Origin of the sequence: Paenibacillus sp. FSL H7-0323 (assembly GCF_038002725.1) — a bacterium.
Taxonomy (GTDB): domain Bacteria; phylum Bacillota; class Bacilli; order Paenibacillales; family Paenibacillaceae; genus Paenibacillus_AQ; species Paenibacillus_AQ odorifer.
Genome location: NZ_JBBODB010000001.1, coordinates 4151915 through 4613287 on the forward strand (window position 1 = coordinate 4151915; position 461373 = coordinate 4613287).

Here is a 461373-nt window from a genome sequence, read left to right on the forward strand (position 1 = left end):
GACGTCTATAGTATGCATAATATCTCTCCACATATATGAAATTGAAGCAACATCAGTTGCGGAATCCGAGCTGATGTTGCTTCTTTTTAACTATGAAATGGATACAAGGTCCTACTTCAAATAGGTTCCTGACTCTCCGATTCCACCACTACCGTTCAATACATACACCCGTGCATTTCCTTTACCGGAGCAGTTGATTGTGATCACACCGTTGGTAACGGTTTTGGTATCACCAGTCACTGCATCCACATAAGTTCCGTTAGGAATTCCAGTGAATGTTGCATTTCCTGAGATTGTAACCAAAGCAAAGCTATCGATTCCTTTGCTACTATCAGTGTATCTTCTTTTAAATGCCAAATCACCTGATACATTTTCTGTAGAATATTGGCCTTTTTGCAAAGCAGGAACAGCTCTTCTAATTAAATTAAGTTGTCTGATATGTTTCGCCAGAGGATAATTTAACGAGTCTGCAAGTGTGCCAGTAGCATTGGTATATTTACCGTAATCTTGAACAGTAACACTACCCTCAATATGATCGCCAAAGTAAGCACGGCCTGTTGTACTTAACGGGGCATTTGGACCTACATCGATGACTGATCCTTTTTTGAACTCAATTTCAGAACCATAATAGATCGCAGGTATTCCTCGGAAGGTGAACATCAGCGCGAGATTCTCAGCCCAAGTGTCCTGTGTGCCAGCAAATCTTTGATTTTCTGGTGCTTGGTCAGGTGCATAGTCATGAGAGTCAATATAAGTTACATTCCAGGTAGCATCATTATAGAATTGATCACCGCTTCTCATACTAAATGCTTCCTGAGCAGTCTTGAAGGCCCAGTGCATTGGAAAATCAATAACATCCATACCCGATTTCTTCGAATAATCAGGCGTATGATAAGTATTTCCTGTTAAAAAAGCATTGTTCGAGGTAGGTTGTCCTGCTGTAGTAGAGTTATCTGCCCACTCTTGTTCCACCGATAGCTTATTGGAAGCGTAGTCATTTTGACCGTCACCTGGATAGGGTTTTGAGCTTTTCCAAGTATAAAATGGTGTTGATATCGCCGGAATTCCACTGTTCCACACATCTCTGTACCGAGTAGCCACTTCCCCAAAGACAAAGAAGTCTGAGCCCCCTCTTGTTTTCCATGCCGGCACAAAATATTTGTTAAAAATATACCGGCTTACATGCTTTACAGTATCGACCCGGAAAGCATCCACACCCATATCAATATATTGATTATAGCTGTCGATTAGATACTGATTCACTAGAGGATTCTCTGTGTTTAAGTCCACACAGTCTCCCGCAATCTGTCCTGTCTGGACGGTGTAAGACTCCCAAGAAAGACTTTTTTCCGTATGGTAAATATTATTGTTAGTCTCCGCAGTCTTCATTAAGGCAAGTCTTGCCTGATATTGCTGATCCGGGGTCATGGAATCATAGTTAGCTGGCAGCTTATCCGTAATTTTGAGCATGTTACTCACGGTGTCCGCCGCCGTTGGATCTTTTTTGAACATCGGGAACAGATTTTCTTCTCCAAAATTACCGGTATGATTGACGACAATATCTTGAATAACCTTTATCCCTCTAGCGTGTGCTGCATTGATCAAATCCTGATAAGATGCCCCTGCGGATTCATATCTTGGATCTACTTTTGCAAAATTTATTGCATGGTACCCATGATAATCATAACCGCTGGCATTCTGCACCACAGGTGTAATCCAGATGGCACTGAATCCTAAGGCTTTAATGTAATCGAGCTTTTGAATCAGTCCTTTGAAATCCCCTCGCCAAGCTGGATCCGAGTCCGGATTTCCTGCCTTGGCATCCTCCCATGCATGCTCGTTGTTACTCGGATCACCGTCATAGAACCGGGAAGTGATTACAAAATAAATCGTATCTTCACGAAAATCGCCCTTATTACCAATGTTATAAACAAAACTCTGTTTAGTTTCATTTCCGGCACCATCGATCACAAGGAATTTTAAGGTTGTCGTCTTGTTAATCAAGATAGACGGTCCGGTAAGAGATGTCAGTGCATTGCCTGAAATATAGACTTTTGAACTCGTTGTTGGTTCCGTACCATTATCTGTGTAATATGCTGTGGTCGTTGCCGCCTTGTTGTCTTTTATATTAAAAGATACGGAAACCGCTGAGCTCGAATTCCCAACAGGCAGATTCGCAGTGATAATCGGAGCTTGCAAATCGGCATTCAGATCAATCACATAAGCAAAAGAGCCTACATTACCCGCTTGCCCTATAGAGTTAACGCCGAATGCTTTGATAGTCAAAGAAGAAGGTACTTGGATTGGAGTCGTATACAACGTTGAGGTTGTCGTAGGTGTTGATCCGTCGGTCGTATAATAAATTTTATCGCCGCTATTTGTACTGGATAGGGTCACCGTTTGGGCAGAATCATAGGTTTTGGGTACAGGCGAGACGGATATCACCGGAACCTTAGGAACGTCTGGATTGGCGTCATACCATACGTTATCTGAGTTATACCAGCCCTCTTTTACGCTGCGAGATAAGTCAGCCGTCTGTTTGCCATTGCCGTCATTAAAGATCAGGCTTGCCCCTGTAGCATTTGGAACAGTATAGCTATACCAATCGTTCCCGTCCGATTTCATCAGTATTCCCGGCCATGCTCCACTAGTCGGAACGGTTGCCGGATTCAGATTCCAGTAATGGATGCGGATCGCTGCATTCCAGCTTGCTGGTTTCTTAAAGTGAACGGTTAGCCCCGCTGAAGTAGGTGTAGGTGTTGGCGTCACTGTTGGCGTTGGTGTGGGTGTTATGGTAGGTGTTGGCGTCACTGTTGGTGTAGGAGTTACCGTAGGTGTAGGAGTTACCGTAGGTGTAGGAGTTACCGTAGGTGTAGGAGTTACCGTAGGTGTTGGCGTCACTGTTGGGGTAGGAGTTACCGTAGGTGTTGGTGTCACTGTTGGGGTAGGAGTTATCGTTGGTGTTGGTGTAGCTCCGGCCGAAAGGGTCACATAGTCGATATTAATATTCCCGCTATCATCCGAGTCATATTTATAAGCAAGCGTGTTATTTCCTGCCTGTAAAGAGAGTGTTTCTGTTTGGTCTGCCCATGTATCCCAGTTGGTCAGGTTGGCTAATGTTGTCTGTGTAACCTTTATTCCATTGACATAAATGGACACTTTTTTAGCACTGCCGGATGCATTAGCATAGTGAAGCGTGGCATTATAGGACCCTGCTGCGGAAGCCTGGACGTTAAAAGTGGTGGCTGCTCCTGTAGTTGTATATCCATCAACAAAACCAGTGCCCGAATATCCAGTGTGATTCGTATTTACTTTTGCACCACCAGATAGGGATGCACTCTCTGCTTCGTATTTTCCGGCGACCGGAATAACAACCGTCCAGTTCTTCCCGCCGTTATTGTCCCAACTATCCGTTGGAGCCGTGATGTGATAACAATAAATTAGGGTGGCACCTTCCTGAACATTGAGGTTGGCGATGAACGTGGTTCCATTTTTGGTCATCACCGTGTCCGTAGTATTAGCCCAGTTATTCGTAGTCCAATGTAAGGTCACAGCTGCCGCTGTAGGATTGGTATAGGTGACTGTATGATCCGTATTGCTGGCCGATGCTCCACCCGATAAACCAAATAAACTAAAAATGAGTGAAAAAATAATTAACCACGAAATATAACGCCTGGATTGTTTGGATACCAAGTAAATAACCTCCTCATAATTTTAAGTGCAGCTTACGATTTTAAGCCCATCGTGATGTGCAAACGTTTGCAAAAATGAGAAAAAAAGAAATACTTAATAGTTTTAATCTCCTCCTTCAATGATTAATAAGGAAAAAACTCATTGTATGCGTTTACAAACGGTTCAATATCTGATGAATTTTCCTTGTTAAGATTATAGGCGCCAAACTTTTGCTGGTCAATGCATCTTTTAGGCTATAATTCAATCGTTTTCACTATAAGTTCCCTAAGATAGCAGGTAAATTGTTCAGGTTCTTAGCCAGCCAATTCATTTCTTTTGCAAAACGTTTTGGAGGTACACTATGTTTGTCCATCGCGGCATTAATCCACCACGGGCTTTCCATATACCACAACAACTGCAATGATTTTGTTAAATACCCCTGCTCCACCGTTCGTTCCTCACGATATCCGTCAATAAATGCTGAAGCTAGTGCTCCATCTAAATCTTCATCTAAAGCACATGACATCACTGCTCGCGCTACATCAAGCTGCGGATAATCATATTTGAACCGATCAAAATCTAGAATTGCAGACAATTGGCTATCTTGAAATAAAAGATTATCAACCCATAAATCACGATGTGCCCATCCAGCTACAAGTCCTTCGAATATTTCCGGATCTATTTCTTCAGTCGCTCTCAGTTGTATCTCTAGGTCAGTGATGAGTGAAGTTTTGCCCATTTCCTTTGATTGTTGTAGGAGTACATTCCAATGTTCTAAACGTTCCTCAGGGCTTTGGGGAATAAATTGTGGGGTTCTTTTCAAACTAAGGGTCCCATCATTTAATAAACGATGCATTTTACCTGTGGCACGACCCAAATCAAACATTTGAAGGATGTTAATTTTGCCCGGCTCTATGACACGCCCTTCACAATATTCCATAACCATAAACGTCTCTCCCATATCTGATTCCAGTAAAACTTTATGGTTATAAGCCAACAATTCGGGACATGGGAGTCCCTGTAGATACAATCTTTTCTGTTGAGAAAAGGCGAAGCTCAGCTCTTCTGGGTTATACAATTTATATCTTTTTTTGTTGTATTGTTTAAGTAGAAATGGTCCTGAATCCGTTATGATTTTCCATTTAAGATTTAACCAGCCACGTTTTATTGGGGTAGCATGAAGGACTTTCAATCCAAAAAAATGATAGAAACTATTACTTAAATCCTCTAAAATGGCTTCCTCTGAACGAATCGCTTCCAATTCATCAACTCCTATCTATTCAAAGTATAAAAGAAGAAGCCGCCAATGACGACTTCTTTTAGATATTTCTTTTTAGCAGAAAAAGTTATCTATAAATGAGGCTCCCGCCTTGGAGAAACTCTTGCGCCTTCTCTTGCATTCCTGATTCAATTCTCGTCGTATTCCGGATATTATGAGAGATCTTCATACTGCAAAATTTCGGCCCGCACATGGAACAGAAATGAGCTGTTTTAGCGCCTTCCGCAGGCAATGTCTCATCATGATATTCGAGCGCTCGCTCAGGATCTAACGATAAATGAAATTGATCACGCCAACGAAATTCAAAACGGGCTTTCGAAAGAGCATTATCCCGGTCTTGTGCTCCTTTATGCCCTTTCGCCAAATCTGCGGCATGAGCCGCTATTTTATAAGTAATGACCCCTATACGTACATCTTCCTTATTAGGCAGGCCAAGATGTTCCTTCGGAGTTACGTAACATAACATAGCTGTACCGAACCAACCAATCATCGCTGCACCTATAGCAGAGGTAATATGATCATAACCAGGCGCAATATCTGTAGTCAGTGGACCTAATGTATAAAAAGGGGCTTCGTTACAAGTTTCAAGTTGCTTATCCATATTCTCTTTAATCAAGTGCATCGGCACATGTCCTGGACCCTCTACCATCACCTGTACATCATGACTCCAAGCTATAGCTGTTAATTCACCTAACGTCTCTAACTCGGCAAATTGTGCTTCATCATTCGCATCAGCAATCGAACCCGGACGTAATCCATCGCCTAGGGAAAAAGAAACATCGTACAGCTTCATGATTTCACATATCTCTTCAAAATGTGTATATAAAAAGTTCTCTTGATGATGCGCAAGACACCATGCCGCCATGATGGAGCCACCTCTTGAAACAATGCCTGTCATACGTTGTGCAGTCAACGGGATATAACGAAGCAGAACCCCCGCATGAATGGTAAAATAATCAACCCCTTGCTCCGCTTGCTCAATGAGCGTATCACGGTATACTTCCCACGTTAAATCTTCCGCTTTCCCATTCACTTTTTCCAACGCTTGATAGATAGGCACCGTTCCAATAGGAACAGGAGAATTACGGATGATCCACTCGCGTGTCGTATGAATGTTTTTACCTGTTGAGAGATCCATTATATTATCTGCACCCCAGCGGGTGGCCCATCTCATCTTCTCTACCTCTTCCTCTATGGATGAGGATACTGCGGAATTTCCTATATTGGCATTGATCTTCACTAAAAAATTGCGTCCAATAATCATTGGTTCACTCTCTGGATGATTGATATTCGCTGGAATGATGGCGCGGCCGCGGGCTACTTCATCTCTTACAAATTCCGGTGCCACATTCTCACGAATCGCAACGTATTCCATTTCCGAAGTAATAATCCCTTTGCGTGCATAATGCATTTGAGAGACATTACGCCCCTTTTTCGCTCGCAAAGGTTTTCTATGGAGCGCTGGAAACACTTCCGCCACAGCTTTTCCCGTTGCATTCCCGTTATCTTCAGGCTTCATGGTTCTTCCTTCGTACGCTTCCGCATCCCCTCGTTCCTCAATCCAGCTTAGACGATTGGGCTCTAACCCCTGACGAATATCAGTATGAATATTAGCATCCGTGTAAGCCCCGCTTGTGTCATAGACATGAATTGGGGCATTCTCCTCTTCGCCGTCTATGCCCGCAGTTGGACTAAGTGAGATCTCCCGCATAGGCACCTGAATATCAGGCCGTGAACCCTTTACATACACTTTTTGACTTGCTGGAAAAGCTGATAGATTGATTGGATCGTTGTTCAATTCGCTTGTCATCTCAATTCCTCCTATAAGGTGATTTGATCAAGCGGAGACGGTCTACTCCCCCACAAATAGAAAAGGCCACATCTGTATAAGATGCGGCCTTAGAGTAGACAAATAGAAATAGAACTCCATTTCCTCCGCTGGCATTATCCAGATCAGGTTTGACGGTCGATAGTTATAACTATCCTCTCAGCCTGGTCCCACCAAGCTCCCGTGACTATATAATTGCTACTTCAAAGTATAACCGAAAAGAGAAAATTATCCAAATCTACTCAAATGTGAGATCAATGTATACGTTAGTTTAACACCAATACCCCAAATCCTTCCAGAAGCACCTCGCCCGACAATGTTGTGCCGCTCAGTAAATCTGTTTTGGTCTCATGAAGATGGATCGTGACAGGAGTCTCACTATAATTAAGCAAAAAAGCATAACTGGAAGAAGCTCCGGTACGGACTTGCAGTTCTACCTCTTCTGGGAGCTCCAGCCAATCTGCTGGTGATTGTAGATCAATTAAATTTATGATCTCAGCCGCTGCCTGTTCATTAAATACGGCTCCGTAATACCAAACCTCACCCTTGCCGCGACGATTTCTAGTTACCGCCGGTTTTCCCGCATAATAATCAGAGGCGTAGACCGCCATCACTTCAACCGAAGCTTCCTCTATTTTGAGAATATCATTAAAGTCATCTGCTCCTGTAACGACTTCGGTCACGCCCGACCAGCTAATTGTTGTTGGCTGACGACTGCCCTTAACCATTGTGAATTCTTCAACTGTGATCCCGCATAGATCCTTAGCAGCACCTGGGAAAGGACGCATATAACATTGTCCGCGCTCATCCTTATAGCCGGTTCTACAGCCGAAGATCAGTTTGCCGCCTTGCTGAACATATTCATCCAGCAGTGCTGCTGTCTCATCTGTCATAATCGCTGGGTGAGGATAGATAAGCACGTCGTACCTTGCAAGCTCCTCCAGCGTTGTTTTTTTGCGTAAATAGAGTACGTCATTCGGGATATGCTTCCGCTGAAGCGCCTTGTACCACTCCTTATTGCTCTTCCACATAAACGGGCCATGCCAAACATCGTATTCTCCATCCCACTCATTGTCATAATCACGAACAATAGCAATGTTAGCCTGATTACGAGTACCGACAAACGCATGACCTGCTGCTGCCAGCTCCTGACCGATCTGCCCCGCTTCCCGCACTCTCCGGTTAGGCTGATTATGATAGTCATTGATTCCATGCCAATAAATTTCATTGCCCATCGTAGCTGTCCGCCAGCGGAAATATAACACCATATCTGCTCCATGAGCGATCGACTGATAGGTCCATAACCGCATCTGCCCGGGCTTTGGAGAAGGCATATCCATCCGGTTCACCCAGCCACCCGGGCCCGACTGCTGCTCCATAATGCAGAAATTCGGGGATATCGAACGAACAACAGATAACGACAGTCCCCAGCCTCTATCATTCAGCGGATTCCGCTCATTCGGGTCATAAAAAATAGTAGAGAACTGAGGATAGGAATCATAGCTGAAGAAATCCAACAGTTCATCCGTCATTTCATGGCTATCGAGATGCCCGAACAGACCGTTCGTGGTTACCCACTGCTTAGGGGCAAGTTTACGGATGATATCCGCTTGGTTTTTGGCAAAAGAATTTGTATTGTCCGAAATAAACCGTTTTTCATCCAATGCCTGATGAGGATTGGGTTGCTTCGGTACTGGAGTCGGACGTGGAAGATAGACCTGAGACCAGTCACTATAGCTTTGATTCCAAAAAACAGCTCCCCAAGCCTCGTTCAAATGCTCAAGTGTAACATATTTCTGCTGTAGCCATTCCCGGAAAGCCTTATGGTCACTCTCCGAATAAAATTCACTGATCTCACAGTTGAGCTCATTATCAATTTGCCAGCCAACTACACCCGGATGATTGCCGTAATGTTCAGCCATTTGTTCTGCAATACGCGCACACAGTTCCCGGTATTTAGGACTGCTGTAATTATAATGACGGCGCATGCCATGCTGAAGTGTAACACCTTCGTAGGTTACATTTAAAACTTCGGGATACTTATCAGTCAACCAAGCTGGAGGCGTCGCCGTCGGAGTACCAAGTACAACCTGAAGACCATATTTATGTGCTAGATCAATCGCCCGATCAAAGAGCCCGAACTGAAACTGCCCTTCTGCCGGTTCAAAAATAGACCAAGCAAACTCCCCCATCCGAATGATCGTAAAGCCGAGTTCACGCATCCGGCGATAATCGTCCTCCCACATGTTTTCTGGCCAGTGCTCCGGATAATAACAGACGCCAAGCTCGAATTTTTCAGTTGCGACAGGTTTCTTCATCATTACCTCCAAAGTATTAAAAATATGCTTTCAATATTATATAATTCTATTGTAGTATCAATGATAAGAGGTCTTATATAACAAAATATTGCTATCATATAACAATCTTGCGTTCATTGCCTTAATCCAACTTGCGCTCTGTTGCGCTACAGAAATGGGTGCTGCCAAACATGAAGAAACAATGGTATTTGCCGACACCGGCTTTTTCAAAATATGTCTGTTATCCTGAATTTTTGGGACATTACACTCACTTTCCACAACATACAGAGAGAAGAAGCGAAGGGTTTCTGGGGAGTTATAACCTGCATTTGATCTTTGGTGGGGAGGGTTATGTATTCCATGAGGGCGAACGTATTCCGATGAGTAGAGGACGAGGTTTTCTGTACCCCAAAGGGGCTTATCAGCAATACGGCTCTGACCCAGGCGAGCCTTGGGATGTCCGCTGGGTTCATTTTAACACTGAAATTGTCCTTCCCTTATTAGAAGAAGTGGACCAGTCTCGTGCATACCTGTTCACTTTTGATTTGGATGCTAAGCTGGACGAGCTATTCGAGGAAATGTACCTACTGAGTGCTTCCTACGTGACCCGTAGCGAGCCAAGACTATCTGCTCTGCTGTATGAGCTTCTAGTAAACTTGCTGCAGAACTCCGAGCCGCTTCACGGCTCAGTACCGCACGAGGTTAGGCAGTCCATCCGCAGTGCTGCAGATATCATTCATGTCGAATGTGCCAGCCCTTGGTCTCTTGAATCGATGGCAAGATTGACCGGTTACAGCAGCTATCATTTTCTAAGGCTGTTCCGGGTGGTTATGGGTAAAACTCCAAACCGTTATTTAACCGATTGTCGGCTGGCTAAAGCCAAGCTTTTACTGGTTTCCACAGGACTCTCCATTGCTCAGGTTGCGACTCAGTCCGGTTTTGCCCAGTCCAGCTATTTCATTAAAGTGTTCAGAAGGTTTGAAGGCATGTCTCCTGTGAAGTACCGGCAGGCTTTTGGGGCGTAGAGGATCTTCCTTCAGTCCGTAGAGATTCAATCTTAGTCTCTTGGATTTATCACCCTTAAAGATCATCCTTAAGAGAAATTTCACTCTCAATATCTAAACTTATTGTTTCGGAATGAAGCTCCCCTTCATTATCATTCCATGTAATAGATAAAGTGGTGTTTTCATAATTTTGTCTATTTTTATTTAATTCGTCATACGAATACGGACCTGTTATAGACGCGATATCAGTGTTACTTAATATTGAAACGGGTCCATCCGTTGACCTAGCTTCATTTACAAGAACTGTTTCATCCTTATTATTATTGTTTTTTTCATTGACTTCATACTTATAATAGCTACTATTCACTAAAGCGCTTGGGTCTCCCTTGAATACTAACTTCCCATGTCCCCGTAAAATTTTATTAGATGAAATTATTATTTTGTAATCTAAAACATCCCATGTATCCCCTGTACCCTTAAGTGTATATACTTGAACACCAGTGTTTAAATTTGTTTCGACCTCTTTATTGAAATATAAATAACTCCATATCGCATTCGAAATAATAACCACAGCTACAAGTACTAGGATTAGTTTTTTCATATCTGCTCCTTTATAAATACTCCCCAGCCATTATTTATATCTTAAATTCCACTCCTTAGACCATTTCGGGAAAGCTTCTCCGGTCAATTCTTCGAGTGTATTCCCATCAATGGTATAAACCCAGCCCATATGTAATTCAGCGAAATCAGGAAAACTATAGCCTCCTATCACTTCATCGTCTGCTTCTTGCAGAAAAATCAGGGTTTGTTTTTTTGTATTATCCTTCTCATTATCTAAGGGGTGGTTTTTAACGATGAACTTACTTGTAGTTATTTCCTTGCCTATATAATCGATTGGATCAACACTTTGAACACTCCAATATTGTATGTATGGCATTTCCGTCAGCAGTTTTTTATCTAATAAATATTCAGAAACAATTCCTTCATTACTAATGATCAGATAGCCCATATCGGTAATAAATTGTTCAGCTTTGCTATATTCTTTTTTTGAATTATCGCTAATTTGCTCCTTACTACATCCAAATAAAAAGATTAAGAATAACGGAACTATGATTGCCCTTAATTTGTTCATAGGTTCCTCTCCTTGGAGTGTTTATTATCTCCTTAATAGTCTCATAGATTAATCTTATTGTATGAATTTAGTATCATCAAACTCTTTAGCGTCTTATAGGCTCTCCATTCCAACCTTGCTGTTTCACCGGGAGGCTCCCATTTTATCTGCCATCCTCCATCATCATCCTGTTGGTATTCTAATACTTTTAAATGATCAAGAATGGTTTCATCAGAAAATATGCTGCTACAGTAAGAAGTGGGTGATGGCGAAAATTCTAGAGGAGAGAGTCCATAACTGTGGGATGCGGCATCCATACAAAAGAAGTTGGCAGTAATAAGCTCCTTAGATAATTTTTGAAATAATCCTTTGATATAATCCGATTGAGGTAGGCTTTCCAATAAATAAAATGCAGTCAAAATTGTATGCGCATCGTCATATGCTTGTGCGTGAATATCTTCCAAACAAATTTCTGTCGCCTTATCAAGCCAGGAATGTTCTATCCCTTGCCACTTAAGAAGCCCGACAAGACTAGTAAGTCTGCTAAATGATGGCTCTGTAGAAAGAGGGTTACTCCAATGTTCTGCTCTTGGATAGTTTGCTGATGAAGGAAATATTGTTGGAATCCCTTTTTTAAAATCAGCATGCTTTGAAATATAATCACATGCTTTTTGAGAAAGTTCTTCGTCTTTTATGTTACAGTCATATAAAAAACGTAGTGCAAATTCCATGAAAAGTGGCTGACTACCGGGTACCCGTAAATCCGGCTCTATTGCATTTCCAAACCCACCATCTTCGTTTTGGTAGGCTGTTAGTGAAGTCATAACATTGCTCATTGATCCACCGTGGAAAATATATTCAAAAACCCTTCTTTCTAATAATCTGCCATGTGTCCAAATGAAATGGGCTGCTTTCTCAAAATCCATCTGTTCCCCTCCTCAAAATTTAGGCTAAGTATTTAAGTATTCAATGACACTTTTAATATAGGATTCAATCGGTTCCTTTGTATTAACAATATGTATTCTGACATTAGATGGCTTTTTAGCATTTTCAATAGTTTTTAGCAATGTCTCTTCAGAAGGCACTCTTTCAATCTGGCTAATGAAGACTTCCCTGATCCGGGGTATCCAGACATCTGAAGAAAAAACAACGAGGGCTACTTCCTTTCAGCATAATCTCAGGTCTTCCACAGACTCTAATGAGCTCATAGCTTGAATTCTATGTCAGCTGATATGTATTCTTCTTCGAAAATCTATTCGAGTATTATCTCTTCTGCTTTATTGTTCCATGTTAGCATTAACTTTATTGTCTGTTTATTTAAATCCAATTCATTTGAAAATTCAGTCATTTTCATTTTCAAACCACCCTCTGTCTCACTCTTACCGAAACCTCCCTTAGTATTAAAATACTCACTTGAATACTCAAATATAAAAATCTTTATGGTAGGTTCAGTCCCTATATAATTGATTTCGTAATTTATCTCACCTGTTGATTCATTATGCTCAATAATTGTTTCCCAATAATCACCTTTTCCGTACTTCTGAACCCAATGGCTATTGCACCCGGTGACTAAAGTTATACATAGAACGAATAGAATAACTAAAGATATCTTTATATGTTTTATTATATTCACCTCTATTCTAACAACAGAATTCCAACTATCTTTTAAGTTCAGGCTATATTTCGACGAGATTCTTATAAGCATTTATCGATTTCCATATAAGCTCCTCATCCTTAATTCCTTCATGGACAAATAACTTTATTGGAAAAAAGATTCCTTCCATAATCGATAATCTAACGTCCTCCACAAATTGTGTGTACGTGTGCTCCTGATTTTATTGTTAATTGAATGAAAATACAGATCAAAAATACGTGTAGTCTCGGCACTTCCATGAAACAAATCGTGGATAATTAGCATAACGAGATCCTCCGTACAAAGCCCAACCTTCACTGCTTCAAGATCAATGATGCACGGCCTTGAACTGCTGAACATCGGATATAATAAATTGCCAACATTTAGATCACCATGGATGCATGTTGTATTTTGATATCTGGAGATACGACTAATATGTTTCTGGGCATTTTCACGCAAGCTAAGTAAACTCTTCTCGTAAATACTAAACTGTTCTTCCCCAAGGTTATAAGTCTGGTGCTTTCTAAAAGCCAGATAATCTCTCTCCAAATACGAAATATGCTTTAAATAATGCCCTATACTTTTCAAATGCTCGGGATGAGCTAACTCGCTTGTCTCCCAAGAAGCAGAATGAAACTGTGCGATCACATCAATAATGTTTGCTAATTTATCAGAATCAATAGGCACTTCCCAGTCTGCTAAATTGTTATGTGTCGGGGTCAGATCTTTCATCAACAATATACCTTCTTGTCCAACTGTATCATATTTATTAAAAAAGACTCTCGGAATAGATACATCCTTGGTAGAGTAATGATTGTAAATAGTATTTTCAAATGGGGTATGATCTGACTTCGTAATTTTCTCTAATAACGACAAAACCTTATTGTCTTTCGTATACACTTCTATTTTATTGAGCGCTGCTCGATTGCGTATTTCTTGTTTTGTTCTTTTAATCTCAAGAATCTCAGGAATACCCTGACCTCTTAATAGCTCTAATAGTTGATCATCGTTTAGTGGCATTTTCATCCTCCAATCTGAATTAGCTCTCGCCTACAGCAGCCATTTGTCTCACTTCCATTTTTCATCATTCATCAGGTTGAACTAACGTGTATAAATTCGCTTCCAACATTCCATCCACCTTCCAAAATATTGAATATTTCGTGCTGAGAATTCAAATAAAAAGACAAATCACATATAAAAAGTGACTTGTCTTCCGGTGCTTCCACATATAAATTTGCTTAAAATGAATTGAACGCTAAATAATACATTTTATTTCCGCCAAAAAGTTGAACAGTCTGCCTTATCCAAAATATTAAACTCGATCATTTTTTCAAGTAATGAGAAATCAACGGGACTTTCCCACCGGATGCGTAACAACTGCTTGGTGTGATCATAACCTGCCTGCACAATTTCATCAGAAAAACGATTAATTCCTGCAATTTCAGGGGCAACCGCCAAATGATGTTTGGATACACTAAAACCAATAATAAAAGTATCGTGATCGGTAAACATAGGCTGATTCCACGCAACTTTTGGCTTTAAATCAGTAAATTTTCCAGCTACCCAAGCTAAAACCTCTTCCATTCTTTCCCGATGTTGCGGGTTATCAATCTGCGCTAAATATTCTGCAAATACTTCCATGTCATTCTCTCCTAATAAAATATTTTCGAATGGTCTAATTGATGTTACGTCATTCCAATTACATTCTCTTAGCATAATAATTAAACAGGAAGATTCCTAAGGAGATTTGAAAAACAAAAACACCACATAACACAGTGACTACAGTTTGATCTACTCCCATTAAACTAAATACAACAGTTAGAGCCATTAGGATGTAAAAGTTAACAATATTAGTTTTCCAACCTGCTTTTTCTCTTATTCTTATTTTCCGTTCATCATTAGCCTCAATTTTACTCATTCTAACTTTCTCATCATTCTTTATTTTGTTCTGGGGCTTATTAAGCCATAACGAATACACCATATTTCCTACTCCAAGCACTGCAAGGACTGAACCCACACCAATGAGCAAACCGGAAATTCCTTTTAGCTTCTCGTCGATTAAAATAAATCCACCCATATAAACCATAATAGCACCTGCAATTGTTAAGAGCACCCATTTACTTGCCGTTTTCATTACCCAGCTCCTCCTCGTAAATGAAAATATCTTCAATACTCATTTCAAAAAACCGCGCAATCTTAAATGCTAGAATAATGGATGGATTATACCGGCCATTTTCAAGTGAACCAATCGTTTGCCTGGATACTTCCAATTTATCCGCTAGTTCTTCTTGTTTAATACCTTTTTCTTTTCTAATCTCTTCAAGCCTGTTTTTCAATATCTTACCTCCTGAAGCAATTATGGAAAGTTAACTTTCCGTAAGAATAACACATTGGATTATACATGTAAAGCTAACTTTCCATCAGCTGAAGTTGATTGCAATTTAACCCGTGATCTTTATAGGTGTAATGATTTAGGGCAAGCCTTGTTGATACTACATCTGTAGAATCGGGCATGAAAAAACGCCACCCGTTAACTCCCTTATAGGAGTACGGGGTGACGTTGAGTGTTTCACGGGCGACAACTTATGAAAGAAAAGTTCAGTTAGCTTAGCCTGCCTCAAGAATATACCTCCGAAAATTTGCCCTTTGAATAAAAAGTCCCGATGATTATTCACATCATCGGGACTAACGTGTCATTGTCAGCAGAAAATAAAATATTAGACTGTCTCTGTTTCATTGAACAAAAGTCTCCTGTTAGCTTAAACGACATTACGCACCGAGTTTAGCCTTGCAGGGGTGTCTGCTGGCGTAGATATGATTTAGAAAGCTGTCGGCAGCTTCTTCGACTATAGATTCAAATTTTTCTCTTACTGACTATGGTTTATTAAATGAGCAATTTCTTTAACTCTCTCCATTGTAATTCCTTCTCTTTGTTCAACTGCAAGTGGATGATTCGTTTGTTCTAATTCTATTAACGGAACAGCACCAACCTCTTGTGTATGCACCATTGTCTTTAACGATAATGTAGTTATTGGATATATTGAAAGTTCAGTCGATAACCAACCAAAATAAGGTTCTTCCGTCTCCCTTCCTTCTACGTGCAATAATTCATTAGACTTCAGAAAGTTTTCTTCACTAAGAGAAACCCACACACTCCATATAAATTTCTCTTTGCTATCGATTATTGGTATTTCAATATGGCCTCTAATAAAGAAATGCTGTTCATCAATTACACAAAAATCTCTAATTAATTCTGTTCTTTTCTCTTCTGGTACAGTGTAAAAATAATATGGTGCTTCACTTCCGTAACATAAAGGAAGTTCACTTAATTCGTTGTTACAGTGAGGGCATTTCATGTTTTCTGCTCCTTATAGTTTCTCGCCGATTTCTTATAACGTCTTATTCGGGAACTTTGTGATAATTACATCTTTTGAGTATTCGCGAAATTACTGAGTTATCCTGCCCCTTTACTTCAATAAAAACGGCAGCTGATCCTCTGATCGGCTGCCTTCTTGTTGCGATTAAACTATCGTGATCCGTTATTTTAATCCTATCAACTCTGAGATAAACATTGGTGTAGCTCCATCCTCTGTATTAAAGCCAAACTTATTATAAAAATCCACTGCATGCGGATAAGAAATTAATACCTTTGTTTTACACCCTTTATATCTATCAAGCATTATATTCATCATTTCCTTACCTATACCTATACTCTGATAACTCGGATTAATAAGCATATAATGAAAATATACCGTTAAAACACCATCTGACAAAGCATTTATTAAACCGACAAGCTTTCCTCCTTCCCAAGCGGTAACAATTGAATGAGACCCTCCGATTGCTTGTAAAAGCTCGTTTGGATACTTGCCAGACTCCCATTCTACCGAAAGAAATAACTCTTGGAGTGCATCCTTAGTGATATCCTCTTTGCTTGAAGCGTAATAAATACTCACCCCTACACCTTCCTTTCATAAAACTAACTACGGCACACATCTGTTTTAAACTCCCATATTTCGATGGTTTTGCAATCCTTACGAAGCCATAAAATAATACCGACAAAGCAATTTCGGATTTATCAAAGTGAATAATCACTTTATTTACCTCAATATACTATAAAAATATGTATAGAAAATGGATTAACTGCAGTGGAATTTGTATTTATTCACATTAGAGAATTCATGAGAATACTTTTTTCACTTAAGCATACTATTCCTAAGACTTATAGCGTTAATCTGCCAGTTAGCTAAATAGATTACATTGAACTATAGGTAAATATTTAGCTAATTGGCGAAGTATAACGTTCTTGTCCTCAGCCTGGGGCAAGAAACGTGCTTCCTTAATCAAAAAAAGCCGCTAAATTAGCGACTTTTAATCAAACAATTTTCTTTTCCTAAACCCTTTCCTTTGTATTTAATCTAACATGTGCGTTTTTTAATGAACAGTTGTATCTGATAATCCCACTGCAATATTCCAGTCACAATAATGTTATGAAGAACAAAATCTGGACACACATCGTATTCCGTCTTTGCCCTTTCAAGTAAATTTTGTAATACAGCATTCTTATTCTCTTCGGTACAGTTTGCACACAGATAGTCCCCTTCTGGTAGCACAGTTAACCCCTCTAAAGACGGATATTTCAAGCAAACAGCAAATAACCGTGTTATTCCTTCAGTCGTGAACATTCCCGCCATATCTTCAAACAGAAATTGTGAATGCAGAGAAGTCTCAATTTGTTGATAGAAATGTCTGTGATAGTCCCATAAATTCTTAAGTGTGGGGCTTTCCATTTTATTCGAAAGCATAATTACCCTTGCCTCTATGTTTCTGACAAAGTAATTTTCACTTTGACTATAACCGTTGTGGAACTTATTTTCATAATGTAGATAGGCACGTTTAATTTTCGATTTTGCATACTGCAGACGAGCAATTTTATCGTCTGCTCTTTTTTCTGCCTGTTTTAGAAATTCAATTACTTTAGAGAGATCATTCTGCTGCAATATATCTTTAATATCCATTAAAGTAAGATCCATTGCTTTGAGCAGTTCAATGGTTTGCAGCTTTACGAGCTCCTGCTCGGAATAGTATCGATATCCCGACAATTCATCTTTATGGCATGGCTTGACTAATCCAATACGATCATAGTGCCGCAAGGTCTCACTGGTCGTCTCTACGATTTCTGCTGCTTGCTTAATTGTAAAATAGTTGTTCATATCTACCCTCTTGACCTTTTTGTAACACAAAAGTTTATGATGATTAAAACATATGCGACTGATAAACGCAACGAAATACAAAAATGATCCGATCCAACTCTTGCAACATATCTGGGTAGACTTTTCAAGATCATTATGTTCAACTCTAACGTTTAATTGCATATCGCAATTTTTTTTGCAGAGCAGCTTAGGATTGGTATTCGTAGGACTGTCTATATTAAAAAGAAAAATGATTTAACAAAGGAGCATTTTATAATGAAAAGTACTGCAAAAAAATTACTAACTACTATAGGCATATTGGTGACACTATTGATAGCATTGGCAGGATGCTCCTCCCACTCCACTTCCATGGAAGAAAAAAATTACATCATCCCTGCCCAAAAGATTGATACCTTAACAATTGATGTAAAGGACAAAAAAATAACTATCCTCCAATCTAAAGATGAACAAATTCATATTGTTTACTATGAAAGTGAGAAAGATTTTTACAAGATTGATCTATCTGACGATAAAGAACTGTCAATGGTAAGTGACAGTAATAAGGAATGGAACGACTATATCGGAGGAAAAGGTTCGCAAGTAACCAGAACTATTCAGGTATCGATACCTGATGTAACTTTAAAAAATTTGACTTTAAAAACATCAAATGAAAATATTGTATTACCAACAATCGCGTTTTTAGGGACAGTGGAAGTAAACATAAATAACGGAAATATCCAACTGGACAAATTGAATGCAGGGACGGCTATAACCCTTGAAACAAAAAACGGAAATATTAGCGGTTCTATTCTAGGGTCATATGATGATTTCGCGATCTTAAGCAAGGTAAAGAAAGGAGATAGCAATTTGCCTGCCAATAAAGAGAATGGCTCAAAAAAATTATCTGCTTATACAAATAACGGCGATATTAACTTACAATTTTCTGAGTAGCCAGTAGTTAAATATTAGCTCGTATGAAGTCCGATACAATATTGAAAGGGATAACCCCTGTTTCACTTTTGAAACTTCTGGTCCTACCTCTTCGACTATTCCACCGGCCTATAACCGATAAAATATCCGTCTTGTAATGGAAAATCACCTTGATAAAGTTGTTGATCCGACCCGTAAATCGATTATCTAATGATGTACCCGAAGGCCAAAATATATAAGCTTGATAGTGAATTCCATCAAAATAAGGTATAAGCCGCATTACAGCGGCTTATACCTTCATGATTTTGTTTGACTGTTTTGAACCATCCTTTGGAACTCAATGTATCCGATGCATATAAAAAGTACTACTATCGATATAAATAATATAATACCGTATATTGGATATTCAAACTATCCTGCCAGTTAGCTTAATGAAGCCTCGTCAGTCTAATCGGGTTTTCATCTGTTTCATTTAAGGTTTCATTTAAGATCAACGAATTGGGATACGATTTAAGAAATGTTGATTCATCTACTTTTAAAAAAAACTCGCCTTCAAAAATTAGTTGATTCGTATTAGGCCCGATTTGATCTAAATTTCTTGCTATCTCCGATTCCTTAAAGATACTTTGTTTATCTGCTCGCAAGAACATGCCATGAGGTGTATATAGTTGACTATAATACCCTTTTGCGATTTTTGATTCTACGGATTCTACGTTTTTTACTGATTCTACGGATTCTACGGATTTTACGTTATTTGTTGAAAAATTAGTGTTAACAGGATTTTCAACCGTCTTATTTACGGTTTCCATTTCTGGATAGGTGTCTGCTTTTGAATTTGATATTAATGCCACTCCTGAAATAATAGTCACTGCAAAGGCTATTAAATATATTTTTTTAAACATATTATCCCGCCCTTTCTATACCAATAAATTATTTCCTACTTTAAAACATTATATTCACTTAAATGTTGAACGAATGGATAAGGTCCGTAAAGGAAAATATTAAACTATAAAATGTATTATTTTCCTTATTTTATTATACTACCTTTTAAAGTGCATGTGAACATCAGTTTACTATAATATTAATTTCCTTACGCAATAATCTCCAATTCTCCTCTACGTAATATTATGTTCTAATAAGTCTTTTAATGTGTAGTCTACATGGACACAGATCAATCCACTACCACTTACAAAGAGTAGCCGAAGTATGGTGAAATTATTGAAGAACAGGTGCTTCGGTATCCTGTCCTTTGTTAAACTATTCTCCCTCTATGAGGAATCACTTTTCTCTTGAATGCTCGTAATATCTTAGGTTTCTGATTTTATTCGTTCAGTGCAGACGACTTCATAGTGGAATCAAGTTGAAATCGAAGAAAATGTTGGGATGAGGAAAAGCGCAAAAGAACATTTTCTTAACCACACCCTGAAGAAAGTGGTTATCTAGGAAAAGTATGGTTGCACTTATGGACCTCCACATTCCTCATGGAGGTCAACCCTCCCAAGTCTCACAGCCTAGCTCCCACATTCCTTCATTCAACCTGTCCATGAGGTGGAGGTCAGATATGCTGCCTGACAGGATCTTCGTCCGTATGATAGTTTCGTTCCGACTCATCCGTGCTTCAGTTGTCTGTATCTCACTGTTTTGGTTCGAACGCTAATGAACTACTGTTTCGTTATGCTGCCGTACTTAAAACATTGAATTGAGGGATATCCTCCCGTTAGTTTAATAAAAAGAACGCTCCCGCGCCTTCGCTTGGGCTGCGTCCTCCTCATTATATTCCATTTCCAATTACCTATTAAAGAACGTACGCGGGTAGCACACCATCAACATATTAACAAAATTAAATATCCTCGTCGAATAACCAGTTTAAATCAACATTAATTTCTTTCCTTAATTCTTTTAGAGTTTCGGCAGAGGGTTTAGTCTTTCCCTGCTCAATTTCACTAAGTCGGCCTTGTGAGATCATCTTCCCCCATATAAAAAAAAAGATAAAGCCGCCCTGTATTTTCAGGACGGCTCTAGATGTCAGTGTTGCTGTTCCATACTCATTTTTTTCTTAAGCTTTTCAAAACACAACTTTATTGCAATTTTGTTACTCAAAACAATACTTTAATGTTCAGAACAACACATTAATGTAATTAGTCAAACAACTGTACTTTCACATCACCAATTCTACTCCACAGTAACACTCTTCGCCAAGTTACGTGGTTTATCTACATCATGACCCAGCGCAAGAGAAGCATAATAGGACAATAATTGCAGAGGCACTACGGACAAAGCTGCTGTCAGCATTGGAAGTGTTTTAGGAATCACGAACACTTGATCAACTGATCTAAGCAGGTCAGTTAAATGCTCTTGGTGAGTGATTGCCAGCACGTCTGCGCCGCGAGCTTTCACTTCTTTGATGTTGCTGACGGTCTTCTCAAGTACAGCTTCCTGAGTTGCCAGGGCAATAACTGGAACGCCTTCTTCGATCAGAGCCAATGTACCGTGTTTCAATTCCCCTGCAGCATAAGCTTCGGAGTGAATATAAGAAATTTCTTTCAGCTTCAAGGATCCTTCTTGAGCAACAGCGTAGTCTACGCCGCGGCCGATGAAGAACAAGTTTTTGTGCTCAGAAATTTGTTCAGCATAACCTTTGATCGCTTCTTTTTGAGCTAGGATCTCTTCCACTTGCTCTGGCAGAGATTGCATAGCTGCAAGAATCTTAGTAACTTGTGCTTCGGTTTGTGTACCACGAACTTCAGCCAAGTAAAGAGCAAACAATCCAAATGCGATCAATTGTGAAGTGTAAGCTTTGGTCGAAGCTACTGCAATTTCTGGACCTGCCAAGGTTACCAACACATCATTTGCTTCGCGAGCGATAGAACTGCCCACAACGTTAGTGATCGCCAATACATGTGCCCCGTTAGCTTGTGCTTCACGCAGAGCTGCCAAAGTATCTGCAGTCTCACCGGATTGGCTGACTACGATAACCAAAGTTTCTGGAGTCACGATTGGTGAACGGTAACGATATTCCGAAGCGATATCATTCTCAACCGGAATACGAACCAAAGATTCGATCATAGTACGTCCTACCACACCAGCGTTGTATGCCGTTCCGCAAGCAACGACTTGAATGTTACGAATGTTCTTGATTTGTTCTTCAGTCATGTTCAGTTCAGGCAATACAACCTTGTTACCTTCGGCATTGATACGACCACGCATGGTGTCGCGGTAAGCCTTAGGTTGCTCGTGTATTTCTTTCAGCATGAAATGCTCGTAGCCGCCTTTTTCTGCGGTAACTGCATCCCAATCGACAGTAATCATTTCCCGAGAAATAAAATTGCCTTCAATCGTCATCAATTCGACAGCATCTCTTGTCAGCACAGCCATTTCGCCGTCGTTCAAAATATATACGTTACGGGTATATTCAAGCAGTGCCGGAATATCTGACCCGATAAAGTTTTCTCCTTCGCCAAGACCGATAATGAGCGGGCTAGCTTGACGCACAGCCACCAGTTTATCTGGTTCATATTCAGTCAGGACGCCTAATGCAAACGCACCGCGCATGAACGTAATCGCTTTTTGTACAGCCTTCACGATATCTCCGTCATATTCGCGAGCAATCAGATGTGAAATAACTTCTGTATCGGTTTCAGAGACAAAGTGGCATCCGCCAGCGATCAGCTCTTCTTTCAGATCCAGATAGTTTTCGACAATACCGTTGTGAACTACCGAGAACTTCATGCTGTTATCCGTATGTGGATGTGAATTCTCATCGGATGGTTTACCGTGAGTCGCCCAGCGTGTGTGTCCGATACCTGCGCTACCTGCCAGCGGGCTGTCTTCGAGCTTCGACTGCAGATTCGCCAAACGGCCTTGAGCTTTCACTACTTGCAGTCCTTCTTGGGTGAATACAGCAATACCAGCGGAATCATATCCACGATATTCCAATTTCTTCAAACCCTCAACCAAGATCCCCTGCGAATTCTGATTACCAATATATCCTACAATACCACACATTATAATTTCCCCCGTCCGAGTTATCGTAATGTGGCGGCATAAGGAAAGAAACGTGCCGTGCGGCATGTTTTTGAGAAAAAGCAAATATTCTGTTGTATTTTAGGATCAACAAAATAAACTGTCACTTACATTCTAATGTTCATGAAATGCACAGCCTTCTCCTCTGCCGTGGCAGAAATAACGTGTTTCCTTCTGATGCGCGCACACATGAATAATATAATTTGTTGCACCCATGAAAACGTTGTGTGAAAGGTCGCCCTTTCATTTTCCGTATCCATTTACGGCTCTGGTGTATCACCGGGAGGTCCCCGCCGAACATTTCGAACACCTCCACCTCGTCAGCTTACGTCTGCCGTGATCCGTTCAAGCCATAGCCTACATAACAAGTAAGCAGCTTTCCCTTCTCCCCCGCGCTAGACCAAGCTCTGGCGCTTGCTATTGCTAACCTCACAATCCCCGCTTTCCTTCTAGAATGACACTTAATCTATTATATGCACCTTGTTGTACTTTGGCAATGGCGCATCAACCTAAATTTTACAAAAGCAGTTCAAACGATCCAATCCTAAAATAAAATAACACTGGTGCAACGAGTCCGAATCGCTCTCGCTCACTGCACCAGCCTTATAGTTAAGGTAATGGATTATACCAATTCGCGTTGAACTACTTCCACAATTTGATTCACATAAAGATCTAGATCTGACTTATCTGGTCCCTCTGCCATAACGCGGATTAGAGATTCCGTACCTGACGGACGTACAAGCACACGGCCATTGTCACCTAGCTTACCTTCAACTTCAGCGATAGCCGCTTCTATAGCCGGGTTATTAGGGTAATTAGTCTTATCCTGTACACGAACATTAACCAGCACCTGCGGGTATTTAGTCATCATACTCTTAACTTCGCTAAGCTGTTTGCCTGTAGCCTTAAGCGTATCTACCAGCTGAATAGCTGTAAGAATACCATCACCAGTTGTATTGTAATCCAGGAAAATAACATGTCCAGACTGTTCTCCGCCTAGATTAAAGCCCCCACGACGCATTTCTTCCATAACATAACGATCCCCTACAGCTGTCTTAGCAGTATTCAGGGATAATTTCTCGGTAGCTTTATAGAATCCGATGTTACTCATAACAGTTGATACAATCGTGCTATCCTTCAGCTTACCTGCACGGTTCATGGCATCACCACAAATACAAAGGATAAAGTCGCCATCGACTTCATCACCGTTATTATCAATAGCGATCAGGCGGTCAGCATCTCCGTCAAAAGCAAGTCCCAGATCGGCTCCATGACGCAAGACTTCTTCACGCAAAGTCTCTGGATGTGTCGAACCAAATCCATCATTAATATTCAATCCATCTGGCTCAGCCCCGATAGAAATAACCTCAGCGCCAAGCTCTCTGAACAGTCTTGGAGCAAGCTCATACGCTGCGCCATGCGCACAGTCCAGTACAACCTTGATTCCCTTAAAGTCCTGAGAAATGGTAGTTTTCAAATACTCCAGATAAAGATACTTAGCATCATTATCTACGGTAACCATACCTAAACCCGAACCGATAGGACGTGGCAATTCATCTACCTCAGCATCCATAAGCTCTTCAATGCGCAGTTCAGTTTCATCTGTAAGCTTGAAGCCATCCCCACCAAAGAACTTAATGCCGTTATCCTCTACAGGATTGTGAGAAGCTGAAATCATGACGCCTGCGTCTGCTTTTAACAATCTCGTAATATAAGCAACAGCAGGGGTACTCACTACGCCTATACGGATTACATCGGCTCCAATAGACAATAAGCCCGCTATCAGTGCGGATTCCAATAAAGGACCGGAAATACGTGTATCCATTCCGATAACAACCTTCGGTTTATCCAAGTTACCCGCTAGTACATATCCTCCACAACGGCCAATACTATAAGCCATTTCTGCAGTCAATTCACGGTTTGCTACTCCCCGCACACCGTCAGTTCCAAAATACTTCCCCATTATTTTTCTCCTTTGAATACGCTACGTTAGCTTAATGTACTATCATATGAATTGCATACTATTTTGGTGTACCTCTGGGCTCAAAAGATTACGTCCCGCCTGTACCTACAGGATTCTCGGAATTCGTACTTGTGTTAGCTGTGCCGTTATTCTCCGGATTGCTATCCGTCGGGACAGGCGTTGGTGTTGCTCCACCAGCCTCTCCACTATGCGTGGGCTTCTCCGTAGGTTCCACATCGCCTATAACAGGTTCAGAACTCGGTTCAGGAGTAGTTACACCCCCCGTATCTGGATGAGGCGTAGGGACTGGTGCTGCAGGCGATAGCAGCTGCACGGTCACAGTAAGTGGCACCCCTGCATTGGCTAATGCGATGAACTTGGGTAATGATACCCGCAAAGAAACCTCGTGAGTTCCAGCTGAAAGTCCGCTAACATCAGCCACAACCCCTATATTTTTCTTATCAAGTTGATCAAGTAAAGCAGGTGCACCCTTTAAGGTAAGCGCAATTTCCTTGCTTGAAGGATTAACAATACTTCCTTCCAAATCATCCCCCACGCCTTGGAGCTTGATGGGTACCGCCTCAATCGTCCGCTCAGCAATTTCTGAGATGGTTAATGAAACATTCACAGCTTCTGGCATAACTTTCTCCGTTCCAGCCGGTGCCTTCAGATCCACCTTTACTTGTTTCGTCCCCGCAGAATCTATTGCACTAAGGTCGACTGTAGCTTCATAAGCAGATAAAGCTTTTAAAGCCTCTGCTTGTCCATACACTACGACCGTTTCCTGCTCAGGAGTCACTTTGGATAATACGAGTGAATCTGGAAGTTGCCCAGTAAAGCCAATCTCCAGCGGCACACTCTTAAAAGGTAAGGTAATCGGCAATTCCACAGATACAGTAGAAGGCTCAATTACAGCATTTTTAATTTCATTTCCATTATTATCATAAGCGTGTAGCTTCAGTTTTTTTTCTACAAAGGTTTCGTTCTCACCGTTAAGCTCAATAGTCCCTTGTATCTTGGCTACCTTGCTTAGTTCATTATCCGCAAGTGTCACTTTTACAGTATCTGTAGGCTGCAAGACAGGCGTGCCTATTTGATAGCCCGCTGCAGGTTTTCCCTTTGTAACCAATGTTATGGGAAAAGACTTCGTGTTTCTCGGTTCTACATGTACAGTAACCTCTTTAGGATTCATTCTTACTAGAGATACACCTTTGGGTAGTTTATAGTAAAGTGGCAACGTGGTGTCCCCAGGTTCAACCTTACTCAGATCAAGCATCACTTTATAGTCATCCGAGAACTGAAAGGAGATATCGGAATTTTTACCCGCTACCTCCAGACTGACACTATCGACAGCCAAGGGTTCAAGGACATATTTGTCCTCGTCAAGGCCGGTCACTTCAATCTTCACATTCTCAATAGTTTTTGTTTTAATATCCACTGTTGTCTGTCCAGAAGGCGCAGTATCGACATGAACCATCGTAAACAAAATGATCCCAAACACAAGGGCCAGAATCTTATTGAAATTGTTATTATTCATCCACTTATCCATGATTCTTGTCCCCCTTCCGTTTCCAGAAAGTTGAACCCTTCTCCTTCAGCGATGAACTTACACTAAGCTCTTGATGGAGCTTCGATATCATGGATTCTTCCTTAATGTCTCTAACGATCTGGCCATTGATGGCAAGGGAAATCTGCCCTGTCTCCTCCGAGACAATGACAGACACCGAGTCCGCAACCTCACTTATTCCTATAGCAGCCCGATGCCGGGTTCCCAGTTCTTTGCTGATAAAAGGATTCTCGGACAAAGGCAAGTAACAAGCAGCCGCAGCAATCTGATTTCCCTGCATAATAAGGGCTCCGTCATGCAAAGGTGTATTGGGAATGAAGATGTTAATAAGCAATTCGGAGCTGACCAGGGAACGCATGGGTATACCTGACTCTGTATATTCGTTTAGCCCCGTCTCCCGCTCAAAAACGATTAACGCCCCTATTTTTCTGCGAGATAAATAATTCACGGCTTTAATCACTTCGCCGATTAACTTACTGATCTCTTCGTCACTTTCTCCAGCCCGTCCGAAAAATCTGCCCCGTCCAAGCTGCTCCAGTCCCCTTCGTAGTTCCGGCTGAAAAATGATAAAGACAGCTAGGACCCCGAAAGTAAACATTTGATTCATTAGCCATTTAAGTGTATACAAGTCCAAGATTGTGCTTACCGCCCAAATCAAGACCAGAACCAGTATCCCTTTTAAAAGCTGAATCGCCCGCGTCCCGCGTACCATATTAAGCACTTTATAAATAATGTAACTGACGATTAGGATATCAATTATATCTTTAATGGAATCTTTCCATGTTAGCTCAGTAAAATAACTCATTGCCTAAAACCCCCGTCATTTCAAATTAGCTGGGTTTATGTAAAATGTCTGTTAGCTCTGTATCATATCTAGGTTATAACGTTCGGGCTTCAGTTGCAAGTTTAGTCCCTCAATCCTTTCCGAAACCACCCAATTTAAGGAAACAAAAAAGCGCCATCTTTCCGGAAAAAGAGGCGCTAATTAATATTCCTGCTCAAGGTAACCACTGCCCGCATTAACGGTAGGCAACTTCAGAGAACATGTTCGTCACTTTATACCAGAACCAGCTTACTGCCTGGTCTATGCTTTTGACTTGCCCAGAAATATGAGCTGTTGAAGCCTGATATAGAGATCCGTCAATGACTGTCACGTTGCCGTTCACTTCTCCATATACCTGTGCTTTACCGTTCTCTATGGTAAGGTCCCCGGTAATTATTTTGCCGGAAGGTACAATTACAGTATCCCCTTTGATGACCACTTGATCCAAATCAACACCTCTAACTACAAGTTGTCTGTCTGGACTCCAAAAAGTTACGGTGCTCATCAGCATAACGACAAGGAATAGAGATGCCGCTGTAAGTGCAGGGTGCCTCTTGATCCAGGTAATAAAGGCTTTTTCTTTCTTAGTCTTTGGCAATGAACTCATTATCCGGCTCACAAGATCATCTGAAGCTACAGGATTCTGATGCATTAGGGAGAACATCAACATATCTGTCTGTTCCAATTCTTTAAACTTTGCACGGCAATCTGGACAGGATAGAAGATGCTCCTTCAATTCCCTCTGCTGCTGTTCGGGCAAGTCGTCATCCAAGTAGTCATGCATCATAGAGACGGCCAGTTTGCATTCCATAGGAGCCAATCCTTTCATGAGTGCTATTTAATTATCCTAAGACAAAGGGTCAGGACACATAAGACTTGCTTAACTTACATACGTCGCTCTCGAAAAGATGTTTCATAAATAAAATCTATTTTTACATTTTTGGGCCTAATTTTTTACGCAAAAATTCACGGCCTCGGTGTACACGCGTCTTAATCGTGGTCACGGGCATATCCAGGACATCACTAATCTCCTGAAGGGACAGATCCTGCAGGTATCTCAGAATCATCACCGACCTGTATTTCACAGGCAGACTGTCAATCGCTTCATAGATTAGCCCCTGCGTCTCAGAGAGCAATAGTTCGGTCTCAGGTGTCACATTGTCGCTCGGAATCAACGAATAGCCATCAAGGCCCTCCTGATCGTTCATTTCAGCATCCAGCGAATAGGTTGGTTTTCGTTTACGCAATCTATCAATACAGAGGTTCGTTCCAATCCGGTAAATCCATGTGGAGAACTTCTGTTTATCATCATAACGATCCAAATTCCTATACACACGCAAAAAGGTCTCCTGAACAATATCCTCCGCCTCATGGCGATTGTTCAACATCCTGTAAGCTAAATGATATATTTTGTCTTTATATAGTTCCACAAGCTCGGCAAATGCCCTTTGGTCGCCCTTCAAGGCGAGCTTTGTCAATCTGCCTTCCAAATTCTCCACCTGTTAACTCCCCCAGACTTGCCGCCCTTGGTATTTCTTCGCAAATATCCACGGTACAAGCAATTAAATCGTAATTCAAGTTTGTGTAAAAATCAAGGATTGTATTGTAACCTTCTATGTAAACTGAGTTAATTTTTAGGAATAAAACACGGTGTGAATACGATAGCATTCCAAAGAATGTTGGACTTTCGGTCGCTGTTATCCTCTGATTTCCTGATTAGAAACCGCATATAGCGGTCGAAATCTGAGGATAAAGGCGAACGCTGGCGCTCCTACAGTTCCAAAATTCTTCTCCATGCACTCTTTCCCCTAATTTTTATATTCCTCCTAATTTACCTCCGATTACATCTCGGTTACTTGGGTAGGGTAATAGAGAAATATCGGGTTTGACTCTCCAATATTTAGGAACAAGTAATGTTCACAGCAGCAATATACAGTTTATGATCACAACAACTTGTATTAGGCAAAAAAAGTCCGCCCCAAATAGGGCGGACTTTTTGTTGTTAAGACTATATCAGCCGGTATTCCGAAGACCGGCGGCAATGCCGTTGATGGTAAGCAATACTTCGCGAAGCAGCTCGCTATCATCTCCATCAATTTCACGGAGCGCTCTAAGCTCAGATAGCAATTGAACCTGCAGGTAGCTAAGCGGATCAACGTATGGATTGCGGAGTCTGATCGACTCTTGAATCACAGGAACGTTATCCAGAATATCCTGCTGGCCTGTAATCTTCAGGATTAGCTCAGAAGTCAGATTAAATTCATCTTCAATCTGGCCAAAGATCCGTTGACGTGCTTCCTCGTTCTTGCCCATGCTGGCATATTCCTTAGCAATGATCAAGTCCGCTTTTGAAATAGCCATTTGCAGCGTATCTATCAGTGTAGTAAAGAATGAGAAGTTCTCATACATATGTTGCATTATCTTCAGATTCTCTTCCTTACCCTCATAGAAACTCTGCAGTCCGGTTCCAGCAGCGTACCAGGCTGGGAGCAAATAACGGCTTTGTGTCCATGCAAATACCCAAGGAATTGCACGCAGATCTTCAAAACGATCGCTATTCTTCCGTTTGGAAGGACGGGAACCGATATTAAGCTCTCCAACCTCAGGCAGAGGTGTTGATTCTTTGAAATAAGTCAGGAAATCCGGATCACGGAAGATCAAATCCTGATACTTGTTCAGCGAGACCTCAGAAATACGGGCAACAATCTCTTCCCATTTCTCTTCATAAAGATCCGCTTGTGGCACTCTCGCACTAATTGCTGCTGTTACAAGCGCAGATGTCGCTTGCTCCAGACTGCGGTAAGCAATCCCTTGCATGGAGTAACGGGAGGAGATTACTTCTCCCTGCTCGGTAATCTTAATCCCGCCGCCAATTGTCGAAGCAGGCTGAGCAAGAATACTGCGGTTAAGTGGCATACCCCCGCGGCCGAGCGCTCCACCACGACCATGGAAGAACTTCAGCTTGATTCCGAACTTATCCGCTGTCGCTGTAATTTCTTTTAGGGCAACACGCAGTTCCCAGTTAGCAGTAACCACGCCGCCATCTTTATTACTATCTGAATATCCAAGCATGATTTCCTGCAAATCATTCATTGCTCTTACCGCATCACGGTAGATCGGCATATTGAGCAGTGTGTTCATAATTTGCGGTGCTTCATGCAAGTCATCAATCGTTTCAAAAAGTGGCACAGCTTGCAGGGTACATACAACTGTACCGTCGTTATCCTTGCGGAATAGTCCTACCTCTTTGGCGAAGACCATAACCTCCAGAATGTCACTCGCAGCTTCAGCCATACTGATCAGATAACTGGTGATACATTGTTTGCCGTACTCTTCCTGCGATGCGAAGATCGTCCGGTAAACAGCCAGACACTCCTCTGTACTTTCAGTATACGTCTGGTAAGAAGAGGTCAACGGACGCGGATCATTCAGCAATTTCTCCAGCAGATCAATCTTCTCGATCTCCGTCAACTTAGAGTAATCCGGCGAAATGTTCATCTTCGCCAAAATTTCTGTCATGGCATTCTCATGTTCTTGACTGTGTTGACGCACGTCAAGAGTTGCCGTATGGAATCCGAACAGCTCCACTTGGCGGATTAGCTTTTTAATATAAGTATCGGCCACATAGTCGGCGTAGTGATGCCGTAGACTGCGGTCAATGACATTTAAATCATCTATGAACTCCTCAGGTGTAGCATAACGCTCAGGAGTATCTTTTTTCTCATCATCCAAAACATTTTGTGTCTTAGAGATCATGTAGCTAAGTTTAATACGGTAAGGTTCATTGTCATTGCGCCATTCTTCCATCTTGCCTAGGTTAATGATCTGACGATCAGCTTCGATGGATTCTACGAGCTCAGGCGTCACTTTAACAATACTTGTGCTAAAGCTTAGATATTTCATGAGTTCACGCATAATACGCTGATATTCACGAATGGCCAGCTTACGCTGCATGCGTAAAGTCTGCGCAGTGACTGTTGAGGTTACCGATGGGTTACCATCACGGTCTCCGCCAATCCATGATCCAAAACGCAAGTAGGTTGGCACATGCCAATTCTGTCCTGGATAATATTTGCTCAGACAGCGTTCAAGCTCTTGATACACGTCGGGCAATACATGGAAAATCGTCTCATGGAAATAATACATTCCATTACGCACTTCATCGAGTACTGTAGGCTTGCGGTCACGCAGCTCATCCGTTTGCCAAAGCGTAATCACTTCATTCAATAACTTCTCGCGAAGCTGTTCACGTTCACGGAAAGTTAAGGTAGGGTTATCAAGACCCATAACATCATCGGATATCCGTTTATGAATATCGAGAATCGCACGGCGCATAGCTTCCGTTGGATGTGCCGTCATTACAAGTTCCAGAGACAATCCTTCAATAATCTCGTTGACTTCCTCATGAGAGAAATCACGTTCACGAAGCTCTTGAATAGCGCTTTCTATAGAACCGGGTTGTACTGTCTCCCCAGCTGAACGTTCATAGTCACGTTTACGGCGAATCCGGTGGTTCTGTTCGGCAATATTCACCAATTGAAAATAAATGGCGAACGCTCTTATTACCTGATGACGGTTCTCCGGATCCAAAGAATTGATTAACTCCTTAAATTCACTATGCAGTTCAGGTAAAAATAGTGAGCGTAGCGATTTACTGGTCTCGCGGATCTTCTCCACGATCTCCAGCAGTTCGTTACCGCCTTGGTGAACCAAGACCTCTCCTAAAATGTTCCCCAAGAACCGTACGTCCCGTCGCAGCAGATTGTTAGAGTTGCTTTTGCTGACGGTAGTCGTAAGTTCGGTCATGCTGCTCCCCCCATTCTCTTCCGGATCAATGTGTTAAGTTTGTCTGTCTAAATATCGTCTATTAAAGCTTCCTCATATCATACAATAAAACCGTTTGAAAATCTGCAACTTTTTTGTGCTGTAAAGCGACACAGCACCTAAGATTATACACCAATTTCTGAATTTATACAGTCCTTATATTTTATGTATTCTTTCATATATATAATGGCTCTATCGTATATTCTCTATGTATGCTTATATTCGGATTGTGCGGAGCTGGTCAATGAACAGCCCAATTAAAGGAGAATAATGGCGATCACGGTTATATGAATAATAAATATGTCTTTCAAAATTATAATCCGGAATGGCTCGCATTAGCAATCTTCCTCTGGCTACCTCGTCCTCCACAGCAAGGCGTGAAATAAATGAAACATGTTGTCCACTCATGAGCGATTGCTTAATTGCCTCCAGTGAATCGAGTAAAATATGCGGTTTTGATTCTTTTCCCTCTCGTTCAAACCATTTATCCGTCAACTGGCGTGTGCTTGATTCCTTGTCATGTAAAATAAAGCTGGCTGAAGCAATCATCGCCGAGTTTAAATTAGAAAATCCGGCAAAATCATGTGTAGGTGCAAAAACAAGGACAAGCTCATCCTCACATAAGGCTTGAGTATGCAGATCAGGCAGATAAAAAGATTCCGTAGACAAAATACCAAGATCAATCTCATGGCTGGCAAGCATTTCTTTGATCACCGGTGAAGGCTTAACCGATAAAGAAATGGTAATCCCCGGATGCTGTTCGCCAAACTGCCCCAATATTTGTGGAAGAATATAAGTAGCTGGAACATAACTGGCGCCAATTTTCAGCGTCCCCCGACCTGCCTGACTGAACTCTTTTACCACCCGCTCCGCTTCCGCAGCAAGCGCATTGATTTTGATCGCATAATGAAGAAAAGCTTTGCCACTCTCCGTAAGAATCATTTTATCCATTCTGGATTCAAATAACTTCTCCCCCAATTGCTGCTCTAAATTCTTCAAATGATACGTAACGGTGGGCTGCTTTAGTCCGAGTTTATCTGCTACCGTGGTAATTTTTTTATGTTTATTCAGCAGTTCTACAATTTCCAGCTTCATTAGATTAAGGTTCATTCTCTTCCACTCCCTCGCCTTTTCCTAAACGGTAACATAGAAGAATTCTATGAATGTTAAAATAAATCGGCAAAAAAGTTAATATCACAGTTACATTCAGCAAATATAGCGGGAATTCTTTACCTTTACACTAAGAACAAGCTTAAGAACAGGCAGGTAGATAGAATGAAGGAAATTACAATCCACAGATTGGAAAAGAAATTCGGAGATGTGCATGCCTTGAAAGCTGCAGATCTGAAGATTCCCGCTGGAAGCTTTACGACATTACTCGGTCCTTCAGGTTGTGGAAAGACGACACTACTCCGTCTGATTGCTGGGCTGGAAACACCGGATGCAGGAGAAATTCTGATCGATGATGAGTTTATTTTTTCAGGCAGCAAAAGAATTAGCCACCCCATTCATCGCCGTAACTTTGGCATGGTTTTTCAAGATTTCGCCCTCTGGCCGCATCTGACTGTGTTCGAGAATGTAGCCTTCGGACTTCGAGCTTCCAAACAAAAAAAGAATTTACGGGTTCGGGTACAGGAGGCGCTTCGATCGGTCAAGCTGGAGGGGCTGGAGCTGCGTTTTCCACATCAGCTGTCCGGTGGACAACAGCAGCGGGTTGCTTTTGCCAGAGCCGTAGTCATGCGCCCTCAGCTTGTATTATTCGATGAACCATTAAGTGCGCTGGATGCGGTCTTGCGAGATGAAATGAGGCTGGAGTTAATCTCCTTGGTGAAAAACATGGGCATTACAGCCCTGTATGTGACGCATGATCAAACCGAAGCGATGTCTATGTCAGATGAAGTAGTTGTAATGCAAGGTGGTACTATTTTACAAAGTGGATCTCCTGAGGACATTTATCGTAAACCGAGTCATCCTTTTGTAGCCCACTTTATTGGTAAATCCAACTGGATCGTTCCGGATAAACAGATGCTGCGTCCAGAACATTTACGCTGGTCTCAGGAGAATGCTTCCTCTCTTCCTTTTACAGGGACTATTCAGCATGTGAGTTATATGGGGGATCGCTATGAGATCATTCTGGACATGGAGCACAATGGGACTTGGACCGCTTATCATGAGCGGCGCCTACCTGTAGGGGAAAAGATTCAGCTGTACGCTTCAGAGCACCAAATCCATCATCTGAATTAAGCGTCCACTGCATGGAATGGCTCTATATGATGCTGTTCCATGCAGCAAGATGCACACAACAATATTAGGGAGGCAATAACATTGAATCAAATGAAAAAGACAAAAGGGTTAAGTTCACTTCTTCTAACAACTGCACTTGGTATTACTTTAGTGGGCTGCGGCTCCTCGAACACCCCTGCGGCTAACGCAAGCAACAACCAAACCGATACTGCGGCGGCGACGCAAACCGAAGCCCCACAACCAACAGAAAAGACACTAAGCGGCAATCTTGTCGTTTACAGTGCAGGCCCTGAAGGTTTAGCCAATAAAATCAAAGACGGATTTGAAGCCAAAACTGGCGTTAAGGTTGAAATGTTCCAAGGCACTACAGGAAAAATACTTGCCCGCATGGAAGCAGAAAAATCCAACCCGGTCGTTGATGTTGTTGTCCTCGCCTCTCTTCCGTCCATGCAAGGAATGAAAAACGACGGATTATTACTTCCATATAAAGAAGCGATTAATGCAGACAAGCTGGTTAGCGATTGGTCAGATATAGATGAAGGTAACTATTTCAGTTACAGTGCATCCGCACTCGGTATTGTCTACAATACCAAAAAAGTAAGCTCACCGCCGACCTCCTGGGATGACCTCAGCAAAGCGGAATGGAAGGGTGCAGTCAATATCCCTGATCCTTCACTTTCCGGCTCGGCTCTTGATTTCATGACTGGGTATTTAAGTGCTAAGGGGGACAGTGGCTGGGATCTTTTCAAACAATATAAAAGCAATGAAGTAGCTATGGCAGGCGCCAATCAAGAGGCACTTGATCCGGTGATTACCGGTGCTAAATCCGTCGTTGCTGCTGGCGTAGATTACATGGCTTATAAAGCAAAAGCTGACGGAGAACCTGTGGATATCGTCTACCCTGCTGAAGGAACTGTAATCAGCCCTCGTCCGGCTGCGATCATTAAGACAAGCCCAAATGTAGATAACGCTAAGGCTTTTATCGACTACCTGCTCTCCGATGAAGCGCAAGCCCTTGTTGCCAAAGCCTATTTGCTGCCAGGCAGAACTGACGTGAAGGCAGAAAATCGTGCCAATCTTGAAGAAATCAAAACATTTGATGTGAATTGGGAATGGATGAATGAGCACGGCGATGAAGTTTCCTCGACCTTCACACAAATTTTTAAATAAGCGTAATGAATACTAACTCTTTGCGCTCATTTAAATGGGTGAGCGGTGGACTGGCTTTATTTATACTAACCGTGCTCGTGCTGCTGCCACTCCTGCTCATATTCTGGACCAGTATTTATCCAGAGGAGCATCTCGACATAGCCGCACCGCTACGCACCATTATGGGGAGCAATGACCTAGTAGAGGTGCTGCTGAATTCTATCGGGCTTGGGGTAAGCGTCATTCTGCTAACTACTTTGTTTGCGCTGCCTCTAGCCTGGATTATGGCAAAAACCGACTTAGGGCGCCACAACTGGCTGGATGTCGTGCTGTTAATTCCATTTATGACGCCGCCTTACATTGGTTCTATGGGCTGGATGTTGTTTATGCAGACGGGTGGGTATATGGAGCAGTTTCTGCCCTCCTCCTCCGTGTTGACACCATATTTCTTTAGCTATGGGGGTATGGTGCTGATCATGAGCCTTCACCTGTTTCCCTTCCTGTACCTGCTGCTGCGCAATGCGCTTTTGCAGATCGGGGGCAATCTGGAGGAAGCAGCCTCTGTTCACGGCGCCCCCTTCTTTTACAGATTTAAAAGAGTGATTATTCCTTTACTGCTCTCTAGCTATGGGCTTGGAGCACTGCTCATCTTCGTCAAAACAATTGCTGAATTCGGTACCCCTGCGACCTTTGGCCGCAGGATCGGCTTTTACGTGCTGACCTCTGAGATCCATAAATATATCTCCAGTTGGCCGATTGATTTTGGTAAGGCTACTTCACTAGCCTCCTTGCTGCTCGGAGTTTGTCTTGTCATGTGGTACATCCAAACTATAATTAGCAGCCGCTACTCTTACCGTCTGATCGGTGGAAAAGGAACTCGTACTAAACGTTATAAGAGTACAGGAATCGTAGGGTTTCTTAGCTGGGGTTATGTTCTTCTATTGCTTCTGGCATCCATCGGCATTCCTTATTTCTCTATCATAACAGCCTCATTATTGAAGCTTCGGGGAGAAGGTGTATCCTGGAGCAATCTAACCTTAAAACATTATGCAGAGCTGTTATCCCCGGGTTCGCAAGGACTAGAGGCCTTATTAAATAGCTTTACATTAGCTATCGTTGCTTCCAGTATCGCTGTTATTCTCGGGACTTGGTTTGCCTTAACGGTAGGAAAAGGGGCTACATTCAAGCAGAAAATTACAGATTTATTCAGCTTGCTTCCAAATACAGTCCCTGGAATTGTAATTGTAGTAGGGCTAATTCTGCTGTGGAATGCCCGCTGGATGCCTATCCCGCTCTATAATACCTACTGGATGGTTGTACTGACTTATGTCGTACTTTTCCTTCCTTATACTGTTCAGTATGTAAAAGCAAGCTATGGGCAAATCGATTCCTCTCTGATGCAAGCGGGACAAGTATTCGGAGGTAGTAAGCTGTATGTGTTCCGCCGTATCCTGCTTCCCCTCATCCTTCCGGGGATGGTGGCTGGCTGGATGATGACTTTCACCATTTCTAATCGGGAACTGGTAGCCTCATTACTCATTCTGCCACCTTCAATGCAGACCTCGGCAACCTATATTTTTGCCCAGTTTGAACAAGGTGCGGTAGCCATGGGGATGGCCATGGCTGTAATCTCTGTAGGCATCACTACCTTATTACTATTAGTCTTAGAATATTTAAGCCCAGATAGAAAGCGGAGACAACAATGAGCACACTAACGATTTGGGGAGGGGCCGGAGAGCATGGCCGTTCCTCCTATCTTTTGCAGGGCAAGGATTCACGAAATGGCATCCTGCTCGATTGTGGCGTAAAAAAAGAAGGCCCCGGTGAATACCCCCTACTTGATACGGATATTATTCCACATTTGCAGGCAGTATTTCTGTCTCATGCGCATGAGGATCATTCCATAGCGCTGCCCTTACTTTATAAACACGGATACAGAGGTAAGGTATGGACTACTAGATCTACCTCATTACAGCTTCCTGATTATTTCGAGGCCTGGGATAAATATGTGGCGGCTCAATCCGCCCCGCTCCCCTATGAGGAAACGGATAAAAAAGCTATTCAATTCATGTATTTAGAGGAGTATGTCTCCCCTCACACTTGGCTGACGCTTGCGCCTAACCTTCGAGTTCAATGGGGACGTAGCGGGCATTTAGCAGGTTCGGTTTGGTTGGCCCTAGAATGGGAGGGCAAGACTGTATTTTTCTCGGGGGATTATTCGGAGGAATCGCAGCTGCTCACGGCAGACACACCAGCAATTATGGAAGCCGAAGCTAAAAATGTGGCTGATCTGTCCATTATCGATGCCGCTTATGGGGCAGATCCTGATGAGCAGCTTGTAAAATTACAGCAATTAGAGATAGCCATCCACAACACCTTGCAAAAAGGGGGTTCTGTTCTCCTTCCCGTGCCTATCCATGGCAGAAGCCAGGAATTGATCGTATGGGCAAATGAATGTTTTCCAGATCATCAATTGATCGTTGAAGAAGCACTCGTCGCTCCTTTACGAGCATTAAGCGACAAGGTGGAATGGCTGAAAGAGGACGCTATTCAGCGCGTAAATGCGCTTTTTAACAGAAAAAACTTGTGTGTTGTATCTAATTCGGACGAACGCGCGAAGGCAATGTTGAATCTTAAGGGAGCTATCGTATTCACCAATGACGGGATGATGCAGTCGGCAAAAGCGCAAGAATACTTTCACCAGCTCTCTGTTTCTCCTGACAACCATGTGATTTTTACGGGACATTTAGCGGCGGGAAGCTTTGGACATCGTCTTGTTAAGCAAGCTATGATCGGAGAATCTAGCAGCGTACGCTGTACAGTCTCACTTATCCGCTATAAAGTCCATCAAGGCTTGCCGGACATTCGCAAAATGCTCCAAACGATTCCCAGCCACCGGACAGTGCTCGTCCATGCTCCCAAACCACATATCGACCAAGTAGCTTCTATATTAAAAGGAGAAGGTTTCACAGGACTATATTCTTTACAACCCGGCAGCACGCTTTCATTCTGAAACTTATTTATGTAATATCATGAGAAAAACAATGGGGCTCTTCCTTAGGTCTTTTTCAGACTTTTTGGAACAGCCCTTTTTATAATTCGTACCTATTATCCACTTACCCTTTCGTCGTGCCCGGGCGATCCTTAAAAGCTAGCTCAAACAACCCCGTCGCAGATAAACCTGCAAGGCCCCCAGCCCAAAGGCGAAGCACTAAATCTAGTTCGGTAAAAGGATACGCTACTACGCCGATGAACAATCCTATCAATAGTCCGATAATCGGGACTGCATTACGCGGGATGTTGATACTATTTTTGACCAACTGAACCAGTGCCAGTACGAATACTGCTAATATAGAGGCGAATGCCACAACATTATCTAAAATTGTTCCAGTTTCCATCCTTTTCCCTCCTTAGCGGGTACTTATAATCTCAACCGTTCGAGTCGCAGAATCATAACCTACCTGAGCACCCAGCGCTTCTGCAATAACACGTACAGGGACGTAGGTGATGCCTTTTTCAAGCACTCCATCTGCAACCTTAACCCCGTTAACCTTTACGACAGCAATAACATCACTCTTCAATTCTTCCTCCTCCTTCCGATTGATGACCTTATACGCTGACTCCACCGCAGATGTTGAGGGCTTTGTCCCTGCTCGTAACTGTGTGAGTGTTAACCCAAACGCCATTTGAAAATGGGGGTAATCCTTGAAGCTTGTCCAGTCGCCTCCCCACTCGAAGCCCAGCCCTTTTGCCTCCTTCACAACCTCCTGCCAATCTGCGATTTGGTTGTTATTACCATCCCGGCACATATCCCAAGACACACTAGATCCATTCGGCAGCAAAAGAGCAAAATCTACAGCCAATCCAAAATTGTGATAGCTATATCCGCCACGTGCATTGGTAACAATTGCTCCGGGCTTGGTGCGGCCTTGTGCATATAAAGCATCCTGTTCAGCTATCGTGCGCAGTCCCTGCGTAATGAGAATGGAGATATTGAGTTTGTAACACCGCTCGATAAGCGCAGTAGCAGCGGAACGAACTACGGGATGTAGGCCTGTTAGGCGTTGGGCTGATTTATTTTTCACCTGAGTTAATGTCAGCATGATGTTCCTCTTTTCTGTCTATCTTTTTCAGATAAATAAATTGGTCGTATTTCCCGGAACGTGTCAGTATCGCTAATATGATAATTCCACCAGTTGTACCGAATTGGGCAATAGCCCAGCTATAATGAAGCCAAGTCAGCCATGTTGCCATGTCCACTCCTAGTAATTCTGCCAAACGGAATAGTAGAACGATAAGCATATTGAATGTATAAGCCAATAAGAAAAAAAGCATAGCCAGCATAAAAACGCTGACCACACCTTTTTGGAATCTTTCGTAAAAATATTGCCTGTGGCGATGAATAATGTATATTCCGCAGGCCGTAGTAGTGCCATATAGCACCAATAATAAAAATTCAATCATGTGCATCATGATCCCCTCGATCATAAACTAAATATTTGGCGAACCGGTTACGATCAATCTCCTCCTGAATTTCCTGCGAGACATTTTTATAATGACTTATGGTCAGTGTAACGCTGGTAGAGGCTCTGCGGAGCTCCATCTCTTTATCGACATGCCGGGGGAGAAGCAGCCGCCGAATCCATTGTGACAGCATTCCTAACTCCCCCTGTCTTCCGTATGGTCAATCTTCAGTTTCTTTAAGACGTCCAGTGTGGGCTGCATAAACTCCGAGCGCTCCTTATCCAAAATCGCTTGCAGACGATCCCGATCCTCCTCTGCCCGGTCCAGCATTTCTCGCGGTACAAGGTTCCCTTTGACAATCGCACGCAATAACACCATCAGTACGATCATCAAAATGAAAGCAACAATATAAGCCAGCCCATACTTATCTGCCAGCGGCAGCAGCTTCTCCAATTGCGCAATATCCCCTTCGCCCATTCGTCTGCTCCTTTCTGTAATGATGTTGATGCGTAATAGCCCCCGGCACCACCGAGGGCACAAAAAAACACGCTCCTGTGTGGATGCGTGCTAATTATTTGGCTGATGAAGCTTGCTCAGTCGAATCGTTTTCAGCAAAATGAATATCTGATCGTTTCTCGATAATCTGATCCTTAACCAAAATCTCATTATCCGGCTGCATGTTATAGGAAGAAATGATATTCTCTATCGGACCCTCCTCACGATCAAAACGAGTGATGCAGGCATTGGCCATCAAGCGGAGTTTGGCGGCTGTCAATGAATCCATTGTCATGATTACAACTCACCTCCTTTTGGGTTTATATGCTGAGTAATTCAGCCATAATGACTTCGACATCTTGAAGCCTGTCTTGCAAAGTAGTATTTTCAGCACGGAGTTGCTCGAATTCGCTTAATTCTGGTGGTTTGTTAGCTTCTGCTTCTAGATATGCTTCCCACGCGGCTTCGAGTTCTTCTTCCGTTGGTTGTGGGACATCTAGGTTCCAAGCTGCGATGTATGGGCCACGTTCCTCTATTTCATAATCTACGCCCTCTTCTAACTCTGCGAGGTGTGCTGGACGAAGTATATAATGTACGCCTTCTATCCAATCTGCCTCTTCCGTAGTCTCACCAGGCGTCTGTATATGCTTCGTAAGCAAAGGTTCTTTAAGATAATTTACTATTGGGCCGTCGTCTCTCAAAGTGAAATCGACTCCCAACTGACTATCCGGAAATAGAAATAGCAAGTTCTTCATTAAATCCATATTTTAGTCACCTCCATTAGTTATGCAACTCTCGCAAGAGTGGCATATGTGTACTGAGAAGCCCATGAAACATTTGAATTGTGAAGAGCAACGGCATAGATATGAACACGGTCTCCTGGATTTAAAACCAAGGTAGTATTACCATTAAGGGTACAGCCCATAAGTGCAGTTGTGATAGCCCCCTCGCTCAATGTACAGTTTAGAACTCCGTTTATATAGATCTTAGTTGCAACACCGCTTGTAACACTCGTCGTAATCCCAAATCCAACCCGAACAGATAATTCATAAATCCCTCTCTCGGGCGCATAGAAACCGCCTTGTGAAGGTTCAGCTACTCCCTTCTGACTCATGTGCACACCGTTAAAAATAAGTTTTTTATCTACACCGGCAGTTAAAGGTACATCGCCACCGGCATCCATATACATTGCTGCAAAGGGGCGTGTATCAATCGTGTTATCTCCCCACGGGTTAAGTACACCCCAAGTTATGATACCTGCGTCAATCTGTTCATTTGTTGTGCCTGCGGGCTGACCGTCTTTTTTTGTTATTGTGCCACCGTCGTATGCTGAAAGTCCAATATTATTTGAGGTCCCAAAACTATTTCTGGATATTACCGTTGATCCTTGGTTACTGACGATGCCTGCAGTACGATTAGAAGCTTCACAGCCGTAAAGTCGCAAACCAGAATGGTTACTGGCCTCGAATCCTCCAACGGAGTTTGTCTTGCCATCTGCTGATATACGGCAATATAGCATCTGAATAAATATCGAGTTATTAATAAGAAATCCGACTCTCGTTGTAGAAGTTGCAATGAATCCAGTTACAACTACTTGATTACTAACACCATAAAAGGTCATACTCTTAACCTTGAAGTTTGCGGCCGTCTCGTAGCTTGTTCCGCCGTTAAGCCATACTTCGGTGCCACCACTCATATCTGCAAAAGAGATATCTTCGGCGTACGTACCGGCAGCGACATTGATAGTGACACTATGAAGAACATGTTTAGAAATACTGTTAATCGCCTTTTGTATAGTCCTAAATGCCCCACCCGCCGTATTCACCAATCCCGTATTATTATCATTCCCGTCCGTCCGTACGTAGTACGTAATATCCGCTGTCGTCTGCTGAGGCGTAGTAACCAACGGCGCCTTACCATTCAGCTGCCCCTGAATCCCACTAGTCACCCCATCCAAGTACCCAAACTCTGCATTAGAGACCACTCCCGTTCCAATCTTCGAAGCCTCAATTCCGGCTGAAGCATTAACATCGGCGTTTACAATCACCCCAGCCGCAATTGCGGTCCCCCCGTCACCAGTACTTATAACATCCCCCGTGTGATTAGGATGCACATAATTATTCGCTCCCGTCGCAATCCCCGCCAGCTTCGTTTTCTCAGCTGCGGTGTAGTCGTTCGTAGATAGCTGTTTGCCTGTTACTTTATCGACCTTGCCATTAACGGCATTGTCCAAAATGTCCATATTCCCGTTCAGATCGGCAATATCAACGATATCTGTTCCCTCTGGCTTCTTTAAGCCCAAATTTCCTGTGGTTTGCATATGTCACTCTCCTATCTATAAGTTCTTAATTCGTTCCATGTTTTACTGTGAGCACTCTCCCAAGTCAAAGCCTTAACAGAGTCCCACCAGGTATAGCTGAACACAAATTCATAAGCTAAATGCGCAGGTTTAATCTCTTCGATGATTTGAATCAACCCTGCCATATTTGGAGGAATCCCCAGTGTACTCACAAAATGAATCTCAAAACGGTACTCCTCAGGCACTTCCTTTACTTCAACCACTCCACCTGAAAAAGCTGACGCCGTCCGCTGAATCATCTCAGGTGTGGTCGTCCCATTTCCACGCAGCTTTGCCTTAATCATCTCTCGGCGTGTGGCATATGACTTAGATGAATCGATATTTAGTCCAAGCTCAGCTTCCCATCGTTCAAGGCTCACCGTTGCCGTTTCAACAAAAGCCTGATCCAGTACGTCTATAGTGCCCAGCTTCAGTCCACCAATTTCTAGCCCGATGGTCTCCTGAAGCTTCTCCATTTCGCGGACATCCTTATAATAGTCCGGCAAATACTGCATTAGATCAGGCGCCTCGACTTCACCCGGATGGCTCGAATCTTTATCTGCGGAATATTGCAATTCGCTGTATAAAGAGCTGCCGTAACTCATCCTCTACACCCCCTTCAGTTGATTCCAGGTTAGGGGGCCTTTGGGCAAATAATCATGTGTATGCGCCGCCGGAGGAAATACCACTGGTTTACCTGCTACCCCCGCCCAAGCTACACTATCCGCTTGTTGCGCAAAATCCACCTTGCCATTGTTATTCGTATCGTAAATGCTTTTCAGCATATCCCCGGTACTCTGCGCGGCTACCAGCAAGACATTACCAGCGGCAGAACCAATGTACAGCTTGCCACTGTCTGTACAATACCCAAGCTCACCAATAGCCAGCGTTCCAATGGCGCTTTCCAAGCCGCGGCGTATTTGAATCAATGTTTTTAGAGCCATTGTCCCGCCCCCTAGAATGTTCCGCCATCAATACTGGCTACGGTAAGTCTATTGCCATTCGCAGCATCATAAACGATACTGCTTCCATCCACACTTACAGCTACACCGGCTGCATCTACGGTGATTCCTTTTCCAGCGGTAACCGCAATCGCGTCTGTAGTGACCGTGATACCAATACCCGCACCAATGTTCAGCGTCACAGCATCGGCTTGACCACCACCAATCAGCCCGCTCCCGGCTGTAATGGTCTGTAGTGCACCACCGGTACGTACCCATGCGCTGCCGTTCCAGCTATAAATCTTCTGCTCATCATCGACGTAAGCGGTCCAACCGACGGCAGGAACATAAAATACCCAAGCGGCAGATTGGTATTCAACAATTTGATTCGTTTTGCCCGCCCATGCCCCGGTTGCCCCTGCTGGAATAATATATCGATCCCCCTCAACCGGACTGGCAGGTGGAGCCAGCAGGTTCTGGTCTTTTACCGACGCTTGCGGTTCGATGTTATGCTTAGCCAGCTCAATTTCATTTTTAATCTTTTGTGCAGACCACAAGTCTGTAATCGTAGTCCCTGTATCATTGATTGTCCGGTGCTTGGCCACATCATCAATGTGAGTCTTGATCTCAGCGGCAGTCTTTACGCTTGTGCCATCCGATACTTTATTGATATGTCCCGCACTAATATCCGCTTTAAGCACCTTCGCATAGGTTGCTCCATCAGCGATATCATCAATTGTACCTGTCAGATCGGTAAGCTTCTGCGCATTCACCCGCCGCCAAGCTGCCCCATCATCAAAATATAAATATCCGCTATTCGAACCCGTAGTCACGTAATACAAACGACCAACGGATCCTGCAACCGGACGCGAAGCTTCTGGCCCTGACAGCGCCCTGCCGACCATGGAATTGGACGTGCCGTCACCAATATAAACTTCCTTAGTATCACTGCAAAAACCAAGCTCGCCTGCCTTCAACACGCCATAACTCGTTAGCTCAGCCTTTGTACCCCGCTTTATTTGTATGGTCTGTGCCATTTTACACCTCTCTTCTAAATGATCCTCCGTCAATCTGGCCCTTGTTCTTATAACGCTCTATTTCAGTCTGGACAGCAGTAAGACTCACCTGCAAACCGTTAATATCCTCTGCTTCAACCGTATCGCCGGGAGTTTCGTAAGTCACATATACCTCAGGCACATCGGCAAAAATCTTAATCAACCGCCGCCAGGGCACCTCATCCGGAAAAGACACAGTGAAATTGCGTAGCTCGATCCCGGAATACTGTGACCCTGTGTACACCGCAATGGTCTGATTATTAATATTGTCATGCGCTAGAAGACCACTATAAACACCATTTACAAGCGGTAATCTCTCTTCGATAACATAACTGCTACCGTTTGCTTTTTTATTAAGTTTTTCTTGAAAAATATCAATTTGCTCTGGATAACTCATGCTACACCTCCAGTAGAACGTTGCCGAACAACGGTACTTCTTCTTCGTTCAACATCACATTGCCCGCTCCTCTGTTCAACTTCAGCTCTGTGTAATCCGCAACTCCTTCAGTAGCAAGCAATAATGCCCCGATGACAGACTGACTGATATAGGTTGCTGAAAAAGCCTTCTCCTTGCGATATTTCTCAAGCATCACCTGAAAGCCTTGGTTTACAGCTTGCAGAGCATAGCCAGAAGCAAGGGTTACCTTGGCGCTTATACTGATGTTTTTGCCCGCAGCCGGCGCCACGGTCACAACAGCCCCTACCGGTGCTTGTCCCTCACCCTCTCCTGAGACCGGATCAATGTATTGCTGCACCTGAGCCGCCAACAGCTCGGATGCTGGTTTTTTTTCGGCGTCCACAATAATCACCTTCACAGTTTTAGGACCTTTCCATAATGGAAAAACACGTGCGCCTCCCACACCCGGAACTTGCAGTGCCCACTCCATATAGTGATATTTATTTCCGCTAGTAGCTGGGCGTCTGGCTGAATCCAAATAACGCTGGCGTAGTGCATCATCCGTTTCAATGTCCTCCCCAGGGATCAGAAGAGAAGCTATTTCTCCGCGCGCTAGGTCTGAAATATAATCCACTGGCAGTAAAGAGCCAAAATATCGATTTCCTTCTTCTCCAGCGGTTTCACTTTCCAAGCGATACACTCCAGGAGATAACTTCTCCACAGCCGTATAATTCAGCATTTCGAGTGAGAAGCGGCTGCCGAGTGGAACATCTAACAATCCTCCATCCGCCTTATAAAAAATCCCTTTCAGCTGCGCCTTGCTAGCTTCACGCCTTACAATGCCTGACCAGGAGATACTTCGCTCTAAGTACTCTCCGGTAGCCGTATCTGCAAAATACAGATTATTATTCACATCCAGCTCAATATACATCTGTGCCAACTCAGCAGCTGCTGGAGCCAACGCGTCATAAATGATGCTGCCCTCGCGTTTATCCAATCCTGATGGAATCCGGTCCAACATCCGCTCCAAAAGAGCCTCATACGTCTGATCCTCATACATCCTCATTCCACTCCTTTCTCAGCTGAAAATTTCCGTAACGTGTGACGACCTTACAGTCAAAAGTTAGATTATCTCCGGTAAACGAAACAACAATATTCTCTAAACTAAGGATTCGTTCATCCTGAAGTAGTGCCTCACTAACGATACGTCTGATTTCAGCTCTAACCAGCAGCCGGTCCCTACCAAGCACCAACCGCCACTCTGTTCCGTAATCAGAACTGTAAATCAGATGTTCAAACCGATCGGTTCGCAATATTTTAGCCGCCGCCTGTTGTACAGCTTCTAGTCCATCCGTTTGGCCTGTAATTCTTTTTCTCTCCCAATCCATCCGGTACGTAAGACTAGGACTTTCCCCACGCTCAAGGTTGACCTCCCCCTCAAGCAGGGCCGTTATCGGTCCAGCTTTTCCAATCGCAGGGATCATATCGGGCTCACCAGCCGATCCAGAACAATGTAGCTTTGTCCGCCCTGCATTCGAACCATTAATACGCGGTCCCCACTCGCTAGTCCTCGCCGAAGTATTACTTCTTTGCCCTCGATGTCGATCTTGCTTTCCATTACCGATTCAGGCAGCACTAACGCATTCCCCGATAAAATAAACCGCTGATCCACCTGGATCTGCAAAGGAGCTGCCTCCGTTACCGTTCCATAAGAAAAAGCCACGGGATTTGTACTCCCCACGGCTCCTAGACTTGCTTTTTTAATAATATCTAACATCATTTCTACACCACCTTAATATCGAGGGACATGGTATGCTCCCCTCCAGAAATCTTATGGCTGCATTGGTCTACCAGAAACAATTGAGTCTCGAATTCATCCAATAGGACATAAATGAAATTGCCTGCTCTTACACGCATATCACCAATCGCCTGTACGGAGAGACTGAGCTTTTCGCGGTTGTGCATTTTCAGTAAATTGTTTGCCTTCTCCTGAATTTGGGCAGCATTCGCTTTGTCATCAGCCTTCTGATACAAGTGCAGGATACCCCAGCGTTTCACATTGTCCTTGTCACTAACCGGATAGAAATCGCGTTTGCCCGATGCCTCGTTATCCTTGTACAGAAAAATCGTGTTGTACGTATCGTCATCAATACTTTTTTTGAGCGAATAATCGTACAGATAATGACCCGCTCCGAGCACCAGGTTAAGCAGCATAGAATCCGGTTTACGCAGCGTCAGCTTCCCAAAATCATCGTAGAAAGCCATCAACCGCCCCTTATACTGAAGCTCACTGCCGATGGCTCCCATAATGATGTCCAACAGCTTTTTGTCATCTTCAATTAAAGAAGGAATCCGGTACTCTGTCTCCTCCAGCACACCTGTCTTTAATCCGTAGTCCGTTGTTATTTTCTTGATCACATCACTAGCCGTAACATCCTGCAAAACATAACTACCATTGCCCAGCAAATAACGAATCTGATCATAGGCAGTCAGCTTAATCTCCTGATCCGAGCCCGTATCAATGCTGAACACAAATCCGTAAAATACATCTACATTATCTTTACTGAACTGAATAATATCACCGTTGCTGATCCCGAACTTGGGGAGCTGATAGATTCCGCTATCCACAAGCGTTAACTCTAGCGTTGACGGTTTACCTGACCGTGCGGTTTTCCAAGAAATATCTGAGACGATGCCAGAAATATCCCATAGATTCCCTTCTTTATTCTTCACTAGCAGTTCCATAACACCCTCCTACGGCAGCTTGATGACTTTACCGATGGGCAGCTTTTTCAGCTCACTATCCGGAATGCCATTAAGCTTTTGAATGGCTTTGTACTTCGAGCCATCTCCTAGTTTTTTTTGAGCGATACTCCATAGACTGTCTCCAGCTTTTAAGGTATAGGTAGTAGGCTTTGCTTTTTCATTGGCCCGCTTCTGTTCCGCCTTCACTTCACCTTTGACAACCTTCACAGCTACCGCCTGATAGAATACGTATTTTTTGAGAGATAACGAATATTCAATATCCCCTGACGTACCCGCACTAAGCTTCCAAGTGAAACCTTCAATGCTCATAGCCATATTCACAGCAAAATCAATTTCTAAAGATCTATCCTCACTAATTGAAGATTCCTCTAGCCATTTCTGCGGTTTGTTTAACTTCTTTTCATCCTTTTTCGTATCATCGGGATACCTCACACCGGAGAACACAAACCGAATGGGCCGACGACTCGTCATCCATTTCTTAATAAGCTCCACATATTCAAAAGGCCTTTTCAGTCCATCCTCTTGCACCAATACGAACGGATACCTTTGTGCCGGGAAAATACTTTCAATTGTGATCTCCGTAAGCTTTGGATAAGCAATCGTATTGATCTCACCCAGATCGATAATGGTATAGCTTTTTCCATCCCCACTCTCCTTGATTTCCAAGGTCTCTGGATTGACTGGCAGCCGAATTGCATCCTCCTGATTATTAAAACCCAAAAAAATCCCGTACTCTTCCACGTTACGTATACACCCCCTGCGCCGTAGAGACAAACTCCTCGTTCAGCTTTTGCCCGATCTTGTTGATAATCGTATCAATGTCTCCGGCATTGTTAATATTCCCGGTCGTCACCTGCACCGTCGGCGTAAGCTCCACAAAATTCTGGATCGCCTGAATCTCGGCCAGCTCGCGCAGCATTTTCAGATCATCACTGGAGATGTCTACGGTGTCGTTGATGGAGCCGAGCTCGTTCACACGGTTGACGGTGTTCAGATTATTGCCCTGAGTAGCTAGTAGACCTGTTGAATCCAGTGCTTTTGTACTGCTGATCGGATTCAACATATCCTTCACTTTTTCAGTAGCATCGCGCCCTTTGTCCATCAACTTGTTCGTGGCATTCTTTCCTTTTTGACTGGCGCTATTAAAACTATCTTCAAGATTAACGTACTCGATCTTAGCAGTCTTTTGCTCTGGAAAATTATCAGCGGTAGGAGCAAACGCCTTAAAATTTTGCCGGTATTTATCGATCATATCGCTTGCCGCATGAGGAATTTCCGGCTCCTTCCTCTCAACTTTTAGTTCACTTATCCCCAATTCGTCGAAGAATGGAATATGACTTAAAGCCTCAATCATGGAATTGAATTTGTCTAGTACCCAATTGATTGCTTTTGCCATTACCTTCATGAATCCCCCGGCAAAGCCCTCTGCTCCAACTGTCATATTGTAAAGAACATTAAGGGCACCCATACCCAAATCATATAGCAGCTGCTTCATAAAATTGACCGCTTCATGAAATTTATTCACTATATAATCCCATGCAGAGATAGCTGCATTCTGTATAAAAATCCAAATGTTATCCATCACTGCGCTTAACCATCCAAATGCTCCCACTATAGCTCCAACGACATCCCCCGCAGAAATACCTAACATTTGAAAAATATAAATAAGAACAGCTATAACAGCGATAACCACTAAAATAGGCCAGTTTACTACCAACCATGCTGCTGCAAGCTGATAAGCGGCTGCAACAAGTAGAGCCACTTGTACGATCATAGCTACGAGATAGACAATGGCTATCGCTTCAAGAATCGGTTTAATCCAAGACCAGTTCTCCTGCACCACTCCAACCAACCATAATAAGCCATCCACTACCATGCCAATCACATTAGCAATGATCAGAAAGCCGTTAGCCATAGCATCTATAATCGGCATAAATTGGTTTGAAGTCAGCGCCTCGTTCAAAGTATCCATCACTGGCCTCAAGGCTCCCATTGCTTTCTCACCGATTTTCCCAAGTGCAGCATCTGTATTGTCATTCAGCTTATTCCAGTCAGCGATATCTCCTGGTTGTGCCGCAGCTTTTACAGCTTTCTCCCCAAAAGACTTCACGGCATTAAATGGCTTTACCACATCAACTGTCTTGAGAAACTTCATAATTCTCGAGTCAGGAGTTGGTGGGGATGGTGGAACCGGAGGTTCCTTTTTCAGATTAATTTTGGGCTTGGGGACCGGATCAGCCTTAACCTCCGGCTTTTTCTCCTCTTCTTTCTTTTTCTCCTTCGCTTTTAGCCCTTTCCACCACTCTACCTTTTTCGCCTCTTCTTCTTCAGCCTTACCTTTTTGCACACTTGGGGAGCTATTTAATGTTCGAAGCGCTAACTGTTGTGATTGCCCTGCTTGTTGGCTTTGCTCGATAACTATATCTCTGGTAACTATGACCTTAGGAGGAAGTCTCTTAAAGCCTTCAAGCAGCGTATCATTGATATCCTGCAAAGATTGGTTCACTAGATTCAGAGAACGGCTCATCTCATCGCTTGACCGCTTAACAACTACCTGCACTCCCTTGACCAATCGATTAACGATATCCAGATTGCTGTTCACACGAACACATTGTTTATTAACACTCTTCCAAATTCCCAGAGATTTCATCGGTAGCATTACGGCTTTAGATGCGTCTATCTTCATTCTCTCACCCCCTAACTATCTCTTCCTCGCCTTACTCCGTGCCTGATCCCGCTTCTCCTTCTCCACACGAACAGCAATCATCGCATATATTGCGGCGCGTTCGCGGGAAGACAGCTTCATCAGCTCATGGGGTAAAATGTGCAGCTCATGGAGGGCGTAATAAGCAAAATTGGCTTCACTATCGCCCTCGTTGATTAGTTTTTTACTTCATCCACCAGCTCGTTCATGTCCGTGCCAAAACCATTTAAGGCCTGCACCCGCTCACCCAACGCCGCGAATTCACCTGGTAGCAGCATTTTACGCAGCAGTGTCTCAGCGCCAAGTACGCCATAAGAACGCTGCAATTCAGCATTTTTCAGATCCGGATGCACTACACTTGAGGTCATCAGCTTCGCCATATAATCGTTAGGCTCAATTTCGGAGGTATACACTCCGTTTTTACCTTTGACTTTACGGGTTGCGGCCTTGCGGCATTCCTGATTCTCATCCTCAGTCATACTGCGCAGCTTCCAAGCTACCGCATTTCCTTCCTTATCCTTAAAACGCTGGGATACTACAAACTCCTCGGTCGTGTCACATGCTACATTTTGGGCAAAAAATAAACTTAATTCGCTCATTGTCTTCCTCCTAGAATTATTTATTTAGATACTTCTCCTGCTACTAGCTGCCAATAGACAGAGAAGAGACCCGCCGCTCATTCTACGTTCGGGTCTTGCTTGCTCCAATCTATCTAGTTGTCTTAATTAAAGCCCGGAACCTGCCGGAGCACCAAAAGCTTGCACAATCTGCACATCTTCAAAGGTAAAGCTAACTTCTTCTTCCAGAGCGTCTGACTCTGTATCGAGTGAGGCCATGATGACACTATCAAGGTTCACGCCTTTTAAAATAATACGTTGTGCTCCCACGCTGGACGATGGATCTTCGTTCGTAACCTCAATATCGAAGTACTGATCAACACCCGTATTCATATAATCGAGCATCATCTGGCGGAAACGACTAGTCATATAAAAAATCGTCATCGAACCGCTGCCCGACCATCCAGTCGCTTTATGCTGAACACCCCGGCGGCCCAGTGTTTTCACCTCTGCCTTTGTTTTTTCTACTGTAGCTTCAAGAGTTTTCACATAGAACATCTCTTCGGTTTGCGTACCAATCACAGCATAAGCACGGCCCTCCTGGCCGGAAATCGTATCACTAGCTTTTAAAAATGCCATCTTAAACCACCTTCACTTTCATATATACTTTTTCTACCGAATCTACCGGTTTCACAGCCACATCCAGCACGATACTATCACTATCTGCACCAGCCACAACTACAACATCTGTCTGCGCGTTAAAGCCCTCAATCGCACCCATATCCTGCAAATCATTCATATAAGTCGCACACTGTGACCAGAAAAGAGCACGGCCATCTTCATTATTCGTGACCTTACCGATATAGTAGTTCTCAAAAATACGCTTCATATCATTTGCAATTCCATCCAGCACGCGCAGTACACGATTTTTGGAGAATGCTTTGCCTTTGTCCGGTGAAAACGCGGTAAATGTATTGATATCCTGTTCCACCACAGCCCGTCCGCCACTGTAAGTAAAGATAAGCTCTCCTTTTAGCAACGCAGCTGTAGTCTCAGAATGGCTAAGTCTTACATCAGCATCCACCGAATCATCATAACCCTGATAAGTAAGCGATTCATTAACAGCAGCTGCTGCTGTAGCACCAGCTACCCAAGCAACGGCATTGACGTTATCAATCGTAGTTCCGTCGCTCAGTACTACCCCATTATTCACGCTAATCACACCTTCATGACCTGCAGCCGCATAATCGGATAGTACAGCCTGTACCTTTTTCCCTTCTGTATCCCGAAGCCGTCTCACAAAAGAACTGTAGAGTGCCTTCAGAGCACTATCCTGCGATACTAGACCCACTGTTTGGAATTCCTGCACCTCAAGAGCAGACAGGAAGTCACTATGTGCTCCATTCGTCACGGTTCCGTTAGCCCCCCCTGTAAGCGGCATGCCTGCAATTAGCTTCAAGCCTTCTGCACCATTTTTCTGGAATTGAACATAATCGTTCGCGACCAACTCTTCAGCCGTTCCGACCGTTTGCTTGTTCAGTTCGGTTCCATTAAGCAACGTCTTTACATCAAAAAGAGCAGCATTCTCTATATTTTTCTCAATCACAATCAAAAGATCATTTCCGCGTACACCGCCATATTTAGCTGTTACCTGAAGGCCGTTATTTGTGACTGCCGCTTTAACACCTTCATTCAATCGATAGAGCAGCAAGGTTCCCGCCCGTTTCAGCGCTTCACGCACTGGCAGTAGAGTTGGATGTTCCAAATCCACTCCTAGCAGCTTATTCACATCATCCTGCGGGGTAATCCTCATGATTACTCCCGGCTCTCCCCAAGATAGGGCAAGCGCCAATGCCGTAATCCCGCGTTCTCCCATTTTGCCGATGGCACCTTGATTTGATGCTACATTTACGTACACCCCGGGGCGCACCTTATTTTGCGTTGTCCATGTTCCGCCTGCCATTAGTTCATTACCTCCTTATTTTTGAACAATCCCATAGATTGCTTTGCTTCTTCTAGCGTATAGTTCTTGCCATCCTGCAAAATAACGTTCAATATATCCTTTTCCCTCGGCGTAAAAAGTGGGGAATTCACAATCTGTTCCTTACTGAACCCATTCCCGTTACTTCCTTTAGTACTCATTTCAATCGTTCTCCTCCAATCATTTGTCCCATCTTAATGCTGTCAGGCTTGTCGTTTTGCAAATACAACATATAGTCAACTGTAAACAGCGGCCCATGCCCTTCAGTTCCAGCTTCCCAAGCTTGCCTAACTACACGAAAAGCTCCACCTTCCTGCTCCATTCCTGCCATCGCCTCACTCAGCTTATCTGCCATTCTCTCAGCTTCCAGCAAATTGCCTTGCTCATAACGGATGCCAAAACGGTAGACCGCTAAATATCTGCCCTCCCGCTGCCGATCCAGTGTTGCTGAGATCAATCCGGGATGAAAATAAGCGGTTTGAGGTTTTTCTCCTTCTACATATACAGGCACATCAGGAAAATACCGTTCAAGTGTACTTGTAATGTGTTCTCGCAATTGTTGTACCGACATCACTCCATTCCTTTCTGATCTGCGACCGTTCGTCGATCCTTGATGGTGTTAACCTTCAACTGCATGAACATTAAGCAGACACCCCCTCAACTAGATTTAAGAAAAAAGGATACTATCCGAGGTTGGATAATATCCCTTCTTCATTAGGTAAATGCGAGAAGAATCTTTCACCGCTAGGTTTGTTCTCATGACCCTTAGGGCGGAACTATTAGCAGAGCATTCATGCTCTTGCGGTGTTCTTTTGCTTCATTTGCCATGTTATAATCATACCCCCATATTATCCTTGCGGAGAGGGTAAACGGACGAGGTTTTGGCTAGCTTTGGGATGGTATAGAGCGGTTTTTTGGAGGTACACAATTGAAGACAAGCTAAAGAGCCTTCGACCTCCTTTTATGGACGGCAAGCATTTGTGCGAGGATTATAAGGATAAAGTACACCCTGAAACTTATACTTTCTTATAATTCAAAAAAAGACCGCATCATCCGCTCGGACGATACAGTCTTCTTTACTAATCAAACTATTCTACTTCTATTAAGTAATACTCATTTTCTCTTTCTTTACCCTAGGCGCTGTTGTTACTAAAGTTTGCAGAGACAGTAAGCCGAGATCCGTTAACGCTAATGCCATCTTGTAAAAAGCCTTCGAGCGTATCTTCACGTAAGTGTCCTTACTTACCGGTGGATCAAACACATGATTGTAAATCGTATAATCGTACATCTCGTCTCTTCTCATATACCTTTCCCGTACCAGCTGCTGTTCTCTCGTATCGAGTCTCTCTACCACAGAGTCTATTGCGGAACAATAAGCTCTCCTTGCGGCGGGGATGTCCACATTATAAGAAGCTATCGCAGCAGTCTGATCAGTTACAGTGTTAGTAGGACCATGAAATCTTTCTGTGTATGAATAAGTTGTGCTTGCTTCCTTAGCTTCAAATGTAACGGTCTTAAAAATACGGTATTTCTCCAACATGCTCTCTATAGCGACCTGGGTTCGGCGACGGTCCAACTCTGGTAAAGTTGATATGTTCATCATTTATGCACTCCTTTTGGGTTTAACTGAATGAGATTTAATTTGCGGAATTTTCCAGCCCAATGTGATAAAATAAATCTTGTTCGTATTTTGTTCGTATTTTTCTATAATATACCACTTCTTTACCAATCTCGTAAAACCCCGTTTTAGGCTGTTTTTATCGAAAAAGAGCGTATATCCCTCCATTATCTTGCCTTTTGGCAATAATATACGCTTTGTTGTTTACCTATTGGCAAAAATGGCTTATATTATTAGCATAAGGTTACAGCCAATAAGGAGTGAGTTGAGATGAAACAGGAATTCGGGGATTATATGAAGCATCTTCGGGAAACAAAGGGACTCACCATTAATCAATTAGCAGTAGCTGCCGGAATCAGCGGTTCGCAAATTTCCCGGATTGAGAATGGATTAAGAGGGGTTCCTAAACCAACCACGTTACGCAAAATTGCTGAGGCCACTGGCGTCCCCTACGAGGAGCTAATGGATCAAGCAGGGTATTTGCAGGACCAGACTCTTTCAAGCGATGAGGCTGTCCCAGATTGGGCCACAAGCAAAGATAAAAGAGACTTTCGAAAAATGCTAGAGGATGATGGAGAGCTGATGTTTGACGGAATTCCATTAGACAAAGAAGATAAACAGAGGATAAAAGATGTACTAACCGGATTGTTCTGGGAAGCCAAACAGATGAATAAGAGAAAAAAATCCAAAGACACTAAATAACTATACTAACATGCTGCAGGTGAAGAACATGGATGAACTGATCAATAGTCTGATTAAAAAATATAAAACCAACTGCCCGTTCGAGCTTGCCGCAGCACTAGGCATTCAAATTCGTTTCATGAATCTGGGGACTGGCACAAAGGGATTATATTATCGAAAATTAAGAAGAAGGTTTATCGTCATTCATAATGAGTTGCCTGTAGAATGGCAGCGCTTCGTTTGTGCGCATGAATTAGGACATGATCGGCTTCACAAGGGGATCAATCGCTTTTTTCTGGAGGAAAGCTCCTATTTCTCTCCTGGGAAGCTTGAGCGTCAAGCTAATGTATTTGCTGTAAAATTATTATCTTCAGGCAGAAGCCCCGAACAAGAGGAATCATGGAGAAACTATTATCTACGGATTGGAATTCCACCGGAAGTCCGATTTTTTTTGGAGGAATAATAGAACATACGTTCTTATGATGTATTTATATGTATATTCAATACATAACAAAAAAGCCCTTACCGAAGTAAGAGCTTTTGAGCAGCGATTAAGCTGAGTATCGGGATGACACGATTTGAACATGCGACCCCCTGGTCCCAAACCAGGTGCTCTACCAAGCTGAGCTACATCCCGTTACTATAAAATTATGGAGCGGGTGATGGGAATCGAACCCACGCTATCAGCTTGGAAGGCTGAAGTTCTACCATTGAACTACACCCGCAAAGGTGAAAATCGGGATGACACGATTTGAACATGCGACCCCCTGGTCCCAAACCAGGTGCTCTACCAAGCTGAGCTACATCCCGTTATAAATACTATAATTGCTTAATAATAAAATGGCGCGCCCTGAGAGATTCGAACTCCCGGCCTTTTGATTCGTAGTCAAACGCTCTATCCAGCTGAGCTAAGGGCGCAAAATTATGGAGCGGACGACGGGAATCGAACCCGCGACCCTCGCCTTGGCAAGGCGATGCTCTACCGCTGAGCCACGTCCGCAATAAGTGGTGCGCGTGAAGGGACTTGAACCCCCACGTCGTGAAACGCCAGATCCTAAGTCTGGTGCGTCTGCCATTCCGCCACACGCGCATGATAATAATAAAAGTGAGCCATGAAGGACTCGAACCTTCGACACCCTGATTAAAAGTCAGGTGCTCTACCAACTGAGCTAATGGCTCGCACTTGGCTGGGGATATAGGATTCGAACCTATGAGTGACGGAGTCAAAGTCCGTTGCCTTACCGCTTGGCTAATCCCCATTGATGGTACCTCTATGTTGCCCATAATCTCTTAGGAAGATTATGGTGGAGGCTGAGGGGATCGAACCCCCGACCCTCTGCTTGTAAGGCAGATGCTCTCCCAGCTGAGCTAAGCCTCCATATCTATGGGACCCTCTAAGGGTAAGTACAAGTAAAAGTTGGTGACCCGTATGGGATTCGAACCCATGTTACCTCCGTGAAAGGGAGGTGTCTTAACCCCTTGACCAACGGGCCTTGCAAATCTGTGGAGCTCTCAACCGGATTCGAACCGGTGACCTCTTCCTTACCATGGAAGCACTCTACCTGCTGAGCTATGAGAGCATGGCTCCCCGAACAGGACTCGAACCTGTGACAACTCGATTAACAGTCGAGTGCTCTACCAACTGAGCTATCAGGGAATATCCGCTTGGCAACGTCCTACTCTCCCAGGACCCTTCGGTCCAAGTACCATCGGCGCTGGAGGGCTTAACGGTCGTGTTCGGGATGGGTACGTGTGGAACCCCTCCGCTATCGCCACCAAACGGGCATTTACAGCGTAAATGCTCAGGCTTGATGCCTGAAAACTGAATCCGAAACGAATCTGCATTCTACGTATAGGATAAGCCCTCGACCGATTAGTATTGGTCAGCTCCATGCATTGCTGCACTTCCACCTCCAACCTATCTACCTCGTCGTCTTCAAGGGGTCTTACTAATTGGGAAATCTCATCTTGAGGGGGGCTTCACGCTTAGATGCTTTCAGCGCTTATCCCGTCCGTACGTAGCTACCCAGCCATGCTCCTGGCGGAACAACTGGTGCACCAGCGGTACGTCCATCCCGGTCCTCTCGTACTAAGGACAGCTCCTCTCAAATTTCCTGCGCCCACGACAGATAGGGACCGAACTGTCTCACGACGTTCTGAACCCAGCTCGCGTACCGCTTTAATGGGCGAACAGCCCAACCCTTGGGACCTACTTCAGCCCCAGGATGCGATGAGCCGACATCGAGGTGCCAAACCTCCCCGTCGATGTGGACTCTTGGGGGAGATAAGCCTGTTATCCCCAGGGTAGCTTTTATCCGTTGAGCGATGGCCCTTCCATGCGGTACCACCGGATCACTAAGTCCGACTTTCGTCCCTGCTCGACTTGTAGGTCTCGCAGTCAAGCTCCCTTATGCCTTTGCACTCTGCGAATGATTTCCAACCATTCTGAGGGAACCTTGGAACGCCTCCGTTACTCTTTAGGAGGCGACCGCCCCAGTCAAACTGCCCGCCTGACACGGTCCCCGTACCCGGTAAGGGTACTAGGTTAGAACCTAGATACGATCAGGGTGGTATCCCAACGGCGCCTCCACCGAAGCTTGCGCTCCGATTTCTACGGCTCCCACCTATCCTGTACAGATCGTACCCAAATTCAATATCAAGCTGCAGTAAAGCTCCATGGGGTCTTTCCGTCTTGTCGCGGGTAACCTGCATCTTCACAGGTATTAAAATTTCACCGGATCTCTCGTTGAGACAGCGCCCAAGTCGTTACGCCATTCGTGCGGGTCAGAATTTACCTGACAAGGAATTTCGCTACCTTAGGACCGTTATAGTTACGGCCGCCGTTTACTGGGGCTTCGGTTCATAGCTTCGGGTTACCCCTAACCACTCCCCTTAACCTTCCAGCACCGGGCAGGCGTCAGCCCGTATACTTCGCCTTGCGGCTTCGCACAGACCTGTGTTTTTGCTAAACAGTCGCTTGGGCCTTTTCACTGCGGCCCCCTCGTGCTATTCACACTACCGGGGCACCCCTTCTCCCGAAGTTACGGGGTCATTTTGCCGAGTTCCTTAACGAGAGTTCTTCCGCGCGCCTTAGAATTCTCTTCTCGCCTACCTGTGTCGGTTTGCGGTACGGGCACCTTCTCCTGGCTAGAGGCTTTTCTTGGCAGTGTGAGATCATGACCTTCGCTACTACAATTTTCGCTCCCCATCACAGCTCAGCCTTATCGATGTGCGGATTTGCCTACACATCAGCCTCACTGCTTAGACGGACATCCATCAGTCCGCGTCACTACCCTCCTGCGTCACCCCATCGCTCATAGCGGATTACGGTGGTACAGTAATTTCAAACTGTTGTCCTTCGACTACGCCTTTCGGCCTCGCCTTAGGTCCCGACTTACCCTGAGCGGACGAGCCTTCCTCAGGAAACCTTGGGCTTTCGGCGGATCAGATTCTCACTGATCTTTTCGTTACTCATACCGGCATTCTCACTTGTGTAGTGTCCAGCGCTCTTTTCAGTACACCTTCAACCCCTACACAACGCTCCCCTACCCCAGATACATAGTATCTAGCCATAGCTTCGGTGGTGTGTTTAGCCCCGTTACATTTTCGGCGCAGAGTCACTCGACCAGTGAGCTATTACGCACTCTTTCAATGGTGGCTGCTTCTAAGCCAACATCCTGGTTGTCTGTGCAACTCCACATCCTTTCCCACTTAACACACACTTGGGGACCTTAGCTGATGGTCTGGGCTGTTTCCCTTTTGACAATGGATCTTAGCACTCACTGTCTGACTCCCGGCAATAAGTATATGGCATTCGGAGTTTGACTGAGCTTGGTAATCCTTGCGGACCCCGCACCCAATCAGTGCTCTACCTCCACTACTCTTATACCGAGGCTAGCCCTAAAGCTATTTCGGGGAGAACCAGCTATCTCCGAGTTCGATTGGAATTTCTCCGCTACCCCCACCTCATCCCCGCACTTTTCAACGTACGTGGGTTCGGGCCTCCAGTGCGTGTTACCGCACCTTCACCCTGGACAGGGGTAGATCACACGGTTTCGGGTCTACGTCCACATACTCAATCGCCCTATTCAGACTCGCTTTCGCTGCGGCTCCACCTTCTCGGCTTAACCTTGCATGTTAAACGTAACTCGCCGGTTCATTCTACAAAAGGCACGCCATCACCCATTAATAGGGCTCTGACTTTTTGTAAGCACACGGTTTCAGGTTCTATTTCACTCCCCTTCCGGGGTGCTTTTCACCTTTCCCTCACGGTACTGTTTCACTATCGGTCGCCAGGTAGTATTTAGCCTTAGCAGATGGTCCTGCTGGATTCATACGGGGTTTCACGTGCCCCGCACTACTCGGGATCCGTCTCGGAGAGAATACAGTTTAGGCTACAGGGCTTTTACCTCTATCGCGGGCCTTTCCAGACCTCTTCACCTACCATATTCCTTTGTAACTCCATGTGAGACGTCCCACAACCCCTAAGAGCAAGCTCTTAGGTTTAGGCTGTTCCGCGTTCGCTCGCCGCTACTGACGGAATCACTATTGTTTTCTCTTCCTCAGGGTACTTAGATGTTTCAGTTCCCCTGGTCTGCCTCTACATTTCCTATGTATTCAGAAATGAGTAACTGCGAATTACCACAGCTGGGTTTCCCCATTCGGACACCCCCGGATCAAAGCTTGCTTACAGCTCCCCGAGGCAGTTTCGTTGTTCGCCACGTCCTTCGTCGGCTCCTGGCGCCTAGGCATCCTCCGTGTGCTCTTATTAGCTTAACCTTGATTTTTCCGCAGGAAAATATCATACGATGACATTCTCTTTGGAATCATCTCACTAATAACATTTACTTGTTTACACAAGTTGCTAAAAGATGTTCTAAAACGCAAATTCGTTTCGGTATCCAGTTTTCAAGGATCAAGTTAAAAAGTTATTCATTTAAAAATTTATGGTGGAGCCAAGCGGGATCGAACCGCTGACCTCCTGCTTGCAAGGCAGGCGCTCTCCCAGCTGAGCTATGGCCCCATAAAATTACTCTATAATGTTATATGGTGGGCCTTGGTGGACTCGAACCACCGACCTCACCCTTATCAGAGGTGCGCTCTAACCAACTGAGCTAAAAGCCCATATAACATATATAACATTGTGAATCAACCAATGAATTGGTTGTCCGCTTGGCAACGTCCTACTCTCCCAGGACCCTTCGGTCCAAGTACCATCGGCGCTGGAGGGCTTAACGGTCGTGTTCGGGATGGGTACGTGTGGAACCCCTCCGCTATCGCCACCAAACGCATACGAAAGAGACTTGCTCTTTCAAAACTGAACACGAGTGAGTGTTCGAACCCGAAGGTTCTATTGTGGAAGCTGAGCTTCCGATTTGAATGTCCTCATTGCAGAGAACGATTCTCCATAGAAAGGAGGTGATCCAGCCGCACCTTCCGATACGGCTACCTTGTTACGACTTCACCCCAATCATCTACCCCACCTTCGGCGGCTGGCTCCCTTGCGGGTTACCCCACCGACTTCGGGTGTTGTAAACTCTCGTGGTGTGACGGGCGGTGTGTACAAGACCCGGGAACGTATTCACCGCGGCATGCTGATCCGCGATTACTAGCAATTCCGACTTCATGCAGGCGAGTTGCAGCCTGCAATCCGAACTGAGACCGGCTTTGATGGGATTGGCTCCACCTCGCGGCTTCGCTTCCCGTTGTACCGGCCATTGTAGTACGTGTGTAGCCCAGGTCATAAGGGGCATGATGATTTGACGTCATCCCCACCTTCCTCCGGTTTGTCACCGGCAGTCACTCTAGAGTGCCCAGCATTACCTGCTGGCAACTAAAGTTAAGGGTTGCGCTCGTTGCGGGACTTAACCCAACATCTCACGACACGAGCTGACGACAACCATGCACCACCTGTCTCCTCTGTCCCGAAGGCCGCTGCTATCTCTAGCAGATTCAGAGGGATGTCAAGACCTGGTAAGGTTCTTCGCGTTGCTTCGAATTAAACCACATACTCCACTGCTTGTGCGGGTCCCCGTCAATTCCTTTGAGTTTCAGTCTTGCGACCGTACTCCCCAGGCGGAGTGCTTACTGTGTTAACTTCGGCACCAAGGGTATCGAAACCCCTAACACCTAGCACTCATCGTTTACGGCGTGGACTACCAGGGTATCTAATCCTGTTTGCTCCCCACGCTTTCGCGCCTCAGCGTCAGTTACAGCCCAGAAAGTCGCCTTCGCCACTGGTGTTCCTCCACATATCTACGCATTTCACCGCTACACGTGGAATTCCACTTTCCTCTTCTGTACTCAAGCCACCCAGTTTCCAGTGCGACCTCAGGTTGAGCCCAAGGTTTAAACACCAGACTTAAATAGCCGCCTGCGCGCGCTTTACGCCCAATAATTCCGGACAACGCTTGCCCCCTACGTATTACCGCGGCTGCTGGCACGTAGTTAGCCGGGGCTTTCTTCTCAGGTACCGTCACTCCGGTAGCAGTTACTCTACCGGACGTTCTTCCCTGGCAACAGAGCTTTACGATCCGAAAACCTTCATCACTCACGCGGCGTTGCTCCGTCAGGCTTTCGCCCATTGCGGAAGATTCCCTACTGCTGCCTCCCGTAGGAGTCTGGGCCGTGTCTCAGTCCCAGTGTGGCCGTTCACCCTCTCAGGTCGGCTACGCATCGTCGCCTTGGTGGGCCGTTACCCCACCAACTAGCTAATGCGCCGCAGGCCCATCCCTCAGTGACAGATTGCTCCGTCTTTCATTCTTCTCTCAGGAGAAAAAAGAAATTATCCGGTATTAGCTACCGTTTCCGGTAGTTATCCCAGTCTGAAGGGCAGGTTGCCTACGTGTTACTCACCCGTCCGCCGCTAAGTTACTTTGAAAGCAAGCTTTCAAAGTAACTCCGCTCGACTTGCATGTATTAGGCACGCCGCCAGCGTTCGTCCTGAGCCAGGATCAAACTCTCCAATTAGTATTGAAAAGAGCGATATGCTCATTTTGAAACATCTGACGAGAAAATTAATTCTCTAATTTTGGATTTCACTTGCGTGATTTCCCACTCACTCGTTGTTCAGTTTTCAAAGATCAATATCTCTCATTTCGTCGTCGTTGTTTATCAGCGGCGACCTTTATAATATATCACAGTGTTAAGCTGTTTGGCAAGTCTTTTTTTTGAAAAATCTTTTTTTCAATTTTTCTTGCCTTCCGCTTTCCTTTTACACAAGCAAAAGGAGCGCGAGATATAATTTATCATGAGCACTCCTTTTTAGTCAAGCTATTTTATTAAATAATCTGAAAACTTTATAAAACTGTAGCAATTCTCGTATATCTTCAGTGTTTATACTGAGAAGAACGCCCACCCCATGCATACTTGGAAAGCTCTTTCTGAGGAGCGAAGCGAGCATACATCCGGAATACAGTCTTATATCTATTAGCGATGGCGTGCCTGATATTTTGGTCCAAGCGCTGATCACTCAAATCTAACAGCATCTCATCTAGTTCTTTTCTCAAAACATAATCCAGTTCCTTGCATTCCTTTTCGTTAAACAACATTCCCAACATATGCTTGGCCTCCTTCATGAAGTTGCAATTAACACCTTCTCTAAACCCCCAAAACCTTTTTTGCATAATCAGTAAGTACATCACATGGAGAAAGCTGCCTTAAGATCCTCTTACACTAGATTAACCGGAGTCCTCTTTTTATAACCATAATTATTAAAAATTCCCTTTATGGTTTCGTCTAGATTATATACTCCTTACCTTTAGGCAATCCTTGGATGAACGCCCTTAATGTTATGCTCTATTCCCGGAAGTTTTATGATAAAAGTGAAAAAGTAATTGTACTTTCAATAATGGCTGCAACAAATAACAGGATTACAGTCCATATGGAAGCCGTAAGTGTTTGACGCATGAAAGCAGACCAGTCTGCGCTTCTCTCCTCTTTTCTATCTGCAGATCGAAATAAACTTGAAATCACTTTCCCGCCAAAATGCAGTCCAAAGGCACACGCGATAATGATTGCCGGAATCTCTATAATCCCGTGTGGCAGCAATCCTTTTACGATTAAATCGAATAAATCCTGTCCTTGCAGTGCGGATAAATGTATCAAGTAGCCAATTACCGCTCCGTTTATAAATAAGAATATAGCTGGCAATATGCCGAACAACGCTCCCAGGAAAATAATAACCACGCCCTTGATGGCGTTATTCAGAAATATAAATACAAAGAAGTTCCATTGCGGATTAGAGGTATCTCTTAAGTTCCCACTGATCTCACTTAGCCCTTCCAATTGCTGAACCAATAGCTTTTCCAGACTACTTGTCGCTACCCAGCCAACAACCGCTCCTATTACGAAGAGCAGACAGGACAGCAGCAAAGCCTTGCGGATCGATTTAATATCTTTAACAAACGTGAAGAACGACAACATAAATACCTCCTGAAATTGTGATCTCTGTTTCTTAGGTCATAACCGTGCGGTACGAGCATACATTTAGAACAAACAAGCATTTCGCATGGGAGAGGAGCGCTGTCATTAATGAATTCTTTTTATGTATTCAGCGGCAAAAAGATCAAAAGGTTCATCTATATCTTCGCCGCTGTGCTTCTTGCTGCTGGAGTTGTCTATGTCGAGAGGGGTAATATCACCGTTTTTTCTGAGGCTGGACCTTCTGCCATTTACAGTGTGCCAACAGAGAAGAAGCTGATTGCCCTAACCTTCGATATTAGCTGGGGAGAAAAGAGACCCGAACCAATTTTGAAGGTACTTGAAGACAAGAAAGTGGACAAAGCCACCTTCTTCCTATCGTCACCATGGAGTAAGACTCACCCGGATATTGTAACAAGCATTAAAAACGCAGGATTCGAAATTGGCAGCCATGGCCATAAACACGTCAATTACAGCACTCTAAGTAACGAAGAGATTCGCACTCAGATCACAACGGCTCACACTGTGCTTACAGAATTAACCGGTAAAGAACCAAACTTAATTCGTATGCCTAATGGTGATTTTGACAAAAGAGTTCTGCAAGTGGCCAATGATCTTGGTTACAAAGTCATCCAGTGGGACACAGACTCTCTAGACTGGAAGAACATAGGTGTAGACAATATCGTGAAGCGTGTAACGACTAAAGCACATCCTGGTGATATCGTTCTACTACATGCCAGTGATTCCTGCAAACAAACTCACGAAGCTCTTCCGCAAATTATCGATGAGCTCCGCAGACAAGGTTATGAATTCGTTACCGTCTCTGAGCTGATCAGCCAAAGCAATGCAGAGGGTAAAGAGGTTCGCGACTCGGCCTCACTAAATAGTGCCTTAGAGGATGCTGCCGGGCTGTAACGCTCCTCCCAATCTTAGGTACCGCAATAGATGTTGGTCTTATCCAAATATTAATGACGCGGGGAAATGAGCTCCGATATGTCGGGTGTGGGGGTATTCAGCTTCGGATAGCTCAGATCCAGACTCTCCAGTGTCTTTACAACGATGGATAAGGCCAAATAGTTGCGGTACCATTGATGATTGGCTGGTATCCAGTACCAGGGTGCTTTATCAATACTTGACTCCTTAAAAACATCTACATATGCCTCTTGGTAATCATCCCAAAACTCCCGCTCCTGTAGATCACTTGCGTCGAATTTCCAGTGTTTTTTGGGATCTTCAAGCCGTTCTTTTATTTTCTTAAGCTGCTTCTCTTTTGAAATATGCAGAAAAAGCTTGATAATTGTCGTTCCCTCTTCCACCAGCATCTCCTCAAACTGCCGTATGTAACGAAAGCGGCGCTTCAAGTCATCCTTTTTCAGTCCCCCATGTACCCGCGGTACCAATACATCTTCATAGTGTGAGCGGTTAAATGCAGAGATGTAGCCTTTAGGGGGTGTCTTTTGATGCACTCTCCATAAGAAATCGTGAGCTTCTTCCTCCAGAGAAGGTTTCTTGAAGCTGGTCACTATAAAGCCTTGTGGATTAATCCCTGAAAAAATATGTTTAACCGTTCCATCCTTACCGCTGGAATCCATCCCTTGCAGAATTACGAGCAGTGAATGCTTTTTCTGTGCAAAAAGAATATCTTGAAGCTCTGCCAACCGTTCCTTTAACTGCTCTGTTTTGGCTTCTGCTTCTTTTTTTGATTTAAAGTTACCTGTATCGTCCGGGTCCAGCTTGTTAAGCTGGATTTCATTTGTGTCTTTTATCATATAACGCTTGATGTCCATATATTCCCCTCCTAAAAGTTTTGTGAGCGTTGCTACGCTTGTATTACTTCGTACAAAACTGCTTCGGAAGCATACGCTTAGTTTTGTGAAGCATATGCATCATTGAAAAACTTCGTACAAAACTCACTTAGGAAGCATCTACTTAGTTTTGTGAGCGTTGCTACACACAAAGAATCCGCTCTATTGTTCTTTAAGATTAACCTCCTCCAGCGGATTTTAATCGTTAGGATACATTCTAGAGCAAAAAACCCCGTTTTCTGAAGGCCAGAGCACGGGGTTCATGATTTGCTGAATTCGCCCCAGCCTTTATCCGGCTGCCGGCTTGAGAATACGGTGAAGCATCAAAATTTGGAATGCATTACAGGCGATGAGCGGAACAACAATAAACACTGTCGCACTATCAACACCTATACGGAGCACGCCGATAATTTCCACAATTGAAATAGCTGTCATAAAAAAGAGGGTTGGAATCCAAGCTGAGATGTTTGTACTTTTCACTTTGAAATAAGACACAATAACGGCAGCTAACAAAATAAAGATTCCTAATATTAGATCAGACAAGACACTTCTTTCCCCGCCAACGACGGTACGCAAAAAAATCAGTTCAAGCAATGCGAGTACAGAAAGCACCAGTTGTATGTATTTCCAAATTTTTGGCGGGAAAACACCATTGCCCATGTAATTTAAAATTAGATAAGCAAAAAAACCAAGTTGCGCATAAACACTGACAAGCATACCGTAGCCGAATAGTATCAGCGGGTATAAAAAGAAATCAGCGACACTTTTGAAATCAATTCGACCGTTCACGAATTGCAGTGCCAGACCTGCGATTACTGCTCCGCCCGCTCCTATTAGAAGGGTTGTCCAAAATAAATAAAACCATTTTTTTATACTCAGCCACTTCACCTCCCCCTATGTCAGATTTATTTTACCAAGGATACCGACAAAACACCATTACATCAGCAACATAAATGTGTGTTAATGCGGCATAATACAACTGGAGAATCCTAATAAAGGAGGGCAGCGCCAATGAAATGGAGATTTATCGGATCTGTGGGTTTGGCTTTAAGCTTTGTTATGGCCTTAACGGCTTGCGGAAGTGAGCAGAGCAGTTCTTCTTCTGGTCAGGGCAGTTATAAAGAAATGAAGACCATGGTTATTGATATATTAAAAAGTGAAGATGGAAAAAAAGCAGTTGAGGAATCATTATCAAATTCCAGTTCTGGAGGCACCAGCGGAATGAGTATGAAAATGATGCCACTTCAAACAACAGAGGATATAAAAACCGCTGTTAAAGATACCCTCACTGCACCGGAATATCAAAAGGAAATCGAGAAAATTATGACTGATCCCAAGTTCGCAGGCGATTTTGCTAAAGCCATTCAATCACAAAGCAAAGAATTGCACCTGCAACTAATTAAAGATCCCACCTATCAAAAATCCGTCGAGGAAATCATGAAGTCTCCAGAAATGATGACCATGTTTCTTAATCTCACCAAAACACCTGACTACCGAAAGCAATCCATGAAGACCATCCAGGAATCTATGCAGACTCCATTATTCCGGATGGAGGTATTGAATTTACTTAAAAAGGTCGTTCAGGACGAGCTCGAACCGAAGGAACAGAAAAAGGGCGGCGAAAGCGGCGATAAACAGGAAGGCAGCGGCAGCGGTGGTGAAAGTGGCAGCGGTAGCGGCGATGATTCAAGCACATAACAAAAAAGAGGCCTTATCCCACCTAACAAAGTGGGACGGCCTCTTTTTATGCACAATAATTAGTGCTCATATTTCGCAATCAGCTTATCAGCGATATCAGCAAACAACAACGCAGTAGCTGTGTCTTCCTTGTATACGGAAGGTGAGAAATCCGGTTCAGAAATATGGTTGTCCGGTGCGCCCAATGGAACTTGTGCAAGCAGCTCGGTATGGAGTGTCTCCGCAAGCCGAGCGCCTCCGCCTCTGCCAAAAATATAATCTTTTTTACCGCAGTCTTTACACTCATAATAAGCCATGTTCTCAATGACCCCAATAATCTCATGTTCTGTCTGCAGAGCCATAGAGCCCGCTCTAGCCGCCACAAACGCTGCGGTAGCATGAGGGGTAGTAACAATAATCTCTTTGCTGTGAGGGAGCATCTGATGTACGTCAAGCGCCACATCACCTGTACCTGGAGGAAGATCAAGCAGCATATAATCAAGTTCTCCCCAGCCCACATCACCGAAGAATTGGCGCAGCATTTTGCCAAGCATAGGTCCCCGCCAAATTACCGGACTATTCTCACGGATAAAGAAGCCCATAGACATGACCTTCACTCCGAAACGTTCCACAGGAATAATGATTCCCTCTTCTACAACGGGTCCCTCTTCGATTCCCATCATATCAGGGATGCTAAACCCATAAATGTCCGCATCAATCAATCCAACCTTTTTACCTTTTCTAGCCAAAGCTACTGCCAAATTCACAGTAACTGTAGACTTTCCAACACCGCCTTTACCACTGGCAATGGCGATAAAGTTAACACCAGAGTTCTCATTGATTAATTCATGATCGTCAAGGCCAGCTGCATGTCCCTTAAGTTTCCCCGGTTCATCAACCAACGGCTCTTCCCCAGCACTCTCTCCGCGTAGTAGAGCACGTTCATAATCGGTTGCATCACGCAGCCGGATATGCACATTAGTGACTCCACCCGCTTCAAGTAACTCACGAACCCGTTGTTCTAGGTCCATGCGACTTTGCTCTTCAGGATCCAGACATACGATTGATAAAGATATACGATCTTCTTTAATCATAATGTCACGGATCAGCTGTAGTTCCACAAGGCTTTTTCCGGTTTCCGGGTCTGTTATTGACTGCAGTATTTCCTGGATATGTTCCCTAGTCAGCATGGAAAGCACCTCTGTTTCCTTTCCGGAGGAGAATTCTTCCGGAGTTTTTGTCTATTATAGCATTACCCATCTCCTGATGAGTAGTCCCGGCTACTCGGAAGCATAACGAAGAATGCCACGATATATGCTAGTCGCTACCTTGCGTTGATAAACATCATCTCCGAGCAGAACTGATTCCTGAGGGTGCGACAAAAAACCGACCTCTACAAGGATCGCAGGTATTTTTAATGCTTTTAGTAGATAAACAGTATTTACAGTCTTAGCTACACGATCAGTATTCTCCAGTGTAGTCTTCAGCTCACTCTGTACAAACTCTGCGATAGCTTTATTATCCTTGTGATTGGGATAGTAAAAGGTCTGCGCCCCGCTCCATCGGTTTGAAGGCACACTGTTCATGTGAACGCTTATAAAAAGATCTGCGCCCTTCTCTTCAATGCTTCTTACTCTTTGCTTAAGATCTTCAGTCTTGCGCTTAGAATAGCCCTTAGTGCCCTCCTGAGCCAAATCATAATCCCCCTCACGGGTCATCACAACAATAGCCCCTGCCTGTTGCAGGTAATCACGTAAATAAAGAGAGACTGCAAGATTAATGTCTTTCTCAATTAGCCCTTCCCGGCTAACTGCCCCTCCATCTGCTCCCCCATGTCCAGCGTCGATAGCGATCACTTTACCAGACAAAGGCAGACTCCAATAATTTAACGTTTTGGCAGTAGGCATGTCATACGCTATAATGCCGATCATTATAGCCAGCAGTGTCGCGCCCAGCATACATTTTTTGATACTGCTCCATGAGATCCAGACCGAGACTTTACTGTGTTTTCGGCCAGACATAACAAAGACCCCCTCGTCCCGATAGATAATACTCATTTATATGGGACAAGAAGGCCAAATAGTACTAGCTAACGATGATTAAGCTGTTACTTCTTGAGTCATGCCTTCAATTAGAATCTGCGCAACCTCAGGTCGCGTAAATTCAGGAGGCGGACATTGACCCTCCCGAAGCAAAGCCCGTACCTTTGTACCCGACAAAGTCATATGATCATCACCAGGATGTGGGCAGGTTTTACTGGAAGCCATATTTCCGCATTTTTTACAGAAGAAGCTGTGTTCAAAAAATAATGGAGTAATATCAAGTTCCTCAGCGGTGAAATTCGCGAAAATTTCTTGCGCTTCATAAGTTCCGTAGTAATCACCTACGCCCGCATGGTCACGTCCGACAATAAAATGGGTGCAGCCGTAATTTTTGCGAACCATAGCATGAAAAATCGCTTCTCTCGGACCAGCATAACGCATGGCCGCCGGGAAAACACCTAGAAAGGTACGATCCTCAGGATAATAATTCTCCAAAAGCGCCAGGTAGCTCTTCATTCGTACATTTGCCGGTACATCATCAGACTTCGTCTCACCCACTAGCGGGTTTAAGAACAGAGCGTCTACAACCTCCATAGCGCATTTTTGAATATATTCATGTGCACGATGAACTGGGTTACGCGTCTGGAAGCCTACAACTGTTCTCCAGCCCTTGTCTGCAAATATCTTACGTGTAGCTGAAGGGTCAAAATAAAATTCTCCGAACTTTTCTGGCTGTGGTCTATTCAGCACTGTAATTGGTCCTCCTACATAGATAGCCGGGCGGGCCAACAGCTTACTTACTCCTGGATGTTCAGGGTCTGTTGTTTTGAATACATTTTGCGCTTCAAGGTTTTGATCAACCGTATAAATACTCTCAATATCCAATAAACCGTAGATCTCGCCATCCTCTTCACCGATTAGAGATACCTTGTCTCCAATAGCTAAACCAGAGGCCACATCCTCTTCTACAGCAAGTGTTATTGGAATGCTCCACACTGTGCCATCTGCTAAACGCATGTTTTTGACTACGGAGTGATAATCTTGTTCATTCAAAAATCCAGTCAGTGGAGAAAATGCACCTACCGCTATTAGATCCAAATCAGATAAAGTCCAAGTGTTCACGGCAAGCGCCTTATATTCACGTGCAAGCTCCAGCAATTCTTCTCTTTCTGTACCCTCTACTACACGGTTAACTAATGTTCCGCCATGCGGACGTATTGAAGTCATTATCGTCTCTCCTTCTGTGTTCTCACGGGGATAGGTCTTACTTGTGTAATCCGCACTCAGTCTTCTCTGATCCAGCCCAACGTCCAGCACGCGGATCTTCACCAGGCATAACCTGACGTGTACATTGCTCACAGCCGATACTTGGATAGTTACGGTCATGTAGAGGGTTATAAATTACATCATTTTCACGAATATAGTTCCATACATCCTCGGTTGTCCAATCCGCAATTGGATTAAACTTAACCAAACCAAATTTATAATCATACTCAACCTTTTTGGCATTAGCACGGGTAGGCGCTTGGTCACGACGAATCCCTGTAATCCAAGCTTCATATTGAGATAGGATACGAGTCAGCGGCTCTACTTTACGAATCCCACAGCATTGGTTAGGGTCTACTGTCCATAACGCATCACCGTGTTGAAGTGCTTGCTCCTGCGGAGTGATTTGTGGAGACACTCGTACGAACTCCAGCCCGTATTTATCTGCCATCAAATCTCGGGTCTCATAGGTTTCCTTAAAATGATAATCTGTATCGAGATAAAAGACGTCTGTAGACGGACTAACTTTGTGAAGCATATCAACTAGCACTACATCTTCGGCACCAAAGCTGCAGGCAAAAGTAATGTTAGGAAATGTTTCTACAGCCCAGCGGATAATTTCCTCGGGTGAAGCAGTTTCTAATTCTTCGGCCTTAACTTTGATTAAATCCTCTTTCTCGAGCAGGTTCATTAAGATATTCCTCCATCCAAAATATTAATCGTATGAATAAATGAGGTAAAAGAAGTAATAAAACCAACTAATTCTATATGAAATAGTATATAACTTTTACTGAGGAAGTCAATGCGTTTCAACCGTTAGAATTAGTAAATAGATGCAAAAAAAGCCCATTTCTTGTGGAAAGGGGCTAAACAAGAAAAACCCTTAACCAGAAAGGTTAAAGGTTTCTTATGTGCTTTTTATCCCCCGTATTTTTCTAAGGCTTCTTTAAATATAGTATTTAACGCTTCAGGATACTCACCATAGATTTCTAAATCTTGAGAAGACTCTTCCTCAGACTGTTCCAATATCTTATTCACTTTTGGTTCACTCAAAGGAATTTTACCGTAGTAAACTCCTTTAACAAAATAAACATTAGGATCGGTTAAACTTTTATCTAAGAATAATAGATACTCTTCATTTTCATTCATTAACTGATAACCTTCAATTCCATAGATCAATGTTCCATCTTCTGTTGTTTCGATAGCTCCATTTTCTTGCACTGTAACTTCAGAGCCCTCTACAATATCTTGATTATCGGATTTGAAAATCTGATTAATCTTTATTGCAGATTGCGTATGATAATCAATCGTTTCACCAAATTCATTTTTATCGATAAATGTACTTATGACTTTAGCTTTTGTGCCTTTCAGTATCAATTCAGCCGTGTTGTCTAGCTCATTAAAATCACGATAACCAATAACTTTTGCTTCAGAACTGATAAATGCAGGAGAATTATCTCCCTTTACAGCTTTGTTATTGTTAATGAATCCTGCAGCACCGACAACCAATACGAAAGCCAACACACCTATTGAAAGAAACTTATTTTGTTTTTTCATATATTGACCCCCTTAATCAAATTGGTAAATATGCGCTATACCATCTTTATCATCTTGTACTGGGTAAGTTCCATATAACCAAGCTGGTCCAGAAAGCATAATGGACGGAACTGTATCTTCATGAGTTAAGCCTAGTACATGTCCCATTTCATGAGCAGTGGTTTCTTTTTGTCTATTTCCATCTACTGTCTTGAATCTTACCGTGTTAATTCTAACGATTGATGTAGAGGTTAGTGTACCTGAAGTAGAGGTTTGCGCATAAAATTGTCCAAGATCATTTGTTTCTGACGAAGCGTACCACTTTACGTCAGCAGCAGAGGCTGAAGTTGTTGAAGTAACGTTAATAGACAGTCTACCAGCAGTAAGACCATTCCACGCTGTACTTCCATGTATGGCAGCGGCATTGTAGCCAATTGATGATATAGAGGCATCAAGCCAATATTTAACTTGGTTAGGTCTATCCACTCTGTTTCCGCGAAGTACATAAGCATCTACCTGTGAGATAAAAATCGAAGCAACAACCATTAGAACGATTGAAGACAAAATAAATTTCCTCTTACTCAAAGAACTCTCAATTTCCATAAATTCAACTCCTCCTTTATAACCTTAAACGCCTATAATTGGAAAAAGTTTCTATGATTAAATAAAAAAATTAATAAAAAAAACCTATTCCCGAAAGAATTAGGTTTTTTTGGAACACAGTTCTAAATATAATTCTGTTCTGATATAAAAAAATAAAACCCTTGGCCATATGGCCAAGGGTTGAATTCTGTAGATATTAACGTTTCGAGAACTGAGGCGCACGACGTGCAGCCTTCAAGCCGTATTTCTTACGTTCCTTCATACGTGGGTCACGAGTCAGGAAGCCGGCTTTCTTCAATGCACCGCGATATTCAGGGTCAACTTTAAGCAATGCACGGGAGATACCGTGACGAATTGCTCCAGCTTGACCGGAAATGCCGCCACCATGTGCAAGAACGATTACATCGTAGTTGCCCAGTGTTTCAGTCAGGTTCAAAGGTTGTTTTACGATCATTTTCAGTGTTTCCACACCGAAATATTCGTCCATCTCACGTTTGTTAATGACAATGCGTCCTTCACCCGGTACAAGGCGAACACGTGCTACCGAATGTTTACGACGACCTGTCCCATAGTATTGTACTTGTGCCATGAAACTGTCCTCCTCTATTCTTATCCGCGAAGTTCGTAAACTTCAGGTTTTTGTGCTGCATGTGGATGCTCGGCGCCTGCATATACTTTCAATCTCAGCTTCATGTGGTCCCCTTGACGAGTCTTAGGAATCATACCATGAACCGCGAATTCAATTACGCGTTCTGGTTTAGTATTCAGCAGAGTTTCAGCATTAGTAACTTTCAAACCACCTGGGTGCATCGAGTGACGGTAGTATTTTTTGTTTTGCAATTTCTTACCGGTCAAGTGAATTTTCTCAGCGTTGATTACGATAACGAAATCTCCTGTATCAACGTGTGGAGTGAATTGCGGTTTGTGTTTGCCACGGATCAAAGCAGCGGCTTCGCTGGCCAAACGACCGAGTGTTTTGCCTTCGGCATCAATAATGTGCCAATTGCGTTCAACTTCGTTCGGCTTCGCCATATAGGTGGTACGCATGAATGTTTCCTCCTTGTTCTCGTACGAAAATCTTCTGTTTCGTATATCTTGTTTCTCATTGAATTACGATTATGTGAGTTAAGCAAAGCATTTTTTTGGCATTTTCTCGATCGGGGCTGTGGGATAGCCATCAAGAAAACACAACTTTTATATTACAGTATAAACATAACAAGTGCAAGTGATTTTTAAACATTTAACCTTTTAATCAGGAAGAAATTTATAGAAAAAACTATTCACTTTCAATCTCGTCATATTCAACACTCCACAAAGCTAACCCCATGGCCACAGCTGTTGGACCGGCATGTGATCGATCACATGCTGCCAATATTTCAGCAACCTTATCAGCAGGTATTTTACCTTCCCCCACATGGATCAAAGTCCCCATAATAATGCGAACCATGTGCTGAAGAAATCCACTACCCGTTATATAAGTATGGATAACTCCTTGATCTGATGAAGAGGGTCGGCACATACTGCGGTCTACTTCCATATGAGCTTCAAAGATCGTTCGTACATGAGAAGTCTTCGTAGACCGTCGTGATGCAAACGAAGTGAAGTCATGTGTCCCTATAATTTGCGTTAAGCCTTGCTGCATCGCAGGAATATCCAACTTCACTGGATGGTGAAGCTGCCAGCGCCGCTGAAACGGATCTGGAAACCTGTTGCCATTGATCGTGTATCGGTAAGTTTTACGCTTAGCCCCTCTACGAGAGTGAAACGTTAGCGGAACTTCCCTAGCCTCTGTAACCACGATGTCTTGTGGCAGCCGGGCATTAAGCGCTAGACACCAACGTTCAGTTGGGATTCGAGAGGAGGTTGTAAAGTTAAAAGGCTGGCCATAGGCATGTACTCCGGCATCTGTGCGGCCTGAAGCAGTAATCTTAAGCTTCTCACCTGTCAGATGGAGTATGGCTTGCTCCAGCCGATCCTGAATCGTATTGCCCTGAGGCTGGGTCTGAAAGCCATCATAATTCGTTCCGTCATAATTGACCTTCATCAATAGATTACGCATTCCGTTCTCCTTTTTAAACCGGTCAGCAGAACGTCGATCGAAGCACTGTCTGATCTTCTATTTGAAGAAATGGCTTCGCCGTCCCTAGAAGGACGGCATCCATTTTTCATATATAGAACTACAAGTCCTATAGGATCCTTAATTTCAAAAAAAAGAGCCCCTGCGGGAGCTCCTTCAATTGAACCAAGGTGATTCCCACGGTTATTAGTACAGCAGAGTCTTGCGCCTCTGCAGCACAATAACGCTGATATTTCCCCCATCTTTACTCCAAAGAGGGCTGGATGAAAGGGAAGCATCGGAAATCAATACTTGTGATACTACGCGCGGTCTACCAATTCAAGATAAACCATAGGCGCAGCGTCGCCACGACGAGGTCCTAGTTTAAGGATACGAGTGTATCCACCTGGACGCTCAGTGTAACGAGGAGCAATGTCAGAGAACAATTTTTGAATTGCATCTTGTTCACCATCAACAGTCTCGCGGCGAACAAATGCAGCTACTTGACGACGAGCATGAAGATCACCTTTTTTAGCTTTAGTGATCAGCTTTTCAGCGATAGAACGAACTTCTTTCGCTTTAGCTTCCGTTGTTTGGATGCGCTCGTATAAAAACAGATCCGTTACCATGTCGCGAAATAACGCTTTACGCGCACTGGAATCACGGCCCAATTTTTGGTATGCCATTGTGTTTTCCCTCCTTTACTAAAGCAATCTGCAGCTATTCTTCTGTGCGGAGACCCAAACCAAGTTCCTCAAGCTTTTCCTGAACTTCTTCCAAAGATTTGCGACCAAGGTTACGCACCTTCATCATATCTTCTTCAGTCTTCGTGGTAAGCTCTTGTACGGTATTAATACCAGCACGTTTGAGGCAGTTGTAGGAACGAACAGAAAGATCAAGCTCTTCGATTGTCATCTCAAGTACTTTTTCTTTTTTGTCTTCTTCTTTTTCAACCATAATTTCGGCGTCTTTCGCTTCGTCCGTAAGACCTACGAACAGAACGAGGTGCTCGTTCAAAATTTTGGCTCCGAGGCTTACAGCCTCTTCCGGTCTGATACTTCCATCCGTCCAAATTTCAAGCGTCAATTTGTCGTAGTTAGTCACTTGACCAACACGTGTATTGTCTATGCCGTAGTTAACGCGTGAAATTGGAGTGTAGATGGAGTCAACTGGAATAACACCAATTGGCTGATCGTCACGTTTGTTCCGGTCCGCTTGGACATAGCCGCGACCACGGCCTGCAAAAATACGCATATGAAGTCTCGCACCAGGTCCCAGCGTTGCAATGTGAAGATCCGGATTGAGGATCTCAACATCGCTGTCCGCACGGATATCACCTGCGGTAACGATGCCTTCCCCTTCAGCATCAATCTCGAACACTTTTTCCTCGTCTGAATGAATCTTCAGAGACAAGGCTTTAAGGTTCAGAATGATTTCCGTCACATCTTCCATTACGCCTGGAACGGTCGAGAACTCATGCAGAACGCCGTCAATTTGGACCGAAGTCACTGCGGCTCCTGGAAGCGAAGAAAGCAATATCCGGCGAAGCGAGTTCCCCAGAGTCGTGCCATACCCACGTTCCAGCGGTTCAACTACGAATTTCCCATAGGTACCTTCATCATTAGCTTCTACGGTCTCAATCTTCGGCTTTTCGATTTCTATCACGAGTTTACCCCTCCTTCAACGTCGCTCCTATATGAAACTGTCACCCCATCAGGTGCATCATGTAGTATGCCTAAACACCTATTATTAGCAGATGCGTCAGAATTATACCACATTCACAATACTGATTTCACTATACGCGACGACGCTTAGGCGGACGGCATCCATTGTGAGGAACCGGAGTTACGTCTTTAATAAGGTTAACTTCAAGCCCTGCAGCTTGAAGGGAACGGATGGCTGCTTCGCGGCCCGCGCCCGGTCCTTTAACCATAACCTCAACCGACTTCATGCCGTGCTCCATAGCTGCTTTAGCTGCTGATTCAGCTGCCATTTGCGCTGCGAATGGAGTGGACTTACGGGAACCTTTAAATCCTTGGCCGCCGGAGCTTGCCCAGGAAATTGCATTTCCGTGAGGATCCGTGATGGTAACGATGGTGTTGTTGAACGTGGAACGAATATGTGCCACGCCGGATTCGATATTTTTACGGTCGCGACGTTTGGTACGTACGACTTTTTTCGGTTTAGCCATTGTCTCTTATCCCCCCTTATTATTTCTTTTTGTTTGCTACCGTACGACGCGGGCCTTTCCGGGTACGGGCATTCGTTTTAGTACGTTGACCGCGAACAGGCAATCCACGACGGTGGCGAACACCGCGGTAACAGCCGATCTCAGTAAGACGTTTAATATTTAAGGAAATTTCACGACGCAGGTCACCTTCAACCTTAACCGTTTTGTCGATCGTTTCACGCAGTTTGCTGACTTCATCTTCCGTCAAATCACGGACACGTGTATTAGCGCTAATGCCTGTTTCATTAAGAATTTTCTGAGAAGTCGTTTTACCGATTCCGAAAATATAAGTCAAGGCGATCTCAACGCGTTTGTCACGTGGCAAATCCACTCCAGCTATACGAGCCATTTTACGCTACACCCCCTTCTTAACCTTGTTTTTGTTTGTGTTTCGGATTTTCGCAAATCACCATAACAGTCCCTTTGCGGCGGATTACTTTACATTTCTCGCAAATGGGCTTTACAGAAGGTCTTACCTTCATGTTAATTACCTCCTCAAAGTTTTGCGAAGCAAAACTTTTTTCGTAGTTCCCATCTATTTACGGTAAGTTATACGACCTTTTGATAAATCATAAGGCGATAACTGCACGACCACTTTGTCTCCGGTCAAAATACGGATAAAGTGCATCCGCAATTTACCGGATACATGGGCAAGTATTTGATGACCGTTCTCAAGCTCAACCTTAAACGTTGCATTTGGCAACGGTTCAAGGACAGTACCTTCTACTTCAATGACATCTTCCTTAGCCACAGTTAGTCTCCTTTCTCATCAGCACTTATTCCGGTGGGTCCAGCATACTTCATGACTGCGAATCGCAGCTTTCCGTTTGTTACCCGCCCAGTTTCCTTCAAACTGTCCACAACCTCACTGCTGATGAAGGGTATGAGCTCAAGATGAAGAATATTCTTCTTCTTTGGCCCATCAAACTTACGTTTGTCTCCATCTGCAATGTATACAAATCTGCTATCAACAACTGCGATAACAACGGCTGCCTCTCCGGCATCTTTGCCTTTGAGAATTCTCACTAATTGACCAACCTGCGGGCTGCTCACAGTATTCAAGTGGAGATCACCTACGCATTCAGTTTTGTGAAAATTTCCATGCCGTCCGGAGTAACTGCTACTGTATGCTCGAAGTGAGCACATAGTGAGCCATCAACCGTAACGACAGTCCAGTTATCTTCCAGTGTTCTGACATGTCTCTTTCCTGCGTTTACCATCGGCTCAATCGCGAGCACCATACCCGGTTTCAGACGTGGTCCGCGGTCCGCTATGCCATAATTCGGAATTTGCGGTTCTTCATGCAGTTTTGCCCCAATACCATGACCAACATACTCACGTACGACTGAGAAACCAGCCTCTTCGATGTATTGCTGAATAGCATGGGAGATTGTAAACAAGCGCACATCCGGCTTAACTAACGCCAGTCCCGCGTACAAGGAGCCTTCCGTAACGTCCAGCAAACGCTGAGCCTCTTCGGAAATGCTGCCCACACCGTAGGTCCAGGCGGAATCACCGTGATAACCGCGGTACTCTGCACCGATATCCAGCGTAACAATATCGCCTTCGATCAGTTTACGTTTACCTGGAAATCCATGCACCAATTGTTCGTTGACTGAAGCGCAAATGCTGGCAGGAAAACCGTTGTAGCCTTTGAAAGACGGCACAGCATCTTGACTGCGAATGTATTGATCGGCGATTCTGTCGAGCTCGCCCGTTGTAATGCCAGGCTCAATGGCCTGAGCAATAAGACGGTGACTCTCGGCAACAATTCGACCAGCTTCCCTCATAAAGGCAAGTTCCTGTTCGGATTTACAAATGATCATTACATTAACCCCGCATTAAAGACACGATTTCAGAAGTAACGACATTAATTTCGTTTTCCCCGTTTACCTGACGCAAAAGACCTTTATTATCATAAAACGCAAGCAGCGGCGCTGTTTTATTATCATACTCATCCAGGCGCTTGCCTACACTTTCTTCGTTGTCATCCGGACGTTGATATAATTCACCGCCATCAATGTCGCAAATGCCATCTTGCTTCGGCGGGTTGAAGATTAAATGGTAGGATGCTCCGCAAACGCTGCAGATACGACGTCCAGTAAGACGCGCCATTAGCAATCCACGGTCAACATTCAAGTTGATGACATGATCCAAAGAAGTGTTCAAACGGCTAAGAATATCATCCAGCGCTTCCGCTTGCGAAAGAGTTCTTGGAAAACCATCCAATAGAAATCCTTTTTCGCAATCGGACTGCTGCAGCCGTTCTTCGACTATCCCAATGGTCACATCATCTGGTACAAGCAAACCTTGATCTATAAATGATTTGGCCTTCAATCCAACCGGAGTTTCCTGTTTGATTGCCAAACGGAAAGCATCTCCTGTCGAAATATGAGGAATACCAAATTCTTTAACGATTTCTGCCGCTTGTGTTCCCTTGCCTGCCCCAGGAGGGCCCATGAATAAAATGTTCACGATTTCTCTCTCCCCCCAAAAGTTCGCCACCAAGCAAGAAACAGCATAATAGGTGCCGGGAAGAATAAAAACTTAAGCTTCACCGGAACCTATCACCTATTTATTGATGAAGCCTTTGTAATGGCGTTTGATCAAATGGCTCTCGATCTGCTTCATAGTATCCAATGCCACGCCGATTACGATAAGGAGCGCAGTACCACCAATTCGAACTTCTTTGGGCAATCCGGATAAAGCACCGAAGAACATCGGTAGTACAGAGATCAAAGCTAGGAACAACGCGCCTGACATAGTCAAACGAGACATTACTCTAGTCAGATATTTCTCTGTAGCTTTACCAGGACGGATACCTGGGATGTAACCACCATTCTTCTTCATGTTATCGGCCATCTGCTGAGGATTCATCTGCACGAACGTATAGAAGAACGTAAACCCGATGATCATCACTACATACAGAAGCATACCAAGCGGAGCATCGGTTGCCAAATATTTGGTAATCCATTGTGCCCAGGCATGTGTTGACCAGAAACTGGAGAGAACAACTGGGAACTGAAGCAATGATACGGCGAAAATTACCGGAATTACACCAGCCGCATTAATTTTCAGCGGAATATGTGTATTCTGTCCACCGTACATTTTGTTGCCAACTACGCGTTTAGCATATTGAACAGGAATCTTCCGAATACCTTGCTGCACGAAGATAACTGCTGTAATAATCGCTACAATCACAATCAGCACAATAACGACTTTAAGAATATTCAGGAACACCTGATCCGGCTGAATAAAACTTGAGTTAGCCGTACTTGTGATATATCCCGGTATGGCGGCGACGATTCCCGCAAAAATCAGGATCGAAATCCCGTTCCCGATTCCCTTTTCGGTAATCTGTTCACCAAGCCACATCAAGAAAGAAGTACCTGCCGTCAAGATAATGGCAACCAGCAAGTAATCAGCAAATGTCGCATTCGGCATCATTTGAGTATTGTATATCCGGTTAAACCCTATCGACGTAGCAAAACCTTGGATCAGGGCTAATATCACTGTACCGTAACGAGTGATTTGCGCCAATTGTTTTTTTCCGTGCTCCCCTTGTTTAGCCCATTCAGCAAACTTAGGAACAACATCCATCGACAGCAATTGCACGATGATGGATGCTGTAATGTACGGATAAATACTGATCGCAAATATCGAGAAGTTTTTGAGCGCTCCGCCCGAGAAGGTGTTCAATAGTCCCATCAAAGCGTCACCGCTCTGATTTGCTGTTGCCAGTACATCTTTGTTTACACCAGGAACCGGAACAAACGAACCGATACGGTAGATAAACAGAATGAACAAGGTAAACAGGATCTTTTTGCGCAAATCTTCAACATGCCAGATATTCTTAAGCGTCTTGAACATTAGATCACCTCGGTTTTACCGCCGGCAGCCTCGATTTTCTCTACCGCAGATTGAGAGAACTTATTTGCTTGTACAGTCAATTTTACGGTCAACTCACCGTTGCCGAGAATCTTGATGCCGCTTTTGGAATTCTTGACAACACCAGTTTCAAGCAACAACTGCGGAGTCACTTCAGTTCCTTCTGCAAAGCTATTCAGATCTTCCAGGTTCACAATCGCATACTCTTTACGGGTAGGATTGACGAAACCACGTTTAGGCAGACGACGATAGAGCGGATTTTGTCCACCCTCGAAGCCCGGACGAACACCACCGCCAGAACGTGAGTTTTGACCTTTGTGACCGCGACCGGAAGTTTTACCATTTCCGCTACTAGGACCACGACCAACGCGATTGCGTTCTTTGCGGGAACCAGGAGCTGGAGCAAGTTCATGTAACTTCATCGTTTGCACCTCCTTATGTTTGTTAATTTATGCGAGGCGTTTAGCCTTCAATTTCAGTTACAGATAGCAAGTGACTCACTTTATTGATCATTCCGCGAATTGCAGGACTGTCATTGTGAACCACTGTCGTGTTGAGTTTACGCAGGCCGAGCGTCTTAACAGTAACACGTTGTGTTTCTGGACGTCCGATTACACTACGTACGAGGGTAATTTGCAATTTTGCCATTGACGTTCCCCTCCTTAACCGCGCAATTCTTCGACAGATTTGCCGCGAAGTTTCGCGACCTCTTCAATGCGTTTCAGACGGGAAAGTCCCTCCAAAGTTGCATTGACCATGTTCATGGAATTCGAAGAACCCAGTGATTTTGTCAAAATGTCGCCAACGCCTGCCAATTCCAATACCGCACGAACTGGACCGCCAGCGATAACGCCAGTACCCTCTGATGCTGGTTTCAGCAACACGCGTCCTGCGCCGAAGTGTCCAGTAACGAGATGGGGAATCGAAGTTCCTACGATTGGGATGTGAATCAGGTTTTTCTTGGCGTCTTCAATGCCTTTACGGATGGCATCCGGAACTTCGCCGGCTTTACCGATACCAGCACCGACGTAGCCGTTGCCGTCGCCCACAACAACAAGTGCACTAAAGCTGAAACGGCGTCCGCCTTTTACAACTTTTGCAACACGGTTAATGTGTACAACTCTTTCTGTCAGTTCTAAACTGTTCGGATCTACACGCAAGTCGTTAACCTCCTTTTAAGAATTATTCTAGAATTCAAGACCAGCTTCACGAGCTGCATCAGCCAATGCTTGAATCCGTCCATGGTACAAGTAACCTCCGCGGTCGAATACGACCACTGCATATCCTTTTTCTTTGGCACGCTCAGCGACCAATTGGCCAACTTTCGCTGCAGCTTCAACGCTACCGCCATTACCGATATTAGCGCTCAGATCTTTATCAAGTGTAGAAGCGGATACGATAGTAACCCCTTTAACATCATCGATCAGTTGAGCGTAGATGTGTTTCGAAGAACGGAATACGTTCAAACGTGGACGCTCAGTAGTTCCCTGGATCTTCTTACGAACACGCAGGTGTCTTTTGAGACGAGCCTTGTTTTTATCTTCTTTTGTAATCATGACTTCCCTTTCACTCCCTTCAGTTTGCCGTAAACAGCTTCACTTTAAGATGCACGGGGTATCTTACAATTAAGTTTAAACTGGTTATTTCTTCTTACCAGCTTTACCTTCTTTGCGGATGATACGCTCGCCTTCATATTTGATACCTTTACCTTTATACGGTTCTGGTTCACGAACGGAACGGATTTTAGCAGCGTATGCGCCAACGCGTTCTTTATCGATACCTTTAACGATGATCTTCGTGTTCGCAGGAACTTCGAACTCGATACCAGCTTCCGGTGTAATTTCAACCGGGTGGGAATAACCAACGTTCAGAACGATTTTATCTCCGGATTTGCTTGCACGATATCCGACCCCAACCAGTTCCAGAGATTTCGAGAAACCTTCAGTCACACCTGCTACCATGTTGTTGACAACGGAGCGGGTTGTGCCGTGAAGTGAACGATGCAATTTGTTATCCGACGGGCGAACAACGGTAATTTCGTTATTTTCAACTGTAACCTTCATGTCTTTATGAAGCTCACGAGTCAAAGAACCTTTTGGACCTTTTACTGTAATAACGGCGTTGTCCAAAGTGACATCTACACCGCTAGGTACTGCGATTGGTTTGCGACCAATACGAGACATGTGTTGCACCTCCTTATCTTGTGACGTTTATTACCAAATGTAGCAGACAACTTCTCCGCCAGATTTTGATTGACGAGCTTCTTTGTCGGTCATAACTCCCTTAGATGTGGAGATAATCGCGATTCCTAGACCACCGAGTACACGAGGCACTTCATTGCTCTTCGTGTATACGCGAAGGCCTGGTTTACTGATTCTTTTCAAACCAGAAATAACACGCTCTTGGTTAGGGCCGTATTTCAAGAAGATACGGATAATCCCTTGTTTGCTATCTTCAACGAATTCCGCATCGCGGATGAAACCTTCACGCTTCAAAATGTCAGCGATTTGTTTCTTCATAGTAGAAGCAGGCATTTCTACCGTCTCGTGACGCACAATGTTAGCGTTACGAATACGAGTAAGCATATCTGCAATAGGATCAGACATAGTCATGTGTGTAAACCTCCTTCCCGTTTATAAACTTCTTACCAACTTGCTTTTTTCACGCCAGGGATCTGGCCTTTATAAGCTAATTCACGGAAACAAATTCTGCAAATTTTGAACTTTTGCAGTACCGAATGTGGACGACCACAACGTTCGCAACGTGTATATGCACGTACTTTAAACTTAGGCGTACGTTGTTGTTTAACTTTCATCGAAGTTTTTGCCACTTAGCCTGACACCTCCTAAACATTTTCGGAGAAAATGGATTAACCGACTTTATTTTGCGAAAGGCATTCCCAGCTGACCCAGCAGCTCGCGGGATTCCTCGTCCGTCTTAGCAGTCGTTACAATAACGATGTCCATACCGCGGACTTTATCCACTTTGTCATATTCGATCTCGGGGAAGATCAATTGTTCTTTAAGACCAAGTGTGTAGTTACCACGGCCGTCAAAGGCTTTAGTGGAAACACCACGGAAGTCACGTACACGTGGAAGTGTTACGTTGAACAATTTGTCCAAGAAGTAATACATACGCTCTCCGCGCAGTGTTACTTTAACCCCAATCGGCATATTTTCGCGTAGTTTGAAACCAGCGATGGATTTTTTAGCTTTAGTGATTACTGGTTTTTGACCAGCGATCAACTGCATGTCATTAACTGCAGCATCAAGTACTTTGGAGTTTTGAACAGCGTCACCCACACCCATGTTGATGACAACCTTCTCGATCTTAGGCACTTGCATAACAGTTGTATAGTTAAACTTCTGCATCAAAGCAGGTGTAATTTCGTTAAGAAAACGTTCTTTCATTCTTGCTGCCATGAAGATTTAACCTCCTTTCTTAAGGGCTAGATTAGTCGATAATCTCTCCGGATCTTTTAGCAATCCGAACTTTTTTACCATTGTCCAAAACTTTGTAACCGATACGGGTTACTTTGCCGGTCTTCGGATCGATGTGCATTACGTTGGACACATGAATCGAAGCTTCCTGCTCAATAATTCCACCCTGTGGATTCAGCTGGTTCGGCTTTTGGTGTTTTTTCACCATATTGACGCCTTCTACCAGAACGCGGTTTTCACGAGGATAAGCAGCGATGACACGGCCTTTTTTGCCTTTGTCTTTACCACTGATCACAAGCACCACGTCATCTTTCTTCACGTGCAGTTTATTGTTATGGGATTCCAGAACTTTTTTCACTCTAGGCATTTATTACACCTCCTATAACTAACCTTCAACTTATTGGTGCCGTGTTTATTAGATAACTTCCGGTGCCAAGGAAACGATCTTCATGTAGTCTTTATCGCGAAGTTCGCGAGCAACTGGTCCAAAGATACGTGTTCCACGAGGGCTTCTGTCGTCTTTAACAACAACAGCTGCATTTTCGTCGAATGCGATGTAAGATCCATCTTTACGACGAACGGAACGTTTCGTACGAACAACTACCGCTCTAACAACATCACCTTTTTTGACAACGCCGCCTGGTGTTGCTTGTTTAACGGAACAAACGATCAAATCACCGATTGCTGCTGTACGGCGTCCAGTACCACCCAGTACGCGGATACACATCAGTTCCTTCGCACCAGAGTTGTCAGCCACATGCAAACGTGTAAATGGTTGAATCATTATAATTTCCTCCTTCCGGAAAAACTCTCTTGATTATCTTAGATGATAACCGCTGCTTCTACCACTTCAACTAGTCTCCAACGTTTGTCCTTAGACAACGGACGAGTTTCCATGAGTTTTACGGTATCGCCAATCTTTGCAACATTTCCCTCATCATGTGCTTTGAATTTCTTCGTAGACTTGATGCGTTTGTGGTACAAATTGTGTTTCTTATAGGTTTCAACAGCAACTACGATGGTTTTATCCATTTTATCACTGACCACTTTACCGATTAGCACTTTACGTGCATTACGTTCTTCACTCATTAGTTAGCCTCCTTCCTGAATACGGATCTGCGATCCGTCTCACTTAACTAATCCCAAGCACTCTTTGATGGATCACGGTTTTAGCACGAGCTATTTCCTTACGCACGTCACGAATCCGAGTTGGGTTGTCCAATTGGCCAGTTGCCAATTGAAAACGGAGATTAAAAAGTTCCTCTTTGAATCCAGCGATCTTTTGTTCAATCTCAGCAGTGGTTAAGTTGCGAAGTTCATTAGCTTTCATTTGCTTCACCACCCAATTCTTCACGTTTCACAAACTTAGTCTTTACAGGCAGCTTGTGAGCGGCAAGACGCATCGCTTCACGAGCGATTTCTTCCGACACGCCTCCGAGTTCGAACATAATCTTGCCCGGTTTAACTACGGCTACCCATTTCTCAACGTTACCTTTACCACTACCCATACGAACCTCGAGAGGCTTTTGAGTAATAGGTTTATCTGGGAAAATCTTGATCCAAACTTGACCGCCACGTTTGATATAACGTGTCATCGCGATACGAGCAGCTTCGATCTGACGGTTAGTGATCCAAGACGGTTCAAGTGCAACCAGGCCGAATTCGCCGAAGTTCAATTCAGTACCGCCTTTTGCCATACCCTTCATGTGTCCGCGTTGTTGCTTGCGGTGTTTTACGCGTTTTGGTACCAACATGATTAGTTGCCTCCTTCCTGAGCAGCTTGTTTCTTAGCTGGGGGAAGAACTTCTCCACGGTAGATCCATACTTTTACGCCGATAAGACCGTAAGTTGTATGTGCTTCAGCCGTTCCGTAATCGATATCGGCACGAAGCGTATGAAGTGGAACTGTTCCTTCGCTATAACCTTCTGAACGAGCAATCTCAGCTCCGCCAAGACGTCCGCCCACTTGAGTTTTAATCCCTTTTGCGCCAGAACGCATAGTTCTTTGAATCGCTTGTTTGAGGGCACGACGGAACGATACACGACGTTCCAATTGTTGAGCAATGCTCTCAGCTACAAGAATTGCATCCAATTCAGGGTGCTTGATTTCATTGATGTTGATGTGTACTTTTTTGCCACCAGCGATTGCTGTAACTGCGCTGCGAAGTACTTCTACTTCTGCTCCGCCTTTACCAATAACCATACCTGGTTTAGCTGTATGAATTGTAACGTTCACGCGGCTAGCCGCTCTTTCGATCTCGATATGGGAAACAGCGGAATCCTTCAATTTGCCTTTAAGGTATTCCCGGATTTTGACGTCTTCCATCAGAAGAGTACCGAAATCTTTTCCTGCATACCATTTAGATTCCCAATCGCGAATAATACCGATTCGGAGTCCGATTGGATTTACCTTTTGACCCACGTGTTATCCCTCCTTATTTCTCAGATACCACCAGTGTAATGTGGCTCGTGCGTTTATTAATCCGACTTGCGCGGCCCATGGCGCGCGGACGGAAACGTTTCATAGTAGGTCCTTGGTTAACGAAAACCTCGCTAACGAACAAACTGTTCACGTCCAAAGAATAGTTATGCTCAGCATTCGCAATTGCCGAATTAAGCAACTTTTCAACGACCGGAGAAGCGGATTTCGGAGTGTGGCGAAGAATAGCAATTGCTTCCCCCACTTGCTTACCGCGAATCAAGTCAACAACCAGTTTCGCTTTACGAGCGGAAATTCGCACCGATCTTGCATGTGCTTTTGCTTCCATTGTTTAACCTCCTTTCAAACAGAGACCTTATTATTATCTTCTTGTTTTCTTATCGTCACCCGCGTGGCCTTTGTAAGTACGTGTTGGCGCGAACTCGCCCAACTTGTGACCTACCATATCTTCTGTTACGTATACAGGCACGTGTTTACGGCCGTCATATACACCAAACGTATGTCCGATAAACTGAGGGAAAATGGTTGAGCGACGGGACCAAGTTTTAACAACAACCTTTTTCTCAGCCTCGTTCAGTTCCTCAACTTTTTTAAGCAGGTAGCCATCGATAAACGGCCCCTTCTTTAAACTGCGACCCATGTGTGAATCCTCCCTTCATCCGGTTCTTCAAACCGCGAATCGACGCTTCGCGCTTTATTAACTTGCCAGAAGCGTCTTATTTAGTGCGGCGGCGAACGATATATTTATCAGATGCCTTGTTTTTCTTACGCGTTTTGTAACCAAGGGTTGGTTTGCCCCATGGAGACATTGGCGATTTACGTCCGATTGGAGCGCGACCTTCACCACCACCGTGTGGGTGATCGTTAGGGTTCATTACTACCCCGCGAACTTCAGGACGACGGCCGAGCCAGCGACTACGTCCAGCTTTACCGATTTTGATCAATTCGTGATCTTCGTTACCTACGGAACCGATAGTTGCACGGCATACGCTAAGGATCTTACGAACCTCACCGGATGACAAACGAACGGAACAGTATTTTTCTTCTTTACCAAGCAATTGAGCTTCTGTACCAGCTGCACGAACCAATTGTCCGCCTTTACCTGGTTTCAACTCAATGTTGTGGATAACTGTACCTACTGGAATGTTCTCCAGTGGAAGACTGTTACCAATTTTGATGTCAGCCGCAGGACCGGACTCTACTTTATCCCCAACTCTTAGACCTTTAGGAGCGATGATATAACGTTTCTCTCCATCAGCATAGTGGATCAAAGCAATATTAGATGTGCGGTTCGGGTCATACTCGATTGTAGCAACGCTACCTGGTATGCCGTCTTTAGTCCGCTTGAAGTCGATAATACGGTATTTACGTTTATGTCCGCCGCCATGGTGACGAACCGTAATTTTACCTTGGTTGTTGCGTCCCGCATGTTTGAACAGCGGAGAAAGCAACGATTTCTCTGGCTGGTTTGTTGTAATTTCTTCAAACGTAGACACGGACATAGCGCGTCTTGCCGGAGAGGTCGGTTTGTACTTTTTGATTGGCACTGTAGTTCCCTCCTTACTTCAACAGAGTATTATTCTACCGCTTCAAAAAATTCAAGCGGTTTGCTGTCCGGGCTAAGCTTAACGATGGCTTTTTTCCACTCTGGAGTGTAACCAGAATATTTACCATAACGTTTCAGTTTGCCAGGTACGCGCATTGTGTTCACATTAGTTACTTTTACTTTGAAAATAGCCTCGACAGCTTTTTTGATTTCGGTTTTGTTAGCACGGATATCCACTTCAAAAGCGTATTTCATTTCGCTCATGTAGTCGGAAGTACGTTCCGTAATCACCGGACGTTTGATAATATCACGAGGATCTTTCATTACGCGAACACCTCCTCTACCTTCAGAACTGCTTCTTTAGTGATGATCAGTTTGTCGTACGTCAGTACGTCAAGAACATTAATGCCGTCAGCCGCTACGAATTTCACCCCAGGGATGTTACGAGCGGAAAGTGCTACGTTATCATCATAGCTAGTAGCTACGATCAACGCTTTACGATCTACTTTCAGGTTGTTCAAGATTGCTGCGAATTCTTTCGTCTTCGGAGCATTCATTGTCAAGCTATCCAATACGATAATGTCATTCTCGAGTACTTTCGAGGACAAAGCCGATTTGATCGCCAAACGACGAACCTTCTTAGGCAGTTTCCAGGAATAGCTACGTGGTGTTGGTCCGAAGACAACGCCGCCGCCTTTCCATTGTGGAGAACGAATGGAGCCTTGACGAGCGCGACCTGTACCTTTTTGTTTCCAAGGTTTACGTCCACCGCCACGAACTTCAGAACGTCCTTTTACTTTGTGTGTACCACGACGTAGGGAAGCTCTTTGCATAAGCGCAGCTTCATGTAGAACGTGCTCATTCGGTTCAATACCGAATACTGTATCGCTCAGTTCCACTTCACCAACTTCGTTGCCACTAATATTAAAAAGTGTTACTTTTGGCATTTCATGTTCCTCCTTTCTTCAATAATTATTTCTTAACGGTTTGTTTAACTTTCACGAAGCTGTTTTTAGGACCTGGGATAGCGCCTTTAACCAGCAATACGTTACGTTCAACATCAACCTTGATAATTTCAAGCTTTTGAACCGTAATAGTCGTGTGACCCATATGTCCTGGAAGGCGTTTGCCCTTAGGAACACGGTTAGCTTGGATAGAACCCATGGAACCCGGTCTTCTGTGGTAACGCGATCCGTGTGCCATTGGTCCGCGGCTTTGTCCCCAACGTTTGATGTTACCTTGGAAACCTTTACCTTTAGATGTACCAGTTACGTCAACAAATTCGCCCTCAGCAAAGATATCAGCCTTCAGCTCTTGTCCAACCTCGAGAGACCCGAGATCAACACCGCGAATTTCACGAACGTAGCGCTTAGGTGTTGCATTTGCCTTTTTGGCGTGACCCTGTTCAGGCTTATTGGAGCGTTTTTCTTTTTTATCAGAAAAGCCCAATTGCACTGCTTCATATCCGTCGATATTCAGGTCTTTCTTTTGCAGTACTACACAAGGTCCTGCTTCGATAACAGTAACAGGAATTACGTTACCTTCTGGAGTAAACACTTGAGTCATACCGAGTTTTTTTCCTAAGATACCTTTCAATGTTGACACCTCTTTTCTTTTCCTAAGTTACTTAAAATAGAATTACAATTTGATTTCGATATCTACACCGGACGGTAGATCCAAGCGCATCAAGGCATCCACAGTTTGTGGTGTTGGGTTCACAATATCGATCAAACGTTTGTGAGTCCGTTGTTCAAACTGTTCACGGGAATCCTTGTACTTGTGTACCGCACGGAGAATAGTAATGATTTGCTTCTCAGTTGGTAACGGAATCGGCCCGGACACACCTGCACCCGAACGTTTTGCTGTTTCAACAATCTTCTCAGCGGATTGATCAAGAATTCTGTGGTCGTATGCTTTCAAGCGAATACGAATTTTTTGCTTTGCCATTTTAGTCCCTCCTTCTATCGCCCAATTTGGTATCGGACATACTCCGTGAAAATTTTCTGACCTCGTCCCCATGGCAAAGGGGCCGGGTGTGTCAGTAACCTCTCACATCATCGCAACGTCTCAGAACAACATTTATTATTATATATAATAGGCAGCAGTATTGCAAGCGAAAATAGAAAAACAACGCATATTTTTTTCATGCGCTGTTCTTCTACTATATATATGTTAAAGATTCTCTGTGGCAGACTTAAAAAACTCTGCGGAGGAAGCAGTCTGAGCCGTTGCTGTTCCGATCCCCTCAATGGTTTGGATTAAGGTTCTTATTTCTTCTTCCACTATTACAATCTCCTGTGTACTGCTACGCATAGCGTCTACAATATCAGAGAACAAAAGACTAGTCTCGACCGATTGGTGCTTCCCATTCTTAGTTAACTCCTGCACCTTACGAATCTCTTCTACAACCTGCTGAGTGAGTAGACCTGATTTATTTGTTAGCTCTACGATCTGAATTACAGTACTCTTAGTATCCTCTGCAAGTCGGCTAACTTCTTGAGCAACCACACTAAAACCTCTACCATGCTCACCGGCTCTAGCGGCTTCAATCGTTGCATTAAGTGAGAGGATTTTAGTCTGATCGGCAATTTCCCTTACTGAGTTCACAATTTTTTGAATTTGCTTAGAGGAATCGCTTAACTCAATGATCGAGTCTTCCATCTCACTGGTGGTCTGATATATAAGATTAATTTGCTCAGTCAAATCACCCAAGTGTTCATGCCCATCTGTAGCTAATCCCTGTGACTCCAGGGCGGATGCAGCCGTACGTTGGAATGTTCTACTTACTTCATTGCTGCTTGCCACTAGCTGCTTTACAGCAGCATTAGTATCGATGCTATAATCTATCAATTCAACGCTAAACTCTGAAATTTTTTGTTTTAATTCATTTTTCACCAATAGATATTGCTCTTCCTTCTCTTTTATGTTCTCCTTCTCATATTCTTCTAGAACCAGCTGCTGCTCAAGGTTAAGGAGTTTGGTCACGGTCTGAACCACTCGAAGGCGTGTATTATCATCGTTTGTTTCATTATATATAACGCGTATAAATACGTTCTGAAGATTCTGAAAAGCAGATAAGTACCATTTGGGCTCAAGCCCTACTTTTTTATGAATATTAGCGATCATTAGACGCTTTGCTATATACTCATCATCAACCTTTCCATTAAAAATCTCTAGAATATGCCCACGAAGAGTAGTTTTTAACCTGTCTATACTGCTATGCTCTAAAATAATAGCTTCAAGTTTATTTACGCCTAATACCGAATTGTAAAATTGATCAATGATATAGTCTATATTCTGCTCAACAACAGGTTTCACCCTGCGTAGTAAGTTCAAATCTGCTTCAGTTAGATCAATCATTCTCATCTGCTCGTTAAGCTCACCATGTCCCTCCAGCTTATGAAAAGACCCTGCCACAGAATGATTCTGATCCTTGAAGTCTAAGGAATGAGAGGCAGGAGAATCCACATTATTATTACGTGCAGTTAACGCATGCATGAAGGAAAAAGGACATTTCCCCATATTACCACTCTCCCACAATTCCTATTATTTTACATTATTATTCCTCCTTCATTTTACTCTATCATTAGTATAATTGTAAACAATTGATTGTTGTAATTTGACGAATTATGTAGAAAAAGATCATATTGTTATACTTTATTATCAATTGGTGTCGAATAATACATTATTCTCAGAAAAAACAAAAAAGCCCCTGATTCTCCGCAAGAAGAATCAGGGGTGTTTGTAATTCGGAATCTACCCGCAGATAGAAGTCGAATTATTATTTTTGGATAGAAGCTACGCTACCAGCACCAACTGTACGGCCACCTTCGCGAATGGAGAATTTAGTACCTTCTTCAATAGCGATTGGGGAGATCAGTTGTACGGTTACGGAGATGTTATCACCAGGCATAACCATTTCAGTACCTTCTGGCAAGTTGATGATACCAGTTACGTCAGTTGTACGGAAGTAGAACTGTGGACGGTATCCAGTGAAGAAAGGCTTGTGACGGCCACCTTCTTCTTTTGTCAGAACGTAAATTTGAGCAGTGAACTCAGTGTGTGGTTTAACGGAGTTCGGCTTAGCCAATACTTGGCCACGCTCGATCATGTTACGGTCAACACCACGAAGCAATGCTCCGATGTTGTCCCCAGCTTGAGCGGAATCCAGCAATTTACGGAACATTTCTACGCCCGTAACTACGGATTTCTTAGTATCTTCGTGAATACCAACGATTTCGATTTCTTCTCCGACTTTAACTGTTCCGCGTTCTACGCGACCAGTTGCCACAGTACCACGGCCAGTGATGGAGAATACGTCTTCGACAGGCATCAAGAAAGGCTTGTCAGTTTGACGCTCAGGAAGTGGAATGTACTCATCGATTGTTTCAAACATTTCGATGATTTTTTTAGCGTAATCGCCATCTGGGTTTTGCAGAGCTTCACGAGCAGAACCACGGATGATTGGAGTATCGTCGCCTGGGAAGTCATACTCGCTAAGCAAGTCGCGAACTTCCATTTCAACCAATTCCAACAACTCTTCGTCTTCAACCATGTCGCATTTGTTCAAGAAGACAACGATGTAAGGAACGCCTACTTGACGGGACAACAGGATGTGCTCGCGAGTTTGTGGCATTGGGCCATCAGCTGCGGATACAACCAGGATAGCTCCGTCCATTTGCGCTGCGCCAGTGATCATGTTTTTAACATAGTCGGCGTGACCAGGGCAGTCTACGTGAGCGTAGTGACGGTTAGGAGTTTCATATTCAACGTGGGAAGTGGAGATTGTGATACCACGTTCGCGCTCTTCAGGAGCTTTGTCGATTTGATCGAATGCGATAGCTGCGCCACCGTAAGTTTTGGACAATACAGTAGTGATTGCAGCAGTCAGAGTCGTTTTACCATGGTCGACGTGACCAATAGTACCGATGTTAACGTGCGGTTTGTTACGTTCAAACTTTGCCTTTGCCATTTGAACAGTTCCTCCTTAATGTGGGGTTCCTTATATTTGAGCCGCCCGCATACCTGTAATCTTAGATGACTGAGTGTTTATACCCGGGACGGCAAGTTAAAACTGGTAATTATTCAGCGCCTTTGTTCTTTGCAGCGATCTCTTCCGCAATGGATTTAGGAACTTCTTCATAGTGAGAAAGCTCCATTGAGAATACGCCACGTCCTTGTGTACCAGAACGAAGTGTTGTAGAGTATCCGAACATTTCGGAAAGAGGCACCTTAGCACGGATAATTTGCGCTCCACCACGGGAATCCATACCTTCGATACGGCCACGGCGGGAGTTCAGCATACCCATTACATCACCCATATATTCCTCAGGAACAGTTACTTCTACTTTCATGATTGGCTCAAGCAGGACAGGCTTACACTTGTCTTTAGCTGCTTTGAGTGCCATCGAACCGGCAATTTTAAATGCCATTTCGTTGGAATCGACATCATGATAAGAACCATCTACGATGGTAGCTTTAACGTCTACTAGCGGGAAGCCAGCAAGTACGCCGTTTTTCATTTGTTCTTCAATACCCGCAAGTGCAGGAGCGATGTACTCTCTAGGAACCGAGCCACCAACAACTTTACTTTCGAATTTGCTACCAGTACCTGGTTCGAGGGGTTCAAATTCAACCCATACGTGACCGTATTGACCACGACCACCAGATTGGCGTACAAATTTACCTTCGACTCGAGCAGGTGCCTTGAACGTTTCGCGGTAAGCTACCTGTGGTTTACCCACATTGGTTTCTACTTTGAACTCACGACGCATACGGTCGATGATGATGTCCAAGTGAAGTTCACCCATACCAGCCAGGATTGTTTGGCCTGTTTCTTCATCAGTGTGAGCACGAAGAGTTGGATCCTCTTCAGTCAACTTTCCGAGAGCAACGCCCATTTTATCTTGGTCAGCTTTAGTTTTTGGTTCAACAGCGATCTCGATAACTGGATCAGGGAAGTTCATTGATTCCAGAATTACTGGATTCTTCTCATCACACAGTGTATCACCTGTACTGGTATCTTTCAAACCAACAGCAGCTGCGATGTCGCCAGAATACACGATGGAAATTTCTTGACGGCTGTTCGCATGCATTTGAAGGATACGACCAATACGTTCACGCTTGTTCTTAGTAGCATTAACTACGTATGATCCGGACTCAAGTACGCCTGAGTAAACACGGAAGAACGTAAGTTTACCAACATAAGGGTCTGTCATGATTTTAAATGCCAAAGCTGCAAACGGCTCTTCATCCGAAGAGTGACGAACAGCTTCTGTACCGTCATCAAGATGTCCAGTAATAGCTGGAACGTCAAGAGGAGATGGCAAGTAATCAACAACAGCATCCAGCATAAGCTGAATCCCTTTGTTTCGGTAGGAAGATCCAGCAATTACAGGGAACAATTTAACTTCAACTACGCCTTTGCGAATTGCAGCTTTAATTTCCGGAATTGTAATTTCTTCGCCTTCCAAATACTTCATAGTCAGATCCTCATCAAGTTCAGCAACTTTCTCGATCAACTCGAGACGCAGCTCCTCAACTTTGGCCAAATATTCTTCCGGAATATCCGTTACTTCGATGTTTTGGCCCAGATCATCTCTGAACATGTGTGCTTTTTGCTCAACTAGGTCGATAATACCAGTGAAATCACTTTCTGCACCAATTGGCAATTGAATAGCAACTGCATTGGCTTGAAGGCGATCACGCATAGTTTCGATTACGTTAAGGAAATCCGCACCGATAATGTCCATTTTGTTTACATATGCAATCCGGGGAACGTTATAACGGTCAGCTTGTCTCCATACGGTTTCAGACTGAGGCTCAACGCCCTCTTTTGCACTAAATACACCAACTGCCCCATCCAATACACGCAGGGAACGTTCAACTTCAACAGTGAAGTCAACGTGTCCTGGGGTATCAATGATATTGATGCGGTGACCTTTCCACGCAGCAGTCGTAGCAGCGGACGTAATCGTGATTCCGCGCTCTTGTTCTTGCTCCATCCAGTCCATTGTAGCAGCACCCTCGTGAACTTCACCGATTTTGTGCGTACGGCCTGTATAGAAAAGAATCCGCTCTGTGGTAGTTGTTTTACCAGCATCAATATGCGCCATGATCCCGATGTTACGTGTATTTTTTAAGGAGAACTCTCTAGCCATGAAATGGATCTCCCTTCAAAATATAAGTTATTTGAATGACCTTTATCCTACCAACGGTAGTGAGCGAACGCTTTGTTTGCTTCAGCCATTTTGTGTGTATCTTCACGTTTCTTAACAGAAGCGCCTGTGTTGTTGGAAGCGTCGATGATCTCAGCCGCCAAACGCTCTTCCATAGTCTTCTCACCGCGGTTGCGAGAGTAGTTTACGAGCCAACGTAATCCCAGAGCAGTACGTCTCTCTGGTTTAACCTCGATAGGTACTTGATAGTTAGCACCACCGACACGACGAGCTTTGACTTCCAAAACCGGCATGATATTCTTGATGGCAGCTTCGAAAACTTCCATCGGATCTTTACCCGTACGTTCTTCAATCAATTTGAATGAATTGTACAGAATGCTTTGAGCGACACCTCTTTTACCACCCAGCATAATGCGGTTAATCAAACGAGTAACCAACTTGCTATTATACAACGGATCTGGCAATACGTCTCTCTTTGTAACTGGACCTTTGCGTGGCATGGATATCCCCCTTTCTTAAATGTTTATTATTCAGATATTGTTATCTTACTTCTTAGCTTTAGGACGTTTTGCACCGTATTTAGAACGAGCTTGCATCCGGTTAGCTACACCTGCTGTATCCAAAGCACCACGAACGATATGGTAACGAACCCCTGCAAGGTCCTTTACTTTACCTCCGCGAAGCAATACAACACTGTGCTCTTGTAAGTTATGTCCGATACCCGGGATATAAGCTGTTACCTCGAGACGGTTCGTCAAACGAACACGGGCATATTTACGAAGCGCTGAGTTTGGTTTACGTGGAGTCATTGTGCCTACACGAGTGCACACACCGCGTTTTTGCGGAGCGCTCAAATTTGTAGCCTCACGCTTGAGGGCGTTATACCCTTTTTGAAGAGCGGGAGATTTAGATTTTTCGATTTTGGCTTGACGGCCTTTACGAACCAATTGGTTAATTGTTGGCATGTTGTTGCCACCCCCTTCCTGAAATGATAGTCGATTTAAGAACTCTAAGCCCACAGACCCAGGCGGTTCATAAAAAGACAAATGAAAAGTTCTTGCCGCTGGTGTTCACCCCAGTACAAAAACATTTCTGTAGCTATTGTTTTAAGACGGCTGCCATCGCAGCGCCAACTTCTATTCCGCAGGCCTTGCCCAAATTCAGCATCGTATCCACATATGTGATCTTAACACCTTGTTTGTTACAAAGCAAAACTATCCTGGAAGTAAGCCTTTGATCTCCGTCCTCTGCCACATAGACTTCTGCGGCTAGGCCCAACTCTACCGCCTTGACGGTTTGTTTGGTACCGATCTTGACCTGAGCATCCTGTAGTCCTCTATCATCAGTCATTCTCTTTACCTCCAATGAACAAGGATAACATGGCTACTCACGCACCTTAGACATTTTAGCATTATCAATAGATGGTGTCAAGAAATTCAGCAACAATTTTTATAGAAATTATACACAGCAGAACACTCATGCCACACCTATGAGTAGGTATGACATGAGCACACTACCATGATTGCTAATTTATTCAGCAGGAACCGTCTCTAAAGATTCAAGTTCGCTTTCTGCATTTGGATCACTTAGCTTAACGTTACGGTAACGGTTCATCCCAGTACCTGCAGGAATCAACTTACCGATAATAACATTTTCTTTAAGTCCAAGCAACTTATCTACTTTACCTTTGATAGCAGCGTCTGTTAGGACACGAGTAGTTTCTTGGAATGATGCAGCTGACAAGAAGGAATCAGTTTCAAGAGACGCCTTGGTAATACCGAGCAAGACTGGTTTAGCAACAGCAGGCTCTTTACCAGACAAGATAGCTTCCTTGTTAGCACCTTCGTACTCATGAATATCCGCAAATGCACCTGGCAACAGACTTGTGTCACCTGCGTCAATGATACGGATCTTCCGAAGCATTTGCTTGATCATAACTTCAATGTGCTTATCATTGATCTCAACGCCTTGGTTACGGTATACACGCTGTACTTCTTGCAGAATGTAGTTTTGTACCCCACGGATCCCTTTGATACGCAGCATTTCTTTAGGGTCAATCGAACCGTCTGTCAGCTCATCGCCGGCTTCTATTTCTTGGCCTTCGCTAACACGTAGACGTGAACCATAAGTAATGGAATAAGTCTTGGATTCTGCTTCACCTTGAACCTCGATTTCGCGACGGTCTTTGGTTTCACGGATTTCCTTAATTACGCCATCGATCTCACTGATTGTAGCTTGACCTTTAGGGTTACGAGCTTCAAACAACTCCTGAATACGCGGCAAACCTTGAGTGATGTCATCACCAGCAACACCGCCGGTATGGAACGTACGCATTGTAAGCTGGGTTCCTGGTTCACCGATAGATTGTGCGGCAATAATACCAACTGCTTCACCAATCTCAACGTGTTTACCAGTTGCCAAGTTACGTCCGTAACATTTCTTACAAACACCATGACGGGCACGGCAGCTCAGTACAGAACGAATTTGCAGCTTAGTTACACCTGCGTTTACAATTGCCTCCGCTTTATCGGAGTCAATCAAATCATTGCGGTGAACAATGATTTCGCCTGTTTCTGGGTGACGAACAGTTTCGAAGCAGTAACGACCTTCAATACGGTCATACAGATCTTCGATAACTTCTTTACCATCCTGAATACGACTAACTGTGAAGCCTTTATCGGTTCCACAATCTTCTTCACGGACAATAACGTCCTGGGCAACGTCAACAAGACGACGAGTCAGATACCCTGAGTCAGCGGTACGAAGTGCGGTATCGGCAAGACCTTTACGCGCTCCGTGAGTGGAGATAAAGTACTCCAAGACGGTAAGACCTTCACGGAAGTTCGCCTTGATTGGCAATTCGAAAATCCGACCTGAAGGTGTTGCCATCAGACCACGCATCCCACCCAGCTGAGTGATCTGCGATTTGTTACCACGCGCTTTAGAGTCAACCATGAGCATGATAGAGTTGAAACGGTCCATCGACTTAAGCAGGATGTTCGTAAGATCATCCTTAGTCTTCGACCAGATCTCAATAACACGGTCATACCGTTCGTCATTGGTGATCAAACCACGGCGATATTGGTTAGCAACCACATCAACCTTAGCTTCAGACTCTTTCAGGATGGTAACTTTCTCCTCAGGGACAATAACGTCCGACACGGCAACTGTAACACCAGAACGTGTGGAGTAAGTGAATCCGAGTTGTTTAATTTTATCCAAAATCATAGAAGTTTTGGTTGTGTGATAAGTTTCAAAACAACGAGCAATAATCAGACCCAGATATTCTTTACCTACAGCACTGGCTTCTGGAGCGGATTCAATCAGCTCACGAATGTTCGCGCCTTTTTCGTAGATAAAGTATTTCTCTGGTGTGCCGTGCAGCAAGTTAGTTTTGGTTGCTTCGTTGATATAAGGGAAACTACTTGGGTAGATTTCATTAAAAATGATCTTACCGACCGTAGTAATCAACATTGCATTTTGTTGTTCTTCCGTAAAGCATGTTTTGCCAAGTGCTTTAGCCGGAATAGCAACACGAGCATGAAGTCCTGCAGTTCCGCGTTGGTAAGCTGATACAGCTTCGTTAACGGTACGCAGAATCATACCACTACCCTTTTCTTCCTTGTTATCCATGGTCAAGTAGAAAGTACCAAGGACCATATCCTGGGAAGGTGTTACAACTGGCTTACCGTCTTTAGGGTTCAAGATATTACCAGATGCAAGCATAAGAATGCGTGCTTCCGCTTGAGCTTCTGCAGACAGAGGAACGTGCACCGCCATTTGGTCACCGTCAAAGTCGGCATTGTACGCCGTACATACGAGTGGGTGAAGACGAATAGCGTGACCTTCCACCAAAATCGGTTCAAATGCTTGAATACCGAGACGGTGAAGTGTTGGTGCGCGGTTTAGAAGTACTGGGTGTTCTCTAATTACTTCTTCGAGTACATCCCAAACTTCAGGACTTACGCGTTCAACTTTACGTTTCGCGCTCTTTATGTTGTGGGCAAGGCCCTTATTAACCAATTCTTTCATAACAAAAGGCTTGAACAATTCTAACGCCATTTTCTTAGGAAGTCCGCACTGATACATCTTGAGGTACGGTCCTACTACGATAACGGAACGTCCAGAGTAGTCAACCCGTTTACCGAGCAAGTTCTGGCGGAAACGTCCTTGTTTACCTTTCAGCATATGGCTGAGCGATTTAAGCGGACGGTTACCAGGACCGGTTACCGGACGTCCCCGACGGCCGTTATCGATGAGAGCATCGACAGCTTCCTGGAGCATCCGTTTTTCGTTCTGCACGATAATGTCAGGAGCACCGAGATCAAGCAGTCTTTTCAGACGGTTGTTCCGGTTAATAACACGGCGATAGAGATCATTCAAATCAGACGTAGCAAAACGGCCACCATCCAACTGAACCATCGGACGAAGCTCCGGAGGAATAACCGGAAGAACATCCATGATCATCCAATCAGGCTTGTTGCCGGAGTTACGGAATGCTTCAATGACTTCCAGACGTTTGATCGCCCGGTTACGGCGTTGGCCTTGGGCCGTACGCAGTTCTTCTTTGAGGAATTCCAGCTCTTTATCAATGTCGATATCTTGAAGAAGCTTTTTAACAGCTTCAGCACCCATGCCGGCTTGGAAACCATAACCGTATTTTTCACGGTAGCTACGATATTCTTTCTCGGACAGAAGTTGTTTCTTTTCCAGTGGAGTTTCACCTGGATCCGTTACAACATAAGATGCGAAATAGATAATTTCTTCAAGTGATCTTGGAGACATATCTAGTGCAAGCCCCATGCGGCTTGGGATACCTTTGAAATACCAGATATGAGATACCGGAGCAGCCAATTCAATGTGACCCATACGTTCACGACGAACTTTAGCACGGGTAACCTCAACGCCACAACGGTCGCAGACTACGCCCTTATAACGGACACGTTTGTATTTACCGCAATGACATTCCCAGTCTTTTTGTGGTCCAAAGATACGCTCACAGAAAAGACCCTCTTTTTCCGGTTTCAATGTACGATAGTTAATGGTTTCCGGTTTCTTAACTTCTCCGCGGGACCATGAACGAATCTTCTCCGGAGAAGCGAGTCCGATTTTCATAAATTCAAAATTGTTAACGTCCAACAAGGAGCAACCCTCCTTAACCTAATCCTGATTTAGTACCGCTTTGCCCTCTTCTGACTGTTACATCAAAAGAGGGCGTGCGGTCCTTTATAAAATGGAACTTTTAAGCTCCAGCTTGATTATTCTACTCCGACTTCTGAACCTTCTAAATTGAGGCTTAGTTTGTCGCCTGACGTCTCGTCCTCATCGTCCAATTCTCTCATTTCAATTTCCTGCTCGTCACCGCTAAGAATCTTAACATCCATACCCAGGGACTGCAGTTCTTTGATCAATACCTTGAACGACTCAGGAACACCTGGTTCCGGTACATTTTCACCTTTGACAATAGATTCGTACGTCTTCACGCGACCAACCACGTCATCGGATTTCACGGTCAAAATTTCTTGCAATGTATATGCAGCACCGTAAGCTTCAAGCGCCCACACTTCCATCTCCCCGAAACGCTGTCCACCAAATTGAGCTTTACCACCCAATGGTTGCTGCGTAACTAGTGAGTAAGGTCCTGTTGAACGGGCGTGAATCTTATCATCAACCATGTGCGCCAGTTTGATCATGTGCATGACACCAACAGTAACTTCACGTTCGAAGCGTTCACCTGTACGGCCATCATACAGCACGGTTTTACCATTACGCTGCATACCTGCTTCTTCCATCGTATCAAACACGTCGTACTCACGCGCTCCGTCGAATACCGGCGTTGCAATGTGAATTCCCAGACGCAATGCGGCCATACCAATATGGACCTCAAGCACCTGTCCGATGTTCATACGAGAAGGAACGCCCAGAGGGTTAAGAACAACCTGTACTGGCGTACCGTCCGGAAGGAACGGCATATCTTCTTCTGGCAGGATACGGGCAACGACACCCTTGTTACCGTGACGTCCGGCCATCTTGTCACCCTCAGAGATCTTACGTTTCTGAGCGATGTAGACACGAACCAATTGATTTACACCAGGAGGCAGCTCATCGCCGTTCTCACGTGTAAAGACTTTAACGTCCACGATAATACCATCACTACCATGAGGAACGCGTAAAGAGGTATCCCGTACTTCACGAGCTTTCTCACCAAAGATAGCGTGCAGGAGGCGTTCTTCTGCTGTCAGTTCAGTTACACCCTTAGGAGTAACCTTACCCACCAGAATGTCACCAGCGCTGATTTCCGCACCGATGCGGATGATTCCGCGCTCATCAAGATTGCGCAGAGCTTCTTCGCCGACGTTCGGAATATCGCGCGTAATTTCTTCAGGTCCCAATTTAGTGTCGCGAGCTTCAGATTCGTATTCTTCGATATGAATCGAAGTATATACATCTTCCTTAACCAGCTTTTCACTTAACAGGATCGCATCCTCGTAGTTGTAACCTTCCCAAGTCATGAACGCAACGACTACGTTACGGCCAAGAGCAAGTTCGCCCATTTCTGTGGAAGGACCGTCTGCCAGGATATCACCCTTCTTAACAATGTCCCCTCTTTTAGCTAGAGGACGTTGGTTAATACAGGTACCTTGGTTAGAACGCATAAATTTGTGTAATTTATATTTAACGATATCGCCTTTAACTTCCTTGCCTTCGACAGTCTCAACGCGACGCAGCCAAATTTCATTAGCTGAAGAACGTTCGATAATACCGTCATACTTGGAAACGATACATACGCCAGAATCCTTAGCGGATTTATGTTCCATCCCTGTTCCGACCAGCGGAGCTTTTGGAATTAGAAGCGGAACAGCTTGACGTTGCATGTTAGATCCCATCAGTGCGCGGTTGGAGTCATCGTTCTCAAGGAACGGAATGAGCGCCGTAGCGACAGATACAACCTGTTTAGGCGAAACGTCCATGTAATCGACACGATTACTTGGCATCGTTGTAATGTTGTCTGAGTCTTTGTTGTAACGAACGATTACCATGTCTTCTTTAAAGGTGCCATCTTCTTCGATCAACACGTTAGCCTGAGCAACTACATAATTATCTTCCTCATCAGCAGTCAGATAGTCAATTTGCTCCGTCACCTTACCAGTCTTCGGATCCACCCAACGATACGGAGCTTCAATAAAGCCGTATTCATTGATGCGGGCAAAGGTAGACAAGGAGTTGATCAACCCGATGTTTGGACCTTCCGGCGTTTCAATTGGACACATCCGACCGTAGTGACTGTGATGGACGTCACGAACTTCAAAGCCCGCGCGTTCACGTGTCAAACCACCAGGTCCGAGGGCGGACAGACGACGTTTATGCGTAAGTTCCGCAAGCGGGTTCGTCTGATCCATAAATTGAGACAGCTGGGAGCTACCGAAGAACTCTTTAATAGACGCGATGACCGGACGAATATTGATCAGAGCCTGAGGCGTAATCGCATTAGCATCCTGAATCGACATTCTTTCACGTACAACACGTTCCATCCGGGACAAACCGATACGGAACTGATTCTGCAAGAGTTCACCTACAGAACGCAGACGACGGTTACCCAAGTGGTCAATATCATCGGTATTGCCAATTCCGTGAAGCAAATTAATAAAGTAGCTGATTGAGGATATAATATCAGCTTGAGTAATATGCTTAACAGATTTGTCGATATTGCCGTTAGCGATCAGCTTAATAACCCGGCCTTCTTCAATTGGCGAGAATACGTCAATTGTTTGAAGAGGAATATCTTCGCTGTCCATAACTCCACCAGTAACACGGTAGTTTTTAAAGGCAACATTCTTTTCGAAATATGGAATCAATTCATCAAGCAGTCTACGATCGACCATTTGGCCGGATTCTGCCAGGATTTCTCCAGTAGAGTCGTCAACCAAAGGCTGAGCAAGACGTTGATTGAAAAGACGGTTCTTAATGTGTAGCTTTTTATTGATTTTGTAACGGCCTACATTAGCTAGGTCGTAGCGTTTTGGATCAAAGAAACGCGCAACCAGCAAACTTTTGGCATTGTCTAGTGTCGGCGGTTCGCCCGGACGCAAACGCTCATAAATTTCAATAAGCGCCTTCTCCGTGGAGTCCGTGTTGTCTTTATCCAGCGTATTGCGAATATATTCATCATTGCCAAGCAATTCCAGAATTTCGGCATCACTACCGAAACCGAGAGCACGCAAAAGTACGGTAACAGGAATTTTACGAGTCCGATCGATACGAACATACATAATGTCCTTAGCATCGGTTTCAAGTTCCAACCAGGCTCCGCGGTTCGGGATTACTGTGGCGGTGTAGGTTTTTTTGCCGTTCTTATCCACTTTTGTGCTGAAATAGACGCTTGGAGAGCGAACCAACTGGCTGACAATAACCCGTTCCGCACCATTAATAATAAAAGTGCCGGTCTCCGTCATCAGCGGGAAATCTCCCATGAACACTTCCTGCTCTTTAACCTCACCGGTCTCTTTATTAATGAGCCGCACCTTTACACGCAGAGGAGCCGCATACGTTACGTCCCGCTCTTTAGCGTCGTCAACCGTATATTTCGGTTCACCCAGGCTGTAATCAATGAACTCTAGTACCAAATTACCTGTGAAATCCTGGATCGGCGAGATGTCCTGAAACATTTCCCGCAATCCTTCCTCCAAAAACCAATCATAAGATTTTTGTTGGATCTCGATCAGGTTCGGGACCTCGAGTACCTCGTTAATTCTCGCATAGCTCCGCCGAGTGCGTCGACCATACTGAACAAGATGTCCTGCCAACTTTACTCACCCCTCATGTCTACTCACTTAAAAATTGATTGCGAACCCTTGTTTGGAACCGTATAATGGAACCATACTACAAGGATTCAGTCATAAATAAAAGAAAAGCCCTTATCGAAATCTTCGAAAAAAGAGCGCATTTATCCATGACCAAAATACTCCTTATCAAGTAGATTTGCCCAAAACGTACATATTATACGTTACCAAGCAATAGTTTATGCGCTATTATCTATTACCACGTAGCATTCGCTGCGTTAGAGCATAGACAACCAACTCGCAAAAACTTGCCGTGCGGCATGCGCTAGCCGGGCGACAATATATTGCTTGACATTTCAGCAAACTAAAGACATGGAGCCTATCTTAATACTGACATTTTATAATAATACCATTATCACTATCACATGTCAATAACCTATTGTATTTTATTTTTGCGCTTTAATAATACGATAGCCTTTGTCTTTCCCCACTTCTTCCACCATTGAGAACAAGCTTTCTAGTTTTGCCACTGCGGATGGAGCGCCCTGCTTCTTCTGAATCACAATCCACAGATAGCCACCCTCATTTAAATGTTCATACGCATCTTCAAAAATCTTATGCACTACAGCTTTTCCTGCACGAATCGGAGGATTAGTTAGAATCACATCGAACTTCTGCTGCTCATTCAATGCGCCGAGCACATCGCTTTCCATTATCGTAACATTCCGGATTCCATTGTGCTGAGCATTCTCACGCGCCAGTTCTACCGCACGACTGTTAATATCAATCATGGTTACATGTCCTTTGGGAGCTAGGTATGCTGCACTTAATCCAATCGGCCCATAACCACAACCTACATCAAGCACCGCTGAACCGTCCGGAATTATCATAGCTTCAATAAGAACTCGGCTACCGTAATCGATGTCTCCTTTAGAGAATACACCGGCATCGCTCGTAAAACGAAAGCTTTTGCCTCTTAGTACGGTATCAATGCTACGTCTGTCATGACGTACTTCCGGCTGCTGCGAATAATAATGTTGCGACATCTCTTTCCTCCCTTTCCTATTATGTTAGCAGTTGGTATATACGCCCTACTAACTCTATTTATAAAACAAACCCCTTGAACAAGTTCAAGGGGTTTTCAGTAATAGAAGGAATTACTTCACTTCTACAGCTGCGCCTGCTTCTTCCAATTTTGCTTTAGTAGCTTCGGCTTCGTCTTTGCTTACTTTTTCTTTGATTGCTTTTGGTGCGTTGTCTACAAGATCTTTAGCTTCTTTCAAGCCAAGACCAGTGATTTCGCGAACGATTTTGATAACGTTGATTTTGGAAGCGCCAGCGCCTGTCAAAATTACGTCAAATTCGGATTGCTCTTCAGCTACTGCTGCTACTGCACCGCCAGCTGCTACTGGAGCTGCTGCAGTTACGCCGAATTCTTCTTCAATTGCTTTAACCAGGTCGTTCAGTTCCAATACGCTCATGCCTTTAATTGCTTCCAAGATTGCTTCTTTACTCATGATTGAACCTCCATTTTATATTTAAATTTATTTGTGGTATTGATTATGCTGCAAGAGTCAAAGGCTTACGCGCTTTGTTCTTCTTTTTCAGCAACAGCTTTAACTGCAAGCGCGAAGTTGCGCATTGGAGCTTGAAGTACGCTAAGCAGCATGGACAGCAAACCATCGCGGGATGGAAGCTCAGCCAGTGCTTTCAGTTGTTCCGCGTCAATGACACGACCTTCAACTACGCCGCCTTTCAATTTCAAAGCGTCGTTTTTCTTGGCGAAATCGTTCAAAATTTTAGCTGGTGCTACTGCATCAGTTGTGCTGAATGCGATAGCTGTTGGACCAGTCAAAACTTCATCCAATTCACTCAACTCAGCCGCAGCAGTTGCGCGACGCAGCAATGTGTTCTTCAGGACTTGAAACTCAACGCCAGCTTCACGAAGTTGCTTACGCAGTTCAGTCACTTGGGAAACGTTCAATCCACGGTAGTCAGCTACAACAGTCGAAAGACTGTTTTGCAGTTTTGCAGTAACGACGTCAACCGCGTCTTGTTTTGCTTGAATTACTTTTGCATTTGCCAATGTATACACCTCCTGAAAATTTATGTGTCGGCGTTCTTTCCAAGGAAAGCTTCACCGCTCCTACGCAGGCAGTAGAAAAGCCTCCGCAGAATCACGAAGGCTTGATAAAACGAAAGTTATACGAGCGAGCTCGTTACTTCTTGTTTCTATCACAACACCTCGGTAGGAAATTAAGCACTAAGGCACCTACTGTCTACGGTAAGCATATTCAAGGTTAAGATTGATACCTTAAGTTTCACAACTGTTATAGATTATCAAAATCGACTCAAAGAGTCAACCCTTAATTATCTGAAGACGGTTGTGTTCACACGAGCGCTAGGTCCCATTGTGGAAGAAATCGAGATGCCTTTAAGGTATACACCTTTAGCAGCAGCTGGTTTCGCACGGTTCAAAGCGTCGATAAGAGCTTTAAGGTTATCGTTCAATTGTGCAGCATCAAAGGACACTTTGCCGATTGGCGCGTGAATTTGACCTGCTTTGTCGAGACGGTATTCGATTTTACCGGCTTTGATTTCTTGCACAGCCTTGGAAACATCGAATGTAACTGTGCCAGCTTTAGGGTTAGGCATAAGACCTTTACCACCAAGCAGACGACCCAGTTTACCGACTTCACTCATCATATCAGGTGTAGCTACGCAGACATCAAATTCAAACCAGCCTTGTTGAATTTTGTTGATCATGTCTTGATCACCAACAAAATCAGCGCCAGCAGTTTCTGCCTCTTTCGCTTTTTCACCTTTTGCAAATACAAGCACGCGTTGTGTTTTACCAGTGCCGTGAGGCAGGACAACAACACCACGAACTGCTTGGTCTTGTTTACGTGGGTCTACACCCAGACGAACTGCTGCTTCAACGGTTTCGTCGAACTTAGCAGTCGCTGCCTTTTTCACAAGCTCTACAGCTTCTGAAGGCTCGTAAGTTGCTTCGCTGTTGATCAGCTTAGCAGCTTCTTGGTATTTCTTACCATGTTTAGCCATGAAAATGTTCCTCCTTTGTGGTGTTAGCGGAAATTCCTCCCACATACTTGCGGGTCACGAATGACCGATTCTTCGAAAACTACTAGTCTTCGATTGTGATACCCATACTGCGTGCAGTACCTTCAACCATACGCATTGCAGCTTCAACAGTTGCAGCGTTAAGGTCAGGCATTTTTGTTTCAGCAATTTCACGTACCGCAGCGCGGCCGATTTTTGCTACTTTTTTCTTGTTTGGTTCGCCGGATCCTTTTTCTACTTTAGCAGCGATGCGAAGCAGAACAGCAGCCGGAGGAGTTTTAGTGATGAAAGTAAAGGAACGGTCTTCAAATACTGTAATTTCAACCGGAATGATCAAGCCAGCCTGGTCGGCAGTACGAGCATTAAATTCCTTACAGAATGCCATGATGTTGACACCTGCTTGACCTAACGCCGGACCTACTGGAGGCGCTGGATTCGCTTTCCCTGCAGGAATCTGCAGTTTCACCATTTTAATAACTTTTTTAGCCATGAGTGACACCTCCTTGCAAAAATAGTGGTCTTCGAACGCCAATAGCGCTCTCCCACAAGAAACCCTAGCTTATGTTATATTTTCTCCACTTGAGTGAAATCCAACTCTAGCGGGGTTTCCCGTCCAAACATGTTAACATGCACTTTGATCTTGCTCTTGTCAGCCAAAATTTCTTCCACGGAGCCCACAAAATTCGCAAACGGACCAACCATAATACGCACGGATTCCTTGATTTCGAAATCAATCTTCGCTTTAGGTTCAACCATGCCCATATGCTTCAGAATTTGTTCTACCTCTTCCGGAAGCAAAGCTGTTGGTTTAGACCCTGAGCCTGTCGAACCAACAAATCCAGTAACGCCCGGAGTATTGCGGACAACATACCAGGAATCATCAGTCTGAACCATTTCCACCAAAACATATCCGGGGTAAACTTTACGCATAACGGTTTTTTTCTTACCGTCTTTGTTTACGATTTCTTCTTCCATAGGAACAAGAACGCGGAATATTTTGTCTTCCATGCCCATGGACTCAACGCGCTTTTCCAAATTGGCTTTGACCTTATTCTCATACCCAGAATAGGTATGAACGACATACCATCTTTTTTCCATATCAAGCCACCTGGGACCTCTCTAAATAATCGCTTCAATCACAGCGGAAATACCGATGTCCAGAACCCAGAAGTAAATAGCGACAACTACAATCGTACCGAGAACGATCAATGTATAGTTGGTCAATTCTTTACGACTTGGCCAGCGAACCTTTTTGAGTTCACTCCAGCTCTCAGTGAAAAAGGAAAACATAGACTTGAAACTACGTTTCATGCCGACTACACCTCCACAGACTATCTGGTTTCGCGATGAGGAGTTTGCGAGTTACAATACTTGCAAAATTTCTTCATCTCCATGCGGTCGGGGTGATTTCGCTTGTTTTTGGTAGTCGCATAGTTTCTTTGTTTGCAACTTGTACAAGCCAAAGTGATAATTACCCGCATGATGTGCACCTCCCGAGACGTCCTTCTAATTCACATTAGAAGACGCAAATATTGATCCTAAAAAAAAGCCGCGAATTTAGGCCTACCTAAAACACTTTAGCATAATGTCAAGGTCTGTGTCAACGAAAGAATTCCGTTCTGCACTGGGTAATTCCGGGTTTAGTAGTCATATGGCCGTACCCTGTCTTTGGGTCTATCTCTTCCTCACACTTCGCTGTCTTCCTTACCATTATGGGGTATTCCGTCTGTGTATAAACCTACCTTCAACGGCAACGACTAAAATCGGCTCAAATAGTAATTTATGGTGCAAGCACCTAATTCTATCCGAGTGATTTCAAAAAGACTAAAAAAAAGAACTCGATGTCCGAGCCCTCTCTTGTTCATTATATCATCAATTGTCACGTACTTCTAGATATCTTTCTAATTTCCTTTTTACTCGTTGTAGAGCGTTATCAATAGACTTTACATGCCGCTTAAGATCTTCAGCAATCTCTTGATAGGATCTTCCGTCTAAATACAACATCAGAACCTTGCGCTCCAAGTCACTTAGAATCTCCGCCATCTTATCTTCAAGACCAATGAATTCTTCTTGATTAATAATTAGCTCTTCTGGATCTAGAACCTGTGTTCCACAAATGACATCCATAAGTGTTCTATCAGAATCTTCGTCATAAATGGGCTTGTCCAAGGAAACATAAGAGTTCAGCGGAATATGTTTCTGACGAGTGGCCGTCTTAATAGCCGTTATAATCTGTCGTGTAATGCAGAGCTCAGCAAAAGCCTTGAATGAAGAGAGCTTGTCACCTTTAAAGTCACGAATAGCCTTGTATAGACCAATCATTCCTTCTTGTACAATATCTTCACGGTCTGCCCCGATCAAGAAATAAGAGCGGGCTTTAGCACGTACAAAGTTACGGTATTTATTAATCAAGTGTTCTAATGCGCCACTGTCGCCACCACGGAAAGCCTCGACAATATCTTCATCACTTATGAAATCATACTCAGACAGCATTATTTCCTTGAGGTCGACACTCACCAAGAATCCCCCCGGCTGCAACGCAAGACACATCGTTACTTCGCGAAATATAGGATCAGTATATATTATGTTACCTTCCACCGTCAACCGGAGTTTGTCCAAAATCAATCTAGAATAGCATAAATTGGAATAAAATATTTCCTGATTCTTCCTCGATCTCACTGTCTGCGCCATTTTTCCAACTTACTGCGCACATCGGGAGGCAGTTTGTCTTCCAAAGAATGACGAGTAGAACTGACACCGCCAGGTTCAATAGCTTTTTTTACTTGTTTCTGATTCTCTTCAATTTCCAGATGCAATTCCCTTGCCGAAATTCGCAATGCACCTTGTGCAAAAATAATATGCTGCTCTATAAAATCACTCGTAGCCACATAGATCTGCCGGCGCCGATTGCTATATTCCCCAACCAGTCGCTCAATGCATTCATCTGCGGTTTCTTTTTCCTTGGTGAAGTACACCTGGACCTTACCCTGGACAAAAGACCTTCCCAACCCCGGAACACGGTATGCATCAAAAACAGCAATAACTCTTCGTCCAGAGAAAGCCTGGTAATCTGCCAGCAAATCCATCAAGCGGTCGCGTGCTTCCTGCATACCAATCTGGGACAGTGCCACAAGTTCCGGCCAGCCACCGATCATGTTATATCCATCCACAAGCAGCACATCGCGCCAGTCGGCCATAGCTATCCCTGCTGTTGCCGGCGGCGTATCACTTCATACATAATGACTCCTGCGGCGACAGAGGCATTTAATGAATTGATCTTTCCGGCCATCGGCAGCTTAAGAAGTACATCACATTTTTCACGAATCAGGCGTCCCATTCCTTTATTCTCATTGCCAATTACAACAGCTACCGGACCCGTGAAAATATCGGATTGGTATAGATTCTGATCGGTATCCACGTCTGTTCCTACTACCCAGACTCCCTGCTCTTTTAGACGGTCAATGGTCTGACCCAGGTTTGTAACCCGGGCAACCGGAACATACTCCACAGCACCCGCGGATGTTTTGGACACGGTCGCAGTTATCTGAGCCGAACGGCGTTTAGGTACGATTACCCCATGTACTCCAGTACAATCCGCCGTCCGCAGAATCGAGCCCAGGTTATGAGGATCTTCAATTTCATCAAGCAAAATAAGGAATGCCGGTTCCCCTTTGGCTTCTGCTATAGCTAACAGATCATCCACTTCAACATAGGCAAATGGTGCTGCTTGTGCAACCACCCCTTGATGCTGCACGCCTGGTGCCAGTTGATCCAGCTTACGCTTGTCCACATGCTGAATGACAATTCCCGCTTTCCGGGCTTCGGCAACGATGGGTGCTGTCAGATGCTTCTGGGCTGTCTCTGCAATCCAAATTTTATTTAATGTACGACCAGCACGAAGCGCTTCAAGCACAGAATGCTTCCCTGCCAATATTTCCTCTTCAGTCTTCAATTCTTCTTCCATGTTCACTTCTCCTATTTTCTATTTCACCAAAGCCTATCACGGCTGTTTCAACATAAACTGTATACCCTTGTGCACAATTTCTTCTATTCTCTCCTGTTGTCCTGTGTAGTACAAGTGACCAATCAAGCACTCAAAAGCTGTAGCATGACGGTATTCAAGCACATCCGCATTCTTAGGAACACTTCCCGATTTCGCATTTCTTCCCTGACGGGCGACATCCTTCTCCTCTTCCGTGAGACTAGGCTCCAAAAAGTTCAGAATTGCACACTGTGCTTTAGCGGATACCAGCCCTGTAGCAGAACGATGCAAATGGTTCGGACGCAAATTCGGAAGAGATACTAAATACTGGCGAACAGCCACCTCATAAATAGCATCTCCTACATAAGCTAGAACAATAGGCGAAAGTAGTCGCGCAGGTTTGGAAGGCTCATAAGGAAACCATCCGTTATCAAACTTGCGTTCCTCACTCATTTACGACGCCACCGCATTCCTTGTGGAGTATCCTCAAGCAATATGCCCAAGCGGCCTAATTCATCACGGATCTCGTCAGACCGGCTCCAATTCTTATTCTTACGAGCTTCAACCCGCTCGGCGATCAACCGTTCAACTTCTTCACTTGCAATTTCCTCTTCCAGTTCAGGCGTCAATCGCAGCACAGCATTCATTTCGCCAAAAGCTTGCAGTAATGCAGCAAAATCAGCAGGAGCAGCCTCGTTATTCGCAAGCGTATGGTTTGCCAGGCTCACCCAATCGAACATAGCCGTGATCGCATCAGGCGTATTAAAGTCATCCTGCATTCTAGCATGGAAATTGGCCACTATAGCTGACAGCTTATCATTAATCTCTGAGTTGACCTCACCTTGAGCACCATCAGCAGCGAGTTCAAGCCGATGTTTAACGTTACTCTCTGCAAGCGTGATCCGTTCAACGCTCTTTTCGGCGGAAGTCATAGATTCCTCTGAGAAATTCAGCGGGTTACGGTAATGGGTCGATAGCATGAAATAGCGGATAGCTCCTGCTTTAAAACGCTCACGGATGTCTTTTACAAGCCAGCCATTACCGAGCGATTTCGACATTTTCTCGTCCCCGATGTTGATGAATCCATTATGCATCCAGTAATTAGAGAGTGGTTTACCAGTCAGAGCTTCGGTCTGAGCGCATTCACATTCATGATGCGGGAACTGCAAATCTTGTCCACCACCATGGATATCAATCGTATCTCCCAAGAACTCTCGCGCCATAGCCGAGCATTCAATATGCCAGCCGGGACGTCCGTCTCCCCAAGGGCTACTCCAGTGCACTTCACCAGGTTTGGCTGCTTTCCAAAGCACAAAATCCTCCGGTTTTTCCTTACGTGAGTCCACCTCAACACGGATACCAAACTGCAGCTCATCCAGATTCTGACGAGATAATTTACCGTAGTCTTCAAATTTTGAAGTGCGGTAATATACATCGCCGCCGCTTTCGTATGCGTATCCTTTTTCCTCAAGCTCTTTAATAAATCCAATGATCAGCTCCATGCTTTCCGTTACACGGGGATTCAAGGTTGCCGGTTTAACACCAAGCCCTTCCAGGTCGTCACGGTAAGCAGCAATAAAAGTTTCCGCTACCTCTGCTACAGTAGTGTTCATTTCTTCGGCTTTGCGAATCAGTTTATCATCGACATCCGTGAAATTCGTAACATACCGCACCTCATTACCTAACTGCTCCAAGTAATTCCGGACCATATCAAAAACAATTATAGGTCTAGCATTTCCGATATGCATATATCCATAAACGGTTGGACCACACACATACATCTTAACTTTGCCCGGCTCCTGGGGCACAAACTGCTCCTTGCTGCGTGTCATTGTGTTATATATTTGTAAAGCCATCCTTATTCCAGCCCTTTCTGTTCTTCCGGATTCCTTCATACCGGGATGCTTAAATTTCGTAGTCACCAATATACTGCTGAGCTTCTGCTATCCGCTGTGCGGTTTTTTGTTTATCTTCTGCGCCAAGCTTTTCCCTAATTTCTTCGATTTCTTTCTGCAAAAACCGCAGTGAATCGACAAGCGGGTCAGGCATCTTCGTATGATCGAGCCGATCGGATACCCGTTCTCCATTACGTTTTACCACACGACCTGGATTCCCTACTACTGTACTGTTGTTAGGCACTTCACGCAACACAACTGCATTCGAACCTATATTTGAATTGTCACCAATACGAAAAGATCCTAAAACCTTCGCACCGGAACCAATAACTACATTGTTGCCGACCGTGGGATGTCGCTTACCTTTTTCTTTTCCTGTTCCTCCAAGCGTAACCCCTTGATAGATTATAACATCATCACCGATTTCGCAGGTTTCTCCAATAACAATCCCCATACCATGGTCGATAAACAGCCTATTTCCGATGACAGCTCCAGGATGGATCTCAACACCAGTCATAAATCTGCTAAACTGCGAAACCATACGAGCCATTGTATACCAGCGGCGTTTGAAAAAAGAGTGGGCGATCCGGTGACCCCAAATGGCGTGCAAGCCGGCATATGTGAAGACAACCTCGAACCAGCTGCGGGCAGCAGGATCGTTATCAAATACCGCCCGAATGTCCGACTTAATATGCTTAAACATCACGGTTCCTCTCTTCTTAACTTCCTTATCTCCTGTTTACAGGTACACAAGAAAGGTATTGTCTCCAGGCCCATCATCCTTATCATACATATGCGGTGAGTGTTCGCTTGGTTTGTTATCTCGTAGAAATATAAGACAAAGAGTATTGTATGAAAATTATTTTTGCTTATATTTAGACAAAAAACGCCCCTGCAGCATAATGCTGCAGAGACGTTTAACCGCGGTTCCACTCTGCTTGAACGAATCAAATGAGCCGCTATTGTAACAAACGGCAGAATTTCTTCGTTCCACTTGGCATCATTAACGGCGACGTTCCCGGCGCGATCTAATGAGCCTTAAAAAGGTCATTCAACCGTGCAGCTCACAGGCGCATGTTCTGCCCCGGACAAATGAATAACTCCCAGCCCGAAAGGGTGTCCCTTTCTCGGTTATTCTCTCTGGCAATTGTCTTCAATGGACGTACTTTTCCTGATCACAGCTATTATCATATAATTCTATCTTAGCGCAAAAGACAAGATACTGACAAGGGGGTTTAGTCGTATGAAATACGACCTTAAGCGCCCTTAATTTGTGATTTCAAACGTTCGATGACCCGGTTTTTGCCGAGCAAAGCAATGGTTATATTAAGATCACGTCCGTGCGTTTGTCCGGTCAGAGCCACACGAATTGGCATAAAGAGTGCTTTGCCCTTATGACCTGTTTCTTTCTGTACTTCCTTAATCAGAACAGCCATGTTGCTTGCACTGAAATCCTGACAGGCTTCAACCTTAGCCAGAAAAGCAGACAATACCTCAGGAACTTGGCTTTCAGCCAGAACCTGCGCTGCTTCCGTCTCTAACTCTAGGTGACTGCGGAAGAACAGTTCCGATAGCGCCACGATGTCAGAAGCTGCAGTCATCTGCTCTTGATACAACGCGACAAGGCTTTCCGCCCATGCTTGTTGCTCTTCGTTCAGCTCAGCAGGTATTTTACCCGCTTTTTGCAGATGTGGAATAGCTAGCGCAGAGATCCGTTTAGGATCAGCATGCTTAATATAATGATTATTCAGATGCGCCAGCTTGTTTTTATCGAATACAGCCGGGCTTTTGGACAAACGGTCCGCATCAAAAATAGAAATAAGTTCTTCTTTACTGAAGATCTCTTCTTCTCCCTCTGGAGACCAGCCAAGCAGAGAAATGAAGTTAACCAGAGCCTCAGGCAAGTAACCCAATTCATCATATTGCTCGATAAACTGAATAACGGATTCATCCCGTTTGCTGAGCTTCTTGTGGTTGTCGCCAACAATAAGCGTCATGTGACCAAATAAAGGTGGCTCCCAGCCAAGCGCTTCATAGATCATAAGCTGGCGGGGTGTGTTGGAAATATGGTCTTCTCCACGCAATACGTGAGTAATAGCCATCAGATGATCGTCAACAGCTACCGCGAAGTTATAGGTCGGAATTCCGTCCTTCTTCACAATAACAAAGTCACCCATTTCTTTTGTGTCAAAAGAAATACTGCCTTTTACGAGATCATCAAACGCATACGTACGATCTTCTGGCACACGGAAGCGAATGCTAGCCACTCGTCCCTCAGCTTCAAAAGCTAAACGTTGCTCTTCAGTCAGATCACGGTGTTTGCCAGAATAACGAGGCGTTTCTCCGCGAGCAGTCTGTTCTTCACGTTCCGCTTCCAGCTCTTCCTCTGTGCAATAGCAGCGGTAAGCCAAACCTCTGTCCAGCAAATCCTGCCAATGTACACGATATAAGTCAAGACGTTCTGTCTGACGGTAAGGTCCGTACTCTCCGCCAACATCAACGCTCTCATCCCAATCCATACCCAGCCATTTCAAATACTTAAGCTGGCTCTCTTCACCACCAGCGACATTGCGCTTTACGTCTGTATCTTCAATTCTGATAATGAATTTACCGCCTTTATTACGGGCGAACAGATAGTTAAACAGCGCCGTTCTGGCGTTACCTATATGTAAATGTCCCGTAGGGCTCGGTGCGTAACGCACCCGGACTTCATCCGTCATTGTATTCCCTCCGCTTCATATGGTTGAACTTAATTTACTACTTAGACCATCTCAAGATGATATCACATCTTGGAGTAGACAGACAATAGATTGTGCGGCAATTCCTTCGCCGCGTCCGGCAAAACCAAGCTGCTCAGTTGTAGTAGCTTTAACATTCACCTTGGACGGGTCGGCATTAAGCGCACGTGCGATAATCTCGGTCATTTGTGGAATGTACGGAGCCATCTTAGGCTTTTGGGCGATAATCGTTGAATCGATATTTCCCAGCTTATATCCTCGCTCACGAGCAAGTGCCCATACCTCTTCTAATAACTTCAAGCTATCTGCGTCCTTAAAGGCTGGATCTGTATCCGGAAAATGTCTGCCAATATCACCAAGTCCAAGTGCGCCTAGAATCGCGTCACTAACTGCATGCAGCAGCACATCTGCATCGGAATGCCCAAGCAATCCTTTTTCGTAAGGAATCGTAACTCCCCCAATAATACAAGGCCTGCCCTCTACCAGCTGATGCACATCAAATCCTTGTCCTACAGCGATCATGATTGTCCCTCTCCCCTGTTTCTTTCTGTGAATTCTGCATAATCCAAATCATCAGGTGTCGTAATCTTAATATTTCTGTAGCTTCCCTCTACCACAGAAACCGGAATCCCCGCACGCTCCGCCAAGCTGGAGTCATCGGTGCCCAGAAAGCCATCCCGCTCCGCCGCTGCATAAGCCTCCAGCAAATCAGAAAGACGAAAAGTCTGCGGGGTTTGAATCGCCCACAGACTTCGCCGATCCGGCGTAGACAGTACCTGTCCTTCATTATCCACCTGTTTGATCGTATCCTTGACGGGTACAGCAAGAACCGAAGCACCCATCTGCTTCGCTCGTTCGTAGCAAGCCTCAATTTCATTCGGCTGTACAAACGGACGAACACCATCATGTACCATTACCCACTGTGTCGTAAGTTTCAACAACCCTTTATGTACGGAATGCTGACGCTCAGATCCACCAGTTACTATAGCCTTAACCTTGTCCAGCTTATAGAGCTGTATCCATTCCCGGCAGCGTTCAATATCCTCTTCACCGGTTACGAGCACGATTTCAGAGATCAATTCGTGCTGCTGGAATACCTCCAGCGTATGAACGATAATCGGCTTCCCCTGCAGTAACAAATATTGCTTGCTCTCCGCAGTTCCCATTCGCGTTCCTCTGCCTGCCGCCACAATGACGACGCCCACACTGTTTGACATTAATCTGGCTCCTGTCTTTCACGTATAATCCCATCATAACGTGTTTGGCGGGCATTTCCAACCCATAGGACAGTCCCCATACACTTTATCTTCACTTATTGCGCTTTTTCCAAAAGTTTTGGCTTAGCAAATATCATTCGGCCAGCCGAAGTTTGCAGCACGCTAGTGACCAGAACCTCCATCGTAGTCCCGATATATTCACGTCCGCCTTCTACAACAATCATCGTTCCATCGTCTAAGTAGGCTACCCCTTGCCCATGTTCTTTGCCATCCTTAATGACCTGAACTACGATTTCCTCACCAGGCAGCACTACAGGCTTCACAGCATTCGCCAGATCGTTAATATTCAGAACGGAAACACCCTGCAATTCGCAAACCTTATTTAAGTTGAAATCATTAGTGACTACTTTACCTTGGAGTACCTTCGCTAACTTCACTAACTTACTGTCAACCTCAGAGATTTCTTCAAAATCTCCCTCATAGATCAATACCTTCACATCAAGCTCTTTTTGAATTTTATTGAGAATATCAAGCCCACGCCGTCCCCGGTTCCGCTTCAACAGATCCGAAGAATCAGCAATATGCTGGAGCTCTTCAAGCACGAATTCAGGTATGACAATGGTTCCCTCAATAAATCCCGTCTTACAAATGTCAGCGATTCTTCCATCGATAATAACACTTGTGTCGAGAATTTTATGTTCCTCAAGCCCGCGGCCTTCCGGCTCAGCCGCTTGGCCCCAGCGTCCAGATGTCCACAGCGCAGCAAGCTCCTCTTTTTTCTCCAAACCGATCCGCAGCCCCAGATATCCAAAAGCCAACGTAGCTGGCACTTGCAGCAGCTGCCCAGCTTTCCCAAGCCAGATCATTGCAGGGTATAACAGGAGAGATAACAGAAGCCCCCCTGTAAGCCCAGCTGCACTTGCAGCTAATTCATTCATTGGAATACGCGAACAGTAGTGAACCGCCTCCCGCAGTTTTGAACCTCCCCATTCCGCGCATAAAGACCCCGCAAACAAAAAAATAATGGCACCCAGCACCGTAAATAAAATGCTTCCTTCTACAGGTAAGCTTTCACCCAGCTTTTCCATCCCCTTGGGGAATCCTCTTTCGAGCGCATGGTATAGCGAAAAACCTGACCAAGCACCACATATTAAGGCAAAAGACAAAATCACTTTTTTCCACATAACCTAACGCACCTCCTTTTTATTCATCCTAAATGGATCTATTCCTCACCAGTATGTTCCAATTTTCAAGACGATAAACTTGGGGTAGCGCTGGAAATGCAAAAAGGCTTTGCCATCCCCTAGGGAAGACAAAACCTTTGGTCATAATTTATTCAGTTACCTTACCTTATGGACCGATTAACCGTTCTTGGAGTGATACACTTTATCCTCTGAACGGCTACGACGACGATGACGGCGTCTGGCTGTCAACCGATCAATATTTTGCTTAAAGCCGTATAATGCATAAATTCCAAGTAAGACAAAGATCAGCTTAGCGATTTGCTCTGGGAACACAACAGCTACAGCCACTGCAACAACAATAACCACTGGCGCTCCAACCACCGCTTTTTTCGGCAATCCAATCTTTTTAAAATTAGGATATTTAACAGTGCTGACCATCAAATAGGATAAGAGCAGTGTAGCAACGATCATAAACGGAGCCGAAACATCTTTATTAAAAAGAGCTAATGTGGCCAGTACACCACCTGCAGCAGGAATTGGCAAACCGATAAAATAACCCGGAACCCCCGGACGAACATTAAAACGGGCTAAGCGCAAAGCACCAAACACCGGAAAAATTGCAGTTACTGTCCAGCCTAATGCAGAGTTTAAATCCTGCAGGCTTGAGACGTACAAAATAACGGCCGGTGCGACTCCGAAAGAAACGACATCAGATAAGGAGTCCAACTCCTTGCCAAATTCGCTTTCGCATTTTAGAGCGCGAGCTACTCGACCATCTAAGCCGTCTAACAGCATAGCAATAATAACCATGATAGCGGCCATGCTAATCTTACCGTCAAACGCCATCATGATACCAAACATTCCGAGCATCAAATTACCTATCGTAAAAAGACTCGGAATTGATTTTTGTATCATTTCTTCACCTCAATTTTCTAACTTTGGCCTTTAACGTCCCCAATATTACGTGATTGTATGTTATTTACATTTGCCTGTCAATAAGAACTTGCTTCTGTAAACGTTTGAGCCCATCCTGAATATTACGGGCCCGCACCTCCCCAATTCCGTCCACTTCATCCAATTCAGCTATGCTTGCGGACATCAAATTAGGCAGCATTTCAAACCGCTCCACCAGATTGTGAATGATCACATTCGGAAGCCGCGGAATTTTGTTAAGCAGGCGATAACCACGTGGAGTCACCACTTCTTCAGAGGTAATTGCCGTAGAGGAATAACCCAGTATACGGGCAATATGGTTATCATCCATCAGATCATCATCGCTTATCCGTTTGAGACCGGCGATAATTTCACGGATTTTATCTTCCTGCTCTTCCTTAGCATAGTCTCTGTATAGAAGCCATGCTTCTTCCTCTGTATTTCCAACCAGTTCTTCCATCTGCATGCTGATCAGGCGTCCTTCGTTGCCCAATTCGTTGATATAGCGTTTGATCTCCATTTTTATGCGCAAAACCATCTCTACACGCTGGATAACACCCACTACTTCAGCAACGGTAACAATGCCCTCATATTCTGAAGCTGACAAATTCGTCAGTCCTTGCGTGAGCACTGCTTTATACTTCTCAAGTGTCTGAATCGCTTGGTTAGCCTTTGCCAAAATAGCCCCGATCTCTTTGAGTGCATAACGTATCGAGCCTTGATAAAGCGTGATGATATTGCGGCGTTGTGAAATGGAAACCACCAGCTTACCCGTTTGCTTCGCTACCCGCTCCGCGGTCCGGTGACGGATCCCCGTCTCGATGGATGAGATAGAAGAATCCGGTATAAGTTGTGTATTAGCATACAATATACGCTTTAAATCCTCACTTAGAATAATAGCTCCGTCCATTTTAGCTAGCTCATATAAATAATTGGGCGAAAAATCGCAGTTAATGGAGAATCCGCCATCCACTACGTCCATCACCTCAGGACTGTACCCTACGACAATAAGTGCCCCTGTCTTAGCGCGCAGCACATTCTCCAAACCTTCCCGAAAAGGTGTACCCGGTGCCGCCAGTCTGAGCAGATCATTCATATTCTCTAATTGGTTATATTCTTTCATATCCCTGTGCCCCCTAATCTAACGCGACCGATAGTGCATCTGCTACGGTACTGACGCCAATAATCTGGATATCTTGCGGGTGCTTCCATCCCTTCATGCTCTTTTCAGGCATAATCACCCGCCGGAAGCCAAGCTTTGCGGCCTCCTTAACGCGCATTTCCGCGCGCGAAACGCCTCTTACCTCACCGGTAAGTCCTACTTCTCCGAAGAAAACGTCGTAAGGTTTTGTTGAAATATCACGAAAACTGGAGGCGATACTAATAGCTACAGCTAGATCAATCGCCGGTTCATCCAGCTTTACTCCCCCGGCAACATTAAGGTATGCATCCTGATTCTGCAGGAACATGCCCATCCGTTTCTCGAGTACAGCGATAATAAGTGCCATCCGCTGGTGATCCATGCCTGTGCACATTCGCCGTGGGGAAGGGAAGTGGGTGGCAGCAACAAGTGCCTGAATTTCTACAAGCACAGGTCTAGTTCCCTCCATACTTGCCACCACAGTAGAACCAGCCACGCCAAGCGGACGTTCCGATAAAAAGAGCTCCGATGGATTCTCTACTTCGGTAAGCCCCGCTTCACCCATTTCGAAAATGCCGATTTCATTCGTAGAGCCAAAGCGGTTTTTTACAGCCCGCAAAAGTCTATACGTATGATGCCGCTCACCCTCAAAATACAGCACGCAGTCCACCATATGTTCAAGCATCCGTGGTCCAGCAATAGCCCCTTCCTTGGTAACATGACCAACGAGAACTGTTGCAATTCCACGAATCTTAGCGATACGCATAAATCTTGTCGTACACTCCCGAACCTGGGTCACGCTGCCTGGCGCACTCGTTACTTCTGGCATAAATACGGTCTGAATAGAATCGATGACAAGAAATTGTGGCTGGATTTGTTCGATCGCTTCTTCTATGCTTTCCATATTTGTCTCACATAGTACATAAAGCTCCGTTGACAACGCATCGAGGCGATCCGCGCGCAGCTTAGTTTGCCTTACCGATTCTTCGCCCGAGATATACAATACTCGCAATCCCTGTGTTGTAAGGGCGTGCGAGGTCTGTAATAAGAGCGTAGATTTACCGATTCCTGGGTCTCCCCCTACTAGTACCAGCGATCCTGGTACGATCCCCCCACCGAGAACACGGTTAAGCTCACCTATACCTGTCAGTATGCGCGGTTCCTTGTCACTTTCTATACTTATGATCGACTGTGCCTTTTCTTTACTATGAAAAATAGGGGCATTCATTCCCTGTGTTTTGACTACGCTTTCCGTTTCCTCCACCATGGAGTTCCAAGCCTGGCACCCTGGGCATTTCCCGAACCATTTTGGCGATTCGTATCCACAGTCGGTGCAAAAAAATTTTGTTTTTGCTTTAGCCATTTGTTCTCCTTACGGTCCGAACTGTTTACAATTCGGATCATTTTCTTCTAATGAAAGTTTACCATTTCTACCCCTTTAACGAAAGGTCATTCGGTATTTGCATTAAATGTATATTTTAAATTGATCTATTTCCAATAAAAAAAGCTTCCGCTCCTCTATAAATAAGGAGCGAAAGCCTTGTTTATTTTATTCGGATTCTACTTCTTTTTCAAGCGCTGGCGCTACTGGAGCGTCCACTTTAGTCACCACAAGTTCTCCGCCGACCTCATCAATATTGAGGGAATCACCCTTTTGGATATTTCCTCTCAACAATTCCTCAGAAAGACGGTCCTCAATATGCTTCTGAATTGCCCGGCGCAATGGACGTGCACCAAAGGCTGGGTCATAACCTTCTTTAGCCAAGAAGGCCTTCGCTGCATCCGTGAGTACAAAATCAACATCATATTCACGCAGGCGCTTGCGCAGCTCATCAGACATCAACGTAACGATCTCAGCGATATGTTTCTCATCGAGTGAGTGGAAGACGATGATTTCGTCGATCCGGTTCAAGAACTCTGGACGGAAGCTCTTCTTGAGCTCTTCCATAACCTTGCCCTTCATATTGCCGTATTCTGCTCCTGCATCTTGCACAGCCGTGAATCCAAGCGTTGAATTCTTCTTGATTGCCTGTGCGCCTACGTTAGAGGTCAGAATGATAAGTGTATTGCGGAAGTCAACTACCCGGCCTTTGGAGTCGGTAAGGCGACCATCTTCAAGCACTTGCAGCAAAATGTTGAATACTTCCGGATGTGCTTTTTCAATTTCATCAAGCAGTACTACAGAGTATGGTTTACGACGTACCTTCTCTGTTAATTGGCCGCCTTCTTCATAGCCGACATATCCAGGAGGAGCACCAACTAAACGGGACGTGGAGTGCTTCTCCATGTATTCCGACATATCAATACGGATGACCGCATTTTCATCGCCGAACATAGCTTCAGCAAGCGCACGTGCCAACTCAGTTTTACCTACACCCGTAGGACCGAGGAAGATAAAGGAGCCCATTGGACGTTTCGGATCTTTAAGACCCGCACGCGCCCGGCGCAATGCCCGGCTGACAGCCTTAACAGCTTCGTCCTGACCAATCACTCGTTCATGCAGCAGAGCTTCCATGTTAAGCAGACGGTCGGTCTCTTCTTCCTTCAGCTTGCTTACAGGGATTCCCGTCCAGCTTGCAACAACCTGTGCGATATCTTCAGGTGTAACTTCAGAATCGGTACGTCCTTGTTTTTCTTTCCACTGGTTCTTAGTCGTATCAAGCTCTTCACGGATTTTTTGCTCCGTATCACGCAGGGCAGCCGCTTTCTCAAACTCTTGGCTCTGAACAGCAGAATCCTTCTCCTTGCGGATATCATCCAAGCGCATTTCTAGTTCCTTCAGATTTGGCGGGATAGTGTAAGAGTGAAGCCTTACTTTAGACCCTGCTTCATCGATAAGGTCAATGGCTTTATCCGGCAGGAAACGATCCGGAATGTAACGATCAGACAGCTTTACAGCTTCCACGATAGCTTCATCCGTAATTTTCACACGGTGATGTGCTTCATAACGATCGCGAAGTCCAAATAAAATTTGTACCGCTTCTTCTGGAGATGGCTGATCCACCGTAATCGGTTGGAAACGACGCTCCAAAGCTGCATCTTTTTCAATATATTTACGATATTCATCCAGCGTAGTCGCACCGATGCACTGAAGTTCTCCGCGGGCTAAAGCCGGCTTAAGAATGTTGGAAGCATCAATAGCACCTTCTGCGCCACCAGCACCGATCAGCGTATGAAGCTCATCGATAAAGAGTACGATATTCCCCGCTTGGCGAATCTCATCCATGATTTTCTTGAGGCGGTCTTCAAACTCACCGCGATATTTAGTACCAGCCACTACAGAGCCCATATCGAGCGTCATTACGCGTTTGTCGCGCAGTGTTTCTGGAATTTCATTATTAATGATCTTTTGGGCCAAGCCTTCAGCAATAGCTGTTTTACCAACCCCAGGTTCACCTATCAACACCGGGTTGTTCTTCGTCCGGCGGCTCAGTACCTGAATAACACGTTCAATTTCCTTGCTGCGACCGATAACTGGATCCAGGTTGCCATCCTTGGCATAAGCCGTCAAATCGCGTGCTAGACCGTCTAGAGTAGGTGTGCTGACATTAGCAGGTGTTCCGCTATGACTGGATGCAGCCTCGCTGCTTCCCAGAAGCTGAAGCACTTGCTGACGAGCTTTGTTCAAGCTGATGCCGAGGTTATTAAGCACACGAGCCGCGACACCTTCTCCTTCACGAATAAGTCCTAGCAGAATATGCTCAGTGCCGACATACGTATGTCCCAGCTTGCGGGCTTCGTCCATCGACAACTCGATTACTTTTTTGGCGCGAGGAGTATAAGCAATGTTCGTAGGTTGTTCTTGGCCTCTGCCAATCAGTGTCTCCACTTCGTCCTGGATTTTTTCAAGACCCAGACCCAAAGCGATTAATGCTTTAGCAGCAATGCCGTCTCCTTCACGAATAAGTCCTAGCAAAATATGTTCTGTGCCAATATTGTTGTGTCCTAAACGAACAGCTTCTTCCTGCGCTAGCGCTAGCACTTTTTGTGCGCGTTCCGTAAATCTTCCAAACATCATATCTCCTGCACCTCCATGAATAATAAATATCTATATTAATGTTGTGTTCCCAGTGTTTCTCGGAGCAGTTTCGCCCGATACATATCCCGTTCAGTGGCGTTCATCTCGTCACCGAACATTTTTTGCAGAAATCCTGGCTGTGTCTTAACGTTAAGCTCATTAAGCACGGAAATCGAAGGGCCTTCCAGTATGCCAAGGTCAACCCCAAGTCTCACATCAGACAGCCGTTGTGCGGATTCTTTAAGCTCCATTAGAGCTGCATAACACAAAATCCCATAAGATCTTTTCACTCGGTCTGTAATTCTTAAAGCGGAATCTACAAGCAGCCTTTCACGGGCATTTCGTTCATGCTCTATAATCTGGGTGACTACACTGTGAAGGTTCTCGATGATTTCACTTTCTGTTTGACCGAGAGTAATCTGATTGGAAATTTGAAAGATGTTCCCTACTGCTTCGCTGCCCTCACCATAAATTCCTCTTACAGTCAATCCCACTTGGTTCACTGCTGACAATATGCGATTGATCTGTTGGGTCATTACTAGTGCTGGCAAATGCAGCATTACTGAGGCACGCAGCCCTGTACCCACATTGGTGGGACAACTGGTCAAGTATCCTCTTTTATCATCAAAAGCGTAATTCACAGCCGATTCGAAGATATCATCGATGGCTGTCGCACGTTCCCATGCTTCTCTTACCTGAAGACCCGGGAACAGACATTGGATCCGCAGATGGTCTTCTTCGTTAATCATGATGCTAACCGACTCATCTTCATTTAATATCACAGCTGCGCCACGTGAATCATTAGCCAGATTAGGACTGATGAGATGTTTCTCGACCAATACCTTTTTATCCAGTTCATTCACTTCAGCAAGCTTTATTAGTTGAAAAGATCCGAATTCGGCAGCAGTTTCCCCATGAAACACAGGGGCCAGCAGCTCTAATACTTCTTCCGATTGCTCTAAGGAAGCAAGCATAGGGAATGGAAGATGCTCTAAATTACGTGCAATACGCATACGGCTGCTAATTACAATCTCGGAGTGACTGCCTCCCGAGCGCATCCAATCACTAAGCGCTTGTTCAGTAAATCGGAGACTTGACATGTCATATCCCCCCTATATATCAAAGACTTTACTCTTGTGCCATTTCTTTTTCAAGTTGGCGAATTTGATCCCGCAGCTCTGCCGCAGTTTCGAATTCCTCCTGTGCGATACTTTGCTGTAATTCCAGCTTCAATTCATCAATTTGCCGCTTGAACACAATTTGTGCTCCAGCACGTTTAGGAATCTTGCCTACATGCGAAGTGCTGCCATGCACCCGTTTAAAGAGCGGGTCCAGTGCACTGTTAAAATATTTATAACAGGAGCTGCAGCCAAAACGACCCAATTTGCTAAACTGCGAGTACGTCATTCCACAATTCTCACATTGCAGACTCTGCGTAGTCTTCGTAGCAGCCGTCTTTTCCTTACCGGCCCCTTCAAGATCAAGCAGACCGGACAGCAAGCTGTGAATGGAGAATCCTCCAGCAGTTCCCGGGATCAGTTCACCCTTCTCCCGCGCACAGCTCTCGCAGATATGAAATTCTGTCTTCTCTCCATTCACGATCTTGGTGAAATGGAGTGTTGCTGGCTTGACGCCACATTCCTGACATTGCATAAGCGAAAGCCCCTCCCTTATGATTGACAATTATTTGCCTAACAAAGAGATTAACATCGCCTTCATAATCTTGGCCCGAATCTCATCCCGATATGGAATCTTAACCGTTAGGCAATCCCGAGAAACAGCAGCGCGCATAAGACACGCCTCACGCTTGCTTAGAAAACCAGCTTCCTCCAGTTGATAAATCAACCCTTCGGCAGCGTTCTGATCTATCCCGCCACCTATAGTATGGTTTAAATGGGCATGCAGTGCCACGTTGGGCGGCAATTCAAAACGTTGAATACGAATATATCCCCCGCCACCACGCTTACTTTCCACCACATAGCCTTTTTCCAGTGTAAAGCGTGTACTAATAACATAATTGATCTGTGACGGTACGCATGAGAACTGGTCCGCCAGGTCATTTCGCTGGATTTCCACCGTACCTTCGGGACTTTCATGCAAAATATTCTTCAGATATTGTTCAATAATATCAGAGATATTGCGCATCACTCATCCTCCAGTGCTCTTTAAAGCTTCATAATATCGCTTACGGCCCGCATCCTTAATGACATTTATTAGTGAACTTCATTCATATAAGTCTGAAGAAAACTTCACAAATTCAGAGGATCGCACTGTATGTCATCAGGTGCGTTGACTTTGACTTTCTTTGACTTTTTAATATTATAACATATTCTGTGCTAATTCCAAGAGGATTCTCTTATTTTTCACTTTTTTCAGCGAATGTATTCGGAAATAAAGAACTCTCCCAGCATCTTTCGAAGGGGAGAGCCTAATTATTTTCTAAAAATGATCAAAAAGTGCAGTTTCAGCTTGCGGTATGATTTCTTCGAGCCATTCCAGAGCCCTCGGATTACCAGTCACACGTCCATAACGAGCCAGCTCTGCCGGGCGTTTATATCCAAACATTAGAATCGTCAGCGTACCAATCTCACAGCTTAAGTCAGCTGCATCCCGTTCACCCTCTATACGCAAGAAAGCTGCTGCTCCCTTTTCGGAGACAGTCCATTCCCACAACCCGTCATTCCATGGGGCATATTTATCTTCAATATAGATAACCTGTTTCTTCTGACTGTTGTGACGCTTAAAAGAATAACTCTCCACGAATGCTTTAGCATTAACAATACGCGCCATAAAATAAGGATAATTCTCCTGCTCTATACGCGGATCAGGCAGCAAAAAGGGTAACATATCATCGGATGGCACCAGTTTTAGCGATGCACCGGTCACCATCGAATCGTGATTCGCAAGAAATGTCCACAGCCCCTGCCGGGCCTGTTCGTTCAAAAACACAAATTCATCAATGACCAGCTCTCTATTTTCTATCTTATATAGTACGTATCCTTCAGGTTCCCCAAGCTGTGAATAAAATACCGCAGTCTGACCTTCATCATCCAGAACAGAGTTTTCCCACCAGTCCAAATCACGCTTAAGTGTTCCGTTATATCTAACTGCAAAACGATTGTATAAGTTGTCCAATACTTCGATATCTATAACACCACGTCTTACCTTGCCCTCAACTTCAACCTTCTTGGGAAACTTGGCAACAGGAATGGAGTATTTCTTATATTCACAATAAACTTCCCAACCAAATTTGCGATAAAAGGGGATCAAGAACGGATGCAGAAAAGATAATGTCTGCCCCGCCTCATTCATCGTTTGCAGCGTATGCGCCAGGAGCTTTGCCACATGCCCCTGTCTGCGATTCTCTGGCCATGTCGCTACCCCTGCGAGCCCTCCCATAGGTACTAATCTACCTTGTATGTACACTTCGAACGGAAGAAGAGTAAGTTTAGCTTCCAAAGTACCTTCTTCAAAAGCACCCCATACGCGTTCTGCTTTAAATCTTTCCTTAGCATTCGCCCTTTTCTCACTAGGCAGCTTGTATTGAAAAGCATATTCAGATAAATCCATGCTTAGATCAAACTCTTCTGAGTGCAACTGTCTGATATCCACAAAACTCACCTCATCATTTATGAATTTACTTTTATGGTTAGTATAACAAGAGAGTGTATTGTGTGCGAATTATAAGGATATTTTTCGAACTTTTTTCAGTTATCCACAGCCTTAGGCAGTTTTAAAAATAGTCTTGTAATCTTGTTCTATTCAAGTTAAAATAATTATCCACTTATTAATCCCTCTATCCACATAAATATGACTATATCCACAGCAACCCGTGTATTACTTAGGTTTTCTGTTGACAGATCTACATAAATATGTACTTAATCCACACCATTTGGTGATTTTTTGCCTTTTAATCATCTATCCACATGTGCGTAAGTTTTCTGCAAATTCCAATGAATTATCCACAAGTTTTCCACAATCTATAATAGACGCAAAAAAGCCACTGTCGAGTTATCAACAGTGGTCTATTTGTGCTTGGCAACGTCCTACTCTCCCAGGACCCTTCGGTCCAAGTACCATCGGCGCTGGAGGGCTTAACGGTCGTGTTCGGGATGGGTACGCGTGGAACCCCTCCGCTATCGCCACCAAACATGCGTCTGTGAAACAGACGCTGCCGCGTGAAATTCGGTTCTTCACCAGAAGTGAGAATGAATTTCTAAGCGTGTTACAGGCTTGATGCCTGAAAACTGAATCCGAAACGAATCTGCATTCTACGTATAGGATAAGCCCTCGACCGATTAGTATTGGTCAGCTCCATGCATTGCTGCACTTCCACCTCCAACCTATCTACCTCGTCGTCTTCAAGGGGTCTTACTAATTGGGAAATCTCATCTTGAGGGGGGCTTCACGCTTAGATGCTTTCAGCGCTTATCCCGTCCGTACGTAGCTACCCAGCCATGCTCCTGGCGGAACAACTGGTGCACCAGCGGTACGTCCATCCCGGTCCTCTCGTACTAAGGACAGCTCCTCTCAAATTTCCTGCGCCCACGACAGATAGGGACCGAACTGTCTCACGACGTTCTGAACCCAGCTCGCGTACCGCTTTAATGGGCGAACAGCCCAACCCTTGGGACCTACTTCAGCCCCAGGATGCGATGAGCCGACATCGAGGTGCCAAACCTCCCCGTCGATGTGGACTCTTGGGGGAGATAAGCCTGTTATCCCCAGGGTAGCTTTTATCCGTTGAGCGATGGCCCTTCCATGCGGTACCACCGGATCACTAAGTCCGACTTTCGTCCCTGCTCGACTTGTAGGTCTCGCAGTCAAGCTCCCTTATGCCTTTGCACTCTGCGAATGATTTCCAACCATTCTGAGGGAACCTTGGAACGCCTCCGTTACTCTTTAGGAGGCGACCGCCCCAGTCAAACTGCCCGCCTGACACGGTCCCCGTACCCGGTAAGGGTACTAGGTTAGAACCTAGATACGATCAGGGTGGTATCCCAACGGCGCCTCCACCGAAGCTTGCGCTCCGATTTCTACGGCTCCCACCTATCCTGTACAGATCGTACCCAAATTCAATATCAAGCTGCAGTAAAGCTCCATGGGGTCTTTCCGTCTTGTCGCGGGTAACCTGCATCTTCACAGGTATTAAAATTTCACCGGATCTCTCGTTGAGACAGCGCCCAAGTCGTTACGCCATTCGTGCGGGTCAGAATTTACCTGACAAGGAATTTCGCTACCTTAGGACCGTTATAGTTACGGCCGCCGTTTACTGGGGCTTCGGTTCATAGCTTCGGGTTACCCCTAACCACTCCCCTTAACCTTCCAGCACCGGGCAGGCGTCAGCCCGTATACTTCGCCTTGCGGCTTCGCACAGACCTGTGTTTTTGCTAAACAGTCGCTTGGGCCTTTTCACTGCGGCCCCCTCGTGCTATTCACACTACCGGGGCACCCCTTCTCCCGAAGTTACGGGGTCATTTTGCCGAGTTCCTTAACGAGAGTTCTTCCGCGCGCCTTAGAATTCTCTTCTCGCCTACCTGTGTCGGTTTGCGGTACGGGCACCTTCTCCTGGCTAGAGGCTTTTCTTGGCAGTGTGAGATCATGACCTTCGCTACTATAATTTTCGCTCCCCATCACAGCCCAGCCTTATTGATGTGCGGATTTGCCTACACATCAGCCTCACTGCTTAGACGGACATCCATCAGTCCGCGTCACTACCCTCCTGCGTCACCCCATCGCTCATAGCGGATTACGGTGGTACAGTAATTTCAAACTGTTGTCCTTCGACTACGCCTTTCGGCCTCGCCTTAGGTCCCGACTTACCCTGAGCGGACGAGCCTTCCTCAGGAAACCTTGGGCTTTCGGCGGATCAGATTCTCACTGATCTTTTCGTTACTCATACCGGCATTCTCACTTGTGTAGTGTCCAGCGCTCTTTTCAGTACACCTTCAACCCCTACACAACGCTCCCCTACCCCAGATACATAGTATCTAGCCATAGCTTCGGTGGTGTGTTTAGCCCCGTTACATTTTCGGCGCAGAGTCACTCGACCAGTGAGCTATTACGCACTCTTTCAATGGTGGCTGCTTCTAAGCCAACATCCTGGTTGTCTGTGCAACTCCACATCCTTTCCCACTTAACACACACTTGGGGACCTTAGCTGATGGTCTGGGCTGTTTCCCTTTTGACAATGGATCTTAGCACTCACTGTCTGACTCCCGGCAATAAGTATATGGCATTCGGAGTTTGACTGAGCTTGGTAATCCTTGCGGACCCCGCACCCAATCAGTGCTCTACCTCCACTACTCTTATACCGAGGCTAGCCCTAAAGCTATTTCGGGGAGAACCAGCTATCTCCGAGTTCGATTGGAATTTCTCCGCTACCCCCACCTCATCCCCGCACTTTTCAACGTACGTGGGTTCGGGCCTCCAGTGCGTGTTACCGCACCTTCACCCTGGACAGGGGTAGATCACACGGTTTCGGGTCTACGTCCACATACTAATTCGCCCTATTCAGACTCGCTTTCGCTGCGGCTCCACCTTCTCGGCTTAACCTTGCATGTTAAACGTAACTCGCCGGTTCATTCTACAAAAGGCACGCCATCACCCATAGATCGGGCTCTGACTTTTTGTAAGCACACGGTTTCAGGTTCTATTTCACTCCCCTTCCGGGGTGCTTTTCACCTTTCCCTCACGGTACTGTTTCACTATCGGTCGCCAGGTAGTATTTAGCCTTAGCAGATGGTCCTGCTGGATTCATACGGGGTTTCACGTGCCCCGCACTACTCGGGATCCGTCTCGGAGAGAACACAGTTTAGGTTACAGGGCTTTTACCTCTATCGCGGGCCTTTCCAGACCTCTTCACCTACCATATTCCTTTGTAACTCCATGTGAGACGTCCCACAACCCCTAAGAGCAAGCTCTTAGGTTTAGGCTGTTCCGCGTTCGCTCGCCGCTACTGACGGAATCACTATTGTTTTCTCTTCCTCAGGGTACTTAGATGTTTCAGTTCCCCTGGTCTGCCTCTACATTTCCTATGTATTCAGAAATGAGTAACTGCGAATTACCACAGCTGGGTTTCCCCATTCGGACACCCCCGGATCAAAGCTTGCTTACAGCTCCCCGAGGCAGTTTCGTTGTTCGCCACGTCCTTCGTCGGCTCCTGGCGCCTAGGCATCCTCCGTGTGCTCTTATTAGCTTAACCTTGATTCTTCCGCAGGAAAATATCATACGATGACATTTTCTTTGGAATCATCTCACTAATAACATTTACTTGTTTGCACAAGTTGCTAAAAGATGTTCTAAAACGCAAATTCGTTTCGGTATCCAGTTTTCAAGGATCAAGTGTATAGACATAACAAATAGATGAAGTTTGTTGGTGGAGCCAAGCGGGATCGAACCGCTGACCTCCTGCTTGCAAGGCAGGCGCTCTCCCAGCTGAGCTATGGCCCCGCAAATTCCATCAAAACCGAACAAATGGATACACGTTAATTGGTTGTGGAAGTTAAACTTCCGATTTGAATGTTCTCATTGCAGAGAACGATTCTCCATAGAAAGGAGGTGATCCAGCCGCACCTTCCGATACGGCTACCTTGTTACGACTTCACCCCAATCATCTACCCCACCTTCGGCGGCTGGCTCCCTTGCGGGTTACCCCACCGACTTCGGGTGTTGTAAACTCTCGTGGTGTGACGGGCGGTGTGTACAAGACCCGGGAACGTATTCACCGCGGCATGCTGATCCGCGATTACTAGCAATTCCGACTTCATGCAGGCGAGTTGCAGCCTGCAATCCGAACTGAGACCGGCTTTGATGGGATTGGCTCCACCTCGCGGCTTCGCTTCCCGTTGTACCGGCCATTGTAGTACGTGTGTAGCCCAGGTCATAAGGGGCATGATGATTTGACGTCATCCCCACCTTCCTCCGGTTTGTCACCGGCAGTCACTCTAGAGTGCCCAGCATTACCTGCTGGCAACTAAAGTTAAGGGTTGCGCTCGTTGCGGGACTTAACCCAACATCTCACGACACGAGCTGACGACAACCATGCACCACCTGTCTCCTCTGTCCCGAAGGCCGCCGCTATCTCTAGCAGATTCAGAGGGATGTCAAGACCTGGTAAGGTTCTTCGCGTTGCTTCGAATTAAACCACATACTCCACTGCTTGTGCGGGTCCCCGTCAATTCCTTTGAGTTTCAGTCTTGCGACCGTACTCCCCAGGCGGAGTGCTTACTGTGTTAACTTCGGCACCAAGGGTATCGAAACCCCTAACACCTAGCACTCATCGTTTACGGCGTGGACTACCAGGGTATCTAATCCTGTTTGCTCCCCACGCTTTCGCGCCTCAGCGTCAGTTACAGCCCAGAAAGTCGCCTTCGCCACTGGTGTTCCTCCACATATCTACGCATTTCACCGCTACACGTGGAATTCCACTTTCCTCTTCTGTACTCAAGCCACCCAGTTTCCAGTGCGACCTCAGGTTGAGCCCAAGGTTTAAACACCAGACTTAAATAGCCGCCTGCGCGCGCTTTACGCCCAATAATTCCGGACAACGCTTGCCCCCTACGTATTACCGCGGCTGCTGGCACGTAGTTAGCCGGGGCTTTCTTCTCAGGTACCGTCACTCCGGTAGCAGTTACTCTACCGGACGTTCTTCCCTGGCAACAGAGCTTTACGATCCGAAAACCTTCATCACTCACGCGGCGTTGCTCCGTCAGGCTTTCGCCCATTGCGGAAGATTCCCTACTGCTGCCTCCCGTAGGAGTCTGGGCCGTGTCTCAGTCCCAGTGTGGCCGTTCACCCTCTCAGGTCGGCTACGCATCGTCGCCTTGGTGGGCCGTTACCCCACCAACTAGCTAATGCGCCGCAGGCCCATCCCTCAGTGACAGATTGCTCCGTCTTTCATTCTTCTCTCAGGAGAAAAAAGAAATTATCCGGTATTAGCTACCGTTTCCGGTAGTTATCCCAGTCTGAAGGGCAGGTTGCCTACGTGTTACTCACCCGTCCGCCGCTAAGTTATTTTGAAAGCAAGCTTCCAAAATAACTCCGCTCGACTTGCATGTATTAGGCACGCCGCCAGCGTTCGTCCTGAGCCAGGATCAAACTCTCCAATTAGTATTGAAAAGAGCGATATGCTCATTTTGAAACTGACGATTCATTAATTGAATCTTTTTAAAAATTAACGTGTTCCATTTGTTCAGTTTTCAAAGAACTTGCTCCTAGCATTTCGACATTCAATGTCTCTTGCACAGGAATTAGAGTATATCATGTTTGTTTCTATATTGTCAACTTATTTCTTCATCGCTTGTGTTTCGTATGTGCGATGCGTCGTAAGCACAAGAGATAATATACCATGCTGTCATTGAGTTTGCAAGCTTTTTTTGAAATAAAAAAATCATTCGTATAAATAACTTCGATACAACACAAATTGATACCATTCATCCATTATTTGTGGCTAAATAGAATTTATCGTATTCGCCAATCTTACCTTTTAACTATCAGTACAGAGAGGAGTCAAAATGAAGACCAAACCTACAGACGCTGCGTCCAAGGTAGACAGCAAGGACAAGGAGCAGCGTAATCTGCAGCAGGCAACGATTTATAAAATTTTGTTAGCTGTCAGTTTTGTTCATTTATTTAATGATTCTATACAGGCAGTCATTCCAGCAATCTTCCCTATTCTCAAAGATAATCTACTGCTCTCTTTCGCCCAGATTGGATGGATCTCATTCGCTTTAAATATGACGTCATCAGTAATCCAACCCGTCATTGGATATGCTGCAGACCGTAAACCCCGTCCTATATTATTACCACTGGGTATGTGCAGCACATTTTTAGGTGTACTTCTATTGGCTTATGCCAATAGCTATTTTCTGGTCTTATTCTCGGTTATCCTGATCGGATTCGGTTCAGCCACCTTCCACCCAGAGGGTATGCGTGTTGCTCATATGGCCGCAGGTCAGCGAAAGGGATTGTCGCAATCTATTTTTCAAGTGGGCGGCAATGCTGGACAGTCCCTGGGTCCAATGCTTACGAAATGGGTGTTCATCCCCTTTGGCCAGATTGGTGCCCTAGGCTTCACGATCGTCGCGGCTGCCGGAATCGCTGTTCAGACCTATGTAGCTCGCTGGTATAGAGAAATGCTAGATGCCGGTTATACCTTTCATAAAAAATCAACAGCACGGGCAATCGACCCCGCCCGCCGAAAAAGCATACGAACAGCAACGATTATTCTTGTATTCCTAGTCTTTGTTAGGTCTTGGTATGGCGCTTCTATCGGCAGTTACTACGCCTTCTATCTAATGGACAAATATCAAATGACGCTGGATAAAGCCCAAATCTATATTTTTATGTATTTGGCTGCTGGCGCAGTGGGCACATTTTTTGGAGGTCCGCTGGCTGACCGTTTTGGACGGCGTAATCTCATCTTACTATCAATGGTAGGAACCGTTCCCTTTGCACTTGCTCTACCCTTTGTAGGTCCATTATGGGCGGCTGTATTGCTGCTGATTGGCGGTTTCATCCTTCTGTCCAGCTTCTCTGTTACCGTCATTTATGCTCAAATGCTATATCCGGGCAACATTGGCACAGTTTCAGGTCTGATCACGGGACTTGCTTTTGGACTCGGCGGGATCGGCTCATTAGTCCTCGGCAACCTCATTGATAGTATCGGGATTGCTAAAGTGTTCATCGCTTGCGGCTTCCTCCCGCTGCTTGGGTTTCTTGCCTTGCTGCTTCCTAGAGATGAGAAATTAGAAGAATGGGCGGCGCAATAACTTCTCAATGATCACTTAAGGCTTTACTCATTACTGTAGAAAATAGAGCGGCAGCCTTCCCGCTGCCTTCAGTCATGTAATTATCCTGATTCGTACGATCAAAACCCATCCATACCGCAGCTGTCCACTCCGAAGTATAGCCTACAAACCAAAGATCCCGATTAGCTTTCTTGCTCACGCCAGCCAAGTCCAATTGGGTCGTACCGGTCTTTCCCGCTACTGGTCTGTTCATCTGCGCTTTTTTCCCTGTTCCTTCATTAACAACATTGCGTAACATAGCCGTCATCGCTTCTGCGGTACGCGGCAAGATTACCTGACGTGATTCAGAGGGATGAGTATACAAGACCTTCCCTTTTGAATCCGTTATGGAGCGCACCATATGAGCCGCATTAAATTTCCCTCCACTAGCAAAGACACTGTAGGCCTGGGCCATTTTTAGTGGAGAAACCCCATTATGAAGCCCCCCCAAAGCTATTGATAAATGATTGTCCTCCTCCGTCAGTACAATTCCTAATTTGGCGGCAAATTGCCGCGCAGAAGAGATTCCAACCTGCTTCAATACCCATACGGCTGGTGCATTGATGGATTTTTGCAAAGCTGTGTTCATTGTGACCTGACCTTGGTATATACCGTTCAAGTTCTCAGGCTTGTAGCTGCCATAAGCAACTTTACGGTCGGACAGCATACTATTCGGGTTGAATTTCCCGCTCTCCAGTGCAGGTCCATAATCAATGATCGGCTTAAAGCTGGAACCCGGCTGACGTGCATCAATAATAGCTCTGTTCAAATTGCCCTCGTTTTGATCTCGCCCACCAATCAATGCCACTACTTCTCCTGTACGATGATCCATTATGGTCATAGCTGCTTCTACCTGCTGATCTTTTCCGTCAGGTGGAAATGAAGCCTCTTTGAGAACGGCCTGCTCAAGTGCCTGCTGTGCTTTGATGTTCAAACCTGTAACTATAGTGTAGCCGCCTGTACGAAGCTCCTCTACGGATTTCCCTGTGATCTGAGCCGCTTCCTTAAGGGCGGCATCCACATAGTACACTCCGGCAACCCCATTTTCGACCGCAGCTGGAGGCTGATATTGTTTATTCATAGCTTCCTGCATTTGCTCATACGTGATTAGTCGCTGATTGAACATCATCTTTAGCACTAGATTTCTTCTCGTTTTGGATAATGCACTATTGTCTACTGGGTTATAAATAGAGGGTCCTTTAGGGATTCCCGCCAGAGTGGCTATTTGCCAGATCTCCAATTTTTTCAGATCAGACACACCGAAGTAACGCTTCGCTGCTGCTTTTACTCCATATTGTCCCCGCCCCATATAAATCTGATTGAGGTACAGCTGCAAAATCTCACGTTTCGTCAGTCGCTGCTCCAAGGCAAAAGCAATAGAGGTTTCATTTAACTTACGCAGCATATTCTTATCTCTGTTCAAATAAAGATTGCGAGCAAGCTGTTGAGTAATACTACTGCCACCTTCTGATAAACTCATGTCCAAGATATTTTTTAAGAAAGCGCGTGATATCCCTTTATAATCGACCCCTTGATGGCTATAAAAACGGCGGTCTTCTACTGTTAAAAAGGTATCTATTAATAAAGCCGGCATCTCCTCAAGCTCTGCTGTAAGCCTATAACCCGAGCTCGGTAGCGGAGTCATTCGTATAACTGTTCCATCTGAAGCTGTGATGAGGCTTGATTCTGGCAATTGCAGCCTATCCTCATGCCGGTTAAGTACAATCCCCCCATACTGGTATACATAAAACAAAATCAAAAGCACCAATACCGTACTAATAACACTCACATCAAATAATAGGTACCCTACTCGCAATATCCGGGTGCGTGCATTCCATCTGCTCATGATTCGATAATCAGGTTCTCCAGGAACCGCTCCATACTCCGCACTTCATCATTCGCTGCTGCAAGAAGTGCATGTACTTCCGCCCCATCCTCTTCAACCTCACGGAGAGTGCGAAGTATCGCCCTAGTCCTTATTAATAAAGCTACTGCTGGTGTGTCCTCTATCCGCTTTGAGCTTGCACCTCTATCTGGAACTTCTATTCTTTGCATTCGATTGAGGTTAGCAGCAATTTCACCTATTTCTCCTCCAGAGAGAACCTTGATGTTCTGGGCGACTCCTTTATCTGCCAGCTCCGAGGTTCCCACCACTAGCGAGCGCAAATCATCAGCCATTTTCTGTGAACGAAGAACATACAGCCCACCGAAGACTAGAATAAATAGAAGGATGGCACTAGGGGTTTGACCCATATGATTAATAACCCAATGAATAAGCCGGACAAAAAAGGCTCCTGGTTGACCCGAATAATGAGAATACAGCAAATCGACAGCCCGCTGGACAACAAAAAGAAAGGCAGCACTCAAAAGAGCGCAACCCATAAAAATATATAAATAGCTGATACGAACCGTCCGAAGTTTTGGCATGGTAGTTCCCTCCTTGTGCCACAAGGATAACTTCCAAATCTTAAGAACCCGCCATAGTTTTCTTAAGATTCTATGAAGAATGGGAAACGGGTAATAAAATCCGTGCGAAGAGATGTACTTTCTACATAAATAACGCCATTGTGGCGTTCGATGATACTTTTGGCAATCGCAAGTCCAAGCCCTGAGCCGCCTGTATGCTGTGAACGCGACTTTTCTGCCCGATAGAATCGTTCAAAAATAAAAGGGATATCACTTTCCGCAATTCTCTCTCCGAAGTTGCTAATTCGGACCACAGCATCATTTTCCTTTTTACTGAAACCTATCTCCAATTTTCCGCCGCTTCTGCCGTAACGGATCGCGTTAGTAATCAAATTTTCATAAGCACGTACTAATTCTTTAGGCGAAGCCTCTATCCATAACTCATCAGCAACGTCCTCGATTTCATAGATCATATCCGCCTTTGTTAGTTCAGGAACTGACTCCTCCGCCAGCTGCCGTATGAAGGCCTTCAAATCCAATCTCTGCATAACCAAAGGGTACTCTCCACTATTTACACGTGTGTATTCAAAAAGATCATCGATCAGTTTACGCAGCACCAGGGATTTGTTGTAGGCTATATCCACGTAATACCGGATTTCCGCTTCTTCCTGACATCGATCTTGTTCGATGTATTCCAGAAAGCCCAAGACAGAGGTAAGCGGGGTGCGTAAATCATGGGAAACACCTGTGATCAAGTCATTTTTCGCATTTACAGCTTTACGTTCCTCCTCTATGGAGTGCTGCAAACGCTCAGCCATTTCATTAATATTCTCAGCCAGCACGCCCAGCTCATCCGTGGTTCTGACTTCAATTCTATGGGACATCCCGGAGCTTGTAATTTCTCGAATCCCTTTTGTGATCTCTTCCAGATACAGCACAACTTTACGAGTGTAGATAAAAAAGAATAATAAAAAGCTGATAATACCCGCTGCTGTCATTAGTGGCATAGAGCCAATATGATTAATAATCCAGCGCAGTATGCGTGAATAGGGAGCCGACTCTGAAGCCGGATTTAGATAGATCATAAAGTTGACGAGTTGGTACCCTGCCATGAGCAGCAAAGCGCCCGAAAGCACACTCAGCAAAAAAGCAAACATAAACTTCCAGCGAATCGTCGTTATATATTTAGAATTCAAGAAGCCTCACCTAATCCTTTCAGGAAGGTCCGTCTAATTTATAGCCAACTCCCCAGACGGTTTGTATATAACGTGGGCGTTTCGAATCGATTTCGATTTTGTCTCGGAGATTACGAATATGTACCATCACTGTGTTACCGCCATCTAAAAAGGGTTCATTCCATACCTTATTGTAAATTTGCTCCAAGCTAAGCACTTGACCTTGGTGTCTCGCTAAAAGCTCTAGAATAGAGAATTCCCGCGGAGTCAGTTTAATCTTCTGCTGGTCTACATACACCTCATGCTTAGACGTATCTATAGTCAGATCCTCAAAGCTTAGTTTGCTGTCGTTTCCCAACGTATTACTATCCTTATTAAATCCGTGATAACGGCGCAACTGTGATTTTACTCGTGCCACAATCTCCAAAGGATTAAACGGCTTGCCCACGTAGTCATCTGCCCCGAGGCTCAGGCCGGAGATCTTGTCCATATCTGTATTTTTGGCTGATAGTATGATAATTGGCATTTTCCGCTCTTCACGGATCTTCATACATGCAGCTAGCCCGTCCATTTTAGGCATCATGACATCAAGAATAATTAGATCAACTTCCTCTTTCTGCAGACATTCCAGCGCTTCCATTCCATCATAAGCCTTTAGCAGTCTATAGCCTTCATTACAGAGATAAATCGTTAACAGTTCTACAATTTCCTTCTCATCGTCTACTAACAATATCGTTTCTCTCTTCACAGGAAGGGTTTCCTTTCAAATATAGTAATAAATATCTATAGCCTATATATTAGCAGATCAACCGAATTTTTTTCTAAAAAAGAAACGTTTAGTTGTAATCCACGCAAAAAAGGCCCCTGCTCCTCTCGTACTTAAACGAAATGGAACCGGGAACCTTTTGGAATCGAATATAGTTTGTTACTTACATATCCAACAAGCGAATTAGCTCATCTTCATCCTCAATGACTTGAATGCCTAACTGCTGGGCTTTGGCCAGCTTACTGCCAGCTTTTTCACCAGCGATAACTAAATCCGTCTTCTTGGACACACTTCCCGACACCTTTGCTCCGAGTGCTTCCAGACGTTCAGCTGCTTCATCTCGGGTAAGCTTTTGCAAGGAACCGGTCAATACGACCGTTTTGCCACTAAAGAAGGAATCGGTACTAACAGGACGTGGCGCCTCAGGAGCCTTTGCTTCCACACCCAACGTCCGCAAGCGGGAAACATTAGCTACTACAACTGGGTCTGCGAAGAAGCTGACAATGCTCTCGGCGACAATCCCACCAATGTCTGGTAACTCAGCGAGCTCCTCGGCTTTGGCCTGCATCACAGCATCCAGATCGCGGAAATGATCAGCCAACATCTTCGTCGTTGCCTTACCTGTGTTAGGGATCCCTAACGCAAAGAGAAATGAAGCAAGATCTCTACCTTTGCTATCTTCTAAAGCTTGCAGCAAATTCTGTGCTTTTTTCTCACCAAAACGGTTCAGCTGTACAAGCTGCTCAAAGTTCAGTTCATACAGATCCGCAGAGTCATGTACATTAAGCTCATCATAGAGCTGACCCGCCGTCTTCTCACTAAACGTCTCGATATCCATCGCATCACGCGAAGCAAAGTGGGTGATCCGACTGATAATCTGCGGCCTACAATTCAGTTTATTGTTACAGAAAAGATGTGCTCCGCGCATTTCTAACGGATATCCACAAGCTGGACAGTCCTCAGGGAAAATAATCTCTCCACCGTCATTCTCCTCTGTTACCTTGCCGAGAATTTCTGGGATAACATCATTGGAACGGCGAATAAAGACCCGCGAACCTAAGGCGAATTTCAAGTTTTTGCGCTCAATATCACCCACATTATTCAGGGTGCAGTTCTGAACGGTAACTCCGGCAAGCTCTACAGCCTCAACCCGAGCCAGCGGAGTCACTTTACCTGTACGACCTACATTCCAGCTAACAGACTCCAGCACGGTCGTCGTTTCTTCGGCTTCAAATTTATAAGCAACTGCCCAACGCGGGAACTTGTCAGTGTAGCCAAGCACCTCACGGATCCGGAAATCCGTGACCTTAATTACAGCCCCATCAATGAGGTAATCAAGACTCGAACGACTCTCCTCGATTCCAGCGAGCTGCTCAGTTACATCATCAAAATCATTGCAGTAGGTCAGGTATGGGTTCACTTTAAATTTGTTATTCCGCAGAAAATCCATCATTTCCTGATGGTCAGCGAACTCCGCGCCTTCTGCAAAGCCTACATTATAGAAAAAAGCGTTCAAACGGCGGTCCGCAGTAGTCTTCGGATTAAGATTACGCAGTGCACCTGCTGCTGCATTACGCGCATTCTTCAGCGGCTCTGCAGCCCTTGTATTATAATCAGCCAGCACAGACAGATTCATAATCCCTTCACCCTGAACCTCAATGACCCCATCCTTGAAGGGAATCGTCAATGGAACGGATTTGATGGTCTTCACCTGTGCAAGTATTCCTTCGCCAACTACACCATTGCCACGCGTTGATGCCTGTTCGAGAACACCATTACGATAGGTTAAATTCAGCGTCAAGCCATCGAACTTCAGTTCTACTGCATAACAAGGATCAGGAAGAGGGGTGTCTGGATTCTTAAGATTGTATTCATTCACTAACCGGAGCACCCGGGTATTCCAGCTGCGCAGCTGTTCAATATTCTGTGCTTTATCCAGACTCCAAAGCGGTGCCAGATGCCGATGCGGCGTGAAGCCCTTAAGCAGCTCTCCACCTACACGTTGTGTAGGCGAATCCGGTAGTACGAAGCCACTCTCAGCCTCCAGTGCTACAAGCTTGTCGTATAAAACATCGTATTCCTTATCGCTGACTAGCGGTGCATCCAGCGTGTAGTAGTGGTAATTATAGTTATTTAATTCCGCAACAAGCTCTTCCATCACATGCATAGCATCCATGCAGGTACATCCCTCCGTCAATAAGTTTCCTAAAGTTAGCGTGGTCTAAATATCCGTTCGTTAATCGTTGTCTGTTATTATTCCACTTTGGTAATCGGCGCAAACCCCGCAAGCAGGCGTTTCACACCCACGGGAGCCGGAAAAGCAATCTGTAGCTCCGTGTCATTCCCGCTGCCTTTAACAGATACAACGGTGCCCGTGCCCCATTTGCCGTGGGAGACCTTGTCACCGGCTTTGTAATCGCCAGCTGCAGCAGCCCCTGCTCCGGTAGCACGCTGTGCGCCTCCGGAGGTCACGGTCACGCTGCTCTTGCTTGCCGCCGCTGACGCCGTGCTTCCGCCGCCTGCCGGCGTAGCTCCGGCGGCTCCGCCTCGGCCGCCAAAGTTCCCACGGCCACCACTGCCGAAGCCGCGTCCGCCGTAAGCACCGCCTACCTCCGCGCCTCCGCGCTGGAAGCGGTCTTGAGTCTTAACGGTATCTTCCTTCAGTTCCTCCGGAATCTCCTCTAAGAAGCGGGACGGTTGGTTCGCCGTCGTCCGGCCAAAGAGCGTACGCATCCGCGCACAAGAGAGAAACAGTTGTTTCTCCGCGCGGGTGATCCCCACATACGCAAGCCGGCGTTCCTCTTCCAGCTCGTCGTTGTCCTGGAAGGCACGGCTGTGTGGGAACACGCCTTCTTCCATTCCGACGATAAATACCGTCGGGAACTCCAGACCTTTGGCGCTGTGCATCGTCATTAACACAACCGCATCACTACGATCCTCTTCATCATCGTTCACACTATCGATATCTGCGATAAGTGCAAGATCCGTGAGGAAGGAGACCAGCGACTTGTCTTCGTTGTTCTTTTCAAACTCCATCGTCACCGATAAGAACTCATCGATATTCTCTAGCCGCGAGCGTGATTCGAGTGTGTTTTCATTTTGCAGCTCCAAACGGTACTGCGACATTTCCAGTATTTTTTCCGTCAATTCGGTTACAGACAAGAACTCCACCATACGGTGTAGAGCTTCAATCATATCGTAGAACTCTACTAGCATATTCCGCGTCCGTCCGGCAAAGCCCAAATCATCGACCGTTTGCAGCACTCGGAAAATAGAAACACCACGTTCACCAGCAGCAGCTGCCAGCTTGCCAACCGTTGTATCTCCTAATCCACGCTTAGGAACATTAATAATACGCGTCAGGCTGATATCATCATCAGGGTTAGACAGTAAACGTAGATACGCCAGCAGATCCTTGATTTCTTTACGATCATAGAACTTGATCCCGCCAACGATTTGATATGGAATATCTGATTTGATCAAAATTTCTTCTATTACCCGTGACTGAGCATTCGTCCGATACAGAATCGCGTGATTCTGGTAAGCTTGACCTTGCTTCACATTTTTGCTGATTTCTCCGGTTACAAAATACCCTTCGTCATGCTCGGAATCCGCCCGGTACACCTTAATCTTGGCGCCTTCCTCGGAATCGGTCCACAGCTTTTTCGGTTTACGGCCACTATTAAGCGCGATTACCCCATTGGCTGCATTCAGGATATTAGCGGTTGAACGGTAATTCTGTTCTAGCAGAATCGTCTTCGCTTCCGGATAATCCTCTTCAAAATTAAGAATATTCGTAATATCCGCACCACGCCAGCGATAGATCGACTGGTCACTATCCCCTACCACGCAAATGCGGTGGTGGCTGTCTGCCAGCATGCGGCACAACATGTATTGTGCTCTGTTCGTATCCTGATACTCATCCACATGGATGTATTTGAACTTCTTTTGGTAAAAATCCAGAACCTCGGGAACTTCCTTAAATAATTCGATAGTCTTCATAATCAAATCATCAAAATCAAGCGAGTTATTGCTTCTCAAACGCCGTTGGTACATTTTATAAACCTTGGTAACTAAACCTTCGAAATAATCACCGACTTTTTGCTCATACTGCGCCGGAGTAATCAGTTCATTCTTAGATGCGCTAATTATGGCCTGTACAGCTTTCGGTTCGAATTTTTTCGTATCAATATTCAGTTCCTTCATGCAATTACGAATGACTGATAACTGGTCTGTAGAGTCCAGAATCGAGAAGTTGGAAGTAAATCCAATGCGCTCAATATCCTTCCGCAAGATCCGAACACACATGGAGTGAAAGGTGGATACCCAAATATCTCTTCCCTCAGGTCCAACGAGCTTAGATACACGTTCCTGCATTTCCCTCGCAGCTTTATTCGTAAATGTAATCGCCAAAATCGCCCAAGGCGGCGCCTTTCGATTAGCAATCAGCCAGGCAATTCTGTGAGTCAGCACTCTCGTCTTCCCACTGCCCGCACCAGCCATAATCAAAAGGGGTCCTTCAGTAGTTTCGACAGCCTGCCTTTGTGGAGGATTCAATCGGCTGACCGCGTCTTGTATGTTAATAAGTTGCATGTGTAACATGCTCCTTTCTAAAAATGAAATTACAAATCATAAGTAGTCCATAAGCTAACCGCTAGTCGAACTGCTCTTGCACCGTCTTTTTAACAGCAAATACCGTACGAATTGCCTGCTCTACATCCCGATAAATAATATTGCCGACAACTACTGTATCACATAGAGCTGCTGCCTGCTCGGCCTCTGCCTCACAAGTAATGCCGCCTCCATAAAATAGTTGGGCTTGCTCCACCATCTCACGCACTATACGTACTGTCTCCATATCCCCAAATCTACCGCTATATTCAAGATAGACTATTGGCAGGGACATCAGCTTGTCCGCAACCTGGGCATACGCAGCCGCCTCTTCAGCATTAATGGTTGTCTCGGCCCCTGTAATCCGCGCAACTGAAGAATCACTGTTCAAAACGACGTAACCTTCCGTTAGCAGCTGATCCCATGGGATCATAAATCCATAACGCTCTATAGCTCGACGATGATGGCCTACAATCCAAGCTGGATCAGGTGTATTTAGCACCATAGGAATCATATAAAGATCAAATCCGGGTACAGCAGCTTCCAGTTCGGATACCTCGAGTGCACAGGGCAGCTCAAAACGTCTTACTCTTGATAAGAGATCTACTGTATTCTCATAAGTAACTCCTGTAGAGCCTCCTATCAATATGGCATCCGTGCCGGACAAGCAAACGGCCTCCAAATCCTCATCTGAAATCATACGATCTGGGTCCAACTTAAACACATGCCGCCAAGGTTTGATCATTTGCTGTACTGATTTCATGGGAATCATCCTTAATTGTCATTTGGGCAAGACAAAACACTCCTGCCGCCGCAAAAGATATAGATCTAGTCTATGCCAGCACAGGAGGTGTGTCAATTTAAAGCGAACAAAAATACGAACATTTTTTCGTATGTAAATTTGAGGTCCCCGCAAAGTACCTGAATACGCATCTGAGGAAAGCAGCACTTTGCAGGGATATATTAGTTGTAATGAGTGGATATAGATTTCAACGTATACCTCTGAGGTTATTCAAATCATTTTCAGGCACAAAATCACTATAAAATCCGTCTACTCCCATACGAGATAGCTCTCTAATCTCATCCTCTTCATCCACTGTATGAACGTATACACGAGCTCCGATATTTTTTAACTGTTTGACAAAACTCTTGGTGGCCCGGCTAACTGGCATCGTAATATCCACACCTGTTTTTTTAACAAACTCAATAACTTGTTCATCCGTATCCTTAGATTGGTACAGGGTGTAAAGCACTTCTGGAAAAGAATACACCTTATTGATCTCATCAAGCATCGGCTGATTGTAGATCTGTGGAACTATCCGCTCCAACAACGCTGGATCCCGACGCTGCGCCGCTTCGGTCAGCAATGTAAATTGCTTCTCTATAAGTTCCGGTTGGATTTCTTTGGTATCCGTAACGATATAAGCATCTGGATAATTCTGCATTAGATCAAGCACCTTCTCAATATCAAGCGGAGAGTATATATTCAGGATGGGGCTGTCCATAAATTCCTCGTAATCTAGTGCCACACCCTGTTTATTAGCAGGGAGAACCTCCAACTGACCTAAAAGCTTGCTCATATTGCCTGTCCATTCATGCCGAGCAACCAACTGATCATCCTTCGATAACAAAAAATCAACTTCAAATACGCGAGTTCCCCGTTCATAGTTAGCGACAAAGGCCTCCCAAGCATTGGTATACGTATATCCGTTAATTCCCCCCATGGCATGTGCAACGATTCTGTGCGCTTCAAAACCGCTCGTGGGTTGCTCTTCCTCTTTGTTCAACGTTATTACAAGAATCATTATTAGTGCGACAATCATTACTACGGTTGCAATAATCTTTTTCTTATTCATAGTTGTGAGTTTCCTTTGCAAAGTTTAGATTAGAAAATTAATACCCCGCTCTGCCAGTGGCAAAACGGGGTATTATTAAAATTTCACAAATCTAAATAAGTGCAGGTCTCAATATGCGTTTTTGTTAACGAAGCCGTTGCGAATCGTTTTGAAAATAATTCGAATATCGAACAGTAAGGACCAGTTTTCGATATAGAAAATATCGTGCTTAATCCGTTCCTCTATTGAAGTGTCCCCGCGCAGCCCATTGCTCTGTGCCCAGCCCGTAATTCCTGGACGCACATGGTGCTTCACCATATACTTCGGAATTTCATCACGGAATTGTTCTACATAAAATGGTCGTTCTGGCCGTGGGCCAACTACACTCATATGACCGAGTAATACATTAAAAAATTGCGGAAGCTCATCCAGACTTGTCTTACGGATAAAGGTTCCAAATCGAGTTCTACGCGGATCTTCCCGCGTACTCCAACCTGTATCCTCTTCCCCGTCCTGCTGCAGCTTCATTGAACGAAACTTATACATCATAAAATTACGCCGATTAAGTCCCACCCGTTCCTGCCGGAATATGATCGGTCCCGGTGAGGTAAGACGTACGCCGAGAGCTACGATCAGCATCACGGGAGATATCATAATAATAGCGAATAGAGAGAACACGATATCAAACAAACGTTTTGCCATCTTATTCCCCGTCATATCCAGTGGAATATCACGAACATTAATCATTGGCATACCTGCAAAGTTATCAAAGTAAGGACGCGCCGGTAAATAATCAAAGAAATCCGGAATAATCAATGTGCGTACCCCTGCTTTTTCACAGGCCGCAATAATCGAAGGATATTTAGAATGCGCATCGAGCGGCAAAGCAAGAATAACCTCGTCCACAGGCAGCATCTCCAGCATTCCGGATAACTGATCAACCGTACCTAGAATCGGTTTATAGCGCTGTTCTTCAATTCCATCCCAAGTATGATAGTCGTCTAAGAAACCAATAGCTTCATATCCGAGCTCTGGATATTGCTCCAAATTGTTGTAGAATCTTTTGCCGAGTGTACCAGCGCCGATGATAAGTACGAACTGGCGGTTCAATCCTTTTTCGCGCAAAGATTTAAGCATCTTCTTCAACACATAACGGTAAAGCATAATGGAAAGAACGTTAAATCCCATATAAATAGCCAGATATGTACGGGAGATATCAATTTCTTTCACGAAAAACATTAGACCGAGCAGGATGAAGATGCTCATGATATGCACTTGGAAAATCTTAATAAATTCATCGACAAAACGTTTCTTACGCTTAGGCAAATAAAGCGATAAAAGGATACCGATTAAGACAGCTACTCCGCCATAGATCATACTCCAATAAGCGTACGACTCTACGGGTAGAGGATTGTAAAATTCCATCCATCCACTCTTAAACTTAAGCCACCAAGCCGCCAAAAAAGACAGCTGAATGACAATGAAATCAGCAACCATATAGAGCTGTGTCAAAAATTTCTGATTCCGCCGAATCATAATCTCACCTCAGTATTCTTATCGTTACGAGTGCCTGTTTCAGGGGCAGAGCTAAGACTCTGTGCAGGTGATGGAACTGCTTTAGGAAAGATTAGGGCATTCCGCAAAAGGGACAGAGCAAACTTCATACCAACACCAGCATATACTGTTCCATTTATAATACTGTTGTACTTCCTACTATAATGCTTACGATGAAATAAAATCATTGCCCTGTGAAATTCATAGACGATCTTGAACGGTCTACGTCTGGCACTGCCGCCTTTGAGATGGACGATGGAGGTCTTCGGATAATAATAAATCTCCCAACCAGCCTCTTTAATACGATAGCACCAGTCTAAATCCTCACCGTACATAAAAAACTCTTCATCTAATCCGCCGACCTGATCAATCGTCTCCCGCCGCAGCAGCATAAACGCACCCACCAGACAATCTATCGGGTAATCAAGATCAGGGTCCAGATAACCTAACTGATAACCGTTAAACTTCGGTCGATCCGGAAACAACTTACTGAAACCAAAAGCATAATAGAAGGAAGCTGACGGTGTAGGAAATCCTCGCTTACACGCTTTATCCAGCGACCCATCTGGCAAAATAATCTTACATCCTGACGCCCCAACATCGGGCCGACCATCCATAAAGGAGATCATCGTCTCCAGCGTATCCCTGCTTACCACCGTATCTGAATTGAGCAATAGTACATACCGTCCGGATGAAGCTTCCATCCCCTGATTATTTGCACGGGCAAAACCGACATTGTCGTTATTTGCGATCAACATGACACTTGGAAACTCTCTACCAATCATCTCTACCGAATCATCATGGGAATTGTTGTCTATCAAAATAATCTCATAGGAATAGTTCGTTTCTGAGTCATATACCGACCTGATACAGTCCATCGTCAGGCGACACGTGTTGTAATTGACAATAAGTATGCTTACATCTACATTCACTGCGTAACGCTCCTGACAAATATAGTAATCTACCGACAATTATTATAACATAAAACCTCCCTGAGAGGAGGTGACCTTTCAGGGAGGTTTTTCCAGATACTGTTTGATTTACGTGTTCTTTCGCTCTTTTACGATGGTCTGTATATATTTTCGTTTCTTTTTTAACGCTGGGAGCTGAGTGAAAAAGGATTTCCACGCTACGATTAACTTTGGCTCTCTCAGAAGCATATAACCATGCGCGGCAATTTCATAGGGAAGAGAAACCAAGATTGTCTTCAGCATAGTTCGAGCCGATTCATTCTTGTAGATCATTTTGTAGCGATTAATGTAAGATATTCGCCGGATGAACATTGGTTTGGTACTACGGCCAGACGTTTTCCACCCACGTTCATGATACCCAATTGCCTCAGCATCATAATACCCCTGCCAGCCAAATAGCTGAGCTCTCCAAGCCACATCCACATCTTCCTTATAGGCAAAAAAATCTGCATCAAAAAACTCCCCATCAACACTAACGTCTTCAATCATCCGTCGAGAATACATCGCCGCCGCCCCAGATACACCAAATACTGTACCCGACTGTGTCCATAGTTCTGCTGGATCCCCCGCACCACGGTCAAACGCACGCCGTGCCTTGTTCATCTGAAGACCAGTGCTATCCACTGATCCGTGATCAGCCTTTAGCAAAAGCTTACCTGTGGCGCTGCCGATCTGCGGGTTGGCTTCCATTAGTGCGATTAGTCTAGAGATATAGTCTGGTGCCAGCGTCAAATCCGGATTGAGAACGAGCACATAATCTGTTTCTGTAGTAGCTATAGCTTGGTTATGAGCTGGGGCGAAGCCTGTGTTTTTTGGGTTTTGGATGAGTAGCAGGCTCGTAGACGCTTCTTTGTTAGCTTGTGAATTGAACGGTTCTAAATCCTCTAGTGAATTACTTGAAAAAGCCCCTTTATCGATCCCGTTAAAGAATATATTCACTTTCTCTGCACAATCGTCCGAAGACGCATTGTCCACAACTACAATTTTCTCAATAGGATAATCCTGTGCCATTACTGCCTCTAAGCAATCTATAATGTCATCCGTACTGTTGTAGGTGACGATATGTACACTAACTGTTTTGTTATTCATGAGTATCCTCGACTTTGTAATTTCTAATTAACTACCTGCTTCCTTCTTATTATAACGAAAGAACACAAAAAACTCCCGCATCGTTATAAACGATTTGGGAGTTTCAATTGGTGTTATTCTATTCTTTTAGCTCTAAGAGGAAACCTCTCAAGCCTTCACGCCAAGGTCGAATGTCCTCAAAACCATTCGTACGTATCGACAGATGCTCCATCACCGAATTCCGAGGACGTGGTGCAGGTCTCGGAAACTGTTCCGTAGCACACGGTTCAAGCGTAGCAGTGAATTTGAAACCCAAAATATCCTCGGCCTCTACAAAGATCGCCTGTGTAAATTCAAACCAGGTACAAGAGTCGCTATTTGACGCATGGTATACACCATACTTCTCAGTTTGAACAAGCTCAAGCAAGAATCGAGCTAAATCGACTGTGTAAGTAGGCGAACCTTTTTGGTCATCGACAACTTGAAGCATTGGCTTTTCTTGACCAAGCTTTAGCATTGTTTTGACAAAGTTATTTCCGTATTTGCCGTACACCCATGACGTTCGTACGATGAAATACTTAGAGGAGAGGGATTGAACGAGTACCTCACCCGCACGTTTCGATTTGCCGTATATACTCTTAGGGTCTGTATTATCATATTCATGGTAAGGCTGTGCACCCATACCATCAAATACATAATCCGTGCTAATATACACCAGCTTGGCTCCAGCTTTTTCAGAAGCAAGCGCTACATTTCGGCTGCCAGTAGCATTAATTAAATAAGCTGCATCAATATCACTTTCTGCCGCATCTACTGCCGTATGAGCAGCACAATGAATAACCGCATCCGGTCCAAACCCGCCAATAACTTGGATGCACTGATCCAGATCAGTAATATCCATCTCCTGACGATCGCAAGCCAACACTTCGTGACCTTGATGCTGGAGCAGTAAAACTACGTCCTGACCTAGTTGTCCGGCCGCACCTGTAACAAGTACCTTCATAGCTATTTTACCCCCGTATCAAAATTACAATGAGTCACCTAAACGATCACCATATTGCTGTTCAGCATATTTTTGGTATTCCCCAGATTGAATACGGGTCCACCACTCGCGGTTATTGAGATACCATTGGATAGTTTCTTTAATACCTGTTTCAAACGTATGTTTCGGCTTCCATCCCAGTTCATTCATAATCTTAGTTGGATCAATCCCATAACGGCGATCATGACCAGGACGGTCTTGAACATAAGTAATCAAAGAATCAGGCTTGCCTAGTTCCTGCAATACCGTGTTTACAATATGCACATTCGTACGTTCATTATTGCCACCAATGTTGTAGACTTCGCCGTTCACACCCTCATGAATAACCAAATCAATCGCGCTGCAATGATCCTCAACATACAACCAATCGCGGATATTCATTCCATCGCCATAAACAGGCAACGCTTGATCAGCAAGTGCACGGGAAATCATCAGCGGAATAAGCTTTTCCGGGAATTGGTACGGGCCATAATTGTTTGAGCAGCGGGTAATATTCACTGGCAGTCCAAACGTTTCGTGATATGCACGTACTAGCAAGTCTCCGCCTGCTTTGCTTGCTGAATATGGACTGTTAGGAGCCAAAGGAGTTTCTTCGGTGAATAATCCAGTTGCACCCAGTGATCCATATACCTCATCCGTAGATACTTGAACAAACTTAGTGATACTGTATTTTTTCGCCGCGTCCAAAAGCACTTGTGTTCCAAGTACATTCGTCTTCACAAACACTTCCGGCTCTAAAATACTCCGATCCACATGCGACTCCGCCGCGAAATTGACAACGACATCCACACCCTGGCTAATCAGTTCATCCATCGCAGTAACATCTGTAATGTCGGCCTTCACAAACGTATAGTTCGGATGATTCTCGATCGATTTTAGGTTCTCCAGATTACCTGCGTAAGTCAATGCATCCACGTTGACGATCTGGTAATCAGGATGTTGTTGCAGCATGTATAATACAAAGTTGCTGCCGATAAATCCGGCTCCGCCGGTGATGAGGAGTTTCATGTGGTTACCACCTTTTTAGATTTGTTTAATAATTTGTATGATTATTCTAACACGCAGAAAGGATTAATTATTAATTCATTGTAAAAGTATTTAAAAATAAACTCTACACCCCAACACACGTGTCGCCCATTCATGATATGTCGATTACTATTTCAAGAGAATATTTATTATATATAGACCGAAATTTTGAATTACATGTGTACACCAAAGACGATCAATGACCTGCATAGGATTGATGTTGACACGTTTTTACGCGGGTGTGAAGAATTTTTTAGTAAAACACGTTGTGGACAATATCACTTTTTAGCCATTTCCATAGCCCTTCAACTAAGTTGAGCTCCATAGAATACTTCGGCAGGAGCACAAACTGTAGCCGAGTATCTTTTGCAAATAGGCTTGCTCTTTTGTGGCATGTTGAATTCGGCTATTATCTAGGAGCATCACAATTCCCCCTCAGGATAGGCCCGTTGGACTGCATCAAGAAATAGGAGGAGTACCGGGGCTTCATATCGTTCGCCATTACGGTAAGGGACTTGCCCAGTCTCGTAGTTTAGGATCCAAACAGTTTGGCTCCGTTATGGCAGTCATAGTCGGTACTTTCGCTGCCGGCCTACCGAAACTAGATGTACTTCAGGGATTGGTACGCCCGAATCAATATTTGAGCTTTTAGCATTAATGATATATATAAGATAATTTCAGAAATGATTGTAGTTCTGTATTTATTTCTTCATATTATTTATTTATGATGTTCGATATCGATTTGCAACATATAGTTATATATATTGAACTCAAAAATAAAATATAAAAATCATCTTCATGAGGTGAAAAATAGTAAAGAAGCAAATACGGGGATTGAAATGAATTACGAAAACGAGATTGAACAACTAACAATGGTAACGAAAGACACAGAAAACGCCAACATGTACGAAAGAGATTTAGCAGTCCGTTTACATTTAAAAGGTCAGAAGTTAATCTAAATTGCAGATATTTTTGAAAGTTCTTCTCATACATTTAGTGGGTACTCAAATGATTATTGCAAGCACGTACTTTCAGTCCTAAAATTTGGCCAATATCCCGAAGACATTCAAAACGTTCCGACGACCAAAAAGAACGACTCAAGGTAACGATTGCAAAGAAAGGACCTGTGGGAATCTTGGATTCGAACTCAGACACACCTAGACCTTGAAAATCTTATTTACATCATCTACTCTCATTTCACTGCCTTCACATAACTGATCAATCATTATCCTCTTGAAACGATTAACTACTGCTGTTTCGAGTATGAAGTTCTCAAGTTCAATCTATGTTCCATTCGATACCGATGGACAAACGCAGCAGTAAACGATCGACACAATTACACTAACCCTTTCCATAGCCAGCATCAATCCACCCGTTAAAAAGGTATTCCCATTGAATGTAACAGCCATCCAATGTCGGGTAGATAATCACCTATTGAATCGCCTCTTAGCCACAATCCTAACCCTCAGAATGATTTTCAAGCAAAAGCCCAGTAACGATTTAAAGTGAAATTAGAGATAGGTACAACAATAATAACGATAACCTGAGCCCAAATATACCAAACTCCCAACAAGTTAACTAACAGGAACATAATTAAAAGGTTAATGCCAAGACCAGATAATGATACAATTACGTATTTGTAAAAAAAAGATTTCTTTTTCTCCAACTGAAATGTCCATTTTAAATTAATATAATACGAAACAATTAGTGATAAAATAAAACCTGCTGATGAACCTATTAGAGGTTGAAACCCTTCCTTTTCAACCAAAAATATCAATACAGAGGTATGCAGTATTGTTCCAATAGCACCAACCATTGCATATTTAATAAATTGTCTCATGATTTCTATCTTTGCAATCCTCACAGAATCACTCCATTTTTCTTTCATTTTCAAATTGTTTTAATTCATTTTTCAAGAGCCCTACTTCTTGGGAAAGTTGGCGTATTTTTATGGAGTTTTTAGATATTTCAGATGTCAAATTATAAAGTATCATTAAGCAAGTCATTATTCCGAATAGAAATAGTGTATTCACAGGAGTTTCAATTGAAAGCAATTTCGAAACGAAAAGAACAATATTAGGAAATATGGCGATGAGTATATTAATAATTGTCATAACAATCCAGAGAATTGTGTACTTTAACTCTATTTTATAAGCTTTGATTCTTACTATAAAAGAAACAAATATTAAACTACTAAGTATAATTAGGATGAGTTGCAAATTAAATGGAATCATATGTCATCTCCTAGTAATTCTAAGCTCTCTACTAATTCCTTTTTTCTAAATCGATCAATAAGAATTGCTAATGATACTTTTATAACATAATAGATTGACCTCATTAAGTTTATAGAAGATGAGCCAAATTGTCTTTCTGACATAATCACCGGCACTTCAAGTATTCTATAATTTTGTCTCAATAGAGCAACTATAGATTCTGGTTCAGGATAATCTGTTGGATAATAATTAGCAAAGTAATTCATAACCTTCAAGTTACACGCCCTAAACCCTGAGGTTGGATCAGTTATTTTCATTCCTGTAAGTAATCTAATCAGCGAACTAAAGTATTTAATTCCGATTCTCCTCACGACACTTGATTGAAACCCTTCTTTCTCAATATATCTTGATCCAATTATCATATCGGCTTCTCCATTTAAAACAGGAGTTATTATCTGTAGTAGATAATTTGGATCGTGTTGACCATCCCCATCTACCTGTACAGCAACATCATATCCATTTCTAACACCATACGTGTATCCAGTTTGCACAGCTCCACCAATTCCTAGATTACATGGTAGATCGATATAATTAACTTTTAGTTCACTGAGAATTTTCAGAGTATTATCAGTAGACTTATCATTGATAACAATGACATCAACATTAAGTTTATTTAACTCAAACACTAACTTCCTTATATTACCTTCTTCATTGAAAGCGGGAATTATCACTAACACTTTCATTTCTATCTTTCACCTCACGATATTTTCTTAAGTACCGACAAACATTTCAGATATTAGTAAAATGAAGTGCGCCAACTAAAAAAGATAAGGTCCATGCAAATATTCTCTGGGCATGTCTGCCAGCACATCGGTTTGGGACCTGGTCGTCATCCTTTACGACACACGATAATTGAGTTTTGGCCGTCCCCTATTAAAGGGTACACGACGGCCTACACACTCGAAGAAACGCATCAGGAGCACTGAGTACGAAGCTTCTCCGCTGGAAGTCACCTCACGAATCGTTTCTGGATGATCTATCGCACTTAGTTTGACATCACTTCATTTAATAATATCTCAGTAATTGATGCGATAAATTGACCACGGATCTACACTGTCTTTATATAATAAAGTTACTTCACCTTTATCAATAATACTTTGAGGGATAGGAATCATTGTGAATATATATTTAATTTTTAAGTCCCTAGCAGTTTCAATTGGAGTATAAATGATACGATTAGTACCATTTACCTTTAGACTCCTTTCATGATCTAAAAGTGAAAATTCTAAATCGCCATCAGTTAAGCGCATATCAATATGGGCAAATTGATTCCAAAGATTGATATGTTCATGTTTTTTATCAATGATGCTCATCATTTCCCAATCCGGATAGTAATATGTTCCAGTTGTCCTTGCAACTCCTTGTGCCGTTACAAGATTCGATATAGTGGGACTACCACTAACCATCCATCGGCCAGCATCCACTGAATTGATTTTTCGTATTTGCTCCATGGTAGTCTTCTCGAACATAGAATCGGTTCCTTTGGTAATAGGATTTACCATAATTGTAGAACAAACTGAAAGAAGTAAATACAAAACAATAAAAGATTGTACAGAGTTATAATTCCCCTTCATTAGCAAAAATCCCATATATGAGAGTAAGACAACTACTAAAATCATAAATATAGTACCGATAGAAAATGACTTGAAATAACTAAAAATATTTATGCTATTTGTCATTATGCAAAGTGTTAGAAAGCATATAACGCTAGATAAAATAAGTGGCATTCTCCCTGTGAATAAATTTTCCCGTTTGTCCTCCAAATGAGCAAGAAGACATACAATTAATAAAGTGAAACTGTAGCCATAAGCATATGTGATCCTAACAGGATACGTAAAACTTAATAAAGTTATCTTGTTGAAGAATGGCACTTCAGGAATCCACGAGACGAGCATTAAAAATAAAGAAACACTCAATAACAGGGACATTAATAGAGACTTCTTTTTATTTTTGAATATTAGGGTTGTAGCAACTATAATAACGAATGGAGTAAAAGTGAAAAATTGGCTAATCTCACTCGCATTTAAAAAATCCGGTTGTTTAATACTTGCAGTAAAAATATTTACAAACTGATATAATTCAAAGTCCCAAGGAAGCTTAATCCATGGTCTATCAGAACCAGGGTATACCGTATTCATAATAACATGCAAAGCAGGTTTTGAATTTGAATAAAAATGATATAAAACCAGTGCGATTGGTATAAGCATCACTGCATATTGTAGTAATCGAGAAAAGGCGAACGGTTTATTCTTTTTATTCTCAATTAATACATATATGAAAAGCATCAAAAACACATAACCCAAAGGAACCTGAGTTGCAGGATACATAGTCAATATATAAACTAAAGCGAATAAAGCTAGTCCGGATAAACTGATAAATTTACCAAATAACTTTTTAGAATTTAAGTACTTATTAAATAAAACTATTGCAAATTGCCCACTCATAAGCATAAGCATTAGTGCTTGTGATAGCCACCATTGGACCGGCGGAGCAAATGTAATAACAATTGCAGTAATGATTCCAAACCGTTGTTTTTTTGTGAGAAGAACTCCCATTTCATATGATGCCATGAATAATAGAATTAACCGCAATGTCCAATAGAAAGAAAATGCATAATCATTAGGCATTACCATAAATCCCCAAAGATCAGGTCGAGCGATTACAGTTATGTCTTTAACTGGTGCAAATGCAGAAATAACCATGTCAGTACCAGTAAAACTCAAGTTTTTATTGAAGTACTGTAGTGTGGGATTTGCATTTTTCTGGGCAAAGTAATAGGGTTTCTCTGTGGCCCATTCATCACCTCTGATTCCTTGGGGATTGCCTAGTAATGTGCTTTGTTGATAGCTTGGAGTATTGCCTTGTAGCATTCCATCATAAAACCCTAATGATGATCCGGTGAATTTTCCTAACACCATAAGAATTAGCAAGATAAATGCCAAAACATATCGATACTTATGTGCTTTAGATTTTCCTAAACTAACTATTAATCCTATAATGAAAATAAATGATGAAAAGAAGTATATTCGATCAAATGAGAAAACGTAAGAATTTAGAAAATAACGATGAGCAGTGTCGAAGTTAAAGAACCCTGATACTTTTGCGATACTTCGTAATATAACAACATCCAATATAACCGCTGATATGATCGAAATACATATAATTATAATTAAATTAAATGCATTTTTTAAAAAAGTATTTTTGATTACAAACTTCTCTTTAATTGTTTTATAGTAAATCGGCAATTTTGGTAAACTACGAAATATCAAGAGCAATTTATTAATAAACAATATGAATAAGGCTATACAAGCTATAAAAAGCTCTTTGATTAAGAATGAATTTTTGAACTTTATTGGTAAATTTGAATATGTGTCTGTAGAGTAAATATGACCATCAGGACCAGAACTAGCGATGTTAACGGTTCCGTCTTCAAAAGAATATTGAGAAATATCGTTTTTAAATTTAAATTTATCCAAAAAAACTTTTTCACTAATAACATATTCATATAGAGGAGATTTTTGAATAGACAAAGAATATATCTTAAAATTTCCTGATGTATCACCAAAATCAATTCGCAGCTTATTAGAATTAACTATATCTAATGGAAATTTCACATTTTGCACCTTGCTACTTTTCACAAAATACTCTTGAGACATATGGGAATCATCAAAGGGATAATCGGGGTGACCATTATCATAAAAAAAACTAATTTTAGAATCATTTTCACTGTAAATGGATAAATTCACTGATTGTCTAAAGGATGTGAATATAGCAACATTCATTAGCACTATTAATATAATAAACAAAATAACTTTTTTGTGCGTTTTAGTTATATATTTCATAAATTCTCCTGTGTTATATATTGTTTGCGTTCTTGATAACGCGCTTTAGTATAGCAAGAGTAATTTCAAAAAACTATCGAGCTCCCTGGTTCACATCTCAGAATGACAATGTTGTTTGTTGCCCTGTCTCCGGCTGATCATAAGCACAACCCATTGTCGCCATCCTCGGATGAGCACATGTAAAAAAACCTTTAGTATCTTTGAGCTACAATGTGTAGATTGTTCTACCCATACTCTCGTTCGTCTGAACCCTTCCATTTACGTAAAAAAGCAGACTAAACCAACCCAACCCACGTGAATATATCCGGCATAATACATGGAATAAGGAGTTACCTCGGGTTTTATAATTGTTACGTTACGCCGAAGAAACTCCTTATAATATGCATTCAGCTACTTTGAAGATCTAATATCATTTAGCAATTTTCCGAATCAACTTTTTCAAGAAAGCACCAAAGCCTTCTGAACGTATAATACTTATTGCTTTCGATGATAATGATTTGTATTTTTTAAAATTAACATTTAAATTCAATTTACTATTAAAAAAATCATTACTCATTTCAAAAGGATTTTCAATACTAAACATCAAATCATAGTCTTTACGATAATCCATTCTTACCAAATCATTTATTTTCTCGCCTGACTTATAATATGCATAAGTCCATTTTGTTTTAGAGATATTATCAGAATTATTTAAATTGTGATAATATGCATATTTATCATACAAATCTTTGAAGGGGTGAGGCCCTTTAGGAAGCCAATCATTCATGCATTTTTCAGCAGAACTACCAAATCCTGAGTAGTGTATAAATCTTAGGGGGTCCCCTTTTACATAATATTGTCCACTTTGTTCAGTCATATCACAATTCAATAGTGACCACGGCGCAAAATCATATCCATGATGTTTAAATATTTCCACATCAAAAAAACACGGTGCCAAATCAATCCACTTTTGATCAGTAAAAATTCCTCTCGCAATGTCATCATAGCAAAATAAGTATAATCTCTCTGCCCACCAGTTTATGAAGCTTTGGGCCTCTTCACTTCTGTTTACAGCAAGAAATCCTAAGTTATAAACACCATGAGATGTGCTAGAGAGTTCCATATCAATATTACCTGGCTGAAGCAAATGCGGACAAAGTACTATTGGTCGAGTTATCAATAGCTGCTTAAGTTCAATAAAATCTGAATACACATATATATCTGGATCTAAATAAATAAATTGAGTCTCATCCTCGTAGTTAGCATAAAGATATTTGAAAAATTGGCCTTTAACAGCTGTAGAAGCTTCAACAATAGTATGTTTAAATATAAATCGATTGAAATTTCCTTCCCAAGCATCCTTCGATAGTACGATATCATCAAAATACTCGTAATTGAATTCAGGAAGCATCTCTTGTTCAGTTAGACATATGATAAACTTACAATTTGGTATATTATCCTTTACTGACTTTGCCAATGTACGGGCTTTATGCAAATAATTTGCACAAATAGAAGTGAATATGATCATCGTTTACCTCTTCATGATATATTTTTTTATTATTAACTTTAATAATGGTATGCTTTTTAATTTATCTAATATAGCTATGCCCTCTTGAAGAGCTCGATTAAGAAATATTTGCTCTATCAAAGCATCCCTTAGTATAACTGCGTACTCATTAGTATACTGTTCATAAAGTTTAGGATGTTGGTTATAAATTGAACGATAGGTCTGCTTAACAATTTCCGCGTTAGACATAAACTCTGTGGTCCGCGATTTAGGTTTAATTCGGTAGTTAAACAGTACCTCTGGGATTTGATAGATTTCTTTGTCTAGTTCTATAATGGAAAGCCAAAAATCATAATCTTCCATACCATGATACATGGTGGTTTTAAAACCCCCAACTTTTTCCCAATCTTCTTTGTAAAAGAGCGATGTTACAAACACAACATTATCAAGCAGCATTGCATCTAGTGAGTAGTTTGGAAGACTCCATCTCCCAGTTCTATCACCAAATAAATCAGCATAGCAGTAAACCACACCAATTTTCTTATTTGATTCTATAATTTTGACAGCTTTCTCGATGTAGGTTGGTTCGATGATATCATCAGCATCAACTGGCATTATATATTTACCAGTAGCATGAGCTATACCTGCATTTCTTGCAGCTGCAGGTCTGGTATTATCAGTTCTCAACAAAATAATATCAGTATTATTGAACTTATTCAGTGTAATAATTGTATTAGGGTCCGTCGAACCATCATCAATTATTATAAGTTCAATATTGTTATAAGTCTGAGAACGTACTGAATTTATTGCCTGTTCAATATATTCACCGTCGTTATAACAAGGCATAATTACACTGACTTTACTCAAATTATTCCCCCCTAGTAATCTCACCGAAAAACAATATTTTAACTATGGATTTTATTCTATGATGTTTCAAGTGTGAGTGTATTTCATTTAACTTATTACTTTTTATATTCAACTCCTCTTGAGTATTAGCTAACTTATTTTGGTTAATTTCTAACGTTTTTTGTACACTTTCTAAACTCTTTTGCGTCTCAATCAAATCATTTTGAGAATTGGTTAATGAATCAACTGTCACATTAAGTTGTGTTGAAACTTCCTCCAACTTTTCTTCTAGTATTTTTTTATTTATCTTAGAGATTTCCTTGTGATTCACTAGTTCATTTATTTTTTGATTATTTACATACATTTTTTTCTCTTGAAGTTGATAGCCAATAGTCCAATCCAGTATTTCGCATGTGAAATTGATCTTAATATATGTTGCATTAGTAAAATCACCTTGCAAAAGAAACTGAGGATCATATGTTGTGAATTCATACTCAGAATTATTAAGAACTCGCTCAGCATTGATAGCAGTAATCTCTTTTATAGATCCATCTGTTTCTATACTGTGTATATATATTAATGCGGGATTTCCTTCTAGTGGGTCCCAGCGTAGTGCTTCCGCATTATTTATAGATTTATCTTTGAACGTAACTGAAAATCCAGTATCAGTAGACGTAGTTACACAGCGTTCGAAATCATGATCAGTAAACCCGGCACCATGATCATAAAATAGCGTACTTTCAATAGAATGATCTTTTAAGTAACGAGTTGAAACAGCATTTAGATCGACGGGTATCTCATCATTCGCAAAAATATAAAGATCTTGAATTTTCACGAAGTTTTTAATAAAATTTTCTTCCCATGAAAAAAAACATTGCTCGGTGGCACGAGTAATATTTAGAGTATCGTATATGAAATTATCAACAATTGATCTATCAATGATATCTTTATGGTTATCTTTAAACTGCTTTAAAGTCCTCCAAAGAGTAAACTCAAGAGGAATCTGAAATGGCATATGCCATTCATAATCAATAACCTTATATAAATCTCCCTCTAAAAAGATATTTCCTGATATTAAGTCGAGATTAGAGTTTGAAGACCAGTGTAACTTTTGTTCAGGTTTTTCCCTACTAAATATTTCCACAAAATCATTATTGCATGTAAAATCACTAGGATGAATGCCTTCATACAGCGCATTTCGCAACTTTACTATCTCATGAATAAAATCTCCAGTGTTAGTATCGGTACATTTAGAAACCAATCTATCCTCTAAAGTTTCAATAGTATAAAATAACATACTAATTCCATCCACTTCTTTATAGCAGGTTGCATTCTTAATTTGATTAGAATCGTACGAATAGTCACTATAATGCAACATTCGCTTCAGGTGATCCTGACTTTTTGCATTAAGGCCTTTTTTATAGACTTTATTGTTGTTTAAATCAAAGTAGGTGAATATTCTGAACTCTTCAGATCTATTAGCACTAATCTTTACATAGTCTATTTGAGTAGGTATTTGTTGTGTAGCGGATATTTCCACTAAAAAAGAATTCGCGAAGATATCCATAGAATTAGAATCCATTAAAGTTTTGTGAAGATTATTTTCATCAAAAAGTTTCACCCTTGGCATATCAAGCGGAAAATGAGAACTAGAAGGCACAATTCCATTTATAGTCGTATCCGTAAATATTTCCGTTGGGAACTTATAATCAGGGTACGGATAAAAGAATTTAATTGCACTAAGATTCGTCTCATTTAGTAAATTTGTCAATTCGCCTTTTGTAAAAGTTCGAACACGTTCATTATTATTGTAGTTATTTATTCCAGAAAAAAACTCTCCAGTATGGTCTTCTCTAAAGCCTGAAATATATTTTAGACCAATGCGATTTTCTATAGAAAGCAGCATCTTTCCGGATGAACTTAAGTGTTGCTTAGCCTTTGTAAGGAATTGATTATATGGTTGATTGCCTGTAAACATATATGCTGCATATTCAAGAACACCGTTTATTATAATGTAATCAAACTTCCAGTCAGGGGGTAGACTCTGAAAATCGCAAACCACTATTTCTAGATTTTCAATATTTTGATGACGGTAGTAATTTATTTCTGCTCTTGTTTTCGTTAACTCAACAGCTACAACCCTACTTGCTTTTTCACAAAGGAGTCCAGTTATAGCACCACATCCAGCACCAATTTCTAAGATAGTACATCCTTTTTCAAAAGAGTACCAATTTAAAATATTTTGTCGGAGGTGAGATAGATGGTAAATTATAGGCCATTCTTTCGAATTATACCAATCAAAATCTTTATTTTTTACCTTCCTAAGTAATTCTAATTCAATCGACCCATCTGAATATACCTCGTCCATACTAGGATTATAATAATCAAAGTTAAGTTTAGTCATGTTACTCCTTTCTGTAGCACAGCTACATCACTATCATGAATATCCTCTTCTATGGATCGACGCATCATCAGCGGCACCTATATTATAGTGAACCTGAATGTCATATATTTCATCCTCAACTAATTTGAAAGATCTTATTGAAGAGTATGAATCTATTTCAGTGACATAGACTCTATCTTCAATTTGAGAAAAATTATAAGGGACCCCTTTCATTTGTAATTTATCATAAAGGTCCTCATAATTAACGCCTAGTAGATTTAAATCTTTTGTTCTAACTAATTTTGGGGCGATGTTCCCAGATCCGTCTTGATACACACTTATATAGTAATATGAATCAATTTTAATCAAGTCATTCATTCCCTGAAGTTCGAAAGGGACTGGGTATTTATTTATTAGATTAAATGACATATCTTCTGTATTAGCAACAAGAATCTCCCCTGGACCGGAAACAAAATAAAGTTTGCTTTCGATGAGAGATATTGATCTGACATAAGAATTTTTCAAGTAATCCAATCGTACTACATTATCTATTTCTACCTCACCATTATTGTTTTTTAATACAAACAATTGTTGTGATGATGCAGATATACCGTAAAAAAGTTTTTTATCTTTATCATAAATAATCTTATTAGGCTGGTATCCAATATTTCTTATTGTTTGTGAAAACTCATATGTTTGCAATTTTTTCTTGTACACTTGTACAGCATTATTACCAGTATCATCTAAAATCAGCAGTTCACCGTCACTAGCAATGGAGTGAGGGGTGTGTACGTTATCACAAAGCATAGTCCATCCAGCAATAGTATCTGATATATTGGGGTTATAGATAACCCTGTGATGCCAACAATCCACAATAAAATATTGATTATCTATCTTTGTTATCTGTGTAGGCGAATATAAGTTTTCGGTATAACTATTATTAGACATATTTGATGGGGGAGTATCTGTTTGCTCACTTAAGTACGCTTTACAAACTTCAATCGAATTACCAATCATTCTTATACTGCCTTTATCTAACCAAATAACACGTGAACACATTTGGCGGATTTGTTCTATACTATGAGAGACCATGATGACCGTAGTACCACCACTCATTAGTTCGAACATTCTTTTCGCGCTCTTTTTTTGAAACTTTGCATCTCCAACAGATAATATCTCATCAACGATTAGAATATCTGGATCTACAAGAGTAGCAATTGAAAAAGCAAGTCTCATTATCATACCTGATGAAAAATTCCTAATTGGCACATCTAAAAAATCATGAAGCTCTGAAAAATCGACAATTTCACTGAACTTCTCAGTCAAATATTGCTTTGAGTACCCAAGTATTGCGCCATTCAGAAAAATATTTTCTCTTGCAGTTAAGTCCATATCAAACCCAGCTCCAAGTTCTAGCATAGGAGCTATATTACCACTAACTTTCACATTACCTTTAGTTGGCGTTAGAATGCCTGAAATAATTTTCAAAAGTGTACTTTTACCCGCCCCATTATTACCTATAATACCTATAACTTCGCCTTTTTGAATTGAAAAAGACACATCACTTAGTGCATGGAAATGCTTATATGTTAATTTGTTTGATACTCTCTTAATGACATATTCTTTCAAGCTAAGAATACGATCGTTAGCTAATCGAAAGTTCATAGAAACATTTTTTATATCGATCACTTTATTTCTCCTTATAAATATAGAATAAATTTTTCTTGAGTTTTATTGAATACAAGTACTCCTAAAACGAATGATACCAAAGCAAATAATAAACAGAATGCCCAGGCCTTAAGATCAGGAATCCCCCCATATAGAATAATAAATCTTATAAATCTTATAAAATGATACATAGGGTTAAATTTAAGAATATATAGCATGTAATTTGGAAGTATGCTCTCAGGATAAAAAATTGGAGTTAGATATGACCAAATAGTAATTATAATACTATAAAGGAACTGCGTATCTCGAAAGAAAACCATAATTGAAGACAACATAAAAGATATTCCACAGATAAAGAGAAATAGACATGCGATAGCAAAGAGCATTGCAATATGCGAATATGTTATACTCATTCCAGTTGAAATTATTACTAGGTACAGTGCTAATAACGAAAAAAGAAAATTAACACCTGATGATAATACCCGAGAAAATGGATAAATGAATTTCGGTACGTATACTTTGTTAATCAATGATGCATTTTGAATTATGCATGTCATAGATTGAGAGGTTGCCTCTGTCATGTAATTAAATATTACAATACCACTAAGCAAATACACAGAGTAGTTAGGTATATCGAACCGGAATAACGTCGAAAACACCAGGTACTGTACCACCATAATTAAAAGCGGATTTAATAAACTCCACAAAATGCCTAAAATAGATCTCCTGTATCTAGTCTTGAAATCTCTTTGAACTAACTGCGCAAGAAGAAAATTATATTTACTCAATGAATGTATTGCTTTTATTTTCATGTTTCATTCCATCCCTAAATAATAGAATCAGCCAAAAAAGCCGTTTTTACCATCAGCAACATAATAATACTGACAATTTAAAAGTACATTATTACTAAAAAGCATACCGTGTTATGTGTCGACATTTTTTCGATTTAATATTTATGAAGTGACTATTAGCAAATACAATCGAAAAATTACTATTGAACACCTGAATTTGCATCCTTTCTGAAATTTTATATTATATTATATTAACAACCCAATAATCTGAGGTTAACTAACCTAAATATAGAGTCAATCATTTCAAAGTGTTAATATATTGTCGTTAATTATAAGAAAAGGAGATATCAACGTGTCGAAACCAGTATACGGTAAAAACGTTGCCCAGTCGAGGAAGTTTGAAAAAATCCCCAGTTCCGTCTGGGTTTGAGTTTGGATTTTAATCTGGTACCCCTTCCAGGTAGGGTTATTTAATGGACGCAGGTGGACTATGAGAAACCTATCTATCTCACCACCTTGTTCAGCGGCGTCATGCTACTGGTGTGTATGGGATTGTACTAAAATAAAATAAAGCAGGAGGAAAAACGCGACCTACTACCCTTCTTTTTCTTGCTGCTAACTTTTACCTACGCGGCGTCACACTAGATGGCGATGAATCTGATGTTTGTGCAATGTGCGTATACCACAGTATTCATTATAGCGTTATACCTCATGAAGCAAAAGCAACTAAATTTTGTAACTCAGAAAGATGTACTTACGATCGTATATGTCATTGTCGGCTTTGAACTATTGAATTGGATTGGTAGCTGGTAATTTGCCTTTGGTCTGGTTGGCTGGTTTTCTAATACTCCAGCATCAAACAAAATGCCATCCCCACGTTTCAAAGGGGCATGAATGTGGCAAACTACGCCATCACGTAAATTCGCTCTACTGTGCCCAGGTATACACCCCGGCTTTTTGGGAAACTGCCGTCCACGAGCTCTTTGTTATTAGTCCCTTACAGGAAACTATGTGTAAATCCGCGCGAGAAACTCTGCTGCAGCTCACGCATCACTTCCTTCGAAGGCGTCGCCCATTGACCCTCCAGATAGCGATCGATGACTTTACTTACGATATTTGCTAACCCCATTGGCTACATATTCCGGACTCTTGAATCGGCCTTCGATCTTAAAAGAGGTCATACCTGCTTCAATTAACTCCGACATCAGATCAATCGCTGCCAGAGCCTTGGGACAGAGCAGACAAGTAATATCGCCCATCGGCTTCACTTCACCGTCCACCATCAGGTCATACGGCAAACGGTAGACCTGCGCACATTCCAGCGATTCACAGAACGGCCGCCCCACGATTCCGAAGTCAGACACTGTCCAGAATAAGAGTCACAAAGTGCACCGTGTACAAACACTTCCATCGGCATACGAGCCTGCTAGGCAATCGTGCGAATCTGCTTCAGATTGTCCTCACGCCCAAGCACCATGCGCTCTATGTCGAACGGTTTGGTAAACTCAAATGCTTCCTGCGAAGGAATTGTCATCTGAGTAGATCCATGAATTGTCAAGTCAATCGAAATCTTATGAATCATGCGCATCGAACCCAAATCCTACACGATAACCGCATCCACACCAGCGTCGATCAGTTCTTTGGCATCGGGAAGCTCTTTTTTCAAACACCGCTATATTAAAGGTCAGAAAACCTTTCACACATAGCTATGCAGGAACGCCATAATCTCCGGCAACTCGTCCATGCGGAAATTGTTTGCTCTCGTCTGGGCATTAAATTTTTCTACGCAAAAAAAAGATCTCATTCGCCCCATTGGCCACCGCCGTACGCTAACAATCCCAGTCGCCTTCCGGTGCCAGCAGTTCTACATCTACCCTGCGTATTCCTTGTTTGGTTATTTATATCCTCCTAAACCGCTTGATGGCGGATCGTTGTCATTTGCTCAACCGATTAACTTTATCAAATATCACAGTATCCACCTGTCAATTAGCATATTCCACTTAATCACTTTCTTCCTTTTGAAGCTTGATATTATGTATAACTTCTTGTTTAATAGACAAATCAAGAATTTCCGGCGTACAATAAGAATGGAATGTCCAAGATACTAAAAAGATCTCATATTTTACAATTTTTATATATACTAAGGAGAGTCGATACGAGTCATGAAAGGTATTATTCTCGCTGGAGGAAGCGGTACGCGCCTCTATCCGCTTACAATGGTAACCAGTAAACAACTGTTGCCAATTTATGATAAGCCAATGATCTATTATCCTCTATCCACATTAATGCTAGCAGGCATTAAAGACATCCTAATCATCTCAACCCCTGAGGATACGCCACGTTTTCAAAATCTGCTCGGCGATGGATCACAGTTTGGTATTTCTCTACAATACATTGTACAACCTAGCCCTGATGGATTGGCTCAAGCCTTTATTTTGGGCGAAGAATTCATTGGTGACGACTCCGTTGCCATGGTCTTGGGCGATAACATTTATTATGGAAATGGAATGACCAAGCTTTTAAAGCAAGCCGCTACTAAGGAACATGGTGCAACAGTATTCGGATATCATGTGCAAGATCCAGAGCGTTTTGGCGTTGTTGAGTTTGATGGAAACGGCAAAGTGCTGAGTGTGGAAGAAAAGCCGGAACATCCTAAATCGAACTATGCCATTACTGGCTTGTATTTTTACGATAACCGGGTAGTTTCGCTGGCTAAGGAAGTAATGCCTTCCAGTCGAGGAGAGCTTGAAATTACCTCAATTAATGAAGCTTACTTGAAAATAGGCGAACTTGATGTCGCATTACTGGGACGTGGCTTCACCTGGCTTGATACCGGAACTCATCAGAGTCTGGTCGACGCGACCAATTTTGTCCGTACGATTGAGGATCATCAAGGAATTAAGATTTCCGCTCCGGAAGAAATTGCATATATTAACGGATGGATTACCAAGGAGCATCTGCTAGAGTGCGGGCAAAAACTGAGTAAAACTGGTTACGGTCAATACCTGATCAAAGTAGCCATCGGTAAAATTCAATATTAAAGAGCGGAGAGTGAACCATGAAATTCACACCAACAGAACTAGAAGGAGTGCTTATTATAGAACCCGCTGTCTTTGGGGACCATCGAGGTTGGTTTATGGAAACCTTCAGTGAAGCCAAGTTTCAGGAACAAGGACTACAACTGCAATTTGTGCAGGACAATCATTCCTTTTCTGCCACCAATGGCACACTACGTGGACTTCATTACCAAGTTAATCCCAAAGCGCAAACTAAACTTGTCCGTTGTACTAAGGGAGCGATTTTTGATGTAGCGGTGGATATTCGACGCGGAAGCCCGTCATATGGAAAATGGTTCGGCATTGAGCTTACCGCTGATAACAAGAAACAATTGCTGATTCCCAAGGGCTTTGCTCATGGATTTATGACTCTCACAGATGACGTGGAAGTTCAGTACAAATGCGATGAGCTGTACGCACCGGAATGCGATGGCGGTATCCTATGGAATGATCCTGAGATTGGCATCAAATGGCCAATTCATATTCAACCAGTGCTTTCTGCAAAGGATGAAGGTGCCCCACTGTTCAAAAACTCTTCGCATAATTTTGTATACTAATTTTCGGAGTGCGTTCTGGCTACATAGCTGTAGTCTGGGGCGCTTTTTTTAATAGAGCCCCCATATAGTATCTAGATAAAGTTATTCATTCACTTATAGTAATTAACATCGTAGAATCTGATTAAAGTAGCTCAATGATTATCTATTATGCTAAAATATTGTCGTACCTACAGGAAAAGGAGATTATAACGTGTCGAAACCAGTATACGGTAAAAACGCCGCTCAGTCGAGAAATGTTGAAAAGATAGCTAGTCCGATATGGGCATTGGTTGTTGCTTTCATTTTATTTTTGTGTTGGGCCCCATTTCAAGTGGGATTATTTAACGGACAGCAATTAGACTTCGAGAAGCCAATTTATGTATCTTCATTACTAAGCGGCCTTTTGCTGCTAGTATGCCTTGGCTTATACTACAAAAAATTCAAAATTGATGAACAGAGGGACTTAGTAGCTTCTGCTTCTATATTACTGCCCCTGACCTACGCTTTATCATTGTTTGTCGCAGTTTCGCATTATACGTCGATGAATATGCTGTTTATTCAGAGCATGTATGTTGCAGTCTTCATTATAGCCTTTTATCTCTTGAAGCAAAAGCAAGTAAATGTTGTCATTCAAAATGCTATAATGGCGATTGCGTATTTTATAGTAGGTTTTGGACTCTTAAATTGGCTAGGCAGCAGTAAATTAGCTGGTGCTCTGGTAGGCTGGTTCTCAAACACCGTAAGAAATGATATCTATTTAGATGCAGTTATGACTGACTCTAATGGCCTTCGTCTGACTTCGATCTTTCAGTATGCGAATACATACGCTGCATTCTTAATGGCTTTTCTCTTTGTAGCAATATTCGCGCTTATTCGCTCTAAAAAATGGTATGGAACCTTGACCCATGGCTTTATGTTAGTGCCCATCATTGTGTCGATCTTGTTAACTTTATCTCGCGGTGGCTTAGTCTTGCTACCTGTAGTATTCATACTTCTGCTTCTATTCCTAAAACCTGCACAGCAAATCCTTTGGATTCTGCATCTAGGAGTTGCTGGAATTGTATCTTTGCTCATTACGACACCCGTAACTAATCTAGGAATAGAGTTAAACGCAAATTTCACTTCTTCTTCCGCTTTAAAAGGTTGGGCATATCTATTAGGAGCTTCACTAGTTGTAGCTGGCCTATCTTGGGTCATTCAGCGTTTTGTCGCTCCATGGTTGTATGCAAAACTAGAGAATTGGTCGTCACGTAAACGGACAGGCCTTTGGATCCCACTCGGATCTGTTGCTCTAGTAGCTATTGTAGCTTTCTTACTTATCGGTACAAGTGCAAAAAGCATCTTGCCAGATAATATGGAGACTCGTCTTGAAAATATCAATTTCCAACAACATAGTGTACTTGAACGGATTACTTTTTATAAAGATGCCATGAAGGTAGTGAAGGATTATCCAATCCTTGGTGCTGGTGGTGGAGGCTGGTCCTCACTATATGAACATTATCAGAATAACCCTTATACTAGCCGCCAGGTGCACAACTTCTTTCTTCAATTTTTAATCGAGGTTGGGATTCTTGGTTTTATCGTATTTATGGGTTTCATTCTGTATATTTTCTATAAGTATATTCGCGGGTATGTAAAACGGGATAAAAATGATTTTGAGAATGGCTTCTTCTATCTAATCATTGCTTTATCGATTCTTGTGCACAGTTTACTTGATTTCAACATGAGTTATGCCTTTATGGGGATACTCGTCTTCCTTGGACTAGCTGGGATGGCAGTTGTGATGGACAGCAAAAAGTTACGAAAAAATTGGAATAAAGCCGGTATTCGGCTTGGGTATTTCGCAGCTCTCACAATCGGTACTGTATTCTTGTTATTCCTTTCGATCAGCTATATTGGATCCAGTAATGCTGCTCTAAAGGGTAAGAATCTAATTAGAGTGAGCACTTCATATGAAGAAATTAAAGCGCCGTTGGTTAAAGCTTTAAAAACCCGCCCTAATCATCCTGAATCAGCTATCTCTTTATCTGCCATGGATATGACGGTATTCAAACAAACGCAAGATGAGCAATTTCTTGTTGAAGCAAATAACGTATTAACTCGAGCGCTAAAAGATGAACCTTACAACAAATATCTTTTAGCTCAAATGGCGGGCTACTATGATTTAAAGGGTCAAAGTGACCTTGCATACAATGTTTACCTCGAGAATGCTGATAAGTTCAATTGGGATATTAATTGGTATGATACTCTCATCAGCCGTTCCTTTACCTTAGGTCAGCAAGCACTTAATCAAAAGGATGAAGTTAAGAAAGAGAAGTACTTCGCAGAAGAGCTTGAAGCATATAACCACGTTCTAGCTGGGATTGAACATCTGAAGACACTTCCACCTGAACAATTACAAGGGCGTCCGTTCTCCGTAACACCAACGATTGCGATAAATGTTGGCAAGATGCAGCTCTTGGCTGGACAAAAGGATGAGGCTACAGCCACTCTCAAGCTTAATTCAGATGCTAATTACACGGATATTATGAACAGTGAAACTCCATGGGATATAAATTGGTACAGTTCACTCATCAGCCGTTCATTTGATTTGGGGCAGGCAGCTTACGCACAACAAGATGATGAAGATAGAATAGAAAACATGAAAGCTGGCTTTGTTATTGGGCTTTTGGCCTACGATCATGTACTTGCGGATAATGATCCTTCGAAGATATTTACTCCGGATGTGACACTGAAGGTAGGGAAAATGCAATATATGTCTGGAAAGATACAAATTGCAGCCTCCATCTTAAAAACAGCCTTAAGCCAAGATTTCGCTGATGCAACCAATCGTGAGATTGCTCGTTGGTACCTTGCTGCACTGGCGAAAACTGGTGGCGAGGATCAGGCACTATACGATTCGCTGATCGCAGCTGATCCTGCGGAAGCAGCACAAGTTGAGGCCATTACAAATTCACAATTTTAAAAAAGAATGAAACCATAAAAGCGCGCCACTGTAATTACAGTGGCGCGCCTTTTTTCGATATATGAGATTTACTTATAGCCCGACCTTAGCTGCTTCGCTCTCGACAAGCTCTTTCATATAACGAAGCAGGTCATCTTTAAGTTCCTCGTGTTGAAGTGCATAATGAATGGTAGTCTGGATAAAGCCCATTTTCTCACCCACATCATGACGTTTACCTTCAAAGTCATAGGCAATAATTCGTTCAACCTCGCTTAGACGTGCTATCGCATCAGTAAGTTGGATCTCTCCACCTACACCCACCTGCTGTTCTCCAAGCATATCGAAGATACGTGGGGTTAAGATGTATCGTCCTAAAATCGCTAAATTAGAAGGAGCCTCTTCTCTCTTCGGCTTCTCTACTAGACGATTTGCCTTGTAGACACGTTCCGCCAAAGGAGAACCATCTACAACACCATACCGTGATACTTCCTCCCACGGGACAGGTTGGACACCGACAATAGAAGATTTGTACTCGTCATATATGTCAATCATCTGTTTGAGGCACGGTTTGTCCGCTTCAACAATATCATCGCCGAGTAGGACAGCAAACGGTTCGTTTCCTATGAATTTACGTGCACACCAAATCGCATGTCCGAGACCTCTTGGCTCTTTTTGGCGGATATAATGGATATCAGCCATTTCAGAAGATTTGCGAACGGATTCAAGCAACTCCCACTTCTGCTTCTCAGCCAAGTTAAATTCCAGTTCAAATGAGTTATCAAAGTGGTCCTCAATCGCACGTTTGCCTTTCCCCGTTACAATAATAATATCCTCGATCCCGGAAGCGACTGCTTCTTCAACAATATATTGGATCGTTGGTTTATCTACAATCGGTAGCATTTCTTTAGGCATTGCTTTAGTTGCAGGTAAAAAACGAGTGCCGAGACCTGCGGCGGGAATAATCGCTTTACGGATCTTCATCACATTAACTCCTTCTATCGTATACTCTTTTCAATTACATATCTGTAAGTACCCTAAAATGGCATATTTCTTTCAATTATAGCAGTTACAGCACATTTATGTCAGAGTGTTTGTTATATTTGTATATCTATTCCAATGAAATAAGAGGGCAGGAATTATAATCAATTATTGCTATTTTAAATACTTGGCTGACCCTATAATATACTACTATTTAGTATATGCAAATTAGGGTGAGGACGAGATCAATTCCGAAAAAAGGGCTAAGCAATACCAGCATCTACCTGGTAGTTACTTAGCCCTTATCTTTAACTCTTAACTCTTATTACTTCGCGTTCACCAATTGCCCACGCGTTACACCAAGTTGGTTAGTAGCCTTTAGGCTCTTCCATACCTGTGTACCAGAGATTTCACCACGCAGAGCGCGGCTGTAGAGGCTAATTACCTCAGCCACTTGCTCTGGTGTCTCTTCCAAGAACTCCACACGGTATGAAGATACTCCTAGGTCACGGAAATTATTCAGATACTCCGCACCAGACTGCTCAACAGCGTTATAGACGGTATTACGGCAGCCTTCATCCACACGAACTGGATGTGACATTCCAATACGGTCTTGCAAAGAAGCACGGTGCTCTTCACAAGGACGACCACAGTTCGTATAGTCTGTGCCTTCACTCATAAAGGTACAGTACACGCAGTGTTCAGTATGGAACATCGGCAAATGCTGATGAATAACAACCTCCATCCGGGACGTATCACTGTGTTCAAGCAGATCAACCATCTGTTGAATGTTCAAGTCATAGGATGGCGTTACTATGTCACAGCCAGCCTCAAGGAACAAATCCACTGCTTTATGATTGGCGATATTCAGTGAGAAATCACCGATCAGGCGTGGATGCACAGCATCCGGCTGCTCCTGGCGGCGGCGCAGATAATAATATAACGCGCCTGTATTACGCACGAGCACAGCATCCGGCTGCAAGCGAAGAATATTCGCGTGGTAGCCGTTCTCGCCCGGCATATGAATGCGCGGCGTGGCCAGCGCTATGCTGGCCCCTGCAGCCCGTACCGCATCTACCGCTGCCGGGAACTGCTTGATAAACTCGAAGTCGGCGTAGATGTTTCTCACGCCGGCCTCGAGCGCAGCCTGCACCTGCGGCAGGCTGCGGCACAGCGCGGTGAGCTCCGCTTCACCAGCGCGCTGCGGAGCGACGCCCCTGCGGGTGGCGTCGCCGTAAACCTCGATCGCCCGTTTCACGTAGACGGGCGGTTTCGGGCGCTCGCCCGCAAGCAGCTCCACCGCTTGGCGGCGGATGCTGTTCAGCTCGCGCATAGGGACGATGACGTCGCCTTGCAGATGCGACTCCAACGCGTCAAGCTGGAACACGGTCCCGCCCAGGCGGCCGAATTGTTCTTCCAGCAGCGCGGTATCCATCGGACGCTTTTGCGCGGCTTCCAGCGCGAGCTCCGAGTCCACACGGACGGTAACGTTCTTCTGAACGTCCGTCCACCAAGTCGTCAGCTTCTCGCCGACGCAGCCTTGCACTCTAACATGTACCGGAAATACCCGGTACGGCTTTTCAGTTTCATAAGTCTGGCGCAGCGCCTTATCTAACGCTGGGTCATTTGTCTTCCAAATGCGGTCACCGACATTTAGACGACGAAGATCCACATCATTACGACCGGCTACGATGTCGATGATCCAGCCTTCTCCGGCTTCGCCTTCCAGCTTCACACCTTTACGACGGAGGTCGTAGACACGACCGCCTTCTTCTTTTTTCGTTGGATCCCCAGCGTCAAAAACAATTCCGTCCCCACGCTTAAGCGGTGCATGAATACGGCAGACCACTCCGTCACGCAGAATTTGCTCAACCGTCCCTAAATATACACCACGGCTTTTTGGGAAAGTCCCGTCTACCAGTTTCTTATTGTTCGTTCCATCCAGGAAACCATGTGTAAACCCGCGGGAGAAGCTTTGTTGCAGCTCGCGCACCTCCTCCTTCGAAGGTTTAGACAGATCGCCTTCAAAATACCGATCAATCGCTTTACGATACTTACTAACTACATTCGCTACATATTCCGGGCTTTTGAGGCGGCCTTCGATTTTAAAAGAAGTCACACCCGCCTCGATCAGTTCAGGCATTAGATCAATTGCTGCCAGGTCCTTAGGAGAAAGCAAATAAGTTACGTCTCCCATAGGTTTTACCTCACCATCCACCATCAGATCATAAGGCAGGCGGCAAGCCTGAGCACATTCACCGCGGTTGGCAGAACGTCCGCCCCACATTTCAGAGGTCAGACATTGACCTGAGTAGGAAACACACAAAGCACCGTGTACGAATACTTCCATCGGTAAGCGGGCTTGCTCCCCGATCGTACGAATTTGTTTCAGATTGTTCTCACGACCTAATACCACACGTTCCAAACTGAAAGGTTTAGTAAACTCTACCGCTTCCGGCGAAGTAATGGTCATCTGTGTCGATCCGTGAATCGGGAAATCCGGTGAGATTTCGCGGATCATTTTGACCAAACCTAAATCTTGTACAATTACTGCGTCTACGCCAGCATCCACGCACGCATCAATCAGTTCTTTTGCATCAGACAATTCATTTTCAAAAACCAGTATATTAAAGGTCAAAAATCCCTTCACACCATAGCTATGCAAAAACGCCATAATTTCCGACAGCTCGTCCATGCGAAAGTTGTTCGCTCTGGCCCGTGCATTAAACTTCTCTACGCCAAAAAAGATAGCATCCGCTCCGTTTGCTACCGCTGCACGCATGCAGTCCCAATCACCTGCGGGTGCCAATAGCTCCACGTCTTCTCTGCGTATTTGTTGCTCTTTCATTTATATCCTCCCAAACCGCCATTTGACGGGTCATTTCTAGTTGATTAACTTGATAATTGTATCAAATATCACACTTGAGCGCTATGCGTTTACCAACATTTATATAGAATAAAAGTCATAATGCTGTCAGGAAGCTGACTTCTTGCCTATTGCACTTTACTCCATGAATGTTGTAGAACATGCAACTTTATTGCCTAATCCAGCGCTTCGACAACTAAATGTTGTACATAAAGCATCATTCTCACACTCTAGTATCGACAACCGGCACAAAAAGTTGCAACATTTACAACAATTCACTAGGAATTCCGTGACATACGGGACATACGATAGAATGTTGTATCAAATACATCAATCCACCCTTTAGCTATTCACATTATGCCCAACTTGGATAACATTGGCTCCGAACCTAGCGATATCAATAAATTGTGACAAACGATTCCAATCGTACACCTCATATCCCTTTTCCCCCTTTATACAAAAAAAGAACGCCCCAAGCCAAATCGGCATCCGGGACGTTCTTCGTCTGATTGAATTACACGCTTCTATTCGTGTGTCAACTACGACATTGGTACTCTTTTAACTACTTGCTGCCTGTAAACCGAAACGATTGTAGTGTCTTGTCTAATAGAGCCTGCTGTTCTGCAGTGGCATTGGCATCATTCAGCGTAACGGTAATCGTGTAGACCACATCATTTTTACCAAACACAACCTGCTTACTGCGAAGAGGGATACCATTTTTGATTTGATGTGCAGTTATGATCGTAGCAGGGACATCCGCAATGGTAGACTCCACTACACCTTCTATACGAGGGCCTTTGGGATCATTATTTTTATTTTGATAAGCATCTTTGAGCACATTAACTGTATACTCCACTGAACCCTCGGGTTTTGAGTTGATCTGTAGACGTCCTCCGCTGAACCGATATTCAATCGACTGCGTCTCAAAAATATCCTGATAAGGTGTCCATAAACTTGGAATATCAATGGCATAACCGTAGGTTTTGGATACTTTGGTTAATGTCTTATTTTTGAGCGTCTTATAATCATCACTAGCGAGCCGCCCGAAGTTCTCCTTCAGCAGATCAAAATCAATATCAATAGAGGATATGATGGCTTTGAATTTTGCCTTATCGTCATCTTGCCCAGCAGCTGTTACATATTCAAAATAATAACGATACCCATTTTTGAGTATGAGAGCTTGATATTCTGTAGTAACACCGTTGCCGTAATTTAGCTGTAGCTCATTAATTTGTGCGGATACGCCCGAGATCTCCGACTTGTTGCTGTCTTTCAGAATATAAGCATCCGCTACAAAGTTTTCTTTAGTTTTCATTTTCAGATCTTCAGCCCAGCTCTCTAGTGTAGAACCAGCAGGTGCCGAGGTAACTGCCACACTCAGATGACTTCCCTGCTTACTCTCGTAATAGAGATGCTGGTCGTCCTTACTCCAATCTGCGGGAACCTGTAGTGAAATCCCATAGTCCTCATTATACGCGTCTCGCAATCCACTTTTCACCGTAGAAAGATCACGGATTTTTTTGCTTTTAGTATCAAAAGAAGGCTGGAAAGAGTTAAGTAATCCTGTATATTTAGCAAAATCCTTATAATTAACTGCTTTGTTATCCGTCAAATAAATCTCGTAGAGTCGACCTTCAGCATATAACAGTCTGCTTTCCCAGAGCGCTCCACTGGAATCTTTACTGATCAATCTAGCATAAGGTACCGCGGCTTTGGGGAACGACTCCCGATCCAATATCAACTCCCCACCTGCCTCGACCTCCCGAACCAGCTGTTCCAGCAGCCCATCCGCATCCACCGCAACCGCATGGTCACTTACATGAATCTCCACATAATATAGATTGTCCGCACTTGAAAAGGTAGCCACACTTTCATCTCCACCGCTATTTCCAGCAATCAGCCCAGAGGGATAATTCAGTGTCCATTGAAAATAACTGTTTCCAATTTGAGTCTTACCAACATCGCTGTCAATCCCAGTATCCTTTGGCGTATCTTCTTCATTGTCTACAGGAACTAGGGTAACCATTAGCTCACCCCCACTCCCTTGAGAGAGAGTCGCACCTAACACATCAGCTACAAAACGTAGCGGTACCATCAGCACGTCTGAAACCATCCGGGGCGCTGAGCCCAGTTTAACTTTGATCCCATCCTTCCAAGCGATATCACTCCCAATCGTCATCACCCCTGAATGAGCACCATAGGTTACTTTTACAACATTGTTCTGCTCTAAGGAAACAGTGCTGCCAAACGTCTTTTTAAAAACCCCAAGCGGGACCATAACCGTTCCATTCTCCGTATAAGGCCGCTCGATAGCCACCTTCTTACCATTCACCGTAGCTGAAGTACTGCCAACTTTTAGACTCAGCTGTAGCTTATCTCCTTGTGAAGCTAATGCTGTTTGTATGGGTAATATAGAAAATAGCAGTAATAAGGCCAGCATCGCACAAAATCCTTGTTTTAAAATTTTAAAGCCCATTTACCGTCCCCCTCTCCTGTTTGCTGATCACTCATCCGCGTGCTCGTCCCCATCCGTTTCATAATCATCTCCGCTTAACAACGGATCACCTTGAGTGAGCACGAGTTTACGGACGACGATATCCCCATCGCTTTGCATAACCAGCCGCACAGTTGCTCCCGGCAGGTAGCTTTTGAACAATTCATTAATATCAACTAGTGAGACCACACGATGCCCGTCGATGCTATACAAGACGTCCCCTTCAACAACCCCTGACTTGAGCGCTTCTGAAGACACCACCTTAGTGACGGACAGCGGGTCCAGCGTTGGCAATCCCACAATCGTAGACCAGCTCGCCTCCAGCTCTAGCCCTAGACTCGGATGCTGTACCTCACCATATTTTAAAAGCTGGTTGATAATATACTGCACAGTATTCGCTGGAATCGAAAACCCCATATTTTCCACACCCACCGCTGAGTATTTCAGGCTGTTGATTCCCAGCACCTCACCTTTCATATTTACAAGCGGCCCTCCGCTGTTTCCGGGATTAATCGCAGTGTCACTCTGGATAAGACGATAAGCCGCATCTACCTCACGGTTAAGACCACTTATAACGCCTACAGTCGCTGAGTTTCGTAGAGAAAAGCTAATCGGTGTTCCGATAGCAATAACCTTCTCCCCAACCACTGTTTTGCTATTCGCTGGAATAAACTTGGCGGGCTTTAAATGGGTGGCATTAATTTTGATCAGCGCCAGATCACTAACTTCATCCAGATAGGTTTCTTTAACGCTGTAGGTTTTGGAGTCCGAAGTGACTACTATGGCATTTTGCAGATCCTTGATTACATGAGCATTGGTTACAATCCATCCGTTCGATTTCACAATGATGCCGGAGCCATGCGTCAGATTGTACCGATCATCCGGGCCACTATTCCCGCCACTCTCGTCTTTGCCGATAATGCCCACAACAGAAGGAGTGATACTTTTAATAATTCCAGGTATCGGATCTTCTGCCGCTGCTTTACTAACCACCTTACTAGTACTATCAAAAGCAAACACCGACTGACTCCATACTCCCGACAGCACTACGCCGCACAGTAATAGACCTAATCCTTTCTTCACCAGCTTCTCCCCAACACTCCTCATTCCTCACCAGACCCTCTCTTTGCTCATGGATAAATTTTACATTATATTATTTGAAAAAAGACGCCTTCAATGCGCCCATGGCGTTAAAGGAGTCTTTTGGTGCAAAGCTGTTCAATTTAGTTCTTTCATTAACTTAACCAATGCATCACCATGGCATAGTCAGAGATCACAAAAACCAGCAAACTAACGGCTCCAAAACCAATGGCAAATTTGTTCTTCTGGGGAGCTTTCAATAGTCGAACAACCCCGACCAAAATCAAGATGGTAAATAAAATCATAAACACATCAAAGGTATGAAATTTAGACGGTCCTTGCGCGGCAACTTCTGCAAGCAGCATAACCTTACCTCCTCAAAAATGTTGTCAAGCAAGATCCAGTAATCCCCATATCACCTTCTATGTTATCGCTACCATTTGGGCGATGCAATAGGTTTTGTAGAAAAATTATGTATTTGTCGTAAAAAATATATTTTATCCCTGCAAAATCCGTAATAACGATGAGATTGATCACTGACAATTGGGTGTGCTTAGGGAAACGTTGTGAGCCCAATCAACTCTTTCGTCGTGAACGTTTACAATAGAAAGTCCGTTAACTGCTTTAGAGATGAGATAAATTGAGCAGTGAATTGGAATTGGAATTCAGAACTTAGAACTTAGAACTTAGAACTTAGAACTTAGAACTTAACATTCTAGGCTCGAAAGTTAGGGTTTTAATGAATTAGGGAAATATTCCCTAAAATTGATCGATTATCAGGGAATTCCTCCCTAAAAATCATTAGAAAACCGGCTATATGAGTAAATTCACCCGATAATTAGGGAGGTTTTCCCGGATTTCACCTTTTATGATCTAAAAACTCAGGTTTTCAGGGAGGTTTTCCCTAATCTAATAAACAGTTATTTGATAGAGTGATATGAAGGATTAATTATTCGGTTTTCAAGGAACTTTTGACCCTAATGTTAATCACTTACCCGTTAACCCTATCAACAGAATACTCCTCATTGAATCTTACTACGAACATGTCCTACATATGCCTATCTTGCCTATTATTAAATCCATTTTTTCTATAGAATTCGTATAACTTTTGCTAGAAATATCACATCATATATCTATGAGCCGTCTTTCGTATAATTACCGGATAATCCTACCACGCCTTAAATGGCCTTGACTCCATTCTAGAGGACGAGATTAGCTGTTCGTTGTTATTTGTTAGATATTTTCCCTGTGAAAATTATTGCTTACAACCTACAATAAAAGCCCCGGCAAGATACCGAGGCCTTATTATACATAGGTTATATTACTTACCGTTTATTTAGAGGGTTTCCGCCGTCTCAAGCATAAGCGCTTCGGTCCGCTCTGTATCACGAATCAGAACCGGCTTCAGATACTTACCTGTGTAAGACTCTGTGACTGTAATGATCTTCTCCGGTGTCCCTGTTGCCAGGACGGTACCACCGCCGCTACCACCTTCCGGTCCCATATCGATGATATAATCCGCTGTCTTGATTACATCCAGATTATGTTCAATAACAAGAACCGATTCTCCGGAATCCACCAAACGATGCAATACCTCAAGCAGACGACCAATGTCATCTACATGCAGGCCTGTTGTAGGCTCATCCAAAATATAAAGTGTTTTACCCGTGCTGCGACGGTAGAGCTCAGAAGCCAATTTTACCCGCTGTGCTTCACCACCGGATAAAGTGGTTCCCGGTTGACCAATCTTAATATACCCAAGTCCTACATCCATCAATGTTTGCATTTTACGATGGATACGCGGGATATTTACAAAAAACTCTGTTGCGTCCTCTACCGTCATCTCTAACACATCTGAAATGTTTTTGCCTTTATATTTCACTTCTAGTGTTTCCCGGTTATACCGTTTGCCCTTACATACTTCGCAAGGGACATACACATCCGGCAAGAAGTGCATCTCAATCTTAATGATCCCGTCTCCACGGCAAGCTTCACAACGTCCGCCTTTTACGTTAAAGCTGAAGCGTCCCTTTTGGAAACCACGTACCTTAGCCTCATTTGTCTTGGAGAACAGGTCACGGATGTCATCAAATACACCTGTATAGGTTGCTGGGTTGGAACGCGGTGTCCGGCCGATTGGCGACTGATCGATTTCAATAACCTTATCGAGATTTTCTAGTCCACGAATTTCTTTATGCTGACCAGGACGCACCTTCACAGCCTTATTCAACTGCCGTGCCAAACTCTTGTAAAGAATCTCGTTGATAAGCGAGGATTTACCGGAACCCGATACACCTGTCACCGCTGTAAATACACCTAATGGAATCTTCACATTCACATTTTTCAGGTTATTTTCTTTAGCACCACGTATTTCTACCCAGCGATCATCGGTAGGACGGCGTTTAGCGGTAACCGGAATAAATTTACGTCCGCTTAAATATTCACCCGTTAATGAATTCGGATCTTTCATAATCTCTTCTGGCGTCCCTTGAGCCATAACTTGTCCACCATGAATACCTGCGCCCGGACCAATATCAATAATGTAATCCGCTGCCATCATCGTGTCTTCGTCATGCTCTACAACAATCAGCGTATTGCCTAAATCACGCATATGCGCAAGCGTAGAGATCAGGCGATCATTATCTCGTTGATGCAAACCAATACTTGGCTCATCCAGAATGTACAATACACCCATGAGACTTGAACCGATCTGAGTAGCCAACCGAATACGCTGCGCCTCACCACCGGAAAGCGAACCCGCTGCACGGCTAAGCGTCAAATAATCCAAGCCTACATTCACAAGGAATCCAAGCCGATTGCAGATCTCTTTTAAAATGAGATTGGCGATGGCTGTTTCTTTTTCGCTCAATTTTATCTCTTCAAACCAATGCTGACAGTCTCCTATTGAAAGGTCCGTAACATCAGAAATATTATGATCATTGATAGTCACAGCTAATATTTCCTTTTTCAGACGTTTACCTTTACATACATGACATGGCTTAGCACTCATAAATCCTTCGATAAATTCACGAATACCATCCGAAGCAGTTTCACGGTAACGCCGCTCGAGGTTAGGTATAATCCCTTCAAAAGCAACCATCGCATCTTTCTTTTGACCGAAATCATTTTCATAACGGAAGCGGACCTTCTCACTGCCTGTACCATTCAGTAATTTATTCATATGATCAGGTGTCAGACTGCTTACCGGAACGTTCTGAGGGATTTTAAAGTGTTCACAAACCGACTTCAGAAATTGCGGATAGTAATTAGAAGTACTTCCAGTCCAAGCTAAAAAAGCACCTTCTTCAATGGATTTCTCAGCATCAGGAATAAGCAGGTCTGGATCGACCACCATCTTCATGCCAAGTCCATCGCACTCTGTACAAGCTCCAAACGGACTGTTGAAAGAGAACATCCGTGGTGCCAACTCTTCAATACTAAAACCACAAATTGGACAAGCAAAGTTAGAGCTGAAAAGCAGCTCTTCCTGGCCGATGATATCCACAAGGATTTTACCGCCCGAAAGCTTAAGCGCCGTCTCCAGTGAATCCGTCAGCCGGGTCTCCACATCGTCTTTAACAACGATCCGGTCTACCACAACTTCTATTGTATGTTTTTTATTCTTTTCTAGTTCAATATCCTCTGACAGATCTCTTAGCTCCCCGTCCACACGCACACGTACGAAGCCTTGCTTAGAGATATCTGTGAAAAGTCCTTTATGCTCACCTTTACGTCCTGAAATGATTGGCGCCAGGATCTGTAACCGAGTTTTCTCTGGATACTGCATAATCCGGTCTACCATCTGTTCAACGGTCTGGGAGGTAATCTCAATGCCATGCTCTGGGCAATGGGGATGACCAATACGTGCAAAGAGCAGCCGCAAATAGTCATAAATCTCCGTAACTGTACCTACCGTGGAGCGTGGGTTCCGGCTTGTTGTCTTCTGATCTATAGATATCGCCGGGGACAAACCATCAATCGAATCCACATCTGGTTTCTCCATTTGTCCCAAAAACTGACGTGCATAAGCCGACAAAGATTCAACATAACGCCGTTGTCCTTCAGCATAAATCGTATCAAATGCAAGCGATGATTTACCTGAGCCGCTAAGTCCCGTCAGCACGACGAAACGGTCACGTGGAATCGTCACATCGATGTTTTTGAGATTGTGCGCCCTCGCGCCTTTAATTACAATATTTTCGTTCGCCAACGGAACCTCTCCTTTTAAAAAAACTATTTCAACTTTATTTCAAAATATTCTCAAAGCCTTTTCAAAGCCTTTCGATCCCTCCCAAACCCTCCCTTCCAAGGGAGGGCCCCAAGGGTTGCACCCTCTGGACACCCGCATTTTCTGGAGAAGGAGTATGGTGGGACGTAACTTAGTGACTACAATGCTCAGAGCGCTTATCCCTACGGGACCGCTTGGACGTTAGCGCACTAACTAAAGACAGGTACATGCAACTGTCATAAACGTTGCATGGTGCTGTCCCTGCGGGATACGCATAAGTGCCAAGTTCATTGCATGGTGCTGTCCCTGCGAATACGCATAAGTGTCATAAACATCGCGGGATACGCGACCCTCTATTGATTCAAAAAGAACGGTCTAGGACAGCACCGTTCAATACCTATTTTAAATATCGGTGATACATTAATAGTTTATTACTCAGCCCGAAGCTCCAGCAATGCGTCGCGTAGCTCTGCCGCGCGTTCGAATTGCAGGTTCTTGGCAGCGTCCTTCATTTCAGCTTCCAGACGCTGGATCAGACTTTGTTTTTCTTTCTTATTCATCTTGCCACCAACACCTGTGAGATAATCAGCTTTAGACTCAGCAACCTTCGTTGCCTCGATGATGTCACGCACTTTTTTATTAATAGTGGTTGGGGTGATGCCATGTTTCTCATTATGGGCAATCTGAATGGCGCGACGGCGCGATGTTTCGCTCATCGCCTTCTCCATCGAATCAGTGATCCGATCACCATACATGATTACACGACCCTCAGAGTTACGAGCCGCACGGCCAATCGTCTGAATTAGTGAACGTTCGGAACGAAGGAACCCTTCTTTATCGGCATCGAGAATTGCAACTAAAGATACCTCCGGTAAGTCGAGACCTTCTCTCAGGAGGTTAATCCCTACCAGTACATGGAACGTACCGAGACGAAGATCCCGCAAGATCGCCATCCGTTCCAGCGTCTTGATGTCAGAGTGCATATAACGAACCTTAATCCCGATTTCCTTAAAGTAGTCTGTCAGATCCTCCGACATCTTCTTCGTCAAAGTGGTAACGAGTACACGTTCATCGCGTTCAACCCGGTCACGGATTTCGCTAATCAGATCATCAATCTGACCTTCTGTAGGACGGACCTCGATGATTGGATCCAATAGACCAGTCGGACGGATAATCTGCTGCACCATAGTTTCGCAGTGTTCCATTTCATAAGGTCCAGGTGTCGCGGAAACGTAAATGATCTGGTTTACTTTATCTTCGAACTCTTCGAACTGAAGCGGACGGTTATCCAGTGCAGAAGGCAGACGGAAACCATGCTCTACCAACACTGTTTTACGCGCCCGGTCACCGTTATACATCGCCCGAATTTGCGGAAGGGTAACATGGGATTCATCTACGACGATTAACATATCATCAGGAAAATAATCCATTAACGTATATGGAGTTGCTCCCGGTTCCCTGAAGGTTAGTGGCCCGGAATAGTTCTCGATCCCCGAACAGAAACCCACTTCCTTCATCATTTCAATGTCGTAACGTGTCCGTTGTTCCAAACGTTGCGCTTCCAGAAGCTTGCCTGCGTCACGAAGCACGGTCAGCCGCTCTTCTAGCTCCCGTTCAATATTGACTATTGCTACACGCATCGTTTCTTCCTTGGTAACAAAGTGAGAAGCCGGAAAAATGGCGACATGATCGCGTTCACCGATCAATTCGCCCGTTAAAACATCTATTTCAGTGATCCGCTCAATCTCATCCCCAAACAATTCAACACGAATCGCATGTTCACCCTGAGAGGCTGGGAAGATCTCAACCACATCACCACGTACGCGGAATGTTCCGCGTACAAAATTGATATCATTGCGCTGGTATTGAATATCCACCAGTCTGCTCAGAATCTCATTGCGCGGTTTCTCCATCCCAACCCGCAAGGACAACAGCAAGCTTCCGTATTCCATTGGTGAACCGAGACCGTAAATACAAGACACACTCGCTACAATAATAACGTCACGCCGTTCGAACAAGGAGCTTGTCGCGGAGTGGCGAAGTTTATCAATCTCTTCGTTAATACTGGAATCTTTCTCAATATAAGTATCGGAGGAGGGAATATACGCCTCTGGTTGGTAATAGTCGTAGTAGCTGACGAAATAGTCTACCGAATTATTCGGGAAAAACTCCTTAAACTCACTTGCCAGCTGGGCAGCCAGTGTCTTGTTATGCGCAATAACCAGCGTGGGGCGATTTAATTTGGAAATAACTTGCGCGACAGTAAAGGTCTTCCCTGTACCTGTCGCTCCCAGCAGCGTCTGGTGCTTCTTACCCTGCCGGATGCCTTGTAGTAATTCATCTATGGCATGAGGCTGATCGCCCTGGGGTGTATACTCGGACTCCAATTCAAAAGTCTTCGTACTGACGACAATATCACTCATTTGCCCGTCTCCCCTCTATCGTCTAAACTAGATTAATATATTATAATTGTTGTCTGAATCTTCTCTCTCCATACGACAGTAAAAAATATGGAAGATAAGAATATGTGTTCCCGTTCATTATACAGTGTTGCTTAGATCGATGCAAACCATAATACACAGAAATGTTAGGAGCTTGAAGCATGGATATTACCGCAATAATCGGCCTAGTGGCCGGACTGGCTGCGCTAATCGGCGGCTACCTCTGGGAAGGCGGAAGCCTTTCCGGACTGCTGCAGCTTAATGCAGCTTTGATTGTATTTGGAGGTACGATTGCCGCCGTAATGATCAGCTTCCCGGCAGCTAAGCTACGCTCCATTCCCGCCGCTCTGCGCATGGCTTTTGGCCGCAATCCTGAACGTGATGAAGAGAAAGCAGAAGAGCTTATCGCAATGGCCACAGTGGCCCGCCGCGGCGGCGTTTTAATGCTCGAAAAACAAGCGGAACTGCATCCTGATCCTTTTACACGCGAAGGACTGTTGCTTATCGTCGATGGCACTGACCCTGAGCAGGTAATACAGATTTTGGAATTGGAAATGGATGCGAAAGAATTGAAGCATGAAAGCTACGCCAAGATTTTTGAAGCCGCTGGCGGATATGCTCCAACGATGGGGATCATCGGTACAGTTATGGGACTCATTAGGGTACTGGGCAACCTTACGGACCCATCAAATCTAGGTACCTCTATCGCAGTAGCGTTCACTGCAACACTGTACGGAGTAGCCATCGCTAATCTAATATTTTTACCCATTGCTTCCAAAATCAAATCCCGCAGCCAAAGTGAGCTGCATAGCATGGAGATGCTGCTAGTAGGCATTCTTTCTCTACAGAACGGGGATCATCCGCTGCTGGTGCGTAAAAAACTGAACTCCTTCATTTCAGACACCACCACAGATGACCGTGCAGAAGCAAGAGGTTTTATATGAGACAAAGAGACCGGCGCAAACGGCGGGTAGAGAATCGAGAAAGCCGTGATCGTTGGATGATTACTTACGCTGATCTAATTACACTTTTACTTATATTTTTCGTTATATTGTATGCGATGAGCAGCCTGGACACTGACAAATATAATATCGTGACCGGCTCTTTATCCCAGACTTTCAAGTCGAGCAGCACTGTTCTTGAAGGCGGGGATGGTATTTTAGATGCTGGAAAGACCCCTGACAACAAACCAGAGAGTACAGATGGGAATGCGAACGCAACTGCAAAACCAAATGACGGTTCTGATGAACAAACGGAGAATGAAACACCTTCAGCACGGGAGTTGGCTTTTCGAGAACAAGAGGCGAAGCTTGCTGAGTTAATGGGTGTGATCACCCACTATGTGGAGGAGAATAAACTCGGTGAACAAATATTTGTAGCCGACAAACCGCAGGGCATAGAAATCACGCTCAGCGACCGTTTTCTTTTTGATGTGGGTAAAGCAGATGTGAAGTCACCAGCCCTTCCTGCTCTTCAGCAGTTGTCTGGCTTATTCAAAGATATCGGAGCAACGATCAGCATTGAAGGACATACGGATAATACACCAGTGTCATCAGCTTCACGTTATAACGACAATTGGGAGCTATCGGGTGCTCGCGCGCTTTCTGTGCTGCGCTTTTTCTTAGATAATGAAGGACTGAACCCGGACACTTTTCAATATGCAGGTTATGCCGATACCCGACCAACAGCAGATAATACTACGGTAGCAGGCAAACAGAAAAATCGACGCGTAGAGATCATTGTACTTCGACAGCTTCAAGAGGTGGAATAAAATATAGTTGCTTGCGCTCAGAGCTAAGTTCGGCGGCAGGGGCCTTTGCAATTACCACATTGAGCTTACAAGGGACTTCATCCAATTTAATTAGGGAAAACCTCCCTGATTATTCACCTATTATCGTATCCAATCGCGGAATGAGGGAATTTCTCCCTGATTATTACTCTTTTTAGTCTGAAATAGTGGTTTTACCGAGATGATAGGGAGGAATTCCCTAAAACCCTAACTCTCACGCTATAATCGTCTAAAATGAGGGAGGTTTTCCCTAATTCCATACTCCACTAGACCCTCAAACCACTCGATTGGGTTTACGAATACTCGCACAATCCACATAAGAAACACAAACAGCAAGTCCCCGAATCACAGAAACTTGCTGCTAAAAATATCACACTTGATCAGACTATTTTCCGTCCCCGATTTCCAATTATTCAGCAACTAACGCGCTATAACCAGCTGCATCTAACAGACCTTTTACAGCATCAGCATACTCTCCATCAACTTCAATCTCAAAAATCCAACCCCCGCCATACGGCTGATCATTGATAAGCTCCGGACTAGCTTCTAATCCATCATTCACCTTGGTAACCGTCCCAGAGACGGGCGAATACAACTCCGATACCGTCTTAACGGATTCGATACTGCCTACGCTGTCACCGGCCGAAATGGTCGATCCTACCTCAGGAAACTCAACAAATACGATGTCGCCTAATAAATGCTGAGCATGGTCCGTAATCCCAACACGTACTACTCGTCCTTCTACTTGCTGTGCCCATTCATGCTCTTCGCTGTAAAGAAGGTTGTCTAATACTTCACTCATTTCAAGCCGCCTCATTTCCAATTTGGAGTTCTAAATTTAGTTATAGCCTAAGTTATCCCGGCTCACAATGTCAATATTACTAACAGGAAATTTAAATTTGTCATTTTTTCGACGTTTTCTTGTTGACAGCGCCCGACTATACCCGTTTAATGGAGACATACAAGAAGAAATGACGTTGTCGTCTTTTTATAGACAATAACCGTTTCTCGAAGAAATATAATTGCGGATGATGGCATAGGGAGAGACTGTCTCACTTGAAGACGGCGCCGAAGGAGTAAGCCCTAACAGGGGTGAATCTCTCAGGCAAAAGGACCTTTGTCGGACGTATCTCTGGAGAGCATCAGACGCAAGGCTAGATGCGTCAGATCACCAACGGGGAAACCTGCAAGCTAGTTACGGCAGGGTAACTCTCAGGTACAACGGACAGAGCAGAAAGCGATTTGTGCATTTATGCATGATTGCTTCTGCCTGTCCTTTTTTCGTATGTAATCAGATCAAGGGGAGTGACGACATGGATGCTTTGAGAAGAACACCTTTTTATGATCTCTATTCCGCTTATGCGGAGTCCAGGTGCATTGACTTCGGTGGCTGGGAGCTGCCAGTACAGTTTACAGGTATCGTGAAAGAGCACGAAGCCGTTCGCCAGCAGGCTGGGCTGTTCGATGTCTCGCATATGGGTGAATTCATGGTGATTGGGAGCGGTGCAGAAGCCTTTTTGCAAAAAATGACAACCAATGATGTCAGCCGCCTCACGGATGGTGCGGCACAATATACGCTGCTCTGTTATCCAAATGGCGGAGTTGTCGACGATCTACTCGTGTATCGCCTAAGCGAAGGGCGTTATATGCTCGTCGTTAATGCCTCCAACATCGACAAGGACTTCCAGTGGCTGCAAGAGCATTTGACCTCTGAATTCGGCGAAGTCACGCTCACTAATGTCTCTGACGAGACGCTTTTGCTCGCCTTGCAGGGTCCTCTGGCAGAGACCATTCTCGCGGAAGTTACTGATGCCCCTATTTCAGCACTCAAGTCTTTCCATTTCATCGAACGCGCTACCGTTTGCGGTGTAGAGGTACTTATCTCCCGTACGGGTTATACCGGTGAAGATGGCTTCGAGATTTACGCTCCGCTGGAAGGTGCAGAAACGTTATGGAACGGACTGCTTGCAGCAGGCGCGCCCCACGGATTAACACCTGCTGGACTGGGTGCACGGGATACCCTGCGTTTTGAGGCGAAATTACCATTGTACGGTCAGGAGCTATCTGCTGACATCACCCCGCTTGAAGCAGGAGTACAGTTCTTCGTGAAGCTGGACAAAATAGACTTTATCGGACGCGATGCACTAATACAGCAAAAAGAAGCTGGCATTCCCCGTCGCCTTGTCGGCCTAGAAATGATTGATCGAGGCATTCCACGCTCCCATTATCCTGTTTGGGCAGATGGGGTTAAGATTGGTGAGGTCACAACCGGAACGCAGTCCCCTACGCTGAAACGTAACCTGGGGTTGGCTTTGATTGATGCTGCTTACAGTGAAATAGGCACAGAGGTTTACGTGGAGATACGCGGTAAGCAGCTTAAGGCTGTAGTGATTAAGGCCCCTTTTTACAAGTATAAACGCCTTTAGCGTCCATATAAGGACGGTGAGCTTTTAAGCGAGAAATAGAAGGATAAAGTATAGCGTGAAAATTGTACTTTCTTATATTTTAAAAAAGCCAAGGAGTGAAACCTTAATGAAGCACCGTTATCTGCCCATGACAGAACAGGACCGCGTAGAGATGATGGAGACCGTCGGGATTCAGTCTATAGATGAGCTGTTCTCCGATATTCCTGAAGCGGTACGTTACCAAGGCACTATGCCGATGTCTGAACCACTCGATGAATACGCCCTGCTGCGCCACATGAAAGGTTTGGCTGACCAAAATGCCGACTTTGATTCTCACGCCAGCTTCCTCGGCGCCGGATTATACGATCATCACATCCCTGTGGTCATCAACCATGTCATTTCCCGTTCTGAATTCTACACTGCCTACACTCCTTATCAACCGGAGATCAGCCAAGGTGAGCTGCAAGCGATCTTCGAATTCCAATCCTACATTTGCGAACTAACCGGTATGAAAGTTGCCAATGCCAGTATGTATGATGGCGCTACAGCTTTATCCGAAGCAGCGGTTCTCGCGGCTGGTGCTACCAAACGCAAAAAATTAATCGTCTCCCGTACCGTTCATCCTGAGGCTCGCCAAGTGCTACGTACTTCGGCTAATGCTTGGGGTCTGGAGGTGGTGGAGATTGACTATAAAGACGGTGTTACCGATCAAGCTAAACTTGCTGAAGCTATCGATGGTGATACTGCCGCAGTACTGGTGCAATCGCCTAACTTCTTCGGCAGCATTGAGGATCTTCGCTCGGTTGAGCCGCTGATTCACGCGGTTAAAGGTCTTCTTGTAGTCAGCGCCAACCCAATAGCTCTTGGTGTACTTGAAACTCCGGGCAAACTTGGAGCCGACATCGTAGTCGGTGATGCTCAGCCACTCGGTATTCCAGCTTCTCTCGGGGGTCCAACTTGCGGATTCTTTGCCGTAGCTGATCACCTGATGCGCCGCATGCCAGGCCGGATCGTTGGCCAAACGGTAGACCGTAACGGTAAACGTGGCTTCGTTCTTACACTTCAAGCGCGTGAACAGCATATTCGTCGTGAAAAAGCGACATCGAATATCTGCTCCAATCAGGCACTGCTGGCTCTCTGCGCATCCGTCTACTTGTCCGTTATGGGCAAAGAAGGCATGCGTGACGTAGGCGAACTAAATATTCGCAAAAGCCATTACGCTGCTAATAAACTTAGCGGACTAACAGGTGCTGAACTTGCCTTCTCCTCCCCATTCTTTAACGAATTTGTTGTGAAGCTTCCTGAAGGCAGCAGCGTGACCGCTATTAATTCTAAGCTGCTGAAGGACGGTTATCTCGGCGGTTATGATCTGGGTCGTGATTATCCTGAACTTGCTGGACATATGCTGGTTGCCGTAACGGAAAAAAGAAGCAAAACCGAAATCGACCAATTCGCTAGCGCACTGGAGGGCTGTTTATGAAACCGGAGCAAAGTCTAATTTTTGAATTAAGCCGTCCCGGCCGTTCGGCCTATTCTTTGCCACTATGCGATGTACCACAGGAAGAAACCTTGGAGTCTCTGATTCCATCAGGTTTACTCCGTAGCGAACCCGTCGTACTTCCAGAAGTATCGGAAGTGGATGTCATTCGCCACTACACTTCTCTTTCACGTCGTAACTTTGGTGTAGACAATGGCTTCTATCCACTCGGTTCATGCACGATGAAATACAATCCGAAGATTAACGAAGATGTTGCCCGCTTCTCCGGCTTCGCCAAAATTCATCCCTACCAACCGGAAGAAAGTATTCAAGGCGCACTGGAATTAATGTATACCCTGCAAAATGATCTGTCCGCGCTGACGGGCATGGATGCTGTATCCTTACAGCCTGCCGCAGGTGCGCATGGTGAATGGACCGGCCTCATGATGATCCGCGCCTACCATGAAAGTCGCGGCGAGACCCGCACTAAGGTTATCGTGCCGGATTCCTCGCACGGAACCAATCCTGCTAGTGCCTCAGCAGCAGGACTTGAAACGATCACGATCCCTTCCACAGATAAAGGAATGGTCGATCTTGAAGCACTGAAGGCAGCCGTCGGTAGCGACACAGCCGCACTAATGCTGACTAACCCAAGCACACTCGGCTTGTTCGAGACCCAAATCGTCGAGATTGCTGAGATCGTGCATGAAGCAGGGGGCTTACTCTATTACGATGGAGCCAACTCCAATGCCATTATGGGCATTACCCGACCTGGCGACATGGGCTTTGACGTTGTGCATCTGAACTTGCATAAGACAATGAGCACCCCACATGGCGGTGGCGGCCCTGGAGCCGGACCAGTCGGCGTAAAATCCATCTTGATTCCATTCCTACCACAACCTACTGTGGTGAAGAATGAAGATAGCAGCTTCTCACTTCACTTCGGTGGTCCTGAATCTATTGGACGCGTGAAAGCTTTTTATGGAAACTTTGGTATTCTGGTTCGTGCCTATGCCTATATCCGCACCTATGGTCCAGACGGACTGCGTGAGGTATCCGAAAATGCTGTGCTGAATGCGAACTATATGATGCACCGTCTGGCGCCGTATTTTGAAATCCCATATCCGGGTGTATGTAAGCATGAATTCGTTATGTCCGGCAAAAACCTCAAGCAATATGGCGTGCGCACCTTAGACGTTGCTAAACGATTGCTCGACTTCGGCTACCACCCGCCAACCGTGTACTTCCCTCTGACTGTTGAGGAATGCATGATGATCGAGCCGACGGAAACCGAAAGTAAAGAAACGCTAGACGGTTTCATCGATACGATGATTCAGATCGTTAAAGAAGCACAGGAGACACCGGAAATCGTAATCAACGCACCGCATACTACAGAGATTAGCCGTTTGGATGAGACACAGGCTGCGCGTAAGCCGGTTTTGAATTGTTCTTGCGGTTAATATTTCAATAATAAATCGAGTAGGAGGGGGCGGCGAGCCCCCGGCCTCTCACACCACCGTACGTACCGTTCGGTATACGGCGGTATTCCGTAAGGAGTTGTATCTGTCCAATACACTCTTTAATCCATTGGATTCCCAATATTGGTTATTCAATGCACGTTGCAGATTTGGACTCCCTGCAATTCGCCAATACCCTTTCCGAGTATTTCCCCACTCAAAAGGCTTATATCCTTAGGCACGCCTAAGGATATAAGCCTTTTGACTTTGGTTCTCGGGTTCTTCCATTGCTTCCAGAGACACATTCGCAATCTCCTTCGAATCCACATATCCATCGCTTTAAAGGCACTTGGCGTATCCGCCAGCGAGAAATATCCGTGCCATCCCATCAAGTATCGATTGAGCTCCTGGATTCGCTCTTCCGTTCGCATCGCTTTCTTCCGGGACGTTATCTCCCGAATTCGAGCCTTCGCTTTCTGCAAGGACTGTTTTGCTATCCTCACCTTGGGCTCTTTATCGCTACTAAAGCAAAACCCAAGAAATTTCCGTCTCCATGGGCGGTCCACCGCACTCTTCGCTTGGTTCACCTTTAGTTTTAGTCTTGTCTCAATGAATCTGGTGACGGATGCCTTCACTCGCTCTCCTGCTCTTAGTGTTTTTACATAGATGTTACAGTCGTCCGCATAACGGACGAAGCGGTGTCCACTTTTCCCGAGTTCCTTGTCGAGCTTGTCCAAAACGATGTTAGATAACAACGGACTGAGTGGACCACCTTGCGGTGTCCCTTCTGTTGTCGTATTTACTAGCCCGTTCTCCATAACACCTGACTGAGGATATTTACGAATCAGCAGGAGAACTTTCTTGTCCTTCACTTTAGCCGAAATCTTCATCATCAGTCGGTCATGGTTGACGCGATCAAAGAATTTCTCCAAGTCTAGATCGACTACGAATCGATATCCCTCTTTCATGAATGCTCTGGCTTTCCTTACCGCATCATGCCCTTGTCTTTTCGGACGAAATCCATAACTATCGGCTGGGCGCACTAAATAAAGGAGACCACTTAACACGTGGTCTCCTTTTCTCATATTAAAAAATGCTATTTTACATACAGAAGTTCTGGATTATGTACGGGATTAAATGAAAGTTTCTTAGTGAACTGCCAACGGTCAGTTACATTCATTTTGTTATATATGCTCTTCACTACATTTCTAACTGTACCTTCACTAATTCCCAACTCGTTAGAAATACGCAATGCACTTTTTTCACATAACCACATTTGAGCCACCTCTTTTTCTCGGGCAGTCAAGTTGAATTGTTCAAAACTAAACTCTAGTCTAAGTAACTGCATCTCAGGGTTACTCCACATCCATTTCTCGGTAACGTTTTCAGCTATCTGTTGCATAAATGGAATAGCAAATTCGATTTGCAGTCCTTTGTAGAAAGAAATATCTACATAGCCTCTTATAACACCATCTGAGTAGAGAGGAGAACATACACAGTTCCAATTAGAAAATATAGAATTCGTATGTTCGCTCCCTTTAACTACTCCAATAGAATTCATTTCCATAGAAAGTGAAACACCATTTAGCCCGAAATCCTGTTTGGCAAAACTCTTCCCAACTCTTATTCCTGCCTTATCAAATTCTTCTTTTATATGTACTGAAGAGAAATACAGATCGAGAATTCCCCCCATATCATCTGTTAGAAAAGCCGCAAAATCTACCGATATATACTTACTAATTTTAATCATCTCGTTATGTAGGGAAAGAATCATTGCCTCGTGATAAATAGATTCCTGGCCAATCTCCTCAAAAGAGTGCGCACTCGTTCTTTGTGGGGCCTTTGAACTTTTGACTTTACCCAATGAAGAGATAGAATCCATTTGTTCCTTTTTTAGATCTTCAGCTGAACACCAAAGTTTTGTCTGATCGTATGTTACTGTCAATTCCAACTCCTCCTGATTTCCATCATTTATAATGTAAAATGATACCATTATATACTTAAACATTGAAGATTCAACCAGCTATTAACATATTTATTCATATTAGTAAATATCCAATGGGGGATATTTTCAAACTTTGTTATAAGGACCATAATTACATTTGTAGAACTTAAATAACCGCTAGATGCCCCATTTATTATTAATAATTATCCTTACACTCTCTTCTATTCAATGTGCCTTAAGTCATAGAAAAAAGAAACCTCTAAGGAGATAACACAGTGGAATTGTATAAAATTAATGAAAAACAAACATTCCAGTATTTTAATTTAGTCTCATATCGCAACACTATTCCTTCCAGTTGTTTACATCATAAACTAAACGAATTTATCCTTTCACTAAACAACTATAACCTCCAAAAGAATGGTCCTTTAATCACTTCTACTCATTCTGTATCCCGAAATAATGGCATAGAGATGGTGGATTTTGAGATTATGGTACCAGTAAAAGGAGAAATTAAAAAAAATCCCCCTTTTATATATAAGCAAGAATTCAAGTTAATAAATGCAATTTGCTTGATGTATGAAGGTAAAATGAATGGCATCAATTCTGCTTATGAATTTTTAGTCAAATATATCTCTCAAAACAATCTACATCAAATAACATCCGCATATAATATAAACTTATCTGAAGGTACTAGTGAAAATATAAAAATAGATATTTGTATTGGCATCAATCCTAGTCTTCTTTAACTAGTCAAAACTCGTCTATCTCGAAAGGAGGTGAATAGAATGGAACTGAGTCTTAATAGTCAATTTTCAACATTGTCCAACATTGAAACGATGGAGATTTCCGGAGGTATAAATTGGGATAATGTTGCTTATGGAGTCTTGGGAATGGTAACCGTGGTAGCCGCTGTTACCACAGCACCAGTAACGATTCCTACTGCGATTATGGCAGTGGGTGGATCAATAGTATCTGGATATCTTACTGGTAGCGGACTAAAACATTAAATATCTGTTATAAGGAGTGAGGAATTAAATGCTTTCATATGCCCCTAGTTTTTCAGAACTTACACTTGAAGATAGTATCAATATTGATGGTGGCGTTGATTGGGCCAAGGTAGGTGCAGGAGTGTTAGGTATGGTTACAATCATGTCTGCTGTTGCTGCCGCACCAGTAACAGCCACAGCCGCAGTTGTCTACATAAGTGGTACAGTGGCTGCCGGATATTTAGTGGGTACTTCATTCTAAATTTTGATGGAGACATTCATCTTCAGATGGATATGTCTCCATCTTTTCTTCTATAAAAGAAGAGAATAATCATAAATAGATTGCGAGTGATTTTTTTGAAAATAGATAAATTAATATCGTATCTAATTAGAATAGACATTACTTTAGGGCTAGTAATATCATTCTTATTAATTGTAAGACCTAATATAATCCTCCCATCCCAATGGTTTATAATGAATTTCTTAATTTTTCTAACAGGTATATATATATATAAGAAAAATAAAAACAAGACATTTATAGCAGTTTTTATTTATGCTTTCATCTATTTTTCTTTAGTCATATTAGATATGTTAACTTCAAAAGGTATTATTCGAAGTGACAATAGATCTGGAGATATTTTATTAAGCGTAGGATTAGTGGCGTTAGGCCTGATCGGATTTTTCATTGCATTTTACATGAGCAACAAAGATAAATGATTCATTGTATAGCACAGGTCACAATATAAAATCATCATTTAATAATTGCTTTTCGGAGGATTATATGGCATTCACTAAATACCAATGTGTCAAACAACAAGATATTAAAGACTGCGGGGCTGCCTGTCTCGCCACTATAAGTAAAAACTATGGTCTCAACTATCCTATAACTAAAATTCGCGAGATGTCGGGAACCGATAAAATGGGTACCAGCGCCTATGGCCTTGTTAAAGCTGCTGAAAAATTAGGATTCACTGCCAAGGCTGTAAAAGGGACTCACGAGGCATTCTTCGAAGATTTCCCCCTTCCGGCTATTGCTCATGTGGTCATAGACCAAACTTTATTGCATTACGTTGTTATTCATAAAATCACAAAAAAAACAGTTGTCGTTTCGGATCCTGCGAAGGGCATTGTTAAATATACACCAGAAGACTTCTTTAAAATCTGGACCGGTGTTCTCATATTAATGGTTCCTACCCCTCAGTTCAAAAAGGGCGGTGAGTCCAAGGGTTTATTCACTCGTTTTTTTGGTTTACTTATTCCTCAGAGAAGAATGCTACTAGGAATTTTTTTGACATCCATGCTCTATACAATATTAGGTATATTATCAGCCTTTTATTTTCAATTTCTGCTAGATGAGATTCTTCCTTTTGGCTTAAAGAAGACTCTGAATATAGTATCCATTGGAGTAATCATTCTATATCTATTCAAAGTTTTATTGAACGCTTTTCGTAGTCACATTCTACTAACATTGAGCCAAAAGCTTGATATTTCGCTAATTCTCGGCTATTACCATCATGTGTTGAAGCTACCCATGAACTTTTTTGGTACTCGCAAGACGGGGGAAATCATCTCAAGACTTATGGATGCCTCTAAGGTACGGGATGCCATCTCCAGCGCAACCCTAACCATCATGATCGATATTATCATGGTTATTGCGGGGGGAATCATTCTTTATTCGCAGAGTGCCCTTTTATTTGGTGTAACTGTGCTGCTGGTTCCTTTGTATCTAGCGTTAGTGTGGGGATTCCACAAGCCATTCGACCGGTTAAACCGTGAACAAATGGAGAAAAACGCCCAACTTACCTCCTACATCGTTGAATCCATAGACGGTATCGAGACGGTCAAAGCCTACCATGCGGAGTCTAAAGTTGGCTTTGAGACGGAACAGAAATTCATCACGTTTCTGAAATCCGTGTTCAGCTTTGGTATTTTCAATAATATACAAGGCTCGCTAAAAGGTGTGGTTCAGTTGCTTGGAGGTGTAGCAATCCTCTGGGTAGGTGGTAATCAAGTAATAAAAGGAAATATGACCATGGGTCAACTTATCACTTATAACTCATTACTTGCTTACTTCCTTGAACCTATTCAAAATCTCATCAATCTCCAGCCTACCCTGCAAACAGCTGTTGTAGCGGCGGACCGATTGGGGGAAATACTCGACTTAGAAGCGGAGAAGCTTGAGGATGAGGACAAGAAGATTCAACCCGCTTCATTAAAAGGTGATATTAGATTTGATCGTGTCAGCTTCAGATATGGTACACGTTCCCTTGTACTTCATGATATTGATTTGAGACTTAGACAGGGCGAGAAAGTCGCCTTTGTCGGTGAGAGCGGCTCGGGTAAAACCACCCTGATCAAATTGATCATGCAATTTTACCAACATGAAAAAGGCGATATCTTAATTAACAACTACAATATTAAAGATATTCATTTAGATAGCTTGAGACAGCGAATCGCATATATATCACAGGATACTTTCTTTTTTAGCGGAACAATCCGGGAAAATTTATGTCTGGGTGTCAATCAGGATACGGATCTGGAACAAATTGTTTCGGCCTGCCAGACCGCACAGGCACACGAATTCATTAATCAGCTTCCACTCCGCTACAACACTTTGTTAGAAGAAAATGCTACTAACCTTTCCGGGGGACAGAAGCAGCGACTAGCTATCGCCAGGGCAGTTCTTAAACAGCCCGATATTCTTATAATGGATGAAGCCACTAGTAATCTGGATTCTACAACGGAGAAGGCTGTATCGGAGACGATTAATGCTTTTGAAGACATGACTACGATTATTATCGCTCACCGGTTGAGTACAATCATGCGTTGTGATCGGATTTATGTCATGGATCAAGGACGGATTATTGAGCATGGAACTCATCAGGAGCTTCTGGATTACCGTGAAAAGTACTATGAATTGTGGAAAGATCAACTCCCTGGAGTTGAACAAAAACAAGAACATAACCATCAATATGCCGCAGGAGTAGGCGAGGTGTCTCTTGTATGAGCGCACAAATACATAACTTATCAGAAATGACAGATAGCAGAGAAATCATGGAATCCAAGACCAGTCCTGTGATTTCCATTTTCATACTTATCTTATTCATTCTATTGGGGGCTGCGTTAGTCTGGTCCTATTTTGGCCAGATCGATGAAGTTGCCAAAGCCTCTGCTGTAGTTAGACCCAATGAAAAAGTCAGTACCATTCAGACTTCATCTATGGGAAAAGTGGAACAGGTATATGTCCATGAAGGGATGCAAATTAAGCAGGGCGAGCAGTTAATTTCCTTTGAGCATAAAGAACTTGATATAGAATTATCCAATCGTAATTCAGAAATCAATAAGCTCACTAAGAAACTGCACTATCTCGGGCTGTATAAACAAAGCATTAGCAATTTAGATAATCAGTTTTCTTCTGAACGTGCAGATGAGGGTTACTATTATGACATGGTAGAACAATTTCTCCTTGAATACAGCCAGCAGCAGCAGACCTTTCAAGGAACCCAGGATCAGCTTACAGCTGCCATTCACGAGAATATAGGCTTGCAAGATTCTGCTACCTTTAGTGCCGAATCTAGTTCGGATAAATCTCTTCAGAATAAAATTGAATTGGAACGAAAAAAGAAACTGCTAAATGTTGAAATTGCAAACGAGAAATTGCTTGTGCAATCCATCAAAGAGAATCAAAATCTTCTTCCAATTGAAGATACCAAACGGACGGAACAATATAATACATACCAAATTAAATATGTCCAACTGTCTAAACAATCTGCTGAGAAAAAAGAAATCTATAATCGTTCGCTCAGCTTGGGGGACCGCCTTGTGCCTCAATCCCAGATTACAGATGAACAGCATCAATATGAAAGTTCATATTTGCAAATCAACCAATTCCAAACCGAAGCCGTGCTCAGCTCAGAAAGCAATATCACCAATTACAATCAGCAATTGGTTGAGATAGAGGTCAGCCTCGATTTGCTAAAAAATGGGCACGATCCATCAGTTTCAGAACGAAAAACTTTAGAAATGCAAAAGAAACAGCTGGCTGAGCAGCAAAATGATCTACTGAATCAAGAGAAACTTAACCGTTCATCTGAAGCAACCTCATTGAAAAAACTGAAACTTGACCGTATTGTACAGATTCATTCAGCAATAGAAGAAAATAGAAGAACCTTAATTACGCTGCAAGAGGCTGTTAAGGGACTTGAGCTTGAACGAGACAAAAGACTGCTCATAGCACCAATTTCCGGGACCATTAATATTTTAAAAGAAACCAGCATCGGGGACATGGTACAATCCGGCGAAGCCTTGATCTCCATTATACCTAGCAACGAGTCAAAATATAAAATGAGCATCGCTGTACCTAATGCTGAAGCAGGAAAAATAGCGATTGGCAATAAAGTTGATTTCAGCTTTTCAGCCTTTCCTAAACAAAATTTTGGTTCCCAAAAAGGTACGATTACATCTATCAGCACAGATTCAATTATTCAGCAAGACGGTCTAAGCTACTATCTGGTGGAGGCAACGATATCCAATGACCCACTTGTTAATCGCAGAGGTGAACGTGGAGAGCTTCGTGTAGGGATGATAGCGCAAGCCTCTGTTATTACCGACTCCAAGAAGATCATTGATTTTGTTCTTGAAAAAATCAACTTAAAGGAATAGTGAGGTTGCCAGCTAAATGTTAAAGAAATCAGCTCTCTTGATACTCTCCTTCTTATTACTCCTATTGCCGCATTCCATTACAGTTTATGCTGATACGCAGGTATCCAGCGCAATAAAATCGCTTTCCATGGAAGAAGCAATCCAGCTAGCATTAACTAACTATGTAGATATCAAGCTCTCACAATGGAATATTGCAGAAACGGATTCCAAATTTTCATATGTATCATCTGAAGAGAAAAAGTTGGAGCAAAAAAATGTAGTCACAACCAGCGGGCTGCTGCCAGTAAATCCTGATATTTTTATCAATAGTATTCCTGGTTACGCTGATTTAAGTGAAGAAGAACAGGCAGGGGTCAATCAATCCATTCTCATTCAAATTATGATTAACACATCTCTGAATCAATGGGTTAGCGCTCAGAATGAAAGCCAAAACAGTTACAATCAAGAGACTAAAACAGCGCAGCTTAAGGAATTTCGTGACCAGTTACGCACATTAGAAACAGATAAAGTAATTAATCAGTTACGACTTCAAAAAACAGAAGCCCTCATCCGCTACTATGCTGTGCAGAAATATTATCAACTCTCTTCTCTAAAAAAAACGATTGAATATGACAAACAAGAAAGCCAATATTGGTTTCAACAGTCTGAGGATACCTTGCGGTCCTATGAGCATGGTCTTCTGTCTAAGAGAAGTTTGGACGATTTTAATCGTAAAAACATAGTACAAAAATCTATTTTTGAACGTAACCTTCGAAGTTATGAAGCTCAGTTAGAACAATTTAAGCTTGAGTTAGGATTATCATCCTATTCAGAAGTCCTTCTAGATGATGTCATTTCCAGTACACCAGGGCCTGTGAATTGTAATACAGTAATTAGCCTCTCTAGTAATTATGATTTACGCGAAGAAGATGCACGTATCACACTCGCCAAAGATAATCTTGACGCAGCTAAAGCTTCCGATGCTGAACTCATCACTTATTATTCAGTCCTATGGTCTAGCCAGATTGCACACAAAAATATAGTACAACAACAACTCGAAGAAAAACTGGCTAGTTATAACCCGGAAGCAAATGAAATTGATTTTGAATATTCAGAACTAAAAGAGCAGCAATTGGAACTCGTACGCGTCTCCCAGGATAATGATACTCTCCTAAATAGCGGGTTAATCTCAGCGGCTCAGGCAGATCAGGACAAGCTGGATTTACTAAACTTAAATCGGCAATTCGATAAGCAAAAAGTAAAGTACGGTTTATTCCAAGCAAAAGTTACTTTGGCTCTTAGTGGAGTTATCCTCTAATAACCATTAATTTATCATTCATAACCCAAAGGAGATATCACAAGATGAAAACCATATCTAGCCTAATCGCAGCAACTCTTCTTTCTACCGCTATCGCCTGGCCTGTCCATGCCGCAGAGAAGCCAATCTCCATTCAGATCAATCAGCAACAGCTCGCACTGAAGGGACAGGCTCCCTTCAATGATAATGGTACAATTGTCGTTCCTTTTCGCCCGGTTTTTGAAAAACTAGGACTTTCAATCGATTGGAATCAAACCACAGGTACCATAACGGGTACTAAGGAAGGGCTTACGATTACACTGCAACTAGGCAGCAAGCAGGCCAGCGTCAATGGTGTAATAACCCAACTTTCTGTTGCCCCTAAGCTCATCAATAATTCCACTTACATTCCGCTGCGCTTCGTTGGGGAGGCTACAGGTAATGAAGTCTCCTGGAATGCACACTCGAAGACAGTAACCATTACAGGCAAGACTAACCAGGTAAACCCGCAGGAAATCAATGCTTTTTTTGAAAAATACGTAACCTATACCAACAATGAGAATTATGAAGGGTTCATGAGCCTAATCGATAGCAAGTCTCCTCTTGTGATCATCGGGCCACAGATTAAGAGCCAAATGGAACAATACGATCTGACCACTTCACTTGATCAATTAGAGGTTATCAGCCTTCAACCCACAGAGGCTACGGTTCACACCGTTGAAACGACTACACACCTCAGCGGTCCATTCACCTTAGACAATACCACTGAATATATTTATAGCTTAACGCGTACTGCCAGCACTGAAGACTGGAAAATCAACAACCTGCAGATTAAAGGCGTACAATATATACTCCCAGATAAACTGCTGAACGCTAAGCCAGCTGTGACGAAGTCGGATGAAACGGATATATTTGCTGTGCTTAAGAGCAACTTGGACTATACCAATGCAGAGAATATTCAAGGTGTGCTATCTACTATTGATCCTGAGTCCCCTGCTCTCGAACAAACCAAACAGCTCTTCAGCCAAATTTTCACGGTCTATGATCTAAAGTTCACTCTGGAATCTGCCAAAATCATTCATTATACCCAGGATACCGCAGCCGTATATATGGTTCAGACGAGCATCAAGCTTAAGGGTCCTGAGTTTCAGGATAACCGCTCCACCTCTGTCACAACGCTGAAGAAATCCAAAGCAGGCAAATGGATGCTGGATCAGACCTATCCGATTAGTGTAGACAAGTTAACTCCATAATTATAAGGATTTGTAACAAAACAAAAAAACGGCAAGCCCCATTAACCCGGAGGCTTGCCGTTTGCTTATTTAAAGCGCCGGAGCTCAATCTTACCCGCTTCCCCTACGTTCTCTGGCTGATACGGATATAGAACAGTTCCTAAATAGTTGGGACCACAATGGCCAATCTTTCAATCAATTCCCATCTCTCGCTGATATTCATCTTACTGTAAATACTCTTAACGATATTCCGCACAGTTCCCTCTTTCACATTAAGGTCGTTGGAAATTTGCAGCGCCCCTTTTCTTAGTGCCCAGTGATACGCTACCTCTCTCTCTCTAGGGGATAATCGATACAAATCACACTTCTCCTGAAATATGTACTCAATTAACTTCGGGCTTCGTTCCTTCAACTTCAACACAATCTTTTCGGATAATTGTTTAATAAAGAGAATCGAAAAACCAAGTTGCCTCTCGGCTTCAAATGAGATGTCTATATATCCACATATACAATCATTTATCATTATAGGAGCGCATACACAATTCCACTCTTTAAACATTGGCATACTATGCTCTTCTCCACGCACTACTGCAATTGACTCAACCTCCATCGCTAAAGAAACTGCATTCACTCCAGAGATTTGCTTCGAAAGATTAGTTCCACTCCTAATTCCATAATGATCTACTTTCTCCTGAAACGTTTCGAACGGACTGACAATATTAATAATATTGCCGGCTCGATCTGTTAAGAAAAAGACAAAGGGCAATAAGAGAAATTCCATTACTTTCGCCAATTCTGAATGTAATACTTCAACTAAAATCTCGTAGGGAACCAGCTCTTCTATAAAAAAGGATTTTTCTGTTTTGAGGTTACTCCAGGGTTGGCAAAATTCACACACGGAATTATTAGATTCTTTATCTACATCATCTACCGTAAACCAGGCACGTTCGCATTCAACAATATTCAAACAATCCATTCTCCCAACTTATGGTATTAATGAAACAGAGCATATCATATCACTCCCTTCAAAGGAAAACAATGACATAATTAGTTAGGGTTGTGGGAGATTAGTAAGAATTGAAATAACATTGTTTAGATTATTTTTCTATGGCCGATTATTTGATAAGAACTTTTCACCTGTCCTGTATTCTTTAAATTTCGTCAAAAAAGAATAGAGCATAACAATTACCACTTGTCTATATCCTACCTAGAATATATACGAAATCCATTTTTTCTATGAAAATAGGGATATTCGTTGATTAGAAAAAAATTTCACAATGGAGTCTGAGACTAGCGAGAAATCATGCTCAACATATTTATATCTGTTACCCTGAAAGGAATGAATTTTATCAAGAGTTTAGTAGGGATTTTCAGTAGAAAGTATACAAAGTCTATTCCATTTTTACTTTTGTTTTCATTATTTATATTGGCGTTTTCTGCGGTAAATAGAATATTCCCAATAATATCTTTTTTAATAATTATGTTAAATGCTCTGTACATTGTTGTGAAAATAGCAATATTTAAAATTAAAAAATAAATATTTATTTCAGGGGGGGATATTGCAATCTGGCAAAGCGCCTTTCAGCCTTTCCTAAACAAAGTTTTGGCTATTAGTGTAGACAAGTTAACTCCATATTTATAGGGATTTGTAACAAAACAAAAAAACGGCAAGCCCCATTAACCCGGAGGCTTGCCGTTTGCTTATTTAAAGCGCCGGAGCATTAGTCTTTTCTGCTCCTTTACGCTCTTTTGCCGATTTACGGAAGTAGAACAACTCGTAAATCGCCGGCACTACAATCAGCGTAAGCAGTGTTGCTGCGGTTAATCCGCCAATGACTACAATCGCCAAGCTTTGCGAGACGATGCTGCCCATCTCGGCATGGCCGAACAGCAACGGTGTCATGGCGCAGATGGTGGCAATCGCCGTCATGAGAATCGGACGCATCCGTGTTCCGGCAGCTTCTAGAATAGCCTCGTGGATACTCATATTGGCTTCATTTTGCTTAATCCGGTCAATGAGCACAATGGCATTCGTAACAACAATACCTATTAACATCAACGCCCCGAACAGAGCAGTGAAGTCAGGCGTTACACCGGACACGATAAGTCCAACAATCGCACCAATCGCCGCGAGCGGCAAGGAGAACATAATCGCCAGTGGAGCCCGAAGGGTTTTAAAGGTGAGTACCATAATCAGATAGACCAACCCGATGGAGATCAATGCCGTCATGCCCAAGTCGTTGAAATCCTCTGACTGATCAACTGACGCTCCGCCTGCAAATAAGGTCACGCCTTTCGGAAGTGTAAGACTATCGGTTTCTTTTTTAATATTCGCACCGATCTCAGATACCTTCTTCGGATCAACCTCTGCTGTAATTCGTACATACGGCTTCCCATCTTTATGGAACAACATTGCTGGTTCATTCCGAACCTCGTAAGTTGCGAGCTGAGACAGTGGCTTCGGCCCCTCAGCCGTCATGAGCGTCAGCGCTTTTAAATCCTGCTCCGTTTGCGGCTGAACCATAGGATCTAACACTACACCTGCTGCGTCACCATCGAGCTCAATTTGCCCCATTGGAATCGGATTAAGCATCGCTGACAGCTGCATTGAAATCTCTTGCGCATTACTTTGCGCCGGATCTACCTTAAAGGAAAATACAGGTTTCGTGTCCTCCATATTGCTGCTGACTTTTTGAATTCCCTCTACGGTCTTCAGCTTAGCGGTGACTTCTGTTGCTACAGTAGTAATATCTGTAAGATTATCTCCGACAATATCAATATATTCACTGGTAGAGCTGGATCCCATCATACTCATTTGGTTAGCAACAAGTGTTGCTCCAGTGTATGAATCTTTTACCTCACGAACATGATCAATAAAAGCCTGAGCATCTGCACCTTTTTTCATAACAACGGTATAGTCCACTAAGGTTTCAGAGGTAACACTCCCCCACTTAGCGGCGTCCGCACTATTCCCTGATTGCATGATTACCGTTTCTGCTTGTGGCTGCTTCATCAAATCTTGTTCTAACTGCTTTCCCTTTTCCAAAATATCTTTGACAGGAACATCCTTCGGATAATTCATCTGAACAGAAACATAGCTGGCATCCGAAGCATCGAGCGCCCCTTTGGGCATAGTCACATAAGCAGCAATGGAGCCAATCAGAAGCAGGAGACCCAACGATAAGCTAACCCATTTACGGCGAAGATTCCAGTCCAGAAAGCGGATAAACCATTTAGAAGGTTCGTGTTCTTTCATTGATGTTCTTCTCAGCAGCCATGAGCTTAAAAGAGGAACAACCGTCAAAGCTACTACTAGTGAAGTAAGCAATGAATAGGTCACTGTTAAAGCAAACGGCAGTAGGAAAGCTTGCAAACTACCACGCAAGAGACCCATCGGCAAAAATACTGCTACGGTAGCAATGGTTGATGAGGTAATCGCTCTAGCCACTTCCCCAGTTGCACTAATAATCATTTCTCGGGAAAAGGGTTCTTTTTGCAGCCTACGGTAAATGTTCTCAATCACCACGATACTATCATCGACCAAACGGCCTACCGCAACCGCGACTCCCCCGAGTGTAATGATATTCAAGCTTATGCCGGAAATATTCAGCAGATATAAGGTGACTGCTAACGAAAGTGGGATGGATACTGCCGTAATCAGAGTAGCCCGCAGGTTACGCAGGAACAACAGAATCACAATCGTCGCAAATAATGCACCTAGCAATACCTCACGCATCATACTGTTCACCGAGCTAACTACCATATCCGATGTACTGAATACCACTGCTGCTTCTGCATTAGGAATGGTTGTATTAATATGATTTACGGCAGCCTGAATGTTATCTCCGACACTGACTGCATTCGCATTAGCCTCTTTGGTCACTATGGCGAATAGAACGTCTTTCCCGTTCGAACGGCTGACACTTTCCTGATCCTGCTTCAATTCGACAGCAGCGATATCCTGTAGCTTAACGCCCGCAGATACAGGAAGCTTTTTCAAAGTATCCATACTATCTATCGTAGAAACTACGTTAACATTGCCGGTCTGCCCACCAATCGTTTGCTCCCCAAGGGATGCCGATACATTACGTCCTTGAAGTAAACCTAATACTTGTGGAGTCGTGACTCCCTTCTCAGCCATTAATTTCGGGTCCAGCTTAACGCTGACCTGCGGAGTTACCTTACCATATAAAGCAACGTTCGCTACCCCTTCAGCTTTTTGCATCTCTGGAATGATAGTTTCTTCCGCAAGCTTAAGATTCTCTTTAGTCAGGCCTTCGTCAAAAGCAAGAGTAACCTGTGATACAGGAATCATGGAGGTATTCAACTGAAGTACAAAAGGAGCCATTACCCCTTCCGGGAACTTCAATGAATCGACGACCTTCTGGACCTCCTGCGCAGCATCCTTCATATTCGTTTTCGAATCATAAAAAATATTTACCTGCGCATATCCGTCTCCGGAAGTGGACAGTATTTCCTTCTTCCCTTTCACAAAAGCTGCTCCAGCTTCTATCGGCTTCGTTACATTAGTCTCCATAGCATGTGTATCCTGGCCAGGACCCAGCACAGTTACAGTCACTTGAGGATTATCCGCCTCTGGCATAAATTCCATCGGTAGCGAAGTGTAGCTCATCCCTCCCACCACAAGAGCCATGACTACTAAAAGCCCCACCGCAGCCTTGTTACCGAACGACCATTTTGTTAACCATTTCATTTTCTTTTTCCCCTTCCACTCCACATGATTTCTGGCACTCCCCTTATGTCTGTTTGATTATGTATTAATTTCCATCCCGAGATTTAGTTTAGTCATTTTTGGCTGAACTCAAAACAGCCCTACGGCTGGTTTCGTACTCAGTCTTAAGACGGGGAACTTTCCCCTTCTGTAGACAGATCCCCGTCCTTATTCTTGATGATGGCAACTGGAACGTGAGCATAAAAAAGAGCCCCGTTAGCCATATAAATGACCAACAGGACTCCCTTTTGTTATGGTTTATTTCCCTTCCGCACGTACTGGATCACGGAACATAAATTTCAATAGTGGCGGCGTTACAAGTGTAGTTACAATGACAACAATAATGACCGAAGTAAAATACTGTTGCTGTAACAAGCCGCTTTGCAGCCCTGTGGCGGCAATGATCAACGCAACTTCCCCCCGTGAAATCATCCCAGACCCAATAATGGCAGACGAGTGGTTATCAAAGCCTGTAAGACGCGCACCCAGACCGCCACCAAACAGCTTGGTCAGAATGGCAACAACCGTAAGCAAGATCACGAAGCCTATTTGACTGCCTACTCCTTCAAAGGAAACACTAAGTCCGATACTTACAAAAAAGACCGGCACAAAAATCGAATAAGCAATCGGCTCGAGCTTGGATTCTACCGTGTGCTTAAAGGAAGTTTGCGAGATAGCAATCCCAGCCGCAAAGGCACCAATGATTCCTGCCATCCCCATGATTTCAGCAAAATAGGCGAATGCGAAACAAATCATTAACGCTGCTGAAATAATCGCCTCTGTCACCTTCAACGGAGCCATCCATTTCATGACCCGAGGAACAATGAACCAGCCGGCAATAATCGCTACGGCAAAGAACAACACCTTTTTCCCAATTAAAAGACCAATAGAAACGTCTGTACCTGTACCAAAAAAGCTCATCAGAACAGCGAGCAAAATAACAACTAGAATATCATCTACTACGGCAGCCCCCAGAATTGTAGAGCCTTCACGTGTGTTCAGCTTATTCATATCTTTTAACACCTGCACCGATATGCTGACCGATGTTGCACTAAGAATAACGCCCATAAACAAAGCATTATGATAAGCAAAACCAAACATTTCTCCTAAGGCGAACCCACCCAAAAAGGGTAATATAATTCCACCGACGGCTACTGCAAAAGCTGATTTCCAGTTCTTGCGCAATTGATCCAGATCCGTCTCAAGCCCCGCTATGAACATTAACAGTAGAACACCGATCTCAGAGATATAATGAATAAACTCTCCATCCTGAACCCAGCCCAGTACCGCAGGCCCCAGTATGATTCCCACAATAAGCTTACCTAGCACAGCTGGTTGCCCAAGCCGCACAGATAGATCACCAGCTACTTTGGTGAACAATATGATCAGCATAAGATATAAAACAAACTCCATCTTTCAATCCACTCCCTTGTTGTATATAAGAACTGCCAACCAGGAGCTTCTCCAAGCCAAAAAAAGACAAAGAGGAGCCCTTGTTGACAGGCTCCTCCAAAAAACAAATAATTATTCAATTTAACTTTATAAATTATATTATACCTATATTTAAAATAACTGTAAACCAGATGCGCCGATAATATAAATTATGCACATTTGATTTGTTCTAGAATTGAATTGCTTATTTCAGATAGAACACTTCACGTAAGGGCTGCATAGGCACCTCATCATTGAAATCAAATGAACCTTCAACCATCTTAGAGGTAATCGCATTCCAGCGGTTGCAAGCATCACTTTTGGCAATGTAATCAAAAGCCGCCTTACTATCCTCACACTCATAACAGTAAAAAAATTGATTGCCATTCTGAAAGATGGAATAGTTAGAAATACCAGCCTTACTGTGCTCCTCCAAAATTTCTGGCCAAGGATTTAAATGCATAGCTACATACTCCTCTAAACATTCTTCCTTCACCCGCCATGTCCAAGCCAATTTATTGCTGCTCATCTGCTCATCCTCCTAGAAATCCCCTCTTTTACACATATTAAGAACTAAGGACATTTGATACCTATTATTGTACCTGAATAGAGTAGTCCAAGCTATGCATATCTATATGATCTGTAAATTTTTTAAGCGTTAATTCCGGCTTCACTCGGACGTAGAATAGCAGAACCAATCGCCAGCAGCACCGCGGCCATAAGACCCAAGATGGCAAAAGGCAGCCATAATTCATTCCAGCCTCCACCTGTAGCAGCGATATCGATCGCTTGGATCGCCCATTTTTGCGGTACAAAATTAGCTGCCTTCTGCATATAATCCGGCATAATGGATAACGGCCAGAAACAGCCTCCAAGCATACAGGTCGGGGTCAGGATCAGCGAATTAAGCATGCCAGTATTATTGGGATTGCGAATCAGACCTGCTACCGTACTGGCTAAGCCCATGGAAACGAGCATAAATGCTGCAAGAACCAAAAAATACAAGTAGAGCGGTAATCCAAAGTCAAACTGCAGTACATAACGGCCCAAAGCAAGTACTACAACAATTTGAATTAACCCAACAATGAAGCTTCCCAGAAAATTACCGAGGGCAATCTCATACGAACGAACCGGGGCACTGAACATACGTTTCATCGTTCGTTCTCTTCGATCATCCATAATAAGCGACACTGAACTTGTAACCAGCCCCATTAAGAACATCAAAGTAAATCCTGTGACGATGCTTAAGCCCTCTTTTGGATATAAATCATAATCTGTTCTTATACTGCCTACACTATGTTGCTCAGCTCTTTGCATTACGGCAGCAAACTGTGAGTCCGAGTCCGTAGCCTCAGTCCGAGCTGCTCCAATTAGTCCAGCAGTGTTTCGCATTCCATCAGCAATTACACTGATTTTCATTTTTACCATAATGGATGTTTCAGTAGCCTTAAGCTCATACACACTAATTTGTGGCTCTTCTCCAGCAAGCAGTGCGGAGGTGAAGTTTTGCGGTATCAAAATACCGGCTTCTCCGTTCTGATCGATAATACTCTCCCTCAAATCAGCCTCATCTGTCTTCTCTACCAGCTTATAATCACCAGTATTCTCCAGCTCGGTAAGCAAATGTTTGCCCGCTGCACCATCGTCCATATTCGAATATAAAATAGTAGCCGGTCTCTCACCCATACTTCCACTAATTGCTACTACCCCGGCCACGACAAGACATGGCAGAAGAATATACGAAAGCAGCCCATTCCGAGAACCAATCGTTCTTTTCACCATATTCCAAGCAATCGTTAAGATCTTATCCATGGTAACCTACCTTCCGGTACGAGATAACCGCTGCACTGAATAGAACCAGACAGATGATCGACAAGACCAGCAGATTCGGCAAAATCTCTGAGACCTCTGCATGCAGCATCATTTTTAGAACAGCTTGTAGTACCCAGTGATTCAGGGTAAATGCCCCGACCGAGTTCACCCATGATTCCGGAAGTGGAGCCATCCCTCCACTAATGAAGGTCATGACCACAGTGATAACATTAACAATACTTCCTGCACTTGCTTTAGTTTTGCTAAACATTGAAATAACAATCGATAATGTCATGGAAGCTATGATCATTAAAAGACAGAAGAGCAGCAGCAAGCCCGGACGATTGCCCCAATTTACGCCAAACAACAAATGAGTCAGGATAATAATCGCTGCGCACTGCACTACACTTACAACCCCTACGCCTAGCATTTTACCAATAAACAGCTCAGAACCTTTTACCGGCATTGAAGTTATTCGGAAGAGGGTATGATTTTCTTTTTCATTAAAAAGAGAGCTGCTGACGGTCAAACCGCTATATAGCAGAAACATCAGCATCATGGATACCGCATAGAATTGGGAGGCTGTATAGGATCGGCCACCTTCACTGAGCGCCCCAACCTTAACAGAAGGCTGCTCTCCCAAACTTGGTGCAGTAGCGGTCAAAGCTTCTGGACCCAACGTCATAGCTACGGATTGCTTATAGTTAATATTGTTCAAAAAGTTATCGAATACCGTCCCCGCAACCATATTATCTGTCCGATCTTTGCCCAGAACAAACTCTAGCTTTGCAGTTTCGCCGCTTTGTACTTTCTTATCGAAGCCTAGGGGAATAATAACCGCATAACCATATTTCCCGGCGCGCAGGCCACTTTCCGCTGTCTCTCGGCTCCCTACTTTGACCGGAATAATGATATCCTTAAGCTCCGGCGTCTTCAAAAAGCTGTCTATCATCGCCGAGCTTTCATACCCTTCTCCAGAAAGATTAACTACACCAACACGTACAGGGTCAATCTTAGACGCTGCCTTATCACCGATTACACTGGAGAGGGAAGCACCCAGCAGAAAGATCAAAAGCAGCGGTAGCAGAAACATATTAATGATGATTGAGCGTGAAATAAACAGCCTGCGAAGCTCATAAATCATAATTGTCCAAATATTTCTCAAAGCGTTCTCTCCCTCCTTTAATCGCGCAATGTCCGTCCTGTCAAACTAAGGAATAAAGTCTCCAGATCCGGCTCCTCAATATTTAAAGAACCAATAACGCCTTCATGTTTAGCAAAAATAAACAAGATATCCTGCAGCTCATCCTGTGAGGAGGGGAGATACATTTCTACCGTTCCCTCTTTACTTTCCACTCTCGTGATCCGCGGGTGTAGACTAAGCTCATTGATTAGCTCCGGGGTGATGTTCGTTGCTTTGACCACTATTTTTTCTTCTTGAGAAACCCGTTCCCGCAGCTCCTTTTCCGTGCCACAAGCAATGATATGTCCCTTATCCATAATCGCTACCCGATCACAAATGGCTGCAACCTCTTCCATATAATGACTAGTGTAGATGACGGTTGAGCCAAGCCGATTCAGCTCTTTGACCGACTCAAGGATATGATTACGAGACTGCGGATCAATCCCTACGGTCGGCTCATCCATAATAATCAGCTTTGGATGATGCATGATGGCACAAGCGATATTCAAACGTCTCTTCATCCCTCCGGAAAAGGTAGCTGGTTTTTCTTTGGCCCGGTCACTAAGTCCTGTGAAAGCGAGAGCTTCCGCCACCCGCTCTTTCAGCAATTTTCCCCGCAAACCATACAATCTTCCGAAAAAAGTTACATTTTCTGCTGCTGTCATTGTATTGTACAAAGCCAAATCCTGCGGAACTAAGCCGATCTTTTTCTTAACCTCCAGTGCATACGAAGAGACTGATAACCCATCAATAACAATGTCTCCACTATCAATCTTTAGCAGGCCGCAAATCATACTTATAGTTGTACTTTTACCTGCCCCGTTCGGGCCTAGCAGGCCAAAGATCTCTCCTGCTTGAATCGTAACATTCACATGATCTACCGTTAATTTGTTCTCATACCGTTTCACCACATCGGTCAACACCGCGATTGCCATCTCTTATCTCCCCTGTCGTGTGTGCTTCTATATTTTCAATTTTATTCTAGGTTGAATTTTTGCGGATGTACGAAAGGTCATTTTTTGAAGGTGACTAAAGTCATCTCCTGAAGTAGTGGGATAATATGCTAAGATTATTAAAAAACATAAAGGATGACTAAGGCGTGCCCAGAGAGCTAAACTTATTGCGTTACGGACTCATCTTAATCCCTGCGTTTATTACCATTTATGTCTATCAATATAACGATTATGGAATCTTCACGCTGCATATCCTGATGCTTCTATTCCTTGTGGTCATGGTGCCAAAGCTCCCTCGATCCATTCATGCTTTGATTAGTATCATTGAAATCTTGTTCACGGCCTGGTTATGTTATCAATATGGCAGCATGATGATTTTCCCCGCTATATCAGCACTGCTTTATTATTCCAGACTCCAGCCTAAAGCAGTGCCTTACGTGTTCACAGGTGTACATCTGATAGCTTTGAACGTTGCACTCCAGAATTCTCCATCGCTCGTAGTGACTTACATTAACCTTTCATTTCTGCTCACTGCCTACCTAAATAAGCTATTATTGAAAGCTGGCCAGCGGCGCGAAGACACTCTTCTTCTATATGATGAGTTGCGCAAAAAGCATTTCGAGCTTGATGAAGCTCGCAACCGCCTGCTGGAGTTCAGCGCGCAAGTAGAAGAGTCTGCCCAGTCCAAAGAGCGCGTCCGAATCTCACGCCAGCTCCATGACGATATCGGCCACCGGCTAATCCGGATTAAAATGATGATGGAGGCCGCCCTCCAGACCTTGCCCACCTCTCCCGAGAGTGGAATGCAAATGATGGAACTGATTCGTGACCAGCTGTCGGCCAGCATGGACGATATGCGGTCCGCAGTTAAACGTATCAACTACACCCCGAAGCTTGAGGGAGCTTATGCGTTAGACCGGCTGCTCGAAGAGATTGGGCGTGAGACGGGGATCGAGACCTCATACCAAGTTCAGGGCATACCTTATCCGCTCTATCCTAGTATCCAAGTGATCCTGTACAAAAACGCCCGTGAGGCTATAACCAACGCCTTGCGGCATGGAAAAGCAACGTCCATCCGGATCAAAATTGACTACGCGCAAGCAGGAATCACTATGGAGGTTAGCAACAATGGATCACTTCCAGAAGAAGAGAAGCTCCGCAAATTATTGGGGAGTGGTGGGGACGGGATGAAAGGCATGTACGAGCGCACTCATCTGATCGGTGGAACACTCGAACTAAGGCAGGAGCCACATTTTACAGTCATTACGCGGCTGCCCATTTATAAGCAAGATGAGATTGTATAACGAAAGGAGCCATGCTAATGATTAAAGTGTTAATTGTTGATGACGACCCCTTTATTCGCCAAAGTCTGCAAGTATTGCTAGGGATGGACCCAGATATTGAAGTTGTTGGAGCAGCTTGTGAAGGTAACGAAGCCTTGGAATTACTTCAAGAAGGATTAATGGCCGATGTGGCTCTGATGGATATCCGCATGCCCGGCTGCGGTGGCGTTGAAGGAACGGAGAAGATTAAGCAGGCTTTTCCGCAAATTGCGATATTGATGCTGACCACCTTCGACGACGATGAATATATCATTGAGGCACTACGTAACGGAGCTAGTGGATATTTGCTCAAAAACATACCGCCAGACCGGATCATCCAGGGCATTAAAACGGTTTTTGAAGGGAACATGCTTATCCACCCTGATATCGCCCGCAAGCTTGCAACCTTTCTGCAGCCTACGGCACGGCAAGAATTGCCACAGGTACAGCCACTGGAATCCTTCGGATTGACCAAAACAGAGCTGGCTGTAGTGGCTTCTATCGCTGAGGGGCATAGCAACAAAGAAATCGCCGGACAGCTTTTTTTAAGCGAGGGTACCGTCAAAAATTACATAACGGATATATTAAGCAAATTAGAGCTCCGCGATCGTACGCAAATTGCAATTTTTTATTTGAAGAATAGGCAAGGTTGAACTAGTAACATATAGCATATGAATAGTCCACTGCCAAAGTTAGTTTTTCTTACGGACTCCAGTGATGCTGCTCCTTGGCGCGGGTTCGGACTCCAGCGACGCTATTTACAATTTTATCGGCGTTTGAGCAGAGTTTCGGACCCCAGCGACGTTATTCCTCAGAAAGAGGCTCATTTGGGGTGTTTTTGATGCCAATAGCGCCTTTTGGGTCCGTTACCATTCTAAAAAAGCGAAAATGCTGCGATTAGGGGCAACTGGGTCCGATAGCAACTTCTCGCACGCGAAATTACCATCTAATCAAAAACAAAGATACCCCATTCACCATTTCATGGCTTATGGGGCATCTTCTAGTTATCCTTCCGCTGATTCCTGCTTGGCTTCAGTGGTTTTTTTTCGTTTAAGTTGGCCGTCCGGAAGGTTCCGACTGCGTATGCCTGTCTTCATCCCGATGATGCTGTAGATGCTGGAAGGCTTCGCCTCAGCGGTAATCATCCCATCTGTCTCCGGCACCAAAATAATACCGAGCTGATGGTGATCCCCATCATAGATCGGGCTTTGAAGGTATTTACTCTCCCCTTCACGGTTCAGCACCTCCAGCTTGCAGAACGCTGGATTCATGCGCAGCGCCTCATGTAGCTGCGCCGCATCGGTCAACAGGACCCCGTTGACCTTCAGTAAGATCTCGCCGGGCAGGATGCCCAGCTCCTGGCCGGGACTGCCCGGCAGCACGGCCAGCACTTTGCGGCCGCGCGGTGGATGCACGAAGATGGGGCTGATGCTGCGCTCTTCCAGAGCGCTGTACCAGCTTAACCCTTCGTGCAGCACAATAGCTGCGAGCGCCGCGACCAGAGTCAGCGGGCTCCACCAAGCGGCAAGCAGGCTTAAGCCGAGCAGGACGATGCTGTAGATCAGCAGCCGTCCTGCAGTGCGGGCCGCCTTGCGCCCGGGCAGCATGCCCTGCGTCATCTCGCTGAAGCCGATGATGACGGGCAAAGAGACGATGCCAAGGCTGCCGCCGAGCAGCGAGTGCCATGGCAAATCCGTTCCTGCACCCGAAGGGAGCAGCAGGAACAGCGGCAGCGGCCAGAAGGCCTGCAGCTGATAGCCGCCAACGACCATGCCGCGCTTCCCCTTCAGGAAGAGCGGCGTTGCAAGCTTGGCCCCTTGTCTGCGGGCCAGCAGCGCCTCCGCCATGTGCAGCAGCGCAGCTAACACTAGCAAAGCAGGAATATCCATCTCCCGTATGGCGATGGTAATATTCCCTACCGTTCCACTATCTAAAGCATCTGGAAAGAAAGAAATTACAAATTGAATGATACCTAACAAGCCTATAGAATACGCGAAGCACAAATACCGTACACGCAATAGCGACAACACGAGACTAACTACCCAAATGCAGGCTACAGCCGTACCTGATAATGATATTCCTAGCAGAACGGCTGCTATAGAGACGACCAAACCCATGACTAGACCACTCCATACCGTCCGCCACGTTTCCTGACCCCAGCTATGTAATTTCACATGTATCAGCTTTCGTTCTAATGCCACCTGCCTGCGGTAATATAACGCAATAAATATAATAGCAATGTAGTAATACGGCTGGATCAATAAGTGTAAGAACGCAGTGCCCAAGCTTCCTAACAGTTCCTGAATCACATTCAAACTGTTCGTCACACTCCTTTTCGTCCGATGACTGATTTGTATATATTCTAATTCCTCTACGTCGGTTGGCATTTTCTTATCTAAAAGAAAAAAAGAAGGCTGAATTCAGCCTTCTTACTTTTTCGACGCTGCCGCCTTAATTTCCTTCTGAATCTCAGCAATCCCTTTATTCCGTTGGTTGTCGTGAACAGGGTCTTGAATGACCTTGATCAGCGCCGCTTCCAGCGCCTCGGCTGTCTTGGCGTCAATTATGCCTGTGACTTGGAGCTTTGCTGTACTTTGGAACTTCTTCACTGCGTCCTTAGTGCCAGCATCGAAATAGCCATCTTTACGTCCAGGCTTATAACCCAAACCGTCCAGCATCGTCTGTGCACTCTTCACATCAGCGTTGTTCATATTATATTGCAGCGCCACGCTCTTGTTAATCGGAGCCACCGAGAAGTAATCCGGCTGCGCTACCGCGATATCCGGTTTAATGCCCTTACCGTGGATCCATGTGCCGTCTGGCGTAAGCCATTTGGCAATGGTAACTTTCAGCAAGCTGCCGTCTCCAAGCTGTTTGTCAAAGCTCGTCTGCACGGTACCTTTACCGAAAGAATTGTCACCGATTAGCTTAGCTCCTGCCGACTGCTGCAAAGCACCCGCCAATATTTCCGAAGCACTTGCGCTACCTTTATTCATCAGCACGACCACTGGATAAGCTTTACTCGATCCTTTTGAGGTACTAACTTCGCGTTTTTTGTCTTTATATTCTATTTGCACTATAGATTTTCCAGCTGGAACGAATTGCTCTGCCATTTCAATAACAATCGGAAGAACACCACCTGGATCATTACGGACGTCAATAACAAGTCCCTTCATGCCTTGCTTCTCCAGCTTCTCCAGCTCTTCCTTGAATCGTTCTGCGGTATTCAGGGAGAACTGCGTAACCTCGATTACACCCACATTGTCCTTTTCCATGGTAGCGTAGACTGTTTCAAGCTTCACATCATCCCGGGTAAGAACAAATTCGAGTGGCTCTACAGAGCCGGAACGTTGTATTTTCAAAGTGGCCTCACTGCCCTTAGGACCGCGAATCTTGGCAACAGCTGCATTCAGCTCCATGCCTTCCAGCGATTCACCGTTAACGGACAGAATAACATCTTTGGCCTGAATCCCAGCTTTCTCAGCAGGTGAGCCCTTGATCGGAGAGACCACGACTACCTTGCCATTATCCGAAGAGACCTCCGCACCGATACCTGAAAAGGAACCCTCAATGCTTTCTTCGAATTTCTCAGCTGTTTCTTTGCCCATATAGTTGGAATAAGGATCGCCCAGCGCTTCCATCATACCGTTGACAGCACCGTCTATCAGCTTCTCCCGATCTACTGTCTCGTAGTAATTGCTCTCAATCAGACTGAGAGCCGTTCCAAGCTTCTGGGATTCCTTCTGCTGAAGGCCAGTAACCTGCAATGCTGAGGCCAGTCCTTCTCCTGCAGCTTGTCCGATAACATGACTATAACCCGTCACGCCCAAGGTCACCAGACTACCGCATAGCAGGGCGGCGATAATCATAAACGCCGCTGTGCTTTTTTTTAACATGATGTTCCCACCGTCCCTTCTTGTCCATCTCGCAAACAACTCCATAAGTCCGTCCTGAAAGGTACGGTATCTCTTCCAGTATATGCCGTACGCTCAAATAATATGAGTTATAAGTTCTTAAAAATTAGAGATAAGGCATCGGATTTACTGTCTTGCCGTCGATCCGAACTTCAAAATGGAGATGGGGGCCCGTCGAATTACCTGTAGAACCGGATTCAGCAATCACATCCCCACGATTGACTCTATCCCCAGGACTAACCTTGATACCACCTTTACGGATATGTCCGTAGAGGGTCCAAACTCCGCCGCCATGATCAATAATTACACAATATCCATAGCCGCTATACCATTCAGCTACGATTACCGTTCCCGAATCAGCCGCATGAATATTGGTTCCTTGTGGAACTGCAAAGTCTACCCCGGTGTGTACTTTCCCCTTCTCCCCCGTAATAGGGTGTGTCCGTGGTCCGTAGGAGGAGGAGATTCTTGCCGAGCCTACAGGGAGCAGGAAGGGTCCATCTCCACCAGCATACGCGGTTGAGGAGCTGGAGCTTGAACTGCTGCTTGCCTTGCTGGCTGCGGCTTTCTTGGCAGCTGCTGCTGCCCGGCGTGCCGCTTCTGCTTTGGCGGCTGCTGCTTTGCGCGCTGCTTCCTCAGCTTTAATCTTATCCTTTTGGGTTTCCAAAGCAGAACGTTCGCTTGCCAGCTTAACCAGCTTCTCATTCTGCTCTTCACTTAGATCATCGCTTTCTTGAATCTGCTTATCATAAAATGCGATAAGCTCCTGCTTCTCCGCTTCCTTCTCTTTCAGCAGGCTTCTCTGATTTTCCAAGGAGGTGTATAACTGCTTGGCTTGAGCATATTGCCCCTCAAGCTCCTGCTTTTTCTCTACAACTGTCTGCTTGTCCAGCTTGTGTTGGACTAACAGCTCCTGATCCTGATCCACAATCATCTTAAGCGAATCGGTGCGGCCCAGAAAATCAGAGAAGCTTGTCGATGAGAGCAAAACATCTAGGTAAGATACCGCTCCATCCGTGTACATCAACCGGACACGGGATCCTAAGAGTTCTTCTCTTGAGGCCACTCGTGCCTCTGCTTCATCCAATTCCGTTGCTGTAACATTAAGAGATTCTTCTGTATCGGAAATTTTGTTAGAGATTTCGGTCATTTTGCCTTTAACTTGATCCACTTGCTGCAATACATATTGTAAATTGATATTTGTCTTATTCTTATAGTGCTGCGCTTCCTGCGTTTGGGACTCCGCTTTCTCTTGCTGCGCTTTAGCTTCCTGCACCTCTTGTTGCAGCTGCTTTAATTGCTTATCGATTTCGGCAACACTTGTTTTTTTGGCATATCCATCAGAGGGTTGGAATATAGTGACAGCTAGTAACATTACGGCTAGTCCGGCGGCAATCTTCTTCAACTCGCACTCCCCATCCTTCACTCTTAAATTAAACTTTCAAAAACTTACGAATAGAAACCGTACTTCCCCAGACGCCGATCAGCACGCCTAGTCCAACTAACAGACCTACGAGCAGCAGCCAAATATCACTGAAAGGGATCAGCTGCAATCCGAGCATTGGATCTCCCTGTATCGAAGATTCCAACCCCTTGTAACCGGCATATAAAACACCCGAAGTAATCAATGATCCAATGAGTCCAATTAATGCCCCTTCTATAAAGAAAGGCCAACGAATAAAATAATTTGTCGCGCCTACCAGCTTCATAATCCCAATCTCTTTACGCCGGGCAAGAATCGTTACCCGAATAGTATTGGAGATGAGGAACATAGACATAAGTGCCAGCCCCGCTACAAAAATAAAGCCAATGTTGCGTACGGCACGCGTGATTTTAAACAATGTTTCTATCGAGCCTTTGCCATATTTCACTTTGTAGATAGGCTGCTCGGTATGTGTCTTGTTAAGGGCTTGAATCTTCTCAGCCACAAAAGCAACGGTAGTAGGTTCAATAACCTCTACCTGAAGGGTATCTGGAAGCGGGTTATTGTCTTCATCGAACCCTTCCAGAAGCTCTGCTGCCTCCTCGCCCATATCCGCGCGGAGATCTTTAAGTCCCTGTTCCTTGGAGATGAACGTAATCTTGCTGACCTCCGGCATATTGCCAATTTCAGTCTGCAGGGTCTCGCGCATCTTCTGATCTGTATTCAAAGCTAGATGCACTTTGATCTGTACCTGACTGTCTGCCTCATCAGCTACAGAATTTACGTTAAGAACAAGAAGAATAAATACACCTAGAACAAAAAGAGAAACAACAATCGAAGTGATTGAGGCGATCGACATCCAGCCATTACGGAATACGCTTTTGAAGCCTTCCCGCACATGTCGCAAGAAGGTTTTAAAACTCATAACCATATTCCCCTCTCGCTTGGTCTCTGACAATGTTTCCATTCTCAATCGCAAGCACCCGTTTGCGCATTTTGTTCACAATATCTCTGTTATGGGTAGCCATTACAATCGTTGTTCCACGAAAATTAATCTCGTCAAGCAGCTGCATAATGCCCCATGAAGTCTCGGGGTCTAAGTTACCTGTAGGCTCGTCCGCAATAATAACAGAAGGATTGTTGACGATAGCCCGTGCAATAGCGATCCGTTGCTGCTCACCACCAGAAAGCTGTGAGGGCTCACGATTCGCTTTACTTCTCAGTCCAACCAAATCAAGAACCTCATTCACACGTTTCTTGATGACTTTTTTCGGCGCTTCAATAACTTCCATAGCAAAAGCTACATTCTCGTATGCCGTCATTCTGGGCAAAAGCCGAAAATCTTGAAATACAACGCCAATATTACGGCGGACATAAGGGATTTTGCGTGGTTTTAGCTTTCCTATATTGAAACCTCCCACCGAAATCTGTCCTTTGGTAGGCACTTCTTCTCTATAAATCAATTTCATAAAAGTAGATTTACCCGCGCCGGAAGGGCCGACAACGTACACGAATTCATTGCGGTCGATTTTCACTGAAACTCCTTGCAGTGCGTGAGTTCCGTTAGGGTACGTTTTCCATACATCTTGCATTTCAATCATTTTCTCACTTCCCAATTATGACATTTTCCACTTGTGCGAATCGACATTGTCCACCTCAAGTTTCCATAAACTTCAATATTTCCGCAATGTATCTATTGTAACAAATCTGTAACTGATTGAGTACCCCGTAACTGCACGACTATTCGAAAGTTTTGTAGTGACTGGACATATACATATAAAAAAGCACCTAGCGGTGCCTGTTATCAGATGTCGTAACTCCCTTTATTAGAGACTACTTATTTCTTACTAATTTATTATCGGTATCCCACGAAGTGTTCTTTAAGTTCTGTTACAGGGCCGCGCCTGCTTAGCGCAATCCAAATCCCCAAAAGGAGATTAATCATGAAAAAAATCCATGCTGCCCTCATAGTGGTCATCGCAATCGTCCTTATCGGCTCCTGTATTTACGGAGGGCTTCATCTATATGGCAGCAAAACCACGCTTCCAAAGGGTACAACCCTTGCCGGCTGGCAGGTCGGAGGCATGACTCTCACCGAGGTCCGCTCCCAGCTGGATAAACGGCTGCATGCCCTCGAAACCGTCCCTCTAGTGCTAAAAGTGGAAGGCAATGCAGATCTCTCCCTAACCCTTAATAAGACTGGGTTGAGCTATGAAGCCTTTGCTTTTCAGCAGGGCTTAAAAGAGCTTGCCGAAGGAACGCTTTGGGAGCGGGTAAAGGCACGCTATAACTTCCCTAAGTTGTGGAAGCTTGAAACCCATCTGGAAATCGCACAATTTCAAAAGATTCTAAGTCCCAGTTGGGAGAAGGAGTCCTTTGGTGAACCAGTGGACGCTACACGACGAATTACAGGCGATGACCGAATCGTATATACTTCTGAGAAAACTTCCCTGGAGGTTGATTGGGCAGCTCTGGAGACTTCCTTAGGAGCAGCTGCCCCCACCAGCTTTAATCATCTGAATGCCCTGCTGGAGAAGGGAATCACGATGCAGGTCCCTTTGTTAATCCTGCAGCCTGACATAACTTTAAAGAAATTAAAGGAACAAGGTATCGAGCGAAAAGTAATGCAGTTCAGCACCTCTCTAGGTGCAAGTGGACCTGGACGAAGCTACAACGTGGAAGCTGCTGCCAAAGCTGTGGATGGAACCATTCTCCCGCCTGGAGCCGTCTTTGATTATGGAAAAGCTATAGAAAAAGCAAAGGTAAATTACGGCTTCCGTGAAGCGCCGGTGATTGTGAACGGCAAGCTGCAAGCAGGTGTTGGTGGAGGGATCTGCCAAGTGTCGAGCACTCTTTACAATGCCGCACTGCGTATAGGGCTAGAAATTGTGGAACGCCGTAATCATTCCTTGCCCGTCAACTACTTGCCCAAAGGTCAGGACGCAACATTCGCTGAAGGTTATATCAACTTTCGTTTTCGCAATACGACTGGCAAATATCTCATAATTAAAGCAGCTGTGCAGGGTAAATCACTGACCATAAAGCTGTTCGGCACGTTTCCGCAAAATGTCACTTACAAAGTTCATTCAAAAACAGTAGAGGTACTCCCACCAGTCGATAAATACGTAAACGATTCTTCACTGCCTCGTGGCAGCTCACGCGTTATTCAAAATGGGAAAACCGGATATATTGTTGAAACCTACATTACAAAGTATGTTGACGGTAAATCCACTGAGGTGAATAAACTGTCCCGCGACGTATATTACGCACAAAAACGATTAATCGCCATTAATCGTGGAGGCGTGAGCAAATCCATAATCCCGGATGTCCCCCGAAAGCAGCTGGTGGAGGACGGCGTCCGCAGTGAATAGCTAACAACAAATAACCGGTCAGAGCCCCTAAGGTCTGATCGGTTATTTTTTCCAGCAATCTATTTTACCTGTAGCTTACGTTACCCGGCTTTGAAATTTACGATTCAGGGGTACATTAGAAGTAGACCCATAATCAGAAAGGATGAACATCCTATGACAACAGCTCTTGTAAATGATCTTACTGGTATTGTCCGCAGTGCTCCTGCTATTTTTGCCTCACGCACTTGCAGAGAAGCCCTTCGCGTCATGTTTCAGCATCCAGAATCCAAATGTATCGTCGTCTGCAATGCTATGAATGAACCCCTAGGAATGTTGATGAGCGAACGTTTCTTTTTGAAAGCTACCGGAAGATCCGGAGTAGATCTATTCTACAGAGAACCTGCCATGAAGCTTATGAACAAAACCCCGCTCATTCTTGATATTTCCACTCCACTCGATATGGTATTGAGCCTCGCTATGAACCGCCCGGATCCTATGAAAAATGATTGTGTCATTATCACTCGCAAAGGTAAATTCGCTGGTGTTGCATATACCTCTGACCTTATCCGCGCCCAAGCGTAGAACCTCTTTACCTTTCCTCTTCTACCCTAAACCTTCCTCAAAAAAGAATATCCGGTGACGTATCAATTCTCCAGTATCCATTCACCTTTTTCAGCTTCACATACACCGACTCACTGCCTTCCTGCCCGCTCGAATAAGGAACTGTTAAGTCAAATTCAGCGGTTGTTGCAGTTTTGGAGAGCATTCGGGCGGTGGCTTTTTCAAACATTAATGAGTTTCCAAGATCCGCATTCACCTGTGACATTCTACCTTCATGCTCCAAAAATTGAGTCTGCACATAATAAGCTGCTGCATTATGCGTGTAGGCTTTTTTTATGTAATTCATCAGCTTCGCCTTTGTCCCAATATCATTGGAAAGGTAACGGTACTCTTGCGCTTTATACATGAAGGTTTCCATCGGGAAAAAGTTGCCCCCGCGGCTAGTATAGAAATAGATTGCTCTGGCATGTACAACAAGCGGTACAACACTTTTTACCGTCAAATTGTTTATGGTAGCTGGACCTTCTTTTCCTGTACCAATCACAGCCACATTTTTTATTGCCGAGCTTCCCACTGATGATGAAGCTGCCATAACTCCGCTACCTGCTGATAAAAGGCCTAAGGATAGGGCCAACGAACCAAGCATCCATTTTTTGTTCATCTGAAGTTCCTCCTCTTTCATCTAAAAAATACAGGCGATCGCCACTGTTTCAGCTTATGCACCCCGCAAGCTAAAATACCCAATAAACAGAGGAATGAAAACGTATTACAACTCTTTTGAAAATATAAAAAAACTCCACCCTCCTGATTCACAGGAAAAGCGGAGTAATATAGTTAAATAAAGTAGTACTAGAACCCTAATTGGATGCTGCTGCGGTGGCCTCATAATACGCTGTAAAAGCTACGTTAGCAGTCAAAATACTCTCCGTATTGTTCTTAGTACGATCCTCGTAGGATTGCTGAAAATTGAAAGAGTCTACATTCACAATACGAGGTAAGGCTTGTAGTTCATCCATCCATTGCCGTATCCCCGAATATGTCCCCTCCACCACTGCAGTCATTTTGATCTGTTTGACCGTCGGGAATGACACCTCAGCTGAACCTGTCATTTGCTGAATCGGATTAGCCTCATCCAAAACAAAACTAAGATCCTTTAGCCGCGCTTTTGAGGACGTGCTAACCTCCCGTAAATCAACAATCAGACCTTCGCTGTCATCGCCCTTTGGGAGTTCCCCCAGTAATTCCTTCTGTTCTAGATCTCCCTCATTGCCGCTGCCCTTCAGCTCATTGATTTTGTTTTGGAGGACTTCTGCTTCCTTTTCCAACTGACTGATCTCGCTGCTCTGTGCGGAAATTTCCTTATTAGTCGGCTGAACACCCAGCATATAGAATGCAAACAATATCAGGAATAGAATTAACACCCCTAGTACGATGGGAGAGCGATATTTATTGATCTGTTCCATCGCTGCTCACCTCCCCTTGGCTGGCATCCGTATCACTGTTTTGCTGCTTAGCCGCTGCTAAGTTCACTTTATAAATAGCCGTATACGTATTGTATGAAATGGCATCTGCGGCTCCTTCAGTAAGCTTTTGAATAGAGGCATCGGCCGTAAAAGACATTTGGCGAAGTTGTCTTAAATAGTTGGAAGCATCCTCCATAGTGGATACATTTACAGTCAGATCTATAGATGTCCGGTAGGTATAGTTAATATCACGGATTAGTGCCTCCTTAGGCAATCCTCCCACTAATTCGTCCAAGATAGGGACTGCAATCACCTTATTGTCCTGAAGCACTATGATGGCTGCTTTCCGATCTAGCTGTCTAGGTCCGCTGTTCTTAAGCTTCGCGAGCTCTACTTGGAGCATTAAACTGCGATCCTGCAGGCCTTGCAGCTGTTCTTTACCGTTAGAGATTTGACCCTTATTGGCCGAAAAATAAATCCCCGTTCCGATCATCCCCAGCAGCCAAATCGCTACAAGCCCCATCGTGACATAAGGAAATAGCAATGTCTCCCGATCTTCTCTCGGCAATAGATCAATCGTATCCGTGTTGATGCTATTTTTTAGAGCGGTCCCGGCAGCTACACGGTAATCATTTAGATCAGGGTCAGAAACAGCAGCACTAGCCATCTGTTCCAGACTTATTGGAGTTATTTCAAGTTCAGCTAGGGACTGCTGGAGCTCCAGGTCCAGTTGTTTACGAATCGAGGGAGTGCCCGTAATCACTAAATTGTTGATACGAGTGGAACCGTCATGCAAGCTGTATTGATAAAAGCTGAGCATACGGGAGATTTCCGCAGTGATTTCAACCATTTGCTCGGGTGATAAATGTTCTTCTACAGCGACAGCTGTTTCTGCCAAGGTTTCACTGTCTGTCAAAAGATCCATTCCCGCTAAATTTCTTCCTTTATGTAGATCAAGTAAGTTTATCGTACGAATGAAGACCGGATTCCCGTTTCTGAACATATAAATGTCCATTACCGATGGCTCCATATTAATCAGCATCGTCTCCGCAAAACTCTCCCCGTGCCCAGTGGTTATAGCACGCGCCAAAGCGGTTGCCGAAATTTCGACACTGCTTATCCGAAGACCCGCCCGCTCCAGAATTTCTACGTAATCCTGAATCGATTTTCGCGGAGCAGCAAATACGAGCAGGTGGCTTTGCTCCTCATCCACTTCGAGCGTTACATAGTCGTAGACAGGATTTTCAAAAGGTAGATGCAGTCCCGTCTCCACTTCCAGCTTCACCAGTTGTTCTACCTGTTTGTCGTTGGTACTAGGAATACTCATTTTGCGGATAATGATCTGCGAAGGTGGAATGGACAAAGAAACCTTACTTCCCCTTAACCCTTCCTTCTTCACCCACTGCCTTACCCGATCATAAAGCGCCTCGCTATCCGCCACCTGATTCTCAATGATCATGCCTGGAAGGAGCGGGAGAAACCGTTTTTTACGGACTTCCCATGACTGTTTATTCTTAAAACTAATATAACGGATTCCGGCAGCTTCAATTGAAAGTCCGGCCACTTTGGGGCCTAATCCAAGCATGTGATCGATGTCCTCCTATCCGATGAGCGAGAGATACGCGCCGATGATGTGTGAACCATATCCAAAACTAATTAAAGCTCCTATAGCTAACCATGGGCCGAAGGGTACCGGCTGTTTACGTTTGATTACACCGAGCAGCATCAGCAGTCCGCCCACCACGCTCCCAAGCAGACAAGCCACAAAAAAGGCTAAAATCACATTTGGAAAGCCAATCACCAAGCCCAGCAGCGCAAATAACTTCACATCTCCAGCCCCCATGCCACCTAATAGAACAAAAGGGATAAGGCCCCCTCCCCCAAGCACTGCTCCTAGCAGATGATGCCATATCGGTCCTTCTGGAAATAGCAGTACAAGAATCAGCAGCAGCGGTAAAAAAAACAACAATACCTTGTTGGGAATCAGCATGTACTTCAAATCCGCAACCGTCACGATAACCACTAAACTCACAAGAATGAACCCGATGATTCCCTTACCCGTCAGGCCAAATTGCATATACACCCATAAAAAAAGCAAACCCGTTGCCGCTTCTCCAAGCGGGTATAATGGCGATACCCTTGTGCCGCAGTATCGGCATTTGCCTTCTGACAGCAGGTAGCTTACCACTGGAAACAAATCCCGCGCTTTTAGCCGCATATTGCAGTTCGGGCAATGTGACGGCGGATTAAGCAAGGATTCCTTGGCCGGCACCCGCAGCGCCACTACGTTATAGAAGGAGCCTAGAATCAGACCCAGTAATGTGATGTAACTTGCGATAAATATCGTCATGGCTGTCCTCTGTTAGCTTCTGGATTTTAAAAAAGGAATCGGGAAATCCGATTCCTTAGGGGGTTTCATATAGACTTGATTTTCGAATAAAAACCAATTTATTCTTTCTGAGCGTTCAATACTTCTTTTGATGTAAAAGACTTAGGAGTAGTAGAAGTAAATGTGGTAGCAGTCTGTATTTGAACAGCATCGGCAGCAGCTAGAACACCTGCAACAAAGTTTACAGATCCTCCATTTATAGTCTCTTTATTACTAGGTAGCACAATACCCGACTCAAGATATTTTTTAGAGATCAGATCAGTAATAGCGATCTTTTCTGGAGCAGCCGCAGTAGAAGTCGAACTATAGATTCCATTTTTCTCACTAACTACATAAAGTCGAGCCGCATCATAAATTTGACGAGCAGTAGCTGCATCCGAGTCCTCTCTAGTATTATTAATTATTCCACCAATCATCGGTATTGCAATAACCGCAATAATCCCCAAAATAACGATAACCGCCAGCAACTCAATCAGCGTAAACCCCTTTTGATTTTCCTCTTTGCTTAATCTTCTTTTAATCGCTTGTGCTAACATTTGATTTCCCCCTCTAAGTGGTGTGTGATGATAAGACCTATATCCTTTATTTCAGTGAATCCAACATCATCTTTCTTGTGCTTACGGAAACAGCTCGTCCATCGTCGTCTAATCGCCAGCGTAAGTTCGTGGATCTTGCCCCGCCTCCCGGGCGTCACCCCTCTCAATATATACAAGGAACCAAGAGGTTCACATATTACCGTACAGACTGAACATTGGCAGCATAATGGCGGCCACAATAACACCTACAACAGCAGCTAGAAAAGCAATCAATAATGGTTCAAGCAGCGACTTCAAACGGTCGACGGTATTCTCCACGTCCATCTCATAAAAATCAGCTACCTTGGACAACATCGTGTCGAGCGCCCCTGTCTCTTCGCCAATCGCTATCATCTGCGTAACTAGTGGCGGGAAGACCCAGGCTTTTTTTAGCGGCTCAGATAGTGGATTTCCTTGTCTCAGCGAATCCCCTGCGCTACGGATGAATTTCCCGATGACCTTATTTCCTGCTACCTCCTCAACAATCACCAAGGACTGTAGAATCGGTACAGAGCTGGCATAAAGAGAAGAAAAAGTGCGCGTAAACTGAGCAATCGAGCCTTTTTGATTCAGCTTACCAAACACAGGTATCTTAAGCTTGGCATAATCCAGAGCGTAAGCACCCTTTTCCGTACGTTTTGTAATCTGAAAAGCTATCACTAGGAGAAGTACTCCGAGTATCCAGAAATACCATTGACCTTGAATGCTTTTGCTAAGTGCCAAGACCATCTGTGTAATTGCCGGAAGCTCGGCATCCATCGATTCAAACATCGTTACAAACTGTGGCACAATCGCCCAAAGTAGATAGATAACCGCGGCAATCGCCATAACCCCTACGGTAATCGGGTACGTAAGCGCTGATTTTATCTTCTCTGTCGTGGTGTGCTGTTTCTCAAAAAACATAGCCAACCTGTCCAACGTCCCCTCAATATCACCGGATTCCTCACCGGCACGGATCATGCTGACAAATAGCTGCGGGAAGATTTTTTTATGATCCTGAACGGCTTGTGAGAACGATATCCCGCGCATCAGGCTGGAATTAACATCTACTAACGCTTTGCGCAGTGGCTTACTCTCGGTCTGCTCTGCCAAAATACGCGTTGCATCCACAATCGATACCCCCGCCCGCATAAGCGTGGCAAACTGCCTGCAATAAATGATGAAATGAAGCGGCTTAACGGGATTACCAATATAAATGTCCATCGATAAAATTGTGGTTTTGCGTTCAATCAGTGAAAATACCGTAAGTCCCCGCTTGCGTAGCTCCTCCATCGCCGTAGGTTTATCGGTTGCCGTTAGTTTCCCTTTGATAGATTTGCCTGCGGATGTCTTCACCTGATATTCAAAAAGAGGCATCAGCTGCTCACCTCCGCCATAAACGCCTTAGCTGCTGTTGGATCAATAAGCCCCTGCGATAAATAGTCACGGATGCTCATGTCCAAGGTGTGCATGCCTTGTGAGCGTCCCGTTTGCATCACATTTTTGATCTGATGTGTTTTTTCGGTACGAATAAGATTGGCTACGGCTGGTGTATTGATCAAAATTTCCGTAGCGCATAAACGCCCCCGACCTCCAGCCCTTGGGAACAACCGCTGACTGACTACTGCCAGCAGCACTGATGCTAGTTGTGAACGAATCTGTCCCTGCTGATGGCCCGGAAAAGCGTCGATAATTCGGTCAATCGTCTGTGGTGCGTCTGTTGTGTGTAAAGTTGCCATCACAAGATGACCTGTCTCTGCGGCCGTAACCGCTGCTGAAATGGTCTCCAAATCCCGCATCTCACCAACGAGAATGACATCCGGATCCTGACGTAAGGCAGCACGCAATCCATTAGCAAAACTAGCCGTATCACTTCCCACTTCACGTTGATCTACTAGACAGGTTCCATGGTTATGTAGAAATTCTATCGGATCTTCCAACGTCACTATATGCTTGCTCTCCGTCTGGTTAATATAATTCAGCATAGCTGCAAGCGTAGAAGATTTGCCGCTGCCTGTGGGTCCTGTAACCAAAATTAGACCTTGTGGCTTAAGCGACAAAGTAGTTAAAATCGAAGGCATCGACAGCTGTTCCAGACTCGGAATCTCTGCAGGAATCGCCCGGGCGGCGATACTAACCTCGCCCCGCTGACGATAAACGTTCACCCGGAATCTTACCCCACCATCAAGCGGATATGAAAAATCCAACTCGCCCGCATTCCGAAATGCTTCAATTCGTTCATTACCAAGTAGCGTTTTGGCCATATCTACCGCTTCTTCAGCAACCACGGATTCACCCTCAAGCGAGTGCAGCTTTCCATCCATCCGAATAACCGGCGGTGATCCTACAGAAATATGTAAGTCAGAAGCTTTGGAGGAGTAAGCCGTTTGTAATAGTTGTCTAATATCCCGCGTATACGTTGGCATTAGCCGCTCCCCCTAAGTTAATATGCTAAATCCCTGTTAAACTCTAATGTGAGACCGTCTCGCGCATGACTTCTTGAAGCGTTGTAATTCCTTGACTGACCTTGAGCAGTCCGTCATCCATCAGTTGAACAAGCCCACGCGCTTTACCTGCTGCACGCAGTTCTTCTACTGAGGCAGTGTTTGTAATGAGCTGCCGTAAGTGATCATCAATACTGAGTACTTCATGAATCGCTATTCGTCCACGATAGCCAGAATTGTTACAGCTACCACAGCCGCGTCCACGCTGTAATGCTTCCACAGGTAGTCCTAAGCTACGTAGCATAATTGCTTCCTGTTCAGATGGTTTGTAGGTTTCTTTGCAGTCAGTGCAGATTTTGCGCACCAGCCGCTGTGCTACCACACCAATCAGCGAAGAAGCGATCAAATAAGGTTCTACCCCCATATCCCGCAATCGGGAAACGGAGCTAATCGCATCGTTTGTATGTAAAGTAGACAACACTAGATGACCCGTTAATGAGGCGCGAACAGCAATTTCAGCAGTTTCCGCATCCCGTATTTCACCGACCATTACGATATTCGGATCTTGTCGAAGAATCGAACGCAGCCCAGCTGCAAAGGTTAGTCCAATAGCCGAGTTTACGTGTACTTGATTTACTCCTTCAAGCTGGTATTCCACTGGATCTTCGACTGTGATAATATTTGCGCTTTCTACATTAAGTTGATTTAACGCTGAATATAAAGTTGTTGTTTTTCCGCTGCCTGTAGGTCCCGTGATCAGCAAAATCCCATAAGGACGAGCTATCATCTCCTTAAAAGCTTCTGCATTCCCCTCACTGAATCCCAAAGCATCTACGGATTTGACCCCTGTGCTTAAATCTAGCAGCCGCAGCACAATCTTCTCTCCGTGCATCGTTGGTAATGAAGACACACGAATATCTACCATTTTGTAATCGAACTGCATTTTGATCCGCCCGTCCTGCGGCAAACGCCGTTCTGCGATATTCAGGCGGGCCATTATTTTCAGACGGGCGGTGATAAAGCCCTGCATTTGCTTAGGAATAATCCGCTCTGTCCGTAAGGTTCCGTCAATGCGGTAGCGGATGGTTAAATTATTTTCACCTGGATCCATATGTATATCAGACGCCCGCAGGGCAACTGCCTGCTGAATCATCTGGTTGACCAAACGTACGATTGGAGAGTCCTCATCTGTAATCTCGGTCTCCTCTATTTCTTCCTGTGTCGGAAGTTCTACCAGCATCTGATTCATAGAATCGCGCATGCCATAGTGACGCGCAATCGCCCGCTGCAGCTCATCTCTCGTAGAAATAGCGGGTTCGATCCGAAAACCAGTACTCATTCGTAAATCTTCTATCGCAAAATAATCCAGCGGGTCCGCCATCGCAACCATCAGCTTACCACCCTCTTTTAAGAAGGGAAGCACCTGATATCGCTTAGCCATACTTTCAGGGATAATCTGCGTGATTGCGGGATCTATCTGGTATTTAAATAAACTGACATGCGGGATGCCGAGTTGAAATTCAAGCACTTCAATCAGCTGCTGCTCCGTGATATAACCTTGAGAGATTAGCAGATCGCCGAGCTTACGTTTGCTCTTACGCTGTTCCGCGAGAGCCTCAAGCAACTGGTCCTGCGAAATAATATTATTTTCTACCAGCAAGTCGCCCAGTCTCTTTTTCGCGATAGCCAAGTCTATTCATCTCCGTATGCCGTTATTTATGCCGGCTGAAATAATGGATATTTTTTATAGAAATAGAAATCAAACTCCCAGCAAAATTCGCTCAAAAACGAAAGATATAATTACCATAAATACACCTTCCATAAATTTGTCAATTTTGAGTATTTTTCAATCTAACTAGGACTTTAGTTATAATTTAATAGGTATATTTCAATAGATTTATGTTGTCTATCAATGCTGAATGTCCTAGAATGTATATAACATAGATTGGATAATTTTACAACGACACGGAATGAAAAAGGCTGTCGGAATCTAGCATATACGAGACGGAATACGACCATATCTGCCAATAGTTAACAATCAGGGAGAGATGACAATGAAACTTGCCAGTAACAAAAAAGTTTTTATTTTTACAGTAACTACCCTGCTTCTCCTTCTGCTTGTTCTGCCAATCAAAAATCACTTTATGAATGTCGATGCCAGTTCTAATGAATACCAAATTCGTATGCTGGAGGTTACAGAGAGTGGGGTTAGTGAGCTTGCGTCTCTAAAAACGGGAATATCTAACCTTACCATCGACACGATGAGTATGAAGCGCTTTGTGGCGCTGCGGGATGATCTGGACGGGAGATATGATGCAGTATATATCGGGAAGGGGACTTACAATCCTGCACAGGTAAGTAATCAACAACCCGCCTCGGAGGAAAATAGAGCTAAGGCCCTTAATACCAAAAGTATGAAGAATGACATTACTCATCTGAAGGCTGATCAAATTACGAAGGAATTTATCAACAAGGGATTATATGTTTTTTTTCATAGCCAGCCCTTTAAAGACAAAGATGCAAAACCTCAAACTGAGCAAGGTATACTGTACAGCTCTTTTAACAGTTATCGTCTTTCCACCTCCAACCCAAATGTTAAGTTTGTAGATGACAGTGAACTGGCGGATATTTTTGCCGATTTAAAAAAACAAGACTCCAAATACATAAGCGACTTGAAGAAACGCCCTCGTCTACAAATTACGAATAGAATTCCCAACTATGACCCTAATGCAACTAACAGCAAAATCTATGTTCCTGGGGAGAAGCTTTCTTTTAATTTCAATGTCACCACACCCTCTACACAAAATAGTGCTCCACTCTCAGTCAAACTGTACGTTGGTCTTGATAAATCCATCAAAATGGGAGAAGAACAGGTCGTTGCTGAAACTGAGATTAGTACGTCCAGCGGAACTATTGAATACACTCTGCCAAAAACATACTCTGGGTTGCTCTACTGGAAGCTAGAAGTTAATGATTATCACAGTAGACAATTAAAAGACTTCGACAGCGGTGTAATTCGTTACCGTGGCGAGAAAACCATAGTAAATATTCTTCAGATTATGCCTGACACTCTAACGGAAAGCAGCCTCCTAGACACTAGTAATATGAATCCAAATTTTCTCGATACATCTGACTATAAGCTCGATATAAAAATCAAAACGATGACTGAATTTAAAAAATATGTTGATGACAGCTATGCTGCAACACATAGTTACGGATTAAATGGCACCTATGACATGCTCATCTTTGGATTTGTAGACGAATACTACAAAAAATCTAATTTAAACACTAATGCGATTAACGCTATTACACAATTTACTGGTACTTTCAAGCAAAGCGCCTTGTTCACTCACGATACCATCATTAATTTAGATGCAAATAAAAAGAACTGGATCAATAATTTCATGGGGATTACTGGTCAGGTGAATCCTGAGACCAACTTAGGCCATAATGCCATCAATCTTTCCACCAAGGTTAAGCCGGTGAATGACGGGCTTTTGATGCAATATCCTTTTTATCTAAGCAAGAGGGACGACAGCAACCAGCAAATCGATATTTCCACACCACAAATTGCACCAACACATAACCAGTACTTCACACTTAATCTGGAAGATCCTGAAGTAGTATCTTGGTATAACATTCAAAGTGAAGCATCAGGTACGAGGATAAAACCAAATGGAGAATATAATCAATACCAACGTGATACCGAGGATAGCTGGAATCAATATTACACATATTCCAAAGGAAATATTACCTATTCAGGTACAGGTCACTTTTTTGGAGTAAGTGATATTCCAGCCAATCTAAAGAAATTCCCTGTCTGGGAACAACAATTGTTCGTTAATACTATGTATCGTGCTTTTATTGGTGCCAATCATGCTCCAGAGATTACCGTGCATACGCCGGCTAATGATTCATCGATTCCGTCTTATCAAAAAACACTCCTTGTCGACTATACAGTAACTGATCTGGACTTTAACGATCGTGATCTAACAACTGAAGTCCGTTTCAAATCAGGGAACACATACTTTCCTATGAATGAAATAAGCAAGATGGACATCAAGTCCGGTCAAAATATATATAGAACAGTTGACAATCCGCTTCCTAACGGAGGTCTACTCGACATCGAAATTAAAGCTTGGGATCAAAATGGGGCGCTCTCAATTAAAACGCTCAGAGTAAATGTCCTGCCGTCGAACACCAATTTGAGTGTAACACGATCTCTCTCTCAGAATGTTGTGAATGGCAAAATAGAAAAGGGAGAACCGGTCACTCTTAGTTATTCCATCACCCCAAAATCTGTACCGTTTGATAAAGTCGGCACGGTCAACCAGACCTCTAACACACAATTAATATCGGATATTGTATTTACCGAGAATCTCCCACCTAACCTGGAGATTTCAGGAGAATTACCAGCCGGTACGATAGTCACTGGAAATGCAACCAGTGGGTTTAGATTGACACGCAATCTAAATAACATAACCTATTCATTGAAAACGGTGAACGGCGCCCAAATCTATAAACCAGACTCTGAACAGCCTATAACGTTCCAAATCACAGTTAAACCGACCGAGACCCAAACCTATATTTTAAATGATTCCAAACTTAGTTATGTCGATATTCATGCCACATTGCCACCTCTGGGAATCTTAGGTAAATACAACGCATTTATCCTTCATACCACTTCACTTCGTGGAGGCACTATCAAGGGACCACTGGCTTCCGGGGGAACAGTCAACTTCAACAACGCTGGTATTACAGTAAATGAACAATTTAAAGACCAAGTGCCATATGGTATTGTCACGGGCGGAGATGTTTCCCTTCCTGAAGGAACAGTTTACGGAAACCTAATGGTTAAAGGCACCGTTAAAGACCAACGTCCTGGTTCTATCCAAAATGGTACCATCAATTACGGAGAACTTCTCGATTTCAACAAGCAAGAGAGTTATCTCCTTGGACTCTCTGATGCTATTGCCAAGTTGCCTTCCAATGCCACGGCGACTCATGAATACGGAAAACTTACGGTCACAGGTAACTCAGATATCAATATTGTTAATATTTCTAGTTCAGCGTTAAATACGCTTAACAGTTCCGAGCTTAAGGTTCCGCAAGGATCAACGGTAATTGTTAATGTACAACAAGACAGTAACAGTGAACCATTCTTACATTTCCCACTGGGGAGCGACGGTAGCCGTGTGCTATACAACTTCCCTAACGCCAAGCCTTTGCTAATTTCCCAAGCCAACGTATACGGAACCATTCTGGCACCACGATCTACTATAAACTTTGATGGAGGACAGGTGTATGGAACAATCATTGGAGCTTCAATGAATATGAGTAGTGCCACTTTATACCATTTCCCTTTTACCGGTGGCCTACCAGCGGAAATCTATCCGCTACCTGTTCCAATCCCAACAGATCCTTCATCGACTAATTTAGCGCGGACTACGGTTTCGTTTGAGACTTTAACTTTTACAGCCGAATATAAAATTAAAACCCTGCAATTGGATGACAAAGCTATTTATGTAGGAGATAAGATTCGACTAATTCCAATAGTTACGCCTTCTGATTTAAGTAATTCTGCATTCCTCTGGACAACTAGTAATGCTTCAGTTGTACAAATAGACTCCAGCAGTGGCGATATTATCGGGTTGGCCAAAGGAACAGCACAAGTCACTGTTAAGGCTATTGATGGTAGCGAAGTTACTGGTACTGCATTCATAACTGTAGAAGAACGTAATTCTCGTTCTCTATCAATTAAAGGATATGAAACAGCGAGAATCTATGAATCCATTACGTTAAGTGCCTCGTACGTCCAAGACAGTAAAGAACCTGAGACCAACATAACCTATATCTGGTCCGTTAAAAACATTACCTCTGGGGCAAGCACTGCTGTAATTAATACCAATCCAGAGTATCCCGGTGATGATACCGAAAAGATTTTCAGTGCAACGCAGTCAGGAACTTACCTAGTAAGTCTTACTGTAAATTCAAGTAACCCGGTTCCAATTACCCAAGATAAAACCATAACAGTTACTAACCCACTAACCTCATTGTCGATTACAGGTCCAACAACGGTATTGATAGGAGGACAAATCGACCTAAGCGCAAGTAGAAATCCTACGGATGCTGATCCAGCAACGCTAAGATGGAGATTCGTGAAATCAACGGATAAAAATATTACGGATGACACTATTACGAATGATCATATTGCTACTCTTACGCCTTCTAGTGATGGATCGACCGCTAAATTGACGGCTGGTGATACCGCTAAAGAAGGACTGCTGATTGAGGTTTCATTCAAAGATATGACTTCAACACACGAGGTTAACATCGTTGATGCTTTGAAAGGGTTACGATTTAAAGAACAGTCCATTACTATTGAAGTGGGCCATACTTTCCCGTTAACCAATATTTTATGGGCATTCCCTACCTCCATCTCGATCGAGCAAATCAAAGGTAACTTGAGTTGGGTAAGCGACAATTCTGGAATCGCCAGTGTCGATAATGGAACCAATATTGATAGCAGAGGAATTGTTACAGGTGTCAAAAAGGGATCAACCACCATTACAGTTACTTATACCGGAAGCACAGGCACAACAGCAGAAGCAGATATTACAGTTAAGGTTGTAGCACCCCAGAATGACGATCGTTACTAATCTTTACATTTAAAAATAAGAAACTTCCAACGAAAAAAAGGGTATCCCTAAGCACTCGCTTAAGGATACCCTTTTTCAATTGGTCTCAATGACTCACAAGCTCCAGAGAGCCTACAGTTACATTCACCTGCTGCACACGCGGGAGGCTAGACTGCTGATGAGTAAAAACATCCTGATTATATTGAATCTGAAAACGGTGACCCAAATTATATCGATCCGCATCCTGATTTTCAAAATTAAAGCCGAGAGCCGGATCTAAGGGCTCAGTTACTCCTCCTAGTACTGCGTTTACTGTAAGATTCCCTTTGGCAAAGAAGCCACCATTTAACCAAAAGATTGACCCCACTCCGTACAAATCAGCGTCACTATCCGTGTAAAAAAAAGCTTTCATATAAAATGAATCCTGCTCAACTTTTTTCTTAGGTGGGTTAGTAAAAGTATCAATTCGGTTAATGAGCACATCTCCTTGAGATATGAGGACTAACTCCTTACTACTTAAACCTTGGATCACGGCGTCCTCTACTTTCGTTTCTCCTAAAACAAACATAGTAGAGTTGAATTTCACCTGTCCTTTAATAGTAACATTACCTGTAACTAGAATATTAGCTTGAATCTCCAAAAAATTTGTTATATCTGGACTATAGTTATTTACCTCCAGATCACCATTAACAATAACCCATTTGGGCTTATTAGAAGGATTACCTGTTTTGGCTTCATCACTAAACTTTAACTGTTTGTAATCAATTCCATCGATAAGCAAATTACCGTTATAAATCGTAGAATTATTCAAATCTTTATCCAACAAGGAGTTCTGATATATTCTCAATTGTTCTTCGTATTGGCTGCACTCTAGTTCATACTTATCCTTTTCTTCTTTTGTCGGATTATCTTCAAGTACTGGCTCAGTGTAGGGTGGATTCTCATCGGGTAGTCTATCCAATGCTGTTGCACTTAAGTAATTACCCAATCTTCCTTCCACAATAGCTTGCTCAAGTTCAGACCTTTTCCCGGTCAACCCTGTCGCTTCCTCCACTTTATCAAGAAACGATTCCAGCACATTAATCTGCACGAACTTTTTTTGTGGTTTGATAAACACCTGCTCTTTATTAACTCCCAGTATGTTAGGAAGAATAATTGAGGCATTGTTTTTATTTACTGCTGCGTTAATAATTCCATTTCCGGAATATTTAATACTTTCAAGTGATTGCACATGCACCTCAGGAAGAGGTTCCGTAGATGCTGGACTGGCAGAGTCTTTTAGTAATTCTACTTTAGGATATTGAGTCTTTTCTTTAAGATCTTTCACTTTCTTATACGTATAAACAGCCGTATCACTGACGTTTAGTTCTTCACCCGCATATATATTGCCATGGAGACCAGGTGCTCCGTTTAATGTTAATACTTTTTCCGATCCAAAAGCATATTTAAGAAAATCAGGATAGGTATCAATGACAATCTTTTGTCTCAGCTGTCTGATGACGCCATTAACTGTGGCTTGTGCTTCAATATCTACATAATATTTTTGCTTATCCTGCTTCTCATAAGTGATACTTTTGATCGTACCGCCAGCTCCAGATAATCCCGTACTTACGCCATTGTTAACGCCGACAACTTTGGTGGTCACCTCATTAACAATACTTTTAATCTCATCTTCCATATGATCAGGATCAATATCCGTACGCCCGTCCAACTTGGTCTGTATGTATGCCGCTGCTTCATCGAGCCCCTTTTGAGCCAGATGCAGGCTCTGCACGTCGTTTTCCCTTGTCTCCGTTCGTTGTGCGCCACCCATCGTTGCCCCGAGTACAGCTACTCCGAGTATAGTAAGTAGAAGAGCAACAAACATAACTAATACTAGAGCTGAGCCTCTTTCATTATTCTTCATCCCTCCTGCTCCTCCTAGAATCCGAATTTACTTTTCAACTCCAATGGGTAATCCCTTCCGTCGTAGCTCTGAACTAGCGATAAATCTATAGATATCAAGCCGCTACCACAAGGGATGCTATTCTGACACTCTAAAGTTATAGCAGAACCCTGTTCTAATTTAGATATCGTCTCAGTTCTTGCATCTACTGGTGGATCGACTACATCAGGATTTGCTATTGTAAGAGCACCATTAACAATACGAATCTGAGACTTAGTTCCATCCTGACGTTCTAACGTAATGTAGCTATCAATAATAGTCCCTGCATCATTTTTGAGAATAGTTGGAGTGACCTTCTCAGGAGCAAATGTATACAACTCCGTTATAATCGCCGACATTAACAAATCACCTTCGTCTCGTAATGAGTTTTCAATCGATATTTTATGATAGCTTCGTAAGCCCAGCATTGTTATCCCCGAAATAATTCCCGCTGCAACTGTAAACAACAATAGTGCCACAATTAGCTCCACTAAGGTAAAGCCGCCTTCTCTGCGAAGAAGATTAACGAATTTTCTCATCGGTAATATATCCCTCCACAACAGATTCACTTTCAGGTCCGCCAGAAGAATCCGCTCTGCTGACTTTGACCAACACAGGTAACAAATATACTGCCATATTTTGTTTCTCCGGATCACTAGATTCCAAGCTTTGGTTATGTAGATCACGCTGATATTTAATATCTATTTGATAGTTCACACCATTTATTGCAGGATTCAAAACCTGGTTCAAGATTTCTGTATCCTGAACAAGCCCCTTGTAATCCTCACATTTCAGAGAATCATCCGTATCCTTTTGGCATTTCGCCGCCTCTATCGCATCATGATTCTGCTTTATAAAAAATTCCTTCATCGCCTTAAAATCCTGCTTCTCCACATAAAACAGCGCGTTCCGCGCCAGATTGACCATAATCGTTTTGTTCTGGTTCGATTTAGAGTAACTCATGGCGTTAGTAAAGTAAGACGTAAGCACCAGAGAAACTATCGATAAAATTACAATAGCGGCCAGAACTTCGATTAACGTAAATCCTTTTTCCTGCTTTAGGCCCGGTTTCATCCTACTTTCCGCCTCTCGCCTATGAAAATACTTTTCGTATTTGCACGTTTTTCCTAAATTTTCTACTTCCATTATATTCTCTCATATCCAGCTACAGCAATCCTCAAAACCCTTATAATTCAGATATTTCTACAATATCTCTCACTTTAGGTCTATGCTATGATTTGGAAAGAGAGGAGATGAATGAAATGGCTTTAATAGAGTGCAAATTTTATTCTGAAGTACTAGGTTTGAATACCTCAATGACTGTAATTTTGCCGCAAAAAACAACTACACAAATCGGGATGAGTAATGTAACAAGAGGTGATCTTCACCCTACTTTGTATTTACTGCATGGCTTGTCTGACGATGATTCGATCTGGCTGCGCCGGACTTCCATAGAACGGTATGTAGCGGAGATGGGGATAGCTGTGGTAATGCCGAATGTGCACCGCAGTTTCTACACAGATATGGCGATGGGAGGCCGTTATTGGACCTTCATTAGTGAGGAGTTGCCGATGCTGGCGCGCTCATTTTTCCCGCTTTCCGATAAACGCGAGGAGAATTTTGTAGCCGGGTTGTCGATGGGTGGTTATGGAGCAATTAAGCTGGGACTGCGTAAACCCGAGTCTTTTGCAGCGGCAGCGAGTTTGTCTGGAGCACTTGATATGGCGCATAATTTCTTGAACGGGGAAGGTGCTACCACTAAAAGTAAAGAATACGAAATGATCTTCGGAAAAGAAGATACCGCCGGAACGCCGGAAGACCTTCTTTGGCTGCTTGAGGAAGTGAACCGCTCCACGGGACCAAAACCAGCTTTGTATCAATGCTGTGGCACAGAAGATTTCCTATATACCGATAACTTGAGATTCCGCGATGCCTGCCAGGCAACCTCACTTTCTTTAACCTATGAAGAAGGTCCGGGGACACATGAATGGGGATACTGGGATGCCAAAATCCGCGATGTGCTGGCATGGCTACCTTTAAAAAGTAACTAGCTGTACCTAATAGACAACAAAAAGATGCAGCCATAAGCTGCATCTTAATATCTGTTCTACTCAGATTACCCTCTTCGGAGGGTTCTTTTTAATTATAAGGACGCCGAAGGCAATTATGCTTGTTTGGTGATATTTTTAAATAATCCAGTCTGTTCTGTGATTCCTTTTTCAGCAGCAAATCTTTCAATACTCGATGCACCAAAGAATCCGTCTATGCCTTCTGTCCGTTCAATTACGTACGCCGCATCTTCCGGCTCTGCAATCGGTCCACCGTGACAAATCACCATAATATCTGGATTTACTGCTTTCCCTGCTTTAATAATCGCTTCGATTCTTTCTACACAATCATCCAATGTCAGAGCGGTCTTAGCTCCAATTGTACCTTTGGTAGTCAAGCCCATATGTGCCACCAAAATATCTGCGCCTGCTTCTGCCATGGCTTTTGCTTGCTCAGGATCAAATACATAAGGAGTGGTGAGCATATCCAATTCATGCGCAGCTCTAATCATATCTACTTCTAAACCATATCCCATGCCGGTCTCTTCTAGATTCTGTCTGAACACGCCATCGATCAAACCTACGGTTGGGAAGTTTTGCACGCCGCTAAAACCTTGTTCCTTAAGTTGTTTTAAATAAACTTCCATTACTCTAAAAGGGTCCGTTCCGCATACGCCTGCCAATACAGGGGTGTTTTTAACAACAGGCAATACTTCCGAGCCCATTTCGACTACAATTTGGTTGGCATCCCCATAAGATAATAACCCTGCCAGTGATCCCCGGCCTGCCATTCTGTATCTTCCTGAATTATAAACAATCAGCATATCCGCTCCGCCAGCTTCGCTGCTTTTTGCAGTAATTCCAGTGCCGGCTCCCACGCCTAAAAGAATCTTTCCATTTGCCACTTCTTCTCTAAACTTCGCCATGATTTCAGTTCTTGTATTTTTGTTCATGTGTAGCGCCTCCATTTAAATATTTATTTATCTTATAAAAGCCTTATTTGCTCATGAGATCTATTAGCTTCTGCGCTGCTGCTTCTGCAAACTCCATATCATTAATGGCACAATCCATTTCGATAACCTCGACAACATTTCTGTTTACACCATTTCTTAAGGTATCAAATAACATTTGATCTTCCTCTACCCCATAAAAAGCTTCCCCTGCAACATCAATGCCGGATATCCCTTTAAGCGGCAGCATTAACACCGTTTTCTCTTTGGCCATATTTAATTTCTCGACAAGCTTTTTGCCGATAGCTTCATTTTCTTCTACTGTTGTTCTCATCAGAGTAACTGTTGGATTGTGTTTATAAAACTTATGCCCAGCAAATTTCGCTGGTACCGTATCATAAGGACCAAAGTTGCACATATCAAGCGCGCCTACCGAGACAACCTGTGGAATATGATGTTTACCAGCAGCTTCTAACCGATGAGGTCCAGCATTCAGCACGCCGCCAATAATTTCGTCCGCCCATTCTGTTGTGGTCAGATCCAATACACCTTCAATAAAACCAGCCTCGATTAACGCTTCCATGGACTGGCCACCTACACCTGTTGCATGGAATACAAGCACTTCATAGCCTCTAGCTTCAAGATAGTTACGGGCTGCCGTCACACAGGGGGTTGTTACCCCAAACATTGTTGTAGCTATTAATGGTTTTTTCTCTATCACTTGTTTATTCTCAAATTTAAGCATACCGGCGATGGCGAAAGCTGCATTGGTAAAAATCTTTGTTGAAATAGAGTTTAGTCCAGCAACATCCACTACGGATGGCATCATGACAATATCACTAGTGCCTACATATGGAGCAGTATTCCCTGAAGCTACGGTCGAAACCATCACTTTAGGTACACCAATAGGTAATGCCCGCATACCCGGTGTTACAAGTGAAGTGCCTCCAGTGCCCCCAAAAGAGATAATTCCATCAAATTTGCCTTGCTTATATAATTCAGGTACTAATTTTTCCATACCTTTGGCTAATAATTCTGTTGCTAGTGCTCTATCTTTTTTGGCAACGAGCTCATCTATACTTACACCCGCGGCTGCTGCTACTTCTCTATTAGAGATATCCGGTGTAAAAGTGGGCTCAAACACACCTGTATGAATTGTAAATGTACCCAGCTCCAAGCTTTCCAGTAAATTTTTAATGTAGAGATATTCTTCACCTTTGGTGTCAAAAGTTCCGGCAATAGCAATCGTCTTCATTTCTTCAACCTCCTCTTCAAATATCTACAACAAGAAATATAAGGATAATGTATAATGTGAAACTTATACTTTCTTATATTAAAAAAAGCATGATCAACTTATGAGTTAATCATACTTCTTTGATTTATGGATGAAAACGCTTTTATGTCTTATGTTTTTGTGTTTATGTTAGATTTATATTGTTTTGGAGAGAACCCTTTATACTTCTTGAACATTTTGCTAAACTGCGCATAATCCTGGTATCCAACTAATGGCGCTAGCTCAGATAACTGGATAGGGTCTCTATGTAATATTTCCGCCGCCTTATCCATCCGAAATTGCACGAGATACGTTTGGAAGCTGCAGCCTACTTTTTTGGTGAACAAACTGCTCAAGTAACTTCGGGATACATGCGCCACCTTAGCTAAATCTGCAAACAAGATCTCATTCCTATAATTTTGAGCTACGTATTCTTTTACAAATTCAACATAATCATAGTGCTTTGTGATGCCGTCTAACATTTTGACCATAAAATCATCTTCATCCAGCGTCCCCGACACTTTAAAAGCTTTGGTTATATTCGTAATGGACTTCTCCGAGGGAATTCTTTCAAAAGCAGAGCCTCCGATATATCCCATCAAGTTTTGATTATTGCTGTACATATATTGCACATCAATTGGCGTTTTCACCGGACCACCGTAAACCAGCTTAATTAAATCTGGCTTTAGCTCATTGCATGTATTAAATATCTTGTCCGCTTTAACCTTGGCAGCTTCCAGAGAGAATACTTTCTTAGCGCCTAATAACCCGCCTTCTGTTAGACCTAGATGTGCACAAATAATATCCGCTCCAGCCTCAATCATCTGTGCTGCCTGGATTTCGTCAAATACAAAAGCAATGGTAAACAAACCCTTCTCATGGGCTATTCTTATGGCTTCTACTTCAAGTAGATAACCATTCCCCTCTTCTTCGAGCGCTTCTCCAAATTGACCATCTATTAAACCCACCGTGGGGTAATTATTAATGCCGGCAAAGCCTCTATTCTTTATTTCACTTATATAGGATTCCATATCTTTGGTCGGATCAGTTGCATTGAGGCCAAAAATAATAGGGATATCTCTGACCAACGGTATGATCTCTCTAGATGCAAAGTCCATCACCATATCATTGCTATTACAAAATGGTAAAATACCAGCGAGAGAGCTCCTCCCCATCTGGCGAAATTTACCCGAGTTTAACATCAGAATGAAATCAGCTCCACCCTGCTTCGCATACTTTGCCGTTATACCAGCACCGGTGGCTACTCCAATAATATGATTGCCTACTTTTAATTCCGATCTAAGCTCGTCTAGGATTTGCTCTCTGTTCATACCTACGAACCCTCCTATCCCTAACCTAAGGATAACCGTAAAGAACACTGCTAATCCAGTCATAGTTCGTTTAGATAATAAAAAAAACCCGCCTGATACCTATAAAGGTCTGAGGCGAGATTTGATATTGATACGGTTTACAATATAGCGTCTCCGTGTTGTACAACCCATTCATTAGCTTCGTGCAATGTCAGCTCTGCCCGTTCAATTGCAGCCTTCACCTGAACGGTGGCTGTGCCGCCATAAACGTTACGAGCGTTAACTACAGCTTCCGGTTGAAGAACAGCATAGATATTCTCGTCGAACAGCGGTGAGAATTGCTTGAACTCTTCCAGCGTCAAATCCAACAAGAATTTGCCTTCGTTGATGCAGTAGAGTACCGTTTTCCCAATTACCTCATGCGCTTGGCGGAAAGGAAGCCCCTTACCTACCAAGAAGTCGGCGATATCCGTTGCATTCGAGAAATCCGTGTTCACAGCTTCACGCATACGACCTTTGTTCACCTTCATAGTGGAGATCATTGGCGCGAACAATTGCAGTGCACCAGTCAGCGTAGTAACCGTATCGAACATGCCTTCTTTGTCTTCCTGCATATCCTTGTTGTACGCCAGTGGCAATGATTTCAGTACGGTCAGCAAGCCAATCAGGTTGCCGTAAACGCGGCCTGTTTTGCCCCGTACCAGTTCTGGTACGTCAGGGTTCTTCTTCTGCGGCATAATGCTGCTGCCTGTGCAGAAAGCATCATCCAGTTCTACAAAGCTGAACTCTGTGCTGCTCCACAGGACCAGTTCCTCACTGAGTCTGGATAGATGTGTCATGATAAGGGAAGCATTCGCCAAGAACTCCACGATGAAATCGCGGTCGCTGACAGCATCCAGACTGTTCTCATACACACTGTCAAAACCCAGTTGTTCCGCTACAAAATGACGGTCAATCGGGAAGGTCGTTCCCGCAAGCGCTCCTGCTCCGAGTGGCAGCACGTTGATCCGTTTGTAGCTGTCCGTCAGACGTTCTGCATCGCGGCGGAACATCGATACGTAAGCCAGCAAGTGATGAGCAAACAGAATCGGTTGTGCCCGTTGCAAATGCGTATAACCAGGGATGATGGTCTCCACATTGTCTTTTGCTTGTTCGATCAAAACTTCCTGCAGCTCATGCAGCAAACTAACTAGCTCAACTACACGGCCACGTAAATAAAGGTGCATGTCCGTCGCCACTTGATCGTTACGGCTACGTCCTGTGTGCAGCTTACCACCAACTGGACCGATTTCCTCGATCAGATGTTTTTCAATATTCATATGGATGTCTTCATCCGATACTGAGAAAACGACCTCTCCAGCATTAACCTTGTCCAGCACTTTGTTCAGACCTTGTTTGATTGTTTCCACGTCTTCTTGTGGAAGGATTCCGCATTTGCCCAGCATCGTGACATGTGCCAGACTGCCTTGCACATCCTCTTTGGCCAAAGCCTTATCAAAGCCAATGGAAGCCGTATATTCCTCCACCAGCTTGTTCGTTCCTTTAGTAAACCGTCCGCCCCAAAGCTTGCTCACCTATTGTTCCTCCTCTTGGACGCCAGAGGGCCGCTCCTATCCTGACGGGAGGAACGGCCTTCGGGGTTGCCCGTTTAAGTTTATGTTATCGTACTATTTAGAAGCTCCATTTACACCTGTAGAAACTTTAAGGCGCAATGCGTTCAAGTGAATAAAACCAGTGGCATCCCCTTGATCATAAGCTTGTGTAGGATCAGCTTCCATCGTTGCAATCTCAGGATTGTACAGGCTGACTGGGCTCTTCACTCCAGCGCCGATGATGTTGCCTTTGTACAGTTTAAGACGAACAGTACCCGTTACATTTTGTTGGCTCTGTGTTACAAGAGCTTGCAGTGCGATACGCTCTGGAGCGAACCAGAAACCGTTATACACCAAAGTGCTGTAACGAGTGATCAGGCTGTCACGCAGGTTCATCACTTCACGGTCCATCGTGATGGATTCCATTTTGCGATGAGCGACGAACAGGATTGTTCCACCTGGAGTCTCATACACGCCGCGGCTCTTCATGCCGACAAAACGGTTCTCAACCATATCCACACGCCCGATACCGTGTTTACCACCTAGCTCATTCAGTGTCTCCATAACTTGAAGTGGGGATAAGGATTCACCATTCAGGGCTACACAGTCTCCCTTAACGAATTCGAGCTCCAAATATTCCGCTTCATCCGGAGCATCCTCAGGAGCGTTGCTCAGCAGGAACATTCCTTTGTTCTCTGGTGCACTTGGATCGAACCAAGGATCTTCCAATACGCCGCTCTCATAGCTGATGTGCAGCAGGTTACGGTCCATCGAATACGGCTTCGCCGCAGAGGCTTGTACCGGAATATCATTAGCTTCCGCATAAGCGATCATTTCCGCACGACCTGGGAATTGATTGCGGAACTCTTCTAGACGCCAAGGTGCAATCACCTTAATGTTCGGAGCCAATGCAGCTACACCAAGCTCGAAACGGACTTGGTCGTTCCCTTTGCCTGTCGCGCCGTGCGCGATAGCCGTTGCGCCTTCAGCGATGGCGATATCTACCATGCGCTTGGCGATCAATGGACGAGCAATACTAGTTCCGAGCAAGTATTGGCCTTCATAAAGGGCACCAGATTGGAACATTGGATAGATGAAATCGCTAGCGAACTCATCGCGCAGGTCGTCAATGTATACTTTCGATGCGCCAGTAGCGAGTGCTTTTTCCTCCAAACCGTCGAGCTCTTCCTTTTGGCCGATATCAGCAGTGAAGGCAATGATCTCCGCGTCATAAGTTTCTTTAAGCCATTTTAAAATAACAGATGTATCCAATCCGCCGGAATAGGCGAGTACAATTTTTTCTTTAGCCATGGTGTGGCAACTTCCTTTCGTGTGGGCTATATAAATTAAAATAAACGTGCCTTTGCCAGCACTCTGACGATAAATCGCAATTACACTGAATATTTGGACTTCCGGTCGCTGTTATCATCAGATTTCTTTTATTTCAGACCGCATTGTGCGGATAAAATCTGATGATAAAGGCGAACGCTACGCTCCTACAGTTCCAAAAATTCCGCTCCATTACTCCATCGTCCAAAGTCTAACTTCGCCCAACATTAATTCAATTTATATAGTGATTTATATTTTATATTTTTTAAATTCCTTAACTCATCAACGCAGCCATTAAAGCTTTTTGCGCATGCAGGCGGTTCTCAGCCTGATCAAAGATCACCGAGTTAGGGCCGTCAATCACGCCTGTGCTGACCTCTTCCTCACGGTGGGCTGGCAGGCAGTGCAGGAAGAGATAATCGCTCTTAGCGCCTTTTACAAGCTCCTCATTAACCTGATAGTCCTTGAATGCCGCTTCACGTGCCTTTTGCTCCTCCTCGAAGCCCATACTCGCCCATACATCTGTATAAATGACGTCAGCGTCTTGTACAGCTTCTTGCGGGCTGCGAGTGACCACAATCTTCGCTCCGGTTTCTTTAGCGATCTCACGAGCTTCTGCGACAACCGCTGCATCTGGCTCATAACCTTCCGGTCCGGCGATAGATACGTCCACGCCCAGCTTAGCTCCGCCAATCATTAAGGAATGCGCCATATTGTTGCCATCGCCCATGTAAGCCAGCTTCAGGCCTTTGAGCTTTCCTTTGTGCTCATAAATCGTTTGATAATCCGCCAGCACTTGGCAAGGATGTGCCAGGTCACTAAGACCGTTGATTACGGGAATAGAGGCATAACGAGCGAGATCTTCAACCTTGTCATGACCGAAGGTACGGATCATAATCCCGTCGAGATAACGCGACATTACTTGCGCTGTATCTCCAACAGTTTCTCCGCGTCCCAGCTGGATATCATTTTTGCTCAAGAAAAGGGCATGCCCTCCCAGCTGATACATTCCAACTTCAAACGACACACGTGTACGTGTAGAGGATTTTTCAAAAATAAGTCCAATCGTCTTTCCCTTCAGCGGCTGAAATTCTTCGCCATTTTTCTGCTTCTTCTTCAGCTCAATCGCCGAATCAATCAGATACGTAATTTCCTCCGGGCTGTAGTCGTTCAGCTCCAGTAAATCACGGCCTTTCAGTTGCTGCGCAATGTTGTGCTTGTTACTCTGTACGCCCTGACTCATGAGCTTACCTCCCCGTTTGCTTGTTTAGCATAAGTATGAATGAGTTCGCATAGGATGTCCACCGCTTGGTCGATCTCCTCTTTGCTTACATATAGATTAGGCAGCAGACGAAGGACATTAGGACCGGCTGTCACGAACAACAGGCCTTTCTTTTGTCCAGCCAGTACAATATCGCCCACTGGGGATTGACATTCAATCCCGATCAACAGCCCTTTACCACGGATATCCTTCACAAAAGAACAGTCCGCCAGCTTCTCTTTCAAAAGATCTGTCAGGTACTTACCCATATCTTCGGCGCGCTGTGGAAGCTCATCTTCCAGCATCGTCTCAATCGTCGCTGCCATAACAGCTGTTGCTAGCGGTGTTCCCCCGAAGGTGGACGCATGGCTGCCCGCTGAGAAGGCTTCACGCAAATACCCTTTGCCAAGCATTAAACCTGCCGGGAACCCGCTAGCTATCCCCTTAGCCAAGGTGAAAATATCCGGTTCAATTCCATAATGCTGATGAGCGAACAGCTTGCCTGTACGTCCCATACCTGTCTGTACCTCATCTACAATCAGAAGCAATCCGTGTTTCTTACACAAGGCCACTACAGCGTTCAAGAACTCAGGTTCTACCTCAAGCACGCCACCCTCTGCAAGCACCATCTCCAGCATGATAGCAGCTGTATGATCTCCGATAGCAGCTTCTAACGCTGGGAGATCATGCAAGGGTACGGTCTTGAAACCTGCTGGAAGCGGCAGGAACCCTTCTTTCACCTTTTGCTGGCCTGTAGCTGTTAGTGTGGCCAGTGTACGTCCATGGAAGGATTGTTCGAATGTGATAACCTCATAACGGTCGACACCCTTAATCTTCTGATGGTAACGGCGGGCCAGCTTAATAGCAGCCTCATTCGCTTCTGCCCCGCTATTGCAGAAAAACACTTGATCAGCGCAGCTATTCTCTGTCAGAAGGTTGGCAACTTTATCTTGTCCCGGAATATGGAACAGATTCGAGACATGCCAGAGCGTATCAATCTGATCCTTCAGCTTAGCGCCGACTTTTTCAGGAGCATGACCTAGACTGGTCACAGCCAATCCACTGGTGAAATCCAGATACTTATTGCCTTTATCATCCCATACCCAGGTGCCCTTGCCTTTAACTAAGCTGAGATCATATCTGGCGTAAGAAGGGAACACTGCACTCAGCTTGCTTGTTGCAACATCCGGTGTACCTGGTCCTACTGTATCGGTCTGCTGTGCCCCTGCTTGCGAATCCAACTCCGCTTGTGTAAGCTTGCTCATTCTAAGTCACTCTCCCATCGGCTGCTCCTGTGAACAGGCTGCGCCTCTAATTTGTATTCATCTATGATTCTACGAACGAATAATACGTGTACCTATCGCTTCACCTTGCAGGACTCGACTAAGCACCCGTGGTTCTTTTCCATCCACAATGATAACCTCTGATACGCTGCCCTGAATGCAATCGATAGCTGCCCGCACTTTGGGGATCATGCCACCGTAGATTTCCCCACTTTCGATCAAGGCTTCGATTTCCTGTACAGTAACGGAGGGAAGCACAATCTTTTCACCTTCCACTGTACTCATGATGCCTGGCACATCTGTGACGACGATCATTTTGGGAGACTCCACATAGGAAGCAACTGCCCCTGCTGCCGTATCTGCGTTAATATTGTAGCGCTGACCTGCTGCATCTACTCCGATAGGTGCAATGACAGGAATATAACCCATCCCAACAATACCAGTTATGATCTCAGCCTTAACTTCCGTTACTTCTCCTACCAAACCTACTTCGGCGCTGTTTGCCACTGGTTTAGCAATAATCATATTGCCATCGATGCCCGAAAGCCCCAGAGCTAGACCGCCGCTCCCTTGAATTCGCCGGACAATCTCCTTGTTTATACTTCCTGCCAGCGTCATCTCTACAACATCTAGTACTTCCTCGGTGGTTACTCGCAGGCCATTCACAAAGCTGCTTTCAATGCCCAGTTTCGCTAGATTCTCGGAAATGGCTGGCCCTCCACCATGAACAATCACTGGCTGAATGCCCTCCTCCTGCAAATCTCGCAAATCCTCAAAAAAAGATTCAGGTAGAGCCGCAAGCGTACTGCCGCCGCATTTCATTACAAACAATCCACTACCATCTAAAGCATCTATAAGTTCAAGCTCGCTATTTAGCGTCATATGATCGGTATCCTTCCCTTATGGGCTTAACACGCCATAAATTAAGTGCGATATGCGGCGTTAATACGCACATAATCGTAAGTTAGGTCACAGCCCCAAGCCGTTGCTTTCCCGCTTCCATCATGCAGATCTACAGTGATCAGCACAGTTTCACTTTTTTGCAAATAGGTCAAAGCCTTTTCCTCGTCAAAAGCAACTGGCTTCGAGTGCAAAAGCACCTCAATATCCCCTAACGAAATGTTCACATGCTCCGGCGATACCGGAACACCCGCGCGTCCAACCGCAGCAATAATCCGCCCCCAGTTCGCATCCGCTCCAAAAATAGCAGATTTCACTAGACTAGAACCAACCACTGTCTTGGCAATCGCTGCCGCCGCCTCATCATGAACAGCACCATTCACTTGAACCTCAATCAGGTGAGTTGCACCTTCGCCATCTCGAGCAATCGCTTTGGCAAGCGTCTGGCACACATAAGTGAATCCAGCAGCAAAAGCGTCCCAATCCGGATGCAGCCGTGTCAGCTTCTCATTACCGGCAAGCCCACTCGCCATCGACACTAACATATCATTGGTGCTAGTATCTCCATCGACTGTAATCATATTAAAAGTAACATTCGTAGCTGAACGCAGAAGACTAAGTAAATCCTCCGCTGCAATATCAGCATCTGTGGTCATAAAGCCAAGCATGGTAGCCATGTTAGGATGGATCATCCCTGAGCCCTTTGCAGCTCCGGCAATTGTAACTTCTACACCGCCAACGAGCACCTTCACGGCAATCTCTTTTTTAACTAAATCAGTGGTAAGTATAGCTTGGCAGAATTCCTCCGCGCCAATAGCTCCTCCATCCAGCTTCTCTGGTATTGCAGTGATCCCGCTACGTACGCAGTCCATCTTTAACAGTTCACCGATAACTCCAGTCGAAGCAACAGCCACATCATTAACGGCCACACCTAAATGCTGAGCCGCAGCAGCGCGCATCTCATAAGCATCTGCTTCACCTTGTTCGCCTGTGCAGGCATTGGCATTCCCGCTGTTCACGATAACCGCCTGCAATACTCCGTTCGAAAGGCTTTCCCGAGTCACTTTCAGCGGAGCCGCCTGAAAAACATTCGTCGTATACACGGCCGCAGCCGTTGCCGGAACTTCACACAGAATCACTCCGAGATCGTTGCGATCTGTTTTTTTCAATCCACAATGCAATCCTCCGGACCTAAAACCCTTAGGTGAAGTGATGCTTCCACCCTCCAAGGTGGTAAATAACTCAATCTCGCTCATATTATTTGTACCGCTGATCCTTATGGATACACTGGTGTGTAGCCGAGGCCAAGGGTTTCCTCCCATCCCATCATCAAATTAAGGTTCTGTATTGCCTGCCCTGCCGCACCTTTTACAACATTATCAATGACGGAGACTATGGTCACCCGCCCTGTACGAGCATCTGTTGCAAATCCGATATCACAATAATTAGAGCCGCTAACTTCTTTTGTCGCCGGAATCACACCTACATCACGCACCCGCACATATGGCCGGCCCGCATAATATTCACGGTACAAATTCACAAAATCCTGCTCCGTATAATTGTCCGTCATCCCTGCATACATCGTACTCATAATTCCCCGGCTCATCGGCACGAGATGTGTGGTGAACGTTACCGTTACCTTTTCTCCAGCAACCTCTGTGAGTGTCTGCTCAATTTCTGGTATATGTTGATGCTTATTGATTTTATAAGCTTTAAAGTTCTCATTAATCTCTGCATAATGTACCATCAGGCTTGTTCCGCGTCCTGCTCCAGTAACTCCTGATTTCGCATCAATAATAATACTGTCGTGCTTAATCCAACCTGCCTGAATTGCAGGAATTAGTCCAAGAAGTGTAGCTGTAGGGTAACAGCCTGGATTAGATATAAAATCAACCCCAGCCGCACGCTCTCCAAACACCTCGCAAAGTCCGTATACAGCCTGCTCTAGATATTCATCAGCCGGAGCGGGATGTTTATACCAGTGCTCATACTCTGCACCATCCTTCAATCGGAAATCACCGGACAGATCCACGACCTTAAGTCCAGCTTCCAGCAGCTGCGGCACCAGCTTTGCGCTCACACCCGACGGCGTTGCCGTAAATACCACATCCGCCCGCTCAGCCATTTGAGCCGGGTCAACGCCATCCAGCCTTCGATCAATGATGCCCGTCAAATGCGGAAAACCTTCCTCTATAGCATCCCCTGCGCTTGATGAGGAAATTACCGAAGTAATCTCTACCTTAGGATGACTTTGTAGCAGCCGAATCAGCTCTACGCCCCCATAACCCGTTGATCCAACAATCGCCGCTCTCAGCTTGCCCTCCACTGTCATCCCCACTTCCTGCTTATCATGAATTATAATAAATAATATAATGCATACCGTCTTAGAAATATGTATTATTATACGACTCAATTAATATAAATACAACACATAGTGTTAACTTTCTTTATTCCTAAATATAATTCTATTTACAAAAAAAGAGAAGCATAGCTTCTCCTTTAGGAGAAATTACACTTCTCTTTTAAAGCCTTCACCCAGCACCTCATGCGCCTCAGTGATAATCACAAAAGCACTAGTATCTACCGATTGAACAATCGCTTTTAATCTGGAAACCTCATTCTGACCTACTACAACCATTAGCACCGTACGCTCATCACCAGTATAACCGCCATGTGCATCCAGCTTCGTCAGACCCCGATCCAGATCATTCAAAATCGCCTCAGATATTTCTTCCGTCTTGTCCGAGATTATGTAAGCCACCTTTGTATAACGGAAGCCTACCTCTATCGCATTAATGGCCTTACCTGTAACAAACAGACCGATCAGTGCATACAGTGCTTGTTCCATACCCAGTATAAAAGCAGCCAGCACAATGACCGTCCCGTCCAGCAGCACTACAGAAATCGAGAAGCTGAGACCGGATATCTTTTGAATAATCTGCGCCAAAATAGTAAGTCCACCTGTCGAGCCCCGTCCGCGGAACACAAGACCTAACCCCACCCCCACACAGATACCGCCATAAATGGAGGCTAAGAGTGGATTGGTGGTAGGTGCAGGCAAATCTTTTGTCAACAAGATAAAGAGCGGCAACACAAAGCTCCCAAGGAGCGAGCGAACTCCGTATTGTTTACCCAAGAAGATTACCCCGAGTACAAACAACGGAATATTAAGCGCCCATTGCGTAAATGCCGGCTCAGCCCCAAACCAAGCTTCAGCCAATACCGACAGACCGGATACACCACCAGAAGCAATATGATTAGGCAGAAAAAAAAGATTAAACCCCAGCGCTGTAACTAGCGATCCGAGCAAAATTAACATCGTATCCACCACATGTCGGAGTGGCCCATTCAGAGGAATCAGTGGGGGTTTATTACGTGAATTGACTTTTTGCATTTCAAAGGCTCTCCTTAAAGTGTCATCTTGCTCTACGAAAGAAGAAACGGCCATCCCATCCTAATCCATGAATGGTATCCGTTTCCCCCGAAACTTTCTCTTTTATTCTGCCTCAATCTTGATCTGGCTACGCAGGTAACCATCAATGAATACATCAATATCTCCGTCCATCACAGAACCCACATTCCCCGTTTCCACGGAAGTACGGTGATCCTTAACCATGTTATACGGATGGAATACATAGGAACGGATCTGACTGCCCCAAGCAATATCGGATTGCTCGCCGCGAATCTCATCCAAATGCTGTTGCTGTTCTTGCAGTTTACGCTCATACAACTTGGAACGCAGCATCTTCATTGCTTGCTCGCGGTTTTTGATCTGTGAACGTTCGTTCTGACAGGTTACCACCACACCCGTAGGTAAGTGGGTAATCCGCACCGCAGAGTCTGTGGTATTAATATGCTGTCCACCCGCGCCGCTCGCCCGATACGTATCGATCTTCAAATCCTCAGTACGAATTTCAACTTCTACATCATCGGCAATTTCCGGAACGACATCACAGGATACAAAAGAGGTATGCCGTCTGCCCGAAGAGTCAAACGGAGAAATCCGTACTAGCCGATGTACACCTTTTTCAGCTTTCAGATATCCGTAGGCGTTGAAGCCTTTAATAAGTAATGTGACACTCTTGATTCCCGCTTCATCACCCGGTAAGTAGTCCAGCACCTCAACCTTGAATCCACGTTTTTCAGCCCAACGGGTATACATCCGCAGCAGCATCTGGCCCCAGTCTTGGGATTCCGTACCGCCCGCACCCGGATGGAGCTCAAGAATAGCATTCAGCTTGTCATACGGCTGGTTAAGTAGCAATTGCAGCTCGAATTCATCCACTTTGCTGCCTAAACTGCTGATCGTCTCCCCAATCTCTGCCGCAAGATCTTCATCGCCCTCTTCATCCGCAAGCTCTGCCATCATCGCAGCATCGTCGTATTCTTGTTGCAGCTTCTCGTATTGATCCACGGACGATTTCACGGCATTCATCTCGCCGATCACGCTCTGTGCCTGCTCTGGATTATCCCAGAAGCCTGGAGCAGCCATTTTTTCTTCAAAGTTCGAGATCATCTCTTGCTTAAGATCTAAGTCAAAGAGACCCCCTAAGGTCAGTTAGTTTCTTGCCTATTTCACGCAGATCCTGCTTTACATTAGCTTCAATCATATGGTCACTTCACCTTTCAAAATAGGTTGTTACGGTCTTCGCTATTGGAAAGTTAGTAATGAGTGAATGTTCAGCCATTCCGAGAAGGATTGGACTTCCGATCGCTGTTGTTTCCAGATTCCTTGAATTGATAACCGCATAGCGGTTGGAATCCCGAAATAAAGGCGAACACTCCGTTTCTCCAGTTCCAAACCTTCTCTCCATTCCACATTCACTCAAAGTGCTAAATATCCAAAAAAAGCGACTGGGCCGTAAACGGGGATACCCCCGGGCCCAGCCGCTCTTTATGGTTAGTATACCCATAGAGATCAGGGTTAAAGACTTACATCTTCAACACCTGAATATGAGCGCTACTAAACGTTTGTCTTATGCGTTTTGACCGTGGCAGTTCTTGTACTTCTTGCCGCTTCCGCAAGGGCAAAGATCATTACGACCAGCTGCCGCCTCAACATGTACCGGACGTTTCTCAGCAGGTTCGCTGTTAGTGGAAATTTTATTTTCCTCTACAACGGATTGACGCTCCTGATTTGTCTCGATGTGAGCCTTCATAATATAAGTAGCTACTTCTTCTTGAATCGTAGCCGTCATAGTATTAAACATTTCGAAACCTTCGAATTGATACTCGCGAAGTGGATCTGTACCACCGTAAGCACGTAGGTGAATCCCTTGACGCAATTGATCCATCGCATCGATATGATCCATCCACTTGCTGTCCACGGAGCGCAGCACAATTACCTTCTCGAATTCACGTACCAATTCTGAACCCAGACGTTCTTCACGAGCAGCATATTTCTCAAGTACACGTTCAAAGATGTACTCAATGATCTCTTCTGCTTCCTTGCCCCACAGAATATCACGAGTCAAAGCACCTTCTTCAAGCAGCTTGCTGTTTACGTAATCAGCAACTTCTTGCAGCTCCCAGTTCTCAGGAATATCATCACTGCAGTGTGCGTGAACAATACGTTCAATAACTGGCTTGATCATTTCAAGTACGATATCTTTAATATTTTCAGACTCCAGAATCTCACGGCGTTGTTTATAAATAATTTCACGCTGTTGATTCATCACGTCATCATATTGCAATACGACTTTACGAATATCAAAGTTATTACCTTCAACACGTTTCTGAGCAGATTCCACAGCACGCGTAATCATGCGGCTCTCAATCGGCTGATCTTCCTCAAACCCAAGGCGATCCATCATACTCAAAACGTTGTCAGCGCCGAAACGCTTCATCAACTCATCCCCAAGGGACAAGTAGAATTGTGTAGAACCTGGGTCTCCTTGACGACCCGCACGACCACGCAGCTGGTTATCAATCCGGCGCGATTCATGACGCTCTGTACCAATGATATGCAGACCACCAAGATCTGTCACACCTTCGCCCAGAACGATGTCCGTACCACGACCAGCCATGTTGGTAGCAATCGTAACTGTACCTGGCTGACCTGCATGTGTAATGATTTCAGCTTCCGCAGCGTGATGTTTCGCGTTAAGCACTTGGTGTCTAACGCCTTTGCGCTTCAGCATTTCAGATACGAGCTCTGAATTCTCAATCGACACTGTACCCACAAGTACAGGTTGGTTCTTTTTGTGACGCTCTACAATTTCTGCCACTACAGCGTTGAACTTACCGTTCTCACTCTTGTAGACGACATCCGGCATATCTATGCGCTGATTCGGTTTATTCGTAGGGACTTGAAGAACTTCAAGACCATAAATCTTCTTGAACTCTTCTTCCTCAGTTTTAGCTGTACCTGTCATACCGCCCAATTTGCGATACATACGGAAATAGTTCTGGAAAGTAATCGTAGCAAGCGTCATGCTCTCATTCTGTACTTCGATTTCTTCCTTCGCTTCAATCGCTTGGTGCAAACCGTCACTATAACGACGGCCTGACATTAAACGTCCCGTAAATTCATCAACAATAACGACCTCACCCTCGTTAACAACGTAATCTACGTCACGACGCATAATTACGTTTGCTTTCAGGGCTTGGACGATATGGTGATTCAAGGTTACATGACTGTGATCATACAAGTTCTCAATACCAAAAGCACGTTCAGCAGTAGCTACACCTTTTTCAGTCAAGGCTACAGACTTCACTTTGATATCAACGGTGTAGTCTTCTTCAGCTTTAAGCTTTTTCACAAAACGGTCTGCTGCAAAGTACAATTCAGTAGACTTCTCAGCTTGTCCGGAAATGATAAGAGGTGTACGTGCTTCATCAATAAGAATGGAGTCCACTTCATCAATAATACAGAAATAAAGAGGGCGCTGAACCATTTGTTCTTTATAAAGCACCATGTTGTCACGCAAATAATCGAAACCAAATTCGTTGTTCGTGCCATACGTAATATCGCAGGCGTAAGCATCTTGTTTATCAGCATGGTCCATACCGCTTAGGTTAACCCCAACCGTCATGCCCAGGAAGTTATAGATTTGTGCCATTTGTGCGCTGTCGCGCTGAGCCAAATAGTCATTGACCGTTACTACGTGTACGCCTTTACCAAGCAAAGCATTTAAGTACACTGGCAATGTTCCTACTAGAGTCTTACCTTCACCAGTCTTCATCTCGGAGATTCGGCCTTCATGCAGGGCCATACCACCAATTAACTGTACATCAAAATGCCGCATGCCAAGCGTCCGTTTGGAAGCTTCACGTACGGTTGCAAACGCCTCAGGAAGAATTTCTTCCAAGGTTTCGCCTTTCTCAATACGGGCGCGGAACTCTTCCGTCTTAGCTTTTAAAGCTTCATCGGATAGTGCTACAAATTCCGGCTCCAATCCATTAATTACATCGACTGTCTTCATGAGACGTTTAACGTCACGATCGTTTGTGTCTCCGAATATTTTCTTTACAAGTCCTAGCATGGTTAACCCCTTTCATGCAACACAGATGGTGGAACCGAGCCCATCCTCACAAAATTGAAAGGGCCATTTATAAATTCGATTCCGCTGCTTCATAAATTGTAACAGTTTGTAAGAGATGCCGCAATACAAGGTGTAACAGCCACATTTTTCATATATACGCACAAGAGCCCTATTCGCTATAAGCGAATAGGGGCTCGGTTTAAATTTCCTAGGTTCTGACTAACTCTCGAGGCCCTTTATACTTAGAGCATAACTGGCATCATTGTATCTTAGCCCTGTTCAATCAGTCCATATTTACCATCATCACGTTTGTAAACTACGCTAACTTCCGAGGTGTCGATATTGGAAAACACAAAGAAATTATGTCCTACCATGTTCATTTGCAGAATCGCTTCTTCCACATCCATCGGCTTCATCGTAAAGCGTTTGTTCCTAACCACTTCTAAATCATCATAATCTTGTTCTTCTACAGCAACAGCGGCACTAGCTCCATCCACAAACAGCGTCTTGAGTCCCTCTTGACGGAACTTACGGTTCAGCTTCGTTTTGTGTTTGCGAATTTGGCGTTCCAGCTTGTCCACAACGGCGTCTATGGAAGCATACATGTCATCGCTGCGATCTTCCGCACGAAGCGTCACGCCAGCAAGCGGAATGGTTACTTCCACCGTATGAAGGCCGCGAACTACGCCAAGCGTCACAGACCCTTCAGAGGTAGGGGGTGCTTCGAAATACTTCTCAAGTTTGCTGAGCTTCTTATCAACATACTCTCTCAAAGCGTCGGTCACGTCAATTTGTTGACCTCGAATGGTGAATTGCATGGCCACTCCTCCTTTAGTTACACCTTCATTATACCAAATTGTAAGCGCTAAGTAAAAAGCAATTCCTTACAGCCCTTACATTTAGATAACAAATGTTGTCATAGCGTTCACAAATAAAACAAGTCCGGTGAGAGCAACCAATCGCCCTACCGGACCAAAAGTAAACCTGTCGTTATTATAGTACGGATTCCACTCTTATATTCTCCGAATGAAATCACATAAGGTCAGGCTATTTGGTATGAATTTGAATGATTTCTACAGGGGACCATTGAGAACCCGATCCTGCAATAACATATACCTTATAGGCAGTATTTGCTGCTAAACCAGTTAGGGTCTGTGTACGTTTTACACCAGGAGCAAACGTAAGTGTGTCAGTCCATGGAGCAGCCAATGCAGTACCGCTACCATTTTGACCTAAAGCAATCTGCGCTGCAGTAGGTGCCTTATCATTTGCTGGCAATACTACATATCTAACTGGGGTTGTAGTGCCACCTGTCACACCATATTTAACATATACATCTGCTGTAACTGTACTAACTTGTCCCGGCTCAAAAAGCGAGATCGAGCTAGCAGTAGCTTGAGCAGTAGTCAACCGAACTGTCGTTACAGTAGACAAGTTACCAGCTGCATCCGCCAGCGTGATATATGTTGCATATTCTGTACCAGGATTCAATCCGTAAACAGAGAATGTAACCGTTGTTTCAGCTACAGTCGCAACACTACCATGGATACCACTTGCAGTCCCGTTACTAATTTGTCCTTTTTCCACCTGCAATGCAGTTGGAGCAGTTACATCAGCATTATAAGGAGCTACAACATAGTATACTGCACCAGTTACGGAAGGTGTCAGGTATACATCCGCTGTGACCGAACCAACATTACCGTAGGTTGCCCCACTTACTGTTGGCGCTGTGCTACTTTCGCCGCCACCGTTACCACCACCAGAACCTCCGCCAGTACTGCCACCTGGAGTAGCAGTTGGGGTTGGTGTAGCTGTTGGTGTCGGAGTAGCCGTTGGAGTTGGTGTAGGTGTTACACCACCACCTGTGCCACTACCAGGATAATAGATAGCTGAAGTATTGATAATACCTACAGCCTCGGCACGTGTTAACGATCTCTTAGGACCAAAGGTTCCATCTGGATAACCGTTAACAATCTTCTTTTCCACTGCGGCTGCTACAGCACCTTTTGCCCATGCTGCAATTTGTGCATTGTCTTTAAATTTGTTCGAAGTTGTATTGGTGCTCAATTTAAGTAATTTTGCAGTAATTACAGCTGCTTCTTCTCTTGTAAGCGGATTATTAGGACGGAACGTATTATCCTCGTATCCTCCGATATATCCAGCTTCCACGGCTTTAGCCACTTCACTGTAATTCCAGTTTGTGCTCTTCATGTCTTTGAAAGTTACTGTTGCTTTAGTTGTAAAACCTAACAGGCGATTTACCATAGTCACATACTCACCACGCGTAATTGCTTTGTTTGGTTTCACCGTTCCATCTGGGTAGCCTCCAAGGTAACCTCTATCTAGCCATTCCTGCAGCTGACCTTGTGCCCAGTGGCCTTGAATATCCTTAGGTACAGTTGCAGCAGATACGCTGCCGAGAGACCCCAATAACATACTAGTACCTAATATTCCGGTCATAAGACCGCGCCACATCTTCTTCATCCTGCTAATCACCCTCCTAATTGTTTTGATAGCTTAGGCTATATTGAATTTCTTCGTGAATGTAGTAACCTAGGCTAACATAGTGTGTGTCGAGGTAAGATAAACAGCTCAACGTATATCTATTACCCACCTTTTGCATAGTTCTAACATTTTCCATAAAATGAATTTACAAAATAGGCTATTTTCTTTACTAGGATTGGCTATACTAGACACATATGAACGCACAAAAAAAGGATCTTGGAAGATTCCAAGATCCCTGCTAGCGCTGTCTAAATTGCTAACCATCTACTTATATGTAGTTCGGCTTCGCCGGATGATTATAATTTGATTACGTTAGCTGCTTGTGGTCCACGTGCACCTTCAACGATATCGAATTCTACGGATTGACCTTCATCCAATGTCTTGAAACCATCAGTTTGAATCGCGGAAAAGTGTACGAATACGTCGCCACCGTCTGCAGTCTCGATAAAACCATAACCTTTTTCTGCGTTAAACCATTTTACTTTACCTTCCATTGATTAAACATTCCCTTCGTCATCAGATGAACGTGAGTCTTGCTCACAATTCGACTATACCACCGTAACTTCTTTATTGTCAATTGGAAAAGAAAATGTTTACATTCAATAATTTACCACGTAAAATAAACTATTAAATTTTCCATAAACAAGAAATAGATTCGGTACAATGATCAAAAAAAGGAGCAGACGGTATTTAATACCCGTCTACTCCTATAGTGAAACACCGATAAAATTATTTTTTGCGATCCATAAGAAAACTATCTGGGGTGTAGGCGGCCTCGTAGGCGTTGCGTTGGGTTTTGGCCTGATTCCGCTTGTGGAGCCAGTCCAGAGCCTCGTGGCAAAGAGCGTTCATGCGAGCAGTGATTTCTGAATCGTGATGCAAAATCCGTTCAATTTCGACCTTTTGCGCCTCCGTTGCAGGAACCGACAAGAACTGTCGGATGATGTCATCAATCAATTTCTGACGCTCGTTCACGAAGGACTCTAACTCCTCAAATTCTACTTCGTATAACCGCTCCAATATATTCTGCGTCAATTGCTTCAATTCTACAATAAGCTTATCTTTATCCATTAGCACTTTCCGTAGATAACGGCTCTAACCCCTGAGTTGTTGCGAGCTTCGAAGCTTGTAGCCAAGTTTCCCGCAATTCGGTTAGGTAGCCCAAAGCTTCTTCTGCCTTAACTATATCTTTACGAATATTAGCCTCAACCAGCAGAAAATTCGTATATTCATACATTGAGTATAAGTTTTTGGATATTTCATAGGTATAATCAAGGGTACTCATTAACTCGCTGATAATAGTCTGAGCTTTGCCAAGGTTAAGATTAGTCTTCTCCAAATCATGCTTTTTCAGCCCGTCCATTGCTGTTCTCACGAAACGAATTGCACCGTCATACAACATTACAACTAACTGTGCAGGCGTGGAAGTTTGGATAGATGATTGTCGGTATTTCTCATAAGGAGATGTAAGCAAGATTGTCTCACCCTTTATTTTAAGATAGTCCCAAGCTGGACATCAGGCTGGAGGACTGTGTTGTCAGCTTGTTCATTGCACTTTCCATCGCTGAGAATTGCTTATAATAACGATCTTCTACCATTTGCAGATTTTTCTGCATAGTAGTTATTCGACTATTATAACTTCTAAGTTGTTTCCCAATAACACTTTCCTCTTTAAAGGTACTATTTAAATCCATAGAGAATTTGTTAGTACCAGCGCGATCAGAGATCATATCTAAGGTGCTCGTAATGTTAGTTGCTAATTTATTAAAGATACCTGATTGTGGAGCATTTGCGGTACCTTGAAATAGATCAATAGCAAGCTGTGGATTTGCACTTAAAGCATTTTTAAGCTTCGTCTCATCCGATATAACCAACTTGCCGTTCTCCATATAGTTCCCTGTGGTTATACCAATTGCATTAAGGCTTCCAAGCTTCTCCGTTATCGCTTCTCTCATTTTTGATAGAAGATTAGTGACAATATCGTTGTTTTTGAACAAACCACTTTTAGCTTTTTCTGTCCAGCTGTCAATTTCTCCTTCTTTCATTTCCTTTTTCTGCTCATCTGACAGCGGTTTAAAGTCACGATACCTAGTTTCATTAACTTTGCTATTAAGTGCTTTTATTAAAGCGTTATAGTCCTCCATAAAACCCTTGATGGTTTCCAGCGCTTTATCTGGATCACTTTGAGTTTTAACATTGGTAGGAATGTCTGTACCGCTGCTATTGGTCACATCCAATAATGTTAGTTGAACCCCATTAATAGTAAACACGTTGCTAGTAACGTTTTTGATAGCCTCACCATTAATCGTGACTTCTGCATTCTCGCCCTTAATAACCTCTTTGATTGCATCCGTGCCCTCGGCAAAAGGTACTGCACCTTTGAATAGACCTAAAAATTCATAGGAGGCTCCACTCATTTTCACTTCTCCAGCGGAATTACCAGTAATCGTTAGTTTACCATCTACGAAATTTGCCGTCACATTGACATCTGGTTTGGTATTTATCGCTGTTACGACATCTGCTATTGTAGTGGAAGCATTAAATGAAAAGCTCTTCCCGTTAATATTAAAACTATAATATTTTGCCGGAGCAGCCGGATCAGGGTCTTTCCCATCCAGCATTTTTTGCAAATCAGCGAGTGTTTTATCACTTGTGACACCTGTGCCTGCCCCGTTAGTTTCCACCACTGTTTTCTTTGAAAAAAGCGCCAGTAATGAATTGCTACCAGCAGGGGTCTCAACTTTAACCGTTCCTTCTGCACCACCACTTTTAGAGGCGATTGATAACTTCCCTGTAATCTCATCATAACTTGCAACAGCATTAGCCTTTGTATTAGAGTTGATCGCTGCTACCAGAGAAGATATAGAAGTGAGACCATTAAACAGAGAATTACCTGCACTATCCTTAAAACTCACACCATTAATGGTGATGTCAAAGCCTTTGCTCAGATATGCAGCCTCTTCTTCTTCAGTAAGCTCTGACAAATCTACCCCGTCTAGCTGTGCTAAAGAAGTTGAACTAGGTATACCTTGACCTAAACCGGAGGTCTGAAGAGTGTTTTTGGTAGCTAGCTTAGTTACACTTATCTTCATATCGACCCCATTAGCCGTTGCAGTAGCTTCGGCTTTCACAGCGGTTGTATTACCTGTGGTCACTGCTTTATTCACATTCAAGGAGTCCGATTTTTTATATTTATCGTTCAATTTATTGGTGCGGAAATCATATAACACACTATTCAGCTCACGGTAACCTTCTCTAGTCCACTGTAATACCTGTTTATCCTGATTGAGTTTATCAAGGGGTACACGCTTAGTTGCCATCATGCTTTTGACCATACTATCAATATCCATACCTGAAAATCCATTGATTCTTGTAACCAAATCAGCACCTCCAAATGTTAGATTTTCTCGTCCACAAGTATACCGGCTATTTCCATCATTTTAGCAACAAGATCCAGCGTTTTCTCTGGTGGAACTTCACGAATGAGCTCACCGGTATCTTTATTAAGTACCTTGACCATAATATCATGCGTCTTCTCGTGGATACTGATATCTAGAGTGGTCTGAGGGCCCTGTAGAGATTTTACTGCTCGCTCGATGGTTCGGATAAGCTGTTCTTCGGCAACAGACACGTTCACGCCTTGCTTCTCCCTCAAACTCATCTCCCTAGTATCTTGAATCGGAGAGAGTGGTTTCACCTGTGATGTCGACTCTGTGCTGTGCTCTGTACCGCTAGGTCTGCTTATCGTAGAACTGGCAGTAAGTGAAAACTGTACATTCATTATCCTGACCTCCAGCGACGCTAATTTATATTGTATATATCGGTTTCATTTAGGGATAATTTAGGATTTGATGCCTGTCAAGAAAAAAAAGAAAAAAAAGCCCCGGGTTTCCCCGGAGCTTTGGTCAAACAAGAAGAAATTAACGAAGCAATTGCAGAACGCCTTGTGGTTGTTGGTTAGCTTGTGCCAACATAGCTTGTGAAGCTTGAGCAAGAATGTTGTTTTTCGTTTGTTGCATCATTTCTTTAGCCATGTCAACGTCACGAATACGGGACTCAGCTGCACTCAAGTTCTCGGAAGCAGCACCCAAGTTGTTGATGGTGTGTTCCAAACGGTTTTGCATAGCACCCAGGTTACTACGTTGGGAAGAAACTTTTTGCATAGCGTTTTGAACCGTTTCGATTGCAGTAGCTGCACCGAATTTAGAGGAAATATCAATGGACTTCACGCCAAGAGCGGATGCACGCATATCTCCAACTGAAATGAATGCAGTCTGACCAGCATTCGCACCGATTTGTGTCATGATAGAATCATCAAGGTTATTATTAGCAGCGACATCTTTACCAAATACAAAAGTCATACTTTCTCCGACCTTCATGTTTGCATTCAAATCCCCAACTGCTAGTGTAGTTGCACCACCAGTAAGAATATTAGCACCAAAAGTAAGTGTGTTTTCATCAGTTATTGTGATGTCAGTAGAAGCTTTACCGTCTGGTCCAATAATTTTGTAATCAGTAGCATCAAATGCTCCTGCTGTTCCATTTGTTCCAGTTCTTACGATCATGTAAGCACCGTCAACGTTAGATTTCGTTCCTGTAACACCAGCAGCGGTATTTAATCCAGCCAATGCAGTCGCATTGATTGTAACACCGGAGTTATTGTTAACTTTAGCAGTACCTGCTACTGCTTCAGTTACACCTTTTGCAGAACCATCCAACAATTTCTTGGTATTGAACTCAGTAGTGTTACCGATACGGTCCAATTCAGTAACCAATTGTTTAACTTCGGATTGAAGTTCTTTACGGTCAGCATCTGTATTGGTATCATTGGAAGATTGAACAGCCAATTCGCGCATACGTTGCAGGATGCTGTGAGATTCGTTCAAAGCGCCTTCAGCAGTTTGAATCAAAGAGATCGCATCTTGTGAGTTTTTGGAAGCCATATCCAAACCGCGGATTTGACCGCGCATTTTTTCGGAGATTGCCAGACCGGCAGCATCGTCACCGGCACGGTTGATACGAAGACCGGAAGACAATTTCTCGATATTTTTGTTTGTGTTAGCTGTGTTAGTAGTCAGTTGACGGTGAGTGTTCATCGCCGCGATATTGTGGTTGATAATCATTTGATATTTCCTCCCTGAAATTAAGTTAGTTCCACATCCATGTGGTAAACGCCGATCCATTAAGGTCGGCCGCCCTGCCGGCTCAGCGTCTAATACATATATCGACGGTATGCACCCAACTGTTTAGAGCAAATCGAAGTTTTTTTGAAATTTCTTGGTTAAATTCTCCAAAATAAAATAAAAAACCTGAATCTGCGATTAAGCAGTCCCAGGTTCTGGATTATGTGTGTGCTACATGTAAATTATTCATTCTTATTTACACCACGAAGTCGATGGATCAATGCATTCAGATCAGACTGCTGAGGAGCGACAGACTCACGGTTAGCCTCTTGGATCGAGAGATATACCTCTTTACGAAAAATATCGACATGTTTTGGTGCAGAAATGCCAACCTTTACTGTGTCACCTTCCACGCTTAAGATTGTCAGCTCGATCTGATCTTGAATAACAATGGACTCCCCTTTTTTACGGGAAAGTACGAGCATATCATCCACCGTCCTTTCCATCGATAACTGGTTGCTCTTGCAGTAGGCTATGCTTCGTATGATAAGGCGCTTTATGCAGCACGATTTGTTTACCAGAATGTCCTACAGGATTCAAAACAATAGGAGCAAGAAGATTAATCGTGGACTGCTCAGCTTCTTCCTTCAGTGTAATAACGCACCTAACGATAACCTCATTGTCTATACCTAGTTCTTCTGCTTCGTCATCCGGCAACTCAAACTCATAGGACGGATAAAAAACAAATGGATCACCCAGAAGAAAGGATAGTCCCTTGCTTCTTATTGACTGCAAATACCAAAACGGCGTCTCCGCCATCGCGATCAAAGCAAAATCTGTTTCTTCATCAAAACCAGGTAGTCCTTTGGGAAAATGATATAATTGTTCCTCATCTACTTCCAGTTTACCCCAAGATAATGTTTCTATAATCAAGTTATTCACTCCTCAAAAGTTTTGCTGCGCAAAACTAACTTCTTACGAAAGCCTACTACATTATATATAGCACAAAAGCTATAGAGGCGCTTGGCACATCTATAGCTCATGAAGCTACAATTGAACATTCAATTCTGGTGGAATAAACTGAATCGAAGCGTATTGCTGCATATAAATATTTAACTTGCCACGGGTATATTCAATTTCCGGATTATGTATCTCCACCTGAATATCCACTTTTGCGGCTCGATAATCAATTTGTGGGGCTCTTGTTTCAATGTGAATATCCACATTATCGTAGGATGCCGGGCCGCGAACCTCCGGAAAAGAATTGGGCTCGGTATCTGTACCGTAAACTTCTGCAATCGTATTACCAGGTCTAAAAAACTCAGCCATCCGATTCCCTTGCTCGACCTTTTTGGCAATGCCCTGAAGGTATAACTGCTGAATCCCAGAATAAATCCGTTTGTTCATATCCAGCATCTTTCCACCGTTATAAGCCTCCCAAGCACGGGACTGATCTATTGTCAGCTCAGGCCTAGTGGATTGAACTGTTAGTTCACCCGGTGTAGTTGTTACACTAAATTCCGCCTTAGGCTGAGTGATTGAATATGTGCCCGGATCAGCGTCAATACCTAACAGAGCAGGAGTCTGACGAATTTGTAAGATTGGTTGCAGCAACGTGAACCACCTCAGTTATCTGATAAAGTCTACAAGCGAAGTAGATATAATCTTTGCACCCACGGATAAGGAGGCATTATAGATATTCTCTTGAATCTTTGAATTCATAATCAAACCTTCGTAGTCAGCATCTTCAGTCTTGGCTTGAAGATCCGTTAAGTTCACATTCAAATCACTAAGCCGATCCTGCATCAATTCAACACGATTGGTTTTGGCTCCTATTTCAGAGCGAGCCGACAGAATTTTTTCCGTCCTTGTATCAATTGAAGTGAGCTGGGCCGATATTCCTTTGGAATCACCGGACTTCAAGGCACTTGATAATTGATTAATGATTGCAAACAAATTATCTGCATCTCCCGTATTACCGAATACGTCATTCCCTGTCTTACTGATAGGCATGCGCACACCTTCACCTACAATAAATTGAATCTGCCCAGTATCCGTTGTAATCGGCTTAGATACATCGTAAGTACCGTCCGTGCCCAAAACAAAATCATAAGGTTTGGTGGAGTATTGCTCACCATTAAAGATATATTTACCGTTCAGCGTACTATTAGAAATATCCACAAGTTGCTCTTTTAACTGCATCAATTCCTCATTGATACTATCCAATGCTGACTGTGGATTAGTCCCTGTCGCAGCCTGTACGGACAGTTCGCGAATCTTTTGAACAACATCTCCGGCCTGTCCTAGAACTGTATCATTGTAATCAAGCCATGAAAGTGCGCTATCTACATTCTTAGTATATTGTTCATTAGAGGAAAGCTCCGCACGGTAGCGCAGGGAATACGTGATCCCTACCGGATCATCGGAAGGCTTGTTGATCTTGCGTCCGCTGGAAAGCTGTAGCTGTGTATCGTTCATCGTACGTGCATTACGGTTTAAGTTAAGCAGAAGCTGTGAATTCATCATGTTAGAGGTTACTCTCAACATACGCTATATCTCCTTTTATCTGCCGACTGTGCCGGTGGAATTGATCAATTTGTCGAGCAGTTCATCAAAAGTAGTCATAAAACGCGCTGCGGCACTATAAGCATGCTGGAATACTAGCATATTCGACATCTCTTCATCCAGCGAAACGCCGCTGACTGATTGACGGCGGGAGTTAACCTGCTCTACCAGATAATCTGAGTTATCCGTCTGACGTGCAGCCTCTTGGGATTGAATACCGAGTTGGCCAACCATAGACCCCAGAAGTCCACCCACAGTGTTGCTCACACTGCCGTCCGGCTTAGTAAATTTACTATCCTTCAGGTTAGTCAATAAGAGTGCCAAGGTGTTATTTCCTTTAACAACCTGTGTTTTACCATCAGCATCAATAGTTGTACGTAACGAAGTTGCAAATAGGTTTACGTCAGCTGCAATTTCCGGATTCAGCTTGATCGTTCCAGCCTCACCTGATGTTACAAAGAAATCGCGTCCGACGCTTCCATCCATCGCGTAACCTAACTTGTGAAGCCCGTTTAACCCTTTGACAATGGTCTTGGCGTCCTCATACATTGTTGCGCCCTTAGGCATGGCCTGACCAGCGGTCAAAGTAACTACGGTACCGTCAGCTTGTGTAATCTTGGCATCACTAGTCAACACTGTACCCTCAGGAAGATTGGAGCCAGCTGGCACTGTAATTTCAACGTCACCTGTAGCAATAGTGCTCGCCAAATCATTGAGCTGTTTCTTGTAATCGGCAACATAGGTATTATTGGAAAAAATCATTCCGTAAGCCTCGCCGCCCTTCAAGGTTCCGGAGGCATAAGCATTATTAAGAAACGCGCCATCTACGGTTGCAGTTACTTCCCCACCCTCTACGAGAGGTTGTCCCCCTAAAGAAATGTTATAACCTGCTTCCGTCTCTACAACAGTAATATTAGCGATTTTGGAGAGCTTGTCCGCCATCAGGTCGCGTTGATCACGTAGATCGTTCGCATGATCCCCCATACCCTCAATCTTATAGATCGATTTATTTAGATCTGCGATAGCGGTCAGGTAACCCTGAGCTTCTTTTGCTTTAACATCTATATTAGTGGTTAGATCCCGCTCCAGATTATTCAGTTGCGTGCTCATATAGTTCATAGCATCCGTCAAAGATTGTGCAGTTTGCACTACAATCTTACGGGCCGTTGGATCTTCAGGGTTCTTACTTAGATCCGACCAAGATTTCCAGAAATTATCCAGAACTGTACGAATGCCTGTATCGGATGGCTCATTAACGATAGCTTCCAGCTTAGAGAGCGTATCTGCTTGAAGACTCCAGTTGCCGAAAGCAGCGTTCTCACCACGGTACTGATCATCCAGAAACATTTCTCGAATCCGATCGATAGATGAGAATTCCACCCCTGTACCCATTTGACCTGGAACGGTAGATTTTAACAATCCGTACGCTTCAATAGGTAAAGAGGCTTGCATATTAACACGTTGACGAGTATAACCTTCGGTATTCGCATTAGCGATATTGTGTCCAGTTGTATTAAGAGCTGCGGTCTGAGTAAAAAGGCTGCGTCTCGCCGTCTCTATCGAGTGAAATGTGGATGTCATGCTTCTTACTCCTCCTTATGTTCTGCTCCGGCAGAACACTTCATCAGTACAATTCTAACCTCGTGCATCAAAAATCCCCGACCGATTTACGTTGTTACCTTTGTCGGACGGACGATGATAAGTGATATCCTGATTTGGTCTTCCGACCAACAGATCCAAAGAATAATCTATAAATGTAAGCGACTGCTCTATCAGCTTCTGATTTAGGTCATTGGCTTCTTTCAGGCGATGCAAAGTGCCCGAAAGCTTCTGCTGAATATGCAGCAGTCGTGCCTTGTCTTCAGGGTCAAATATAAGCCTGGACAGCTCCGTTAGGTTCAGGTTCAGGTTGGAACGAATACCCACACCTTGCAAAACGGTATATGCGGCTAATATTCGCTCTTCCTCGAGCTGCCCAATTACCTTCATTAGCTTGGATTCACGGTTAAGGATGTCGATTAACGCATCCACCTTGTTATCCATAATTGTCTGTTTCTTCTCAGCGGCCAGATCCAGCATTTGAACATGCACTCCATCTAGCCGCTCCAATAGTTCTATTAATGTCGTCAATGCCATGGATGTTTTCACCTAATTCTCGGAGGATTGCTTAAAGTAAGGGGCGAGTTTCTCTGCTAGCTTAGATGCATCAACTTGATAGGTACCTGCGGAGACCTGCTGCTTTAGATTGTCGATCTTAAGTGCGCGTTCTGGATCATTCTTGCCAGTGTTTTGTGCTTGCAAGAGTTGAATCGCTTCATCAGAGATCGAAACCTCATCCTTGCGTGTGCTTTTCTTCATTTGTTCCTGCCTTTGCGCTTCCGCGCTGCGTTGATACGGATTAATCGCGTTAATTCGTCCGGTCTCGTTAATTTTCATAACTTCCACCTTCCTTCTAATATAAAAAAGCCGATAATCTTTACTAAGTTTATCGGCGTAGACTGAAACATTCTTTATAGCTGCAAACGTTTTTTTGCAGATTTTATAGGTCACGCAGCTTATCTATGGCACGATATGCACCATCAGATGTCTTTTTAGTAGTATCCTCAGCAGAATTTTCCTTGACAGCATTCGTGAGATCTTTCCTGAGCCGACTACGACAGCTGTCACACATATGGCCATCCCGAATCAGTGTACCACACACTTCGCAAGGGTACATCATATTGGGTGCATTAGCTATAGAAATCCGGCCTTCTCGAATAAAGCGGGTAATCTCTTTAATAGAGATCCCCGTAGCATCGGAGAGCTCCTGAATGTTGGTTCCTTTGTTTTCCCGTAAATAATTCACGCAGATCTCATATTCATGCTCCAGCTCTTTGATACAGGACTGGCACAACCCCATAAGATTCTTGACAAACAACCGGCCGCACCTTGGACAATTGTCTAGATTCATAACAAGCAGCCGCTCCTCTCCGTACATTCTGTGCAATGCATAATATTCTTATGCTCCTAGATTACATGATTGCAAGGAATTCGTCTATGGGACAGAAGAAACGCTACCAACCGCAACTAATCCTTAATGGAATGAATATAGCTGTTCACAATCATGCATTTTTCGCGTTTTAGGAACGCGCCCAGGTTAGGCTATAGATTTCTGCAACATAATCATAGTTAGAAACCATTTGTTTTAGAATTTCGGCACAAGCACGAATCGTGCTTCCCGTTGTATAGATATCATCAACAATAATAATTCGAATAGGACGGCTTATAGGTGAGTTATCTTTCAGCCAATCCTTAAATGGTGTGGAGACTGCCGGATTCGCTCCAAAAGCATTCTTCATATCTGCCAATCGCTCCGCACGTCCTTTAAAGCTCTGCTTACCTGTATGATGCGTACGAATTAGTAGCGGTAACTGTGGAATCTTTCTATGCCGAGATAGGACATCGGCCAATCTTTCCGCTTGATTGAAGCCCCGTTCTAGAAACCTGATATCACTGACAGGTACCGGAACTAATAAATCAGCTGACCAAAGGCTGTTTTTTATGTACCTTTTATGTTGAATAAGATGAAAAAAAGATGCTTTCTGAGATAAAAGAGCCCCCTGCTGCTTTTCCTCCTTTAGGGTTAAATATGCCCTATCCAGCATGAGTCCAAGCAGAGGGGCATATCGTTCATTCCCGCGATATTTATATTGACCGAGCCATTCTCTCATCTCATTAGTGTAGGCTACCGCACTCCGGTTACATACAATGGGTGAGGGCTCAGCGCTGCGAGTGCAGTCTGGACAGCCTACATGACGCCCACATATCAAGCAACGTGGAGCGCGTATCCAAGGAATGGATTCCGCACAATTCTTACAGATACCAGGCAGCTGTGAGAACTGTGGGCTGTGCTTCCCGCAGGTTAGACATTGAGGCACAGAGGGGGTAAGGAGGAAAGACAGAGATTTTCGGAACCTTGTATGCTTGGTATTCATATAGCCCCACCTTTACGAATATATCCTTGGCGGCGAGCAATGATATTCATAGTACGAATCTGAGCAATCGCTCCACGCTGGGATCGGCTCCACTGAGGGGAGGCAAATACAACATGGCCATCAGGATCATCTTTAGAACGACCAGCACGGCCTGCCATCTGTACCAAAGAGGCTTCGTCAAAAAGACCACTGTCTGCATCCAAAATAAATACGTCACTGCGTGGCACGGTAACTCCCCGTTCCAGGATCGTAGTAGTCACTAACAAAGAGATGATACGGTTGCGAAAAGCAGTCACCTTTTCTGCCCGAAATGAATCCTTGGACGAGGTGCCTTCAATAACCACGCCAGGAAAGCTACGACGAAGTAGTATCAGCAATCCTTCGATATGAGCTATTCGAGACACAAATAGAAAAATTCGTGCTTTTCGCTCCAGTGACTTTTGAAGATTTTGTATAAGCGATCTTGGCAAACTTCCACGCTTTAGACAGGTTAGAACCGAAGGTATACTCAAATGCTGCGGGATAGGCAAGGGATGACCATGGAAGCGGACAGGCACTCTGGCATGTGGAAGCTTGCCTAACCGAACCAAACGCTGCATTTCTTGTGGTGGCGTAGCTGATAAATAAATGAAAGAGCCGTCCACTTTACAGGCTTGTTCAGCGGCATAGGCCAACATAGGATCATTATGGTATGGAAACGCATCCAGCTCGTCGATGATTACGAGATCAAAACCTTGATGGAAGCGCAGGAGCTGATGGGTGGTCGAAAGCGTTAAGCGACCGCTCACCCAGCGATCTGCGCTGCCGCCATAAAGTACGGCGATGACCTCCGCCGGAAAAGCCCGGGCGAGCCGCGGCGCGAGCTCAAGTACGACGTCGCGGCGCGGCGTCGCTACCAGCGCCCGCCCTCCGGCGGCGAGCACGGCCTCTAGGAGCGGGAAGATCATCTCCGTTTTCCCCGCTCCCGTTACCGCCCAGAGCAGAAACCGCTCTGGGCATGTACTGGCGGAGCGCTTGCGCGCCTCCGCCAGAAAACCCAGCGCAGCGCCAGCGGCTCCCGCCTGCGCTGGGCTCAGCCCCATCCGGCCTGCGGCCGCGGCGGGGTCAAGGGCGGCCGTGCACCGCACGGCCGGAAGTGCTGCGCTGCGCAGCAGCAGCGCACAAGCCCGGCTGCGCCCAAGCGCGAGGCAGGCCTCGCAATAGGCGCAGCCCATAAGCCCGCACGCGGCGCATGCCGTGCGGCCGGCGGGCACGCTGCCGCAACGCAGGCAGCGCGAAACCGCGCGGCGAGCGACAGCGCCGCGCCACAATAAGTGCGGCAGCCTAGCCGCCGCACGCATCATAACGCCAGCACCCGCAGGGAGCTGGCGGGCCCGCGCCCCGTGCGCAGCCGGGGGCGCATTGCCTACGGCGGCTGTAAGCAACAGCCGCCCCTGCAGATGCGCCAGTTGTACCGCCTGGCGCCAGCAACCCCCTAGCTCTGGCAATTCTTCTGCCAACAGCGCTTCTACTTCCGGCTCCAATAAAGAGCGCCCGGCCACAGCCCGCAATAATTGTTCTGAATCCGATTCTAGTAATCCAGATTCAAAATCCTCTTTTTCACACCAATCGTATCTTTCGTTCTTCTTATTGTCCTGATCTATTCCGAAACTTGATTCATTAGGCTTCCATATGAATATTCCATCATTCAACCACTGAGCCTCCCACAGTCCCCCTGCCTCTTTCTCCTCTCTCAACTCAGCCTCAAGCATACTATTAATATATTGCCCCCACTCCTTAATCCCCCAGGTGCTCATTGCGCTTCTTTGTTTAAAGTTGTCCCGGAGCTTCACAGCCCAACCTAGCGGCAACGCAGAAGAAAGCAGAACCAAACTATTCGCCGCTAAGGAACTCCCAGCTTTCTTCTCCGGTCTAGCTACAGACCACCACCATCTATCCACGCTAAGATCTAATGAAATTTCAACCCTCCAGCTCCCCTTGCATTCCACAGCATATACAGCGACTTGCATAAAATCCCTCCTACCTTTCGCTTGTACTTAGCAACTCCATATTTGATCCCAAATTCACGACTCCGTCTCCCCAAATGCAAAAAGCACACTCCCCCAGTTCTTGGAGAGTGTGCTTCACCCGTTACTTACATATTTACTTAAGATCTGTTGCGCTTTGATTCGCATCCCCTACTTCCTGCCATCCCCATAAAAGGCAGCGATACAGACTGCCCTGACAGCCGCAAGTCTACTACAATTCCTTCATGCTGCAATTCTTCACTCATCTGAAGAGAGTACATAGATGTTGCAAGATCGATAGAGCAGCCGCTAGCGGCCATTTTGGAAACTATCCCAAGTGTTCCATCGCTCGAACCATCATCCATGAACGTTACTCGCAATCGTTTTCCGGTTAGAAGAGCTTGAAATGTCAGTGCCCGAATGTACCATTCCACAACAGATTCATGATTGCGGGTAATAAAAATATAATGAATCCATTTTCCGGACTGCGGTGTTTTACGCACCTTCTGCCGGTTATGCAACATATGAATCATCACTGCAGCGGATACATAAACAACCGCAATCCATATCAACTGGGCTACCATGGAGATGCACCTCCTCTGTATACCAACACTATATGCCGGCATTAAAAGGTCGGTGACTGCCTAGAACACCCATCAGGGAAGCAAGCTGTGTCTATTTAATTTCTTTCCTATATGTAACGTATTACTGTGAAGCTTCTACAAGGTTACCCAGCCATATTTAATCGAATTAATAACGGCTTGAGTCCGATCATCCACTTCCATTTTTTGCAAAATACTGCTAACATGGTTTTTAACTGTTTTTTCACTAATGAATAAATATTCACCGATCATTTTGTTGCTCTTACCTTCAGCCATTAGACGCAGCACTTCTGCTTCACGACGGGTCAGAGGATTGTTGTCGCCAGCAATAAATTTAACACCAGCTTCCTTCACCACTGTATCTGTAGTTACACCAGTCTCGTTAAGGTAAGTCATACGCCGCAATTGATTGATAAGCTTTCCAGTAACCTTTGGATGGATAAAGGCATGTCCTTCACAGACCGAACGAATGGCATTAATAAGGGATTCAGCCTCCATATCCTTCAATAAATAACCATTGGCGCCCTTACGAAGGGTCTCAAATACATAACTCTCATCATCATGAATGGATAAAATAATTACCTTAACCTCCGGGAACATTTCCCGAAGTTTTTGAGTGGCTTCTACGCCGTTCTCAACAGGCATATTGATGTCCATCAATACGATGTCCGGTTTAGTCCCGTTACAAAACTCTAATACCTGAATACCGTCGCCGCACTCCCCTATGACCTCGATATCCTCCTCCATATTCAAAATGCGTTTCAGCCCTTCACGAAAAAGCTGATGATCATCCGCCAAAAGAACCTTAATGGGCGTTTTACTAGAGTTTAAGTTCTCCATCACACTACTCCTTCCCCTTCTCCACATTCGTCGGAATATGGATCACGATTGTTGTCCCCTGATTCTCGGCTGATACAATTTCCATTCTTCCTTCAAGCAGTTCTACACGTTCCCGCATACCTACTAGCCCGAAGCTTTCCCGATTACCTTGCTGATTTTTTAACTTTTGTACATTAAAGCCTAATCCGTTATCTTTAATCACAATCTTAATTAACTGCGCTTGGTATGTAATCTCCACCAATACGAAGCTTGGGTAGGCATGTTTTGCTGCATTAGACAATGCTTCCTGAACAAGACGATATACCGCCGCCTCCATCGCTGAAGATAGTCGGTGTTCCTGTCCCCGGGTTTCCAGAGTCGTCCGCAGTTTCGTCTTCTCTTCAAAATCATGCACATATTTCCGCAAAGTCGGAATCAAGCCCAAATCATCGAGAGCCATCGGTCGTAAATTAAAAATAACCTTACGCATTTCTTCCAGGCTGTTACGAACCTGCCCTTTTAAATCTACTACTTCGTCCTGCACCAGCCCAAATTCCTGCTTTACCAGCATTCTTTCTACAATTTCCGTCCTAAGGACTAGATTTGCCAGCATTTGAGCGGGACCATCATGAATTTCCCGGGCAATTCTCTTCCGTTCTTCTTCTTGAGCCAGGATAATTTTGAGTCCGATCATCTGTCTGTTCTTCGCCGATTCGACAATTCTCGTCACTTGGCCTAGTTCTCCCGACAAATATTCGAGCACTACGCTCATTTGCGAACCAATTGACTCTGCACGTTCTACAGAATTTTCGACACTGCGCACTCGCATTTGTAATTCATCACGTCTGCTTCGAAGATAGACCTCTCGCTCACGCGTCATCATGAGTTCGAGCTGAAGCTCTGTAGCCTTCTCATAAGCAATACGGATATCCTTCTCTGAGTAGCGGACAAAGTCCCGGCTGACCTCTGTCAGCCGGATTCTGGAGCGGTGATACTGTAGCTCCAGCTTGTCTACCTTTTTCAACGTTTCATCCGTTTCGTCCATGACCCGCTGCAGTTCCTTGTTGAGTGCAGCAAGTTCATCACGTGCAACCTGCAATATTTCAAAAATCTGATACTTGCTGCTCTCCATCACGTCGATGGTATTTTTAATAACGCGATCAATCGCATCGGCTTGAAATTCCACGGATGCTTGCCCCTTTTCTATCGGATCGTATTAAGGTTTTCCTTATATATTAACATATCACGATTCGATAGTTACGGTCTTCGTTTTCTGTTCCCATTTTACAGTTAATCCTAACTGTTCAGAAACTAGTCTCAGAGGTACTAAAGTCCTACCCTGTAAAATAATAGGTGCTACTTCAGCACTTTGTCGCTTACCATTTAACAGGTATTCCTTTTTATTTACCGTCAGATCCAGTGCCTTGGCTCCGCGCAACACCATGATCTTCTTATTCACCTGATCCCAGGTAGCATTCCCTCCAAAAGCATCCAGCACATAACGGATCGGCACATAAGTACTGCCGTCTTTCACAATTGGAGCTACATCAATAGCCTTCTTATTTCCGTTTACGGTCATTGCTTTGGAGCCGATGCTCATCGAAGCTGTACCCTTTGGTAACCCTGCATCACTGGAAAGTGAAGGCATTGTGAAGGTGATATTATCAAAAGCAACGGTACCTGTCTTCGCCCGTTCATCTTGGCCTTCCTCTACGTTGACTACATAAAGTCTCTTCAGCGTAGCCGGGAATTTAATCCCTGATCCTGACAAGTCGATGTTTATGTTCTTCCAACCGTTCCAATCGATAATCTTCGCAAGATCTACATAGGCTGTAGCTCCACTATTATCTACAAACTCAGCACGCAGCCAGTTTAAGCTCATATCGCCCATCACATCAACTGACATCGAAGTTGCAAGCGCTGGAACGGCTTTTCCACTTGTGCCGTTAAGTTGAGCATAAGCGTACATTTTACCGCTGCCAGCCGTCATATCATAACTGAGTGACAGCACCTTGGAGCCTACTCTTTCAGCCGATCCGTCTACTATCGTTGCAGTCCCCTGTACCGCTGGCACATTGGTAGTAAAGTTGACTGGATAACTTACCTTCTCGAAATCTTCCCATGTTGTAGCTGCTGCTGTCGATAATACAACCGCTGTGCTAAATCCATCATAACGAGCAATAGCGTAACCTGTAGTAACCCCTGCATCCACAGAGTTTACAGTAAGCTTGCCATTTTGCACGACTCCCTTAAAGCCTACAAACTCCCACTTCAGCGCTGAATCTGGAACGCTTATGGTTGCTCCACTCTTCGTAGAGGCCTTTACAGGGACAGATACAGTTGTCCCAGCTGTCAGTGGCGCTGTAGCAGTGCCTACACTCATGCTGGATAGATCATCTCCACCCAAGACTGTAAGGGTTGTAGAAGCGCTTGCTACGCCGCTTTTAGCCGTTAAGGTAACGGTGCCTGGCTTCACTGCCGTTACTTCTCCTGCACTTACAGTTGCGCTTCCTCCGCTTGATGTCCAAGTAGGATTGCCTGCTGCTACATCTATAGGGTTATAGTAAGTGTCATAACCTTTTAACGAATAAGTAGCCTTTTGTCCAACTAATAGCGAAGTGCTTCCGCTAATTTTAATTCCTTTTACTTCACCTTGTGGTGCGTTAGTATACACACCAAGCGCGTTAACAATGCTGCGCTGCTCTGTGCCATACTCTGTATTAAAGGTTAGAGTAGCTGAGCTTTCACCGAGAGGCCGGTCTACCATCGTTGTAGAGCCGCCTCCGTCTAAGTTAAGCCCTTTCCAGACTCCAATATTGGTCATAAAAGATTGCAGCTCGGTCAATGACATTCCTGAGCTGTTGCCATTTTTTTCAGTAGCTATAATATAAACATAACGTCCATCCTGAGAGTATCCTAAAGCCGTACGTGCACGATAACCGCCAATGCTGCTAGTCGAGCGAGAGAACGTTGCAGCTTTTCCGTTATTTACAAGAATTGTATGTCCACCAATCATTGTTTGCAGATTAGCAGGATCTAGCGATTGCTGCGTAGTCTTGGATTTCAGGGAGTACACACTTGTTACCGGTTGCCCTACCGTCAGATGGGCAGTAACATACCGTGCGGCTAAGCCATGGGCCCGCAAAATATAAGCTCCCTTTGGAACCGCTGTAGGAAGCGCAGCATTTTCAGATATTTGAGTAACTACGCCGTTCTCAACGAGCACCTCTGTCGGTGTGGTTGAGCTGTTTTTGGGACGATCGAGTGCGGTCCATACATCCGTATAGATATACATTGCATTAGCATGGCTATAAGTAGAGCTTCCACCTTCAGGACTATAAGCACCTTTATTGATACCGGATATCTCAAACTGTGCGCCGTCAGGTGCGGTTACCATTCCTTCAAAGCTGAACTCATCAATAAGAGGCTTGCGATCCTTAGTCACTGCAAAGGCATACATGCCATCCAATTGCGAAGGGGTGGAAACCAAGACTCCACTGGATACTTGTCCACCAATCGGAGCGCCTTCCCCGCCTGTATTAAAATAATCTCCGTTTACTGCAGCCACGGCTCCAGTTTCCTTAGCCATCCCGCCAGTACTTTGACGTGTTGTCAGGTTTCCACCTTTACCTGTCATAACATCTAATGAAACATATGGATTGTTGAGGTCAACGCGAATAACATCCGCCAAGCCAGAAGCACTCGCTCCTGAACGTGTAGCCGTATATTTGTATTTCATCATAATGGCGCCCGAAGTAATTACTTCTTCTCCCAGCTTGCTTACTTTAAAATTAGATGTGGCTGCGGCAGCAATTGGTGTGGAACTATGACCAAACATAGCTAAGCCTTCACTGCCAATTACCGGCATAATCCACAACACACCTGCTAATGAAGCGGCAACCCATTTTTTAGTAGATGATAATTTTATTCCCCGAACAACTTCTCTACTCTTCTTCTCCATGAAAACTTCATTCATTTCGACGTAACTCTCCCATCTCTTTTTTACTCTTCAAGTCCGTTATCAAAAGTCTGGAAACTGGTTCCTATTTTTCTAGTACTCTTTTAATAGACTGAAAATAAGCGAAAAAGTTGCGAAATTGAGAGATTTCAAGCTTTATAGAGTCTCGTAACACAAACTATTAACATAAAAAAAAGCCCAGCAGAATGCCAGGCTTTACCAATCTATTTATTCTACAAATAATCTGTTTGCTTCAGCATCCGATGCAACATCACAGCAGCTTGTGCACGAGTGGCATTACCCTGAGGTTGGAACTCACTTGTGGTCATTCCCAAAATAATCCCAGATTGCACAGCTTTAGCTACGAATTCTGCACTTTGATTCTGAATTTTAGACTTATCCTTAAAGCGAGCCAGTGTTGAGGCAGAAGTGCCGCTTAAAGTAATAGGATGTTTGGTGTATTCCATTGCCCGAATCATCATGATTGCCATCTGCTCTCGAGTGATATTATCGTTAGGCCGGAAGGAGCCATCCGTGTTCCCTGTAATAATACCAGCCTTGGCTGCTGCACCAATATATTCTCCAGTTTGTGTGGAAGGCTGCACATCCCGGAAGCGCTGTGCGGTCTCGCGATCGCCTAGCAAACCAAGTCCCCGGCTAAGCATTACTGCAAACTCTGCACGGGTAATCTTTTTTTCTGGACTAAATGTAGTCCCGTAACTGCTATCGATGATAGTCTTTGCACTAAGCTCAGCTACGATCGAATTACTCCAATGCTTACTCATATCTGAGAAGGCCCGGGTTGATATAAAGGTTCCTAACACCTGATTACCCTCCGTACGAGCACGAATAATCGTATAGCTACCTATCGTACTTACTTTTGTTGGCAGATAAGCTGCATCGTAATAGGAAAGATCCAGTCTAGCAGCAGATGTCTGCGCATTGTTCAATGAAGAAGTTGTACGCACAGTGTATTCTCCAGGTACCGATAATGCCTTAGCATTAGAATAATTGCTGCTTACTATCGCAGTCACCCGGACATCCATAAGACTAGTAACGCTCTGCATCCCCATAGTTTTTAGCTTTTGCTCAAATGGGGAGAACGTACCTGCCGGAACCTTTTCTAAGCGGAACACCAGCGAGATATTTTTACTGTCTGCAATCAAGCTAGTCGCTAATCCGTTCATATCGATATCGTCTAGTCCTACGCTATATAAGTGATCGCCATAACGTATCATAAATTTTGTGGTTTTACTGCGATTTACAGCATCAAGCAAAGGCTTTAAAGGAACAGTCACATAGGCCGATTGTTCTGTAGCAGGCACCTCAAAAGCTAATGTATCACTACTTGCCTTATACAGATATTCATAACTGGCCGTCAGGCGATCTGTGTTTAAGGTATATCTTTTTACAGATTGATTGTATAACGAACGGTCATCCACGATTTGTGAAGAGTCACTCTTCAGCAGCGCGTATTCTTTTCCAAACTCACTTGTTGCAAGCGTCCCTAGATAGGATGGACGATTTCCCGTTCCGGTGCTCACGCCGGTTAGGTTCTTAACAGAGAGAGAAGAGAATGAGGACAGTACATTACCGTTCAGATCCTTGATCGTACCTGAACCTGACATATAGGACAAATCGATAGTTTGCCCGGTCTTTACTACTGAGGATGTTGTTATTTTCAAAATATCCCCTGACAAAGTGTAGTTTTGCACACCCATACTGCTTCCATCTGCTCTAACTCCGAACTGATTAGCATAGAGGGAACCAGATGCCTGCATGTTTTTACTGAATGTAACCGTAAGCTCGTCGCCATTGATGGTGGCAGAACTAATCTCAGGTATGCTAGTGCCGCTATTTTCCGAGATGGACACAGGCTGCAGGTTAATATAAGCTGCACGGTTTCCATTTAAATCGCTTATTCCGGTAGTCCCCGGAACATAGGATACAGTAACATTCTGATTCACCGTCAAAGCACTCTGGAGCGTTAGCGTGACCTGTGAGCCACTGACTGATACATTCGTAACATAGTTAGGAGTGCTGCCAACAAGCACAGAGAACTGGCTGTTCATCGGGAGGTTTGTCGTTGACAAGCCTTCATTGTAATTCAGAAGGATTTTATTGCCACCTCCGGTTGCACTTTGGAACACGGGTGGAATTGTATCGTTGCTGTTGCGAATGTAGAAATCTGTGAAATCCGCAATATTTTGTCCAAAAGAATTCTGCAAAGGATAAGAGCCTGCATAATAGGAGACACGAACGGTCTGGCCATTAGAAGCATCGCTATTTAACCCTAAATATACAGTGTTCCCGCTGGAGCTTATGGAGTTGACCCCTAGGGATCCCCCATCTGAAGTCACTAGAAACTGACTATGTGCGTAAGAGGAAACTGCCTTTAAGGAGTCATTGAAATTCAACGCTACAGTTCTACCCGTGATCCGTCCATCTTTGGGTGTAGGCATGGAGGACTCGATAGTGTTAGTAACCTGCTTTGAGCTAAAGGTGCTGGCTGCATTTCCGCTTGGATCTTGAATGGTCCGCAGGCCACCTGTATAGCTAACCTTCACGTTCTGTCCAACCGCTACCCCTGTACTGAGTACCACATAGGCGCTGTCTCCCTGGATATAGACACTTTCAATTGTACGATTCTCATCATTCACCGTAGCACCAAAGCTGGAGATCAACAGTGCAATGGAAGAGTTGAGGCTCTCATTGTATTTTAAACGAATGGTCCGATTGTTCTCGAGTGATGCAGATGTGAGCTGTGGAGCTGTTTTGTCCTGAGACAAGGTCCGGAAGCTCCATGAATTTTTTCCGCTTAGTCCATCATAGATAACATTAGCATCAATAGCGTCTACAAAAGCTCCTTTAGCAATATCAATATAATAGGTTGAGTCGCTATCTAAAGCTGTTTTAGGTGTAATTACATATTCGTTTGCAGCAGTTGTACTCCGGTTAACAGTAACCGGAACCTGTGCGCCGCCACTTTTATAAAGTGCTACGCCATTTTCCACAGCACTGTTATAATTCACATTACGATTGAATGTGACAGAAAATGATCTGTTGTTAGCTATGGATTCACTCCGGTCAGCCGGATTTAGCGCGCTTACGTTAAGTCCTGTCAAAGAAGCCGTTGTAAATGTCCAGGTATACGCACCCGAAGCCGGAAATACATTTCCGTCTTGATCGTAAAAAGCTCCCTGCGGTATCGTCACCGTATACTGCGTACTGTTTAGCAAGGGTGATGCTGCTGATGCTGGAAGCAATGTTATAGTTCTGCTGCTTCCTCCTGTAACGGCTGGGGAGTTTACATTAAGCCATCTCGTTCTAGCATCGTTAGCTGCACCTGGAGATACTGTTATGGTTCCAGCTGCAGGCATCATAGGACGATCAAATGTAAGTTGTAGGGCTCCAGTGGCAGATACCCCACCTGATCCGTTTGCCGGTGCAGGAGTCACTGGAATCTCTGCCACACCTTTAGTAGAGAAGCTCCATACATCACCGCTTGAAATCCCGGAATACGTTCGATTATCAACATCCTTAAAAGCATAAGAATCTATAAGAACATAATAGTTACTTCCGGAGGCCAATGTTTTATCCAATGTTAGTTTAACTGTAGTAGAGTTAGCATCAGTCTGAACGTTGACTCTAGTATCATCATCCTTAATTTTGAACTCTTGAACGGTTGCATTATCTGCAGACGACAAAATTCGAATGGAACCTCCACCTTTTATCAGGTTTTTATTTAAGGTTAGACTTAGCTCCTTAAGGGCTCCTGCATCCACTCTTGTATTATTAGCAGGTGAAAAGTTGCCTGCCGTAATCGCTGTATTACTCTCAGGCGCAGTAGTAAATGCCCATGAAGTAACACCTGACTCATTACCATCATTATCCTTGAACAACCCCTTAGGGATTGTCACTGTATAAGTCTTGTTTGAAGTAAACTGTTGATTTAGCTTAAGCTCGTAATCTTTTGAACTACCAATTAGACCATAGCTACCAATAGGAATCGTTAAAAAAGGTGAGCTATCACCTTGACCCGTAATAGTAATTTCACCTGACTGCGGGTTTACTTGACGATCAAAGCTCAGTCTAAGGGATGATCCGATATTTACATAACTTGCTCCAGGCGCTGGTGAGACTGTTATACCAAACTCTGATGCAGCGTACACTGCTGAATTCCCTATTCCAATAGCAGGATAACCCGAACCAAGTACTAACTCTCCCGCTAGAATAAGTGCCGTCCATATTGAAATTTTTCTTTTCATTCCGTGATAGACTCCTCTCAAGCCATACTATCGTCTTTATGTATATTCTTATATTTCGGCTAAAAGGCTGGCAAAGTTTAGTAGTCTACTTCTCTATGGTTAGATTCACTAGCCTTGCTCGTTTTCGCACGCAAAATAACCCGCAGAGTTGACACCATGGCCAACTTGCGGGCTAACATATTATAAGACCGTATGATAAATTACAACCCTGCTTGATCTCTTAGCAATTCTGCTTTATCTACGCGTTCCCATGGAAGATCAACATCAGTACGTCCGAAATGACCGTAAGCTGCAGTTTGTCTATAAATCGGTTTACGCAAATCAAGCATAGAAATGATGCCCGCAGGGCGAAGATCAAAGTTGTTGCTGATCAGTTGAACCATTTTCTCTTCACTGATTTTACCTGTTCCGTATGTATCCACATTTATCGAGACAGGAGTAGCTACACCGATGGCATAGGCAAGTTGGATCTCACATTTGTCGGCCAAACCAGCAGCTACAAGATTCTTAGCTACATAACGAGCCGCGTAAGCCGCAGAACGGTCCACTTTAGTTGGATCCTTACCTGAGAATGCTCCGCCGCCATGACGAGCATAACCGCCGTATGTATCGACGATAATCTTACGGCCAGTTAGACCAGCATCCCCTTGAGGACCCCCAATAACAAAACGTCCGGTTGGGTTAATAAAGTATTTGGTTTCTGCATCAAGCAGTTCCGCAGGAACAACAGGCAAAATAACATGTTCTTTAATATCCGCCTGAATTTGTTCAAGAGAAATTTCCTCTGCATGTTGTGTAGATACTACGATAGCGTCTACGCGTACAGGTTTTTCATCTTGATACTCAATCGTAACTTGTGTTTTGCCGTCTGGACGAAGATAGTCCAAGGTTCCGTTCTTTCGAACTTCAGATAAACGACGTGCAATACGATGTGATAAAGCAATCGGCAGTGGCATCAGTTCAGGTGTCTCGTTCGTAGCAAAACCAAACATGAGCCCTTGATCGCCTGCACCAATATTAGCTGTTTCTTCAGCTACTTGAGCAGGATCACGGTGTTCTAAAGCAGAGTTAACACCTTGGGCAATATCAGCGGACTGCTCGTTAAGAGAACTCAACACAGCACATGTATTATAGTCGAAACCATATTTTGCACGTGTGTATCCAATTTCTTTGATGGTATTGCGTACGATGGCAGGAATATCAACATACTCTGATTTGGTACTGATTTCCCCGATCACCAGTACAAGACCTGTTGCTACTGCTACTTCGCAGGCTACACGTGCATTAGGATCATTAACTAAAAATGCATCCAATACCGCGTCGGAAATCTGGTCACAGATTTTATCCGGATGCCCTTCCGTAACGGACTCAGAAGTAAACAAATGACGCCCTTTAATAGACAAGTATAACAACCTCCCATATGGTTAGTCTGACACTGTATAAGGGATTCCTTAATGATAACAGGCCAAATAATAAAACTAAATAATATAAATAATTCAGGTTTGCCTGATTTCTTTTTATGAAGGATTTTTGCAAAATTTGATGCCTACATTCACTAAACTCTTCAAAAAATGAACCTTTTCCATATGGAAAAGGTTTAAGGCTTTCCTCAAAAGTCATATTATCTTATTTAGGGGGTGGTGTCAATTAAACACAGAACCCCCCGTGAGAGTATGAATATTGATTTCACGCTATAAAAAAGCAATATCAGATAAGGAATAAGGGCATCCTAACCCCTGATATTATTGAAAAAGAGACTGTTCAGCTTGCTTAATGAGTCTCTTCGTAATTTCTCCTCCAACAGACCCATTATCCCTTGAACTTAGATGCCCAAGGTACTGACTACGGCCAGAACCACTACCTCCGACTGCTCCTAACTCAGAAGCAAACTCCGTGTCTGCCCCGCCTCCATAATGAGCCCCATATAATCCAAATTCAGCTGCAATTTCATATTGCATTTGTTTCAGCATTGTCCGACTTTCAGGTACGACTGTACGATTATTACGTGCCATGTTACAGCACCTCCTGTGAATTTGTAAGATTACAGGAATATTGTGCGTCCATCACTTAATCTTCAATCGCGCCAATGATTTGTAACTTTGGAAAACAGTTTGAAGGTATGATTACGTCTGTTTACGGGCATTATGAATATATATCATTACACATTATTTCAAGGTATATCCACCACGAACCATCACAACAAGACCAAGTGTTTGACCCTCTTGAACAGTTATTCCACGACCATCACGAGGGAAGGACAATAAGTGGTTAGATGGTGCAGCTAGTCCATTTGTTAGATCTTTACCATCTGTTAAATCTGCCACACCATTCGCATCTTGTGAAACGATTACTGCTTTACCCGCGCGAACGATAAATTCAGCGCCTGCAGAAGCAATTAAAGTTTGGCCAGGCTTCACATCAACAATCACAGATTCATTACTGCTATTTTGACCAGGTGTAGCTACTGGCGCTGTGGTTGCACTAGGCGCAGGTGTAGCAGTCGCTACCGGAGTCGTCACTGTACCACCTGAAAGTGCTTTCTGAATTTGCTGATCTACGTAGCTTTTCGTAACTACAGGATCATCCGTTGTGCCAGGCTGAGAACCAACACCTGCACCTTCAGCAGTAATATTTAGCAGAGATCCAGCCCATACACTACCAGCCAGCAATACAGCGGTGGTTGTTACTTTCCATACCGATTTCAAAGAAGTTCCTCCTCATTATTGGGGATAAAAACCTATAAAAAAAGAATAGCCTCCGAAGAGGCTATTCTGTGCTTCGGTAATTCTAAAGCAATGATTATTTACCAGTAACTACAGTACCAGTTGTGATCTTGTTACCAGCATCATCAGTGATGTTCGCACTAGCATTAACCTTAACTTCGATGGAGTTAACATCGTTAGCGTTGAGGTTTTGTTTACCAGTAGTTCCATCCAATTTGTCGAATGTTACATAGAACTTGCCAGCGTCAGATCCAGCACCAGGAGCGATGCTAGCAGGTTTAACGTTGGATTTGTCTGCGTTTTGGCTAACACCGTTAATCGAGAATTCGAAATCAGCAAGTTGAACTGTAGAAGCCTTAACATCTTCGCTGAATCCGATAACCAATACAGTGTTGTCACCACTAGAAACAGCAGCAGTTGTCAATGTAGGTTTAACGCGGTCTGTAAGTTCGGATTTCTTCTCAACAGCAATAATTCCGTTTCCAGCTTTATCCGCGATACCGAAGACTTGGAATGTATAGTCTTCTGTTTTGGTGATTGTGTTACCAGGGATGTAGACTCTTACAGTTGCTGTTTTAGGAGCAGCTGCATCATCACCTGTACCAATTGAAGTGATTACTGGGTAAGCACCAAGTGGCAATGCTTTGCTGTTCAAAGTATAGCTGTTAACATCAGTTAAAGTAGCTACATTCAAACCACTTGCATCGGAACCAGAATCTTTAACAACTACGTCGTAGTATACATCAGCAATTACAGTACCAGCCGCATCTTTGTCATGCGGAGTAATGCTAACTACTTCTGGTCTTGTTACATCACTAGTATTTGCAGCTTCAATAGCTAGAGCAACTGTTGTTGATGCAAATGGATTAGTTGAGAATGAATCATCTGTAACCAAACCTTGTGGTAGGCGTACAGTGTAGTCTGCACCAGACAAGGAAACAGCGTAAGTCAATGTTTTCTTATCAGCAGACAAGGATCCAGCTCTAACATTCAGTGTTGCAGCTTGTTGACCAGTCTTGTTGTTGATAACAAGAATTTGTCTGTTGTTAGTTCCAGCAGTATCAAGAATTACTTCTTCATTGAACTTAATTACCAAACCTTTGTTGGAATAAGTTGCAGAAGTTACACCAGGAGCACTAGTATCCTTAGTGAATGTAATTGCTTGAGTCGCAGCTGCACTCAAAGTGTTACCAAGAGTGTCACGTACGGATTGACCAAATACGATGGATCCTGTGAATGTGCCAGATGTAGGCAATGCACTCAATGGGGATCTCAATTTGATTGTGTCGCTATCGGAAGAAGTGCTCACATAGAACACACCTTTGCTTTCTCCGTTAGCATCAAGTAAACGAACATTACCTACTAGGGAATCTCTGTTTACCTTTTTGTCGAATTTAACTTCAACATAACGATCGCCGACTGGAGTCACGCTCTTAATTACAGGAGCTGCTACATCGGATACTACAGTAACACTAGTTTTGATTGGGTTAGGGTTCGCAACATTACCTGCGAAGTCAGAAACGTTAGTCAGAGATACATCATAAGTAGTACCGCTATTCAAGTTTCCAGTAGTCAAAACAAATGTGTCATAAGTATCTCTTTGAACAGTTGCAGCTGCACCGTTAACATAAGCGATAATACCTGCTGGTTTAACTGGTTCGCTAAATTTAACATATACTTTGTTAGTAGTTGCTTTAGCAACAGCATTTACAGTAGCTACTGTAGGAGCCACAGTATCAGCAACAGGTACAATGTTAGTGAAAGCTGGAACTACTTCACCACTTGTTGTTTTGATTTTATCGTTAACAACAACAGTGTATTGACCTTTCAAATACTCAAGTCCTGGGAAAGTGATAGTAGCTTCAGTGTTATCAGTGCTGAAAGATACTTCTGCGCCCGCTGCAGTTACAACTGGAGCACCACTAAGTGCAGTTACTTGAACTACATCTTTAATCAATTTTCCATCTTCAGCAACTGTATCTCCATCAACAGCACGGTTGAATTTAACAACCAATTGTTTAGAGTTTGGAGCAGTTACAGAAACAACTTTAGGAGCTTGTAAAGTTACTTTTGCAGTGAAATCTTTTTCTTGGTGTTTAAAGTTGATTGTAGTTTCAACACCTGCTACAAGAGCAGTAGTCAATTCTACAGTTGTAGTAGTTTTATCAGAGAAAGTAACAACTACTTTAGTTGGGCTTACTGCTTCAGCAGAAGCTACAGTCAATTGTGGAACTGTAAGCTTTTGATCAACAGCATAAGCTGTTTCAACTACCAAAGAACGGCTAGCGTTAGCTTTGAAGTTAGTGTCTTTAGCAACCAAACCTGCGTCGATTACTGCTTGAGCGTAACCTTTAGCCCATGCGGATGCAGAGTTATCAGTTGTAGTTGGTTGTTCCAGTTTCAAAGCACGGAACAATACAGCCGATACTTCTTCAACAGTCACTTTACCGTTGTAGTCAAAGATACCTTTAACAGTATCTTTACCTTGCATCAAGTTAGCTGCAGTAACAGCTTCGATGTAAGGAACTGCCCAGTTAGAAGCATTGTAACCTTTGTCTTTGTAAGACAATTTGTTAGTCACTTCTGAAAGATCAAACAATTTAGTAACGATCTTCGCGAATTCAGCGCGAGTAAGATCTTTTTCAAGGTGAGCTTGACCATCTGGGTATCCATTGAGAATACCTTTCGCTGCCAAAGCATCAAATTTTTGTTGCGGAGTTGTTGCTGCGTCACCAAACGCTACAGAGGCAAACATCGAGAATGCCATTGCTGTAGATAATGCTACGGATAAAATTTTCTTCATAACCTTTTTTTCTCCTCCTTGGACGTTCATAAACTGGGATTTTTCTTTAGTTGAGTAGCTCATATCACTCATTAGCCGATGCACCCCCTTTCCAGAGTTGAGCAAATTAAGTATAAATAATGTCTGTGACGGGTATCACAGAAACTGGTAAACGATTTTAGGACATGACAATACTAGATTCCTAATTATACCTAAGTATTATACAATGTGCCTCAAGTCACGTAAAGCTAATTTTTCCATTTGTTGAAATTGGCTTTACCAGCGGTTAATTTCAGCCCCTGTGTAAATGACTCTACACCTTAAACGCAGAAGATTTGAAAAAGTTGCGGTTTCTCAAAAAAAAATCTTCTTTTTATATTTTCCGGTGTGATCCCATTAGAAGATACATATGTATGATCTACTAACTATTGTTAATCATGGGTGCCTACGGAAAATAGTATATCATAGTCGCTTTCTAAACGTCATTATGCAATATTTACTAAGAATCATTAACACTTGTACTATTAATTTAAACATTCCTACAAAAAACAAAAAAAGCGCCGTTGCCGACGCTTGCTTCTATTACATTGTTTCTAACGAATCTTCATAGATAATTGGATCAATTCCTGACGTTTCTCAGGACTCGAGTTCACATTGTCATACATTGCATCAATAGCTGCGCGGTTCTCGCGGTAGCTCTTCTCATGCTTGATTGTAGTATGAGACCATTCGATCAGAGCGTTCTCAGCAACAACAAGCTCGTTGTATGAATCGTGGAATCCCGTTGCTTGTACAAGCTCTTCCATGACCTCCTGAGTAATCTCCTGTAATGCGCGTTTAGCTGCAATTTCCTTTTCCAACACTTTTGCTCTATTCTCAAACATATTCTTGGCTTTCATGTAATCCAGCTGTGCTTTTGATAAAATCGGTTTCATCGATGGCTTTCACCTTTCAGAAAATAATATTTTCTACATTATTGTATCGTAAATCGGTGCAGATTACAAAATTTATGTCGCTGGTAATTGTTATCTTTACATCAAAACTCCGACCTACGAATACTTTTCGCAGGCCGGAGCACTTTTTTTTATTCTTTAGTTAAAGTTCTTAGGGAAGATGCTTGTACTCTTCTGTAAGAGTGCCACAGTAATCTTACCGGCCTCTGCTCTAGTCAACTTACCCTTCGGGTTAAAGTTATAGACGGGCTTCTTTTGGCCTGTAACGGTCACAGCACTTCCTTCCATAATCTTAGCTTTAGATATAGCTTCAATTGCAGGACGTGAGTAGAAATCCATGTTGCTTGTATCAACAAATGATTTGCTTAAGCTTGCCAACAGTTTACTGTCATTCAACGACATCTTGAGTTTCAACGCCCTAGCTATCATTACTGCGGCTTGTTCACGTGTTAAGGCTTGATCAGGCCCAAAGAAGCCATCACTGAGGCCTGTAACAATACCTGCCCTAGCAGCTGTCTCAATGTGTTTGAAATCCCATGTGGCCGCGACGGCTTCTGGCACAATATCAAAGAAGGTTTGTTTATTAGCATCATAGTTCAAAGGAATACTTAATGATTTCACCAACAATGTAGCAAATTCACCACGAGTGGTCAAATCATCCGCCCCGAATGCATCTGCTCGAAGATTAGTCATAAATCCTTTGGAATACAATCCATTCATTATATTTCTGCCCCAAGGATGATTCGTAATATCAACAAAACCACGGCGCAGCTTCATAACAGTGTAATAACCAAATTCATCGAATGGAACGGTGATGGTATGTTTTTTCGTATCTACGACCCCGCCCAAGTTCTCCCACTTACCTGAATCTGTATATCGGAATACTGTAATAGTCGATCCCACTTCATCCACAATGCTGGAGTTGAAAGTAAGCGTCAATTCACCACGTTGGGAAGGTACGATTTTTCTTGTTTGACTATACTGCGTAAAGTATCCAGTCTTTCCACTGGCATCCACGAAATGCGGGGTAACCCCGTTGGTCTCAAGATTAACGCCATCATTTCCTAGACCACCACTAAGCCAATAGATATCCGATACTCTCGAAAAGTTATTAGTAGAAACGGTTGATGTAAAGCGTAGAGCAAGATCCTGTGGAATCACAAGCTGCCCGCCCCCGCCTTCGGTTCTGTCGTCACTACCCGTTACGTTGATAATGTTCCCGTAATCATTCTTACGTTCAACAACGCCATCAGCGGGATCCGCGATACCAAACAACAGTTTTGTATTAGGATAATATTTTGCAGCACCAGAGCTAGTATATCCCTTCATAATCGTACCTTTAGGGAAGTTCAATTCCAAGGTTTTATTAAAGACACTATACTTCGTAGCTACCTTCTCCGCCATATATTGTGTATCAATCTGCACTGCACTAGCATAATACACATTTATAGTATCGCTTATTGTGGAGTTAGCACGAACCACTTGTATCTTAATGGGATTCGATTTGTCTGCTTTTAAGCCCACATAATCATAGGTGAAGCGATCTTGATTTGGCAAATCCGTACGTTTAATTGCTTCTTCTTTGCCAATTATTACTTTAGTGGCACCTTCAGCCTCAATATCAAAACGAACAAAGTTTTTGTTAACAACAATTTGCTCACCTACCGTCGCTACAGGTGACAGAAGACGATATGGAGCAACTTCCCGCACTACTTCAAGACGTTGTGTAGTTCTTGCCCCTGTTTTGTTAATAAGCTCTAGGGTATAGACTTGACTTCCTGGGGCATCAAATTTAATGTCACGTAATCTTAAAATAAAGTTTTTAGCACTGCCAATGTAGTCATAATACAGACCATTTGCAGCCACTTCATCAGGATAACGTTTAGGACCAATAGGTCCATCGGATTCCGTACCGTCAATTAGCAGCTTATCCTGCCCCGTCGAAGTAAACACCAGAGTAGAGCCCTGATAAAGATTCAGCGTTGTAGCACCACTACCTTGTAGTACCAAGTCGAATTTATCTTTGTTTGTTGTATATTTTTCATCCTTATATACAATCTCAGCCGGCAATGCCAGCATGGCATTACGCTCGACTTCATTAGAAAGGGTTGTAGTTGTAAAAGGTAAACGATTATCCCCTAAAGTAGGATGGAATTGTTTTACCCCAGAAATGTTGGTATCAATGATGTAAATTTTAAGTTCTTTTTTGATAATACGTTGGTTACCAGCATTATCTCTTGAGACTCCAGTAAACACGATTTTATTCTCACCGTATACCAGTGGTCCCGTCTGACTGATTGTCACAGTGAAATTAAAAGTTGTTTTATTTACTGTTGAGTTTTTTTCTACTTCAAGCTTAAAAGGATTGCTAGATAATGAGTTACTGTCTGTACCGTTAATTTGCACTTGTGCATTTTCTATATTTTCGAACCCGATATATTCCCCAGCGACATTAAGTTTTCTTTCTACACTGGAATCGAATTCGTAGGTCTGACCATCTTGCAGATTACTTACATATATATAGTTTTTCGATACATATGAAATATCAGCATTATAGAAGGATTCTGATCCTTTATAACGGAATTGTACCTTTTGTTGACCATTAGAGAACCCTGATATTTTATAAATATATTCATTTGTTCCTGTGCCTGCAGTTACATAAACTATGGATAGTGGTTTATTACTCAATGGCAAATAGTTCGCAGTTATATCTTCTGGGGTTGTTGATCTATTTGTCTTCGCCATTATATAGAAACTATCCGTCTCTAACTGTTGGCCATTCAAAGGCAATTTAGAGATATTGGTAAGATCACCTGAGCCTGTATATCCAGGAAGGTAGTACATTTCTGTTATAACAGTCTCATTTTTCAAAAATTTATATGAATAAAGATGAGAACTGCTGTGGCTGCCATAATCTACAGACAATTTAAAGTCATTTACACCCGCCAAGATTTCTAAATCAGCTGCAGTCTTAAATTTAACCAATTTATACGTTGGCGTAACGCCATCAGGACCAGGAATTGTTAATTCTTCTGTCACAGCACTAATCGTTACAACTTTTTCGGAACTATTACCTTTATTAAGAGTTAGCACAGCATTTGTTGCAAACGGAGCCACGTTATATGGAACTAAGATCTGTCCAGTAAAACCTGCAACACTTGGAGTCAAATCAGCAGTCAACGTAGGCACATTATCATTTAAGATATTATAGTCCGCATTGTCGTGGTTGATGTTCAAAGAAGCGTACGGTTGATCCTTATCAAAGAAATATACGGATCTGTCTATTGTTATTGAATCCGAAGCATTTTGAATAACAATCTTAAGCGTACTTAATCCCGGACTCAAGTTCAGCGCGGGGGTGAAAAATGTTCCGTCTTCCAATAGGGAAGTTTGTAATGCAGTTCCTCCATTCACGGAGACACTGACTTTAGTGGCATTCGTTACTTTACCTTGAAGAGTAACTGTAGATACTGGTACGACAACTTGTGTTCCTTCATTTAAATTAAGCGCAGAAGGACCACCCAAAACTTTTAATTCTGTTACATAGGGAACTTTATCATAAAGAACATAAAATGATTCTGAACGTTGGAGATTCCCTTGCATACCAGAAAAGGTCACCTTATTAAACCCTGTATACAAAACAAGACCAGATGCTACAAAACGGTTATCCGGGCTATTGGTATCTGTTGTTACCGCTCCCGTAGTCAGGTGAGTAGCATCTGTTACCCATTTATTAGATTGACTATCTTTTGTAAGCTGCTCTACAGTAACCTTCATCGTGGAAGATGTTACCTGAGAGTAGGTTCCTGTAATTGAAAAGGTAGGGCTACTTACTTTGTAAACACTAGAACGGTCAATAAGTCCCTCAGGATTAGGATTAGCTGTTGTTGCTACAACATCCTGTTTCAACAGAACAGTATTACGTAATGTGAGATCATCCGGACTGAAGAAAGTCGTGGAGCTCGTGGTAGCCGCTGCCGCTATGGGCGTGTATTTACCTGGGAACATAGAAACGATCAAAGCCGCCAGCATCAGCCAAACGAACGGTCTCTTAAAGCGTTGCATGTGTTATATCTCTCCTTTGAGTATAAATTCTCGTAAACCTTCACTTTGTTCTTTATCGGTCATAGGAAGCGATATTTTTAGGGAAAACAACAAAAAACTCATCCGAAAAGGGATGAGTTTTGTTAGTTATAGAAAATATTAGAATAATACCATTAATAAATTAAGATTTGGAACCTCTTTCCGGATTAGCCTTCATACGAATTCTTAAAAAGAAATCAATCAGCGGACGTTTAGTCTTACCGATCAAACCTGTAACTTCCGCACCGATCTGCAAGAAGAAGAGCATGATGCAGATGACTACAAAGGTAACCCAGTTCGCCTCGTAAAGAGCGGCAGAGGATTGAATAACAGCTAAAACTCCGAAAAATGCAGCAATACCATAAATAATGAGCACAGTCTGACGATGACTAAAGCCTAGCTCGCGAAGGCAATGATGCAAGTGACCTTTATCTGGTGCAAAGATTGGTTTTTTCTGCAGCTTACGGCGCACGATCGCAAAGAACGTGTCCGACAACGGTACACCAATAATAAGCAAAGGTGTAATAAACGAAACCACGGCAATCTGTTTAAACCCTAGCAAAGCAAGTAAAGCTAAGCAGAAGCCTAAGAACAGCGATCCCGTATCCCCCATAAAAATCTTGGCGGGATGGAAGTTAAAGAACAAGAATCCGATTATGCTACCCAGAAGCAACAGGCATAACATGGCAACCATCGTGTTACCCATCAAGAAAGCCATTACCGCAATCGTAGCAATCGCAATCCCTGATACCCCAGCAGCAAGCCCGTCCAACCCGTCAATCAGGTTAACAGCATTGGTGACACCAACAATCCAGAAAATCGTAAGCGGGATAGCAATCCAGCTTTCCAATGAAGAATACGTATTGTTAAATGGAATATTCACAAAATCTACAGTAATACCAAAACCGAAAACTACAATACATGCTGCAACAATTTGGCCCAGCAGCTTCAACTTTGCTGATAATTCAAATCGGTCATCCAAACCTCCGATAAGTACAATCAGTCCGCCGCCACACAGCAGCGCTTTGATGAAGTTGGCCTCCCGCGGAGTGAACTCATATGGAATAATCGGCAATACGGCAAGCAGGCCTAACACAAACGCCAGAAAAATAGCTAATCCGCCAAGGCGGGGCATAATTTTCGTGTGCACTTTACGAGCATTCGGCACATCTGTCGCACCAATCTTAATGGCGAATTTCTTCACCAAAGGTGTGAGGCCAAGTGCGAGTCCCATGCATACGATAAATCCAGCGATGTATATGATTAACATTTGATCAGTCGACCCCCATTTCTCTACCGCATTGAATTATACGCTGTTACAAAAACAAATTCCAATCCCTTTTTTAGGCTATTCATCTGATTTTCTAGGTGAATATCGGCATTTGACTAGACTTTTGTTACTTTATCTTTCTCACGCACCACTTTTAATGCGAATTTCGGCAACGCAAGCATTCTTTTGTACCGCGTAGGCTCTTTTAATAAACGGTACAACCATTCAATTCTCATTTTTTGGAAAACTTTTGGTGCTCTCTTGCTCTTGCCAGAAATTACATCAAAGCTGCCGCCGACCCCCATCATGATCGGAACACCTAACTTGGATTTGTGTTTTGCAATCCATGGTTCCTGACTATCCGCGCCTCTGGCCACAAATAATAAGTCAGGATTGGTTTTAACAATTCCAGCAATAATCTCATCATCCGATTCCGGACCAAAATAACCGTCATGATATCCTGCAATAATAACACGCGGATATTGCAATTGTAACCTTTCAGCGGTTTCCTGAATCACCTCAGGTGTAGAACCAAGGAGATATACCTTCCATCCATATCTTTCACCCTGTTGCATCAATTCATGTAACAGGTCAAAACCAGCTACCCGTTCGGTTACAGGCTCCTTACAATAATTAGCAGCCCATACCACACCGGTTCCATCTGGGACAACTAATTCAGCTGACTTCATTATCTCCATATAAGCTGGATCTTCCAAAGCAGCCATAACCATAATCGGATTAGCTGTAATCACTTGATGCGGGATACGGGTATGAACCGCCTCTGTCAAATATGCAACAGTTGCTGCCATATCAACCTTGGAGACTCTAATCCCAAAAATAGGAACTGTAGGTACCGCGCTTTCTGCTTTCACTTTAGATCATCCTTTATGGTGGAAATATTCTACGATTTGCCGTGCTGGAGCCCCTGCTTCTTGAATCAACGAGGAGAGGATCGTCTCCCTCTCATTTCTCCATCCCTCTGCTGTTTCCAAAAGATGGCCTATCTCAGCAGCAACTTGTCCAGCATCTAATGATTGGGTCGTGCCCACAGGCTGACACCGAACTCTGTCTAGAAAATGATCAATTTTCGGATCATAAGAGATACCAATCAGCGGAACTCGCCGCCCTGCGGCATAAATCAGGCTATGAAGACGCATTCCGATCAGCACTTCACATTGTCCTACTTCCCGCAGCATGTGTTGCGGATGACTGGCATCTTCACAAATACTGACCTGCCCCCCATGCTGGCTTATATTTTCTTCCAGCTTCTCCATCACATAACGTGAGGCTTCAATATCAGATGGAAGATGAAACGGAAGGAATCTTAAATGCAATGGTTTTTCAAGATTCGCCTTAATCAAGCCTTGAGCAAGAGCGTCCAGCTCCTTGCGATCTTGTTCCCAATAACGTACCGAAATACCTACTACCGGAAGTGAATCTGAAGACTCTGGTAATTCAGCAGCATCAGTCTCTTCAGGTAAAGATAAGCCCATCACCGGGTCAGGAACAACCTCTATGTTCTTCTGTTCTAATCCCATAGAAAGTAAAAGCTCGCGGGATTGTTCATCCCGCACAGAGATATAAGTACATTTGCGAAACACTGATTTGATTAATGGGTGGAAAAGCTTACGATGCACAGGTCCGATACCTTGAGCATAAATAAAGGTCGGTTTACCCATCCACTGCGCAAGCTTAATAATACCTAAATAGTAAGGAATACTCTTGCTTCCTGTTACATCTTGCAGCAAGCTGCCTCCACCGCTAATCAGACCAGAACTCTCATAAATAGCTTGACGGACTTCAACCAGCTTCATCCGGTGCACAGATTTCACTCCATATGTGGCGCTAGTCCACTCAGGATCGATGGACAAGACAATGGGTTCTATCTCTATTCCTGCAGCTTGAGAATGTTGTTGCAGTGCAATCAATATAGATTGCAGTACCGCCTCATCCCCGCTGTTATGGAAACCGTAATAACCGGAAATAACTATCTTTTTAGGAGTGGCGACCATCGTTTCCAACACCCTTCTGCAATTTGCCATACGATTACGGCAATCACACCAATGATCAGTCCTAATCCAAGACCGAGCAAGCCACGAATGAGCGAGATCAGAACTGGCGAGTGAATATGAGCAAAGGTATCTACCATCGAGAGCTGACCGATTACAGCAATAATCATGATAAACGCTGCATTCCGATATCTAAAGGCCAAGAATGCGCCAAGAATTAATAACGGATGCGCTAGCAAGAACTCTTTATTACGCGGTCGAACACCAACCGTATTTTCCAAGAATGTACGTAAAACCATTTCCAGCGGACTCACACTGCCACCGTTACCTGTACGGGTCATGTAATAATAGCCAACAACCGCCAAAACAAAGGCAATGATAATCATCGCAAATGTGATTGGTGTCCGCAGCAGCTTACCTGTCTTGTTAAAGACAAAATCCCCACGATACAAAAGCACGTAAAGTGCCACAAGACCGATAGGCGCCATATGAAGCAGACTGACACCACGGAACTGGTTGAGAACCAGGCTATAAGTAACATTATTAAGCAGTGCTATCATAAACGGCACAGCGCTCAAAGAGATCAGTGAAGTCTTAAAATAAAGCACTAAGCTATGTGTAAACCGGCGTTGCGGGCTCATAGCCTTATAGGTAAGGGGATTGCTCCGTAGAGGTGGTCCCATTTCATTAACCTTACGAATGGCAAGCACAACGGCAAGCGTTGGTGCACTTATCGCAGCGGCAAGCGCGAGCGCTTGTTCAAACATTTCAGGCTTCACTAGCATCATGCCTGCACTTCCAATCAGACCTAACACCCAGGCAGCAAGCGTGAGCTGTGGAATGAAGTAAGAGACCAGCAGAGCCACTAAAGACACTGCTCCAACCACCGCAACTAGCTTAAAGTAACGTTGATAAGAGGAATCTACAACCTCAAATGCCGTAGCTTGTCCCAGTTTAAATCCATTGTCTTTAATCTGCTCAACTGCTCCGCCTGGTTCGCTTAGGCTGGTAATAAGGTTATCTAATGTATCTGTAACCTGTGCCTTAGCAGTATTTCTTGCAGGAATCGTGTTTAAGTAGATCATGCGGATATTCCGATCCTTTGTTGCCAGAGCGAAACGGTCCGAAATTACTTTTGGATCTAAGGCAGAATCTCCCTCACTAAGGGAATATAAACGTGTCACATTATAATCCAGCAAATAAGCGAGCCTGTTAAAGCCCTTTTGCTGTTTTTTAATATTCTCAATTGCTGCAATCCCCATTCCACGTTCCTTAAGGAGATTAGCAAAGTCAGTGATACTCCCAGTATCGGCATCATCATTAAACCCTTTAACAGACTCACCTTCAAATAGAATCCGTTTAACACCCAATTCCTCATAACGATCCAACAGCTTCTTTACCGTGGCTTCATTATAAGTCAGAGAATCCACAAGACGAGGTACAATACTGAATCCCTTGTTATGCAGCATGTCCAGTGTAAATGGATCGGGCTGCAGCGGCTTCAATGTAGCGTCTTCTAGCGGGGTCTCGATGATAAGACCCTGCTGTCCGCGGAAACTCCAGTCTCTTGAATTAATCCCAAGATTACTAAATGCTTCTTTAATTACAGGCGCTAAAGTATCGCTGTAATCAGCACTGGTAAAAAGAATATAGGTATAGTTTTCATTTTCAGGAATGATCGTGTCCGTAAGATTAGCTATATCAGCCGCACCCCATATCATTAGACGACGCGCCTTACGGTAATCTTCCAATGTGCTTTCGTAAATCGCCATGCTCTGTACACCAGCGTCTTTAAGGCGATCTAACTGTTCGGAAATATAATCTTGTGGATTTGCACGATAGCTGGCTACATCAACCAGATCACGATAATCAAATACAAATTCTACTGTCTTGGAAGACTTCTCCGTCTGCAGTCGATCATAGACCACAGGCAAGGCTGCTATAACGCCAACCACAACTATGATCCACAGCCACTTTCGGGAAGTAATATTCCAACGTTGCCATTTTTGCCGCACCAAAAGTACCTCCTCTTTCGCTTTAAAAACTCTTTTAACAAAAGTAGAAACGGATCGTCATCCTTTTAGAGACGGTACCCGTTTCTACGTAAAATATAATTCACAATATAGAAAGCACTCTATATTTATTATTGTCCCCCGTCAACGCGAGCCATAACCTGTTTCGACAGTGCAGCAACCTTATCCTTAGCATTCTGCAGGGAGTCACCCACTACTGCAAAATAAACTTTAATCTTAGGCTCTGTGCCGGAAGGGCGCAGGCAGAACCAAGATCCGTCAGCCAGCAAATACTTCAGTACATTTTCCTTCGGCAGTCCATTTAAGCCCAGGGAATAATCCTGAATTTCTGTTACGGCAGATCCAGCAATTTCTTGTGGTGCATTAGAACGCCAATCATTCATGATTCCTTGAATTTGCGCAACGCCATCTTTGCCTTTCAGCGTACGGGACTCCAAGCTTTCCAAGAAGTATCCGAACTGCTCGTACAATTCCTGAAGAACATCATATAATGTTTTGCCTTGAGCTTTATAATAAGCACCTGCTTCAGCGATAAGCATAGCAGCAAGAACAGCATCCTTATCGCGAGCATAATTGCCTGCAAGATAACCATAGCTTTCTTCATATCCGAAAAGATAAGTGTATTCTCCGGATTGTTCGAACTGGGTCATCTTTTCTCCAATATATTTGAAGCCAGTCAGCGTATTAAATACAGTTGCACCATAATGAGAAGCTACAGCAGCCCCCATTTCGCTAGTAACGATAGTCTTTACAACCGCACCATTGCTAGGCAGCTTTCCTTGTTCCTGCAAACGACTCAAATAGTAATGAATCATCAGTGCTCCGGATTGATTGCCGGACAGAACAACAAATTTACCTTCATTGTCGCGAACTACCGCACCCATACGGTCTGCATCAGGATCTGTACCAATCAAAAGGTCAGCATTCAACTCTTCGCCCAGCTTCATAGCTAGCGTAAAAGCTTCACGTTCCTCCGGGTTCGGAGATTTCACTGTAGAGAATTCAGAATCCGGCTGCTCTTGCTCAGGTACAACATGCACCTGGGTGAAGCCGATTTTCTCAAGTACACGGCGGACTGGCAAATTACCTGTACCATGCAGCGGAGTGTATACGATTTTAAAATCTTTCCCAAGCGTAGAGGCAATCTCTTCACTTGCAAGACTGACTGCAGCAACAGTATCGGTAAACGCTTCGTCATCCTTCTCTCCTAGCCAGTGCAACAGCCCTTGAGCTTCAGCTTCTTCTTGCGAAATCCGCTTTACACCATCAAAAGTGTCAACCTCTAGTATGTAAGAAATGACCTTTTCGGCTTCGTGTGGTACAAGCTGTCCGCCTTCCGAATTATAGACCTTATAACCATTGTATTCAGGAGGGTTATGGCTCGCGGTGATTACAATACCACCCGTTGCTTTCAAATAACGCACGCTGAATGATAGCTGTGGTGTTGATCGAAGGGAGGTAAACAAATGCGCCTCGATGCCATTAGCAGCCAGTACAAGAGCAGCCTCAAGTGTGAATTCAGGCGAGAAGCGACGAGAGTCATGCGCGATAACAACCGAAGGTCTGCCTTCTCCAGTATGCTTTTCTAGAATATAATTAGCGAAGCCTTGTGTAGCTCTGCCAACAGTATAACGATTGATACGATTGCTGCCCGCACCAATAACCCCACGCAAGCCGCCTGTACCAAACTCTAAGTCTCTGTAAAAACGCTCTTCAAGCTCCTGTGGCTCATTCTCCAGAGCGCGAAGCTCTGCCTTTGTAGCCTCGTCAACAGAAGGGTCCTGCAACCAGCGGGATAATGTGTCTGCCGCTTTCGCACTTAATTGAGTCATATGAATCTCTCCTTTAGATATATTTATAGAAAAATAAAATATTTAGCTCAGAGCAAACATAATTTCTCCAGAGGCTACAACCTTACCTTCAACGGAAGCAGTAGCTTGTCCTTTTCCGATACTGCCCTTAAGGCGGGTGATCTCTACTTCAAGAGTAAGTGTATCGCCCGGTACCACTTGACCACGGAAACGGAATCCGTCCAGCCCAGCTAAAAAACCGATTCGGCCGCGATTAGCTTCTACACCCAGGATAGCAACCGCACCCACTTGTGCAAGGGCTTCTGTAATCAGTACACCCGGCATTACCGGATAGCCCGGAAAGTGACCTACAAAGAACGGTTCATTGATCGTTACATTTTTGATTCCTACAGCTTTTTTGCCCATTTCAATCTCGATAATTTTGTCCACCAGCAGAAATGGAGGCCGATGGGGGATGATTTCTTGAATTTGGTTGATATCCAGCATTATGACAAAACTCCTTTCGGATGTTGCACATTTTCTTTTATTCTTTGCCGAAATGCATAAAATTAGGCAGGTTCGGTAAAAACTATATTTATCCTTCACCAACTGCAGAAGTGGAGGTTGAGATAAGGGGCTTTCTCCACCGGATGCGGCAGCATGGCGGAGAGGGCCCTTTTTGCTGCCCGAGGCCCCCCACCATTATACATTTTTCAGCATAAAAAAGAAAACTCCCTTATATAACAAGGGAGTGGTTAAATCATCTTCATTTATGGAGCAAAAACCAAATCATATACATGTCTCCACGTGCTCCACTGCAGAGCATCGCTTAACTCTTTCTTACCCAGGACAACGTAACCGACGGCCAGGCCGCCTCCAAGTGCAGCTACGAGAAGCAAGGGAATAAGAACCCATTGTATCATGGTCCATTTGGAGATCCCTCGTGGAGAGGGTTCTTTCTTCTCTTCCGATTTAACTTTTTCCTGTCGATCCATTCCTTCACCTCTACGCGCGCATGTTATTGGCTAGACCAAACATCTGATCACTGGACGAAAGTGCCCGAGCTACGAGTTGATACGTGCGTTGAATCTGCATCATTTCTGTCATTTCTGAGGTCATATCGACATTCGACTGCTCCAGCCATCCTGAGCGCACTCCAATTCCAGATGCCTCGCCTGCCGCTCTTTGTACAAAAGCCTGCTGTGCTGTAACCCCATCTGCAAGCATATAGAAATTCCCGTCGACAGCCTTTAAGGCATTCTGTGTCTTAGGTTCTACTATCATTATAGTACCCGCTACCTGAACAGGTCCATTCTCTGTCTTTTTTGTTAACACACGACCAGATTCATCGATAGCAGCATTCACACCTACAGGAACCGTTAGAGGTTTGCCCTCTGTATTTAAAACGGAGTTTCCTGTGTTATCAACCAATACCATCTTTTTGGCATCAGTCGTGTCAGGAATAAAGTGAAAATCACCCTGACGAGTGTACGCCGTAGTACCATTGACCTGAACACCAAAAAGCCCGTTGCCCTGAATGGCTAAGTCGGTCGGACTCCCTGTTTCTTTAAGGGGTCCCTCTTCCCAATTCGTTGAGATCGAAGGCACATAAGTCCCAAAACCCATATTAAAACCTAGAGGTGTAGAACGGCCCGGTTGGTCATAATCATCTGATTGCTGTTGTACACGAGTCAGCACGTCCTCAAAAGAGCCCTGCTTGCTCTTATAACCATTGGTATCCATGTTGGCTAGATTATCCGCTATAATATCAAGCCGCTGCTGAAGGCTCGACATGGAGACTGCTGCACTAATCGTTGAGTTGTTCATAGATCAAACCTCCTATAAGCTCTACCTGTAAAGCTCATTCCTAAGCACTGCCTATACCCTGCCAACTTCACTTACAGCCTTCTGCAAGCTGCCATCATAATATTGAACAATCTTCTGGTTCGCTTCATAAGCCCGATAGGCGGCATTCAAATCCACAGTAACCTGAGTAGGATCTACATTGGAGCTTTCCAGGTAACCTTGGCGTACTTGCATGTTATCTGTTCCGTTAGAGAAACGAATATCTGCCGCCTCTACATCATCAGCGTGAAATACACCATTACCGTCACGTACAAGCTCCTGTGGCTTTGTTACTACACTCACACCAAGCTTGGTCCCTGTCGGAAGTCCTGTTACTGGATTAAGCAAATTACCCTGCCCGTCCACTTTAAGGGTGTCCTGATTTCCTGTCAAGACAAGGGGCTTGCCTGTGGAATCAAGAACCTTGAAGCCACCACTGCTCAGTACCTCTCCTGTAGCCGCGTTTATTGAGAAGCTCCCATTTCGCGTATACAGATTATTCCCTTCAGCATCCTGTACAGTAAAGAAGGCCTGTGGACGATAAACAACCTCACCCTCAGGGCTTACATATTTGCCTGAACCATCAAAGGAGATATTTTGACCTGTCACAGGATCAGCTACTTGCAAATCCGTAGATAAAGCAAAATCCATGGTCTTGCCGCTCTCCCTTAAATCACCCTGTAAATATTGGGATATCGATTGTTCTGCAAAAACCCCAGTGTTAAGGCGCCCCACTGGCTTTGTATTGCCATTACTCATAGCAGAGATCAGTACATCCGGAAAAGCATGATTGACACTGTCAACCTGCTTGTACCCCGTTGTATTCAAGTTAGCGATGTTCTGTGTTGCCGTATCATGTCTACGCTGCTGTGTAACCATACCTGCAGCGGCTGTATATAATCCTCTTATCATGAAGGTAGTCCCCTTCCGAATCTTTTGCTACCTTTTATATCGGCTGCTTAGAACTTTTTCTTAACGACCTTGTCCAAATTATCTAGCATTATTCCGGTTCCCTTAACTACACAATGCATCGGGTCTTCCGCTATCCACACCGGAACATGTAATTCTTCTGAGAGGAGCTCGTCCAATCCATTAAGTAAAGCGCCACCACCAGTTAGAACAACACCCCGGTCAATAATATCTGCTGATAGCTCAGGCGGTGTACGTTCCAGAACGGACTTAGCAGCTGCCACAATAGAAGAAACCGGATCCCATAGTGCTTCTTTTACCTCGCCTGAAGTAATAGTGAGCGTCTGAGGGAGTCCACTTACCATATCACGACCACGAATATCCATTTCAGCCTGCATCAGGCCTGGACGCACGGTGCCAATTGTAACCTTAATATCCTCTGCCGTACGTTCACCGATTAACAGCTTATACTTTTGTTTAATATATCTTAAAATGGCCTCATCGAACTTGTCTCCTGCGACTTTAATCGAAGAAGCGGTAACGACGTCGCCCATAGAAAGTACGGCTACATCCGTCGTTCCGCCACCGATATCGACGACCATGTTCCCACTAGGCTGATAAATATCCATTCCCGCTCCGATTGCAGCGGCTTTTGGCTCTTCCTCCATAAAAACTTCCTTAGCCCCGCTCCGCTCTGCCGCTTCCCGTATGGACTTCTGTTCCACAGATGTAATATTTGTAGGGGCGCAAATCAGAATACGGGGCCGTGCGTACCAGGACCGGCCGCCAACGCGGTCGATAAAATACTTGAGCATCATTTCTGTGATTTCAAAATCTGCAATGACACCATCCCGGAGAGGACGGATTGTTATAATATTTCCAGGTGTACGTCCAACCATGCGACGTGCCTGTTCTCCCACCGCAAGGACTCTCTTCGTATCACTTTCAAGTGTGACCACGGAAGGTTCATCCAGAACGACTCCCCTTCCCTTAACATGTATGAGCACATTGGCCGTGCCGAGGTCGATTCCGATATCCTTGCTAAACATAATGAAAGAGCCCCCAAAGTGTTATTTTAATTGAAAAAACAGCAGTTAGTACTAAATTTAAAAATACCATACTTTAGGGGAAGTACACAATGTATTAAAGCTGAATATTTCCTTAAATTTCCGAAAATCTCATGGCTTTGATGCTACAGCAACCTCACGTTTTTTCCCCGTCGATTTTTTATATTTGATTTTTGTGGCTTCTCCCCCCCGAAGATGTCGGATGGACTTGTGATATTCGAGAATGTGCTTCACCTGATCGGCCAGATCAGGGTTGATCTCTGGCAGACGCTCAGTTAAATCTTTATGCACCGTGCTCTTTGAAACGCCAAATTCCTTGGCTATGGTCCGGACCGTATGCCTGGTTTCCACGATGCAGCGTCCGATTTTGATCGTACGTTCCTTGATGTAATCGTGCACGCTCCCGCCTCCCAACTGTGGATAGTTTGGTACATTATATGAGGGGCGGGCTTATATATTCGCGCTTTCAAGACATGACAAGCTATGGAGGGCTCATTTTATTTAATGGACAACCTAATAACCCGTGTTATTAGCATGATGAAAAGCCGTCGTTCTCCCTTTAGGTCAACAACCGTTTCCCGCGTAAACAAAAGGCTCATCACAAACACAACCTTAAAAATCCTTATATACACAAAAAAATAGGGGGCTTTCGCCCCCTGCTATAGAAATTTTTATCGCTGTGGCAGTAAATCCGATGGATTGACTACTTTGCCATCTTCGTACACTTCAAAGTGTACATGATTTCCAAGGTCCTTTTCGATCTCACTGCGACCAGCTGTGGCAAGAGTATCTCCTTGCTTCACTACATCGCCTTGTTTAACTTTTGTTTCACCAAGACTTTGGTATACAGTCTTCAAATTACCTTGATGGGTAATTTCAATCACTTTACCTAATACCGCAACATCTTCCACTCTGGTCACTTCACCGCTGAGCGCTGCTTTAACATCGAACGTATTGTTGTCTTCACGGGCAATATCGATTCCGACATTAGGAATAAATTTGTCGTTATATTGCACCATAGCGGCAACGTGATTGTCCTCTGTACCATTCTCATCATAATACGGCTTAACTACTTCTACTTCACCTGGATTAGCTACTGGCCAAGCCATACTTTCCGTTGAAGCAACAACTTCAAGTGCATCTGGACCTCCGGTTGTTGTACCAGCTTCGTTAGCGGAAGTTCCTACTTGCTGCGAAGTGGCGGCGGTGTCCTGGTTGAGCGGCTTCTGGCCGGCATCCTGATAGACCCACACCAAGGTTAGTATAATTGCCGCTGCCGCCGTGTAGACTGCTGGGAATACCCAACGTTTAGATACCAGTCTGTTCCATGAAGAAGGTTTTGCACCAGGTAAATCTCCCTGAGTTTTTTTGAGAGATTCATCTTGGTTTGTTTTGTTTTTGTCTTGTTCATTCATATGGTTATCACCTCAGTAACCAGTGTTACCGGGGTTTTCTCTTTTATACGTATCTTTCAAGTTATTTTTTCAGAAGAGTTGAGATTTGTGTAAATGAGATACCACTATAATAGTGTTTGAGAATTTGGGTAGCAGTTCCACCCTCTTTAGCCATCCCATTTGCCCCCCACTGGCTCATCCCTACTCCATGCCCATTTCCGAAGGTCGTGATTAAGATCTTATTCCCCTTACGAATCCAACTGAATTGGCTGGATCGTAGGCCCAGCTTCTCTCTCACTTCACGTCCAGTAAATATAGAGCCTCCAATTGAGATTTCTTTAATCCGATGTCCAGTGGTAAGAGACAACACTTCCATAGGTAATCTCGAAGATGATGAAATCTTCGTTGTAGTTCCTGAATTGGTAGTTTCTTTGGAGGCTGGAATGACTTTATCGTTTAGACCCAATCTAGTAAGTATTTCAGCAACAGTAAAGGTGTTAGTCACTGCATAGTTTGGGGTAATCTCTTTCTCCCAAGGACTCGTCACGCTGCGCAGATAGGGAATCGCTGCATTCCAATACTCTTCTGAGTTCTCAGTATATCCTCCACTGGAGGCGAAAAAGGAGGCCGTTATCGGCTGCCCTTTATAAGTCATGATCACTCCGCGCGTCTCAAGGACCGCGCGCTGCAGCTTTGCAAGGTCGGCGCTTCTTCCGCCGAGCTTCCATTGCCGTTCCAGCGTGTCCTTAGATATGTAAGCCTGATGGCTTACCGTATCGGTTACATCCGCCTCCGGAACGGGTACGCCGCTTCTGTCGCCAGCCACCAGGCGGCGCATGATAAAGGTGCGGGCAGCTACGGCCTGCGCTTTGAGCGCTTCAAGCTCAAAGTCGGCCGGCATCTCGGCCGCAAGCACGCCGCGGACGTAGTCCTCCAGCGGCAATGTCTCTATTTGTCCGCTGTGCGACAAATAGACAGAGACGTTCGGCTGCGGCGCTTCCTGCGCAGCCGTCTCCGGCGCCGCCGGAGGGGCCGTGACCGTCGGCACGGCCACAGGCGCCGGTTGTCCCCGGTGTAGCGGGACAACCGCCAGCGGAATCAGCAGCGCCGCCAGGAAAGGCGCTGCGAGCCAGGCAACGGGGATGAGTCGCCTGCGCCGGGGAGCAAGGGGACGCGAGTGCCAGCGCGTTGTCTTGTTTCTTCGCAAGTAGCGGAAATCTTTCATCTCTATGGCTCCTTCCGTGAATCACTGGTGATTCTTATAGATATGAATTTGCAGCAACTGCTAGAACACAATTTGAGAGAAAGAGAGTTCCTGTCCTCAATCTATTACTAGACCACAGGCTATTAAATTGCATACAAAAAAATCCCCATCAAATGAGGATTCCATAAAAAAAGACCAAGCTGCAAACTGCAGCCTGGTCTCTCCTAATGATTGATATTATACCCAAGTTGGTTGAACCTGAAAGCGTGGTTTAACCTCTTCGTTTTTAGTCGATTCACTCTTGGATACTTCCGGTTTAAGAACTTCATCCTTCACGGTTTGCGCTGAAGTATCTTCCATGGAGATGCGCCAAATTTCCGCACCCAATCCGGACAGTTTCTCAGCCAAATGAACATACCCGCGGTCAATATGATGAGTTCCGCTTACTTCAGTAGTGCCCTCAGCAACCAGACCTGCCAAAATAAGCGCAGCTCCCGCACGCAGATCCGTAGCACAAACCTTAGCTCCGACCAATTGTGCATTACCTGTAACGATCGCCGAGCGACCTTCGATTTTAATCTCAGCGTTCATGTTGTGGAATTCATCCACATGCATAAACCGGTTCTCAAATACAGTTTCTGTAACGACACTAGTACCTTCAGAACGCAGCAATAATGCCATCATTTGCGACTGCATATCCGTAGGAAAACCTGGATACGGCAAAGTCTTCAAATCAACAGCTTTGAGAGGCTTGTCACTGATTACACGAATACCGTTCTCGTCGGGAATAATGGTTACACCCATTTCTTCCATCTTAGCAATAACAGGACCTAAGTGATCAGCAATTGCGCCTTCCACATATACATCGCCACCGGTAATTGCTGCAGCCGCCATGTACGTACCTGCTTCGATACGGTCAGGGATTACATGATGTTTGACCCCATGCAGACGTTCTACCCCTTCAATACGGATAACGCCTGTTCCCGCACCGCGTACGATTGCGCCCATACCATTCAAGTAATTGGCCAGGTCGACAATCTCAGGCTCCTTAGCCGCATTCTCGATAACGGTCACGCCTTCGGCTAATGTAGCTGCCATCATTATATTTTCGGTCGCACCTACGCTTGCTACATCCAAATACACTTTGGCACCGCGCAGGCGTCCGTTGCTTTTCGCTTCAATGTAGCCCTGGCCGAGACTAATCTCCGCACCCAGTGCTTCAAACCCTTTCAAATGCTGATCAATCGGTCGTGTACCAATGGCACAGCCGCCTGGCAGGGAAATTCTTGTCTGACCAAGTCTAGATAACAGTGGGCCCATGACTAAAAAAGACGCCCGCATTTTTCGAACCCATTCATAAGGTGCTTCACAGGATGTGATATTTGTAGCATCCACCTGGATAATATCGTTCTGATATGTAACCCCTGCACCCAGAGATTCCAGCATTTTTGATATCGTCATCACATCATCAAGCGGAGGTGCGTCTACAATGACGCTTACTCCTTCTTCTGCCAATAGAGAGGCGGCTATGATCGGTAATACGGAATTTTTTGCGCCGCTAACTTTCACGCTCCCGGTCAATCTGTTGCCACCGCGGACGATAAATTTGCTCATTTTCGGTTTCCCTCCGCGTCCATTATTTCTTAAATTATTTTTTTAGATTAAAGTAATTGCAAAAAAGTTCTCTACTCCATCAATACGCCCATTTACTCGGGCATGTTCCTTAAAGTTCAGTGTTGACATAATAAAACCTTATTATTCGACACCTTTTGACCACTGCGACCTAAGACACTTATAACCAAACTACATCCCCTTAAAACATATATCGGATCATCCCACTCCAGCTCAGGTAATCCAGGAAGAACCCCGCTACAAAACGACCAAGTACAATGGCCAACAGCAAGTGCAGCAGCCTTCCCTGAGGACTCTTGGGATATCTTATGACCAAATCGAGCTTAAGGTTCTGCAATGCCCACCAAGATAATACAACACTGAGCAAAGATACAATCATTGAGACCATACTGCTGGTTCCAACTGCGCTAGACAACCCACCCGACAATATATCCTCCATGCTAACCCTCCGTGTTCGTATTACTCGGAAATCGACTCTTATATCATACTTGTGAAGGGCAAAAGAATCCAGTACTTTTACAAATTTTTAAACAATTCAACGCCATTATCCAAAATAATGAAGAAATTTTAACCTTTTTTCAATAGATTACTATAATAAAAAGCAGTCAAACCCTAAGGCTTGACTGCTTTTATCCTACTGTTGTCCTTTTCCAGTGGACACTTTAATCCGTGTAACAGCGCGTTGCAGCGCCAATTCCGCACGGCGGTGATCGATATCATCTTGTTTGCTCCGAGTCTGGAGACGGCGTTGAGCCCGTTCTCTAGCCGCTTCGGCGCGCTCAACATCGATATCTGTTGGCAGCTCGGCACTTTCAGCCAGCACGGTTACTTTGTCCTTATGCACTTCTACGAACCCGCCATGAACAGCGATGGAGATCGTAACACCGTCCGATTTGACGGATAACGGAGCAACCTGAAGTGGAGTCACAAGCGGAATGTGTCCCGGCAAAATACCCAACTCGCCTTCGACCCCTCTTACAATCAAGCTATTCACTTGCTTGGAGTAAACGAGATGCTCCGGCGTGACAATTTCCAACAAAAAGGTATTCACTTCCATTCCTCCTTAAAGCTTTACATTGTAAAGCTCGCTTCGAAAGCATGCACTAAGCTTTACGAAGTAAAGCTTGCATCGAAAGCATTAGCTAAGCTCAGGTTACATCGATTTCGCTTTTTCTACTGCTTCTTCAATCGTACCTACAAATAGGAAAGCTGCTTCTGGAAGATCATCATGCTTACCATCCAGGATTTCCTTAAAGCTGCGTACAGTTTCTTTGATTGGTACATATTTACCCTTAAAGCCAGTGAACTGTTCAGCCACGTGGAATGGCTGCGACAGGAAGCGTTCAACTTTACGAGCACGAGCTACGATAACCTTATCATCCTCACTCAATTCATCCATACCCAAGATGGCAATGATGTCTTGAAGCTCGGTATAACGTTGCAGCAATTGTTTAACACCTTGTGCCACGTTGTAATGTTCTTCACCAACAATTTCTGGAGCGAGCAAACGCGAGCTGGAAGCCAGTGGGTCAACCGCTGGGAAAATCCCCTTCTCGGAAATTTTACGCTCAAGGTTAGTTGTTGCATCCAAGTGAGCAAACGCTGTAGCCGGAGCAGGGTCAGTGTAGTCATCCGCCGGTACGTAGATTGCTTGAATCGATGTAACTGAACCTTTTTTAGTCGATGTGATACGCTCTTGCAGCTGGCCCATTTCAGTAGCCAGAGTCGGCTGATAACCAACCGCAGATGGCATACGGCCGAGAAGAGCGGACACTTCGGAACCCGCTTGGGTAAAGCGGAATATATTATCGATAAAGAGCAGCGTATCGCGGCCTTCCACATCACGGAAATATTCCGCCATGGTCAAACCGGTCAAAGCTACACGAAGACGTGCACCTGGAGGCTCGTTCATTTGTCCGAAGACCATTGCTGTCTTCTTAATAACGCCGGAATCCGTCATTTCGTGATAAAGGTCATTACCTTCACGAGTACGTTCACCGACACCTGCAAATACGGAAATACCACCGTGCTCTTGGGCAATGTTATTAATCAATTCTTGGATTGTTACTGTTTTACCTACGCCGGCACCGCCGAAGAGGCCGACTTTACCACCCTTAGCATAAGGTGCGAGCAAGTCGATAACTTTAATACCTGTTTCCAAGATTTCCGCTTGTGTTGACAATTCGTCAAATGTTGGTGCGAGACGGTGAATCGGGTTCTTTTTCTCAGCAAGAACTTCACCAGCGTTATCAATTGGATTACCAAGTACGTTAAATACACGGCCTAATGTCGCTTCCCCTACAGGAACCGAAATTGGACCTCCTTGATCGATTGCATCCAGTCCACGAACCAGACCATCAGTAGAAGACATCGCGATACAACGTACCAGATTGTCTCCCAAGTGATTGGAAACCTCAAGTGTTAGGTTAAGCTGACGACCATTGTCCAAGACGGTTTCAATTTTGATAGCGTTGAAAATCTCGGGCAACTGGCCGCGTTCAAATTCAATATCGACAACCGGACCCATAATGCTTACAACGCGTCCTTTGTTCATCTTCTTTTCCCTCCTCGAAAGCTGTTACATCAAGAAGAAACGACGTTGTCGTCATATAAAGATGACAACCGTTTCTCGTAGAAATATAAGCATTTTGTATAGTGTAAAACCTATACTATCTTATATTTTAAGAAGAACCTACAGTGCCGTTCTTAAGGAGCTATGCACCCTAAGCAAGCGACACTGTTTCTCGTAAAACACAAGACAAGTTAAGCACTTAGTTTAACTTTTCTTGTATTTTAAGACTGCGCGTTCGCTCCGGCCACGATCTCGGTAATTTCCTGCGTAATTGCCGCCTGACGGGCACGGTTGTACGTAAGGGTAAGTTCTCCGATCATTTTCGACGCGTTCTTCGTTGCACTGCCCATAGCTGTCATTTTCGCACCCAGCTCACTGGCCTTGCCATCCAGAATAGCGCTATAAATCAAAGTTTCAGCGTACTTTGGAAGCAATACTTCTAGCACGCCTTCCGGTGAAGGTTCATATTCGTAGTTTGCAGAAGCTTCATGATGCTCTTGATTCCCTACTCCATCCATTGGCAACAGTCGCTCAACGGTTGGGATCTGGGTGATAGCATTGACGAATTGATTGTAACAAACATACAACTCATCATACGTACCATCTACAAACTGCTGTACTGCCGAATTCGCGATCGACTTGATGTCAGCAAACTTCGGCGCATCCGATAGCTCAGTAACTTCCTGTACAATCGGATATTCACGGCGACGTAGAAAGTCACGGCCCTTACGACCAATAACAAACAATGCGTACTCATCTTTGGACTTATGCTTCTCCGCGATGAGCATCGTCACCTTACGCAAAATATTAGCGTTGTAACCACCTGCAAGCCCTCTATCAGAGGTAACGATTAGATAACCAGTCTTCTTCACAGGGCGGCTAACCAGCATAGGGTGTTGAACACCTTCTGTGCCAGCAGCAATGCTCGATACAACCTCTTTTAGCTTCTCAGCATAAGGACGGGCGGCAATTGCCTTCTCCTGAGCTTTTCTCAGCTTGGATGCGGCTACCATTTCCATCGCTTTTGTGATCTGTCTTGTGTTTTGAACACTCTTAATTTGACGTTTAATATCACGCATGCTTCTTGCCATGATTTCACCACCTTAGAGCTTTGACGGAGTCAAAGCTAACTTCGTAAGCATTCTCTTAACTTTGACGAAGTCAAAGCTACTTCATAAGCACAGCCTGAGCTTCGGCAGAGCCAAAGCTCACTTAGTAAAATCCGTTAAAGTCTATCTATATTAGCTAGTAGCGAAACCTCTTTTAAAGGTATCAATCGCTGCTTTAAGAGCGGCTTCGTTATCAGCTGTCAAATCTTTTGTATCCCTGATGGATTGAGCTACATCAGCAGCACTGCTATCCATGTAAGCAAGGAATTCCTTTTCAAAACGTTTTACGTCTTTAACTGGAATATCATCCAAATATCCTTTTACAGCTGTGTACAAGCTAAGCACTTGATGCTCAACAGACAACGGCTGATTCACACCTTGTTTCAGAACTTCCATCATACGTGCCCCGCGATTCAGACGGGCAAGTGTAGATTTATCAAGATCTGAGCCGAACTGTGAGAAGGCTTGAAGTTCGCGATATTGGGCAAGATCCAGACGGAGCGAGCCGGCTACCTTCTTCATCGCTTTGATTTGAGCGGAGCCCCCTACACGGGAAACGGAGATACCGACGTTGATCGCCGGACGTTGACCTGAGTAGAACAGATCGGATTCAAGGAAGATTTGACCATCTGTAATCGAGATTACGTTCGTAGGAATGTAAGCTGATACGTCAGATGCCTGTGTTTCGATAAATGGAAGTGCGGTTAATGAACCACCACCGAGCTCATCACTAAGCTTAGCTGCACGCTCCAAAAGACGGGAGTGCAAGTAGAATACGTCACCCGGGAATGCTTCACGACCCGGTGGACGACGAAGCAGCAAGGACAATTCGCGATAAGCCGAAGCTTGTTTCGAAAGGTCATCGTAAATGATCAGTACGTGCTCGCCCTTGTACATGAAGTATTCGCCCATTGCGCAACCTGCGTATGGAGCAATGTACAACAATGGGGACGGCTCGGAAGCCGATGCAGTTACAACGATTGTATATTCCAAAGCGCCATGACGGCGAAGAGTTTCTACAACCTGTGCTACTGTGGATTGCTTTTGACCAATGGCAACATAAATACATTTCATGCCGTTGCCTTTTTGGTTGATAATCGCATCAATTGCGATTGCAGTCTTACCTGTTTGACGGTCACCAATGATAAGTTCGCGTTGTCCACGACCGATTGGTACCATCGCATCAATGGCTTTAAGACCTGTTTGCATCGGTTCATGTACCGATTTACGATCGATAACACCTGGTGCATTATTTTCTACAGGACGGAATTCAGTTGTAGCAATTGGGCCTTTGCCGTCAAGCGGCATACCAAGTGCGTTAACTACACGACCGAGCAGAGCTTCACCAACAGGAACTTGCATAATTTGTCCTGTACGTTTTACTTGATCGCCTTCACGAATTTCCTTGTACTCACCCAGAATAACAACACCGACGTTGCTTTCTTCCAGATTGAGCGCCATGCCCACTACTCCGTTGGAGAACTCTAGCAATTCGCCTGCCATTGCGTTTTCCAGACCGTAGACACGGGCGATACCGTCGCCGACTTGAATGACGGTGCCGACTTCGGCAACTTCGATATCGGCTTTATATTCCTCAATTTGACTTTTGATCAAAGTGCTGATCTCTTCAGGTCTGATGCCCAATATCCTCACCCCTATCTTCTATGCTTATCATTAAAGGATTTCTCGAGACGCTCCAATTTGTTAGACAGACTGCCGTCATACAGCGTATCGCCGATATAAACTTTCAGTCCTCCCAACAGGCTTGGGTCCACCACATTCGTAATCCGGATTTTACGGTTTACGAGTTGGCCGAATTCTGCAGCTACAGCTGCTTTTTCTTCTTCACTTAAAGAATAAACAGAGTATACCTTAGCATCACCAATGCCAAGAGCGTCTCCTTCAATCTTGATATACGTATCCAGCAGATCGGCAAAAATATCGGTTCTGCCTCGCTCTACTAACAATTCTACAATGTTCATCACGATGGGAGAGAGCTTATCTTGAAGCGCTGTGCGCAGCACTTTCAGCTTGTCGGACTCCGAGATGCGCGGTGCAAGAATAAACCGCTTTATCTCTTGGTCGGAATGTAATAATCCAACCACTGCCTTGAGCTCTTCTTCTACTTCAAGGGTAATCCCTTTCTCTACCGCTGCACTGTACAATGCTCTAGCGTAGCGCTTGGCAACTACCGTATCGCGGCTCATGATTGGCCTCCTACCTCTTTGAGGTATTGGTTCACAAGTTGCTCCTGCTCGCCGTTAGCACTAACTTCTTTCTTAAGAAGTTTAGAAGCAATACGAACAGATGCCGTTCCAATTTCGCTGCGCAACTCTTCCACTGCTTTGTTCTTTTCGTTCTCGATATCGCGCACGGCCTCTTCTTTGACACGTGCTGCATCTGCTTTGGCTTGTGCCAAAGTTTGTTCTACCTGTAGATTGCTTGTGATTTGCGATTGTTGAATAATCTGTTGAGCTTCCTGGCGTGCACTGTTCAGCGCTTGCTTCTGCTCTTCCACATACGCGACCGCTTGTTCTCTAGTCTTCGCAGCTTCGTCCATTTGCTGCATTACCAGCTCACGGCGTTTCTCCATAACTGCAAAAAGTTTGCTGAACGCATACTTGCTAAGCAAGAAATATAAAATCCCAAAGGCGACAATTGAAAATACTATGTTTGTCCAAACAATATCCACTGAGGTCACTCCCTTCCGTTACCGCGTCATGCGGACGTATACAAAAGTAAGGCGCGGATGGCATCGGCCGTCCCCGCCAAACCGTAACTACGGTTTATTAAGTAAACATAATCAGGAATGCGATAACTGTTGCTGCCAACGGAATAACTTCGACGATACCTACACCAATAAACATTGTTGTTTGCAAAGCATTTTTCGCTTCTGGTTGACGAGCGATGGACTCAACTGTTCTACTAACGATCATACCGTTACCAAGACCTGCGCCAAGTGCACCCAATCCAACCGCTATTGCTGCTGCTAAAAATTCCATTTGTAAATATCCTCCTTTAATTTCGGTTCATATTTGTGTTTAATGATATAAGATATCTCCCACGAAGGAAAATCAGACGATAGCCGTTCTCTTCGCAGCAGTTCATTAATGTGCTTCTTCTTCATGAATCGTCATCTGTGCGATATAAACCATCGTCAGAATCGTAAAGATAAACGCTTGTAGTGCCCCGACGAAAATACTGAAGCCCTGCCATACAGCCAGGAACGGAATACTGAGAATCCCCAGCTTCAAAATGACTGTAATCAGTACTTCTCCGGCGAAAATGTTAGCGAATAGACGAATAGCCAACGCTACAGGTTTTGCCAGGTTTTCGATAATGTTCAGTGGCAAAAAGATTGGAAACGGCTCGATGTAGTGTTTGAAATAATGTTTGCCGTTGAGCTTAATGCCCAGAAAGTTCATCAGTACAAATACTATGATTGCCAATCCTGCAGTGACGTTAATGTCAGCAGTTGGCGACTTGTACCATAAAATTTCTGCATGCTCACCATTCGCCAAGTTCTTAGTTGCTTCAATCACGTGGCCAAACACTGTTACAGGTCCATGCGCCTCAGTTACAACGGAGAAAGGCAATCCAAGTAGATTGGAAACAAAGATAAACAGAATCAATGTCAACCCTAAAGATATGTAAGGTTTTCCTCTCTTCAGATCCATGGCACTGCTTATGACACCCTCTACAAATTCCACAACCCATTCCATGAAGTTCTGAAGCTTGGATGGATTTTCAACGGAAAGCTTACGAACCGAAAGCATAACCAGAACAAACACCACTGTACAACTGATCAGAAGCATCAACACGGCGGATAAATCTATCGGTATTCCCCCGACAAATATTTTCGGCATGTCATGCATAGTATCATCCCCCTTTCTCTTTAATCTGGTTAAAGCTTATTCTTCACACTCAGATATATCCCCGCAGGAATGGCGAGAAGCTGAGGAATGAATACGCCCGAAACAGTTGCTACCAGGGAGAAATGCTCAATCTTGACCGAGAACATGGTGACCAAAATTGCGAAGCTAATCCGTGTAACAAAACCGAGGCTGAAGGCATTCCCTTCGTTGCTCGCAATCGACTGCGTAACCCGTCGAACCTTGACGGCCAGATAACGAAAGTTTACCAATCCCGCCACCAGACCCAGAGTCATGCCCAGTGTAATTGCCCGGGTCTCATGATGAAGCACCCAGCCCATTAAGAGTCCTGCCATAAGGACGAGCGTAACTCTAGTGACGGTATTGATCATGGGAGTCATATTATCCATTCTGCTCCCCCAAAAATTTTTTAATTAACAAGGCGACATTCACAATTCCCAGAATCATTCCAGTTATAGTGCCAATGGCGAGCCAATATTTCGGCCCCTCCATCAGGTCTTTCAGCCATCTTGCCGCAAAAAAACCAATAAGAATGTAAGCGGCAAGCAAAGTGCCTGCACTTCCAATGACAAGCGCGGTCTGTAACAAGCTGTCCTTGCTATTTTGTTCTTTCATGGGCTACAATCCCAACTAATTTTACTGAATTTCCTGAGTCTTTGTCAATTCATTGAACATTGCCTAAAAACCCTTGAAAACATGAAAATAATCACAGCAAAACGTTCCAAAACCATATAAACCGTACAGTTTCACTGTATGTTGATTTTAATCAGATCAGATATTAGTTTAATTGAAATTATTTATTTTTTGTGAACATTCTGTGAAACTCTTCAGGACGTTCCTTATTAACACCAAAATGGTGCAAAATCGCATTGACAATCCGTTGGGAAGCCTTGCCATCTCCATACGGGTTGGCGGCCCGACTCATCGACTGATAGAGCTCGTTATCAGTCAAAAGAGCATGTGTCCGTTGATACACCTTCTCCTCGTCCGTGCCCACAAGTTCCAGCGTTCCAGCCTCTATCCCTTCGGGACGCTCCGTTGTATCACGAAGCACAAGAACAGGCACTCCATAAGAAGGAGCTTCCTCTTGCAGACCGCCGGAATCGGTCAATATCAAGTGGGTATGCGGATAAAAATTATGCAGGTCCACGACATCCAGCGGATCAATCAGCTTAATTCTTGGATGTCCTCCCAGTATCTCATGCGCAGGTTCCTTAACGGCAGGACTCGGATGCACAGGGTAAACAATGGCGACATCTTCGAATTCATCAGCGATTCTTTTAATAGCTCGGAAGATATTACGATGCGGTTCACCTTGAGATTCTCTGCGGTGAGCGGTCATCAAAATAAGTCTTTTTCCTGAAGCAAAATCCAAAACAGGATGCCGGTAATCCGGCTGTACGGTATATTGAAACACATCAGTTACGGTGTTGCCTGTGATATAAATACTTGATTCTTTTTTGTTCTCGTGTCTCAGATTGTTAGCTGACAAATCGGTTGGAGCGAAATGCAGATCAGCTAACACACCTGTGAGTTGACGGTTCATTTCTTCAGGATACGGAGACAATTTGTTCCATGTCCTAAGTCCTGCTTCTACGTGCCCAACCTGAATTTGCTGCAGGAAGGAAGCGTAACTAGCTAAAAACGTTGTTAAGGTGTCTCCATGCACCAGCACGAGGTCAGGTTTAACTTCTTTCAGTACAGGTTCCAAACCTTCAAGCACACGAATAGTAATCTCATTCAAGGTCTGACGGTCCTTCATCACGTCCAAATCGTAATCAGGGGTGATATTAAACACTTCCAACACTTGATCGAGCAGTTCTCTATGCTGTGCTGTTACACATACTATTGATTCGATATGCTCAGGATGCTTCTTCAGTTCAAGAACCAGAGGAGCCATCTTGATCGCCTCGGGGCGCACTCCGAAAATAGTCATTACTTTGATTTTGGACATAACCCCTACCCTCTCATCAAATATTCTCGCATTACTATACTTAATACTTAATTACTTATTACTTGGTTCCATAAAGACGGTCACCAGCATCACCAAGACCTGGCACGATGTAACCATGTTCATTCAAATGATCATCAAGCGCTGCAACATAAATATCAACATCCGGATGAGCTTCCTGAACTGCAGCAACACCTTCTGGCGCTGCAATCAAGTTCATCATTTTGATCTGTGTACAACCACGATTCTTCAGTGAGGTAATCGCAGCAATTGCGGATCCGCCTGTAGCAAGCATCGGGTCAATTACTATCAACTCACGTTCCTGTACATCCGTTGGAAGCTTGATATAATACTCCACTGGTTGAAGAGTGTCTGGATCACGGAAAAGCCCTACATGTCCTACTTTAGCCGCAGGTAGAAGCTTCAGTACACCTTCAAGCATACCTAAACCCGCACGAAGAATAGGAATAAGCCCCAGCATTCTTCCCGAAATCACTTTGCTTTCCGTCTCAGTGACCGGTGTTTGTACCGTAATGGTCTCTAGTGGAATATCACGTGTAATCTCATAAGCCATCAATGTGGCAACTTCGTCAACATGTTCTCTGAAATCCTTCGTGTTTGTTCTAACGTCGCGAATAAATGTTAGTTTGTGTTGAATTAAAGGATGATCGCAAATCACCAATTTTCCCATTTACTGTCCCTCCGGTAATTGTAAGTCTTGTCTATAGCCATAGAAAGCGCTTTGCTTCTCAGTGGCTAAATCCTGTCTATTATAGCACTCCCGCCGCTGCATTTCACCTCAGAATGGTACTTGAACTCACATTGAACATATTCCTTTGTATTTCCTTGTTTTTAAAGGTAATGATTGGCTTAATTAGGAAACCAATCACTTATAAAACCTAGATTATGTTGTGCAACTTTGGCTTTTTCATACTATTCACATTATTTTCACTAATTTTATTGAAAGTTCCATGAACTTTCATGATTAATTTCATTCAATTTCATCTAATACCTACTGTAATATTTGTGAACAATATGCAACAAAAAAGCCTCCATCAAACCCGGAAGAGGGTATGGATGGAGGCAGAATCATTTCTTATTAGAAGCAAAGATTTAGTATTTCAATTCTGGATAAAGAGGGTATTGGTCAGTCAACTCAGCCACTTGACGGGCAGATTCTGCCAAGTTTGCCTCATCCTTCGGATTCTTTAGAACATTAGCAATGATACGTCCAATAGTGACCATCGCCTGCTCGTCCATACCACGGGATGTGACTGCAGGTGTACCAATACGAATACCACTTGTTACGAAAGGACTTGTAGGATCAAATGGAATTGCGTTTTTATTCACAGTAATCCCGATGGAATCTAGTACTTTTTCCGCATCTTTTCCGGTAATGTTCAGATTACGGGTATCCAGCAGCATCAAGTGGTTATCTGTACCTCCGGATACAATGTTAACCCCTTCGCTGATCAACGTTTCTGCAAGAACATTAGCGTTCTTCACTACATTTTGAGCATAAGTCTTAAAGGATGGCTGCAATGCTTCACCAAATGCGACTGCTTTTGAAGCAATTACATGCATCAGAGGTCCACCTTGGGAACCAGGGAATACCGCTTTATCAATAGCAGCTGCCCATGGCTGTCTGCACATAATCATACCTCCGCGGGGACCGCGCAAAGTCTTATGCGTAGTAGTTGTAACGAAATGAGCATGAGGAACCGGGCTCGGATGAAGACCAGCAGCAACCAATCCTGCGATATGGGCCATATCTACCATAAATAGCGCACCCACATCATTGGCGATAGCGCCAAGTTTTTCGAAATCAATAATACGCGGATAGGCACTAGCACCAGCTACAATCATTTTCGGACGGTGTTTGAAGGCTGCTTTACGTACTTCATCATAATCAATTAGGAAAGTATCTTCTTGTACTCCATAAGCAACGAAGTTATAAAGCAATCCTGAAGCATTAACTGGGCTACCATGTGTCAAATGACCACCGTGCGCCAAATTCATTCCAAGAACAGTGTCGCCAGGCTTAAGCGCAGCCAGATAAACTGCCATATTTGCTTGAGCCCCGGAATGTGGTTGTACGTTGACATGATCCGCGCCAAACAATTCTTTTGCGCGATCACGAGCAAGGTTCTCAACGATATCTACATCTTCACAGCCACCATAATAACGTTTGCCTGGATAACCTTCTGCATATTTGTTCGTAAGCACGGAGCCCATAGCTTCCATTACGGCTTCGCTAACGATATTCTCTGAGGCAATAAGCTCAATGTTGGCACGCTGACGTTTCAGTTCCAGTTCCATCGCTTCCAGTACTGCCGGGTCACTCTTACGCAATTGTTCCATGTTCTTATTTCCTCCCTAGTGTGTGTAGATATGTTGTATTTAAGTAGAAACGATTTGCCCGCCATAAAGAGACTTAGGTCTACGTTTCTGCAAAAAATATAAAAACTAAAGTTCGTTAATCACAAAACTGTGAACCACTTTGTTCTGGAGCACGATATACCGCACGTTCACCACCAATTAGTGGGGGTCTGGTCCATGCCGCATTCACTCTGGCTGCTCCAATGTATCGTAGAGTCGGACGGAAAGGAACGGCTACCCGCCGTAAATGCATTCCTATCAGTGTCTCGCCAATATCTAAACCAGCATGAGCTTCTATCGTTTCCGCCAAAACAGGATCTTTCATAGCGTGATAAGCAGCCGTAGCCATCGAACCTCCAGCACCTCGTATAGGTACAGCTGATACTTCCTTCAGACCAAGTGACTCTAGCAGAGAGCGTTCCATGACAAGTGCACGATTTAAATGCTCGCAGCACTGATACACCGGATGAAATCCTTTTTCCGCTGCTACTAAACGAACACCTTCAAGCAGTTGTTCTGCAACTTCAAGTGCACCACCAGTTCCAATCCGGACACCAGCAACCTCACTTGTGCTCACTCCGACGACAACAATTTTGCCTGACCCAAGGTTACCAGCCTCCGCCAACTCCCTTAACACAGTGACGGTGGCTTCAGTTAATGATAGCTCCACAACTTCGTCCATCACTCTACCTCCTCAAACTTCAAACAAGCTTATTTTAAACAAAAAAGAGCAGTCCGCAGGTAGCTGCGGATTTGCTCTTTTGCCCAGGCGACCGGCCGTTTATTCCGATGCTCCATCGTGGTTTGATCCACATTTGTCGCCAGTTACATCGGAACCGATTATTTGTAACTTCATCTTAAAGCAAAGTGAACTGAAAATCAACCATTTACAAATGGCGGAAGGTTTCCAGCTTATCCAGCAAACTGAATAGCGCAGTGCGAATCTCAGCAGCAGTTAGCTCATAGTCCTCACGCGTGCCACCAAATGGATCAGAAATATCGAAGCTCGGAATACGCTGGCGAATCTCAATCATCCGCTGCAGATCCGTTGCATTCGGTTCACCACCAAGAGCTAAGCTCAACTCCGCATCTGCGTAGAGGCTGTCCAATTCCTTGATATCTTCCGTCACCGACTCTTCATCATGCACGTATTCCTTCAATGTATAGGTTTTCGTTACAGCATCCGGAAAATACTGCAATAAATGCTGCTTATGCCCACCCGTCAAGGTCAGCACAAGGTCGGCCCAAGCGACAGCTTGACCTGTCAATTGTGACGACTCCATTGAATCATGAATTCCTTCTTCCTGCAGTATAGCCGCAGCATGTCTTGATATAGAAGTACCGGAAATGGCGGATACACCTGCAGACCGCACTTCCAGGTCGATTCCACGTTCCTTCGCGAGCTTTCGTAAAAGCCCCTCAGCCATAGGACTTCGGCATGTATTCCCGGTGCAGACGAATAAAATATGCAGCATGTTTTGCACCCCCATGAAATTAAATATTCTAATGCCGTTATTGTATCAAAAGATGAATAGCAAGCCAAACCCCAGAAGTATTGCACCGCCTAGCGCTTCTCCATAATCCCCGAGACCACGACTGACATGCCGTCCAATTAGCAACCCTAGAATCGACATTATTCCCCCGCAAGCACCGAAGGCTAAGATGGTCAAAAGTACTCCATTCACAAACATCCCCAGTGATACACCCACGGAGAAAGAGTCAATACTGACACTGAGCGAAAGAAGTATCATTCCCCACAAGGTTCGATGATCCATAGCTCGTGAGCTTCCTGTATCCGGACGAAAGGAGTTGTACACCATATGCCCGCCCAAAAGAACTAGAAGACCTCCAGCAGCATAAGTCGTTACTTGACCTAACAGGTGTCCGACATAACTTCCTGTCAATAAACCCAGGAGAGGCATCAGCATATGAAAAACAGCAATGAGCAGACTCATTTGCAGAACATGCAGCAGACGAATACCTTTCATCCCGATCCCTACACCGAGCGAAAAGGCATCCATCCCTAATGCAACCGCCATTATAGTAATGGTAACAATCTGCCCCCATTCGGTATATACATCTCCTAAGCCCATGCTTAACCCCCCAAGTCCGAAATATCTTGTACAACAACGATATGCGGACAAGGGGGTATTCATGACTTCATATGGGAGTCATATACGAAAAAGCAATGCCGTGGTTATCCGGCGTCGATGACAGATCCGCCGGCGGCTTTCATAAGCCGGTTCATGATTGCAGCGCCGAGGCCGGTATACGGGCAAGCCTCGGCTAAGATGTAAGTCGCTCCCGCTTCATCGAAGCGCCGCAAGGCGGCATATAGGGAGCGAGCCCCTTCCTCCGGCGAGGATAACGAGCCGAGGGAAAGAACACAGGCGGCAGGGTCGGCGGGATAAAGGGCCTTATGCTCCTCGAAGAGGAGCAAGCCCGTGACCTCGCCGTTTAGCTGCGCCGCCTGAAGTTGACTAGCGGCTTCATCCGCCACGCGCTGCGGGGAAGAGCCGCGCACTACACCAAGCCAGCCGCGCGGTGCGTAGTGCGTGTACTTCATGCCCGGCGCGCGCGGCGCCGAAATATCGCCAGCAGCATCCGCACCATGCTGCTCAATAGATGCGGAAGCCCTTTCGAAAGGCTCACGATTGTTAACATTCAGGCAATCCGCTGAAGATTGCGCGGTAGTTGCTTTAGCTGTGATTGGCTCAGCAGTACTGAAATCAATAACAGAGTTTGTCGTCCCCGAATCAGCCAAGACAGTAGCGGTTGCGGTAGCGGCAGCAGTTGTCTCAGCATTACCGGGCTCTGAGCTTACAGCTTCTGCTCCCACCACTGCAGCCAATTGTTCCGAAGTAATCCCGCCGGGGCGCAGCACAGCAACTTTTCCGTCAGGCTGTACCTGCACGACTGTTGACTCTAGTCCAACTCCAGCAGCACCACCATCAAGGACGCCATCAATGTATCCAGCCAAATCTTCCATCACATGCGAAGCTAATGTCGGGCTCGGGCGACCCGAACGATTAGCACTGGGCGCCGCAACTGGACAACCTGCGGCACTTATCAGTGCTAGAGCTACCGGATGATCCGGCATCCGCACACCAACCGTATCCAAACCCGCCGTCACACAGGGCGACAGTACACCTTCACGAACAGGAAGCACAACTGTCAGCGGACCAGGCCAATAAGCTGCCATCAACGCGGCCGCCTTAGGATGCACCTCTGCAACAAGCTCGTCCAAAGCTGCCGTATCCGCAATATGCACAATTAACGGATTGTCAGAGGGCCGTCCTTTTGCCGCAAAAACAGCCTCAACTGCCGCCGTATTTCGGGCATCCGCCCCTAGCCCGTAGACGGTTTCGGTTGTAAAAGCCACGGTTCCGCCTTCACGAAGCATTGTTGCTGCCTCCGCTATCGCCAGCTTGTCAGCTTCATTCGGCTGAAATACCTCAGAGTTCGTTCCCTCAGCGGAATTCAACTTCCAGTATACAGTCTCATCTCTATTTCCACTCCGCCGCTGAACGGCGAATAAAGGATTATTGTGTTCATTCATTCTCATCACAGGCTTTCTAGAAGATATAATTTAGCTTAGCAAAAAAACGGCCCTTGTAGGGAGCCGTGATAGATCTGCTTATAAAATAGTAACACATCTGGGGTCTTACGACCATAATCCACTGATCCAGTTCCAAAGGTTTTGCAGCAGCTCCCAGACGAAGAACCGTACCTCTGGCTCAGCAGCAGTTTCTCCTGATGAAGCACTTCCTGCCGAGGAATCAGCCTGCACTGTTTTTGCAGCTGCTGATTTCACCTTAGCACTGTTATCCGCACCAGCAGCGGACACTGTTTTTGTACCTTTGTCAGCAGCAGGTGCTGCCGCATCTCCAGAGCCTGCATCGATAAAGCAAAGCGGAGGAAACAGTACACACCACCAATTTTGCCCCTTGCCCGCACCAAGTGTGACCCGAACAGCTTCATACTCCCCAGCAGGATAGACGGTGCCACCGTATAATTTGGTTGGAAAAGGGACTACGCCCAGCTCCACTTTATAGGAATATTCAATGCCCCGTTTCTCCAGCTCTGATCCAACCAACGCGTTAAGCTCCGGCAGATGATTTCTAATCAGAGCACGTGCCTGCTCCAAGCTCTGTGGATCCTCAAGAGCGGATACCCACTGGTTCATTTGCTCCACAATTTTATCGCGAATTTGCCGTTTCACCAGCTGATCTTGCGCTCCGTCAGAATTAGCTAGAATACGTAACCGGATAGATTCTTGGGGAATAGATACTTCAGCTACTGCAGCATCGGTTTTTTGACCTTCCCAAGCCATCATGAGGACCATAAAAAAACAAATTAAAATGGCAGTATACTTAAAAGTTACACGTAAGGAATCTCTTTTATCCATATGATTATCGTTCATTTGTTGCAGCCCCTCTCCTCTTAACTCTCATGCTAGTAGTATGCCCGGAGATAAGAGACTGCAAACCTATGAATCTATTAAATTTATAACTTCAATGCCAGCTCCTTATGCAGCTGCAAATCTTCCTCTACATCCTGCCCATAAAGATGCACGCTCATCACGACCCCCATGCTGGCCATATTAATCAGAAGAGACGTGCCTCCATAACTGATAAACGGAAGTGTTATTCCTGTCAACGGCATCAGACCGATAAAAGCTCCAACATTCTCAAGAATTTGATACAACAGCATAGCCGTAATTCCAATGATTAGAAATGGTCCGCTACGCTCCTTACTCTCGAGAGCAATCAATATCATCCGATGCAGCAAAATAAAAAAGAGCAAGAGCAGCAGCGCAGACCCCACAAATCCAAACTCCTCGGCAATCTGCACGAATATCGCATCCGAATAGGTATATGGGACACGATTATTCTGCACAGAGCTGCCCTGCATATATCCCTCTCCACTCATTCCCCCGGAGGCTATAGCTATTTTGGCATTTTTCGTGTGATAGCTTGCCTTATCTGTCGCTAAATCAGGTACCAGCCAAGGGTCAAACCGCTCCACTAAATGATCCTTACCAATGCCTTCAAAAAATTTGACTGCCTCATCATGATAGTTTATGTAGCTCAAAATCCCAGCAAGGCCGATCCCACCCACTATAAGCAAACCGATGAGTGCATGCGACAATTTGATATTCCCGATCCATAGAAGCCCAATCAATATTACGATGTAGCTAAGGGCATTTCCCAAATCATTTTGCATAATGACTATACCAAATGGAATGAACGTAAGAATGGTGAGAGGAACAATCCCTTTCCAGAAGGTTAAGGTAGACCCTTGTTTTCGAATTAAGATCGATGATAAAAAAAGAATTAATACCAATTTAAACAGCTCGGCAGGCTGAAACCTAAGTCCACCGATCTCAAGTCCCAATTGAGCACCGTTCTCTACTTTACCAATAAAACTAACCGACACTAACAAGACTAAGCCCAAGAGATAAATATAAAGTGCATGTTTAACAAATATCTTAAAGTCCACAAAAGCGAGCACAATAAAAACTACAAAACCTAAAATATAGTATTTAAGCATTTGTAAATGAAATCCATCCAATTTCATCGGAGGCGTTATTCTTCCATTGGTTACACTGTATATTGAAAAAATACTAATCACCATCAGCAAAATCAGAACAGTAACAATTACCTTATCAATCCTTTTGAACTTTTGAAGCATCTGCAAGCCCCTTACTCTGTTAAGGTTTCAACTCTCCTCTCTCAGGGAAAGTCGTTCCTTTCTATTGTAGAACATTCGTGAATATAATTCCAAATTTATGTAGCCAATCTATAAAATATCTTTCTATTAAAATTACACTCTGACGTAATTTTACTCTATGATCCAAACCTATCGGACTCCGTAGACTTTATTTATGAATTTATTGCTTCACGGGAACTTTTGCGGACTCCAGAGTCGTTATTACTTGCCATTTTGCAGTAAATCCAGTCTTTTTGATCAAATAACGTCTTTGCGGTCCGATACTATCCAATAAGTAGTTAATATTCGAATATAAGGGCATCTGAGTCCGAGTCAGGATACAAATACGAATACGATACAAATACAAATACGAATTGCTTCCAGCTTGCTTACCTGAAACGGCCCGTATTACGTATTACACCAATCCGACGAAGCCGTGCTCCATCAAAAAGAACCGCCAGCACCCCTATTAAACAATAAGGACCTGACGGTTCTACTTTATTTCGTGGTTACACCTGTTTGGCAGCTGCATAAGGAGTAGGTTTAGGAAAATCCTCTTCCACTTCTTGCCCGTGCAGGCGCACACTCATTACCAGCCCGATGCTGGCCATGTTGATAAGCAGGGATGTACCCCCGAAGCTGATGAAAGGTAACGTAATACCAGTCAATGGCATCAAGCCGATAAATGCGCCGATATTCTCAAAAATCTGATACAACATCATCGCGACAACGCCGACAATCAGGAAAGGGCCAGCTCTATCCCTAGACTCCAGCGCAATCAGAATCATCCGGTGAATCAAAATAAAGTACAGCAGCAACACAAACGCAGAACCTACAAACCCAAACTCTTCAGCAATCTGCACAAAGATAGAATCTGAATACGTATATGGCACCCGATCCGTCTGAACGGAACTGCCGTTCATGTAGCCTTCGCCGCTCATTCCACCTGAGGCAATCGCCAGCTTGGCGTTTTTAGTATGATAAAGGGCTTTGGCTGTCGCTTTGTCTGGAACAAGCCAAGGATCAAAACGTTCAATCCAGTGAGATCGTCCAATATCCGTAAGAAAGGTTTTAATTTCATCGTGATAATGGATATAACTCATAATTCCCGCAATCGCAGAACTAGCCACGATGACCAGCCCGATTAATGCATGCGTGTATTTAATATTGCCAATCCACAACAGACCCGCAAGAATCACAACGTAAGACAAGGCATTCCCAAGGTCATTTTGGGTAAGGACAATAAGGAACGGAAACAAGGTCAGAAGGCCGAGCGGCACAACATCCCGCCAGAACAGAAGCTTACTCTTATTCTTGCGGACAAGCATGGCTGCCAGAAAAAGAATTAATATCAGCTTGAACAGCTCAGCAGGCTGCAGACTCAGTCCTCCAGGCAGGGTCAACCAGCCTTGTGCATTATTTTTAGTCTCGCCCAAAAAGCTGACGAGCACCAGCATCCCTATCCCAAACAAATAAATATATATCGCATATTTCACTAAAATTCTGTAATCCAAAAAGGTCATTCCAATAAAAGCTACAAAACCAATAGCATAATACATCATCATACGAATATGATGTCCGTCCAGCTTCTCTCTTCCATGAGTAACGCTATATATGGCGAAGATGCTGACCACCATGAGTAATAACAGAACGACTACAATAGCACCATCAATCTTTTTAATCTTCTGAAGCACGCTCTGCCTCCCTACTCTATATCTGGGCTTTCTTTATGATCCCCTAAGAAATCCTGCTAAATTCTATTGTAAAGGAAGTCGGATTGAAAATACAATTTCTCTACCCCGGACAAAGGAACCCTCTGCAAAGCAGGCAATATTATTTCGTTATGCCTAGCACATGACGCGGGATTCCAGCCAGATCATTAATGGTGATAATCTCCGTCCAATGGCCCGCTGCCGCAAGGAGTGCAGCGACTTGCTCAGCTTGACCGAAGCCAAGCTCAAAGCCGATCAGGCGCGGCGGGGCCGGGAGCAGCGTCAGCTGCTCCATCATGCGGCGGTACGGGTCCAGCCCGTCCGCTCCGCCATCCAGCGCAGTGCGCGGCTCATGGTCGCGCACCTCACGCTGCAGCCCGGCGATATCCTCGCCGGGGATGTATGGCGGGTTGGAGACGAGAATATCCGTCTCCATCCCCGCGAACGGCTCGAGCAGATCGCCGAGCCGAAAGTCCACAGCTGTGCCATTGCGCAAAGCGTTGCGCTCGGCCACAGCCAGAGCCGCCGGCGAAATATCGCCGGCGCAGACCCGCCACGCCGGCGCTTCCGCCGCCAACGTGACGGAGATCGCACCGCTGCCGGCGCCGATATCGACGGCGGTCAGCGGTCTTGCGGCGCGCACGTCCCCCGCGCCGCCCGCGCTATCCAGCGCCGCTTCGCCCGGCGTTACGATGCCGTCCGGCCAAAGCTCCGCGCCGTAACGTAAAATCGCCTCGACGAGCAGCTCCGTCTCCGGCCGCGGAATAAGCACGTCAGGCGTCACCTCAAAAGGCCGCCCGTAGAATTCTTGCTCGCCGATGATATACTGCACCGGCTCACCAGCGCCCCGGCGGGTAACTCCCGCCTCAAATGCTTCCTTAACCGCAGCTGGAAAAGGATCTGCCAGCGCCATGTAATAAGCTGCGCCAGACACTCCAAGCACATGCTCCAGCAGCAATTGTACACTGCGCTGCGGTTCATTGCAGCCGCTCCGGCTCAAAAAAGAAGAAGCCTCCGCAAAGGCTTCCCGGATGCTTTTGACTTCCGACATGACATATACGCCATCGTTCAAAGCATTATTCTCCATTATCCATATTATCCATCAAGTCAGCTTGTTCAGCGATTGAAAGGGCTGAGATAATTTCAGTGATTTCTCCGTTCATAACCTGCTCCAAACGGTGCAGTGTCAGGCCAATACGATGGTCTGTAACCCGGCTCTGCGGGAAGTTATACGTCCGAATGCGCTCACTACGGTCACCCGTACCTACTTTGCTCTTCCGTTCCCCAGCATACTTCGCTTCTTCTTCCTGCCGTTTCATATCAGAGATACGCGCACGAAGCACTTGCAGCGCTTTTTCTTTATTGGAGTTCTGTGACTTACCGTCCTGACAGGTAGCAACGATGCCTGTAGGTACATGGGTTACACGTACTGCAGACTTGGTCGTATTTACAGACTGTCCGCCTGCACCACTTGAACAGAAGGTATCCACGCGAATATCTTTATCATGGATCTCGATCTCAAAAGCCTCAGCTTCCGGCATCACAGACACCGTAGAAGTAGAGGTATGAATACGACCTCCGGATTCGGTCGCTGGGATACGTTGTACGCGATGCGCACCACTTTCGTATTTCAGCTTACTGTATGCACCACGGCCGTTAATAAGGAAGATTACCTCTTTGAATCCACCAAGATCACTCGCGTTAACATCCATTAACTCAACGCGCCATCCTTGTGCATCAGCATAACGAGTGTACATCCGGTAAAGGTCTGAAGCGAACAATGCTGCTTCATCTCCACCCGCTGCACCACGAATTTCAACGATTACGTTCTTATCATCATTCGGGTCTTTAGGCAGCAGCAATACGCGGATTCTCTCTTCCAGCTCCACTTGACGTTTGGAAAGGTCATCAATTTCCATCTTGACCATTTCTTTCATCTCATCATCAAGCTTTTCGCCTTGCATCTGCTTAGCAGCTTCAAGCTCTTCCATTACACTCTTATATTCAGTATACGCCTCAAATGCGGGCTGTAGGTCTGATTGTTCTTTGGAATAGTCCCTCAGTTTCTTACTGTCGTTTGCAACATCCGGATCACAAAGCAGTTCACTGAGCTTCTCATAGCGGTCCGCCAGGGATTGCAATCGGTCCAACAAGGGAATTCACCTCTCCTGATTCAATTTCAAATTCGCAAATATAACATCAAATTTGTACTGTCATAAAAATAGATATACGACTTTATATTATACCAAAGATATTGTGAAATGGCTACAGTTCCGTACGCACAATACCTTAATAAAAAGCTTATATTTTTAAAAAGGATCATCCCAGCAATAGAAACTCCCACTGCTCGAGATGACCCCTTTATCATTCGTACACTTAAAACTTCTTAAACGTTAAAACGGAAATGCATTACGTCGCCGTCTTGCACCAAATATTCTTTACCTTCAAGACGTAGTTGACCACGTTCCTTCGCACCGTTCATGGAACCAGCTGCCACAAGATCCGCGTAAGCCACTACTTCAGCACGGATAAATCCGCGTTCGAAATCTGTATGAATCACACCGGCAGCTCCAGGTGCCTTGGTGCCGCGGCGAATCGTCCACGCCCGAACTTCCTGAACGCCTGCTGTGAAATACGTATACAAGCCAAGCAGTTTATAAGCCGCTTTAATCAACCGGTTAAGGCCGGATTCTTCCAGTCCCAGCTCTTCCAGGAACATAGCTTTATCTTCGCCTTCAAGCTCAGCAATTTCTGCTTCCACCTTAGCACTGATCGGAACCACTTCTGCACCTTCAGTAGCTGCAAAATCGCGAACTTGCTGTACATAAGGATTGTCCTCAGCACTTGCCACTTCATCTTCACTTACATTCGCCGCATACAGCACTGGCTTCAATGTTAACAGATGAAGATCGCGGATAATAAGCTTCTCGTCATCAGACAATTCTATACTGCGTGCAGGTTTATCTTCGTAGAGCACTTCTTTGACGCGTTCTAGCAGTTCAACTTCTTGAGCGTATTTCTTGTCGCCGCCTTTGATATTCTTACGGGAACGCTCAATCCGCTTCTCAATGCTCTCAATATCAGCAAGAATCAGCTCCAGATTAATGGTCTGGATGTCGCTGATCGGATTTACTTTTCCATCAACGTGGGTAACGTTCTCATCTTCAAAACAACGAACCACATGCACGATAGCATCTACTTCACGGATATGGGCCAGGAACTTGTTGCCTAGTCCTTCTCCTTTACTCGCACCACGCACGAGACCCGCAATATCAACAAATTCAAAAGCAGTAGGTACGGTCTTGTTCGGCTGTACCAGCTCAGTCAGTTTATCAAGACGTTCATCTGGAACTTCAACAACACCAACGTTAGGGTCAATGGTACAAAAAGGGTAGTTAGCGGATTCTGCTCCCGCTTGCGTTATCGCATTAAACAATGTGGATTTTCCTACGTTAGGAAGTCCGACGATTCCAGCTTTCAAAGCCATTTATATGACAACTCCTATTTTCAGCTAAATTGATCATCCGAATAAGCTATACGATCTAAACCATTATATATTAGAACATATTCGCCAGCAACACCGGATGTCAAGCAGATGTGTCCGAACGCGCAAGCTCTAATACCTTTTTTATCGCCGGCTGGTCCAGTAATGGCTTAGATTTATCTGGATCAACCTCCACATCAGGCACAGTCTTTACCTCTTCATTACAACTTCCATCAGAATTCAGACCCATTTCAAAGGAAAACCTGAATACATAACCGCTATTTGGCAATGCAACAACAAGCGGATCTATCCCTAGTCCATCCCCACCTGTCCTGCCGCCTACAACCGTTGCAAACCCGGTGCCTTTTGCAAAGGCTGCAAGACCTTCCGCTGATGAATACACAGAGCTATCTACCAGCAAATAGATTTTCCCTTTAAATCCAACAGATTTATTAGGAGTTACTACATCATTTATTTTTCTATATGTCTTGAACATCTTTAAAGCCTCAGATGGCAGATTAGGCAGTTGCTCATCTTTGATGCCGGAAATAGGTTGTTGCCCGGCTGTGATCTGACGTGCCTGCATAAAAGTCTCCGCATATTTGCCTCTTGTATAAAGGAAGTAAGTATTATATTCGATAGTTTTATTAATCAACAGAGGAACAATATGAATTCTCCAATAATTACTGTTTCCTCCGCCATTTCCGCGGATATCTAATATTAAGGTCTTATAGTCCTTTACCTCTATTAAAAAATCATGGATCTCGGAGCTGTCCATCTCCATGAGACTCCCGTCAAAGCTTTGCATGCCGAGATAAGCGATTCGATCGGGCTCTATAATGACTTTTTTTACATTCCCAGAAGTCTTTTTTGTTACATCTCCTACTCCATCTCCACCATTATGCATATCATTATTGAGTTCATTAGAGCTTTGCTGCTCCGCTAAAGGTTTCTGGTTGTAACGGGCCAATACGTTAGGCTGTTGAACCACGTCGATCCAAGGTTCATAACCAAAACCTGCTTGAACATAGGTATGTAGATACCAAGGATATTCCTCCTTGGATATAAAATTCGTATGCCCATTGTTTAATCTGCTAAGGACAAATCTCATTCGTCTCAAAAACTCATCATCCGATTTCACGGCTGCTATTTTATTGCGGTATTCCTCTTTTTTAGCAAGCCAATCCTCTCCATTGAGACGTTTATTCACCTCTAGGAAAGGATAGTTCTCCTCAATAATCTTCCACATATAATCAAAATCCTCTAGCCTTTTTTCTACTGTCAATGAAGGCAACGCTACTTTCGATTGTTCTTCAACTACAGCTGAAGAGGCTAGCGGTGCAACCGGACTTGCCTGGACTTGCTCAGACTCAGATTTCTTCTTTCCTGGTAAATCGCCACTGTTGCAGCTAACCAGTAATAGTAATACTACTGCGGAAACAACCACCCACGATACAGTCCTTGGCCTCACCTTAATCCCCCCTTTTCTCTCTTTATGACTTAATCCATTTTCAGGAAGTTATTTTTTAATCATATTTTCCTAATCATCCTAAATCAAATATATTTATCACAATTATTTACATAATAATTCAGTAGAACAACAAAAAAAAGACCTCTTTCGAGGTCCTCACACTTATGGACTATAGATCTTTAGACATCGTGATGTCAGTTACGATATACCCCATTTTTTTGTATAGCTCAAATGCGCGATTGTTCTGGCCGAAGACGTGCAACCCGATTTTGGTAACATTCATCTCCCGGGCTTCTTCATCGAGTGCGATCATAGCCTGCTTGCCATAACCCTTACTCTGGAACGGTTCAAAAACATAAAAATCATAAATGAAAGCCTCGCGGCCACCACGACCTTCACTTACGTTAAACCAGATATAACCCACCTGTTCATCACTGCTTATTTCTACTATGGAATATAGATAAGCACCATCTGTGTGCAGCCCTTTTGGCAAAGAGCGTGTTATAGCTTCCTCAGACAGCTTCATCGCGATCTCTGGATCCCAAGCACCGGCGCTGATCTTATCTTCCGCATAATCCCGGGTAGCTTGACCTAAGAAAAATTGAAAGGCCGACTCATCCATATGGATCAGTTTAATCATAATCTTACTCACTTCCTCGCTTCAATATTTACCATCCTATTTACGTATTAAACGGGAAGTTCCACGTAAAGTTGCTAAATCTGGAGCGCCAATACCAAACATTGCTATTTTCAGCTCCAGTTCTACCTGTGCTAATGCAGCATCCAGCGCCTCTTCAGAATCGACAGCCGGCCCTAACAGATTGCGGCCAAAGCCTGCCAGATCAGCTCCAAGTGCCAATGCTTTCGCTGCATCCACGCCATGTTTCAGTCCGCCGCTGCCAATCAAAGCGCCCTGCGGAGAAACTGCACGCACCTCTGTGATACAATCAGCTGTTGGAGTACCCCAATCCGCGAAAGCCTCCGCCGCTGCCCGCCGTATAGGATCTACACTGCGGAACTTCTCCACCTGACTCCAGGATGTCCCGCCTGCACCCGCAACATCAATAAAAGCCGCTCCTGCATTATAAAGACGTGCAGCTGCATCTCCATCAATGCCCCAGCCTACTTCTTTCACACCTACAGGGACTTCAAGTGCCCGGCATACCTTCTCTATCTGCGATAGCAAAGAGGCAAAACCAGTGTTCCCTTCCGGTTGAAAGACCTCTTGCAGGCCATTCAGATGTAGTACAAGAAAATCAGCACCTGCGATATCCACAGCCCGGCGACATTCCTCAATCCCAAAACCATAGGACAGCTGTACAGCACCAATATTGGCGATAACCGGAATATCAGGCGCTTGATCCCGCACATAAAAGGTTGCCGTAAGCTCAGAACGCTCCACTGCCGCCCGAACCGAACCTACACCCAGCGCCCAACCCCGACGCTGCGCAGCTGCGGCTAACCGGGCATTAATCGCTCCTGTAGCTGCACTGCCACCTGTCATCGAGCTGATGAGCAGCGGCGTACGCAGCTTACGATCCAAAAACGTAGTCTGCAATGATATATCGTCGAAATTCAGCTCTGGCAGAGCATTATGCTGAAATCTGTAATGTTCAAACCCTGTAGTCACACCGACGCCACCTACTTCCTCATTTAGGCAAAGGCGTACATGTTCAATTTTGCGTTCGCCTGTCTTCGATGTAGGCAATAAAGATCTTTTGTCAGAAGCCTCTGCAGCCGGTAGGTCCTTGCCATGATCTGCGCCAGACTGCCTAGTCGCATCATATGGCACGGCCTCTTCTGGCGTATGATTCATGCTGCGTTCCTCCTATTTCCAAACTCGATTTATTATAACATATCCCTACAGATGAATTTACAATATGAGGTTAGCGATTACAATTCTCCGGTTTCGTAATCATTAATTTCATAAACATCGTACTAATCGCTCAAACTCATTATAGCTAGCCGAATGTTATTTCATTACTGTTAAGGATATTTGGGCTGCTTCATTTCGCTCCACTAGGTGTTAATAGGTTGGTAATACACCGGAGCATAACAATCACAAGGAAGTGCTCTGCAATAATTTCAGGAGGAACTTCCATGAATTCAGATCGTCAGCAACCCGTTCACCCCTATAAACCTAAAGAAATAAACTACGCTCCCGGTTTAACTACGAAGAAACGTTCCGGTTCACGCCACCGTACACGGGTGTTATGGGCTTTCGTCATTCTAATCCTCTGGCTAATCGGCGTAATGACTTACCAGACGCACAAACCTTTACCCCGCGGCATTTCCTATGAAAGCCCTATATACAAAACGAATCATGTATCCTTCTGGCACGACCTGACCTATTCGGACGGTACAGCCACGGGCACTCAAGAGAGTCAGATTCTTTCGAGGATTCTACAAATTATCGAGGAGTCCAAAGAATTTTTGGTGATTGACCTCTTTCTTTTCAATGATTATACCCATAAAGATCAGTCCTTTCCTCCGGTCAGCCGAATGTTGACGGACAAGCTTATTTTACAAAAAACAACTTATCCTGAGATGGAGATCGTCTTCATTACAGATGAGGTTAATACCAATTACAACTCTGCACCCAATCATCTTCTGGAAGAATTGAAGGCTGCGGGGATTAAAGTGATTTTGACCGATGTAAATGCTCTACGCGATTCTACGCCTGCTTATTCCGCTGTCTGGCGTACCTTTATTCAATGGTTCGGCCAGTCGGGCGAAGGCCGGATTCCCAATCTTATGGCCAGCGGAGGACCGGATATTACCGCACGTTCTTATTTGAAGCTACTTAATGTGAAGGCTAACCACCGTAAGGTAGTTGTTAGTGAGAATACCGCTCTAGTCTCCTCAGGAAATATCCATGATGCCAGCGCCTATCATTCCAATATCGCTCTGGAAGTACAAGGCCCAATTATTGCTGATATTCTCCAGACGGAACAAGCCGCGGCCAATCTTTCGGATGCAGGGCCACTACTCACTTATGAGCCAGACTTCACCAAAGAGAAGGATCAGCACTCTGAAGAATCTATGGAGGTCCGCTATTTAACGGAAGGAAAGGTATATAAATATGCACGGCAAGCCCTCCAATCTGCGCAGAAGGGTGACACCATTTGGATGGGTATGTTCTACCTTGCCGATGATGCCATTCTCGATGAATTGGTAGAGGCTACCCAACGAGGGGCTACGGTAAAATTGATACTGGACCCCAATCAGAACGCCTTCGGCCGTGATAAAATCGGCATTCCTAACCGTCCAGTTGCCATGAACTTGAACAAGCGCACAAACGGAGAGATCTCTATTCGCTGGTACAATACGACCAAAGAGCAATATCATCCAAAGTTGCTCTTCATTGCCAAACAGACTGGAAGTTCCATCATTCTTGGCGGTTCCACCAATTTTACGACACGCAATCTGGATGACTACAACCTGGAGAATAATCTGTGGGTATCTGTAAAACAAGATCAGCCTCTTTATATCGAGATGGAAACCTACTTCAATCGACTGTGGAATAACGAGGACCATGAGTATACTCTGCCTCTTGAAGCTTATCAGGGGGAAGTAACTTGGTTCAAGTACATTCTGTTCCGGTTGCAGACCACCTTGGGTTTAACCACTTTTTAAAGCAAAAACCACCGCAGATGAGGGATCACACCCTCTGCGGTGGTTTTTGGGTTATAGTAACGGTGACATAAGTCGAGCAGCAGATTCCAGTATACGGATCACCATACGCTTATTCATAAATTCTTCATGCTCAATTAAGCTGGTAGATAATAAATCCCGTTCAAAATCAGCAACAATACGAGCAACGCTCTCCGTCTGAATCAGTAGTGCATTCACTTCAAAGTTAAGGTGGAAGCTGCGCATATCCATATTGGCCGTGCCAATGGTCGCTATTTCACCATCAACGATAAGCAGTTTCGAGTGGATAAATCCCTTTTCATATTCATAAATCTTCACGCCAGCTTCCAGCAACGCCGGAAAATAAGAGTGTGAAGCCAGAAACGGAATCCATTTATCCGGCTTAGCCGGGAATAACAATCGCACATCTAAACCAGAAACAGCAGCTACACGCAGTGCAGTTAAGATGTCCTCATCAGGAATAAAATATGGACTGGCAATCCACACCGATTTCTCGGCAGAAGTGATCATGGAGAAGAAAATGTTTTTGAGCGCACGACGTTCGTTATCCGGCCCACTAGCAATAATCTGTACGGCACCATCACCTGTCATAAAGCGAAGCTGCGGAGTGAGATAGTCTTGCTCCAGTATTTTTTCACCCGTAGTGTGCATCCAATCTTGCAGAAAAATAATTTGCATCGTCCGTACCGCTTCGCCTCTAACCAACATATGTGTGTCACGCCAAAACCCATAAGTCTTACTGCGGCTTAAATATTCATCGCCTACATTGAGACCCCCCATGAATCCGACATCGCCGTCGATCACAACAATCTTACGGTGATTCCGGTAATTCACACGACTGGAAAAAAAGGATGTTGAATTTCCGTACGAAGCCACCTGAACCCCGGCATCACTCATTTCCTTCAAAAAAGCTTTGGAAAGCTGAAAACTGCCAACGGCATCATACATAAATCTGACTGCAACACCGGCGCGAGCTTTATCGATCAGAATTTGTTTAATGCGTGTTCCAATGTGGTCCGCCCGGAAGATGTAATACTCCATATGAATGTGATGTTTAGCTTGACGGAGTTCCAACAATAACGTACCAAACGTCTCTTCACCATTAGTGAGGATACGTGTTTCTGATGCAAAGGAAATAGGAGTACGTGCTAAAGTCTTGGATAACAGCAGCAGTTTTTGGCGCGAGGGATCAAAGACTGACCAATCTTGGTGCGTACGTAAAGCGTCATTCTCAATTCTTTCGTAGGCCATAAGGTCTCTTTGTGCCTTTTTATCATATTTACGGCGTTTGAACACATTTTGCCCAAATAGAAAATAGAAGACCAGTCCCAGCACCGGGATCAACGCAAGCAATAAGATCCATGACATTGTTGTAGAAGGATTACGGTTCTCCATAAAAATAGCCAAGCTAATCGAAATGACTGTCAGAGTGGAGAAGATACTAATAATCGTTCCCGCAGTACTCCCAAAAATGCCGAAACCAAAATAATAAAATGCTATGAATGCCCCAATGATAATTATAGATTGAAGTCCTCTTCTCATACTCTACCTACCTTCTTATTCATACAAGCAACACGAAATTGACACATTTTATATATTACATGAAGAACACATTTCTTCCTAGCAAATTACTGTTTAAAGTCTATTTACGACAAAACTGTAACCCTTCTGTTCCGATATTTGTAATGCCTGGTTGTATAGAATATAATTATTCTGACCAGCTAGTCAATTATAGAACCGGGTAGTCAGAAAGGAGGTTAATCCTTTAATGAATGATAAAACTGTTGATAAGCAGGAGCAGATTATTAAGATTGCTATGCAGTTATTCGCTGTAAAAGGCTCCTCGTCCACATCCATGCAAGAGATAGCTGAATTATGCGGGATTTCGAAGGGCAGTTTATATCTGGTATTTAAATCAAAAGAAGAGCTGGAGCGCAGTATCTTCCTTTATTGTTATCGGATGATTCGGGATCCCTTGTTACGTGAAGAACAGGAAACCCGACGAACACCACGTGAGAAGCTTAGGAATCAGATAGAAATTCTGCTAAGTCATGTGTACGAATTACGCGAGTTCTTGCAGCGTCAAATTCAGGAGGTTGCGGGCAAAGGATTTGATACTGAAGTCCCAGACTGGCTGCGTAGAAACAACGCTTCCTTCTTAAGATGGTTCCAGGTAAAAATGGAGTTGCTCTACGGAAAAGACGTCGTTCCCTATACCGGAGATTTATGTATGATCGGACATGGTCTCATCAAATCTTATATTGCGGTTATTTTTCGTAAGGATACGCAGGTACCTATTGCCGATATGGCAGATCATCTAATGAATTTAATGGATATGATCGTGTCTGGCTTGCTTACTAGTAAACAGGCTCCGCTAATCAACTCTGCTACTTTAGCAAACTGGATGGCGGAGAATGAGGAGAACAAACGAAAAAATCCATTACAGCTCATTAAAGAAATGAAGACTGCGATCAGTAAACTAGATAGTATAGCATCCGAAGAAGCAGCCGATCTGCTGGAATCGCTCAACATTCTGGAAGGTGAAGTGCTTATCCCTCACCCGCGAAAAGCAATCATTCAGGGGATGCTGTCCAACCTCCAATCCTGCTCTGAGCTCACAGCAGAATTGGAAGAGCTGAGGAAGCTAATTGCCTCAATTCCGCACAATTCATGTGTATTTCGTTAATTGACTCTAAGAAGAGTTCGGTAGAGAGAAAGTCATGGATAGTGAGTATTATGATTTTTTATAATGGCGCCCTATTTCGTAAAGAAGAGGGCCGAGAGGAGCAGAAACGAAACTTATGAAAAGCTTAATTAATTTCTCGCTCAGGAACAAATTTGCCATTTGGCTTCTGACGATAATTATTGTGTTTGCCGGTTTATATAGCGGACTGACGATGAAGCAAGAAACCTTGCCTAATATTAGTATACCCTATCTTAGCGTAACAACCATTTATCCGGGGGCCGCACCAGAAGGCGTCGTTAATGATGTCAGCAAACCGTTGGAGCAAAAGCTCCGCAATGTGGATGGTGTAAAGACGATCACCTCCACTTCTTTGGAGAATGCCTCCAGTATCCAAATTGAATTCGATTATGGAACAAATCTGGATAATGCTACAGCAGCAGTGCGCGAATCACTAAATGAAGTCTCATTGCCAGACAATGTGCAGAAGCCTTCCATTTCCCGCTTTAGTCTTAGCTCAATGCCTGTTGTCTCCCTCAGTCTTTCTAACGGGGATACCCAGGATCTTGAGGAACTGACCCGTATTGCTGAGAACGATATTCGCCCGGCCCTGGAGGATGTTGAGGGTGTCGCTTCTATCCAAATCTCTGGTCAATACGTCAAAGAAGTATCACTCAAATTCAATCAAGATAAGCTCAATCAATATGGACTGACCGAAGATACCGTTAAAGGTATCATTCAAGGCTCTTCCCTCCGTGTTCCACTCGGACTATTCGAGATGGACAAGGCTCAAAAGGCAGTTGTCGTGGATGGCAACATCACTACCGTTGAGGATCTTAAAAATGTGACCATTCCGGTAATGCCAACTGGCGCTAACGCTGCTGGTGCTGGAGCTACTGGAGCTGCCGGCGTTGATGCTGGTGCTGCTAACGGAGCTGCTGGTGCTGGTGCTGGTGCTGGAAATGCTGCTCCTGGCGGAGCTGCAAGTATGGGACTTCCAACCGTGAAGCTCGGAGAGCTGGCCACGATTGAGGTTGTGGGCAATTCCGAATCCATCTCCCGTACAAATGGTAAAGAATCGATCGGTATTCAGATTGTCAAAGCCAATGATGCCAACACTGTTGATGTTGTAAATGGCGTTAAAGACAAAACTGAAGAATTAAAAGCACAATATAAAGGCATTGACCTTACTGTTCTACTTGACCAAGGGAAGCCCATTGAGGACTCCGTAAATACGATGTTGTCCAAAGCGGTATTTGGTGCCTTATTCGCAGTAATTATCATTTTGGTGTTCCTGAGGAATATTCGTTCGACGATTATTTCCATCATCTCTATTCCATTATCCCTGCTGATCGCAGTGCTGTGTCTGCGGCAGATGGACATTACGCTTAATATGATGACACTAGGAGCGATGACGGTCGCGATCGGGCGGGTAGTCGATGACTCGATTGTAGTCATAGAGAATATATATCGACGACTCTCCTTATCTGGTGAGAAGCTGAAGGGCAGAGAATTAATCAGTGCGGCCACACGTGAAATGTTCGTGCCTATCATGTCCTCTACAATTGTAACCATCGCGGTGTTCTTACCACTTGCTTTGGTTAGTGGTATGGTTGGTGAGCTGTTCTTGCCTTTCGCTCTAACCATGGTCTTCGCCCTGCTCGCTTCATTAGTAGTTGCGATTACCCTAGTTCCTGCAATGGCTCACTCGTTGTTCCGTAATGGATTGAAAGGTAAAAAAACTCACAGCGAGAAACCAGACAAACTTTCTGCTGGTTATCAAAAGATTCTGAACTGGTGCCTTTCTCATAAGCTCGTTACGTTTGGAGTTGCCGTTCTTCTCCTTGCAGGCAGCTTGTTCTTAATCAAACCTATTGGTGTAAGCTTTATGCCATCCCAAGAGGATAAAACCGTAATGCTTACTTATTCACCAAAGGCTGGACAACGGATTGAGGAAGTTCAAGAGCAAGGTCTGAAAGCTGAAAAATACATTTTAGCGCAGAAGCATATAGACAAAATGCAATATTCCATTGGCGGCGGAAGCCCGATGGGTATGGGTGGATCCAGCAATTCAGGACTATTTTTCATCGTTTATGATAGTGACACTCCTGATTTTGAAGCTGTTAAAGAGAAGCTTATTGAAGGTTTGACCGCAGAAGTGCCAGATGGTGTATGGGGTGACATGTCCGCTCTGATGAGTGGAGGCATGGGTGGAAGCACTCTGACCGTGAATGTATTCGGAGATGAACTGGATCAGCTGAAGCCGGTCGCGGATGAGATTGCCTCAATCGTACAGGCTGACACCACTAATTTCAAAGACGCAGAAACAAGTCTCAAGGAAGCTTATGATCAATATACGATTGTAGCGGATCAACAGAAGCTTAGCTCCCTTGGACTTACAGCCGGACAAATTGCGATGAAGCTGAGTCCAGCAGGCACACGTCCAGTGCTCACAGAAGTAGAATTGGACGGCAAGAACTACAAAGTCTATATCGAAACAGATAAAGAAACGTATAAGAGCATTAAAGAAATGGAAGAGGCTACTTTGACTTCCCCACTAGGCATCTCCGTGCCAATCGGGCAAGTCGCTAAAATTGAAAATGGCTCCTCCCCTGACTCGATTACTCGTATGGACGGTAAAATGAAGGTAGATGTTACTGCCGAAATTATTTCGAGTGACGTGAATAGCGCTTCGAACAGCGTGAAAGAAAAAATAGACGCTATGGAATTGCCTGATGGTGTAACTGTTACCTTCGGCGGTGTAACCGAGCAGATCAATGATACGTTTGGTCAATTAGGAATTGCTATGGCGGCTGCTATTGCCATCGTATACTTCGTGCTTGTGGTTACATTTGGCGGTGGATTAGCACCATTCGCTATCCTGTTCTCACTTCCTTTCACAGTGATCGGGGTACTCGTTGCCCTTCTGATCGCTGGGGAAACCTTAAACGTGTCCTCGCTCATGGGTGCGCTGATGTTGATTGGTATCGTAGTAACGAATGCGATTGTCCTTATCGACCGCGTTATTCATAAGGAAAAAGAAGGACTCACTACGCGTCAAGCCTTGCTTGAAGCAGGTGGCACACGTTTACGTCCAATCCTGATGACTGCACTTGCAACGATCGGTGCATTGCTGCCATTGGTTACTGGACTTGAAAACAGTGCTGGAATTATCTCTAAGGGGCTCGGTGTGACCGTAATCGGTGGTTTGGTCAGTTCCACGCTGCTGACACTTGTAGTAGTGCCAGTCGTGTATGAATTCTTGATGAAATTCCGCAGCAAAAAGGTAATTGATTAGAACTATGATGTGAACAAGTAAATAGGCTCAAACGAGAGGCTGTCTCCAAAGTAGTGAATTCTACTTATGAGGCAGCTTCTTTTTTTTAGTAAAAGGCTGCACAGCGGATTCTTGCCTTAGCCAATAGACTGTGTGCTGTGCCAATTGTTCAACGCCATTAGGTTGGGTGGTGAGTAGGGAGAGTTGAGCGGTGAAAAATACGTGATGAGTGATAGCTGATGTACTGTGGGTGCTGTATGATATGCGGTGGACGAAGTACCGTGGGTGATGTGCGGAGTGGATCTTAAACTAATTAGGGCGAAAATCCCTGAAAAAAGCCAATATTCGCTCTAAATGAACGAAATTAGGGAATTCCTCCCTGATAATAAGGGGGATTTCTTTAATTACCGCCGAATCAGCTATATTTTAGGGAGGTTTTCCCTAATTATTAGTCTAATGACCAGAAACTCTAGAATTTCAGGGAGAAATTGCCCAATTATTCTATCGGCGCTTGAGTTAGGCAACAATAAGGCGCTTCGGTTGGTACTTCAATTACTACTTCAGTTGGTGCTTCAGCCTCTACTTCTATCGGAGTTTAATTAGATCATCACTAGGATGCTTCCCACGGTACTTCTATTTGTGCTTCTACAGAGCTTCTATTAAAGCTTCATATCTACTTGACCAGCACGCAAAAGCCCGACCTATCAATTAGGCCGGGCTTTCTAATATTAAATGCTTGTAGCTGCACTGCTCTCCAATGAAGCTCTCCAGGAACGAAGCATTTGCAGATCAAGTGGCAGAAATTCCTCAAGCATATGTGAGAGGCCTAGATATAGCGGACTATCCGTTGCTGCATTCAGTTTCTGACAGAACTGCGGTGTCCATTGCAGTAGATGCTTTTCCAAAAAGGACTCCTGAATATCAAGCAGCTCCATAGCACTTCTTATTGAAAAGCTATTGTAAAGCATACGCTCATGCATGACTGCCATAAATTCGAGCTCAATAGCAATATGATCATCGGCTTCACCATTACACTTATTGAATACAATTCCAGCGGAGGTGTACACATCCGCAAGCACGTTACAGAAATCCTCCGAGCGTCCTAAAATCGCTGCTTCGCGCAATTTAAAAGAACTAACGGACTGTTCTTGCATAAGCCGTTTATATTCTTTGCTCTCTTTCTCGCATATCATTGGCAGCTTGTTCGGTTCCTGACTCAAATAGCGCTTCAGCTCCCGACCGCCTTCCGTCATCTCAGCCGCTACACTCATCTGGCGATTGCGGCTCCATTGAGCCACTAGAGAGAGTGATGGTTTTCTACCCAAAAAATCCACTAAAAGCTGATATATTAATCCCCGACTTTCCAACCAACGGCTAAAAGCCTCCGGAACGGTGAGCGATGGAACAGTATGTGTACTCATTTTGCAAATCCTCCTCAATGGTTTCCCGGTCACTCTCCGTCACATTACCGACGTGCGGTTTCCGGTATCCTATCTGTTTTCGCAAAAGTGAACGTTAAAACTAATCCGCACCTAGATTATATCGGATATTAAAAGCGCTTTCCGTGAGCATTCTATGTCTAAAAACTTTATTTGTCGTACTTTTGTCACACTTTCCGTTGTTCAATATGCGTTATCTTCTTATCTAGTTTGTCCAGTTTTATGTAATGAAACCCTGTCGTCCAGAACTTTGCTCATTGACGTGAATCCAAGCGATCTTTAAAATTCTAAACAAGTATAAACAACTTTGCGTTCTGTCCTATTAGGGACGTTATGCGTGTATACGAGAAAGTATAAGAGCAATTTATCAGCCAGATTTAAAGGAAGGGAGCAACGCCATGGAGCCGCTGACGGACCCTTTTGGACGTTTACACGATTACATCCGCATTTCGGTTACCGACCGCTGCAACCTGCGTTGCATCTATTGTATGCCAGCGGAAGGGATGCAATTCCAACCGCAGGACGAGATTCTGAGTTACGAGGAAATTACCGCAGTCGTTAAGTCGCTAGCCCCTCTTGGATTACGTAAAGTACGACTAACTGGTGGAGAACCTCTTGTCCGCAAAGATCTGGAAAAGCTTGTTGCTATGATATCTGCGATCCCAGGTATAGAAGATATTTCGCTGACTACAAATGGTTTAATGCTTCCAGCCAAAGCAGCACAGCTAAAAGAAGCCGGTCTGTCACGGGTAAACATCAGCCTAGACTCCTTACGGCAGGATCGATTTTCTATGATTACTCGTGGCGGCGAAGTCGCCAAGGTATTAAAGGGGATCGAGGCCGCACAAGCCGCCGGACTTCAACCGATAAAGCTTAACGTTGTATTGATGAAAGGAATTAATGACGACGAAATCAAAGACTTCATCTCCCTTACGCTGGAGAGTCCTCTAAATGTACGCTTTATAGAATACATGCCGATTGGCAGTGCTACTGATGCTTGGCGCCAAACTTATCTGCCTCTGGAAAGGGTTGTAGAAGCTTGTACTGAGGCTGGTTGGGAAACGGAAGCGGCAGAAATGCCCTCCGGGAATGGCCCTTCCCAGAATCGGCGGGTTGTCGGAGCCCTTGGTACATTCGGCCTGATTCATCCGGTGAGCGAGCACTTCTGCGATAATTGCAACCGCCTGAGACTTACCGCAGATGGGCACATCAAAGCTTGCCTGTATTGGGCAGATGAATACAATGTCCGTCCTTTAATAAGCGATCCTGCTGCTGTGCAGGCCTTATTCCGGAAAGCGCTGGGCAACAAACCCCATAATCATGAAATGGCCTTAGCTCTGGAGAAAAAAGCACAGAGCCACACGCCGACAGCTCGGCGCATGTCTCAAATTGGTGGATAAACGTCCATCCCGGTATTATAGTTCCTCTTTTGATTGCATAAATACAAAAACGCCGCTTTCCCACTGAACAATCTGGGAAAGCGGCGTTGTGCTTAAAGCTTAGCGATGAGCTATTCAATCACTATTAGAGAGATAGAGCTTCGAGCAGCTTAGAAATAGTCGCCGCCGCCTCGGCTCTTGTAGCCTTTTTCTCAGGACGGAAGGTATTGTCTTCGAATCCACCCAGAATACCGGCTTCAGCTGTTTTTCACATACAGCAAGTTTATTTCATTCGTACTGGCAAGCTCACCTTGAACGCTGTCCCATCCCCCGGGCGACTATTTGCAGTTACCTTACCTTCATGCAGCTCAACGATTTTTTTAACCAATGACAGACCTAGTCCACTACCGCCACCACTTGCGGTTCTAGCTTTATCTGCCTTATAGAAACGCTCGAAGATCCGAGGCAGATCTTCCTCCGAGATGCCAATCCCGCTATCTTGAATCTCCACCTCTACCTGCTCATCGACCATGCGAAGGCTAATATGGATGCAACCGTTCTGCGGAGTAAACTTGATACTGTTATGCAGCAGATTAGTCCAAACCTGACTCATTAAATCTTTTACAGCAGATACATTCACTTCTTCCAGTTCAGCCTCTACCTCTATTTTTTTCTCCAACCACTGTGGTTCAGAAGCCAGAATCGTATCTCTAAGCTGCTTATCCAGGCGGTAAATCTGATTTTCAAACGGAAAATTGCCCGATTCAAGCGCGGACAGCTTCAATAAATTATCACTAAGCCCAGATACACGGGTACTCTCAGCCACTATAATATTAAGGTAGTGCCTCCTGCTCTTCACACTCAGAGTTTCATCCTGCAGTGCAAGAGCAAACCCCCGAATAGAGGTTAGCGGAGATTGAATTTCATGCGATACATTAGAGATAAAATCCTGACGCATGGTCTCCATCTGGCTCAGTTCGCTGGCCATTACGTTGATACTCTCTACAATCTCACCGAAATCACCGTAGTCCTTAGTATTATCCAGTACCACATTGAAATCGCCCTTAGCAATCCGCCCTAAACCTTCGATAATCGATTTATAAAAAACACGTTCCCAGCCCCGGAATAACTTGGAGGTTACCAATGCCATCAAAAACAAAATCACAATTCCGACCATCACGCCGATTAACTGGGTCAAATACTCCGAAGAGGGGCGTCCAACCCTGCCATATATCCAGTTCATCAAGAAATAAGCTGCACTCCAGCTAATCCCAACACCACCGAAGTAAATAAAAGTCATCCCAATCCGCTTAAGAAGCTCCTTAAACCGGTTCATGCCTCTGCCTCCAGCCGATAGCCTAATCCGCGGATGGTACGAATAACAAACCCGTATTTATCAGGAGCGAACCGTTCGCGTAAACGGTTGATATGCACATCGAGCGTCCGCTCATTCCCTTCAAAATCATAACCCCATATCTCTTCGATTAGCCTGTCTCTAGTCAATGTCTGCCCCGGATAGCTGCCCAGCTTAAATAACAGTTCAAATTCCTTAAGCGGCAAGGTGACTTCTCCATACGCTGAGGATACCTCGTAGGTTTTACGATTCATTCTCAGCCGGCCAATCCCCACACTTTGTGCAGCAGAGATTTGGTAACGTTTGAGCAGCGCCTTTACTCGCGCAATAAGCACCACTGGCTCAAAGGGTTTGACGAGATAGTCATCACTTCCCAGCTCAAAGCCCTTCACAATTTGTGAGGTCTCTCCCTTAGCCGTCAGCATCAATATCGGAAAATCATAGGTTTGGCGCATCTTCCGGCACAGCTCCCAGCCATCCAAATTGGGCATCATCACATCAATAATGGCTAAGTCTATGTTATGGCTCTCCAGAATCTGAAGAGCCTCCAGTCCATCAGAAGCTCCATAGATGTCATCCATCCCCTCAGCTCTCAGAAACACTTCTACCAATTCGCGGATGTGCGGATCGTCGTCCGCTACTAGTATTTTTGTCATGTATCACTGGAGCCTCCTCTTTATTGTCTTGAATCTCAAGGTTATTCATCTGCAGCTGCTGGGTGGCAAATTCACGATATAGCTCATGGTTTTCCAGCAGTTCTTCATGTCTTCCCATCCCGGTAATCTGGCCCTTTTCCATAAAAATAATCTGCTCAGCATTTACAACAGTAGCCAAACGGTGCGCAATTACAATCGTAGTCCGGCCCTTCATCAAATTGGACAGTGCCTTCTGCACTACGGCCTCTGATTGGCTATCCAGACTGGAGGTCGCCTCATCAAGCATAAGAATCTTTGGATTCCGCAGCAGCGCTCTAGCAATAGCAATCCGTTGCCGCTGTCCACCCGAGAGCTTCACACCTCTCTCACCGACATCCGTATTATATCCTTCAGGAAGCTCATCGATAAAGCCATCTGCATAAGCCATTGCTGCTGCTGCGCGCATCTCCTCCATGCTAACGTCTCGATCCAATCCATAGGTTAAATTCTCAGCAATCGTACCTGCCAACAATGGGCTTTCCTGTGAGACGTACCCGATCAGTTTCCGCCATGAGCGTAATGAGAAGGTTGACACTGGTTTATCGCCTAGCTTAACCATACCTTTCTGAGGCTCATAGAATCGTTCGAGCAGTGAAAATAATGTAGTCTTGCCTCCCCCGCTCGGTCCAACAATAGCCGTCACCTGACCCGGAAGCATCCGGAAGCTTACATCGGTTAGCACATTCTCACCATTTTTATATCCAAAGCTTAGATCTTCTACCGAGATAGGACCCTCTGCACCGTTCGCCTCTTCCTGGCCCTCATATACCTCCTCTTCTGCTGCCAGGGTTTCAATAATGCGCTCTGATGCCCCTTTAGCTTTCTGAATCTGTGTAAAGAACGTGGTCAATTGAGTAAGCGGCATAATAATCTGAATAAGATACAGGATAAAGGCTACCAGCTCTCCAGCTGTCAAAGCCCCGGAAGATACCTGCATTCCGCCATAACCGATAATGACCACAAGTAACATCATAAAGACAAAAGAGACCAGTGGGCTGATCATAGCGCTGATTTTGCCTTCACGAATACCAAAGGAGAGCAGGTTCATAATTCCGGTTTTGCCTGCTTCGTACTCTTTTTTCTCTGCACCCGAGGATTTCACCAGACGGATCTCTGACAATACACCACTAAGTGTGGCGGTAAAAGAAGCTGTTTCGTCCTGCATGCCTTTGGAGATTTTGTACATCTGCCGTCCAAGTGGCACCAAAATCAACGCAGATAGTGGAAGAACGGTGAACAGAACAAGGGTCATCTTCCAGTTTAAAAATAACAGCACAGCAATGGAGCCCACAATGGAAATCACTCCGGTAAATAAGCTGGCCAGATGTTCAGAGATCAGCGTTTTGATGATCCCTGTATCATTCGTCATCCGGCTGACGCTTTCTCCTGTCCGATTATCATTGTAATAAGCTACTGGCAACACTAAAAATTTACGCCATAACCGGTCACGAAGACCTGCAACCATCTTCTGGCCTACATAATTCAGCAGATAGATAGAGATTCCCCCGGCGATCGTCTGCGCGATAAAAGCACCCGCTATGCCTGCAATTTGCAGCTTGCTGACAGAAGCCAAAGAAAAGCCATCCACCAGATTTTTGGTAAACATTGGGATCACCAGACTAACCAATGTCGAGATCATGCTTAGTGCAATGGCTATTGCCAATAAGCCGTATGAAGGCTTGGTTTCTTTTAATAATGTGAGGAATGGCTTCAGCGCCGTTTTCCCCTTAGCTTCGGATTTTTTCATGCAAAAACTCCCCTTTTCTTGGTGAATCTGCGAGAAGAATGTATCTTCTCTGTTTCGCTTAACCCCATCCTAGCCCTGAATTGTAAACTGAAGTTAAACCCATTGATTCTCTTTTATACAAACGTAGATAGGGTAATCCTCAGGTATATTCCTAGTAAGGAAGAGCAAACGCCTAACATTTCTGCCACCTGCAAACTTGTTATATGCGTTTTTTGTCACTTAGCGGATCAAATTTAAATAAACGTTAAAAAAATGTAAAAAAGTAAAAAAGGAAGTTTGTATCCCTTTTCAACACGTGTTACAGTGATAGAAGGGCCTAATATTGGTCAGTATATCCATGCAAGACATCTAGTGGGAAAGGAGTGACGCATTTGCGGAAAGGCGTTAACTATCCATCTTCTTTCACGTCTTTAAAATGGTTCAATTTTTTTGTATACGGAACCATGGTCCTCTTCTCCAGCTTCTTTCAACTATACCTGCTGGATGTAGGGATGAACAAATTAGAGATCGGTGCCGTATTTTCTATGGGTGCGCTAGTATCCATCTTTGCAAATCCATTCTGGGCAATCTGGACTGACCGATACCAGAATATCCGGAGAATCGTTTTGCTTATGTTAATCGGAACGTTAGTGTTATCCCAGCTTATGTTTCGGGCAAATACATATGAGATGATCTACATCTCCATTCTTTTGTTCTATTTCTTCCAAGGACCGTTATTTGCTCAGAGCAATACGATGATTCTCAGCTATATTGACGGAACTAACTATCGCTTCCGTTCTTTTCGGCTTTGGGGTTCATTGGGGTGGGCACTAATTGCAATTGCCGCCGGATTGGTCCTTGATTGGGCTGGTGTATCTATCTTGTCCTATCTGTTTGCAGGCTTACTATGTGCATCAATGTTATCCATTCTTGCATTACCGAAACTTAACCATACCATTGGCATGGCTCCTATGCCGTATAGAGGCTTCAGCAAACTAATTTATAATCCCTTTTTCTTGTGTTTCATATTGTTTGGTATCCTAGTTTCCATACCGAACACCATGAACACTACATTCATGTCTTTGTATATTACGGACCTAGGCGGCTCCAAGGGAATGATTGGTCTCGCAGTATTCCTCTCCTCTATTTTGGAAGTGGGTGTATTTGTTCTCTGCGACCGATTCCTTAAACGTAAAATATCTGTTCTGCTCGGCTGGCTTGCGCTGGTTAGCGCTTTATTCGTACTACGATGGTGGTTCATGGCGGACGCGACTACAGCCCTCCAAGTAGTGCTCATTCAAATTTTACACTGCATAACATTTGGTGGTTTCTTCTATGTAGGCACTCAACTGACCATGCTTCTTATTCCAAGACCTTACCGTGCTTCAGGACAAGCGCTCTACACACTGACTTGGAGCGGTATAGCCGGTATTGTTGGAGGAGTTCTCGGCGGGTGGATGTATCAAAATCTAGGGGCACAGAGCATGTATCAAGCGGGTGTCTTCTTGACACTGTTTGGAACGCTAGGCTTTACTTTCATGTGGCTCTTTGTAAACCGTGGAGGCTACCGGCCCCCTACAGAGGATGAGGAAGAACTCTCTCACATCGAAATATTATAAGCGAAAATATAAAAAACAGGCTCAAACGTACCTAAACGGGACGTTTGAGCCTGTTTTATTATAAAGAACCTGAACGAATCAAGTGTTAGCCTTGTTTTGGAGGCTGAAATGAACTCTTCAGTGAAACGATAAGATTGAATACGAGATGCCCAGGCGCCGAATATTTGCTATCTACATTAAAATAGCCATGACGGAAGAACTGGAATTTATCCTGAGCCACACTGTCCTTAAGCGCGGGTTCCACAAAACCTTGTAAGATTTCAATGGATTTAGGATTAAGCTGATCCAAGAAGCTAGGCTCCGCTTTCTCTACCGTGGAATCCAGACCTTCAACTTCTGCAGCTTCATCTACTTCTTCAGCAGAAATCAGTGGCTCGTATAAACGGAATTCTGCAGGCACAGCTTGACTAGCTTCTACCCAGTGCAGAGTACCTTTTACCTTACGGCCTGTAAATCCACTGCCACTCTTTGTTTCCGGATCATACGTACAATGCAGTTCAACAACCTCGCCATTCTCATCTTTAATGACTTCATTACATTTGATGAAATAAGCATGCTTCAGGCGTACTTCATTGCCGGGGAACAAGCGGAAATATTTATTGGGCGGATTCTCCATAAAGTCGTCGCGCTCAACATAAATCTCACGAGAGAACGGAATTTGGCGTACACCCATTTCTTCATTCTCTGTATTATTCTCCGCTTCAAGCCATTCTGTTTGGCCTTCCGGATAATTGGTGATAACAACCTTAAGCGGACGAAGTATAGCCATGGTGCGAGGCACAGTTAACTTAAGGTCTTCCCGGATAAAGTGCTCCAGCATTTGCAGGTCCACTAGACCCTGACTCTTGGAGATCCCTGCTTCGTACACGAATTTACGAATCGCTTCCGGCGTATATCCTCTGCGGCGCAGGCCGGAGATCGTTGGCATCCGCGGATCGTCCCAGCCATCCACATGTTTTTCGTCTACCAGCAGCTTCAGCTTACGTTTACTAGTCATGGTTTGAGCGAGATTCAGACGGCCGAATTCATATTGATGCGGAACAGAAGGCATCTCACATTCCGCTACGACCCAATCATAAAATGGGCGTTGATCTTCAAACTCAAGCGAACAAAGGGAGTGAGTTACTCCTTCAATAGCGTCCTCAAGTGGATGAGCGAACGTGTACATCGGGTAGATGCACCATTTATCCCCTGTATTATGGTGATGCGCATGAGTAATCCGATAGATGACAGGATCACGCAGATTAATATTTGGTGATGCCATATCGATCTTGGCACGAAGAACCTTCTCACCATCTTTGAATTCCCCTGCCCGCATACGGCGGAACAGATCCAAATTCTCTTCGATGCTGCGCTCACGATGTGGGCTGTTCTGTCCTGGCTCCGTCAGCGTTCCCCGCAATTGGCGAATTTCATCCGCGCTGAGGTCATCTACATAAGCTTTACCTTTAGTAATTAATAATTCGGCACGTTTGTACATTTCCTCAAAATAATCCGATGCAAAACGCAGCTCTTCCCATTCATAGCCCAGCCACTTTACATCTTCCTGAATGGAGTTCACATATTCCGTATCTTCTTTGGCAGGATTCGTGTCGTCAAATCTTAGGTTAGTCTTGCCACCGAACTCGTCCGCCAGTGTAAAGTTAATCCAAATCGCCTTGGCATGTCCGATATGTAAGTAACCGTTCGGCTCCGGCGGAAAGCGTGTGACAACTTCTTTTACTTTACCCGTACGGAGGTCTTCGGTAATAACATTTTTAATAAAATTGGAGGGGGTAGTACGGTTCTCCACAGCTATCAACCTTTCGTTCTGTAGTGTTACACTACTTCTTGTATAAACATGTTTCCTACTAATATACCCGTTAACTGTAGATTGTTCAATAAAAGGGGGCACATGGCCTGTATCAATTTTTAGCATCTTTAGACCTTTTGACTTCTCTGCGGGCGATAGAGTAGCATGATAATCATAAGAAAAAATCCATAATCATACATAAGGCCTTGTGCCGAAAAGGAGGCAACCGCTTGTTTAATTATGTCATCGACGAAGAGCTTATCTTAAAGCCACTCATGCCTGAGCATGCTAGGCACATATTCGCGTTAGTGGAGCGCTCGCGGGAACGACTTAGGCAATGGCTTCCTTGGGTTGATGCCGTTACGGAACAGGATCACACCCTTAATTTCATTAAAAATGCTATAAAACAAGGCACCGACAATGGCGCCTTCACTGCTGGACTTTGGGTCCGCGGCGAGCTCGCTGGCGTCATTGGGTATCACCAGATTGACTGGCATAACCGTTCCGTAGGGATTGGTTATTGGCTTGGTGATGGATATGAAGGCAAAGGTTATATGACCAGTGCCTGCCGAGTTCTAGTAGACTACGCCCTGCTGGAAATGGAGCTGCAGCGGGTAGAAATTCGCTGCGCAACCGCCAACGTAACTAGCCGGGCAATTCCTGAACGGCTTGGTTTTGTGCTCGAAGGTGTGATCAGACAGGCAGAAAAGCTGCCCGATGGCTACGTGAATCACGCCGTATATGGTTTATTACGTAGTGAGTGGCAGCTGCTCGGCTAAGTTACTTAAGCAAAGCAAAGTTAAACAAACACGCAAGCAGAAATAAACCTGGCTGGCATACGCCCCCAGGTTTATTTTATTGAGCAGATCAAGATTAGATCTCTGGCATACCCAGCTGTTTTCGAAACTTGTTCCGTACTACGGCTGAGAGGGCTTCCAGCTCCACAAGCTCTGCCAGAGCAGCTTCCTCTTGCAGCCCAACCTGCATTAAATGCAGTACATGCGCCACGGAAGCATGGCTGTCTCCGTTTTCTTTTTTGACAATTGCATCGCCGGTTGAAATCATTCCTTCACGAAGTACACGTAAGTAAAATCCGCTATACCCTGTATCCAGAACTTGAGCCGGTAGATCTGCGGGTCCATGCTTTTGTGAGATTTTGAAGCAAGGGTATCGTGGTTGGCTAACCTGAAGCAAAGTGGTGCCTATTTCATATACATCGCCAATACACACCTCTGTCTCCAGTAGACCCGTTGTGGTGATATTTTCTCCAAAAGCCGAGTACTCCAGTTTCTTTCCCAGCTGCTGTTCCCAATACGGATAGTGCTCAATGGGATAGGCGCATACCGCCTTGTCAGGACCTCCATGATGTTTAAGATCTGCCTGGCCATCTCCAACAAATCCATTGGTATGTAGCTGAACTGATCCATCTACAGGCGTTTTATAAATTCCGGTCTCCAAAGGTTTTCCCCGATAATCCACCGTCACCGGCCGACCGACATTAAGCGAGACGATCTCCATATCCATTTCCTCCTGTCAGCATGCAGCTCATAAATATCTCATCCACATAACGACCGCCAAGATAAAACTCCTCCCGCAGACGTCCCTCTTCCACAAAACCGCATTTCCGATAAAAAGAAATCGCTGATTCATTGCAGGATAATACACGCAGGCGAAGCTTACGAATAGCATGCGCCGCAGCGTGTTCCTTAATGGCTTCCATGAGCTGCCGGCCGATGCCTAAACGTTGATAGTTCGGATGAACAGCAATATTAACCTCGCACACATGCCGGTTGCTCTCCATTCTACTAGGGCAGCCAAACCCGACATATCCACATAGCTTGTCATCTTGCAGCGCTACGAGCTGAGAGCCCGGGGGAGCATTCAGCAAGAAATCCTCTTGTGAGCGCCACAACATAGGTCCGGGGCTAGTGTCCTCTGTCCAAATCAGATGGTCCAGATCAATCAGTTCTCGCACGTCTTTAATCTCTGAGGGTCTAATAGTTAACCTTGCCTTGTTGATTTGTTTCATAAGATGTACACCCCTTGCCTTGCACCTCTATAGAATTCACAGCAGATGTTGGAATCCACTGTGTATAGTTATCCTACGGACCGCTCTAACGAATGGCCTTTACGATTGACTAAAGCATGGATGACGAAAAACCCTACAGACAGCAGCGCCATCGCACAAGCCAGCCAGGCTGTTGGTGCCAAACCACCGCTATCATACAGTCTGCCCATGAAGTAAGGGCCAATGACTCTCCCGACTGCACCAATCCCTCCGCTTAGTCCCAAATAAAACGGTGCGCTGCGCCCCGCATGATCCGAGATAAAGGATGGCATCGCTGGAGAAATCAGCATTTCTCCCAGTGTAGCAAGCACCATTCCAAGCACTAATCCAGGATAATTAGGCATCCACAAAAGAAACGCATAGCCACCCAAATAAAACAGGGCACTTGCAGTCATTTGCGCCGTTGAGGTAGACGCGAACCAGCGCTTAATCATTGTTACCAATGGCTGAGCTGCAAAAATCAAAATACCGTTCAGTGTCCAGAGAAAACCATAAGTTTTCTTAGGCCAGCCCTCTGAAATAATGAACGGAGATACCCCTGTATTCCAGATAGAGTTACCGAGAAGCAGGAACAAAGAACCGATCCCCATATAAAGATAAATACGAGTATGCCCCATTAGCTTCCACGTGGATTGTTTCTCTGGTTCATTCTTCTGATGCCCCATTACCTCATGCGCAGGTTCTCCACCGATTTTCTTCAGATATATAAAAAAGAAACCCGCAAATACCGCCGAGGTTACACCATTCATTACAAAGCTTAGCATATAGGAAATATCGGCCAAAAAACCACTTAATGCCGTCCCCAGTGCTACACCAATATTATTGGCGACATAAATAACATTAAACAGCTCACCACGCTGCTTCGTGAAACGAAAGCCGATAAATGCCTGAATGGCAGGTAATGATAAGGAATTAAATAATCCTACCAGTCCCATTGCTACCATAAATAACGTCCAGTTGTTACTAGCTGCCGGCAAGGTGAACAGTGCCAAAGCATTCATGGCGAGCGCTCCGACAATCAGCCGGTTCACGCCTACCTTATGATAGAGTGAGCCCCCGAGTAGTTGACCCACGATCCCACCAACCGATTGAATAAGAATCACCAGTCCAGCATCTGACATGCTGCGTCCAAGCTCATCAAATACATACATCGTAACGAGCGGCCACATCAGCGCACTACCTGTTGCGTTAATTAGGCTGGCAATTAGAAATATTTTCACTTCTTTTGGATATGCCTGTAAAAACTTCATAAGTAGTGTACATCCCCTGTTATATATGTGTCATTAATTCATCCAGTATCATCCCAAAACAGGGCTATGAGCAAGCATACACATTGACGTTTTATCGTGATAAAGTACGCATGAAATCTAGAGGATAAGACGCACATATCGCATGAAATATCCCGTCTTCCTTGGGGTTCACGTCCGCAGTCCTCCCTAGTTCTAATATCTATTCTTATTTTAAAGCCGTGGCTGTCGTCCGTAAAGCAAACAAACAAGAAGAAACTGATTCGCTTTTAGAAAGACGGGGTAATAGAGCCTAGAAACACTCCCCCTTCAAAATTCGCCGTGATCCGATTTCGTTCCCCCGAGCGCGGATATATCACGGCGGATTTTTTTGTGTCTACATAACAAAAAGCACCCCTAAAACATTAACGCCACCAATAAGGCAGACCTTGAATGTTTTATGGAGTGCTCTATAAGACGAGCTTAAGCGTGTTTTTTGACACTGCTGCCGGACATGCTATCTACGGATTGAATAGCCGTAGGTGCTTTACGCAAGTATGCCATCCAATAGGCAGCTGCGACAAATATTGCCCCACCCGTTAGATTTCCGAGCCAGACGGGAACAAAGTTAGTGAAGTATTGCCCCCATGAATAGTAACCTTCAAAAATAGCTGCTGGAATTAGGAACATGTTAGCTACAACGTGCTGGAATCCGATCGCAACAAAGGCCATCGTCGGGAACCAAATACCAAGGATTTTGCCGCTGAAGTTATCTGCTCCATAGGAGAGCCATACGGCCAGCGCAACGAGCCAGTTACAGCCGATACCCGAAACAAATGCCGGAAAGAATTCTGCATCGATTTTATGACCAGCCATATCCACCAATTTTTCTAAATACACACCCTCTGAAGTTAAACCCACCACATGACCGAAGAAATAAGCTACAAATAATGCCCCTGCCAGATTACTAATCGTAATGAGCAAAAGATTCTTCACAACTTCCCAGAAAGAAATCTTCTTAGCCATAAAAGCGAGCGGCACGGCCATCATATTCCCTGTCAGCAGTTCTCCACCTGCAAGGAGTACCATGATCAGCCCAACGGGGAAGACTGCGGCTCCGATAAAGTTAGCAATGGAACCCCATTCCTGTGGTGCGCCAGCAATGACGCGAATATCTAATAAAAACCCGAGCGCAATAAACGCTCCTCCCAAAAAGCCCAGAATAAGTACGGTACTTAGCGGATTATGAGCTTTTTTTATGCCGTTCTCTACAGTTACTTCGGCAATTTGCTGCGGTTTGCTATAAGCCATGGTTCCTATCCCCTTCATCTATTTACTTCAAATTTGTTCCTTTATGACCATTGTAGCGTGTCGTAAAACACATTAACGTGATAATTATCACTTTGAGAAAACTAAGTGAAAGTTTTCACTGACATGTCAAATTTACTGCGACCTGTGCACAAATAGAAGTTTGTGTATGACCGGCTAAGCCAGCATATCTTGTTTCGTTGGATTACATTTGAGCGTACGCAGCAGCTATCGGACACCGTTGACCCTATATGCAGCTTTTGAGCACATTTGGCTCGCTATCGGACCCCATAGTCGCCATTGGCACCAAAAACACACTAGTTGTAACTCGTTCTATGTAATAGCTGCACTGGAGTCCGAAATCACGCTCAAACGGCGATTAATTGCTAAATAGAGGCTTCTGAGTCCGGAAAATTCTGAGGTGGGCGGTTTCTCAGCATGATCGGACTCAGTTGACCCTATTCGTAGCTTTCGAGCACATTTGGCTTGCTATCGGACCCCATAGTCGCTATTAGCACCAAAAACACACTAGTTGTACCTCATTCTATGTAATAGCTGCACTGGAGTCCGAAATCACACTCAAAAGGCGATTATTTGCTAATTAGCGGCTCCTGAGTCCGAAAGCTTCTGCGGAGGGCGGTGACTCCGCATGATCGGACTCAGTTGACCCTAATCGCAACTTTCGAGCACATTTGGCTCGCTATCGGACCCTATAGTCGCTATTGGCACCAAAAACACACTAGTTTTATCTCGTTCTATGTAATAGCTGCACTGGAGTCCGAAACCACGCTCAAACGGCGATTATTTGCTAATTAGCGGCTTCTGAGTCCGAAAGCTTCTGCGGGGGGCGATGACTCAGCACGATCGGACTCAGTTGACCTTATTCGTAGCTTTTGAGCACATTTGACTCGCTATCGGACCCCATAGTCGCTATTGGCACCAAAAACACACTAGTTTTACCTCATTCTATGTAATAGCTGCATTGGAGTCCGAGACCACGCTCAAACGGCGATTATTTGCTAAATAACGGCTTCTGAGTCCGAAATCTTCTGCGGAGGGCGGTAACTCAGCACGATCGGACTCAGATAACCTTATTCGTAACTTTCGAGCACATTTGACTCGCTATCGGACCCTATAGTCGCTATTGGCACCAAAAACACACTAGTTGTACCTCGTTCTATGTAATAGCTGCACTGGAGTCCGAAATCACACTCAAAAGGCGATTATTTGCTAATTAGCGGCTCCTGAGTCCGAAAGCTTCTGCGGAGGGCGGTGACTCCGCATGATCGGACTCAGTTGACCCTAATCGCAACTTTCGAGCACATTTGACTCGCTATCGGACCCCATAGTCGCTATTAGCACGAAAAACACACTGTTTGTACCCCATTCTATGTAATAGCTGCACTGGAGTCCGAAACCACGCTCACACGGCGATTATTTGCTAATTAGCGGCTTCTGAGTCCGGAAAATTCTGAGGTGGGCGTTGACTCCGCATGATCGGACTCAGGTGATCTTATACAGAGCTTTTGAGCAAATTTGGCTCGCTATCGGACCCTAAAGTCGCTATTGGCACCAAAAACACACTAGTTGTACCTCGTTCTATGTAATAGCTGCACTGGAGTCCGAAATCACACTCAAAAGGCGATTATTTGCTAATTAGCGGCTCCTGAGTCCGAAAGCTTCTGCGGAGGGCGGTGACTCAGCACGATCGGACTCAGATGACCCTAATCGTAACTTTCGAGCACATTTGGCTTGCTATCGGACCCCATAGTCGCTATTGGCACGAAACACACACTAGTTGTAACTCATTCTATGTAATAGCTGCATTGGAGTCCGAAACCACGCTCAAACGGCGATTAATTGCTAATTAGCGCCTTCTGAGTCCGAAAGCTTCTGCGGAGGGCGATAACTCAGCACGATCGGACTCAGTTGACCCTAATCGCAACTTTCGAGCACATTTGACTCGCTATCGGACCCCATAGTCGCTATTGGCACGAAAAACACACTAGTTGTCCCCCATTCTATGCAATAGCTGCACTGGAGTCCGAAATCACGCTCAAAAGGTGATTAATTGCTAAATAGCGCCTTCTGAGTCCGAAAGCTTCTGCGGAGGGCGGTGACTCAGCACGATCGGACTCAGATGACCTTATACAGAGCTCCTGAGTCCGAAAGCTTCTGCAGAAGGTGATGACTCAGCACGATCGGACTCAGTTGACCCTAGTCGTAACTTTCGAGCACATTTAGCTTGCTACCATCACCGAAGCCATTGGATTGCATCTACCCAAGCAGCTATTCAGCACCTAACAAAAAAAAGCAGTGATCCTCCCGTAACAGGAGGATCACTGCTTCTCTAGCTTTACAAGGCTGTCTTATTCTTCGATAAATCACTCAGGAACAACGTCCCTTTTTAAACCGTTACAGCCTCTTTGCTTGGTACTGTTGTCGGCAGCGCTTGAAGACCTACTGTATTCAGGAAGTTCCAAGGTTTGTTGTAATGCGGTTGGAAGAAGAAATCGATAAAGGCAAGTTGGTCGATTGTCATTTGATTTTGAATACATACAGACACTGTGTTGATCGATTGCGTCAGATCCATCTTGGACATAATTTGAGCCCCGAGAATACGGCGTGTGGCGCGATCAAACACTACTTTTAACTGAACCTGCTCAAAGGTGGGCATAAATTCTGGACGGTAGTTATCAATAATCATGGCGGTTTCTACGTCCATTCCTTCAGCCTTAGCTCCTTCTTCAGTAAGCCCTGTTGCAGCGATATTGTCTTCATAAATCTTAATGCCCGAAGTTCCTTGTGTACCCATATAAGGAATGGTCTCTGTTACCAAGTTGCGCGCAACTAAGGTTCCCATCCGTACGGCATTGGTTGCCAGTGGGATATAGGCGTGTTTGCCTGTAGGGTTGTAATGAATCGCACAGCTGTCGCCAGCGGCATATACATCCGGGCAGCTAGTCTGCATATAGTTATTGACTACAATGGCACCATTGGGCAGCATATCGACTTGACCTTTTAAGAGTTCAGTATTAGGACGGAAACCAATGCAGAGAATGACCAGATCTGTCTCATGCTCACCTTTGCTTGTAATAACCTTTGTTACCTTACCGTCTTTGCCTGCAAAAGAGCTAACCTTCTCATTCAGTGCCAATTTAATCCCATGATCCTGAAAAGATTGTTCGATCGGTGCAGTAAATTCCTGGTCCAGATATTTACTCAGAATGCGATCTTCACCATCAATTAGTGTAACTTGCTTGCCATTCATTTGAAAAGCTTCCACCAGTTCTACGCCGATATATCCAGCGCCGACGACGGTGATTTTATTTGCTTGTTTAGCTTTTTCTATAATAGTGTTGGAATGATCATAGTTCTTGGAAAGTAAAATCCCCTCGAGTTCAAATCCTTCAAGCTTCGGCACAATCGGCCATGAACCTGTAGTCATAATCAGCTTATCGTAGGTATCAGCGAACTCGTGGCCTGTCTCCAGATTGCGTACACGCAATGTTTTGGACTTCGTATCCACTGCAGTTACTTCATGACGCATATTGGTCTTTACGCCAAGCTCTGCAAGCTTTTCTGGTGAAGAATAGAATAGCCCCTCTGGGTCTTTAACCACTCCACCTACATACAAGGCAATCCCACAGGATAAGAAGGAAATATTATCATTACGCTCATATACAGTAATCTCGGCATCCGGGTAAAGCTGAGCAGTATTCACAATTGCGGCGGTTCCGGCATGGGTACATCCAATGACAGCTACTTTCATTATTTCTTCCTCCTTCAAATGGACAATCGGGTTATATATTTGACTTGCATGACCGATCAATGATGGAATCTGATCAACAATGGGTTAGTTGTGATTTATTTCACTTTATAAACTGATTATATTGTGATATTTATCACATTACAAGTCTTTTTTACCTATATCCTCATATTGTTCACAATTTTAAGTTTTTTCCGCCACTGCTGCCGAATGCGACTCCGTTAGCTTTGCCACGTGGGAGGTACATTATGATCCGCATTTGCAGGAATCCAAAGGAAGCATAAAAAAAGGCCTCCCCTCTAATACCAACAAGGAGAAGCCTTTGATTAAAACACTTTTACACCAAACCGTGAATCTCTCCGTCCTCATCCATCCATAGTCCCTCAGCGGCTGGCTTAGCTGGCAGACCTGGCATCGTAACGATATTGCCTGTAATAACTACCGCAAAACCTGCACCAAGCGAAAGGGTAATATCTCGGACACCAATCGTAAAGCCTTCCGGTGCTCCGAGGAGTCTAGGCTGGTCGGAGAAGGAATAAGGCGTCTTCGCCAAACATACTTGAAGATCATTTAGCCCAAGCCGCTCGATAACCGCCAGACTCCGCTTAGCCGCCGGAGAAAAGTTCACTTCTGCCCCGCGGTAGATCTCACGGACAATTTTGTTGATTTTGGATGAAATGTCGAGATCCTTCTCATACAGAGGAGCAAACTGGCTCGGGCCACTATTGTCCAAGAGCTTGTTCAGTTCAGAAGCCAGCTCCTGTCCACCTGCACTACCTTCCGCCCATACTTTTGAGATCGCAAGTAAGACGTTTAAATTGCGGCAGGCCTCCAGTACATCATTAATCTCGCCCTCACTGTCCCCTTCAAAATGATTTATGGCAACTAAAACAGGGACTCCAAATTTACCGAGATTCTCTACATGACGTTCTAAGTTCACCAATCCCGCGCGCAGCGCCGTCCGATTCTCGGTTAGAAGCTCGCCTTTAGGCACACCACCGTTATATTTTAAGGACTTAACAGTTACGACAAGAACAGCAGCAGAAGGGGTTAACCCAGCCTGTTGGCATTTGATATCCATGAATTTCTCTGCACCAAGATCCGCTCCGAAGCCTGCTTCGGTGACTACCACATCTCCCAGCTTAAGGGCATAACGAGTGCCAATAACACTGCTGCAGCCATGAGCGATATTCGCAAACGGCCCCCCGTGTACAATAACAGGCGTACCTTCCAGAGTCTGTACCAAGTTTGGCTTAACTGCTTCCTTAAGCAGCGCTGTCATCGCTTCAACGGCCCCGATTTGCTCGGCTGTTACTATTGTCCCTCTTGGTCATAACCAATCAGAATACGGTTTAAACGCTTCTTGAGATCAATAAGGTTATCGCATAAGCATAACACAGCCATAATCTCAGAAGCCGTTGTAATCTGAAAGCCACTTTCCCGTACCGCTCCATTTCCATCCCCGAGCCCAGTCACAATACTGCGCAGGCTTCGGTCATTCATATCCATGACACGTTTCCAAACGATACGCTGCGGATCCAGTCCCAGCTCATTGCCTTGGAAGATATGATTGTCAATCATTGCGGACAATAAATTATGCGCAGAAGTTACCGCATGAATGTCACCTATAAAGTGCAAATTAATCTCATCAGCCGGAACAATCTGCGACTTCCCGCCGCCTGTTGCGCCGCCCTTCATCCCTAAACAAGGCCCAAGCGAGGGCTCACGTAAAGCAGCCACGGTCTTCACTCCTGCTGCATTCATTGCCTGCGCCAACCCGATGGTTGTTAAGGTCTTACCCTCGCCAGCAGGGGTCGGATTCACCGCAGTGACCAGAACCAGCTTGCCATCTGGCTTGTTTTTCATATCCTCCCACAAGGAAGGTGAGAGTTTGCTTTTATATTTGCCGTATAGTTCCAGATGCTGCTCGTCGATTCCTGCTTGTGCTGCTACCTCTGTAATTAACTTCATGCTTGTATAAAACCCTCCTGCCGTTATTATCCTGCTGTACTCCGCTTTTTTATGCATGTTCGCACAGTTGCTATATTCTCTTCAAAGGATACATCGTCTTTTTAAAGCGTCAAGTATAATTTATCACAATAAAAATTCAAGACAATCTCCATTAATCCTTTAAAAAAGAAAATCCCCGCGAGCATCGGTCGAAACCGAGTCGAGGGGATACTTGGAGGATCACTCTGCAACTGACCCCATAATGGATCTACAGTAGTGACTCAATATGTTGTTTCATCGTTTCCGGCGATTCTTTGGGCTCCACACGAGCCACTACATTGCCGCTGCGATCAATTAGAAATTTCGTGAAATTCCAGCTAATGTCGCTGCTGTCCCCAGCACCAGGCTGCTGCTCCTTCAAATAATTGAAAAGCGGGCTGGCATCCGGTCCATTAACATCAACTTTGGCGAATACCGGAAAGGTAACTCCATAATTAATCTGACAGAATTCCTCAGCCTCTTCACTCGTACCTGGCTCCTGGCCCGCAAACTGGTTGCAGGGGAATCCTAATACTACAAGTCCTTGATCGCTATACTGTTCGTATAGTTTCTGAAGATCTCCATACTGTGGCGTAAGTCCGCACTTACTAGCCGTATTAGCAATCAGCAGCACCTTACCTTCATACTCCGCAAACGGCACTTCTTTACCCGAAGGTGTAACGCTTAAGCAAAATTGTAGATCGACATCTTTATTCCCCTTCTTTCCTTTTACTTAGACTACACTACGTATCTTACCCGAACTGTAAGGGAATGCAACTTCTGAACTCTTTTTATAGCCATAGAAAAAGCAGCCCTACAAATTTCATAGGACTGCTCTCTGCGTCTGTGTTATTTCGATACCGGAATTGCGTCATAATATTCTTCCAACGTAATATCCTTCTCATTGATATAGGCAGCAATGTCCTTACCTACATAACGGATATGCCAAGGCTCGTACTTATATCCGGTAATGTCTTGCTTACCTTCAGGATATCTGATGATAAAACCATATTCCCCTACATGCTTGGCCAACCACTCGGCTTCCTTCGTCCCACCAAAACAGCTCTCAGCGGCACACTTGCCGTCACTTCCCGAGACATCAATAGCCAGCCCGGTCTGATGCTCGCTATAGCCAGGGACTGCACTGTAAGTACGGGCTTTTTCTTCCCCATCTCTCTCCACATAACGGTTATACAAAGTCGTCTGAGTTGCCTGTGAGCGGTAGGCAGAAACGCCTGCTAAATAAATTCCGTCTTCTTCTGCACCTGCGAACATCTTCTCCAAGGCTTTAGCGGCTTCGCTGCGCATCATACGCTTTTCGATTTTCTCTTTGAAGGTAAACCGGACATCAGGATAGACAAGATCCGTTGGTTTATAATTATCAGGCAAACCATACTGCTTATTTACCATCACTGTAATACTATCAGGCTCTGCAGATATAGGATCTGGAACACTACCTGCATTATCACCGCCTGATTCAGGCGGACTAGAGGGTTCTGATGGATCTGTTGTATCCGATGGATCAGCTACTGCCGGGTCTGTAATCCCCCTCCATCACTTTCCCCCGTCTCCCCAGGCTCACCTTGAAGATTATCCCCCACATTTATATTTGAACCGTTACTCTCCGAAGCAGAAGGAGACGTGTACTTTCCTATTCCCCAACCGACAGCAATAACGACAATTAACAAGATTATAATTTTAAATTTTTTTGACATCTGTAAGTTCTTCCTCCTCGAAGCCGAACATTCTATTTATCTATTAGACAGGCTTTCCTTCATAAATGTTTCACTAAGAACCTATTTTTAATATAAAAATCAATATGTTCCACGCTATAAAATAAAGGTTACCATAGGTCATTAGCTTCAGCGCTAACTACCCTATGGTAACAAGTTTCATCTATAAAACTCTACTAACTTTATCTGGAAGTGCCGCGACCGCCGCTTTTAAAGCCACCAGATCCATTGCTACGGCCACCGCGTGAAGATCCGCCGCCGCTGTTGCGGCCGCCTTTGCCAGCAGCGCCACCCTTGGCACCGGCGTATCCACCTTTGCTGCCTTTACCACCTTTGCCGCCTCTAGACGGGCCTGCACCGTAGCCGCTGCCTAAGCCGCCACGTGGAGTGCCTCCAGTGTAGGCACCGCCGTCCGCACCTCTAGCTACGTTCTCACTGTAGCCAGTGCTTGGTCCGCCCTTCCGGTTCGCACCGCGCGAACCAGCGCTAGGCGTTGCCGCGTTGCCGCTGGCAGACGCTTCGCCTCTGGAGGCGAAGGCGCCATAGCCGCCGCCTACTCGCACTACGCCGGCAGCCTTGCCGCCGCCCTTAGGAGCAGCAGCGTCATAGCCGCTGCCGCCACGCTTGCCCGCCGCCGCATCGGAACGACCGCGGCGACCTTCTGCAGGCGCGCCCCAGCCGCCTGCTTCTTTACCGCGGCCACGGCCACCTTGCCGCGCTCCGCCTTCGCCGCGCGGAGCTCCGCCGCGGCCAGAGCCGCCGGTCTTCGGCCCGCGGCCCGTGCGCGCTGCCTCAGCGCCGCCGCTTTGGCGACCGCCGTGGCGTCCGCCGCCTTGCACAGGGATGAATTCGCCAACGCCGAATTCATCCTTCTCGTAACGGCGGCGATCCAGCCGCTGCGAGATGCCATGCTCGATCAAATCCAGACCCTCTTGATCACGTGGAGATACGAAAGTTATTGCAAGCCCTTTGCCTCCAGCACGGCCAGTCCGGCCGATCCGGTGAATATAGCTATCCACATCAAGCGGCATATCATAGTTAAAGATGTGAGTAATACCTTCAACATCCAGACCCCGAGCTGCTACGTCTGTCGCTACAAGCAGCTGCAGCTTCGCATCACGGAATCTTTTCATCACGCCTTCACGTTTACCTTGGGACAAATCACCGTGCAGCTCGTCACATTCATAACCGGCTGCTTGCAGCGCTTCGTTCAAATTGGATACCCGTCGTTTCGTCCGGCAGAAAATAATAGCCAAGTAAGGACGATCCCGTTCAATGAGGGATTTGAGCGCTTCTTCTTTATTACGGTCCGAGCATTCCACTACTTGCTGTTTGATATTATCCAGCGGAATCGGCGAACCACTCTTAATGATGATATCCAGTGGCTCTTTCATGTAATTAGCAGCGAGACGTTTAATCGGATCAGGCATTGTCGCGGAGAACAACATAGTCTGACGGCGATAAGGCACAGCCGTAATGATAGTCTCAACATCCTCCAAAAAGCCCATGTGCAGCATTTGATCGGCTTCGTCCAGAACGAGCATTTTTACACCGCTAAGATCCAGCGTTTCCCGGCGCATATGATCCAAAAGTCTGCCCGGTGTACCGATGATAAGATGTCTGCCGCCTTCCAGCTTGCGCAGTTGCTTCTCTACATCCTGACCCCCGTAAACCGCCAATATTTTGATATCCGTATGACGCGCCAGCTTGCGTGCCTCTTCTGTAATCTGCAAAGCCAGCTCACGTGTTGGAGCCATAATCAGCGCCTGAGGATAAGCCCGCTCCGTATGGATCTTGTCCATAATTGGCAGCAAAAAGGCCAAGGTCTTCCCTGTACCTGTCTTCGCTCTAGCTATTACGTCCAAGCCCTGCACCAATGGCGGAATGGCTTCCTGTTGCACTGGCGTAGGTTTAACAATGCCTTGACTTTGAAGCAATGTACACAGTAATTCTGAAACTCCTAAATCTTTAAATCCCGGCAAATTCTCCACCTCACTATTTTCTCGGTTTAATTTGATTACATCTCTTTCTTAACTTCCGTCTTCAAAAGCCCTGTATGAGGCAGCCTGCATAGGCTGTCCTGTTCTGGGGCATATGCTTCAGATTCAGCTATATTCAAACAAAAGCGGAAGAACACCGTCACCGGCATCCTTCCGTCCCATGTATCCCTTGACCCGTTAAAAGAGTGCGGTCAAAGTTCGGTTTCTGGGCAGCAGCGATCCACCGGACGTTAAGACGGCACTCCATTTGCGTTCCATTCCACTTTATACAATAGAAGTAAAGTTAAGCTTAGAAAGTTATCTTTTATATTGTACTTGATAGAAAGGCATTTGTGTGAAACTGCTGAAGAATAATTATTCAAATCCCTTAAGCTAGAACCTTCCCGATTTAAAAATCGCATAGATCAGCCACAAGAACATCAGAAGTGCCACTACGCTGCCAACCTCCACTGTAGGGAAATTCCATAACACTGAAGGCTGTCCACGCATCGCAGTACCAATAATGAGTCCTGTCATGATGATGCTAAACGCGAGCATCACAATACTGAAAGCTAAACGGTTACCTACCCGGTCCAGCTTACGCTCCAGATTCTGCATCTCAGGTGCCACAATCTCCACCTTTATCTTCCCCTTACTGATCAGCGCGGATAACTGCTTTGCCTGCCCAGGAAGCTCCAGCAGACTCTCTGTTAAGTCGGCTACGCCTCCCAGGAACTTACGCTGCAATCGACTGCCGCTAAAGCGCTGCTTCACAAGTTCCCGCCCAAAGGGTTCCGCCATCTCCAAAATACTGATGGTTGGATCTAAGTTGCTGATGACTCCCTCCAGCGTGAGCATTGTCTTCCCTAACATCGTCAAATCCGGCGGCAGCACTAGACGGTGTTTTCGCGCTATGCCAAACAGATCATTCAGGGCTTTGCCTATACTCATTTTGCTAAATGGAACATCATAATATTCATCCCGCAGCCGATCCATATCATCATGCAGCGCACTTCGATCAGCATCCTCGGGAATGACTCCAAGACGCAAAATTGCCCGGACCATTGCATCCGTATTTTTGCGCATCAGAGCGATAATAAGTGCAGACAGCTGCTCCTTCATCTCCTCATTCAGCCGACCCATCATGCCAAAATCAATCAAAGCCAGCTTTCCATCACCCATCCGTATAACATTGCCCGGATGAGGATCAGCATGGAAAAAACCATGAATGAAGATTTGTCTAAGCATCATTTCCACAAGTTGCTGAGCAATGGCTTTAAGCTTAACGCCTTTACTCAGCAACTCATCGCGACGACTCAGCGTTGTCCCTACCACATATTCCATCGTCAGCACTCGTGTTGACGTATAGTCCCAATAGATATCCGGGATGTACACTCCCTCATAATCCATCTGCTGATCGATTTTCTCTGCATTACGCCCCTCTTGGCTGTAATCCAGCTCGCCAAGCAGCGATTTCGAGAACTCCTCTACCATACGGCACAGCTGATATTGCCTCGCCCAAGCGAGCCGCTTTTCAGCAAGCGTGCTTAAATCTTTGAGGATTTCCAAATCCCTGCTCATCGTTCGCAGAATACCCGGACGTTGAACTTTAACAGCTACGACTTGTCCACTGTGAAGCACAGCCCTATGCACCTGACCGATGGATGCCGCAGCAAGTGGCGTATCCTCAAAAGAATTAAAGATTTCATCCATATGCTGATCCAGTTCCTGCTCAATGATCGCGCGCACGCGGTCGACAGGAAAAGGAGGCACATTATCCTGTAGTTTTACCAATTCCTGAATAATAGAATCAGGCAGCAGATCTGAACGGGTACTGGCGAGTTGTCCCAGCTTAATAAAGGTTGGACCCAAATCCTCCAGCACCAGCCGAATCCGCTCCCCGAGCGTAAGGCTTGTGTGTGCTTCCTGCGTTACAAGACGACGTGGAAGGGATAGTAAGTGATAGAGCCCCAGCTCTTCCACCATATAGCCAAAACCATGGCGCATAAGCGCCATGGCAATTGCCCGGTAACGTCCGGCATGTCTAATGCGTACTGCCATTTAGTCCGAACGCGTTTCCGCCGATGTTCCCTCTAGATGGGAAATTCCCTCTAGCTCGGCCAACCGGCGCTCCAATACTGCAATTCGCCCTTCCAGCTCGGCAATATCGTTTTGTACAGGCACATTCATTTCCTTCAGCACGCGTTGTACTTGCTCTTGTACAGCAGATTTGAACATGCCTCGTTCTTCCTCACCACGTTCAATTAGCCGATCGACGAGAGCCCTAGATTCCGAAGGAGCAAGCTCCCCGCGTTTCACTAGTTCTTCAACAACCTTCTCTACTTTTTCCTTACTGACAATGGTGAGGCCCACTCCTAAAGAGATCGCTTTTTTAAACAAATCACTCATGGCACTTTCCTCCCAAAGATTCCGTTTCATTACATAACGGAGTTTATGATTAAAGTATACCCCACTGTGTACGTATTTCAAAAAAAACACAACATTGCTTAGTTTGTGACCGGAATACGGGCAGCCCAAGTAGCCGCCTGTAGAATTAGTTTACGTAGTGCCGGATGACGGAAGGAGGGTTCATGATGACCAGGCATAAGGAATACTACTCGTCCTAAACCATAGCTATGGCACCATGCAGCTGGAATCCATTGCCCCTCAGATTCATATTGAAGTAGAATAGTCCGTTCTGTGAACGGGTCAAATTCAAAATGATAGGGCTCCTCATCCAATTGGAAATCTTCCACACCTTCGGTAATGTCATGCTCTAGCACTTTGAAGTTCAGGGGTTCGTAAGCTGTGTGTCCGTTAAATCGACCCCCGATTAGCTGTGCAAGCTCGTTACGTTTCGTCAGCGAAGCTCCCGTATGAAGAACAATGAGTCCGCCTCCTCCACTTACGTAGCTGAGCAAACCAGCCGTTTGTTGAGGGGAGACTGTTTCGTTCCACAATTCATTGTAAGCAATACATAGGTCATAACTTGCTAAATGCTCAATGCGCATTAATTTTTTATTTTCTGAACATTGCACGGTTAATAAATCATTTAAGATCTCACTAATTTGTTGGTCCACTCCTTGAAGTGGATGAAACCGGGGATGGGTGTAATCACCAAGTAATAGACATTTTCTCTTGTCCATGGGATCCTCCTCCTTATTCGTTGTTATTATTCGTCACATGTTGCCTATATTCTAAGGAAAACTGCCGCGAATGTCCATGCAGATGGCAGGTATATTGCTCTTTGGGCTTATTTTTCCGGGTAAAAAAGCATCCCCGGCCATGATAACAGGCGGGAATGCTTCTGTGCGATAACGTCATTCGTGTAAAGCTGACGCAACTTGTGACTTAGCGATTCGCCGCCACATATTTGCCTAGCTCTACAATCATGCTTCCCATCCGTTCATGCTCAGGCATAATGATACGCTGTACGCCCTCTTCTTTAAGCGCCTCAGAGGTAATCCGTCCTACAGAAACAGCAAGCACTTTATCCTCGAAAGACTTCAGCATTTCTTCCAGCTTTCCCTGTTCCCGGGCAAATTGACAGAGGAAACGAAACTGTGGTGCACTCGTAAAAGCCACGGCATCAATTTTGCCTGATATGATTTCTAGAAGCAATCTTTCCAGTTCGCCCGGCTCAGGTGGGGTATGGCGATACGGCAGCACTTGGCGGGTAGTAGCCCCAGCCTCCTGCAGCCATGCAAGCATATGAGGAGCTGGATCGCCGTGCAGCTGAAGAACGACTTCTTTCCCCTGCAAATTCAGGGATTGAAGCCCACGAATCAATCCGATTGTACTTCCGTCGTCGTCACGAACCTCCGGCGTAAGTCCTCTTTTTTTCAAAGCATTCACTGTCTTATAACCCCGTGCGGCAATAATAGAACCAGAAAGTACTTCTAAGAAACGTTCTTCGATCCCCATTCGCTCAGCCATATCGAAGAGAGCATCAAGTCCCATCCCTGTAGTCAGGATCGCCAAGTAGGGAGGCTGATTGATCCATGCATTCAAACCTTCCTGCAAGGCCTCGTCATCAAGAAATACAGTCCCTTGAGCAGGCCGGCATACTGCCGTCCCCCCCATATTCTGAACCAGCTTGGCCATTTCTTCCGATTTGCGCGGACCCGCCAAGGCGACAGTGATCCCTTTTAATTGCTCTGCCATTTCCTATTATCTCTCCTCTCTCCATTGCCTAACCCAACATTATTGTTTATCAGTATACTTGCAAAGGAGTTCAAAAGGGAAGATAAAAAGCACGGTTCTCCTATCAGAAATCATTCTTATTACCAGAAGCGTTTATCTTAAAGCGGCTCGCCAGCTTCTGCAGTTCTTCTGCAAGACGGCTAAGGTCGGTAGACGAGGATGCCATCTCCTCTACAGAAGCAAGCTGCTCTTGTGCGGCAGTTGCGATAGTCTCCGTATTCACAGCCGCCTCTTCCGATATGCCGCGAATTTCCCCAATAGCCTTCTCCATATCATTAGATTCCACCAATAAAGTCTGCACAACCCCACCCATGGCTTCAATCTTCTCCGCGGCACTCTTTACTGCTCTTCGGATACGGGAGAAAGAACGTCCGGAAGTATCCACAGCCTCAATACCTTCGGATACGCGCTGTCTGGTGTCTTCCATCGTATGAGTTACCAGCAGCATTTCACTATTAATAGCGGTAATCTGTTCGGCAATCAAATGTGCGGATCTCTCTGATTCCTCTGCCAGCTTACGCACCTCGGCAGCAACCACCGCAAATCCACGCCCTTGTTCCCCGGCTCTGGCTGCCTCAATGGAAGCATTGAGAGCCAGCAGGTTGGTCTGGCGGGCAATCCCGGTGATGACACCAACAATGCCCTCAATTTGACTGGTTCTTTCATTCAGCTTGTCAATTACACTGCCCAGCTCTCCGACCGTTTCATGGATACCATTGATTTTGTCCACCACGCTGATAACCGAATCATTGCCTTCTGATGCTGAGAGTGAAGTCTTGTCCATCATTGTGGATACTTGCTCCATATATGTGGAAATCTGCTCGACCTCACTAGCTGTAGCGGCAGTGCTCTCCATTCCTTTTCGTACACTAACCACCTGTCGCTCCGTCCCTGCCGCTACGTCCTGAATCGCTATGGTCACCTGCTCAATCGTTTGGGCAGTCTGATCCGCACTAGCCGTCAGTTCTTCCGCTGAGGAGGATACATTGCTTGTCATCTCCTGCACGCCAATGATCATCTCGCGCAAGCTGATCACCATTAATTGAAAATTCTCTGCCAGCAGCCCTATTTCATCTTTACGGAAAACACCCATGTCTTCCGACAGATCACCTTTGGCTATCACCGCAGTTGCTTTCCGCAGCCGGAAAAGCGGTCTCAAAATCGATTGAATATTAAAATAAATCACAACCAGCGCAAGCAGAACGGAAACTACAATAACAAGCAGAGCTGTATCGCGAATTCCACTAGTTGCTGAGTTAACCTCATCAATGCTGATCGTACCTCCGATTCTCCAACCCGTCAGTTCATTGACCATAAAGGTCATCTTTTTGGACGTATCCTTGAAGACATAATCGAAGACCCCTTGTTCTTTCTCGAACATTTTCTTAACAAAATCATCAGACGATTCCTGCCCGATAGCTTCTGTAGGATGAACTAGAAACTTCTTGCTGTTATCAACGATGAGGATATAACCTTCCTTGCCTACCTTAATTGAGGTCAGCTCCCCTAAAGTAGACAGGTTAAGATTCATTGTGATCACCCCATCACCGCCCTTAAGAACCGTTGATATCGCGATCGCGGTTTCCTTATTTACGGTTTGAAAAGCCGGAGAAATCACTGCCCCTTTTCCTTGCTTCAGAGAATTAATATAGGCGCTTTCCTGCCTTGGATCATAACCCTCTGGCAGCTTAGCATCTAAAGCATGAATAGCCTTGCCATTGCTTGTACCCACATAAATGTCCAGTACATCCGGATGCAGCGCCACATATTCCTTCAGTCTGGCTTTTACAGCAGAGGAAGTCCCCCCAGATCCCTCACTGTTGATCCCCTCAGATGAAAACTCCGCGGCAAAATAAGAAATCGCATCTATTTTGGATTGAATATTAGAGTTAATGATTTCATTTACGGCCAACACACTTTCGGTAGCATTGTTCACCAGTTGATCTTCCACTTCCTGGCTGGCAGCTTGATAGGTTCGCCAGCCTATTATAATACTGGGCAGCAGCAGTATTATTAGGTATGTAAGAATTAACTTGGTACGGATAGTCATACCCGCATTTTTTTTCATAGACGTCATCATCTCTCTCTCATCTCAGTCTTAGGCAAGGATACATTTACCAGACTTAATATATAATTTAAAATCTGTTTTAGGAACCGATTTTCCTCCTATCTTTCTTTGTTTTTCTCATTTTTTTTGAGAATTGTCATATAAATGCAACAAAAAAGGCCGCCTCAATGAAAGCGGTCTCTCCGGATATACATATTATTACCGTAGCACAGGCTCCGGCACCTCTATCCTAATTATTCTTTTTGTTCTTACAGTTTGGGCAGACGCCCCCGAATACTACATGAGCATGACCAATGGTATAACCGGTATCCTTGGCCACTGTATTCATCCATTCACGCGGAACTTGATTCATAACCTCATCCACTGCTCCACAAACTTCACAAATGATATGCTGGTGATCATCCATACGTGCGTCATATCTGCTGGCAGCTTCACCAAGCTTAAGCTCACGAATCATTTGTTTATCTGAAAGATAACGCAGAGAGTTATATACCGTACCGTATGCTAAGCTATGTCCCTGCTCTACTAGCCGATTCATTACTTCCGCAGCAGTAGGATGGTCATGTGAATTAAGGACGATATCGTAAACGGCTTGACGTTGGGAGGTCAAATTTAGACTTTTCATTCCTATCATCCTCTAACTTATTTTTAGATCAAGTATAAATCTTGTGAATGGGAACGTCAATCCCATTTTTATCCACATGTTACTTTACAAGCTACCTAATCATTCCTGAATATTTAATGTTTACATCAGCCTTCACTTGGAAATCAAGTTTAGAATAGAGCTCCTTCCACACTTTCATTTCCGTATCGTTATTAAAATGCCTTGCTCCATAATGCAGCCCCCAACCCAAGGGATCTAGGCCACTGGCTTGTATTTTGGTCAGCAATGCTAAGATATCCGCTTCCAATTCCTTTTCCCCGGCTTCCTGGATCTTCTTCAACATGTGATGTGTCACCAGATCTGGGCTACTACTCTCTTCGAGAATACCTTTTATCTTAATATGATAACGAATAGTAGCTTTCCCTTGCTCTGGTGTTACGATTTTATAGTGCGAGGATGACCTCTCTGTGTAATATTGAAACATAATTCCCTCGGAATGGGCGGGTAAGTTAGTCCGCAGATTCGGGCGTGACAGCAGATTATATAGCCGGGTCTCATTTGGCGTAAGAACCATTTTGATTTTCTCATTATTCAGCAGAGCAATTTTATCAATTAAAAACTCCTTATCCCCTTTGGCCTCAATAATCGGCAGGATTGGATCAATCCCCTCCTCAAAGATATTTCTCATCAGCTGAAAGGAATACACACTAGAAATAAATGGAGACTCTGTGCCTTGTCCACTCATAGCCAGAATAAGAGAATTCGATGGGATCCGCTCCGATTCGGGTCTTACCTTCAGCACTTGAAGTGCTTCCGGACGCCCTATTGCAAAATTGACAATAAGCTGGATATCTCTACGTCGCACAGCCCAATCCATAACATGGAGAATATCTTCACGGGCAACCCCTTCCCCCAAAACAATTGATTTACAATGGGAGTAATCAAGCTCCTTTTCCACTCTGGATTTCATTCTACGAAGGGCTTCCGAAATGCTTGGAGACTCCTCAGTCAAGATTTGCATCTTCTCATCAATCTTAGTAACATCCCCCTGAGGGATGGCAAGCTTCAAGCTAATCTTAAAATTCCCTGCTTCTGTACCTTGGTCAACGCCGATCGCTAACACGAAAATCCGCAAATCAATCTCCTTGAAGTCACAACCGGGAAGAAGAAGGAGCAAGGTAATTCCAATTCCAGCAAGTACTCTTCTCATAGCTTCCCCCTCCTAGCTTTGCGATAACAATAAAACAACAGAGCGATGATGAACATCTCACCAAACCAGCGAATTTGCAGAAACCAGGCACCAAACATATTAAGTTGATACTGATCCTGCCCCATTAAGGAAAGAACCATCGCGCTAAACAAGCCTAGGATCCCCCACTCTTTCCAGCGCTCTGCTTTTGGGGACTGTTTTTTTGCAGATGAAAGAGCACCTTTAAAAAGCTCTAAACCTCCATGCCAATGAACGATTACACTCACCAGAGATAAACTTAAATAGGCAAAATAAAAAATAAACAGCATCCGTTCAATAATAAAGGATTCCATCCGAATACTGTCGGCCGTCGAGAACCATGTATACACATGTCTATCAATAGCAACGGTTCCGAAATAGCCGATGGGAACTAAAAAAGTCAAGAGTAATACGAAAAGACCCTCCACCCCTAAAATCCAGACATGCTTCAGCTTCAGCCCATGAAATACCCGATTAAATATGGCCAGGTTTAAGTAACCGCTAAACGAAAAGGTAGCCGCCGCAAGGCTCATTAGGTCCGGCTTATGCCAGAAGTATGTAGTGACCTGCAGAACAGAATCCCAATTAAAGTCCGGATTGGTCAATGCTTTTACGAGGCCATAAATAATTAAAGGTAAGGATACGCTGAGAATGATTTCAAGCCCATACAAGAGTGATAGAGAATCGAAGCGACAGCAGATGCAGACCAAGACTAAAAAACTGATCACAACCGTATAAGGACTCGAATCCGGACTGATAAACCGCAGCGTAATATCTACAAAAGAAAGCAATGTAACTCCCCCGGCCACACACCATAAGCCAGCAAAAAGGACCAGTAAGATTCTGGATAACTTCTTAGGAAGCAAAGAGTCAAATATTTCCGGGAACCCCTTGCCGGGGAATTTAGCAATCAGTACAGTAAATATATAGACAAACAAAGTGCCCAAAATCGTTCCGATTAGTATGGACATCAAAGCGCCACCAAAACGTCTGTCTATTAGTTCCCTTGGAACAAAATTAATGATGTTGATCAGGCTGTTCATCAGAAAAAGACAGTAGAAATAACGGCTTTTGGCCATCAATGCTCTCCACCCTTCTTCTTGCCGAGATTATCGAGAAAAAACAATCTGAAATAAGGTTGTCCGAAGGTACGCTGTTTGCATAAATACATTGCGAATCCCACGACACAGACTACTACCCCAACCAATCCTAAAAAAGCTGCAGCAATTAGAAAAATATACTTCAGCACTCGTATGGACAAGCTCATCATATTCAGCGGAATTAGAAAATTAGATATCGCAACAGCAGAAACCAATATGATCATGATATTTCCTACAAGTCCTGCTGCCGTCGCTGCCTGCCCCAAGATAAGCCCCCCTACCGTCGTGGCCGTTGGACCAATTGCCTTGGGGAGCCGTAAGCTCGCCTCAGTCAGAAACTCCATCATCATGAGCATTAAAAGCACTTCCACAAAAGAAGGATAAGGCACAGTCGCACGACTGCCCGCAATAAGCAAGGCAATCTGCACACGAATAATCTCTGGGTTATACGAGGTGAGTGTTACATAGAGCGCAGGCAGCCACAACGTCATGCACACACCGATAATCCGAAGCAGCTTTAGGAATCGCCCCACGATAGGAAATTGTATTTTATCATCCATGGATGTAAAGAAATCATTAAAAATAGAAGGCAGCACTATCGCATAACCGGTTGTATCCAGCACTATCGCTACTTTTCCTTCAGACAAATTAAACACCACTCTATCCGGTCTTTCGGTGATGATGGACTTAGGGAGTATTCTTAATTTGTCACTGCTTATAAACTTCTCAAGCTCTCCTGTAGCCTGCAAAATATCAACCTTTAGCGTTCCCATCTTCTCCCTTAATTCTTTTAAAACGTTATGGTCAACACGACTGTCATCGTATAAAATAGCTATCTTTGTTTTAGAGACATCGCCGATGACCATGGTCTCCATTTTGAGATTAGTCGATTGATAACGCCGCCGAATCATGTTCAAATTAATCGCTATATCCTCTGTCAGTGCATCTGACGGCCCCTGTGAAATACTTTCGGCAGACGTTTCACTAACACCGCTGCTCTCCGTACTCATAGCATCGAAGAAATATATCACATCTTTTATACCCAGAAGCACATAACCACTGAGCAAAAGGTCGATCGCCTTCTCTCTCGTAGTCGCCTCTTCAGTGCCCGGATAAGTCATAATGTAATCCTGATAAGCGCTAATACTCTCCATTTCATAAAACGGCGCAATCACGTGGCGGCTGAGTGTCTGCGCATCTGTAACACTTTTGATATAGAGCAGGTTGATTTGCCCAAAAGGGGCAACGCTTGTTTTATCGATTAAATCCGCGAACCCGTTCAGCTGATCTTTGATCCATTCCAGAGAAATATTGTCCTTATCCTGTTGAACTGACATGGAACATCATCCCTCCTATTTATCCTTTACGTCCCAGTTTCCACCTTATTTTGGCACTGTTTCTCTGAATTCATGCACAGCACGATGGAATGGGAAGTTTCTTTTCACAGGACTGTGGTAATAAATGAGATGAAGATTGTAAAGATGGAGGGATAATAGATGGACCCAAACCGTAAGATAACGCAAAGTCTTCCACAATTTCCGGAATCATTATGGAGAGATACCACGGATTTACCGGCTTATCCAAAGCTGGCTGAAGATATTTCTACAGATGTGGCAGTGGTAGGCGGTGGAATTACAGGCATTACAACAGCCTATCTCCTCAGCAACGCAGGCTACAAAGTCACACTCTTAGAAGCCGGAGAAATTCTGAGTGGCACTACGGGTTTTACCAGTGCAAAAATCTCAGCACAACACGGGTTAATCTATCATCATTTGATAAAGCATTTTGGGCAGGAGCAAGCCCGGCTCTATTATCGCTCGAACAGCGAGGCTATGAATTGGATCCAGAATACGGCTGAGGAACTTGAAGTATCCTGCGGCATGAAACATGAGGCGGCTTTTCTGTACGCGGATGCTGAAGATCATAAAACGCTTAAACAACTGGAGGAAGAGTATAAAGCCTATGAACAATTGGGTCTGCCCGGAGAATGGCTAGATAACGTCTCTATCCCTCTGATGGCGAGTGGTGCCATTAAATTACCAGGACAAGCCCGCTTTCACCCGCTGCAATATCTGAAGGGGCTACTGAAGGTCATTCAGGATAAAGGTGGCGTAATCTATGAGCATACGATGATGGCGGATAAGGTGGAGAAGAACGATAAGCTTACGCTTTTTACTGAAAAGGACGAGCATCGGATCACCTGCCGCTACGCCGTTTCAGCTTCTCATTTCCCATTCTACGATGGAGGAGCACTATATTTCTCGCGGCTGCATGCTGAACGTTCCTACTGTCTGGCGATCCAGCCTGAAACGGATTTTGAGGGTGGAATGTATCTAAGTGCAAGCGAACCCACCCGTTCTCTTCGTGCAGTAGAGTGGGAAGGCAGGAATCTGGTCATTGTCGGGGGAGACAACCATAAGACAGGCCAGGGCATCTGTACGATAGGACATTATGAGAATTTGGAGCTATTCGCAGGAAATCTGCTCGGCATCAAAACAATCCCTTACCGCTGGGCAGCACAGGATTTAATCACCCTAGACAGAGTGCCCTACATCGGTAAAATTTCTGACAACGAAGAGATTTATATCGCCACAGGTTTTGGAAAATGGGGCATGACAAGCGGTACGCTGGCCGCACAGATCATCTCGGATCAGATTCAGCGCAAAGATAATCCGTATACCGAATTGTACGATCCGTCCCGCTTCAAAGCTGGCACCAGTCTAAAAAACTTCATCGTGCAAAATGCCAATGTGGCAAAAGAGCTCGTGGCGGGCAAAGTGGAAATCGTCCATAAAAAGACAACTGATTTGGAAGCTGACGAAGGAGCCGTTGTGTTCCATGATGGCAAACGTGTGGGAGCTTATAAGGATCCAGAAGGTAAACTTCATCTGGTGGATAGAACCTGTACTCATATGGGCTGTGAATGTGAATGGAACAACGGGGATCGTTCTTGGGATTGCCCTTGCCATGGTTCCCGCTTCTCCTACGATGGCGAGGTTTTAGAGGGCCCAGCTTCGGTACCGCTGACGAAACTCCATGAATAATACCTTTCATGAAAAGGCAGTTCGGCTTCATGAAAATTTGCAGGCCATTTTCTAAGGGGCGATTGTAATTGCCCTACAGCATTCAGGTATAATAAGACTTGAATGAAGCAGCTGCTTCAAAAAAGTTTGAAGGAGAGTGACGATAGAGATGGATTTGAGAGGAAAGAGTGTTGTAATTACTGGTGCAGGCAAAGGGATCGGAAAAGCCTTGGCTATGGCACTGGCTAAGGAAGGTGCTAATTTAGGCCTGATCTCCAGAACTTCAGGTGATCTCGAAGCGTTAAAATCAGCCTTAACGGAAGTATATGACGTTAAAGTCAGCATTGCCGTGGCCGATATCGCCGTACGCGAAGAAGCTGAACGTGCTGTTGCTTCCCTGCAAAATGAGCTTGGAGCATTTGATGCATTAATCAACAATGCCGGGATCGCAAAATTCGGCACTTTAGTAGAAATGGACCCTGCAGACTGGGAGCGCCACATCCAAGTTAATCTTTACGGTACTTATTACGTAACTCGTGCTGCACTGCCTGCGATGATTGAGAAAAATGGCGGAAATATCATCAATATTTCATCCACAGCCGGAGAACGTGGCTTCGCGACAGGCTCTGCTTATTGCGCGTCCAAGTTCGCTCTCATGGGCATGACCGAAGCCCTCGCACAAGAAGTGCGCAAACACAATATTCGCGTCGTAGCCTTGACTCCAAGCACCGTCAACACTGGCCTAGCTTCCAATGCTGGACTTAAAATCGGTGACGAAGACCGCATGATGCAACCTGAAGATGTTGCTGAATTGGCACTGACAGCTTTGAAGCTGCCGGATCGCGTCTTCCTAAAAACAGCAGGACTATGGACCACCAATCCGCAATAAAATCGCGCTGGACGCGGGGGGAGCCGGGTGATCTGGGGTGATTGCACTTTGTGCAATAGAATCGCTCTAGACGAGGGTGAAGCCTTGGGTGATTGCACGTGGTGCGGGATAACGCTTCAGGATTGCTCTACTGCGTTTTCTAATTGCACTTTGTGCAATTGAATCCCTCTAGTTAAGGGCGAAACCTTGGGTGATTGCACGTTGTGCAATCAGTTTAGTGGCTCCCCTCCTTTTTAGGCGATTTGGGCTTGATTCTATTGTACAGAATGCAACAGACTGCCTTATTCAGATAACATTCAGGCTATTCTGTTGCACATTCTGCAATGTAACTTCATTTGGGGGCTTTATTAGGGAACTGGGACTGGAATTAGGTGCTAGCTGTAATGGTGGTTTTGAGTAAAAACTTTGGAGTTGGGTTGGCACTTTGGCTTAGAGTAACATTACGGTTAAGGTGGCACTTTACTTGCGGTAGTTACTTTAACGTGCAGTAGTTACTTTAACTTGCTATAGCCACTTTACTTGCAGTAGACACTTTGATTTTTCGCAGGTACCTGAGTTTGCACAATACTTAACGTTTAAATAGATAATAGTTGCACTTTGTACATCTATTCAGCGCAATTAGAGGAGAAATCATACTTTAATTGCACTCTATACAGTTAAAAGAAGGCTAATCTCGGCGATTCACCAGATTCGCATAAATTAGTTGCAGAGAATACACTTATTCGATCGTTTCTGGTGTGACGGATAATTTAAGTGTACAAAGTGCAATTAAACGCCCGCACTCTTGTGTCTTGTGGGATGGTCTTTTATTTTGTAAGTTGAAAATCACGATGTTACCTTGAGATATTGGCTAATTTTCGAGGTTCCCATGTCATATTATTTCGATTCACAATGTCCTGAAAAATATACTAACTTTCTGATCGGAGGTTTATCTATCATGCTGGTAGTAACTAATACTATTAAAGTAAAAGAAGGCCATGGCGAAGCTATTGCTCAACGTTTCGGAGGAAATAATGGTGTGCAGGATATGCCAGGGTTTGTACGTATGGAGGTTTGGCGTGGAAATGCCAAAGAAGGTGTCGAGGAATTAAAAATCTGCACCGTATGGGAGAATGAGGATGCATTCAAAGGCTGGACCTCCAGCGAGTCCTTCCGTCAGTCGCACCGTGGTGCTGGTGGTAATGACGCAATCCTGGGTGCTTCCATCGATAAATATGAACTAATGATCAGCCGCACGCCCAGTAACTAAGGATTTGGACCACCCAAACAGAGCAGTAGCTAGATTGAACCAGCAGTGTGTACGGAATGGTAGCCCGATAAGTACAGTTAACTAATTGACTATTACTGCTAGGTAACCGGTGATACGAGCTAATTAACTATTATTGATGCAGCCACCTAATTGTCTTTTACCACTGGGCTAGCCAATGCAGCACGCTAATTGTCTTCTACCACTGGGCTAAGACAATCAGCCGCTAATTAACACAGTTATCGCTTCTAAATGCTAATTGCTACAGTAAAAACTTAGAGTAATTATCGTCCAGCTGACTGATTGATTAGCCTAATAGATACTGTTCAGTTAGTTGGTACAAGCAGCGCTATTATCCAGCGATGTCCTGTGCCCAAGCCTAAAACAAACAGGGATGTCCGGAGCCAATATGGCTCTGAGACATCCCTGTTTGTTTATAAACTCATTATTTACTTACATCTGGCTGAGGGGTCTCCACCTCTTGATGTTTACCCGGCCAGAACGACCAACGGCCAAAGAGCGTTGTAATAGCTGGTACAAGGAACGGCCGAACCACGAAGGTATCCAGCAGAACACCAAGAGCGGTGATAATACCGAACTGCACAAGCACCTGAATCGGCAAGCTTGCCAATACAGCAAAGGTACCTGCCAGAATGAGGCCGGCAGAGGTAATTACCGAGCTGGTCTCATTCACTCCTTCCGCGATAGCCTGCTTAAGCGGCATGGTTTTACGCTTTTTCCAGATATTCGAGATCATGAAGATGTTGTAGTCTTCTCCAAGTGCCACCAAGAAAACAAAGGAATACAGTGGGATCGCTCCCTGAATAGCATCTGCTCCCATCACATAGTGAATGATAATCCAGCCTAAGCCAAGCGCTGAGAAGAAGGAGAGAATAACAGTGCCGACCAGATAGATGGTGGCCACTATTGAACGCAGATATATCAACAACAGTACGGTGATCATTCCGATGACTACGGGGATAATCAGATCGGTGTCCCGATCCCCAATCTCTTTAGTGTCGTGCTGTGTCGCCGTCTGTCCGCTTACCCACACGTGATCCGCAGGGTTCGCAACGTCTACATCGATTAATGCCTGCTCTGCGGTATCAAGAAGGGTGGGAATATGCCCCATCGCTTCTAGTGAGTAAGGATTGCTTTTAAATTCAATATCAAAACCAACAATATCTTTGTTTACTGCCCCCTGCTGCGGATCGGAAACCGTGTCCACATAGGTGAGTCCGCCAAGAATGACCTTTAGATCCTCTCCGCTCGCTTTTCCTTGGGTATCAATAATCAGCTTCGCTGGAGCTAATTCTCCGGGAGAGAACTGTTTGCCAATAAGGTCGAAACCTTCGCGGGACTCCATATTTTTAGGAAAAGAGGATAGGATATCATAGGTAAATTTGATGCCACTGGAGAATGAAGCCAGAATCCCCAGTCCGATAACGGTCACACCCACGATAGCCCATGGCCGGGTTACTACCAAGCCGCCAATACCCTTTTTACGGGAAACCTTGAGTTCAGGAACAGGTTTGCCTTTAGCCTTAGCCCGTTCTACCTCCATTTGCGGTGTGCGCGGAATGAATGGGAAGAACGAGGTCCTTCCGAAGATTGCCAGCAGTGCTGGTACGAGAGTTAGACTGGCAATTCCCATGATGAAGATAGATACGCTGAATGGAACGGCAAATCGATGATAAGCTCCATACTTAGCCAGCAATAACGCGAACAGCGCGAGCACGACGGTGAAGCCACTCATAGCAATGGCGCCTGAAGATTCGGTAATGGAGCGAAGAAGCGCACGACTCTTACTCTCTTCTACCTTCAACAGCTGCCGGAACCGTGAGATCAGGAACAGGCAATAGTCCGTACCAGCTCCGAATAGCAAAACAGTCATAATCGAGACAGCCTGTGAATCTACTGTGATCCAGCCTTCTTGTGCCATTTTTCCAAGAATCGGACTAGTTACACCATAAGCGAATCCAACCGCAATAAGTGGAATAAAAGCCAAGATCGGTGAACGATAAATCACCAATAAGAACACCAGCACAAGCATAACCGTAGCAATTAACAAGGAAACGTCTGCGTTCTGAAACAGGCCTGAAGCATCTATAGAGATGCCCACTGGACCCGTAACACGTAAACTCAGGTCTTTTCCATCTACCTTAGCCGCGGAGGGGTCTCCACCCGTCTCTGTGTTTATGATCTTCTTCATTTCTGTCACAGCTTCACCGAGCTGATCACTATCTGCCGTTTTATCAAAAAGCACCGGGGTTACCAGCGTGCTAAGATCCTCAGATAACGAGGCTTGTAATGCCTGTGGCGGCAGTTGTCCTAATGGGGGAACAAAATTCTGATGGGGCAATGGTTGCTGCTCCAACTTCTTGTACACAGCAGTGATATGTACTAAATCATCTTGTGAAAGCCCACCTTCTCTATGCCATACGAGCAGCGCCGGCACTCCACTTCCACTAGGGAATTCTTGCTCTGCAATAGCTGCTGCCTGTACCGATTGTGAATCATCTGGGAGGTTAGGCGCATTATTAGCAACCTGAGAATTCACTGCAGGCCATAACAGGGTAAGTGCACCTACAAGCACTATCCATACGAGAAGAGTAATCCACTTCGTCTTTTTTCCTGCCACCCATTTTCCGTAGCCTGACATTCCCTTCATCCTCTCCTTTACCTTGCAGCCTTAAAAATGAGCCGCGGGTCATTTTTTATTCTATCATATATATGCTTTAATTTTTAATCAAACTTTTTTTATTTTTCAGAAAAATTAAAACACATCATCACATATAAAATACCCCTCTCTTCACATAAAAAATCAGCAACATGTGAAAAGAGGGGTTTATGGGTTATCTATACTTTTTTCTTCACTTCAATTTAGCCTACGTCCAAATCTCTTTCAGAGAACTGACTGTTATAGAGATCCGCATAGAATCCGCCTTGGGCCAGCAGTTCTTCGTGGTTGCCTTTCTCGATTACACTACCTTGATTCATGACAAGGATGAGATCCGCATCACGAATCGTCGAGAGACGGTGGGCAATAACGAAGCTGGTTCTGTTTTGCATGAGCGCATTCATCGCTTTTTGAATCAGCAATTCAGTCCGTGTATCGACACTGCTCGTGGCTTCATCAAGAATAAGGATCGATGGATCGGCCAGAATAGCGCGAGCAATAGTAATCAACTGCTTCTGTCCTTGTGAAATATTAGAAGCTTCTTCATTTAACACCGTATTGTAGCCAAGCGGAAGTGTGCGGATAAAGTGATCGGCATGCGCAGCTTTGGCAGCCCGCACCACATCAGCTTCAGATGCACCTTCACGACCGTAAGCAATGTTGTCACGAATCGTACCGTTAAAGAGCCAGGTATCCTGAAGCACCATACCAAACTTGCTACGTAGGTCACTCCGTTTCATGTCGGTAATGTTGACGCCATCAATGATAATTTCCCCGTCGTTAAGCTCGTAGAAGCGCATCAGCAGGTTAATCAAAGTGGTTTTACCAGCACCAGTTGGACCGACAATCGCTATAGTCTGACCTGGACTAACCTCAATATTCATGTCCTCAATCAGAATAGCATCCTCTTTATAGCCGAATTTCACATGACGGAACTCAACGGAACCTTCCGGAGCACCTTCATCAAGCTTCACAAGTGTAGTATTAACTTCCTTAACTTCCTCTTCTTCATCCAGAAGTTCAAATACACGTTCTGCGGAAGCAATGGTGGATTGAATAATGTTAGCAATATTAGCCGTTTGTGCAATCGGCTGGGTGAACTGACGTGAATATTGAATGAAGGCTTGAATATCCCCGACATCAATCATTTTTTTAGTAACAAAAATACCACCCACAACACAGATAAGCACATAACCCAAGTTACCGATAAACATCATAAGCGGCATAATCATACCTGACATAAATTGAGACCGCCAGCCAGAATCATAAAGCTTATCATTTATTTCATCAAAATCTTTAAGCGACTGCGGTTCGCGGCCGAAAGCTTTAATAATCCGGTGCCCCGTATACATTTCCTCTACATGACCATTCAACTGGCCAAGCGATTTCTGCTGTCTCACAAAATAAGTCTGCGAACGTTTAGAGATCGCCATAATCACAATAAAGCTGAGTGGCAACGTAGTAATCGTGATTAACGTCAGCCATGGGCTGATGGTAAGCATCATCACAATAACACCAATAATAGTGACGATTGAGGTAATCAGCTGCGTTAAACTTTGCTGCAACGTGGTACTGATGTTATCTACGTCATTCGTAGCACGGCTGAGAATTTCCCCGTGTGTACGGGAGTCAAAATATTTTAAAGGTAAACGCTCCAGCTTGCTGTTGATCTGCTCACGCATGTCATAAACTACCTTCTGCGCTACACCCGCCATTACATATTGCTGAATGTAACTAAACAAAGCACTAAGCAGATACAATCCCGCGAGCAGGATCAGAATATCATTAATATATCCAAAATCAATGGAGGCACCTTCTACACCCATCAGTTTGCCGTAAGCACCTTCGAACAGTTTGGTTGTAGCTTTACCCATAACTTTTGGACTGAAGATACTGAACACCGTACTGGCAATCGCCATAATTAATACAATAATCAATTGAACCATACGCGGGCGCAAGTATTTGATTAGGCGACGAAGTGTACCTTTAAAATCTTTAGCTTTTTCTGCCGGCATCCTCATTCCAGGACCACCCGGTCCACCCGGGCCTTTATGGCCGCGGGGAGCTGCAGGTTTATGTTCTCTGTTTTGTTCACTCATGCTATTTCCTCCTCTGACAGCTGCGAGGATACGATCTCGCGGTACACATCACTGCTCTCGAGCAGTTCACGGTGAGTGCCCATTCCAGCAATTTCACCCTCATCAATTACAATAATCCGGTCCGCATCCATAACGGTGCTAACCCGTTGAGCTACGATCAATACGGTGGATTCCGTAGTTTCAGATTTGAGAGCCGCGCGAAGTTTGGCATCTGTCTTGAAATCAAGAGCTGAGAAGCTATCGTCAAACAGATAAACCTCAGGTTTTCTCACAAGCGCCCGAGCAATGGACAACCGCTGTTTCTGACCACCTGAGACGTTATTCCCGCCCTGAGCAATTTCCGAGTCAAACCCATCCTTCATCGCGGATACGAAATCGTAGGCTTGAGCCACCTTAGATGCATGAATGATTTCTTCATCCGTAGCATCCTCTTTACCGTAGCGGATGTTCTCATTAATCGTACCCGAGAACAATACTGCTTTTTGTGGGATGTAACCGATTTTGCTCCGCAGCTCTTCCTGTGTCATCTCACGTACATCCACTCCGTCTACGCGTACAGCACCTTCATTAACATCATAGAATCTTGGAATCAGGCTAAGCAGTGTAGATTTACCCGATCCGGTACCCCCGATAATTGCGGTAACTTCACCCGGACGAGCACTAAAGCTAATTTTCGAAAGTGCAGGCTGTTCTGCCCCTGGATAGGAAAAAGATACATTCTCAAACTCAACAAAACCACGCAAAGAATCGCGTCCGTCTTTTTTAGTAGCTTGAGCTGTTGTATGCAGTTCACTCTCAGTAGGATCTGTAAATTCAGGCTGCATATCCAGTACCTCATTGATACGCACGGCTGAAGCTGAAGCACGCGGAATTAACACGAACATCATCGATACCATAATCAGAGAGAACATAATTTGCATTGCATATTGGATAAATGCCATCAGGGACCCAACTTGCAAGTCGCCATCACCAATTCGTATTCCACCAAAATAAAGAATAGCAATCATAGAAAAGTTCATTACAATCATCATCAGCGGCATCAGGCCGGCCATAATTTTATTGACCTTGATAGCTGTATCCGTAAGATCACGGTTAGCTTCGGTGAAACGTCTATTCTCATGATCAATCCGGTTAAAAGAACGAATAACACGAATACCTGTCAGATGCTCACGCAGCACCAGGTTTAATTTATCAAGCTTAATCTGAATGGCTTTAAACAGTGGCAGACCCTTCATCCCAATAAAGAAGATCGCCCCTACAAGTACAGGAATAACGACTACAAAAATCAATGATAATTTAGCATCTTCAGATACTGCCATGATGATACCACCAATCATCATCATCGGTGCTCCGATCATCATGCGCAACATCATAGTAAGTACCGTTTGAACTTGTGTAATATCATTTGTTGTACGTGTAATCAAGGAAGCTGTACCCAGCTTATCGAATTCATGCAGCGTAAAATTTTCTACATGGTTAAATACTCGTGCACGGGTGAGTTTACCAAACCCGGCTGCCACTTTTGCCGATAAGTAACTGGCAATTACCGAACATAAAGCACCGCCACCTGCAACCAGGAGCATGAAACTACCTATTTTCCAAATATAAGCGCGATCTCCTTGAACAATCCCTTTGTCGACGATGTCGGACATCAGAGTAGGAAGGTATAAATCGCCCATGGACTGCAAAAATACAAGGATTAATACAGCACCAATAGCTACCCTAAAAGGCTTCAGTTGTTTAAATAATTTAATCAAGCTTCTCATCTCCGTTCATTTGTAGCCTATCCCAATCAGGTGGTGGATTATCCTCAACGTATTCATGTACCTTAAGCAATAGCTCTGTGAGCTGTTTAGTGTCTTTTTCGCCTAAGTGTTGCACAAGCTTATCAAGCATCACATCACGATAATGTTCTGCTTTTCGTGTGAGTTCTTTTCCACTTTCCGTTAATTTCACGCGTACAACTCTTCGATCCGAAGGATCCGCGCGTCTTTCCACCATCTGTTTCGCTTCAAGACTGTTAATCAGCTGCGTGATGGTAGGAGGAGTGAATCCAAGTAGTCGGCTGATTTCAGACACCTTGAGACCCTCTTCATCAGAATGATTCCATTTTTCAATGCATATCATTAAAGTCATCTCACTTGGCTTGTGGCCCTCAACGCCCTTTTGCCATTGAGCTTTGTGCAGGCGTTTCATCGCCGCAAAAAGCCCGTGTGCGACTGAATTTTCAGTATTTTCTGTATTTCCTCCGTTTATCCCAATTTCCTTCACCTCTATTTTAGTTAGGTCAACTAATTATTAAACACTATATTATTTAGGCTACCTAATTATATTTTCGCCAGATTGCTTTGTCAAATTATGAATACGCTATCAATTATTACGAAAAAGAAAACTCCCCAGCACGAGTGCAAGGGAGTAGTTATCGGTTTATGTATTGCTCTGTATTTTAAGGATTGAATAGATGTTTTCACCCTTAGAACCAAGCTCCGTGCTCATAGGTTGTAATGCCTCCATTACTTCCAGAGCCCACAGGTCCAATGATAATGAAGCTAAACAATGCTAACACGCTTACCATCATCAACAGTGATTTTTTCATTTTTTCTCACCCCCTTTACTAGTTCTCTATATTTATCCTGTTGAGAAGCAGTAGCGTAATCCCTGCTCGTCTCAAATAAGGTTATACAATTAATGAAATCTTTTCCGTTGTTTTGCTTTATAGATAACTCCAAAGATTTCAGAAGATAATCTACACCTGTGCTATAACATTGCTTATTTATTTCATAGATTGCTACTTGATAGTACAAACGAAATACGCGATCTACATTATTAGGCTCCTGGAATCCTTCAAACCTCAACATTTCTCGTGAGAATCGTGTAAGTACACTGTCAGCAGAGAACCCGTAACGATTAGCAGCATCCATTATAGTTATAAGTCCAGCTAAGATTTCACCTGGGTGATCTGCTAAAAAGGCCGCGTAGGAAGATAGAACATCCACATTACCCATCAACAACTCAATTGTGAAACCATTGCCCATTGCGAATAACCGAAATTGTTCTACCGCCTGACGACCTTCTTCGTTCATCATTTCAAACCAGCCAAGATCTGCGTAGCCTGCAGTATACTTTTTGGCTTCTTCATATTTACCTTGCTTGGTCAGCGAAATCGCTTTAAGCAAATACCCATGACCGTAATAAACCACTAATGGACGTTCCGTATGAAGAACTTCCTTACGTTTATCCACATTACTTCGCAGTTGCTCGCGGTAAACAGCATTAGCCAGCGTTCTTAGCTCATCAGCGAAAGACTCCATTTTATTCCATCGACGAAGATCGAAACATAACTGTGTCAAAGTTAAGAGACCATCCAATTGCATATTTTCTGGTAGACGATTCCTGAAAGGTTCAAAAGTAATAACTGCATGTAACTTCTCGTCTGAATCGACGATGGATAAAATGGCTCTAAAAATACGATAATGACTTATTGCGAGCCGCTCCGAGTAACTATCGGACTCATTCTCAGCTACAACTTTATAAAAAAATATCGATTCATCTATTTTACCTTTTTTAAACAATTTATCAGCTACCGAATAAACGATATCCAGAGACTTCGGATATTCCAGTAATCTGCTTAAAGTGTCCTCAATACAAGGCTGTTTGCCCAATTCAGCACAACGAATCAAAAAAGGCTCCACTCTACGGCGTGAGACCTTCTCATCATTGAAGCATTCATCAACATATAGAGGATATAACCAACCTTCTGGAAAACCAAAGGCTTTTATAATTGCATCTACTTGTCCCAAGGACATAGGCTTCGGCGGATTTCCATGCAGAATTGCACTGAGGCTGCCTCGATTCAGGCCACAAATTTTTGAAAATGAGGCGAGATTATGGCCGGAGCGGGACAAATTTTTCTCAATTTCTGAGCGTATAGTTGTTAACTTTCCCTCCACTCGGCACCCCCAAAGTTTGACTTGAAAAGATTCTATTAATTGACATTATAGGTGAAAGTTATGGATTGTACAACAAATAGATTGTACGACAAATAGAGGAGCCTAATACGCTCCTCTAGATCAGTAACATCTTCATAGTATTATAATTCTATGTTGTTGGTAGTTTAGCTAACAGTGATGGCGGTTTTGGAACTTCTACTATAGGATGTAATGCCGGCTTTCCGGTTGCGCAAATTTTCCATCATCTTATTTTGTGCCAGCAAAATATAGCTGTCTAATCGCTCACTGAGCTCTAGAACAGCACGGTCACTAAGACTGCGTTGCTCTGCAACCTCCAGCAATTCACATCTAAGACTCTCTATAGTTACAAGTAGCTCATCTTCTTTATAATCTTTTCTATGATTATTCTTGGAGGAATTTGGATTTTGTGTCACATCTCTCTCCTTCTCTCTATCAACATCTTCTCCTATCATAAGTCATGATACCAAAAAACATATTTTCAAAAAAAAGAAAAATTGTAGAGCTTCTAACAAAAACGGAATTACTACTTATTCAGAGTCCTCCGCAAGTTCGTCAGGGAGCTCATTTGGATACTGTTCTCGCAAAAGTCCCTTTGCAAAAGCAATCCATTCGCGTGCCGCAAAAGATAAATAACGGTCTCTACGCCACGCCATAGCAAGCTGCCACGGAATTACCGGATCCGTCAAAGGCACAACGACCAATCGTGAACGATCCATATCCCGGCAAATGGTTTCTGGCAGCAATGCGATTCCCATTCCGGCAGCCACCATACGGCTAATTAAGTCCCATTGGGAGCTCTCATAGATAACCTTAGGCTGAAATCCCGCCTTCACACATTCCGTAATAATCCGATCATGCAGCGTAAAATCCTCCCGGAACAGCACAAACTCCTCTTCGGCTAGTTCACTTAACGGAACAAGGTCTGCCTCGGCCAATCTATGTCCAACAGGTAAAATAAGATTCAGCTTCTCTTCAACAAAGGTGAAGCAATGAAGTTTGGCTGTATTTACAGGCAGCACAACCATTCCGATATCCAACAAGCCCGTTTCTACATCTTCCTCCACTTTTTTCGCGCCATCCTCATGCAGACGAATAGTAACCTGCGGATAACGTTTATGAAATTGACCAATCACCGAAGGAAAAAAGCTCGCTCCTACCATTGGAGGCAGACCGATGCGGATGTGGCCCTGCTCCAAATTTCGTAAGCTATCCAGCTCAGAAGACAAGCTGGCGAACGACTCCACGATATTTTGCGCTTTGGTGAACAGAATTTCCCCCGCATCTGTAAGCCGGACACTTTTCCCTTCACGGTAAAACAAATCAGCCTCCAGCTCGATCTCCATATTCCGGATCATTTTACTGATCGTAGGTTGTGAAATATATAAGGATTCGGCAGCCCGAGTAAAGCTTTTCATTCGTGCTGCTTGGACGAAATATTCTAATTGTCGGATATCCATTTTCCAACCTCCGATCCATAGACAAAAGGAATGTCATTTATTCAATCTATTCATTTTACCTATGAAAACAATTGATGTAAACTTTCATTATCATGAAAGGAGCGAAGCCTTATGAAAAAGATTGTTATAGGCTTGCTGCAGGTAGCGGGACTCACCCTATTCTCATTACTAATCAATGCTGTAACCCCATTTTTGCATATCCCTATTCCCGGAAGCATACTCGGAATGATTATATTGTTTCTTCTGCTTGAGTTTGGTGTCATTCATCTGAATTGGGTTGAAGTTGGTGCTTCTTGGCTACTGGCTGAGCTCTTGCTGTTCTTTATTCCATCTGCTATCGGCGTAATGAAATACGCCAATATTCTGGAAACTGATGGTTTACGTATCCTCGCGGTGGTCATTTTGGGTACGATTGTTGTAATGGCCAGTTCCGGATTACTTACCAGTAGAATTTACAAAGCAAAGGAGCGGAAAGGATCATGTTAAACGCTCTATTATTCTTCGGTCTTACGGTTGCTGTATATCTACTGGCGAAACGCATTTATGCTTCTAGTGGCAAAGTGTACACCTCTCCATTGATCATTACACCCGTGCTTATGATTATCTTCTTACTCATCACAGGCATTACTTATGATTCTTACAATGCGGGAGGCAAATGGCTGACGGATTTGCTGCAACCGGCAACTATGGCCTTTGCAATCCCTCTGCATAAAAACTTCAAGGTGCTCAAAAAGCACGCCGCCGAAATTGCGGCAGGCGTGCTGTCAGGGACGATAACAGCGGTGATCTCTTCCATTCTGCTCGCCAAATGGCTGCATGTCAGCGGCGATCTGGCAGCCAGTCTGGTTCCACGTTCGGTGACTACACCGATCGCTATGAGCATCTCGCAAAGTATCGGCGGTGTACCGAGTATTACTGCAGTCTTCGTCATCATTACCGGGATACTCGGTACAATGATGGGCCCTACAGTACTCCGCATCTTCCGCATTGACAATGAAATCGCGCGTGGTGTATCGCTGGGAACCGCTGCGCATGGTACAGGAACATCCAAGGCCTTCGAGCTTAGTTCACTGACCGGAACCATCTCCAGTATTGCGATGATTCTGTCCGCGCTGTTATCCATAGGTGTGGCGCCAGCTTTACTCGCAATATTCCTCCACTAGGCTAACCCAGCTTGAGCCAAGGACATGTCTCTTTAGCACATCTAAGGCGGCATGTCCTTTTTTTAAGAATCCGAACTTAGAATTTAACCGGAAGTCCACTTTGTGCGGACTCGTAAGCCGCACAAGTTACTTTAAGCGTCTTGAATCCATCCTCATAGTCACTGAGAATACGCGAACGATCTCCTGTCCGTACAGCATACAGAAAAGCTTCACTTTCCACTAAATATGGATTTCCTGTGTTTTCAAATTCGGTGCTATTGCCACTTCGCACTTCCAAGAGACGATCCGGGTTCCAGTCCAGCAATCCCCGATCATTATAGAAACTAAGACCTACACTTCCTACCGGATCAGGCAGCACACATGTATTTGAAATATTAGCTATGATTCCATTCTCAAGCTTCAGAGATACGGTACCTACATCGGCTACACTCACACCTTCATGCTGCTCATGCATAATTCGATTTCCGAACATGCCGTATACTTCTTTTACCTCTCCTGCCAGATAACGCACCAAATCGACGATATGAGTGGTCTGCTCGGTGAACTGTCCTCCGGATTGCTCCTGATCACGCCACCAAGCTACGCCCGGCATGCCGCCCATCCACTGGCCCATGACCATACCGATCTTGTCACCACGTAGTGTTTCCTTGAGCCTATTAACATTCTCTTGATAGCGGAAATGGTAGCCTACCGAGGTCAATAAATTATGTTCTTTAATATCTTGCAGCAAGCTGGCAGGAATTTCAGTAGTCATACTAAGCGGCTTTTCTATAAAAAAGGGAATATCCCTCTTGATTAATGAACGTTCAATCGCACCATGAGATTGTGGAGGCACACAGATATAAACAGCATCAAGCTTCTCCGCATCCAACATCTCTGTAATATCACCATATCCAGCAGCTCCATATGGACGTGCCATATCTTCGCCTTTGGCTTTACTGCTTCCACAAACTGCCTGCAACTGGACATCAGCCATCCCTGCCAGCAAATCAGCATGTACCTTAGAGAACCAACCTGTACCCACAATACCCACTTTTATTGTCATATTATTTCCTCCTGCCGATTTATTATGAATACCCTTTCGTAGATTATAACCTCTTATGAGCGTATAAGATAATCTCTCCATTCTTCGGGAAGCAAATGCATATATGGACTCTGCAAAAAACGGTCATCCGCCAACACGATAATGCCCGTATCCGTCTCGCTGCGAATCAACCTGCCTCCGGCTTGGAGTACCTTACACATTCCCGGATAGACATAGGCATAATCAAAGCCATTTTTTCCTCTGGCATTAAAATATTGACGCAGCAGATTGCGTTCAAGACCAAGCTGTGGCAGGCCAACGCCAACAACCATAACCCCATTGAGGCGATCCCCTGGCAGATCCACACCTTCTGAAAAAATCCCTCCAAGTACAGCAAATCCCAATAACGTCTCGTCATTATCTGGACTAAATGCGGCTAAAAAACTTTCTCTAGCTTGCTCGCTCATGCCAGTATCCTGCATCAATGTCCGGATTTCAGGGTAATACTCCGTAAAGGCCTGATATACGTTTTGCAAATAGAGGTACGAAGGAAAAAACACCAGATAGTTGCCCTTTTTAGAGACCATTTGGCTCAGTGCTTTAGTCAACGGAACTAGGGAGGCTTCCCGGTCATGATAACGTGTGGAGACAGGTAAGACGGTTACTTCCCACTGCTCTTTCTGAAAAGGGGAAGACACGGTTAAACTGTAATCTTCCTCCGCTGCACCAATCATATCCCGGTAGTAAGATAATGGAGAAAGTGTAGCTGAGAACAGGATCTGGCTGCGAAAGCTCTTGGACATCTGCCGTAGCAGATGCGAGGGATCCAAATTGAATAGCTTGAGATAGACATCCCCTCTACGAACCTCCGCATAGGTAATGTAGCGTTCATCATAGGTCTTAAAGGTGCGGAGCATGCCCTGAACTGCAAAATAGGTATCCAAGAGGACATTTTCCCCTTCTCCTTCCCCATTCAGTGAGACAATACTGGAGCTCGGGTGAATAAGCTCCTGTTCCGCCTCCAAAGAAAATATCTCAAGCAAAGCCGGCAGCTCCTCCGGGAACGAGTCCCACTGCCCTTGCCCCTCTTCATTGCAAATTTTGCGAAGGGAGATGAAAAAAGCATTCACCGATTTAGCGGCTGTACTCAAATTCCGGTTCATTTCTTTATATTGGCGCTGGATTTCCAGGAAAGGGGCTTTCAGCAAAGAGGCGGAGAACATCTCCCGTCCCCGGTCTACCAGATTATGTGCTTCATCTACTAGAAGCACCGTTTCTCTCTTTCTTTCCTCTGTTAGCCGTTTCAGACTGATGCGAGGATCATATATATAATTGTAATCGCAGATCACAGCATCACAGGCATAGGCTGCATCCAACGAGAACTCAAATGGGCACACTTTGTGTTTGTGAGCATACAGTGCAAGGGTGTCTCTGCTCATCAGCGTCTCATGCTCTAACAGATCCATTAATGCCTCGTTGATCCGGTCATAATAACCATCCGTATAAGGACAGGAATCCTTACCACATATCCCCTCTTCGCGAAAACAAGCCTTCTCTTTAGCGGTAAGTGTGATGACATGCAGCTGAAGACCCTGCGTTAGCAACAGCGAGATGGCTTCCTGCGCGGCAAAACGGGTAACCGTCTTTGCCGTTAAATAGAACAATCCTTTAGCTTGTCCTTCGCCCATCGCTTTAAGGACAGGGAACAACGTCGACATTGTTTTCCCGATACCTGTGGGGGCTTGAGCGAACAGACTGACCTTTTCCACGACGGACTTGTATACAGCTCCTGCAAAATGACGTTGTCCCTTTCGATAAGAGGAGAACGGAAAGCTCAACTCCCGAAGACTCTGCTCCTTCTTAGCATCATGACGAACCATCATCTCAGCGTATGGAGCATATCTAGCCACTGTGTCATTCACAAATGAAATCAGTTCTTCAAAAGACAACGTTCGGTACAAGCTTTTTTGCTCATCAGTAGCCCGGTGGACATAGGTAAGCTTAACCTGAATAGAAGAAAGCTCTTGCTCCAGAGCCACCATATATGCGTACATCAGCGCCTGTGCCCAATGAACCTCATGTCCTTCATCCAGTAAATCCAGCAGTCCGGAGGTTGATTTGATTTCTTCGACCGTAAAGCTCCCATCCTCCGAGACAAGCAATCCATCACAACGCCCATCTACAACATAAAGCAGGTTTCCATAAGGAATCTCCGTTTTCAAATAAACCTCCTTGCGGTCACCTTCCTTATATTGCTTTTGGATCTTCTGATGAATTCTTGTGCCTTCGACCATAGCGCCCGTTCCATGAAAGCCAGGTTCAATGCTTCCGCTGCGAAAAACATATTCAACGAGAGTTCTAACTGATAAAGCTACTGTAGAGCTCATCCAGCATCACCTCCTTTTATTATCCATATATCCTTTTTGTTCCCAATTGCCATTTTAGTCCTGAATTCGTTGTATAACCCTGCATGAGAGCAGGAGCGTCAGCTTCAACCCTTTGTGTTCAACTTTACGCGCTCCACTAAGCTTATACTTAGGTTCTCGATTTTTGACATTCTATAGCTAGCCCTGCATAATAAATTTTATTACTATGGAATTATTTTGTCTGGGCGCTGTTTCTTCCTAGCCGGGAAATGGCGTTTTATCATGTAGAAAGAAGGCGAAGCTGTGTCATCCTTTAACTTTAAACAGTGGATCGTTAAACCTTTTGTGTTTTTCACAATAATTTTTATTCTAAAAGCTTTCTTGGCATGGGGCGTAATCTTTGACGATATATTGCCCTGGAAATCATTATTAACTGAAATCCCCTTTGCTTGGGCGCTCTTCTGTATCATTGAACGTTTTGGTTCCAAGCGCAAGCTCGGATATTACATGACCGTAAATTTATTAGTGACAGCCATTTTCTTCGCAGCCATTATGTATTTTAAATATTACGGTGTTATTGTGACTTACCATGCAGCGGAGCAGGTGAATCAAGTCACCGCCGTCAGCAACAGCGTATTCTCACTAATGGATCCATACTACCTGCTGATTTTTACAGACATCATTATTCTTGGCGTCTACTTCTTCTTTAATAAAAAAGGCCGGGTCTATAAGAAAGAGAATATCAACCACCGCCGTGGCGGAAAACTTAAGTATAGTGTTCTGTTTGCAGTCTCACTTGCTTTATGTTTGTTCAACATCTTGCCTAATAAGGCCAGTATGAACGAAATTAAGAAAGCTCAAGAAATGGGAATTCTTAATTATGAAGCTTATACGATCTTCGCTAAAGAAGAGCCTGAGCTAGTCGATTCAAGTGACATTACACAGGATGCCATCAACAAATTGAAGGGGATTAATACTGCGGCTAGTTCTCCACTTCAAGGCATCGCTAAAGGCAAGAACCTTATTATTCTTCAAATGGAATCTTTCCAGAATTTCTTGCTGGGACTTAAATTAGACGGTCAAGAAATTACACCGAACCTGAACAAGGTAATGAAGGACAGTCTTTACTTCCCTAATTTCTATCAAATGGTTGGCCAAGGGAATACGTCGGATGCAGAGTTCGTAGTTAACACTTCCTTCTACATCCCTCCACGTGGAGCGGCAACGATGTCTTATGTGGATAAGGTACTTCCAAGTCTGCCACGCGTGCTTAAAGAAAATGGATATCAGACAGCAACCTTCCACACCAATGTCGTAGAATTCTGGAACCGCGGCGAGCTGTATGACTCCCTCGGCTTCGATCATTATTATGACCGCAAATTTTTTGGTGAAGATGATGTCTTCTTCTTTGGAGCTTCTGATGATACGCTCTACAGTAAGACAGCCGATAAACTAAAAGAAATGGACCAACAGGAGCAGCCTTTTTACGCTCAAGTCATTTCAATGTCAGCGCATCACCCTTTTACTATTCCGGAAGAAAAATACCGCATGAAGCTGCCGGAGCGTTATGAAGGTACTTTTGTTGGTGACTATATCCGTTCCCAGAACTATGCGGATGATGCTTTTGGACATTTTGTAGAAGAGCTAAAAGCAAATGGTGTCTGGGACAATAGTGTAATCATGATTTATGGAGATCATATGGGATTGCCGATTTATTCCCTCGATCATGATGATAAAGAATTGATGACTGAAATCTATGGTCATGAATACAGTTATGCGGATATGATGAACATCCCTCTGCTTATTCATGCAGGTGCTGGCGTAGCATCGCAGACCATTGACGAAGTAGGCGGGGAAGTAGATATCATGCCAACCGCAGCCAGTCTGCTTGGGATTTCATTAGAGAATAACGTATATTTTGGTCAAGATCTACTCAGTCAGACTTATAATTTGCTGCCAGAACGATATTATTTACCTTCTGGTTCATTCATTGCCAGCTCAGGATTGCTTATTCCTGGTAACAGCTTTGAAGACAACACTCAGTACTCTATTTATAACAATGGAACAACGCCGAGTGCCACTGAAGACGAATATAACCGTGCCTTGAGGCTTTTACAGCTTTCCCACAGCTATATCACTCAGTTGCCTGACAAACAACCTAAACAATAAATTACAGGGCGTAGGCAGCCAACGAACAAAAACAGCAGAGCAGCGATTCTCCAATAAGGAGAACCGCTGCTCTGCTGTTTTTATAAAGATATCCATTCCGAAGCTTAGCTGACTAACGCTCCTGGTCCTCGATCATACGGTAATACTCTGCAAAGTTGCGTAGTTCTTCGGGCTTCAGTATGGATAAATGCTCCGCCAGCAGTTCTTTGGACCGGAAATGTCCTTCTTCGAGCACCTGCTGACCTTTTTCGGTGATCGTCACTACAACCGCTCTCCGATCCTTCCCATCCGGCTCACGTTTGATATAACCCAGCACCTCCAAACGGTCCAGCATCACCGTCACCGCACTGGATTTGACCTCCATACATTCTGCCAGCTGTACCACCCGCGACTTCTTTTCTTTCGCTATCATATTTAACAGACCCATCTGTGGCACCGTAAGTCCGAGTTCTTTGTGCAAAGACATTTGAGACATAATCTTACGCTGTACTCTCCACATGGATAGTCCTAGACGATCTATTAACGGATCTATTTGATGTGGCATATTTGTTCAACCCCAATCCGTTTTTAATAACTCAAGCGTACCATTAGAACTGGTTATGATTCAATGGTTTTGTCTACTAAACCATTGAAAGCATGATGGAAAGCGCAAACTTCCACCATTCTCCAATTTCCGACACAGAAATACTATATTCCATGTAAGGTTATAAGCATATCAATACGATATAATCGTAGAGGTGAGAGCTATTATCACTGAGAACATAATTTGTCAAGGTTGGTGCGAAGAATGAAATTAGCAACTAAATTAACTTGGATGATGTTCGTCGTCTTACTTCTTGTAGGATCATCCATCGGGTTTTTCGGATACCGTACAGCTTATAAGCAAGTAGACGAAGCCGCAGGTATCGAATTGGTAGGATGCGCTAATATTACAACCGGCCTGATTGACCCCGCAGACATTTCCGCATTGTTGGCAGGCGATCAAAGTAAACTGGAGGCTGTAGAGGATCGAATCGGTTGGATTGTAGCACATAAGGCTATTTTTAAAGAGGCATTCATCTTATCCTTAGACGGAAAAGTACTTGCCGCAGATTCAAGCTTCCAGGCTAGAGGTTATAAAGCAGGCGATACTTTTTATTTCCCAGCTGAAGTTAAGCAACATATCACTGAGTCCAAGCATTCCTCCTACTCCAAGGTTTATACATACGAAGGTACCTCACTTAAGACAGGTTACGGCCCCATCTATCAGGATCATGATCCATCTAAACCTATAGTTGCGCTGATGGCTATTAATTTCGATGGCTCCATAATTCAAGAACGAACTCAAGATATCATTGTTCAGCCTTTTATTATCGGTGCTTCCATTCTGGTTATAGCTATTGTGGCAGCTTATCTGTTAATCCGCCGAATGATTAGTCCGTTAACGAAGCTGTCCAAAGGGGTCAATCTTGTTGCACAGGGCGACCTTACTCATAATCCTATTTTATTCAACAGCAAGGATGAGATTGGTACATTAGCCCGTGATTTCAATGACATGACCCAAAGCCTGCGCTTACTTATTACCGAGGTCAATGAGACCTCCATGCAAGTAGCCTCCTCTTCCGAAGAGCTCTCCGCCAGTGCGCAGGAAACCAACCGGGCCGGTGAGTATAGCGTCAATGTTACGATTGAGCTTGCCGATAGCGCGAATTCGCAGCTGCAGAATATGGAGGGTGAATATAAGTCTGTACAAGACCTGTCTCATTTCATCACAGAGATTGCAGGCAATGCAGATAACGCAATGAATAATGCGGTCAGCAACGCTAATAAAGCGCGTACAGGCCGTGAGGCAATGGATTCCACCACACAGCAGATGAGAGTCGTAAGTGACAGTATTACCGACCTAGCACTCATTATTGAAACCTTGGGTGGTTATTCCAAAGAAATTGAAAATATCGTGGGTACTATTGCCAGCATCGCAGAAGAAACCAATCTCCTGTCCCTGAATGCAGCGATTGAAGCCGCAAGAGCTGGAGAAGAGGGAAGAGGGTTTGCGGTCGTTGCCCATTCCGTACGTAAGCTTGCTGAGCGCTCAGCCCATTCCGCTGCGCAAATTGGCCAACTGGTCAACATCATCGTAAACCAGATGGATCAGGCAGGAGAAACTATGAAACGCTCTACAGAAGAGATGGAGCACGGCAGAGAAATGATTGCCACGGCAGGCCAGTCCTTCTCGGAGATTGAAATGTCTGTCTCGGGAATGGCCTCACAAAGCCAGCAGATCTCAGGAACGGTTCGCCAGCTTTCGCTGATCTCCGACCGTCTCGTTACAACCCTTCAGAATATCGTAAATGTCGCTAATCAGACGGCCAGCAGTGCAGAGACATTATCCGCTTCCTCAGAAGAACAGCTTGCCGCAATGGAGGAAGTTGAGTCCGCAGCAGCTTTCCTGTCCTCCCTAGCTGAGAAGCTGCAAATTCTGATTGAACGATTTAAGGTTTCTTAATAGCAAAGGGGCTAGCATCCAAGCAGAGATATTCTGCTTAGACGCTAGCCCCTTATTCTATGTATTGAGATCATCTGCTACGATACTGCTGTATTCGCTATAAACCACTGGCCCAGCTCATGCACCGGCATTGGCCGCCCATAATAATAACCCTGCATCACTCTGCAGCCTAAGGATTGCAGCAGCTCAATCTGCTCTGGCGTCTCCACACCTTCCGCCACGACCTCCATATTAAGATTGGTGGCAATCGCAATGATATTACTGATAATGGCTTTCTTGGAATGCATCTTGCTCTTACGAATAAACACTTGATCAATCTTGAGTGTGTTAACTGGAATCTCATCTAAATTACCAAGGGATGAAAAGCCTGTCCCAAAGTCATCCAGTGATACCCTTACCCCAAGTGCCCGAAGTCTGGAGAGCTGCGCAACCGTCTCTTCCATGTTATTCATCGCAATGGACTCTGTAATCTCCAGTTCAAGGAAATGCGGCTCTAGACCTGAACGTGTGAGTGCTTCTTCTACAACATCGTATAAGCCCCCGCCCTCAAACATCCGTGCTGACATATTAATAGAGACTGCGACATTTGCTATCTCTTCCTTATGCCAAAGCATGTTCTGGCTGCATACATCATGCAGCATCCAATAGGTAATCGGGACAATCAGTCCCGTTTCCTCTGCAATGGGAATGAATTCAGCCGGGGAGATTATCCCATGTTCAGGGTGCCGCCAACGCAGCAGTGCTTCAAGACCCACGGTAACGTTCATATACGAATCCCATTTTGGCTGGTACACAACCATAAACTCGGAGCGTGCCAGCGCTTTACGAAGATCCTTCTCCAGCGACATCCGTCGCAGCTGATGGCGGTTCATCTCCTGATCGAACACACTGAATTTATTCTTACCCGAATCCTTAGAGGTATAAAGAGCTGTATCGGCTGCCTTCATTAACGCTGAGCGGTCAGTTCCATGCATAGGGGTCATACTGATCCCCACGCTTGCAGTAACATATAGCTCATTACCTTGAATACTGTAATATTTCTTAAGCTCATATAAAATGTGCTCTGCCTCCTCTTGCGCATCCTCCACAGTACAATCTGGAAGAGCGATCAGGAATTCATCTCCGCCCAAACGAAAGACCTTGCCTTTACTTCCTACAGAGCGTCTTAATCTTATAGCGACCTCTCGCAGTAACAAGTCCCCTATATCATGTCCAAGCGTATCATTAATCGACTTAAACCGATCCAGATCCACAAAAAATACGGCGCCAGATCTACTCCCGAAAAATTCATCTTTAAAATAACGTACCAGGCCATGCCTGTTCGGAAGATCAGTTAGTGGATCATAATAAGCCATCCGTTCCAGCACATGCCGGTCCAGAAATACAGCACCACCAGAAATCGCAAGCATAAATAGCGTTACCAAGGACACTCCCATTAAAAGAATAACATCAGTCTCCATAAAAAAAGTTGTATTGCCTAGTAGACCGTTATATTCAAAATGAGTCGCCCTTACACTCGTATAATGCAATCCAGTCACCGAAAATCCGATAAAGAGAGCAGAGTATAACTTCCAGCGGTTAAAACCCACATAGTCTTTAAACTTGTGAAATAGAAATAATCCGATAAAAGATGAGAGCATAACGAGGATTACAGCACATGTCTGAGTCCATATCTCATAATGAATCTCCGCTGCGATCTTCATGGAGGACATTCCGATATAATGCATAGCCGAAATTCCGCTGCCTAGAAGAACACCACTAACTATTAAACAACTTTTTCTTAAACGTGGCACAAACGTAATCCGGAATGCCGAATAGCAGCACAACACACCAACCAATAACGATAATACAGCCCTGCCTGGATAATAATTCACGCTAAAAGGAAAACGGCTCGCCATAATCCCTACATAATGTATCGACCATATGCCACTGCCGAGTACACATGCCCCCGATATTAACCATAAGCGACGAACTTTCCCAAACGAACGAGGGACTTGCGAGATCAGATTCAGCGCGGAATAAGCTGCAGTCGCCGCTAGCGCAAATGATAGTAAAACAATCCAAACGTTATAGTGGATTCCCATTTTATCCATTAGTTAACCTCTTCACCGGTTTTGAATACCGTAATCGCTGCAGCGTATTTCTCAAGTAAAAAATCAGTACACGAATATCAGATAAATGGAAGAGTGCGTAAAGATTATAGGTTATCCCTGAAAAGCAACTTTAGATGTATTCTACCTTGTATTCAGCCGATTGTCTAAGAAAATACTGGAATTTATACCCTTTTTTTATGTCGGCAAAAAATGTCCATATTTGACGCATTCACTCACCCCGAAAAGTTGGATATGTGACCTGTGGTTGATGGGTTTTTGGGGAAGGTCTTTCGCCATAACCATTGATTCAAAACTACCAGAACTAACAGATAGATGTAAATTCCTCCGGTAAATAAAGTGAAGACATAATGAATACCCGCCATCCCCATCAGCAAAAACATAAGCATGAAGGCGACTCCAGTGTAATCCTTTTGTTTGGCTGCCTCATAACGCTCTGAAAAAGGTAAGCTCCGGGGATAAACACGAAAGCAGATGACTGAGAAAATCAGCATGGCGAATAATACCACTACTAAATCAGGTACAATGTGCACACCGAACAACAGAATGAACAATACCGCATCTACAGCAAATAAAGGCAAGACTAGCCGTAGCAGTGCCGCCTTAAGCATCCCACGGTAAATAGGCGTGCTATCGGGTAAAGGAATCAGCCTATAAATCCAAGCTCCTTTATAACTTGTAGAGTATCGTAGCATCTGTATTACAGTCTGCATTAACATCGTGCAGAAATAGATTAACAAGTACACTTTTGAACCTTTAAGGGAACCATCATAACTATTCTGCAATATACCAAATATAAAAATAAACGGGAATGCGATAGAAAAGCCAAGTGCAGGATAGACCTTCAGCTTAAAATCGCGCTCATTCTTCATCATGGACCAAGTAAACCGAAAGAAAATCCCCTCTGCCGGTTCCTTGCATACTCTGCGGGAGAGCCACTCTGCGATCTGGCCCTTGTCTTTTCCACCGGAGCCTTGCTCCGCCAGCTTTTGCAAATTCCGTTCAAACTGCGGCATCAGCTTAATATAGGCTGCGATCAGTACAAGTGGGGTTATCAAAGCCAGCATTGAAAGAATGAAGTAATAGGGTTCTCTAGCTCCACCAAGCAACAGTTCAAACGGAGCCGCGAACCAAACCGGAAAAATAAAGTACTGCCACCAAGCAGGATGATAAGCAGCGCCAAGCTCAGTGAGGTTGAACAACCGGGAGATGAATTGATAGCCCACCATTATTCCGATCGTCAGAAGGATTTGCGTATAATTTATAATATCCTTGAGCTTCTCCCCATCAAAAAACCGCATGATCATCAGGTAGAGCAGTGCAGTTATTACGAGGATAAAACAGTCTAACAAGACAATTGTCACCGCATACATTAGAAAAAAAGCGATCCCCTGCTTAAATAGGCTAAATACCAAAGATGGACCAGTGATCGACAATGTAACTGTCCCTAAGTAGAGGAGAACGTGGATGGTTTTGGCCATATTTAAGGTGGTACGGTTGACGGGTTTGGAAAAAAGAATATTTTTATCACGTAAATCAAGCATTACTGAAGAAAAGTCAGAGATCAGGGTTGTGGAGACAAAAAACATAATGATCCCAAAGGTTAAGCTCATTTGCAGCATATAGTGATCGTTGGATAGCGTTAGCGGAATTAATATTAAACCAAACAGTAAATAAATCCACTGTAATCGCAAGGGTGAACCTTCTTTAGCGTTCTCCTTTTTCTGCATACCTGCAAGCGCTGTAGGCGTTCTTCTTCCGTCCATGGTCAGTTTGATCTGTAAAATACTCCGCATGGTGTCGTAATCGACTCCAAATCTTATAAAGGCACCCCGCAGCTTATCCAACAGCCTCAGCACGAAGAAATCAGTCATAAGAGGATACCTCTTGCTCCTGCATGACCGCAACAAATTCACCAGCGATATCACGGTATTTATCAAATCCGGTTAATTGATTGAAAATATCTTCAAGCGTCCCTTCACGGCCTTTCTCCTTCAGCTCTGCAAAACTTCCGTCCGCCACAATATCCCCGCCATCAATCAAAATGATCCGGCTGCTGATTTTCTCAACCACATCCATGATATGTGAGGAGTAAAAAATGGTCTTCCCCCGTGCCGCCAGCGATGCAAAAATCTCCTTCACTATCATCACGCTATTAGCATCCAAACCACTCAGCGGTTCATCCAGGAATAAAATATCAGGGTCATGCAGCATGCTGGAGATAAGCAGCACCTTTTGCTTCATCCCTTTTGAGAACGAAGAAATCCGCATATCGTAAGACTTCTCCAAACCTAACAGTGTAGTTAATTTTTTGGCCTTGTAGTCCGCCTCCGCACGACCTAACCCATACAGCTCGCCAACAAAGGTTAGATACTCTCTTGCAGTGAGGCTATCATATAATTCGGCTACCTCCGGCACATAACCTATACGTTTCTTGTAAGAAACATCTCCATCGGCAATATCCTTACCGAAAATCTCCACTTTACCGTTATATCCTTCTACCAGACCGAGCATAATCTTCACCGTTGTACTCTTGCCTGCCCCGTTAGGGCCGATATAACCAATAATTTGTCCTCTATATACCTTAAGATCAATTCCCTTTAGCACCATTCGGTCTGTATAGTTCATCCATAAACCTGAAATCGCTATGACCGGATCGTCAGCTAAACCCATATCTCAGTCCCCTTTCTAGTAACTAATCAATAATGTGAAATATTACTACTTTATGTAATTACAATAATTGTATCATTTAGTAGAATCCTCTTCCATGATTTAGTCTGCTAATCTTATGTCTAGTTAAAAAAGAGTGGCCATTAGGCCACCCACTAGAGATTTATAGCGAAAGGCCGCACCACCGATGCCACGAAATGGCTGTTGGCACCCCCTTTATTTGAGCAAACCAGACTAAGATCAGCGTACGTTTGGTCGGGTAGCATTTATAAGTAAGAGAGCGAGCACGCTATCGGACACAGCTGACCTTATACGCGGCTTTTTACCACATTTGGAGTGCTAAAGGACCCCATAGTCGCTATTAGCATGAAAAACACCATAAACGCACCTTTTTCAAAGCGATAGCGTCGCTGGAGTCCGAAACTATGCCCCAAAGGCTGGAAAGTGGAAAATAACGTCATCTGGGTCCGAAAGCCGCACCGATAATGAATGAACTGCTGAATCAAGCGGGCAAGAGGGCATGAGGGCATGAGGGCAAGCGGACAGGGCAAGGGCAACCAGCCAGCCAGCTAACAAACAAAAAAGCAGAGCAGCGATACTCCAATAAAGGAGGAATCGCTGCTCTGCTGCCTTAGTCAAACCAAGTCGCCGCATTCATAGTTGACGCTACTTGTGTGACGTCCGCTATGTCTTAGTGGCTAATTATTTGGATAGCAAATTGTAAATAACCTGTGCTGCTTCTGCTCTTGTAGTGACTTCTTTCGGATTGAGTTTACCGTTCGCTCCGGTCACTACGCCTCTCTCTACCAGCGCTTGAAGGGCTTCTTGTGCATAACCAGCGATCTGTCCAGCATCACTAAAGCCGGCAAGCGTGGCCGTTGTCTTCTCAGATGGCAGTTCACCTAGCGCTACAAGCGAGCGGTACAAGAGTGTAAATAGCTCCTGCCTAGTGATCTGAATATCTGGCTGGAAATGATTATCTCCCGAACCCGTTGCTACCCCAAGACGTTTAGCTGTAGCAAGATAATTCGTATAATACGTATTGCCTGCATCTGCAAAATTATCAGCAGCAATGGCATCCGGTGTGATGTCATAAGCCTTGAGCAACAAGACGATGAACTGCCCTCTAGTGATTGCAGCATTCGGACTGTAATGTTCAGCATCCGTACCAGATGTGATACTGCGTGCTGCTAAGAAACCTACTGCATGGCTATACCATGATGCCTCTGGAACATCTGCAAAGCTCACCTGATTATATCCAATAATATATTGGGAGAAATGTGTGGTTACGAAATCTACAGTTCTCTTGGCGGCATTGTAATTTCCACGTACATTGTCCAAGCTTCCAGTGCTGTTAATGTGATACACAATAACCGCATCTGACCGTTCTCCCGCTTGCAGCACATACGGTACGCTGACACGAACACTCCCCCCACCGAAGGTGGAAATCGTACTTTCACCCGCTATAACCGACAAGTCATAAACCGGTCTGTCTCCGAGAACAGCCTTGCCTTCTGCCGTTAATGACACCTTCGCGATTCTAACAATGATGTCTCCGGCATCTGAAGCTGCACTAATGCTCGCCAATGATTTGGCATCAAACGTAATCGTACCCACATTCTCATAATCAATGGTAATCTCCGCCTTCGTTCCGGCGGCTAACTCATTAATTATGCTTCTTGGAAGTATAAGATCAGCTGTTTGAGTATCCGAAGTAGCTGCAACTTTAATTTCAAGAACAGCTTTCTTCCCATCAGCTTCTGCCTTCTTAGCGAGACTCACAAATTCAGCAGCCGTTTCTTTTGTGATCGTAGCAGTAGTAACTCCTGTGGTTTTATCCGTTTTAGTTGCCGCTGTTGCTGACAGGTTCACGGTATTCCCTGCTGTTGCCGTAGCAACCAGTTGCGGGCTTGCTGATGGTGTTGGTGTAGTCGTGCTCGGTGTAGAATTGCCACCCGATCCACTTGTTCCACCTGTTCCAGGATCTGAAATAGGCACATAGGCCGGAACCACAATGTCAGTCGCTGGACTTGCCTTATAACCTTCTTTGGCTGCGTATCTCACTTGATACGTGCCCGGTATTAATCCTGTGATTTCTTTATCTGGTGCATACACATAATTAGTTACACTCGACAGCTTATATTCTAAGGCTGTCGTGGTTCCCGTAATTCTTCCATCGTTGTTCGCTGCTGAGGTAGGAGCAACTCCCTGTAACCCAGTTGGAGCTGCTTGTTCCGCAGTGAATGCTGGAACGATTACATCTGCTGCTCTACCCGTGTTAAATCCCTCTTTAGCTGCGTATCTTACCTGATAGATACCCGGCACAAGTCCAACGATCTCTACATCTGAAGCGTAGACATAATCGGTAACGGTAGACAGCTTATATTCCAGCGCTTTCGTAGTTCCTATAATTTTACCGTCGTCATTAGCTGCACTGGTTGGTGCTACACCTACTAATCCTGTAGGTGCCGCTTGCTCACCATATGCCGGGACTTCAACTGTAGCGTCTTTACCAACGCTGTATCCCTCTTTTGCCGCATATCGCACATTATAGAAGCCCGGAGTAAGACCAGTGATAGCCGCACCTGTTACAGGCTTATAATCAGCTTCTCCAACGCCTTTATACTCCTGTCCTTCCGCTGAACCCGTAATTTGCCCATCATCATTAGCTTCAGAAGTAGGGGCTACGCCTACCAGTCCTATCGGAGCTGCTTGTTGATGGGTGTAAGCAGGAACTTCCACACTTACGTCTTCGCCAGCATTATAAGGAATGATTGTGGGTCCAGCTGCGGAAGTTGGCCCTTGATAGCCCGATGTTGCGGCATATCTTACCTTGTAAACACCAGGTGCAAGCCCTGTGATGGCTGATCCCGAAACTGGGGTGTAAGCCTCGTCTCCAGCAAGCTTAAATTCCAATGCTGAACTGGTGCCTACAATTTGCCCATCCTTATTGTCGGCCGCAGTTGGTGCTACACCCGTAAGTCCTGCCGGCACAGCTTCGAGCCTGGAGAATATTTTATCCAGCGCTGTTGTAGTGTTATTGTATCTGGCTCCGATTGGGTAATTAGCCTGCACGTAATCCGGTTGGATATTCGTCCAGCTGTACATAAGTTCAACATGCCCTAGAATCGGTGTGTTTTTGCCTCCTGCATCCTTGTTGTCCTTGTTATAAGTGAACAGATATGGAACCTGAAGTCTGTCTCCGCTCACAGTGTTTCCAAGTCCGTCTACATAACTAATTACAGTTGGTTTAGCAGCTGTATTGTTTTCGGTCTTGATATTGGTCAGATAAGTACGAACCAGATCAACATAAAGCTGCGCATACGGATGATTGGTGGTTCTAATCTGAAGCTCGTTATTATTATGCGGATTCGCACTGCCCTTAGTGCCGCTGTTGTTATTAGGCTCAGCAACGGTCACACCAGCATCCAGCTTAGTGTCGAAGAAGTAGATCTTATGGATATTATGTTTTTTGGCATATTCGTTGATATATTTAATCACCGCTTGCGTGTTAGGGCACCACGAGCCGCCTAACAAAATCGCATAGTTTCCCTCACTCGCTAAAATTTGCTTCAGCTGATGATAGGTCACATGTTCATAAACAAGCGTGCCATCCGCTTCGTTGAAGATCGTAGGTTTGCCCTCATTTTCCCCTTCATAGTTCTTATTAAATGCCGCCTTGATATAAGCCGACTCGTCGATAGTATCATATCGGGTAGCGGCACCCAGCACCTCACTTACTGATGTTTTATACGCATTAACCTTCGCCGCATCAAGTGTTCCGTTCGTCAGGAACTCATTCCACGAATAGCTCTTATCCAGATAGGATACGACAGGAGCACTATTTCCCTGTGCATCCTTGTGATCCTTGTTGTATACCAATAAGAATGGAGACTCGAGCTTGTTAGCAGTCACAACTTCCCCGTTTGTATTGGTATAGCTGACATTGCGTTCTGGATCATCTTTGGAAGACAGATTTAAATTCTTCAAATACTTGTTGACCAGATCAACATATTTATAGGCAAATTTATTATTGCTGTCTGCAATCTGAAGGGTGTCCCCGTCCAGCTTAGTATCAAAGTTATAAATCGTAGAGATGCCATATTCCTTAGCTGCCTCGTTGATAAAGCCGATATCAGCCTGTGTATTCTCGCTCCAAGCACCGCCAACCAGAACAGCGTATGTGCCTTCACTCTCAAAAAGATGAACGATATCTTCATACGTCGCTGTTTTAAATACATGGTTAGCATCATTTAGACGGTCATAGACATGACTGAAATAGTCAAACTGGTTAACGCTGCCTTGTGAAGAGGTTATCGCCTCTGCGGTATCCGGATTAGCATAAGCTCTTCCTGCCTGAGTAGGCAGGATTAGCAGGGAGGCTGCCAGCAGCAGCGTTACAATTTTTTTGAAGGTTAATGGTCGTATCATTATGTGCACCTCGCCTTAAATAGGTTTATGGGAAGAATGGGCTGAAAGGAATCCTGAATGAGCCTGCTGCTCATCAAGGACAAACCTCTTCCTCAGCGGCTGGTGCCGGTGCGGGTGCCTGAACCGTTTCCGCTGGAGCAGGAGCTGGTGCGCTGACCGTGGATGCAGGTGCAGAAGACGATGTTTTCGGTTGAGAAGACTCAACTACCGGAGCCGGGGTCGCCTTAACTACCTCTGTGGTAGAGAAGGTTATAGCCTTTTTGGAAGGTGTCTCCGTTGCTTTTGCTACGGGAGCTGCGGTTTCCTTAGGCTGTTCAGATACAACAGGAGCGGTGGTCGGCTGAACGGCTTTAGCGGTTACGTTTGTTTTTGGAGCAGTCGTAGGCGCAGCAGTTGGCGCAGGCGTTGCTGCGCTGGTTTGCGGTTTAACAGATGCAGATACCGTTGTTGCAGCTGTTGCCGTCTTAGCGGTGTCCGCAGCCGGGGATGCAGCTGCTTTAGGCTGAGCTGCAACCGCTTCTGGAGCTGCTGAAGCCACAACCTTCGCCGCAGAATCAACAACTGCGGCTGGGGCCGTAGTCACTTCTGCCGTGACTGTCTCAGCTGCTGGAGCCGAAGCTTCCGGCTGGACAGCTTCTGTTACAGCAGCTGCAGTAGCTTCTGCCTGAACAACAACTGCTGCCGCAGAAGTAGCTGCTGGTAAAGCTGCTGCGGTTACTGCTGTATTACTACTCTCTTGAATGGGTGCTGCCTCTGCTGTTTTTTTGTTAGCGGATACTGCGGCATACGTCAATGCGGAGAAGACGATAGCGGCGGCAACCAAAGAGATCGAAAGCTTTTTCATATGTGTACCATCCTTTTCAAATAAAATAAGAAACCCCTTCACTACATTCTTGTACCTTAAATCCGTAACTCTCCCTTCTCTAAAGTAAAAAAAAAGAGACTCAACGGGACGCAATTTACGCGTCTTTCGTTGAATCTCCGGCTGTCCAGTCGATTCCAATTGGCTTGTGATTAAGTTCCATATTATTCATGCCATAGTGCCTTGTCAATCAATTTTTATTTTTCACATGGTTTTTATCGGAATTGATTATTTTTAACATATAATTACATTGACTTTACTATAAATTCTATATAGATTGATCTCAATAGGATTAATCACATTAAAAAACTAGGTTTAAGGGGGTATTGGTAGTGAACATAGATAACAACTTATTATCCGCCATCGAAACGAACTGGTATGGATTTGTCGCCTCCATATTTGTGTTTGCAATTTTGTTTCTACTGGCACGTAAACGAATTGGATTTGGTACCCGGGTACTCATCGGACTTGGCATCGGACTTATTGCCGGTATATTCTTTCAGTACTTCGATTTAGAGACCAAAGCTATTAGCACATTCGGCAGCATTTATGTCAGCTTGATCCGCATGCTCGTCATTCCTTTAGTATTCGTACTCGTATTAAACAGCATTTCTTCCTTAACCAATCTGGAGTATCTACGCAAAATCGGGATCAAAACCTTCGCCTGGTTCCTCGGAACAACGGGCATCGCTTCTATTATCGGCCTATCCGTTGCGCTGCTGTTCAATCCCGGCCAAGGTATACAACAAGATGTCCCCGCAGATTTTGCAGCCCGGGAAATCCCGACCTTCTCCCAGGTTATCCTCGATCTTGTTCCATCTAACCCTGTTAATGAAGCAGCTACGGGTAAGGTTGTGCCTCTACTCATTTTCGCGATCTTCCTAGCAGTGGCTATAATCAAGATTGGCTCCAAGAAACCGGAAGCCGTCAAGCCTGTACGTGATCTTATTGAATCCCTGACACTGATACTGCATCAGGTTGTGAAATTCATTATTCGCCTGACGCCTTATGGCGTATTCGCACTGATTGCCGGAATCACCGCACGTTATGGCTGGGAGACGTTGCAGGAGCTAGGCAGTGTAATTATAACCTCGTACGTAGCAATGATTATACATTTTGTACTTATCTTTGGCGGATTGGTTCTATTAGTAGCAAAGGTGAATCCAATTCGTTTCTTCCGCAAAGTGTATCCAACCATTACCGTCGCCTTCACAACCAGAAGCAGCTACGCAACCCTACCGGTCAATCTAGAAGTGATTACGAAGCGGCTTCATGTCTCCCCGCGGATCGCGAGCTTTATCGCACCGTTAGGGGCATCTGTGAACTTTAATGCGTGCGGTGGGATTTGGCCAGCTATTGTGGCTGTATTTACCGCCCAAGTATTCGGTATTGATCTGAACTGGACCGACTATATTACACTGGTATTAGTAAGTATTATTTCTTCCATTGGTGTAGCTGGCGTACCTGGACCAGCCGTAATCTCCACCACAGTAGTCTTAACTGCTCTCGGCCTGCCGCTTGAAGGAATCGCTATCGTTGCAGGTGTTGAAGCGCTCATCGATATGGGCCGTACTGCTGTAAACGCAACTGGAACAGCTGTAACAGCTCTGTTAGTAGCTAATTCCGAAGGTGAATTTGACCGCGAAGCGTTTAATAGCAATGATGACGATGATATTCTCTTGAGCACCGTGTAAAAGCTGAAACTGTAAAAACCTCCGGAATCTGCGTAAAGCAGAGCGCCCGGAGGTTTTTTTTGCATAGATTCCTATTGGATTCATCTTCTTATAGCATACTAATTCTTTCCCGCTTTTTAGCAGAAGCTAGACAAGTCTCGATCAATTGCATGCCCAGCACTGCATCCTCAGGTGCAAATAATTTTTTTCCTGTAAATACTGCGGCGGCAAAATCATCGACCTCCCGTGTATAGGGATTCGCCCCGGTGGCATCAACCCGCCTTACCCCTTCTCCCGTATGCACAAAAAATTCAGCATCCTCATCTCTAGCATTAAAAGGCATAGGCACTTCAATCATTCCATCGGTCCCCAGAATCTCTAACAGCTGGCGGTTATATGCCCACATCCCGCAATCAAAAATCAGGCTTAGCCCCTTCGGAAACTCTACCAGTCCTGAAGCCATCATATCTACGTTGTCATGCTCCGGAGAGAACATAGCATGAACTGTTACGGCTTCTGGCTCAGCTCCGAACAGCAGTCGTGCTGCACTTAGCGGATAACAGCCGATATCATAAAGCGAGCCGCCGCCCCAAGCGGATTTAAAGCGAATATTAGAGGTGTCTGTAGCGTCATTATAAGTAAAAGTGCCTCGAATGGAGCGTAATTCGCCAATTTCTCCGCTAGCGATAATCTCTTGCAATTCCGCAATCCGAGGATGATGCCGATACATATAAGCTTCTGCCAAATGGACTCCAGCATCATTACAAGCTTTTACCATCTCAGCCGCTTCTTCACTGTTCAGCGCGATCGGTTTCTCACATAAGATATGTTTGCCAGCTTCCGCCGCACGGATTACCCATTCCCGATGGAGGTGATTTGGCAGTGGAATATACACCGCATCAATATCCTTATCCGCCAGTAATTCCTCATAGCTGCCGTAAGCTTTATCTATTCCGAACTCTGCGGCTACAGCGCTGCTTTTTTCTAAACCGCGACTGGCTACCGCTGTAATCATTCCCGTCTCCGAATCCATTATAGCCGGCATCACTGAACCTGTCGCAATCTGCGCACAGCCCATGATTCCCCAGCGAAGTTTTTGCACCATCGTTGCTAACCTTCTTCCTTATAGATTACTTACTATACTTAAAGCCACCTTATCATAGAATGAAACGTTTCTCTAACAGAAAGAAGCCTGAAAATTGCAAAAAAACAGTGCCAAAAGGAGCTCCAACCCCGATAGACACTGCTTTTTTATAAAATATGAATGTTTATATTAGTGCATTTAACAGCACAGCCGCACCCAGCACAACAATACGCGCAAGGTTCATCAATACGAAGTTTTTGACGGCAAGAATAAAGGTACTCGCCTTCTCCTGTTTCTCTGTGAACAAGGCAATATTTCGGCGAAGCGGGATCAGCGTAAGTAGAATCAACAGAACCAGAATAGGGTTAATCCCTAAGATCAGCAGCACTACAAGATCCAGATAAGAGACATAGTAGAGATATTTAAAAAGCACAAGCGCATTGCGGCGGCCAATGTACACCGGAAGCGTGTACCTGCGATTCTCCACATCCTCATCAATATCACAAATATTATTAGCGAGCATAATCCCTGCGATCCCCAAAATAGCGGGCACGGAAAACCAGAAAAGGTACAGCACTTCCACGATGTTGATATTCAAGCTGACCCAGCCGTTCTGAAGCAGCAGTGAAACCACATGCTCATCCGTATGGATATAGGCAGAGATAAAAATAATAACAAAGCCCATAAACAAACCCGAAAACAGCTCACCTAACGGCATACGCGAGATGGGAATCGGCCCGAACGAATAAAGTATACCGATCAAGAACGACAGTCCACCCAGCAAAAAGACCAGCAAACCCGTCTGAGTGACAAGCGCAATCCCGCCCCCTGCTGCCAGCGCCAGCAAAATAACAATCGTCGCCACGACGGTACGCTCTTTTAGCTTAAAATGAACAATTGGATTATGCGTTTCGTAGCCGTAGCCGTGGGTTTTGGAGGCTTTTTTGAAATCGTAATAGTTGTTAATCGCCGTCGTCGCCATATCGAAGCTAAGCAAAGACACGAACATCAATCCAAAACGCAGTACGTAAAAATCCTCAAACCGGTACAGGGCATACAACGTTCCCATTAGAAACGGAATAATACTGGCTACCTTCGTCGGCAGCTCCACAAATCTTAGAAAGCTTTTAATATTCACACCATACACCCTTATCTGTCAAATGAGCCTGCAAGGCATTACTGTTCAGTTGTTGTAACCGTCACCGGGGACCATTCTGCAATAACTGTTTGTCCATGTACAGACACACTGCCTTCAGGACTCAGATCCTTCTCTGTCATAATTCCGAGCGCTACAGTGAAGTTATTGAATTTAAGCGGTATATTTTTCTCGCGGCGTACTTCCTTGCCGTTCAAATAGAATACAGCCTCATCATTGCCGCGGTGATAGGTAATACGGTACGTATTGAATTCCCGTGGTTTGAAATCCGTATCTTCTTTAAAGATACAGAAATATTTCGTTCCAGTGCTTTCTGGCACTTGTACACCCGGGAACGGCAAAATACCATATACACTAGCATATTTGTCATTTCCCGCGAAGAAATCGAGCGCAGCGCCTGTCGTGAAATCCAGCAGGTTCAGCGATACATATCCATCATACAGATCTCCAGGTGCAGTTCCTTGTGTACGGCAACGAATTTGCAGCTCAATGCTAATCTCTCCAGCTTCCGGAATCTCCACTGGCTTGGCTGAATAATACATGTGCTTGGCATTGTCCAGAATTTGCACTTGATGGTTCTCACGAGATAACTTCGCACGTACATACAAGGTATCATTACGAACGATAACTACAGCTTCCGGCTCACGGTAAGCCCAAAATGATCCGTCAGGCAGTGTAAATCCACCCGTCTTCCAGACCTTTCCTTCTTCTAAAATGGAGTGGAAATCCCCAAGAACCATGCGATTGCCTTTAACTTGTTGTTCTTCTGCCATCAATTCCTTGTCCTTCTTTTCCATGAAAGCTCACTCCTTCTGCAGTCCATCTATTAGTATCAGATCAAGCCTTGAATTAATAAAGTTATTGCCATTACTACTCCGCAGCGTACGGAGGCTTTTTGTGAAGCACCCATCAGCGGGATATAAGCCGGCGAAGCATTATGTTGCTTCAGACTACTGTAAATGCGCAGCGGCCAGAAAGCTGTAACCAGCGCCAACAGTGCGTAAACAGGAAGTACACCCAACAGCACACAGACTATCACCGAAGCGTAGCCAGTAAAAAGAAGTACACGTGAGAATACAAGCGCCTTTTGTTCTCCCCATACTACAACAAGCGTAAGCTTACCCGCCTGCTCATCCGCTTTCCAATGTAGGAAATGGTGATTAAACAACAATAATGTAGTTAAAAATCCGACAGGCAGCGAGAGAATTACAGGCTTCATGCTGAACTGACCGGTTTGTACGAAATAGGAGCCTAATACAGGCATAATCCCAAAAGCAATAAAAATGGCCATCTCACTATAACCTTTGCCGCGATAGCCATAACGCAGTGGCGGAGCCACATAGAAATAAGCGATTAAAGCACCAACAAGTACAAACCAAAGGATATTCCAACCGCTATATATACTAAGAATCCCACCACAGATAAGGGCAATCGCCAGCATACTCCAGGTCATCCTTGCATAAAAAGACTCCGAGAGGATTCCACCTGTCAGTAGCCCGGAGTTTGTGCTGATTTCACCAGCGGAATTCTTTGCTTCTGTATCGGTTCCGTTGCGGAAGTCCCACAGATCATTCACCATATTGGAGAACAAATGCGCCGAAATCGCCCCTATTAAGGTAAGAATAAATAAAACCGGATGGAATGTCCCTTCCCATACATATGCCCCAACGGTCCCCAAAACAATCGGGATGAGCATAACAGAAAAACTCCAAAACCGGGTCGCCTTGGTAAATAATGTCCATTTGTTCACTTCAAGCTTACCGCCTTTTTCATATGATTTGATAATAATTATCACTGACTATTATACATCAATTTTCAATAGATTGTGAAGATTATCACTGCATATAATGTCTATTCTTGACATAATACTTCCGTTTGTTTGGTTAAGTATCTTGATAATGGAAGATAAAAATGTAAACAATTCCTTATTTCACGCAGGACCCCTATTTTACGACAAAAAATGAGTGTTGTTTTATAGGCAAGCACATACCGATATGATATGATAGGCAAGCCTATGAACAGCACCCCTTACGGGCTGTTTTTAAGAGCGTAAAACTATATATAATAATGGAGGCTTTTACTGTCATGTCAGCGCAATCCCCTAACACCCAATCTGTCAAAATCGTCACTGCCGACCCTAGCGCCATCGGGCTATTCGGACTGGCTATTGTCACATTGGTCGCTTCTTCACAGAAGCTTGAATTTACAACAGGACTTAGCTACGTTATTCCTTGGGCTATCTTCCTGGGAGCATTCGCGCAGCTATTCGCCGCCATTCAGGATGCTAAGCACAACAATACCTTTGGTATGACCGCCTTTGGCGCCTACGCTTTCTTTTGGTTCGGCATGGCTAGCAGCTGGCTAATCAAGCTTGGCGTATTTGGTCCAACGCTTGCGGAGGCTGTAGATCCTAAGCAGCTCGGATTTGTATTTCTGGGTTACTTGATCTTCACACTCTTTATGACGATTGGTGCCGTTGAGGCAAATAGAGTTCTGCTTATCATTTTTGTATTGATAGATTTTCTCTTTATCGGACTAACCTTTGATTCCTTTGGGATCGCTCCAGAATTCTTCCATAAGCTAGCTGCTTGTGCTGAGCTTGGTATTGGTATCGTGTCCCTTTACGGATGTGGAGCATCCGTGCTAAACGCTCATTTCGGCCGCAGCTTCTTACCGATTGGAGCTCCGCTGGGCATCTTCAAAAAATAGAAATTGTTCTGATCTGAAACTAATACTTTTGCAAGCCGAAAGGATGCTGAGACTATGCATGTCCTGTCCTCTTCTGAATTAGCGGTAACTGCTATTTTCGCCCTTATTCTCGCAGTTATTGCCTATCTGATCATTCGGAATATCCCGAAGATGGTTGGCGATATTGCGGCTTTTCGCAAAAGAACACTGGTTTGGACCCAAGTTTCACTAGTACTAACGGTGCTTCAGTTGAATTTTAAAGCAGGCGATTGGCGCTTTTCTATCGTCCTTGGACTCATCGTGTTATTTACCGGAGCTATTTGGCTGTCCGCCCGTTATTACGACATCAGTCGCAATGCAGGTCCAGAATCTAAAGATCCTGAAGTACATTAGTAAATCTCAAGCTCCCGAAAGGGGGCTTTTTTTTATAATTTCAGAAAGCTTCTTCGCATAGTTCTCCCCACCACAACCATACTAATGACATTCTAATAAAGTAACGGGAGGATTATCAGGGTGAGCAAAAAAATCAATCTGCTAATGTTCAGTGGGGAATACGACAAAGCGATGGCTGGACTGATCCTAGCAAATGCTGCAAGAGATATCGATGTCGAGGTTACTATGTTTTTTTCATTCTGGGGTCTATTTTTGGTGCGTGATCCGGAGAAGATGACTCTTGAGGACAAGAGTATCTACGAGAAGCTGATGGATGTTATTACACCGAAGGGCCCTGGGCAGCTGCCGCTCTCTCATCTGAACTTTAGCGGGCTGGGACGAATGATGCTCGAGGAAATGATGGAGGAACAAGGCGCACCGAAGCTGATTCATTTTCTAAAAGGGGCTCGTAAAAAAAACATCAAATTCTATGCCTGCAAGCTCTCTGTGGAGATCATGGGCTTTAAGCCCGAGGAACTGCTGCCAGAGGTCGAAATCATCGATGCTGCGGCATATTTAAAAGATGCTTTAGAAAGTGATGTACAGTTATTTATTTAAAGTCTGACTAGGCTTTAACCCAATCCCCCATGCAGGCATATACTGTTGCCATAGAAACTACTGGCACGCCGAAAATACACCCATTAACTTAACACTGACGGCGTACGGGCTGGAGGGAATATCCGTGCTAAACATCATCCACGCCTCTTCTGCAGAGACGCCCGCTTCATTACAAGACCATTTTGATACTTTTCGTGGTCACACCATCGGCATTCGGCATCAAATCAACACCCCTTATGGCAGACAGCCGCTTCTGTATGCCGATTGGACCGCAAGCGGGCGCTTATATGAACCGATCGAACGCAAGTTGCAGGAAGCCTTCGGTCCCTACGTCAGCAATCCACATACAGATTCCAACACCACCGGACTAATCATGACGCAGGCTTATAATGAAGCTCGCCAAATCATTAAGAACCATGTAAATGCTGGCCCTCAGGATGTACTGCTCTTCTGCGGCAATGGAACAACAGGAGCCGTGAACAAGCTGCAGCGTATCATGGGATTAAGGCTCCCGGAATGGCTACAGGAACATAATAACCGTGCACTGGAAGACCGCCCCGTTATCTTCACCAGCCATATGGAGCATCATTCCAATATTCTTCCTTGGCAGGAGGGACTTGGTGACGTCGTTACCATTCCCGCCGGAAAGGACGGAAATATTGACCCTCAACAGCTTGAAGACCAGCTGCGACTGTACCCCAATCGCCGTTTCAAGATTGGTTCATTTACAGCTTGTTCTAATGTGACTGGAATTCAGACGCCTTACGCAAAGCTAGCGGCTACTATGCATCGTCATGGGGGCGTATGCTTTGTGGATTTTGCCGCCAGTGCTCCCTACGAGCCTATCAATATGCACCCCCCTTCTCCACTGGAGAAGCTTGATGCGATCTTTTTTTCTCCGCATAAATTTCTGGGTGGGCCGGGCACAAATGGCGTTCTAATCTTTGATGAAGCGCTGAGCAATGGACGTATTCCTGACGAACCGGGTGGAGGTACAGTAGCCTGGGTCAACCCTTGGGGAGGACGCCGCTACACTAATGCGATTGAGATGCGGGAAGACGGGGGAACACCGGGGTTTTTACAGGCTTTTCGCACGGCACTTTGCGTGAAGCTGAAGGAGCAGATGAATGGAAACGGTCAATATATGGTGATTAGAGAACACGAGCTGTGTCAGGAATTAATGGCAGGGCTCCGCAGCATCCCGGAATGCGCGCTGCTGGCCGGAGATCATACAGAACGTCATGGAATCGTCTCTTTTACACTTCGTGATATCCATTACAACCTCGCTGTTCAGCTGTTGAATGACCGTTTCGGCATACAAGCTCGAGGCGGCTGCTCTTGTGCAGGTCCATACGGACATTACCTGCTTGGATTAGGGTGGACGCAATCCGCTCAGATTGCCGGAGCGATCATGAGCGGCGACCAATCCTTCAGACCAGGGTGGATTCGCATCTCCCTACATCCCATTATGACTAATCAGGAAGTAGAGAGAATTGTATCCGCTGTAAGGAGTATCGCGACCCATGTCCAGCAATGGAAGCAGGACTACCTTTACGATACTTCCACGAACAGCTGGAATCATATCTACGCGCAGCATTCACCCGAGATGAAGCTCCAAGAACTCTTCACCATGTAACAATCTAACTTATCACACGTTGCCCTTCACCATGTCCAAATCGGCAGCACTGGCATTGGAGATGACTTGTTCTACATTTTTGCAGCCCGGAATTACACTGGTTACTGCGGAATGCTGGAGACACCAAGCCAAAGCCCACTGCGCCATATCCAGACCTGACGGCACTTCATTAGCAGCAATTTCCGCTACTGCGCGCAGCTGCTTTTGTCTTACATCCTCTTTATGGTTAGCTCGCACATCACCCTGAGCAAAAACCGCATCTGGCTTATACTTGCCGCTCAAATAACCACTGGCTAACGGAACGCGAGCTAACACACCTAATTGATGCTCGATGCACAGCGGAAGAATCTCTTCTTCAGGTTGACGATCCAGCCGATTATATACTACTTGTATGGCCTCTGCTTGCACATCCGCTGCCGCAGAGGTCTGGTGCACCCCCGAGCCCGATGCACTGATCGACACGCCCAAATGACGGATTTTGCCGGCTTGCTTCTGTCTGTCGAGCATACTCCACAGCTTATCATTATCGAATTGCTCATCCGTTCCGGAATGGAATTGATAGAGGTCAATATACTCTGTTTGGAGTGCGCGGAGGGAGTCGTCCAGCTGCTTAAGCACATCCTCAGCACGCCATAGCTGTTCCCGCTGCAAATGCCCCTGAAAATGATGGCCAAATTTCGTAGCTACAACCCAGTCCTCGCGTTTGCGGCGCGCCAGATAATCCCCGATGAACTTCTCCGACAAGTGATCTCCGTAACATTCTGCCGTATCAATCAGATTAATACCCAGCTCTCCAGCCTTATCCAGCATGGCATCGACTTCAACCTGAGTGAAATCCTTGCCCCACTCTCCGCCAAACTGCCAAGTCCCTAGGCCAATCACCGAGACATTCATTCCTGTACTGCCAAGCTTACGATATTTCATCATCATTTCCTCCTTTATTCTATTTAAATTTAGGGATTCCAGTTAATTCTGACTCTATGCTAAGCTATCTTGTTCCCATCCTGTGCTGTTCTAGCAAAACGCGCTTCGATGGCTTTGACTCCCCATAACGACAGCCCGATAAACAACAGAACATAGATAATCTCCCACGGCTGGCGAATGAAACGTTCCAGATCGTTGCCAATGTATGAAACTGCAAATACCATAATCGCTTTGCCTACCGTGAGCGCAAGAAGATACGAACGGAACCTCATCCCGGCAAGCCCCGCTGCCATATTAATCACAACAAAAGGTCCTACCGGAAATATACTAAGCAGAAAAACATAGCTAAATCCGCTTTGCCGCACCCACGTCATGCTTTTGGCTACTTTGGGCCGCGCTGCCCACTTTCGTAAATAACGATGGGAGGCTACTTTGCGGATAATCCAAAAGGTAGTCACACAGCCTGCAACCAGACCGATCCAAGAATACAAAAAACCTAACCATAAACCATATACGGCCCCATTTAACCCTACGATCGCAATAGTTGGCAGTGGTGGTATAAATGATTTCATAAACGTTAACGCAATGCCCGGAAAGGGCCCAAACGAACGATATTGTTCAAGCAGATGCCGCAGATTATCCTCTGTCAGCCAAGACATAATATCAAGAAAATACATAACCAGCTGATCTCCTCATCCGATTGGAATTCTTAACACTTGGTCTCAATTATACACGAAGTTACGTTCATTCCTACAGTGCCGCCAATATAGAGTGAGCAACAGGGACTAATTAAATGACAGGGAGAAAATTCTTCGTTACTATAGACAAAAATACATATTAGACGGGGGCATAAGGTTATGATCATTCATTCAGAAACGTTGGATCTGCAAACTACCACTGAGCAGGATTTAGCGTTCGTTCTAGCCATTGAACAAAGTGAGCTTAATCGTGCCTATATCGGACAGTGGAGTAAAGAGGAGCACATTACGGCTATCCATGATCCAGATATCCTGCATCTTACAATTTGGGAGAGGTCCGGGAAAAGAGTCGGCTATATCATCGTAACAGGACTTCAAGATATTCATCTTACCGTTTGTATTAAACGAATCGTCATCCATTCCAAGGGCTTTGGGTATGGCAAACTGTCGCTTCGTCTCGTGAGCGACTGGATCTTCCAGCACACCGAGACGCATCGGCTATGGTTGGATGTTAGAGATCACAACCACAGGGCTCGCCATGTCTATGAAAGCTGTGGCTTTACACTGGAAGGGACTCTACGTGATTGTATGAAGGTTGAGGGACATTTTGAATCTCTGCATATCATGTCCATATTACGGTATGAGTATATAGAGCGTGAGCAGCAGCGACAGAAATAGATTAGGGAAATCCTCCCTGATCTTTGGTCTTTCAGGTGCCTATAACTGCAAATCAGGGAAAACTTCCCTAATATTCAGCGAATTTGAGCAAAATCGGCGTATTTCAGTAATTTTTAGGGAGGTTTTCCCTAAATCGTCTATTTGGGGACCCTAATCAGCCACTTTTTAGGGAGGTTTTCCCTAAAAAGTGTATGCCGCGATGATAATCGGCTATTTTCAGGGAATTTATTTCCTCGCCCCCTTTCAGGAGCACAATAAAAAGCCGAGCAGTAGGCCCCCTATCCTGCGCAGGCTCACTACTCAGCTTTCAATTCCATTTCCCTCAAACCTCTCCACTGTAACAACCCGCCTGCTCACCTTCCGCCCTCAGCCCCGCTACCACATGGGTTGTCACGTACTTACGGGCATCCGCTGTCAGCAGTAACAGCTCTACCGAGCTTTTAGCCGGCTCCCCTCTGACAAACTTTATTCGGGCACCGTCCAAATCCTCTTGGATGCTGGCAATCGTATATCCTTTAAAAAGCAGCCCATCAATCTCCTGCTGTTCTTTGGCATATTCCGCAAAAGCAGACACTAGACAACACCTCCGCTGATTTCTGCCTTAGAAGGAAGAGGAGCCTCCGCTGCAAAACGTTTGCGTTTCAAATATTTTCCCGAACCTGCTTTGCCGACAAATTGTTTGTCGCGAATAACAAATTCGCCTCGACTGAGAACAGAAATAGGCTCTCCCTTCACTTCAAAGCCCTCAAACGCATTATAATCTACGTTCATATGGTGCGTGTCCGCAGAAAGGGTTCTTTCTACAGAAGGATCAAAAATGACCAGGTCAGCGTCACTACCTACTGCGACCGTGCCTTTTTGCGGATACAAGCCAAACAGCTTGGCGCTAGAGGTAGCAATAATGTCTACGAATTTGTTCAATGAGATCCGGCCTTTCTGCACACCTTCCGAATATAGAATCGTAAACCGGTCCTCAATAGTCGGCCCACCGTTCGGGATTTTGGAGAAATCGCCCAGCCCCAGATCCTTTTGTCCTTTGAAATCAAACGAGCACTGGTCAGAGCCAATCGTCTGCAAGCTGCCGCTCCATAACGCATCCCACAAAACATCCTGATTCCACTGCTCACGCAGGGGCGGAGACCACACGTATTTAGCACCTTCGAAATTAGGCTTTTCCAGCGCCGTCTGATCCAGTACTAAATACTGTGGACAAGTCTCGCCGTAAACGCGCAGTCCCTTTTTACGCGCTTCAGCAATCTTCCAAGCGGCTTCCGCACAGGTCACGTGTACAACATAAAGCTGAGAATCTGTCAGTTCGGTTAGATAAGCTGCGCGTCCCGTAGCTTCACCCTCCAGCTCCGGCGGGCGGGTCAGCGCATGAAAGATCGGATCAGTGTTGCCTGCGGCCAAGGCCTGCTCAACAAGATATTCAATGACATCTCCATTTTCCGCATGCACCATAACGAGTGCACCTTCTTTTTTCGCAGCTTGAAGAGTCTTAAAAAGTGTGCCGTCATCCGCCTGAAAAGTATTCTTATAAGCCATAAATACTTTGAGCGAGGTAATGCCTTCATTCTCAATTATCTCCGGAAGCTCACCCAGTACTTTATCGTTTAATTCTGAGACCATAAGGTGGAAGCTGTAATCAATCACCGCTTTATCCTGCGACTTATGATGCCATGTATCTACGGCTTGCTGTAGCGGTTGTCCTTTGGTGGTTAAGCAAAAATCAATGACTGTGGTCGTTCCGCCATATGCAGCCGCAATAGTTCCCGTCTCAAAATCATCAGCTGTAACCGTGCCGCCAAAAGGCATATCCAGATGGGTATGAGGATCAATGCCTCCAGGAAAAACATAACACCCCGAGGCATCTATAATTTCCGCACCAGGGACATCCAAATGAAGGCCAATCTCCGTAATAACCCCGTTTTCAATCGCCACATCGCCTGTATAAGTATCTGCTGCGGTAACGATGATGCCATTTTTAATAATCTTTTTCATCCTTACACCACCTCCACTTCCGAATAGGTGCCATTCAAACTTCCGATCACTTTCTGCCGCTGGTTCCAGGTCAGTGGAGCTGCCCCGGTATCCACTGGAACCATATCGATCGCGCCGTCTGCTGGACAGACAATTGAACAAAGATTACAACCTACACAATCTTCCTCGCGGACCTGTAGAATAGCTTTCCCATCTGCATTAGTTAACATATCAATACACTGATGTGAAGCATCTTCGCAGGCAATATGGCATTTATTACAGTTGATGCAGTTGTTCTCATTAATACGGGCAACAACCTTATAGTTGAGATCCAGATCACCCCAGTTGGAGTACCGGGATACCGATTTACCGATTAACTCTGTTACAGAAGCCAAGCCTTTGTCATCCAAATAGTTGTTCAGGCCATCGATCATTTCCTCCACAATCCGGAAGCCATGATGCATGACCGCTGTACATACTTGAATGCCCGTAGCACCCATCAGCATGAATTCAACAACATCCTGCCAGGTGGAAATCCCTCCAATACCGGAGATAGGAATGCCTACTCCCCGGTCACGGGCACACTCAGCCACCATACTAAGCGCAATTGGTTTCACGGCCGGCCCGCAGTAACCGCCATGTGCACCCTGACCCCCAACATTCGGAATGGTGTTCCAGCTATGAATATCTACACCAGCAAGACTGTTGATCGTGTTGATCATACTAATCGCGTCTGCTCCACCCTTAACCGCATGGCGGGCAACGACGGTGATATCCGTAATATTAGGCGTCAGCTTCACAATCACCGGGGTCGTCGCAACTTCTTTTACCCAGGTGGTCTGTGCCTGCACCAGATCAGGCTGCTGCCCCGAAGCAGCGCCCATTCCACGCTCAGCCATCCCGTGCGGACAACCAAAGTTAAGCTCCAGGCCGTCTACACCCACATCCTCTACCCGCTTAACAATCTCATGCCATTTATGCTGCGTTGGTTCTACCATCAGGGAGGCTATAATCGCATGATTCGGGAATCTTTTTTTCGTTTCATAGATTTCCTTCAGATTAACTTCAAGCGGACGGTCGGTGATCAGTTCAATATTGTTAAAGCCCGCAACCCGTTGCCCATTGAAATTTACTGCCGCAAAACGCGATGAGGTATTAATGATCGGATCGCCGAGCGTCTTCCACACCGCCCCGCCCCAACCTGCTTCAAAGGCCCGCTGCACTTGATAACCTGTATTCGTAGGCGGCGCGGAGGCCAGCCAGAACGGATTCGGTGATTTGATTCCTGCGAGATTAATACTTAAATCTGCCATGATGTTCCCTCCCTGTCATGTAAAATCCAATTTGATTTCTACGCTCAGCCCGCTGATCTAACAACGACCTCCTGGTGGCCTGAGAATTGTTTAACAATCGCATGGGCTGCATCTTTTCCCTGCTGTGCCGCTGACACAACCATGGCCTCACCCTTACCTGAACCAAAAATAATGTCCCCAGCAGCATAAATCTGTGGATCGGAGGTTTGGCAGGTGACCTCATCCACCTTAACAACCCCACGGTCATGCATAAGACCTAAGGAATCTATTAGATCCAGACGACGCTTTTGACCAATAGCTATTACAACCGCATCTACAGGAATCAAGAACTCAGAACCCTCGATCGGCATAGGTATTGGACGCCCATCTTTGCCCAGCTCCTCCGTCAGCTTCATCTGCACACATTCCAGTGCGGTTACATTCCCAAGCTCATCACCCACGATACGTTTCGGTAAGGTAAGCCAGCTGAACTCCACGCCTTCCTGCTTCGCGAATTCATATTCAAAGTCATATGCCGTCATCTCTTCGCGGGTACGGCGGTAGACCATTTTCACATTGGTGGCTCCCAGCCGCACTGAGCAAGTCGCTGCATCAATAGCCGTATTCCCTGCCCCAATGACAGCGACCCGCTGACCCATCAGCTCTAGCAGAGGAATGCCCGTCTTAGTAGATTCTACAAGCGCAATAGCGTCATAAACTCCAGCCATTTTTTCACCTTCAATCCCTATTGGAGGCACATAGCCCATACCCGCTGCCAAAACGATAGCATCATAATTCGACTTCAGCTCATCTACAGAAACATCCACTCCGACTTTTACACCTGTACGTATTTCCACACCCAGCTTCCCTACCTGCTCTACTTCCCAAAGAGATACAGACTGCGGGAGCCGAAACGATACAATCCCATGTGTATCCAGCCCACCCGCTAACGCCTTTGCTTCGTAGATCACAACAGCAAAACCTTCACGGGCGAGCTCCCTAGCCGCAGACAATCCCGCAGGACCACCACCAATTACGGCTACCTTTTTCCCATTAGGGGTGCCAGCCTTAAATAATTGAACTCCGCTGTTCATCGCCCAATCTGTCGCATAACGCTGCAGCAGTCCGATTTGGATCGGCGCCGAGGCATCATTTAACACACAGGCTCCTTCACACAGCTCATCTGTAGGACAAACACGAGCACAACTGGCACCCACAGGATTGGAATTCATAATCGTCTGTGCCGAGCCTTTCAAATTGTCAGTAGCGATCCGTTTGATAAAGGAGGGAATATTAATGCTGGTCGGACATGCTTTTATACAGGGGGCATCGTAGCAATATAGACAGCGATTGGACTCATCCAGGGCACCCTTATGGGTCAGAGCCGGCTCAGCCTCGGCGAAATTGCGCATGAACATATCAGGTGTAAATGCTGTTAACGGAGATGAATGCTCCATCACTAGTTCCTCCTTATGGGTAATTTTTCATATTTGTGTTATATAATATAACATTATTTCAAGTTTTGTCTGAATATTTTGCTTACATCTTTAATTTATTGTAGTAATATAAGCATTAACAGAAATTATCTCTCAACGGCCTTCCTAATTAGGTTATATATACTGACATCCGTTAATCAAACTATAGTCATTTCGAATTTTCGTTGCATTAGACACTTTGTCTAATTTCAAAACTGTATTTTTTACGTGTGAGAATAGGCTGAGAATAACAGGGCGTTAGCCGAAGGCCAGAGCGCAGAAGATCGAGGGGGAGTAACTATGGACTGGGAGCTTGTATTAACCATTCGTGACGCTTTAAAAAGACCACTATTCGCAGAAACCGAGGTGATCGGCGGGAAAAGCGGCCTAAGCCGTGCCATTCGCTGGGTGCATGTACTGGAAAGTGCCAACTTCGAGACTCTGATTCATGGCGAAGAAATGATTTTGACTACGGGGATTGGTGCAAGTGTCGATCTCCCTTCCTCCTTGGAGTTTATGCAGAACCTGATCGACAAAAATGCAGCTTGCCTATGTATTGAGTTAGGTACGTATTTCAGCACCATCCCGCAAGAGATGATCGACTTAGCCGACAGGCATGACTTTCCGCTAATCATCTTCACCCGCACGGTTCGTTTCGTAGATATCACGTTGGATCTTCACTCGATTATCATTAACCGGCATCACCGGATGCTCCAAGAACTTGAAAAAATCTCACGTGAATTCCACCGCCTGACCTTAACTTCACAAGGAACGCTGAAAGTGCTGCAATTATTGTGCAAAAGTACCCGCACACAAATAGTCTATATGCAGCTGCAAGGCAAACCCTTATTTTTCCCGGCACTTCCGCCGGAAGAGCAGGCTCCATTGCTGAATTTTTTCACCGCCTTCGGCGACGAGCTGGAAGGAATTCAACCTGACGTTGCCCCCTATATCCGGGAATATGGACAGAAGACCATCGCGCTCAAGCCTGTAGGTGCGCTGGATCAGACCTGGGCTTACATTCTGATGGTATGCAATCACAAACCACAGGAGTTCGACTGTCTGCTGCTGGATTCCGCCTCTTTGTCCATTGCACAAGAGCTGCTGCGGACGCGGTATATGGAGGAGCGTAAGCTTTTTTCAGAAAATCTATGGGTCGACGAGCTGATCAATGGCCGCATCGAAGATGATAACCGCTTAAAGGGCCTGATCGGCTCCAATTTCAACGTGGTCAACGAGCTCCCTTACCGTGTATGCCTTATAGAGATCAAGAACCCCAGAGATGTAAAATGGAACAGCTCAGAGAACGAATGGGAGTCCATTACCTTCCACCTTTCGCTCATCCTGCGTTCCATCTTTGAGAAATATTCTTTACGTCCGCTGATCACCCTTAAGAACAATCGCCTCACCGTCATCGCCCTCGATATCCAATCGAAAATGCCTGGAAAAATGCGACTTCAACAAGCACTTGAAGCCCTGCAGAACATCCGCTCCGATGAGAAGCTCAAGGATTTGCAGCTCGTCATTGGAGTCAGCAAATCGCATAAGCGCCTAAAACGAGCCTATTCCGGTTATCAGGAAGCCCTACAGGCATTGTCGTTATACTCCTGTTACCAGAAGTCACTACTCTTCTATGAAGAGCTGGGTGTATTCCAGCTGCTGTTGAGCTTAAATGACGGAAAAACGTTGCAGAACTTCATTCGCAGTTATCTCGGCCCGCTAATCGACCACGACCAAACCAAAGGCAGCGAGCTGCTGCTTACCCTTCGTGTTTATCTGGATCATGATGGTTCCAAACAAATTGCCGCTCGAAACCTATTCATTGTCAGACAGTCCCTTTATTATCGCCTGGACAAAATAACAGAGCTACTGGGTGAAGACTTCATGCAGCCAGAGAATCGGATCTCCATTCAAGTCGCCCTGCGCGCTTACCAATTTCTATATCCAGACAAAATCACTTTACCTAGCCCCCGTTCAGCACAGATTTAAAGGTATCGATAATAAATTCTATATCTTCATCCGTGGAGGATAACGGCGGGGCGAAGGTAAGCACGTTGTTGAACCCAGCTACGGTATCGCCATTTTTACCGATGATAAGCCCCTTGGACTTACATTCGGCAATAATCCCCTTCACAATATTCAGATCAACCGGTTTCTTACTGACCTTGTCTTCAACCAGCTCAATCCCTGTCACCAAACCAAAGCTGCGGACATCACCTACAAGCTTGTGATCAAGCAGCTCAGTAAATTCTGTATTTATTCTTTTACCTAAAAGATCCGCACGTTCCACCAGCTTCTCCTGCTCGATAATCTCCAGATTACGCAGCGCCAGCGCACAGGAAGCAGGGTTACCACCAAAAGTATTCACATGGCGAAAATGCCCATAGTCATCGCTATTGTCCTTAAATACCTCATAGATATCCTTACGAACAGCAGTGGCAGATAGAGGAAGATAAGCGCTAGTCAGTCCCTTAGCCATCGTTACGATGTCAGGCTTCACATTAAAGTTGTGATGACCAAACTTACGTCCAGAACGTCCGAATCCACAAATCACCTCATCCATAATGAGCAACACACCGTGCTTACGGCAGATTTCCTGCACCCGATCCAAATAAACCTGATGCGGTACAATGACGCCACCACCCGTAATTACAGGCTCCATAATCACCGCAGCTACCGTCTCCACGCCTTCCCAGATGATCATATCCTCTATGGACTGTGCGCACTGGAGGTTGAATTCTTCCACAGTCATCCCGGCCGGGCGGCGATAGCTGTCCGGGGGAGCTACATGCAGAAAACCACCCGCCAACGGTTCATATTTATATTTGCGCTGGGCCTGGCCCGTTGCAGATAATGCCCCAAGTGAACTGCCATGGTACCCACGATAACGGGCAATGAATTTATGGCGATAATGCTGGCCGATTTGCTGCTGGTACTGGCGGGCCATTTTGAAAGCAGCCTCATTGGCTTCCGATCCACTATTGGAAAAAAAGATCACATAATCGTCTCCGAGCCACTCATTCAGCTTCTCCGCCAGCGCAATCGCCGGGAGATGACTTTGTGTCAGAGGAAAATATGGCAGGGTCAGCAATTGATTGTAAGCAGCTTCCGCCAGCTCCTTGCGCCCGTATCCCACATTTACACACCACAGGCCAGACATCCCGTCCAAAAATCGATTGCCCTGTATATCCGTAATCCACGACCCACTTGCCGAGGCGGCAATCATAGGCGGGTTCTTTTCACTATAAGGCGTAATGTTGTGCCATAAAAATTCCTGATCCTTCTTCACCGCAAGCTCACTATCGTTCCCCAGACTCTGCATAACATTTTCTCCTCTCAGCAGCTCATTTTCTCTAATAACGGGCAGTGATCATCTTTTTACGCGTATAGAACTCCACCCCATCACGCCCATTGGCATGCAGGTCTCCGTAGAACGATTTCTTATAACCCGAGAAGGGGAAAAATGCCATGGGGGCAGGCACACCCAGATTCACACCCAACATCCCTGCATCAATTTCTTCCCGAAATTCACGGATCGCCTTTGCGCTATCTGTATAAATACACGCCCCATTCGCGAATGGGGATTGATTCGTTACCGCAATCGCTTCACTCAGACTTTTTACACGAATCACAGACAATACCGGCGCAAAAATTTCATCCTTCCAGAGGGTCATTCCCGGCTGTACATGATCAAATATCGTCGGCCCGATAAAATAACCCGCACCACCCGTAGCCGCATCCTTCCGCCCATCTCTCACAAGCTTGGCTGCCTCAGCTTCACCAGTCTCAATGTAATAAAGCGTCCGCTCCTTATTCGACTGGCGAATTACCGGACCCAAAAACACCCCATCATCCGCGCCATTACCAATTTTAAGCTCATCCGCAGCCGCAGCCAGACGGTTCACTAGCTCGTCAGCGATATCCTCATGAACCACTACGACCGAGCAAGCCATACACCGCTCACCTGCCGAACCAAAGGAAGCCGCAATGATATTTTTGACCGCATTGTCCAGCTCCGCATCAGGCAGCACAATCGAGTGATTCTTGGCTCCAGCTAGCGCCTGCACCCGTTTTCCCTGCGCTGTCCCTGTCTTATATACATATTCCGCAACTGGCTGCGAACCCACGAACGAAATCGCCTTCACTTCATCATGCTCCAGCAGCCCATTCACAACCTCGTGCGCCCCATGTATCACATTCAGTACACCTGGAGGAAAGCCCGCTTCGGCAAATAACTCTGCCAGTCGATTAACCAGCAGCGGCGTCCGTTCAGAAGGCTTCAGCACAAAGGTATTTCCACAAGCGATGGCAAGCGGAAACATCCAACAAGGAACCATCATCGGAAAATTAAACGGGGCAATCCCCCCGATAACCCCCAATGGATAACGGTACATCCCGGATTCAATTCCGGTAGCAATGTCCGGAAGCTGGCTGCCCATCATCAACGTGGGGATGCCTGCGGCAAATTCCACACACTCAATTCCACGCTGCACCTCACCTTGCGCCTCTTCCAGACTTTTGCCATTCTCCAGCGTAATCAGCTCGGCCAGCTCATGCCAATGCTTTACCAGCAGCTGTTGATATTGAAAAAAATAGCGGGCACGACGCGGCACAGCGACCCTTTTCCACGCTTGAAATGCCGCCGCAGCCGCTTCTACCGCCGCACCCAGCTCTTCCTTACTAGAAATGGGCACATAAGCAATCACTTCACCTGTCGCCGGATTATAAACCTCTTCATCTCGCCCGGACGACGATTCTACCCAAGCTCCATTCACATAATTCTTAACTCTTTCAGCCTGCGTTACTAGGAGAGACATAGCTCGCACCCCTTTCTCTGTTTCAGATGCACTGATGGACTGCTGATTATAATAGATGACCGCCAGATCAGGCGGCCATCCACTATAACATTAAGCTCAGTTAGTTATTTTGCCGCCATTTCTACGATTTCGTTCGTATAAGCCTCATCTACCTTAACCGGTTCTTTAATGACACCAAATTTAAGCGAAATATCAGCGGTTTGCTGGAACGCCGCCGCATCGGTATATCCCATCTTGGCACTGTCAAAGCCTTCAGGCAGAATCAGCTTGGCAACCTCAGTCATCATTGTCAGCTGATGTTCCTTCGTCGTACTGCCGTCTTCCGCTTGCTTCATCACACTGTCCACGGCAGTTGCAGGATCAGCAATTGCATCTTTCCAGCCCTTCAGGGAGGCACGTACAAACTTTGCTGCAGTCTCTTTATTCTCCGCAAGCCATTCCTTATTCGCGAACAAGTTATCCTCAAGCATCGCAACGCCTTCTGTATTCATGTCGATGACGTTCAGATCCTCAGCCTTAATACCTGACTCCAAAACCACTTGGTACTCGTTATAAGTCATCGCTGAGGCCGCATCGATCTGATCGCCCAAGAACTGATCCATCGTGAACCCTTGCTTCGTAAAGCTTAGGTCCTTATTCGGATCGAACTTATATTTATCGAATAACGCTAATAGTTCAAATTCGTTGCCACCCATCCAGTTGCCGACTTTTTTACCCTTAAGATCAGCGGCTGAGTTAATGCCAGCAGTTTTTTTGGAGACCAGGACCAACCCGCTCTTTTGATAGATTTGCGCGATCTGCACCAGCGGCATTCCCTCTTCAAGACTCGGCAGCAAGCTGGCTACCCAACCCACACCGATATCTGCGGAGCCACCTGCCACTTGCTGTTCCGGAACGATATCAGGCCCACCCGGCAGAATTTCTACATCCAAGCCTTCTTCCTTGTAATATCCTTTATCCTGCGCCACAAAATACCCAGCGAATTGTGCCTGCGGCACCCATTTCAGCTGTAGCTTCACTGTAACTGGATCAGCAGCCGGTTCAGTAGCAGCACTTGCGTCAGGAGCTGCTGAAGCTTCAGGGGCAGTCGTAGCTTCAGCTGCCGAGTTATTATTGTTGCCACCGCAACCCGCCATTAAAGAAACACTCAACATCATCACGATTGCCAACAAACCACCACGAAATTTGCGTTTTTTCCCGTTCATCAATCGAACTCCCCCTATCGTAATTTAAGTTTGTAACAAGCACAGTATGGACAATCATCGTGGTGCGTTTATGCATACAGCCGTGGGCGGTTTCTCTTTTCCATTCCCACTATGGCCGGATGTAATGAGGGTAATATTAAGTACGCTGCGAAGGATGCCACTTAATGAATACTTTCTCCAGCCGCTCAACCACTAAATAGAAGAGCACGCCTGCAATTGCAGCCAACACAATACAGGACCAACCCAGTGGCATTTTGGCAACTTTAATGGAATTGGAGAGCAGATATCCAAGCCCTTTTGAGGAGAAAAAGAATTCCCCAACAATGGCACCAATCATACTGGCAGTAGCATTAATCTTCAGTGCTGTAAATACATAGGGCAGACTGCTCTGAATCCGCAGATAACGGAATACCGCCGGTTTACCCGCCGCATAAGAATGCATCAGATCCAGCGCCAATGGATCAATCGCCGCCATACCTTTATAGGCGTTGATCGCCATCGCTGCCATTGTAGTTGCTGTTACTATGGCAATTCGTGAGCCTATCCCATCTCCAAACCACAGATTCATGATGGGCGCGAGGGCGACGATAGGCACAGCATTTAGGGCGGCAACCAGCGTCAAGCTTCCACTCCCCCAGCGCGGCCAAGCTGTCGCGACTAAAGCGATCAGGAAGCCGATAGCAGAACCAACCAACATTCCCAGCACAGCTTCAGCAAGAGTGTATCCGGTATAGGACAGCAACAAGCTGAAATTATCTCGCATGGTTTCGGCGATGGCTGTAGGCAGCGGGAGTTGATATTTTTTCAGATCAAAGATCTTATGAAAAAATTGAAATTCCCATAGTGCAAGAAATAACAGACCTGCCAGTACAGGCAGCAGTACCCCTGCGCTAAATATCCTCTTCAGCATTCGTGAGCCGCCGCGACTCGCCGTAGCTTCCGCAGGTTTCGGAACGGCTACAGCATTCTTTGGTGTAGCCGTTAGCGCCGGCTGAGCCATTTCTTTACCAGTAGAGCCTATAAACGTGGTCTCCCGAACGGAGTTAGTTTCCATTAGCGGCTGCCTCCTTTCGGACGATATTCAGGCTGCCAAGGCGTTACCAGGCGTTCTATCAGACTGATTAACCAGTAGCTTACGATTCCCAGCAAGGCACCCACAATCACCGTAGACCAGAACATATAGGTGTGAGAGCTTCCATAATAGAGATTGCGCAGCATAATTACACCAATGCCATGCTGGGCACCCATAAGCTCCACCAGAATAGCTCCAGTCACAGCAAGTGGGGCAGCTATCTTAAGCCCACCGAACAAACCCGGCAAAGCCGCCGGGAATCTGAGTTTCCAATAGACCGCCCAAGGTTTCGCCGCGTAAGAATGCATCAATTCGAGCGCTGATGGATCTACACTCCGCAAGCCGCGCAGCATGTTCAGAGCCACGGGGAAAAAGGTGATATATCCCGAAATAATAATCCGCGAGGTCTGCTCATCGCGCACAATCCCGTAGATGATGGGCGCCAACCCCAGAATCGGAATCATCTGCGAGGCAATAGCATAAGGAAAAGTTAATTGCTCTATTGTCTTCGACAAGCTCATCAGCACCGCCAATGAGGCACCAGCTACCGCTCCAATCAGGAAGCCAACACCAGCATTACCGAAGGTCGCAGCCCCCTCCTTCAAGAGCGTGTCTCCATACTGCCATAAGGTAGCTAACACCTCATGAACATATGGCAGCTTGGACTGTGCCAACGGCGTCTCCACCACATGGAGCAGCATCCAGGAAGTCCCTTCCCAGACTAGCAGCAGGCCAAAAATCCAGACGAACAACGGCAGCAGACGGCCTCGCACAAAGATACTGCCCCCTTTCATCACTACACCCCTTCGAAGCTGTCGCGAATACGTGCGATCAGTTCGAAAAACTCTGGGCTATTTCTCATTTCCGCCGTTCGCGGACGTGGCAGAGGAATTTCGACCACAGCGGACAAGCGACCTGGATGCGGGGAAAGAACAAACACCCGGTCAGAGAGGAATATAGATTCAGGAATACTATGAGTTACAAAAACAATTGTGTTCTGCACTTTACTCCAGACAGACAATAACTCTTCATTCAATCGCTCACGTGTAAATTCATCCAGTGCAGAGAACGGCTCATCCATGAGCAGAATTTCCGGCTCCATCGATAGTGCTCTGGCAATCGCTACACGCTGCTGCATCCCGCCGCTGAGCTGCCACGGATATTTATCCGCAAAGCTCTGCAGCCCCACCAGATCAAGAAGCTCCATCGCCTTTTCCTCACGGATTGACTTCTTTACCCCCATCAGCTCCAGTGGCAATGTGATGTTATGCTTCACTTTTCGCCAGTCGTATAACACTGGACTTTGAAAAACAATGCCATATTTTTGCGCCAGCCTGGCTTCTCTGGCACTTTTCCCAGCTACCACAATGTTCCCGCCTGTTGGTGCTATGAGATCGGCCATCAGTCTAAGCAGCGTCGTTTTGCCACATCCGGAAGGTCCGAGCAGGGAGACGAACTCCCCTTTTGCAATATCAAGACTCACCTGATGCAGGGCAAGCACTTCCGCAGCTTCTGTCCGATAACGCATTTCAACATTCTCCAGCTGAATCTCAGGAATATTTGTCGCTAGTGATGACATCCTCAGCCCCCCTTTTCAAAATAAGCCATGTTTATAATGTTATATAAACTGACGCTATTTAGATAAAATAAAGAAAACTTCTATTGCATGTAGTATTAACTAACATGTTACACACTGCTCACTGGACTCTCACTAGACAATTAGTAAAATAGCTCCTGCTAAATTGCGTCATTTTGTCTAGGAGACATTTTTTTGACCACAAACCCGAAGTATTTTTTTTATATCCGCAGATATGTGGTAATATTTATCCATATCTTTCCTCGGTAGGTGACAATAGACCCATGGGATCTATAATCTCGAATTATATTGTAATTGTTGCTATATCAGGTGTGCTGAGTGTCTTACTAGCCCTTTTCGCCTATTATAAAAAAACTGATTTCTTAGGAATCAGGGCTTTTGTTATAAGCTCCTTTACCTCTGCTATTTACACCTTCGGTTTCGCATTAGAATTATCGGGGAAAACTCTGGAGGAAATCAGCTTCTGGATTAAGTTAGAATATCTGGGGATGCCCTTTATTGCGCCGGCTAGTCTAATCATGGTGATCCATTTCGTTGGGCTGGAAACGCTGTTTAAAAAAGGCATACGGGCGGCGTTATTTATCATTCCATTCATTACAACGCTGCTGGTCTGGACCAATGATTACCATCATCTCTTCTATAAATCCATTTATTTACGGGAAAATACGCCCACCCCACTCGTTGATGTTGTGATGGGACCTTGGTATATCGTTCACGGCAGCTTTACTTTCGGCTGTCTGCTGGCAGCCATTTGCCTCATGATATGGCAGTGGAACCGGATGAAAAGGGTATACCGCAGGCAGATCATCACAATAATAATCGGGTTAAGCCTTCCAACCCTCGGCGCTTTTTTGTATCTGATAGGCTTGACTCCTTACGGAATGGATCCCGTCCCGATCATTATGAGCCTAACCTCCTCCCTATATATTTGGGCTATTTTATCCCGGGGCATGTTAACGGCTGCACCTATTGCTCGTGAGAATCTGTTCGAGAGCATGCGGGAGGGAGTGCTTGTCACCGACCGCTCGGACATGCTCGTCGATTACAATCGTGCAGCCGCGGATATGATAGAGGGGCTCAACTCCTCATCGATTGGCAAACCGCTAGCACAATTGTTTCTTAACGCAGGCAAAGATGCCTTGTCCTATGTGATGGATGCCGAGCCACTGTTGCGCGAAGAACGGGAAGTGGCTTGGAACAAAGCAGAGGAGATCTGCTATTATCAAATCCGCTCCTCTCCGGTACAGAAACAAGAAGGGCACATAGCAGGACAGATGATGATGCTGATTGACGTGACTGAACGAATACTGCTTCAGGAGAAGCTGCGTCAATTGGCTACGATGGACAGCCTAACGGGTATCTATAACCGCTCCTATTTTTTGGAGCTGAGTCAAGCATTGCTTGCCCGGGCTGCCAGCCTGCGAAGCTCATTATCTATGATTTTGCTGGATGTGGACTTCTTCAAGAGCATTAATGACCGCTATGGGCATCAATATGGAGATCAAGCTCTACAGCATATTGTCCAGGTGTGCAGCAGACATCTGCGGGAGGGAGATCTCTTTGGCCGTTATGGTGGTGAGGAATTTGTGATCTGTCTGCCAGAGACGTCACTGAAGCAAGCAGCATTGCTCTGCGAAACTATCCGCGCGGATATTGAACAAAGCACCTTATATACCGTCATCGGGCCCATTAATGTGACCGCAAGCTTTGGAGTTGTGGAGGCCCTAAATCCAGAGGCCACTCTAGAAGAACTGCTATCTGAAGCCGACCATGCTCTGTATAGCTCCAAACGGAATGGACGCAACGCTGTGCATCTCTCCCAAAGGTCAGAAATCATTCTTTTCAAGCCTGTTTAATGACAATCATGTCCCTTCCTGCGCATTCAACAACTGGCCTTATTTTTCATAGTCTGTTTTTAAGTTTAATAAGAGTTATCTGAAAAACTAATCAGAGTGTTGAGAGTAAAATTTGCTTGATGGGATATGGAGGCGTAAGAAATAATGAGGAACCATACAATGATGCAGTTTTTTGAATGGCATGTTGCTGCGGACGGGAAACACTGGGATCGCTTAAAAGAAACTGCACCCGCGCTAAAAGCCGTAGGCATTGATTCTGTTTGGGTACCTCCTGTGACAAAGGCCGTCTCCGCTGACGATACAGGCTATGGCGTGTATGATCTATACGATCTGGGCGAATATGACCAAAAAGGTACGGTACGCACCAAATATGGCACCAAACAAGCACTGATCAACGCAATTTCGGAATGTCAAAAGAATGGCATCGCCGTTTACGTTGATTTGGTGATGAATCATAAGGCTGGCGCGGATGAAAAGGAAGTATTCCAAGTCATCGAGGTCGACCCCAATGATCGGATGAAAGAAATTTCGAAACCTTTCGAGATTGAGGGCTGGACAAAATTCACCTTCCCTGGCCGCGGGAATGAACACTCTGCCTTTAAGTGGAATCACAATCATTTTAACGGCACTGACTTTGACGCCAAAGAAGAGCGAACCGGCGTATTCCGTATAGTAGGCGAGAATAAAGCGTGGAATCAGAATGTTGACGACGAGTTCGGAAACTATGATTATCTAATGTTCGCTAATATTGATTACAGCCATCCGGAAGTCAAAAAAGAAATGATCCAATGGGGAAAATGGCTGGTGGATACCCTCCACTGCAGCGGCTTCCGCTTGGACGCCATCAAACATATCAACCATGAGTTTGTTAAAGAATTCGCGGTAGAGATGTTTAATAAATGCGAGAAGGATTTCTATATCGTCGGTGAATTCTGGAATTCCGACTTAGAGTCCTGTCGACAATTTCTGAATACCGTCGATTATAAAATTGACCTCTTCGATGTATCCCTTCACTACAAGCTGCATTCAGCTTCTTTGGAGGGCAGAAACTATGATCTGACCAAAATTCTTGATGACACACTGGTGCAGACCCATCCCACCAATGCTGTAACCTTCGTTGACAATCATGATTCTCAGCCTCACGAAGCCCTGGAATCCTGGGTAGATGATTGGTTCAAGCAAAGTGCTTACGCGCTTATCCTGCTACGACGGGATGGATATCCTGTGGTCTTTTACGGGGATTATTATGGGATCGAAGGACCAACACCTGTAGCAGGTAAAAAAGATGCGATTGACCCTCTGCTGTATACCCGCTATCACAAAGCTTATGGTGAACAGAAGGATTATTTCGATCATCCTAACACGATTGGCTGGACACGGCTCGGCGTGGAGGATATTGAACACTCCGGTTGTGCGGTTGTGATCAGTAATGGTGAGAATGGCCAGAAGAGAATGTTCGTAGGAGAACATCGCGCCGATGAAGCATGGGTGGATTTCACCCATAACCATAAAGCCACCATAACCATTGAAAAAGATGGTTGGGCGACCTTCCCGGTCAATGGCGGCAGCGTCTCCGTCTGGGCTTTGCCAGATGCAGAAGCTGACAAGAAGTAAACCTGATTAAAAAGGTGCCCAACGCCGTTTGGCGTTGGGCACCTTTTTTTAGTTATTCGTTTTATGCTCCGGATGGCGGGATACAAGCCTCACCAGATCCAGCGTTAAGACGGGTAATGTTAGGGACGCTGGATAAGCTAAGTAACGCGGCTCCCACTCTGGATTGAACTTTTCCTTGTAACGACGCAATCTGGCAAAACCGTAACCATGCCCATGCCCACCTCTATTAAACACTTGATGAGCCAGCTTCTCCTCCTTCAGAGCTCCGGGGTCCTGACCCCCACTGGATGATAGAGGAGTGTGGCCTAGATTAAATCGCCGATACCCCTTGGACTTCGCCCATTCCAGCATACAAACCAATAAATAATCTACCGTCCCGTTTGGCACATTCTTCCGCTGGCGCAACAAATCTACGGACAGGGTCAATCCTTGATCATACCCTGGGGCAATAGAAGCAAATGCCAGTATTGTACCATTGGTGTTCCGCAGCACCACAATGGGAGCCCGTTGCAGATACTCGACCTTAAACCACCCTAACGAATAACCCTTTTCCGCTCGGCCATTCAACCACTCGTCCGAAATCGTTCGCAGATCTCTCAGCAAACTATCAGCATGCGGCGCTTCTGTAATTTCAACAATCATGCCTTCCCGTTCAAAACGATCGCTTACCCTTTGCAGATCACCATTCTTCAGATCACTGAGTGCAAAGTTATCAAGGCTTATCACTGCCTCTTCACCCAGCTTAAAAAAGCGATAGCCCTGCTCCTGATAGACCGATAAAAAAGCAGGTGAAGCTTGATAGAAAACTACAACCAGACCATACTGATCTGCAGCTTGTCTAAATTCACTGATGGCTTCACTTATTAAGCTGCTCTCTCCCAGCGGATCACCCAGCACAACGAGTTTATCCCTAACTCTGGCGAAAGCGAGCAGCACTTTATCGTTCTGAGCCCAGAAGAAGCCCTTATCACCCAAAAACAACGTATGAGTTAAGGTATTGCCTCGAACTCCATCTAGAAAATGTTTCAGCTTAGCTACATCCAAGGTCCCGAACAGCTCGTTCTCCTTATGATGGGGCCTGAGGTTTACCCACATTATGAGCAGTACCCAAGACAAGACCAATCCTCCCACTGCCGTAAATGCAACATGACTATATCGCTGCAACCATTCAGGCTGTACTCCCGGAGGCAGATGCTTCAGAAATCCACGATGTACATAACAGCCCATCAGATAGTAGCTTAGTGCAATTACTGAAGTGAGGGCAAACCACCGGATCGCGCTCTGTCTGCTGATTGGCGCACTAATCCGATAAAACCGCGATCTGGATATCCAAAGAATAAGCGCTACTATAAGTAGCAAAAGCGCCTCTTCATAATCAAAACCCTTAGTGACTGCAAACAATGATCCAATAAACAGAAGTATGCTAGTCCATACATATGCACTATGGACCCGCAATGTAATGCCCCGCGACAATAAAATCAGCATAAAACCAATAAGAACAGACAGATGATGAGAAAGCTGCATTACCGGAAACGGCAATATTTCCTCCGTAATCTTCAACCTATACAGCAATCCGGGTACTGCTGCAGATAGTAAGAGAATAAGCCCGCTAGCTAGTACCAGCTTGCCAAGAGCCCACATCCCAAGATCGCTCAGAAAGGTATACTGACCCGGCCAGCCCCAGATCTTCTGCCATTTGTTAAGAGAGGGTTCGAACCCTGGAACTGAACGATCTTGATCCTTTTTTCCTTGCAGACCAATTTCCAGTGCAGCCAGCACCAATCCAATCAACCAAGGAATGACATAATAAAACAATCGAAAGATGACAAGCACCGCCATCGCCTTATCGGTCTGATAGCCAAGCTGTGTCAGCCCGAGCAAGGCGATAAGGTCAAATGCACCGATACCGCCGGGTGCCATACTCAAGATTCCGGCAATAGCAGCAATCGTAAATATACCAAAGATAGCTATAAAATGGACCTCATCCAAGAGATGGCTGCTGATGGTCCAAAACGTCACGCCAGCAAAGCTCCATTCCAGAAAGGAAGCACCGACGGAGTTAACGACTGTAAGCCATGATGTTCTGCCTTTTCCCCGGTTAATCCATTTCGCATAAAGCGATGAGCGCTGCACAAACACAAAAACCGGCAAATAAAGCGCCATACCCCATACTGCAAATACCAGCCAGCGATGTTCTTCCAGCAAAGCCGTTGCCGGGAGTAAACCAAAGATATTCGCCCATGAAAGTAGTGATAACCCGGTAATCATAAGCGGCGAAAGAAATACAATGGCGGGTGTTAGCACGGAGGTCGGCACTCCGCTTTTTTTATACAGCAGCGTCCTTAAACCAACTCCAGCCAGACCTGCAAACCCAATCAAGTTATTAAATGTATTAGCAATCCATGCATACCGAAAGGTACTCCACAGCCCTACTTTTAAACGAAAATGTGCCCGAATCAAATAATCATAAGCACTCATCACAGCTACGGAAAGAAGTGAAAAACCAATCATTTGCAAAATAGCAGACGTAGGTACTCGCCTTAGTTCACGCATTATAAGTCCTAAATGAACCTGCTTCAGCTCATGTTGCCCCTCCCAGTATACGAACGCTATGATAGCCACTGGAAAAAGAGCTCTGACCGCCCGGATCCGATAGATAGATAAGATCAGTCTTACAATTTTGAATCTTTCTAATGTCTGTTGCTTTGAATGCATGAGCCCACCTGCCTTTACCGCTGACACACGTTGTGCTAGACAATTTTTACAACTAGTCCATTATAGCAATTCTTGGAATAGAAGACCCGTGATAATCAACACCTACTCTATTAGACTGCCAGCAAATCCCTAACCCCTGCAACAGTTAAAGATTTTTTGGGAAATGAGGATAAGCATAGTTAATATATTACGAAGCTGGACAGATCAATATGACGGAACTTTATTTTAGGGGTATCTTTCTAGTATTGGCCAACAATGTGATAAAAGAACATTTAAATTGTAGTCTAAACTTAAAAATACATAACAAAAAGGACATCCCTCACGGCAAAGGATGCCCTTTTTGTTATGTAACACGACTTAGTATGGTTTATACACGAATATCAAATCTGCCTTGGCTATTCGTTGTTGCGGTAGCGATTTCTTGCGGGCTTGCCGCAGCAAGCGCGTTGTTTGCAGGTTTGGCAGGTGCTTCTGCACTACTGCTTGCAGCGGAAGCACTGCTCTGCGACTTCTGGGAAATTTGTGCCTCGATTTGCTTGATCTGCTGCTCAATTTGTTTCGTTTTCGTTTCTTTGGTCTTCGCGTCATCCGAGCTGGCATCAATCTTGTCCAATTCGGCTTCCAGCTTCGCTTTTTGTTTCTCGAGCGCGCTGGTATCTGTAGTACTAGACGTCGAGGTAGTATACGATGTAGAACCTGAGACTGCGGATATACTCATAATCATCCCTCCCTTCCTTACCTCCAATATAATCCTTTTGCAGATAAGGAACGTTAAAACCCGCTGAAAGTTTGCTGAAAGTATTGCTCTCTTTCAAGGTTATAAGGATAAGCTGTCAACAATTGGAATTCCCCCGTTTGACCAATAGAAGATAAGACAGAATAGAGAGAACACCCGTACAGGCAATCACAATCGCCATTGGAAGGGCTGAATCTACGCCTCCAAGACCCACAAGCGGTGCTACACAGCTACCAAGCAGCAACGGGATCAGCCCTATCAAAGCCGAAGCGCTGCCTGCGGCTTCTCCTTGGTCCTGCATTGCAAGTGAGAAGCTGGTTGCGCCGACAATCCCCACACTGGAGACAACAGCGAACAGACAGATTAGAATAGGAATCAGCCCTCCCCCTATCAGGATCGTAAGCAGCAGCAAGACGCCCCCCATTGTACAGAGCAGCAACCCGCTAAGCAGTAGCTTCGTCTCACTCACCTTACCAGCAAGTCTGCCGGCAATTTGACCTGTAATAATAATCCCAATCCCGTTCACAGCAAAGATCAAGCTATATACCTGCGGAGTAACCGCAAAAATATTTTGCAAAACAAAAGATGACCCAGAGATATAAGCGAACATAGACGCTGTAACAAAACCTTGGGACAAGGCATAACCCATAAACTTGCGGTTGCCAAGTAACACCTTAAAGGTAAGCAAAGTACCCTTCAACCCACTCTTGGAGCGCCGCTCCTTCGGCAATGTCTCAGGCAAGCGCAGGAGAATCGTCAAGCAAAAAATAATTCCGGCAGCAAATAATACGAGGAATATCCCCTGCCATGTAGTCACTCTTAAGAGCTGGCCTCCAATGACTGGAGCCAAAATCGGACCCAGACCATTAACAATCATCAATAAAGAGAAAAATTTCGTTAGTTCAGAGCCACTGTACAGATCACGCACAGCCGCCCTAGAGACAACTACACCCACTGAACCAGCAAGACCTTGAATAAACCGCAAAACAATTAAAAGTCCAATCGAAGGACTAAAAGCACATAGCACTGAGGAAACGGCATAGATGAACATCCCTATAAGCAGTGGACGGCGACGTCCATATACATCACTCAGTGGTCCAGCTACTAACTGACCCGAGGCCAGTCCCAATAAAAAGAAGGTGAGACTTAGCTGCACCAAAGCAGCTGTCGTACCGAAATCGTCGACAAGTGCAGGCAGTGCTGGCAAATACATGTCAATCGACAACGGCCCAATGGTTGTAATGGAGCCCAGAATAACAGCAAGTTGCAATCTCTGCTTCCTTGAGGGTCCATCTACAGCAAGTTTATTAGCATTTTGCATTCCAATCATGATCCTTACGTCAACCTTTCTAAAGCAACCCGGGGGCCTTTTTTGTATTCTTCATACTAACGTAAAGGAACTCAAATGATCAATCCTTTTATAAGGCCTCATTCGGGGCTAATAACTTAAAAATAACCGCCAAAAGGCGGTTATCCTAATTGTTTTATGCACTTTGAGATGTGCTAAACCCCTGTAGCCAATCTTTGGCGGCTTCGGCTTCCGCCATACTCAAGCGGTGACCTTGATTGCCCCAATGGGTTGTAACCTCAGCGCCTGCTTTCTGCAGAATCCCCTCTAGCTCCTGAGTTTCCGTAGATGTTATTAGCGGATCATTCGTACCTGCCCCAATAAAGATAGACACCCCTTCTAGAGAAGGAAGCTCCACATTGCGTAATGGCACCATCGGATGCAACAGCACTGCCGCGCGGAAAATGTCCTTATAATGAAACAGAAGGCTACCAGCAATGTTTGCACCGTTAGAGTAACCAACCGCTACCAGATTGTTGGCATCAAACCCGTATTTCTCTGCCGCCTCATCCAGAAACTGCTTAATCTCATGGGTACGGAAAACTAAGTCCGCTTCATCGAACACTCCTTCTGCCAGCCGACGGAAGAATCGTGGCATGCCATTCTCCAGCACATTACCCCGTATACCTAGCACCGATGAATCTGGGGATAACATCTCAGCCAGCGGCAGCAAATCCTGCTCATTACCACCTGTGCCATGAAACAACACTAATGTAGGTTTAGTTATATCTTTACCTTTACGGAATACATGAATCATCCCTGCTTCACCTCAATTTCTCTTACTTGAATAGGCGTTAAGTTTTCTTCGATGGCCGCGCGATGCGGCTCAAACCAGGACGGCAGCATCAACTTTTCACCCAACGCATCTGGGGCTTCATCACGGGCAAAACCTGGAGGATCTGTAGCGATTTCGAACAGGATTCCTCCTCTTTCACGGAAATAGATCGCATTAAAATACTGACGGTCTTGAACGGGTGTAGGTCTATGCCCATGACTCTGTACATGGCGCGACCATTCCAGTTGCTCTGCATCATCCTTTGCCCGCCACGCGATGTGATGAACTGTCCCTGCACCTCCCGCTCCGAGCGGAACGGGTGATGTCTTCAAATCAATAATATTACCTAGCTCCCCATTGGTTCTATAGCGAGTATATCCATCTCCGTCAGCAATATGTTCCATACCCAGCGTATGAACAAGTGTCTCAGCTGTTTGCAACGGATTGCTGCTATACAGCACAGCCCCGCCAAAACCTTTGATCGCGTATTTAGTAGGAATCCCACCAAAGGACCACTTACTGAGCGGGCCTTCCTCACGTTCCACCAGTTCAATCCGCAGACCGTCGTAATCGGCAAAAGATAAATAGGGTTCCGAGATCCGACTTCCTTTTGTAACCGAAATTCCGTATTCAGCAAGGCGTTGTTCCCAGAATTGCAGAGCACCGACCGGCACTGCGTAGATCGTTACGCCAACTTGACCACTGCCTATTCTGCCTCTACGCCCTACAGGTGAAGGGAAAAATGTAATAATCGTTCCCGGCGAACCCTGCTCATTCCCAAAGTATAAATGATAGACCTCTGGAGCATCAAAATTAATCGTTTTTTTCACGAGCCGTAGGCCCAGAATCCCGGCGTAGAAATCAACATTGCGCTGAGCGTCTCCGACAAAAGCTGTAATATGATGTATTCCTGCAGTTTGAAGTGTCATTATTATAAACTCCCTTCTTAGTTAAAAAACAATGCATCTAGAGAAATCGAACCTGGTCCCGTAAGCGCCACACCTACCGCAAATACCAAAACCGTGAGTGGAAACTCAATTCCGTTCGAAGTGGACCAGAAACCATTTGGAGCATGAACCTTAACGATTGCCCCCAGCATCGTGGCAGCGATTAACACCGCTGCAACAGGCGTTAACAGTCCTGCCGCGAACATAAATCCGCCCACCAGCTCCATAATCCCTGCTAAAATCGCCATAGTCACACCCGGTTTGATTCCGATGGACTCCATCCAGCCTCCCGTACCCTTCGGACCGTATCCTCCGAACCATCCAAATAGCTTTTGTGCGCCATGTCCTATAAAAGCAAGCCCAATCACCAATCTCATTAATAACAGTCCTACACTTATCATTTTTACCTTCCCCTATTCCTTTGATTTAATTATCTTAATGTTAAGATATTGGGTAAAAAAGAGCGCCCGGCGAACCGGAATAACCTATGGGCTGCTCTCCTCTTCCCTCTTCTATCTACAACTCGGAGGCGTTAAACGTATCGCCGCCCTTAATCGTACCCGAGTTAAAACCTTTGTAGAACCAGCGCTTTCTCTGCTCTGAGGTACCGTGAGTGAAACTATCCGGCACTGCATAGCCCTGAGCTTGCTTCTGAATCGTATCATCGCCGACGGCGCTTGCAGCTGCCAGAGCTTCCTCTAAGTCGCCTTCCTCCAGCAGATTCATACCCTGAGCATGATTGGCCCAGACACCGGCGAAATAATCAGCCTGCAGCTCAAAACGAACCTGATATTTGTTGTACTCCTTCTCACTCAACGTCTGGCGAAGGGAATCGAGCTGTTTCGAGGTGCCTAGTAATGTCTGTACATGATGTCCAACCTCATGGGCAATGACATAAGCCATGGCGAAGTCGCCCGGCGCGTGGAAGCGTTGCTGCAACTCATCATAAAAGCTCAGATCAATATACAGTTTGGCGTCACCCGGACAGTAGAAGGGACCAACTGCCGAGGTGGCTGTTCCGCAAGCAGAGTCTACACTCCCACTGTATAGCACTAAGGTGGGGTCCGTATAGGTCATTCCCTGCTGCTGAAAAATCTCACCCCAAACCTCCTCTGTGTCGGCAAGAACTACCGATACAAACTCCGCAAGCTCTTGCTCCTCTGCGGTCTGTTCATAAGGGGCCGTTGAACTGGAGCCTGTGGAAGTCAAACTTCCCAGGATATCCCCGGCATTGCCTCCACTGAGTAACGTGATGACCAGGACAAGGATAATTCCTCCGATCCCGCCACCAATCACCTTGCCGCCGCCGCTCATGCCTCTGCGGTCCTCCACGTTCGAACTCCCTCTTCTTCCCTGCCATTTCATGGCCAAGCCCCCAGTCGAAATATCAGGTAATCTTAAGTACATGGCTACCTGGCTTCGTTAAGTTAAATATCTTATTAGTGATATACCCAAAAAAGCAGGGTTTCACTTATACTTACTGGAGTTGGGAGAATGAGGATGGAGCCGAACTACTTCCAACCTTATAGAAGCGCCTAGTTATTCGTCATGTTCGCAGCGCCTATACACCTTTGCCAAGCTTTTTCATTAATTCGATAGCCTGGACTTTCTCTTCCTTATCTAATCCACCCATCAAATCATGAATTGAGGCTACATGACGAGGGAAAATCTCATCAAACAGTTCACGGCCTGCATCCGTAATCTCCGCATAAGTAACGCGGCGATCCTCGCTACAGGGTACACGTTTCAGCAGTCCCTTTTTCTCCAACTTGTCGATATTATAGGTAATGCTTCCGCTCGTAACGAGAATTTTCTCCCCAATCTGTTGCAGCGGAATCCGCGTTCTATGGTAAAGTACTTCAAGCACCATGAATTCAGCCGAAGCCAAGCCATAACTTTTCATATCCTTCACCGCATGATCCATTAGGCTTTTATAAGCCTTAGATAAGACTACGAACAATTTCAGTGAGGCGGCTTGTTCTTCGTCAGGTGCACCCTCTGTATTACGCAGATTTATTTGTTTATCACTCATCAATTCCACCTCCACTTCAATCAAACTTGTATTCAATCCATTTATTTGTCTTTACGTTAAGTATCTTTAATTTAAGATAACTATACGACTTCCCATCCTCCTTGTCAACCTCATCGCTAAAAAAGTCACTTCCGTCTAGAGACCGGTAAGTTTTTCTTTGACACTTTACAGGGAGTGATAAAAATCACCCCAAGTTTGACCTGACCTATAAAAGGGCGTATTCTTGTCTTTACGAATGACTCTTTAGTAAGCGATTTCAATACCCTAAAGGAGGCGACCTGATGAGTTCGTTCAATCCAACCCCTACCGAAGAAGCTATGGAGGGGCAGGCTGGAGCACGACGCGTGCTGATCGTGACAGCCGTAGACGCGGAGCGTGACGCGGTCCTGCGCGGCCTGCAAGGCAGCGACAGGTTCCATGTTATCGCTGCCGGCGCAGGGCCGGCAGCGGCGGCGGCGGGAACCGCCGCGGCACTCGCAGCCGGTTCTTACGGCTGCGTATTGAGCGTCGGGATCGGCGGCGGATTCCCGGGGCTGGCGCCTTTAGGCTCGCTGGTTGTAGCCAGCGAGATGATTGCCGCCGACCTCGGGGCCGAGACGCCGGAGGGCTTCCGCAGCGCTGCCGAGCTCGGCTTCGGCAGCGTGTCCGTGCCGGCTGACCGCGGCACGGTGCAAGCGGTTTCGGCCGCGCTGGCTGCGGCCGGGTTACCCGTAAGCACGGGCACCGTGCTTACGGTCTCGACGGCGACCGGCACCGCGGAGACGGCCGCCGCCCATCTCGCGCGGCATCCCCATGCCGTCGCGGAAGCGATGGAAGGCCACGGAGTTGCCGTGGCCGCTCAGGCGCTGGGGCTCCCGGTACTGGAGCTCCGCGCCATCTCGAACCCGGTCGGTCCCCGCGACCGGGCCGCTTGGAAGATCGGTGATGCAATGGAAGCATTAACGGCGGCAGCCGCTATATTACTGGAGGTGCTGTAATGACAACTGAGCTTAATATCGCTTTTTCCCCTTGCCCTAACGATACCTTTGTATTTCATGCCTGGGCGCACGGGCTTGTCCCGAATGCACCTAAGCTAAATGTAACCTATGCCGACATTGATATTACCAATACGCTGGCTGCTGACGGAGAAGGACCAGAAGTCCTCAAAATCTCCTACGCTGCTCTGCCTTGGGTTCTGGAGCGGTACAAACTGCTGCCATGCGGCGGTGCTTTAGGACGCGGCTGCGGCCCGCTGCTGCTTACAGCAAGTGGACCCCATGCGGTCAAACGCCCAGAAAAGCTATCCGGACGCCGGATTGCTGTACCTAGCGAACGCTCTACGGCTTATTTGCTTTTCCGATTATGGGCAGCACAAAATGTAACTGGAGGCATCGGCGAAATAGTCGTAATGCCTTTCGATGAGATTATGCCTGCCGTGCGGGATGGCCATATCGATGCAGGGCTGGTAATTCACGAAGCCCGCTTCACTTACGCCTCTTATGGTCTTAATATGCTGACTGATCTAGGCAGCTGGTGGGAAAGCGATACCGGACTGCCCATTCCTCTCGGCGCTATCATTGCCCGCCGTGATTTAGATGCCGATGCTATCACCGGCTGGATTCGCAGCTCTCTTCAGTATGCGTGGGATCATCCAACGGATTCCAGAGACTATGTGCTTAGCCATGCTCAAGAGTTGGCTCCTGAAGTGGCTAAATCCCACATCGATCTCTACGTGAATGACTTCTCGATGAATCTGGGTGATGACGGCTATGCCGCAATCTCTGCCCTGCTTAATCGTGCTGCGGCAGAAGGACTTGTGCCTGCAATCGATCCAGCACTGCTTCGTTAGCATTTACCAGATAGTTTAACAATCCCCGGCCACACCTATAAGGTGTTCTCCGGGGATTTTATTTATTCTACGTAGCCTTCCAGCCAGACATTATTTGGCTTATCGAACCAGTGATTATACAATAGACCTATAAACATGATCTATGAGGGAGGATCACATGATACCTGAAAAAAACAGCAAACAAAACATCGACCGCTTTTTGGGCTTTCAAAATGAATATGACCGCTACCGTCCCGAAGCCCCTGAGATGATTATCAAATTGCTAACAGATTACCTAGGTACCACCCCTTCACTCGTCGCAGATATAGGCTGCGGTACGGGTTTGTCTACTTTTCTCTGGAACGATGTCGCAGAACGCGTAATCGGTATCGAACCCAATCCAGATATGTTGGGAAAAGCAATCGATAAACTTAGCAGATTAGAAGCACCCCAATCAATTACTTTTGTGCAAGGCTACTCTAACCAGCTTCCGCTTGCATCAGATAGTGTAGACATAGTTACCTGCTCGCAATCATTCCACTGGATGGATCCTGAAAGTACACTGCAAGAAATCTCCCGGGTCTTAAAAAAAGGCGGAGTCTTTGCCGCCTACGATTGCGATTGGCCTTTATCTCTTCAGCAAAATGTAGAAGAACGATACAACCAGCTGATCTCCAAAACAGAAGAATTGCTGGCTTCGCTTTTACCTAATGAGGAGAGAGCACATAAATGGGACAAAGAAGGTCATTTGTCACGGATCAAAGCTAGTGGAGCCTTCTCTTTTGCCAGAGAAATCGTATTCCACAACCTAGAGTCCTGCGATGCCCAGCGATATATTGGTTTAACCCTAAGTCAAGGGGGAGTGCAAACCGTAATGAAACTAGACGCTACCTTGCTTGAGCAAGACATCGCCGATTACACCGCCGCAGTTGAACAGCATTTTAAAGGCAGAACATTAGAGGTTCTGATCAGCTACCGAATGAGAATCGGCATCAAATAATCTTCGATCACAACCAAAAAAACGCCCCGCCCCCTCATATGAGGAGTTCGGAGCGTTTTCTTCTTTTTATTTAACTTCCTCCATGAATACCCTTAGGTTCTCTACGATTTCTTTGGATTTTGAATGATGTAAGTAATGTCCGCCTTCAAATGTCATTACTTTTCCATGCACAGAATCCTTGACTTGCCCTTCATGTAGAGGAATCCAGTCTTTCACGGTAGTATTATTCGCTTGTATAAAGAAGATAATGGGAAGATTCTTGTCGAATGTTAAGCCTCTGGAGGCAACAAAGTTAGGATAAATATGTTCCATTTCATTTAAGGTAGTGGAATTGTTCATATTTTTAAGCGAAATCAATTTCATTTGTTTTTTGGTTTCATCATCAAATGGCAGTCCATCATAAGGGTCACCGCTTAATTGCAAGCCCAATCTTATAATCCCTGAATCTTTAAGCAGCTTTAATTTTTTAATTGGAAATTTAACATCCATACCGCCTTGTTCCGGAACACTACTATCAATACCCACAAAAGCACTCACTTCGTTTGGATATTTCTTCGCATATTCCAATCCGTAAATACCTCCAATCGAGTGGCCCATTAGAATGTATTGGTCAATGTTAAGATTCTGAACGGCTTCATGAATTTCACTAACGATATTCTCTGTAGTTCGTTCTTTTTTCGTTTCATCACTGAGTCCATACCCAAACGGTTCAACCGCCACCACTTTGTAGAATGGTGATAACTCATCAATCAACGGCTTGAAATCAAGCGCTGGCGCTCCTGTTCCAAAGCCTGGTATGAGCACGATCGTCTGTTTACCTTCTCCTTGAATCAAAACATTCATATTTTTCCCGTCAACAGGGACTAACTGACCATAGTGCTGTATTTTTTTCTGATCTGTTTTGTTGCTGATCACATTAACTGTATAGACAACGGCTAGAAAAAGTACGACCACGATCACTATTGCTCCTAATATTTTGAGCAACAGGTTACGCAGTTTATGTTTTTTCTGTCCATTCCCCGTTTTTTTGTCCTCTTGTTGTGTCACCCTCATCTTCTCCTGTCTTTAATCTGTTTATTAAGTTCCCTTAACGTTTCGCTAATGAGATCATAACTAACAAAGATGTACCCCTCATGACGACAATATGAACTGAAAATGAACAGGTAAAAAAAATGCTACGGCAGCACAAGACAAGAAAACTTGCCTGTACTGCTGTAGCATGAAAAATTCGGGATGCATTCAAGCCCTCGCAAGGCACCGCCTGGAAGCTAATTACTCTGTCGGCGCTATAATTGGGAGGGTGACAACGATGGTCGTTCCTTGGCCGGGTTCGCTTTCCACGCGGATATCCCCTTTATGAAGCGTTACGATCTGTTTAACAATGGCAAGTCCCATCCCGCTCCCACCATATTTACGGCTGTGGGACCGATCAGCCTTAAAGAACCGTTCAAATATACGTTGCTGATCCTCAAGTGAAATCCCGATGCCAGTGTCTGTTACCCGAACGGTCACGTTGTTGATATCTTGTTTGAGGCTGACGTTAATTACACTGTTATCCTTAGAAAACTTGATGCTGTTGCCAAGGAGATTGGTCCATACCTGACTTAACAGGTCATAATCAGCCAGTAGGATAATAGGCTTCAGATCAAGGTCGAAGCTGATGTTACGAGCTGACCATTGCGGCTGAATCGCTACGATTACTCTTCTTATCTGTTCGTCCAGATTGAATGTAGTTAGCCGTAGCTGCTGGGACTGCGATTCTAATAAACTCAGCTTCAGCAGGCTGTCACTCATTTTAGACATCCGTTCTGCTTCAGCGATAATAATATCCAGATAACGATTTCGCTCTTGTTCTGCAAGATCTACTCGCTTGAGCGCAATCGCATACCCAGATATTGAGGTGAGCGGAGACTGGACCTCATGCGACACATTGGATACAAACTCCTTACGCATTTGCTCAAGCTGCTGCAGATCGTGCATCATTTCTTCAAAGCTGCGAGCCAAGGTACCTAGCTCACCGGTTTGCTTAATATTCAGCTCAACGTTAAAATCACCAGCTGCTATTCTTCTGGTCGCTTTGGTTAGCTTCTTAATCGGTCTGACTAAGAACATTGCAGCTACCAGAATCAAGAGGCTTCCAGCTATCAATGAATAGAGCAAGAAATTTAATACCAAGTTCCTTCTGGCAGTGACGGAAGGGGGATTAAGCGTCTCCACAAACATCGCTTTGGTGCCGTCTTCCGTTCTCAGTTGTAAGCCTAGGAGAAGCGCAGAAATATTCCTGTTATGAGGTTGATATACTTCTCCTGCGAGAACTTTTTTTATTTCTTCCATAGTTACAGGGACCGGCTTGTGCCCATTAAGCGTTCCGTAAGATTGGAATTTACCCGCTTCATCGAAAATTCGGATGTGGTAGGAATCAAGCTGCTTCATTCCACTTACGAAAGAGTTGGCTTCACGAAATGGGAAGGTCTCGTAAACCCTGACAATATCCTGCCCAAAATGCAATAAGGGAATTCGCGTGTTCTCGTTCAGTTTATCTTCGAATACCCAAGTTGCAACAAACAAAGCAATGATTGTGCCCCCGATTACGGAGGCTAGGAAGGTCAGGACAACGCGTGTATATATAGATCTGATCATTCATGCACCTCAAGCCTGTAGCCAAGTCCACGCACCGTCTCAATACGAAAATCAGGGGTAGTCGCAAACCGTTCACGCAGGCGTTTGATATGCACGTCAATCGTCCGATCATCTCCAGCATAATCAATTCCCCAAATTTGATCGATCAACTGCTCGCGCGTATAGACTTGTCCAGGGGTTCCAGCAAGCTTGTACAGCAACTCGAACTCCTTAAGGGGTAAGGGAAATGACTCCGTACCTTTCATCACCTTATAGGTCTGCCGATCAAGGATGACATTGCCAATTTGGATCATCTGCGTGGAGCCAATCCGATATCGTTTCAGCAATGACCTAACACGAACCGTCAGCTCTAACGGATCGAAAGGTTTAGTTAAATAATCGTCCGTGCCTAATTCGAAGCCCTTCACTTTCTCCCAGGTTTCGCCTCTGGCAGTCAATATAAGTAATGGAAGATCAGGATTAGCTCTGCGGAGCTCCTTACAAAGCATCCAACCATCCATATTTGGCATCATAATATCCAGCACGACAAGATCGACATGTGTTCCAGCATATACGGCGAGCGCTTCCTTGCCATCCACAGCTTCAACTGTTTCGAATCCGTCGTTGCGGAGAAATAAACAGACAAGTTCGCGAATGTTCGCATCGTCGTCAGCAACCAGTATAGTAGGCATTCGTTTCCTCTTTTCCTGTTGTCCATTCTTACTATTATACTATATTATACTTTCGGCTAAACTGTCTGTTGTCTTGAGACTACACGATGATCAAACCGAAAAAGAGCGTCTAACACGGTTACCCGTATAGACGCTCTTAATGTCGTTTCGCTTTAGCTTTAGTCAGCTTACTTCTTATTCATCTTAAACATTAGGAACAGCTCATTATAATGAGCGAGCATCCGTTTGCCAAGGTTATCGTATACTTCAAGCCGGTCCGTAATTTCAGCAGGTGGATAGAACCGGGTATCCTCAGAAGTTTCCTCAGGAAGCAGCTCCAGCGCAGGAATGTTAGGCGTGGAATAACCTACATATTCTGCATTCTTAGCAGCAACGTCTGGGCGGAGCATGAAGTTGATGAACTGATGCGCTCCATCCACATTTTTCGCTGTCCGAGGGATGACCATGTTATCAAACCACTTGTTCGAGCCTTCTTCCGGCACTACATAATCCAGCTTATCATTCTCGTCCATGATCTCGGAAGCATCGCCGGACCAGACAATCCCAACCGCAGCTTCTTCATTTGCCAGCAGCATCTTGATCTCATCACCGACAATCGCCTTAACGTTAGGAGACAACTTGTTGAGCTTAGTCAGTGCTTCTTGCAGATGTGCCTCTTCCTTGTCATTAACGGAATAATGCAGGCTGTTCAAAGCCATGCCCATCACTTCACGGGCTCCGTCCACCAGGAAGATGTTATTATGCAGTCTGCTGTCCCAGAGAGAATCCCAGCTGGTGAAGTCCATGCCTTTAGTCATTTCCGGATTGAAAATAATCCCGACGGTCCCCCAGAAATAAGGCACAGAATATTTGTTACCCGGATCAAACGAAAGGTCCATAAAGCGTGAATCAATATTCTTTAGATTCGAAATCTTGCTATGATCCAGCGGGATGAGCAGATCTTCTTCTTTCATCTTGGCAATGGCATAATCCGAAGGGATTACAACATCAAAGGTAGTTCCGCCCTGCTCAACCTTGGTCAACATAGCTTCATTGGAATCGAAGGTTTGATAAATGACTGTTAAGCCGGTCTCTTTTTCAAATTCCTTCAATAGATCGGGATCAACATAGTCGCCCCAGTTATAGATAGTCAGTGTGTTTCCACCCGAATATCCCTCTCTCGAATTCATCCAAGAGCCCAAGTACATGAGCGCAAATGCCGTGATAAGGATCGCCAGAAAAGCATTTATCAGCTGTTTCATCTAGGCACCCCCGCTTCTGCAACAGGCTCCGCCACAGCTTCTGCTGTGTTATGGCGATTTTTCTTAAGGGTCAGGAAGTAATAACCCACCACGAGCAGAATGGTGAACAGGAAGATCAGCGTCGACAGCGCATTAATCGATAGCGACACCCCTTGCCGGGCTCTAGAGTATATCTCAACCGATAACGTCGAATAACCGTTGCCTGTTACGAAGAACGTAACCGCAAAGTCATCCAGTGAATACGTAAGCGCCATAAAAAATCCGCTGAATATCCCTGGTTTAATAATCGGCAAGATTACTTTAGTCAGCACATCCTTACGGCTTGCCCCAAGATCACGGGCTGCATCCGTCAATGTAGGGCTCATTTCCTGTAGATGCGGCAAAATCATCAATACAGCAATCGGCACGCTGAATGCAACGTGTGAAAGCAGAACAGACGCGAAACCCAGCTTGATGCCAGCTATGGTGAACAGGATAAGGAACGAAGCACCAATAATGACATCTGGACTGACGATCAGCACGTTATTCAGAGACAGCAAGGTGTTCTTGGCGCGGCGATTCTGCACACTTTTAATGGCCAGCGCACCAATAATAGCGATAAGGGTCGCAATAGCCGAGGATAGCAGCGCGATCACAAGCGTATTGATTACGATGATGATCAGGCGCTTATCTTGGACCACCTCACGGTAGTAATCCAGCGTGAAGCCCTCGAACTTATGCATCGTCCCCCCACTGTTGAACGAATAGTACATTAAATAGAAGATAGGTGCATACAGAACAATGAACACCAGAACTAGGTAGAGGTTAGAGAATCCATTTTTATTTCTCATTCCGCGCCCCTTTCCGCGATCCGCCTGTGATAATCATAAACAGCGCCATAATGGCAATCAGAAACACTGCAACTGTAGAACCCATGCCCCAGTCCTGAGTGACCAGGAAATGCTGCTCGATTGCGGTGCCCAGCGTAATGACCCTGTTGCCTGCAATCAGACGGGTGATCATAAACAGGGACAGCGCAGGTATGAATACTGCCATACAGCCTGAGCGTACTCCCGAAATGGTCAGCGGAAAAATAACACGTCTAAACGTGGTCCAGCCCGAAGCCCCCAAATCACGTGCCGCATCCAGCAAGGATAAATTCAAATCCTCCAAAGCGCTGTATATCGGCAGGATCATAAACGGAATAAAAATATAGACAGATACAAATACAAAACTGAAGCCCGTAAACAGAATTTGCTGTTCTCCGATTCCAAGCAGATCAAAGAAATTATTGATCGGACCAAATGTCCCGAATATCCCTATAAAAGCGTAGGTTTTTAGCAGCAAATTAATCCATGTCGGCAAAATAATCAGCAATAACCACAGTTGCTTATGTTTGGTTCTCGTCAACAGATAAGCCGCCGGATAGGCAACCAGCAAAGAGAATGCTGTAATCAGAAACGCGTACCAGAACGAGGTCAGCGTCATTTTTAAATATACAGGGGTGAAGAAACTGACGTAATTATCCAGAGTAATATGACCATCCAAATCAAATAACGAATAATAGATGACAAGCACTACCGGTGCAATTACAAACAATGCGATCCAGAGGTAATAAGGGATGAGATAGTACGATTTGCCCTTATTCTTCATGACTCTCCACCTCGCCATAAGCTTCCAGACGTCTGTCGAATTCTTCCTCCGTTTCACCGAAACGCATAACATGAATCGCTTCCGGATCAAAATAAAGGCCAATTTCACTGCCTACAGTCGCCTTACGTGTAGAATGCACAAGCCATTCATGCCCGGATTCATCATAACAGCTGATTTCATAATGCACGCCCCGGAACAGCTGGGAATCAACCCGCACACGTAGTTTACCCTGTTCCAGCGTAGAAATTTCCAAATCCTCAGGACGAATAACAATCTCTACGGATTCATTCGGTTTAAGCCCGGCATCGAAACATTCGAAGCGGCGGCCGTTAAACTCCACCAGATAATCCTCGATCATAACTCCCGGCACAATGTTCGATTCGCCAATAAAATCCGCCACAAAACGGTTAATCGGCTCATCATAAATATCGTTAGGGGTGCCGCTTTGCTCGATTTTCCCCTTATTCATGACAAAAATCCAGTCGGACATCGCGAGTGCCTCTTCCTGGTCATGCGTTACAAAAATAAAGGTAATGCCTAACCGCTGCTGCATTTCCCGCAGTATGTACTGCATCTCAGTGCGCAGCTTGAGATCTAGCGCCGATAGAGGCTCGTCCAGCAGTAGAACCTGTGGCTCATTCACAATCGCCCGGGCAATGGCAACCCGCTGGCGCTGACCGCCGGACATTTCGTTAATCGCACGCTGCTCATAACCCACAAGGTTAACGAAGCTTAGCGCTTCCTGCACCTTCTTCGTGATAACATCCTTCTTAAGCTTCTTAATGCGCAGTCCGAAAGCCACATTCTCGAATACGTTCAGGTGTGGAAACAATGCGTAATCCTGAAATACCGTATTGACCTGCCGCTCATTGGCGGGAATGTGGTTAATTACTTTTCCATTTAAATAAATAGAACCGCTCGTTGGCTCAGCGAACCCGGCGATCAATCGAAGAATAGTCGTTTTACCACAGCCAGATGGACCAAGTAGTGTATAGAATTTGCCGCGCTCTATCTCAAAGCTGACTCCTTTTAACACCGGATCTTCGTCGTCATATTGCTTAGTAACTTCTTCAAATGAAATGATGGTACCTTCCTGAATAGCTATAGCTAACAACCTCCCTTACCTTAGTAATACAATACTATTTTACCCGCATCTTGCGGAGAACAATCGAAATGAGTATGCTCAGCGCTAATAAGCGACAATTTTCCCTCTCCTTCGACGCTCCAATAGATATAGCATATTAGATTGTACCATTATATGCGATAGCTTACATTGTTAAATGCTAAGCATAAACTTAACAAGTTTGTAAAAAGTCCAGTCTTCCCTGCCCTTTTTGAGGTGCTATAATGAAAACGAACTGAAAAGCCAGTGTGGTTTTCTTATTTTTGCGAAAGAAGATGAATGATAATGAACGAGGGGTTACTAGACCGCCTTGAAAAATATGGATTCTCGCTTTACATGATACGAATTACGCTTGCCGCATCACTATCCTGGGTAGCCGTACACAGTTTATATGGTGACCAATATTTATACTTTGCACCGCTTGCAGCCATTCTAATTACTCAAGCCAGTGTGAAGGCTTCACTTGAAAAAGGAATCTACCGCCTGATCGGCATTATTATCGGCGGAATTGTCAGCCTGATTGTAGGCCAATTCTTCGATGTAGGTGCATTTTCCATTCTGCTAATTCTGCTCATCGGGATTGGAATTGCCACAGCCTGTCGGATGAATATCCAAGCGGTTTCGCAGGTGGGGGTAACCTCGGTTCTGGCCCTTACCTTTTATCACAATGATTACGTGCTGTGGAGAGTCGCCGAAACCTTTATTGGTGTGCTCATTGCCTTGATCATCAATATGATTATCGTTCCACCGAACAGGTTCGTCAAGGTAAAAGCATTGGCACTCGATGGAAGCCTTCTACTTTCGGATGCTTTAAAAGGTCTCGTAGGCATAAGAAGAGATTCATCAAAGGATAATAATATGCTGGAGCAAGCAGGTAAACTGCTGTCTGCCAGCAATCAACAACAGAAGGAAATGTTCTATACCATTGCTCACTATCAGTGTCGTGGTGATCTAAAGGGACTTATACAAGCCACAGCACATCTAAAGACCATTCATTCCTATGTTAAAGAAATTGCCGACGATATTTGCTTGCTGCCAGCACATCATGCCAATTCTGACTGGATGCTGGAAGTGCTGGAGGCAACAGCCGATTGTATAGCTGTTTATGGTACCAAGACCTTATCCAAGGCTGAATGCCAACGTTCACTTACAGATTGTCTGCATCGTGCCCGCGACTTGCAGGCGGCCAGCTTCTCTGAACTGCAAGGACGGTGCTCACTGTCATCAGTTCGTGATCTAGGAGCGCTCTTCAGTCACTTAAACCGGGTACTCGAAGAAGTGGAACGCGCTAGTTCTGCTACTTACGTAGTTGCAGCTCGGCCTTCAACAGCTGAAATCACACGCGCTATACGCTTAATTAAAAAAGGACTCTCCCAGAAGCTCTAAGCTTGGGAGTGTCCTTTTTTTATGTTCAATCCCTATTAGACATAATGCCCTTTAGCACGATTGGTTACTACAACCATCCAACAAATTTAACTGACTGATTGTTTGGCAGCACGCCCTATCTTCACATTTACCAGTACAATACTGCTGACAATCAGCAATAATCCGATCACAAGGTTTATGGTAATCTGCTCTTTCAAAAAAACTACGCTGGTTGCTATCGAGATCAGGGGGATCAAGAAGGTGAATGAACCTACTTTTCCTGCTTCTCCTTCGTTAATCAGCTTGAAATAAATTAGCCAGCCCAGAGCAATAACAAAGATTGCGATAAACAAGGTATCCACAATAAAGGTTCCACTCCAGGTGATATCCGACCATTTCTCCGTAGCTGATCCCGAAAGTAGCAGAATGATGCCACCGATCGTGATTTGCATAGCCGTCATCCACAGCATATCCACACGTACAGCATTCCGTTTCATATATATTGTTCCTAATGCCCAGCTTAAGGCACTGGCTAAAGCCAACACAATTCCCCATATGGAGATACTCCCATTAATTCCGCCGATACTAAGAGAGGCTACCCCGAGAAAGCCAAGCAGCAAACCAGCCATTTTAAGCCCGTACATGCTCTCACCTAACCACAGCCAAGAAAAAATACCTAACAATACAGGCTGCAAAAATACAATCGATGAGAACAATCCCGCCGGAACATACTGCAAGCCAATTGTCTGAAATCCATAATAGAACACAATACTAAGTACCGCCGAGATCAGATAGATCGGCCAGAGCTGCTTGAAGCGAAGCTCCTTCACCTTGGGCAGTGCAATTAGAATCAGAATAATACCGCCTACGACGGTTCGAATACCTGCAAATAATAGAGGTGGAGCATAGTCTAAGGCGATTTTGGATATAGGCCAATTAATGCCCCATACAATCACCAAAAAAATAAGAAGGATCATACTTTTCTTCTGCTGATTCATTTGTTCACTTCCTTGGTGTAGATTCATCACAAAT

General features: G+C 44.7%; 395 protein-coding genes, 15 tRNA genes, 7 rRNA genes, 5 pseudogenes, 3 riboswitches and 1 other annotated feature (1 of these 426 running past the window's edge). Of the genes and pseudogenes, 59 read left to right on the plus strand and 363 right to left on the minus strand.

The features are described from left to right. The 5 genes from MHH89_RS18750 to MHH89_RS18770 all read right to left on the minus strand — a co-directional run. Nucleotides 1-18 carry the 5' portion of an aminoglycoside phosphotransferase family protein gene (locus MHH89_RS18750; RefSeq protein ID WP_341087839.1) on the minus strand. 864 nt of this gene lie to the left of the window's left edge, so only the first 18 of its 882 coding nucleotides appear in the window; it begins with the start codon at nucleotides 16-18; its stop codon lies beyond the left edge, outside the window. Nucleotides 19-111: 93 nt separating this feature from the next. After that, nucleotides 112-3693: an alpha-amylase family glycosyl hydrolase gene (locus tag MHH89_RS18755; RefSeq protein WP_341087841.1), complete on the minus strand. Its 3582-nt coding sequence runs from the start codon at nucleotides 3691-3693 to the stop codon at nucleotides 112-114. Between the two features lie 253 nt (nucleotides 3694-3946). Next, on the minus strand, nucleotides 3947-4933 hold the full coding sequence (locus MHH89_RS18760) for a phosphotransferase (protein ID WP_076308995.1): 987 nt from the start codon (nucleotides 4931-4933) through the stop codon (nucleotides 3947-3949). An 85-nt stretch (nucleotides 4934-5018) separates the two neighbouring features. Beyond that, nucleotides 5019-6761 carry a phosphomethylpyrimidine synthase ThiC gene (gene thiC, locus MHH89_RS18765; RefSeq protein WP_076308996.1) on the minus strand — a complete coding sequence of 581 codons (1743 nt, stop codon included), beginning with the start codon at nucleotides 6759-6761 and terminating at the stop codon, nucleotides 5019-5021. 103 nt (nucleotides 6762-6864) lie between these two features. Next, nucleotides 6865-6974, minus strand: a riboswitch (TPP riboswitch). Nucleotides 6975-7045: 71 nt separating this feature from the next. Beyond that, entirely contained in the window at nucleotides 7046-9097 is a 2052-nt protein-coding gene (locus tag MHH89_RS18770) for a beta-galactosidase (protein ID WP_076310320.1), read from the minus strand. A 170-nt stretch (nucleotides 9098-9267) separates the two neighbouring features. On the opposite strand from MHH89_RS18770, the gene MHH89_RS18775 reads away from it, so the two are divergent. Then, entirely contained in the window at nucleotides 9268-10101 is an 834-nt protein-coding gene (locus MHH89_RS18775) for a helix-turn-helix transcriptional regulator (RefSeq protein WP_076208631.1), read from the plus strand. Between the two features lie 55 nt (nucleotides 10102-10156). On the opposite strand, the gene MHH89_RS18780 is transcribed toward MHH89_RS18775, so the two are convergent. The 11 genes from MHH89_RS18780 to MHH89_RS18830 form a co-directional block, all read right to left on the minus strand. Continuing rightward, entirely contained in the window at nucleotides 10157-10681 is a 525-nt protein-coding gene (locus MHH89_RS18780) for a hypothetical protein (RefSeq protein WP_076310319.1), read from the minus strand. Nucleotides 10682-10711: 30 nt separating this feature from the next. Further along, nucleotides 10712-11212, minus strand: coding sequence for a hypothetical protein (locus tag MHH89_RS18785; RefSeq protein WP_076309000.1), 501 nt, complete (start codon nucleotides 11210-11212; stop codon nucleotides 10712-10714). Between the two features lie 41 nt (nucleotides 11213-11253). Next, nucleotides 11254-12117: a hypothetical protein gene (locus MHH89_RS18790; RefSeq protein WP_341087843.1), complete on the minus strand. Its 864-nt coding sequence runs from the start codon at nucleotides 12115-12117 to the stop codon at nucleotides 11254-11256. A gap of 326 nt (nucleotides 12118-12443) precedes the next feature. Beyond that, nucleotides 12444-12896: a hypothetical protein gene (locus tag MHH89_RS18795; protein WP_076221194.1), complete on the minus strand. Its 453-nt coding sequence runs from the start codon at nucleotides 12894-12896 to the stop codon at nucleotides 12444-12446. Between the two features lie 54 nt (nucleotides 12897-12950). Beyond that, the gene (locus MHH89_RS18800; RefSeq protein ID WP_341087846.1) at nucleotides 12951-13844 is read right to left on the minus strand and encodes a phosphotransferase; all 894 of its coding nucleotides are present in this window, start codon (nucleotides 13842-13844) and stop codon (nucleotides 12951-12953) included. A 249-nt stretch (nucleotides 13845-14093) separates the two neighbouring features. After that, nucleotides 14094-14465, minus strand: a complete 372-nt coding sequence (locus tag MHH89_RS18805; RefSeq protein ID WP_076138373.1) for an iron chaperone — start codon at nucleotides 14463-14465, stop codon at nucleotides 14094-14096. A 58-nt stretch (nucleotides 14466-14523) separates the two neighbouring features. Then, a complete protein-coding gene (locus MHH89_RS18810; RefSeq protein ID WP_076304931.1) occupies nucleotides 14524-14958 on the minus strand; it encodes a hypothetical protein in 435 nt (144 codons plus the stop codon). Then, a complete protein-coding gene (locus tag MHH89_RS18815; protein WP_036681352.1) occupies nucleotides 14942-15160 on the minus strand; it encodes a helix-turn-helix transcriptional regulator in 219 nt (72 codons plus the stop codon). Before MHH89_RS18815 ends, MHH89_RS18810 begins: the two co-directional genes overlap by 17 nt. A 531-nt stretch (nucleotides 15161-15691) precedes the next feature. Next, nucleotides 15692-16180 (minus strand): DUF2199 domain-containing protein, encoded by a 489-nt coding sequence (locus MHH89_RS18820; RefSeq protein ID WP_076208636.1) that lies wholly within the window; start codon nucleotides 16178-16180, stop codon nucleotides 15692-15694. Nucleotides 16181-16363: 183 nt separating this feature from the next. After that, nucleotides 16364-16777 carry a GNAT family N-acetyltransferase gene (locus MHH89_RS18825; RefSeq protein WP_076310317.1) on the minus strand — a complete coding sequence of 138 codons (414 nt, stop codon included), beginning with the start codon at nucleotides 16775-16777 and terminating at the stop codon, nucleotides 16364-16366. A 462-nt stretch (nucleotides 16778-17239) separates the two neighbouring features. Beyond that, nucleotides 17240-18034, minus strand: a complete 795-nt coding sequence (locus tag MHH89_RS18830; protein ID WP_076310316.1) for a MerR family transcriptional regulator — start codon at nucleotides 18032-18034, stop codon at nucleotides 17240-17242. Between the two features lie 255 nt (nucleotides 18035-18289). Here MHH89_RS18830 and MHH89_RS18835 point away from each other — a divergent pair, with 255 nt between their 5' ends. Then, a complete protein-coding gene (locus MHH89_RS18835; RefSeq protein WP_076310315.1) occupies nucleotides 18290-18964 on the plus strand; it encodes a DUF4097 family beta strand repeat-containing protein in 675 nt (224 codons plus the stop codon). 407 nt (nucleotides 18965-19371) lie between these two features. Here MHH89_RS18835 and MHH89_RS18845 read toward each other — a convergent pair whose 3' ends face one another. The 10 genes from MHH89_RS18845 to MHH89_RS18885 all read right to left on the minus strand — a co-directional run bounded on the left by MHH89_RS18845 (nucleotide 19372) and on the right by MHH89_RS18885 (nucleotide 33253). Then, nucleotides 19372-19845 (minus strand): hypothetical protein, encoded by a 474-nt coding sequence (locus MHH89_RS18845; RefSeq protein WP_076219059.1) that lies wholly within the window; start codon nucleotides 19843-19845, stop codon nucleotides 19372-19374. Nucleotides 19846-20783: 938 nt separating this feature from the next. After that, on the minus strand, nucleotides 20784-20909 hold the full coding sequence (locus tag MHH89_RS31350) for a helix-turn-helix domain-containing protein (RefSeq protein WP_081383471.1): 126 nt from the start codon (nucleotides 20907-20909) through the stop codon (nucleotides 20784-20786). Nucleotides 20910-21115: 206 nt separating this feature from the next. Then, a complete protein-coding gene (glmS, locus tag MHH89_RS18850) occupies nucleotides 21116-22948 on the minus strand; it encodes a glutamine--fructose-6-phosphate transaminase (isomerizing) (RefSeq protein WP_076129781.1) in 1833 nt (610 codons plus the stop codon). A 640-nt stretch (nucleotides 22949-23588) separates the two neighbouring features. After that, on the minus strand, nucleotides 23589-24929 hold the full coding sequence (gene glmM / locus MHH89_RS18855; protein WP_076129780.1) for a phosphoglucosamine mutase: 1341 nt from the start codon (nucleotides 24927-24929) through the stop codon (nucleotides 23589-23591). Nucleotides 24930-25017: 88 nt separating this feature from the next. Further along, entirely contained in the window at nucleotides 25018-26478 is a 1461-nt protein-coding gene (locus tag MHH89_RS18860) for a CdaR family protein (RefSeq protein WP_081386458.1), read from the minus strand. Further along, the gene (cdaA, locus tag MHH89_RS18865; protein ID WP_036681290.1) at nucleotides 26471-27301 is read right to left on the minus strand and encodes a diadenylate cyclase CdaA; all 831 of its coding nucleotides are present in this window, start codon (nucleotides 27299-27301) and stop codon (nucleotides 26471-26473) included. The genes MHH89_RS18860 and cdaA overlap by 8 nt, the downstream gene beginning before the upstream one ends. A 214-nt stretch (nucleotides 27302-27515) precedes the next feature. Continuing rightward, complete coding sequence (locus tag MHH89_RS18870; RefSeq protein WP_036681404.1) at nucleotides 27516-28130, minus strand: zf-HC2 domain-containing protein; 615 nt, start codon at nucleotides 28128-28130, stop codon at nucleotides 27516-27518. 121 nt (nucleotides 28131-28251) lie between these two features. Then, on the minus strand, nucleotides 28252-28818 hold the full coding sequence (gene sigW / locus MHH89_RS18875) for an RNA polymerase sigma factor SigW (protein ID WP_036681288.1): 567 nt from the start codon (nucleotides 28816-28818) through the stop codon (nucleotides 28252-28254). A gap of 514 nt (nucleotides 28819-29332) precedes the next feature. Continuing rightward, the gene (gene ppc / locus MHH89_RS18880) at nucleotides 29333-32125 is read right to left on the minus strand and encodes a phosphoenolpyruvate carboxylase (protein WP_038573414.1); all 2793 of its coding nucleotides are present in this window, start codon (nucleotides 32123-32125) and stop codon (nucleotides 29333-29335) included. A gap of 234 nt (nucleotides 32126-32359) precedes the next feature. Continuing rightward, the gene (locus MHH89_RS18885) at nucleotides 32360-33253 is read right to left on the minus strand and encodes a LysR family transcriptional regulator (RefSeq protein WP_076129777.1); all 894 of its coding nucleotides are present in this window, start codon (nucleotides 33251-33253) and stop codon (nucleotides 32360-32362) included. A gap of 165 nt (nucleotides 33254-33418) precedes the next feature. On the opposite strand from MHH89_RS18885, the gene MHH89_RS18890 reads away from it, so the two are divergent. The 4 genes from MHH89_RS18890 to MHH89_RS18905 all read left to right on the plus strand — a co-directional run bounded on the left by MHH89_RS18890 (nucleotide 33419) and on the right by MHH89_RS18905 (nucleotide 38549). Further along, nucleotides 33419-34387 carry an ABC transporter ATP-binding protein gene (locus MHH89_RS18890; RefSeq protein WP_076219057.1) on the plus strand — a complete coding sequence of 323 codons (969 nt, stop codon included), beginning with the start codon at nucleotides 33419-33421 and terminating at the stop codon, nucleotides 34385-34387. Nucleotides 34388-34477: 90 nt separating this feature from the next. Further along, the gene (locus tag MHH89_RS18895; RefSeq protein WP_076303181.1) at nucleotides 34478-35557 is read left to right on the plus strand and encodes an ABC transporter substrate-binding protein; all 1080 of its coding nucleotides are present in this window, start codon (nucleotides 34478-34480) and stop codon (nucleotides 35555-35557) included. A gap of 5 nt (nucleotides 35558-35562) precedes the next feature. Beyond that, nucleotides 35563-37242: an ABC transporter permease gene (locus tag MHH89_RS18900; protein ID WP_076277830.1), complete on the plus strand. Its 1680-nt coding sequence runs from the start codon at nucleotides 35563-35565 to the stop codon at nucleotides 37240-37242. Beyond that, nucleotides 37239-38549 carry an MBL fold metallo-hydrolase gene (locus MHH89_RS18905; protein ID WP_339281458.1) on the plus strand — a complete coding sequence of 437 codons (1311 nt, stop codon included), beginning with the start codon at nucleotides 37239-37241 and terminating at the stop codon, nucleotides 38547-38549. Before MHH89_RS18900 ends, MHH89_RS18905 begins: the two co-directional genes overlap by 4 nt. Before the next feature lie 103 nt (nucleotides 38550-38652). Here MHH89_RS18905 and MHH89_RS18910 read toward each other — a convergent pair whose 3' ends face one another. From MHH89_RS18910 to MHH89_RS19025, 24 genes are all read right to left on the minus strand, one after another. Beyond that, a complete protein-coding gene (locus MHH89_RS18910; RefSeq protein ID WP_076280160.1) occupies nucleotides 38653-38934 on the minus strand; it encodes a holin in 282 nt (93 codons plus the stop codon). A 12-nt stretch (nucleotides 38935-38946) separates the two neighbouring features. Continuing rightward, a complete protein-coding gene (locus MHH89_RS18915; protein WP_312150497.1) occupies nucleotides 38947-39639 on the minus strand; it encodes a M15 family metallopeptidase in 693 nt (230 codons plus the stop codon). Beyond that, on the minus strand, nucleotides 39611-40000 hold the full coding sequence (locus MHH89_RS18920; RefSeq protein ID WP_076310313.1) for a hypothetical protein: 390 nt from the start codon (nucleotides 39998-40000) through the stop codon (nucleotides 39611-39613). The genes MHH89_RS18915 and MHH89_RS18920 overlap by 29 nt, the downstream gene beginning before the upstream one ends. Next, nucleotides 39993-40193 (minus strand): hypothetical protein, encoded by a 201-nt coding sequence (locus MHH89_RS18925; protein ID WP_036681274.1) that lies wholly within the window; start codon nucleotides 40191-40193, stop codon nucleotides 39993-39995. Before MHH89_RS18925 ends, MHH89_RS18920 begins: the two co-directional genes overlap by 8 nt. 2 nt (nucleotides 40194-40195) lie before the next feature. After that, complete coding sequence (locus MHH89_RS18930) at nucleotides 40196-40477, minus strand: hypothetical protein (RefSeq protein ID WP_036681272.1); 282 nt, start codon at nucleotides 40475-40477, stop codon at nucleotides 40196-40198. A 94-nt stretch (nucleotides 40478-40571) separates the two neighbouring features. Further along, a complete protein-coding gene (locus MHH89_RS18935; protein WP_076186574.1) occupies nucleotides 40572-40790 on the minus strand; it encodes a hypothetical protein in 219 nt (72 codons plus the stop codon). Nucleotides 40791-40815: 25 nt separating this feature from the next. Next, nucleotides 40816-41259 carry an XkdW family protein gene (locus MHH89_RS18940; protein ID WP_076220617.1) on the minus strand — a complete coding sequence of 148 codons (444 nt, stop codon included), beginning with the start codon at nucleotides 41257-41259 and terminating at the stop codon, nucleotides 40816-40818. A 20-nt stretch (nucleotides 41260-41279) separates the two neighbouring features. Then, nucleotides 41280-42815, minus strand: coding sequence for a hypothetical protein (locus MHH89_RS18945; RefSeq protein ID WP_076310312.1), 1536 nt, complete (start codon nucleotides 42813-42815; stop codon nucleotides 41280-41282). 11 nt (nucleotides 42816-42826) lie between these two features. Then, nucleotides 42827-43438 (minus strand): putative phage tail protein, encoded by a 612-nt coding sequence (locus MHH89_RS18950; protein ID WP_076310311.1) that lies wholly within the window; start codon nucleotides 43436-43438, stop codon nucleotides 42827-42829. A 3-nt stretch (nucleotides 43439-43441) separates the two neighbouring features. Further along, nucleotides 43442-43777 (minus strand): hyaluronate lyase N-terminal domain-containing protein, encoded by a 336-nt coding sequence (locus tag MHH89_RS18955; RefSeq protein ID WP_076129768.1) that lies wholly within the window; start codon nucleotides 43775-43777, stop codon nucleotides 43442-43444. 11 nt (nucleotides 43778-43788) lie between these two features. Beyond that, nucleotides 43789-44811, minus strand: coding sequence for a DUF2793 domain-containing protein (locus tag MHH89_RS18960; RefSeq protein WP_076310310.1), 1023 nt, complete (start codon nucleotides 44809-44811; stop codon nucleotides 43789-43791). Nucleotide 44812: 1 nt separating this feature from the next. Further along, complete coding sequence (locus tag MHH89_RS18965; RefSeq protein WP_076310309.1) at nucleotides 44813-45226, minus strand: phosphoglucomutase; 414 nt, start codon at nucleotides 45224-45226, stop codon at nucleotides 44813-44815. Nucleotide 45227: 1 nt separating this feature from the next. Beyond that, nucleotides 45228-46286 carry a baseplate J/gp47 family protein gene (locus MHH89_RS18970; protein WP_076310308.1) on the minus strand — a complete coding sequence of 353 codons (1059 nt, stop codon included), beginning with the start codon at nucleotides 46284-46286 and terminating at the stop codon, nucleotides 45228-45230. Next, nucleotides 46279-46710 carry a DUF2634 domain-containing protein gene (locus MHH89_RS18975; protein WP_076186586.1) on the minus strand — a complete coding sequence of 144 codons (432 nt, stop codon included), beginning with the start codon at nucleotides 46708-46710 and terminating at the stop codon, nucleotides 46279-46281. Before MHH89_RS18975 ends, MHH89_RS18970 begins: the two co-directional genes overlap by 8 nt. Further along, nucleotides 46707-47003 (minus strand): DUF2577 domain-containing protein, encoded by a 297-nt coding sequence (locus MHH89_RS18980; RefSeq protein WP_076099903.1) that lies wholly within the window; start codon nucleotides 47001-47003, stop codon nucleotides 46707-46709. Before MHH89_RS18980 ends, MHH89_RS18975 begins: the two co-directional genes overlap by 4 nt. A gap of 5 nt (nucleotides 47004-47008) precedes the next feature. Then, on the minus strand, nucleotides 47009-47971 hold the full coding sequence (locus MHH89_RS18985; protein WP_076099867.1) for an XkdQ/YqbQ family protein: 963 nt from the start codon (nucleotides 47969-47971) through the stop codon (nucleotides 47009-47011). 9 nt (nucleotides 47972-47980) lie between these two features. Then, complete coding sequence (locus MHH89_RS18990; RefSeq protein ID WP_076310307.1) at nucleotides 47981-48733, minus strand: LysM peptidoglycan-binding domain-containing protein; 753 nt, start codon at nucleotides 48731-48733, stop codon at nucleotides 47981-47983. A gap of 1 nt (nucleotide 48734) precedes the next feature. Next, nucleotides 48735-50678 carry a hypothetical protein gene (locus MHH89_RS18995; protein ID WP_076310306.1) on the minus strand — a complete coding sequence of 648 codons (1944 nt, stop codon included), beginning with the start codon at nucleotides 50676-50678 and terminating at the stop codon, nucleotides 48735-48737. Between the two features lie 194 nt (nucleotides 50679-50872). Further along, on the minus strand, nucleotides 50873-51295 hold the full coding sequence (locus MHH89_RS19000; protein ID WP_076129761.1) for a phage tail assembly chaperone: 423 nt from the start codon (nucleotides 51293-51295) through the stop codon (nucleotides 50873-50875). Between the two features lie 126 nt (nucleotides 51296-51421). Then, a complete protein-coding gene (locus tag MHH89_RS19005) occupies nucleotides 51422-51892 on the minus strand; it encodes a phage tail tube protein (protein ID WP_036681245.1) in 471 nt (156 codons plus the stop codon). Between the two features lies 1 nt (nucleotide 51893). Further along, nucleotides 51894-53216, minus strand: coding sequence for a phage tail sheath family protein (locus MHH89_RS19010; RefSeq protein ID WP_076310305.1), 1323 nt, complete (start codon nucleotides 53214-53216; stop codon nucleotides 51894-51896). Next, complete coding sequence (locus tag MHH89_RS19015; protein ID WP_076220512.1) at nucleotides 53216-53395, minus strand: hypothetical protein; 180 nt, start codon at nucleotides 53393-53395, stop codon at nucleotides 53216-53218. The genes MHH89_RS19010 and MHH89_RS19015 overlap by 1 nt, the downstream gene beginning before the upstream one ends. Continuing rightward, the gene (locus tag MHH89_RS19020; RefSeq protein WP_076307211.1) at nucleotides 53392-53805 is read right to left on the minus strand and encodes a phage tail terminator family protein; all 414 of its coding nucleotides are present in this window, start codon (nucleotides 53803-53805) and stop codon (nucleotides 53392-53394) included. Before MHH89_RS19020 ends, MHH89_RS19015 begins: the two co-directional genes overlap by 4 nt. 531 nt (nucleotides 53806-54336) lie before the next feature. After that, nucleotides 54337-54834 carry an ArpU family phage packaging/lysis transcriptional regulator gene (locus MHH89_RS19025; RefSeq protein WP_038574900.1) on the minus strand — a complete coding sequence of 166 codons (498 nt, stop codon included), beginning with the start codon at nucleotides 54832-54834 and terminating at the stop codon, nucleotides 54337-54339. A gap of 288 nt (nucleotides 54835-55122) precedes the next feature. Here MHH89_RS19025 and MHH89_RS19030 point away from each other — a divergent pair, with 288 nt between their 5' ends. Beyond that, the gene (locus MHH89_RS19030; RefSeq protein ID WP_076129758.1) at nucleotides 55123-55554 is read left to right on the plus strand and encodes a helix-turn-helix domain-containing protein; all 432 of its coding nucleotides are present in this window, start codon (nucleotides 55123-55125) and stop codon (nucleotides 55552-55554) included. A gap of 28 nt (nucleotides 55555-55582) precedes the next feature. After that, on the plus strand, nucleotides 55583-55996 hold the full coding sequence (locus MHH89_RS19035; protein ID WP_036681396.1) for an ImmA/IrrE family metallo-endopeptidase: 414 nt from the start codon (nucleotides 55583-55585) through the stop codon (nucleotides 55994-55996). Between the two features lie 100 nt (nucleotides 55997-56096). Here MHH89_RS19035 and MHH89_RS19040 read toward each other — a convergent pair. From MHH89_RS19040 to MHH89_RS19135, 20 genes are all read right to left on the minus strand, one after another. Beyond that, nucleotides 56097-56170 (minus strand) — tRNA-Pro (locus MHH89_RS19040). Nucleotides 56171-56184: 14 nt separating this feature from the next. Further along, nucleotides 56185-56258 (minus strand) — tRNA-Gly (locus MHH89_RS19045). A gap of 11 nt (nucleotides 56259-56269) precedes the next feature. Then, a tRNA-Pro gene (locus MHH89_RS19050) sits at nucleotides 56270-56343 on the minus strand. 31 nt (nucleotides 56344-56374) lie between these two features. Next, nucleotides 56375-56451, minus strand: a tRNA-Arg gene (locus MHH89_RS19055). 7 nt (nucleotides 56452-56458) lie between these two features. Continuing rightward, nucleotides 56459-56533, minus strand: a tRNA-Gly gene (locus tag MHH89_RS19060). 6 nt (nucleotides 56534-56539) lie between these two features. Beyond that, nucleotides 56540-56623, minus strand: a tRNA-Leu gene (locus tag MHH89_RS19065). A 16-nt stretch (nucleotides 56624-56639) separates the two neighbouring features. After that, nucleotides 56640-56712 (minus strand) — tRNA-Lys (locus MHH89_RS19070). A 5-nt stretch (nucleotides 56713-56717) separates the two neighbouring features. Then, a tRNA-Gln gene (locus tag MHH89_RS19075) sits at nucleotides 56718-56792 on the minus strand. 43 nt (nucleotides 56793-56835) lie between these two features. Then, nucleotides 56836-56911 (minus strand) — tRNA-Val (locus MHH89_RS19080). A gap of 40 nt (nucleotides 56912-56951) precedes the next feature. Then, nucleotides 56952-57026: transfer RNA gene (locus MHH89_RS19085), tRNA-Glu, on the minus strand. Nucleotides 57027-57037: 11 nt separating this feature from the next. After that, nucleotides 57038-57113, minus strand: a tRNA-Thr gene (locus MHH89_RS19090). A 1-nt stretch (nucleotide 57114) separates the two neighbouring features. Next, nucleotides 57115-57190: transfer RNA gene (locus MHH89_RS19095), tRNA-Asn, on the minus strand. A 6-nt stretch (nucleotides 57191-57196) separates the two neighbouring features. Then, nucleotides 57197-57313, minus strand: a 5S ribosomal RNA gene (gene rrf, locus MHH89_RS19100). A 73-nt stretch (nucleotides 57314-57386) separates the two neighbouring features. Then, nucleotides 57387-60312, minus strand: a 23S ribosomal RNA gene (locus MHH89_RS19105). Between the two features lie 168 nt (nucleotides 60313-60480). Continuing rightward, nucleotides 60481-60556, minus strand: a tRNA-Ala gene (locus MHH89_RS19110). A 24-nt stretch (nucleotides 60557-60580) separates the two neighbouring features. Then, nucleotides 60581-60657: transfer RNA gene (locus tag MHH89_RS19115), tRNA-Ile, on the minus strand. A gap of 46 nt (nucleotides 60658-60703) precedes the next feature. Further along, nucleotides 60704-60820, minus strand: a 5S ribosomal RNA gene (gene rrf, locus MHH89_RS19120). A 124-nt stretch (nucleotides 60821-60944) separates the two neighbouring features. Next, nucleotides 60945-62502, minus strand: a 16S ribosomal RNA gene (locus tag MHH89_RS19125). The 16S, 23S and 5S rRNA genes sit together here with 14 tRNA genes alongside, the layout of an rRNA operon. Nucleotides 62503-62861: 359 nt before the next feature. After that, a complete protein-coding gene (locus MHH89_RS19130; protein ID WP_036680631.1) occupies nucleotides 62862-63092 on the minus strand; it encodes a hypothetical protein in 231 nt (76 codons plus the stop codon). A gap of 253 nt (nucleotides 63093-63345) precedes the next feature. Beyond that, a complete protein-coding gene (locus MHH89_RS19135; protein ID WP_076310578.1) occupies nucleotides 63346-63957 on the minus strand; it encodes a stage II sporulation protein M in 612 nt (203 codons plus the stop codon). A gap of 108 nt (nucleotides 63958-64065) precedes the next feature. Here MHH89_RS19135 and pdaB point away from each other — a divergent pair, with 108 nt between their 5' ends. After that, entirely contained in the window at nucleotides 64066-64869 is an 804-nt protein-coding gene (gene pdaB / locus MHH89_RS19140; protein WP_036680629.1) for a polysaccharide deacetylase family sporulation protein PdaB, read from the plus strand. A 50-nt stretch (nucleotides 64870-64919) separates the two neighbouring features. Here the strand turns inward: pdaB and MHH89_RS19145 are convergent, their stop codons facing one another. Together MHH89_RS19145 and MHH89_RS19150 are read right to left on the minus strand one after the other, a co-directional pair. Continuing rightward, on the minus strand, nucleotides 64920-65741 hold the full coding sequence (locus MHH89_RS19145) for a PPK2 family polyphosphate kinase (RefSeq protein ID WP_052097348.1): 822 nt from the start codon (nucleotides 65739-65741) through the stop codon (nucleotides 64920-64922). A 306-nt stretch (nucleotides 65742-66047) separates the two neighbouring features. Continuing rightward, entirely contained in the window at nucleotides 66048-66638 is a 591-nt protein-coding gene (locus MHH89_RS19150; RefSeq protein ID WP_076309051.1) for a KinB-signaling pathway activation protein, read from the minus strand. Nucleotides 66639-66770: 132 nt separating this feature from the next. Here MHH89_RS19150 and gerD point away from each other — a divergent pair, with 132 nt between their 5' ends. Next, nucleotides 66771-67457 (plus strand): spore germination lipoprotein GerD, encoded by a 687-nt coding sequence (gene gerD / locus MHH89_RS19155; protein WP_036680627.1) that lies wholly within the window; start codon nucleotides 66771-66773, stop codon nucleotides 67455-67457. A 59-nt stretch (nucleotides 67458-67516) separates the two neighbouring features. Here the strand turns inward: gerD and MHH89_RS19160 are convergent, their stop codons facing one another. The 78 genes from MHH89_RS19160 to MHH89_RS19545 form a co-directional block, all read right to left on the minus strand. Further along, entirely contained in the window at nucleotides 67517-68626 is a 1110-nt protein-coding gene (locus MHH89_RS19160) for an Mrp/NBP35 family ATP-binding protein (RefSeq protein ID WP_076130012.1), read from the minus strand. 90 nt (nucleotides 68627-68716) lie between these two features. Next, nucleotides 68717-69457 carry an N-acetylmuramoyl-L-alanine amidase CwlD gene (cwlD, locus tag MHH89_RS19165; protein ID WP_038573445.1) on the minus strand — a complete coding sequence of 247 codons (741 nt, stop codon included), beginning with the start codon at nucleotides 69455-69457 and terminating at the stop codon, nucleotides 68717-68719. Between the two features lie 78 nt (nucleotides 69458-69535). Then, nucleotides 69536-70705, minus strand: a complete 1170-nt coding sequence (sat, locus tag MHH89_RS19170; protein ID WP_076309047.1) for a sulfate adenylyltransferase — start codon at nucleotides 70703-70705, stop codon at nucleotides 69536-69538. A 37-nt stretch (nucleotides 70706-70742) separates the two neighbouring features. Continuing rightward, nucleotides 70743-71435 (minus strand): phosphoadenylyl-sulfate reductase, encoded by a 693-nt coding sequence (locus MHH89_RS19175; protein ID WP_036680616.1) that lies wholly within the window; start codon nucleotides 71433-71435, stop codon nucleotides 70743-70745. 227 nt (nucleotides 71436-71662) lie between these two features. Next, complete coding sequence (locus MHH89_RS19180; RefSeq protein WP_076280124.1) at nucleotides 71663-72301, minus strand: hypothetical protein; 639 nt, start codon at nucleotides 72299-72301, stop codon at nucleotides 71663-71665. A 12-nt stretch (nucleotides 72302-72313) separates the two neighbouring features. Further along, entirely contained in the window at nucleotides 72314-72883 is a 570-nt protein-coding gene (locus tag MHH89_RS19185) for a matrixin family metalloprotease (RefSeq protein ID WP_076194820.1), read from the minus strand. A 196-nt stretch (nucleotides 72884-73079) separates the two neighbouring features. Beyond that, the gene (gene rpsI, locus MHH89_RS19190; RefSeq protein WP_025706574.1) at nucleotides 73080-73472 is read right to left on the minus strand and encodes a 30S ribosomal protein S9; all 393 of its coding nucleotides are present in this window, start codon (nucleotides 73470-73472) and stop codon (nucleotides 73080-73082) included. A gap of 20 nt (nucleotides 73473-73492) precedes the next feature. Further along, nucleotides 73493-73930: a 50S ribosomal protein L13 gene (gene rplM, locus MHH89_RS19195; RefSeq protein ID WP_036680589.1), complete on the minus strand. Its 438-nt coding sequence runs from the start codon at nucleotides 73928-73930 to the stop codon at nucleotides 73493-73495. Between the two features lie 229 nt (nucleotides 73931-74159). Then, a complete protein-coding gene (gene truA, locus MHH89_RS19200; protein WP_036680587.1) occupies nucleotides 74160-74942 on the minus strand; it encodes a tRNA pseudouridine(38-40) synthase TruA in 783 nt (260 codons plus the stop codon). A gap of 317 nt (nucleotides 74943-75259) precedes the next feature. Continuing rightward, nucleotides 75260-75625 carry a 50S ribosomal protein L17 gene (gene rplQ / locus MHH89_RS19205; protein WP_019908254.1) on the minus strand — a complete coding sequence of 122 codons (366 nt, stop codon included), beginning with the start codon at nucleotides 75623-75625 and terminating at the stop codon, nucleotides 75260-75262. Nucleotides 75626-75659: 34 nt separating this feature from the next. Continuing rightward, nucleotides 75660-76604 carry a DNA-directed RNA polymerase subunit alpha gene (locus MHH89_RS19210; protein ID WP_036680585.1) on the minus strand — a complete coding sequence of 315 codons (945 nt, stop codon included), beginning with the start codon at nucleotides 76602-76604 and terminating at the stop codon, nucleotides 75660-75662. Nucleotides 76605-76734: 130 nt separating this feature from the next. Further along, the gene (rpsK, locus tag MHH89_RS19215; RefSeq protein WP_019908251.1) at nucleotides 76735-77130 is read right to left on the minus strand and encodes a 30S ribosomal protein S11; all 396 of its coding nucleotides are present in this window, start codon (nucleotides 77128-77130) and stop codon (nucleotides 76735-76737) included. Between the two features lie 19 nt (nucleotides 77131-77149). Further along, nucleotides 77150-77518, minus strand: a complete 369-nt coding sequence (rpsM, locus tag MHH89_RS19220; RefSeq protein ID WP_036680583.1) for a 30S ribosomal protein S13 — start codon at nucleotides 77516-77518, stop codon at nucleotides 77150-77152. A 19-nt stretch (nucleotides 77519-77537) separates the two neighbouring features. Further along, the gene (gene rpmJ / locus MHH89_RS19225; RefSeq protein WP_003322638.1) at nucleotides 77538-77651 is read right to left on the minus strand and encodes a 50S ribosomal protein L36; all 114 of its coding nucleotides are present in this window, start codon (nucleotides 77649-77651) and stop codon (nucleotides 77538-77540) included. A gap of 53 nt (nucleotides 77652-77704) precedes the next feature. Further along, nucleotides 77705-77920: a translation initiation factor IF-1 gene (gene infA, locus MHH89_RS19230; protein WP_036652996.1), complete on the minus strand. Its 216-nt coding sequence runs from the start codon at nucleotides 77918-77920 to the stop codon at nucleotides 77705-77707. A gap of 2 nt (nucleotides 77921-77922) precedes the next feature. Further along, nucleotides 77923-78231 carry a KOW domain-containing RNA-binding protein gene (locus tag MHH89_RS19235; protein ID WP_036680581.1) on the minus strand — a complete coding sequence of 103 codons (309 nt, stop codon included), beginning with the start codon at nucleotides 78229-78231 and terminating at the stop codon, nucleotides 77923-77925. 11 nt (nucleotides 78232-78242) lie between these two features. Then, nucleotides 78243-78995: a type I methionyl aminopeptidase gene (gene map, locus MHH89_RS19240; RefSeq protein WP_038573450.1), complete on the minus strand. Its 753-nt coding sequence runs from the start codon at nucleotides 78993-78995 to the stop codon at nucleotides 78243-78245. Nucleotides 78996-78999: 4 nt separating this feature from the next. Beyond that, nucleotides 79000-79644, minus strand: a complete 645-nt coding sequence (locus MHH89_RS19245; RefSeq protein WP_038573451.1) for an adenylate kinase — start codon at nucleotides 79642-79644, stop codon at nucleotides 79000-79002. 96 nt (nucleotides 79645-79740) lie between these two features. After that, nucleotides 79741-81039, minus strand: a complete 1299-nt coding sequence (secY, locus tag MHH89_RS19250) for a preprotein translocase subunit SecY (protein WP_076194816.1) — start codon at nucleotides 81037-81039, stop codon at nucleotides 79741-79743. Continuing rightward, complete coding sequence (gene rplO, locus MHH89_RS19255; RefSeq protein ID WP_036680569.1) at nucleotides 81039-81479, minus strand: 50S ribosomal protein L15; 441 nt, start codon at nucleotides 81477-81479, stop codon at nucleotides 81039-81041. The genes secY and rplO overlap by 1 nt, the downstream gene beginning before the upstream one ends. A gap of 40 nt (nucleotides 81480-81519) precedes the next feature. Continuing rightward, nucleotides 81520-81705 (minus strand): 50S ribosomal protein L30, encoded by a 186-nt coding sequence (gene rpmD / locus MHH89_RS19260; protein WP_036680567.1) that lies wholly within the window; start codon nucleotides 81703-81705, stop codon nucleotides 81520-81522. A gap of 14 nt (nucleotides 81706-81719) precedes the next feature. After that, entirely contained in the window at nucleotides 81720-82217 is a 498-nt protein-coding gene (rpsE, locus tag MHH89_RS19265) for a 30S ribosomal protein S5 (protein WP_036652980.1), read from the minus strand. 27 nt (nucleotides 82218-82244) lie between these two features. Then, nucleotides 82245-82613, minus strand: coding sequence for a 50S ribosomal protein L18 (rplR, locus tag MHH89_RS19270; protein ID WP_036680564.1), 369 nt, complete (start codon nucleotides 82611-82613; stop codon nucleotides 82245-82247). An 84-nt stretch (nucleotides 82614-82697) separates the two neighbouring features. Continuing rightward, nucleotides 82698-83240, minus strand: coding sequence for a 50S ribosomal protein L6 (gene rplF / locus MHH89_RS19275; protein ID WP_036680562.1), 543 nt, complete (start codon nucleotides 83238-83240; stop codon nucleotides 82698-82700). Nucleotides 83241-83270: 30 nt separating this feature from the next. Next, nucleotides 83271-83669, minus strand: a complete 399-nt coding sequence (rpsH, locus tag MHH89_RS19280; RefSeq protein ID WP_036680560.1) for a 30S ribosomal protein S8 — start codon at nucleotides 83667-83669, stop codon at nucleotides 83271-83273. A 32-nt stretch (nucleotides 83670-83701) separates the two neighbouring features. Beyond that, nucleotides 83702-83887: a type Z 30S ribosomal protein S14 gene (locus MHH89_RS19285; RefSeq protein ID WP_013312154.1), complete on the minus strand. Its 186-nt coding sequence runs from the start codon at nucleotides 83885-83887 to the stop codon at nucleotides 83702-83704. A gap of 49 nt (nucleotides 83888-83936) precedes the next feature. Next, nucleotides 83937-84479 carry a 50S ribosomal protein L5 gene (gene rplE / locus MHH89_RS19290; protein WP_036680558.1) on the minus strand — a complete coding sequence of 181 codons (543 nt, stop codon included), beginning with the start codon at nucleotides 84477-84479 and terminating at the stop codon, nucleotides 83937-83939. Nucleotides 84480-84510: 31 nt separating this feature from the next. Then, the gene (rplX, locus tag MHH89_RS19295) at nucleotides 84511-84864 is read right to left on the minus strand and encodes a 50S ribosomal protein L24 (RefSeq protein WP_076099615.1); all 354 of its coding nucleotides are present in this window, start codon (nucleotides 84862-84864) and stop codon (nucleotides 84511-84513) included. 48 nt (nucleotides 84865-84912) lie between these two features. Further along, nucleotides 84913-85281 carry a 50S ribosomal protein L14 gene (gene rplN / locus MHH89_RS19300; RefSeq protein WP_036680556.1) on the minus strand — a complete coding sequence of 123 codons (369 nt, stop codon included), beginning with the start codon at nucleotides 85279-85281 and terminating at the stop codon, nucleotides 84913-84915. Between the two features lie 38 nt (nucleotides 85282-85319). Continuing rightward, nucleotides 85320-85586, minus strand: a complete 267-nt coding sequence (rpsQ, locus tag MHH89_RS19305) for a 30S ribosomal protein S17 (protein WP_036680554.1) — start codon at nucleotides 85584-85586, stop codon at nucleotides 85320-85322. 43 nt (nucleotides 85587-85629) lie between these two features. Then, complete coding sequence (gene rpmC, locus MHH89_RS19310; RefSeq protein WP_019908232.1) at nucleotides 85630-85827, minus strand: 50S ribosomal protein L29; 198 nt, start codon at nucleotides 85825-85827, stop codon at nucleotides 85630-85632. After that, complete coding sequence (rplP, locus tag MHH89_RS19315) at nucleotides 85817-86251, minus strand: 50S ribosomal protein L16 (RefSeq protein ID WP_036680552.1); 435 nt, start codon at nucleotides 86249-86251, stop codon at nucleotides 85817-85819. Before rplP ends, rpmC begins: the two co-directional genes overlap by 11 nt. 2 nt (nucleotides 86252-86253) lie before the next feature. Next, on the minus strand, nucleotides 86254-86919 hold the full coding sequence (gene rpsC / locus MHH89_RS19320) for a 30S ribosomal protein S3 (protein ID WP_038573452.1): 666 nt from the start codon (nucleotides 86917-86919) through the stop codon (nucleotides 86254-86256). Nucleotides 86920-86932: 13 nt separating this feature from the next. Continuing rightward, a complete protein-coding gene (rplV, locus tag MHH89_RS19325; protein ID WP_036680546.1) occupies nucleotides 86933-87265 on the minus strand; it encodes a 50S ribosomal protein L22 in 333 nt (110 codons plus the stop codon). 33 nt (nucleotides 87266-87298) lie between these two features. Further along, a complete protein-coding gene (gene rpsS, locus MHH89_RS19330) occupies nucleotides 87299-87577 on the minus strand; it encodes a 30S ribosomal protein S19 (protein WP_036652940.1) in 279 nt (92 codons plus the stop codon). Between the two features lie 76 nt (nucleotides 87578-87653). Further along, entirely contained in the window at nucleotides 87654-88484 is an 831-nt protein-coding gene (rplB, locus tag MHH89_RS19335; RefSeq protein WP_036680541.1) for a 50S ribosomal protein L2, read from the minus strand. Nucleotides 88485-88513: 29 nt separating this feature from the next. Then, nucleotides 88514-88807 carry a 50S ribosomal protein L23 gene (gene rplW / locus MHH89_RS19340; RefSeq protein WP_036680537.1) on the minus strand — a complete coding sequence of 98 codons (294 nt, stop codon included), beginning with the start codon at nucleotides 88805-88807 and terminating at the stop codon, nucleotides 88514-88516. Further along, complete coding sequence (gene rplD, locus MHH89_RS19345) at nucleotides 88807-89430, minus strand: 50S ribosomal protein L4 (RefSeq protein WP_036680536.1); 624 nt, start codon at nucleotides 89428-89430, stop codon at nucleotides 88807-88809. Before rplD ends, rplW begins: the two co-directional genes overlap by 1 nt. A gap of 25 nt (nucleotides 89431-89455) precedes the next feature. Then, the gene (gene rplC, locus MHH89_RS19350) at nucleotides 89456-90079 is read right to left on the minus strand and encodes a 50S ribosomal protein L3 (RefSeq protein ID WP_036680532.1); all 624 of its coding nucleotides are present in this window, start codon (nucleotides 90077-90079) and stop codon (nucleotides 89456-89458) included. Nucleotides 90080-90121: 42 nt separating this feature from the next. Next, nucleotides 90122-90430 (minus strand): 30S ribosomal protein S10, encoded by a 309-nt coding sequence (gene rpsJ, locus MHH89_RS19355; protein WP_017692074.1) that lies wholly within the window; start codon nucleotides 90428-90430, stop codon nucleotides 90122-90124. A gap of 225 nt (nucleotides 90431-90655) precedes the next feature. After that, entirely contained in the window at nucleotides 90656-92005 is a 1350-nt protein-coding gene (locus MHH89_RS19360; protein ID WP_076309048.1) for a globin-coupled sensor protein, read from the minus strand. 259 nt (nucleotides 92006-92264) lie between these two features. Continuing rightward, the gene (tuf, locus tag MHH89_RS19365; protein ID WP_036680523.1) at nucleotides 92265-93455 is read right to left on the minus strand and encodes an elongation factor Tu; all 1191 of its coding nucleotides are present in this window, start codon (nucleotides 93453-93455) and stop codon (nucleotides 92265-92267) included. Between the two features lie 109 nt (nucleotides 93456-93564). Then, the gene (gene fusA / locus MHH89_RS19370; RefSeq protein WP_036680521.1) at nucleotides 93565-95643 is read right to left on the minus strand and encodes an elongation factor G; all 2079 of its coding nucleotides are present in this window, start codon (nucleotides 95641-95643) and stop codon (nucleotides 93565-93567) included. Between the two features lie 47 nt (nucleotides 95644-95690). Next, nucleotides 95691-96161: a 30S ribosomal protein S7 gene (gene rpsG, locus MHH89_RS19375; protein WP_036680520.1), complete on the minus strand. Its 471-nt coding sequence runs from the start codon at nucleotides 96159-96161 to the stop codon at nucleotides 95691-95693. Nucleotides 96162-96206: 45 nt separating this feature from the next. Then, on the minus strand, nucleotides 96207-96626 hold the full coding sequence (rpsL, locus tag MHH89_RS19380) for a 30S ribosomal protein S12 (RefSeq protein ID WP_036680518.1): 420 nt from the start codon (nucleotides 96624-96626) through the stop codon (nucleotides 96207-96209). 133 nt (nucleotides 96627-96759) lie between these two features. Beyond that, entirely contained in the window at nucleotides 96760-97011 is a 252-nt protein-coding gene (locus tag MHH89_RS19385) for a ribosomal L7Ae/L30e/S12e/Gadd45 family protein (protein ID WP_038573459.1), read from the minus strand. A 180-nt stretch (nucleotides 97012-97191) separates the two neighbouring features. Continuing rightward, entirely contained in the window at nucleotides 97192-100803 is a 3612-nt protein-coding gene (gene rpoC / locus MHH89_RS19390; RefSeq protein ID WP_076130019.1) for a DNA-directed RNA polymerase subunit beta', read from the minus strand. 116 nt (nucleotides 100804-100919) lie between these two features. Further along, nucleotides 100920-104465, minus strand: coding sequence for a DNA-directed RNA polymerase subunit beta (rpoB, locus tag MHH89_RS19395; protein WP_038573461.1), 3546 nt, complete (start codon nucleotides 104463-104465; stop codon nucleotides 100920-100922). Between the two features lie 422 nt (nucleotides 104466-104887). Then, nucleotides 104888-105487, minus strand: coding sequence for a class I SAM-dependent methyltransferase (locus MHH89_RS19400; protein WP_076186625.1), 600 nt, complete (start codon nucleotides 105485-105487; stop codon nucleotides 104888-104890). A 111-nt stretch (nucleotides 105488-105598) separates the two neighbouring features. Continuing rightward, nucleotides 105599-105958: a 50S ribosomal protein L7/L12 gene (gene rplL, locus MHH89_RS19405; RefSeq protein ID WP_036680508.1), complete on the minus strand. Its 360-nt coding sequence runs from the start codon at nucleotides 105956-105958 to the stop codon at nucleotides 105599-105601. Nucleotides 105959-106023: 65 nt separating this feature from the next. Then, nucleotides 106024-106527 carry a 50S ribosomal protein L10 gene (rplJ, locus tag MHH89_RS19410; RefSeq protein ID WP_076099619.1) on the minus strand — a complete coding sequence of 168 codons (504 nt, stop codon included), beginning with the start codon at nucleotides 106525-106527 and terminating at the stop codon, nucleotides 106024-106026. 64 nt (nucleotides 106528-106591) lie between these two features. Further along, nucleotides 106592-106744 (minus strand) — a sequence feature (ribosomal protein L10 leader region). A 67-nt stretch (nucleotides 106745-106811) separates the two neighbouring features. Next, on the minus strand, nucleotides 106812-107504 hold the full coding sequence (gene rplA, locus MHH89_RS19415) for a 50S ribosomal protein L1 (protein WP_076310583.1): 693 nt from the start codon (nucleotides 107502-107504) through the stop codon (nucleotides 106812-106814). Nucleotides 107505-107586: 82 nt separating this feature from the next. After that, nucleotides 107587-108012 (minus strand): 50S ribosomal protein L11, encoded by a 426-nt coding sequence (gene rplK, locus MHH89_RS19420; protein ID WP_036680502.1) that lies wholly within the window; start codon nucleotides 108010-108012, stop codon nucleotides 107587-107589. A 74-nt stretch (nucleotides 108013-108086) separates the two neighbouring features. Beyond that, a complete protein-coding gene (gene nusG, locus MHH89_RS19425) occupies nucleotides 108087-108620 on the minus strand; it encodes a transcription termination/antitermination protein NusG (protein WP_036680499.1) in 534 nt (177 codons plus the stop codon). Nucleotides 108621-108641: 21 nt separating this feature from the next. Next, entirely contained in the window at nucleotides 108642-108833 is a 192-nt protein-coding gene (gene secE, locus MHH89_RS19430) for a preprotein translocase subunit SecE (RefSeq protein ID WP_036680497.1), read from the minus strand. A gap of 20 nt (nucleotides 108834-108853) precedes the next feature. Then, nucleotides 108854-109003, minus strand: coding sequence for a 50S ribosomal protein L33 (gene rpmG, locus MHH89_RS19435; protein ID WP_076099620.1), 150 nt, complete (start codon nucleotides 109001-109003; stop codon nucleotides 108854-108856). Between the two features lie 391 nt (nucleotides 109004-109394). Next, on the minus strand, nucleotides 109395-110039 hold the full coding sequence (gene sigH / locus MHH89_RS19440; protein ID WP_036680496.1) for an RNA polymerase sporulation sigma factor SigH: 645 nt from the start codon (nucleotides 110037-110039) through the stop codon (nucleotides 109395-109397). Nucleotides 110040-110197: 158 nt separating this feature from the next. After that, a complete protein-coding gene (locus tag MHH89_RS19445; RefSeq protein ID WP_036680494.1) occupies nucleotides 110198-110719 on the minus strand; it encodes an NYN domain-containing protein in 522 nt (173 codons plus the stop codon). Between the two features lie 2 nt (nucleotides 110720-110721). Further along, a complete protein-coding gene (gene rlmB / locus MHH89_RS19450; RefSeq protein WP_076105935.1) occupies nucleotides 110722-111486 on the minus strand; it encodes a 23S rRNA (guanosine(2251)-2'-O)-methyltransferase RlmB in 765 nt (254 codons plus the stop codon). A gap of 36 nt (nucleotides 111487-111522) precedes the next feature. Then, the gene (locus tag MHH89_RS19455) at nucleotides 111523-111957 is read right to left on the minus strand and encodes a Mini-ribonuclease 3 (RefSeq protein ID WP_076099622.1); all 435 of its coding nucleotides are present in this window, start codon (nucleotides 111955-111957) and stop codon (nucleotides 111523-111525) included. After that, nucleotides 111954-113360, minus strand: a complete 1407-nt coding sequence (gene cysS, locus MHH89_RS19460) for a cysteine--tRNA ligase (RefSeq protein ID WP_076130023.1) — start codon at nucleotides 113358-113360, stop codon at nucleotides 111954-111956. The genes MHH89_RS19455 and cysS overlap by 4 nt, the downstream gene beginning before the upstream one ends. A 49-nt stretch (nucleotides 113361-113409) precedes the next feature. Beyond that, nucleotides 113410-114102 (minus strand): serine O-acetyltransferase, encoded by a 693-nt coding sequence (gene cysE, locus MHH89_RS19465; RefSeq protein ID WP_036680489.1) that lies wholly within the window; start codon nucleotides 114100-114102, stop codon nucleotides 113410-113412. 553 nt (nucleotides 114103-114655) lie between these two features. Further along, nucleotides 114656-116119: a glutamate--tRNA ligase gene (gene gltX, locus MHH89_RS19470; protein WP_036680487.1), complete on the minus strand. Its 1464-nt coding sequence runs from the start codon at nucleotides 116117-116119 to the stop codon at nucleotides 114656-114658. 51 nt (nucleotides 116120-116170) lie between these two features. Next, nucleotides 116171-116659 (minus strand): 2-C-methyl-D-erythritol 2,4-cyclodiphosphate synthase, encoded by a 489-nt coding sequence (ispF, locus tag MHH89_RS19475; protein ID WP_036680486.1) that lies wholly within the window; start codon nucleotides 116657-116659, stop codon nucleotides 116171-116173. After that, nucleotides 116656-117354 (minus strand): 2-C-methyl-D-erythritol 4-phosphate cytidylyltransferase, encoded by a 699-nt coding sequence (ispD, locus tag MHH89_RS19480; protein ID WP_076130021.1) that lies wholly within the window; start codon nucleotides 117352-117354, stop codon nucleotides 116656-116658. Before ispD ends, ispF begins: the two co-directional genes overlap by 4 nt. A gap of 95 nt (nucleotides 117355-117449) precedes the next feature. Then, on the minus strand, nucleotides 117450-118538 hold the full coding sequence (locus MHH89_RS19485; protein ID WP_036680481.1) for a PIN/TRAM domain-containing protein: 1089 nt from the start codon (nucleotides 118536-118538) through the stop codon (nucleotides 117450-117452). 177 nt (nucleotides 118539-118715) lie between these two features. Further along, the gene (pssA, locus tag MHH89_RS19490) at nucleotides 118716-119453 is read right to left on the minus strand and encodes a CDP-diacylglycerol--serine O-phosphatidyltransferase (protein ID WP_036680477.1); all 738 of its coding nucleotides are present in this window, start codon (nucleotides 119451-119453) and stop codon (nucleotides 118716-118718) included. A gap of 64 nt (nucleotides 119454-119517) precedes the next feature. Continuing rightward, nucleotides 119518-120594, minus strand: a complete 1077-nt coding sequence (gene disA, locus MHH89_RS19495) for a DNA integrity scanning diadenylate cyclase DisA (protein WP_036680475.1) — start codon at nucleotides 120592-120594, stop codon at nucleotides 119518-119520. A gap of 13 nt (nucleotides 120595-120607) precedes the next feature. Then, the gene (gene radA / locus MHH89_RS19500; RefSeq protein WP_341087893.1) at nucleotides 120608-121975 is read right to left on the minus strand and encodes a DNA repair protein RadA; all 1368 of its coding nucleotides are present in this window, start codon (nucleotides 121973-121975) and stop codon (nucleotides 120608-120610) included. Between the two features lie 186 nt (nucleotides 121976-122161). Then, nucleotides 122162-124630 (minus strand): ATP-dependent protease ATP-binding subunit ClpC, encoded by a 2469-nt coding sequence (gene clpC / locus MHH89_RS19505; protein WP_036680471.1) that lies wholly within the window; start codon nucleotides 124628-124630, stop codon nucleotides 122162-122164. 35 nt (nucleotides 124631-124665) lie between these two features. Beyond that, nucleotides 124666-125730, minus strand: a complete 1065-nt coding sequence (locus MHH89_RS19510) for a protein arginine kinase (RefSeq protein WP_036680469.1) — start codon at nucleotides 125728-125730, stop codon at nucleotides 124666-124668. 28 nt (nucleotides 125731-125758) lie between these two features. Beyond that, nucleotides 125759-126283, minus strand: coding sequence for a UvrB/UvrC motif-containing protein (locus MHH89_RS19515; RefSeq protein ID WP_036680467.1), 525 nt, complete (start codon nucleotides 126281-126283; stop codon nucleotides 125759-125761). Nucleotides 126284-126313: 30 nt separating this feature from the next. Then, nucleotides 126314-126775 (minus strand): CtsR family transcriptional regulator, encoded by a 462-nt coding sequence (locus MHH89_RS19520; RefSeq protein ID WP_036680465.1) that lies wholly within the window; start codon nucleotides 126773-126775, stop codon nucleotides 126314-126316. 294 nt (nucleotides 126776-127069) lie between these two features. Then, the gene (locus MHH89_RS19525) at nucleotides 127070-128242 is read right to left on the minus strand and encodes a GNAT family N-acetyltransferase (protein WP_076186631.1); all 1173 of its coding nucleotides are present in this window, start codon (nucleotides 128240-128242) and stop codon (nucleotides 127070-127072) included. Between the two features lie 421 nt (nucleotides 128243-128663). Beyond that, nucleotides 128664-128780 (minus strand): 5S ribosomal RNA (gene rrf / locus MHH89_RS19530). Nucleotides 128781-128908: 128 nt separating this feature from the next. Next, nucleotides 128909-131834, minus strand: a 23S ribosomal RNA gene (locus tag MHH89_RS19535). 172 nt (nucleotides 131835-132006) lie between these two features. Further along, nucleotides 132007-132082: transfer RNA gene (locus MHH89_RS19540), tRNA-Ala, on the minus strand. A gap of 101 nt (nucleotides 132083-132183) precedes the next feature. Next, nucleotides 132184-133741, minus strand: a 16S ribosomal RNA gene (locus MHH89_RS19545). Nucleotides 133742-134145: 404 nt separating this feature from the next. Between MHH89_RS19545 and MHH89_RS19550 the strand changes: the two genes are divergently transcribed. Continuing rightward, complete coding sequence (locus MHH89_RS19550; protein ID WP_341087895.1) at nucleotides 134146-135402, plus strand: MFS transporter; 1257 nt, start codon at nucleotides 134146-134148, stop codon at nucleotides 135400-135402. Nucleotides 135403-135406: 4 nt separating this feature from the next. Here the strand turns inward: MHH89_RS19550 and MHH89_RS19555 are convergent, their stop codons facing one another. The 23 genes and pseudogenes from MHH89_RS19555 to MHH89_RS19655 form a co-directional block, all read right to left on the minus strand. Then, a complete protein-coding gene (locus MHH89_RS19555) occupies nucleotides 135407-137209 on the minus strand; it encodes a transglycosylase domain-containing protein (RefSeq protein WP_341087897.1) in 1803 nt (600 codons plus the stop codon). A gap of 53 nt (nucleotides 137210-137262) precedes the next feature. Continuing rightward, nucleotides 137263-137847, minus strand: a complete 585-nt coding sequence (locus MHH89_RS19560; protein WP_076303631.1) for a hypothetical protein — start codon at nucleotides 137845-137847, stop codon at nucleotides 137263-137265. A gap of 62 nt (nucleotides 137848-137909) precedes the next feature. After that, entirely contained in the window at nucleotides 137910-139022 is a 1113-nt protein-coding gene (locus tag MHH89_RS19565) for a sensor histidine kinase (protein ID WP_076099628.1), read from the minus strand. 19 nt (nucleotides 139023-139041) lie between these two features. Further along, nucleotides 139042-139749 carry a response regulator transcription factor gene (locus MHH89_RS19570; RefSeq protein ID WP_036678667.1) on the minus strand — a complete coding sequence of 236 codons (708 nt, stop codon included), beginning with the start codon at nucleotides 139747-139749 and terminating at the stop codon, nucleotides 139042-139044. A gap of 181 nt (nucleotides 139750-139930) precedes the next feature. Then, complete coding sequence (gene ligA, locus MHH89_RS19575; protein ID WP_076099629.1) at nucleotides 139931-141943, minus strand: NAD-dependent DNA ligase LigA; 2013 nt, start codon at nucleotides 141941-141943, stop codon at nucleotides 139931-139933. 77 nt (nucleotides 141944-142020) lie between these two features. After that, the gene (gene pcrA, locus MHH89_RS19580; protein ID WP_341087900.1) at nucleotides 142021-144360 is read right to left on the minus strand and encodes a DNA helicase PcrA; all 2340 of its coding nucleotides are present in this window, start codon (nucleotides 144358-144360) and stop codon (nucleotides 142021-142023) included. A gap of 61 nt (nucleotides 144361-144421) precedes the next feature. Further along, nucleotides 144422-145141, minus strand: a complete 720-nt coding sequence (locus MHH89_RS19585; protein ID WP_139330100.1) for a heptaprenylglyceryl phosphate synthase — start codon at nucleotides 145139-145141, stop codon at nucleotides 144422-144424. Between the two features lie 226 nt (nucleotides 145142-145367). After that, nucleotides 145368-146234 (minus strand): phosphatidylinositol-specific phospholipase C/glycerophosphodiester phosphodiesterase family protein, encoded by an 867-nt coding sequence (locus MHH89_RS19590; RefSeq protein ID WP_076179707.1) that lies wholly within the window; start codon nucleotides 146232-146234, stop codon nucleotides 145368-145370. Nucleotides 146235-146342: 108 nt separating this feature from the next. Continuing rightward, on the minus strand, nucleotides 146343-147749 hold the full coding sequence (locus MHH89_RS19595; RefSeq protein WP_076179706.1) for an undecaprenyl-phosphate glucose phosphotransferase: 1407 nt from the start codon (nucleotides 147747-147749) through the stop codon (nucleotides 146343-146345). Then, on the minus strand, nucleotides 147746-148645 hold the full coding sequence (locus tag MHH89_RS19600) for a glycosyltransferase family 2 protein (protein ID WP_445739142.1): 900 nt from the start codon (nucleotides 148643-148645) through the stop codon (nucleotides 147746-147748). The genes MHH89_RS19595 and MHH89_RS19600 overlap by 4 nt, the downstream gene beginning before the upstream one ends. Nucleotides 148646-148807: 162 nt before the next feature. Continuing rightward, nucleotides 148808-149827: a glycosyltransferase family 2 protein gene (locus MHH89_RS19605; RefSeq protein WP_341087907.1), complete on the minus strand. Its 1020-nt coding sequence runs from the start codon at nucleotides 149825-149827 to the stop codon at nucleotides 148808-148810. A 118-nt stretch (nucleotides 149828-149945) separates the two neighbouring features. Then, nucleotides 149946-150809 carry a dTDP-4-dehydrorhamnose reductase gene (gene rfbD, locus MHH89_RS19610; RefSeq protein WP_341087908.1) on the minus strand — a complete coding sequence of 288 codons (864 nt, stop codon included), beginning with the start codon at nucleotides 150807-150809 and terminating at the stop codon, nucleotides 149946-149948. A 24-nt stretch (nucleotides 150810-150833) separates the two neighbouring features. After that, on the minus strand, nucleotides 150834-151856 hold the full coding sequence (gene rfbB / locus MHH89_RS19615) for a dTDP-glucose 4,6-dehydratase (protein WP_312151146.1): 1023 nt from the start codon (nucleotides 151854-151856) through the stop codon (nucleotides 150834-150836). Between the two features lie 271 nt (nucleotides 151857-152127). Further along, a pseudogene (locus MHH89_RS31355) lies at nucleotides 152128-152238 on the minus strand (transposase); the annotation flags it as partial. Nucleotides 152239-153351: 1113 nt separating this feature from the next. Next, complete coding sequence (locus MHH89_RS19620; protein WP_217696595.1) at nucleotides 153352-153738, minus strand: GtrA family protein; 387 nt, start codon at nucleotides 153736-153738, stop codon at nucleotides 153352-153354. A gap of 4 nt (nucleotides 153739-153742) precedes the next feature. Then, nucleotides 153743-154108 (minus strand): DUF2304 domain-containing protein, encoded by a 366-nt coding sequence (locus tag MHH89_RS31360; RefSeq protein ID WP_076282461.1) that lies wholly within the window; start codon nucleotides 154106-154108, stop codon nucleotides 153743-153745. After that, nucleotides 154105-154830 carry a glycosyltransferase family 2 protein gene (locus MHH89_RS19625; protein WP_076282460.1) on the minus strand — a complete coding sequence of 242 codons (726 nt, stop codon included), beginning with the start codon at nucleotides 154828-154830 and terminating at the stop codon, nucleotides 154105-154107. Before MHH89_RS19625 ends, MHH89_RS31360 begins: the two co-directional genes overlap by 4 nt. A 333-nt stretch (nucleotides 154831-155163) precedes the next feature. Further along, nucleotides 155164-157989, minus strand: coding sequence for a DUF7657 domain-containing protein (locus MHH89_RS19630; protein ID WP_341087912.1), 2826 nt, complete (start codon nucleotides 157987-157989; stop codon nucleotides 155164-155166). Nucleotides 157990-158398: 409 nt separating this feature from the next. Next, entirely contained in the window at nucleotides 158399-159496 is a 1098-nt protein-coding gene (locus tag MHH89_RS19635) for a hypothetical protein (protein ID WP_076205773.1), read from the minus strand. A 3-nt stretch (nucleotides 159497-159499) separates the two neighbouring features. Next, nucleotides 159500-160342, minus strand: a complete 843-nt coding sequence (locus tag MHH89_RS19640) for a glycosyltransferase (RefSeq protein WP_081383164.1) — start codon at nucleotides 160340-160342, stop codon at nucleotides 159500-159502. A gap of 1 nt (nucleotide 160343) precedes the next feature. Further along, a complete protein-coding gene (locus tag MHH89_RS19645; protein ID WP_341087915.1) occupies nucleotides 160344-162725 on the minus strand; it encodes a methyltransferase in 2382 nt (793 codons plus the stop codon). Nucleotides 162726-162758: 33 nt separating this feature from the next. After that, nucleotides 162759-164393, minus strand: coding sequence for an ABC transporter ATP-binding protein (locus MHH89_RS19650; protein ID WP_341087918.1), 1635 nt, complete (start codon nucleotides 164391-164393; stop codon nucleotides 162759-162761). 11 nt (nucleotides 164394-164404) lie between these two features. Further along, the gene (locus tag MHH89_RS19655) at nucleotides 164405-165184 is read right to left on the minus strand and encodes an ABC transporter permease (RefSeq protein WP_076282457.1); all 780 of its coding nucleotides are present in this window, start codon (nucleotides 165182-165184) and stop codon (nucleotides 164405-164407) included. Nucleotides 165185-165808: 624 nt separating this feature from the next. On the opposite strand from MHH89_RS19655, the gene MHH89_RS19660 reads away from it, so the two are divergent. After that, a complete protein-coding gene (locus tag MHH89_RS19660) occupies nucleotides 165809-165976 on the plus strand; it encodes a hypothetical protein (protein ID WP_341088835.1) in 168 nt (55 codons plus the stop codon). Between the two features lie 35 nt (nucleotides 165977-166011). Here MHH89_RS19660 and MHH89_RS19665 read toward each other — a convergent pair. Beyond that, nucleotides 166012-166983 (minus strand): annotated as a pseudogene (locus MHH89_RS19665) (peptidase U32 family protein); the annotation flags it as partial. A gap of 342 nt (nucleotides 166984-167325) precedes the next feature. Between MHH89_RS19665 and rfbA the strand changes: the two are divergent. The 3 genes from rfbA (at nucleotide 167326) to MHH89_RS19680 (ending at nucleotide 171720) form a co-directional block, all read left to right on the plus strand. Further along, complete coding sequence (gene rfbA, locus MHH89_RS19670; protein WP_076297063.1) at nucleotides 167326-168204, plus strand: glucose-1-phosphate thymidylyltransferase RfbA; 879 nt, start codon at nucleotides 167326-167328, stop codon at nucleotides 168202-168204. A 17-nt stretch (nucleotides 168205-168221) separates the two neighbouring features. Beyond that, nucleotides 168222-168776, plus strand: coding sequence for a dTDP-4-dehydrorhamnose 3,5-epimerase (gene rfbC / locus MHH89_RS19675; RefSeq protein WP_076205752.1), 555 nt, complete (start codon nucleotides 168222-168224; stop codon nucleotides 168774-168776). 190 nt (nucleotides 168777-168966) lie between these two features. Further along, complete coding sequence (locus MHH89_RS19680; RefSeq protein WP_076310020.1) at nucleotides 168967-171720, plus strand: O-antigen ligase family protein; 2754 nt, start codon at nucleotides 168967-168969, stop codon at nucleotides 171718-171720. Between the two features lie 72 nt (nucleotides 171721-171792). Here the strand turns inward: MHH89_RS19680 and galU are convergent, their stop codons facing one another. From galU to uvrB, 7 genes are all read right to left on the minus strand, one after another. After that, entirely contained in the window at nucleotides 171793-172680 is an 888-nt protein-coding gene (gene galU, locus MHH89_RS19685) for a UTP--glucose-1-phosphate uridylyltransferase GalU (protein WP_076099650.1), read from the minus strand. A 322-nt stretch (nucleotides 172681-173002) separates the two neighbouring features. Next, nucleotides 173003-175525, minus strand: coding sequence for a U32 family peptidase (locus MHH89_RS19690; RefSeq protein ID WP_076282455.1), 2523 nt, complete (start codon nucleotides 175523-175525; stop codon nucleotides 173003-173005). A gap of 580 nt (nucleotides 175526-176105) precedes the next feature. Further along, the gene (locus tag MHH89_RS19695) at nucleotides 176106-178019 is read right to left on the minus strand and encodes a stalk domain-containing protein (RefSeq protein ID WP_340033747.1); all 1914 of its coding nucleotides are present in this window, start codon (nucleotides 178017-178019) and stop codon (nucleotides 176106-176108) included. A gap of 27 nt (nucleotides 178020-178046) precedes the next feature. Continuing rightward, nucleotides 178047-179144 (minus strand): S1C family serine protease, encoded by a 1098-nt coding sequence (locus MHH89_RS19700; RefSeq protein ID WP_076220611.1) that lies wholly within the window; start codon nucleotides 179142-179144, stop codon nucleotides 178047-178049. Between the two features lie 128 nt (nucleotides 179145-179272). Next, on the minus strand, nucleotides 179273-179482 hold the full coding sequence (locus MHH89_RS19705; protein WP_036678627.1) for a DUF2759 family protein: 210 nt from the start codon (nucleotides 179480-179482) through the stop codon (nucleotides 179273-179275). 971 nt (nucleotides 179483-180453) lie between these two features. Further along, nucleotides 180454-183327: an excinuclease ABC subunit UvrA gene (uvrA, locus tag MHH89_RS19710; protein WP_076137311.1), complete on the minus strand. Its 2874-nt coding sequence runs from the start codon at nucleotides 183325-183327 to the stop codon at nucleotides 180454-180456. Nucleotides 183328-183776: 449 nt separating this feature from the next. Further along, nucleotides 183777-185768: an excinuclease ABC subunit UvrB gene (uvrB, locus tag MHH89_RS19715; RefSeq protein ID WP_036678623.1), complete on the minus strand. Its 1992-nt coding sequence runs from the start codon at nucleotides 185766-185768 to the stop codon at nucleotides 183777-183779. A 179-nt stretch (nucleotides 185769-185947) separates the two neighbouring features. Here uvrB and MHH89_RS19720 point away from each other — a divergent pair, with 179 nt between their 5' ends. After that, entirely contained in the window at nucleotides 185948-186730 is a 783-nt protein-coding gene (locus tag MHH89_RS19720; protein WP_076282453.1) for a flagellar motor protein, read from the plus strand. Beyond that, on the plus strand, nucleotides 186727-187557 hold the full coding sequence (locus tag MHH89_RS19725; RefSeq protein ID WP_076282452.1) for a flagellar motor protein MotB: 831 nt from the start codon (nucleotides 186727-186729) through the stop codon (nucleotides 187555-187557). The genes MHH89_RS19720 and MHH89_RS19725 overlap by 4 nt, the downstream gene beginning before the upstream one ends. A 427-nt stretch (nucleotides 187558-187984) precedes the next feature. On the opposite strand, the gene gcvH is transcribed toward MHH89_RS19725, so the two are convergent. Continuing rightward, the gene (gene gcvH / locus MHH89_RS19730) at nucleotides 187985-188377 is read right to left on the minus strand and encodes a glycine cleavage system protein GcvH (protein WP_036678614.1); all 393 of its coding nucleotides are present in this window, start codon (nucleotides 188375-188377) and stop codon (nucleotides 187985-187987) included. Nucleotides 188378-188603: 226 nt separating this feature from the next. Beyond that, nucleotides 188604-188702: riboswitch (glycine riboswitch) on the plus strand. A 186-nt stretch (nucleotides 188703-188888) separates the two neighbouring features. Between gcvH and gcvT the strand changes: the two genes are divergently transcribed. From gcvT to gcvPB, 3 genes are all read left to right on the plus strand, one after another. Next, a complete protein-coding gene (gene gcvT, locus MHH89_RS19735; protein ID WP_076282451.1) occupies nucleotides 188889-190001 on the plus strand; it encodes a glycine cleavage system aminomethyltransferase GcvT in 1113 nt (370 codons plus the stop codon). 106 nt (nucleotides 190002-190107) lie between these two features. Further along, nucleotides 190108-191460 (plus strand): aminomethyl-transferring glycine dehydrogenase subunit GcvPA, encoded by a 1353-nt coding sequence (gene gcvPA, locus MHH89_RS19740; protein WP_076282450.1) that lies wholly within the window; start codon nucleotides 190108-190110, stop codon nucleotides 191458-191460. Beyond that, a complete protein-coding gene (gcvPB, locus tag MHH89_RS19745) occupies nucleotides 191457-192917 on the plus strand; it encodes an aminomethyl-transferring glycine dehydrogenase subunit GcvPB (protein WP_076279168.1) in 1461 nt (486 codons plus the stop codon). Before gcvPA ends, gcvPB begins: the two co-directional genes overlap by 4 nt. A 48-nt stretch (nucleotides 192918-192965) precedes the next feature. Here gcvPB and MHH89_RS19750 read toward each other — a convergent pair. Beyond that, nucleotides 192966-193942 (minus strand): annotated as a pseudogene (locus MHH89_RS19750) (reverse transcriptase domain-containing protein); the annotation flags it as partial. 68 nt (nucleotides 193943-194010) lie between these two features. After that, nucleotides 194011-194859, minus strand: coding sequence for a helix-turn-helix transcriptional regulator (locus MHH89_RS19755; protein ID WP_076220106.1), 849 nt, complete (start codon nucleotides 194857-194859; stop codon nucleotides 194011-194013). A gap of 275 nt (nucleotides 194860-195134) precedes the next feature. On the opposite strand from MHH89_RS19755, the gene MHH89_RS19760 reads away from it, so the two are divergent. The 7 genes from MHH89_RS19760 to MHH89_RS19790 all read left to right on the plus strand — a co-directional run bounded on the left by MHH89_RS19760 (nucleotide 195135) and on the right by MHH89_RS19790 (nucleotide 203036). Further along, entirely contained in the window at nucleotides 195135-195605 is a 471-nt protein-coding gene (locus MHH89_RS19760; RefSeq protein WP_076123797.1) for a hypothetical protein, read from the plus strand. A 39-nt stretch (nucleotides 195606-195644) separates the two neighbouring features. Then, nucleotides 195645-195866, plus strand: coding sequence for a hypothetical protein (locus tag MHH89_RS19765; RefSeq protein ID WP_076123799.1), 222 nt, complete (start codon nucleotides 195645-195647; stop codon nucleotides 195864-195866). Nucleotides 195867-195894: 28 nt separating this feature from the next. After that, on the plus strand, nucleotides 195895-196107 hold the full coding sequence (locus MHH89_RS19770) for a hypothetical protein (RefSeq protein ID WP_076123801.1): 213 nt from the start codon (nucleotides 195895-195897) through the stop codon (nucleotides 196105-196107). A 519-nt stretch (nucleotides 196108-196626) separates the two neighbouring features. Continuing rightward, the gene (locus tag MHH89_RS19775; RefSeq protein WP_076123804.1) at nucleotides 196627-198852 is read left to right on the plus strand and encodes a peptidase domain-containing ABC transporter; all 2226 of its coding nucleotides are present in this window, start codon (nucleotides 196627-196629) and stop codon (nucleotides 198850-198852) included. Continuing rightward, nucleotides 198849-200507 (plus strand): HlyD family efflux transporter periplasmic adaptor subunit, encoded by a 1659-nt coding sequence (locus MHH89_RS19780; RefSeq protein ID WP_076282449.1) that lies wholly within the window; start codon nucleotides 198849-198851, stop codon nucleotides 200505-200507. Before MHH89_RS19775 ends, MHH89_RS19780 begins: the two co-directional genes overlap by 4 nt. A gap of 16 nt (nucleotides 200508-200523) precedes the next feature. Further along, nucleotides 200524-201804 (plus strand): hypothetical protein, encoded by a 1281-nt coding sequence (locus tag MHH89_RS19785; RefSeq protein WP_076282448.1) that lies wholly within the window; start codon nucleotides 200524-200526, stop codon nucleotides 201802-201804. 44 nt (nucleotides 201805-201848) lie between these two features. Continuing rightward, complete coding sequence (locus tag MHH89_RS19790; protein WP_340397475.1) at nucleotides 201849-203036, plus strand: copper amine oxidase N-terminal domain-containing protein; 1188 nt, start codon at nucleotides 201849-201851, stop codon at nucleotides 203034-203036. A gap of 139 nt (nucleotides 203037-203175) precedes the next feature. On the opposite strand, the gene MHH89_RS19795 is transcribed toward MHH89_RS19790, so the two are convergent. From MHH89_RS19795 to MHH89_RS19825, 7 genes are all read right to left on the minus strand, one after another. Then, nucleotides 203176-203982 (minus strand): helix-turn-helix transcriptional regulator, encoded by an 807-nt coding sequence (locus tag MHH89_RS19795; protein WP_076282446.1) that lies wholly within the window; start codon nucleotides 203980-203982, stop codon nucleotides 203176-203178. A 738-nt stretch (nucleotides 203983-204720) separates the two neighbouring features. Next, nucleotides 204721-207729, minus strand: coding sequence for an efflux RND transporter permease subunit (locus MHH89_RS19800; RefSeq protein WP_076282445.1), 3009 nt, complete (start codon nucleotides 207727-207729; stop codon nucleotides 204721-204723). A gap of 276 nt (nucleotides 207730-208005) precedes the next feature. Further along, complete coding sequence (locus MHH89_RS19805) at nucleotides 208006-209160, minus strand: cation:proton antiporter (protein WP_076123814.1); 1155 nt, start codon at nucleotides 209158-209160, stop codon at nucleotides 208006-208008. A gap of 223 nt (nucleotides 209161-209383) precedes the next feature. Next, nucleotides 209384-209707, minus strand: a complete 324-nt coding sequence (locus tag MHH89_RS19810) for an L-rhamnose mutarotase (protein WP_038573529.1) — start codon at nucleotides 209705-209707, stop codon at nucleotides 209384-209386. Nucleotides 209708-209829: 122 nt separating this feature from the next. After that, entirely contained in the window at nucleotides 209830-210990 is a 1161-nt protein-coding gene (locus tag MHH89_RS19815; RefSeq protein WP_076282444.1) for an ABC transporter permease, read from the minus strand. Continuing rightward, nucleotides 210983-212155 carry an ABC transporter permease gene (locus MHH89_RS19820; protein ID WP_081392587.1) on the minus strand — a complete coding sequence of 391 codons (1173 nt, stop codon included), beginning with the start codon at nucleotides 212153-212155 and terminating at the stop codon, nucleotides 210983-210985. Before MHH89_RS19820 ends, MHH89_RS19815 begins: the two co-directional genes overlap by 8 nt. A 17-nt stretch (nucleotides 212156-212172) precedes the next feature. After that, nucleotides 212173-213108, minus strand: a complete 936-nt coding sequence (locus MHH89_RS19825) for an ABC transporter ATP-binding protein (protein WP_036678569.1) — start codon at nucleotides 213106-213108, stop codon at nucleotides 212173-212175. A 164-nt stretch (nucleotides 213109-213272) separates the two neighbouring features. Here MHH89_RS19825 and MHH89_RS19830 point away from each other — a divergent pair, with 164 nt between their 5' ends. Further along, complete coding sequence (locus MHH89_RS19830) at nucleotides 213273-214430, plus strand: sensor histidine kinase (RefSeq protein ID WP_076279161.1); 1158 nt, start codon at nucleotides 213273-213275, stop codon at nucleotides 214428-214430. A 17-nt stretch (nucleotides 214431-214447) separates the two neighbouring features. Continuing rightward, complete coding sequence (locus MHH89_RS19835) at nucleotides 214448-215101, plus strand: response regulator transcription factor (RefSeq protein WP_076123821.1); 654 nt, start codon at nucleotides 214448-214450, stop codon at nucleotides 215099-215101. Between the two features lie 351 nt (nucleotides 215102-215452). Here the strand turns inward: MHH89_RS19835 and MHH89_RS19840 are convergent, their stop codons facing one another. The 5 genes from MHH89_RS19840 to ftsE form a co-directional block, all read right to left on the minus strand. Beyond that, on the minus strand, nucleotides 215453-216763 hold the full coding sequence (locus MHH89_RS19840; RefSeq protein WP_076192447.1) for a PDZ domain-containing protein: 1311 nt from the start codon (nucleotides 216761-216763) through the stop codon (nucleotides 215453-215455). A 114-nt stretch (nucleotides 216764-216877) separates the two neighbouring features. After that, nucleotides 216878-218344, minus strand: coding sequence for a S41 family peptidase (locus MHH89_RS19845; RefSeq protein WP_076123824.1), 1467 nt, complete (start codon nucleotides 218342-218344; stop codon nucleotides 216878-216880). Nucleotides 218345-218468: 124 nt separating this feature from the next. Further along, entirely contained in the window at nucleotides 218469-219767 is a 1299-nt protein-coding gene (locus tag MHH89_RS19850) for a murein hydrolase activator EnvC family protein (RefSeq protein WP_076123826.1), read from the minus strand. A gap of 28 nt (nucleotides 219768-219795) precedes the next feature. Beyond that, nucleotides 219796-220710 (minus strand): permease-like cell division protein FtsX, encoded by a 915-nt coding sequence (gene ftsX, locus MHH89_RS19855; protein ID WP_076182150.1) that lies wholly within the window; start codon nucleotides 220708-220710, stop codon nucleotides 219796-219798. Beyond that, on the minus strand, nucleotides 220700-221386 hold the full coding sequence (gene ftsE, locus MHH89_RS19860) for a cell division ATP-binding protein FtsE (RefSeq protein ID WP_036678556.1): 687 nt from the start codon (nucleotides 221384-221386) through the stop codon (nucleotides 220700-220702). Before ftsE ends, ftsX begins: the two co-directional genes overlap by 11 nt. 342 nt (nucleotides 221387-221728) lie before the next feature. Between ftsE and MHH89_RS19865 the strand changes: the two genes are divergently transcribed. Next, nucleotides 221729-223156 carry a VanW family protein gene (locus MHH89_RS19865; RefSeq protein WP_341087935.1) on the plus strand — a complete coding sequence of 476 codons (1428 nt, stop codon included), beginning with the start codon at nucleotides 221729-221731 and terminating at the stop codon, nucleotides 223154-223156. Between the two features lie 153 nt (nucleotides 223157-223309). Beyond that, on the plus strand, nucleotides 223310-223717 hold the full coding sequence (locus MHH89_RS19870) for a CBS domain-containing protein (protein ID WP_076182146.1): 408 nt from the start codon (nucleotides 223310-223312) through the stop codon (nucleotides 223715-223717). Between the two features lie 37 nt (nucleotides 223718-223754). On the opposite strand, the gene MHH89_RS19875 is transcribed toward MHH89_RS19870, so the two are convergent. From MHH89_RS19875 to MHH89_RS19910, 8 genes are all read right to left on the minus strand, one after another. Then, nucleotides 223755-224357, minus strand: a complete 603-nt coding sequence (locus MHH89_RS19875; RefSeq protein WP_051491029.1) for a DL-endopeptidase inhibitor IseA family protein — start codon at nucleotides 224355-224357, stop codon at nucleotides 223755-223757. A 196-nt stretch (nucleotides 224358-224553) separates the two neighbouring features. Beyond that, nucleotides 224554-225159 carry a type 4a pilus biogenesis protein PilO gene (gene pilO / locus MHH89_RS19880; RefSeq protein WP_248549029.1) on the minus strand — a complete coding sequence of 202 codons (606 nt, stop codon included), beginning with the start codon at nucleotides 225157-225159 and terminating at the stop codon, nucleotides 224554-224556. Next, entirely contained in the window at nucleotides 225143-226744 is a 1602-nt protein-coding gene (pilM, locus tag MHH89_RS19885) for a pilus assembly protein PilM (protein WP_340394687.1), read from the minus strand. The genes pilO and pilM overlap by 17 nt, the downstream gene beginning before the upstream one ends. 15 nt (nucleotides 226745-226759) lie before the next feature. Next, on the minus strand, nucleotides 226760-227509 hold the full coding sequence (locus MHH89_RS19890) for a prepilin peptidase (RefSeq protein ID WP_341087938.1): 750 nt from the start codon (nucleotides 227507-227509) through the stop codon (nucleotides 226760-226762). Between the two features lie 98 nt (nucleotides 227510-227607). Continuing rightward, nucleotides 227608-228084, minus strand: coding sequence for a type II secretion system protein (locus tag MHH89_RS19895; protein ID WP_076303612.1), 477 nt, complete (start codon nucleotides 228082-228084; stop codon nucleotides 227608-227610). A gap of 189 nt (nucleotides 228085-228273) precedes the next feature. Continuing rightward, entirely contained in the window at nucleotides 228274-229479 is a 1206-nt protein-coding gene (locus MHH89_RS19900) for a type II secretion system F family protein (RefSeq protein ID WP_036678542.1), read from the minus strand. Further along, on the minus strand, nucleotides 229479-230528 hold the full coding sequence (locus MHH89_RS19905) for a type IV pilus twitching motility protein PilT (protein WP_341087940.1): 1050 nt from the start codon (nucleotides 230526-230528) through the stop codon (nucleotides 229479-229481). The genes MHH89_RS19900 and MHH89_RS19905 overlap by 1 nt, the downstream gene beginning before the upstream one ends. Before the next feature lie 43 nt (nucleotides 230529-230571). After that, nucleotides 230572-232236, minus strand: a complete 1665-nt coding sequence (locus tag MHH89_RS19910) for a GspE/PulE family protein (protein WP_076123844.1) — start codon at nucleotides 232234-232236, stop codon at nucleotides 230572-230574. A 364-nt stretch (nucleotides 232237-232600) separates the two neighbouring features. Here MHH89_RS19910 and MHH89_RS19915 point away from each other — a divergent pair, with 364 nt between their 5' ends. Beyond that, complete coding sequence (locus MHH89_RS19915) at nucleotides 232601-237205, plus strand: DUF5057 domain-containing protein (RefSeq protein ID WP_340033756.1); 4605 nt, start codon at nucleotides 232601-232603, stop codon at nucleotides 237203-237205. An 85-nt stretch (nucleotides 237206-237290) separates the two neighbouring features. On the opposite strand, the gene MHH89_RS19920 is transcribed toward MHH89_RS19915, so the two are convergent. From MHH89_RS19920 to MHH89_RS19930, 3 genes are read right to left on the minus strand one after another with little or no spacing between them, the layout of a single operon-like run. After that, entirely contained in the window at nucleotides 237291-239090 is a 1800-nt protein-coding gene (locus tag MHH89_RS19920; RefSeq protein ID WP_340033757.1) for a hypothetical protein, read from the minus strand. A 14-nt stretch (nucleotides 239091-239104) separates the two neighbouring features. After that, a complete protein-coding gene (locus MHH89_RS19925) occupies nucleotides 239105-239647 on the minus strand; it encodes a type II secretion system protein (RefSeq protein WP_340033758.1) in 543 nt (180 codons plus the stop codon). Then, nucleotides 239631-240182 (minus strand): type IV pilus modification PilV family protein, encoded by a 552-nt coding sequence (locus MHH89_RS19930; RefSeq protein ID WP_340033759.1) that lies wholly within the window; start codon nucleotides 240180-240182, stop codon nucleotides 239631-239633. Before MHH89_RS19930 ends, MHH89_RS19925 begins: the two co-directional genes overlap by 17 nt. Nucleotides 240183-240370: 188 nt before the next feature. Between MHH89_RS19930 and MHH89_RS19935 the strand changes: the two genes are divergently transcribed. Then, entirely contained in the window at nucleotides 240371-241159 is a 789-nt protein-coding gene (locus tag MHH89_RS19935; RefSeq protein WP_076123851.1) for an alpha/beta hydrolase, read from the plus strand. Nucleotides 241160-241272: 113 nt separating this feature from the next. Here the strand turns inward: MHH89_RS19935 and MHH89_RS19940 are convergent, their stop codons facing one another. The 83 genes from MHH89_RS19940 to fni form a co-directional block, all read right to left on the minus strand. Continuing rightward, nucleotides 241273-242109 carry a phosphoenolpyruvate hydrolase family protein gene (locus MHH89_RS19940; protein ID WP_038573568.1) on the minus strand — a complete coding sequence of 279 codons (837 nt, stop codon included), beginning with the start codon at nucleotides 242107-242109 and terminating at the stop codon, nucleotides 241273-241275. A gap of 43 nt (nucleotides 242110-242152) precedes the next feature. Continuing rightward, the gene (locus MHH89_RS19945) at nucleotides 242153-243361 is read right to left on the minus strand and encodes a Tm-1-like ATP-binding domain-containing protein (RefSeq protein WP_076220518.1); all 1209 of its coding nucleotides are present in this window, start codon (nucleotides 243359-243361) and stop codon (nucleotides 242153-242155) included. A gap of 149 nt (nucleotides 243362-243510) precedes the next feature. Further along, nucleotides 243511-244710 (minus strand): phosphoenolpyruvate hydrolase family protein, encoded by a 1200-nt coding sequence (locus MHH89_RS19950; RefSeq protein ID WP_341087947.1) that lies wholly within the window; start codon nucleotides 244708-244710, stop codon nucleotides 243511-243513. 137 nt (nucleotides 244711-244847) lie between these two features. Beyond that, nucleotides 244848-246263 (minus strand): argininosuccinate lyase, encoded by a 1416-nt coding sequence (gene argH / locus MHH89_RS19955; RefSeq protein WP_341087950.1) that lies wholly within the window; start codon nucleotides 246261-246263, stop codon nucleotides 244848-244850. A gap of 93 nt (nucleotides 246264-246356) precedes the next feature. Continuing rightward, nucleotides 246357-247592, minus strand: coding sequence for an argininosuccinate synthase (locus MHH89_RS19960; protein ID WP_076123861.1), 1236 nt, complete (start codon nucleotides 247590-247592; stop codon nucleotides 246357-246359). 292 nt (nucleotides 247593-247884) lie between these two features. Continuing rightward, nucleotides 247885-248853 (minus strand): ornithine carbamoyltransferase, encoded by a 969-nt coding sequence (gene argF, locus MHH89_RS19965; RefSeq protein WP_341087953.1) that lies wholly within the window; start codon nucleotides 248851-248853, stop codon nucleotides 247885-247887. Further along, the gene (locus tag MHH89_RS19970) at nucleotides 248850-250136 is read right to left on the minus strand and encodes an acetylornithine transaminase (protein ID WP_341087956.1); all 1287 of its coding nucleotides are present in this window, start codon (nucleotides 250134-250136) and stop codon (nucleotides 248850-248852) included. Before MHH89_RS19970 ends, argF begins: the two co-directional genes overlap by 4 nt. Nucleotides 250137-250205: 69 nt before the next feature. Continuing rightward, nucleotides 250206-251036, minus strand: a complete 831-nt coding sequence (gene argB / locus MHH89_RS19975; RefSeq protein ID WP_341087958.1) for an acetylglutamate kinase — start codon at nucleotides 251034-251036, stop codon at nucleotides 250206-250208. A 41-nt stretch (nucleotides 251037-251077) separates the two neighbouring features. After that, a complete protein-coding gene (argJ, locus tag MHH89_RS19980) occupies nucleotides 251078-252310 on the minus strand; it encodes a bifunctional ornithine acetyltransferase/N-acetylglutamate synthase (RefSeq protein WP_340011498.1) in 1233 nt (410 codons plus the stop codon). Nucleotides 252311-252330: 20 nt separating this feature from the next. Further along, nucleotides 252331-253386 (minus strand): N-acetyl-gamma-glutamyl-phosphate reductase, encoded by a 1056-nt coding sequence (argC, locus tag MHH89_RS19985; protein WP_076282428.1) that lies wholly within the window; start codon nucleotides 253384-253386, stop codon nucleotides 252331-252333. Between the two features lie 177 nt (nucleotides 253387-253563). Then, the gene (locus MHH89_RS19990; RefSeq protein ID WP_036678511.1) at nucleotides 253564-254448 is read right to left on the minus strand and encodes a YitT family protein; all 885 of its coding nucleotides are present in this window, start codon (nucleotides 254446-254448) and stop codon (nucleotides 253564-253566) included. Nucleotides 254449-254550: 102 nt separating this feature from the next. After that, nucleotides 254551-255664, minus strand: a protein-coding gene (gene prfB / locus MHH89_RS19995) for a peptide chain release factor 2 (protein ID WP_139329815.1) whose coding sequence is annotated in 2 segments (ribosomal slippage) — nucleotides 254551-255591 and nucleotides 255593-255664 — 1113 coding nt in all. Because the reading frame shifts where the segments join, the coding sequence is not laid out codon by codon here. A gap of 366 nt (nucleotides 255665-256030) precedes the next feature. Then, nucleotides 256031-258538, minus strand: coding sequence for a preprotein translocase subunit SecA (secA, locus tag MHH89_RS20000; RefSeq protein WP_036678509.1), 2508 nt, complete (start codon nucleotides 258536-258538; stop codon nucleotides 256031-256033). Between the two features lie 269 nt (nucleotides 258539-258807). Then, entirely contained in the window at nucleotides 258808-259356 is a 549-nt protein-coding gene (gene hpf, locus MHH89_RS20005; protein WP_036678506.1) for a ribosome hibernation-promoting factor, HPF/YfiA family, read from the minus strand. A gap of 229 nt (nucleotides 259357-259585) precedes the next feature. Next, nucleotides 259586-261022 carry an S-layer homology domain-containing protein gene (locus tag MHH89_RS20010; RefSeq protein ID WP_341087966.1) on the minus strand — a complete coding sequence of 479 codons (1437 nt, stop codon included), beginning with the start codon at nucleotides 261020-261022 and terminating at the stop codon, nucleotides 259586-259588. A gap of 317 nt (nucleotides 261023-261339) precedes the next feature. Further along, nucleotides 261340-261537: a cold shock domain-containing protein gene (locus MHH89_RS20015; RefSeq protein ID WP_019915069.1), complete on the minus strand. Its 198-nt coding sequence runs from the start codon at nucleotides 261535-261537 to the stop codon at nucleotides 261340-261342. Between the two features lie 235 nt (nucleotides 261538-261772). Continuing rightward, nucleotides 261773-262114, minus strand: a complete 342-nt coding sequence (locus tag MHH89_RS20020; protein ID WP_076282425.1) for a flagellar protein FliT — start codon at nucleotides 262112-262114, stop codon at nucleotides 261773-261775. Beyond that, nucleotides 262107-262517: a flagellar export chaperone FliS gene (gene fliS / locus MHH89_RS20025; protein WP_076282424.1), complete on the minus strand. Its 411-nt coding sequence runs from the start codon at nucleotides 262515-262517 to the stop codon at nucleotides 262107-262109. Before fliS ends, MHH89_RS20020 begins: the two co-directional genes overlap by 8 nt. A gap of 19 nt (nucleotides 262518-262536) precedes the next feature. Beyond that, nucleotides 262537-264423 carry a flagellar filament capping protein FliD gene (gene fliD / locus MHH89_RS20030; RefSeq protein WP_076282423.1) on the minus strand — a complete coding sequence of 629 codons (1887 nt, stop codon included), beginning with the start codon at nucleotides 264421-264423 and terminating at the stop codon, nucleotides 262537-262539. A gap of 17 nt (nucleotides 264424-264440) precedes the next feature. After that, the gene (locus tag MHH89_RS20035; RefSeq protein WP_076282422.1) at nucleotides 264441-264824 is read right to left on the minus strand and encodes a flagellar protein FlaG; all 384 of its coding nucleotides are present in this window, start codon (nucleotides 264822-264824) and stop codon (nucleotides 264441-264443) included. A 139-nt stretch (nucleotides 264825-264963) separates the two neighbouring features. Then, a complete protein-coding gene (locus MHH89_RS20040; RefSeq protein WP_076282421.1) occupies nucleotides 264964-266166 on the minus strand; it encodes a flagellin N-terminal helical domain-containing protein in 1203 nt (400 codons plus the stop codon). Nucleotides 266167-266408: 242 nt separating this feature from the next. Beyond that, nucleotides 266409-266651, minus strand: a complete 243-nt coding sequence (gene csrA, locus MHH89_RS20045; RefSeq protein ID WP_076282420.1) for a carbon storage regulator CsrA — start codon at nucleotides 266649-266651, stop codon at nucleotides 266409-266411. Nucleotide 266652: 1 nt separating this feature from the next. Beyond that, the gene (locus MHH89_RS20050; RefSeq protein ID WP_076282419.1) at nucleotides 266653-267099 is read right to left on the minus strand and encodes a flagellar assembly protein FliW; all 447 of its coding nucleotides are present in this window, start codon (nucleotides 267097-267099) and stop codon (nucleotides 266653-266655) included. A 114-nt stretch (nucleotides 267100-267213) separates the two neighbouring features. Continuing rightward, nucleotides 267214-267780 carry a DUF6470 family protein gene (locus tag MHH89_RS20055; RefSeq protein ID WP_076282418.1) on the minus strand — a complete coding sequence of 189 codons (567 nt, stop codon included), beginning with the start codon at nucleotides 267778-267780 and terminating at the stop codon, nucleotides 267214-267216. A gap of 15 nt (nucleotides 267781-267795) precedes the next feature. After that, a complete protein-coding gene (flgL, locus tag MHH89_RS20060) occupies nucleotides 267796-268713 on the minus strand; it encodes a flagellar hook-associated protein FlgL (RefSeq protein WP_076282417.1) in 918 nt (305 codons plus the stop codon). Nucleotides 268714-268728: 15 nt separating this feature from the next. Then, nucleotides 268729-270312, minus strand: coding sequence for a flagellar hook-associated protein FlgK (gene flgK, locus MHH89_RS20065; protein WP_076282416.1), 1584 nt, complete (start codon nucleotides 270310-270312; stop codon nucleotides 268729-268731). Nucleotides 270313-270366: 54 nt separating this feature from the next. After that, a complete protein-coding gene (locus tag MHH89_RS20070; protein ID WP_036678457.1) occupies nucleotides 270367-270867 on the minus strand; it encodes a flagellar protein FlgN in 501 nt (166 codons plus the stop codon). Between the two features lie 12 nt (nucleotides 270868-270879). Continuing rightward, a complete protein-coding gene (gene flgM / locus MHH89_RS20075) occupies nucleotides 270880-271167 on the minus strand; it encodes a flagellar biosynthesis anti-sigma factor FlgM (RefSeq protein ID WP_036678454.1) in 288 nt (95 codons plus the stop codon). Between the two features lie 103 nt (nucleotides 271168-271270). Then, nucleotides 271271-271681 carry a TIGR03826 family flagellar region protein gene (locus MHH89_RS20080; RefSeq protein ID WP_036678678.1) on the minus strand — a complete coding sequence of 137 codons (411 nt, stop codon included), beginning with the start codon at nucleotides 271679-271681 and terminating at the stop codon, nucleotides 271271-271273. Nucleotides 271682-271850: 169 nt separating this feature from the next. Beyond that, nucleotides 271851-272705: a ComF family protein gene (locus MHH89_RS20085; protein ID WP_254847747.1), complete on the minus strand. Its 855-nt coding sequence runs from the start codon at nucleotides 272703-272705 to the stop codon at nucleotides 271851-271853. Beyond that, nucleotides 272702-274714 carry a DEAD/DEAH box helicase gene (locus MHH89_RS20090; RefSeq protein ID WP_341087972.1) on the minus strand — a complete coding sequence of 671 codons (2013 nt, stop codon included), beginning with the start codon at nucleotides 274712-274714 and terminating at the stop codon, nucleotides 272702-272704. Before MHH89_RS20090 ends, MHH89_RS20085 begins: the two co-directional genes overlap by 4 nt. A gap of 137 nt (nucleotides 274715-274851) precedes the next feature. Continuing rightward, a complete protein-coding gene (locus tag MHH89_RS20095) occupies nucleotides 274852-275295 on the minus strand; it encodes a glycosyltransferase family A protein (RefSeq protein WP_076123908.1) in 444 nt (147 codons plus the stop codon). A 135-nt stretch (nucleotides 275296-275430) separates the two neighbouring features. Next, nucleotides 275431-276153 carry a response regulator transcription factor gene (locus MHH89_RS20100; protein WP_036681509.1) on the minus strand — a complete coding sequence of 241 codons (723 nt, stop codon included), beginning with the start codon at nucleotides 276151-276153 and terminating at the stop codon, nucleotides 275431-275433. Between the two features lie 4 nt (nucleotides 276154-276157). Then, the gene (locus MHH89_RS20105; protein ID WP_036681511.1) at nucleotides 276158-277318 is read right to left on the minus strand and encodes a sensor histidine kinase; all 1161 of its coding nucleotides are present in this window, start codon (nucleotides 277316-277318) and stop codon (nucleotides 276158-276160) included. A 57-nt stretch (nucleotides 277319-277375) separates the two neighbouring features. Further along, the gene (locus tag MHH89_RS20110) at nucleotides 277376-280108 is read right to left on the minus strand and encodes a stalk domain-containing protein (RefSeq protein WP_081383173.1); all 2733 of its coding nucleotides are present in this window, start codon (nucleotides 280106-280108) and stop codon (nucleotides 277376-277378) included. Nucleotides 280109-280323: 215 nt separating this feature from the next. After that, the gene (locus tag MHH89_RS20115) at nucleotides 280324-284358 is read right to left on the minus strand and encodes an Ig-like domain-containing protein (RefSeq protein ID WP_341087976.1); all 4035 of its coding nucleotides are present in this window, start codon (nucleotides 284356-284358) and stop codon (nucleotides 280324-280326) included. A 200-nt stretch (nucleotides 284359-284558) separates the two neighbouring features. Continuing rightward, nucleotides 284559-285761 (minus strand): methionine adenosyltransferase, encoded by a 1203-nt coding sequence (metK, locus tag MHH89_RS20120; protein ID WP_036681514.1) that lies wholly within the window; start codon nucleotides 285759-285761, stop codon nucleotides 284559-284561. A 339-nt stretch (nucleotides 285762-286100) separates the two neighbouring features. Beyond that, nucleotides 286101-286370, minus strand: coding sequence for an alpha/beta-type small acid-soluble spore protein (locus MHH89_RS20125; RefSeq protein ID WP_036681516.1), 270 nt, complete (start codon nucleotides 286368-286370; stop codon nucleotides 286101-286103). A gap of 153 nt (nucleotides 286371-286523) precedes the next feature. Beyond that, complete coding sequence (locus tag MHH89_RS20130) at nucleotides 286524-287063, minus strand: hypothetical protein (protein WP_076123912.1); 540 nt, start codon at nucleotides 287061-287063, stop codon at nucleotides 286524-286526. Between the two features lie 94 nt (nucleotides 287064-287157). Further along, nucleotides 287158-289956 carry an Ig-like domain-containing protein gene (locus tag MHH89_RS20135; protein ID WP_076201897.1) on the minus strand — a complete coding sequence of 933 codons (2799 nt, stop codon included), beginning with the start codon at nucleotides 289954-289956 and terminating at the stop codon, nucleotides 287158-287160. 500 nt (nucleotides 289957-290456) lie between these two features. Then, the gene (locus tag MHH89_RS20140) at nucleotides 290457-290798 is read right to left on the minus strand and encodes a hypothetical protein (RefSeq protein ID WP_076201899.1); all 342 of its coding nucleotides are present in this window, start codon (nucleotides 290796-290798) and stop codon (nucleotides 290457-290459) included. Between the two features lie 156 nt (nucleotides 290799-290954). After that, nucleotides 290955-294881, minus strand: a complete 3927-nt coding sequence (locus MHH89_RS20145; RefSeq protein WP_076279126.1) for an S-layer homology domain-containing protein — start codon at nucleotides 294879-294881, stop codon at nucleotides 290955-290957. A gap of 160 nt (nucleotides 294882-295041) precedes the next feature. Beyond that, nucleotides 295042-296169: a glycosyltransferase family 4 protein gene (locus MHH89_RS20150; RefSeq protein ID WP_036681523.1), complete on the minus strand. Its 1128-nt coding sequence runs from the start codon at nucleotides 296167-296169 to the stop codon at nucleotides 295042-295044. A 116-nt stretch (nucleotides 296170-296285) separates the two neighbouring features. Then, nucleotides 296286-297041 carry a WecB/TagA/CpsF family glycosyltransferase gene (locus MHH89_RS20155; protein ID WP_036681526.1) on the minus strand — a complete coding sequence of 252 codons (756 nt, stop codon included), beginning with the start codon at nucleotides 297039-297041 and terminating at the stop codon, nucleotides 296286-296288. A 6-nt stretch (nucleotides 297042-297047) separates the two neighbouring features. Further along, nucleotides 297048-298181: a polysaccharide pyruvyl transferase CsaB gene (gene csaB, locus MHH89_RS20160; RefSeq protein ID WP_341087980.1), complete on the minus strand. Its 1134-nt coding sequence runs from the start codon at nucleotides 298179-298181 to the stop codon at nucleotides 297048-297050. Beyond that, a complete protein-coding gene (locus MHH89_RS20165) occupies nucleotides 298157-300193 on the minus strand; it encodes a DUF5693 family protein (RefSeq protein WP_341087982.1) in 2037 nt (678 codons plus the stop codon). Before MHH89_RS20165 ends, csaB begins: the two co-directional genes overlap by 25 nt. Nucleotides 300194-300321: 128 nt before the next feature. Next, nucleotides 300322-302043 carry a phospho-sugar mutase gene (locus MHH89_RS20170; RefSeq protein WP_076123920.1) on the minus strand — a complete coding sequence of 574 codons (1722 nt, stop codon included), beginning with the start codon at nucleotides 302041-302043 and terminating at the stop codon, nucleotides 300322-300324. A gap of 42 nt (nucleotides 302044-302085) precedes the next feature. Further along, nucleotides 302086-302508 (minus strand): 3-hydroxyacyl-ACP dehydratase FabZ, encoded by a 423-nt coding sequence (gene fabZ / locus MHH89_RS20175; protein ID WP_036681536.1) that lies wholly within the window; start codon nucleotides 302506-302508, stop codon nucleotides 302086-302088. A gap of 263 nt (nucleotides 302509-302771) precedes the next feature. Next, nucleotides 302772-302996, minus strand: coding sequence for a DNA-directed RNA polymerase subunit beta (locus MHH89_RS20180; RefSeq protein ID WP_036681538.1), 225 nt, complete (start codon nucleotides 302994-302996; stop codon nucleotides 302772-302774). Nucleotides 302997-303006: 10 nt separating this feature from the next. Continuing rightward, nucleotides 303007-303828 (minus strand): flagellar hook-basal body protein, encoded by an 822-nt coding sequence (locus tag MHH89_RS20185; protein ID WP_076099680.1) that lies wholly within the window; start codon nucleotides 303826-303828, stop codon nucleotides 303007-303009. 51 nt (nucleotides 303829-303879) lie between these two features. Further along, nucleotides 303880-304758 carry a flagellar hook-basal body protein gene (locus tag MHH89_RS20190; protein ID WP_038573634.1) on the minus strand — a complete coding sequence of 293 codons (879 nt, stop codon included), beginning with the start codon at nucleotides 304756-304758 and terminating at the stop codon, nucleotides 303880-303882. 47 nt (nucleotides 304759-304805) lie between these two features. After that, nucleotides 304806-305804 carry a rod shape-determining protein gene (locus tag MHH89_RS20195; RefSeq protein ID WP_036681546.1) on the minus strand — a complete coding sequence of 333 codons (999 nt, stop codon included), beginning with the start codon at nucleotides 305802-305804 and terminating at the stop codon, nucleotides 304806-304808. Nucleotides 305805-305933: 129 nt separating this feature from the next. Next, nucleotides 305934-306221 (minus strand): sporulation transcriptional regulator SpoIIID, encoded by a 288-nt coding sequence (spoIIID, locus tag MHH89_RS20200; protein WP_036681548.1) that lies wholly within the window; start codon nucleotides 306219-306221, stop codon nucleotides 305934-305936. Between the two features lie 272 nt (nucleotides 306222-306493). Continuing rightward, nucleotides 306494-307237: a M23 family metallopeptidase gene (locus MHH89_RS20205; protein WP_312151113.1), complete on the minus strand. Its 744-nt coding sequence runs from the start codon at nucleotides 307235-307237 to the stop codon at nucleotides 306494-306496. Nucleotides 307238-307298: 61 nt separating this feature from the next. Continuing rightward, a complete protein-coding gene (gene spoIID / locus MHH89_RS20210; protein WP_341087984.1) occupies nucleotides 307299-308441 on the minus strand; it encodes a stage II sporulation protein D in 1143 nt (380 codons plus the stop codon). Between the two features lie 216 nt (nucleotides 308442-308657). Further along, nucleotides 308658-310034 (minus strand): UDP-N-acetylglucosamine 1-carboxyvinyltransferase, encoded by a 1377-nt coding sequence (gene murA / locus MHH89_RS20215; RefSeq protein ID WP_076123926.1) that lies wholly within the window; start codon nucleotides 310032-310034, stop codon nucleotides 308658-308660. A 199-nt stretch (nucleotides 310035-310233) separates the two neighbouring features. Continuing rightward, nucleotides 310234-310491 (minus strand): DUF1146 family protein, encoded by a 258-nt coding sequence (locus MHH89_RS20220; protein ID WP_036681556.1) that lies wholly within the window; start codon nucleotides 310489-310491, stop codon nucleotides 310234-310236. A 195-nt stretch (nucleotides 310492-310686) separates the two neighbouring features. After that, nucleotides 310687-311103, minus strand: coding sequence for a F0F1 ATP synthase subunit epsilon (locus MHH89_RS20225; protein WP_036681559.1), 417 nt, complete (start codon nucleotides 311101-311103; stop codon nucleotides 310687-310689). A 102-nt stretch (nucleotides 311104-311205) separates the two neighbouring features. After that, nucleotides 311206-312606, minus strand: coding sequence for a F0F1 ATP synthase subunit beta (gene atpD / locus MHH89_RS20230; protein WP_036681562.1), 1401 nt, complete (start codon nucleotides 312604-312606; stop codon nucleotides 311206-311208). Between the two features lie 239 nt (nucleotides 312607-312845). Continuing rightward, a complete protein-coding gene (gene atpG / locus MHH89_RS20235; RefSeq protein ID WP_036681564.1) occupies nucleotides 312846-313715 on the minus strand; it encodes an ATP synthase F1 subunit gamma in 870 nt (289 codons plus the stop codon). A gap of 150 nt (nucleotides 313716-313865) precedes the next feature. Continuing rightward, the gene (gene atpA / locus MHH89_RS20240) at nucleotides 313866-315377 is read right to left on the minus strand and encodes a F0F1 ATP synthase subunit alpha (protein ID WP_036681566.1); all 1512 of its coding nucleotides are present in this window, start codon (nucleotides 315375-315377) and stop codon (nucleotides 313866-313868) included. A gap of 11 nt (nucleotides 315378-315388) precedes the next feature. After that, nucleotides 315389-315940 carry a F0F1 ATP synthase subunit delta gene (locus MHH89_RS20245; protein WP_076123928.1) on the minus strand — a complete coding sequence of 184 codons (552 nt, stop codon included), beginning with the start codon at nucleotides 315938-315940 and terminating at the stop codon, nucleotides 315389-315391. Next, entirely contained in the window at nucleotides 315937-316425 is a 489-nt protein-coding gene (atpF, locus tag MHH89_RS20250) for a F0F1 ATP synthase subunit B (protein WP_076123930.1), read from the minus strand. Before atpF ends, MHH89_RS20245 begins: the two co-directional genes overlap by 4 nt. A gap of 97 nt (nucleotides 316426-316522) precedes the next feature. After that, complete coding sequence (atpE, locus tag MHH89_RS20255; protein ID WP_036681574.1) at nucleotides 316523-316735, minus strand: F0F1 ATP synthase subunit C; 213 nt, start codon at nucleotides 316733-316735, stop codon at nucleotides 316523-316525. 105 nt (nucleotides 316736-316840) lie between these two features. Continuing rightward, nucleotides 316841-317608, minus strand: a complete 768-nt coding sequence (gene atpB / locus MHH89_RS20260) for a F0F1 ATP synthase subunit A (protein ID WP_076309995.1) — start codon at nucleotides 317606-317608, stop codon at nucleotides 316841-316843. A 29-nt stretch (nucleotides 317609-317637) separates the two neighbouring features. After that, nucleotides 317638-318015, minus strand: coding sequence for an ATP synthase subunit I (locus tag MHH89_RS20265; protein WP_036681578.1), 378 nt, complete (start codon nucleotides 318013-318015; stop codon nucleotides 317638-317640). Beyond that, the gene (locus MHH89_RS20270; RefSeq protein ID WP_036681579.1) at nucleotides 318008-318241 is read right to left on the minus strand and encodes an AtpZ/AtpI family protein; all 234 of its coding nucleotides are present in this window, start codon (nucleotides 318239-318241) and stop codon (nucleotides 318008-318010) included. The genes MHH89_RS20265 and MHH89_RS20270 overlap by 8 nt, the downstream gene beginning before the upstream one ends. A 178-nt stretch (nucleotides 318242-318419) precedes the next feature. Then, entirely contained in the window at nucleotides 318420-319580 is a 1161-nt protein-coding gene (gene wecB, locus MHH89_RS20275) for a non-hydrolyzing UDP-N-acetylglucosamine 2-epimerase (RefSeq protein WP_076123932.1), read from the minus strand. Between the two features lie 58 nt (nucleotides 319581-319638). Continuing rightward, nucleotides 319639-320268, minus strand: coding sequence for a uracil phosphoribosyltransferase (upp, locus tag MHH89_RS20280; RefSeq protein WP_036681583.1), 630 nt, complete (start codon nucleotides 320266-320268; stop codon nucleotides 319639-319641). A 422-nt stretch (nucleotides 320269-320690) separates the two neighbouring features. After that, nucleotides 320691-321938 (minus strand): serine hydroxymethyltransferase, encoded by a 1248-nt coding sequence (glyA, locus tag MHH89_RS20285; RefSeq protein WP_038573642.1) that lies wholly within the window; start codon nucleotides 321936-321938, stop codon nucleotides 320691-320693. A gap of 115 nt (nucleotides 321939-322053) precedes the next feature. Then, nucleotides 322054-322638, minus strand: a complete 585-nt coding sequence (locus MHH89_RS20290) for a TIGR01440 family protein (RefSeq protein WP_076099682.1) — start codon at nucleotides 322636-322638, stop codon at nucleotides 322054-322056. A 74-nt stretch (nucleotides 322639-322712) separates the two neighbouring features. Further along, a riboswitch (ZMP/ZTP riboswitch) is annotated at nucleotides 322713-322795 on the minus strand. Nucleotides 322796-322843: 48 nt separating this feature from the next. After that, nucleotides 322844-323431: a low molecular weight protein arginine phosphatase gene (locus MHH89_RS20295; protein WP_076219284.1), complete on the minus strand. Its 588-nt coding sequence runs from the start codon at nucleotides 323429-323431 to the stop codon at nucleotides 322844-322846. A 45-nt stretch (nucleotides 323432-323476) separates the two neighbouring features. After that, on the minus strand, nucleotides 323477-324049 hold the full coding sequence (locus MHH89_RS20300) for a manganese efflux pump MntP (RefSeq protein ID WP_076309993.1): 573 nt from the start codon (nucleotides 324047-324049) through the stop codon (nucleotides 323477-323479). A 104-nt stretch (nucleotides 324050-324153) separates the two neighbouring features. Further along, entirely contained in the window at nucleotides 324154-325515 is a 1362-nt protein-coding gene (locus MHH89_RS20305) for an L-threonylcarbamoyladenylate synthase (protein ID WP_076192503.1), read from the minus strand. A 105-nt stretch (nucleotides 325516-325620) separates the two neighbouring features. Further along, nucleotides 325621-326364, minus strand: a complete 744-nt coding sequence (gene spoIIR / locus MHH89_RS20310) for a stage II sporulation protein R (protein WP_076099806.1) — start codon at nucleotides 326362-326364, stop codon at nucleotides 325621-325623. A 98-nt stretch (nucleotides 326365-326462) separates the two neighbouring features. Beyond that, nucleotides 326463-327650 carry an FtsW/RodA/SpoVE family cell cycle protein gene (locus MHH89_RS20315; protein ID WP_076192355.1) on the minus strand — a complete coding sequence of 396 codons (1188 nt, stop codon included), beginning with the start codon at nucleotides 327648-327650 and terminating at the stop codon, nucleotides 326463-326465. Between the two features lie 527 nt (nucleotides 327651-328177). Next, nucleotides 328178-329362: an FtsW/RodA/SpoVE family cell cycle protein gene (locus MHH89_RS20320; protein WP_076123938.1), complete on the minus strand. Its 1185-nt coding sequence runs from the start codon at nucleotides 329360-329362 to the stop codon at nucleotides 328178-328180. A 139-nt stretch (nucleotides 329363-329501) separates the two neighbouring features. Then, nucleotides 329502-330431, minus strand: coding sequence for a peptide chain release factor N(5)-glutamine methyltransferase (gene prmC, locus MHH89_RS20325; RefSeq protein ID WP_341088820.1), 930 nt, complete (start codon nucleotides 330429-330431; stop codon nucleotides 329502-329504). Nucleotides 330432-330456: 25 nt separating this feature from the next. After that, nucleotides 330457-331533, minus strand: coding sequence for a peptide chain release factor 1 (gene prfA, locus MHH89_RS20330; protein WP_036681601.1), 1077 nt, complete (start codon nucleotides 331531-331533; stop codon nucleotides 330457-330459). Nucleotides 331534-331766: 233 nt separating this feature from the next. Further along, nucleotides 331767-332867: a redox-regulated ATPase YchF gene (gene ychF, locus MHH89_RS20335; RefSeq protein WP_036681604.1), complete on the minus strand. Its 1101-nt coding sequence runs from the start codon at nucleotides 332865-332867 to the stop codon at nucleotides 331767-331769. 100 nt (nucleotides 332868-332967) lie between these two features. Then, nucleotides 332968-334335, minus strand: a complete 1368-nt coding sequence (locus MHH89_RS20340; protein WP_340011515.1) for a S41 family peptidase — start codon at nucleotides 334333-334335, stop codon at nucleotides 332968-332970. 169 nt (nucleotides 334336-334504) lie between these two features. Then, nucleotides 334505-334975, minus strand: a complete 471-nt coding sequence (locus tag MHH89_RS20345) for a GNAT family N-acetyltransferase (protein ID WP_232061473.1) — start codon at nucleotides 334973-334975, stop codon at nucleotides 334505-334507. Nucleotides 334976-335011: 36 nt separating this feature from the next. Then, complete coding sequence (gene fni / locus MHH89_RS20350) at nucleotides 335012-336151, minus strand: type 2 isopentenyl-diphosphate Delta-isomerase (protein ID WP_081383175.1); 1140 nt, start codon at nucleotides 336149-336151, stop codon at nucleotides 335012-335014. Between the two features lie 284 nt (nucleotides 336152-336435). Between fni and MHH89_RS20355 the strand changes: the two genes are divergently transcribed. Then, nucleotides 336436-337971 carry a phospholipase D family protein gene (locus MHH89_RS20355; protein ID WP_081383176.1) on the plus strand — a complete coding sequence of 512 codons (1536 nt, stop codon included), beginning with the start codon at nucleotides 336436-336438 and terminating at the stop codon, nucleotides 337969-337971. Between the two features lie 51 nt (nucleotides 337972-338022). On the opposite strand, the gene cls is transcribed toward MHH89_RS20355, so the two are convergent. Further along, the gene (gene cls / locus MHH89_RS20360; RefSeq protein WP_076123942.1) at nucleotides 338023-339531 is read right to left on the minus strand and encodes a cardiolipin synthase; all 1509 of its coding nucleotides are present in this window, start codon (nucleotides 339529-339531) and stop codon (nucleotides 338023-338025) included. 226 nt (nucleotides 339532-339757) lie between these two features. On the opposite strand from cls, the gene MHH89_RS20365 reads away from it, so the two are divergent. Next, on the plus strand, nucleotides 339758-340675 hold the full coding sequence (locus tag MHH89_RS20365) for a TetR/AcrR family transcriptional regulator (RefSeq protein ID WP_076276923.1): 918 nt from the start codon (nucleotides 339758-339760) through the stop codon (nucleotides 340673-340675). A 115-nt stretch (nucleotides 340676-340790) separates the two neighbouring features. Continuing rightward, nucleotides 340791-343970 carry an efflux RND transporter permease subunit gene (locus MHH89_RS20370; protein ID WP_076282406.1) on the plus strand — a complete coding sequence of 1060 codons (3180 nt, stop codon included), beginning with the start codon at nucleotides 340791-340793 and terminating at the stop codon, nucleotides 343968-343970. Between the two features lie 707 nt (nucleotides 343971-344677). Here MHH89_RS20370 and MHH89_RS20375 read toward each other — a convergent pair. Next, nucleotides 344678-345370: a TorD/DmsD family molecular chaperone gene (locus tag MHH89_RS20375; RefSeq protein ID WP_076123947.1), complete on the minus strand. Its 693-nt coding sequence runs from the start codon at nucleotides 345368-345370 to the stop codon at nucleotides 344678-344680. Nucleotides 345371-345786: 416 nt separating this feature from the next. Between MHH89_RS20375 and moaA the strand changes: the two genes are divergently transcribed. Continuing rightward, the gene (gene moaA / locus MHH89_RS20380) at nucleotides 345787-346788 is read left to right on the plus strand and encodes a GTP 3',8-cyclase MoaA (RefSeq protein WP_076192346.1); all 1002 of its coding nucleotides are present in this window, start codon (nucleotides 345787-345789) and stop codon (nucleotides 346786-346788) included. 124 nt (nucleotides 346789-346912) lie between these two features. Here the strand turns inward: moaA and MHH89_RS31365 are convergent, their stop codons facing one another. From MHH89_RS31365 to MHH89_RS20395, 4 genes are read right to left on the minus strand one after another with little or no spacing between them, the layout of a single operon-like run. Further along, nucleotides 346913-347017 (minus strand): S-layer homology domain-containing protein, encoded by a 105-nt coding sequence (locus MHH89_RS31365; protein WP_081383200.1) that lies wholly within the window; start codon nucleotides 347015-347017, stop codon nucleotides 346913-346915. A 33-nt stretch (nucleotides 347018-347050) separates the two neighbouring features. Further along, nucleotides 347051-348103 (minus strand): HAMP domain-containing sensor histidine kinase, encoded by a 1053-nt coding sequence (locus MHH89_RS20385; protein WP_076192343.1) that lies wholly within the window; start codon nucleotides 348101-348103, stop codon nucleotides 347051-347053. Then, complete coding sequence (locus MHH89_RS20390; protein WP_076123953.1) at nucleotides 348100-348777, minus strand: response regulator transcription factor; 678 nt, start codon at nucleotides 348775-348777, stop codon at nucleotides 348100-348102. Before MHH89_RS20390 ends, MHH89_RS20385 begins: the two co-directional genes overlap by 4 nt. After that, nucleotides 348707-350563: an ABC transporter ATP-binding protein gene (locus MHH89_RS20395; RefSeq protein ID WP_341087995.1), complete on the minus strand. Its 1857-nt coding sequence runs from the start codon at nucleotides 350561-350563 to the stop codon at nucleotides 348707-348709. Before MHH89_RS20395 ends, MHH89_RS20390 begins: the two co-directional genes overlap by 71 nt. 362 nt (nucleotides 350564-350925) lie before the next feature. On the opposite strand from MHH89_RS20395, the gene MHH89_RS20400 reads away from it, so the two are divergent. After that, nucleotides 350926-352161 carry an MFS transporter gene (locus MHH89_RS20400; protein ID WP_305953522.1) on the plus strand — a complete coding sequence of 412 codons (1236 nt, stop codon included), beginning with the start codon at nucleotides 350926-350928 and terminating at the stop codon, nucleotides 352159-352161. A gap of 85 nt (nucleotides 352162-352246) precedes the next feature. Here MHH89_RS20400 and MHH89_RS20405 read toward each other — a convergent pair whose 3' ends face one another. Next, nucleotides 352247-353953: a glutamine--tRNA ligase/YqeY domain fusion protein gene (locus MHH89_RS20405; RefSeq protein WP_038574952.1), complete on the minus strand. Its 1707-nt coding sequence runs from the start codon at nucleotides 353951-353953 to the stop codon at nucleotides 352247-352249. A gap of 230 nt (nucleotides 353954-354183) precedes the next feature. On the opposite strand from MHH89_RS20405, the gene MHH89_RS20410 reads away from it, so the two are divergent. Continuing rightward, on the plus strand, nucleotides 354184-354732 hold the full coding sequence (locus MHH89_RS20410) for a GNAT family N-acetyltransferase (protein ID WP_036681941.1): 549 nt from the start codon (nucleotides 354184-354186) through the stop codon (nucleotides 354730-354732). A 94-nt stretch (nucleotides 354733-354826) separates the two neighbouring features. Here MHH89_RS20410 and MHH89_RS20415 read toward each other — a convergent pair whose 3' ends face one another. The 19 genes and pseudogenes from MHH89_RS20415 to MHH89_RS20505 all read right to left on the minus strand — a co-directional run bounded on the left by MHH89_RS20415 (nucleotide 354827) and on the right by MHH89_RS20505 (nucleotide 378565). Beyond that, nucleotides 354827-355471 (minus strand): MOSC domain-containing protein, encoded by a 645-nt coding sequence (locus MHH89_RS20415; protein WP_081383778.1) that lies wholly within the window; start codon nucleotides 355469-355471, stop codon nucleotides 354827-354829. After that, nucleotides 355452-355982 carry a GNAT family N-acetyltransferase gene (locus MHH89_RS20420; RefSeq protein WP_038573668.1) on the minus strand — a complete coding sequence of 177 codons (531 nt, stop codon included), beginning with the start codon at nucleotides 355980-355982 and terminating at the stop codon, nucleotides 355452-355454. The genes MHH89_RS20415 and MHH89_RS20420 overlap by 20 nt, the downstream gene beginning before the upstream one ends. 68 nt (nucleotides 355983-356050) lie before the next feature. Further along, entirely contained in the window at nucleotides 356051-357271 is a 1221-nt protein-coding gene (locus MHH89_RS20425) for an MFS transporter (RefSeq protein WP_076123961.1), read from the minus strand. Nucleotides 357272-357730: 459 nt separating this feature from the next. Continuing rightward, nucleotides 357731-358558 carry a formate/nitrite transporter family protein gene (locus tag MHH89_RS20430; RefSeq protein WP_036681949.1) on the minus strand — a complete coding sequence of 276 codons (828 nt, stop codon included), beginning with the start codon at nucleotides 358556-358558 and terminating at the stop codon, nucleotides 357731-357733. Between the two features lie 2404 nt (nucleotides 358559-360962). After that, a complete protein-coding gene (locus tag MHH89_RS20435; protein ID WP_076123965.1) occupies nucleotides 360963-362327 on the minus strand; it encodes an FAD-dependent oxidoreductase in 1365 nt (454 codons plus the stop codon). A gap of 334 nt (nucleotides 362328-362661) precedes the next feature. After that, nucleotides 362662-364295, minus strand: a pseudogene (locus tag MHH89_RS20440) (formate--tetrahydrofolate ligase). A gap of 247 nt (nucleotides 364296-364542) precedes the next feature. Then, a pseudogene (locus MHH89_RS20445) lies at nucleotides 364543-365021 on the minus strand (glutathione peroxidase). A gap of 141 nt (nucleotides 365022-365162) precedes the next feature. Then, nucleotides 365163-365723 (minus strand): M15 family metallopeptidase, encoded by a 561-nt coding sequence (locus MHH89_RS20450; protein WP_445739143.1) that lies wholly within the window; start codon nucleotides 365721-365723, stop codon nucleotides 365163-365165. A 116-nt stretch (nucleotides 365724-365839) separates the two neighbouring features. Next, nucleotides 365840-366028, minus strand: coding sequence for a hypothetical protein (locus MHH89_RS20455; protein ID WP_340033772.1), 189 nt, complete (start codon nucleotides 366026-366028; stop codon nucleotides 365840-365842). A 200-nt stretch (nucleotides 366029-366228) separates the two neighbouring features. After that, a complete protein-coding gene (locus MHH89_RS20460) occupies nucleotides 366229-368028 on the minus strand; it encodes a DEAD/DEAH box helicase (RefSeq protein WP_081383618.1) in 1800 nt (599 codons plus the stop codon). Between the two features lie 390 nt (nucleotides 368029-368418). Next, nucleotides 368419-370086 (minus strand): ABC1 kinase family protein, encoded by a 1668-nt coding sequence (locus MHH89_RS20465; protein ID WP_076123972.1) that lies wholly within the window; start codon nucleotides 370084-370086, stop codon nucleotides 368419-368421. After that, nucleotides 370087-370434, minus strand: a complete 348-nt coding sequence (locus MHH89_RS20470; protein ID WP_036681962.1) for a phasin family protein — start codon at nucleotides 370432-370434, stop codon at nucleotides 370087-370089. A gap of 98 nt (nucleotides 370435-370532) precedes the next feature. Then, a complete protein-coding gene (locus tag MHH89_RS20475; RefSeq protein WP_076123974.1) occupies nucleotides 370533-371171 on the minus strand; it encodes a ThuA domain-containing protein in 639 nt (212 codons plus the stop codon). Between the two features lie 205 nt (nucleotides 371172-371376). Next, nucleotides 371377-372189 carry a uroporphyrinogen-III synthase gene (locus MHH89_RS20480; protein WP_076182020.1) on the minus strand — a complete coding sequence of 271 codons (813 nt, stop codon included), beginning with the start codon at nucleotides 372187-372189 and terminating at the stop codon, nucleotides 371377-371379. A 103-nt stretch (nucleotides 372190-372292) separates the two neighbouring features. Then, nucleotides 372293-374296 (minus strand): methyl-accepting chemotaxis protein, encoded by a 2004-nt coding sequence (locus tag MHH89_RS20485; RefSeq protein WP_179086281.1) that lies wholly within the window; start codon nucleotides 374294-374296, stop codon nucleotides 372293-372295. A 229-nt stretch (nucleotides 374297-374525) separates the two neighbouring features. Further along, entirely contained in the window at nucleotides 374526-374921 is a 396-nt protein-coding gene (locus MHH89_RS20490) for a Fur family transcriptional regulator (protein WP_076123979.1), read from the minus strand. Between the two features lie 91 nt (nucleotides 374922-375012). Next, nucleotides 375013-376110: a Ger(x)C family spore germination protein gene (locus MHH89_RS20495; protein ID WP_076123981.1), complete on the minus strand. Its 1098-nt coding sequence runs from the start codon at nucleotides 376108-376110 to the stop codon at nucleotides 375013-375015. Then, nucleotides 376107-377207: a GerAB/ArcD/ProY family transporter gene (locus MHH89_RS20500; RefSeq protein WP_076123983.1), complete on the minus strand. Its 1101-nt coding sequence runs from the start codon at nucleotides 377205-377207 to the stop codon at nucleotides 376107-376109. Before MHH89_RS20500 ends, MHH89_RS20495 begins: the two co-directional genes overlap by 4 nt. Then, on the minus strand, nucleotides 377207-378565 hold the full coding sequence (locus MHH89_RS20505; RefSeq protein ID WP_076123985.1) for a spore germination protein: 1359 nt from the start codon (nucleotides 378563-378565) through the stop codon (nucleotides 377207-377209). Before MHH89_RS20505 ends, MHH89_RS20500 begins: the two co-directional genes overlap by 1 nt. 159 nt (nucleotides 378566-378724) lie before the next feature. On the opposite strand from MHH89_RS20505, the gene MHH89_RS20510 reads away from it, so the two are divergent. From MHH89_RS20510 to MHH89_RS20520, 3 genes are all read left to right on the plus strand, one after another. Further along, nucleotides 378725-380272: an FAD-dependent oxidoreductase gene (locus MHH89_RS20510; RefSeq protein WP_341088002.1), complete on the plus strand. Its 1548-nt coding sequence runs from the start codon at nucleotides 378725-378727 to the stop codon at nucleotides 380270-380272. Between the two features lie 148 nt (nucleotides 380273-380420). Continuing rightward, on the plus strand, nucleotides 380421-381140 hold the full coding sequence (locus MHH89_RS20515) for a 3-ketoacyl-ACP reductase (protein ID WP_036681981.1): 720 nt from the start codon (nucleotides 380421-380423) through the stop codon (nucleotides 381138-381140). A gap of 937 nt (nucleotides 381141-382077) precedes the next feature. Beyond that, nucleotides 382078-382389: an antibiotic biosynthesis monooxygenase gene (locus MHH89_RS20520; RefSeq protein WP_076179209.1), complete on the plus strand. Its 312-nt coding sequence runs from the start codon at nucleotides 382078-382080 to the stop codon at nucleotides 382387-382389. A gap of 442 nt (nucleotides 382390-382831) precedes the next feature. On the opposite strand, the gene MHH89_RS20525 is transcribed toward MHH89_RS20520, so the two are convergent. The 7 genes from MHH89_RS20525 to cidR all read right to left on the minus strand — a co-directional run bounded on the left by MHH89_RS20525 (nucleotide 382832) and on the right by cidR (nucleotide 392593). Then, complete coding sequence (locus MHH89_RS20525) at nucleotides 382832-385057, minus strand: MMPL family transporter (protein WP_076123989.1); 2226 nt, start codon at nucleotides 385055-385057, stop codon at nucleotides 382832-382834. A 212-nt stretch (nucleotides 385058-385269) separates the two neighbouring features. Then, entirely contained in the window at nucleotides 385270-387165 is a 1896-nt protein-coding gene (locus tag MHH89_RS20530; protein ID WP_076278301.1) for an ABC transporter ATP-binding protein, read from the minus strand. Beyond that, the gene (locus tag MHH89_RS20535) at nucleotides 387162-388922 is read right to left on the minus strand and encodes an ABC transporter ATP-binding protein (RefSeq protein WP_076123992.1); all 1761 of its coding nucleotides are present in this window, start codon (nucleotides 388920-388922) and stop codon (nucleotides 387162-387164) included. Before MHH89_RS20535 ends, MHH89_RS20530 begins: the two co-directional genes overlap by 4 nt. Next, a complete protein-coding gene (locus MHH89_RS20540; RefSeq protein WP_076124352.1) occupies nucleotides 388915-389361 on the minus strand; it encodes a MarR family winged helix-turn-helix transcriptional regulator in 447 nt (148 codons plus the stop codon). Before MHH89_RS20540 ends, MHH89_RS20535 begins: the two co-directional genes overlap by 8 nt. A 353-nt stretch (nucleotides 389362-389714) precedes the next feature. Then, a complete protein-coding gene (locus MHH89_RS20545) occupies nucleotides 389715-391115 on the minus strand; it encodes a DNA-binding protein (RefSeq protein ID WP_076123994.1) in 1401 nt (466 codons plus the stop codon). 164 nt (nucleotides 391116-391279) lie between these two features. Further along, complete coding sequence (locus MHH89_RS20550; RefSeq protein ID WP_076099698.1) at nucleotides 391280-391549, minus strand: aspartyl-phosphate phosphatase Spo0E family protein; 270 nt, start codon at nucleotides 391547-391549, stop codon at nucleotides 391280-391282. A gap of 114 nt (nucleotides 391550-391663) precedes the next feature. Continuing rightward, nucleotides 391664-392593, minus strand: a complete 930-nt coding sequence (gene cidR / locus MHH89_RS20555; RefSeq protein ID WP_076278300.1) for a cidABC operon transcriptional activator CidR — start codon at nucleotides 392591-392593, stop codon at nucleotides 391664-391666. Nucleotides 392594-392704: 111 nt separating this feature from the next. Between cidR and MHH89_RS20560 the strand changes: the two genes are divergently transcribed. Further along, complete coding sequence (locus tag MHH89_RS20560) at nucleotides 392705-393079, plus strand: CidA/LrgA family protein (RefSeq protein WP_076123997.1); 375 nt, start codon at nucleotides 392705-392707, stop codon at nucleotides 393077-393079. After that, entirely contained in the window at nucleotides 393073-393756 is a 684-nt protein-coding gene (locus tag MHH89_RS20565; protein WP_076123999.1) for a CidB/LrgB family autolysis modulator, read from the plus strand. Before MHH89_RS20560 ends, MHH89_RS20565 begins: the two co-directional genes overlap by 7 nt. Before the next feature lie 76 nt (nucleotides 393757-393832). Here MHH89_RS20565 and MHH89_RS20570 read toward each other — a convergent pair whose 3' ends face one another. Beyond that, nucleotides 393833-394801 (minus strand): Gfo/Idh/MocA family protein, encoded by a 969-nt coding sequence (locus tag MHH89_RS20570; protein WP_076219739.1) that lies wholly within the window; start codon nucleotides 394799-394801, stop codon nucleotides 393833-393835. 53 nt (nucleotides 394802-394854) lie between these two features. Next, nucleotides 394855-397167, minus strand: a complete 2313-nt coding sequence (locus MHH89_RS20575) for a helicase C-terminal domain-containing protein (protein WP_076182003.1) — start codon at nucleotides 397165-397167, stop codon at nucleotides 394855-394857. A gap of 282 nt (nucleotides 397168-397449) precedes the next feature. Between MHH89_RS20575 and MHH89_RS20580 the strand changes: the two genes are divergently transcribed. Next, on the plus strand, nucleotides 397450-399315 hold the full coding sequence (locus MHH89_RS20580; protein WP_076124004.1) for an LTA synthase family protein: 1866 nt from the start codon (nucleotides 397450-397452) through the stop codon (nucleotides 399313-399315). Between the two features lie 112 nt (nucleotides 399316-399427). Here MHH89_RS20580 and MHH89_RS20585 read toward each other — a convergent pair whose 3' ends face one another. Next, the gene (locus tag MHH89_RS20585) at nucleotides 399428-399859 is read right to left on the minus strand and encodes a MarR family winged helix-turn-helix transcriptional regulator (protein ID WP_081383619.1); all 432 of its coding nucleotides are present in this window, start codon (nucleotides 399857-399859) and stop codon (nucleotides 399428-399430) included. Between the two features lie 243 nt (nucleotides 399860-400102). Here MHH89_RS20585 and MHH89_RS20590 point away from each other — a divergent pair, with 243 nt between their 5' ends. Then, a complete protein-coding gene (locus MHH89_RS20590; protein ID WP_076278297.1) occupies nucleotides 400103-401800 on the plus strand; it encodes a methyl-accepting chemotaxis protein in 1698 nt (565 codons plus the stop codon). A gap of 77 nt (nucleotides 401801-401877) precedes the next feature. Here the strand turns inward: MHH89_RS20590 and MHH89_RS20595 are convergent, their stop codons facing one another. The 5 genes from MHH89_RS20595 to MHH89_RS20615 form a co-directional block, all read right to left on the minus strand. Beyond that, nucleotides 401878-403893, minus strand: a complete 2016-nt coding sequence (locus MHH89_RS20595) for a bifunctional diguanylate cyclase/phosphodiesterase (RefSeq protein WP_038573706.1) — start codon at nucleotides 403891-403893, stop codon at nucleotides 401878-401880. A 233-nt stretch (nucleotides 403894-404126) separates the two neighbouring features. Further along, a complete protein-coding gene (locus MHH89_RS20600; RefSeq protein WP_076307548.1) occupies nucleotides 404127-405785 on the minus strand; it encodes a hypothetical protein in 1659 nt (552 codons plus the stop codon). Further along, nucleotides 405778-406584: an ABC transporter ATP-binding protein gene (locus MHH89_RS20605; RefSeq protein WP_036682032.1), complete on the minus strand. Its 807-nt coding sequence runs from the start codon at nucleotides 406582-406584 to the stop codon at nucleotides 405778-405780. Before MHH89_RS20605 ends, MHH89_RS20600 begins: the two co-directional genes overlap by 8 nt. 699 nt (nucleotides 406585-407283) lie before the next feature. Next, on the minus strand, nucleotides 407284-411012 hold the full coding sequence (locus MHH89_RS20610) for an S-layer homology domain-containing protein (protein WP_341088009.1): 3729 nt from the start codon (nucleotides 411010-411012) through the stop codon (nucleotides 407284-407286). Nucleotides 411013-411085: 73 nt separating this feature from the next. Beyond that, the gene (locus tag MHH89_RS20615) at nucleotides 411086-411856 is read right to left on the minus strand and encodes a hypothetical protein (protein ID WP_340952717.1); all 771 of its coding nucleotides are present in this window, start codon (nucleotides 411854-411856) and stop codon (nucleotides 411086-411088) included. Nucleotides 411857-412212: 356 nt separating this feature from the next. On the opposite strand from MHH89_RS20615, the gene MHH89_RS20620 reads away from it, so the two are divergent. Beyond that, nucleotides 412213-413568: a dicarboxylate/amino acid:cation symporter gene (locus MHH89_RS20620; RefSeq protein ID WP_036682429.1), complete on the plus strand. Its 1356-nt coding sequence runs from the start codon at nucleotides 412213-412215 to the stop codon at nucleotides 413566-413568. An 88-nt stretch (nucleotides 413569-413656) separates the two neighbouring features. Here MHH89_RS20620 and MHH89_RS20625 read toward each other — a convergent pair whose 3' ends face one another. The 4 genes from MHH89_RS20625 to MHH89_RS20640 form a co-directional block, all read right to left on the minus strand. Continuing rightward, nucleotides 413657-414652: a Gfo/Idh/MocA family protein gene (locus MHH89_RS20625; RefSeq protein ID WP_076179214.1), complete on the minus strand. Its 996-nt coding sequence runs from the start codon at nucleotides 414650-414652 to the stop codon at nucleotides 413657-413659. Nucleotides 414653-414815: 163 nt separating this feature from the next. Next, nucleotides 414816-415769 carry a 1,4-dihydroxy-2-naphthoate polyprenyltransferase gene (gene menA / locus MHH89_RS20630; protein ID WP_076219134.1) on the minus strand — a complete coding sequence of 318 codons (954 nt, stop codon included), beginning with the start codon at nucleotides 415767-415769 and terminating at the stop codon, nucleotides 414816-414818. A gap of 38 nt (nucleotides 415770-415807) precedes the next feature. Next, nucleotides 415808-416584: a DUF6081 family protein gene (locus MHH89_RS20635; RefSeq protein WP_248548951.1), complete on the minus strand. Its 777-nt coding sequence runs from the start codon at nucleotides 416582-416584 to the stop codon at nucleotides 415808-415810. A 35-nt stretch (nucleotides 416585-416619) separates the two neighbouring features. Beyond that, nucleotides 416620-417537, minus strand: a complete 918-nt coding sequence (locus tag MHH89_RS20640) for a prenyltransferase (RefSeq protein WP_036682043.1) — start codon at nucleotides 417535-417537, stop codon at nucleotides 416620-416622. Between the two features lie 335 nt (nucleotides 417538-417872). Here MHH89_RS20640 and MHH89_RS20645 point away from each other — a divergent pair, with 335 nt between their 5' ends. The 4 genes from MHH89_RS20645 (at nucleotide 417873) to MHH89_RS20660 (ending at nucleotide 421101) form a co-directional block, all read left to right on the plus strand. Next, nucleotides 417873-418496: an acetate uptake transporter gene (locus MHH89_RS20645; RefSeq protein WP_036682044.1), complete on the plus strand. Its 624-nt coding sequence runs from the start codon at nucleotides 417873-417875 to the stop codon at nucleotides 418494-418496. A gap of 54 nt (nucleotides 418497-418550) precedes the next feature. Next, nucleotides 418551-418868 (plus strand): hypothetical protein, encoded by a 318-nt coding sequence (locus tag MHH89_RS20650; RefSeq protein WP_076124017.1) that lies wholly within the window; start codon nucleotides 418551-418553, stop codon nucleotides 418866-418868. 120 nt (nucleotides 418869-418988) lie between these two features. Next, nucleotides 418989-419465 carry a DsrE/DsrF/DrsH-like family protein gene (locus MHH89_RS20655; protein WP_036682046.1) on the plus strand — a complete coding sequence of 159 codons (477 nt, stop codon included), beginning with the start codon at nucleotides 418989-418991 and terminating at the stop codon, nucleotides 419463-419465. Between the two features lie 124 nt (nucleotides 419466-419589). Continuing rightward, a complete protein-coding gene (locus tag MHH89_RS20660; RefSeq protein WP_076124020.1) occupies nucleotides 419590-421101 on the plus strand; it encodes an aminotransferase class V-fold PLP-dependent enzyme in 1512 nt (503 codons plus the stop codon). Nucleotides 421102-421113: 12 nt separating this feature from the next. On the opposite strand, the gene MHH89_RS20665 is transcribed toward MHH89_RS20660, so the two are convergent. Beyond that, nucleotides 421114-422025: an aldo/keto reductase gene (locus MHH89_RS20665; protein WP_076179216.1), complete on the minus strand. Its 912-nt coding sequence runs from the start codon at nucleotides 422023-422025 to the stop codon at nucleotides 421114-421116. A gap of 59 nt (nucleotides 422026-422084) precedes the next feature. Further along, entirely contained in the window at nucleotides 422085-422702 is a 618-nt protein-coding gene (locus MHH89_RS20670) for a TVP38/TMEM64 family protein (protein ID WP_036682051.1), read from the minus strand. A 180-nt stretch (nucleotides 422703-422882) separates the two neighbouring features. Here MHH89_RS20670 and MHH89_RS20675 point away from each other — a divergent pair, with 180 nt between their 5' ends. Next, nucleotides 422883-423401: a GNAT family N-acetyltransferase gene (locus tag MHH89_RS20675; protein ID WP_076124023.1), complete on the plus strand. Its 519-nt coding sequence runs from the start codon at nucleotides 422883-422885 to the stop codon at nucleotides 423399-423401. Between the two features lie 322 nt (nucleotides 423402-423723). Here the strand turns inward: MHH89_RS20675 and MHH89_RS20680 are convergent, their stop codons facing one another. Genes MHH89_RS20680 through MHH89_RS20695 form a run of 4 tightly spaced genes read right to left on the minus strand, consistent with a single transcriptional unit; the run spans nucleotide 423724 to nucleotide 428130 of the window. Further along, nucleotides 423724-423975 (minus strand): hypothetical protein, encoded by a 252-nt coding sequence (locus MHH89_RS20680; protein ID WP_076191732.1) that lies wholly within the window; start codon nucleotides 423973-423975, stop codon nucleotides 423724-423726. Continuing rightward, nucleotides 423975-425402, minus strand: a complete 1428-nt coding sequence (gene hydA, locus MHH89_RS20685) for a dihydropyrimidinase (RefSeq protein ID WP_076179219.1) — start codon at nucleotides 425400-425402, stop codon at nucleotides 423975-423977. Before hydA ends, MHH89_RS20680 begins: the two co-directional genes overlap by 1 nt. A gap of 2 nt (nucleotides 425403-425404) precedes the next feature. Beyond that, nucleotides 425405-426694 carry an NAD-dependent dihydropyrimidine dehydrogenase subunit PreA gene (preA, locus tag MHH89_RS20690; protein WP_076099706.1) on the minus strand — a complete coding sequence of 430 codons (1290 nt, stop codon included), beginning with the start codon at nucleotides 426692-426694 and terminating at the stop codon, nucleotides 425405-425407. Between the two features lie 44 nt (nucleotides 426695-426738). Beyond that, nucleotides 426739-428130: an NAD(P)-dependent oxidoreductase gene (locus tag MHH89_RS20695; RefSeq protein WP_076219129.1), complete on the minus strand. Its 1392-nt coding sequence runs from the start codon at nucleotides 428128-428130 to the stop codon at nucleotides 426739-426741. A 318-nt stretch (nucleotides 428131-428448) separates the two neighbouring features. Between MHH89_RS20695 and MHH89_RS20700 the strand changes: the two genes are divergently transcribed. Beyond that, nucleotides 428449-430137: a PucR family transcriptional regulator gene (locus MHH89_RS20700; protein ID WP_076309981.1), complete on the plus strand. Its 1689-nt coding sequence runs from the start codon at nucleotides 428449-428451 to the stop codon at nucleotides 430135-430137. Here the strand turns inward: MHH89_RS20700 and MHH89_RS20705 are convergent. From MHH89_RS20705 to MHH89_RS20730, 6 genes are all read right to left on the minus strand, one after another. Continuing rightward, a complete protein-coding gene (locus MHH89_RS20705) occupies nucleotides 430112-431470 on the minus strand; it encodes an aspartate aminotransferase family protein (RefSeq protein ID WP_076282150.1) in 1359 nt (452 codons plus the stop codon). The two genes, MHH89_RS20700 and MHH89_RS20705, sit on opposite strands and share 26 nt — an antisense overlap. A gap of 31 nt (nucleotides 431471-431501) precedes the next feature. Further along, nucleotides 431502-432965, minus strand: coding sequence for a CoA-acylating methylmalonate-semialdehyde dehydrogenase (locus MHH89_RS20710; RefSeq protein ID WP_076282151.1), 1464 nt, complete (start codon nucleotides 432963-432965; stop codon nucleotides 431502-431504). Between the two features lie 104 nt (nucleotides 432966-433069). Further along, nucleotides 433070-434170 (minus strand): ABC transporter substrate-binding protein, encoded by a 1101-nt coding sequence (locus MHH89_RS20715; RefSeq protein ID WP_076124036.1) that lies wholly within the window; start codon nucleotides 434168-434170, stop codon nucleotides 433070-433072. A gap of 136 nt (nucleotides 434171-434306) precedes the next feature. Continuing rightward, nucleotides 434307-435224 (minus strand): ABC transporter permease, encoded by a 918-nt coding sequence (locus MHH89_RS20720; RefSeq protein WP_081390534.1) that lies wholly within the window; start codon nucleotides 435222-435224, stop codon nucleotides 434307-434309. Then, on the minus strand, nucleotides 435224-436036 hold the full coding sequence (locus tag MHH89_RS20725; RefSeq protein WP_076191718.1) for an ABC transporter permease: 813 nt from the start codon (nucleotides 436034-436036) through the stop codon (nucleotides 435224-435226). The genes MHH89_RS20720 and MHH89_RS20725 overlap by 1 nt, the downstream gene beginning before the upstream one ends. A gap of 2 nt (nucleotides 436037-436038) precedes the next feature. After that, nucleotides 436039-436821 carry an ABC transporter ATP-binding protein gene (locus MHH89_RS20730; protein ID WP_036682061.1) on the minus strand — a complete coding sequence of 261 codons (783 nt, stop codon included), beginning with the start codon at nucleotides 436819-436821 and terminating at the stop codon, nucleotides 436039-436041. 281 nt (nucleotides 436822-437102) lie between these two features. Between MHH89_RS20730 and MHH89_RS20735 the strand changes: the two genes are divergently transcribed. Together MHH89_RS20735 and MHH89_RS20740 are read left to right on the plus strand one after the other, a co-directional pair. After that, nucleotides 437103-438695, plus strand: coding sequence for a histidine kinase N-terminal 7TM domain-containing diguanylate cyclase (locus tag MHH89_RS20735; protein ID WP_076218928.1), 1593 nt, complete (start codon nucleotides 437103-437105; stop codon nucleotides 438693-438695). A gap of 141 nt (nucleotides 438696-438836) precedes the next feature. Then, nucleotides 438837-440309, plus strand: a complete 1473-nt coding sequence (locus MHH89_RS20740; protein ID WP_076124041.1) for an alpha-amylase — start codon at nucleotides 438837-438839, stop codon at nucleotides 440307-440309. Nucleotides 440310-440357: 48 nt separating this feature from the next. Here the strand turns inward: MHH89_RS20740 and mprF are convergent, their stop codons facing one another. From mprF to MHH89_RS20780, 8 genes are all read right to left on the minus strand, one after another. Further along, nucleotides 440358-443024 carry a bifunctional lysylphosphatidylglycerol flippase/synthetase MprF gene (mprF, locus tag MHH89_RS20745; protein WP_076309980.1) on the minus strand — a complete coding sequence of 889 codons (2667 nt, stop codon included), beginning with the start codon at nucleotides 443022-443024 and terminating at the stop codon, nucleotides 440358-440360. A 367-nt stretch (nucleotides 443025-443391) separates the two neighbouring features. After that, nucleotides 443392-443742, minus strand: a complete 351-nt coding sequence (locus MHH89_RS20750; RefSeq protein WP_076099710.1) for a FlxA-like family protein — start codon at nucleotides 443740-443742, stop codon at nucleotides 443392-443394. A gap of 115 nt (nucleotides 443743-443857) precedes the next feature. Next, nucleotides 443858-445090, minus strand: coding sequence for a multidrug effflux MFS transporter (locus MHH89_RS20755; protein WP_438269376.1), 1233 nt, complete (start codon nucleotides 445088-445090; stop codon nucleotides 443858-443860). Between the two features lie 154 nt (nucleotides 445091-445244). Beyond that, entirely contained in the window at nucleotides 445245-445865 is a 621-nt protein-coding gene (locus MHH89_RS20760) for an alpha/beta hydrolase (RefSeq protein ID WP_076218926.1), read from the minus strand. Continuing rightward, nucleotides 445862-446812, minus strand: a complete 951-nt coding sequence (locus MHH89_RS20765) for a ring-cleaving dioxygenase (RefSeq protein WP_076218925.1) — start codon at nucleotides 446810-446812, stop codon at nucleotides 445862-445864. Before MHH89_RS20765 ends, MHH89_RS20760 begins: the two co-directional genes overlap by 4 nt. 17 nt (nucleotides 446813-446829) lie before the next feature. Then, nucleotides 446830-447231, minus strand: coding sequence for a DoxX family protein (locus tag MHH89_RS20770; protein ID WP_036682076.1), 402 nt, complete (start codon nucleotides 447229-447231; stop codon nucleotides 446830-446832). Nucleotides 447232-447346: 115 nt separating this feature from the next. Next, complete coding sequence (gene ypfJ / locus MHH89_RS20775) at nucleotides 447347-448195, minus strand: KPN_02809 family neutral zinc metallopeptidase (protein WP_076282155.1); 849 nt, start codon at nucleotides 448193-448195, stop codon at nucleotides 447347-447349. Nucleotides 448196-448391: 196 nt separating this feature from the next. Then, complete coding sequence (locus MHH89_RS20780) at nucleotides 448392-448862, minus strand: MarR family winged helix-turn-helix transcriptional regulator (protein WP_076282156.1); 471 nt, start codon at nucleotides 448860-448862, stop codon at nucleotides 448392-448394. Between the two features lie 281 nt (nucleotides 448863-449143). Here MHH89_RS20780 and MHH89_RS20785 point away from each other — a divergent pair, with 281 nt between their 5' ends. From MHH89_RS20785 to MHH89_RS20795, 3 genes are all read left to right on the plus strand, one after another. Then, entirely contained in the window at nucleotides 449144-449839 is a 696-nt protein-coding gene (locus MHH89_RS20785) for a futalosine hydrolase (RefSeq protein ID WP_081383981.1), read from the plus strand. After that, nucleotides 449839-450690: a 1,4-dihydroxy-6-naphthoate synthase gene (locus tag MHH89_RS20790; protein WP_076282157.1), complete on the plus strand. Its 852-nt coding sequence runs from the start codon at nucleotides 449839-449841 to the stop codon at nucleotides 450688-450690. Before MHH89_RS20785 ends, MHH89_RS20790 begins: the two co-directional genes overlap by 1 nt. Nucleotides 450691-450847: 157 nt before the next feature. Continuing rightward, nucleotides 450848-451669, plus strand: coding sequence for a class I SAM-dependent methyltransferase (locus MHH89_RS20795; RefSeq protein WP_076124053.1), 822 nt, complete (start codon nucleotides 450848-450850; stop codon nucleotides 451667-451669). Between the two features lie 66 nt (nucleotides 451670-451735). On the opposite strand, the gene MHH89_RS20800 is transcribed toward MHH89_RS20795, so the two are convergent. The 7 genes from MHH89_RS20800 to MHH89_RS20830 all read right to left on the minus strand — a co-directional run bounded on the left by MHH89_RS20800 (nucleotide 451736) and on the right by MHH89_RS20830 (nucleotide 458952). After that, nucleotides 451736-452716 (minus strand): alpha/beta hydrolase, encoded by a 981-nt coding sequence (locus tag MHH89_RS20800; protein WP_076191702.1) that lies wholly within the window; start codon nucleotides 452714-452716, stop codon nucleotides 451736-451738. Between the two features lie 225 nt (nucleotides 452717-452941). Beyond that, nucleotides 452942-454309: a sensor histidine kinase gene (locus MHH89_RS20805; RefSeq protein ID WP_076124056.1), complete on the minus strand. Its 1368-nt coding sequence runs from the start codon at nucleotides 454307-454309 to the stop codon at nucleotides 452942-452944. Then, entirely contained in the window at nucleotides 454306-454980 is a 675-nt protein-coding gene (locus tag MHH89_RS20810; protein ID WP_038573732.1) for a response regulator transcription factor, read from the minus strand. Before MHH89_RS20810 ends, MHH89_RS20805 begins: the two co-directional genes overlap by 4 nt. A gap of 167 nt (nucleotides 454981-455147) precedes the next feature. Further along, nucleotides 455148-456221 (minus strand): ABC transporter substrate-binding protein, encoded by a 1074-nt coding sequence (locus tag MHH89_RS20815; protein WP_038573734.1) that lies wholly within the window; start codon nucleotides 456219-456221, stop codon nucleotides 455148-455150. Continuing rightward, entirely contained in the window at nucleotides 456218-457051 is an 834-nt protein-coding gene (locus MHH89_RS20820; protein ID WP_036682094.1) for an ABC transporter permease, read from the minus strand. The genes MHH89_RS20815 and MHH89_RS20820 overlap by 4 nt, the downstream gene beginning before the upstream one ends. Next, nucleotides 457041-457853: an ABC transporter permease gene (locus tag MHH89_RS20825; RefSeq protein ID WP_036682096.1), complete on the minus strand. Its 813-nt coding sequence runs from the start codon at nucleotides 457851-457853 to the stop codon at nucleotides 457041-457043. The genes MHH89_RS20820 and MHH89_RS20825 overlap by 11 nt, the downstream gene beginning before the upstream one ends. Continuing rightward, nucleotides 457843-458952: an ABC transporter ATP-binding protein gene (locus MHH89_RS20830; RefSeq protein WP_036682445.1), complete on the minus strand. Its 1110-nt coding sequence runs from the start codon at nucleotides 458950-458952 to the stop codon at nucleotides 457843-457845. The genes MHH89_RS20825 and MHH89_RS20830 overlap by 11 nt, the downstream gene beginning before the upstream one ends. A gap of 309 nt (nucleotides 458953-459261) precedes the next feature. Between MHH89_RS20830 and MHH89_RS20835 the strand changes: the two genes are divergently transcribed. After that, nucleotides 459262-460362: an FUSC family protein gene (locus MHH89_RS20835; protein ID WP_052097383.1), complete on the plus strand. Its 1101-nt coding sequence runs from the start codon at nucleotides 459262-459264 to the stop codon at nucleotides 460360-460362. Nucleotides 460363-460448: 86 nt separating this feature from the next. Here MHH89_RS20835 and MHH89_RS20840 read toward each other — a convergent pair whose 3' ends face one another. Continuing rightward, nucleotides 460449-461339 (minus strand): DMT family transporter, encoded by an 891-nt coding sequence (locus MHH89_RS20840; RefSeq protein ID WP_036682097.1) that lies wholly within the window; start codon nucleotides 461337-461339, stop codon nucleotides 460449-460451. Nucleotides 461340-461373: the final 34 nt, after the last annotated feature.

What these genes read in the sequence shown, in the direction of transcription:
- thiC (WP_076308996.1), bottom strand. Translation starts at nt 6,761, where the DNA reads ATGACAAGCGAATTGAACAACGATCCAATCAATCTATCAGCTTTTCCA.
- MHH89_RS18770 (WP_076310320.1), bottom strand. Translation starts at nt 9,097, where the DNA reads ATGAAGAAACCTGTCGCAACTGAAAAATTCGAGCTTGGCGTCTGTTAT.
- MHH89_RS18775 (WP_076208631.1), top strand. Translation starts at nt 9,268, where the DNA reads ATGAAGAAACAATGGTATTTGCCGACACCGGCTTTTTCAAAATATGTC.
- MHH89_RS18780 (WP_076310319.1), bottom strand. Translation starts at nt 10,681, where the DNA reads ATGAAAAAACTAATCCTAGTACTTGTAGCTGTGGTTATTATTTCGAAT.
- MHH89_RS18785 (WP_076309000.1), bottom strand. Translation starts at nt 11,212, where the DNA reads ATGAACAAATTAAGGGCAATCATAGTTCCGTTATTCTTAATCTTTTTA.
- MHH89_RS18790 (WP_341087843.1), bottom strand. Translation starts at nt 12,117, where the DNA reads ATGGATTTTGAGAAAGCAGCCCATTTCATTTGGACACATGGCAGATTA.
- MHH89_RS18795 (WP_076221194.1), bottom strand. Translation starts at nt 12,896, where the DNA reads ATGCTTATAAGAATCTCGTCGAAATATAGCCTGAACTTAAAAGATAGT.
- MHH89_RS18800 (WP_341087846.1), bottom strand. Translation starts at nt 13,844, where the DNA reads ATGCCACTAAACGATGATCAACTATTAGAGCTATTAAGAGGTCAGGGT.
- MHH89_RS18805 (WP_076138373.1), bottom strand. Translation starts at nt 14,465, where the DNA reads ATGGAAGTATTTGCAGAATATTTAGCGCAGATTGATAACCCGCAACAT.
- MHH89_RS18810 (WP_076304931.1), bottom strand. Translation starts at nt 14,958, where the DNA reads ATGAAAACGGCAAGTAAATGGGTGCTCTTAACAATTGCAGGTGCTATT.
- MHH89_RS18820 (WP_076208636.1), bottom strand. Translation starts at nt 16,180, where the DNA reads ATGAAATGCCCTCACTGTAACAACGAATTAAGTGAACTTCCTTTATGT.
- MHH89_RS18830 (WP_076310316.1), bottom strand. Translation starts at nt 18,034, where the DNA reads ATGAACAACTATTTTACAATTAAGCAAGCAGCAGAAATCGTAGAGACG.
- MHH89_RS18835 (WP_076310315.1), top strand. Translation starts at nt 18,290, where the DNA reads ATGAAAAGTACTGCAAAAAAATTACTAACTACTATAGGCATATTGGTG.
- MHH89_RS18845 (WP_076219059.1), bottom strand. Translation starts at nt 19,845, where the DNA reads ATGTTTAAAAAAATATATTTAATAGCCTTTGCAGTGACTATTATTTCA.
- MHH89_RS31350 (WP_081383471.1), bottom strand. Translation starts at nt 20,909, where the DNA reads ATGATCTCACAAGGCCGACTTAGTGAAATTGAGCAGGGAAAGACTAAA.
- glmS (WP_076129781.1), bottom strand. Translation starts at nt 22,948, where the DNA reads ATGTGTGGTATTGTAGGATATATTGGTAATCAGAATTCGCAGGGGATC.
- glmM (WP_076129780.1), bottom strand. Translation starts at nt 24,929, where the DNA reads ATGGGGAAGTATTTTGGAACTGACGGTGTGCGGGGAGTAGCAAACCGT.
- MHH89_RS18860 (WP_081386458.1), bottom strand. Translation starts at nt 26,478, where the DNA reads ATGGATAAGTGGATGAATAATAACAATTTCAATAAGATTCTGGCCCTT.
- cdaA (WP_036681290.1), bottom strand. Translation starts at nt 27,301, where the DNA reads ATGAGTTATTTTACTGAGCTAACATGGAAAGATTCCATTAAAGATATA.
- MHH89_RS18870 (WP_036681404.1), bottom strand. Translation starts at nt 28,130, where the DNA reads ATGGAATGCAAACTGGCCGTCTCTATGATGCATGACTACTTGGATGAC.
- ppc (WP_038573414.1), bottom strand. Translation starts at nt 32,125, where the DNA reads ATGACCGAACTTACGACTACCGTCAGCAAAAGCAACTCTAACAATCTG.
- MHH89_RS18885 (WP_076129777.1), bottom strand. Translation starts at nt 33,253, where the DNA reads ATGAACCTTAATCTAATGAAGCTGGAAATTGTAGAACTGCTGAATAAA.
- MHH89_RS18890 (WP_076219057.1), top strand. Translation starts at nt 33,419, where the DNA reads ATGAAGGAAATTACAATCCACAGATTGGAAAAGAAATTCGGAGATGTG.
- MHH89_RS18895 (WP_076303181.1), top strand. Translation starts at nt 34,478, where the DNA reads ATGAAAAAGACAAAAGGGTTAAGTTCACTTCTTCTAACAACTGCACTT.
- MHH89_RS18900 (WP_076277830.1), top strand. Translation starts at nt 35,563, where the DNA reads ATGAATACTAACTCTTTGCGCTCATTTAAATGGGTGAGCGGTGGACTG.
- MHH89_RS18905 (WP_339281458.1), top strand. Translation starts at nt 37,239, where the DNA reads ATGAGCACACTAACGATTTGGGGAGGGGCCGGAGAGCATGGCCGTTCC.
- MHH89_RS18910 (WP_076280160.1), bottom strand. Translation starts at nt 38,934, where the DNA reads ATGGAAACTGGAACAATTTTAGATAATGTTGTGGCATTCGCCTCTATA.
- MHH89_RS18915 (WP_312150497.1), bottom strand. Translation starts at nt 39,639, where the DNA reads ATGCTGACATTAACTCAGGTGAAAAATAAATCAGCCCAACGCCTAACA.
- MHH89_RS18920 (WP_076310313.1), bottom strand. Translation starts at nt 40,000, where the DNA reads ATGATTGAATTTTTATTATTGGTGCTATATGGCACTACTACGGCCTGC.
- MHH89_RS18925 (WP_036681274.1), bottom strand. Translation starts at nt 40,193, where the DNA reads ATGCTGTCACAATGGATTCGGCGGCTGCTTCTCCCCCGGCATGTCGAT.
- MHH89_RS18930 (WP_036681272.1), bottom strand. Translation starts at nt 40,477, where the DNA reads ATGGGCGAAGGGGATATTGCGCAATTGGAGAAGCTGCTGCCGCTGGCA.
- MHH89_RS18935 (WP_076186574.1), bottom strand. Translation starts at nt 40,790, where the DNA reads ATGACAATGGATTCATTGACAGCCGCCAAACTCCGCTTGATGGCCAAT.
- MHH89_RS18940 (WP_076220617.1), bottom strand. Translation starts at nt 41,259, where the DNA reads ATGGATTTAATGAAGAACTTGCTATTTCTATTTCCGGATAGTCAGTTG.
- MHH89_RS18945 (WP_076310312.1), bottom strand. Translation starts at nt 42,815, where the DNA reads ATGCAAACCACAGGAAATTTGGGCTTAAAGAAGCCAGAGGGAACAGAT.
- MHH89_RS18950 (WP_076310311.1), bottom strand. Translation starts at nt 43,438, where the DNA reads ATGAGTTACGGCAGCTCTTTATACAGCGAATTGCAATATTCCGCAGAT.
- MHH89_RS18955 (WP_076129768.1), bottom strand. Translation starts at nt 43,777, where the DNA reads ATGGCTCTAAAAACATTGATTCAAATACGCCGCGGCTTGGAAAGCGCC.
- MHH89_RS18960 (WP_076310310.1), bottom strand. Translation starts at nt 44,811, where the DNA reads ATGGCACAGACCATACAAATAAAGCGGGGTACAAAGGCTGAGCTAACG.
- MHH89_RS18965 (WP_076310309.1), bottom strand. Translation starts at nt 45,226, where the DNA reads ATGAGTTATCCAGAGCAAATTGATATTTTTCAAGAAAAACTTAATAAA.
- MHH89_RS18970 (WP_076310308.1), bottom strand. Translation starts at nt 46,286, where the DNA reads ATGTATGAGGATCAGACGTATGAGGCTCTTTTGGAGCGGATGTTGGAC.
- MHH89_RS18975 (WP_076186586.1), bottom strand. Translation starts at nt 46,710, where the DNA reads ATGATCCCTGCGATTGGAAAAGCTGGACCGATAACGGCCCTGCTTGAG.
- MHH89_RS18980 (WP_076099903.1), bottom strand. Translation starts at nt 47,003, where the DNA reads ATGTTAGATATTATTAAAAAAGCAAGTCTAGGAGCCGTGGGGAGTACA.
- MHH89_RS18985 (WP_076099867.1), bottom strand. Translation starts at nt 47,971, where the DNA reads ATGGAACTGCTAGTGAAGAATAAAGAAGGGAATCTATGGGATATTTCT.
- MHH89_RS18995 (WP_076310306.1), bottom strand. Translation starts at nt 50,678, where the DNA reads ATGAAGATAGACGCATCTAAAGCCGTAATGCTACCGATGAAATCTCTG.
- MHH89_RS19000 (WP_076129761.1), bottom strand. Translation starts at nt 51,295, where the DNA reads ATGAGCGAATTAAGTTTATTTTTTGCCCAAAATGTAGCATGTGACACG.
- MHH89_RS19005 (WP_036681245.1), bottom strand. Translation starts at nt 51,892, where the DNA reads ATGGCATTTTTAAAAGCTAGTGATACGATTTCCGGCCAGGAGGGCCGT.
- MHH89_RS19010 (WP_076310305.1), bottom strand. Translation starts at nt 53,216, where the DNA reads ATGGCAGGCGGAACATGGACAACGCAAAATAAGGTGCGCCCCGGGGTG.
- MHH89_RS19015 (WP_076220512.1), bottom strand. Translation starts at nt 53,395, where the DNA reads ATGAGTACTAAAGGAAGTAACGGGAATGGGTTCAGTAAGGAACAGATT.
- MHH89_RS19020 (WP_076307211.1), bottom strand. Translation starts at nt 53,805, where the DNA reads ATGTCGGTACAACAATTGCGAGAACACATTACAAGTACACTTGAACGG.
- MHH89_RS19025 (WP_038574900.1), bottom strand. Translation starts at nt 54,834, where the DNA reads ATGAACATATCAACTTTACCAGAGTTGGACCGTCGCCGAACCCAGGTC.
- MHH89_RS19030 (WP_076129758.1), top strand. Translation starts at nt 55,123, where the DNA reads ATGAAACAGGAATTCGGGGATTATATGAAGCATCTTCGGGAAACAAAG.
- MHH89_RS19035 (WP_036681396.1), top strand. Translation starts at nt 55,583, where the DNA reads ATGGATGAACTGATCAATAGTCTGATTAAAAAATATAAAACCAACTGC.
- MHH89_RS19130 (WP_036680631.1), bottom strand. Translation starts at nt 63,092, where the DNA reads ATGTTGGGAATGTTGTTTAACGAAAAGGAATGCAAGGAACTGGATTAT.
- MHH89_RS19135 (WP_076310578.1), bottom strand. Translation starts at nt 63,957, where the DNA reads ATGTTGTCGTTCTTCACGTTTGTTAAAGATATTAAATCGATCCGCAAG.
- pdaB (WP_036680629.1), top strand. Translation starts at nt 64,066, where the DNA reads ATGAATTCTTTTTATGTATTCAGCGGCAAAAAGATCAAAAGGTTCATC.
- MHH89_RS19145 (WP_052097348.1), bottom strand. Translation starts at nt 65,741, where the DNA reads ATGGACATCAAGCGTTATATGATAAAAGACACAAATGAAATCCAGCTT.
- gerD (WP_036680627.1), top strand. Translation starts at nt 66,771, where the DNA reads ATGAAATGGAGATTTATCGGATCTGTGGGTTTGGCTTTAAGCTTTGTT.
- MHH89_RS19160 (WP_076130012.1), bottom strand. Translation starts at nt 68,626, where the DNA reads ATGCTGACTAGGGAACATATCCAGGAAATACTGCAGTCAATAACAGAC.
- cwlD (WP_038573445.1), bottom strand. Translation starts at nt 69,457, where the DNA reads ATGTCTGGCCGAAAACACAGTAAAGTCTCGGTCTGGATCTCATGGAGC.
- sat (WP_076309047.1), bottom strand. Translation starts at nt 70,705, where the DNA reads ATGACTTCAATACGTCCGCATGGCGGAACATTAGTTAACCGTGTAGTA.
- MHH89_RS19175 (WP_036680616.1), bottom strand. Translation starts at nt 71,435, where the DNA reads ATGAACCTGCTCGAGAAAGAGGATTTAATCAAAGTTAAGGCCGAAGAA.
- MHH89_RS19180 (WP_076280124.1), bottom strand. Translation starts at nt 72,301, where the DNA reads ATGAAAAAACAAAATAAGTTTCTTTCAATAGGTGTGTTGGCTTTCGTA.
- MHH89_RS19185 (WP_076194820.1), bottom strand. Translation starts at nt 72,883, where the DNA reads ATGGAAATTGAGAGTTCTTTGAGTAAGAGGAAATTTATTTTGTCTTCA.
- rpsI (WP_025706574.1), bottom strand. Translation starts at nt 73,472, where the DNA reads ATGGCACAAGTACAATACTATGGGACAGGTCGTCGTAAACATTCGGTA.
- rplM (WP_036680589.1), bottom strand. Translation starts at nt 73,930, where the DNA reads ATGCGTACCACCTATATGGCGAAGCCGAACGAAGTTGAACGCAATTGG.
- truA (WP_036680587.1), bottom strand. Translation starts at nt 74,942, where the DNA reads ATGCGTAATCTATTGATGAAGGTCAATTATGACGGAACGAATTATGAT.
- rplQ (WP_019908254.1), bottom strand. Translation starts at nt 75,625, where the DNA reads ATGGCATACCAAAAATTGGGCCGTGATTCCAGTGCGCGTAAAGCGTTA.
- rpsK (WP_019908251.1), bottom strand. Translation starts at nt 77,130, where the DNA reads ATGGCTAAACCGAAAAAAGTCGTACGTACCAAACGTCGCGACCGTAAA.
- rpsM (WP_036680583.1), bottom strand. Translation starts at nt 77,518, where the DNA reads ATGGCTCGTATAGCTGGAGTGGATTTGCCACGTGACAAACGCGTTGAG.
- rpmJ (WP_003322638.1), bottom strand. Translation starts at nt 77,651, where the DNA reads ATGAAGGTAAGACCTTCTGTAAAGCCCATTTGCGAGAAATGTAAAGTA.
- map (WP_038573450.1), bottom strand. Translation starts at nt 78,995, where the DNA reads ATGATCATTTGTAAATCCGAACAGGAACTTGCCTTTATGAGGGAAGCT.
- secY (WP_076194816.1), bottom strand. Translation starts at nt 81,039, where the DNA reads ATGTTCAAGACGCTTAAGAATATCTGGCATGTTGAAGATTTGCGCAAA.
- rplO (WP_036680569.1), bottom strand. Translation starts at nt 81,479, where the DNA reads ATGAAGTTACATGAACTTGCTCCAGCTCCTGGTTCCCGCAAAGAACGC.
- rpmD (WP_036680567.1), bottom strand. Translation starts at nt 81,705, where the DNA reads ATGGCAAAATTGCAAATTACCCTCGTACGTAGTGTAATCGGACGTCCA.
- rplR (WP_036680564.1), bottom strand. Translation starts at nt 82,613, where the DNA reads ATGATTACAAAAGAAGATAAAAACAAGGCTCGTCTCAAAAGACACCTG.
- rplF (WP_036680562.1), bottom strand. Translation starts at nt 83,240, where the DNA reads ATGTCTCGTATTGGTCGCAAACCAATCGCAGTACCTAGCGGTGTAGAT.
- rpsH (WP_036680560.1), bottom strand. Translation starts at nt 83,669, where the DNA reads ATGACTATGTCTGATCCTATTGCAGATATGCTTACTCGTATTCGTAAC.
- rplE (WP_036680558.1), bottom strand. Translation starts at nt 84,479, where the DNA reads ATGGCAGCAAGAATGAAAGAACGTTTTCTTAACGAAATTACACCTGCT.
- rplX (WP_076099615.1), bottom strand. Translation starts at nt 84,864, where the DNA reads ATGCCTAGAGTGAAAAAAGTTCTGGAATCCCATAACAATAAACTGCAC.
- rplN (WP_036680556.1), bottom strand. Translation starts at nt 85,281, where the DNA reads ATGATTCAACCATTTACACGTTTGCATGTGGCTGACAACTCTGGTGCG.
- rpsQ (WP_036680554.1), bottom strand. Translation starts at nt 85,586, where the DNA reads ATGAGTGAAGAACGTAATGCACGTAAAGTGCTAATCGGTAAAGTGGTC.
- rpmC (WP_019908232.1), bottom strand. Translation starts at nt 85,827, where the DNA reads ATGAAAGCTAATGAACTTCGCAACTTAACCACTGCTGAGATTGAACAA.
- rplP (WP_036680552.1), bottom strand. Translation starts at nt 86,251, where the DNA reads ATGTTGGTACCAAAACGCGTAAAACACCGCAAGCAACAACGCGGACAC.
- rplV (WP_036680546.1), bottom strand. Translation starts at nt 87,265, where the DNA reads ATGGAAGCAAAAGCACATGCAAGATCGGTGCGAATTTCCGCTCGTAAA.
- rpsS (WP_036652940.1), bottom strand. Translation starts at nt 87,577, where the DNA reads ATGGGTCGCAGTTTAAAGAAGGGGCCGTTTATCGATGGCTACCTGCTT.
- rplW (WP_036680537.1), bottom strand. Translation starts at nt 88,807, where the DNA reads ATGAAAGATCCTCGTGATATTATCAAACGTCCGGTGATTACGGAACGT.
- rplD (WP_036680536.1), bottom strand. Translation starts at nt 89,430, where the DNA reads ATGCCAAAAGTAACACTTTTTAATATTAGTGGCAACGAAGTTGGTGAA.
- rpsJ (WP_017692074.1), bottom strand. Translation starts at nt 90,430, where the DNA reads ATGGCAAAGCAAAAAATTCGTATTCGCTTGAAAGCATACGACCACAGA.
- MHH89_RS19360 (WP_076309048.1), bottom strand. Translation starts at nt 92,005, where the DNA reads ATGGGGAAATGTCCTTTTTCCTTCATGCATGCGTTAACTGCACGTAAT.
- tuf (WP_036680523.1), bottom strand. Translation starts at nt 93,455, where the DNA reads ATGGCAAAGGCAAAGTTTGAACGTAACAAACCGCACGTTAACATCGGT.
- fusA (WP_036680521.1), bottom strand. Translation starts at nt 95,643, where the DNA reads ATGGCTAGAGAGTTCTCCTTAAAAAATACACGTAACATCGGGATCATG.
- rpsG (WP_036680520.1), bottom strand. Translation starts at nt 96,161, where the DNA reads ATGCCACGCAAAGGTCCAGTTACAAAGAGAGACGTATTGCCAGATCCG.
- rpsL (WP_036680518.1), bottom strand. Translation starts at nt 96,626, where the DNA reads ATGCCAACAATTAACCAATTGGTTCGTAAAGGCCGTCAAGCCAAAATC.
- MHH89_RS19385 (WP_038573459.1), bottom strand. Translation starts at nt 97,011, where the DNA reads ATGACTGATGATAGAGGACTACAGGATGCTCAGGTCAAGATCGGTACC.
- MHH89_RS19400 (WP_076186625.1), bottom strand. Translation starts at nt 105,487, where the DNA reads ATGTCGCAACATTATTATTCGCAGCAGCCGGAAGTACGTCATGACAGA.
- rplL (WP_036680508.1), bottom strand. Translation starts at nt 105,958, where the DNA reads ATGAGTAAAGAAGCAATCTTGGAAGCAATTAAAGGCATGAGCGTATTG.
- rplA (WP_076310583.1), bottom strand. Translation starts at nt 107,504, where the DNA reads ATGGCTAAACATGGTAAGAAATACCAAGAAGCTGCTAAGCTGATCAAC.
- rplK (WP_036680502.1), bottom strand. Translation starts at nt 108,012, where the DNA reads ATGGCTAAAAAAGTTATTAAAATGGTGAAACTGCAGATTCCTGCAGGG.
- nusG (WP_036680499.1), bottom strand. Translation starts at nt 108,620, where the DNA reads ATGGAAAAAAGATGGTATGTCGTTCATACCTATTCTGGGTATGAGAAT.
- secE (WP_036680497.1), bottom strand. Translation starts at nt 108,833, where the DNA reads ATGAAACGTAGTTTCAAGTCTATGTTTTCCTTTTTCACTGAGAGCTGG.
- rpmG (WP_076099620.1), bottom strand. Translation starts at nt 109,003, where the DNA reads ATGCGGGTAATTATCACTTTGGCTTGTACAAGTTGCAAACAAAGAAAC.
- MHH89_RS19445 (WP_036680494.1), bottom strand. Translation starts at nt 110,719, where the DNA reads ATGGCCGACTGGCGCGATGTGCTGCTTGTGGATGGATATAACATGATC.
- rlmB (WP_076105935.1), bottom strand. Translation starts at nt 111,486, where the DNA reads ATGGAAGAAGAATTGAAGACTGAAGAGGAAATATTGGCAGGGAAGCAT.
- MHH89_RS19455 (WP_076099622.1), bottom strand. Translation starts at nt 111,957, where the DNA reads ATGAGTGAGGAACGCAAGTTTGATAACGGATGGTTTCCTTATGAGCCT.
- cysS (WP_076130023.1), bottom strand. Translation starts at nt 113,360, where the DNA reads ATGGCTTTACAAATATATAACACAATGACACGCAGCAAGGAGCAGTTT.
- cysE (WP_036680489.1), bottom strand. Translation starts at nt 114,102, where the DNA reads ATGTTTAAGCATATTAAGTCGGACATTCGGGCGGTATTTGATAACGAT.
- gltX (WP_036680487.1), bottom strand. Translation starts at nt 116,119, where the DNA reads ATGACGGATGAAGTCCGGGTGCGTTACGCACCGAGCCCTACGGGACAT.
- ispF (WP_036680486.1), bottom strand. Translation starts at nt 116,659, where the DNA reads ATGATCGCTGTAGGACAAGGATTTGATGTGCATCAGCTGGTAGAGGGC.
- ispD (WP_076130021.1), bottom strand. Translation starts at nt 117,354, where the DNA reads ATGTCAAACAGTGTGGGCGTCGTCATTGTGGCGGCAGGCAGAGGAACG.
- MHH89_RS19485 (WP_036680481.1), bottom strand. Translation starts at nt 118,538, where the DNA reads ATGTGGAAAAAAGTGATTTTGTCTTTTGCCTTAATATGTGGTGCTTGG.
- pssA (WP_036680477.1), bottom strand. Translation starts at nt 119,453, where the DNA reads ATGATACAAAAATCAATTCCGAGTCTTTTTACGATAGGTAATTTGATG.
- disA (WP_036680475.1), bottom strand. Translation starts at nt 120,594, where the DNA reads ATGAAAGAATATAACCAATTAGAGAATATGAATGATCTGCTCAGACTG.
- radA (WP_341087893.1), bottom strand. Translation starts at nt 121,975, where the DNA reads ATGGCTAAAGCAAAAACAAAATTTTTTTGCACCGACTGTGGATACGAA.
- clpC (WP_036680471.1), bottom strand. Translation starts at nt 124,630, where the DNA reads ATGATGTTTGGAAGATTTACGGAACGCGCACAAAAAGTGCTAGCGCTA.
- MHH89_RS19510 (WP_036680469.1), bottom strand. Translation starts at nt 125,730, where the DNA reads ATGTCAAGTCTCCGATTTACTGAACAAGCGCTTAGTGATTGGATGCGC.
- MHH89_RS19515 (WP_036680467.1), bottom strand. Translation starts at nt 126,283, where the DNA reads ATGCAATGTCAGGAATGTGGCGTCAAGCCAGCAACACTCCATTTCACC.
- MHH89_RS19520 (WP_036680465.1), bottom strand. Translation starts at nt 126,775, where the DNA reads ATGCGCAATATCTCTGATATTATTGAACAATATCTGAAGAATATTTTG.
- MHH89_RS19550 (WP_341087895.1), top strand. Translation starts at nt 134,146, where the DNA reads ATGAAGACCAAACCTACAGACGCTGCGTCCAAGGTAGACAGCAAGGAC.
- MHH89_RS19560 (WP_076303631.1), bottom strand. Translation starts at nt 137,847, where the DNA reads ATGCCAAAACTTCGGACGGTTCGTATCAGCTATTTATATATTTTTATG.
- ligA (WP_076099629.1), bottom strand. Translation starts at nt 141,943, where the DNA reads ATGGATGCTATGCATGTGATGGAAGAGCTTGTTGCGGAATTAAATAAC.
- pcrA (WP_341087900.1), bottom strand. Translation starts at nt 144,360, where the DNA reads ATGCAACTTATTAACATACAAGACGCGGTCAGCCGATTGAATCCTCCA.
- MHH89_RS19585 (WP_139330100.1), bottom strand. Translation starts at nt 145,141, where the DNA reads ATGAAATCAGTACAGCAAATGATCAAACCTTGGCGGCATGTGTTTAAG.
- MHH89_RS19590 (WP_076179707.1), bottom strand. Translation starts at nt 146,234, where the DNA reads ATGAATAAGAAAAAGATTATTGCAACCGTAGTAATGATTGTCGCACTA.
- MHH89_RS19595 (WP_076179706.1), bottom strand. Translation starts at nt 147,749, where the DNA reads ATGATTCGGCGGAATCAGAAATTTTTGACACAGCTCTATATGGTTGCT.
- MHH89_RS19600 (WP_445739142.1), bottom strand. Translation starts at nt 148,645, where the DNA reads ATGGACTGTATCAGGTCGGTATATGACTCAGAAACGAACTATTCCTAT.
- MHH89_RS19605 (WP_341087907.1), bottom strand. Translation starts at nt 149,827, where the DNA reads ATGAATAACAAAACAGTTAGTGTACATATCGTCACCTACAACAGTACG.
- rfbD (WP_341087908.1), bottom strand. Translation starts at nt 150,809, where the DNA reads ATGAAGGTACTTGTTACAGGTGCGGCCGGACAACTAGGTCAGGACGTA.
- rfbB (WP_312151146.1), bottom strand. Translation starts at nt 151,856, where the DNA reads ATGAAACTCCTCATCACCGGCGGAGCCGGATTTATCGGCAGCAACTTT.
- MHH89_RS31360 (WP_076282461.1), bottom strand. Translation starts at nt 154,108, where the DNA reads ATGATTCCATTTAATTTGCAACTCATCCTAATTATACTTAGTAGTTTA.
- MHH89_RS19625 (WP_076282460.1), bottom strand. Translation starts at nt 154,830, where the DNA reads ATGAAAGTGTTAGTGATAATTCCCGCTTTCAATGAAGAAGGTAATATA.
- MHH89_RS19630 (WP_341087912.1), bottom strand. Translation starts at nt 157,989, where the DNA reads ATGAAATATATAACTAAAACGCACAAAAAAGTTATTTTGTTTATTATA.
- MHH89_RS19635 (WP_076205773.1), bottom strand. Translation starts at nt 159,496, where the DNA reads ATGATCATATTCACTTCTATTTGTGCAAATTATTTGCATAAAGCCCGT.
- MHH89_RS19645 (WP_341087915.1), bottom strand. Translation starts at nt 162,725, where the DNA reads ATGACTAAACTTAACTTTGATTATTATAATCCTAGTATGGACGAGGTA.
- MHH89_RS19655 (WP_076282457.1), bottom strand. Translation starts at nt 165,184, where the DNA reads ATGAAAATAAAAGCAATACATTCATTGAGTAAATATAATTTTCTTCTT.
- MHH89_RS19660 (WP_341088835.1), top strand. Translation starts at nt 165,809, where the DNA reads ATGGCGATGAATCTGATGTTTGTGCAATGTGCGTATACCACAGTATTC.
- rfbA (WP_076297063.1), top strand. Translation starts at nt 167,326, where the DNA reads ATGAAAGGTATTATTCTCGCTGGAGGAAGCGGTACGCGCCTCTATCCG.
- rfbC (WP_076205752.1), top strand. Translation starts at nt 168,222, where the DNA reads ATGAAATTCACACCAACAGAACTAGAAGGAGTGCTTATTATAGAACCC.
- galU (WP_076099650.1), bottom strand. Translation starts at nt 172,680, where the DNA reads ATGAAGATCCGTAAAGCGATTATTCCCGCCGCAGGTCTCGGCACTCGT.
- MHH89_RS19690 (WP_076282455.1), bottom strand. Translation starts at nt 175,525, where the DNA reads ATGAAAGAGCAACAAATACGCAGAGAAGACGTGGAGCTATTGGCACCC.
- MHH89_RS19695 (WP_340033747.1), bottom strand. Translation starts at nt 178,019, where the DNA reads ATGGGCTTTAAAATTTTAAAACAAGGATTTTGTGCGATGCTGGCCTTA.
- MHH89_RS19700 (WP_076220611.1), bottom strand. Translation starts at nt 179,144, where the DNA reads ATGAGGAGTGTTGGGGAGAAGCTGGTGAAGAAAGGATTAGGTCTATTA.
- MHH89_RS19705 (WP_036678627.1), bottom strand. Translation starts at nt 179,482, where the DNA reads ATGCTGCTTGCAGAAGTTGCCGCGCAAGGACCGTCTAAATTTCATACC.
- uvrB (WP_036678623.1), bottom strand. Translation starts at nt 185,768, where the DNA reads ATGAGTGATATTGTCGTCAGTACGAAGACTTTTGAATTGGAGTCCGAG.
- MHH89_RS19720 (WP_076282453.1), top strand. Translation starts at nt 185,948, where the DNA reads ATGGATATTACCGCAATAATCGGCCTAGTGGCCGGACTGGCTGCGCTA.
- MHH89_RS19725 (WP_076282452.1), top strand. Translation starts at nt 186,727, where the DNA reads ATGAGACAAAGAGACCGGCGCAAACGGCGGGTAGAGAATCGAGAAAGC.
- gcvH (WP_036678614.1), bottom strand. Translation starts at nt 188,377, where the DNA reads ATGAGTGAAGTATTAGACAACCTTCTTTACAGCGAAGAGCATGAATGG.
- gcvT (WP_076282451.1), top strand. Translation starts at nt 188,889, where the DNA reads ATGGATGCTTTGAGAAGAACACCTTTTTATGATCTCTATTCCGCTTAT.
- gcvPA (WP_076282450.1), top strand. Translation starts at nt 190,108, where the DNA reads ATGAAGCACCGTTATCTGCCCATGACAGAACAGGACCGCGTAGAGATG.
- gcvPB (WP_076279168.1), top strand. Translation starts at nt 191,457, where the DNA reads ATGAAACCGGAGCAAAGTCTAATTTTTGAATTAAGCCGTCCCGGCCGT.
- MHH89_RS19765 (WP_076123799.1), top strand. Translation starts at nt 195,645, where the DNA reads ATGGAACTGAGTCTTAATAGTCAATTTTCAACATTGTCCAACATTGAA.
- MHH89_RS19770 (WP_076123801.1), top strand. Translation starts at nt 195,895, where the DNA reads ATGCTTTCATATGCCCCTAGTTTTTCAGAACTTACACTTGAAGATAGT.
- MHH89_RS19775 (WP_076123804.1), top strand. Translation starts at nt 196,627, where the DNA reads ATGGCATTCACTAAATACCAATGTGTCAAACAACAAGATATTAAAGAC.
- MHH89_RS19780 (WP_076282449.1), top strand. Translation starts at nt 198,849, where the DNA reads ATGAGCGCACAAATACATAACTTATCAGAAATGACAGATAGCAGAGAA.
- MHH89_RS19785 (WP_076282448.1), top strand. Translation starts at nt 200,524, where the DNA reads ATGTTAAAGAAATCAGCTCTCTTGATACTCTCCTTCTTATTACTCCTA.
- MHH89_RS19790 (WP_340397475.1), top strand. Translation starts at nt 201,849, where the DNA reads ATGAAAACCATATCTAGCCTAATCGCAGCAACTCTTCTTTCTACCGCT.
- MHH89_RS19800 (WP_076282445.1), bottom strand. Translation starts at nt 207,729, where the DNA reads ATGAAATGGTTAACAAAATGGTCGTTCGGTAACAAGGCTGCGGTGGGG.
- MHH89_RS19805 (WP_076123814.1), bottom strand. Translation starts at nt 209,160, where the DNA reads ATGGAGTTTGTTTTATATCTTATGCTGATCATATTGTTCACCAAAGTA.
- MHH89_RS19810 (WP_038573529.1), bottom strand. Translation starts at nt 209,707, where the DNA reads ATGAGCAGCAATAAATTGGCTTGGACATGGCGGGTGAAGGAAGAATGT.
- MHH89_RS19815 (WP_076282444.1), bottom strand. Translation starts at nt 210,990, where the DNA reads ATGGATAAGATCTTAACGATTGCTTGGAATATGGTGAAAAGAACGATT.
- MHH89_RS19825 (WP_036678569.1), bottom strand. Translation starts at nt 213,108, where the DNA reads ATGGCAATCGCGGTGTTGACCGATGTGGTGAAACGGTATGAGAACAAA.
- MHH89_RS19835 (WP_076123821.1), top strand. Translation starts at nt 214,448, where the DNA reads ATGATTAAAGTGTTAATTGTTGATGACGACCCCTTTATTCGCCAAAGT.
- MHH89_RS19845 (WP_076123824.1), bottom strand. Translation starts at nt 218,344, where the DNA reads ATGTTAAAAAAAAGCACAGCGGCGTTTATGATTATCGCCGCCCTGCTA.
- ftsX (WP_076182150.1), bottom strand. Translation starts at nt 220,710, where the DNA reads ATGAGTTTTAAAACCTTCTTGCGACATGTGCGGGAAGGCTTCAAAAGC.
- ftsE (WP_036678556.1), bottom strand. Translation starts at nt 221,386, where the DNA reads ATGATTGAAATGCAAGATGTATGGAAAACGTACCCTAACGGAACTCAC.
- MHH89_RS19865 (WP_341087935.1), top strand. Translation starts at nt 221,729, where the DNA reads ATGAAAAAAATCCATGCTGCCCTCATAGTGGTCATCGCAATCGTCCTT.
- MHH89_RS19870 (WP_076182146.1), top strand. Translation starts at nt 223,310, where the DNA reads ATGACAACAGCTCTTGTAAATGATCTTACTGGTATTGTCCGCAGTGCT.
- MHH89_RS19875 (WP_051491029.1), bottom strand. Translation starts at nt 224,357, where the DNA reads ATGAACAAAAAATGGATGCTTGGTTCGTTGGCCCTATCCTTAGGCCTT.
- pilO (WP_248549029.1), bottom strand. Translation starts at nt 225,159, where the DNA reads ATGGAACAGATCAATAAATATCGCTCTCCCATCGTACTAGGGGTGTTA.
- pilM (WP_340394687.1), bottom strand. Translation starts at nt 226,744, where the DNA reads ATGCTTGGATTAGGCCCCAAAGTGGCCGGACTTTCAATTGAAGCTGCC.
- MHH89_RS19890 (WP_341087938.1), bottom strand. Translation starts at nt 227,509, where the DNA reads ATGACGATATTTATCGCAAGTTACATCACATTACTGGGTCTGATTCTA.
- MHH89_RS19895 (WP_076303612.1), bottom strand. Translation starts at nt 228,084, where the DNA reads ATGTTAGCACAAGCGATTAAAAGAAGATTAAGCAAAGAGGAAAATCAA.
- MHH89_RS19900 (WP_036678542.1), bottom strand. Translation starts at nt 229,479, where the DNA reads ATGCCTCTTTTTGAATATCAGGTGAAGACATCCGCAGGCAAATCTATC.
- MHH89_RS19905 (WP_341087940.1), bottom strand. Translation starts at nt 230,528, where the DNA reads ATGCCAACGTATACGCGGGATATTAGACAACTATTACAAACGGCTTAC.
- MHH89_RS19915 (WP_340033756.1), top strand. Translation starts at nt 232,601, where the DNA reads ATGAAACTTGCCAGTAACAAAAAAGTTTTTATTTTTACAGTAACTACC.
- MHH89_RS19920 (WP_340033757.1), bottom strand. Translation starts at nt 239,090, where the DNA reads ATGAAGAATAATGAAAGAGGCTCAGCTCTAGTATTAGTTATGTTTGTT.
- MHH89_RS19925 (WP_340033758.1), bottom strand. Translation starts at nt 239,647, where the DNA reads ATGAGAAAATTCGTTAATCTTCTTCGCAGAGAAGGCGGCTTTACCTTA.
- MHH89_RS19930 (WP_340033759.1), bottom strand. Translation starts at nt 240,182, where the DNA reads ATGAAACCGGGCCTAAAGCAGGAAAAAGGATTTACGTTAATCGAAGTT.
- MHH89_RS19935 (WP_076123851.1), top strand. Translation starts at nt 240,371, where the DNA reads ATGGCTTTAATAGAGTGCAAATTTTATTCTGAAGTACTAGGTTTGAAT.
- MHH89_RS19940 (WP_038573568.1), bottom strand. Translation starts at nt 242,109, where the DNA reads ATGAACAAAAATACAAGAACTGAAATCATGGCGAAGTTTAGAGAAGAA.
- MHH89_RS19945 (WP_076220518.1), bottom strand. Translation starts at nt 243,361, where the DNA reads ATGAAGACGATTGCTATTGCCGGAACTTTTGACACCAAAGGTGAAGAA.
- MHH89_RS19950 (WP_341087947.1), bottom strand. Translation starts at nt 244,710, where the DNA reads ATGAACAGAGAGCAAATCCTAGACGAGCTTAGATCGGAATTAAAAGTA.
- MHH89_RS19960 (WP_076123861.1), bottom strand. Translation starts at nt 247,592, where the DNA reads ATGGCTAAAGAAAAAATTGTACTCGCCTATTCCGGCGGATTGGATACA.
- argF (WP_341087953.1), bottom strand. Translation starts at nt 248,853, where the DNA reads ATGAGTCAGGGCGTACAGAGTAACAAGCACAACATTGCGCAGCAACTG.
- MHH89_RS19970 (WP_341087956.1), bottom strand. Translation starts at nt 250,136, where the DNA reads ATGAGCAAGCTTACACAAGCGGAGTTGGATTCGCAAGCAGGGGCACAG.
- argB (WP_341087958.1), bottom strand. Translation starts at nt 251,036, where the DNA reads ATGACGCTAAATAGCGAGCTTGAACTTATAGATGCTTTAGATGGTAGT.
- argJ (WP_340011498.1), bottom strand. Translation starts at nt 252,310, where the DNA reads ATGAGCGAGATTGAGTTATTTACCACCTTGGAGGGTGGAAGCATCACT.
- argC (WP_076282428.1), bottom strand. Translation starts at nt 253,386, where the DNA reads ATGACAGTGGAGGGCAAGCTGAGAGCGGCGATTGTTGGATCAACGGGT.
- MHH89_RS19990 (WP_036678511.1), bottom strand. Translation starts at nt 254,448, where the DNA reads ATGCAAAAAGTCAATTCACGTAATAAACCCCCACTGATTCCTCTGAAT.
- secA (WP_036678509.1), bottom strand. Translation starts at nt 258,538, where the DNA reads ATGCTAGGACTTGTAAAGAAAATATTCGGAGACACAAACGATCGTGAC.
- hpf (WP_036678506.1), bottom strand. Translation starts at nt 259,356, where the DNA reads ATGCAATTCACCATTCGAGGTCAACAAATTGACGTGACCGACGCTTTG.
- MHH89_RS20010 (WP_341087966.1), bottom strand. Translation starts at nt 261,022, where the DNA reads ATGAAGAAGATGTGGCGCGGTCTTATGACCGGAATATTAGGTACTAGT.
- MHH89_RS20015 (WP_019915069.1), bottom strand. Translation starts at nt 261,537, where the DNA reads ATGGAAGGTAAAGTAAAATGGTTTAACGCAGAAAAAGGTTATGGTTTT.
- MHH89_RS20020 (WP_076282425.1), bottom strand. Translation starts at nt 262,114, where the DNA reads ATGGATAAAGATAAGCTTATTGTAGAATTGAAGCAATTGACGCAGAAT.
- MHH89_RS20035 (WP_076282422.1), bottom strand. Translation starts at nt 264,824, where the DNA reads ATGAATGTACAGTTTTCACTTACTGCCAGTTCTACGATAAGCAGACCT.
- MHH89_RS20040 (WP_076282421.1), bottom strand. Translation starts at nt 266,166, where the DNA reads ATGATTATCAACCACAATATCGCGGCGATGAACACTCACCGTCAACTG.
- csrA (WP_076282420.1), bottom strand. Translation starts at nt 266,651, where the DNA reads ATGCTCGTACTTTCCCGTAAAAAAGGGGAGTCCATTGTTATTCAAGAT.
- flgL (WP_076282417.1), bottom strand. Translation starts at nt 268,713, where the DNA reads ATGTTGAGAGTAACCTCTAACATGATGAATTCACAGCTTCTGCTTAAC.
- flgK (WP_076282416.1), bottom strand. Translation starts at nt 270,312, where the DNA reads ATGACATCCACATTTCACTCGATAGAGACGGCGAGACGCAGCCTTTTT.
- MHH89_RS20070 (WP_036678457.1), bottom strand. Translation starts at nt 270,867, where the DNA reads ATGGCATTGACGACATTAATAGAACTATTGGAGCGGCTAGATGGAGTG.
- flgM (WP_036678454.1), bottom strand. Translation starts at nt 271,167, where the DNA reads ATGAAAATTAACGAGACCGGACGAATTAACGCGATTAATCCGTATCAA.
- MHH89_RS20080 (WP_036678678.1), bottom strand. Translation starts at nt 271,681, where the DNA reads ATGAATCTAGACAATTGTCCAAGGTGCGGCCGGTTGTTTGTCAAGAAT.
- MHH89_RS20085 (WP_254847747.1), bottom strand. Translation starts at nt 272,705, where the DNA reads ATGAATACCAAGCATACAAGGTTCCGAAAATCTCTGTCTTTCCTCCTT.
- MHH89_RS20090 (WP_341087972.1), bottom strand. Translation starts at nt 274,714, where the DNA reads ATGCAAGTCGCTGTATATGCTGTGGAATGCAAGGGGAGCTGGAGGGTT.
- MHH89_RS20095 (WP_076123908.1), bottom strand. Translation starts at nt 275,295, where the DNA reads ATGGTAGCCCAGTTGATATGGATTGCGGTTGTTTATGTATCCGCTGCA.
- MHH89_RS20100 (WP_036681509.1), bottom strand. Translation starts at nt 276,153, where the DNA reads ATGGAGAACTTAAACTCTAGTAAAACGCCCATTAAGGTTCTTTTGGCG.
- MHH89_RS20110 (WP_081383173.1), bottom strand. Translation starts at nt 280,108, where the DNA reads ATGAATGAAGTTTTCATGGAGAAGAAGAGTAGAGAAGTTGTTCGGGGA.
- MHH89_RS20115 (WP_341087976.1), bottom strand. Translation starts at nt 284,358, where the DNA reads ATGAAAAGAAAAATTTCAATATGGACGGCACTTATTCTAGCGGGAGAG.
- MHH89_RS20125 (WP_036681516.1), bottom strand. Translation starts at nt 286,370, where the DNA reads ATGGCACGTAATAATCGTACAGTCGTACCTGAAAGTCGGACAATGCTG.
- MHH89_RS20135 (WP_076201897.1), bottom strand. Translation starts at nt 289,956, where the DNA reads ATGAGTGATATGAGCTACTCAACTAAAGAAAAATCCCAGTTTATGAAC.
- MHH89_RS20140 (WP_076201899.1), bottom strand. Translation starts at nt 290,798, where the DNA reads ATGAAACCGATTTTATCAAAAGCACAGCTGGATTACATGAAAGCCAAG.
- MHH89_RS20145 (WP_076279126.1), bottom strand. Translation starts at nt 294,881, where the DNA reads ATGCAACGCTTTAAGAGACCGTTCGTTTGGCTGATGCTGGCGGCTTTG.
- MHH89_RS20150 (WP_036681523.1), bottom strand. Translation starts at nt 296,169, where the DNA reads ATGTTAATCATATACATCGCTGGATTTATCGTATGCATGGGACTCGCA.
- csaB (WP_341087980.1), bottom strand. Translation starts at nt 298,181, where the DNA reads ATGGTCGCCACTCCTAAAAAGATAGTTATTTCCGGTTATTACGGTTTC.
- MHH89_RS20170 (WP_076123920.1), bottom strand. Translation starts at nt 302,043, where the DNA reads ATGACTCAATTAAGTGCGAAAGCGGCAGACACATTATCCCGCTGGTTG.
- fabZ (WP_036681536.1), bottom strand. Translation starts at nt 302,508, where the DNA reads ATGCTGGATATCAACCAAATTCAAGAAATCATCCCCCATCGGCCTCCA.
- MHH89_RS20180 (WP_036681538.1), bottom strand. Translation starts at nt 302,996, where the DNA reads ATGGATCGACAGGAAAAAGTTAAATCGGAAGAGAAGAAAGAACCCTCT.
- MHH89_RS20185 (WP_076099680.1), bottom strand. Translation starts at nt 303,828, where the DNA reads ATGAACAACTCAACGATTAGTGCAGCAGTCTCCATGTCGAGCCTTCAG.
- MHH89_RS20190 (WP_038573634.1), bottom strand. Translation starts at nt 304,758, where the DNA reads ATGATAAGAGGATTATATACAGCCGCTGCAGGTATGGTTACACAGCAG.
- MHH89_RS20195 (WP_036681546.1), bottom strand. Translation starts at nt 305,804, where the DNA reads ATGTTTAGCAAGGATATCGGAATCGACCTCGGCACGGCCAATGTGCTC.
- MHH89_RS20205 (WP_312151113.1), bottom strand. Translation starts at nt 307,237, where the DNA reads ATGAATGAACAAGACAAAAACAAAACAAACCAAGATGAATCTCTCAAA.
- spoIID (WP_341087984.1), bottom strand. Translation starts at nt 308,441, where the DNA reads ATGAAAGATTTCCGCTACTTGCGAAGAAACAAGACAACGCGCTGGCAC.
- murA (WP_076123926.1), bottom strand. Translation starts at nt 310,034, where the DNA reads ATGAGCAAATTTATCGTCCGCGGTGGCAACAGATTGACCGGGAGCGTG.
- MHH89_RS20220 (WP_036681556.1), bottom strand. Translation starts at nt 310,491, where the DNA reads ATGGAGGATATATTGTCGGGTGGGTTGTCTAGCGCAGTTGGAACCAGC.
- atpD (WP_036681562.1), bottom strand. Translation starts at nt 312,606, where the DNA reads ATGAACAAAGGACGCGTTGTAAGCATTATGGGTCCGGTTGTCGATATT.
- atpG (WP_036681564.1), bottom strand. Translation starts at nt 313,715, where the DNA reads ATGGCAAGAAGCATGCGTGATATTAAACGTCAAATTAAGAGTGTTCAA.
- MHH89_RS20245 (WP_076123928.1), bottom strand. Translation starts at nt 315,940, where the DNA reads ATGAGCCGCGATACGGTAGTTGCCAAGCGCTACGCTAGAGCATTGTAC.
- atpE (WP_036681574.1), bottom strand. Translation starts at nt 316,735, where the DNA reads ATGGAATTTTTAGCAGCAGCAATAGCGGTTGGATTGGGTGCACTTGGC.
- atpB (WP_076309995.1), bottom strand. Translation starts at nt 317,608, where the DNA reads ATGCATGACATGCCGAAAATATTTGTCGGGGGAATACCGATAGATTTA.
- MHH89_RS20265 (WP_036681578.1), bottom strand. Translation starts at nt 318,015, where the DNA reads ATGGATAATATGACTCCCATGATCAATACCGTCACTAGAGTTACGCTC.
- MHH89_RS20270 (WP_036681579.1), bottom strand. Translation starts at nt 318,241, where the DNA reads ATGAAAGAACAAAATAGCAAGGACAGCTTGTTACAGACCGCGCTTGTC.
- wecB (WP_076123932.1), bottom strand. Translation starts at nt 319,580, where the DNA reads ATGTCCAAAATCAAAGTAATGACTATTTTCGGAGTGCGCCCCGAGGCG.
- upp (WP_036681583.1), bottom strand. Translation starts at nt 320,268, where the DNA reads ATGGGAAAATTGGTGATTTGCGATCATCCTTTAATTCAACACAAACTA.
- glyA (WP_038573642.1), bottom strand. Translation starts at nt 321,938, where the DNA reads ATGGAACAATTGCGTAAGAGTGACCCGGCAGTACTGGAAGCGATGGAA.
- MHH89_RS20290 (WP_076099682.1), bottom strand. Translation starts at nt 322,638, where the DNA reads ATGGACGAAGTTGTGGAGCTATCATTAACTGAAGCCACCGTCACTGTG.
- MHH89_RS20295 (WP_076219284.1), bottom strand. Translation starts at nt 323,431, where the DNA reads ATGCTGCATATTTTATTCGTCTGCACCGGGAATACATGCCGAAGTCCT.
- MHH89_RS20300 (WP_076309993.1), bottom strand. Translation starts at nt 324,049, where the DNA reads ATGGGCTTAGGAGATGTATATACCGAATGGGGGCAGATTGTTACCATT.
- MHH89_RS20305 (WP_076192503.1), bottom strand. Translation starts at nt 325,515, where the DNA reads ATGAATGAACACAATAATCCTTTATTCGCCGTTCAGCGGCGGAGTGGA.
- spoIIR (WP_076099806.1), bottom strand. Translation starts at nt 326,364, where the DNA reads ATGGATAAAAGAGATTCCTTACGTGTAACTTTTAAGTATACTGCCATT.
- MHH89_RS20315 (WP_076192355.1), bottom strand. Translation starts at nt 327,650, where the DNA reads ATGCTTCAAAAGTTCAAAAGGATTGATAAGGTAATTGTTACTGTTCTG.
- prmC (WP_341088820.1), bottom strand. Translation starts at nt 330,431, where the DNA reads ATGTCGGAAGTCAAAAGCATCCGGGAAGCCTTTGCGGAGGCTTCTTCT.
- ychF (WP_036681604.1), bottom strand. Translation starts at nt 332,867, where the DNA reads ATGGCTTTGAAAGCTGGAATCGTCGGACTTCCTAACGTAGGAAAATCC.
- MHH89_RS20345 (WP_232061473.1), bottom strand. Translation starts at nt 334,975, where the DNA reads ATGATTAAACTGATCCATATGGATGAGTCGGCCTTTCAATTTTTCTTA.
- fni (WP_081383175.1), bottom strand. Translation starts at nt 336,151, where the DNA reads ATGAATCATACGCCAGAAGAGGCCGTGCCATATGATGCGACTAGGCAG.
- MHH89_RS20355 (WP_081383176.1), top strand. Translation starts at nt 336,436, where the DNA reads ATGAATTCAGATCGTCAGCAACCCGTTCACCCCTATAAACCTAAAGAA.
- cls (WP_076123942.1), bottom strand. Translation starts at nt 339,531, where the DNA reads ATGAGAAGAGGACTTCAATCTATAATTATCATTGGGGCATTCATAGCA.
- MHH89_RS20365 (WP_076276923.1), top strand. Translation starts at nt 339,758, where the DNA reads ATGAATGATAAAACTGTTGATAAGCAGGAGCAGATTATTAAGATTGCT.
- MHH89_RS20370 (WP_076282406.1), top strand. Translation starts at nt 340,791, where the DNA reads ATGAAAAGCTTAATTAATTTCTCGCTCAGGAACAAATTTGCCATTTGG.
- MHH89_RS20375 (WP_076123947.1), bottom strand. Translation starts at nt 345,370, where the DNA reads ATGAGTACACATACTGTTCCATCGCTCACCGTTCCGGAGGCTTTTAGC.
- moaA (WP_076192346.1), top strand. Translation starts at nt 345,787, where the DNA reads ATGGAGCCGCTGACGGACCCTTTTGGACGTTTACACGATTACATCCGC.
- MHH89_RS20385 (WP_076192343.1), bottom strand. Translation starts at nt 348,103, where the DNA reads ATGAACCGGTTTAAGGAGCTTCTTAAGCGGATTGGGATGACTTTTATT.
- MHH89_RS20390 (WP_076123953.1), bottom strand. Translation starts at nt 348,777, where the DNA reads ATGACAAAAATACTAGTAGCGGACGACGATCCGCACATCCGCGAATTG.
- MHH89_RS20395 (WP_341087995.1), bottom strand. Translation starts at nt 350,563, where the DNA reads ATGAAAAAATCCGAAGCTAAGGGGAAAACGGCGCTGAAGCCATTCCTC.
- MHH89_RS20415 (WP_081383778.1), bottom strand. Translation starts at nt 355,471, where the DNA reads ATGGAGATCGTCTCGCTTAATGTCGGTCGGCCGGTGACGGTGGATTAT.
- MHH89_RS20420 (WP_038573668.1), bottom strand. Translation starts at nt 355,982, where the DNA reads ATGAAACAAATCAACAAGGCAAGGTTAACTATTAGACCCTCAGAGATT.
- MHH89_RS20425 (WP_076123961.1), bottom strand. Translation starts at nt 357,271, where the DNA reads ATGAAGTTTTTACAGGCATATCCAAAAGAAGTGAAAATATTTCTAATT.
- MHH89_RS20430 (WP_036681949.1), bottom strand. Translation starts at nt 358,558, where the DNA reads ATGGCTTATAGCAAACCGCAGCAAATTGCCGAAGTAACTGTAGAGAAC.
- MHH89_RS20435 (WP_076123965.1), bottom strand. Translation starts at nt 362,327, where the DNA reads ATGAAAGTAGCTGTCATTGGATGTACCCATGCCGGAACCGCCGCAATT.
- MHH89_RS20450 (WP_445739143.1), bottom strand. Translation starts at nt 365,723, where the DNA reads ATGGTAAATAAGCAGTATGGTTTGCCTGATAATTATAAACCAACGGAT.
- MHH89_RS20455 (WP_340033772.1), bottom strand. Translation starts at nt 366,028, where the DNA reads ATGTCAAAAAAATTTAAAATTATAATCTTGTTAATTGTCGTTATTGCT.
- MHH89_RS20465 (WP_076123972.1), bottom strand. Translation starts at nt 370,086, where the DNA reads ATGGCAGTACGCATTAGACATGCCGGACGTTACCGGGCAATTGCCATG.
- MHH89_RS20470 (WP_036681962.1), bottom strand. Translation starts at nt 370,434, where the DNA reads ATGAGTGATTTGTTTAAAAAAGCGATCTCTTTAGGAGTGGGCCTCACC.
- MHH89_RS20475 (WP_076123974.1), bottom strand. Translation starts at nt 371,171, where the DNA reads ATGGACAAGAGAAAATGTCTATTACTTGGTGATTACACCCATCCCCGG.
- MHH89_RS20480 (WP_076182020.1), bottom strand. Translation starts at nt 372,189, where the DNA reads ATGGCAGAGCAATTAAAAGGGATCACTGTCGCCTTGGCGGGTCCGCGC.
- MHH89_RS20485 (WP_179086281.1), bottom strand. Translation starts at nt 374,296, where the DNA reads ATGAAAAAAAATGCGGGTATGACTATCCGTACCAAGTTAATTCTTACA.
- MHH89_RS20490 (WP_076123979.1), bottom strand. Translation starts at nt 374,921, where the DNA reads ATGAAAAGTCTAAATTTGACCTCCCAACGTCAAGCCGTTTACGATATC.
- MHH89_RS20495 (WP_076123981.1), bottom strand. Translation starts at nt 376,110, where the DNA reads ATGAGAAGAGTACTTGCTGGAATTGGAATTACCTTGCTCCTTCTTCTT.
- MHH89_RS20500 (WP_076123983.1), bottom strand. Translation starts at nt 377,207, where the DNA reads ATGGCCAAAAGCCGTTATTTCTACTGTCTTTTTCTGATGAACAGCCTG.
- MHH89_RS20505 (WP_076123985.1), bottom strand. Translation starts at nt 378,565, where the DNA reads ATGTCAGTTCAACAGGATAAGGACAATATTTCTCTGGAATGGATCAAA.
- MHH89_RS20510 (WP_341088002.1), top strand. Translation starts at nt 378,725, where the DNA reads ATGGACCCAAACCGTAAGATAACGCAAAGTCTTCCACAATTTCCGGAA.
- MHH89_RS20515 (WP_036681981.1), top strand. Translation starts at nt 380,421, where the DNA reads ATGGATTTGAGAGGAAAGAGTGTTGTAATTACTGGTGCAGGCAAAGGG.
- MHH89_RS20520 (WP_076179209.1), top strand. Translation starts at nt 382,078, where the DNA reads ATGCTGGTAGTAACTAATACTATTAAAGTAAAAGAAGGCCATGGCGAA.
- MHH89_RS20525 (WP_076123989.1), bottom strand. Translation starts at nt 385,057, where the DNA reads ATGAAGGGAATGTCAGGCTACGGAAAATGGGTGGCAGGAAAAAAGACG.
- MHH89_RS20530 (WP_076278301.1), bottom strand. Translation starts at nt 387,165, where the DNA reads ATGAGTGAACAAAACAGAGAACATAAACCTGCAGCTCCCCGCGGCCAT.
- MHH89_RS20540 (WP_076124352.1), bottom strand. Translation starts at nt 389,361, where the DNA reads ATGAAACGCCTGCACAAAGCTCAATGGCAAAAGGGCGTTGAGGGCCAC.
- cidR (WP_076278300.1), bottom strand. Translation starts at nt 392,593, where the DNA reads ATGGATATCCGACAATTAGAATATTTCGTCCAAGCAGCACGAATGAAA.
- MHH89_RS20560 (WP_076123997.1), top strand. Translation starts at nt 392,705, where the DNA reads ATGAAAAAGATTGTTATAGGCTTGCTGCAGGTAGCGGGACTCACCCTA.
- MHH89_RS20565 (WP_076123999.1), top strand. Translation starts at nt 393,073, where the DNA reads ATGTTAAACGCTCTATTATTCTTCGGTCTTACGGTTGCTGTATATCTA.
- MHH89_RS20570 (WP_076219739.1), bottom strand. Translation starts at nt 394,801, where the DNA reads ATGACAATAAAAGTGGGTATTGTGGGTACAGGTTGGTTCTCTAAGGTA.
- MHH89_RS20575 (WP_076182003.1), bottom strand. Translation starts at nt 397,167, where the DNA reads ATGAGCTCTACAGTAGCTTTATCAGTTAGAACTCTCGTTGAATATGTT.
- MHH89_RS20585 (WP_081383619.1), bottom strand. Translation starts at nt 399,859, where the DNA reads ATGCCACATCAAATAGATCCGTTAATAGATCGTCTAGGACTATCCATG.
- MHH89_RS20590 (WP_076278297.1), top strand. Translation starts at nt 400,103, where the DNA reads ATGAAATTAGCAACTAAATTAACTTGGATGATGTTCGTCGTCTTACTT.
- MHH89_RS20595 (WP_038573706.1), bottom strand. Translation starts at nt 403,893, where the DNA reads ATGGATAAAATGGGAATCCACTATAACGTTTGGATTGTTTTACTATCA.
- MHH89_RS20600 (WP_076307548.1), bottom strand. Translation starts at nt 405,785, where the DNA reads ATGACTGATTTCTTCGTGCTGAGGCTGTTGGATAAGCTGCGGGGTGCC.
- MHH89_RS20605 (WP_036682032.1), bottom strand. Translation starts at nt 406,584, where the DNA reads ATGGGTTTAGCTGACGATCCGGTCATAGCGATTTCAGGTTTATGGATG.
- MHH89_RS20610 (WP_341088009.1), bottom strand. Translation starts at nt 411,012, where the DNA reads ATGATACGACCATTAACCTTCAAAAAAATTGTAACGCTGCTGCTGGCA.
- MHH89_RS20615 (WP_340952717.1), bottom strand. Translation starts at nt 411,856, where the DNA reads ATGAAAAAGCTTTCGATCTCTTTGGTTGCCGCCGCTATCGTCTTCTCC.
- MHH89_RS20625 (WP_076179214.1), bottom strand. Translation starts at nt 414,652, where the DNA reads ATGGTGCAAAAACTTCGCTGGGGAATCATGGGCTGTGCGCAGATTGCG.
- MHH89_RS20635 (WP_248548951.1), bottom strand. Translation starts at nt 416,584, where the DNA reads ATGGAAAAGAAGGACAAGGAATTGATGGCAGAAGAACAACAAGTTAAA.
- MHH89_RS20645 (WP_036682044.1), top strand. Translation starts at nt 417,873, where the DNA reads ATGTCAGCGCAATCCCCTAACACCCAATCTGTCAAAATCGTCACTGCC.
- MHH89_RS20650 (WP_076124017.1), top strand. Translation starts at nt 418,551, where the DNA reads ATGCATGTCCTGTCCTCTTCTGAATTAGCGGTAACTGCTATTTTCGCC.
- MHH89_RS20665 (WP_076179216.1), bottom strand. Translation starts at nt 422,025, where the DNA reads ATGAAATATCGTAAGCTTGGCAGTACAGGAATGAATGTCTCGGTGATT.
- MHH89_RS20670 (WP_036682051.1), bottom strand. Translation starts at nt 422,702, where the DNA reads ATGTATTTTCTTGATATTATGTCTTGGCTGACAGAGGATAATCTGCGG.
- MHH89_RS20675 (WP_076124023.1), top strand. Translation starts at nt 422,883, where the DNA reads ATGATCATTCATTCAGAAACGTTGGATCTGCAAACTACCACTGAGCAG.
- hydA (WP_076179219.1), bottom strand. Translation starts at nt 425,402, where the DNA reads ATGAAAAAGATTATTAAAAATGGCATCATCGTTACCGCAGCAGATACT.
- preA (WP_076099706.1), bottom strand. Translation starts at nt 426,694, where the DNA reads ATGGCAGATTTAAGTATTAATCTCGCAGGAATCAAATCACCGAATCCG.
- MHH89_RS20695 (WP_076219129.1), bottom strand. Translation starts at nt 428,130, where the DNA reads ATGGAGCATTCATCTCCGTTAACAGCATTTACACCTGATATGTTCATG.
- MHH89_RS20700 (WP_076309981.1), top strand. Translation starts at nt 428,449, where the DNA reads ATGGACTGGGAGCTTGTATTAACCATTCGTGACGCTTTAAAAAGACCA.
- MHH89_RS20705 (WP_076282150.1), bottom strand. Translation starts at nt 431,470, where the DNA reads ATGCAGAGTCTGGGGAACGATAGTGAGCTTGCGGTGAAGAAGGATCAG.
- MHH89_RS20710 (WP_076282151.1), bottom strand. Translation starts at nt 432,965, where the DNA reads ATGTCTCTCCTAGTAACGCAGGCTGAAAGAGTTAAGAATTATGTGAAT.
- MHH89_RS20715 (WP_076124036.1), bottom strand. Translation starts at nt 434,170, where the DNA reads ATGAACGGGAAAAAACGCAAATTTCGTGGTGGTTTGTTGGCAATCGTG.
- MHH89_RS20720 (WP_081390534.1), bottom strand. Translation starts at nt 435,224, where the DNA reads ATGGAAACTAACTCCGTTCGGGAGACCACGTTTATAGGCTCTACTGGT.
- MHH89_RS20725 (WP_076191718.1), bottom strand. Translation starts at nt 436,036, where the DNA reads ATGAAAGGGGGCAGTATCTTTGTGCGAGGCCGTCTGCTGCCGTTGTTC.
- MHH89_RS20730 (WP_036682061.1), bottom strand. Translation starts at nt 436,821, where the DNA reads ATGTCATCACTAGCGACAAATATTCCTGAGATTCAGCTGGAGAATGTT.
- MHH89_RS20735 (WP_076218928.1), top strand. Translation starts at nt 437,103, where the DNA reads ATGGGATCTATAATCTCGAATTATATTGTAATTGTTGCTATATCAGGT.
- mprF (WP_076309980.1), bottom strand. Translation starts at nt 443,024, where the DNA reads ATGCATTCAAAGCAACAGACATTAGAAAGATTCAAAATTGTAAGACTG.
- MHH89_RS20750 (WP_076099710.1), bottom strand. Translation starts at nt 443,742, where the DNA reads ATGAGTATATCCGCAGTCTCAGGTTCTACATCGTATACTACCTCGACG.
- MHH89_RS20755 (WP_438269376.1), bottom strand. Translation starts at nt 445,090, where the DNA reads ATGATTGGAATGCAAAATGCTAATAAACTTGCTGTAGATGGACCCTCA.
- MHH89_RS20760 (WP_076218926.1), bottom strand. Translation starts at nt 445,865, where the DNA reads ATGATTCATGTATTCCGTAAAGGTAAAGATATAACTAAACCTACATTA.
- MHH89_RS20765 (WP_076218925.1), bottom strand. Translation starts at nt 446,812, where the DNA reads ATGACACTTCAAACTGCAGGAATACATCATATTACAGCTTTTGTCGGA.
- MHH89_RS20770 (WP_036682076.1), bottom strand. Translation starts at nt 447,231, where the DNA reads ATGATAAGTGTAGGACTGTTATTAATGAGATTGGTGATTGGGCTTGCT.
- ypfJ (WP_076282155.1), bottom strand. Translation starts at nt 448,195, where the DNA reads ATGAAATGGCAGGGAAGAAGAGGGAGTTCGAACGTGGAGGACCGCAGA.
- MHH89_RS20780 (WP_076282156.1), bottom strand. Translation starts at nt 448,862, where the DNA reads ATGAGTGATAAACAAATAAATCTGCGTAATACAGAGGGTGCACCTGAC.
- MHH89_RS20785 (WP_081383981.1), top strand. Translation starts at nt 449,144, where the DNA reads ATGAGTTCGTTCAATCCAACCCCTACCGAAGAAGCTATGGAGGGGCAG.
- MHH89_RS20790 (WP_076282157.1), top strand. Translation starts at nt 449,839, where the DNA reads ATGACAACTGAGCTTAATATCGCTTTTTCCCCTTGCCCTAACGATACC.
- MHH89_RS20795 (WP_076124053.1), top strand. Translation starts at nt 450,848, where the DNA reads ATGATACCTGAAAAAAACAGCAAACAAAACATCGACCGCTTTTTGGGC.
- MHH89_RS20805 (WP_076124056.1), bottom strand. Translation starts at nt 454,309, where the DNA reads ATGATCAGATCTATATATACACGCGTTGTCCTGACCTTCCTAGCCTCC.
- MHH89_RS20810 (WP_038573732.1), bottom strand. Translation starts at nt 454,980, where the DNA reads ATGCCTACTATACTGGTTGCTGACGACGATGCGAACATTCGCGAACTT.
- MHH89_RS20815 (WP_038573734.1), bottom strand. Translation starts at nt 456,221, where the DNA reads ATGAAACAGCTGATAAATGCTTTTCTGGCGATCCTTATCACGGCATTT.
- MHH89_RS20820 (WP_036682094.1), bottom strand. Translation starts at nt 457,051, where the DNA reads ATGAGAAATAAAAATGGATTCTCTAACCTCTACCTAGTTCTGGTGTTC.
- MHH89_RS20825 (WP_036682096.1), bottom strand. Translation starts at nt 457,853, where the DNA reads ATGAAGAATAAGGGCAAATCGTACTATCTCATCCCTTATTACCTCTGG.
- MHH89_RS20835 (WP_052097383.1), top strand. Translation starts at nt 459,262, where the DNA reads ATGAACGAGGGGTTACTAGACCGCCTTGAAAAATATGGATTCTCGCTT.
- MHH89_RS20840 (WP_036682097.1), bottom strand. Translation starts at nt 461,339, where the DNA reads ATGAATCAGCAGAAGAAAAGTATGATCCTTCTTATTTTTTTGGTGATT.